Source organism: Kitasatospora sp. CM 4170 (genome assembly GCF_032110285.1).
Classification (GTDB): Bacteria; Actinomycetota; Actinomycetes; order Streptomycetales; family Streptomycetaceae; genus Kitasatospora; species Kitasatospora aburaviensis.
In genome coordinates this window covers 5,709,567-6,065,000 of the sequence record NZ_CP134877.1, presented here as the reverse complement: position 1 = coordinate 6,065,000, position 355,434 = coordinate 5,709,567, and the positions used below count along the sequence as shown (strand labels likewise).

The 355,434-nt window shown below is 72.8% G+C and carries 290 protein-coding genes, 6 tRNA genes, 1 pseudogene and 3 riboswitches (2 of these 300 running past the window's edge); of the genes and pseudogenes, 100 read left to right on the top strand and 197 right to left on the bottom strand.

Annotated elements, in window-relative coordinates; translation table 11 throughout:
- The 9 genes from RMN57_RS25955 to RMN57_RS25915 all read right to left on the bottom strand — a co-directional run.
- Positions 1-1,444: the 5' portion of a CoA-acylating methylmalonate-semialdehyde dehydrogenase gene (locus RMN57_RS25955; protein ID WP_313765712.1), read on the bottom strand. It extends 80 nt beyond the left edge of the window; the window shows 1,444 of its 1,524 coding nt (coding positions 1-1,444); its start codon is at positions 1,442-1,444; the stop codon falls past the left edge of the window.
- A 230-nt stretch (positions 1,445-1,674) separates the two neighbouring features.
- Entirely contained in the window at positions 1,675-2,505 is an 831-nt protein-coding gene (locus RMN57_RS25950; RefSeq protein WP_313765711.1) for a nucleotidyl transferase AbiEii/AbiGii toxin family protein, read from the bottom strand.
- A gap of 85 nt (positions 2,506-2,590) precedes the next feature.
- Positions 2,591-3,043: a hypothetical protein gene (locus RMN57_RS25945; protein WP_313765710.1), complete on the bottom strand. Its 453-nt coding sequence runs from the start codon at positions 3,041-3,043 to the stop codon at positions 2,591-2,593.
- A 207-nt stretch (positions 3,044-3,250) separates the two neighbouring features.
- Positions 3,251-4,645, bottom strand: coding sequence for an FAD-dependent oxidoreductase (locus RMN57_RS25940; RefSeq protein ID WP_313765709.1), 1,395 nt, complete (start codon positions 4,643-4,645; stop codon positions 3,251-3,253).
- A gap of 82 nt (positions 4,646-4,727) precedes the next feature.
- Positions 4,728-5,531, bottom strand: a complete 804-nt coding sequence (locus RMN57_RS25935; protein ID WP_313765708.1) for an ABC transporter permease — start codon at positions 5,529-5,531, stop codon at positions 4,728-4,730.
- Positions 5,531-6,475, bottom strand: a complete 945-nt coding sequence (locus tag RMN57_RS25930) for an ABC transporter permease (protein ID WP_313765707.1) — start codon at positions 6,473-6,475, stop codon at positions 5,531-5,533. The genes RMN57_RS25935 and RMN57_RS25930 overlap by 1 nt, the downstream gene beginning before the upstream one ends.
- Positions 6,472-7,614, bottom strand: a complete 1,143-nt coding sequence (locus tag RMN57_RS25925) for an ABC transporter ATP-binding protein (protein WP_313765706.1) — start codon at positions 7,612-7,614, stop codon at positions 6,472-6,474. Before RMN57_RS25925 ends, RMN57_RS25930 begins: the two co-directional genes overlap by 4 nt.
- Before the next feature lie 38 nt (positions 7,615-7,652).
- Positions 7,653-8,909, bottom strand: coding sequence for a spermidine/putrescine ABC transporter substrate-binding protein (locus tag RMN57_RS25920; RefSeq protein WP_313765705.1), 1,257 nt, complete (start codon positions 8,907-8,909; stop codon positions 7,653-7,655).
- Positions 8,910-8,962: 53 nt separating this feature from the next.
- Positions 8,963-10,474 carry a gamma-aminobutyraldehyde dehydrogenase gene (locus RMN57_RS25915; RefSeq protein WP_313765704.1) on the bottom strand — a complete coding sequence of 504 codons (1,512 nt, stop codon included), beginning with the start codon at positions 10,472-10,474 and terminating at the stop codon, positions 8,963-8,965.
- Positions 10,475-10,899: 425 nt separating this feature from the next.
- Here RMN57_RS25915 and RMN57_RS25910 point away from each other — a divergent pair, with 425 nt between their 5' ends.
- Positions 10,900-12,552, top strand: coding sequence for a PucR family transcriptional regulator ligand-binding domain-containing protein (locus tag RMN57_RS25910; RefSeq protein ID WP_313765703.1), 1,653 nt, complete (start codon positions 10,900-10,902; stop codon positions 12,550-12,552).
- 122 nt (positions 12,553-12,674) lie between these two features.
- On the opposite strand, the gene RMN57_RS25905 is transcribed toward RMN57_RS25910, so the two are convergent.
- The 3 genes from RMN57_RS25905 to RMN57_RS25895 all read right to left on the bottom strand — a co-directional run bounded on the left by RMN57_RS25905 (position 12,675) and on the right by RMN57_RS25895 (position 16,962).
- Entirely contained in the window at positions 12,675-13,877 is a 1,203-nt protein-coding gene (locus RMN57_RS25905) for a spermidine/putrescine ABC transporter substrate-binding protein (protein ID WP_313765702.1), read from the bottom strand.
- Between the two features lie 66 nt (positions 13,878-13,943).
- Complete coding sequence (locus RMN57_RS25900; RefSeq protein WP_313765701.1) at positions 13,944-15,302, bottom strand: aspartate aminotransferase family protein; 1,359 nt, start codon at positions 15,300-15,302, stop codon at positions 13,944-13,946.
- Positions 15,303-15,468: 166 nt separating this feature from the next.
- Positions 15,469-16,962 (bottom strand): gamma-aminobutyraldehyde dehydrogenase, encoded by a 1,494-nt coding sequence (locus RMN57_RS25895; RefSeq protein ID WP_313765700.1) that lies wholly within the window; start codon positions 16,960-16,962, stop codon positions 15,469-15,471.
- 252 nt (positions 16,963-17,214) lie between these two features.
- On the opposite strand from RMN57_RS25895, the gene RMN57_RS25890 reads away from it, so the two are divergent.
- The 4 genes from RMN57_RS25890 to RMN57_RS25875 all read left to right on the top strand — a co-directional run bounded on the left by RMN57_RS25890 (position 17,215) and on the right by RMN57_RS25875 (position 21,283).
- Positions 17,215-17,688 (top strand): Lrp/AsnC family transcriptional regulator, encoded by a 474-nt coding sequence (locus RMN57_RS25890; RefSeq protein ID WP_030243538.1) that lies wholly within the window; start codon positions 17,215-17,217, stop codon positions 17,686-17,688.
- Positions 17,685-19,079, top strand: coding sequence for an aspartate aminotransferase family protein (locus RMN57_RS25885; RefSeq protein WP_313765699.1), 1,395 nt, complete (start codon positions 17,685-17,687; stop codon positions 19,077-19,079). Before RMN57_RS25890 ends, RMN57_RS25885 begins: the two co-directional genes overlap by 4 nt.
- A 212-nt stretch (positions 19,080-19,291) precedes the next feature.
- Entirely contained in the window at positions 19,292-20,104 is an 813-nt protein-coding gene (locus RMN57_RS25880; RefSeq protein ID WP_313765698.1) for an ATP-binding cassette domain-containing protein, read from the top strand.
- Positions 20,105-20,131: 27 nt separating this feature from the next.
- Positions 20,132-21,283: a hypothetical protein gene (locus tag RMN57_RS25875; protein WP_313765697.1), complete on the top strand. Its 1,152-nt coding sequence runs from the start codon at positions 20,132-20,134 to the stop codon at positions 21,281-21,283.
- A gap of 44 nt (positions 21,284-21,327) precedes the next feature.
- On the opposite strand, the gene rlmN is transcribed toward RMN57_RS25875, so the two are convergent.
- The 6 genes from rlmN to rpsB form a co-directional block, all read right to left on the bottom strand.
- Positions 21,328-22,428, bottom strand: coding sequence for a 23S rRNA (adenine(2503)-C(2))-methyltransferase RlmN (gene rlmN / locus RMN57_RS25870; RefSeq protein ID WP_313765696.1), 1,101 nt, complete (start codon positions 22,426-22,428; stop codon positions 21,328-21,330).
- A gap of 127 nt (positions 22,429-22,555) precedes the next feature.
- Positions 22,556-23,884, bottom strand: a complete 1,329-nt coding sequence (locus RMN57_RS25865; protein WP_313765695.1) for a phosphatidate cytidylyltransferase — start codon at positions 23,882-23,884, stop codon at positions 22,556-22,558.
- Positions 23,884-24,441 (bottom strand): ribosome recycling factor, encoded by a 558-nt coding sequence (gene frr, locus RMN57_RS25860; protein ID WP_313765694.1) that lies wholly within the window; start codon positions 24,439-24,441, stop codon positions 23,884-23,886. Before frr ends, RMN57_RS25865 begins: the two co-directional genes overlap by 1 nt.
- 119 nt (positions 24,442-24,560) lie before the next feature.
- Positions 24,561-25,325, bottom strand: coding sequence for a UMP kinase (gene pyrH / locus RMN57_RS25855; protein WP_238864016.1), 765 nt, complete (start codon positions 25,323-25,325; stop codon positions 24,561-24,563).
- Between the two features lie 261 nt (positions 25,326-25,586).
- Positions 25,587-26,426, bottom strand: a complete 840-nt coding sequence (gene tsf / locus RMN57_RS25850) for a translation elongation factor Ts (RefSeq protein WP_238864017.1) — start codon at positions 26,424-26,426, stop codon at positions 25,587-25,589.
- Between the two features lie 129 nt (positions 26,427-26,555).
- The gene (rpsB, locus tag RMN57_RS25845) at positions 26,556-27,419 is read right to left on the bottom strand and encodes a 30S ribosomal protein S2 (protein WP_313765693.1); all 864 of its coding nucleotides are present in this window, start codon (positions 27,417-27,419) and stop codon (positions 26,556-26,558) included.
- Between the two features lie 957 nt (positions 27,420-28,376).
- Here rpsB and RMN57_RS25840 point away from each other — a divergent pair.
- Positions 28,377-28,796, top strand: coding sequence for a M23 family metallopeptidase (locus RMN57_RS25840; protein ID WP_313765692.1), 420 nt, complete (start codon positions 28,377-28,379; stop codon positions 28,794-28,796).
- Between the two features lie 85 nt (positions 28,797-28,881).
- Here RMN57_RS25840 and RMN57_RS25835 read toward each other — a convergent pair whose 3' ends face one another.
- The 18 genes from RMN57_RS25835 to proS all read right to left on the bottom strand — a co-directional run bounded on the left by RMN57_RS25835 (position 28,882) and on the right by proS (position 46,485).
- On the bottom strand, positions 28,882-29,454 hold the full coding sequence (locus RMN57_RS25835) for a helix-turn-helix domain-containing protein (protein WP_313767965.1): 573 nt from the start codon (positions 29,452-29,454) through the stop codon (positions 28,882-28,884).
- A gap of 113 nt (positions 29,455-29,567) precedes the next feature.
- Positions 29,568-30,401 carry an RNA polymerase sigma factor WhiG gene (gene whiG, locus RMN57_RS25830; protein ID WP_313767964.1) on the bottom strand — a complete coding sequence of 278 codons (834 nt, stop codon included), beginning with the start codon at positions 30,399-30,401 and terminating at the stop codon, positions 29,568-29,570.
- A 691-nt stretch (positions 30,402-31,092) separates the two neighbouring features.
- Entirely contained in the window at positions 31,093-32,304 is a 1,212-nt protein-coding gene (dprA, locus tag RMN57_RS25825; RefSeq protein ID WP_313765691.1) for a DNA-processing protein DprA, read from the bottom strand.
- On the bottom strand, positions 32,301-34,076 hold the full coding sequence (locus RMN57_RS25820; RefSeq protein WP_313765690.1) for a YifB family Mg chelatase-like AAA ATPase: 1,776 nt from the start codon (positions 34,074-34,076) through the stop codon (positions 32,301-32,303). Before RMN57_RS25820 ends, dprA begins: the two co-directional genes overlap by 4 nt.
- A gap of 1 nt (position 34,077) precedes the next feature.
- A complete protein-coding gene (locus RMN57_RS25815) occupies positions 34,078-34,812 on the bottom strand; it encodes a YraN family protein (protein ID WP_313765689.1) in 735 nt (244 codons plus the stop codon).
- A 168-nt stretch (positions 34,813-34,980) separates the two neighbouring features.
- Entirely contained in the window at positions 34,981-35,307 is a 327-nt protein-coding gene (locus tag RMN57_RS25810) for a DUF2469 domain-containing protein (RefSeq protein WP_148642766.1), read from the bottom strand.
- 55 nt (positions 35,308-35,362) lie between these two features.
- Positions 35,363-35,836, bottom strand: coding sequence for an NUDIX domain-containing protein (locus RMN57_RS25805; protein ID WP_313765688.1), 474 nt, complete (start codon positions 35,834-35,836; stop codon positions 35,363-35,365).
- A 166-nt stretch (positions 35,837-36,002) separates the two neighbouring features.
- Positions 36,003-36,758, bottom strand: coding sequence for a signal peptidase I (lepB, locus tag RMN57_RS25800; RefSeq protein WP_313765687.1), 756 nt, complete (start codon positions 36,756-36,758; stop codon positions 36,003-36,005).
- A 145-nt stretch (positions 36,759-36,903) separates the two neighbouring features.
- A complete protein-coding gene (lepB, locus tag RMN57_RS25795) occupies positions 36,904-37,902 on the bottom strand; it encodes a signal peptidase I (RefSeq protein ID WP_313765686.1) in 999 nt (332 codons plus the stop codon).
- Between the two features lie 249 nt (positions 37,903-38,151).
- A complete protein-coding gene (gene lepB / locus RMN57_RS25790) occupies positions 38,152-38,931 on the bottom strand; it encodes a signal peptidase I (RefSeq protein WP_380235696.1) in 780 nt (259 codons plus the stop codon).
- Between the two features lie 205 nt (positions 38,932-39,136).
- A complete protein-coding gene (gene lepB, locus RMN57_RS25785; RefSeq protein ID WP_313765684.1) occupies positions 39,137-40,150 on the bottom strand; it encodes a signal peptidase I in 1,014 nt (337 codons plus the stop codon).
- 77 nt (positions 40,151-40,227) lie between these two features.
- A complete protein-coding gene (gene rplS, locus RMN57_RS25780) occupies positions 40,228-40,578 on the bottom strand; it encodes a 50S ribosomal protein L19 (RefSeq protein ID WP_063347674.1) in 351 nt (116 codons plus the stop codon).
- A gap of 154 nt (positions 40,579-40,732) precedes the next feature.
- Positions 40,733-41,551, bottom strand: coding sequence for a tRNA (guanosine(37)-N1)-methyltransferase TrmD (gene trmD / locus RMN57_RS25775; RefSeq protein ID WP_313767963.1), 819 nt, complete (start codon positions 41,549-41,551; stop codon positions 40,733-40,735).
- Between the two features lie 143 nt (positions 41,552-41,694).
- Complete coding sequence (gene rimM, locus RMN57_RS25770) at positions 41,695-42,315, bottom strand: ribosome maturation factor RimM (RefSeq protein ID WP_313765683.1); 621 nt, start codon at positions 42,313-42,315, stop codon at positions 41,695-41,697.
- A 249-nt stretch (positions 42,316-42,564) separates the two neighbouring features.
- Positions 42,565-42,804 carry an RNA-binding protein gene (locus tag RMN57_RS25765; RefSeq protein ID WP_030306741.1) on the bottom strand — a complete coding sequence of 80 codons (240 nt, stop codon included), beginning with the start codon at positions 42,802-42,804 and terminating at the stop codon, positions 42,565-42,567.
- A gap of 2 nt (positions 42,805-42,806) precedes the next feature.
- On the bottom strand, positions 42,807-43,235 hold the full coding sequence (rpsP, locus tag RMN57_RS25760) for a 30S ribosomal protein S16 (RefSeq protein ID WP_045700219.1): 429 nt from the start codon (positions 43,233-43,235) through the stop codon (positions 42,807-42,809).
- A 401-nt stretch (positions 43,236-43,636) separates the two neighbouring features.
- Complete coding sequence (locus RMN57_RS25755) at positions 43,637-44,215, bottom strand: hypothetical protein (RefSeq protein ID WP_313765682.1); 579 nt, start codon at positions 44,213-44,215, stop codon at positions 43,637-43,639.
- An 857-nt stretch (positions 44,216-45,072) separates the two neighbouring features.
- On the bottom strand, positions 45,073-46,485 hold the full coding sequence (proS, locus tag RMN57_RS25750; protein WP_313765681.1) for a proline--tRNA ligase: 1,413 nt from the start codon (positions 46,483-46,485) through the stop codon (positions 45,073-45,075).
- A gap of 212 nt (positions 46,486-46,697) precedes the next feature.
- On the opposite strand from proS, the gene RMN57_RS25745 reads away from it, so the two are divergent.
- On the top strand, positions 46,698-47,522 hold the full coding sequence (locus RMN57_RS25745) for a class I SAM-dependent methyltransferase (protein ID WP_380235684.1): 825 nt from the start codon (positions 46,698-46,700) through the stop codon (positions 47,520-47,522).
- A gap of 97 nt (positions 47,523-47,619) precedes the next feature.
- Here the strand turns inward: RMN57_RS25745 and RMN57_RS25740 are convergent, their stop codons facing one another.
- The 6 genes from RMN57_RS25740 to RMN57_RS25715 all read right to left on the bottom strand — a co-directional run bounded on the left by RMN57_RS25740 (position 47,620) and on the right by RMN57_RS25715 (position 56,405).
- Positions 47,620-48,162, bottom strand: coding sequence for a GNAT family protein (locus tag RMN57_RS25740; protein ID WP_313765679.1), 543 nt, complete (start codon positions 48,160-48,162; stop codon positions 47,620-47,622).
- A gap of 106 nt (positions 48,163-48,268) precedes the next feature.
- A complete protein-coding gene (gene ffh, locus RMN57_RS25735) occupies positions 48,269-49,831 on the bottom strand; it encodes a signal recognition particle protein (protein WP_313767962.1) in 1,563 nt (520 codons plus the stop codon).
- 188 nt (positions 49,832-50,019) lie between these two features.
- The gene (locus tag RMN57_RS25730; RefSeq protein WP_313765678.1) at positions 50,020-52,578 is read right to left on the bottom strand and encodes a [protein-PII] uridylyltransferase; all 2,559 of its coding nucleotides are present in this window, start codon (positions 52,576-52,578) and stop codon (positions 50,020-50,022) included.
- Positions 52,579-52,712: 134 nt separating this feature from the next.
- Complete coding sequence (locus RMN57_RS25725) at positions 52,713-53,051, bottom strand: P-II family nitrogen regulator (protein WP_313765677.1); 339 nt, start codon at positions 53,049-53,051, stop codon at positions 52,713-52,715.
- Positions 53,051-54,463 (bottom strand): ammonium transporter, encoded by a 1,413-nt coding sequence (locus RMN57_RS25720; RefSeq protein ID WP_313765676.1) that lies wholly within the window; start codon positions 54,461-54,463, stop codon positions 53,051-53,053. Before RMN57_RS25720 ends, RMN57_RS25725 begins: the two co-directional genes overlap by 1 nt.
- Before the next feature lie 487 nt (positions 54,464-54,950).
- Positions 54,951-56,405: a hypothetical protein gene (locus RMN57_RS25715; protein WP_313765675.1), complete on the bottom strand. Its 1,455-nt coding sequence runs from the start codon at positions 56,403-56,405 to the stop codon at positions 54,951-54,953.
- A gap of 623 nt (positions 56,406-57,028) precedes the next feature.
- Here RMN57_RS25715 and RMN57_RS25710 point away from each other — a divergent pair.
- Positions 57,029-57,703 carry a bifunctional DNA primase/polymerase gene (locus tag RMN57_RS25710; RefSeq protein WP_313765674.1) on the top strand — a complete coding sequence of 225 codons (675 nt, stop codon included), beginning with the start codon at positions 57,029-57,031 and terminating at the stop codon, positions 57,701-57,703.
- A gap of 186 nt (positions 57,704-57,889) precedes the next feature.
- On the opposite strand, the gene ftsY is transcribed toward RMN57_RS25710, so the two are convergent.
- From ftsY to RMN57_RS25680, 6 genes are all read right to left on the bottom strand, one after another.
- Complete coding sequence (ftsY, locus tag RMN57_RS25705; protein ID WP_313765673.1) at positions 57,890-59,095, bottom strand: signal recognition particle-docking protein FtsY; 1,206 nt, start codon at positions 59,093-59,095, stop codon at positions 57,890-57,892.
- Positions 59,096-59,143: 48 nt separating this feature from the next.
- Positions 59,144-62,767 carry a chromosome segregation protein SMC gene (gene smc, locus RMN57_RS25700; protein WP_313765672.1) on the bottom strand — a complete coding sequence of 1,208 codons (3,624 nt, stop codon included), beginning with the start codon at positions 62,765-62,767 and terminating at the stop codon, positions 59,144-59,146.
- A gap of 191 nt (positions 62,768-62,958) precedes the next feature.
- Positions 62,959-63,162 carry a hypothetical protein gene (locus RMN57_RS25695; protein WP_238951350.1) on the bottom strand — a complete coding sequence of 68 codons (204 nt, stop codon included), beginning with the start codon at positions 63,160-63,162 and terminating at the stop codon, positions 62,959-62,961.
- A gap of 443 nt (positions 63,163-63,605) precedes the next feature.
- Entirely contained in the window at positions 63,606-63,905 is a 300-nt protein-coding gene (locus RMN57_RS25690) for an acylphosphatase (RefSeq protein WP_313765671.1), read from the bottom strand.
- 35 nt (positions 63,906-63,940) lie between these two features.
- Entirely contained in the window at positions 63,941-64,438 is a 498-nt protein-coding gene (locus RMN57_RS25685) for a helix-turn-helix domain-containing protein (RefSeq protein ID WP_313765670.1), read from the bottom strand.
- 119 nt (positions 64,439-64,557) lie between these two features.
- The gene (locus tag RMN57_RS25680) at positions 64,558-65,913 is read right to left on the bottom strand and encodes a hypothetical protein (protein ID WP_313765669.1); all 1,356 of its coding nucleotides are present in this window, start codon (positions 65,911-65,913) and stop codon (positions 64,558-64,560) included.
- Positions 65,914-66,220: 307 nt separating this feature from the next.
- On the opposite strand from RMN57_RS25680, the gene RMN57_RS25675 reads away from it, so the two are divergent.
- A complete protein-coding gene (locus tag RMN57_RS25675) occupies positions 66,221-67,144 on the top strand; it encodes a hypothetical protein (protein ID WP_313765668.1) in 924 nt (307 codons plus the stop codon).
- 65 nt (positions 67,145-67,209) lie between these two features.
- Here RMN57_RS25675 and mutM read toward each other — a convergent pair whose 3' ends face one another.
- The 10 genes from mutM to RMN57_RS25625 all read right to left on the bottom strand — a co-directional run bounded on the left by mutM (position 67,210) and on the right by RMN57_RS25625 (position 77,256).
- Positions 67,210-68,088 (bottom strand): bifunctional DNA-formamidopyrimidine glycosylase/DNA-(apurinic or apyrimidinic site) lyase, encoded by an 879-nt coding sequence (gene mutM, locus RMN57_RS25670; protein ID WP_313765667.1) that lies wholly within the window; start codon positions 68,086-68,088, stop codon positions 67,210-67,212.
- 52 nt (positions 68,089-68,140) lie between these two features.
- A complete protein-coding gene (gene rnc / locus RMN57_RS25665; protein WP_238951356.1) occupies positions 68,141-68,932 on the bottom strand; it encodes a ribonuclease III in 792 nt (263 codons plus the stop codon).
- Positions 68,933-68,952: 20 nt separating this feature from the next.
- Positions 68,953-69,126, bottom strand: a complete 174-nt coding sequence (gene rpmF, locus RMN57_RS25660; RefSeq protein ID WP_030056747.1) for a 50S ribosomal protein L32 — start codon at positions 69,124-69,126, stop codon at positions 68,953-68,955.
- 2 nt (positions 69,127-69,128) lie between these two features.
- Positions 69,129-69,797, bottom strand: a complete 669-nt coding sequence (locus RMN57_RS25655; protein WP_313765666.1) for a DUF177 domain-containing protein — start codon at positions 69,795-69,797, stop codon at positions 69,129-69,131.
- Between the two features lie 160 nt (positions 69,798-69,957).
- Complete coding sequence (locus RMN57_RS25650; RefSeq protein ID WP_313765665.1) at positions 69,958-71,145, bottom strand: ATP synthase F0 subunit B; 1,188 nt, start codon at positions 71,143-71,145, stop codon at positions 69,958-69,960.
- A gap of 207 nt (positions 71,146-71,352) precedes the next feature.
- Complete coding sequence (gene coaD / locus RMN57_RS25645; RefSeq protein WP_313765664.1) at positions 71,353-71,844, bottom strand: pantetheine-phosphate adenylyltransferase; 492 nt, start codon at positions 71,842-71,844, stop codon at positions 71,353-71,355.
- Positions 71,845-71,894: 50 nt separating this feature from the next.
- Complete coding sequence (gene rsmD / locus RMN57_RS25640; protein ID WP_313765663.1) at positions 71,895-72,479, bottom strand: 16S rRNA (guanine(966)-N(2))-methyltransferase RsmD; 585 nt, start codon at positions 72,477-72,479, stop codon at positions 71,895-71,897.
- A 219-nt stretch (positions 72,480-72,698) separates the two neighbouring features.
- Positions 72,699-73,232: a hypothetical protein gene (locus RMN57_RS25635; RefSeq protein ID WP_238951361.1), complete on the bottom strand. Its 534-nt coding sequence runs from the start codon at positions 73,230-73,232 to the stop codon at positions 72,699-72,701.
- A 105-nt stretch (positions 73,233-73,337) separates the two neighbouring features.
- Positions 73,338-75,551: an ATP-dependent DNA helicase RecG gene (gene recG, locus RMN57_RS25630; RefSeq protein ID WP_313765662.1), complete on the bottom strand. Its 2,214-nt coding sequence runs from the start codon at positions 75,549-75,551 to the stop codon at positions 73,338-73,340.
- 76 nt (positions 75,552-75,627) lie between these two features.
- Positions 75,628-77,256: a DAK2 domain-containing protein gene (locus RMN57_RS25625; protein WP_313765661.1), complete on the bottom strand. Its 1,629-nt coding sequence runs from the start codon at positions 77,254-77,256 to the stop codon at positions 75,628-75,630.
- A 283-nt stretch (positions 77,257-77,539) separates the two neighbouring features.
- On the opposite strand from RMN57_RS25625, the gene rpmB reads away from it, so the two are divergent.
- Positions 77,540-77,725, top strand: coding sequence for a 50S ribosomal protein L28 (gene rpmB, locus RMN57_RS25620; RefSeq protein WP_078860753.1), 186 nt, complete (start codon positions 77,540-77,542; stop codon positions 77,723-77,725).
- 188 nt (positions 77,726-77,913) lie between these two features.
- Here the strand turns inward: rpmB and thiD are convergent, their stop codons facing one another.
- From thiD to RMN57_RS25605, 3 genes are all read right to left on the bottom strand, one after another.
- Positions 77,914-78,726: a bifunctional hydroxymethylpyrimidine kinase/phosphomethylpyrimidine kinase gene (gene thiD / locus RMN57_RS25615; protein ID WP_313765660.1), complete on the bottom strand. Its 813-nt coding sequence runs from the start codon at positions 78,724-78,726 to the stop codon at positions 77,914-77,916.
- Between the two features lie 23 nt (positions 78,727-78,749).
- A complete protein-coding gene (locus RMN57_RS25610) occupies positions 78,750-79,775 on the bottom strand; it encodes a 6-phosphofructokinase (RefSeq protein WP_313765659.1) in 1,026 nt (341 codons plus the stop codon).
- Between the two features lie 342 nt (positions 79,776-80,117).
- Complete coding sequence (locus RMN57_RS25605; protein WP_313765658.1) at positions 80,118-81,083, bottom strand: thiamine-phosphate kinase; 966 nt, start codon at positions 81,081-81,083, stop codon at positions 80,118-80,120.
- A gap of 209 nt (positions 81,084-81,292) precedes the next feature.
- Here RMN57_RS25605 and RMN57_RS25600 point away from each other — a divergent pair, with 209 nt between their 5' ends.
- Both RMN57_RS25600 and RMN57_RS25595 read left to right on the top strand, forming a co-directional pair.
- Positions 81,293-81,526: an Lrp/AsnC ligand binding domain-containing protein gene (locus RMN57_RS25600; RefSeq protein WP_313765657.1), complete on the top strand. Its 234-nt coding sequence runs from the start codon at positions 81,293-81,295 to the stop codon at positions 81,524-81,526.
- A gap of 20 nt (positions 81,527-81,546) precedes the next feature.
- Entirely contained in the window at positions 81,547-82,059 is a 513-nt protein-coding gene (locus tag RMN57_RS25595) for a DUF3515 domain-containing protein (RefSeq protein WP_313765656.1), read from the top strand.
- An 86-nt stretch (positions 82,060-82,145) separates the two neighbouring features.
- Here RMN57_RS25595 and RMN57_RS25590 read toward each other — a convergent pair whose 3' ends face one another.
- The 3 genes from RMN57_RS25590 to RMN57_RS25580 all read right to left on the bottom strand — a co-directional run bounded on the left by RMN57_RS25590 (position 82,146) and on the right by RMN57_RS25580 (position 85,334).
- On the bottom strand, positions 82,146-83,288 hold the full coding sequence (locus RMN57_RS25590; RefSeq protein WP_313765655.1) for a D-alanine--D-alanine ligase family protein: 1,143 nt from the start codon (positions 83,286-83,288) through the stop codon (positions 82,146-82,148).
- Positions 83,289-83,505: 217 nt separating this feature from the next.
- Complete coding sequence (locus RMN57_RS25585) at positions 83,506-84,507, bottom strand: NAD(P)H-dependent glycerol-3-phosphate dehydrogenase (RefSeq protein ID WP_313765654.1); 1,002 nt, start codon at positions 84,505-84,507, stop codon at positions 83,506-83,508.
- The gene (locus tag RMN57_RS25580) at positions 84,504-85,334 is read right to left on the bottom strand and encodes a lysophospholipid acyltransferase family protein (RefSeq protein WP_313765653.1); all 831 of its coding nucleotides are present in this window, start codon (positions 85,332-85,334) and stop codon (positions 84,504-84,506) included. Before RMN57_RS25580 ends, RMN57_RS25585 begins: the two co-directional genes overlap by 4 nt.
- A 218-nt stretch (positions 85,335-85,552) precedes the next feature.
- Between RMN57_RS25580 and cofC the strand changes: the two genes are divergently transcribed.
- Positions 85,553-86,260 carry a 2-phospho-L-lactate guanylyltransferase gene (gene cofC, locus RMN57_RS25575; RefSeq protein ID WP_313765652.1) on the top strand — a complete coding sequence of 236 codons (708 nt, stop codon included), beginning with the start codon at positions 85,553-85,555 and terminating at the stop codon, positions 86,258-86,260.
- Positions 86,261-86,303: 43 nt separating this feature from the next.
- A complete protein-coding gene (locus RMN57_RS25570; RefSeq protein WP_313765651.1) occupies positions 86,304-86,525 on the top strand; it encodes a hypothetical protein in 222 nt (73 codons plus the stop codon).
- 321 nt (positions 86,526-86,846) lie between these two features.
- Here RMN57_RS25570 and RMN57_RS25565 read toward each other — a convergent pair whose 3' ends face one another.
- The 4 genes from RMN57_RS25565 to leuC all read right to left on the bottom strand — a co-directional run bounded on the left by RMN57_RS25565 (position 86,847) and on the right by leuC (position 90,247).
- Positions 86,847-87,560, bottom strand: a complete 714-nt coding sequence (locus tag RMN57_RS25565) for an HU family DNA-binding protein (RefSeq protein ID WP_313765650.1) — start codon at positions 87,558-87,560, stop codon at positions 86,847-86,849.
- A gap of 133 nt (positions 87,561-87,693) precedes the next feature.
- Positions 87,694-88,041 carry a hypothetical protein gene (locus RMN57_RS37115; protein WP_380235671.1) on the bottom strand — a complete coding sequence of 116 codons (348 nt, stop codon included), beginning with the start codon at positions 88,039-88,041 and terminating at the stop codon, positions 87,694-87,696.
- Positions 88,042-88,223: 182 nt separating this feature from the next.
- A complete protein-coding gene (gene leuD, locus RMN57_RS25555) occupies positions 88,224-88,820 on the bottom strand; it encodes a 3-isopropylmalate dehydratase small subunit (RefSeq protein WP_313765649.1) in 597 nt (198 codons plus the stop codon).
- A gap of 5 nt (positions 88,821-88,825) precedes the next feature.
- Positions 88,826-90,247: a 3-isopropylmalate dehydratase large subunit gene (gene leuC, locus RMN57_RS25550; protein ID WP_313765648.1), complete on the bottom strand. Its 1,422-nt coding sequence runs from the start codon at positions 90,245-90,247 to the stop codon at positions 88,826-88,828.
- Positions 90,248-90,478: 231 nt separating this feature from the next.
- Here leuC and ndgR point away from each other — a divergent pair, with 231 nt between their 5' ends.
- Complete coding sequence (gene ndgR / locus RMN57_RS25545; protein ID WP_148642806.1) at positions 90,479-91,192, top strand: IclR family transcriptional regulator NdgR; 714 nt, start codon at positions 90,479-90,481, stop codon at positions 91,190-91,192.
- A gap of 106 nt (positions 91,193-91,298) precedes the next feature.
- Here ndgR and RMN57_RS25540 read toward each other — a convergent pair.
- From RMN57_RS25540 to RMN57_RS25505, 8 genes are all read right to left on the bottom strand, one after another.
- A tRNA-Gln gene (locus RMN57_RS25540) sits at positions 91,299-91,373 on the bottom strand.
- 59 nt (positions 91,374-91,432) lie between these two features.
- Positions 91,433-91,508: transfer RNA gene (locus RMN57_RS25535), tRNA-Glu, on the bottom strand.
- A 26-nt stretch (positions 91,509-91,534) separates the two neighbouring features.
- Positions 91,535-91,607, bottom strand: a tRNA-Glu gene (locus RMN57_RS25530).
- Positions 91,608-91,634: 27 nt separating this feature from the next.
- Positions 91,635-91,707, bottom strand: a tRNA-Glu gene (locus tag RMN57_RS25525).
- A gap of 41 nt (positions 91,708-91,748) precedes the next feature.
- Positions 91,749-91,820: transfer RNA gene (locus tag RMN57_RS25520), tRNA-Gln, on the bottom strand.
- 213 nt (positions 91,821-92,033) lie between these two features.
- Entirely contained in the window at positions 92,034-93,533 is a 1,500-nt protein-coding gene (gltX, locus tag RMN57_RS25515; RefSeq protein ID WP_313765647.1) for a glutamate--tRNA ligase, read from the bottom strand.
- Positions 93,526-94,326, bottom strand: a complete 801-nt coding sequence (locus RMN57_RS25510) for a fumarylacetoacetate hydrolase family protein (protein WP_313765646.1) — start codon at positions 94,324-94,326, stop codon at positions 93,526-93,528. Before RMN57_RS25510 ends, gltX begins: the two co-directional genes overlap by 8 nt.
- Positions 94,327-94,709: 383 nt before the next feature.
- Positions 94,710-94,934 (bottom strand): hypothetical protein, encoded by a 225-nt coding sequence (locus tag RMN57_RS25505; RefSeq protein WP_313765645.1) that lies wholly within the window; start codon positions 94,932-94,934, stop codon positions 94,710-94,712.
- A 629-nt stretch (positions 94,935-95,563) separates the two neighbouring features.
- Here RMN57_RS25505 and RMN57_RS25500 point away from each other — a divergent pair.
- The 8 genes from RMN57_RS25500 (at position 95,564) to RMN57_RS25465 (ending at position 106,554) form a co-directional block, all read left to right on the top strand.
- Positions 95,564-99,301, top strand: a complete 3,738-nt coding sequence (locus RMN57_RS25500) for a nitrate- and nitrite sensing domain-containing protein (RefSeq protein ID WP_313765644.1) — start codon at positions 95,564-95,566, stop codon at positions 99,299-99,301.
- A gap of 11 nt (positions 99,302-99,312) precedes the next feature.
- Positions 99,313-99,726: a roadblock/LC7 domain-containing protein gene (locus RMN57_RS25495; protein ID WP_097236138.1), complete on the top strand. Its 414-nt coding sequence runs from the start codon at positions 99,313-99,315 to the stop codon at positions 99,724-99,726.
- Between the two features lie 161 nt (positions 99,727-99,887).
- Positions 99,888-100,310, top strand: coding sequence for a DUF742 domain-containing protein (locus RMN57_RS25490; protein WP_238951344.1), 423 nt, complete (start codon positions 99,888-99,890; stop codon positions 100,308-100,310).
- A complete protein-coding gene (locus RMN57_RS25485) occupies positions 100,291-100,869 on the top strand; it encodes an ATP/GTP-binding protein (RefSeq protein WP_313765643.1) in 579 nt (192 codons plus the stop codon). Before RMN57_RS25490 ends, RMN57_RS25485 begins: the two co-directional genes overlap by 20 nt.
- 401 nt (positions 100,870-101,270) lie before the next feature.
- Entirely contained in the window at positions 101,271-104,690 is a 3,420-nt protein-coding gene (locus RMN57_RS25480; protein WP_313765642.1) for a nitrate- and nitrite sensing domain-containing protein, read from the top strand.
- 10 nt (positions 104,691-104,700) lie between these two features.
- Entirely contained in the window at positions 104,701-105,114 is a 414-nt protein-coding gene (locus RMN57_RS25475) for a roadblock/LC7 domain-containing protein (protein WP_030057391.1), read from the top strand.
- Positions 105,115-105,275: 161 nt separating this feature from the next.
- Positions 105,276-105,989, top strand: coding sequence for a DUF742 domain-containing protein (locus RMN57_RS25470; protein ID WP_313765641.1), 714 nt, complete (start codon positions 105,276-105,278; stop codon positions 105,987-105,989).
- A complete protein-coding gene (locus RMN57_RS25465) occupies positions 105,970-106,554 on the top strand; it encodes an ATP/GTP-binding protein (RefSeq protein WP_313765640.1) in 585 nt (194 codons plus the stop codon). The genes RMN57_RS25470 and RMN57_RS25465 overlap by 20 nt, the downstream gene beginning before the upstream one ends.
- Positions 106,555-106,641: 87 nt before the next feature.
- On the opposite strand, the gene cimA is transcribed toward RMN57_RS25465, so the two are convergent.
- The 4 genes from cimA to RMN57_RS25445 form a co-directional block, all read right to left on the bottom strand.
- Positions 106,642-108,246: a citramalate synthase gene (gene cimA / locus RMN57_RS25460; protein ID WP_313765639.1), complete on the bottom strand. Its 1,605-nt coding sequence runs from the start codon at positions 108,244-108,246 to the stop codon at positions 106,642-106,644.
- A 369-nt stretch (positions 108,247-108,615) separates the two neighbouring features.
- Entirely contained in the window at positions 108,616-109,728 is a 1,113-nt protein-coding gene (locus tag RMN57_RS25455; protein WP_313765638.1) for a branched-chain amino acid aminotransferase, read from the bottom strand.
- Positions 109,729-109,989: 261 nt separating this feature from the next.
- Positions 109,990-111,027 (bottom strand): 3-isopropylmalate dehydrogenase, encoded by a 1,038-nt coding sequence (locus RMN57_RS25450; protein WP_313765637.1) that lies wholly within the window; start codon positions 111,025-111,027, stop codon positions 109,990-109,992.
- Positions 111,028-111,088: 61 nt separating this feature from the next.
- Complete coding sequence (locus RMN57_RS25445; protein ID WP_313765636.1) at positions 111,089-111,667, bottom strand: Uma2 family endonuclease; 579 nt, start codon at positions 111,665-111,667, stop codon at positions 111,089-111,091.
- Between the two features lie 155 nt (positions 111,668-111,822).
- Between RMN57_RS25445 and RMN57_RS25440 the strand changes: the two genes are divergently transcribed.
- A complete protein-coding gene (locus tag RMN57_RS25440) occupies positions 111,823-114,342 on the top strand; it encodes a YfhO family protein (RefSeq protein WP_313765635.1) in 2,520 nt (839 codons plus the stop codon).
- Positions 114,343-114,419: 77 nt separating this feature from the next.
- On the opposite strand, the gene RMN57_RS25435 is transcribed toward RMN57_RS25440, so the two are convergent.
- From RMN57_RS25435 to RMN57_RS25350, 18 genes and pseudogenes are all read right to left on the bottom strand, one after another.
- Complete coding sequence (locus RMN57_RS25435) at positions 114,420-117,785, bottom strand: S8 family serine peptidase (protein WP_313765634.1); 3,366 nt, start codon at positions 117,783-117,785, stop codon at positions 114,420-114,422.
- Positions 117,786-118,071: 286 nt separating this feature from the next.
- Positions 118,072-118,233 (bottom strand): hypothetical protein, encoded by a 162-nt coding sequence (locus RMN57_RS25430; protein ID WP_313765633.1) that lies wholly within the window; start codon positions 118,231-118,233, stop codon positions 118,072-118,074.
- Positions 118,234-118,569: 336 nt separating this feature from the next.
- Complete coding sequence (gene serA, locus RMN57_RS25425; RefSeq protein WP_238951333.1) at positions 118,570-120,153, bottom strand: phosphoglycerate dehydrogenase; 1,584 nt, start codon at positions 120,151-120,153, stop codon at positions 118,570-118,572.
- 262 nt (positions 120,154-120,415) lie between these two features.
- Positions 120,416-121,414 carry a ketol-acid reductoisomerase gene (gene ilvC, locus RMN57_RS25420; RefSeq protein WP_313765632.1) on the bottom strand — a complete coding sequence of 333 codons (999 nt, stop codon included), beginning with the start codon at positions 121,412-121,414 and terminating at the stop codon, positions 120,416-120,418.
- A gap of 150 nt (positions 121,415-121,564) precedes the next feature.
- Positions 121,565-122,089: an acetolactate synthase small subunit gene (gene ilvN, locus RMN57_RS25415; protein WP_238951331.1), complete on the bottom strand. Its 525-nt coding sequence runs from the start codon at positions 122,087-122,089 to the stop codon at positions 121,565-121,567.
- A gap of 79 nt (positions 122,090-122,168) precedes the next feature.
- On the bottom strand, positions 122,169-124,025 hold the full coding sequence (locus tag RMN57_RS25410) for an acetolactate synthase large subunit (protein ID WP_313765631.1): 1,857 nt from the start codon (positions 124,023-124,025) through the stop codon (positions 122,169-122,171).
- Positions 124,026-124,355: 330 nt separating this feature from the next.
- Positions 124,356-127,286 carry an EAL domain-containing protein gene (locus RMN57_RS25405; RefSeq protein ID WP_313767961.1) on the bottom strand — a complete coding sequence of 977 codons (2,931 nt, stop codon included), beginning with the start codon at positions 127,284-127,286 and terminating at the stop codon, positions 124,356-124,358.
- 473 nt (positions 127,287-127,759) lie between these two features.
- On the bottom strand, positions 127,760-130,804 hold the full coding sequence (locus RMN57_RS25400) for an AAA family ATPase (protein WP_313765630.1): 3,045 nt from the start codon (positions 130,802-130,804) through the stop codon (positions 127,760-127,762).
- A 134-nt stretch (positions 130,805-130,938) separates the two neighbouring features.
- Positions 130,939-131,097 carry a hypothetical protein gene (locus RMN57_RS25395; protein WP_313765629.1) on the bottom strand — a complete coding sequence of 53 codons (159 nt, stop codon included), beginning with the start codon at positions 131,095-131,097 and terminating at the stop codon, positions 130,939-130,941.
- Positions 131,098-131,354: 257 nt separating this feature from the next.
- The gene (gatB, locus tag RMN57_RS25390) at positions 131,355-132,866 is read right to left on the bottom strand and encodes an Asp-tRNA(Asn)/Glu-tRNA(Gln) amidotransferase subunit GatB (protein WP_313765628.1); all 1,512 of its coding nucleotides are present in this window, start codon (positions 132,864-132,866) and stop codon (positions 131,355-131,357) included.
- Between the two features lie 78 nt (positions 132,867-132,944).
- Entirely contained in the window at positions 132,945-133,184 is a 240-nt protein-coding gene (locus RMN57_RS25385) for a hypothetical protein (RefSeq protein WP_313765627.1), read from the bottom strand.
- On the bottom strand, positions 133,181-134,674 hold the full coding sequence (gene gatA, locus RMN57_RS25380; RefSeq protein WP_313765626.1) for an Asp-tRNA(Asn)/Glu-tRNA(Gln) amidotransferase subunit GatA: 1,494 nt from the start codon (positions 134,672-134,674) through the stop codon (positions 133,181-133,183). Before gatA ends, RMN57_RS25385 begins: the two co-directional genes overlap by 4 nt.
- A gap of 5 nt (positions 134,675-134,679) precedes the next feature.
- Complete coding sequence (gene gatC, locus RMN57_RS25375) at positions 134,680-134,976, bottom strand: Asp-tRNA(Asn)/Glu-tRNA(Gln) amidotransferase subunit GatC (protein WP_035845952.1); 297 nt, start codon at positions 134,974-134,976, stop codon at positions 134,680-134,682.
- A 671-nt stretch (positions 134,977-135,647) separates the two neighbouring features.
- A pseudogene (locus RMN57_RS25370) lies at positions 135,648-137,135 on the bottom strand (putative bifunctional diguanylate cyclase/phosphodiesterase); the annotation flags it as partial.
- Positions 137,136-137,506: 371 nt separating this feature from the next.
- Positions 137,507-139,873 (bottom strand): NAD-dependent DNA ligase LigA, encoded by a 2,367-nt coding sequence (gene ligA / locus RMN57_RS25365; RefSeq protein ID WP_313767960.1) that lies wholly within the window; start codon positions 139,871-139,873, stop codon positions 137,507-137,509.
- A gap of 24 nt (positions 139,874-139,897) precedes the next feature.
- Positions 139,898-140,926, bottom strand: a complete 1,029-nt coding sequence (locus tag RMN57_RS25360) for a methionine synthase (RefSeq protein WP_313765624.1) — start codon at positions 140,924-140,926, stop codon at positions 139,898-139,900.
- 93 nt (positions 140,927-141,019) lie between these two features.
- Positions 141,020-141,709 (bottom strand): SDR family oxidoreductase, encoded by a 690-nt coding sequence (locus tag RMN57_RS25355; protein ID WP_313765623.1) that lies wholly within the window; start codon positions 141,707-141,709, stop codon positions 141,020-141,022.
- 13 nt (positions 141,710-141,722) lie between these two features.
- Positions 141,723-142,247, bottom strand: a complete 525-nt coding sequence (locus RMN57_RS25350; protein ID WP_313765622.1) for a TIGR00730 family Rossman fold protein — start codon at positions 142,245-142,247, stop codon at positions 141,723-141,725.
- A gap of 190 nt (positions 142,248-142,437) precedes the next feature.
- On the opposite strand from RMN57_RS25350, the gene RMN57_RS25345 reads away from it, so the two are divergent.
- Positions 142,438-142,752, top strand: coding sequence for a hypothetical protein (locus tag RMN57_RS25345; protein ID WP_313765621.1), 315 nt, complete (start codon positions 142,438-142,440; stop codon positions 142,750-142,752).
- Positions 142,753-142,759: 7 nt separating this feature from the next.
- Here the strand turns inward: RMN57_RS25345 and RMN57_RS25340 are convergent, their stop codons facing one another.
- The 5 genes from RMN57_RS25340 to RMN57_RS25320 all read right to left on the bottom strand — a co-directional run bounded on the left by RMN57_RS25340 (position 142,760) and on the right by RMN57_RS25320 (position 146,386).
- Complete coding sequence (locus tag RMN57_RS25340; RefSeq protein WP_380235888.1) at positions 142,760-143,242, bottom strand: NUDIX domain-containing protein; 483 nt, start codon at positions 143,240-143,242, stop codon at positions 142,760-142,762.
- Between the two features lie 10 nt (positions 143,243-143,252).
- Positions 143,253-143,774 (bottom strand): HD family hydrolase, encoded by a 522-nt coding sequence (locus RMN57_RS25335; RefSeq protein WP_380235904.1) that lies wholly within the window; start codon positions 143,772-143,774, stop codon positions 143,253-143,255.
- Between the two features lie 155 nt (positions 143,775-143,929).
- Positions 143,930-144,481 (bottom strand): flavoprotein, encoded by a 552-nt coding sequence (locus RMN57_RS25330; RefSeq protein WP_313765619.1) that lies wholly within the window; start codon positions 144,479-144,481, stop codon positions 143,930-143,932.
- A 133-nt stretch (positions 144,482-144,614) separates the two neighbouring features.
- On the bottom strand, positions 144,615-145,127 hold the full coding sequence (locus RMN57_RS25325; RefSeq protein WP_313765618.1) for an NUDIX hydrolase: 513 nt from the start codon (positions 145,125-145,127) through the stop codon (positions 144,615-144,617).
- On the bottom strand, positions 145,124-146,386 hold the full coding sequence (locus tag RMN57_RS25320; protein WP_313765617.1) for a helix-turn-helix transcriptional regulator: 1,263 nt from the start codon (positions 146,384-146,386) through the stop codon (positions 145,124-145,126). The genes RMN57_RS25325 and RMN57_RS25320 overlap by 4 nt, the downstream gene beginning before the upstream one ends.
- A gap of 208 nt (positions 146,387-146,594) precedes the next feature.
- Here RMN57_RS25320 and RMN57_RS25315 point away from each other — a divergent pair, with 208 nt between their 5' ends.
- From RMN57_RS25315 to RMN57_RS25305, 3 genes are all read left to right on the top strand, one after another.
- Positions 146,595-147,026, top strand: coding sequence for an ATP-binding protein (locus RMN57_RS25315; protein ID WP_313765616.1), 432 nt, complete (start codon positions 146,595-146,597; stop codon positions 147,024-147,026).
- Positions 147,027-147,381: 355 nt separating this feature from the next.
- On the top strand, positions 147,382-147,516 hold the full coding sequence (locus RMN57_RS25310) for a hypothetical protein (protein ID WP_313765615.1): 135 nt from the start codon (positions 147,382-147,384) through the stop codon (positions 147,514-147,516).
- Positions 147,513-148,676, top strand: coding sequence for a methyltransferase domain-containing protein (locus tag RMN57_RS25305; RefSeq protein ID WP_313765614.1), 1,164 nt, complete (start codon positions 147,513-147,515; stop codon positions 148,674-148,676). The genes RMN57_RS25310 and RMN57_RS25305 overlap by 4 nt, the downstream gene beginning before the upstream one ends.
- Here the strand turns inward: RMN57_RS25305 and mnmA are convergent.
- On the bottom strand, positions 148,666-149,802 hold the full coding sequence (gene mnmA, locus RMN57_RS25300) for a tRNA 2-thiouridine(34) synthase MnmA (protein WP_313765613.1): 1,137 nt from the start codon (positions 149,800-149,802) through the stop codon (positions 148,666-148,668). The genes RMN57_RS25305 and mnmA overlap by 11 nt on opposite strands.
- Positions 149,803-149,846: 44 nt before the next feature.
- On the bottom strand, positions 149,847-151,034 hold the full coding sequence (locus tag RMN57_RS25295; protein WP_313765612.1) for a cysteine desulfurase family protein: 1,188 nt from the start codon (positions 151,032-151,034) through the stop codon (positions 149,847-149,849).
- A 256-nt stretch (positions 151,035-151,290) separates the two neighbouring features.
- On the opposite strand from RMN57_RS25295, the gene RMN57_RS25290 reads away from it, so the two are divergent.
- Positions 151,291-152,037: an IclR family transcriptional regulator gene (locus tag RMN57_RS25290; RefSeq protein ID WP_313765611.1), complete on the top strand. Its 747-nt coding sequence runs from the start codon at positions 151,291-151,293 to the stop codon at positions 152,035-152,037.
- On the opposite strand, the gene RMN57_RS25285 is transcribed toward RMN57_RS25290, so the two are convergent.
- The 8 genes from RMN57_RS25285 to RMN57_RS25250 form a co-directional block, all read right to left on the bottom strand.
- Complete coding sequence (locus tag RMN57_RS25285) at positions 151,973-152,632, bottom strand: trimeric intracellular cation channel family protein (protein WP_313765610.1); 660 nt, start codon at positions 152,630-152,632, stop codon at positions 151,973-151,975. The two genes, RMN57_RS25290 and RMN57_RS25285, sit on opposite strands and share 65 nt — an antisense overlap.
- A 417-nt stretch (positions 152,633-153,049) precedes the next feature.
- Complete coding sequence (locus tag RMN57_RS25280) at positions 153,050-154,099, bottom strand: dipeptide ABC transporter ATP-binding protein (protein WP_313765609.1); 1,050 nt, start codon at positions 154,097-154,099, stop codon at positions 153,050-153,052.
- Positions 154,100-154,145: 46 nt separating this feature from the next.
- On the bottom strand, positions 154,146-155,237 hold the full coding sequence (locus tag RMN57_RS25275; protein ID WP_313765608.1) for an ABC transporter ATP-binding protein: 1,092 nt from the start codon (positions 155,235-155,237) through the stop codon (positions 154,146-154,148).
- On the bottom strand, positions 155,234-156,244 hold the full coding sequence (locus RMN57_RS25270) for an ABC transporter permease (protein WP_313765607.1): 1,011 nt from the start codon (positions 156,242-156,244) through the stop codon (positions 155,234-155,236). Before RMN57_RS25270 ends, RMN57_RS25275 begins: the two co-directional genes overlap by 4 nt.
- 99 nt (positions 156,245-156,343) lie before the next feature.
- Positions 156,344-158,116 (bottom strand): ABC transporter substrate-binding protein, encoded by a 1,773-nt coding sequence (locus RMN57_RS25265; RefSeq protein ID WP_313765606.1) that lies wholly within the window; start codon positions 158,114-158,116, stop codon positions 156,344-156,346.
- A gap of 56 nt (positions 158,117-158,172) precedes the next feature.
- A complete protein-coding gene (locus tag RMN57_RS25260; protein WP_238865386.1) occupies positions 158,173-159,162 on the bottom strand; it encodes an ABC transporter permease in 990 nt (329 codons plus the stop codon).
- A 475-nt stretch (positions 159,163-159,637) separates the two neighbouring features.
- Positions 159,638-160,576, bottom strand: a complete 939-nt coding sequence (locus tag RMN57_RS25255; protein ID WP_313765605.1) for an enhanced serine sensitivity protein SseB C-terminal domain-containing protein — start codon at positions 160,574-160,576, stop codon at positions 159,638-159,640.
- Positions 160,577-160,740: 164 nt separating this feature from the next.
- On the bottom strand, positions 160,741-161,535 hold the full coding sequence (locus RMN57_RS25250; protein WP_313765604.1) for an enhanced serine sensitivity protein SseB C-terminal domain-containing protein: 795 nt from the start codon (positions 161,533-161,535) through the stop codon (positions 160,741-160,743).
- 149 nt (positions 161,536-161,684) lie between these two features.
- Positions 161,685-161,791, top strand: a riboswitch (glycine riboswitch).
- A gap of 235 nt (positions 161,792-162,026) precedes the next feature.
- Here RMN57_RS25250 and gcvT point away from each other — a divergent pair.
- The 4 genes from gcvT (at position 162,027) to RMN57_RS25230 (ending at position 166,499) form a co-directional block, all read left to right on the top strand.
- Positions 162,027-163,148, top strand: coding sequence for a glycine cleavage system aminomethyltransferase GcvT (gene gcvT / locus RMN57_RS25245; RefSeq protein ID WP_313765603.1), 1,122 nt, complete (start codon positions 162,027-162,029; stop codon positions 163,146-163,148).
- 78 nt (positions 163,149-163,226) lie between these two features.
- The gene (gene gcvH / locus RMN57_RS25240; protein WP_238865125.1) at positions 163,227-163,607 is read left to right on the top strand and encodes a glycine cleavage system protein GcvH; all 381 of its coding nucleotides are present in this window, start codon (positions 163,227-163,229) and stop codon (positions 163,605-163,607) included.
- An 86-nt stretch (positions 163,608-163,693) separates the two neighbouring features.
- Positions 163,694-164,962, top strand: coding sequence for a serine hydroxymethyltransferase (gene glyA / locus RMN57_RS25235; RefSeq protein ID WP_313765602.1), 1,269 nt, complete (start codon positions 163,694-163,696; stop codon positions 164,960-164,962).
- A gap of 169 nt (positions 164,963-165,131) precedes the next feature.
- A complete protein-coding gene (locus RMN57_RS25230) occupies positions 165,132-166,499 on the top strand; it encodes an L-serine ammonia-lyase (RefSeq protein ID WP_313765601.1) in 1,368 nt (455 codons plus the stop codon).
- A 115-nt stretch (positions 166,500-166,614) separates the two neighbouring features.
- Here the strand turns inward: RMN57_RS25230 and RMN57_RS25225 are convergent, their stop codons facing one another.
- The gene (locus RMN57_RS25225) at positions 166,615-167,595 is read right to left on the bottom strand and encodes an alpha/beta hydrolase (RefSeq protein ID WP_313765600.1); all 981 of its coding nucleotides are present in this window, start codon (positions 167,593-167,595) and stop codon (positions 166,615-166,617) included.
- Positions 167,596-167,715: 120 nt separating this feature from the next.
- On the opposite strand from RMN57_RS25225, the gene RMN57_RS25220 reads away from it, so the two are divergent.
- Both RMN57_RS25220 and RMN57_RS25215 read left to right on the top strand, forming a co-directional pair.
- Positions 167,716-168,522, top strand: coding sequence for an alpha/beta hydrolase (locus RMN57_RS25220; protein WP_313765599.1), 807 nt, complete (start codon positions 167,716-167,718; stop codon positions 168,520-168,522).
- 123 nt (positions 168,523-168,645) lie between these two features.
- Positions 168,646-169,113, top strand: a complete 468-nt coding sequence (locus RMN57_RS25215; protein ID WP_313765598.1) for a MarR family winged helix-turn-helix transcriptional regulator — start codon at positions 168,646-168,648, stop codon at positions 169,111-169,113.
- 423 nt (positions 169,114-169,536) lie between these two features.
- On the opposite strand, the gene RMN57_RS25210 is transcribed toward RMN57_RS25215, so the two are convergent.
- The 4 genes from RMN57_RS25210 to RMN57_RS25195 form a co-directional block, all read right to left on the bottom strand.
- The gene (locus RMN57_RS25210) at positions 169,537-170,082 is read right to left on the bottom strand and encodes an ATP-binding protein (RefSeq protein ID WP_313765597.1); all 546 of its coding nucleotides are present in this window, start codon (positions 170,080-170,082) and stop codon (positions 169,537-169,539) included.
- A gap of 129 nt (positions 170,083-170,211) precedes the next feature.
- On the bottom strand, positions 170,212-171,459 hold the full coding sequence (locus RMN57_RS25205) for an Ig-like domain-containing protein (RefSeq protein ID WP_313765596.1): 1,248 nt from the start codon (positions 171,457-171,459) through the stop codon (positions 170,212-170,214).
- A 190-nt stretch (positions 171,460-171,649) separates the two neighbouring features.
- The gene (locus tag RMN57_RS25200) at positions 171,650-172,861 is read right to left on the bottom strand and encodes an Ig-like domain-containing protein (protein ID WP_380235907.1); all 1,212 of its coding nucleotides are present in this window, start codon (positions 172,859-172,861) and stop codon (positions 171,650-171,652) included.
- Between the two features lie 277 nt (positions 172,862-173,138).
- A complete protein-coding gene (locus RMN57_RS25195) occupies positions 173,139-174,371 on the bottom strand; it encodes an Ig-like domain-containing protein (RefSeq protein ID WP_313765594.1) in 1,233 nt (410 codons plus the stop codon).
- 255 nt (positions 174,372-174,626) lie between these two features.
- Here RMN57_RS25195 and glgX point away from each other — a divergent pair, with 255 nt between their 5' ends.
- The 3 genes from glgX to RMN57_RS25180 all read left to right on the top strand — a co-directional run bounded on the left by glgX (position 174,627) and on the right by RMN57_RS25180 (position 180,701).
- Complete coding sequence (gene glgX / locus RMN57_RS25190) at positions 174,627-176,843, top strand: glycogen debranching protein GlgX (RefSeq protein WP_313765593.1); 2,217 nt, start codon at positions 174,627-174,629, stop codon at positions 176,841-176,843.
- A 94-nt stretch (positions 176,844-176,937) separates the two neighbouring features.
- Entirely contained in the window at positions 176,938-178,812 is a 1,875-nt protein-coding gene (locus RMN57_RS25185) for an ABC transporter ATP-binding protein (RefSeq protein WP_313765592.1), read from the top strand.
- Positions 178,809-180,701: an ABC transporter ATP-binding protein gene (locus RMN57_RS25180; RefSeq protein WP_313765591.1), complete on the top strand. Its 1,893-nt coding sequence runs from the start codon at positions 178,809-178,811 to the stop codon at positions 180,699-180,701. Before RMN57_RS25185 ends, RMN57_RS25180 begins: the two co-directional genes overlap by 4 nt.
- A 68-nt stretch (positions 180,702-180,769) precedes the next feature.
- Here the strand turns inward: RMN57_RS25180 and glgP are convergent, their stop codons facing one another.
- Complete coding sequence (glgP, locus tag RMN57_RS25175) at positions 180,770-183,442, bottom strand: alpha-glucan family phosphorylase (protein ID WP_313765590.1); 2,673 nt, start codon at positions 183,440-183,442, stop codon at positions 180,770-180,772.
- Positions 183,443-184,478: 1,036 nt separating this feature from the next.
- Between glgP and RMN57_RS25170 the strand changes: the two genes are divergently transcribed.
- The 8 genes from RMN57_RS25170 (at position 184,479) to pyk (ending at position 198,318) form a co-directional block, all read left to right on the top strand.
- Positions 184,479-186,434, top strand: coding sequence for an alpha-1,4-glucan--maltose-1-phosphate maltosyltransferase (locus RMN57_RS25170; RefSeq protein ID WP_313767958.1), 1,956 nt, complete (start codon positions 184,479-184,481; stop codon positions 186,432-186,434).
- On the top strand, positions 186,431-188,155 hold the full coding sequence (gene treS / locus RMN57_RS25165) for a maltose alpha-D-glucosyltransferase (RefSeq protein WP_313765589.1): 1,725 nt from the start codon (positions 186,431-186,433) through the stop codon (positions 188,153-188,155). The genes RMN57_RS25170 and treS overlap by 4 nt, the downstream gene beginning before the upstream one ends.
- Positions 188,156-188,459: 304 nt before the next feature.
- On the top strand, positions 188,460-189,950 hold the full coding sequence (locus RMN57_RS25160; RefSeq protein ID WP_313765588.1) for a maltokinase N-terminal cap-like domain-containing protein: 1,491 nt from the start codon (positions 188,460-188,462) through the stop codon (positions 189,948-189,950).
- A gap of 236 nt (positions 189,951-190,186) precedes the next feature.
- Positions 190,187-192,562, top strand: coding sequence for a 1,4-alpha-glucan branching protein GlgB (gene glgB / locus RMN57_RS25155; protein ID WP_313765587.1), 2,376 nt, complete (start codon positions 190,187-190,189; stop codon positions 192,560-192,562).
- Between the two features lie 62 nt (positions 192,563-192,624).
- Positions 192,625-193,299 carry a hypothetical protein gene (locus RMN57_RS25150; RefSeq protein WP_313765586.1) on the top strand — a complete coding sequence of 225 codons (675 nt, stop codon included), beginning with the start codon at positions 192,625-192,627 and terminating at the stop codon, positions 193,297-193,299.
- A gap of 129 nt (positions 193,300-193,428) precedes the next feature.
- Positions 193,429-195,585, top strand: coding sequence for a phosphate acetyltransferase (gene pta, locus RMN57_RS25145; RefSeq protein ID WP_313765585.1), 2,157 nt, complete (start codon positions 193,429-193,431; stop codon positions 195,583-195,585).
- The gene (locus RMN57_RS25140; protein ID WP_313765584.1) at positions 195,582-196,796 is read left to right on the top strand and encodes an acetate kinase; all 1,215 of its coding nucleotides are present in this window, start codon (positions 195,582-195,584) and stop codon (positions 196,794-196,796) included. The genes pta and RMN57_RS25140 overlap by 4 nt, the downstream gene beginning before the upstream one ends.
- 94 nt (positions 196,797-196,890) lie before the next feature.
- On the top strand, positions 196,891-198,318 hold the full coding sequence (gene pyk, locus RMN57_RS25135; protein ID WP_313765583.1) for a pyruvate kinase: 1,428 nt from the start codon (positions 196,891-196,893) through the stop codon (positions 198,316-198,318).
- A 72-nt stretch (positions 198,319-198,390) separates the two neighbouring features.
- Here the strand turns inward: pyk and RMN57_RS25130 are convergent, their stop codons facing one another.
- The 4 genes from RMN57_RS25130 to RMN57_RS25115 form a co-directional block, all read right to left on the bottom strand.
- A complete protein-coding gene (locus RMN57_RS25130) occupies positions 198,391-199,842 on the bottom strand; it encodes a hypothetical protein (protein WP_313765582.1) in 1,452 nt (483 codons plus the stop codon).
- The gene (locus tag RMN57_RS25125) at positions 199,839-200,507 is read right to left on the bottom strand and encodes a DUF6114 domain-containing protein (protein WP_313765581.1); all 669 of its coding nucleotides are present in this window, start codon (positions 200,505-200,507) and stop codon (positions 199,839-199,841) included. The genes RMN57_RS25130 and RMN57_RS25125 overlap by 4 nt, the downstream gene beginning before the upstream one ends.
- A gap of 133 nt (positions 200,508-200,640) precedes the next feature.
- Positions 200,641-201,309, bottom strand: a complete 669-nt coding sequence (locus RMN57_RS25120; protein ID WP_313765580.1) for a DUF6230 family protein — start codon at positions 201,307-201,309, stop codon at positions 200,641-200,643.
- A gap of 721 nt (positions 201,310-202,030) precedes the next feature.
- A complete protein-coding gene (locus RMN57_RS25115) occupies positions 202,031-203,023 on the bottom strand; it encodes a tetratricopeptide repeat protein (RefSeq protein WP_313765579.1) in 993 nt (330 codons plus the stop codon).
- A gap of 497 nt (positions 203,024-203,520) precedes the next feature.
- Between RMN57_RS25115 and RMN57_RS25110 the strand changes: the two genes are divergently transcribed.
- Positions 203,521-204,078, top strand: a complete 558-nt coding sequence (locus RMN57_RS25110; protein WP_313767957.1) for a TetR/AcrR family transcriptional regulator — start codon at positions 203,521-203,523, stop codon at positions 204,076-204,078.
- 87 nt (positions 204,079-204,165) lie between these two features.
- On the opposite strand, the gene RMN57_RS25105 is transcribed toward RMN57_RS25110, so the two are convergent.
- The 3 genes from RMN57_RS25105 to RMN57_RS25095 form a co-directional block, all read right to left on the bottom strand.
- Positions 204,166-205,851, bottom strand: a complete 1,686-nt coding sequence (locus RMN57_RS25105) for a methylmalonyl-CoA mutase family protein (RefSeq protein WP_313765578.1) — start codon at positions 205,849-205,851, stop codon at positions 204,166-204,168.
- Positions 205,852-206,042: 191 nt separating this feature from the next.
- The gene (locus RMN57_RS25100) at positions 206,043-206,384 is read right to left on the bottom strand and encodes a DUF3817 domain-containing protein (RefSeq protein ID WP_313765577.1); all 342 of its coding nucleotides are present in this window, start codon (positions 206,382-206,384) and stop codon (positions 206,043-206,045) included.
- A 163-nt stretch (positions 206,385-206,547) separates the two neighbouring features.
- Entirely contained in the window at positions 206,548-207,075 is a 528-nt protein-coding gene (locus RMN57_RS25095) for a MarR family transcriptional regulator (protein WP_313765576.1), read from the bottom strand.
- Positions 207,076-207,569: 494 nt separating this feature from the next.
- Between RMN57_RS25095 and RMN57_RS25090 the strand changes: the two genes are divergently transcribed.
- Both RMN57_RS25090 and RMN57_RS25085 read left to right on the top strand, forming a co-directional pair.
- Positions 207,570-209,207 carry a M4 family metallopeptidase gene (locus tag RMN57_RS25090; RefSeq protein WP_313765575.1) on the top strand — a complete coding sequence of 546 codons (1,638 nt, stop codon included), beginning with the start codon at positions 207,570-207,572 and terminating at the stop codon, positions 209,205-209,207.
- A gap of 476 nt (positions 209,208-209,683) precedes the next feature.
- Positions 209,684-211,300: a M4 family metallopeptidase gene (locus RMN57_RS25085; RefSeq protein ID WP_313765574.1), complete on the top strand. Its 1,617-nt coding sequence runs from the start codon at positions 209,684-209,686 to the stop codon at positions 211,298-211,300.
- A gap of 118 nt (positions 211,301-211,418) precedes the next feature.
- Here the strand turns inward: RMN57_RS25085 and RMN57_RS25080 are convergent, their stop codons facing one another.
- Positions 211,419-211,745 (bottom strand): DUF3817 domain-containing protein, encoded by a 327-nt coding sequence (locus RMN57_RS25080; RefSeq protein WP_313767956.1) that lies wholly within the window; start codon positions 211,743-211,745, stop codon positions 211,419-211,421.
- Between the two features lie 253 nt (positions 211,746-211,998).
- Here RMN57_RS25080 and RMN57_RS25075 point away from each other — a divergent pair, with 253 nt between their 5' ends.
- From RMN57_RS25075 to RMN57_RS25060, 4 genes are all read left to right on the top strand, one after another.
- Complete coding sequence (locus RMN57_RS25075) at positions 211,999-212,637, top strand: AIM24 family protein (protein ID WP_313765573.1); 639 nt, start codon at positions 211,999-212,001, stop codon at positions 212,635-212,637.
- Positions 212,637-213,287, top strand: coding sequence for an AIM24 family protein (locus RMN57_RS25070; protein ID WP_238865193.1), 651 nt, complete (start codon positions 212,637-212,639; stop codon positions 213,285-213,287). The genes RMN57_RS25075 and RMN57_RS25070 overlap by 1 nt, the downstream gene beginning before the upstream one ends.
- A 239-nt stretch (positions 213,288-213,526) precedes the next feature.
- Positions 213,527-214,339, top strand: a complete 813-nt coding sequence (locus tag RMN57_RS25065) for an AIM24 family protein (protein ID WP_313767955.1) — start codon at positions 213,527-213,529, stop codon at positions 214,337-214,339.
- A gap of 39 nt (positions 214,340-214,378) precedes the next feature.
- Complete coding sequence (locus tag RMN57_RS25060; RefSeq protein ID WP_313765572.1) at positions 214,379-214,894, top strand: MarR family transcriptional regulator; 516 nt, start codon at positions 214,379-214,381, stop codon at positions 214,892-214,894.
- A gap of 123 nt (positions 214,895-215,017) precedes the next feature.
- Here the strand turns inward: RMN57_RS25060 and meaB are convergent, their stop codons facing one another.
- Together meaB and RMN57_RS25050 are read right to left on the bottom strand one after the other, a co-directional pair.
- Positions 215,018-215,974, bottom strand: a complete 957-nt coding sequence (meaB, locus tag RMN57_RS25055; protein WP_313765571.1) for a methylmalonyl Co-A mutase-associated GTPase MeaB — start codon at positions 215,972-215,974, stop codon at positions 215,018-215,020.
- Between the two features lie 71 nt (positions 215,975-216,045).
- A complete protein-coding gene (locus RMN57_RS25050; protein ID WP_313765570.1) occupies positions 216,046-217,239 on the bottom strand; it encodes an acetyl-CoA C-acetyltransferase in 1,194 nt (397 codons plus the stop codon).
- A 255-nt stretch (positions 217,240-217,494) separates the two neighbouring features.
- Between RMN57_RS25050 and mce the strand changes: the two genes are divergently transcribed.
- The 3 genes from mce to RMN57_RS25035 all read left to right on the top strand — a co-directional run bounded on the left by mce (position 217,495) and on the right by RMN57_RS25035 (position 224,009).
- Positions 217,495-217,938, top strand: coding sequence for a methylmalonyl-CoA epimerase (mce, locus tag RMN57_RS25045; RefSeq protein WP_313765569.1), 444 nt, complete (start codon positions 217,495-217,497; stop codon positions 217,936-217,938).
- Between the two features lie 483 nt (positions 217,939-218,421).
- Positions 218,422-222,972, top strand: a complete 4,551-nt coding sequence (locus tag RMN57_RS25040; protein ID WP_313765568.1) for a hypothetical protein — start codon at positions 218,422-218,424, stop codon at positions 222,970-222,972.
- 107 nt (positions 222,973-223,079) lie between these two features.
- Complete coding sequence (locus RMN57_RS25035) at positions 223,080-224,009, top strand: cellulose-binding protein (RefSeq protein WP_313765567.1); 930 nt, start codon at positions 223,080-223,082, stop codon at positions 224,007-224,009.
- A gap of 78 nt (positions 224,010-224,087) precedes the next feature.
- On the opposite strand, the gene RMN57_RS25030 is transcribed toward RMN57_RS25035, so the two are convergent.
- Positions 224,088-224,441 (bottom strand): hypothetical protein, encoded by a 354-nt coding sequence (locus RMN57_RS25030; protein WP_313765566.1) that lies wholly within the window; start codon positions 224,439-224,441, stop codon positions 224,088-224,090.
- Positions 224,438-225,232 (bottom strand): alpha/beta hydrolase, encoded by a 795-nt coding sequence (locus RMN57_RS25025; RefSeq protein ID WP_313765565.1) that lies wholly within the window; start codon positions 225,230-225,232, stop codon positions 224,438-224,440. The genes RMN57_RS25030 and RMN57_RS25025 overlap by 4 nt, the downstream gene beginning before the upstream one ends.
- 93 nt (positions 225,233-225,325) lie before the next feature.
- Between RMN57_RS25025 and RMN57_RS25020 the strand changes: the two genes are divergently transcribed.
- Positions 225,326-226,330: an ABC transporter ATP-binding protein gene (locus RMN57_RS25020; RefSeq protein ID WP_313765564.1), complete on the top strand. Its 1,005-nt coding sequence runs from the start codon at positions 225,326-225,328 to the stop codon at positions 226,328-226,330.
- A gap of 1 nt (position 226,331) precedes the next feature.
- Positions 226,332-227,099, top strand: coding sequence for an ABC transporter permease subunit (locus RMN57_RS25015; RefSeq protein ID WP_313765563.1), 768 nt, complete (start codon positions 226,332-226,334; stop codon positions 227,097-227,099).
- A gap of 23 nt (positions 227,100-227,122) precedes the next feature.
- On the opposite strand, the gene RMN57_RS25010 is transcribed toward RMN57_RS25015, so the two are convergent.
- Positions 227,123-227,446 (bottom strand): ATP/GTP-binding protein, encoded by a 324-nt coding sequence (locus RMN57_RS25010; RefSeq protein WP_380235463.1) that lies wholly within the window; start codon positions 227,444-227,446, stop codon positions 227,123-227,125.
- Between the two features lie 228 nt (positions 227,447-227,674).
- On the opposite strand from RMN57_RS25010, the gene RMN57_RS25005 reads away from it, so the two are divergent.
- Positions 227,675-228,988, top strand: coding sequence for an LLM class flavin-dependent oxidoreductase (locus tag RMN57_RS25005; protein ID WP_313765562.1), 1,314 nt, complete (start codon positions 227,675-227,677; stop codon positions 228,986-228,988).
- 80 nt (positions 228,989-229,068) lie between these two features.
- Here the strand turns inward: RMN57_RS25005 and RMN57_RS25000 are convergent, their stop codons facing one another.
- A complete protein-coding gene (locus tag RMN57_RS25000; RefSeq protein WP_313765561.1) occupies positions 229,069-229,461 on the bottom strand; it encodes an SCO5389 family protein in 393 nt (130 codons plus the stop codon).
- Positions 229,462-229,946: 485 nt separating this feature from the next.
- Between RMN57_RS25000 and nucS the strand changes: the two genes are divergently transcribed.
- A complete protein-coding gene (gene nucS, locus RMN57_RS24995) occupies positions 229,947-230,606 on the top strand; it encodes an endonuclease NucS (protein WP_238865223.1) in 660 nt (219 codons plus the stop codon).
- Between the two features lie 21 nt (positions 230,607-230,627).
- On the opposite strand, the gene RMN57_RS24990 is transcribed toward nucS, so the two are convergent.
- The 5 genes from RMN57_RS24990 to RMN57_RS24970 form a co-directional block, all read right to left on the bottom strand.
- Positions 230,628-232,934 carry an ATP-binding protein gene (locus RMN57_RS24990; RefSeq protein ID WP_313765560.1) on the bottom strand — a complete coding sequence of 769 codons (2,307 nt, stop codon included), beginning with the start codon at positions 232,932-232,934 and terminating at the stop codon, positions 230,628-230,630.
- A 236-nt stretch (positions 232,935-233,170) separates the two neighbouring features.
- Positions 233,171-233,515 carry an STAS domain-containing protein gene (locus tag RMN57_RS24985; RefSeq protein ID WP_313765559.1) on the bottom strand — a complete coding sequence of 115 codons (345 nt, stop codon included), beginning with the start codon at positions 233,513-233,515 and terminating at the stop codon, positions 233,171-233,173.
- A 371-nt stretch (positions 233,516-233,886) separates the two neighbouring features.
- Positions 233,887-234,756: a 3-hydroxyacyl-CoA dehydrogenase family protein gene (locus tag RMN57_RS24980; RefSeq protein WP_313765558.1), complete on the bottom strand. Its 870-nt coding sequence runs from the start codon at positions 234,754-234,756 to the stop codon at positions 233,887-233,889.
- A gap of 179 nt (positions 234,757-234,935) precedes the next feature.
- Positions 234,936-235,586 (bottom strand): response regulator transcription factor, encoded by a 651-nt coding sequence (locus RMN57_RS24975; protein ID WP_313765557.1) that lies wholly within the window; start codon positions 235,584-235,586, stop codon positions 234,936-234,938.
- Positions 235,583-236,794: a histidine kinase gene (locus RMN57_RS24970; RefSeq protein ID WP_313765556.1), complete on the bottom strand. Its 1,212-nt coding sequence runs from the start codon at positions 236,792-236,794 to the stop codon at positions 235,583-235,585. Before RMN57_RS24970 ends, RMN57_RS24975 begins: the two co-directional genes overlap by 4 nt.
- Positions 236,795-236,949: 155 nt before the next feature.
- Here RMN57_RS24970 and RMN57_RS24965 point away from each other — a divergent pair, with 155 nt between their 5' ends.
- Positions 236,950-237,540 carry a hypothetical protein gene (locus tag RMN57_RS24965; protein WP_313765555.1) on the top strand — a complete coding sequence of 197 codons (591 nt, stop codon included), beginning with the start codon at positions 236,950-236,952 and terminating at the stop codon, positions 237,538-237,540.
- Positions 237,541-237,576: 36 nt separating this feature from the next.
- Here the strand turns inward: RMN57_RS24965 and RMN57_RS24960 are convergent, their stop codons facing one another.
- From RMN57_RS24960 to RMN57_RS24835, 26 genes are all read right to left on the bottom strand, one after another.
- The gene (locus RMN57_RS24960) at positions 237,577-238,149 is read right to left on the bottom strand and encodes a cob(I)yrinic acid a,c-diamide adenosyltransferase (RefSeq protein WP_313765554.1); all 573 of its coding nucleotides are present in this window, start codon (positions 238,147-238,149) and stop codon (positions 237,577-237,579) included.
- Between the two features lie 251 nt (positions 238,150-238,400).
- Positions 238,401-238,901 carry a DUF2550 domain-containing protein gene (locus tag RMN57_RS24955; RefSeq protein ID WP_238865240.1) on the bottom strand — a complete coding sequence of 167 codons (501 nt, stop codon included), beginning with the start codon at positions 238,899-238,901 and terminating at the stop codon, positions 238,401-238,403.
- Positions 238,902-239,049: 148 nt separating this feature from the next.
- Complete coding sequence (locus RMN57_RS24950; protein WP_313765553.1) at positions 239,050-239,433, bottom strand: F0F1 ATP synthase subunit epsilon; 384 nt, start codon at positions 239,431-239,433, stop codon at positions 239,050-239,052.
- Between the two features lie 184 nt (positions 239,434-239,617).
- Complete coding sequence (atpD, locus tag RMN57_RS24945; RefSeq protein WP_313765552.1) at positions 239,618-241,063, bottom strand: F0F1 ATP synthase subunit beta; 1,446 nt, start codon at positions 241,061-241,063, stop codon at positions 239,618-239,620.
- 2 nt (positions 241,064-241,065) lie between these two features.
- Positions 241,066-241,980, bottom strand: coding sequence for a F0F1 ATP synthase subunit gamma (locus tag RMN57_RS24940; protein WP_313765551.1), 915 nt, complete (start codon positions 241,978-241,980; stop codon positions 241,066-241,068).
- A gap of 32 nt (positions 241,981-242,012) precedes the next feature.
- Positions 242,013-243,587: a F0F1 ATP synthase subunit alpha gene (gene atpA, locus RMN57_RS24935; RefSeq protein ID WP_313765550.1), complete on the bottom strand. Its 1,575-nt coding sequence runs from the start codon at positions 243,585-243,587 to the stop codon at positions 242,013-242,015.
- 151 nt (positions 243,588-243,738) lie between these two features.
- Entirely contained in the window at positions 243,739-244,554 is an 816-nt protein-coding gene (locus RMN57_RS24930) for a F0F1 ATP synthase subunit delta (RefSeq protein ID WP_313765549.1), read from the bottom strand.
- On the bottom strand, positions 244,551-245,111 hold the full coding sequence (locus tag RMN57_RS24925; RefSeq protein WP_313767953.1) for a F0F1 ATP synthase subunit B: 561 nt from the start codon (positions 245,109-245,111) through the stop codon (positions 244,551-244,553). The genes RMN57_RS24930 and RMN57_RS24925 overlap by 4 nt, the downstream gene beginning before the upstream one ends.
- A gap of 40 nt (positions 245,112-245,151) precedes the next feature.
- A complete protein-coding gene (atpE, locus tag RMN57_RS24920) occupies positions 245,152-245,388 on the bottom strand; it encodes an ATP synthase F0 subunit C (RefSeq protein WP_148642913.1) in 237 nt (78 codons plus the stop codon).
- A 91-nt stretch (positions 245,389-245,479) separates the two neighbouring features.
- Positions 245,480-246,292, bottom strand: coding sequence for a F0F1 ATP synthase subunit A (atpB, locus tag RMN57_RS24915; RefSeq protein WP_238865253.1), 813 nt, complete (start codon positions 246,290-246,292; stop codon positions 245,480-245,482).
- Between the two features lie 285 nt (positions 246,293-246,577).
- Positions 246,578-247,021 carry a hypothetical protein gene (locus RMN57_RS24910; RefSeq protein WP_313765548.1) on the bottom strand — a complete coding sequence of 148 codons (444 nt, stop codon included), beginning with the start codon at positions 247,019-247,021 and terminating at the stop codon, positions 246,578-246,580.
- Between the two features lie 295 nt (positions 247,022-247,316).
- A complete protein-coding gene (locus RMN57_RS24905; RefSeq protein WP_313765547.1) occupies positions 247,317-248,660 on the bottom strand; it encodes an MraY family glycosyltransferase in 1,344 nt (447 codons plus the stop codon).
- A gap of 160 nt (positions 248,661-248,820) precedes the next feature.
- Positions 248,821-250,128 carry a serine hydroxymethyltransferase gene (gene glyA / locus RMN57_RS24900; protein WP_313765546.1) on the bottom strand — a complete coding sequence of 436 codons (1,308 nt, stop codon included), beginning with the start codon at positions 250,126-250,128 and terminating at the stop codon, positions 248,821-248,823.
- A gap of 181 nt (positions 250,129-250,309) precedes the next feature.
- On the bottom strand, positions 250,310-250,951 hold the full coding sequence (locus RMN57_RS24895; protein WP_238865392.1) for a protein-tyrosine-phosphatase: 642 nt from the start codon (positions 250,949-250,951) through the stop codon (positions 250,310-250,312).
- 29 nt (positions 250,952-250,980) lie between these two features.
- Positions 250,981-251,628, bottom strand: a complete 648-nt coding sequence (locus tag RMN57_RS24890; protein ID WP_313765545.1) for an L-threonylcarbamoyladenylate synthase — start codon at positions 251,626-251,628, stop codon at positions 250,981-250,983.
- Positions 251,629-251,716: 88 nt separating this feature from the next.
- A complete protein-coding gene (prmC, locus tag RMN57_RS24885) occupies positions 251,717-252,583 on the bottom strand; it encodes a peptide chain release factor N(5)-glutamine methyltransferase (protein WP_238865263.1) in 867 nt (288 codons plus the stop codon).
- Positions 252,584-252,644: 61 nt separating this feature from the next.
- The gene (gene prfA, locus RMN57_RS24880; protein WP_313765544.1) at positions 252,645-253,721 is read right to left on the bottom strand and encodes a peptide chain release factor 1; all 1,077 of its coding nucleotides are present in this window, start codon (positions 253,719-253,721) and stop codon (positions 252,645-252,647) included.
- 136 nt (positions 253,722-253,857) lie between these two features.
- On the bottom strand, positions 253,858-254,079 hold the full coding sequence (rpmE, locus tag RMN57_RS24875) for a 50S ribosomal protein L31 (RefSeq protein WP_238865266.1): 222 nt from the start codon (positions 254,077-254,079) through the stop codon (positions 253,858-253,860).
- 148 nt (positions 254,080-254,227) lie between these two features.
- The gene (locus RMN57_RS24870) at positions 254,228-255,376 is read right to left on the bottom strand and encodes an LCP family protein (protein ID WP_313765543.1); all 1,149 of its coding nucleotides are present in this window, start codon (positions 255,374-255,376) and stop codon (positions 254,228-254,230) included.
- A gap of 126 nt (positions 255,377-255,502) precedes the next feature.
- Positions 255,503-257,596, bottom strand: coding sequence for a transcription termination factor Rho (gene rho / locus RMN57_RS24865; RefSeq protein ID WP_313765542.1), 2,094 nt, complete (start codon positions 257,594-257,596; stop codon positions 255,503-255,505).
- Between the two features lie 609 nt (positions 257,597-258,205).
- Positions 258,206-259,141, bottom strand: coding sequence for a homoserine kinase (thrB, locus tag RMN57_RS24860; RefSeq protein ID WP_313765541.1), 936 nt, complete (start codon positions 259,139-259,141; stop codon positions 258,206-258,208).
- 336 nt (positions 259,142-259,477) lie between these two features.
- The gene (gene thrC, locus RMN57_RS24855; RefSeq protein WP_313765540.1) at positions 259,478-260,566 is read right to left on the bottom strand and encodes a threonine synthase; all 1,089 of its coding nucleotides are present in this window, start codon (positions 260,564-260,566) and stop codon (positions 259,478-259,480) included.
- An 8-nt stretch (positions 260,567-260,574) separates the two neighbouring features.
- Positions 260,575-261,867 carry a homoserine dehydrogenase gene (locus RMN57_RS24850; RefSeq protein ID WP_313765539.1) on the bottom strand — a complete coding sequence of 431 codons (1,293 nt, stop codon included), beginning with the start codon at positions 261,865-261,867 and terminating at the stop codon, positions 260,575-260,577.
- A gap of 137 nt (positions 261,868-262,004) precedes the next feature.
- Positions 262,005-263,399: a diaminopimelate decarboxylase gene (gene lysA / locus RMN57_RS24845; protein WP_313765538.1), complete on the bottom strand. Its 1,395-nt coding sequence runs from the start codon at positions 263,397-263,399 to the stop codon at positions 262,005-262,007.
- Between the two features lie 88 nt (positions 263,400-263,487).
- Positions 263,488-265,143: an arginine--tRNA ligase gene (gene argS / locus RMN57_RS24840; RefSeq protein ID WP_313765537.1), complete on the bottom strand. Its 1,656-nt coding sequence runs from the start codon at positions 265,141-265,143 to the stop codon at positions 263,488-263,490.
- A gap of 84 nt (positions 265,144-265,227) precedes the next feature.
- On the bottom strand, positions 265,228-265,647 hold the full coding sequence (locus RMN57_RS24835; RefSeq protein WP_313767952.1) for a response regulator: 420 nt from the start codon (positions 265,645-265,647) through the stop codon (positions 265,228-265,230).
- 210 nt (positions 265,648-265,857) lie between these two features.
- On the opposite strand from RMN57_RS24835, the gene RMN57_RS24830 reads away from it, so the two are divergent.
- A tRNA-Arg gene (locus tag RMN57_RS24830) sits at positions 265,858-265,929 on the top strand.
- Between the two features lie 148 nt (positions 265,930-266,077).
- On the opposite strand, the gene RMN57_RS24825 is transcribed toward RMN57_RS24830, so the two are convergent.
- The 4 genes from RMN57_RS24825 to RMN57_RS24810 all read right to left on the bottom strand — a co-directional run bounded on the left by RMN57_RS24825 (position 266,078) and on the right by RMN57_RS24810 (position 271,755).
- A complete protein-coding gene (locus RMN57_RS24825) occupies positions 266,078-267,082 on the bottom strand; it encodes a serine protease (RefSeq protein WP_313765536.1) in 1,005 nt (334 codons plus the stop codon).
- Positions 267,083-267,192: 110 nt separating this feature from the next.
- Positions 267,193-268,152: a carbohydrate kinase family protein gene (locus RMN57_RS24820; RefSeq protein ID WP_313765535.1), complete on the bottom strand. Its 960-nt coding sequence runs from the start codon at positions 268,150-268,152 to the stop codon at positions 267,193-267,195.
- An 80-nt stretch (positions 268,153-268,232) separates the two neighbouring features.
- Positions 268,233-269,783: an MFS transporter gene (locus RMN57_RS24815; protein WP_313765534.1), complete on the bottom strand. Its 1,551-nt coding sequence runs from the start codon at positions 269,781-269,783 to the stop codon at positions 268,233-268,235.
- A 265-nt stretch (positions 269,784-270,048) separates the two neighbouring features.
- Positions 270,049-271,755, bottom strand: coding sequence for a DUF885 domain-containing protein (locus RMN57_RS24810; protein ID WP_313765533.1), 1,707 nt, complete (start codon positions 271,753-271,755; stop codon positions 270,049-270,051).
- Positions 271,756-272,145: 390 nt separating this feature from the next.
- Here RMN57_RS24810 and RMN57_RS24805 point away from each other — a divergent pair, with 390 nt between their 5' ends.
- Positions 272,146-272,883: a TetR/AcrR family transcriptional regulator gene (locus RMN57_RS24805; protein ID WP_313765532.1), complete on the top strand. Its 738-nt coding sequence runs from the start codon at positions 272,146-272,148 to the stop codon at positions 272,881-272,883.
- Between the two features lie 105 nt (positions 272,884-272,988).
- Here RMN57_RS24805 and RMN57_RS24800 read toward each other — a convergent pair whose 3' ends face one another.
- From RMN57_RS24800 to RMN57_RS24770, 7 genes are all read right to left on the bottom strand, one after another.
- The gene (locus RMN57_RS24800) at positions 272,989-273,840 is read right to left on the bottom strand and encodes a fumarylacetoacetate hydrolase family protein (RefSeq protein ID WP_313765531.1); all 852 of its coding nucleotides are present in this window, start codon (positions 273,838-273,840) and stop codon (positions 272,989-272,991) included.
- 258 nt (positions 273,841-274,098) lie between these two features.
- Positions 274,099-275,304 carry a serine/threonine-protein kinase gene (locus tag RMN57_RS24795; protein ID WP_313765530.1) on the bottom strand — a complete coding sequence of 402 codons (1,206 nt, stop codon included), beginning with the start codon at positions 275,302-275,304 and terminating at the stop codon, positions 274,099-274,101.
- A gap of 92 nt (positions 275,305-275,396) precedes the next feature.
- Positions 275,397-276,386, bottom strand: a complete 990-nt coding sequence (locus RMN57_RS24790) for an ABC transporter substrate-binding protein (protein WP_313765529.1) — start codon at positions 276,384-276,386, stop codon at positions 275,397-275,399.
- A 121-nt stretch (positions 276,387-276,507) separates the two neighbouring features.
- The gene (locus tag RMN57_RS24785; RefSeq protein WP_313767951.1) at positions 276,508-277,260 is read right to left on the bottom strand and encodes an amino acid ABC transporter ATP-binding protein; all 753 of its coding nucleotides are present in this window, start codon (positions 277,258-277,260) and stop codon (positions 276,508-276,510) included.
- Positions 277,261-277,280: 20 nt separating this feature from the next.
- Complete coding sequence (locus RMN57_RS24780; protein WP_313765528.1) at positions 277,281-278,345, bottom strand: amino acid ABC transporter permease; 1,065 nt, start codon at positions 278,343-278,345, stop codon at positions 277,281-277,283.
- A gap of 41 nt (positions 278,346-278,386) precedes the next feature.
- Positions 278,387-279,337 carry an ABC transporter substrate-binding protein gene (locus tag RMN57_RS24775; protein WP_313765527.1) on the bottom strand — a complete coding sequence of 317 codons (951 nt, stop codon included), beginning with the start codon at positions 279,335-279,337 and terminating at the stop codon, positions 278,387-278,389.
- 110 nt (positions 279,338-279,447) lie between these two features.
- A complete protein-coding gene (locus RMN57_RS24770) occupies positions 279,448-280,053 on the bottom strand; it encodes a GNAT family N-acetyltransferase (protein WP_313765526.1) in 606 nt (201 codons plus the stop codon).
- A gap of 724 nt (positions 280,054-280,777) precedes the next feature.
- On the opposite strand from RMN57_RS24770, the gene RMN57_RS24765 reads away from it, so the two are divergent.
- Positions 280,778-281,854 carry an amino acid ABC transporter permease gene (locus RMN57_RS24765; protein WP_313765525.1) on the top strand — a complete coding sequence of 359 codons (1,077 nt, stop codon included), beginning with the start codon at positions 280,778-280,780 and terminating at the stop codon, positions 281,852-281,854.
- On the top strand, positions 281,851-283,764 hold the full coding sequence (locus tag RMN57_RS24760; protein WP_313765524.1) for an FAD/NAD(P)-binding protein: 1,914 nt from the start codon (positions 281,851-281,853) through the stop codon (positions 283,762-283,764). The genes RMN57_RS24765 and RMN57_RS24760 overlap by 4 nt, the downstream gene beginning before the upstream one ends.
- Before the next feature lie 80 nt (positions 283,765-283,844).
- Here the strand turns inward: RMN57_RS24760 and RMN57_RS24755 are convergent, their stop codons facing one another.
- Positions 283,845-285,797, bottom strand: a complete 1,953-nt coding sequence (locus RMN57_RS24755; protein ID WP_313765523.1) for a serine/threonine-protein kinase — start codon at positions 285,795-285,797, stop codon at positions 283,845-283,847.
- Positions 285,798-285,972: 175 nt separating this feature from the next.
- On the opposite strand from RMN57_RS24755, the gene RMN57_RS24750 reads away from it, so the two are divergent.
- Entirely contained in the window at positions 285,973-288,258 is a 2,286-nt protein-coding gene (locus RMN57_RS24750; protein WP_313765522.1) for an FdhF/YdeP family oxidoreductase, read from the top strand.
- Positions 288,259-288,325: 67 nt separating this feature from the next.
- On the opposite strand, the gene RMN57_RS24745 is transcribed toward RMN57_RS24750, so the two are convergent.
- The gene (locus tag RMN57_RS24745; protein ID WP_313765521.1) at positions 288,326-290,002 is read right to left on the bottom strand and encodes an NlpC/P60 family protein; all 1,677 of its coding nucleotides are present in this window, start codon (positions 290,000-290,002) and stop codon (positions 288,326-288,328) included.
- Between the two features lie 334 nt (positions 290,003-290,336).
- Here RMN57_RS24745 and RMN57_RS24740 point away from each other — a divergent pair, with 334 nt between their 5' ends.
- Both RMN57_RS24740 and RMN57_RS24735 read left to right on the top strand, forming a co-directional pair.
- On the top strand, positions 290,337-291,527 hold the full coding sequence (locus tag RMN57_RS24740) for an inorganic phosphate transporter (protein ID WP_313765520.1): 1,191 nt from the start codon (positions 290,337-290,339) through the stop codon (positions 291,525-291,527).
- Between the two features lie 26 nt (positions 291,528-291,553).
- A complete protein-coding gene (locus RMN57_RS24735; protein WP_313765519.1) occupies positions 291,554-291,811 on the top strand; it encodes a hypothetical protein in 258 nt (85 codons plus the stop codon).
- Positions 291,812-291,899: 88 nt separating this feature from the next.
- Here the strand turns inward: RMN57_RS24735 and RMN57_RS24730 are convergent, their stop codons facing one another.
- A complete protein-coding gene (locus RMN57_RS24730) occupies positions 291,900-293,450 on the bottom strand; it encodes an MDR family MFS transporter (protein ID WP_313765518.1) in 1,551 nt (516 codons plus the stop codon).
- A 238-nt stretch (positions 293,451-293,688) separates the two neighbouring features.
- Here RMN57_RS24730 and RMN57_RS24725 point away from each other — a divergent pair, with 238 nt between their 5' ends.
- Positions 293,689-294,750 carry an ABC transporter permease gene (locus tag RMN57_RS24725; RefSeq protein ID WP_313765517.1) on the top strand — a complete coding sequence of 354 codons (1,062 nt, stop codon included), beginning with the start codon at positions 293,689-293,691 and terminating at the stop codon, positions 294,748-294,750.
- Between the two features lie 15 nt (positions 294,751-294,765).
- On the opposite strand, the gene RMN57_RS24720 is transcribed toward RMN57_RS24725, so the two are convergent.
- The 4 genes from RMN57_RS24720 to RMN57_RS24705 form a co-directional block, all read right to left on the bottom strand.
- Positions 294,766-295,980, bottom strand: coding sequence for an ROK family transcriptional regulator (locus tag RMN57_RS24720; RefSeq protein WP_313765516.1), 1,215 nt, complete (start codon positions 295,978-295,980; stop codon positions 294,766-294,768).
- 145 nt (positions 295,981-296,125) lie between these two features.
- On the bottom strand, positions 296,126-296,659 hold the full coding sequence (locus tag RMN57_RS24715) for a GtrA family protein (RefSeq protein ID WP_313765515.1): 534 nt from the start codon (positions 296,657-296,659) through the stop codon (positions 296,126-296,128).
- A gap of 161 nt (positions 296,660-296,820) precedes the next feature.
- The gene (lon, locus tag RMN57_RS24710) at positions 296,821-299,217 is read right to left on the bottom strand and encodes an endopeptidase La (protein ID WP_313765514.1); all 2,397 of its coding nucleotides are present in this window, start codon (positions 299,215-299,217) and stop codon (positions 296,821-296,823) included.
- Between the two features lie 133 nt (positions 299,218-299,350).
- Positions 299,351-300,184 (bottom strand): rhomboid-like protein, encoded by an 834-nt coding sequence (locus RMN57_RS24705; protein WP_313765513.1) that lies wholly within the window; start codon positions 300,182-300,184, stop codon positions 299,351-299,353.
- 563 nt (positions 300,185-300,747) lie between these two features.
- Here RMN57_RS24705 and RMN57_RS24700 point away from each other — a divergent pair.
- From RMN57_RS24700 to RMN57_RS24670, 7 genes are all read left to right on the top strand, one after another.
- Positions 300,748-301,485, top strand: a complete 738-nt coding sequence (locus RMN57_RS24700) for a response regulator transcription factor (RefSeq protein ID WP_238865320.1) — start codon at positions 300,748-300,750, stop codon at positions 301,483-301,485.
- Positions 301,486-301,582: 97 nt separating this feature from the next.
- On the top strand, positions 301,583-302,713 hold the full coding sequence (locus RMN57_RS24695) for an ATP-binding protein (protein ID WP_313765512.1): 1,131 nt from the start codon (positions 301,583-301,585) through the stop codon (positions 302,711-302,713).
- A 300-nt stretch (positions 302,714-303,013) separates the two neighbouring features.
- Positions 303,014-306,769 (top strand): multifunctional oxoglutarate decarboxylase/oxoglutarate dehydrogenase thiamine pyrophosphate-binding subunit/dihydrolipoyllysine-residue succinyltransferase subunit, encoded by a 3,756-nt coding sequence (locus RMN57_RS24690; protein ID WP_313765511.1) that lies wholly within the window; start codon positions 303,014-303,016, stop codon positions 306,767-306,769.
- 269 nt (positions 306,770-307,038) lie between these two features.
- Positions 307,039-309,069 carry a serine/threonine-protein kinase gene (locus RMN57_RS24685; protein ID WP_313765510.1) on the top strand — a complete coding sequence of 677 codons (2,031 nt, stop codon included), beginning with the start codon at positions 307,039-307,041 and terminating at the stop codon, positions 309,067-309,069.
- A gap of 33 nt (positions 309,070-309,102) precedes the next feature.
- Positions 309,103-309,282 (top strand): DUF6104 family protein, encoded by a 180-nt coding sequence (locus tag RMN57_RS24680; protein WP_313765509.1) that lies wholly within the window; start codon positions 309,103-309,105, stop codon positions 309,280-309,282.
- A gap of 211 nt (positions 309,283-309,493) precedes the next feature.
- Positions 309,494-310,423 (top strand): DUF4097 family beta strand repeat-containing protein, encoded by a 930-nt coding sequence (locus RMN57_RS24675; RefSeq protein ID WP_313765508.1) that lies wholly within the window; start codon positions 309,494-309,496, stop codon positions 310,421-310,423.
- A 1-nt stretch (position 310,424) separates the two neighbouring features.
- Positions 310,425-311,462, top strand: a complete 1,038-nt coding sequence (locus RMN57_RS24670) for a PadR family transcriptional regulator (RefSeq protein WP_313765507.1) — start codon at positions 310,425-310,427, stop codon at positions 311,460-311,462.
- A 56-nt stretch (positions 311,463-311,518) separates the two neighbouring features.
- Here the strand turns inward: RMN57_RS24670 and RMN57_RS24665 are convergent, their stop codons facing one another.
- Complete coding sequence (locus RMN57_RS24665; RefSeq protein ID WP_313765506.1) at positions 311,519-312,481, bottom strand: zinc-binding dehydrogenase; 963 nt, start codon at positions 312,479-312,481, stop codon at positions 311,519-311,521.
- Positions 312,482-312,747: 266 nt separating this feature from the next.
- Complete coding sequence (locus RMN57_RS24660) at positions 312,748-313,944, bottom strand: NADP-dependent malic enzyme (protein WP_313765505.1); 1,197 nt, start codon at positions 313,942-313,944, stop codon at positions 312,748-312,750.
- A 582-nt stretch (positions 313,945-314,526) separates the two neighbouring features.
- Between RMN57_RS24660 and RMN57_RS24655 the strand changes: the two genes are divergently transcribed.
- The 5 genes from RMN57_RS24655 to RMN57_RS24635 all read left to right on the top strand — a co-directional run bounded on the left by RMN57_RS24655 (position 314,527) and on the right by RMN57_RS24635 (position 319,416).
- Entirely contained in the window at positions 314,527-315,453 is a 927-nt protein-coding gene (locus RMN57_RS24655) for an ABC transporter substrate-binding protein (protein ID WP_313765504.1), read from the top strand.
- A gap of 492 nt (positions 315,454-315,945) precedes the next feature.
- Positions 315,946-316,872 carry an ABC transporter substrate-binding protein gene (locus tag RMN57_RS24650; RefSeq protein ID WP_313765503.1) on the top strand — a complete coding sequence of 309 codons (927 nt, stop codon included), beginning with the start codon at positions 315,946-315,948 and terminating at the stop codon, positions 316,870-316,872.
- 37 nt (positions 316,873-316,909) lie between these two features.
- Positions 316,910-317,884: an amino acid ABC transporter permease gene (locus tag RMN57_RS24645; protein WP_313765502.1), complete on the top strand. Its 975-nt coding sequence runs from the start codon at positions 316,910-316,912 to the stop codon at positions 317,882-317,884.
- A 41-nt stretch (positions 317,885-317,925) separates the two neighbouring features.
- The gene (locus RMN57_RS24640) at positions 317,926-318,678 is read left to right on the top strand and encodes an amino acid ABC transporter ATP-binding protein (protein WP_380237327.1); all 753 of its coding nucleotides are present in this window, start codon (positions 317,926-317,928) and stop codon (positions 318,676-318,678) included.
- A 144-nt stretch (positions 318,679-318,822) separates the two neighbouring features.
- Positions 318,823-319,416, top strand: coding sequence for a CGNR zinc finger domain-containing protein (locus RMN57_RS24635; RefSeq protein WP_313765500.1), 594 nt, complete (start codon positions 318,823-318,825; stop codon positions 319,414-319,416).
- A gap of 5 nt (positions 319,417-319,421) precedes the next feature.
- On the opposite strand, the gene sodX is transcribed toward RMN57_RS24635, so the two are convergent.
- A complete protein-coding gene (sodX, locus tag RMN57_RS24630) occupies positions 319,422-319,862 on the bottom strand; it encodes a nickel-type superoxide dismutase maturation protease (protein ID WP_313765499.1) in 441 nt (146 codons plus the stop codon).
- Positions 319,863-320,048: 186 nt separating this feature from the next.
- On the opposite strand from sodX, the gene sodN reads away from it, so the two are divergent.
- The 8 genes from sodN (at position 320,049) to RMN57_RS24590 (ending at position 326,442) form a co-directional block, all read left to right on the top strand.
- Entirely contained in the window at positions 320,049-320,444 is a 396-nt protein-coding gene (gene sodN, locus RMN57_RS24625) for a superoxide dismutase, Ni (RefSeq protein WP_238865337.1), read from the top strand.
- A 103-nt stretch (positions 320,445-320,547) separates the two neighbouring features.
- Positions 320,548-320,667: riboswitch (cobalamin riboswitch) on the top strand.
- 103 nt (positions 320,668-320,770) lie between these two features.
- Positions 320,771-321,865, top strand: coding sequence for a FecCD family ABC transporter permease (locus RMN57_RS24620; RefSeq protein ID WP_380237314.1), 1,095 nt, complete (start codon positions 320,771-320,773; stop codon positions 321,863-321,865).
- Complete coding sequence (locus RMN57_RS24615; RefSeq protein WP_313765498.1) at positions 321,865-322,632, top strand: ABC transporter ATP-binding protein; 768 nt, start codon at positions 321,865-321,867, stop codon at positions 322,630-322,632. The genes RMN57_RS24620 and RMN57_RS24615 overlap by 1 nt, the downstream gene beginning before the upstream one ends.
- A gap of 15 nt (positions 322,633-322,647) precedes the next feature.
- A complete protein-coding gene (locus RMN57_RS24610; RefSeq protein WP_313765497.1) occupies positions 322,648-323,652 on the top strand; it encodes an ABC transporter substrate-binding protein in 1,005 nt (334 codons plus the stop codon).
- Between the two features lie 77 nt (positions 323,653-323,729).
- Positions 323,730-324,113 (top strand): nuclear transport factor 2 family protein, encoded by a 384-nt coding sequence (locus RMN57_RS24605; protein WP_313765496.1) that lies wholly within the window; start codon positions 323,730-323,732, stop codon positions 324,111-324,113.
- 9 nt (positions 324,114-324,122) lie between these two features.
- A complete protein-coding gene (locus RMN57_RS24600) occupies positions 324,123-324,599 on the top strand; it encodes a GNAT family N-acetyltransferase (protein WP_313765495.1) in 477 nt (158 codons plus the stop codon).
- 274 nt (positions 324,600-324,873) lie between these two features.
- Positions 324,874-325,284, top strand: a complete 411-nt coding sequence (locus RMN57_RS24595; protein WP_313765494.1) for an anti-sigma regulatory factor — start codon at positions 324,874-324,876, stop codon at positions 325,282-325,284.
- 162 nt (positions 325,285-325,446) lie between these two features.
- The gene (locus RMN57_RS24590) at positions 325,447-326,442 is read left to right on the top strand and encodes an RNA polymerase sigma factor SigF (protein WP_313765493.1); all 996 of its coding nucleotides are present in this window, start codon (positions 325,447-325,449) and stop codon (positions 326,440-326,442) included.
- 48 nt (positions 326,443-326,490) lie between these two features.
- Here RMN57_RS24590 and RMN57_RS24585 read toward each other — a convergent pair whose 3' ends face one another.
- The gene (locus RMN57_RS24585; RefSeq protein WP_313765492.1) at positions 326,491-326,919 is read right to left on the bottom strand and encodes a hypothetical protein; all 429 of its coding nucleotides are present in this window, start codon (positions 326,917-326,919) and stop codon (positions 326,491-326,493) included.
- 50 nt (positions 326,920-326,969) lie between these two features.
- Between RMN57_RS24585 and RMN57_RS24580 the strand changes: the two genes are divergently transcribed.
- On the top strand, positions 326,970-327,941 hold the full coding sequence (locus RMN57_RS24580) for a diacylglycerol kinase family protein (RefSeq protein ID WP_313765491.1): 972 nt from the start codon (positions 326,970-326,972) through the stop codon (positions 327,939-327,941).
- Positions 327,942-328,308: 367 nt separating this feature from the next.
- Positions 328,309-328,560 (top strand): WhiB family transcriptional regulator, encoded by a 252-nt coding sequence (locus RMN57_RS24575; RefSeq protein ID WP_014138019.1) that lies wholly within the window; start codon positions 328,309-328,311, stop codon positions 328,558-328,560.
- Between the two features lie 409 nt (positions 328,561-328,969).
- On the opposite strand, the gene RMN57_RS24570 is transcribed toward RMN57_RS24575, so the two are convergent.
- The 7 genes from RMN57_RS24570 to RMN57_RS24540 form a co-directional block, all read right to left on the bottom strand.
- Positions 328,970-330,490, bottom strand: coding sequence for a PAS domain-containing sensor histidine kinase (locus RMN57_RS24570; protein WP_313765490.1), 1,521 nt, complete (start codon positions 330,488-330,490; stop codon positions 328,970-328,972).
- 484 nt (positions 330,491-330,974) lie between these two features.
- Complete coding sequence (locus RMN57_RS24565; RefSeq protein ID WP_313765489.1) at positions 330,975-332,033, bottom strand: SIS domain-containing protein; 1,059 nt, start codon at positions 332,031-332,033, stop codon at positions 330,975-330,977.
- A 215-nt stretch (positions 332,034-332,248) separates the two neighbouring features.
- Entirely contained in the window at positions 332,249-333,529 is a 1,281-nt protein-coding gene (locus RMN57_RS24560) for a sugar transporter (protein WP_380237325.1), read from the bottom strand.
- Positions 333,530-333,979: 450 nt separating this feature from the next.
- A complete protein-coding gene (locus tag RMN57_RS24555) occupies positions 333,980-335,533 on the bottom strand; it encodes a glycoside hydrolase family 3 protein (RefSeq protein ID WP_313765487.1) in 1,554 nt (517 codons plus the stop codon).
- A gap of 6 nt (positions 335,534-335,539) precedes the next feature.
- Entirely contained in the window at positions 335,540-336,370 is an 831-nt protein-coding gene (locus RMN57_RS24550) for a carbohydrate ABC transporter permease (protein ID WP_313765486.1), read from the bottom strand.
- On the bottom strand, positions 336,367-337,389 hold the full coding sequence (locus RMN57_RS24545; RefSeq protein ID WP_380237306.1) for a carbohydrate ABC transporter permease: 1,023 nt from the start codon (positions 337,387-337,389) through the stop codon (positions 336,367-336,369). The genes RMN57_RS24550 and RMN57_RS24545 overlap by 4 nt, the downstream gene beginning before the upstream one ends.
- Positions 337,390-337,478: 89 nt before the next feature.
- Positions 337,479-338,771 carry an extracellular solute-binding protein gene (locus tag RMN57_RS24540; protein WP_313765484.1) on the bottom strand — a complete coding sequence of 431 codons (1,293 nt, stop codon included), beginning with the start codon at positions 338,769-338,771 and terminating at the stop codon, positions 337,479-337,481.
- Positions 338,772-339,107: 336 nt separating this feature from the next.
- On the opposite strand from RMN57_RS24540, the gene RMN57_RS24535 reads away from it, so the two are divergent.
- The 4 genes from RMN57_RS24535 to RMN57_RS24520 all read left to right on the top strand — a co-directional run bounded on the left by RMN57_RS24535 (position 339,108) and on the right by RMN57_RS24520 (position 343,114).
- Positions 339,108-339,899 (top strand): GntR family transcriptional regulator, encoded by a 792-nt coding sequence (locus tag RMN57_RS24535; RefSeq protein ID WP_313765483.1) that lies wholly within the window; start codon positions 339,108-339,110, stop codon positions 339,897-339,899.
- 359 nt (positions 339,900-340,258) lie between these two features.
- Positions 340,259-340,528 (top strand): DUF3311 domain-containing protein, encoded by a 270-nt coding sequence (locus tag RMN57_RS24530; protein WP_313765482.1) that lies wholly within the window; start codon positions 340,259-340,261, stop codon positions 340,526-340,528.
- Complete coding sequence (gene mctP / locus RMN57_RS24525; RefSeq protein WP_313765481.1) at positions 340,525-342,138, top strand: monocarboxylate uptake permease MctP; 1,614 nt, start codon at positions 340,525-340,527, stop codon at positions 342,136-342,138. Before RMN57_RS24530 ends, mctP begins: the two co-directional genes overlap by 4 nt.
- A 154-nt stretch (positions 342,139-342,292) precedes the next feature.
- Complete coding sequence (locus RMN57_RS24520) at positions 342,293-343,114, top strand: histidine phosphatase family protein (RefSeq protein WP_313765480.1); 822 nt, start codon at positions 342,293-342,295, stop codon at positions 343,112-343,114.
- 51 nt (positions 343,115-343,165) lie between these two features.
- Here the strand turns inward: RMN57_RS24520 and RMN57_RS24515 are convergent, their stop codons facing one another.
- Positions 343,166-344,122 (bottom strand): helix-turn-helix domain-containing protein, encoded by a 957-nt coding sequence (locus RMN57_RS24515; protein WP_313765479.1) that lies wholly within the window; start codon positions 344,120-344,122, stop codon positions 343,166-343,168.
- A 434-nt stretch (positions 344,123-344,556) separates the two neighbouring features.
- Between RMN57_RS24515 and RMN57_RS24510 the strand changes: the two genes are divergently transcribed.
- The gene (locus RMN57_RS24510; RefSeq protein ID WP_313765478.1) at positions 344,557-345,051 is read left to right on the top strand and encodes a GNAT family N-acetyltransferase; all 495 of its coding nucleotides are present in this window, start codon (positions 344,557-344,559) and stop codon (positions 345,049-345,051) included.
- Between the two features lie 109 nt (positions 345,052-345,160).
- Here RMN57_RS24510 and RMN57_RS24505 read toward each other — a convergent pair whose 3' ends face one another.
- The 3 genes from RMN57_RS24505 to RMN57_RS24495 all read right to left on the bottom strand — a co-directional run bounded on the left by RMN57_RS24505 (position 345,161) and on the right by RMN57_RS24495 (position 349,822).
- Complete coding sequence (locus RMN57_RS24505) at positions 345,161-346,864, bottom strand: hypothetical protein (protein WP_313765477.1); 1,704 nt, start codon at positions 346,862-346,864, stop codon at positions 345,161-345,163.
- A 139-nt stretch (positions 346,865-347,003) separates the two neighbouring features.
- Positions 347,004-348,059: a LamG domain-containing protein gene (locus tag RMN57_RS24500; protein WP_313765476.1), complete on the bottom strand. Its 1,056-nt coding sequence runs from the start codon at positions 348,057-348,059 to the stop codon at positions 347,004-347,006.
- Positions 348,060-348,595: 536 nt separating this feature from the next.
- Complete coding sequence (locus tag RMN57_RS24495; RefSeq protein WP_313765475.1) at positions 348,596-349,822, bottom strand: GH12 family glycosyl hydrolase domain-containing protein; 1,227 nt, start codon at positions 349,820-349,822, stop codon at positions 348,596-348,598.
- 418 nt (positions 349,823-350,240) lie between these two features.
- Here RMN57_RS24495 and RMN57_RS24490 point away from each other — a divergent pair, with 418 nt between their 5' ends.
- From RMN57_RS24490 to RMN57_RS24475, 4 genes are all read left to right on the top strand, one after another.
- Positions 350,241-351,659 carry a glycosyltransferase family 2 protein gene (locus RMN57_RS24490; protein ID WP_313767949.1) on the top strand — a complete coding sequence of 473 codons (1,419 nt, stop codon included), beginning with the start codon at positions 350,241-350,243 and terminating at the stop codon, positions 351,657-351,659.
- Positions 351,656-352,720 (top strand): glycosyl hydrolase, encoded by a 1,065-nt coding sequence (locus tag RMN57_RS24485; RefSeq protein WP_313765474.1) that lies wholly within the window; start codon positions 351,656-351,658, stop codon positions 352,718-352,720. Before RMN57_RS24490 ends, RMN57_RS24485 begins: the two co-directional genes overlap by 4 nt.
- Positions 352,717-354,693: a glycosyltransferase family 39 protein gene (locus RMN57_RS24480; protein WP_313765473.1), complete on the top strand. Its 1,977-nt coding sequence runs from the start codon at positions 352,717-352,719 to the stop codon at positions 354,691-354,693. Before RMN57_RS24485 ends, RMN57_RS24480 begins: the two co-directional genes overlap by 4 nt.
- Positions 354,694-354,757: 64 nt before the next feature.
- Positions 354,758-354,900, top strand: a riboswitch (cobalamin riboswitch).
- A 188-nt stretch (positions 354,901-355,088) separates the two neighbouring features.
- Positions 355,089-355,434, top strand: the beginning of a protein-coding gene (locus RMN57_RS24475) for a ribonucleoside-diphosphate reductase subunit alpha (RefSeq protein ID WP_313767948.1). 2,054 nt of this gene lie beyond the right edge of the window; 346 of the gene's 2,400 nt are visible here — the first part of the coding sequence; the start codon lies at positions 355,089-355,091; its stop codon lies beyond the right edge, outside the window.

Sequence of the window (355,434 nt, the reverse complement as noted above, 5' to 3'; positions counted from 1 at the left end):
TGAAGAAGTGCACGCCGTCCGGGCCGTAGGCGTGGGAGTCACCGAACAGCGAGGCTTTCCAGCCGCCGAACGAGTAGTAGGCGACCGGGACCGGGATCGGCACGTTGATGCCGACCATGCCGACCTCCACCTCGTGCTGGAAGCGCCGGGCCGCGCCGCCGTCGTTGGTGAAGATGGCGGTGCCGTTGCCGTACGGGTTGGCGTTGATGAGGGCGACGCCCTCCTCGTACGAGGCGACGCGCACCACGGACAGCACGGGGCCGAAGATCTCGTCGTTGTAGACGGACATGCCGGGCTTCACGTGGTCGAACAGCGTGGGGCCGAGCCAGAAGCCGTCCGCGGTCGGGGCGCCGTTCTTGTCCTCGGCGGCGACCGGGTGCTTGCGGCCGTCGACGGCGAGCTCGGCGCCGTCGGCGAGGCCGGACTCCACGTAGGAGGTGACCTTGTCCCGGTGCTGCCCGGTGACCAGCGGGCCCATCTCCGAGTCGCCGTTGCAGCCGGGGCCGACCTTCAGGGTCGCCATCCGCTGCTTGATCTTCTCGACCAGCTCGTCGCCGATCGGGTCCACCGCGACCAGGACGGAGACCGCCATGCAGCGCTCGCCCGCCGCGCCGAAGCCGGCGTTGATGGCGGCGTCCGCGCTGAGGTCGAGGTCGGCGTCGGGCAGGACCAGCATGTGGTTCTTGGCGCCGCCGAGCGCCTGGACGCGCTTGCCGTAGCGGGTGCCGGTCTCGTAGACGTAGCGGGCGATCGGGGTCGAGCCGACGAAGCTGACCGCCTTGACGTCGGGGTGCTCCAGCAGGCGGTCGACGGCGACCTTGTCACCGTGGACGACGTTGAAGACGCCGGCCGGCAGGCCCGCCTCCTTCCACAGCTCGGCCAGGAAGTTGGCGGCGGACGGGTCCTTCTCCGAGGGCTTCACGACCACGGTGTTGCCGGCCGCGATGGCGATCGGGAAGAACCACATCGGCACCATGGCCGGGAAGTTGAACGGCGAGATGATCGCGACCGGGCCGAGCGGCTGGCGGATCGAGTAGACGTCGATACCGGTGGAGGCCTGCTCGCTGAAGCCGCCCTTGACCAGCTGCGGGATGCCGCAGGCGTACTCGACGACCTCCAGGCCGCGGGCGATCTCGCCGAGCGCGTCCGAGTGCACCTTGCCGTGCTCGGAGACGATGATCGAGGCCAGCTCGTCCCGGCGGGCGTTGAGCAGCTCACGGAAGTTGAAGAGCACCGTGGTGCGCTTGGCGATCGAGGCGTTGCGCCACTCGGCGAAGGCCGAGGCCGCGGCGGCGACCGCCTGGTCGACCTCGGCGATCTCCGCGAAGTCGACGTGGCCCGTGACCTGGCCGGTGGCCGGGTCGAAGATGTCACCGCGACGGGGCGTGGCGCCGGCGGTGGCGACCGGCTCGCCGCCGATCCAGTGGGTGATGTGCTTGCTCAAGGTCCGTCTGCCTCCGAAGTCCCGGGCGGCGTCGTGCCGCCGGTCCCTTGTCTGGCGCCGCCCGCGGGTGGGCCGGGCGACGGGATCACGGGGCTACCGCGCTCACCACCCAGTCTGGTCGCCGCCGTCGCGCGCCTCAACGAACAGGCTGACGGGGATCCGGGATTCAGCCTTACAGGTCGTAGGCCGGCTCCGCCGAACGGGCGGCGGCACGTTGCCGGAGGCCCCCGTCAGACGTCCGCGGACTCGCCGGGGGCGGCTCCGCCGGCGACTCCGTCGGCGTCCCCGTCAGCGTCCTCCTCCGCAGCCTCCAGGTAGGGGTCGTGCAGCCCGTCCGGTGCCTCCTGGGTCTCCAGCAGGTCGAGCCGGAGGTCCTGTGACCAGGCGAGGGCCCACCGCTTCAGGCCGTCGACCGCGCCGGCCGGGAGCCCCCGGGCGCGGAACCGCCCGTCCGCGGCCTCGGCCAGCGTCTCCAGGCGGTCGGCGAGCACGGTGGGCTGGAAGTCCGCGTCCAGCGCGGTGGCCAGCGCCAGCAGCTCGCCCTCCTGGTACCAGGCGGTCAGCGCGTGGACGTCGATCAGGTCCCGCGGCATGCCGCGGTCGACGAGCAACGCGGTGGTCAGCGCCGCCGCATCCTCCAGGGCGACGACCGGCACGGCCACGGCCGGCTCCCCGGGCGCGGGCGCGCCGAGGTCCAGGCGGACCGGCCGGTGGCCCAGCGGTTCCTTGCGCAGCTCCACCGTGTGGGAGCGCCCGCCGAGGGTCAGCCGCACCGAGAGCTGTTCCAGGCGCGGGGTGCCGGGGCGCTCGGCGACTCCGCCGCCGGCCGCCCGGTAGGCGGCGGAGAGGTCCGCAGCGGCCTCCGGCAGATCGGTCTCGCCGCTCGTCACCAGGGTGAGCCCGTCCTGGGCGCAGGCCGGCACGCCGTGGGCGCGCAGCGCGTGCCCACCGGCCAGGGCGAGCCCGAGCCGGTCGCAGACGGGCGCGGCCAGCTCGGCGAGCCGCAGCTGGGGCGGGCCCGGGTGGAGGGAGGCGTCGACGGCGTCCGGGGCGGTGGTCACGGTTCCAGTCTGACGCGGCCGGCCGCTCCGCGCGCCCACGGTCGACCGCCGCGACGGGGACCGACCGCGACGGCACCGGCGGGTCTCACCGGTCGCTGATCCTGGCGGCGGCCTCGTGCAGGGCGAGTTCCAGCAGCACCGGGTCGTTGAGCCGGCCGGAGCCGTCGGGCGGGACGAGCCAGCGCACTCCCCGGCTGCGCCGCTCGGGGTGCGGGACGACGATCCAGGTGCCGCTGCCCGCCGTGCGCACGCCGGTGCCGACCCAGCGGGCGGCGGTGCCGACGGGCACCAGGAAGCCGAGGCTCTCGCCGGCGGGGTCGGTGAGGACCGGTCCGCAGAAGCCGGTGTCCAGGATGTCGAGGGCCGGGCGGCCGAGCCGGCCGGGTACCGAGAGGACGTCCCAGCGGCGGCCGGCGGGCAGCAGCACCAGTCCCGGTCCGGTGCGCTCCCACCGTGCCCGGCAGGCCAGCGGATCCGGTGCGGCTCCGGCGAGCCAGTGCAGTGCGGTGTGCTCCGTGCCGTGTCCCGTGTGCTCCATGGCCTGTCCCGTCCCCCAGCGTGGCTGCTGATCGTCGTGCGGCGGGAACGAGGAACCCGCCGTCACCGACGAGAGGCGGACGGCGGGCATCTCTTACACGGGCTTGCCCGGGAAACCTCGATCGGCCGCCCGGAAGGCGCGTTCACCCGCGCGGGAACCGGTGGACGGCCCCCACGCGGGTGAACGGGGCGAACGGGTCCGAACGGGTCAGCTGTCGAAGCCGAGCCCCAGCCGGTCGAGCGTGCGCAGCCATAGGTTGCGGTGGCCGCCGGTGCGGTCGGCCCGCTCCAGGGAGCGGGTGGTGATCTCGATTCCGGCCCAGCGCACCGGCTCGGGCGGGAACGGCAGCGGCTTGCTGCGGACCATCTCCAGCGAGGTGCGCTCGGTCCGCGCGCCCGCGAGCAGGTCGAGCATCACCTCGGCGCCGAAGCGGGTGGCACCGACGCCGAGCCCGGTGTAGCCGGCCGCGTAGGCGACCTTGCCGCGGTATGCGGTGTCGAAGAAGGCGGAGAACCGGCTGCAGGTGTCGATCGCACCGCCCCAGGCGTGGGTGAAGCGCAGGCCCTCCAGCTGCGGGAAGCAGCGGAAGAAGTTGTGCGCCAGGGTGCGGAAGGTCTCCGGCCGCTGGTCGTACTCGTGCCGGACGTGCCCGCCGTAGTGGTAGACCGCGTCGTAGCCGCCCCAGAGGATCCGGTTGTCGGCGGAGAGCCGGAAGTAGTGGAACTTGTTGGCGCTGTCGCCGAGGCCCTGGCGGCCCTTCCAGCCGATCGCGGCCAGCTGCTCGTCGCTGAGCGGCTCGGTCATCAGCGCGTAGTCGTACACCGGGACGACGTACGGGCGGACGCGCTTGACCAGGGACGGGAAGACGTTGGTGCCGAGCGCGACCCTGCGGGCGAAGACCCGCCCGTAGGGGGTGCGGACGGCCATGCCGCTGCCGTGCTCGCCCAGGTCGTTGGCCGGGGTGTGCTCGAAGATCCGCACGCCCTGGCCCAGACAGGCCTCCTTGAGGCCCCAGGCCAGCTTGGCGGGGTGGACCATCGCCACGCCCTCCCGGTCCCAGATCCCGCCGAGGAAGGTCGGCGAGTCGACCTGCGCGCGCAGCTCGTCGCGGTCGAGCACGGTGACGTCGAGGCCGTACCGGGCGACGGCCTCGGCCACCTCGTGCAGTTCGTCGAGCTGGTGCGGCTGGGTGGCGACGTCGATCTCGCCGGTGCGCTCCCACTCTGCGTCGATGCCGTAGCGCTTGAGGGTCGCCTCGATGCCGTCCAGGTTGGCGGCACCGAGGCGCTCCAGTTGGCCGAGTTCGGCGGGCCAGCGCTGCAGGCCGTTGCCGAAGCCGTGGGTCAGGCTGGCCGCGCAGAACCCGCCGTTGCGACCGGACGCCGCCCACCCCACCTCCTTGCCCTCGACCAGCACGACGTCCAGCGAGGGGTCGCGCTCCTTGGCGATGAGGGCGGTCCAGAGGCCGGAGTATCCGCCGCCGACGACCAGCAGGTCGCAGGTGGTGTCGCCGACCAGGGCGGGCAGTGCCGCCGGCCGGCCCGGGTCCTCCAGCCAGAAGGGGGTGGGCCTGGCGTCACTGAGTGCGCGGGCGGAGTCCATGCATTATCAGCCACTTTCTGCACATTGGTGGTGGTTGTCCGGCCGTCTCCCCGACGGTACGCCGGGCCGGCGGCCGGGGTGGTCAGGCGGTGGCCTTCCGGCGGTTCCCGAGCCACTGGCCCGCCACGGTGAGCGCGACCGCGGCGATGAACATCGCGGTGCCGATGACGTTCACCTGCACCGGGATGCCGCGCTGCGAGGCGCCCCAGACGAACATCGGGAAGGTGACCGTGGTCGGGCCCGAGTTGAACTGGGTGATGATGAAGTCGTCGAAGGAGAGCGCGAAGCTGAGCAGCGCGCCGGCCGCGATGCCGGGGGCGGCGAGGGGCAGGGTGACCCGCAGGAAGGTCTGGGTCGGGGTGGCGTAGAGGTCCTGGGCGGCCTGTTCGAGCCTCGGGTCCATGCTCATCACGCGGGCCTTGACCGCCGTCACGACGAAGCTCAGGCAGAACATGATGTGCGCGATGAGGATGGTGGTGAAGCCGAACGGGATGCGCATGTTGAGGAAGAGCGTGCCGAGCGAGGCGGCCATGACCACCTCGGGCATGGCCATCGGCAGGAAGATCATCGCGGTGGTGGCGGAGCGGCCGCGGAATCGGTAGCGGGCCAGCGCGAAGGCGACCATGGTGCCGAGCACGGTGGCGCCGATGGTGGCGAGCACCGCGACCTGGAGGCTCAGCGAGAGCGACTGGCACATGTCGGCGACGCCGCAGGGGTCGGTCCAGGCGTCGGTGGAGAACTCGTTCCACTCGTAGTTGAACTTGCCGACCGGCTTGTTGAACGAGAAGGCGAGGACCACCAGGTTGGGCAGTATCAGGTAGGCCAGGGCCAGCAGGCCGGCCAGCACCACCAGGTGGGCGCGGATCCACGTGAACACTCGGGACATCAGACGAGTTCCTCCGTCCCGGCCTTGCGCATGTAGACCGTCACCATGCCCAGGATCAGGGCCATCAGGATGAAGCTGAGCGCGGCCGCCGTGGGGTAGTCGAGCACGTTCAGGAACTGCTTCTGGATGCCGTTGCCGACCATCTGCTCGCTCGGCGAGCCCAGCAGCTGGGCGTTGATGTAGTCGCCCGAGGCCGGGATGAAGGTGAGCAGCGTGCCCGCGACCACGCCGGGGAGCGAGATCGGGAAGGTCACCTTGCGGAAGGTGGTGAACGGGCGGGCGTAGAGGTCGCCGGCCGCCTCGTGCAGGCGCGGGTCGATCCGCTCCAGCGAGGTGTACAGCGGCAGGATCATGAACGGCAGGAAGTTGTAGGTGAGGCCGCAGACCACGGCGAGCGGCGTGGCGAGCACGCGGTCGCCGGAGGTGAGGCCGAGCGCACTGGTGACGTCCAGGACGTGCAGCGCGTTGAGGGCGCCGACCACCGGGCCGCCGTCCGAGAGGATGGTCTTCCAGGCCAGCGTGCGGATCAGGAAGCTGGTGAAGAACGGCGCGATCACCAGGATCAGGATGACGTTGCGCCAGCGCTTCCCGGCCTTGAAGGCGATCGTGTACGCGAGCGGGTAGCCGACGGCCAGGCAGAGCAGGGTGGCGGTGGCGGCGTAGCCGAACGAGCGGACGAAGTGCCAGCGGTACTCGACCAGGGCGTCCCAGTAGGTGGCGAGGTGCCAGGTGACGTGGAAGCCGTCCTCCAGCGAGCCGGTCTGCAGCGAGGTGGAGGCCTGGTAGACCATCGGCACCGCGAAGAAGACGACCAGCCAGGCGATGCCGGGCAGCAGCAGCCAGTACGGGGTGAGCTTGCGCCGCGTCCTCGGGGCGGGCGCCGGGACGGTGCCGTCGTCGGGGGGTATGGCCTGCGGCGGCGCGGCCGCGGTGGTGGTGGTCATGCCGCGGCCTCCCCGGTGCCCGCGTCGATCGCCTGCGAGGCGTCCAGGGCGAAGGAGTGCGCGGGGTTCCAGTGCAGGACGACGGGCGCGCCGGGGACGATCCGGGCGTCGCGCTCCATGTTCTGCTCGAAGACCGTCACCTCCTGGCCGCCGTCGGTGCGCACCACGTACTGGGTGGAGACGCCGATGAAGCTGGAGTCGAGCACGGTGCCGGCCAGCCGGTTGCGGCCGTCGGCGACCTCGGCGGAGGCGTGCTCGATGGTGATCTTCTCCGGCCGGACACCGAGGTGGACCTTGGTGGCCTCGGTGGCGCAGCGGGCCTTCGGGACGGCGAGCCGGGCGCCGGCGGCGGTGAGCAGCAGGTCGCCGCCCTCGCTGCCGCTGACGTCGGCGGGCAGCAGGTTGGACTGGCCGAGGAAGTTGGCCACGAAGGTGGTGGCGGGGTTCTCGTAGAGGTCGGCGGGGGCGCCGAGCTGCTCGACCCGGCCGCCGTTCATCACCGCGATGGTGTCGGCCATGGTCATGGCCTCCTCCTGGTCGTGGGTGACGTGGACGAAGGTGATGCCGACCTCGGTCTGGATCCGCTTGAGCTCCAGCTGCATCTGGCGGCGGAGCTTGAGGTCGAGGGCGCCGAGCGGCTCGTCGAGGAGCAGCACCTGCGGGTGGTTGATCAGCGCGCGGGCGACGGCGACGCGCTGCTGCTGGCCGCCGGAGAGCTGGTGCGGCTTGCGCCGGGCGTACTGGCCGAGTTCGACGAGTTCGAGCATCTCGTCGACCTGCTTTTTGACGTCCTTCTTGCCGCGCCGGCGCAGGCCGAAGGCGACGTTCTCGAAGATGTCGAGGTGCGGGAAGAGCGCGTAGCTCTGGAAGACGGTGTTCACCGGCCGCTTGTACGGGGGCAGGGCGGTGACGTCCTGGCCGCCGATCAGGACGGTGCCGGTGGTGGGCTCCTCCAGGCCGGCGATCATCCGCAGGGTGGTGGTCTTGCCGCAGCCGGAGGCGCCGAGCAGGGCGAAGAAGGAGCCCTGCGGGATGGTCAGGTCCAGCGGGTGGACCGCGGTGAAGGAGCCGTAGGTCTTGCCGATGCCGGTGAGGCGGACGTCGCCGCCGGCGGCCGCGGAGCTCTGCTGCTCTGTCATGGGTGGTGTCTCTCTGGTTTCTCTGCCGTCAGTGGGGGTCAGGCGCCGATGAGCTTGGAGAACTTCTCCTCAAAGTCGCTCTCCTCGGTCTCGGTGAGGGTCCGGAAGACGTGCGCCTTGGCCGCCATCTCGGGGGTGGGGACGACCAGCGGGTTGGCCGCGCTGTCCGGGGCGAGGGCGGCCAGTTCCTCCTTCACGCCGGTGACGGCGGAGACGAAGCCGATGCCCGCGGTCAGCTGCGCCGCGATCTTCGGCTGATAGTAGAAGTCGATCAGCTTCTCGGCGTTCGCCTTGTGCTGGGCCTTGGCCGGGACCAGCAGGTTGTCGGTGCTGGTCACGAAGCCCTTCTCAGGGATGACGAACTCGATGTCCGGGTTGTCGGCGCGCAGTTGGATCAGGTCACCGCCCCAGGCGACGCAGGCGGCGATGTCCCCGGAGGAGAGCTCCTGGCCGTAGTCGTTGCCGGTGAAGCGGCGGATCTGCTTGCTGTCGACCGCCTTCTGCAGCCGGGCGATCGCGGCGCCGTAGTCGTCGGCGGTGAACTTCGCCGGGTCCTTGCCCATGTCCAGCAGGGTGATGCCGATGCTGTCGCGCATCTCGGAGAGGAAGGTCACCCGGCCCTTGAGGTCGGGGTCCTCCAGCAGCTGGGCGACGCTGGTGACCTCCTTCCCCTTGGTGGCCTTCTTGTTGTAGGCGATGACCACCTGGATGCCGGCCCACGGGTAGCTGTAGAGCCGGCCCGGGTCCCAGTCCGGGGCGCGGAAGCGGGACTCGACGTTGGTGATGGCGGTGGTGACGTTGGCCGGGTTGAGCTTCTGCGCCCAGCCGAGGCGGATCAGCCGGGCGGCCATCCAGTCGGTGAGCACCATCAGGTCGCGGCCGGTGTCCTGGCCGGCCGCGAGCTGCGGCTTGACCTTGCCGAAGAACTCGACGTTGTCGTTGACGTCCTCGGTGTACTTGACCTTGATCCCGGTGGCGGCGGTGAAGGCCTCCAGGGTGCCGTGCTTCTCCTTGTCGTTCTCGTCGGTGTCGACGTAGAGCGGCCAGTTGGAGAAGTTCACCTCCTTCTCGCTGTCCGAGAGGTCCTTGGCGGCGTTCGCGGTGGAGTCGCCGGTCGCGTCGGTGCTCCTCGCCGGCGGGATGCCGCACGCGGCCAGCGAACCCGCGCCGGCGGTGAGGGCGGCGGCGCGCAGCACGGTGCGCCGGCTGAGGGCGGCCCGGCCGCTGGTCAGACTGCGTTCCCAGGCCTTGCGGACCGGTTCCGACAGTCCGTCGGTGAGCTCGTTGAACGCCATGGGACGGGCCTCCTGGGGGGCGAAGGGGGGTGTGGGGGACCACCCGGGTCCGGTTATCTGTCTCCGAAGACGGTGCGGTGCCAGTCCTTGCGGGCGACCGCGGTGGTGTCGAACATGACGTGCTTGACCTGGGTGTACTCGTCCAGCGAGTACTGCGACATGTCCTTGCCGTAGCCGGAGGACTTGTAGCCGCCGTGGGGCATCTCGCTGATGATCGGGATGTGGTCGTTGACCCAGACGCAGCCGGCCGCGAGCTCGCGGGTGGCCCGCAGCGACCGGTGGACGTTGCCGGTCCAGGCCGAGGCGGCCAGCCCGTAGGGGGTGTCGTTGGCCAGCCGCAGGCCCTCGTCGTCGCCGTCGAAGGGCAGCACGACCAGGACCGGGCCGAAGATCTCGCCCTGGACGACCTCGCTGTCCTGAGCGGCGCCGGTGATCAGGGTGGGGCGGTAGTAGGCGCCGCGGGTGAGGTCGGTGCCGTCGTGGCCCTTGCCGGGGGCGGCGCCGCCGGTGACCACGGTCGCGTACCCGCGGGCGCGCTCGACGAAGCCGGCCACCCGGTCGCGGTGGGTGAAGGAGACCAGCGGGCCGAGGTCGGTCTGCGGGTCGAGCGGGTCGCCCAGGCGGATCGCGCCGTACAGCTCGGCCACGCCGGCCACGAAGGCGTCGTAGAGCGGCCGCTGGACGTAGGCGCGGGTGGCCGCGGTGCAGTCCTGGCCGCTGTTGATCAGCGAGGCGGCGACCGCGCCGTGCACGGCGGCGTCCAGGTCGGCGTCGTCGAAGACCACGAACGGGGCCTTGCCGCCGAGCTCCAGGTGGGTGCGCTTGACGGTCGCGGTGGCGAGTTCGGCGACCCGCTTGCCGACCTGGGTGGAGCCGGTGAAGGAGACCATCGCGACGTCCGGGTGCGCGACCAGGTGCTCCCCCGCGACCCGGCCGGCACCGGTGACGACGTTGACCACGCCGTCCGGGACGCCGGCCAGGGTGCAGGCACGGGCGAACATCAGCGAGGTGAGCGGGGTCAGCTCGGCCGGCTTCAGGACGATCGTGTTGCCGGCGGCGATCGCCGGGAGGACCTTCCAGGCGGCCATCTGCAGCGGGTAGTTCCACGGCGAGATCGAGCCGACGACGCCGATCGCCTCGCGCCGCACGTACGAGGTGTGGTCGCCGGAGTACTCGCCGGCCGCCTTGCCCTCCAGGTTGCGGGCAGCCCCGGCGAAGAAGGCGGTGTTGTCGATGGTGCCGGGGACGTCGAACTCGGTGGAGAGCTTGATCGGCTTTCCGGTCTGCGCGGTCTCCACCCGGGCGAGGTCGGCGGCCGCGTCGGTGAGGACGGCGGCCAGCCTGGTCAGCACCTCGGAACGGGCGCCGGGGGTGGCGCCGGCCCACCCGGGCAGGGCGGCCCGGGCGGCGGCGACGGCCTCGTCGACCTGGCCGGCGGAGGCCAGCGAGAACTCCTCGACGACACTGCCGTCGGCGGGGTTGACGACCTGGAAGGGATCACCGCTCCCCCGGCTCTGCCGACCCGCGATGTACTGCGCGCCCGCGCCGAAGTCGGTCAGGTCCATCTGGTTCCTCCAAGTCCCGGTGGTTCGAGTGCCGCACGGACGGCCGCGTCGGCCCCCGTCGTGCTGCACGCGCCGACGGGCCGAGGGCCCGCACCGGCGTCGTGCGGCTGGTCGAGCCGCCGCGCTCGGGGTGCGGGGGAATCCGTCCGGTCGATCACCGGGGAGCGCGATCCTGGCAGGCCCGCCGGACCCCCGACAAGGGATTCCGGCGTTGCTTTCTGGTCACGCGACGGATTCCGACGGTGATGTCCGGGTCTCGCCACAGCCGACCCGCTGACCATGCCTGCTGCCGTCGGCGGGTGACAAGGGTCACTCCGACAACCTCGGAGCGAAGCGCCTTACAGGGTGCAAGGCTTCGGGCAGGGCAACAGGTCGTCGCCGCGGTGGATGATTTACCTGACACTCTGAACCCTGGAGGCCCCGCGATGCTCCCCACCGTCGCCCGTGTGCTCGACCTGGAGGTGATGCGCCGCGGCCTCCCCCAGGTGGTGGCCGGCGCCGACCGGCTGGAGCGCCCCATCCGGTGGGTCCACGTCAGCGAGCTGCCCGACGTCGCCGGTGTCCTCCAGGGCGGCGAGCTGGTCCTGACCACCGGGATCGCCCTGCCCGAGGACCGCGAGGGCCTGGCCCGGTACGTTCGCGAGCTGGACGAGGTCGGCGTGGCCGGGCTGGTCATCGAGTTCGGCCGGCGCTACTTCGACTCGCTGCCGCGCGCCCTGGTGCACGCCGCCGAGCAGCGCGGCTTCCCGCTGATCGCCCTCCGCCGCGAGCTGCGCTTCGTCGCCGTCACCGAGGCCGTGCACGCGCTGGTCGTCAACGCCCAGCTGGAGCAGCTGCGCACCTCGGAGGCGGTCCACCAGGTCTTCAACGAGCTGGTGGTGGAGGGCGCCGAGCCGGCCGAGGTGGTCCGGCAGGTGGCCCGGATGGCCGGCGCGCCGGTCGTCCTGGAGAACCTCGCCCACCAGGTGCTGGCGCACGAGACCGCCGGCCGGCCGGAGACCGAGCTACTGGAGGACTGGGAGCGCCGCTCGCGCGGCGTCCGCCCGGCCGGGCGCACCGGCCACGACCCGCGCAGCGGCTGGCTGGTCACCACGGTCGGCGCCCGCGGCCAGGACTGGGGCCGGCTGGTCCTGGTGCAGGACCCGGGGGCGCTGCCGGACGGCGCCCCGCACCCGCACACCATGCTGCTGGAGCGCGGGGCCTCCGCCCTGGCGCTGAACCGGCTTGTGGTCCGGGACCGGGAGAGCCTGGAGCGGCAGACCCACCGCACCCTGCTCTCCGGCATCCTCACCCACGCGCTGACCGTCTCCGAGGTGGCCCTGCGCGCCCAGGCGCTGGGCGTGCCGCTGGACGGCCGGCGCCTGGTCGGGGTGGTGCTGCGGCAGCGGCGCGGGCCGATCCCGGCGGCGCTGGAGGCCCAGGCCCGGCTGCGGGACTTCACCGAGCTGGCCGCCGGAGCCGTCCGCGGCTGCCGGCTGTCCGCCTTGGTCGGCGCGCTGGACGACGAGGGCGTGGGCGTGCTGATCGCGCTCGGCGCTCAGCAGGACGAGCACACCGCGTTGGACGCCTTCGCCGCCGCACTGCGCCGGCTGACCGCGGAGTCCTCCCGGGACGCCGCGCCCGTGCCGGCCCCGGTCATCGCGGTCGGCTCCTCGGTCGGCTCGGTCCGCGACGCCCGGCGCACCCTGCTGGAGGCCACCCAGGTCGCCGACGCCGCCCTGCACGACGCACCCGGCGGCCGGGCGGCCGCGTACTACCGGCTGCCCGACGTCCGCCTGCGCGGCCTGCTCCACCTGCTGCGCGACGACGCCCGGCTGCAGACCTACGTGGAGCGCGAGCTGGGCCCGCTGCTCGCGTACGACGCGGAGCACAACGGCCAGCTGGTGCAGATGCTGCGGATCTACCTGGAGCAGGGGCGGAACAAGTCCGCGGCCGCGGACGCCGCGCACCTGTCCCGGCCGTCCTTCTACGACCGGCTGCACAAGGTCGAGCGGATCCTCGGCGTCGACCTCGACCAGGTCGAGTCCTGTCTCTCCCTGCACGTGGCCCTGCTGGCGCTGGACGCCGTGCGCCGGTAGCCCCGGCGGCCCCCCGCCCGGTCCACGACGAACAGGAACGGGACCGGGCAGGGCCAGAGACAGGGGCCGGGGCAGGCGCAGGGGCAGGGGCCGGGGCCGGGGCCGGGGCCGGGGCCGGGCGGCTACACCCCGGTGATGCGGGTCCAGACCTTGTGCAGGTCCGGCCGCTCGGCGGCGGAGACGTCGCGCATGGTGTGCAGCCTGGCCCGCATCTCCTCGGTCGGGAAGACGAGCGGGTGCTCCGCCAGCTCGGCCTTCTCCCGGTCCCCGCTGGCGGCCAGCACCTCACGGGCGGCCGGCACCGGGCAGATGTACTGCACGGCGGCGGCCAGCTCGGCCGCCACCTCCGGCTGGTAGTAGTGGTCGATCAGCAGCTCGGCGTTGCGCTTGTGCCCCGCCCGGTTGGGGATCAGCAGACTCTCGGCCCAGAGCTCGCCGCCCTCCTCGGGCACCACGAAGGCGATGTCCGGGTTCTCGGCGGTGAGCTGGACGGCGTCGCCGGAGTAGGCCTGGCAGGCCAGCGCGGCCCCGGAGGCGAGGTCGCTGGTGTAGTCGTTGCCGGTGAAGCGCCGGATGTGCCGGCTGTCGACCATCCGCTGCACCTGGTCCATCGCCCGGTGCGCGTCGTCCGCGGTGAAGGCCGAGATGTCGGCGCCGTGGGAGAGCATCAGCAGGCCGAGCGCCTCGTCCAGCCCGGCGAACAGGGTGACCCGTCCCTTCAGATCCGGCGCCCAGAGGTCGGTGACGGACTTCAGCTCCCGGCCGAGCTCCTTGCGGTTGTAGGCGATGCCGGTGATCCCGGACTGCCAGGGCACGCTGCGCCGGCGGCCGGGGTCGAAGGCCGGGTCGGCCAGCTGCGGGTCCAGCCGGGCCGTGACGTTGGGCAGGTTGGCCCGGTCCAGGGTCTGCACCCAGCCGAGCGAGACGTACCGGCCGGCCATCCAGTCGCTGACCACCATCAGGTCGCGGCCGGGGTCGGTGCCCTGGGTGAGCACCGGGCCCATCTTGCCGAAGAACTCGTCGTTGTCGTTGATGTCCTCGGTGTAGGTGACCTCGATCCCGGTCCGCTCGGTGAAGCCGTCCAGGGTCGGGCGCCGGCCGTCGTCGTCGGTGTCGATGTACTGCGTCCAGTTGGAGAAGCCCAGCCGCTTCTCGCTCTCCGAGCGGTCAGGGGCCGAGCGGCGGTCCTCGGCCACGTAGGCGGACGGGATGCCGCAGCCGGTCAGGGCGCCGGCCCCGAACAGTCCGGCGGCGGCGCCGAGGACGCCGCGGCGGCTCGGGCGGCGGGCACCGCTCGGGCGGCGGGGCAGGGTGGTGCTGGGCATGGTGGGGCCTCCGGAGCGTGGGACGGCCCCGGGCGCACGGGCGCCCGGGGCCGTCCTGTCGGTGTGTCAGACAGTGTGCGCGTCGGTGAGCGACAGCACCTCGTCGAGGACCGCGAGGCCGGCCTTCGCCTCCTCCTCGGTGACGGTGCACGGCGGGACGACGTGGAAGCGGTTCATGTTGACGAACGGCCAGAGCCCGCGCTGCTTGCAGGCGGCGGCCAGCTCGGCCATCGGCGCGTTGGCGGCGCCGGCCGCGTTGTACGGCACCAGCGGCTCACGGGTCGCGCGGTCCTTCACCAGGTCCAGCGCCCAGAACACGCCGAGGCCGCGGACCTCGCCGATCGACGGGTGGCGCTCGGCCAGCTCGCGCAGGCCGGGGCCGAGGACGTTCTCGCCGATGTTCCGGGCGTTCTCGACGATGCCCTCCTCCGCCATGGTGTTGATCGTGGCGACGGCCGAGGCGCAGGCCAGCGGGTGGCCGGAGTAGGTGAGCCCGCCGGGGAACGGCCGCTCGGCGAAGGTCGCGGCGATCTCCGCGCTGATCGCCACGCCGCCGAGCGGGACGTAGCCCGAGTTGACGCCCTTGGCGAAGGTCAGCAGGTCCGGGGTGACGCCCCAGTGGTCGGCGGCGAACCAGGCGCCGGTGCGGCCGAAGCCCGCCATCACCTCGTCCAGGATGAAGACGATCCCGTACCGGTCGCAGATCTCCCGGACCCCGGCCAGGTAGCCCGCCGGCGGGACCAGGATGCCGGCGGTGCCGACCACCGTCTCCAGGATGATCGCCGCGATCGTCCCCGGGCCCTCGAACGCGATCACCTGCTCCAGGTGCTCCAGCGCGCGCTCGCACTCCTGCGCCTCGTTCTCGGCGTGGAAGTTGGAGCGGTAGGCGTAGGGGCCCCAGAAGTGGACCACGCCGGAGACGCCGGTCTCGTTGGCCCAGCGGCGCGGGTCGCCGGTGAGGGCGATCGCGTTGGCGGTGGCGCCGTGGTACGAGCGGTAGGTCGACATGACCTTCTGCCGACCGGTGTGCAGCCGCGCCAGCCGGATGGCGTTCTCGTTCGCCTCGGCGCCGCCGTTGGTGAAGAAGATCTTGTCGAGGTCGCCGGGGGTGCGCTCGGCGATCAGCCGCGCCGCCTCGCTGCGGGACTCGACCGCGAAGCCGGGCGCGATGGTGCAGAGCTTCGCGGCCTGCTCCTGGATCGCGGCGACGACCTTCGGGTGCTGGTGCCCGATGTTGGTGTTCACCAGCTGGGAGGAGAAGTCGAGGTAGCGGTTGCCCTCGTAGTCCCAGAAGTACGAGCCCTCGGCGCCGGCCACCGCGAGGGGGTCGATCAGCGCCTGGGCGGACCACGAGTGGAAGACGTGCGCGCGGTCGGCGGCCTTGACGGCCTGGCCGGCGGCTGAGTCAGCGGTGGGGATGCTCATGCGGCAAGGCTAGGGAGTCCGGCCCCCGCGGTGCAGGTTCATCTTGTCAGGCGGTCACGCGAACAGCCGACAGGGTGACAAGACACAGGGCCCGGGTCGGAACGACCCGGGCCCGTCGTCGGATCACACGATCGGGGACCGGCGATCACATGCTCGACAGCCGCACTCAGATGGCCGTCATCACGTGCTTCACGCGGGTGTAGTCCTCGAAGCCGTAGGAGGAGAGGTCCTTGCCGTAGCCGGACTTCTTGAAACCGCCGTGCGGCATCTCGGCGACCAGCGGGATGTGGGTGTTGATCCAGACGCAGCCGAAGTCCAGGCGGCGCGACATCCGCATGGCGCGGGCGTGGTCCTTGGTCCACACCGAGGAGGCCAGGGCGTACTCCACCCCGTTGGCGTAGCCGACGGCCTCGTCCTCGTCGGAGAACTTCTGCACGGTGATGACCGGGCCGAAGACCTCGTGCTGGATGATCTCGTCGTCCTGGTTCAGGCCGGAGACGACGGTCGGGGCGTAGAAGTAGCCCTTGTCGCCGACCTGGTGGCCACCGGCCTCGACCTTGGCGTGCGAGGGCAGGCGCTCGATGAAGCCGGAGACCTGCTTCAGCTGGTTGGCGTTGTTCAGCGGGCCGTAGAGCACGTCCTCGTCGTCCACGCCACCGGTCTTGGTCTCGGCTGCGGCCTTCGCCAGCGCCTCGACGAAGGCGTCGTGGATCGACTCGTGCACCAGCACGCGGGTGGCGGCGGTGCAGTCCTGGCCGGCGTTGAAGAAGCCCGCGACCGAGATGCCCTCGACGGCCTCGGCGATGTCGGCGTCCTGGAAGACCACGACCGGCGCCTTGCCGCCCAGCTCCAGGTGGACGCGCTTGACGTCCTTGGAGGCGGACTCGGCGACCGAGATGCCGGCGCGCACCGAGCCGGTGATGGAGGCCATCGCCGGGGTCTTGTGCTCGACCATCAGCTTGCCGGTCTCGCGGTCACCGCAGATGACGTTGAAGACGCCGGCCGGCAGCTCCATGTCCTTGAGGATGCCGCCGATGATCTCGGCCAGCAGCACGGTGGAGGCCGGGGTGGTGTCGGACGGCTTGAGCACGACGGTGTTGCCCGCGGCGATGGCCGGGGCGAACTTCCAGACCGCCATCATCATCGGGTAGTTCCACGGCGCGACCTGGGCACAGACGCCGACCGGCTCGCGGCGGACGATCGAGGTCATCCCGTCCATGTACTCGCCCGCGGCCTTGCCCTCCAGCAGGCGGGCGGCGCCGGCGAAGAAGCGGATCTGGTCCACCATCGGACCGATCTCCTCGGAGAGGGTCAGCCCGCGGGGCTTGCCGGTGTTGCGCACCTCGGCGTCGACGATCTCGTCGGCACGGGCCTCGACCGCGTCCGCGATCTTGAGGAGCAGCTTCTGCCGGGTGCTCGGGGTGGCGTCGCGCCAGGCCGGGAAGGCGGCGTCGGCCGAGGCCATGGCGGCGTCCACGTCGGCGGCGCCGGACAGCGGAGAGGTCGCGTACACCTCACCGGTGGTGGGGTCGACGATGTCGAGCGTGCGGCCGTCCGCCGCATCGACGAACTCACCGTTGATGTAGTTGCGCAGCGTACGAAGGTCGCTCACGGGTCTCTCCTCGGTCTGGGCCTGCGGCGTTGCAGATTCCGGCGCCATGGTACGTCGACGGGCCCGCCGTACGAAGGCGCCGAGTGGCCGGGCCCACTGCGGCGCGGTCCACTGGTTTGGCGGAACGCGCGCGGCCCTGCGGGGCTGCGCGCGTACCGTGGCCAGGGTAGCCGGACCACTGCCGGATTCGACAGACCAAGTCCGTTCAGGCGATGAAATCCGTACGCGACTTCCAAGATCACGACGAAATCAGCAGTTTCCGCGCTTGCGAACAGGGGAACGATCGGGCACAGTGGCGGCGTGGCCAACCGCGACCGGAACGCCAGCGTTCCCCTCGACGCCGCCTCCAAGGCGATCATCGAGCAGCTCCAGGAGGACGGGCGTCGCCCGTACGCCGCCATCGGCAAGGCCGTCGGCCTGTCCGAGGCGGCCGTGCGGCAGCGCGTCCAGAAGCTGCTCGACCAGGGCGTGATGCAGATCGTCGCCGTCACCGACCCGCTCACCGTCGGCTTCACCCGCCAGGCGATGGTCGGGATCCGGGTGGAGGGCGACATCGAGCCCGTCGCCGACGCGCTGGCCGCCCTCGACGAGGTCGACTACGTCGTCTGCACCGCAGGCTCGTTCGATCTCCTGGCCGAACTGGTCTGCGAGGACGACGAGCACCTGCTCGAACTGATCAACAAGCGCATCCGCGCGCTTCCCGGCGTGCGGAGCACCGAGAGCTTCGTTTACCTGAAGCTCCGGAAACAGACCTACACCTGGGGCACCCGATGACAGCCGACCCGGCGCAGAAGGACCTTTCCAAGACCGCCTACGACCACCTGTGGATGCACTTCACCCGCATGTCGTCGTACGAGAACTCCCCCGTGCCGACGATCGTCAAGGGCGAAGGCACCTACATCTGGGACGACAAGGGCCGGAAGTACATCGACGGCCTGGCCGGCCTGTTCGTCGTGCAGGCCGGTCACGGCCGCACCGAGCTCGCCGAGGTGGCCGCCAAGCAGGCCAAGGAACTCGCGTTCTTCCCGATCTGGAGCTACGCGCACCCCAAGGCCGTCGAGCTGGCCGAGCGCCTGGCCAACTACGCCCCGGGCGACCTGAACAAGGTCTTCTTCTCCACCGGTGGCGGCGAGGCCGTCGAGACCGCCTGGAAGCTCGCCAAGCAGTACTTCAAGCTCATCGGCAAGCCGACCAAGTACAAGGTCATCTCGCGGGCCATCGCCTACCACGGCACCCCGCAGGGCGCCCTGTCGATCACCGGCCTGCCGGGCCTGAAGGCCCCGTTCGAGCCGCTGGTGCCGGGCACCCACAAGGCCCCGAACACCAACATCTACCGCGCCCCGCACTACCTCGAGGGCCCCGACGGCACCGTCGACCCCGAGGCGTACGGCCGCTGGTGCGCCGACCAGGTCGAGGAGGCCATCCTTTTCGAGGGCCCCGAGACCGTCGCCGCCGTCTTCGTCGAGCCGGTGCAGAACGCCGGTGGCTGCTTCCCGCCGCCGCCCGGGTACTTCCAGCGCCTGCGCGAGATCTGCGACCGCCACGACGTGCTGATGGTCTCGGACGAGGTCATCTGCGCCTTCGGCCGCCTCGGCACCATGTTCGGCGCCGACAAGTTCGGCTACGTGCCGGACATGATCACCTGCGCCAAGGGCATGACCTCGGGCTACTCCCCGATCGGCGCCACGATCATCTCGGACCGCATCGCCGAGCCGTTCTACAAGGGTGACAACACCTTCCTGCACGGCTACACCTTCGCCGGCCACCCGGTCTCCTCGGCCGTGGCGCTCGCCAACCTCGACATCTTCGAGCGCGAGGGCCTGAACCAGCACGTGCTCGACAACGAGTCGCGCTTCCTGGGCACCCTGAGCAAGCTGCGCGACCTGCCGATCGTCGGCGACGTCCGCGGCAACGGGTACTTCTACGGCATCGAGCTCGTCAAGGACAAGGTCACCAAGGAGACCTTCAACGACGACGAGACCGAGCGCGTGCTCTACGGCTTCCTGTCGAAGGCGCTCTTCGACAACGGCCTGTACTGCCGCGCCGACGACCGTGGCGACCCGGTCGTCCAGCTGGCCCCGCCGCTGATCTCCGACCAGTCGACCTTCGACGAGATCGAGCAGATCCTGCGGACCAGCCTCACCGACGCGTGGGCGAAGCTCTGATCCCCTAGATCCTCCTTCCCCACCCTCCGCCGAAGGGCGGTCCCGCCTCCCGCGGGGCCGTCCTTCGGTGTTTTCGGCCGATCGTCCCCACCAAACACGCCTGATTGCGGGTGATTTGCCCGTGATGGACCAGTGCGCCGCAACCGCGCCAGGGCCCGATCGTTCTAATCTGACGACTGTCATATCCCTGCGGCCACCCAGGATGGAACCTCATGTCAGCGGCCCCGCCTGACAACGACGTGCTGTGGGCCCGGGGGATCGTCAAGTCCCATCACGGCACCCCCGCCCTGCGCGGAATCTCGCTCGGCATCCGGGAGGGCGAGGTCCTGGCCGTCACCGGACCGCGCGGCTCCGGCAAGAGCACTCTGCTCGGCTGCCTCTCCGCCCTCCTCCCGGTCGACGCGGGCGAGGTCTGGTTCAACAGCGCCCCGGTGCACACCCTCGGCCGGGCCGGGCGCGAGCGGCTGCGCCGCGACCGCTTCGGCTTCGTCGGCTCCGAGCCGCACCTGGTGCCCGAGCTGACGGCCCGCGAGAACGTCGCCCTGCCGCTGCTGCTCGCCGGCGCCGGCAACAAGGCCGCCTACACCGCGGCCGACGAGTGGCTGGAGCGCCTCGACGTCGGCGAGATCGGCCGGATCCGGCCCGACCGGCTGGTCCAGAGCCAGCGCCAGCGGATCGCCGTCGCCCGTGCGCTCGCCCCGCTGCCGCCGGTCGTCTTCGCCGACGACCCCACCGCCCCGCTGCACCGCGAGGCCGCCGACCAGGTGCTGCGGATACTCACCAGCGCGGCGCGCTCGCACCAGCTCACCCTCGTCCTGGCGACCCACGACCCCGAGCTCGTCCGGTACGCGGACCGCTCCGTCGCCCTCGTCGACGGGCGGCTCGCCGCACCCGCCGCGCCCGTCCTGCGCCACGCCGCCGCCTCGGCGGGGGCTGCCGCGGCCGCCTCGGCCGGGGCCGTGACGCCGGGCGCCGCTTCGCCGGGGACCGCCGGGGCTTCCGCCGTGTCGGCCACGCGCCGCTGACGCCGCCCCGCCGCTGAAAGAGTCGACGTGTTCTATCTCCGCCTGGCCCGGGGCTACCGGGTGCTCGACCTCGGCCGCTGGCTGCTGACCGCGCTGGCCGGCGCGGTGGTCGCCGCCTTCCTGCTGCGCGCCCTCGGCCGGGCGATGAGCGACCCGGCGGGCGGCACCGCCGCCCTCGCCCGCCTGCTCTGGTGCCTGCCGCCGCTGGCCGCGGTCGCCTGGTTCGCCGCCGTCGCCGCCCGCGCGGTGCCCGCCCGGCGGCCCGAGCGGATCACCGGCCTCACCGCCGCCGGGGCCGGTGCGGCCCGGATCCGCGCCCTGATCGCCGGTGAGGTCGCGCTCGCCTGCACCCTCGGCTCGGCGCTGACCCTGCTGCTCTTCCTGGTCCTGCGCAACGACATCGCCGGCCCCTCGCTCGCCCCCGAACTCGGCATGGGCGTCGCGCTGCCGGCCGCCGCCCCCGTCACCCTGATCGCCCTGGTGCCGTTCACCGCCGGACTCGCCGCCGCCGGGGCCGTCCCGCTCGCCGAGACCCTGCCCGGCCGCCGCCGTCCCGCCCGGACCGGCTTCGGTGTGCTGCGGATCGCCCTGCCGGTCGGCCTGGCCGTGAGCGGCCTCGCACTGGAGCTGATCGCCCTGCGTACCGGCGCCGCCGTCGACGGCCGCCCGATCAACCTGCCCGCCGGGCTCGGCACGACCAGCTGGGCCGCCCTCGGCGGCTGGGCGGCGTGCGCCCTCGGCCTCGCCATGCTGACCGGCCCGCTGCTCTCCTGGGCCGGGCGGCTGCTCGCGCTCGGCCGGCCCACCCCGCTGCGGTTGCTCGCCGGGCGGGGTCTGACCGCCCAGGCCCGTCGGCTCGGCCCGCCGCTGGCCGTCCTCGCCCTGGCGCTCGCACTGGTGCTCACCACCATCCGCTACTGGATCGGCGAGCCCGGCAGCGCCGATGCCCTGCCCGCCGTCGAGGCCGGGCTGGTGCTCGGCTGCACGGCGGCCGCGGTGGTCTCCCGGCTCGCCGAGCTGCGCACCGACCGCCAGGACGTCGCCGAGGCGCTGCTGCGGCTCGGCGCCGCGCCCCGGCTGCTGGTCGGGGCGGTCGCGCTGCGGGTGCTGGCCGTCGGCACCGTACTGCTCGTCACCGGCGGGCTGACCGCCGTCCTGGCGGCCGCCGGGCTGCACTGAGCGCGCCGCCGGGGCGGCGCGCCCGGTGTGGTGGTGCGGCCGGCTCAGCCCGCCGCGGCGAGCTGACCGCAGGCCCCGTCGATCTCCTGGCCGCGGGTGTCCCGGACGGTGGTCGGCACGCCGTGCGCCTGCAGCCGGCGGACGAACTCGCGCTCGTCCTCGGGCCGGGAGGCCGTCCACTTCGAACCCGGGGTCGGGTTCAGCGGGATCAGGTTGACGTGCACCCGGTGGTTCTTGATCAGCCGGCCGAGCAGGTCCGCCCGCCACGCCTGGTCGTTGATGTCCTTGATCAGCGCGTACTCGATGGAGATCCGGCGGCCGGACTTCTCCGCGTAGTTCCACGCCGCGTCGAGCACCTCGGCGACCTTCCACCGGGTGTTCACCGGCACCAGCTCGTCGCGCAGTTCGTCGTCCGGCGCGTGCAGGGAGAGCGCGAGGCGGCAGGAGAGCCCCTCGTCCGCCAGCCGGTTCATCGCGGGGACGAGACCCACCGTCGAGACGGTGATGCCGCGCTGGGAGAGGCCGAAGCCGTCCGGCGCCGGGTCGGTCAGCCGGCGGATCGCGGCCAGCACCCGGTTGTAGTTGGCCAGCGGCTCGCCCATGCCCATGAAGACCACGTTGGAGAGCCTGGCCTCGCCGCCCGGGATCTCCCCGCCCTTGAGCGCCCGCATGCCGGCGGCGATCTGCTCGACGATCTCGGCGGTGGAGAGGTTGCGGGTCAGACCGGCCTGGCCGGTCGCGCAGAACGGGCAGTTCATGCCGCAGCCGGCCTGCGAGCTGATGCACATGGTGACCCGGTCCGGGTAGCGCATCAGCACCGACTCGACGAGCGTGCCGTCGAACAGCTTCCAGAGCGTCTTGCGGGTGGTGTCGTCGTCGCACGAGACGTGCCGGACCACCGACATCAGCTCGGGCAGCAGGCTCTCGGTGAGCTTCTCCCGGCTGCCGGCGGGGATGTCCGTCCAGCTCGCCGGGTCGTTCGACATCCGGCCGAAGTAGTGGTTGGAGAGCTGCTTCGCGCGGAACGGCTGCTCGCCCAGCTCGGCGACGGCCTCCTTGCGCTCGGCGGGGCTGAGGTCGGCGAGGTGTCGCGGGGGCTTGGCGCCGCGCGGCGCGACAAACGTGAGTTCTCCGGGCTTAGGCATGGTTCATCCAGTGTCGCAGACGGCGCGGGCTCGCCGGACAGCACGAGGGCCCCGACCGTCCGGGGCCCTCGCGGCCGGGTGTGCGGCAGGACGGGCTCTAGCTGCCGTGTGTGCGGCAGGGCGGGCTCTAGCTGCCGACGAAGGCCGCCAGCAGCAGCCAGACCACCGGCGCCGTCGGCAGGAGCGAGTCCAGCCGGTCCATGATCCCGCCGTGGCCGGGCAGCAGCGTGCCCATGTCCTTGATGCCGAGGTCTCGCTTGATCATCGACTCGCCCAGGTCGCCCAGGGTGGCGGTGACCGCCGCGCAGCCGCCCAGGATCAGGCCCTGCCACCAGCTGCCGTCGTCGATGATCAGCTGCATCAGCAGTGCGCCCGCCAGCATCGACAGCGCGATGCCGCCGGCCAGGCCCTCGCGGGTCTTGCCGGGGCTGATCGTCGGCGCCAGCTTGGTCCTGCCGAACTTGTAGCCGACGGCGTAGGCGCCGGTGTCGCTGCAGATCGTGACGATGAGGAAGAGCACGATGCGCTGTGCGCCGTCGTCCGCCGCCAGCATCATCGCGACGAAGGTGGCCAGGAACGGCACGTAGAAGGCGGTGAAGACGCCCGCCGTTATGTCCCGCAGGTAGTTCTCCGGCGGCTCGGCCATCCGCCAGACCATCACCGCCAGCCCGGTCAGCGCCAGCGAGGCCGCCGCCCACTGCACCCCGGACCAGTAGCCGGTGGCGATCATGGCGATGCCGCCCGCGACCAGCGGGACCAGCGGCGCCTTGATCTGCTTGCGCTCGGACAGCCGGCTGGTCAGCTCCCAGACGCCGACCGAGACCGCTGCCATCACCACGACCAGGAAGAACGCCTTGACGACGAACAGCGAGGCGATGATCACCGCGCCGAGGCCGACCCCGACGCCTATCGCGGCCTGGAGGTTGCGACCGCCGCGCTGCTTGCGCTGCTGCTGCGGCTGCGAGTCGGGCTGGGCCACGGGTGTCTCCTGCCCTGGGTGGAACGACGGCACGGGGTGGGGCTGCCCCGCCGCCGGGTGGTTCTGCGGCGGCGCGGGATACGCCGACGCCCCCGGGTACGGCTGACCACCGGGACCGGGGGTGGGCGCGGCGTCGTCGGCGACCGCGCGCAGCACGACCGTCTCCGCCGCACCCGGCACCGCCGCCGCGGGCTGCTCGTCCCGGAACAGCGGGCCGCTCAGCCGCCCGGCCTCCCGGGCCGGCCCCTCGACGGGGTCGGGCCCGGGATCGGCCGGTACGGGGGGCATGACCTGAGTCTGCTCCGCGTCACCGCCCCAGTACACCGGAGGCTGCTGCGAGTGACCCGTTCGGTGGCCGGGGTCACCCGCAGCGGTGCCGGGAACACCCGGCTCCGCGGCGGGCTGGTACGGGCGGTACGGCTGGTACTGCTGGTCGGATGGGCCCCAGTAGCCAGGGGCGTCAGGGGCGTCGTTCATCAGACTTCGAGCAGCTCGGCTTCCTTGTGCTTCAGCAGCTCGTCGACGGTCGCCACGTACTTGGCCGTGGTGTCGTCGAGCTCCTTCTCCGCGCGGCGGCCGTCGTCCTCGCCGACCTCGCCGTCCTTCACCAGCTTGTCGATGGCGTCCTTGGCCTTGCGGCGCACGGCGCGGATCGAGACCTTGGCGTCCTCACCCTTGCTGCGGGCGAGCTTGATGTACTCGCGGCGGCGCTCCTCGGTGAGCTCGGGGAGCACCACCCGGATGATGGAACCGTCGTTGGACGGGTTGACGCCCAGGTCGGAGTCGCGGATCGCCTGCTCGATGGCCTTCAGCGCGGTCTTGTCGAACGGCGAGACGACCGCCATCCGCGGCTCCGGCACGGAGAAGGAGGCCAGCTGGTTGATCGGCGTCACGGCGCCGTAGTACTCGGCCACGATCTTGGCGAACATCGCCGGGTGGGCGCGGCCGGTGCGGATGGCGGCCAGGTCGTCCTTGGCGACGGCGACGGCCTTCTCCATCTTCTCCTCGGCCTCGAGGAGGGTCTCTTCGATCACTGTGTACTCCCTGTCCGGTTCATCTGCTGTTGTCCCGACCGGTGGCGGCGTCGAGGCCGGTCGCGGTGTGGAGACCGGCGACCGCGGTGTCGACGCCGCCCCGTACGGCTGTGTGCTGCTCAGGCCCGGACAGAATCCTGGCTGATGAGTGTGCCGATCTTCTCACTCTTCACCGCCCGCGCGATATTGCCCTCGGCCAGCAGCTCGAAGACCAGCATCGGGAGGTTGTTGTCCTTGCAGAGCGTGATCGCGGTGAGGTCGGCGACCTTGAGGTCGCGCGCGATGACCTCGGAGTACTCCAGCGCGTCGAACTTGACCGCGTCCGGGTTGGTCCGGGGGTCGGAGTCGTAGACGCCGTCCACGCCGTTCTTGCCCATCAGCAGGACATCGGCGTGGATCTCCAGCGCACGCTGGACCGCCGTGGTGTCGGTGGAGAAGTACGGCATGCCCATACCGGCGCCGAAGATCACCACACGGCCCTTCTCCAGGTGCCGGACGGCACGCAGGGGCAGGTAGGGCTCGGCGACCTGGCCCATGGTGATGGCTGTCTGGACGCGGGTCTCGATGCCTTCCTTGACCAGGAAGTCCTGGAGGGCGAGGCAGTTCATCACGGTGCCGAGCATGCCCATGTAGTCGGAGCGGGCCCGGTCCATACCGCGCACCTGCAGTTCCGCGCCGCGGAAGAAGTTGCCGCCGCCGATGACCACGGCGACCTCGGTACCGGCGCGGACGACCGTGGCGATCTCGCGGGCGATCGCGTGCACGACGTCCGGGTCGACGCCGAGTCCGCCGCCACCGGCGAAGGCCTCACCGGACAGCTTCAGCAGCACCCGGCGGCGCGAGCCTGCCTGCGGGTCCAGCGCGGTCTCCTGCGTCTCCTGCATGGACTTCTCCTTCTACACCTACTGGTTCACAGGCGCGGGGGTGCGGGTCACCCGGCCTGCGCGTACACGCGAGGAGGCCACTGCCGCGGGAACCGGTACGGTGTCCTGCACGGCAATGGCCTCCTCGTCGTTCATGGTGCCGACGCGGCCCGCCCATAGACGGATGACGCTGGGCGAGCCCGTTCGGCGTCCCTCCCGCCCTGGTCAGCGGGCGGGGGCGGTTCCCAGCCTAAGCGCGCCGGGAGTCCGGTGGAACGTGGCTCAGGCGCCGACGCGGAAGCGGGCGAAGCGCTTGAGGGCGACGCCGTTCTCCTCGAGGACCTTGGCGACGGACTTCTTGTTGTCCTTGGCGAAGGCCTGCTCCAGGACGGAGTTCTCCTTCACGAAGCCGGTGACGCGACCCTCGACGATCTTCGGCAGGGCGGCCTCGGGCTTGCCCTCCTCGCGAGCGGTGGCCTCGGCGACGCGGCGCTCGTTCTCGAGGTCCTCGGCCGGGATGTCCTCGCGGGACAGGTACTTCGGGGCGAAGGCGGCGATGTGCTGCGCGACGTCCTTGGCGACCTCGGCGTTCTCCTTGTCCAGCTCGACCAGGACGCCGACGGCCGGCGGCAGGTCGGGGCTGGTCTTGTGCAGGTAGACCGCGACGAAGCCGTCACCGTCGAACTGGGCGAAGCGACGGAAGACGATCTTCTCGCCCAGGGTCGCGTTGGCCTCGTCCACGAACTGCTGGACGGTCTTGCCGGCCTCGATCTCGGACGCCAGGGCGGCGTCCAGGTCGGCCGGGGCGGTCTTCGCGACGTGCGCGGCGATCGCGTCGGCGACCTTGACGAAGTTGTCACCCTTGGCGACGAAGTCGGTCTCGCAGTTCAGCTCGACCAGGACGCCGGACTTCTTGTCCTCGGCGATCAGCGCGGCAACGGCGCCGTTGGAGGCGTCGCGGCCCTCGCGCTTGGCAACGCCCTTCTGGCCCTTGATGCGCAGGAGCTCGACGGCCTTCTGGACGTCGCCCTCGGCCTCGTCCAGGGCCTTCTTGCAGTCCATCATGCCGGCGCCGGTGAGCTCACGGAGCTTCTTGACGTCCGCGGCGGTGAAGTTCGCCATGGTGTGAATCTCTTCTCGCGTCTCGCGTGTCTGCGTGGGGTTGCGCCGGGACCCCTGGTTCGGTCCCGGCGCGGGAGAGAGGGGCACCTACCGGTGTCGTACCGGCGGGTGCCCCTCACCCTTGGTACGTCAGGCCTGCTCGGCCGGAGCCTCGGCAGCGGCGGGAGCCTCGGCAGCGGCGGGGGCCTCGGCGGCGGCGGGGGCCTCGTCAGCCTTCTTCTCGCCCTCCAGGAGGTCCTTCTCCCAGTCGGCCAGCGGCTGGTCGGCGCCCGGCTCGGCCTTCGCGTCGCCCTTGGCGACACCCGCGCGGGCCTTGAGGCCCTCGGCGACGGCGTCGGCGATCACACGGGTCAGCAGGGTGACGGAGCGGATCGCGTCGTCGTTGCCCGGGATCTTGTAGTCGACCTCGTCGGGGTCACAGTTGGTGTCGAGGATGGCGACGACCGGAATGTTGAGCTTCCGGGCCTCGCCGACCGCGATGTGCTCCTTCTTGGTGTCCACGATCCAGACGGCGCTGGGAACGCGCTGCATGTCGCGGATACCGCCGAGGGTCTTCTCCAGCTTGTCGTGCTCGCGCTGCAGGACCAGGAGCTCCTTCTTGGTGAGGCCGGAACCGGCCACGTCCGAGAAGTCCAGCTCGCCGAGCTCCTTGAGGCGCTGCAGGCGCTTGTAGACGGTCGAGAAGTTGGTCAGCATGCCGCCGAGCCAGCGCTGGTTCACGTAGGGCATGCCCACGCGGGTGGCCTGCTCGGCGATGGCCTCCTGGGCCTGCTTCTTCGTGCCGACGAAGAGGACGCTGCCGCCGTGGGCAACGGTCTCCTTGATGAACTCGAAGGCGCGGTCGATGTAGTTCAGCGACTGCAGGAGGTCGATGATGTAGATGCCGTTGCGCTCGGTGATGATGAAGCGCTTCATCTTCGGGTTCCAGCGGCGGGTCTGGTGACCGAAGTGGACGCCGCTCTCCAGCAGCTCCCGCATCGTGACGACGGCCATAGCCGTGCTCCTCAGGTGTTGCGCCCGGCTCTGGCGCAGTCGTCGTCGCGGTGCGCACGGTGGCGCTCCCGCTCGGGCGTCTGCGAACGGCCGGGTCAGGCTCGGTTTTGTCCGTGGCGGCCAGGTGACAGCCACGCCTGACGCCCCGAACGTGCCGAGCCGTTTCACCCGAGCGGTCCGGGGACCGGTCGGGCTCGGCGGACCGAGCGGCACTCGCACCTGGCGGGGGCGGCGGCCGAGCCGCATCCGACCACCGGTGGCGGGGCGTGCGAAGTCGACCCGGCGGACCGGGTCGCGTGTGAAGTGTACGGGAAGCGCCGAGCGCCGGGCGACTCCAACGGGTTCGGGCGGGGGCGGGGGGAAGTGGGGAGAGGGGCGGGGAGGAAGCGGGCGCGGGTGGGCGACGTCCGGAGGGCGAGGTCCGGAGGGCGAGGTCCGCAGGGGGTGTGGGGCGTGCGGGTGGGGCGGTGCGGGGGCTGCACACCCTCAGGGGTGACGGCGGCAGTCGTCGGACGGTGGCGACCTCCTGCGGGGGACGCCGTTTGTCCACAGGGCCTGGTTTGTCCACAGGAATCGGGGACGGGGTGGCGGGGGTGGCCGGCCACGCGGAGCCTCGGGCGTATGAGTGCTGTCCAGATGACTGCTGGTGTCGGGGGCGCCGGTTCGCCTCCCCTTCGGCCTGGGTGTCGGCATCGGGCCCGGCTTCGGCGCCGGGTTCGAGTTCGGCCTCGGCTTCGGCGGCCGGTGGTGGTGGCGCTCACGGCGCTGCTTCTGACGTCGCTGCCGGCCGGTGCGCCGGCACCGGCGAGTCACGCGGCTGGGCCCGCGGCTGGTGGCGCTGATGGCGCGGGCGGTCAGGGCGACCGGGGCGACCGGGGCGCCGTCCGCGGCGGCGCTGCCGGATCCACAGTCGGCAGTGGTACCCGTACCGGTGCCGGTTCCGGACGGGCGTGGCCGGTGGGTGGGCCGGAGGGCCTGCTCACTCGGTTCGAGGCCCCGCCGAAGCCGTGGGCGGCCGGCCACCGGGGCGTGGACCTGGCCGCCGCACCCGGCTCGGACGTCCGCGCTGCGGCTCCCGGCGTGGTCTCGTACTCCGGCCCGGTGGCCGGCCGACCGGTGGTCACCGTCACCCACCCGGCCTCCGGCACTCCACCCTTGCGGACCACCTACCTGCCGGTCACCGGCGTCCTCCCGGTGGGCACCACGGTCGCGGCCGGTCAGGTGATCGGACATCTCGTGGGCGGTACCGGCAACGGCCACTGCGGCGGCAACGACTGCCTGCACTGGGGCCTGCTGCGCGGCGAGCGCTACCTCGACCCGCCGGCCCTGTTCGGCGCCGGTGCCTCGCGGCTGCTCCCGCTCGGCCACGCAGGTTGAGCCTGCCCCGGCGAGGGCCGGTCGGGCGGGCTCCGGGGCACGCCGACGGCGTCAACGCGCCAACCGCGTCAGTGCGCCGATGGCGTCAGCGCCGGTCGAGGCCGCGCAGGGCGAGGGCGACGGCCGCGTCCGCAACGGCGTCGGGGCTCTCGGTGCAGCCGCCTGCGGCGCTCTGCTCGGCCTGCCGCACCGCGGCCTCCACGATCCCCTGGAGCAGAGCCGCCGCCAACCGCGGCCCCTCGTGCCCGAGGTCTTCCAAGGCCTGGACGACGAGCCCGACCAGCTTGCCGTGCGCGGCCCGGATGCGTTCGCGCGCCGCCTCGTCCAGCTCCAGCGCCGAGATCGCCACCACCGCCCGGTGCCGCGGATCCCCGGCCAGTGCGAGCTGGCCCCGGACGTACGCCTCGATCCGGCCGGCCGCGGTGTCGCAGCTCTCCATCCCGGCCTCGATCTCGGCCGCCCAGAGCGGGAAGTCGACCTCGCACAGCATCTCGACCACGGCGGCGCGGGAGCGGAAGTACTCGTAGACCGAGGAGCGCGCCAGCCCGGTGCGTGCCGCGAGCGCGGGAAAGGTCAGCGCCTCCATGCCTCCCTCGGTGAGGAGGCTGCGGGCAGCATCGAGTAGGGCAGCCCGCTGCAGCTGGCGGTGCTCGGCCAAGGTGGCCGCACGGATCTTCGGCACCCTCCCACTCTACGGAGCCCTACACCCGGTCGACACGGCACCGCACGAATCACGCACGACTCGACCCGCCGGCGGTGCCGCCACCCGGCCTATCGGATGTCCGACATTTTGGCGCGCAGCTGGAGGACCGACTTGGTGTGGATCTGGCTGACCCGGCTCTCCGTCACCCCGAGGACCTGTCCGATCTCGGCGAGGGTCAGCCCCTCGTAGTAGTAGAGCGTCACCACCGTCTTCTCCCGCTCCGGGAGCGTGTTGACGGCCTGGGCGAGCAGCCGGCGCAGCTCCCGGTCCTCGGCCACCTCGACGGGGTTGTCCGCGCCGTGGTCCTCCAAGGTGTCCATCAGGCTCAGCCGGTCCCCGTCACCGCCGACCGGGTGGAGCAGTTCGTCCAACGCCACCACATTGGCGAGCGAGAGCTGGCTGAAGATGGCGTGGAGGTCCTCGATCGCGATGCCCATCTCCGCCGCGACCTCGGGCTCGTGCGGCGTCCGACGCAGCCGGGCCTCCAGCGTCGCGTACGTGCGCTCGACCGCCTTGGCCTTCTGCCGCACCGAGCGCGGGATCCAGTCCAGCGCCCGCAGCTCGTCGATGATCGCGCCGCGGATCCGGCTGATGGCGTACGTCTCGAACTTGATGGCCCGGTCGATGTCGAACTTCTCGATGGCGTCGATCAGCCCGAAGACGCCGGAGGAGACGAAGTCGGCCTGCTCGACGTTGGAGGGCAGGCCGACCCCGACGCGGCCCGCCACGTACTTGACGAGTGGGGAGTAGTGCAGGATCAGCTGCTCCCGCAGCCGCTGATCACCCGTCTCCTTGTAGGAGCGCCAGAGCGCTTCCAGCGCCGTGCGTTCGTGACCGGCCGGCCCCCGTCTGGGAGCAGGCGTTTCGGCGGTCGCCGCCGCCGACCCGGGGGTGGCGACCACCGCCGGGCCCGGGCTGGCAGGTGACCCGGTGACGGCAGCCGACTCGGGGGCAGCGGACGGCGCGGGGACGGCGGGCGATGCGGGGACGGCGGGCGGGCCGGAACCGGCGGCCTGGGCGACCGGCTCGGCGATGCCGGCGGGCTCGGGAACGCCCGACTGCTCCGGGGCACCGGCCGGCCCGGTCGGCCCGGGGTGCTCGGGCGGACCGGCCTGCTCGGGTGCACCGGTCACGCCGGGCGTCTCGGACTGCCCCTGGCGATCGGACAGCCCCGGAGCGGCCGACCGGCCCTGAGCAGCCGACTGCGCGGTGGCCTCCTGCGTACCCTCGGCGTCCGGCCGTTCGGCCTGCTCCCCGGCCGGGGCCGGCCGGCCACCACCCTGCCGCGTCAGGGCCCCCATCGCACCCGTCGCCTTGGGCGGGAACTCGGTCACGGGGCGCCGCTCGGTCCGCGGCCCTCCCGAGGACCGGGCGCCACCGGTCACTCTGTGTCCGGGAATGTGTGTGGGCATGCGTTGGTCTGCGCCGTTCTGCCGAGTCATGTGCTGATAGGGAAGGCATGGCGAGCGTAGCGTGACCGAGTCACTGCATTGTGCTACCGCCACTCGGTCGTCCCCCGATCCGGTGGCGTTCGTGTCACCGGATCCGGGCGCGGGAGCACGGGGCGGGCCGCACGCCGCCTTCCGTCGCAGCTCAGCCGCCCCCTCTCCGCCGCACCAGCCGCCAGTGCGCGCCGTACCGTTCCACGAAGCCGAGCGATCCCAACTCGTAGAGGCGGTGGAGCACTTCGTCCGGCGGCAAACCGGACTGACGAGCCAATCGCTCCACCGGTGCGCCGTCCGCCGTGGCCGGCACCGCCTCCAGCACCCGGGCGACCGCCGGCTCCAGCAGGTCCCTGGGCAACACCGGCCCGCTTCGCTGCGGCGCCAGGTCGTCGCCGATCGCCCCGATCAGCTCGACCACCTCTGCCGCGTCGGTGACCAGGCCGGCGCCGCCACTGCGGATCAGGGCGTGCACGCCGGCGGACAGGCCCGAGGTCACCGGGCCCGCCACGCCCATGGTGTGCCGGTTGAGGTCTCGGGCGCGTCTGGCCGTACTGAGCGCGCCGCTGCGCAGCGCCGCCTCCACCACCACGGTGCCGCGGGTGAGGGCGGCGATGACCCGGTTGCGCAGTACGAACCGGAACCTGGTCGGGTGCTCGCCCGGCGGGAGTTCGCTCACCAGCAGGCCCTGGCCGGCGATCCGCCGGATCAGCTCGGTGTTGCCGCGGGGATAGGCCACGTCCACCCCGCAGGCCAGGACGCCGATCGTCATTCCGCCCACGGCCAGCGCGCCCCGGTGTGCGCAGGCGTCGATCCCGTACGCCGCTCCGGATGCCACCACCCACCCGCGCTCGGCGAGCTGGGCGGAGAGCTCCCCCGCGACGTGCGCGCCGTACGCGGTGCAGGCCCGCGCCCCGACGACCGCCACCGAGCGGAGGGCGAGCAGCCGCAGCGAGCCCGTTCCCAGCACCCAGAGCCCGATCGGACGCCCGTCCCCCAGGTCGTCCAGCTGGCTCGGCCACTCAGTGTCGCCCGGAATGATGAACCGCCCGCCGGCAGTTCGCACCCGCTCCAGATCGGCGGCCGGATCGACGTCGACCAGCCTGGCCCGGTAGGCGGCCAGTCGGCTCGCGTCCAGACCCGGGTGGTCGGGCACGGTGCCGTCCCGGATCGTCCGGACCACGTCGACGGCGGGCAGCTCGGAGAGCCAGCGGCCCACCACGGCGTCACCCGGTTCGGTGAGCCTGGTCAGCACCGCCCTGGCCCGCCGCTCGGTCTCCCGCCCGGCATCGGCCCCGGACACGCTCTCGCCACCCGGCACGCCCTCGGCGGGATGCTGAGGGGGGTTCAACGTCCGGCTCATGCCTCGATCCCTTCGTCTTCCGACGGCTGGTCAGCCACCGCCGCGGCCGCCACTCCGGACACCGCCGCGGACCGCTGGGTACGGGGCTGCGTCCGCTTCTCGGCCTTGGGCTGGTCCGCCCGTGGTGCACCTCCGCCCAGTCGGCCGAGCCTGCCGAGCCGGGCGAATGAGCCCTCGGACAGCGGCATCCCCTGTTCCACACCGGTGCGCAGCACCAGGGCCGTCCGGACGTCCCGCTGGTCCGGTCGGTCGTGTCCGGCGAGGTCCGCGACCGTCCACGCGACCCGGAGCACCCGGTCCAGGCCGCGGGCGGTCAGCAGTCCGCGCTCCAGTTGGCGCGCGGCGTCGTTGAGCGCGCCGGGCGTGAGCTGCCAGCGGGTGCGCAGTTCGTGGCCGGGCACCTCCGCGTTGGTCCGCCACGGTGTGTCCGCCAGCCGGGCCGCCGCGCGCTCCCGCGCCGCCAGCACCCGCGCCGCGACGGTCTCGGTGCTCTCCGCCGTGCTGTCCCGCTCCATCAGTTCGACCCGCGTGACGGGGGCCACCTGGACCTGGAGGTCGACCCGGTCGAGCAGCGGCCCGGACAGCCTCCCCTGGTACCGGCTGACCATCGCCGGCGTGCACTCGCAGCCCTCGCCCCGCCGCGAGTGGCGCCCGCACGGGCACGGATTGGCCGCCAGGCAGAGCAGGAACCTGGCCGGGAGCCGGAGCGATCCGGCCGATCGGGCGATCACCACCTCGCCCGACTCCAGCGGCTGGCGCAACGCGTCGAGCACCCGGACGGGGAACTCGGGCGCTTCGTCGAGGAAGAGCACCCCGCGGTGCGCCAACGAGACCGCGCCCGGTCTGGGCAGGCCGCTGCCGCCCCCGACGATGGCCGGCATGGTGGTGGAGTGGTGCGGGGCGCAGTAGGGCGGGCTGTCGATCAGCGGTCGCCCGGCCGGGAGCAGCCCCGCCACGGAGTGCACGGCGGTCACCTCCAGCGCCTCCTTCTGGGTGAGCGGCGGCAGCAGTGCCGGGAGCCGCTCGGCCAGCATGGTCTTCCCCGCTCCCGGCGGTCCCTTGAGATAGAGGTGGTGGCCGCCGGCGGCGGCGATCTCCAGCGCCCGGCGGGCCTCGTACTGGCCGGCCACGTCGGCCAGGTCGAGGCGGGCCGCCTTGTCGTCGGGGAGGCCGCGCACCCCGGCGGTGGGCAGCATCAGGCCGGCCATCAGCGGATCGGGGCGGCCCCCGACCGGGTCCGGGGGCTCCTCCGGCTGCGGCATTCCGGTGAGGACGGCGACCAGCTGGCGCAGGCTGCGCACGCCGATCACGGTCACCCCTGGGACCAGCGAGGCCTCGGCGGCGGTCTGCTCGGCCACGACGACCCGCTGGTACCCGGCGTCCGCCGCGGCCAGCACCGAGGGGAGCACCCCGCGCACCGGACGCACCCGTCCGTCCAGCCCCAGCTCGCCGATGATCAGCAGGTCGGCGATGGACGACGGGTCCAGCCGTTCGGCGGCCGCGAGCACCGCACAGGCGACGGCGAGGTCGAAGCCGCTGCCGCTCTTGGGCACCGAGGCCGGGCTGAGCCCGACCGTCAGCTTCCGCTGCGGCCACGCCTCGCCGCTGTTGACGACGGCCGCACGCACCCGGTCGCGGGCCTCGGACAGCGCCTTGTCGGGCAGGCCGACCAGGGTGAAGGCGGCGACTCCCGGTTCGAGGTCGGCCTGGACCTCGACGATCACGCCGTCGACGCCGACCAGCGCGACCGAGCAGGTACGGGCGAAGGCCATCTCAGACCACCCCCCGTAGGTGGTCGACCGACGCGGCGCCCCGCGTCCGGTTGACGACGGCCACGAGATCGATCCGGACGCCGCCGGGCGGAACCGGCGGCCACTGCGGACCGGCGGGCGCCGGCTGGTGGCCGGTCCCGACGAGCCGCGCGAAGTGGCCGGGCCAGCGCTCGGCCATCCAGCGCTCCGCCAGACGCTGCAGTCGGGCGGCCTTGGCCCGGTCGATAGCCTCGCTGGGCTGCTGGAAGCCCCGCTCGGAGCGGGTCTTCACCTCGCAGACGGCGAGGGTGTCCCCGTCGAGGGCGACGATGTCCAGCTCGCCCTCGACGCAGCGCCAGTTCCGGTCCAGGATCCGGAGCCCGCTCTCGGCCAGACGGCGGGCGGCGACACGCTCGCCGTAGCGGCCGAGGCCGTTGTTCGAGCTCCGGCCCCCGGCACCGGGTCGGGCCCGGAGACCGGGCCGGGCCTCGGCAGCCGGCCGCTCCCGGGCGCCGGTGCGCTCGTGGGGAGCGGGCAGGGCCGGAGCAGGCAGGTCCGGAGCGGGCAGGTTCGGACCTGCCCCGCCCGGTTCCAGGTCCGGCATGCCCGGGCCCGGAACGACGAGGTCCAGCACGACCTGGTCACCTACGACCGGGTCCGCGGGCCCGCCCGGCCGGGCCTTCGGCGACTCGCTCTTCTTCCGCGCGGTGCGTGTGCTGCGCGTGCGGCGTGTGGTGCTGCTTTTGGTGTCCTGCACGGTGACCACCTCCGCCGGGGAGGTTGCCGTGCGGCCCGCGACCGGGCCAGGGGATTGTTCTTTCCTGTGGATAACTCGGGCCTGTGGATAACTCTTGTCACCCGCAGGGGTGAGAATCCCGGAATACCCGAAATTCCCCTGGACATCCCGACGCCGGGCGGTCCAACGTCAGTTCCCGAACCCGGAGTCGTCCGAGGGCAGCTCGAGGTCGCTCTTCGCGAGCTCCTCGATGTTCACGTCCTTGAAGGTCAGCACCCGGACCTTGCGGACGAACCGGGCCGGCCGGTACATGTCCCAGACCCACGCATCCGCCATCGACACCTCGAAGAAGACCTCACCCTGGACCGAGTGCACCTGCAGCTCGTAGTCGTTGGTGAGGTAGAAACGTCGCTCGGTCTCGATCACGTACTTGAACAGGCCGACGACGTCCCGGTACTCCCGGTAGAGCTTGAGCTCCATCTCGGTCTCGTACTTCTCGAGATCTTCGGCACTCATCCAGGCGTCCCCTCAACTTGTCACGTCCACCCATTGTGGACCACCGCACCTGCCCTCAGAGCCTTACCGGAGTGACCGGCGGCCCCTCGGTCACCAGGAGTTCCAGGAAGTCCGCCAATCCGACCGGGTAGACCGTCTCGGCGGTGGTCCTGAGCTCCTCGATCGTCCACCAACGCGCCGCGAGCAACTCCGCGTGCTCGTCCGCCCCCATGCCGGAGTGGTCGAGCGCCGTCTCCGCGGTCCGCGCCAGGTGGAACCACTGCTCCTGGTCGTAGCGCTGTCCCCGAAAGGAGAACGAAGCCGTGCCGTGCGCCACCACCGGCCCCAGCTCCACGCCCCTCAGCCCGGTCTCCTCCGCGAGCTCGCGCACCGCCGCATCGCGGACGCTCTCGCCGGGTTCCAGGCCGCCGCCGGGGGTGAACCACCAGGTCACCTCCGGCACCGCCGGGTCCGAGGCCCGGAAGAGCAGGATGCGGTCCTGCCCGTCCAGCAGCAGGATCCGTGCGGCCCTGCGTCGTTTCGGCTCCATGGCGGCACTCCCCCCTCCCCTCGTTCCTCGCAACGGCTCCCCCGATCCTGCCACCCGGCACGACCGTCGGGGGCGATGTTCGCCAGAGCCGCGCGGGCGGGCGCGGCGGCCCCGTTGGCATCGTCCGTGGACGAGCGGACCGCGCGCGCCGTGGTGGCGCCGGTGGTCAGGCCGCCCGGCGGCGCCGGAGCCGGCGGGCCAGGCCAGCGGCGCCGCCCGCCGCGGAGACCAGCACGATCAGTGCTCCACCCGCGAGGCAGGCGTAGAAGGCCGGCTCCAGCGGTCCCGGCTCCCCGGCCTTCGCCCCGCCGATCGCGTCGAAGGCGGAGGTGCGGGCGAACAGACCGGTCCGCCCGAACGGCAGGACGGTGGCCTCCACCCGGGCCTCGACCTCGCTCGCGGCGATGGTGCCGCCGTCGATCTCCAGGTGCACGCGGGAGTCCAGCGAGCCCTGCCGGTTGTCGCCGAGCAGGAAGAGCCGCCCGGGCGGCACGTCCACGCTGAAGGTGCTGCCCTGCGGGCCCTGCGACGCCAGGTACGGCTCCTCCACCGGCTTGCCGTTGACGGTCAGCCGGCCGCCGTCGCCCGTGGTGGCCACCGTGTCGCCGCCGACGGCGACGACGCGCTTCACCATGAGCTGGCCGCCCCAGGCCTGGTCCCGGAAGACCACCACGTCGCCGCGGCCGACGGCCGAACCCTCGACCTCCCGCGCCAGCACGGTGTCCCCGGACTTGAGCGTGGGGGACATCGAGCCGGTCGGAATGCCGTACGGCCGGTAGTCCACGGCCATGACAGCGAAGCCACCGACCAGGAGCAGCAGGCCGAGCCCGATCAGTACGCCCTGCAGGACCGCTGCCGGTCTGCGCCGGGGCCGCGGGACGGCGGCCGGGCGCTCCGTCGCCTCTTCCACGACACTGCTCATCGACACCGTCCAACCCCGACCGAACCGGAAACGCTCACGGCGCGCCCGGGCCACAGGTGGAGAACCCGGCGGGCCGTGGCACGTCCGAGCAGATTACTCGTCGGTACCACGGCCCGCGCAAGACCTCGGGGCGCCCCGGCTGAGGTCAGGACGGATTCCGGCGCTCCGTGCGGTCCCGCAGTCGGCGCACCACCGGGAGCAGGGCGACGGCGCCGACCGCACCGGCCGTGGGCGGCACCAGCGGCACGGCCGCCGCCAGCCCCTTCTGGTCGAAGGTCGCCGGCACCGGGAGCGTCGCCCAGCGGTTCAGCGGCCAGGCCACCACGAACGCGCGGCCGATCACGTCGTCCACCGAGACGGTGCCGCCACCGGGCTGGTCCATGTGGAAGCGGGAGTCCAGCGAGTCGCCGCGGTGGTCGCCCATCACCCAGATGCGGCCCTCCGGCACCTTCACCGGGCCGAAGTCCTTCATCTGGCAGGGCGTGTTGCCGGGGTAGACGTACGGCTCGACGAGCGCGATCCCGTTGACCTTGACCGGACCGTCGCCCTCGCACTCGACGGTGTCCCCGCCGACCGCGATGACCCGCTTGATCAGGTCCTTCTCGTTGTCGGAGGGCATCAGACCGACGAAGCTGAGCACGTCCTGAATGCCGCGGACGAAGGAGTTGCCGCTCTGCTTGGTGGGCTCGTCGGCGAGCCAGCCGCCCGGGTCCTTGAACACCACGACCTCGCCGCGCTCGGGCTCGGCACCGAACCACGGCGTCAGCTTGTCCACCAGCACGCGGTCGCCGACCTGAAGCGTGTTCTGCATCGACTCCGACGGAATCGAGAACGCCTGGACGAAGAACGTCTTGATCACGAGCGCCAGGACGAGGGCGATGCCGATCAGGATCGGCAGCTCCTTCCAGAAGGAGCGCGGCTTGCGCTCCTTGTCCGCCGGCTTCTCCGGACTCCCCTCCAGGGAGCTCTCGTCGCGAAGACCGTCGGGGGCGTCACCCGTGCCGTTGCCCTGCTCGTCGGCGGACTGGGCCGCCGCGTCCGCGGCGGACGAGGGCACCGCGGACCCCGTGGACCGGGTCGCCCGGCCGCCGGAGCCCTCGGGCTCTCCGGCGCCCGAACGGGCGCCGATCACCAAATCCCCCACAACGTCTCCTCCCTGCTGTGCGGACGCCCGCGCGCCCGCGCTCACAGTGCCGCACAGCGGGCACCACACTCCACCACCGACCGTGAACGGCCCCGGGGCCGCCCTCCGGGCGACACCTGACACCAGCACAGCCGTCGGACGCGGCCGTTGTTGTCGGGTACCGGCCGCATCAGGACTTCTCTATCACTCCCAGGCATCCGGCTCGCGCTCCTACACGCGCGGCCCGCCCGGTCACCGGGTCGGGCCGGGCTAGGCCGAACGCCGCCCCGGCCGACGGCCGACGAGCGGAAGGATGCCCAACACACCCATAACGAGCGGAGGTTCCATCGGAACCGGCCCCGCGCCCGGCGAATCCGGCGCACTGCCACGGGCCTGCGGGGCCTTGGCCAGCTTGGAGAGTGAACTCGGCGCATCAAGTTGATTGATCCGGTCCACCGGCCAGACGATCGTGAACGCGCGGCCGACCACGCCGCTCAGCGGGATCGTGCCCTGTCCCGGATTCCCCATGTGGAAGCGGGAGTCGGCGGACACGTCCCGGTGGTCGCCCATCACCCAGAGCCGCCCCTGCGGGACCTTCACCTTGAAGGGCTGCCGGGAGGGCGGGTTGCCGGCCGCCAGGTACGGCTCGTCGATCGGGGTGCCGTTGACGCTGACGCGGCCCTGATCGTCGCAGCACTCCACGGTGTCCCCACTGACACCGATCACACGCTTGATCAAATCCTGCTCGCTGTCGGACGGCAGCAGCCCGACGAAGGTGAGGACCTGTTTGGCCCCGCGCAGCACCGGCCCGTCCTTGGACGGCTGGTGATCGGACTCCAGCCAACCGCCCGGGTCCTTGAACACCACGACGTCGCCGCGCTCCGGCTCGGCACCGAACCAGGGGGTGAACTTGTCCACCAGCACCCGGTCCCCGATCTGGATGGTCTCCTCCATCGACCCGGAGGGGATCACGAAGACCTGTACCAGGAACGTCTTCATCACCAGCGCCACCAGCAGCGCGACGACGACGATCAGCGGGAATTCACGCAACAGCGAGCGCCTGCGGCGACGCGCCGCCCGGCGCGCGGTGCGACGCCGATCGGCCCTGCCGCGGACGGGTATCGCTCCCTCCGGGTCGGACGGTCCCCCACCACCCGGTGAGCCCCCGGCGTCCCGCCGCCCGGCCGGGCGGGCGGCGGGCCCGGCGGTGGACCGGGCCGCGGAGCGATCGGCGGGGCGGTCGGCGACGCGTCCTCTACCTCTGGTCCCCATGGCCACCGCTCCCCCCTGCCGCTGCGAACGCCGACGACCGGTCCAGGCCGCCGGTCCAGTGACCGATCGGGTAGACCACCCAGTCCGCCCGGCCGATCACCCTGCCCTCCGGGACGAAGCCGCCGCCGGGCTCGCCCAAGTGGTCGCGCGAGTCACGGGAGGCGCTTCGGTGGTCACCCATCACCCAGAGCTTTCCGGCCGGGACGACCACGTCGAAGGCCACGTTCGACGGCTCGTCCCCCGGCGCGAGGTACGAGGACTCGTCGATCGGCACCCCGTTGACGGTGATCCGCCCGCCCGGGCCGGTACTGGTCACCCGGTCGCCACCGACGCCGATGACCCGCTTGACGTACACGGAGTCGCCAGCCGGGGCCAGGCCCAGGTCCTGGGCGAACGCGCGCAGCCCGTCCCCGAAGCCGGTCGGCTTGGCCGGTCCACGCCGGAAGGAGCCCGTCCCGTCGAAGACCACGACATCGCCGCGCTCGGGGTGACCTCCGAAGGCGTAGGCCAGCTTGTTCGCGACCAGGCGGTCGCCCGAGCGCAGGCTGTTCTCCATCGATGCGGAGGGCACCGAGAACGGCCGCGCCACAAAGGCGTTCACCAGCAACAGGGTGAGCAGGCAGATGCCCGCGAGCAGCAGCAGGTCACGCGAGCGCGAGCGTGGCCGGAGCTCCTCCGCGGCCGCTTCGGCTTCCCCGGCCCCGGCCTCCCCCGATCCACCCGCGGCTTCCGGCTCCCCGGCCGGTTCGGAGGCCCCGGTCCGCTCGGACGCGCCGGCCTTCTCCCCCTCGCCGGCCTCTTTCGCCTCGCCGCGCTCTTCAACCTCGCCGACCTCATCCGCCCCGCCGGCCGCTTCCGCCTCGCCGACAGCACCCGGCCGCCCGGTCGTTCCGGGCTCCTCGGACTCCCCGGAAACGGCCGCGGACCGCGGCGGCAAGTCCGCACCGGTGGGTGCGGGACGGCCGTCGCGGTCCGCGGATGGTTCGTGCGTGCTCATCGGAGGCTGAGCTTACCTTGCGGCAGCCGCGCCCCCCAGAGCGATCCGATCCCCCGACGAGGCCGGGGGACGGTGGATCAGCGGTCGCGCTTCTCCTTGATCTTCGCGGCCTTGCCGCGGAGGTCACGCAGGTAGTACAGCTTGGCGCGGCGGACCGCACCGCGGGTCACGACCTCGATCTTCTCGACGACCGGGGTGTGCACCGGGAAGGTGCGCTCCACGCCGACGTTGAAGCTGACCTTGCGAACGGTGAAGGTCTCGCCGACACCGGCGCCGTGGCGGCGGATGACGACGCCCTGGAAGACCTGGACACGGGAGCGGTTGCCCTCGATGACCCGGACGTGGACCTTCAGGGTGTCACCGGCGCGGAAGGCCGGGATGTCGCTACGCAGCGAGGCCGCGTCGACAGCAGCGAGCTTGTTGCTCATGTTGCTCTCCATCGCAGGCGCCACGGGCCGCCCACGGAAGTTCGTCACAATGGGGTCTGCTGCGGGCCGCGTCGGATGGCGATGATCCCCCCGTGGCGGGGGCACCGGTCCACGTGACCCCTACGGGAGGGGCCCAGCGACAGACAGCAGCGGCCTATTCTTCCACATCATCGGCCACGGACCGAAATCGGCCGAGGCCCTCGTCCCAGGCGAGCCCGAGGATGCTGAGCGCCTCGCGCTCCTTCTTGTCGAAGGCGCCGTACTGCCATCGTGCGACCAGGTCGGGGCGGTTCGCCAGGGTGCGGGCGAACGCCTGCTCGCGCCGCCAGCGGGCGATCCGGCCGTGGTTGCCGCTGAGCAGGACGTCCGGCACCGTCCGGCCGCGCCACTCGGCGGGCTTCGTGTAGACCGGGCCCTCCAGCAGGTCGGCCATCGCGCCCGGTGCGAAGGAGTCGTCGCGGTGCGACTCGGCGTTGCCGAGCACCCCGGGCAGCAGCCGGGCGATCGCCTCGACCATCACCAGGACGGCGACCTCGCCGCCGGCGAGCACGTAGTCGCCGATCGACACCTCGACCACCGGCATCCGGGTGGCGGCCTCCTCGATCACCCGACGGTCGATGCCCTCGTACCGGGCGGGGGTGAAGGTCAGCCACGGGCGGCCGGCAAGCTCCTGCGCCAGCTCCTGGGTGAACGGGCGGCCGCTGGGGGTGGGGACCACCAGCGTGGGCACCTCGCCCGCCGGCCCCTTGCCGATCACCGCGTCCAGGGCCTCGCCCCACGGCTCGGGCTTCATCACCATGCCGGGGCCGCCGCCGTACGGGCTGTCGTCCACGGTCCGGTGGACGTCGTACGTCCAGTCGCGCAGGTCGTGCACGTGCACGTCGAGCTGACCGCGGGCGCGGGCCTTGCCCACCAGCGAGATGTTCAGCGGCTCCAGGTACTCGGGGAAGATCGTGACGACGTCTATCCGCATACCGTCCTGGACAGCCGGCGTACCCGACGCGCTCAGCGCACCCGCAGCGCCCGGCGCACCCGAAGCGCTCGGCACTCCCGAAGCCTCCGGCGCACCCGACGCGCCCGGCAGACCCTCGGCGCCCGGCGAGGTCTCGATGGCGCTCACGCCGACTCCTCCGCCCCGGACTCCGTCGAGCCCTCCGCCTGCTCCGCGTCCCCCGACTCGCCCGGCTCGCCCGAGCCCTCGGTCGCGCCCCGCACGACCTCGGCCTGCTCCGGGTCGATCAGGCCGGGCGGCGGGTCGAGCACCGCGCGCTGGTTCTCCAGGTCGATGGTCGGCACGATGCGGCTGACGAACGGCACCAGCACCTCCGTCCCGTCCGGCTTCTTCACCGTGAGCAGGTCCTGGTAGGGCAGGTGGACGACCTCGGTCAGCTCACCGACCGGGGTGCCGTCGAGCAGCACCACGTCCAGGCCGATCAGCTGGTGGTCGTAGTACTCCTCCGGGTCCTCCGGGCGCTCCTCCGGGTCGACCTCGGCGATCAGGATGGTGCCGCGCAGCGCCTCGGCGCCGTTGCGGTCCTTGACGCCGGCGAAACGCAGCAGCAGCCGGCCGCTGTGCACCTTGCCGGACTCGACGGTCAGCGGCCCGGCCGACGCGGGGTCGGTGAGCAGGACGGCGCCCGGGCCGAGCCGGAGCTCCGGCTCGTCGGTGCGGACCTCGACGCTGACGTCCCCCCTGATGCCGTGGGCGCGGCCGATCTTGCCGACGACGAGCTGCACGGTGATCGTTCTCCTGGATCGGTGCTGTGGGTGCGGTGGTGCGTGGCTACGAAAGTGCGTTGTTGCGGTGGTACTGCGGTGCTGCGGTACTGCGGCGTCGCGGTACTGCGGTCGCCCTGGGGCGACGGTCGCCGCGCCGCGCTGCGGTCGCCGCGCGGCGCCCTGCAGAACGCGCAAAACAGAGAAGGCCGACCGGGACGCATGCGTCCCGGTCGGCCTCAAGCCCTGACGGCTGAACGAGCAGCGGCGTCAGCGAATGCTGTCCACGTCGACCAGGTCGACCCGGACGTTGCGACCGCCGAGGGCGCCGACCACGGTGCGCAGTGCGCGCGCCGTACGGCCGCCCCGGCCGATCACCTTGCCGAGATCATCGGGGTGCACCCGCACCTCGATGGTGTTGCCCCGGCGCAGGTTGCGCGAACGCACCTGCACCTCGTCGGGGTGCTCGACGATGCCCTTCACCAGGTGGTCGAGGGCGTCCTCGATCACGATCAGGCCTCGGCGGCGGCGTCGGCCTCAGCCTCGGCCTTGTCCGACTTCTTGGCCTTCGGGGTGATGGCGACACCGGTGGTGGCGTCCTCGAAGCCGGCGACGGCCTTCGCGAACAGGTGCGAGAAGTCCTCGACCTTCGGCTCGGCGACCTTCAGCGGCGCCGGAGCCGGCAGGCCCTTGAACTTCTGCCAGTCGCCGGTCAGCTTGAGGATGGCGAGCACCGGCTCGGTCGGCTGGGCGCCGACGGACAGCCAGTACTGGGCGCGGTCGCTGTCGACCTCGATCTTCGAGGGGTTGTAGGTCGGCTGGTAGATGCCGATCTCCTCGATCGCGCGACCGTCACGCTTGGTGCGGGCGTCGGCGACGACGATGCGGTAGTGCGGGGAGCGAATCTTGCCGAGACGCTTGAGCTTGATCTTGACTGCCACGGGAGTGGAATCTCCTGGTGTTGACGTGGGTGAGCAGCCTCGCCGTCGCGTGGGGTTGCGGGGCGGGCCGTTCAAGGGACACGCCAGCCGTAGGAGAGAGGGGTCCTGCTCGGCTGCCGAGTACTCAGCTGTCCATTCTGCCATATCGGCGGCGACAGCCTTCACCGGGCCTTCGCAGGTCCGACCGGGAGCCCCCGCTCCCGGTCAGCCCGAACACGCCCGGCGTGTCCTCCGCGTACCGGCACGCGCGGCGGTTCTGCCGCCCGCGCCGTCTGTCCACACCAACCGAAGTAGATCCACGCCGACCGAAGTCGGCGGTCGACACCGCCGGTCATCACCGGCGGCCGTTCCGACCGGACCGCTGCCCGCACAGCCGTCGGTCGGTACTGCTGCTTCCGCCGTCAGGCGATCTTGAACGGCTGCTGGCACGCGCCGCAGACGATGGACGCCTGCGCGAGCACCGAGGGAACGACGCGGACGTTGCGCCCGCAGCCGCACACCGCCTTGACCCGGACGCCGCCCCCGGAGGAGCCGTGCCGTGCCGCCGGGCCACGGAAGGCCCGCGTGGTGCCGTCACCGGCCACCGCCTCCTGGTGCGCGCCGAGGGCGCGGTCCAGGCGTTCGATGGTCTCCGCGTACCGCTCCCGCGTCTCCTTGAGCATGGTCACCTGGGAGAAGCCGCTGCTGGCGTGCGGTTCGACCGGGTGGGCCAGGCCCAGCTCGGAGGCGAGGAGCAGGAAGCGCCGGTTGTGGTAGCGGCCGGCCCGCGAGGTGTCCCGGATGTCCCGGGCCGCGGCCAGACCATGGGCAGCCTCGTGGAGGAGCCGCTCGAAACCGAGCCGCGTGCCACAGGCCGAGGAGGACTCGCCGATCAGCGCCTCGGGCGAGGCGAGGTCGGGAAGGTCCTGGTGGAAGGCCTGGATGTCGCTCCAGGCGGCGGCCAGTTCGGCCGCGAGGACGAGGGGCTGTGTCGTGCTCACGCTAGACCAACGATGGAGTGAGAGCCGATGTTCCGCACGTTCCCGATCTCCGGGAATTCCCAGGAAACTCTCAGGAATGTACGAGCGCGCGCAATTCGCGCGTTCCGGATCTGACGCAAGACCAACCCCCTGCCGGTTTGGGCCCGTCGCAACTCGGCGAGCCTCGTCATTTCCGTCCGGGAACGGGCTGTCGCCCCCAGGACGTACGTACGACCCATGATCCTGTCGAGTTGACAGGGCCACGGGCCGTACACCGTACCGCTATTCCGTTAATACCGGCAGTTGACCGGCCAGTAGGTATGCCGCCGCGCGAGACGACGCCTGGACGGTTACGAGCCGAATTCCGGACGGCCGATGTCGTTGCCTGTCCATACTCACCAGTACCGGTCCGTTTGCGACACCGGTACGACACCTCGGAGACGCGGCCGGGACAGCACTGTGACACGGCGAAAGCGCTCAAAAGCGCCCCGAGAGCCCCCGAACGCACCCGAAGGCCCCCCTCCCGGGCGCCCGCGGAAGCCACGGAAGCCCCGGAACATCCCCGGCGGGGCCCTGGACGGAACCCGAACCGCCCGAACGGCGCAGGCTCCCCCCAGCGGCACCGGCTCGCCCCGAAACGGCACCCAGGCTCCCCCGGAACCACCCCGACACGCCCTGGCACGCCCCGGCGCGCCCTCCACGGCCCCAGCACACCCCGGAACCGCCCCGGACCGCCCGGAACCACCGGAGCCGCCCCGGAACCACTCGGGACCGCCCTGGGCGGCCGCACGCCGCGCACAGGGGCCCGGAACGCGCCGGACGCCCCCGGCCGCACAGGGCGGCAGCAGGGGCGTCCGGGCCGGTCGAGCTCCCGCGCGTCAGTACGCGCGCGCCACGATGGCGATGTTGCCGTCCTGGTCGTCCGTCTGCGGCACCGAGCCGTCGGCGGCCACGATGCACCGCACCGAGACGCCCTGCTCGGCCAGCTTGGCCTCGCCCTCCGGGCCCAGCTCGGCCCAGGAGATCCGGCCCCAGCCGGTGGCCGCGGCCTCGATGGCCTCGTCGATGGTCTTCACGTCGACGGTGCGGGCCTCGCGGCGCTCGCGGGACTGGCGCAGCAGCAGCGCCTGGTCCTCCTCCAGGACGCCCGGGAGCAGCGCGGCCAGGGCGTCGATCGAGACCGGCTCCTTGCCGCCGGGGATCCGGCGGGCGAGCATCGCGGTGCCGTTCTCCAGGTCGCGCGGGCCGACCTCGATGCGCAGCGGCACACCCTTGAGCTCCCAGTCGACCGCGCGGCGGCCGAACGGGGTGTCGGTGCGGTCGTCGACGACCACACGGATGCCGGCGGCCTCCAGCTGGGCGCCGATCTCGCGGACCTTGGCGATCACCGCGTCGTCGCCCTTGATGGCGAGGACGACGGCCTGGACGGCGGCCAGGCGCGGCGGGACGCGCAGGCCGTTGTCGTCGCCGTGGGACATGATCAGGCCGCCGACCATGCGGGTCGAAACGCCCCAGGAGGTCTGCCAGACGTACTCGCGCTCGGCGCCCTGGAGCTGGTAGGTCGTGTTGAACGCCTTGGCGAAGTTCTGGCCCAGCTCGTGGCTGGTGCCCATCTGCAGCGCCTTGCCGTCACCCATCATGCCTTCGAGGGTGAGGGTGTTGATGGCGCCGGCGAAGCGCTCCTTGGCGGTCTTGCGGCCGAGCACGACGTCGATGCCGAGCACGTTGGTCATGAAGTCGCCGTAGACCTGGGTGTGGATCATCGACGCGTAGTCACGGGCGTCCTCGTAGGTGGCGTGGGCGGTGTGGCCCTCCTGCCAGAGGAACTCGGTGGTGCGCAGGAAGACGCGCGGGCGCAGCTCCCAGCGGACCACGTTGGCCCACTGGTTGATCAGCAGGGGCAGGTCGCGGTGGCTCTGGACCCACTTGGAGAAGTACTCGTTGATGATCGTCTCGGAGGTGGGCCGGACGACGACCGGCTCCTCCAGCTGCTTGCCGCCGCCGTGGGTGACCACCGCGAGCTCGGGGGCGAAGCCCTCGACGTGCTCGGCCTCCTTGGTCAGGTAGGACTGCGGGATGAACATCGGGAAGTACGCGTTCTGCGCGCCGGCCTTCTTGATCCGGGCGTCCATCTCCTGCTGCATCCGCTCCCACAGGCCGTAGCCGTACGGTCGGATGACCATGGTGCCGCGCACCGGACCGTTGTCGGCCAGCTCGGCCTTGTTGATGAGGTCCTGGTACCAGCGCGGGAAGTCGTCCGCCTGGGGGGTGAGAACGGGTGCCTTTGCCATGGGGCGAATGGTACGGGGAGCGGGGCCCTGACTTCGAATCGGATGCCCGCGGGGGCCGCCGAGCGGCCTTCCGCCAGGGGGCGCACGACCGCGACACGCGCGCACCACCCCGCACCCCTCTGGACGCCGCGCCCGAGCCGCTGTTCGCTGGAGTGGGGCGGGACTTTGGGGGAGCCGTAGCAGCACACCGAAGGACCGGATGGGAGGCCGCGATGGCTTCAGCTCGGACGACCGGCACGACCGTACGACCCGCGGGCGCACGACCGCACGACCCGCCGCCCGCGACCGCGTGGCCCGAGCGGGCCCGCGATTGGGCGGAGATCCAGGAACGCATGCTGGTGCCGCTCTACGAGGCGGTCTACGACCGGCTGGAGGTCGGCCCGGCGACCAGCGTCCTGGGCCTGGGCTGCCGGTCCGGTCTGGCCCTGCTGCTGGCCGGCGAACGGGGTGCACAGGTCGCCGGCCTGGAGCCGCAGGACGAGCTGCGCGCGCTGGCCCGGGGCCGGCGGCTGAAGGTCGGCGCGGGTGTCCGGCCGGCGCCGGACGTCCCCCGCTCGGCCCATTCGCTGGTCACCGTTTTCGAGCAGTTGCCGGGGGCGGCCGAACCGGGGCGGCTGGTCGCCGAGGCGGCCCGGCTGACGCTGCGCGGCGGGCACGTGGTGCTGGCCGCGTGGGGGCCGCCGGAGCGGTGCGAGAGTGCGGCCGTGCTGGACGTGGCGCGCCGGATGGCCGGGCGCACCACCGCGCGCGACCCGTTCGGGCTGAGCACGCCCGGCGCCCTGGAGGACCTGCTCGCCCCGGCGGGCCTGCGTCCGGCCGGCAGCGGCCGGGTGGGCTGCCCGTTCGCCTACCCGGACCTCGACAGCGCCGTGCGTGGACTGCTCTCCACCGGCCTGTACGACGCCGCGGCGGAGTTCTCCGGACTGCCGCTGGTGGCGAAGGAGCTGGAGGAGGCGCTGCACCCGTACCTGCGCCCGGACGGCTCGGTGCGGATGGAGAACGTCTTCCGGTACCTGGTCGCCGAGCAGCCGCGCTGAACCGCCGACGGGCCCCGGCGGCCCTGCGCGGCCCCGGCGGCTCTGCGCGGCCCCGGCGGGGGCCCGGCCACGCCCCGCCCCGGCCCGCACCGACCGGCTACGCCCCGGCGCCCGGCCACTCCTCCGCGGTCAGCGCGAACCGCTCGTGGTCCCGCCAGGCACCGCCCAGGAACAGCATCCGGGGCGTGAACCCCTCGTGCCGGAAGCCCAGCCGCTTCACGAGCCCGATCGAACGCTGGTTCTCCGGCTGCACGTTGATCTCCAGTCGGTGCAGCCCCAGACCCCCGGCGGTCTGCGGGGCGAAGCAGCGGTCGACCACCAGACGGACGCCCTCGGTCATCCGGCCGGTGCCGGCGAACGGGAGGTAGGAGTCGTAGCCGAGCGACGCGTTGCAGAACCGGCCCATCACGATGTTGGCGACGTTCACCTTGCCGACGATCCCGCCGGTCTCCTGATCGATGATCAGGAAGGTTCGCAGGCCCGCCCCTTGCCTCTCCAGGAGGTCCGGGAGTCCGTCCGGCTCGACCGGGTTCCACTGTCCGATGTGCTCGGCGGACCGCCGGACCGCCTCGGAGTACGCCGCCTCGTCCCCGGCCCGCGGGGCCCTGATCGTCACTCTCACTCCACCATCATCGGACATGCGAACGGCCCGCCGCCCGGGGACCGGGCGGCGGGCCGCGCGTGTGGAGCGGGGGCCCGCAGCGGGGCCCGGGACCTGCCGGCCCCGGGATCCGCGGGCTCCGGACCTACAGCAGGTCCTTGAACTCCTTGGGGAGCTCGAAGTCGGCCGGGCCCTTGCCCGCGCCGAGGCCGAACGCGCCGCCGTCCTGGGCCGGGCCCTGGCCGGGGCCGAGGGCGCGGCGCTCGGCGGCCGCGGCCTCCTCCTGCGCCCGCTTCAGCGGGTTGCCGCTCTTGCGCTTGCCCTTGGCCACGGGGGCCTTCTTGGCGGACTTCTTCGAGCCGCCGCCCATGCCCGGGATCCCCGGCATGCCCGGGATGCCCTTGCCGGAGGCCATCGCGGACATCATCTTGCGGGCCTCGAAGAACCGCTCGACCAGGTTGTTGACCTCGCCGACCTGGACGCCGGAACCCTTGGCGATGCGCAGCCGGCGCGAGCCGTTGATGATCTTCGGGTCGGTCCGCTCGGCCGGGGTCATCGACTTGATGATGGCGCCGACCCGGTCGACGTCCTTGTCGTCGATGTTGTTGATCTGCTCGCGGATCTGGCCCATGCCGGGCAGCATGCCCAGCAGCTTGGAGATCGAGCCCATCTTCCGGACCTGCTCCAGCTGGGCCAGGAAGTCGTCGAGCGTGAAGTCCTTGCCGCCGCCCTGCAGCTTGGAGGCGATCTTCTCGGCCTCGGCCTGCGAGAAGGTCTGCTCGGCCTTCTCGATCAGCGAGAGCACGTCGCCCATGCCGAGGATGCGCGAGGCCATCCGGTCCGGGTGGAAGGCGTCGAAGTCGTCGACCTTCTCGCCGTTGGAGGCGAACATGATCTGCCGGCCGGTGACGTGCGCGACCGACAGCGCGGCACCGCCGCGGGCGTCGCCGTCGAGCTTGGAGAGCACCACACCGGTGAAGTCGACGCCGTCGAGGAAGGCCTGGGCGGTGGTGACCGCGTCCTGGCCGATCATCGCGTCCACGACGAACAGGACCTCGTCCGGGTTCACCGCGGCCCGGATGTCGGCGGCCTGCTGCATCAGCTCGGCGTCGATGCCGAGGCGGCCGGCGGTGTCGACGATGACGACGTCGTACTGCTTCTGCTTCGCGTACTCGATCGAGTCGCGGGCGACCTGCACGGGGTCGCCGACGCCGTTGCCCGGCTGCGGGCCGTAGAAGGCCACGCCCGCGCGCTCGGCGACGACCTGCAGCTGGTTGACGGCGTTGGGGCGCTGGAGGTCGCACGCGACCAGCAGCGGGGTGTGCTTCTGCTTCTTCAGCCAGTGGCCGAGCTTGCCCGCGAGGGTGGTCTTACCGGCACCCTGGAGACCGGCGAGCATGATCACCGTCGGGCCGTTCTTGGCGAACTTCACCCGGCGGGTCTCGCCACCGAGGATGGCGATGAGCTCCTCGTTGACGATCTTGACGATCTGCTGGGCCGGGTTCAGCGCGCCGGAGACCTCGGAACCGAGGGCGCGCTCCTTGACCTGCTTGATGAAGGCCCGCACGACCGGCAGCGCGACGTCCGCCTCCAGCAGCGCGATGCGGATCTCGCGGGTGGTGGCGTCGATGTCCGCCTCGCTGAGGCGGCCCTTGCCCCGGAGGTTCTTGAACGTCGCTGCGAGGCGATCGGAAAGGGTGTCGAACACGTCGTCGCGGGTCCTCTGCGGCATCGGTATCGGTACGGTCGTCGCCCCCAAGGGTATCCGGCCGCCCCGGGAACGGTCTCCACCCCTGGGTGGACGGCCCCGCACGGCCCCCCGGGAGGCCCGGGGGCGCCGGGGTCCCGGAGGTACCGGGGGTCCGCGAGGCCGCGCGCCCCGGCACCCCCGGGGGCTCAGCCCAGCGCCGCCCGGACCGCGGCCGCCACCTCCCCGGCCCGCTGCGGGCTGAGCGGGCGGCCCGCCTCGTCGGTCAGGTAGAAGGAGTCGACGGCGTCCGCGCCGATGGTGCTGACGTGCGCGGTCCGGACCCGGACGCCGGCCCCGTCCAGCGCCCGTCCGATCCGGTGCAGCAGGCCCGGCGCGTCGTGGGCGCGCACCTCCAGCACGGTCGCCGTGGCCGAGGCCACCGCCGGGGCCACCGCGACCAGCGGCGGCGGGGTGGGGATGCCGCGGCGGCGCGGGGCGGCCGCGTCGCGCTCGGCGAGCCGGCGCGCGACGTCCAGCGAGCCCTCCAGCGCCCGCCGCAGGTCGGCCCGGAGCCGGGCCGCCTCCGGCAGCTCGCCGAACTCGGCGGCCACCGTCCAGGACAGCAGCAGGACCGGCCCGGCGCCGATCGGGTCCAGTTCGCGCAGACCGGCCGAGCGGACGGTCAGCCGGTGCAGCGCCAGCACCCCGGCGACGGTCCCGAGCAGGCCCGGCCGGTCGGGGACGGCGAGGGTCAGCCGGACGCCCATCGGCTCGGGTCCCTCCTCCCCCGCGCCCGGCTCCGCCGCGCCCTCCCCGGCCCGGGCCGGGGCCGCCGTCCGGGCCGACACCTCGGCCTGGGCCAGCAGCGAGAGCGCCGGCCCGCCGGTCCGGGCGGCCTCCACCGCCAACCGCTCCTGCTCGGCGGTCGGCTCCTCGTGATGGCCGGCGCCGGAGGTCGGCAGGGGGTAGCCGCCGGCCAGCCGCGCGGCGGCGCGGGCGGTGAGCCCGTCCACCAGCGAGGCCCGCCAGCGGCTCCAGGCGGCCGGGCCGGTGGCGGTGGCGTCGGCCTCGGTCAGCGCGTGCAGCAGCTCCAGCTGCGGCAGGGTGGCCACCACCTTGGTGATCGCCTCCACGGTGGCCGGGTCGTCCGGGTCCCGCCGGGTCGCGGTGTCCACCAGGGTGAGGTGATGGCGGACCAGCATCCCCAGCGTCTCCACCGACTCCCGGTCGAAGCCCATCCGGACCGCCACGTCGCGGACGATCACCTCGCCGGCCTCGCTGTGGTCGCCGGGCCAGCCCTTGCCGATGTCGTGCAGCAGCGCGGCGACCAGCAGCAGGTCCGGCCGGGCCACCCGGCGGGTCATCGCGGCGGCCCGCACCGCCGTCTCCACCAGGTGCCGGTCCACCGTCCAGCGGTGCACCGCGTTGCGCTGCGGCCGGCAGCGGACCCGCTCCCAGTCCGGCAGCAGCCGGGTGATCAGCCCCTCCGCCTCCAGCGCCTCCCAGACCGGCAGGCAGGCCTCGCCGGCGCCGAGCAGGGTGACCAGCTGTTCGCGCGCCTCGTCCGGCCAGGGCACCGGCAGCGGGCGGCACTCGGCGGCCAGCCGGCGCACGGTCGCGTAGGAGATGGTCAGCCCGTTCTGGGCCGCGGCGGCCGCGGCGCGCAGCGGCAGCACCGGGTCGGCGGCCGGCCGGGCGCCCTGGGCCAGCACCGCCTCGCCGTCCTGCTCGACGACGCCCTCGGCGAGCGGGCGGCGCTCGACCGCGCCCCGGGCGACCGCCCCCGCGCCGCGCCCGGCTCCGGTGAACGGGAAGGCGAGCCGGGACATCCGGCGGCCCCGGCCGGAGCGGGCCGCCAGCACCCGGTCCACCGCCCGCCAGGTGACGTCGCTCGCGTAGGCGATGGTGCGGGCGGCCTCGTAGACCTGGCGCAGCAGGGTGTCGGCGTCCAGCACGCCGAGCCGCTCGGCGACCTGGTCCTGGTCCTGGAGGCTGAGCCGCTCGGTGGCCCGGCCGGTGGCCAGGTGCAGCGCGTCCCGGACGTCGGCGAGCCGCAGCGCGGCGGCGTCCAGGCCGTCGCGCGGGGCGTCGGCCAGCCAGGTGGCGGCGACCGCGTTGAGGGCCACGACGTCCCGCAGGCCGCCGCGGGCCTCCTTGAGGTCCGGCTCCAGCAGGAAGGACAGCTCGCCGTGGCGCTCGGCGCGCTCCCGGCCGAGCTCGCGCAGCCCGGGCAGGCGGTCGGCGGCCCCGGCCCGCCAGTCGGCCAGGACGGCGGAGCGCAGCCCGGCGGTGAGCGCCGGGTCGCCGGCGACGTGCCGGGCGTCCAGCAGGCCCAGCTGCGCCTTGAGGTCGGCGGCGGCGACCGCGCGGGCCTCGGCGGGGGTGCGCACCGCGTGGTCGAGGGCGGCACCGGAGTCCCAGACCGGGTACCAGATCCGCTCGGGCAGCTCCGGGTCGAGCGGGCCGTCGTGCAGCAGCAGGACGTCGAGGTCGCTGCGCGGGGAGAGCTCGCCGCGCCCGTAACCGCCGACGGCGACCAGGGCCACGCCGGCCGGGGCGCCGGCCGCGGCGAGCAGGCCGGCCAGCCAGTCGTCGGTGAGCGCGGCCAGGGCGGTGCGGCGGGCGCTCCCGGTGAGGTCGGGACGCTCCAGCAGCCGGGCCCGGGCGGCACCGTAGTCGGGAAGCTCCTCGCGCTCCGGCCGGCGACCGGGCGGCGACCCCGGTCCGTCGGCGGGCAGGTGGGGCGGGTCGGTTTCGGTGGCCATCGGAGTCCCCGTCCGTCGTCGTGCGATTGAGCGAGCGGCACTGATACGCCGTCAGCGGACCTGCGACCACGGGGTGGTCGCAGGCCCGCCTGCGGGTCGATCGAGCTGAATGCTAGAGGGAGCGCCCGGAGCTGCTAGAGGGCGTCGGGGCCGCGCTCACCGGTCCGCACCCGGACGGCCGTGTCGACCGGGACGCTCCAGACCTTGCCGTCGCCGATCTTGCCGGTCCTGGCCGCCTTCACCAGTACGTCGATCAGCTGATCGGCGTCGTCGTCCTCGACCAGGACCTCGATTCTGACCTTGGGCACCAGGTCCACGGTGTACTCCGCGCCCCGGTAGACCTCCGTGTGGCCGCGCTGGCGGCCGTAGCCGCTGGCCTCGGTGACGGTCAGGCCGTGCACTCCGAAGGCCTGCAGGGCGGCCTTCACGTCGTCCAGGCGGTGCGGCTTGATGACTGCGGTGATGAGCTTCATCAGGCGTCGACCTCGGTCTTCTCGGTGTTCTTCGCCGTGCTGGTCGCGGTGCTCTTCGCCGCGCCCTTCGCGGCGGGCTCGGCGGCGGCGGTGGTGGCGGACGCGGTCGGGGCGGCGACCACGGCCGCGGCCGGGGCCACGACGGTGCGGGCCAGACCGGCGCCCACCGCGCTGAAGTCGTACGCGGACTCGGCGTGCTCGGCCTGGTCGATGCCGGCCACCTCGACCTCCTCGGCGACCCGGAAGCCGACCGTCTTGTCGATGGCCTTGGCGAGCAGCCAGGAGAGCACGAAGGAGTAGACGGCGACCACGGCCACGCCCATCGCCTGCTTGCCGAGCTGCTCCAGGCCGCCGCCGTAGAACAGGCCCTTGGCGGTCTGGCCGACGGTGCCGGTGGCGAAGAGGCCGACCAGCAGCGAGCCGATCGCGCCGCCGACCGCGTGCACGCCGACCACATCGAGCGAGTCGTCGAAGCCGAAGCGGTACTTGAGGCTGATCGCCGCGGCGCAGACGGCGCCCGCGATCAGGCCGATCGCCACCGCGCCGAGCGGGCTGACCGAGCCGCAGGCCGGGGTGATCGCGACCAGGCCGGCCACCGCGCCGGAGGCGGCGCCCAGCGTCGTGAACGCGCCGTGCCGGAGCTTCTCGTAGATCAGCCAGCCGACCAGCGCGGCCCCCGTGGCGACCTGGGTGTTGACCAGCGCCATCGCGGCGACGCCGTTGGCGGCCAGCGCCGAGCCGGCGTTGAAGCCGAACCAGCCGAACCAGAGCAGCCCGGAGCCGAGCATCACCAGCGGCAGGCTGTGCGGGCGCATCGGGTCCTTCCTGAAGCCGACCCGCTTGCCGAGGACCAGGCAGAGCGCCAGGCCGGCCACACCCGCGTTGATGTGCACGGCGGTGCCGCCGGCGAAGTCGATCACGCCGTTGCGGTCGCCGAGCCAGCCGCCGTTCCCGCCGTCGAAGAAGAAGACCCAGTGCGCCACCGGGAAGTACACGACGGTCACCCAGAGGGCGATGAACAGGCCCCAGGCGGTGAACTTGGCCCGGTCCGCGACGGCGCCGCTGATCAGCGCCGGGGTGATGATCGCGAACATCAGCTGGAAGGCGGAGAACGCGGTCACCGGGATCGTCCCGGCGAGGTCGTTCAGGCCGATGCCGCGCATCCCCAGGTAGTCCAGGTTGCCGATCAGGCCGGCGCCCGAGTCGGGCCCGAAGCTGAGCGAGTACCCGTAGAGGACCCAGAGCACGCTGACGATGCCCAGCGAGAGGAAGCTCATCGCCAGCATGTTGAGCGTGCTCTTGGCCCTGACCATGCCTCCGTAGAAGAAGGCCAGGCCCGGGGTCATCACCATGACCAGGGCCGCACAAATGAGCACGAAGGCGGTATCGCCTGCGCTGAAGCCGTCCGGCATCGGCGTCTCCTCATGAATGGAAGCCGCTCCACACCCGGGTTACCTGTCCCGTGCCACCCGGGGTGTCGGCGATGAGTAGGAGAGTGCCGAAGGCTGGTTTCCGCCGATGCGGCCCGTTGTTTCACGACCGTGACGGCGGCGACGACAGGGTTACACCTGCGTGAACCACGGCCACGCCGGGGCGCCGGATGGGTTACCGTTCCGCCGCCCGGCACGCGGAGTGCCGCGCCGGCCACCGAACGTGGCGGAAGCCGGCCGTCACGTGGGCCCGCCGGAAACGGCCGCCGACCGCGGCGGCGGCGGCCGGCACGGTCGGCGGGGGGTGGGCGGAGTTCGGGAGAGGGGGGCGCGTGGCGCGGGGACCGGGATGCCCGCGCCGGGCAGGCCGGGCGCCGGAACGGCCGGGAGGAGCGCCGGGCAGGCGGCCGCCAAGGCGACCGCAAGGCCGGGAAGGCCGGGAAGGCCGGGAGCGCCTCGAACGCCGCGATCAGACCACCGAGACGTACTCCGGGATGTCCTGGACCACCCGCTCCTGGAGCCGGTTCACCGCGTCCACGCCCTTGAACCGGGCCGCGGCGGCCTCGGTGGTCTTGCGCACCCGGGAGTTCAGCCGCTCCGAGCGGACCTTGCCGGCGATGTCCACCGCCTGCTCGGCCATCACCGCGGCCTGCTCCGCCTCGTTCTGCAGCAGGTGGACGCTGGCCATGCCGATCAGGTTGAAGGCGTAGGAGCGGACGTGGTCGCCGTCCTGGCGGAACAGGTCGACCGCGCGCTCCATCACCGGGGCGGACATCGAGGCGTACAGCGCGGCGTTGTCGGAGTGGTAGGCGAGGTCGCGGAAGGAGTGCGCGTTCTCGGCGTTCAGCTCGGCCGGCGAGAAGAACTTCAGCCAGTCCGGGTCGCCGTCGCCCTCGCGGATGTCGGTGAAGGTGTCCTCGGCCAGCCGGACCGCCCGGGCGCAGCGGTTGACCTCGCCGATGGTGGCGTAGGCGCGCGCCTCCATCGCGTAGAGCAGCGACTGCTGGCGCGGGGTGGCGGTGTCCCGGCTGCCGTACTGGGCCAGGTGGATCAGCTCCAGGGCGTCCTCGCCCCGGTTCAGGTGGATCATCTGGCGGCTCATGTCGGTGAGGATCAGTGCGCCGAACGGGCGGTCGCCGGCCTCCTTGGCCGCGTGCAGCGCCAGCACGTAGTACTTCTGCGCGCTCGGGTGCATGCCCACGTCGTACGACATCCAGCCGGCCAGGTGGGCCAGCTCGGCGGTGAGGCGGAACAGCCGCTTGGTGGTCGCCTCGGGGTAGGTCTCCTGGAGCAGGTCGGTGACCTCGTGGAGCTGGCCGACGACGGCCTTGCGGCGCAGCCCGCCGCCGTTCTGGGCGTCCCACTGCCGGAACATGACGGTGGTCTGCTCCAGCAGTTCCAGCTCGGGCTCGGAGAGCCGGCCGGTGAACGCCTCGCCACCGTTGACCGCGGCCAGGATCGGGGTGGGCGCGCCGGTCGGGCCGGGGGCCAGCCAGCGCTGCATCGGCTCGATCAGCGCGGCGCCGGCCGTCAGGGCGAGCGAGGTGCCCAGGAAGCCGCGCCGGTTGAGCATCAGGTCGCTGCGTGAGTAATCGCTGATCAGCTGGACGGTCTGCGGCGCGCTCCACGGCAGGTCGACGCCGCCGCCGACGGTGGAGACCGGGATGGCGGCCCGCAGCCCGAGGTCCTCGATGGAGACCACCGAACCGAAGCGCTCCGAGAACAGCTCCGACATGATCTTCGGGATCGGCTCGCGGGGCTGCTCGCCGTCCAACCAGCGGCGCACCCGAGAGGTGTCGGTGGAGACGTGATGGGCGCCGATCTGACGGGCCCGGCGGTTGACCTGGCGGGCCAACTCCCCCTTGGACCAGCCACTGCGGGTGAACCACGTGGTCAGCTTCTCATTGGGTTGCTTCTCTGCCATGGGTAACGTCCCCATCCCGCCCGGCCCCTGCTCCGGGGCCCCCGATCGTGACCGCCCGACGGTTGCGGGCTCTTGCCAGACGTGCCGTACCTGAGGTGCGGTAGGAACCGCACACCGAACCGTTGGTCGCACTGGTGTGCCATCGTCGCGGACGCGGCGTCAGTTTCCTCAACTCCCGCCCCCCTTGGGCTCGGAGCGGACTCTCCGACGATGTCCGTGTGCTGAACGTAATGCTTTGCGCAACAGCCCGGGGAGCGGCCCTGGCGAAACGCCACCTTTCGCCACCCCCAGGAGTGAACCGAAGCAAGTCCGCACACGCTTCACTGGGTAGTCCCGACGGCCCGGCATATGCGGGCCGCCAAGTCCCCACCGGAATCCGGCTCAGCACGGCAACCCACAGCAGCCACAGGCGAGTTTGCCGCCCGCTCTGATCGACGGCCGTCTCGCGCACACGACGATCCGGCATCGGCCCCGACCGCCACAAGGGGCGCCCGAGGCGCACCACCGCAACAGGCGCACGCCACGCGCTGCGCGCCGCCACCGCACAACGCACCACGCAACGGACAATCAACACAAAGTCACCGTCCCGTAACCATCGGCAACGAGAACCTGTTGGGGGAGGCATGGACAACCTGTTCGGCGAACTTCGACTGGGGCACCTGCGGTTGGCCCCGCTGGGGGTGCGCCGCCGCACCCGGGTCACCGCGTCCCAGGCCGCCGCGGAGTACACCGGCCGCTGGGGCTGGGCGGTCGCCGTCGGCACCCCGGCCGCGCCGACCGGCGACCCGGCCCGCTGCCGGTGCGGCACGCCCCGCTGCGCCGCCCCCGGCCTGCACCCCGTCCCCGGCGACGAGCCCGCCGCCCGGTCCGGCGCCGACGTCTCGGTGCTGTTCCCCACCGGTCGCGCCTTCGACGTCCTGGACGTCCCCGAGCAGGCCGGCCTGCAGGCCCTGGTCCGGCTGGAGCGGATGGGCACCCAGGTCGGCCCGGTGCTGGCCGCACCCACCGGCCGGCTGCAGTTCCTGGTCGCCGCCGGCACCGCCCGCCGACTGCCCGACCTGCTGTACCGGATGGGCTGGGACGACGCCGCCCTCGACCTCGCCTGCCACGGCGAGGGCGGCTACGTCGCCGCCCCGCCCACCGTGCTCGGCGGTCTCGGCCCGGTCCGCTGGCTGCGCCGCCCCACCCGCGACAACGCCGGCTGCCCGCCCGAGGCCCGGCTGCTCCTCGGCACCCTCGCCTACGCCTGCCACCGCGGCCGCGAGCGCACCGCCGAGCCCGCCTGGCTCGCGTCGTAATTCGCCCGCTCGCCGCCGGTCCGCCCCTGCCCGGTGCCGACGGTCGGCACTCCGACGCCGCTCTCCCCCGGCCGCCGGCCGGGGGTGCCTCCGGCTCACGGCGTCCTCGCTCCTTCCGCACGGCAGCGGGTACGACGAAGGGCCCGCCCCTCGCGGAGCGGACCCTTCACCGGTGGCGACCGGGGCTCAGTCCCCGATCAGCGCGTCCACGAAGGCACCCGGTTCGAACGGCGCCAGGTCGTCCGCGCCCTCGCCGAGACCGATCAGCTTGACCGGCACCCCCAGATCGCGCTGGACCGCGACCACGATGCCGCCCTTCGCCGTGCCGTCCAGCTTGGTCAGCACGATGCCGGTGATGTCGACCACCTCGGCGAATACCCGGGCCTGGATCAGGCCGTTCTGACCGGTGGTGGCGTCCAGCACCAGCAGCACCTCGTCCACCGGGCCGTGCTTCTCGACGACCCGCTTGACCTTGCCCAGCTCGTCCATCAGGCCGGTCTTGGTGTGCAGTCGGCCGGCGGTGTCGACCAGCACGGTGTCGGCACCCTCGGCGATGCCCTCCTTGACCGCGTCGAACGCGATCGAGGCCGGGTCGCCGCCCTCGGGGCCGCGCACGGTCCGCGCGCCGACCCGCTCGCCCCAGGTCTGCAGCTGGTCCGCGGCGGCGGCACGGAAGGTGTCGGCGGCGCCGAGCACCACCTTGCGGCCGTCGGCGACCAGGACCCGGGCCAGCTTGCCGGTGGTGGTGGTCTTGCCGACGCCGTTGACGCCGACGACCAGGACGACCGCCGGGCCCTCCGCGTGCTTGGTGGAGTGGACGGTGCGGTCGGCGTCCGTGCCGATCAGCTCGACGAGCTCCTCGCGCAGCAGCCCGCGCAGCTCCTGCGGGGTGCGGGTGCCGAGCACCTTCACCCGGGTGCGGAGCCGCTCGACCAGCTCCTGGGTGGGGGCGACGCCGACGTCGGCGGTCAGCAGGGTCTCCTCGATCTCCTCCCAGGTGTCCTCGTCCAGGTGCTCCCGGGAGAGCAGCGAGAGCAGGCCCTTGCCGAGCGAGTTCTGCGAACGCGAGAGCCGGGACCGCAGCCGGACCAACCGGCCGGCGGTGGGCTCGGGGACTTCGAGGGCCGGGACCTCCTCCTCGACCGTCTCGGGGACGGTCACGGCCTCGGCCTCGGGAAGTTCCACCTCCTCGACGGTGCGGCGGGGCTCCTCGGTCGGCGGCGCGGCCTCCTCGCCGACCTGGGGCTCGCTCGGTGTGGGCTTGGGCGCCGTGATGACCGGCGCCTGCGACTTCGGGGGCAGCTGCTGGCGTCGTCTGCCGGAAACGACGAGGCCGGCGATCGCACCAATGACGATCACGGCGATGACTACGGCAAGAATCACGTATTCCATAACGGAACCCAGTATCCGTGACGGGGCTCCGGATGGACCGCAGCCGGGCTACACCGATGCGCCCCGGGCCGCCCCGTCCGGCCGCCGGGGGTCCGGGGAGGGGCCCCGGCGCAGACGCTGGCTGATCACCTGGGAGATGCCGTCGCCCTTCATGGTCACGCCGTACAGGGCGTCGGCGGACTCCATGGTGAGCTTCTGGTGGGTGATCACGATCAACTGGGAGCTCTCCCGCAGCTCCTCCATGATCGCGACCAGCCGGCGCAGGTTGGTCTCGTCGAGCGCCGCCTCCACCTCGTCCATGACGTAGAACGGGCTGGGCCGGGCCTTGAAGATCGACACCAGCAGCGCCACCGCGGTCAGCGAGCGCTCGCCGCCGGAGAGCAGCGAGAGCCGCTTGACCTTCTTGCCGGGCGGGCGGGCCTCCACCTCGACGCCGGTGGTCAGCATGGACTCCGGGTCGGTCAGCACCAGCCGGCCCTCCCCGCCCGGGAACAGCCGTGCGAAGACGCCCTCGAACTGGGCCGCGGTGTCGTGGAACGCGGAGGTGAACAGCTGCTCGACCCGCTCGTCGACGTCCCGGACGATGTCCAGCAGGTCGCGCCGGCTCCGTTTGAGGTCGTCCAGCTGCTCGCCGAGGAACCGGTGCCGCTCCTCCAGCGCCGCGAACTCCTCCAGGGCGAGCGGGTTCACCTTGCCGAGCTGCTGGAAGGCCTTCTCAGCCGCCTTCAGCCGCTTCTCCTGCTCGGCCCGGTTGTACGGGCGCGGCTCGCCGGCCTCCCGGCCGTCCTCGGCGGCGCCGTCGCCGGCCGACGCCCCGGGCGACGGCGGGACGAGCCGGTCCGGCCCGTACGAGGCGAGCAGCTCGCCGCCCTCGATGCCGAACTCCTCCAGGGCCCGGGACTCCAGCTGCTCGATCCGCAGCCGCTTCTCGGCCCGCAGCACCTCGTCCCGGTGCCCGGCGTCGACCAGCTTGTCCAGCTCCGACTTGAGCTCGCGGCCGTGTTCGCGGTGCTCCTTCAGCTCCGCCTCGCGCTCGGCGCGCGCCCGTTCGACGGCGGCCCGGCCGGCGTCCGCGCGGGCCAGCGACACCTCCAGGCAGGCGAGCAGTTGCCGGGCCCCCGCCGCGACGGCGTTCGCCACCCCGGCGTCGTGCTCGGCCCGCCGGCGGCGTTCGGCGGCCCGGGCCCGCGCCTCGCGCTCGGCCCGGGCGGCCCGGTCCAGCTGGTCCGCGCGGCCGCTCAGGGCCCGGACCCGCTCCTCGTGGGTGCGCACGGCGAGCCGGGCCTCCAGCTCGCCCTGCCGGGCCGCGGTGGCGGCGCCGGCCAGCCGCTGCTGCTCGGCCGGGTCCGGCTCGTCCTCGCCCTCCTCCACCGACTCCTCGGCGACCGCGAGCCGCTCGGCCAGCTCCTCGGCGGCGGCCAGCAGCTGGGCCACGCCCTCCTCGGCACGGGCGGCGGCCGCGGTGAGGCGTTCGGCCTCTCCGGCGGCGGCGCGGGCCTGCCCGCCGAGCCGGCCGAGCGCACCGGCGACCTCGGCCCGCTCCTTCTCGGCCCGCCGCCGGTCGGCGCCCAGCTGCTCCAGCTCGGCCGCCGACTCCCGGCGCAGCTCGGTGAGTTCGGCCAGCCGGTCGGCCGACTCGGCGCAGCGACCGGCCAGTTGTTCGATCGCCCGGGCGGTCTCGTCGACCGCCGCCTGGGTCTCCAGCAGGCTCGGTGCGCCGCCCGCACCACCGTGCGCGAAGCCCGCGCCGAGCCGGTCGCCGTCGGCGGTGACCGCGGTCAGGTCGGGGTGGGCGGCCACCAGCGCCACGGCCCCGTCGAGCGAGCCGACCACCGCGACGCCCGCCAACAGCGCCCGCACGGCCGGGCGCAACTCGGCCGGCCCGTCCACCAGTTCGGCCGCCCAGCGGGCTCCGCCCGGCAACGGCCCGGCCGGGACGGACGGTTCGGGCGCACCGGCGATCAACAGGGCGGCCCGGCCGGCGTCCTCCTTGCGCAGCAGGCGCAGCGCCTCGGCGGCGGCGCCGGGCGAGTCGACCGCCACCGCGTCGGCCGCCGCGCCGAACGCCGCCGCGAGGGCGATCTCGTGGCCGGGGTCGATCCGCAACAGCGCCGCGGCCGGGCCGAGCAGGCCGGCCAGCCGGTCGCCGGCCGCCAGCAGGGCCCCGGTGCCGTCCTTGCGGCGCAGCCCCAGCGCCAGTGCCTCGTGCCGCGCGGTCAGCCCGGCCCGCTCGCGCTCGGCGGCGCCGGCCGCCTCCCGGGCGGCGGCGAGGTCCTTCTCGACGGCGGCCAGGCGCTCCCGGGCGGCCTCGTGCGCGGCGTCAGCCCGCTCGTCCTCCCCGGCCGCGCCGCCGACCTGCTCGCGCAGCTCCTCGTACTCCCGCCGGGCCGCCTCGGCACGCAGCAGCGCCTCGTCCCGGGCCTCGGCGAGCCGGCCGGTCTCGGCCTCGGCGGCGGCCGCCTTGGAGCGCGCGGCCGCGGCCTGCCCCTGGAGACGGGCCAGGCCCTCCCGGCGGTCCGCGATCGCCCGGGCGGCGTCCTTCAGCCGCCGCTCCTCCGCGGCGAGCGCGCGCTCCAGCCCGCCCCGGGTCTCGACCGCCTCGGCCAGCGCGTACTGGGCCTCCTCCAGCGCCTCGGCCAGCGCGGCCTCCTCCTCCCGGACGCGCTCGGCCTCCCGCTCCAGCTCCTCCGGATCCCGCCCGCGGCGCTCCTCGACCTGTCCACCGGCGGCCGCGTGCCGGGCCCGCGCCTCGGCCAGGCCGACCGTGCCGCGGGTGCGCTCGGCCAGTGCGGAGAGCCGGTACCAGGTCTGCCGGGCCGCCTCCAGGCCCGGACCGAGCTGCTGGACCTGTGCCTCCAGAACGGCCTCGCGCTGCAGCGCGCGGGCCAGCTCCTGCTCGACGGTGGAGCGGCGCAGCTTCAGCGCCAGCTCGTCGGCGACCTCGGCCTCGACGGCCCTGCGCAGCGTGAGGAGATCGTCGGCGAGCAGGCGCAGCCGGGCGTCGCGCAGGTCGGCCTGGATGCCGGCGGCGCGCCGGGCGATCTTCGCCTGCCGGCCGAGCGGGCCGAGTTGGCGGCGCAGTTCGGCCACCAGGTCCTGGACGCGGTTGAGGTTGACCTGCATCGCGTCCAGCTTCCGCAGCGCCTTCTCCTTGCGCTTGCGGTGCTTGAGGACGCCGGCCGCCTCCTCGATGAAGGCGCGGCGGCCCATCGGGTCGGCGTGCAGGACGGAGTCGAGCTGCCCCTGGCCGACGATGACGTGCATCTCGCGGCCGATGCCGGAGTCGGAGAGCAGCTCCTGGATGTCGAGGAGCCGGCAGGTGTCGCCGTTGAGCGCGTACTCGCTGCCGCCGTTGCGGAACATGGTCCGGGTGATGGTCACCTCGGCGTACTCGATCGGCAGCGCGCCGTCGGAGTTGTCGATGGTGAGGCTGACCTCGGCGCGGCCGAGCGGGGCGCGCCCGCTGGTCCCGGCGAAGATGACGTCCTCCATCTTGCCGCCGCGCAGCGACTTGGCGCCCTGCTCCCCCATGACCCAGGAGAGCGCGTCCACCACATTGGACTTGCCGGAGCCGTTGGGCCCCACCACACAGGTGATCCCGGGCTCGAACCGCAGGGTGGTGGCGGAGGCGAAGGACTTGAACCCGCGCAGGGTCAGGCTCTTCAGGTGCACGCGCCGGACTCCTCTTCGCTCGCCGGGGCCCTCCACCGACCAGGGCCCCCGCGGCGACTGTATCCGGCCGTGACCGACGCGAACGCCCCCGGACACGACGAAGGGACGCCACGAGGCGTCCCTTGCAAGCTGCGTCCCTAGCGGGGCGGCTCAGTGCACAACGGCGTCGATCTTCGGTGACCGGGCGGGACTCAGGTGAGAGCCGGCTCCCGCTGGTCCAGATCGATGCTGTTGAGCAGCGAGTGCTCGTCAGCGACAGCGGTGAGCGCGTCGTTCTCAGCCTGCATCCGAAGGAGCTCCGCTTCGAGGTCCTGGACGCGCCGCTGAAGCCGTCGCATCTCGGAGAGCATTCGCGGGTCGGGGCCGCCGACGTACCCGAGAAGCGCCTTTGCCATGATGAATGGTCCTCCACGCTGAGTGACCGAACCGGAACGGTACAGGTCTAGGGGGAAGGGGGACGCACGCGCGGCGCGCACCGGCAGTGCTGGCTGGGCACTACGGCGCAACCGCCGTGAGCTGGGCTCACGATGGCATACGCCTACCGGAATAACGCGGTCGTGTGCGCGGGCTTCCAGCGTCTCACCAAAGACGGAAAGGGTCAACACGATCACCGCACGCTACCGCGCCCCTGTCACCTGCCTGGCGGTGTGGTCACGCCGGGCGGCCTCGGGCCGGTCCACCATGGGGCTCGTGGATCATCGTTCGATGCGGAGTCAACCACGAGTCTGCCCCGATGGCAACCGTATGACACCGGCTGTTGCCGATCGTTTCGTGCCCGCGCGGTCCGCAATCCGCCCGGACCCGCCTGAACACTGGCCTCAGCGGGCCCCGGCCGATCTCAGCGGATCTCGAAACCCTCGTAGCCGGCGCCGACGGCGGTCCAGATCTCGGTCACACCGCTGACACTGCCGGGCGTGTCGGGGCCGCGCAGCAGGGCCAGCAGCTGCTCGCACTCCAGCGCGAGACCCTCGGCGACCACCTGGACGCGGCCGTCGCCGAGGTTGCTCGCGTAGCCGGTCAGGCCGATCTCCAACGCGCGCGCCCTGGTCCACCAGCGGAAGCCGACCTGCTGGACCTTCCCCCGGACCCAGGCGGTCACCCGGACCGGTTCATCGCTGTGCGCTTCACGACCGTGCATGGGCCCGACCCTATCCGCAGCCGGGGTGGCCCGCTTCACGGTGCGACGGGGCCCTCCACGGTCCACCCCGGGCTGTGGATCTCGACCCGCAGCTCCCCGCGCCGCGCCTCCTCGCCGCAGCTGCGGCAGACCCACGCCGGGTCGTACGGGTGCGGTTCGTGGCCCTCGGGCTCGTGCCGGACCCCGACCGGCTGCTCGGGCAGCTGCCAGCGGTCTCCCCAGGCCCGCAGCGCGTGGATGAGCGGCGCGAGGTCCCGGCCGGCCTCGGTGAGGTGGTACTCGTAGCGCGGCGGGCGCTCGCTGTACGCGCGGCGCTCGACCACCCCGGCCTCCTCCAGCGCCCGCAGCCGTGCGGTGAGCCGGTCGCGCGGTGCACCGGTGTTGCGGGCGATCCGGTCGAAGCGGTGGTTGCCGTAGAACAGTTCGCGGACGGCGAGCAGGGCCCACTTCTCGCCCACCACGTGGAGCGCGGCGGCGATCGAGCAGGGACGCCCGGGGAGGACGGGCGGGGCCGGGGGCGTGCTGGAGGTCACAGCGCCAGCCTGCCACACAGGGTCGCATTCTCAAACGCATCCCCCGCCCCGCCGCGGACGCGACGGCGCCCGCCCGGTGGGTACCGGGCGGGCGCCTCGGGTCCGGGTCCGGCGGCCGGTCAGAACCCTCCGCCGAAGTCCCCGCCGCCACCGAAGTCGCCGCCACCCCCGAAGTCCCCGCCGCCGAATCCGCCGCCGAAGTCGGAGGAGTCGTAGTCGGCACCGGAGTAGTCGCCGCCGTCGTAGTCCGCGCCGGCGTCGACCGGGGACGCGTAGGCCGGGGAGCCCATCATCGAGCCGAGCGCGGTGCCCACCAGCAGGCCGGGCAGCAGGCCGCCGCCGTAGCCGCCGAAGTACCCGCCCGCCCAGGGGCCGTACGCCGGGCCGGCGTTCCAGTACGGCTGCGGGCCCTGGTCGGTCGGGACGGTCCGGATGTCCGGGTCCTGGCCGGCCGCCAGGCGGTCCGCGTCCGCCCGGCAGACCGGGACGGTGCGCGCGGCGCCGCCGGCCGGGGCCCAGTCGGCGTCCTGCACCGACGGACCGTGCCGGGGGTCGAAGAAGCACGGCGGGCGGCGCTCCGGCAGCGGTGCGCCCTCCCGCCGGGCGGCCAGCGTGGCCAGCGCGAAGCGGCCGTCCTCCAGCGCCTCGGTGACCGGCTTGACGTCCTCCGGGCCCTTCGCCCCGTCCATGCTCCGCTTGGCCGCCTCGTAGGAGTCGAGGGCGTGCGAGTAGTCGGCGCGCTGGACGTCGTCGGCGTCGGCGGCGCCCGGGTCGAAGTCGAGCCGGTCGAGCTCCTCGCCGAAGGCGGTGATGTCCTCGTCCACCACCCGGCGCAGCTGCTCCAGCTCGGCCCGGCGCTGCTCCTCCTTGCGCTTCCTCGACCGGCGGAACAGCAGGAACACGCCCGTGCCGGCCAGCGCCAGCAGGGCCAGCGGGACGACGATCGCGGCCGTGGAGACGCCGCCCGCGGAGCCGCCCACCCCGTGGCCGTTGACCTGCGGTGCGGCGGTGTCGACGAAGTCGTTCAGGACGGCGTCGATGTCGCCGGGGTGCGAGCGGAAGGAGGCGCCCGCGATCCGCTCGGCGCTCTGGCTCGGCAGTGCCGCCTGGTCCGAGCGGGCCTGGAACTGGTCGCCGCGCCAGATGCCGTAGGTGCCGGTGATGCCGACCTTGGTGCGCAGGTCGTTGAAGACCGTCGTGGCACCGTACGGATCGGCGGCCGGAACCACCGCGACGAAGATCGGCTTGTCCGCCTTGCGGATCTTCTCGGTCAGGGCGTCGGCCTGGCCCTGGCTGAACCGGCCCGCCATCGCCGGGTCGACGTACACCCGGCCCTGCTTGAGCGAGGCGGCCGCGTCGTCCAACCCGCCGGCCGCGGAGGCCGCGGGGGCCAACAGGAGCAGCAGCCCCAGCAGCGCCGCCACCAGGGCCAGCGGCCCGGCGCCCCGGGCACGTCGTGGAGCAAGGGTTCTCATGCCACCGACGCTACCGCCGAAGGCGTCCCGACAGGACATGCCCCTCGGGTACCGCTTCCCGGAACCGACCCCACCGTCCGCCGGGGGCCGACCCCTCCTCGGGGATGATGTTTCGCCGACCGCCCCTGAACCCCGCCCGCGGCGGGAACCCGGCCGCCGGCCCGGACGTACCTCCCGGCGGGGGCCCGGGCAGAACGCGGGGGCGGTCCGACCGTACCCCGCGACCAGGCATAGTGGTGGCCGGGCCTGGTTCCCATGACCTTCTCTTGACCTTCTCCTCCTGACCTTCTCTCGATCGGAGCACTGGGTGTTCATCGGCCTCGTCACCGCCGTGGCGGCCTCCGCCTGCTACGGCACCGGTTCGGTCCTGCAGGCCGTCGGATCACGTCGCTCCGCCCGGGAGGAGGCCGCCGCCGGAGGCGCCTCGGCCGGCACCACCGCGCACGGCGGTCCCAGCCTCGCCTCCACCGCGAAGGCCGCCGTCACCTGGGAGTTCATCCTCGGCACGGTGCTCGACTTCATCGCTTTCGGGCTCGCCGCGGTGGCCTCGCGCATGCTGCCGCTGTTCCTCTCGCAGACCGTCATCAGCGCCAACCTGGTGATCACCGCGGTGCTCAGCATCAAGCTGCTCGGCATCCGGCTCAGGCAGCTGGAGTGGGCCTCGATCGGCGTGCTCTGCTCGGCGCTGGTGCTGCTCGCCGTCTCGGCCGGCCCGGAGGGCGGCCACCACGCGGACATGTCCTTCCACTGGTGGCTGCTGCTGGGCACCACCGTGCTGCTGGTCGGCGGCACTCTGCTGGTGCGGCGGATGGGCGCCAACGGGGCGATCCTCGCCGGCCTGCTCTCCGGCCTCGGCTTCGGCGCGCTCGGCGTGGGCGTGCGCATCCTCAACGGCATCGACCCGTTCGAGCTCGGCCAGCTGCTCTCCGACCCGGCCCTGTACGCGATCCTGGTCGGCGGCATCGGGGGCATGTACGTGCACACCGTGGCGCTGCAGATCGGCTCGGTGAACGGGGCCACCGCCGCCCTGGTGGTCGGCGAGACGGTGCTGCCCGGCGCGGTCGGCGTCATCTGGCTCGGCGACAGCTCCAAGGACGGCCTGGCCTGGCTCGGCGTGGCCGGCTTCGCGCTCGCCGTCGTCTCGGCGGTCGGCGTCGCCTACTTCGGCCAGGACACCCACGGCCCGGCCGAGCCGGTCGCCCCGGCCGAGCCCGAACTCACGAAGCGCTGACGGGTGGTGGCTCCGGGGCCGGTCCGGCCGATCCTGCCGGACCGGCCCCAGGCCCTGACCAGGGCCTAGCTCCCGCTGCGGGCGCGCGGGACGCGCTGGCAGCGGGGGCAGAAGTAGCTGGACCGGTTCATCCAGGCGGCCCGCCGGATCGGCGTGCCGCAGCGGCGGCACGGCTCGGCCTCCCGGCCGTAGGCGTCCAGGTCACGGGAGAAGTAGCCGCTCTCGCCGTTCACGTTGACGTAGAGGCTGTCGAAGCTGGTGCCGCCGACGGCCAGGGCCGCGGTCATCACGTCCCGGGCGCTGGCCAGCAGGAGGGCGGCCTGCGGGCGGGTGAGCGAGGCGGTCGGGCGGTCGTAGTGCAGCCGGGAGCGCCAGAGCGCCTCGTCCGCGTAGATGTTGCCCACGCCGCTGATCAGGGTCTGGTCCAGCAGCGCCCGCTTGACCGTGGTGCGCCTCGCCCGCAGGGCGGCCACGAACGCGGCGTCGTCGAAGCGCCGGTCGAGCGGGTCGCGGGCGATGTGCGCGATGGAGACCGGCGTGCCCTCGGGGTCGTCCGGCTCGGCCTCCTCGACCGCCAGGCCGCCGAAGGTCCGCTGGTCGACGAAGCGCAGCTCGCGCCCGCCGTCGGTGAACCGCAGCCGCACCCGCAGGTGGGTCTCGTCCGGCACCGAGGGGTCCTGCACGAGGAGCTGACCGCTCATCCCGAGGTGGCCGATCAGCGAGAAGCCCGCCCCGGAACCGGCCAGCGGCAGCCAGAGGTACTTGCCGCGGCGCTGCGCGGGGCCGAGCACGGTGCCGGTGAGCCGGGCGGCGAAGTCCGCCGCCCCGGCCGGCTGGCGGCGCACCGCACGCGGGTGCAGCACGTCGACACCGGCCACCGTCCGCCCGGCGACCCAGTTGGCCAGGCCACGGCGGACGACCTCTACCTCGGGGAGTTCAGGCACCTCGACAGCCTTCCGGCGCGCGGGGACGGGCAGGAGGAAGGGTACTGCGCGCTCAGGCGGCGCCGCTGGGCAGGCGGTCGGCGTACTTCTCCTTGATCGCCCGCCAGGCGCTCTCCGCGGCCTTCTGCTCGGCTTCCTTCTTCGAGCGGCCGACGCCGCTGCCGAAGTCCTCGCCGGCCACCCGGGCCGCCGCGGTGAAGGTCTTCTCGTGGTCCGGGCCGGACTCCTCGACCACGTACTCCGGCACCCCGATGCCCACCGAGGCGGTGAGCTCCTGGAGGCTGGTCTTCCAGTCCAGGCCGGCGCCGAGCTGAGAGGACTCCTCGATCAGCGGGTCGAACAGGCGGTGGACGAACTCGGTCGCCGCCTCCAGGCCCTGGTCCAGGTAGATGGCGCCGATCACGGCCTCGACGGTGTCGGCGAGGATCGACGACTTGTCGCGGCCGCCGGTGCCCTCCTCGCCCTTGCCGAGGCGGATGAACGAGCCGAGGTCCAGGCCGCGGCCGACGTCGGCCAGCGCCCGCGAGTTGACCACCGCGGCGCGCAGCTTGGCGAGCGTGCCCTCCGGGACGTCCGGGTGGACGCGGTAGAGGGTGTCGGTCACCACCAGGCCCAGCACCGAGTCGCCGAGGAACTCCAGGCGCTCGTTGGTGGGCAGCCCCCCGTTCTCGTACGCGTACGAGCGGTGGGTCAGGGCGCGCACCAGAAGGGCGCGCTCGAGTACGTACCCGAGGCGCCCTTCCAGGACGTCGTATTCGGTCGAAGCCGGCCCGCCGGCCTTTCCGCCGCCCGAAGTAGCCTTCGAGGCGGTGGCCGCCTTGCGGGAGGAGTTACCGTCCGACATCGATCCGTACACCCCGCCGATCAGACCGAGAGGACCTGGCGACGGTTGTACGTGCCGCAGCTCGGGCACGCGATGTGGCCGAGCTTCGGCTCGTGGCAGCGGTCGCAGGCCACGAGGGCCGGAACGACGGCCTTCCAGTTGGAACGGCGGTGGCGCGTGTTGCTGCGCGACATCTTCCGCTTCGGAACAGCCACGGCTACTTCTCCTGGTTCTCGGCGAGACCCTCACGGGTGTCGCTGTTCTTGATTCCCCGCCGCCGATCAGCGACGTCGCCGCGGGCCTCGTCGCCGTGGTCGGCGGAGAGTCCCTGCAGAGCCGCCCACCGGGGGTCGACGGCGTCGTGGTGGTGCGCCGGGTCGTCGCTCAGGCGCGCTCCGCACTCGGAGCACAGGCCCAGGCAGTCTTCCTGGCACACCGGCTGCAGCGGCAGTGCGAGCACCACCGCGTCACGCAGCACCGGCTGGAGGTCGAAGAAGTCGCCCTCCAGGCGGTAAGTCTCTTCCTCCGAGTCCTCGTCGAGGTCCTCGGTCCCGGCGGTCCGGGCGCGATGGCGCTCGTCGGACTCCGGGTAGTAGTACAGCTCCTGGAAGTCCACGTCGACGTCGAAGTCGACGGGCTCCAGGCACCGCACGCACTCGCCCTCGACGTGGGTCTCGGCGGTGCCGGTCACCAGCACGCCCTCGACCACCGACTCCAGGCGGAGGTCCAGCCGGATCTCGCTGTTCTCCGGGACGCCGATCACATCGATGATCCCGAGGCCCTCGGGGGCCTCCAGGGTGCGGGACACCTTGCGCAGCGAGCCCGGGCGACGTCCCAGCTCGTGCGTGTCGAACACGAGGGGGTCGCGGTGGTCGAGGCGGTTCAAGGTGTCCTGACTTCCTGAGAAAACTGATGCGCGGCGCTGCTCGCCGGATGATGCGCGGGCAGACCGACGGCCCGACACGGAGAGGCCGGAGTGGTCAGACTACCGGAGTCTCCGGCCAGGCCCAACTTCGGCCCCGATCGGCCCCGGCGGGGTGCCCCCGTCAGCGGCCGCCGAGCTCCCGCAGCCTGGTCATGTCGATCATGCTGGTGTCGAAGAAGCTGGTCTCGTCCAGGCCGGCCTGCTGGTGCGGCACCGCCGGCGGGACGGCCGGCTGCTGCGGGTAGCCCCCACCGGCCTCCGGCCGGGGCTGCCCCCACTCGTCGTACTGCTGCGCCTGGTAGCCCTGCTGGGGCTGCGGGTAGCCGTAGCCGCCCTGCTGGCCGCCGTCCTGGTAGCCCTGCTGCGGCTGCTGCTGCGGGTAGCCGTACTGCGCGCCGTACGGGTCGGCCTGGCCGGCCGGGTCGAAGCCGCCGCCGTACACCTCGGCGTACTGGCCGCCGGGCTGCTGCGCGGCCCCGTACTGGTCGACGCCGGGCTGCTGCCAGCCGGCCGCGGCCGGGGTCTGCTCGGGCCAGGTCTGCTGCTGCGGCACCTCCTCGCGGTACCACGGCACCTCCTCGCCGTCGGCGTCGGTGGCGAAGCCCGCCGCGACCGCCTCGGCGCGGTCCTTGGCCTGCTGGGCCTGGTCGGCGGCGGCCAGGTAGGCGCCCAGCTCGTCGATCGGGCGCTTGCCGAGCAGCTTGTCCCGGCCCTTGCCGACCGCCTCCAGGGTCGCGCTGAGCACGTTCTCCAGGGTGGCGAGCTTCACATCGACGTACTCGTCGACCTCCGGGCTCGGGCTGATCCGCTGCGGCTGGAACTCCTCGCCGTCGCTCTCGCCCTCGTACTCGGCCTCGAAGACGCTGGAGTCGCCGCGCAGCTTGGTCCGGCCGCGGCCGACCGCGCCGAGCGTCTTGGTGAGCACGACCTCGAAGTTGGCCAGCTTGCTGTCCACGTAGTCGTCGGCCTCGGCGCGCTTGGTGTCGACCTCGGCGCGGGCCTCGGCGAGGATCCGGTCCGCCTCGGCCTGGGCCCGGTGGACCACCTCGGTGTCGGAGATCAGCGAACCGCGCTCGGTGTGCGCCCCGTGGATGATCCGCTCGGCCTCGGCCTGAGCGTCGGCCACCACCTGCTCGTGGTCGGCCATCACCGACTGGGCCTGGGCCAGCTCGGCGGGCAGCGCCTCCCTGAGCGACTGGAGCAGGCCGATCAGCTCGGCCCGGTTCACCACGCAGGAGGCCGACATGGGCATCGAGCGGGCGTTCTCGACGGCCGCGACGATCTCGTCGACCTTGTTCTGCACGTCCACGGGACTCCGTCTTTCCGTGTGCCGCCGACGCTCCGGCGGAGGCAGGCCCGGCGCGGTGGAACTCACCGCAGGGCAGGACTACAGACTGTACGACCACTCCGGGCCGAGGTCACAACGACCGACCCCCGGCGCCCGCCCGGGCCCGGGACACATGGTGACGAACCGGCAGAAACGGACCATCCGACGGGCGCCCGGCGGGCGGACCGCCTACTGCTGCGCCTTACGCTCCGCGATCCGCTCGACCAGCCGGCGGTGCACCACCTCGGGCAGCAGGTGCGAGACGTCGCCCCCGTACGAGGCGACCTCCTTGACCAGCGTGGAGGAGAGGAAGCTGTACGTCGGCGAGGTCGGCAGGAACAGCGTCTCGACACCGGTCAGGCCGTGGTTCATCTGGGCCATCTGCAGCTCGTAGTCGAAGTCGCTGACGGCCCGCAGCCCCTTGACGATCGCCGGGATGCCGCGCTCCCGGCAGAAGTCCACCAGCAGGCCGAGGTGCGACTCGACCACGATGTTGCCGTACTTGGCGGTGGTCTCCTCGATGAGCTCGATCCGCTCCTCGATGGTGAACATGCCCTGCTTGTTCCGGTTGACCGCGACCGCGACGTGCACCACGTCGTAGAGCTTCGAGGCCCGCTCGATGATGTCGAGGTGACCGTTGGTGATCGGGTCGAACGAACCGGGGCAGACGGCGCGGCGCATGGCGTGGTGCTCCCTCGTGGGTGACGGGTGCTGCGGGCCTCCTCGGCCCGCTAGGGGTGGTGGCGGGTCTCGGCGGCGGCGCGACCGTACCAGAGCGTGCCCTCGCCGTAGCGGCGGGAGCGCAGCACCTCGAAGCCGTCCGGCCAGCCGAACTCACCGCCGCGGGTGCTGCGCTCCACGGTGACGAGTGCGTCGTCCGCGAGCCAGCCCCCCGCCGACAGTGTGATCAGCATCTCGCGCACCTCGTCGTCGGTGACGACGTACGGCGGATCGAGGAAGACCAGGTCGTACGGCGCCTCCGGGGCGGGCCCGGCGATCACCTTCTCGGCCCGGGCCGCCTTCACCAGCGCCCCGGGCAGGTCGACGATCCGGACGTTCTCCCGGATCACCCGGGCCGCCTGGGCGTCCGCCTCGACCAGCAGCACGTGCTCGGCCCCGCGGGACAGCGCCTCCAGGCCTACCGCGCCGGACCCGCCGAACAGGTCCAGCATCCGGGCCCCGTGCAGGGTGCCGCGCAGCGACTCCAAGGTGGAGAACATCGCCTCGCGGGCCTTGTCGGAGGTCGGGCGGGTGCCCCGGCCGGGCGGTACGGCCAGCCGGCGGCCGCCGGCCGCCCCGGCGATGACGCGGGTCATGGTGGTGGGAGGTCCTTTCGTCGCTGCCCGACCACGCTATCCCGCCCCGGCGGCAGGTGGGCGCCCGCCGGCCCCGAGCCGCACCGGGCCGGGGGCGCCCCGGACGTGCAGGGGCACCCGCGGGCCGCTGACGGCGGACGGCCCCGCCGGGCGGACCGGCGGGGCCGTGCGGGCCGTGCGGGGTGGGCGCTCCGGCTCGGCGGGGCCGGGGCCGGCGGATCAGCCCGCGTCAGCCCCCGCGGACTGGGCCGGGATCGCCGCACCGAGGAGCGCCGGCGAGGCGTAGCGGGACCAGGAGAGGCAGCCGTCGGGCGGGCAGAACTCGGGGCGGCGCGGGTCGTGCCCGAGCTCGCGGAGCTTGGTGCGGACGGAGTCGGGCGTGCGGCCGAAGCGGGCGGCGATCCGGGCGATGGTCTCGCCGTCGTGGAACCGCCGGACCAGCTCCTCCTCGTGCTGCGGCACCCAGGGGGCGCCGTGGCCGGGGTAGAGCTCGCGCAGCACGTCACGGTCGGGGATGGGCTCGGAGACGTCGGCGACGATCGCCAGGGCCCGGAGCGCGCGGTTCAGCGCGATCCGCAGCGAGGCGACGTCCTCGACCGGCAGGCGGAGCTTGCCCGAGGCGAGGGGCGCGGCGGCCTCCCCCTCGCGCCAGCCGGTCAGGGTGAGGGTGACCTCGCGGTCGTCGTCGCTGGCGAGTTCGATCCGGAAGACCTTGTCGCCCAGCGGGAGCTCGTTGAGATGACGGAATGCCATGGCAGGACCCCCAAGTGTCGCGCCAGGTACGCACCTTGAGGGTGCGCCCTGAACAACTACATTCTCTCCCGGGGGTCTGACATTCCGGCGGCCCGTGCGCCGCCCTCAGCCCTTCTCCATGTAGGCCGCGCGGTCGGCGTCGAGCAGGCTCTCCAGCGCGGTGCGCAGCTCCGGATGGGCGGCCAGGTCCGGGTCCGCGGCGACCAGCCGGGTGGCCTCGGCCCGCGCGGTCACGATGACCTCCTCGTCCTCCAATACGGAGAGCACCTTCAGCGAGGACTTCACCCCGGACTGCGCCTGGCCCAGCACGTCGCCCTCACGGCGCTGTTCGAGGTCGATCCGGGAGAGCTCGAAGCCGTCCAGGGTGCCGGCCACCGCGTCGAGCCGGGCCCGGGCCGCGCTGGCCGCGGGCATGTCGCTGACCAGCAGGCAGAGGCCGGCCGCACTGCCGCGCCCGACCCGGCCGCGCAGCTGGTGCAGCTGGGAGACGCCGAAGCGGTCGGCATCCATGATCACCATGGCGGTGGAGTTCGGCACGTTGACGCCGACCTCGATGACCGTGGTGGCGACCAGCACGTCGACCTCGCCGGCGGCGAACCGGCGCATCACCTCGTCCTTGGCGTCCGGGGCCAGCCGGCCGTGCAGGATCTCCACCCGCAGTCCGGCCAGCGGGCCCTTCACCAGCATCTCGGCGGTCTCCACGACGGAGAGCGGGGGCCGGCGCTCGTCGCTGTCGGCACCGGTGTCGGCGACGTCCTCCAGGTCCTCCTCGGCGGCCTTGCGCCGCTTCTTCGGCTCGGCGGGCTCCTCGTCCCCGATCCGGGGACAGACCACGTACGCCTGGTGGCCCTTGGCCACCTCCTCGCGGACCCGCTCCCAGGCCCGGGCCAGGAAGTTGGGCTTCTCCACGGCCGGGACGACGTGCGTGGAGATCGGCGAGCGGCCGGCCGGCAGCTGGTCCAGCACGGACGTCTCCAAGTCCCCGAAGACGGTCATCGCGACCGTGCGCGGGATCGGGGTGGCCGTCATCACCAGCAGGTGCGGCGGCTGTTCGCCCTTGGCCCGCAGCGCGTCCCGCTGCTCGACGCCGAAGCGGTGCTGTTCGTCCACCACGACCAGGCCGAGGTCCTGGAACTGCACCTTGTCCTCGATCAGCGCATGGGTGCCGATCGCGATGCCGGCGTCGCCGCAGGCCATGTCGAGCAGGGCCTGGCGGCGGGCCGGGACGCCCATCGAGCCGGTCAGCAGCACGACCCGGGTGCCGAGGTCCGAGCCGCCGAGCATGCCGCCCTCGGCGAGGTCGCCCATCATCTCGACGATCGAGCGGTGGTGCTGCTGCGCGAGGACCTCGGTGGGCGCCAGCAGTACGGCCTGGCCGCCCGCGTCGACCACGGCCAGCATGGCCCGCAGCGCGACCAGCGTCTTCCCGGAGCCGACCTCGCCCTGGAGCAGCCGGTGCATCGGGTGTTCGGTCGCCAGGTCGGCGGCGATCTCGGCGGAGACCTTCTGCTGGCCCTCGGTGAGGGTGAACGGGAGCCGGGCGTCGAAGGCGTCCAGCAGGCCGTCCGCGCACGGCGTGCGCGGGACGGCGGGCAGTGCGGAGTCGGCGGCCCGGCGCCGGGCGAGGGCGACCTGGAGGACGAAGGCCTCGTCCCAGCGGAGCCGGCTCTGGGCCCGCTCGCGGTCGGCCTGGCTGCGCGGCCGGTGGATCAGCTCCAGCGCCTCGGGCAGCGGGATCAGGTCGTGCCGCTCGCGCAGCTCGGCGGGCAGCGGCTCGCCGACGTCGGCCAGGTGCTTGGTGAGCGCGGTCTCGATGCAGATGGACAGCTTCCAGCTGGGCATCTGGGCGCTGGCGCCGTACACCGGGATGAGCCGGCCGGCGAACTGCTTGGCGGCGTCGGAGCCGGCGTCCTCGTCGAGCAGCTGGTAGTCCGGCGAGACCAGCTGGCGGCTCCGGTTGAAGACCCCGACCTTGCCGGCGAACAGGCCCTGGGCGCCCGCCCTCAGCTCCTTCTGCCGCCAGCCCTGGTTGAAGAAGACCAGTGAGAGCCGGCTGCGGCCGTCGGTGACGACGACCTCCAGGCGGTCGCCCTTGCGCCCGCGGAACGGGATCAGGGTGACCTTCTCGATCCGGGCCAGCACGGTGACGTGCTCGTCGATCTCCAGCTCGTCCAGGCTGGTGAGCTGGCCGCGTTCGACGTAGCGGCGCGGGTAGTGGTGCAGCAGGTCGCCGACCGTGCGCAGCTTGAGGCTGTCGGCGAGCACCTTGGCGGTGCGGTCGCCGACGAGCTTGGTCAGTGGTTCATCGAGAGCGCCCATCAGGCCCCTGTTTACACCACCGCACCGACATTCCGGGCGTTCCCCGCCCGGGCTCCGCGCCCCGGCCGGTCGGCGGCTACTCGACCCCGATGAGCACCGGCGCCGACTCCTGCCCGCCGTGGAAGACCACCGCGTCGACCTCCGGCCGCCGGTGGCGGGCGTGCGCGACCAGCGTCTCGGCGAGCCCGTCGGGCGCGCCCTCGCCGAGCACCAGGGTGACCAGTTCGCCGCCGGCGCCGAGCATCCGGTCCAGCACGCTGGAGCCGACCTCCGCGAGGTCCGCGCCGATCAGCGCCACGTCCCCGTCGATCAGGCCGAGCACGTCCCCGGCCTGGCAGACCCCGGCCATGGTCCAGGACTCCCCCTCCGCGACGGCGAGTTCGGCGTACCGGGTGGCGCCGGCCGCCGAGGTCATCGCGACCACGTCCTCGTCGAAGCGCCGCCCGGCCTCGTGCACGGCGAGCGCGGCCAGGCCCTGGACCGGCGAGCGGGTGGGCAGCACGGCGATCCGTACGCCCTCCTCGCGCAGTTGGTCGGCGGCGGCGCCGGCGGCGGCCCGCAGCTCGGGGTCGTTGAGCAGCAGGACGACCTCGCGTGCGCCGGCCCGGCGGACCGCGGCGGCCAGTTCGGCACTGGCCGGCGGGCGGTCCGGGTCGGCGTGCAGCACGACCGCGCCGGACTGCTCGCAGAGCTCGGCCAGCCCGTTGCCGGAGACCACCGAGAGCACCGCGCGGGTGCGCTCCTCGCGCTCGCCCCGGTCGGCGGCGGTGCCGGAGCGGGCGGCGGCCTCGGCGAAGTGGGTGATCCGGATCTGGTGCGGCCGCCCGGCCCGGACCCCCGCCTCGACGGCGGCGCCCGCGTCGTCCACGTGCACGTGGACGTTCCAGAGGCCGTCGCCGCCGCCGACCACCAGGGAGTCGCCGAGCCCGCCGAGCGCCTCGCGCAGCGCGGGCAGCGCGTCGTCGGGGGCGTCCAGCAGGTAGATGACCTCGAAGGCCGGGTGGCCGGGGCCGGGCGGCCGCAGGTGCGTCTCGCACCTCTCGACCCGGACGTCCCCGCGCAGCGCGACCGGGCCCATCGGCTGGTGGCCGGCGACGGCGTCGGCGAGCGCGCCGAGGACGGCGACCAGGCCGCGCCCGCCGGCGTCCACCACGCCGGCCTCGGCCAGGACGGCGAGCTGCTCCGGGGTGTGCCGCAGCGCGTCCCGGGCGGCCCGGTAGGCGGTGTCGGCGACCTGGGCGAGGCCGTCCCCGGCCCGGACGGCCTCCCGGGCGGCGACCCGGGCGACGGTCAGCAGGGTGCCCTCGACCGGTTCGGCGACGGCCTGGTAGGCCGAGTCGGCGGCCGCCTGGAGCGCGGCCCGCAGCTGGTCGGCCCCGCCGCCCTCGGCGAGCGTCTCGGCGGTGCCGCGCAGCCACTGGGCCAGGATCACGCCGGAGTTGCCGCGCGCGCCGATCAGCGCGCCGCGGGCCATCGCCCGGGCCGTCTCGGCCAGCCCGGGCGGCGGGCCGGCGGCGGGGTCGGCGAAGCGGCTCTCCACCTCGGCGGCGGCGGACTCCACGGTCAGGTAGAGGTTGGTGCCGGTGTCGCCGTCCGGGACGGGGTAGACGTTGAGTGCGTCGATCTCCTCGCGTGCCTGGCCGAGTGCGCGCAGGGCCAGCTGGCACCAGCTGCGCACGGCCGGGGCGTCGAGCGTGTGCAGCACCAGGTCTCCTCCGGATGGGACGCCGCGATGGCCTGAGGGTGAACGGCGAGGGGTGATACCTGGCAGGTTATCGGGGGCCGGAGGGCGCCGCCGGGGTCCGGCGAGCGGAGCGATCACCTGCCCGATCGTGGTAGTTTCGTTGAACGGGAGCAAGCGTTGTATGCTCTTCCGGTTGCCTGGAACAGTCCGGGCTCACCCCTCGGTCCGGCTCGGTTCACGTGAGTGCTCCGCTGGTCCTGCGGGGTTTCGAATGTAAGTGATCTGAAGTCTTGGAGTGACTCCTGTGGCTGCCAACTGCGACGTCTGCGGCAAGGGGCCGGGCTTCGGCAACAGCATCTCCCACTCTCACCGCCGCACCTCCCGTCGTTGGAACCCCAACATCCAGACGGTGCGCGCTGTGGTTGGGCGGACGCCGAAGCGGCTCAACGTCTGCACCTCGTGCATCAAGGCCGGTAAGGTCTCGCGCTGACGCGCAGACCGGTACGCCGGTCCTCCAGTAAGCCGGTTCATCCTCGGATGGACCGGCTTCCTGTCTTTCCGGGCCGCCGGGACCCGCACGGGTCTCCCCGCCGGGCCGCGCTCGAATCCGCCCGCCGGACCCCGGCCGTGCCCCGCGACGCCCGGGTGGGCGGACCCTGAGGCCCGCCCACGCCGTTGTCAGCGCCAGCGCCAGGCGTGGTCCACCGGGCCGATCCCCGCGCCGAGCGCGAAGCCGCCGGCGATGGCGCCGGTGATGTACTCCTTCGCCGAGGCCACCGCCTCCGGCAGCGACTCGCCCTTGGCGAGCCCGGCCGCGATCGAGCTGGCCAGCGTGCAGCCGGTGCCGTGGGTGTGCCGGTTGTCGTACCGGGGCGCCCGGTACCAGTGCTCCTCCCCCGCGCCGCCGTAGAGCAGGTCCGCCGCCTCGCCCTCCAGGTGCCCGCCCTTCACCAGCACCCAGCGCGGCCCGAGGTCGAGCAGTGCCTTGGCCGCGTCCAGCATCTGGCCCTCGTGCTCGACGGTGCGGCCGGTGAGCTGCGTCACCTCGTGCAGGTTGGGCGTGGCGAGGGTGGCGACCGGCAGCAGCCGCTCCCGGACGGTGGCCACCGCCTCGGCGGCGAGCAGCGCGTCGCCGTGCTTGGAGACGCCGACCGGGTCGACCACCACCGGGGCGTCCACCCCGGCGAGCAATTCGGAGACGGTCTCGACCAGCTCGATCGAGGCGAGCATCCCGGTCTTCACCGCCTGCACGCCGATGTCGTCCACCACGCTGCGGAACTGGGCCCGGACGGCCTCGGCCGGCAGCTCCCAGTAGCCCTGGACGCCGAGCGAGTTCTGCGCGGTGACGGCGGTGATCACGCTCATGCCGTGGACGCCGAGGGCGAGCATCGCCTTCAGGTCGGCCTGGATGCCGGCGCCGCCGCCGGAGTCGGATCCGGCCACCGTGAGGACGCGGGGCGGTGCCTCGCGGGGAGGTGCAGTCGAAAGCATGGGGCCAACCTACCCCCGGCCGCTCAGAGCACGGCCTCCGATTCCGCCCAGCGGTCCTTCGGCACCGTCTTGAGGCGGGTGACCGCGTCCCCCACCGGCACCAGCCGGATGTCGTTGCGGCGCAGCGCGGTGAAGTGGCCGAACGCGCCCTGGTGGACCGCTTCGACCGCGTGCCAGCCGAACCGGGTGGCGAGCACCCGGTCGCGGGCGGTGGGGGTGCCGCCTCGCTGGGTGTGGCCGAGGATGACCGGGCGGGCCTCCTTGCCGAGCAGGTCCTCCAGCTCGTGGGCGAGCCGGTTGCCGATCCCGCCGAAGGTCTGGTGGCCGTACTGGTCGACGGCGCCGTGGTCGAAGCGCAGCGTTCCGGGCAGCGGCGCCGCGCCCTCCGCGACGGCGATGATGGCGAACTTCTTGCCGCGGGAGAACCGGTCCTCGACCATCCGGGCCACCGCCTCGATGTCGAAGGGCTTCTCCGGGATCAGGATGCCGTGCGCACCACCCGCCATCCCGGCCGTCAGGGTGATCCAGCCGGTGTGGCGTCCCATCAACTCCACGACCATGACGCGCTGGTGGGACTCGGCGGTGGTCTTCAGCCGGTCGATCGCCTCGGTCGCGACGTGCACCGCGGTGTCGAAGCCGAAGGTGACGTCGGTGGCGTCGATGTCGTTGTCGATGGTCTTCGGCACGCCGACCACCGGCAGCCCGGCGTCGCTGAACATCTTCGCGGCGGTCAGCGTGCCCTCGCCGCCGATCGTGATCAGCGCGTCGATGCCGACGTCCCGGGCGAGGGTGCGCGCGTTGTCCACCGCCCAGGCGATCCGGTCGCGCCGGACCCGCGCCGAGCCGAGGATGGTGCCGCCCAGCGTCAGCAGACCGGTGACGTCGTCGTGCGAGACCGGGCGGGTGCGGCCCTCGATCAGACCGAGGAAGCCGTCCTCGATGCCGACGATCTCGTCACCGTGCACGTCCGTACCGCGGTGCACCACGGAGCGGATCACGGCGTTGAGGCCCGGGCAGTCGCCGCCGCTGGTCAGGACACCGATGCGCATGATGGGTGGACTCTCCCGCTCCGCAGTGGTTCGGGCCACCCGCACCGGACGGGCGGGCGGGCTCGGTTCCCGCCAGCGTACGCGCCGGCCCCGGCCGCGGCCGGGCGCTTCGCCCATGGGAGGGGCGCGCGGCGTTGCGCCACGCGCCGGGGAGGTGCGCAGTGGAGCCCGCCGGGCCGGAGAGCCGGGCCCGGCGGAGCATCAACCGCCCGGCCGGCCCGGCCACTCGACGAACCGCGCGGTCACCCGGCGAACGGCCCGGCCACTCGACGAACGCCCCGGTCACCCGGCGCCTCGCGCGGTCACCCGGCGAACCGCGGGGTCACTCGGCGAACCGCGGGGTCACTCGGCGAAGTGGTCCCAGCCGCCGACCCGGTCCCAGGCCTCGCCGTCCACCGTCACCCGGCCGCCGCGGGCCGCCCGCGCCGGGGCCGTCACCTCGCCCACCACCCGCCAGCGGGCGGGGAGTTGGACACCACGCGGGAAGGTCGCCACGATCGCGTGGTCCTCGCCGCCGGAGAGCACCCAGACCAACGGGTCCACGCCGACCGCCTGGCCGATGTCGGCCATCTGCGCCGGCACGTCGAAGTCGGCGGCGCGCAGGTCGATGTCCACCCCGCTGGCCCGGGCGACGTGGCCGAGGTCGGCCACCAGCCCGTCGCTCACGTCGACCATCGCGGTGGCGCCCAACTCGGCCGCGGCCGGTCCCGCGTGGTACGGCGGCTCGGGCCGGCGGTGCGCCTCGACGAAGGCGCGCGGCGAGCGGAAGCCGCGCTGCAGCACGGTCAGCCCGGCCGCGGACCAGCCCAGCCAGCCGGTGACCGCGACCACGTCGCCCACCTTCGCCCCGGCGCGTGTCACGGGCGCGCGCCCCTGGAGATCCCCGAGCGCCGTGATGGCCAGCGTGATGACGTCCCCGCGCACCACGTCACCGCCGACCACCGTCGCGCCGGCCACCTGGCACTCGTCCCGCAGGCCGTCCATCAGCTCGGTGGCCCAGGTGGTGGGCAGGTCGGCCGGGGCGACCAGGCCGAGCAGTATCGCGGTCGGCACCGCGCCCATCGCCGCCACGTCGGCGAGGTTCTGGGCGGCGGCCTTGCGGCCCACGTCGTAGGCGGTCGACCAGTCGCGGCGGAAGTGCCGGTTCTCGATCAGCACGTCCGTGGTGGCCACCACCCGGCCGTCCGGCGCCTTCACCACGGCCGCGTCGTCGCCCGGGCCGAGGTCGACCGCGGCGGTGAGCGGTACCCGGGCGGTCAGCTCCCTGATGAGGCCGAACTCGCCGAGCTCGCCCACGGTCCCCTGCATCTGCCGTCCTCTCGCGTTTGAAATACGAACTCCTGCGGTACGCGCTCCCCCGCGCGCAGCGTACGCCCTCTTGCGGTGCAGAGGGCTCCCTCCCCGGGGCCCCGCGCGGTAGCGTGGTGATCAGACTGCCGGTGAGCCCGCTCCACCCCCGACGCCTGACCGGGCGATCACGGCGCCGACCCCGTACCCAGCCGCCGGGAGGTCCTTCCGTGGTACAGGCATACATCCTGATCCAGACCGAGGTCGGAAAGGCCACCGCGGTGGCCGACGCGATCACCAAGATCCCCGGAGTCCTGCAGGCCGAGGACGTGACCGGCCCCTACGACGTGATCGTCCGGGCCGAGGCCGAGACCGTCGACGCGCTGGGCCGTCTGGTCGTGGCCAAGGTCCAGCAGGTCGAGGGCATCACCCGCACCCTCACCTGTCCGGTGGTCCACCTGTAAGGCCCCGCTACCATCGGCGGGTGGCCAGAGAACTCCGAGTCCCCCGCGTCCTGGCGGCGCTGCCGGCCCCGATCCGCTGGCTGGCGCTGCCGGTCGCGCTGACCTGCACGGTCGTGGTGCTGCTCGGCAGCTGGTCCGCGCCCGAGCGGATCCAGGTTCCGGAGCCGGCCGCCAAGGCGGCCGGCTACTGCCGGAACCTGGCCACCGCGCTCCCGCAGGAGCTGCTCGGCCACGCCCGCAAGGACCCGTCGCCGGCCTCGCCGTACGTGGCCGCGTGGGCGAGTTCGCCGCGCATCGTGCTGCGCTGCGGCGTGGACCGCCCGGAGGCGCTGAACGGCGAGGCCGCGAAGGACTACTCCCCCACCGTCGACGACGTCACCTGGTGGCCGCAGAAGCTCGACGACGGCGGCTACCGGTTCACCTCGACCATGCGCAAGGCGTACGTCGAGGTGACCGTCCCCGGGGGGGCCTCCGGCAACCCGTTCGACCCGGTCGCCGCACTCAGCGCAGCGGTCAAGGCGAACATCCCGTAGGTCCGGGTCCGGCCGGACCCGGCGGCGGCACCGACGGAGGGCGGGCCGGGAGCAGCTCCCGGCCCGCCCTCGTCGTCGTGCGCGGGCTACCGCAGGCCGGTCGAGCGGCGCAGCGCCGCCTGCAGCAGCCGGTCGATCAGCTCCGGGTAGGCCAGCCCGGTGGCCTCCCACATCTTCGGGTAGGCCGAGATCGGGGTGAAGCCGGGCATGGTGTTGACCTCGTTGACCATCCAGCTGCCGTCCTCCAGCAGGAAGAAGTCGACGCGGGCCAGGCCCTCGCAGCCGAGCGCCTCGAACGCGGCGATCGCCTGGCGGCGGATCTCCGCGGTCTCCTCGGCGGTCAGGTCCGCCGGGATCCGCACCTCGGAGGAGTCGATGTACTTGGCCTCGAAGTCGTAGAACTCGTAGCCGCCGCCGACCAGGACCTCGCCCGGCACGCTGGCGCGCAGGCCGTCCTCGAACTCCAGCACGCCGCACTCGATCTCGCGGCCGGCCACGCCCGCCTCGATGATCAGCTTGGGGTCGTGCCGACGGGCCTCCTCGATCGCGGCGTCGAGGTCGGCGAGGTCCTTGACCTTGGTGATGCCGATGCTGGAGCCGGCCCGGCAGGGCTTCACGAACAGCGGCAGGCCCAGCTCGGCGGCCCGCTCGCGGACGGCGTCCCGGCCGGCCTCGGTCTCCCAGTCGCGCGGGCGGACGACGGTGTACCGGCCGACGCCCAGGCCGTGCGAGGCCAGGATCCGCTTGGTGAACTCCTTGTCCATGCCGACCGCACTGGAGAGCACGCCGTTGCCTACGTAGGGCACGCCGGAGAGCTCCAGCAGGCCCTGCAGGGTGCCGTCCTCGCCCCAGGGGCCGTGCAGCAGCGGGAACACCACGTCGACCTCGCCGAGCACCTTGGGGGCGGTCCCCGGCTCGCTGAGGACCACCTCGCGGCTGCCCGGCGCGGTCGGCAGGGACACCTGACCCTCGACGGCCTCGGCGACGTGGGCGACGTCCGGCAGCCGGCCGTCGGTGATGGCCATCCGGGACGGCTCGTCGCTCACCAGCGCCCAGCGGCCCTCGTGGGTGATGCCGATCGGCAGCACGTCGTACTTCTCGCGGTCGATCGCCCTGAGCACGCTGCCCGCGGTGGACACCGAGATGGCGTGCTCGGAGCTGCGCCCGCCGAAGACCAGCGCAACACGCGGCTTCGCGGACGGGTTCGGGGAGGTCTGTTCGATGCTCATATCGCGTTCGAGACTACCGTGCGAGCCGTTTCCGGAAAGTCAGCCGCCCCGGGGCGCCGCCGGGCGGGCGACGGACGGCACGCGAACCGTCCTTCGGCTCCCCGGTGCCGCGCTGCGTCCGGGCGGTCCGCGCCACCGTTCGGTTCGGCGCCGTTCGTACCGGTGCGGTCCGCAGTGCGGTCCGGACCGGTGCGGTCCGGACCGGCGCAGGCCGGCGTCAGTGCCGTTCGGCCTTGGCCGAGCGGGACATCAGCGCCTGCAGCGCCTCCTGGGTGGGGCGCCCGTTGTGCACGACGTCCACCACCGCCTCGACGATCGGCATGTCGACGCCGTTGCGCCGGGCCAGGTCGAGCACCGACTCGCAGGACTTCACGCCCTCCGCGGTCTGCCGGGTGGCGGCGATGGTCTCCGCCAGCGACATCCCCCGGCCCAGGTTGGTGCCGAAGGTGTGGTTGCGGGAGAGCGGCGAGGAACAGGTCGCCACCAGGTCGCCCATGCCGGCGAGCCCGGCGAAGGTGTACGGGTCCGCGCCCAGCGCCAGCCCCAGCCGGGTGGTCTCGGCCAGGCCGCGGGTGATCAGCGTCGCCTTGGTGTTGTCGCCCAGGCCCATGCCGTCGGCCATGCCGACCGCCAGGCCGATCACGTTCTTCACCGCACCGCCCAGCTCGCAGCCGATCACGTCGGTGTTGGTGTACGGGCGGAAGTACGGCGTGTGGCAGGCGGCCTGGAGCCGCTTGGCGACTGCCTCGTCGGCGCAGGCCACCACGCTCGCCGCGGGCTGCCGGTTGGCGATCTCGCGGGCCAGGTTGGGGCCGCTGACCACCGCGACCCGCTCCGGCCCGACCCCGGCGACCTCGGCGATGACCTCGCTCATCCGCTTGGCGGTGCCGAGTTCGATGCCCTTCATCAGGCTCACCAGCACGGTCTGCGGCTCGATCAGCGGAGCCCAGGCGCCCAGGTTCTCGCGCAGCGTCTGCGAGGGCACCGCGAGCACCGCGAAGTCCGCGCCGGCCAGCGCCTCGGCGGCGTCCGTGGTGGCCCGGACCGAGTCCGGCAGCGACACCTGCGGCAGGTAGTCCGGGTTCACCCGGGTGGTGTTGACGGCGTCGACCAGCTCCTTGCGGCGGCCCCAGAGCACCACCTCGCAGCCGGCGTCGGCGAGGACCAGCGCGAACGCCGTCCCCCAGGAACCCGTCCCGAACACGGCACAGCGGGTCACTTGCCGGCCTCCTCGTCACCGTTGTAGCGCTTGCCGGCCGCGCGCTGCCGCTCGGCCGCGGCCGCCTCGGCCCGGTGCCGGGCCGCCGCACGCATGTCGTAGCGCTCGGCCGGCGGCTCCTCGCCGCGGATGCCGGCGAGGACGGCGGTGATGGCCTCCATGATGTCCTCGGTGGCGTCCTTGAGCACCTGCGGGGTCAGCTCCTGGTCCTGGTACTTGCTCAGGTCCACCGCCGGCCCGGCCGCCACGGTCACCCGGTGGCGCGGGAAGAGGTTGAACTTCCCCTTGCCGGAGGCGCCCCTGCCGTACGGCGGGATGATCTCGTGCGCACCCCAGTGCGCCACCGGGATCACCGGCGCACCGGTCATCAGCGCGACCCGGGCGACGCCGCTCTTGCCGGTCATCGGCCACAGGTCCGGGTCCCGGGTGAGCGTTCCCTCCGGGTAGAACTGCACGCACTGGCCGCCGTTCACCGCGTCGATCGCGGCCCGGAACGCCTGCGCGGCGTCGGTCGACTCGCGGAACACCGGGATTTGGCCGGTCTTGCGCAGCATGAAGCCGATGAACGGGATCGAGAACAGCGAGGACTTGCCGAGGATCCGCGGCGGGCGCCCGCTGTTGTACTGCCAGTGCGCGTACACCACCGGGTCGATGATCGAGTTGTGGTTGACCGCGGCGATGAAGCCGCCCTCCTTCGGGAGGTGCTCCCAGCCCCGCCAGTCGGGCTTCACCAGCGCGGTCGTCACCGGCTTCACCAGCACGGCCGCAAAGCGGTACCAGATGCCGTAGTCGGCGTTGCCGAAGCTGGCGTACGAGCGGCGGGCCACCCCAGGTCCTCCTCATCCGGTGCGGCACCCCGGGTGCCGCAGGTTCTCTCGCCGCCCGCGGGCCCCGGTGCGGGGCGCGGGCGCGGAACAGTCTCGCCCCACCGCCGACCGGCTGTCGAGCAACCCCGCCAGCACCTCCGGCGGGCGTGACCAAACGCACGTCCGCACAGCTCGGACGGCGTGGCGAGGGTTCCGGGACCGGCGCCACAATGGCGCCGATGACCCAGGACACCGTACGCCCCAGCGGGGCCGTCGCGCCCCCCGCACCCGCCTCCGACTGGTCGCTGGTGCTGCCGCTCAAGCCGCCGGCCCTGGCGAAGACCCGGCTCGCGCCCTTCGCCGGAGCGCACCGCGCGGACCTCGCGCTCTGCTTCGCCCTGGACACCGTCGCGGCCGCGCTGGCCACGCCCGGGGTGGCCCGGGTCCTGGTCGTCACCCGGGACGCGGCGGCCGGCGCCCGGCTCACCGCACTCGGTGCCACGGTGGTCGGCGACGAACCCGGGGGCGGCCTCAACCACGCGCTGGCGCACGGCGCGGCGGCCGCGCTGGCGCTCGCCCCGCACGCGCCGTTGGCCACGCTCTCGGCCGACCTCCCGGCCCTGCGCCCGGCCGAACTGGCCCGGGTGCTGGCCGCCGTGCCGCCGACCGGCCGGGCCTTCCTCGCGGACACCCCCGGCCTGGGCACCACCCTGCTGGCCTGCACCCCGGGCAACCCGCTCGCGCCCGCCTTCGGCGACGGCTCCCGGGAGCGCCACGCCGCCGGCGGCGCCCGTGAACTCCGCCTGGCCGGCGTGGATTCGGTGCGCCGGGACGTCGACACCGGGGCCGACCTCGGCGAGGCCCTCGCGCTCGGCGTCGGTCCGCACACCGCCGCCCTGTCGGCCCGGCTCGGCTACTCCCCCGCCCCGCCGTCCGGGCGGCGCTGAGACGGCTCCGGGGCCTGGCGTCCGCGCTCGCTATGCTGCTGCCATGCAGGCCACCGCGTTCACCTTCGACCCCGCCACCCGGGCCGGCTCCGTGCTGCTCGACGACGGGACCCCGGTGCCGTTCGACGCGGCCGCCTTCGACGCCGGCGGCCTGCGGCTGCTGCGCCCCGGTCAGCGGGTGCGGATCCGCACCGAGGGCACCGGCGAGGCCCGCCGGGTCGTCTTCGTGACGCTGCAGACCTTCCCCGACCCGGCCGGGGCCTGACGCCCCGGGCCGTCCGACCCGAGGCCGTGCACCGGCCAGCGGCCACCGGTGGGGGGCCACCCACCGAGCAGGCGCATCAGCGACGTCGCGCGCCCCTTCTGCGGCTCATCACGCCCGCCGCAGCCGCCGCACCCCCGCACCGGGCCGGCCCAGGCCGGGCGCGTTCGCGCCGCCGTAACGCCCAACACCCCCGCCACGCCCGGCCGGGCACGGCCCCGCCCGTCCGTGACCGGACCTCGCCCGGAAAGCGAAGAGCCGTGGCGGCCCGCCCCCGGAGCCCCGGGAGGGGTGCGCCACGGCTCAGGCAGGCCGTTCGCGGAATTACTTCGCGGTGGTCTTGCGCGCGGTGGTCTTGCGGGTGGCGGTCTTCTTCGCCGGAGCCGTCTTCTTGGCCGTGGCGGTCGCCTTCTTGGCGGCGGCCGCGGTGGTCTTCTTGGCGGCGGCGGTGGTCGCCGTCTTCTTGGCGGCGGCCGTGGTCTTCTTGGCGGCGGTCGCGGTGGTCTTCTTCGCCGCGGCCGTGGTGGCCTTCTTGGTGGCGGTCGCCTTCTTGGCGGCGGTCGCCGTGGTCTTCTTCGCCGCGGCGGTGGTCGCCGTCTTCTTGGCGGCGGCCGCGGTCTTCTTGGCGGCGGCCGGGGCCGCGGCGGCGGCACGCTTGGTGGCGGCGCGCTTGGCGGCCGGGGTCGCGGCGACGCCGCTCTTGCCCGGGGTGAGGGAGCCCTTGGGGGCCTTCTTCACCGAGGGGCCCTCCTTCGGCAGCTTCTTGCTGCCGCTGACCAGGTCCTTGAAGCCCTGGCCGGGACGGAAGCGGGGCACCGAGGTCTTCTTGACCTTGACCTTCTCGCCGGTCTGCGGGTTGCGGGCGAAGCGCGCGGAGCGCTCCACCTTCTCAAAGGTGCCAAAACCGGTGACCGACACCCGGTCGCCGGCCACGACGGCGCGGACCATGGTGTCGAGCACTGCGTCGACGGCCTCTGCGGCAGCCTTGCGACCGCCCAGCTGCTCGGCCACCGCTTCGACAAGCTGAGCCTTGTTCACGTCTTCCCCTTCGGAAACGGGCGCCGGATGATTCCATCCGTTCATTTCGCACGTTAGGTATGTATCTGCGGACTTTCAATTACCAAACGCGCGAATCACCCTAGTGTCGCAATGGATTTGCGCGTCGGCGACCTCAGACGACGGGCGGGCGCCCCTCGTCGAGGTCCTGGACAAAGCGACTCAACCGCCTTGCCGCCTCCGGAAGATCGCGCTTGGCGGTCTCGGTGACGATCAGGAGTTGTCGGGTGAGAGCGGTCTTTGCATCGGCAGACACGTTCAGCGCATGCACGCGGGCGTGAGCTTGCTTCAACCGCTCGGCCACAAGCGCGTAGAGCGCTGCGACTTCCGGGTCGTCCAGCCCCTCAGCAGGTGAGGCGGTGGCGTCCGGCCGATCGTCAATTCGGCGTTCGGCTCCCCGGCCCGTGGACTCCGGTGACGCGGGTTCGCCGCCCGCGTACGGAGGTTCATGGTGCCGGTGCATGTACTGATTGTGCCATCTACCCGCACTTGTGCTTGCGCGGGCCCCTGTGCGCCATTGCCAAATCGGCAATCGGCAGTGGGCCGGGGCGGCTAACTCCGGGGCCGGAACGGCGGATGGCCCGCCCCCCCGAGGGGAGGCGGGCCATCCGGCGGAACGTCAGAATGCCTGTTCTCCGACGCGGCTCAGGCGGCCGGCAGAGTACGCGGCTTGAAGGCCGGCCGGGTCGCCTCGAAGGCGGCGATGTCGGCCTCGTTCTGGAGGGTGATGCTGATGTCGTCCAGGCCGTTCAGCAACCGCCAGCGGACGTTGTCATCCAGCTCGAACGAGGCCGTGACGCCCTCCGCACGCACCTCGCGGGCCTCCAGGTCCACGGTGATCTCGGCGGTCGGGTCGGCCTCGGTGAGCTCCCAGAGCCGCTCCACGACGTCCTGCGGCAGAACCACCGTGAGCAGGCCGTTCTTCAGGGAGTTGCCGCGGAAGATGTCGGCGAACCGGGTCGAGATCACGGCGTGGAAGCCGTAGTTCTGCAGCGCCCAGACGGCGTGCTCGCGGGAGGAGCCGGTGCCGAACTCGGGCCCGGCCACCAGCACCGTGGCGCCCTGCCGCTCGGGCCGGTTGAGGATGAACGACTCGTCCTTGCGCCAGGCCTCGAACAGGCCGTCCTCGAAACCGGAACGGGTGACCTTCTTCAGCCAGTGGGCCGGGATGATCTGGTCGGTGTCGACGTTGCTGCGGCGCAGCGGAACGGCGCGACCCGTGTGGGTGGTGAACTTCTCCATGCTGCTCAGGCCTCCACAGCGACGTCGGACGAGAGATCGGCGGGCGCGGCCAGTCGGCCCAGGACGGCGGTCGCGGCGGCGACCTGCGGGGAGACCAGGTGGGTGCGGCCGCCCTTGCCCTGGCGGCCCTCGAAGTTGCGGTTCGATGTGGAGGCGCAGCGCTCGCCCGGGGCCAGCTGGTCGGGGTTCATGCCCAGGCACATCGAGCAGCCCGCGTGGCGCCACTCGGCGCCGGCGGCGGTGAAGACCTTGTCCAGGCCCTCCTCGACGGCCTGCAGGGCGACCCGCACCGAGCCCGGCACGACCAGCATCCGCACGCCGTCAGCGATCCGGCGGCCTTCCAGGATCGCCGCGGCGGCGCGCAGGTCCTCGATCCGGCCGTTGGTGCAGGAGCCGACGAAGACGGCGTCGACCGCGACCTCGCGCAGCGGGGTGCCGGCCTCCAGGCCCATGTACGCCAGGGCGTTCTCGGCCGCGATCCGCTCCTGCGGGTCGGCGAAGGAGGCCGGGTCCGGCACCGACGAGCCGAGCGGCGCGCCCTGGCCCGGGTTGGTGCCCCAGGTGACGAACGGCGTCAGCTCGTTCGCGTCGATGAAGATCTCGTGGTCGAAGACCGCGTCCTCGTCGGTGACCAGGGTCTTCCAGTACGCCACCGCGGCGTCCCAGTCCTCGCCCTTCGGGGCGTGCGGACGGCCCTCCAGGTAGTCGAAGGTGGTCTGGTCGGGGGCGATCATGCCGGCCCGGGCGCCCGCCTCGATCGACATGTTGCAGACGGTCATCCGGGCCTCCATGGAGAGGCTGCGGATGGCCGAGCCGCGGTACTCCAGGACGTAGCCCTGGCCGCCGCCGGTGCCGATCCGCGCGATGATCGCCAGGATCAGGTCCTTGGCGGTCACGCCCTCGGGCAGCTCGCCCTCGACGGTGATCGCCATCGTCCTGAACGGCGCGAGCGGCAGCGTCTGGGTGGCCAGCACGTGCTCGACCTGGCTGGTGCCGATGCCGAACGCGAGGGCTCCGAAGGCGCCGTGGGTGGAGGTGTGGGAGTCGCCGCAGACCACGGTCGTACCGGGCTGGGTCAGGCCGAGCTGCGGACCGACCACGTGCACGACGCCCTGCTCGACGTCGCCCAGCGAGTGGATCCGGACGCCGAACTCGGCGGCGTTGCGACGCAGCGTCTCCAGCTGGACCTTGGAGACCGGGTCGGCGATCGGCTTGTCGATGTCGAGGGTCGGGGTGTTGTGGTCCTCGGTGGCGATGGTGAGGTCGGTGCGGCGGACCTTTCGCCCGGCCAACCGGAGGCCGTCGAAGGCCTGCGGGCTGGTCACCTCGTGGAGCAGGTGCAGGTCGATGAAGAGCAGGTCGGGCTCGCCCTCGGCGCGCCGCACGACGTGGTCGTCCCAGACCTTCTCTGCGAGTGTCCGTCCCATCGGATTCCCTCCAGCCGGCCGCGTTGCCGGCCTTCTCGTGTCGTCGGGGTCAGTGCTTTCGCCGCCCTGTGAGGCTCGCGTCGCGCGACCTGCACGCCGGATCGGTGTCCACGATGCGGACACTCTGTTGAGGTCGCATCCTGGATGTCTCCCGGGCTGCTGCATCCAGAGTGGCGCTTTTCGCGGAAGATTGAACTTGCGTCTCGCGGAATGAGACTGCAGTCTTAGGGCATGGACAACTCTAGCGGCGTCGGCGTTCTCGACAAGGCCGCTCTGGTGCTGAGCGCACTGGAGTCGGGCCCCGCCACGTTGGCGGGGCTGGTCGCCGCCACCGGTCTGGCGCGGCCCACGGCCCACAGACTCGCCGTCGCACTCGAACACCACCGACTGGTCACCAGGGACATGCAGGGCCGGTTCATCCTCGGCCCCCGTCTCTCCGAACTCTCCGCCGCGGCGGGTGAGGACCGGCTGCTCGCCACCGCGGGCCCGGTCCTGACCCACCTGCGCGACGTCACCGGCGAGAGCGCACAGCTCTACCGCCGGCAGGGCGAGATGCGGATCTGCGTAGCCGCCGCCGAGCGGCTCTCCGGCCTGCGGGACACCGTCCCGGTCGGCAGCACCCTGCCGATGAAGGCCGGCTCGGCCGCCCAGGTCCTGCTCGCCTGGGAGGAGCCCGAGCGGCTCCACCGCGGCCTCCAGGGCGCCCGCTTCACCGCCACCGCGCTGAGCGGCGTCCGGCGGCGCGGCTGGGCCCAATCCATCGGGGAGCGCGAGCCGGGCGTCGCGTCCGTCTCCGCGCCCGTGCGCGGCCCCTCCAACCGGGTGGTGGCCGCCGTCTCCGTCTCCGGCCCGATCGAGCGCCTGACCCGCCACCCGGGCCGGCTGCACGCCCAGGCCATCATCGAGGCCGCCAACCGGCTCACCGAGGCCCTGCGCCGCGGCTGAACCGCCGAACCGAACCGAAAGGGCCCGCGCACACCGTGCGCGGGCCCTTTCCACGGAAATACCCGGAAATGCGAAAGGCCCCGGATCACCGGGGCCTGCATTTCTCTGGCTGGGGTACCAGGACTCGAACCTAGACTAAATGAACCAGAATCACTCGTGCTGCCAATTACACCATACCCCAACAAAGCATTCAGCCGATGGGCGCGTCTCCTAGAAGACGACAACCACCGGCTTCCGCTCTGGTACCCCCGACCGGATTCGAACCGGCGCTACTGCCGTGAGAGGGCAGCGTGCTAGGCCGCTACACAACGGGGGCTTCCTGGCGATCCCTTGCGGGATCAGTACCCCCGACCGGATTCGAACCGGCGCTACTGCCGTGAGAGGGCAGCGTGCTAGGCCGCTACACAACGGGGGCTTTCCAGGCGATCCCTTGCGGGATCAGTACCCCCGACCGGATTCGAACCGGCGCTACTGCCGTGAGAGGGCAGCGTGCTAGGCCGCTACACAACGGGGGCTTGGATCTTCAATTGTACTGCCTGTACTGCTGGGTACTGCGCTGGGGTACCAGGACTCGAACCTAGACTAAATGAACCAGAATCACTCGTGCTGCCAATTACACCATACCCCACCAGAGTTGAACCCTCGTCGGGCCCCGCTCAGGCGTTGCGCCTCTCGTTCGGAACCGGCGGGGGTTTCGCTCCCTCGTCCGTTCCCTCCCGGGCGGCGCAGAAAGAACATTACCCGACGTCTGGCCTGGCTCCAAAATCGATAACCCCAGGCCGTGGCCGGGGCGGCTGCGGACCAGGTCGGAACCGGGTCCGCAGCCGCCCGCGGAGGGGCCTCAGGCGGCCGGGAGGGCCGCCAGGGCGGCGCTCAGCCGGCGCAGCGTCTCGGGGCGCCCGAGCAGCTCCATCGACTCGAACAGCGGCGGCGAGACCCGGCGGCCGGTGACGGCCACCCGCAGCGGCGTGAAGGCGAACTTGGGCTTGATGCCCAGACCGTCCACCAGGGCCTCGCGCAGCGCGGCCTGGATCGGCTCCGGGGTGAAGTCCGCCAGCGCCTCCAGCGCCTTGATGCTGGCCTCCAGCACCGGCCGGGCGTCGGCGGTGAGGACCTTGGCCGCGTCGTCCGGGTCGACCGCGAAGCCGGCCGGGTCGACGAAGAGGAAGCCGGCCATGTTCACGATCTCGCTGAGCACGACCATCCGCTCCTGGGTGAGCGGCGCCACCTTGGCCAGCAGCTCCAGCTGCTCGGCGCTCGGCTCGGCCGGCAGCAGACCGGGGGCCTGCAGGTACGGCACCAGGCGGCGGACGAACTCCTCCGGCGCGAGCCTGCGCAGGTGCTCGGCGTTGATGTGCTCGCACTTCTTCAGGTCGAAGCGGGCCGGGTTGGCGTTCACGTCGGCGATGTCGAACGCCGCGACCAGCTGCTCGGTGCTGAAGAGGTCGTCGTCGGCGGAGAGCGACCAGCCCAGCAGCGACAGGTAGTTGAGCAGGCCCTCGGGGATGAAGCCGCGCTCGCGGTAGAGGTTGAGCGAGGCCTGCGGGTCGCGCTTGGAGAGCTTCTTGTTGCCCTCGCCCATCACGTACGGCAGGTGGCCGAAGCGCGGGGTGGTGCCGTTGCCGACGCCGATCTCGGCGAGCGCCGCGTAGAGCGCGATCTGGCGCGGGGTGGAGGAGAGCAGGTCCTCGCCGCGGAGCACGTGGGTGATGCCCATCAGGGCGTCGTCCACCGGGTTGACCAGGGTGTAGAGCGGTGCGCCGTTGGCCCGGACGATGCCGTAGTCGGGCACGTTCTCCGGCTCGAAGGTGAGCGTGCCGCGCACCAGGTCGTCGAAGGCGATGGTGCGGTCGGGCATCCGGAAGCGCAGGATCGGCTCGCGCTTCTCCAGCTTGTAGACGGCGATCTGGTCGTCCGTCAGGTTCCGGCAGTGGCCGTCGTAGCCGGACGGCTTGCCGGCCGCGCGGGCGGCCTCGCGGCGGGCGTCCAGCTCCTCGGTGGAGCAGTAGCAGTGGTAGGCGTGGCCGGCCTCGTGCAGACGGCGCGCGACGTCCGCGTAGATGTCCATCCGCTGCGACTGCCGGTACGGCGCGTGCGGGCCGCCGATCTCCGGGCCCTCGTCCCAGTCGAAGCCGAGCCAGCGCATCGCGTCGAGCAGCTGGTCGTACGACTCCTCGGAGTCGCGGGCGGAGTCCGTGTCCTCGATCCGGAAGACCAGCGTGCCGCCGTTGTGGCGGGCGAAGGCCCAGTTGAAGAGGGCGGTGCGGACCAGGCCCACGTGCGGGTTCCCGGTCGGGGAGGGACAGAAGCGAACCCGAACGCTCGGGTCAGTGTTAGCCACGCTTGATCACCTTGTTGGTGAGAGTGCCGATGCCTTCGATGGAGACGGCGACCTCGTCGCCGACGTTGAGCGGGCCCACCCCAGCGGGTGTGCCGGTGAGGATGACGTCGCCGGGCAGCAGCGTCATGGCCTCGGAGATGTGGACGATCAGCTCGGCCACCGAGCGGATCATCTGGGAGGTGCGCCCGGTCTGCCGCAGCTCGCCGTTGACGGTGCAGGTGACGGCGAGGTCGGCCGGGTCGAGGTCGGTCTCGATCCACGGGCCGAGCGGGCACGCCGTGTCGAAGCCCTTGGCCCGGGCCCACTGGCCCTCGCGCTGCTGGACGTCGCGCGCGGTGAGGTCGTTGGCGCAGGTGTAGCCGAGGATCACCTCGGGCACCCGGTCCAGCGGCACCTCGCGGCACATCCGGCCGATCACCACGGCCAGTTCCGCCTCGTGGTGGACGTCCGAGGAGAACGGCGGGTAGGCGATCGACTCGGTCGGGCCGATCACCGCGGTGGACGGCTTGAAGAAGGTCGGCGGGACGTCGGGGACGTCGTTGCCGAGCTCCGCCGCGTGCGCCGCGTAGTTTCGGCCCACCGCCACGATCTTGTTGGGCAGCATCGGGCTGAGCAGCCGGACGTCCTGGAGGCGGTAGCTCTCGCCGGTCGGCTGGGGCTGACCGAACGGGTGGCCGGCCAGCGCGTGGACGACCAGAGACTCGGGCCGGACGGGATCGCCCTCGACCACGCCGAAGGAGACGCTGCCGGCGGCAGGGCTCCCTTCCCGGACGGAAAACCTGGCAATGCGCACGGCTGGGCTACCCCTCGCTTCGTCGGCCGCCCGGGGCGCGCCCGGGCGCTGGTGGGCGCCCCGCCCTCGGTGGGCGCGGCCCCGTCAATCGTCGTCCAGGCTATCGCGCGGGCCCTTCCCCGTCCGCTTTGCCCCTGTTCGGCGCGGGTTGCGGCCGAACACGGCACGAGCGGGCGAACCCCGCCCCGAGCCGAAGGGGCGCGCCGGTGCCGAAAGCGAGGAGCGACAAGCGAGGCACGAGCGCCGGAGCGACGACCGTCGGCACCGGGTCGAAGCGCCCCGGAGGCGAGCGGGCGAACAACAGGGCGCCGTGGGACGCACCTTCCGGTGCGGCCACGGCGCCCTGGGGAGCGGGCGGGTTCGGCCCTCGCGGGCCGGCCGGGTCAGTCCTGCGGGACGGCGACGACCGGGGCGACCATCAGCTTGGTGCGGCGCGGGTTGGCCGTGCTGGAGGGCAGCTCGGTGCCGTAGGCCACGACGTCCTCGGGCTTGCGGGCGCCCGGGATCTTGCTGAAGTCCTCGACCGAGGCCAGCGTGGTCCGGCGCGGGTTCGCCGTCGAGCGGCAGGACAGCGTGGACTTGGTGGCGGCCTTCTTCGCCTGGGACATCGCGTCAGCACCTCGGGGTCGCGACCGGCGCACCGCTACGGATCGGCACCGGCCTGAGTGGTTCGGGGGGATTGCGGGCAGGCTGAATCGAGGCCGTGCTCCGGATACAGCCAGGTTACGGATCTCATTCCACAGCCACCGTGACCAAAGCTACACATTGGCCTGTGATTTTGCTCACAAATTGGAAATCAATTCTCAAATATCCGACATGTCGCCGCATCAGGTTTCACCGACATAACTCCCTTTTCGGACATTAGGGAAGGTCCGCTCGCCCTGTTGATCTAGGGCCAACTTGGCATGTATGCGTCGAGTGTCCGAAAAAGGCGGTATTCCGGTCCGGTTACCGCACAGTCTGTGAAATCGCGCGCGCGGTCGGTAGCGCCACCCCGCGCGCCCTGGCGGCCCTTGTTGGGATTCCCCGGCTGTGCTGGAATGCCACGGACCGTGGGTAGGGAGCAGTCCACCCCGGTGACCCGCTCTCCCGGACCGGCCGGGGAGCGGATGGAAATTCCACACCGTCCAGGCCGCGGCGACGCGGCGGGACGCCCGGTCCAGAGGTTGCGACGCCAGTGCAGGGACGTTTCAAAAGGGGTAGCGGCGCCGCGGGTGACCCGGAGTCGCGTGAGCCTGTGGCAGCCCCCCAGCAGGCGGCGGCGCTCGGTGGCCCGGCCGAGCCGGCGCCCGAAGTGGGCGGCCGCCCCGACGACGACGGCCGGGACGACCGGAAGTCGACCCGGGACAAGCTGCGCAAGACCCTCACCCGGCGGCGCGCCACCGGTGTGAGCCGACTCGCGATGCGCAACTGGCGGATCCGTACCCGCCTGATCGCCCTGCTCACCCTCCCCGTGCTGGTCGCGCTCGTCCTCGGTGGCCTGCGCATCCAGACCTCGCTCGAGGCCTCGCAGCAGCTCGCCCAGATGGCCAACCTCTCCGACCTGGCCAAGAAGGCGACCAACCTCGCCGACGCCCTGCAGAACGAGCGCGACGTCAGCGCCGGGCCGATCACCCACGACCCGAACGCGCCGCTCGACGACGACATCGTCAACGCCCGCAAGATCACCGACGACCTGAACCGCACCTTCACGGCCTCCTCGGACAAGTTCGAGAACCTCGAACTCTCGGGCGGTAAGGCGCTGCTGTTCCAGATCCGCCGTGACCTGAACTCGATCTCCGACGCGCGCGGCAACCCGTACCAGAACAACCAGAACATCCAGGCCACGATCACCGCCTACGACGTGATCATCCGCGACCTGCTGGCGATCTCCCAGGACATCGCGCTCGCGTCCAACAACCGCGACCTGGTGCGTGCCACCCGCGCGCTCCAGCAGTTCTCGCTGGCCAAGAACGTCACCTCGCAGCAGCGCGCGCTGATCAGCGCCGCGCTCGCCAACCCCAAGAGCCCGGACCTCAGCCTGAGCGACGAGTCGTTCGGTATCCGCCTGCGCACGTCCTACGACAACGCGCTCACCGGGTTCAACAACATCTACACCTCGCACGACCTGGACAACCTGCGCGGCCAGCTCAGCTACAACAACGTGGTCGCCGACGCCGACCGCTACGCGCGCTCGATCCTCCAGCAGAGCGGTATCCACCAGACCGAGCCGGTCAGCTACAAGGACTGGTACGAGAAGATCACCGCCAAGATCACGGCCGAGCGCCGGATCGAGGCGAAGCTGATCGAGGACCTCGACGGTAAGGCCCAGGACCTGCAGGCCGCGGCCGACACCGAGGCCCTGATCACCGGTGCCGCCGTCGCCCTGGTGCTGCTCGTCGCCCTCGGTGGCGCCGCCGTCATCGCCCGCTCGATGGTGCGCTCGCTGACCCGCCTCCAGGCCGCGGCCGAGGACGTCGCCGAGCGGCGACTGCCCGAGCTGGTCAAGACGCTCTCCGAGAGCGACCCGCACGACGTCGACGTCACCGTCGAACCCGTGGCCGTCGACTCCACGGACGAGATCGGCCACGTGGCGCACGCGTTCGACATGGTGCACAGCGAGGCCGTCCGCCTCGCGGCCGAGCAGGCCCTCCTCCGCGGCAACATCAACGCGATGTTCACCAACCTGTCGCGCCGCAGCCAGGGCCTCATCCAGCGCCAGCTGTCGCTCATCTCCGAGCTGGAGAGCCGCGAGGCCGACCCGGACCAGCTGGCCAACCTCTTCAAGCTGGACCACCTCGCGACCCGCATGCGCCGCAACGGCGAAAACCTCCTCGTCCTCGCCGGTGAGGACCCGGGCCGCCGCTGGACCCGCCCCGTCCCGCTGGTCGACGTGCTCCGCGCCGCCGCCTCCGAGGTGGAGCAGTACGAGCGCATCGAGCTCGCCTCGGTGCCGTCGGCCGAGGTCGCCGGCCGCGTCGTCAACGACCTCGTCCACCTGCTCGCCGAGCTGCTGGAGAACGCGACCTCGTTCTCCAGCCCGCAGACCCGCGTCCGGGTCACCGGCCACGCCCTGCCGGACGGCCGGGTGCTGGTCGAGATCCACGACACCGGCATCGGCCTCAGCCCCGACGACCTCGCCGACATCAACGAGCGCCTGGCCAACCCGCCGACGGTGGACGTCTCCGTCTCCCGCCGCATGGGCCTCTTCGTGGTCGGTCGCCTCTCGCTCCGCCACGGCATCCGGATCCAGCTGCGCCCCAGCGACTCCGGCGGCACCACCGCGCTGGTCATGCTCCCGGTGGACGTCACCAACTCCGCCGACCGCCGCGCCCCCGGCCGCCCCGGCCCGGCGCAGGCCAAGCAGCAGCGCGGGGCCGCCCCGACGCCGCGCCAGCAGCGCCAGATGCCCGGTGGACCGGGCGGCGGCCCGGCCGCGCTCGGCCAGGGTCCGGCGGGCGGTGCCCCGCAGGGCCGTCCGCAGCTCGGCCAGGGCGGTCCCGGTGCGCCGGGCGGCCCGGGTGCGGGCCAGGGCGGCCGCAACGGCGGTCTGCCGACCCGGCAGGTCGGCAAGGCACTGCGCGAGAACCCGATGGTCCCGCCCGGCCGGGCCCCCCAGCAGAACCAGCAGCAGAACCAGCAGCAGGGCCCGCAGCAGAACCAGCAGGGCGGCCTGCCGCAGCGCGCCCCGGGCCGCCAGGGCCCGCCGCAGGGCGGCCCCGGTGCGCCGGGTGCGCCCGGCGGCCTGCCCCGCCGGGGCCAGCAGCAGCCCGGCGCGCCGCAGCCCGGTCCGGGCCCCCGGACCGGCGAGCAGCCGCAGCACGGCTGGGCCGACCAGTCGGGTCGTCCGGGTGCGCCGCAGGGCGCCCGTCCGGGCAACCGTCCGCAGGACGGCCTGCCGCAGCGCGGCCGTCCCGGCCAGGCCCCGCAGGGCCCGGGTGGTCAGGGCCCGGGCGGTCAGGGGCCGCAGGGCCCGCAGGGTCCGCGCCGGCCGCAGCGCCCGGGTCCGCAGCAGGGACGTCCCCAGCAGCTCCCGGCCCAGCAGGCCCATCAGGCCCCGCCGCAGCAGGCCCAGCCCCAGCAGGCCCAGCCGCCGCAGCTCCCGGCCCAGCAGGCCCAGCCCCAGCCGCTGCCGGCGGCCGAGTCCGCGATGGAGAGCACCGCGCAGTTCGCCCGGCCGCGCTTCGAGGCCAGCGAGATCGACCCGCGTGACCCGCTGGGCCTCGGCCTGGTCGAGCCGGTGCTGCCGGACGTGCCGAACCCGGCCCGTCCGGAGCCGGTCCGCCAGGAGCCGGTCCGTCAGGAGCCGATGGCACTGCCGACCGGCCCCTCGCAGGGCGGTGCCCCGGGCTTCGAGTCGCCGGAGCAGACCCGGCCCCAGCTGCAGCAGGGCCATCCGGCCGAGGCCGCGCAGGGCCGTGGCCCGCAGTACCAGCCGCGCCGACCGGGGACGAGCGCTCCGGGCTTCCAGGAGCCGCAGACCCCCCAGGCCCAGCACGCTCAGGCTCAGCACGCTCAGGCTCAGCAGGCCCAGGCCCAGGCCCAGGCTCACGCCCAGCAGGCTCAGGCCCAGCAGGCCCAGGCCCAGGCCCAGGCTCACGCCCAGCAGGCTCAGGCCCAGCAGGGCCCGGCCGGCGAGGCCCCGTGGCGCCCGTCCGCCAACGACGAGCGCTGGCGCCGGGCCGAGCAGGTCCGCGAGCCCTCGACCAGCGGGGTCACCATGTCCGGCCTCCCGCGGCGGACCCCGCAGGCCAACCTGGTCTCCGGGACCGCCGAGGCGTCGCCGATGACCGGTCCGCAGGTGTCCCGTGCGCCCGAGGAGGTGCGCGGCCGGCTCACCAACCTGCGCCGCGGCATCCAGCAGGGCCGCCGGGCCGGTGCCGAGCAGGCCTCGGGCCAGGGAAATCCTGGCTCCCACCATGGTGCCCAGCAGCCCGGGTTCGATAGTTTCGGTGGCCGGACCGACGGCAACGGCGCAGATCATCAGGAGCGTTGAAGTTGAATCAGATGAGCCAGGCCGCACAGAACCTGAACTGGCTGATCACCAATTTCGTGGACAACACCCCCGGGGTGTCGCACACGGTGGTGGTCTCCGCGGACGGCCTCCTGTTGTGCATGTCCGAGGGCTTCCCGCGTGACCGCGCCGACCAGCTCGCCGCGGTCGCCTCCGGCCTCACCTCCCTCACCTCCGGCGCCAGCCGGATCTTCGAGGGCGGCGAGGTCAACCAGACCGTCGTCGAAATGGAGCGCGGCTTCCTGTTCCTGATGGCCATCAGCGACGGCTCCGCCCTCGCCGTACTGGCCTCCCCGGACAGCGACATCGGCCTCGTCGGCTACGAGATGGCCCTGCTCGTCGACCGCGCCGGCGCCGTCCTCACCCCCGCACTCCGCGCAGAACTCCAGGGCAGTCTCCTGCACTGAGGCCCCCTGCGCGGCGACACCACCCGTCCCACCTCCCCGCCGGGTCTGACCCGACCAGACCCGGCGCCTCACCCTCAGCTACCCTCAGGCAGCTGATTTCGCCTCAGCTGGCACCACCCAGCTGGAACCGGCTGCCCAAGGCTGCAGCACTAGGAGGACCCATGACCCCGCCTTCGACACCCGCCGGCTACGGCAACGGGTACGGCAGCGGCTACGGCGGGCAGCAGTCCGACGGCTACGAGCAGCAGCCGCTGGTCCGCCCGTACGCGATGACCGGAGGCCGCACGCGGCCCCGGTACCAGCTCGCCATCGAGGCGCTGATCTCGACGACCGGCTCGGCCGAGCGGTCCGGCGGCCTGCTGCCCGAGCACGCCCGGATCGTGAACCTCTGCCGTGAGGTCAAGTCCATCGCGGAGATCTCCGCACTGGCCGGCGTGCCGCTCGGTGTGGCCCGCATCCTCGTCGCCGACCTTGCCGAGGCCGGTCTCGTCGCCATCCACCAGCCCGCCGCCGCGGGCGAGTCGGGCGGAACGCCCGACGTCACGCTGCTCGAAAGGGTCCTCAGTGGACTTCGCAAGCTCTAACGGAGCCACCCGCGCCACGACCTCGGCGAAGATCGTCGTCGCCGGCGGCTTCGGCGTCGGCAAGACCACGCTCGTCGGCGCCGTCTCCGAGATCAACCCGCTGCGCACCGAAGCCGTCATGACCAGCGCCTCCGCCGGCATCGACGACATCAGCCACGTCTCCGGCAAGACGACCACCACCGTCGCCATGGACTTCGGCCGCATCACCCTCGACGAGGACCTCATCCTCTACCTGTTCGGCACCCCCGGACAGGACCGCTTCTGGTTCATGTGGGACGACCTCGTCCGAGGCGCCATCGGAGCCGTCGTCCTCGTCGACACCCGACGCCTCGCCGACTGCTTCCCCGCCCTCGACTACTTCGAGAACAGCGGACTCCCCTTCGTCGTCGCCCTCAACGGCTTCGACGGCCACCAGCCCCACACCGCCGACGAAGTCCGGGAAGCCCTCCAACTCGGCCCCGACACCCCCATCGTCACCCTCGACGCCCGCCGACGGGACAGCGCCAAGAGCGCCCTCATCACCCTCGTCGAACACGCCCTCCTCGCCCGCCTGCGCTAGGCGGAACCGCAGGTCGGCAGCCCCGGCACCCCGTCCCGGCGACGGGGTGCCGGGGCACCTCGGCTTACGGACGGGTGTCGCCGGTGAGGACCGCGCAAGACCCCCGGATAAGCGGCGGATAACAGTTCGGTAGGCATTTTGTGATCAACAGTGGCTGTCTGTAGCGAATCAGCGTCACTCAGCGCCAGATGACCACGGTTTTGCGGGCTGATGTCGGTAAATGTCCTAATTGCTCCACCGCTGGCCGCCCTCGGCGGCTGTTTGTCCCCCATCCCTGCACGTGCTGAAATTCCAGCTACCCCTGAATCCCGTACGGCAGTCCCACCACCCACCAGCGGGCCGCTCTCAGGGGTAGCGCTGGATTGATCCATGGCCGCGATCGGCCGAGAGGTAGTTGTCGAGTGAGGCGTAAGCAGCAAGTCGCCCCGCAGCGGCGCTCCGAGCCCCGCCAGAGCGAGCCGAACGGTAACGCAACCGGCCCGGCCGGATTCTCCGCGTTCACACCCACCGAGGAGCGCCCGGCCGTCGCGCCGAAGCCGCCGACCGCCTCCACCGAGCGCCGCAGCGCCGGTCCCGCGGACGGCGCCGGCGACGGGAAGGGCGGCAAGGACGCCCAGGACGGCAACAGCCGCTACGACTTCCTCCGGCCGCGCAACTGGCGCGTTCCGGCGCGTCTGATAGCCATCCTCCTCATCCCGGTCGTCATCGGCCTGATCTTCGGCGGTCTGCGCGTCAACACCTCGGTCGACGGCTACGTCAAGGCCTCCCGCGCCGAGAAGACCGCGCGCCTGGCCAAGGCCGCCACCGAACTCGCCGAAGCGCTGGAGAACGAGCGCGACAAGTCGCTCGCGCCGATCCTCACCGGCCAGGACCCGAACGGCGACCTCAACAAGACCCGCGGGACCACCGACGCCGCCCTCAAGGCGTACAACGCGGCCTACGAGGCCACCGACAAGTCCGGCGAGCTCCCCCACCGCCACACGGCCTTCCAGCAGCTCGTCGCCTTCCTGCCGCACCTGCGCGACAACGCCTACAAGCCCGAGCTGTTCGCGACCGCGACGCAGTCGGCCTACTCGGTGATGCTCGCGCCGCTGCTCGCCTACGACAACTCGGTCGGCCTCGGCAGCACCAACATCACCAGCAAGGGCCGCGCGATCTACGCCATGTCGCTGGCCAAGGCCTCGGCCTCGACCCAGCGCGCGCTGATGCTCCACCTGCTGGTCGGCATCTCGGCCCAGTCCACCACCCGGTACGAGAACGTCGACCTGATCCAGCAGCTGCTGGTCTCGCAGAAGCTGGAGCAGGTCTCCCTCTCCGAGTTCAACACCGGCAGCGCCCCCGAGGACGCCCGGAAGTACGCCGACGCCCAGGTCGCCCAGGCCGCCGCCGACCAGCGCGCCGCCTTCCGGATGCCCAACGGCAGCGTGCCCACCATGCAGGGCCTGATGGCCCTCGGCGCCGCCTACAGCCAGGCCGCCGCGGAGGGCCAGTCCAGGGGCAAGGCCGCCGCCGACGCCGCCTACAAGGAGGCCAAGGACGCCGGTCTGACCAAGGAGAACTGGGAGCAGGCCGCCAACACCCACATCTCCACGCTGCGCACCACCGAGGTCGCGCTGCTGGACGACGTGCTCCACGACGCCGCCGACCTGCGGGACAACGCGCTCTACGACGCCATCCTCAACTCGGCGATCGTGCTCGCCGCGCTGATCCTCGCCGGTGTGCTCACCGGCTACGTGGCGCGCTCGATGATTCTCGGTATGCGTACCCTGCGCAACGCCGCCCTGGAGATCGCCGACCGCCGCCTGCCGGACCTGGTCGAGAAGCTCTCCAAGACCGACCCGGACCGGGTGGACACCTCGGTCACCCCGATCCCGCTGCACGGCAAGGACGAGATCGGCGAGGTCGCCCGGGCCTTCGACCAGGTCCACCGCCAGGCGGTCGAGCTCGCCGCCGAGCAGGCGCTGCTGCGAGGGAACGTCAACGCGATCTTCACCAACCTGTCGCGCCGCAGCCAGGGCCTCATCCAGCGCCAGCTGGCGCTGATCACCGACCTGGAGAACAACGAGGCCGACCCGGACCAGCTGGAGAACCTCTTCAAGCTGGACCACCTGGCCACCCGTATGCGCCGCAACGGTGAGAACCTCCTCGTCCTCGCGGGTGAGGAAGCCGGCCGCCGCTGGAACACCCCCGTCCCGCTGGTCGACGTGCTCCGCGCCGCCGCCTCCGAGGTGGAGCAGTACGAGCGCGTCGAGCTCGCCGGCATCCCGGAGGTCGAGGTCGTCGGCGCCGCCGTGACCGACCTCGTCCACCTGCTCGCCGAGCTGCTGGAGAACGCCACCTCGTTCTCCAGCCCGCAGACCCGGGTCCTGGTCAACGCCACCCGCCTGCCGGACGGCCGCGTGCTGGTCGAGATCCACGACAAGGGCATCGGCCTCACCGCCGACGACTTCGCCGAGATCAACGAGAAGCTCGCCGAGCCGCCGACGGTCGACGCCACCATCTCCCGCCGCATGGGCCTCTTCGTGGTCGGCCGGCTCTCCCAGCGGCACGACGTCCGCGTCCAGCTCCGTCCCTCGGGCGAGTCCGCGGGCACCACCTCGCTGGTCATGCTCCCGCCGTTCCTGACCCAGATGGGTGCGGCGCCGGAGCCGGAGGAGCAGTTCACCGTCTCCCGGATCTTCGCCGACCAGGAGCCGACCGCCGAGTGGTCCGTGGACGGCCTCGGCCAGCCGCGCAGCGCCGCCGAGCTGGGCTTCGACGACCACCTGACCGGCACGGGCCACGGCTCCACCGGCTTCAGCCCGGCCCTGGACTCCGTCCAGCGCTCGCAGCGGCTCGACCAGGTCCGCCGCGCGGCCCTGGAGGCCGGTCCGGAGGCCACCCAGCAGCAGCCCGTGGTCGACGCCGAGGTCGAGGACGAGTACCCGGCGTACGGCCGGCGCAACGACGAGGCCTTCGCCCAGGACGGCCAGTACGGCCAGCAGGGCTACGACCAGAACGGCTACGCCGACGACCAGTACGGCTACGACGGCAACGGGTACGCCGACGGCGAGTACGCCGGGAACGACTACGGGCAGGACGCCTACGGCCGGTTCCCGCAGCAGGGCTACGCCGACGACCAGTACGGCCAGGGCCAGGGCGGCGGCCAGTACGGCGGCCAGTACCAGGACTACGACGGCTACGGCGACGACCAGTACGGCCAGCAGGCCGAGGAGGCCCCGGCCGGCCACCCGTACAGCCCGGAGCAGCCCGCGCTGCCGACCGCCGACTCCTCCACCCTGGCGTCCGGGCTGCCGCAGCGCCGCCCCGGCCAGCAGCTGGCCGGCGGCGGACCGGGTACCAACCCGCTGCAGGACAGCGGCGAGACCCCGAACTGGTTCGCCGGCGCCAAGGACACCTCGGCACCGAGCGAGCCGCGCGGCCACGAGGTGTCCTCGCTGGGCGGGTACGGTCCCACCGGACCGACCGGCTCCGCCGGCGCCTGGCAGTCGCCCAACGACGGCGCCTGGCAGCGTGCCGAACAGCTCCGTGAGCCCGCGTCCGGCGGTACCACCCCGTCCGGGCTCCCCCGCCGGGTGCCCAAGCAGAACCTGGTGGCCGGCAACGCCAAGCCCACCCCGCAGGACGGGCCGCAGGTCTCCCGCAGCCCCGAGGAGGTCCGTGGCCGCCTCACCAACCTGCGCCGCGGTGTGGAGCAGGGCCGCAGCGCCGGCGGCACCGGAAGTTTCCGGATCGACCCCGATCAGGTAGACCAGTCCGGCAACGGACAGCAGAACCGCAGCACCGATCTCTTCGGCGGCTCGAACCACCAGGAGCGTTGAGTTGACTCAGATGAGCCAGGCCGCACAGAACCTGAACTGGCTGATCACCAATTTCGTGGACAACACCCCCGGGGTGTCGCACACGGTGGTGGTCTCCGCGGACGGCCTCCTGTTGTGCATGTCCGAAGGCTTCCCGCGTGACCGCGCCGACCAGCTCGCCGCGGTCGCCTCCGGCCTCACCTCCCTCACCTCCGGCGCCAGCCGGATCTTCGAGGGCGGCGAGGTCAACCAGACCGTCGTCGAAATGGAGCGCGGCTTCCTGTTCCTGATGGCCGTCAGCGACGGCTCCGCCCTCGCCGTACTGGCCTCCCCGGACAGCGACATCGGCCTCGTCGGCTACGAGATGGCCCTGCTCGTCGACCGCGCCGGCGCCGTCCTCACCCCCGCACTCCGCGCAGAACTCCAGGGCAGTCTCCTGCACTGACGGTTCGTCGGATACCGTCCTGGTATCCGAAGCACCTCCGCGCCCGTCCCGGGCCCGCTTCGGCGGGCTCGGGTTCGGACGTTGTACGGCCTTCGCACCACCGGCTCCGGACCCCGGCCCGAGCTCGCACCGCACCGCCGCACCCTGTGAGGAGAGGAACCGTGACACCGCCCGACGACCGCAGCGGCCAGTACGGCGTTCCGTACCCTGGCACAGGCCATGACGCCTTCGGAGCACCCGGCGTCGTCGGCCACGGTCAGCAGTACGGCCAGCAGTACGGCCAGGAGCAGTACGGCCAGGAGCAGTTCGGCCAGCCGTACGCGCAGGAGCAGTACGGCCAGTACGCCCAGCCGCAGCCCCCGTACGACCCGCACGCGTCCGGCTACCCGGCGCAGGACCACCTGCCCGGCCGGCACGCCGGCCACGGCGTGCCGGGACAGGGGCCCGCGCCGCAGCGCGGCCCCGCGCCCGGCCCCGGCTACGCACCGGCCCAGGAGCCCGGCCACGTCGAGGAGTTCGAGGACGACTACGACTCCGGCCCGCTGATCCGACCGTTCGCGATGACCGGCGGGCGCACCCGGCCCCGGTACGAGCTGGCCCTGGAGGCACTGGTCTCGGCCAGCGTCGATCCGCAGCGCCTGGCCACCCTGCTCCCGGAGCACCAGCGCATCTGCACCCTGTGCACGGAGGTCAAGTCCGTCGCCGAGGTGTCGGCGCTGCTCTCGCTTCCGCTGGGAGTGGCCCGCATCCTCGTGGCCGACCTGGCCGAGGCCGGCCTGGTCGCCATCCACCAGCCCGCTTCCGGGGGCGAATCCGGAAACCAGCCCGACGTCACGCTGCTCGAAAGGGTCCTCAGTGGACTTCGCAAGCTCTAACGCGGCCGCCCCCACCCGCGCAACCACCTCGGCGAAGATCGTCGTCGCCGGCGGCTTCGGCGTCGGCAAGACCACGCTCGTCGGCGCCGTCTCCGAGATCAACCCGCTGCGCACCGAAGCCGTCATGACCAGCGCCTCCGCCGGCATCGACGACATCAGCCACGTCTCCGGCAAGACGACCACCACCGTCGCCATGGACTTCGGCCGCATCACCCTCGACGAGGACCTCATCCTCTACCTGTTCGGCACCCCCGGACAGGACCGCTTCTGGTTCATGTGGGACGACCTCGTCCGAGGCGCCATCGGAGCCGTCGTCCTCGTCGACACCCGACGCCTCGCCGACTGCTTCCCCGCCCTCGACTACTTCGAGAACAGCGGACTCCCCTTCGTCGTCGCCCTCAACGGCTTCGACGGCCACCAGCCCCACACCGCCGACGAAGTCCGGGAAGCCCTCCAACTCGGCCCCGACACCCCCATCGTCACCCTCGACGCCCGCCGACGGGACAGCGCCAAGAGCGCCCTCATCACCCTCGTCGAACACGCCCTCCTCGCCCGCCTGCGCTAGGGCCCAGGCGGAACCTCGGGGCTTCGCGCAAGCGATGCGGCCCACGGCCCCCGTCCGGGAGTCCGTGGGCCGCCCGCGTTCGGCGGCCTACTCGGAGGGCTCCAGCCCGGCCCGCAGCAGGCCGTAGGTGTAGGCGTCCTCCAGGGCCAGCCAGGAGGCGGCGACCACGTTGTCGGCCACCCCGACGGTGGACCAGGCGGCGGTGCCGTCGGTGGACTCGATCAGGACCCGGGTCTTGGAGCCGGTGCCGTGCTGGCCCTCCAGGATGCGGACCTTGTAGTCCACCAGCTCCAGCTTGGCCAGCTGCGGGTAGATCCGGTCCAGCGCGGTGCGAAGCGCCTTGTCCAGGGCGTCGACCGGGCCGTTGCCCTCGCCGGTGGCGATCCGCCGCTCGCCCTTGGCCCAGAGCTTGACGGTGGCCTCGTTGCCGGCAAAGCCGTTGGGTCCCTGCTCGCTGATGGTCCGCCAGGACTCCAGGGTGTAGAAGCGCTCGCGGCTGCCGCGCACCTCGTCGCGGAGCAGCAGCTCGAAGGAGGCGTCGGCGGACTCGTAGGTGTAGCCGAGGTTCTCCTGCTCCTTGACCTTGGCGACCACCCGGCCGGCCAGGTCCCGGTCGGTGGAGAGGTCGTAGCCGAGCTCCTTGCCCTTGAGCTCGACCGAGGCGCGGCCCGCCATGTCGGAGACCAGCATCCGCATGGTGTTGCCGACCGTCTCCGGGTCGATGTGCTGGTAGAGGTCCGGGTCGACCTTGATCGCGGAGGCGTGCAGGCCGGCCTTGTGGGCGAAGGCGGAGTGGCCGACGTACGGCTGGTGGGTGGAGGGGGTCAGGTTGACCACCTCGGCGATGGCGTGCGAGATCCGGGTCATCTCGGCGAGGCTGCCGGCCGGCAGCACCCTGCGGTCGTACTTGATCTCCAGCGCGCCGACCACCGGGAAGAGGTTGGCGTTGCCGACCCGCTCGCCGTAGCCGTTGGCGGTGCACTGGACGTGCGTCGCGCCGGCGTCCACCGCGGCCAGGGTGTTGGCCACCGCGCAGCCGGTGTCGTCCTGGGCGTGGATGCCGAGCCGGGCGCCGGTCGCGGCCAGGACGTCGGCGACGATGTCGCGCACGCCGGCCGGCAGCATGCCGCCGTTGGTGTCGCAGAGCACGACGACGTCCGCGCCGGCCTCGTGCGCGGCGCGGACCACCGCGAGGGCGTAGTCGCGGTTGGCCTTGTAGCCGTCGAAGAAGTGCTCGCAGTCGATGAAGACCCGGCGGCCCCGTTCACGCAGGTACGCCACGCTGTCCCGGACCATCTCCAGGTTCTCGTCCAGCGTGGTGCGCAGCGCCAGTTCGACGTGCCGGTCGTGGGACTTGGCGACCAGGGTGACGACCGGTGCGCCGGAGTTGACCAGGGCGGCCAGCTGCGGGTCGTCGGCCGCCCGGCCGCCCGCCCGGCGGGTGGCGCCGAAGGCGACCAGCTGGGCGTGCCTGAGGTCCAGCTCCTCCGCGGCCCGGGCGAAGAACTCGGTGTCGCGGGGGTTGGCCCCGGGCCAGCCGCCCTCGATGAAGCCGACCCCGAACTCGTCCAGGTGCCGGGCGATGGCCAGCTTGTCGGCCACCGTCAGGTTGATGCCCTCCCGCTGCGCGCCGTCGCGCAGGGTGGTGTCGAACACGTGGAAGCCGTCGTCGGTACGGCTGACCTCGGTCATGGCCCTTGGTTCTCCGTTCGGGGAGGTTCGTACTGCTCTGCCGGATTGCAAGTCCCGGCTCCACTGTCCAGCATCCCGCGCGCGGTCCCGGTGTCCCTGGGCCCCTTGTGGGGGCTCCCGGCCGGTCCGGGGAAACAAAAAGACCCCTCGCGGGTGCGAGAGGTCTGCGCGCGGGTCTGGACGCTGGTGGTCGCTCCGCATCGGGTAGTGCGGAGCGGTCACTGCGGACCGGCGCGCCTGCTGCTAATAATCAGCGAAAGCGAGGACACGCTCGCAGTCTGGCACAGCGATCCGCGATCCGGCCCGGCCGTCTCGGTATCCGAAACGGCGCGGGCCGGAGGGGGTCCGGTGCCGGACGGTCCTTCGAGATCAGACGATCTTGTGCAGCCAGCCGTGGGTGTCGGGGGCCTGGCCGCCCTGGATGGCGAGCAGCGCCTTCCGCAGCTCCGTGGTGACCGGGCCGGGCTCGCCGGCGCCGACGGTCCAGTCGCCGCCCTGGGACTTGACCGAGCCGACCGGGGTGATGACGGCGGCGGTGCCGCAGGCGAAGACCTCGGTGAGGGTGCCGTCCGCGTTGCCCTGCTTCCACTCCTCGGTGGAGATCTTCCGCTCCTCGACCGCGTAGCCGAGGTCAGTGGCGAGCTGCAGCAGCGAGGCGCGGGTGATGCCGGGCAGCAGCGCGCCGGAGAGCGCGGGGGTGACGATCTTCGCGTCCTTGCCCTCGCCGAAGACGAAGTAGAGGTTCATGCCGCCCATCTCCTCGACCCACCGGTGCTCGGCGGCGTCGAGCCAGACCACCTGGTCGCAGCCCTTGGCGGCGGCCTCGGCCTGGGCGACCAGCGAGGCGGCGTAGTTGCCGGCGCACTTGGCGGCACCGGTGCCGCCCGGCGCGGCCCGGACGTAGTCCTCGGACAGCCAGACCGAGACCGGCTTGACGCCACCGGGGAAGTAGGCGCCGGCCGGCGAGGCGATCAGCATGAAGAGGTAGGAGTTGGACGGGCGGACACCCAGGCCGACCTCGGTCGCGAACATGAACGGGCGCAGGTAGAGGCTCTGCTCCGGCTCGTTCGGCACCCAGTTCTGCTCCTGCTGGACCAGCAGCTCGACGGCCTCGACGAAGGTCTCGACCGGCAGCTCCGGCATCGCCAGGCGGCGGGCGGAGGCCTGGAAGCGCTCGGCGTTGGCCTCCGGGCGGAAGGTCGCGATCGAGCCGTCGGTCTGGCGGTAGGCCTTGAGGCCCTCGAAGATCGCCTGACCGTAGTGGAGCGTCATGTTGGCCGGGTCGATCTCGATCGGCGCGTACGGCTGCAGCTGCGCGTCGTGCCAGCCCCGGCCCTCGGTCCAGCGGATGGTGACCATGTGGTCGGTGAAGATGCGTCCGAAGCCGGGGTTGACCAGCCGGGCCTCGCGCTCCGCGACGGACAGCGGGTGGGCGGAGGGCTTGAGATCGAACGTGATGGGCGCCTGGGTGGGCGTGCTCATGGCTGTGTGTCCTTCACCGTGGGGTTGGTCCGGGCCGCCTCCGCAGGTGAACGTTTCGGCACAACGGCCCCGAAACGGACGCACAACGGCACGGCCCACTGTCGATACTCGCATCCAGAGGGCCGTGCCGAACAGTTGCGAGCTCCTTGGGAAGCTGCAAGCTGCGGTTATGCGCGTGTGCGCTCCGGCCCTGTCAGCCGGAACACCGCTTGTCGGTTCCGGCCCGTGTCAGCCGGAACGGCACATGTCGGTTCCGGCCGGTCAGCCGGATACTCGGGCGGCGAGCGCGTCGCCGACCTGGGACGTCGTCCGGGTGCCGGTGCGCTCGGCGAGGTCCGCGGCGACCGCGGCCTCCACCGCGGCGGCCTCGGCGGCGAAGCCGAGGTGGTCCAGGAGCATGGCGACCGAGAGCACGGTGGCGGTCGGGTCGGCCTTGCCCTGGCCGGCGATGTCCGGGGCCGAGCCGTGCACGGGCTCGAACATCGACGGGAACTCCCCGCCGGGGTTGATGTTGCCGCTGGCGGCCAGGCCGATACCGCCGGTGACGGCGGCGGCCAGGTCGGTCAGGATGTCGCCGAACAGGTTGTCGGTGACGATGACGTCGAACCGCTCGGGCTGGGTGACGAAGAAGATGGTCGCCGCGTCGACGTGCAGGTAGTCGGTGGTGACCTCGGGGAACTCCCGGCCGACCTGCTCGAAGATCCGCGTCCACAGGTGGCCGGCGTGGACCAGCACGTTGTTCTTGTGAACCAGGGTGAGCTTCTTGCGCGGCCGCGCCTGGGCCCGCCGGTAGGCGTCCCGGACGACCCGCTCGATGCCGTACGCGGTGTTGAGGCTGACCTCGGTGGCCACCTCGTGCTCGGTCCCGGTGCGCAGCGTGCCGCCGTTGCCGACGTACGGGCCCTCGGTGCCCTCGCGGACGACCACGAAATCGATCTCCGGCTCGCCGGCCAGCGGGGACTTCACCCCGGGGAAGAGCCGGCCGGGGCGGAGGTTGATGTGGTGGTCGAAGGCGAACCGCAGCTTCAGCAGCAGCCCGCGCTCCAGCACACCGGACGGCACGCTCGGGTCGCCGATCGCGCCGAGCAGGATGGCGTCGTGGGTCTTCAGCTCCGCCAGCACGCTGTCCGGCAGCGTCTCGCCGGTGCGGTGGTAGCGCCGGGCGCCGAGGTCGTACTCGGTGGTCTCCAGCTTGACGTCGGCGGGCAGTGCGGCTTCGAGGACCTTGAGGCCTTCGGCCACCACTTCCTGGCCGATGCCGTCACCGGGGACAACTGCGAGACGAATGGTGCGAGACATGCTCGGACCCTACTCCGCCGTCCCAGTCACTGACACCTGGTGTCCACTATCCGGACGAACGTCAGGTGAGGTCGATGTCGACCGGGAACGGCCGTTCGAGCTTCAGCTGCTTGTGGTGGATGCCGGTCAGCCCGTACGACTGGGTGGCCGGGTCCAGCTCGTAGGTGTGGACGACCGGACGCCCCTCCTCGTCGCCCTCGACCCGCCAGAAGTGCGGGATGCCGGCGGCGGCGTACTTGCGCGGCTTCACCTGGCGGTCGCGCTCCCGGGACTCCTCGGAGACGACCTCGATCACGAGCAGGACGTCCCCGGGCTCGCAGGACGTGCGCCTGGAGTCGGAGTGCGCGCGCTCGTCGACCACGAGCAGGTCGGGCTCCGGCCGGTTCCGCACGTTCAGCCGCACCGTGATCTCGCGCCACACCCGCCACCCGGCCGGCACCGCGTCGTCGAGGGCCCGCTCCAACCGCTTGAGCGTCGACATGTGGAACAGCGTCTGCGGACTCACGAAGATCAGGCTCCCGTCGAGCAGCTCGGTGTGCGGCGGGAGATCGGGCAGCCGGTCGAGGTCCTCGGCGGTGTACCCCTCAGCCGGGGGCCGGAGCCAGTCCGGGTACGGCTCGATGGTCATGATTCCTCCCATGCGGGCATCCTGACGGGCGCTCTCAGGCTACTCGCCGGAGTTCCCCCTGCCGTCCCTCCCGCGAGGGAGCGCGTGATGCGGTGTCCGCGCCGGGGGCGCGCCTATGCTCGCGGGCATCCGGATCCGGCATTGCTCGCAGAACGGGGCAGAACACCATGGGCGCGCGGTGGCGGGAGGCACGGGTCTGCGGGGTGGCGGGCGGCGCGGCGACGGCGGGGTACGCGCTCGCGGCGGCGCTGCACGGGGCCTGGCCGCCGGGGGCGGCGGAGGTCGCGGTGCCGTTCCACGCCCAGCTCTGGGACCTCGCGCACGGGCGGGCCCCCGGCGATCTGCTGTTCACCTGGAACAGCGGCTACGGGGCGCCCTTCCTGGCCGACTTCTTCGCCAACCTGATGAACCCGTTCTCCTGGCCCGCCGTCCTGCTGCCGCGCGGCCAGGGGCAGCTCGCGGTGTTCCTGACCGCCCTGCTCAGCATCGGGCTCGGCACCGCCCTGATGGCCCACGTGCTGGGCCGGCTGCACGCCGGGCCGCACTGGCTGCGCGCGGTGGCCGCGCTCGGCTACGGGCTCTGCGCCTGGGTGCCGACGGTCGGCGGGGCGGCACCGATGTGGCTCTGGGGCCTGGTCTCGCTGCCCCTGCTGGTGCTGGCCGGGGACTGGTGCCTGCACGAGCGGCGCTGGGTGGCCGGCTCGCTCTGCGTCGCGCTGGCCTGGGCGGGCAACCTCTACACCGCCGCCATGGCCACCCTCACGGCCGGACTGGTCCTGGCGGTGCGGCTGCTCGCGGTGCGGCGGCCGTTCAAGGCCGCGGTCCGGACCACCGGCCGGGCGGTCACCATGGCCGCCGCGGGGATCGCGCTCGCCGCGCCGGTGCTGTTCACCGCCGTCCGGGCCGCGCAGGAGGCGCAGCCGGAGTCCCCGGTGCAACCGCTCGGCCCGTCCGGCCTCGGCGGGCACCTGGCGCAGCTGCTGCCGGGTACGGGCGGTGGCCCGCCGGTCCCGGACGTCTCGGTCGGCCTGTTGGGCCTGCTGCTGGTGGCCGGACTGCCGTTCAACCGCAGGGTCCGGCCCCGGGAGCGGGCCGTCTGGTGCGGGCTGCTGGCGCTGGTGGTGCTGAGCTTCGTCTGGACGCCCACCGTGCTGGTCTGGCACGGGCTGGCCATCCCGGCCGGCGGCCCCTACCGGGTGGCCTTCGTGCTCAGCGGCCTGCTGGTGCTGGCCGGGTGGGTCTCGCTCGCGCACCGGCCGGACCGGTGGACGCTGCTCGGCGGCGCCGCGGTCGTCCTGCTGGTGGCCGCGATCGCCGCCGCCCGGCACACGGTGCCGGTCTCCACCTGGCTGCTGCTGGCGGTCGGCGGCGCCGTCCTGCTCGGCGCGCTCGGGACGCTGGAGCTGCGGCACACCGACCGGCGGGCGGGCGCGACCGCCACCGCGGTCCTGGGCTGCGCGGTCCTCGGCGGCCTGGTCTGGTCGGCGTACGCGGCGCTGGGCGGCCCGGCGGGAGCGACCGCCACCGGGGCGTCCGTCCGGGCGGCGTACGCGGCGGTGCGGCAGTCCGCCGACTGGCCGCGCGCCCGGACCGATCCCGGACCGCACTCCTTCACCCCGAACGACCCGCTGCTGCTGGACGGCCAGGGCGGCGGCTACGCCAGCGGCTACCTGCCCACCGTGACAGCCCTGCTGCTGCACGACCTCGGCGCGGGCTGGGCGGCCGGCGGGCGGCAGACCGCGAGCGTCACCGACCCGGTCGGGCGGGCGCTGTTCGCCGTCCGTACCCAGCTGGCCGACGGGCCGACGCCGGCCGGCTTCACGGTCGTCCGGGCCGCGGCCGCTCCCCCGCTGGTCACCGTGGTGCCACCGGGCCGCGCACCGGACACCTCCTCGGTCTGGTCCCGGCAGGAGTCGCTGCTCGGCTCCCCCGTCTACGACGTCCCCGAACCGGTCCCGGACGGCGGGCCGGCCCCGACCGCGCACGGCACGAGCGGCTGGTCCGTCCCCGCGACGCCGGCCGGGGCGGACGGCACCGCGTTCGCGGCGGTCTGCACGCCGGGCGGTACGGCGTACTTCCACGGGGTCTGGTTCGCCGGCACGGTGAGCGCCCTCGGGACGGCCTACCGCAGCGACGGCGAGCAGCCGACCACCGCCGTGCCGATCCACGAGCTCGGACCGGTGCCCGCGGACGGCCGCGTCCGGGTCGTCCTGCACGCGGACGCCGTCACCCAGGTCCCGGCTCGGCCGATCGGCTGTCTGCGGCCCGGCGCGCTGGAGGCGGCCGTGGCCCGGCTGACCCGGACCGGCGCGACCCGGGTGGCCGCCGGCGGCCACACCGTCACGGCCGCGCTGCCGCCCGGCAGCACCGGGACGGCCCTGCTCTCCGTCCCGGCCGCCACCGGGTGGACCTGCGCGGCGGACGGCGGCACGTCCCGGGCGCCTGTTGCGGTCCTCGGCATGGTGGGCGTGCCGCTGGGCGCCGGTGCGGACCGGATCGGCTGCTCGTTCCGCCCGCCGGGCCTCGACGAGGGGCTGACGGTGGCCCTGGCCGCGGCCGCCGTCACGGCGCTCGCCGGCGTCCTCGGCCGCCTTCGTCACCGCCCCACCCGCCCGCCGCGGCGCGTGCGCCGCCGCCCGGCCGAGCGGTCCCGGCACGAGGGCGTGTCGGGCCCGCGGTCCGGCTGAGCTCCCCGGAGGACACCCCGGAGCCCCCACCCGCAGGGCGGGCAGGGGCTCCGGCGGATCGTTCGGGAGCGGGTGGCTCAGGGCAGGGCGAGGATCTGGCCGCGCCGCCCGTCCCGGTTGAAGTGGTGGAGCAGGAGGACGCGCGACGGGTCGCCGTCGGCCCGGTGGATGTCGAGGACGGTGCCCGGCGGCAGCGCGGCGGCCACCGCGGCGGGCCCGCCCGGTCCGGTGCGGACGTCCACGGCGGGGTGCAGCACGTCGATCGTGAGCGTCGGCCGGGTGCCGCGCAGGCCGATCGCCGAGAAGGCCTCCGCCGGGTCCGGCTTGCCGGCCGTGGCGGCGCCGGTCCAGAGGCCGTAGCGGACGGTGCTGTGGCCGGGCTTCACACCGGGGAGGGCGCTCAGCCGGACGGGGAGCACCAGCACGTCGCTGTCCAGCAGTGCGGTGTCGGTGTCGCCCCAGCGGGCGTTCAGTGGCTGGACGTCCAACTCGGCGCCGGTTCGGGCGTCCAGGGTCCGCGCCACCAGGACGTCACTTCCGCGCTGCCGGTCGGCCTTGACCACCGCGTCCGTGACGCCGTCGCCGTCGGTGTCCAGCGAGGCCCGGACGGCGAACACCCCGACCGGCGTGGCGGCCGGCGCCCAGACCTGGGCGCCGAGGTAGAGCGTGCCCTGGCCGTCCGGCACGGCCGGCGCGTCGGAGGCGGCGCCCACCGCGCGCAGGTTGGCCGCCCGGTCGCCGGGGCGTTCGACGCAGACGGCGTCCGGGGCCTGCGCCTCGGTGCTGTCCTCCGGGACGATTCCGGCGCCCGGGCCGACGGCGGCGCCGCTGGCGGGCGGGCAGTCGGGCCAGCGGGCGCCCTCGCCGCCGAGCGCGAACGCGCTGAGCAGTCCGGGCTGTTCGGCCGGGGCCGGGGTGCCGACGAGGGCGGCCAGCGCGCCGGAGCGGGTCAGCCGGGTCGGCGCCGCCGCGGTCAGGTCGGAGGCCGGCCGCGGAGCGGCGAAGACCGGCACCCGCAGCCCGGGCAGCGCCGGGTCGGACTCGGGGGTGAGCAGCAGCCGGCCGGAGAGCTCGCCCCGGTAGCTGCGGGCCCTGCCGCCCTGGAAGGTGGCGATGGTGGGGTCGGGGGTCCGGCCGAGCCGCCCGGGGACGGTCAGCGTGACCCGGACCCGGGCGGTGCCGCCGGCCGGGACGTCGATCCGTTCGGGCGTCACCACGAAGGCGGCGCCCGGCAGTTCGGTGGCGGCCGCGTAGCCGGTGCGGTACGACGCGGCCGTGCCGGAGAGGTTGCGGACCTCCACCTCGCGCACGTCGCGGTACGCGCCGCCGACCGGGACCGGGCCGAAGGAGACGCCGACGGCGCCCTCGACCGCGCCCTCGCCGGCCGCGTAGGCCACCGCGGGGGTGCGGACGGCTCCGTCCACCCTGACCCGGCCGGCGCCGGTGCGCTCGGGGCCGTAGACCGGGCCGGTGCCACCGTCGCCGAGCCAGGTGTCCCCGGCGGTGTTCATCAGCGCGGCCTTGACCTGCTCGACCGTCCGGTCGGGGTGGGCGGCGCGGACCAGCGCGGCCAGACCGGCCACCAGCGGGGTGGCCATCGAGGTGCCGTCCTCGCGCTGGCCCCCGGTGCCGCTGCCGGCCTTGGCGGACCAGATGGTCTCGCCGGGCGCGGCGAGGTCGGGCTTGACCACGCCCGGCACGCCGATCCCGCGCGAGGTGAAGTCGGTGAGGGTGTCGGTGCGTTGCGGCTGGTCCTGCGGGACGACGCCGTGCAGCGTGTTGCCGGGGGCGGCGAGCCGGACCTGCACCGGGCCGTCGGCCGCACCGGTGCGCAGCCGCTCGCCGTCGGCGTGGCCGAGCAGGGCGACCGGGATGCGGTCGTTGCCGGCGATCTCGGCGAGGTGGTCGTCGTCGGCGGCCAGCAGGGCGCCGATCGCGCCGGCGTCGGCCGCGTGGTCGGCCCGCGGGCCGGAGCCGCAGGCGCGCTCGGACTCGCGGGTGCTCCAGGCGAGCACGGCGATCTTCCCGGCGAGCCGCTGCCGGTCCGCCTCGGTGAAGGCCGCGCAGCCGTCGGGCTGGTCGACGGGCACGGCGAGCAGGCCGCTGACGTCGGCGGTGGCCCAGTCCTGGTAGCGGCCGCTCCAGTGGGACGGGACGACCGCGGCCAGCGGGTCCGGGGCGAGCACGGTGATGCCGTCGGCGTCGCTGTGCGGGTCGACGGAGGCGGCGACGGCGATCGCCCGGGGTGCGGTGCCGGGGCTGCCGCCGATGCCGTGGACGTCGCCCTCGTTGCCGGCCGCGGCGACCACCACGGTGCCCAGCTCGGCGAGGTGGTCGACGGCGATCGCGTCGGCGTCGTCGGGCGAGCCGAAGCGGCTGCCGAGGGAGAGGTTGACCACGTCCAGCCGGTCGCCCAGGTCGCCGTCGCCGTCCGGGTCGGCGGCGACGTCGAGCGCCTGGGCGAGCTGGTCGGTGGCGCCGTCGCAGCCGAAGACCCGGATCGCGTAGAGCTGCGCGCCGGGGGCGGCGCCGGGGCCGACCCGGAATCCGGCCGGGTCGAGCCCGGGCCGGTAGGGCCCGGCGTACGGCTTGCCGTCGGCGGTGACGCCGAGGCCGGCGGCGGTGCCGGCCACGTGGGTGCCGTGCCCGTTGAGCGCGCAGTCGATCGGGTTGCCGTCGGGGTGCGGTTCGGGCTGGTAGGCAGGGGAGGACGGGTCCGGGTTGTAGTCGTCGCCGACCAGGTCGCGGCCGCCGACCACCTTGGCGCTCGGGAAGAGGCCGGGCGGGGCCGGCCGGGCTCCGTCGACCGCCTTGAACGCCTCCTCGGTGCCGGGGCCGCCGAAGTCCGCGTGGGTGTAGTCGATGCCGCTGTCGACGATGCCGATCCGCACCCCCTGCCCCGTGTTCCCGTCGGCGCCGGCCTCGCCGGACGGCCCGGCCCAGACGCCCGGCGCACCGGTCAGCGGCACGGAGTGCGCGTTGTCCCGCTGCTTGCGGACGATCGGGTGGACGGCCTCGACCCCGGGCAGCGCGCGCAGGGCGGGCAACCGGTCGGCCGGCACCGTGACGGCGAGGCCGGTGAGCAGGGTACGGGTGCGGTAGAGCTCACGGGCGGTGGGCGCCGCACCGTGCACGGCCGCGGCCAGCCGGTCGAGCGCGCCCTGGGCGCGGGACCGCTGCCCGGCCCCGGCCGCGGCGGCCTCGCGGCGCACGGCCTCCGGGGAGCGCTGGGCCCTCCTGGCCTCGGCGGCGGCCCGGCGCCAGGCGGGGCCGGCGGCCTCGGTGCCGAGCTCCAGCAGGACGGAGGCCTCCCGCTCGCCCGGCGGTGCGGCCGTCGGCGGGCTGCCGGCCGCCGGGGCGGCGGTGAACAGCGCCGGCCCCGTCAGCAGGGCCAGGGTGAGGCCGATCCGGACGATCGGACGACGGACGGGTGGCTGACGCACTGGGCCCTCTCCCCCGGCAAGGGGGACTGATCCGCACGCCGTGTCGCTGACGCCCGCCCGCGCGGACGCCGATCACCCTTCCCGGGCCCCACATATAGGAGGCCCGCGCCGGGGAGTGCGAGCAACATCCCTCCAACGGGCGCCACTTGCACTCTCCCGGGTGACTCCGCGTCAGCCCGGACGGGCCAATGGGCGGATGAACGCCACGGCGGACGCGCCGGGCCGCGAGGGCCGCCCGGACGCGAGGGCCGCCCGGACGCGAGAACCGCCCGGACGCGAGGGCCGCTCAGAGGTGGCCGGTGACGCCGCCGTTGTCGCGGCGGTCCAGCGCGCGCTGCAGCGCGGCGGCGGCGAACGGGGTCCGCTCGGTCTCGCGGCGGCGGCGCGGGGCGCGGGCGGTGGTGGCGGCGGGGGCGGGGGCGGCGTGGCGGTCTGCGGTGGGGGGCATACCGGGCTCCTTGGCGAAGAGGGGCACGCGAGGGCGCGCGGAGGGGGTTACGTAAGGAGGGAGGTACGCGGAGCAGGGGTCGCCTGCCCTCGGGGCGCACGGGCACACACGGGCCGCGGGCCCTGGCTACAGGGGCGGCACACCGTATGGCTCTTCCAAGGTACGGCCATGCCCCTGCCGTGTCTGCACGAATACTTGGATTTCCTAGTATCTGAGACGGGTGTCACCCGGAGCGCCGAGCACGCCCTCGAATCCGCCGCCCCCGAACGCCGCAGGGCCCGTACCGCCGGCGGCGGTACGGGCCCTGCGTGGCTCCCGGGCAGGCCCGGGGCGTGCTCAGGCGCCCAGGTCGACGGAGCGGGCGAAGCGCGCGCCGATCTCGGCGGCGATGGCCGACAGCACCTCCTGCGGGATCTGGCTGTCCACGGTGATGGACGCCAGCGCGCCACCGCCGTCGCGCGCCACCTGCATGCCGGCGATGTTGATGCCGGCGTCGCCGAGGTGGCGGCCGAGGACGCCGACCACGCCGGGGCGGTCCTCGTACTTGAAGAACGCCATGTGGTCGGTGAGCGCCACGTCCACGTCGAAGGCGTCCACGCCGACGATCTTCTGGGTCTGCTTCGGGCCGGCCAGGGTGCCGGAGATGGCGATCTCGCCGCCGTCGGCCAGGGTGCCGCGGACGGTGATCACGTTGCGGTGCTCGGGGCTCTCGCTGGAGGTGGTCAGGCGCACCTCGACACCGCGCTCCTGGGCGAACAGCGGGGCGTTGACGTAGGACACCGTCTCCGCCACGACGTCCTCGAACACGCCCTTGAGAGCGGAGAGTTCGAGCACCTTGACGTCGTGCTGGGTGATCTCGCCGCGGACCTCGACGTCGAGGCGGACGGCCACCTCGCCGGCCAGCGCGGTGAAGATCCGGCCGAGCTTCTCGGCCAGCGGCAGGCCCGGGCGGACGTCCTCGGCGATCACACCGCCCTGGACGTTGACCGCGTCCGGTACCAGCTCGCCGGCCAGCGCCAGGCGCACCGACCTGGCGACCGCGATGCCGGCCTTCTCCTGCGCCTCGTCGGTGGAGGCGCCGAGGTGCGGGGTGGCGACCACGTTGTCGAAGGCGAACAGCGGGGAGTCGGTGCACGGCTCCTTGGCGTAGACGTCCAGGCCGGCGCCGGCCACCCGGCCGTCGCGCAGGGCGCTGGCGAGCGCCTCCTCGTCCACGATGCCGCCGCGGGCGGCGTTGACGATGCGGACGGTCGGCTTGACCTTGTGCAGCGCCTCGTCGCCGATCAGGCCGATGGTCTCCGGCGTCTTCGGGAGGTGGACGGTGATGAAGTCCGAGACCTCCAGCAGCTCCTCCAGCGAGACCAGCTTGACGCCCATCTGCGCGGCGCGGGCGGCCTGGATGTAGGGGTCGTACGCGACGATCTTCATGCCGAACGCGGACATCCGCTGGGCGACCAGAACGCCGATCCGGCCGAGGCCGACGACGCCGAGGACCTTCTCGCTGAGCTCGACGCCGGTGTACTTGTTGCGCTTCCACTCGCCCTGCTTGAGCGCGGCGTTGGCCGGCGCGATGTTGCGGGCGACGGAGATCAGCAGGCCGCAGGCGAGCTCGGCGGCGGTGACGATGTTGGAGGTCGGTGCGTTGACGACCATCACGCCGGCCTTGGTGGCGGCCGAGACGTCCACGTTGTCCAGGCCGACGCCGGCCCGGGCGACCACCTTGAGCTTGCGGGCGGCGGCCAGCGCCTCGGCGTCCACCTTGGTGGCGGAGCGGATCAGGATGGCGTCGACGTCGGCGATCGCGGTCAGCAGCTCGGTACGGTCCGCACCGTTGCAGTGGCGGATCTCGAAGTCGGGGCCGAGGGCGTCGACGGTGGCGGGCGACAGCTCCTCGGCGATCAGCACAACGCCGGTTGTCACAGTGTTAGCAGTGCTCACGACAGTGTGTCCTTAACTGTCCGGTTCCCCCGGCACGTAGGTGGCGTGGAACGCGGGGGGAAGGTGGCATGCCGCGTAGGTAGACGCACGACGCTGTGGGCCTGACGCGCACTCGGAAGTGTATCGACGGGCTGGGTGCCAGGCTGCTCCCGTCCGGCGAAATCACCCGGACGGGAGCAGCCTAGTTGTACAAGGCTCCTGCGGAATGCGGCAGGACCGCGGTCGGACCGGAGTCCGAGCGGGCTCAGGCCTTGTCGTTCACCCAGCTCATCAGCGAGCGGAGCTTCTTGCCGGTGGTCTCCAGCAGGTGGTCCTCGTCGGCCTTCTTGTACTCGTTGTACTTCGGCAGACCGGCCTTGTACTCGGCGATCCAGGTGTTGGCGAAGGTGCCGTCCTGGATCTCCTCCAGGACCTTCTTCATCTCGGCCTTGGTGGCGTCGGTGATGATGCGCGGGCCGGTGACGTAGTCGCCCCACTCGGCGGTCTCGGAGACCGACCAGCGCATCTTCTCCAGGCCGCCCTCGTACATCAGGTCGACGATGAGCTTCAGCTCGTGCAGGCACTCGAAGTACGCGATCTCCGGCTGGTAGCCGGCCTCGACCAGGGTCTCGAACCCGGCCTTCACCAGGGCGGCGGTGCCACCGCAGAGGACGGCCTGCTCACCGAACAGGTCGGTCTCGGTCTCCTCGGTGAAGGTGGTCTTGATGACGCCGGCCTTGGTGGCGCCCAGGCCCTTGGCGTACGAGAGCGCCAGGGCGAACGCGTTGCCGGTGGCGTCCTGCTCGACGGCGACGATCGCGGGGACGCCGCGGCCCTCCTCGTACTGGCGGCGGACCAGGTGGCCCGGGCCCTTCGGGGCGACCATGCAGACGTCGACGTCGGCCGGCGGCTTGATGAAGCCGTAGCGGATGTTCAGGCCGTGGCCGAAGAACAGGGCGTCGCCGGCCTTCAGGTGCGGCGCGATGTCCTGGGCGTAGACGTCGGCCTGGATCGGGTCCGGGACCAGGATCATGATGACGTCGGCCTCGGCCGCGGCCTCGGCGGGGGTGACCACGCGCAGGCCGGCCTCCTCGGCCTTCTGGCGGGACTTGGACTCCGGCTTCAGCCCGACCCGGACGTCCGCACCGGAGTCGCGCAGGGACAGCGCGTGGGCGTGGCCCTGGCTGCCGTAGCCGATGACCGCGACCTTGCGGCCCTGGATGATGGACAGGTCGGCGTCGTCTTCGTAGAACAGCTCGGCCACGGGGGCACATCTCCTTGCGTGATGGTCTTGCCGGGTACTGCGTTTCCTACGGTACGTGGACCCGGCGGGGGTGTGGGGCGGTGCTTCAGGGGGTGAGACGGCGCGCGTCGGCGCTGGTCACGCCGGTGGCGGGCGCGCCGTCCCCGGGGGTCACGCGCTGCGGTCGAGGGCGCGCAGCGAGCGGTCGGTGATCGACCGGGCGCCGCGCCCGATGGCGACCAGGCCGGACTGGACCAGCTCCTTGATGCCGTACGGCTCCAGCATCCGGAGCATCGCCTCCAGCTTGTCCGAGCTGCCGGTGGCCTCGATGGTCACCGCGTCCGGGGACACGTCGACCGTCTTGGCGCGGAACAGCTGGACGATCTCGACGATCTGCGACCGGGTCTCGTTGTCGGCGCGGACCTTCACCAGGACCAGTTCCCGCTGGATCGCAGCGGCCTGGTCGAGCTCGACGATCTTTATCACGTTGACGAGCTTGTTGAGCTGCTTCGTGACCTGCTCCAGCGGGAGGTCCTCGACGTTGACCACGATGGTCATCCGGGACACGTCCGGGTGCTCCGTCGGGCCGACGGCGAGGGAGTCGATGTTGAAGCCCCGACGGGAGAACAGCGAGGCGATGCGGGCGAGCACGCCGGGCTTGTTCTCGACCAGGACGGAGAGGGTGTGCTTGGACATGTGTCTCGGTTTCCTCGGTCGCTAGGGGTGTCCGGCGAGCCGGTCGAAAGAAGGGGGGCGACGGGCGGCGGGCGGGCCGTCAGTCGGTGTCGTCGCCGAAGTCGGGCCGGACGCCCTTGGCGAACTGGATCTCGTCGTTGCTGGTGCCGGCCGCGACCATCGGCCAGACCATGGCGTCCTGGTGGACGATGAAGTCGATGACCACCGGGCGGTCCTCGATCTCCATCGCCTGCTTGATGACCGCGTCGAGGTCCTCGGGGCGCTCGCAGCGCAGGCCGACGCAGCCCATCGCCTCCGAGAGCATCACGAAGTCCGGGATCCTGGTGCCGCCCTGGACCGGCGGCTCGACGCCGTCGTGGTCCGGGCCGGCGTGCAGCACGGTGTTGGAGTAGCGCTGGTTGTAGAAGAGGGTCTGCCACTGGCGGACCATGCCCAGCGAGCCGTTGTTGATGACCGCGACCTTGATCGGGATGCCGTTCAGCGCGCAGGTGACCAGCTCCTGGTTGGTCATCTGGAAGCAGCCGTCGCCGTCGATCGCCCAGACCGCCGTGTCCGGCAGGCCCGCCTTGGCGCCCATCGCGGCCGGGACGGCGTAGCCCATGGTGCCCGCGCCGCCCGAGTTGAGCCAGGTGCCCGGCTTCTCGAACTGGATGAACTGCGAGCTCCACATCTGGTGCTGGCCGACGCCCGCGGCGTAGATCGCGTCCGGGCCGACCAGCTTGCCGATCCGCTCGATGACCTGCTGCGGGGAGAGCTGCCCGGACGGGGCCGGCTCGTAGCCCAGCGGGTAGGTCTTCTTCCACTCGTTGAGCTTGGTCCACCAGTCGGCGTAGTCGGCCTTGTGGCCGGCGTCGAACTCGGCCTGGACGGCGACGATCAGGTCCGCCAGGACCTCGCGGGCGTCGCCGACGATCGGCACGTCGGCCGGGCGGTTCTTGCCGATCTCGGCCGGGTCGATGTCCGCGTGGACGATCTTGGCGTACGGGGCGAAGCTGTCCAGCTTGCCGGTGACGCGGTCGTCGAAGCGGGCGCCCAGGGTGAACAGCAGGTCCGACTTCTGCAGCGCGGTGACCGCGGGGACGGTGCCGTGCATGCCGGGCATGCCCAGGTGCTGCGGGTGGCTGTCCGGGAAGGCGCCGAGCGCCATCAGGGTGGTGACCACCGGGGCGCCGGTCAGCTCGGCGAGGATCCGCAGCTCGGCCGTGGCGTGCGCCTTGATCACGCCGCCGCCGACGTACAGCACCGGGCGCTTGGCGCTCACCAGCATCTTCGCGGCCTCGCGGATCTGCTTGGCGTGCGGCTTGGTGACCGGGCGGTAGCCGGGCAGCGAGGTCTCGGCCGGCCAGCGGAAGGTGGTGGTGGCCTGCAGGGCGTCCTTGGCGATGTCCACCAGGACCGGGCCGGGGCGGCCGGTGGCGGCGATGTGGAAGGCCTCGGTGATCACGCGCGGGATCTCGGCCGGGTCGGTGACCAGGAAGTTGTGCTTGGTGATCGGCATCGTGATGCCGCAGATGTCCGCCTCCTGGAAGGCGTCCGTGCCGATCGCCTTGGAGGCGACCTGGCCGGTGATGGCGACGACCGGCACCGAGTCCATGTAGGCGTCGGCGATCGGGGTCACCAGGTTGGTCGCGCCCGGGCCGGAGGTGGCCATGCAGACGCCGACCTTGCCGGTCGCCTGGGCGTACCCGGTGGCGGCGTGGCCGGCGCCCTGCTCGTGGCGGACCAGGATGTGGCGCACCTTGGACGAGTCCATCAGCGGGTCGTACGCGGGAAGGATGGCCCCGCCCGGGATGCCGAAGACGGTGTCCGCGCCCACGGCCTCGAGCGAGCGGATGAGCGACTGGGCGCCGGTCATGGTCTCGACGACGTGCTGGGGAGCGGGAGCGTGGGCGGCCGGGGTGTCCCCGCGGCGGGGGGATGCGGCGTGCTCAGTCATCTGCCTGTCTCTTCTCGGTTTCTGCCGGCCCTGGTGGCTGCGGCCCCCGTTGTCGAGGGTGGGGTACCGCTGGTCGGGCCGATCGCCGGCTCTGCCCCAATCGTCCCGCTTTTTCCTGGTAAATCGGAGCAGTTCGGGCGATCGGGGCCAGGAGGTCTTGCCTGGTGGAACAGCGTCAGTGCAACAAAAAACCCCTCGTGCCAAGGGCATGCGAGGGGTGGCGCGTCGGTCTCTCACGAGCAGGGCATGGCCCGCTCAGCCGACGCGCCCGCCAAGTACGAGAATTCGGGTGCGCATGGCAACGACCTTCCTCCCGTGCGGGGCCGACTGTCAAGCAGGTGGGACGACAGTCTCGCCATGCGGACCCCGTCCTGGACCCGCCACCGCACGGTGTTCGGGCAGGTCGGAGGCGCCGTGGTGATGTTCGACACGCCCTGCGCCGGACTCCCCCCGGCCACCCGGACGGGTGTCGGGGGCCAGGAAGCCGCGGCGGGCCGTGAGCGGGCCGAGCGGTCTCGGCAGCGGGTACACCCGCCGGGCCAGCGCGCGGCGCAGTCTGGTCTCCTCCAGCGGCGGGGCGAAGGCCGAGCCCTGCCCCTGCCGGCAGCCCAGCTCCTGCAGCACGGCGACCTGGCGCGGCAGGTCCACCCCCTCGGCGGCGGTGCCCAGCCCGAGGTCCCGGCCGAGCCGCAGGGCGTGCCCGGCCAGGGTTCTGCCGAGCCCGGACTCGCCCAGGTCCTGGACCAGCGTGCGGTCCAGCTTGAGCGAGTCGAAGGGCAGCCGGGCCAGCGCGCCGAGCGAGCCGTTTCCGGCCCCGAGGCCGGCCAGCGCGGTGGAGACGCCCAGCCGGCGCAGCGCGGCCAGCCGTCTGCCGAGCTCGTCGGCGAGTGCGTCCGAACCCATCCGGGCCACCTCGACGACCAGCTGGCCGGCCGGCAGCCCGCTGTCGCGCAGGGCCGCGACCACCGCCTCGTAGGTGCCGGGCGAGCAGAGCCGCTCGGCCGAGAGGCGGACCGAGACCGGGACCGGCGCCGACCCCGAGCGGGCCCGGCCCGCCGGCCCGCACCGCTGCGCGGCGGCGCCCACCGCCTCGTGGATCAGCCAGCGGGAGAACCTGGCGGCCGCGTCACCGTGCTCGGCGGAGCGCAGGAACTCGGCGGGGGTGAGCAGCAGGCCGTGCGCCGAGCGCCAGCGGGCCTGCGCCTCGACGCCGGTGACGGTTCCGGTGGCGAGGTCGACCACGGGCTGGTGCAGCAGCGTGAAGCCGCCCTCGCGGACGGCGACCCGCAGCCGCTCGTCCAGCTCGGTGCGGCGCTCCAGGTCGGCCCGCATGGCCGGGGTGTAGAGCACCACCCGGCCCTTGCCCTCGGACTTGGCCCGGTACATCGCGAGGTCGGCGTTGCGCATCAGCTCGTCGGTGGCGGCTCTCGGGTCGGCGGCCGGGCCGCGCTCGGGGGTGCCGAAGGCGATGCCGATGCTGGCCGCGACGCTCAGCTCGGCCCCGCCGATCCAGTACGGCTCGGAGAGCGCCACCCGCAGCCGCTCGGCGAGCTCCTGCACCTGGAGCCGGCCGAGCGGTCCGCAGACCAGCGCGGCGAACTCGTCGCCGCCGAACCGGGCGACGGTGTCCCCGCTGCGCACCGCGCCCTGCAGCCGGCGGGCGGCCTGCACCAGCAGCTCGTCGCCGACCTGGTGGCCGGCGCTGTCGTTGACCGCCTTGAAGCCGTCGAGGTCGAGGAAGAGCACCGCGATGCCGGCGCCCGCCCCCTCCTGCGGCCCGCGGGTCGTGAGGGCGGCCCGGAGCCGCTGGGCGAAGAGCGCCCGGTTGGGCAGGTCGGTGAGCGGGTCGTGGGAGGCGTTGTGCTGCAACTGGGCCTGCAGCATGACGCGTTCGGTGACGTCACGGCTGTTCAGGATCAGGCCGTCGCGGTACCGGTCGACGGTCGACTCGACGTGCAGCCACTCGCCGGAGCCGGAGCTGATCCGGCACTCCACCCGGGCCGGGGAGGCCTCACCGGTGGCCCCCGGCGACCGGTGGGCCAGCAGCCGGCCGCGCGCCAGGAAGCGGCGGACCTCCATCAGCACGCGGTCCACGTCCTCGGGGTGGACGAGGTCGAGCAGGTTGCCGCCGACCAGCTCCTCCGGGTCGCGGCCGTAGACGCCGAGCGCGGCCGGGGAGACGTAGGAGAGCACGCCGTTGGCGCCGGCGATCATGATGACGTCGCTGGAGCCCTGCACCAGGGAGCGGAAGTGCGCCTCCTTGTGGGCGAGTTCCTGGGCGAGCGAGAGGTTGTCCAGCAGCATCACGCCCTGGCGCAGGATCAGCGCCAGCCCGACCGTGCAGGCGGCCGCGGCCACCACCCGGTCCAGCGGGCGCCCGCCGAGGGCGTTGTAGAGGATGCCGGCGGTGCAGACGGCGGCCGCCGCGTACGGGGTGAGGGCGCTGAAGGTGGTGGCCACCCGGCGGCGGGGCAGGCCGCCGGCCGAGGGGTGCTCGCGCAGCGGCCGGCGCCAGCGCGGCGACCACGGCGCCCAGGCCAGCAGCAGGCTGCCGGCGAACCAGCCGGCGTCCAGCAGTTCCCCCGAGTGGTAGCTGTTGCGCAGCTCGGGCGAGGTGAACAGGGCGTCGCAGAGCACCGTGACGGCCAGGCCGATCATGGCGGTGTGCACCGCGGCCCGGTTGCCGTCCCGGCCGCCGAAGCGCAGCCCGACCACCAGGCTGACCAGCAGGATGTCCAGCACCGGGTAGGCCAGGTTGAGCGCCAGCCGCAGCGGGGAGCCGTCCTCGCCGGCGGCGATCCGGCCCAGCGCCAGGCTCCAGCTGAGCGTGAACAGCGAACCGGCGACCAGCCAGCCGTCCAGCATCAGGCAGAGCCAGCCGGCCGCGCTGCGCGGGCGCTGGGCGAGCACCAGCACGCCGGTGATGGCGAGCGGGGCGAAGAGCAGGAACGCGTACTCGGCCAGGGTGTCCTGCGGGAGCGGGGTGCGCTCGACCAGCTCGTACCAGCCCCAGGTGCCGTTCCCGAAGGCGACCATGAGCGAGGAGAGGCCGAACAGCAGCCAGGCCGGGCGGGCGTGGCCGCCGACCGTACAGCCGTAGGCGAGGCAGGAGAGCGCCGCCGCGAGGGCCGCCGCCGCCAGCCCGAAGTCCCCCATGAAGACGGCGAGTTGGCGGGAGCCCCAACCGATGGCCGCGCCCAGCGCGTAGGCCAGGCAGAGACCGCCGAGGACGGCGCCGGGCAGGCTGCGGCTGTCCAGCAGCCGGCGGACCGGGCCGCGGCGGTCGACGGCCGGGCCCACGTCGGCGTCCGACACGCCCGGCCGTCCGGTTCCGGGCAGCACCGCATCGGTGGAGCTCACTCGGCCTCTCCCCCTCCGGCGCGGGACCCGGCGCCCCGGCCACGGACCACCGGCCGCGCAGCTGGTGGCCGTACGCGGTGACCTGTCGCCCCGTCAGGGCGGCGGCCCAGGGGGTGGACGGCCTGCCGGCCGACACACCGCACCGATGTTCCCACTCCGGACCCTACACCACTTCGGTCACTCAATGACACGCACACTCAACTTAGAGTAATGGTGCCGGGGTGGGGAATTGCACCTGATTCCGCCAGAACGGGCCGGTTGGCGGGGGCGCGCACGAGGGGGCTCACGCGGCGCGCACGGGAGCACGGGTCAGCGCCCTCCGGCCGCCGGGCCGTCCGGGGCCCGTTCGGCCCCGGCCGGCGACTGCGCCCGCGTCACCGCCCGGCCGGCACCAACTCCTCCGGGAACAGCCGCAACCGGTGGGCCAGCGCGGCGGCCTCGCCCCGGCCGGCCACCCCGAGCTTGCCGAGGATGTTGGAGACGTGCACGCTGGCGGTCTTCGGCGAGATGTACAGCTCCTCCGCGATCTGCCGGTTGGTCCGGCCCCGCGCGAGCAACCGGAGCACGTCCCGCTCACGGGGGGTGAGGCCGAAGGAGTCCCCGGCCGGCGCCGGCCGCGCGGGGGCGGCCGACGGGCGCGCGGCGAGCGCCAGCCCGGCCCGCTCGGCCAGCGCGTCGATCTCCGCCAGCAGCCAGCTGTCGCCCCGCACCCCGGCCAGCTCCCGGGCCTCGCGCAGCCGCTCCGCACCGGCCTCGCGCCGCCCGGCCAGCACCTCGGCCTCGCCCGCCCGCAGCAGCACCAGCGCCAGCGGGTACGGCAGCCCGGTCGACCGCAGCACCGCGGCGGCGGCCTCCCAGTGCTCCGGGGTGTCCGCCCCCTCGGCGCGGGCCAGCTCGGCCGCCACCAGCCGGGCCCAGCCCTCGTGCAGCGGCGCCTTCGGGGTCAGCCCGGCCGCCGCCGCGGCGATCCGCGCGAGGACCGCGGCGCGGTCCCGGTCCAGCTCGGGCAGGCCGCGGTGGTCCGCCTCCATGCCCGCGCCGAGCGCCAGCAGCGGGAACAGCGAGGACTCGTTCCCGGCCGGGAGGTGGCCCTCGACGACGGCGAGCAGTTCGGCCCGGGCCTCCGCCGGCCGTCCCGCACGGGCCGCGAGCACCATCGCCAACCGGGAGATCGGGACGCCGTGCTGGAACTGGCAGTTGTGCTTGGACGCCCGGGCCTGGGCCAGCATGCCGGCCGCGGTGGTGAGGTCCCCGCGTCGCACGGCGAGGTCGCCGCGCAGCCGGTCCAGGAACTCGGCGTGGGTGCCCGGCGGGTCGACCCGCTCGGAGTCGGCCAGCAGCTCGGTCGCCTCGTCGACCCGGCCGAGGTCCAGCAGCGCCTCGGCGAGGTTGCCGGTCAGGATCGTGCCGACGTTGCGCAGCAGCCCGTTGCCGTCGGCCGCCTCCAGCCCCTCCCGGGCCAGCGCCACCGCCTCCTCGGCGCGGCCGAGCGACTGCAGCATGCTGGCGAGGTTGTTGATGCCGCGCAGCAGGACGTCCGGGACGCCGAGTCCGCGGGTGGCGGCGACCGCCTCGGCCAGCTCGGCGATGCCCCGCTCCGGGTCGTGGTGCAGGTCGCTGCGGAGCGAGCCGAGCGTCATCCGGGCGTGCTGCTCGATCGCGTGCGCCCCCACCTCGCGGGCGATCTCGGCGGCCCGCTCGGCGAGCCGCACGTCCTCCTCGGTCGGGTCGGTGAGCATCGCGATGCCCGCGCTCAGCGCCAGTACCTCGGCCTGCACCGCGGACGGCGGCAGGTTCTCCACCAGCCGCCGGGCGTGCGCCGCCTCGTCGTGGTTGCCGGCCCGGTTGAGGTGGCCGAGCATCCGGGCCCGGTTCATCCGGAACCAGGCCGCGCGCACCGGGTGCTCCGTCTCGTCGACCAGCTTCAGCCCGCGCTTGGCCAGGCTCAGCCCGCGCTCCCGGTCGCCGCTGCGCCGGGCCGCGACCACCGCCTCGGCCAGCACGTCGATCAGCTGGATCCGGCCGCAGTCCTGGTCCTCGGCGCTGTGGTCGCAGGAGCCGGGCGGGTAGGTCTCGGCCCAGTCGTACGGGCGCAGGGTGTGCGCCAGGACGTCCTCGGAGACCTCGTCCCACAGCTCCAGGGCCCGCTCCAGCATCCGCAGCTGCTCGGCGAAGGCGTTGCGCCGGCGGGCGGCCCGGGCCGCGTCCAGCGCGGTCGGCAGGGCCCGGGCCGGATCGTGGGCGTGGTACCAGTAGTTGGCCAGCCGGGCCGGGCGGACGTCGGCGCCGACCAGGTGCGGCTGCTCCTCCAGGGCGGTGGCGAAGCGGCGGTTGATCCGGTGCCGCTCCCCGGGCAGCAGGTCGTCCGAGACGGCCTCGCGGACCAGCGCGTGCCGGAACCGGTAGCCGTCGCCGTCGGTGTCCGGGCGCAGGATGCTGGCGCCGACGGCCGTGCGCAGCGACTCGATCAGCGCCTCCTCGTCCTCCAGCACCGCGGCCAGCAGGGCGTGTTCGACGTAGGAGCCGCCCTCGGCGGCGATCCGCAGCACCCGCTGGGTCTCCTCGTCCAGCGCCTCGACCCGGACCAGCAGGATGTCCCGGAGCGAGTCGGTGAGCCCGGCGGAGCAGCCCTCCCGGTAGGAGGTGGCGAGTTCCTCGACGAAGAACGGGTTGCCCTCGGAGCGGCGGTGGATCCGGTCGACCAGCTGCCGGTCGGGGGCGGCGGTGCCGAGGATGCCGGCGAGTTGCGCGGCGACCTCGCCCGGACCGAACCGCTCCAGCTCCAACCGCCGGACGGTGCGCAGCCGTTCCAGCTCGGCGAGGAAGGGCCGCAGCGGGTGGCGGCGGTGCAGGTCGTCGGTGCGGTAGGTGGCGACCAGCACGACCCGGGCGCGGTGGAGGGTGCGGACCAGGTAGGCGAGCAGCTCCCGGGTGGAGCGGTCGGCCCAGTGCAGGTCCTCGACGGCGAGTACGAGGGTACGGTCCGCGCCGAGCCGCTCGAACAGCCTCGCGGTGTGCTCGAACAGCCGGGCCCGGCCGTACTCGTCGTTGGGTCCGCCGTCGTCCTCGCCGAAGTCGGGCAGCAGCCGGGCCAGATGGCCTTCCAGGCCGGCGGCCGCGGTCTCCAGTTCGGCGCCCAGACTCCGGTGCAGCCGGCGCAGCGCGGTGGCCAGCGGCGCGTACGGCAGGCCCTCGGCGCCGACCTCCGGACAGCCGCCGACGGTGGCCGCCACTCCCCCGCCCGTGGCGCGGGCCCGGTCGAGGAACTCCTCCAGCAGCCTGGTCTTGCCGACGCCCGCCTCGCCGCCGATCAGCACGGTCTGCGGGCTCCCCGCCCCGGCCCGCCGCAGCGCGTCGGTCAGTTCGGTGATCTCGCTGCCGCGGCCGACGAAGACGGGACTCACCGATATCTGCTGCATGGAGGCGAGCATGCCATAAGCCGATCCGCCCGGCCGAGCGGTTATCCCGGTACCCGAACGCCCGGAAGGGGAGGCGCTCCCCTGCAGCGCCTCCCCTTCCGGAGTTCCTTCGGCACCCCGGGGGTGCCGGTCCGTCAGCATTCCTGCAGGCGCTGGGTGCGCCGCACGGCACGGGCGGCCGGCTGCCGACGCCATCCGCGGCGGCCCTCCTTGGCCTCGCGGACCAGGCGCTGGTGCTCGGCGCGGGCGTGCAGCTCGCGTGCCTGCTGCTGGATGAGCTCGTACTCGATCACTTCGGTTCCCCTTGTGGGTTTCACTGCGTTTCGCTGTCGAGTAAGAGCTTCCTCCCCCAGGTGGGGCCGCCACATCGGAAGCCTGACCGATCTTCCGGGCCCCGGAAGCCTTAGACGGGGCCTCAGGGAACAGCAAAGGCCCGGTCCCACTCCGATTCGGAGGTGGGACCGGGCCTTAGGCCCTACTTAGGAGGCCTTAGACGCCTTAGGCGCCTTAGGAAGCTCAGGCAGCGAGGCCGAACTTCTCCAGGCTGTGCCTACTGCCCTGCCGCGCCGAGGCGCTCCAGGATCAGGTCCTTCACGCGGGCCGCGTCGGCCTGGCCGCGGGTGGCCTTCATGACCGCGCCGACCAGCGCGCCCACCGCGGCGACCTTGCCGTCGCGGATCTTGGCGGCGATCGCCTCGTTCTCGGCGATGGCCTGGTCGACGGCGGCGCCGAGCGCGGAGTCGTCCGAGACGACGGCCAGGCCGCGCTTCTCGACGACCTCGTCCGGCTCGCCCTCGCCGGCCAGCACGGCCTCGATGACCTGGCGGGCCAGCTTGTCGTTCAGCTTGCCCTCGGCGACCAGCGCGGTGACCCGGGCGACCTGCGCCGGGGTGATCGGCTGCTCGCTCAGCTCGGTGCCGGTCTCGTTGGCGCGGCGGGCCAGCTCGCCCATCCACCACTTGCGGGCCTGGTCGGCCGGGGCGCCGGCGGCGATGGTCTCCTGGATCGGCTCGACCGCACCGGCGTTCAGCACCGCCTGCATGTCCTTGTCGGACAGGCCCCACTCGGACTGCAGCCGGGCCCGGCGCACGCGCGGAAGCTCCGGCAGCGCGGCGCGCAGCTCCTCGACCCATTCGCGCGCGGGCGCGATCGGCACGAGGTCCGGCTCGGGGAAGTAGCGGTAGTCCTCGGCGTTGTCCTTGATCCGGCCCGAGGTGGTGCTGCCGTCCTCCTCGTGGAAGTGCCGGGTCTCCTGGACGATGGTGCCGCCGTCCATCAGCACGGCGGCGTGCCGCTGGATCTCGAACCGGGCCGCCCGCTCGACGCTGCGCAGCGAGTTGACGTTCTTGGTCTCGGAGCGGGTGCCGAAGGTCTCGGTGCCGTTCGGGCGCAGCGACAGGTTGACGTCGCAGCGCATCTGGCCCTTGTCCATCCGGGCCTCGGAGACGCCCAGCGCCTTGATCAGCTCACGCAGCTCGGCCACGTACGCACGGGCCACCTCGGGGGCGCGCTCGCCGGCGCCGACGATCGGCTTGGTGACGATCTCGATCAGCGGGATGCCGGCCCGGTTGTAGTCCAGCAGCGAGTGGGTGGCGCCGTGGATGCGACCGGTCGCGCCGCCGACGTGGCTGGACTTGCCGGTGTCCTCCTCCATGTGGGCGCGCTCGATCTCCACGCGGAAGGTCGAGCCGTCCTCCAGCTGCACGTCGAGGTAGCCGTTGAAGGCGATCGGCTCGTCGTACTGCGAGGTCTGGAAGTTCTTCGGCATGTCCGGATAGAAGTAGTTCTTCCGGGCGAACCGGCACCACTCGGCGATCTCGCAGTTCAGCGCCAGGCCGATCTTGACGGCCGACTCCACGCCGACCGCGTTGACCACGGGCAGCGAGCCGGGCAGGCCCAGACAGGTCGGGCAGACCTGGCTGTTCGGCTCGGCACCCAGCTCGGTCGAGCAACCGCAGAACATCTTGGTCTTGGTGCCCAGCTCGACGTGGACCTCAAGGCCCATCACCGGGTCGTACGACGCGAGAGCGTCCTCGTAGGAGACCAGGTTCATGACGCTCACAGCGTCCCCTTCGCTAAAAGTCTGTGGAGGTACGGGCCCGGCCGCGCACGGTGGGTGCGGGCCGGGCCGAGGGCTTGCTCAGCCCAGCAGCACGTCGTCGTCGCCGAGGCGGCGCAGCTCGCGCACCAGCAGGGCGGTGCCGGTGACCAGGGCCGCGGCGCCGACCAGGGCGTTGATCAGCTTGAGGGTGTCGCTCTCCGCGCGGGCCTTCCGGACGTCCTTGGCCACCGAGATCGCGCCGAAGGCGCTGGTGCCGATGGACAGCCAGAGACCGGGCTTGGAGTGCTTGAAGCCCTTGGCCTTCTCGATCTTGCTCACAGTGCCGGTGCCTCCTCCAGCAGGGGGTGCCCCCACTTGTCGTTGAGTGCGGCCTCGACGGCGCCGCCCACGCGGTACAGGCGGTCGTCCGCCATCGCGGGTGCGATGATCTGCAGGCCGACCGGGAGATTGTCCTCCGGGGCCAGCCCGCAGGGCAGCGACATGGCCGCGTTGCCCGCGAGGTTCGACGGAATCGTGCAGAGGTCGGCCAGGTACATCGCCATCGGGTCGTCGGCGCGCTCGCCGATCGGGAAGGCGGTGGTCGGGGTGGTCGGGGAGACCAGCACGTCCACACCGGCGAAGGCCGCGTCGAAGTCGCGCGAGATGAGCGTGCGCACCTTCTGGGCCGAGCCGTAGTAGGCGTCGTAGTAGCCCGAGGAGAGGGCGTAGGTGCCGAGGATGATGCGGCGCTTCACCTCGGGGCCGAAGCCGGCCTCGCGGGTCAGCGCGGTGACGTCCTCGGCCGAGCGGGTGCCGTCGTCGCCGACCCGCAGGCCGTAGCGCATCGCGTCGAAGCGGGCCAGGTTGGACGAGGCCTCGCTGGGCGCGATCAGGTAGTACGCGGGCAGCGCCAGGGTGAACGACGGGCAGGAGACCTCGACGACCTCGGCGCCCAGCTCGCGCAGCAGCTCCACGGACTCGTGGAACCGCTGCATCACGCCGGCCTGGTAGCCCTCGCCGGCGAACTCCTTGACGACACCGATCCGCATGCCGCGGATGTCGCGCATCTTCGCGGCCTCGACCACGGCCGGGACCGGCGCGGCGATCGAGGTGGAGTCCAGCGGGTCGTGGCCGGCGATGGCCTCGTGCAGCAGCGCCGCGTCCAGCACGGTCCGCGCGCACGGGCCGCCCTGGTCCAGGCTGCTGGAGAAGGCCACCAGGCCGTAGCGGGAGACCGAGCCGTAGGTCGGCTTCACGCCGACGGTGCCGGTGACGGCGCCGGGCTGGCGGATCGAGCCGCCGGTGTCGGTGCCGATCGCCAGCGGGGCCTCGAAGGCGGCCAGCGCGGCGGCCGAGCCGCCGCCGGAGCCGCCGGGGATGCGGGAGAGGTCCCACGGGTTCCCGGTGGTGCCGAAGGCGGAGTTCTCGGTGGAGGAGCCCATCGCGAACTCGTCCATGTTGGTCTTGCCGAGGATGACCACGCCGGCGTCCTTGAGACGCGAGGTCAGGGTGGCGTCGTACGGCGGGATCCAGCCTTCGAGGATCTTGGAGCCGCAGGTGGTCGGCACGCCCTTGGTGGTGAAGACGTCCTTGAGCGCGAGCGGGACGCCGGCCAGCGGGCCCAGCTCCTCGCCGCGGGCGCGCTTCTCGTCGACGGCCTTGGCCGCCTTCAGCGCACCCTCGGTGTCGACGTGCAGGAAGGCGTTGACCTTCTTGTCGACGGCCTCGATGCGGTCCAGGTGGGCCTGGGCGACCTCGACGGCGGAGACCTCGCCCTTGGCGATGGCGCCCGCGGTCTCGGCTGCGGTGTAACGGATCAGCTCGGTCATCTCGGTCAGTCCTCCCCGAGGATCTGGGGAACGCGGAAACGCTGCTCCTCGGCGGCCGGGGCGCCGGCCAGCGCCTGCTCCGGGGTGAGCGACGGCCGCACCTCGTCCGCGCGCATGACGTTGGTCAGCGGCAGCGGGTGGGAGGTCGGCGGGACGTCCTGTCCGGCGACCTCGGAAACGCGGGCGACCGCGCCGATGATCACGTCGAGCTGCTCGGCGAAGTGGTCCAGCTCTTCGGCCTGCAACTCAAGACGCGACAGCCGAGCGAGGTGGGCGACCTCCTCGCGCGTGATGCCAGGCATGCAGCGATCCTCAGGGTGAGTTCTGGTGAGGCCCGGCGGTGCCGTGAGGCGGTACCGGGCCCGGGCAGGAGCAGCCGGCTCGGCGCTCCCGTCCTCTTGGTCTGTGGCCCCCATCCTATGGGGCACGGCCCGGCCACCGGCCAACGAGTAACGGGCGGGTCCGGTCACCCCGGCGCCGGCGGGCGCTACTGCGGCCCGGTGGGAGCCCAGTTCGGGGCGGCCGGGGCCTGGATCTCCAGCTGCGCGGCCTGCACCGCCTGGACCACCGGCGGCAGCACCGGCGGTCGCGCCTGCGGGACGGCCGGCGTGGCGGCCGCCGGTACGGACGCCGCGCGGGGCACCGGCACGGACGCCGGGAGCGAGGAGGACGGGAGCCCGGCGGCCTGGACGGATGCCTGGACGGATACCGGGACCGAGGCCGCCGGCACGGGCGTGGCCGACACGGGCGTCGCCGGGGCGGAGGACTTCGGGAACGTGGACGCCGGGAAGGCGGACGCGACCGGCTGGGCGGCCGAGGCGACCGGCGCGGGGACGGGCTGCGACAGCGGCTGCAACGGCTGCAACGGCGCCGGGAGCTGGGCGTGCCGGGACGGCGGGAGCACCGGCTGCGCGGCCGGCGGCAGCGTCGGCGCGGCCATCCGCTCCACCGGCGGGGCACCCGTGCGGTGCACCCGCAGCCAGGCGGTGGCCTGCTCGGCCGGCAGCGCCGCCGACACCAGCCAGCCCTGGACGGCGTCCACGCCCAGCCCCTGCAGCCGCTCCCAGGTCTCGTCGTCCTCGACGCCCTCGGCGACCACGGTCAGGCCCAGCGAGTGCGCCAGCTCCACCGAGCAGCGGACCACCGCCGCGTCGTGGTCGTCGGCGACCATCCGGGAGACGAAGGAGCGGTCGATCTTCAGCTCGCCGACCGGCAGGCTGCGCAGCCGCACCAGCGAGGAGTGGCCGGTGCCGAAATCGTCCAGGGACATCCCGACGCCGTAGCCGCGCAGCTCGGCCAGGGTGTCGGCGGCCCGCCTGGAGTCGTCCAGCAGCAGCCGCTCGGTGATCTCCAGCTGCAGTGCGTGGGCCGGCACCTGGTGGCGGACCAGGTGGCCGGCGACCCGCTGGGCGAAGCCGGGGTTGAGCACGTCCCGCGGCGAGACGTTGACCGCGACCTGCACCTGGAGGCCCTGCTCCCGCCAGTGGGCGAGCTGGCCGACCGCCGCCTCCAGCACGTAGTCGGTCAGCCGGGGCATCAGCCCGCTGGACTCGGCCAGCCCGACGAACTCGTCCGGCGACACCTTGCCCTGGCCGGGCCGCTCCCAGCGCAGCAGCGCCTCCAGCCCGACCACCCGGCCGTCGAAGGCCACCTTCGGCTGGTAGTGCAGTTGCACCTCGCCGGTCTCCAGCGCCCGCCGGAGGTCCCCGAGCAGCCCGATCCGGTACGGGGTGTCGGCGTCCTGGGCCTCGTCGTAGCACTCGACCGACGTCCGGCCGCGCTGGGCGTGGCCCATCGCGACGTCGGCGCGGCGCAGCAGCGACTCGGCGTCCTGGGCGTTCTGCGGGTAGACGCAGACCCCGGCGCTCGCCTCCAGGACGAGCAGCAGCCCGTCCAGGCGGATCGGTGCGGCCAGCTCGGCGATCAGGGCCTTGGCGACCCGCTCCAGGGTGCCGGGGCAGCCGACGCCGGGCAGCAGGACGGCGAACTCGTCGCCGCCCATCCGGGCCACCAGCGGCCGCCCGCCCCGGTAGTGCCGGGGCAGCCCGGCGAAGACGTCGTCGATCGACTCGCGGGTGGCACTGCCGGCCGGGCCGCCCGAGCGCAGCGCCCGGTGCAGCCGGCGGGCGATGTGCACCAGCAGCCGGTCCCCGGCGGTGTGCCCGAGGGTGTCGTTGAGCGACCGGAACCGGTCCAGGTCGAGCAGGATCAGGCCCACGCTGTAGCCCTGCTCGTGCTCGGCGATCGCCTCCTGGGCGGCCAGGAGTAACGCCTGGCGGTTGGGCAGGTCGGTCAGAGCGTCGGTGAGCTGGTCCCGGGCCCGGTCGCGGGCGATCCGCCAGGCGGCGACCAGCACCGCCAGCGGCACCGCGAACAGCGGGAGCAGCTCGGGCTCGTACCGGTACACCAGGACGGCCAGCGGGATGAGCGGTGCGGCGCCGGCCAGCAGTACGCCGAGCAGCAGGACCGCACCCGCCACTCCCTGCGGCGGGCGTGTGGGCGCGCCGCCGGTCGTACGATCCATAAGCCCTGTCCTCCGTCGGGCCCGCCCCGTCAGGCCGCCTTACGGTGAGGCACCGTGCCGGTGCCGGCAGCTGCCGGGCATGAGTGACCCCGCGGAGACCGGCTCAGCCGGTGCCCCCACCCCTGCTGACACTCTGTTGCGCTCCAGGGTATTCCCGGGTCCACCCGGCGGGCAGACTTTCGGACAACCGGAAACGCGCCACCGCGCCGGGTGCCGCACAGTGGCACCATGCCCGCTCCCACTGTGCGGCACCCGATGACGTTGCATCAGGACGATAACAAGACGGATTCGACGGCTCCGCGCGCGGGTCAGTCCTCCGCGGGGGCCTCGGCGGCGGCCTCCTCGACGGCCTCGGCGGCGGGCTGCTCGGGAGCCTTGCGGGCGGCCTTCTTCGCCGGTGCCTTCTTCGTCGGCTCCGGCTCCTCGGGTTCCGGCGGGAGGCCGAGATGGACCCGGGCCGCCGCCGCACCCTGCTCCAGCAGCACGGCGAAGCCGGCGTCGTCCAGAATCGGCAGCCCGAGCTGGACGGCCTTGTCGTACTTGGAGCCGGGGTTGTCGCCGGCCACCACGAAGTGGGTCTTCTTCGACACCGAGCCGGTGACCTTGGCCCCGCGCGCGGTCAGCGCCTCCTTGGCACCGTCCCGGGTGTGCCCGGCGAGCGTCCCCGTGACCACCACGGTCAGCCCCTCCAGCGGGCGCTCGCCCTGCTCCTCGTCGCCCGCCTCCTCGGTGAAGCGGACGCCGGCGGCGCGCCACTTCTCCAGGATCTCGCGGTGCCAGTCCACCTGGTACCACTCCTTGATCGAGCGGGCGATGATCGGCCCGACGCCCTCGACCGCGGCCAACTCCTCCTCGCTCGCCCCGAAGATGCGGTCCAGGTCGCGGAACTCCCGGGCCAGCTCCTGTGCGGCGACCGGGCCGACGTGACGGATCGACAGCCCGTTGAGGAATCGCGCCAGCGGCCGGTCCTTGGCCTTCTCCAGATTGTCCAGGAGCGTCTGGAGCGACTTCTTCGGCGTGCCGGTGGTGGTGGCGAAGAAGGAGACCTTCTTCTCCTCGGCGGTCTTGTCGTCCAGCTTGGGCATGCCGGTCTTCGGGTCGCGGACCAGTACCTTGATCGGCAGCAGCTGCTCGTCGGTCAGGCCGAAGATGTCCCCCTCGTCCCTGACCGGAGCCTCGGCCGGCTCCAGCGGCTGGGTCAGCGCGGTGGCCGCGACGTAGCCGAGGCCCTCGATGTCCAGCGCCGAGCGGCCGCCGAGGAAGGCGATCCGCTCGCGGATCTGGGCCGGGCAGAACTGGGCGTTCGGGCACCGCAGGTCGATGTCGCCCTCGGCCATCGGGCGCAGCTCGGCCCCGCACTCGTGGCAGTGCGAGGGCATCACGAACTCCTGCTCGGTGCCGTCCCGCAGGTCGTAGACCGGGCCGAGGATCTCCGGGATGACGTCGCCGGCCTTGCGCAGCACCACGGTGTCGCCGAGCAGCACGTCCTTGGCCTTGACGATCTGCTGGTTGTGCAGCGTCGCGTACTGGACCATCGAGCCGGCCACCTTCACCGGCTCGGCCAGCACCGCGTACGGGGTGGCCCGGCCGGTGCGGCCGATGCCGACCTTGATCGCGGCCAGCTTGCCGGTGACCTCCTCCGGCGGGTACTTCCAGGCGATCGCCCAGCGCGGGGACTTGGAGGTGGCGCCGAGCCGGCCCTGGAGGGCGATCTCGTCCACCTTGACCACGACGCCGTCGATCTCGTGCTCGACCGAGTGCCGCTGCTCGCCGAAGCGCTTGATGAAGGCGCGGACCTCGTCGAGCGTCCCCACCACCTCGTTGTGCCGGGCGGTCGGCAGCCCCCAGTCGTGCAGCAGCCGGTAGGCGTGCGACTGGTTGTCGATGTCGAGGCCGACCCGGGCGCCGATGCCGTGCACCACCATGTGCAGCGGACGGGACGCGGTGACGTGCGGGTCCTTCTGCCGCAGCGAGCCGGCGGCGGCGTTGCGCGGGTTCATGAACAGCCGGATCATCGCCCGGGGCCGCTTGCCCTCCTTCGCGCGCTCCTCGTTCTCCTGCCGGCGGCGCTCGTTCTCCTCCGAGAACGAGGCGTTGAGCGCCTCGAAGGCGTCGGTCGGGAAGTAGACCTCGCCGCGGATCTCGACCAGCTCGGGGATGTTCTCCCCCTTGAGCTGGTGCGGGATCTCCTTGATGGTGCGGACGTTGGCCGTGATGTCCTCACCGACCCGGCCGTCGCCGCGGGTCGCGGCCTGCACCAACGTCCCGTTCTCGTAGGTGAGGTTGACGGCCAGGCCGTCCACCTTGAGCTCGCAGAGGTAGTGGTACTCGATGCCGGCCAGCTCGGTGGCGACCCGCTCGGCCCAGGCGGCGAGCTCGTCGTCGTCCATCGCGTTGTCCAGGCTGAGCAGCCGCTCGCGGTGCTCGACCGCGGCGAAGAGGTCGGCGACGACCCCGCCGCCGACCTTCCGGCTCGGCGAGTCCGGCGTGCGCAGTGCCGGGTGCTCGCTCTCCAGCCCCTCCAACTCGCGCATCAGCGCGTCGAACTCGGCGTCGCTGACGATCGGCGCGTCCTGCTCGTAGTAGCGGGCACGGTGGTCCTCGATCTCGGCCGCCAGCTCGGCGTGCCGCCTGCGCACCTCCGCCGGGACGTCCTCCCAGCCCTCCACAGCCACCACCGCAAGCCCTCCGTCAACGTCTCATTCCGGGTTGTCCACCAGGCTCTGCGCCGCCCGCACGCTGAGTGACAGCGCCTGGCGCGCGTAGGACGGGGAGGCCCCGGCCAGCCCGCACGCAGGCGTCACCAGCACGCGGCGGCCCAGCAGCTCCGGGGCGAACCCGAGCCTGCGCCACAACGTCCTGACACCCTGGACACTACCGGCAGGGTCCGACACCGCCTTTGATTGAGCGGCGGCCCGGTCGGTGGCCGGGACCACCCCGGCGAGGATCGCGGTGCCGCCCTCGACCGCCTCGCCGAGGTCGTCGTCCTCACGCTCCGTCAACAGCGAGAAGTCGAGCGAGATCCCGGCGACCCCGGCCCGGCGCAGCAGCGGGATCGGCACCTGCGGCGCGCAGCTGTGCACCACCACCGGGGCGTCGAGGCCGCGGATCAGTTCGCGCAGGTTCTCCTCGGCGATCTGCCGGTCGACCGCGCGCAGCCGCTGGAAGCCGCTGGCGGTCTTCACCGAGCCGGCCAGCACGGCGGGCAGCGAGGGCTCGTCGAGCTGGAGCACCACCTCGGCGCCGGGGATCCGCTTGCGGACGTCGGCGAGGTGGCGGCGCAGGCCCTCGGCGAGCGAGCCGGCGAGGTCGCGGCAGGCGCCGGGGTCGGCGAGCGCCTTCTCCCCGTGCTTGAGCTCGATCGAGGCGGCCAGCGTCCACGGGCCGACGGCCTGGACCTTCAGCGCCCCCTGGTAGCCCTGGGTGAACTCCTCCAGCGCGTCCAGGTCCTCACCGAGCCAGGAGTGGGCGCGCCGGGTGTCGCGGCCGGGGCGATCGGTGAAGCGCCAGCCGCTGGGCTCGGTCTGCGCGAACAGCTCGACCAGCAGGCCGGCGCTGCGCCCGATCATGTCCGCCCCCGGCCCGCGGGCGGGCAGCTCGGGGAGGAACGGCAGGTGCTCCAGGGCCCCGGTGGAGGTCTTGGCGGCCTCCCGCGCATCGGTGCCGGGCAGCGAGCCGACTCCGGTGGCGGCGCCGTGCAGATCGGGGAAGGGGTGTCCGTTGCTCACCCGACCGAGCCTAGTGCGCGGGAGCGGGAAGTCGGACCGGCCGACCTCCCGCTCCGGGCCCGGTGCCGCGGGCCGGGCCGCGGCACCGCGGGTTCAGTTCCCCGGGCGGACGGTGATCTCGGTGACGTGCGCGTCGCGGGAGGCCTCCAGCGCGGCGATCACGGCCCTGGCCACCGACTCGGGCGCGATCCAGCGCTCGGCGTCGTACTCCCGGCCCTCCTGCTGGTGCACCTTGACCTGCATCGGGGTGGCGGTGCGGCCGGGGTAGACCGAGGTGACCCGGATGCCGGCGGCCGACTCCTCCAGTCGCAGCGAGTCGGCGAGCGCCTTCAGCCCGTGCTTGCTGGCCGCGTACGCCGACCAGTCGGCGTGGGCGTTGAGCCCGGCGCCGGAGTTGACGAAGACCACGTGGCCCCTGGTCAGCCGCAGCGAGGGCAGCAGCAGCCGGGTCAGCTCCGCGGGGGCGACCAGGTTGACGTTCAGGGTCTGCTGCCAGGCCTTGACCGGCAGGTCGCCGACCGGGCCCAGCTCGACCACGCCGGCGACGTGCAGCAGCGAGTCCAGCTCGACGGGCAGCGCCTGGTGGCCGAGGGCCCAGGAGAGCTTGGCCGGGTCGGCGAGGTCGCCGACCAGGGTCTTCGCCCCGGGGAAGCGCTCGCGCAGCTCGGCGGCCCGGCGGGCGTCGCGGGCCAGCAGCCAGAGGTCGTCCCCGCGCTCGGCGAGGCGCTCGGCCAGGACGGCGCCGATGCCGGAGCCCGCGCCGGTGATCAGATGTGCAGCCATGGCGTCGATCCTCTCAGGCCTTGAGCTGCTCGAAGACCTCGGCGGGGGTGTCGGCGAAGGTGATCAGCTCGCCGAGCGGGCGGGGCAGGAAGCCCTCGGCGTCCATCCGCTCCAGCTGGGTCCGCAGGCCGGCGTAGAAGCCCTCGGTGTCCAGCACGACCACCGGCTTCTCGTGCAGCGCGTGCTTCTTCAGCTCCAGCACCTCGGTGACCTCGTCGAGGGTGCCGAGGCCGCCGACCAGGACGACGACGGCGTCGGCGCGCATCAGCAGCTGCGCCTTCCGCTCGGCCAGGTCGCGGGTGACGACGAACTCGTCGGCGCCGTCGTAGCCCTTGTGCTTGAGCAGTTCGACCTGCACGCCGACGAGCCGCCCGCCGGCCGCCTTCACCCCGTCGGCGAGCAGGCCCATCAGCCCGGCGTTGGAGCCGCCCCACACCAGGGTGTGCCCGCCCTCGCCGAGGAGCCGGGCGAACTCGGCGGCGGGGGCGGTGTAGCGGTCGTCGAGGGAGTACGCGGAGCAGAAGACAGTGATGTTCATAGTGCTACTCGGTCTATCACGTGCCCGGCGCCCACTCGCGGCCTTTTCCGCCCCACCGGTCCTCCCCCGCACCGGGAGTGGTTCGCCCACTACCCGGTGGCGTCACGGGCGTGGTAGTTGTCATATTCACGCCATCCACGTGGCTGGTGAACGCCGGTTCGCCGCGCACGCACCCGCGAAGGGGACCCCGATGACCCTGCTGCCCGGGGCCGAACGCGCCCACCCCGCCGACCTGTACGGCTGCCCGTCCGGCGCCGTCTGCATCTACGCCCGGGACCAGCCCGCCGGCAGCAGCACCCTGACCGACACCTACTGGTCGTCCGGCGCCCACAACCTGTCGGACCACTACGGCTGGCACTGGGTGGTCAACAACCGGCGCGGCGGCGCCGGCGCGACGCTCTGCCACCGGTTCGACGGCGGCGACTGCACCGGCGCCACCGTCCCCACCGGCAGCTGGGTCGCGGCCGACCTCGGCCCGATCCACTCCATCCGCCTCGACCCGTGACGGGCGGCTACCCGATGGCCGGCGCCTGCCCCCCGAGCAGGCGCCGGCCATCATGCGTCCGGATGCTCGGTGCGGCGTCGTCCACCCGGAGAGCATCCAGCATCCGTACGGCGTAGACCTCGGCCATGCGCTCCGACACCTCGGCCGGCAGGAGCCAGTCGACGCCGATCGACTCGTCCGAGAGGTGCTCGACGCCCCCCTCGGGGCGGCAGCGGAACACCAACGCGACGATGCCGCGGGCCACGTTCTTGTAGACCCCGGTCAACCGCTCCACCCGGACCTTGATCCCGGTCTCCTCGAACACCTCACGCCGCACCCCCTCCTCCGGCGCCTCCGCGAGCTCCAGGACCCCACCCGGAGGCTCCCAAGTACCGTTGTCCGCGCGCCGAATCGCCAGCACCCGGCCGTCCTCGCGCACCACCACACCCGCGACGGAAACCGAGTGGAGCGGCAACGCGTCCGGGGCGGTGTCGGTCATGGCCATGAGCATAGGTGCGGGACTACCCGAGGTAGACCTTCTGCCACTCCAGCGAGGTCATCGAGAGCGCCGCCTCGGCGAGTTGCCGAGCCGAGTCGGTCTTCAGGCTGCCGAGACTGCTGTCGATCCAGGGCTGCACGTTCCGATAGCCCTGCTCGCGGTACTCGACGGCCTGGATCAGGCATTCCAGCTTGTCGGCGTCGTGCGCGACGACCACCTCCAGGCTCTCGCCGTTCTCGTACTCCTCGACGATCGCCCGGACACCGGCCACTACGGCCGGGTGGGCGGCACTGACCTGATCGGCGGTAACCCGCTCATTGGAGGCGGCGGTCAGGTACCGCCGCCCGATGTGTGGGATGTCGCCGACGCGGGTCTCCTGCGAGTCATGGAAGAGGCAGAGCAGCGCGACCTTCGCCGGGTCGGCACCCTCCATCATCGCGAGAACCGCACCGACGACACCGGTACGGAAGGAGTGTTCGGCGATCGTCTCGGGATCCTTCACCCCGGCGATCCACCAGCCCGACCGCTTCGCCCGCTTGAGCATCCCCGCCTCGAAGAGGTAGCCCGCCGTACCCTTCGCCTGCCCGACCTCTGTCACAGCTACCCACCCGGTCCTACGTCGCAGAATCTCTTCCAAATACGTCGAGTACCTTGTTCGCCCGATGGCCGGCGGCTACTCGGCGAGCAGCCGCCGGGCGACTACGACCCAGGTGTGATCGAGCGCCTCGGCGGGCGAAGCAGGTCCAGGACGTTGGTCCAGCTGTACCTTTCACGCCCTCCACCTGACTTGGGCTTGTGGGGCACGTAGTCGCCGATCAGGACACCCATCGACCGGAGGCGCGCCAAGCTCTCCCCGTACGCCGGGTGAGCGGCCTGGGCGGAGTTCACGTAGGGCTGGACGGCCACCGGAATGCCCAGTCCGTATGCCTCGCAGAGGATGCCGAGCGCGAGCGTGTCAGAGATCCCGGCGGCCCACTTGTTGATGGTGTTGAACGTGGCAGGGGCGACCGCGATGGCGTCGGCCGGGGGCAGCGGCTGCAGGGTGCTCGGCGTCCGCCAAGCCGAGCGGATCGGGTAGCCGGTCTGGGCCTCGATGGTCTTCTGGTCCACGAAGTCGAGGGCACTGGGGGTGGCGATCACGCCGACCTTCCAACCCTCGGCGTGGGCGGCTGCGATCAGCTCGCCCACGCCGTCGGCAACACCCGAAGCGCAGACGACGACATAAAGGAACGCGTCACGGTGCTCGATCAAACCTCGACATCCCAACTCCTGGCAGAACGGCCATCGAACCGGGCGGGTCGAGCGGCGTTCGCACGACCCGCCCGGCGGGGCAGCCACCGGGCTCCGGTGGACATTCCGCGTGCGCCCCGGCCAAGCGTTCCCTTCACCACGCCTCCACCCCGTCACGTAGATACCGGATGCTGCCGTCTGCGATCGCCCGGACGGCGGCGTTCAGCCGGTTCCGTTGGCGGGCTTGCAGGCGATCGGCCACCTCAGCCGAGGGAAGGAACACTGCCTCGGACAACTCGTCGTCGTATGGGCGCACCCCGGCTGCCAGGTCCGGCCCGAGGATGCCCGCGTCGAAGATGAACGCGATCTGGTCGTCCCACGGCCCGTGCGGCGCCACCCAGTCCACGACAAGCAGGCGATGGATGGTGATCTCCAGGCCCAGCTCTTCACGCAGTTCGCGTACTGCGGCCTCGTCCGGCGGCTCGTTGGCCTCCGCCATGCCACCCGGGAGGTCCCAACCCTCCTTGTAGGTTGGGTTGACGGTCAGGACGCGACCAGCCTGGTCACGCAGGATCACGTCCGCTGCGACGCGCTTGCGGGCCTGCCGGGCATTGCCCTCGGCGAGGTAGGCGTTCCAGGCGTCGGTGTCAGTGGGCGCGGGCCTCACCTTGAGCCTCCCCGAGACGACGAGACGATGTCGGCGAGCAAGAGCATGCGAGCCTTGCACGCCTCATCGAATCGTGCCAGGTAGTCACGCACCGGACTGTACTCGCGGTACTGCCGGAAGAGTTGACCGAGCTCGTCCAGTTGGTGGACAACCCGAACCGAGCCGAGGGTCGGGCTGGTGTTCAGCAGCTCGGTTCCGACACCGACTGCGGCGTCCAGGTCACCGCAGTCGACATGGATACGCGCGAGGGCAATGCGGCTGAGCGTGAGTGAGCGGGTGCGGCCTTCCTCCCGCAGGGCCACAGCCTGCTCGCCGTGTCGAAGGGCTTGCTCGGATTGGCCCAGGTCGCGGAGTGCCAAGGCGGACTCACCGGCGAGGGTGGCGTCGTCGAACGGGCTCAGCCACGGATTCTCATCGTCGGCTCCGACCGCAAGTGCGGCATGGGCACGGTCGAGTGCCTGCACTGCCGGACCATACTGCCGGGAGGACGCCATCGCCCGTGCCAGCATGGTGTTCAACCGAGCCATGAGGCCCGGCAAGCGCGGCCCCCGACGAGCCAGTTCGATACCGACAGCAGCCCAGTGCGCCGCCTTCACCGGATCACCGGCTTGGAGGGAGAGGTGGCTGGTGCTGGCTGCTACGTGCGCCGCAAGTGGCAGATCGCCGGCGGCACGGGCGAGAGGGAGCGCGCGAGCGAAGTGTCGGGCGGCCAAGTCGTCACGGCCGGAGTCATGAGCCATCCAGCCGGCCGTCTCAGTGAGCGCAGCGGCGGCAGCGAACACCTGCGGGCTGCTTGCAACATCGACCAGGCGCGGCGCCACCTTGCCAGAGAGGTGGTGAACCACGGCCGAGTACAGGCGCCCACCTCCCGCCTGCCGATCTGCCCGACGAAAGGCATCCACGGTGACCAGGTCGTCGCCGTCAGCCTCTGACAAAGCTTGCGCAGAGGTCGGGGGTTCAGGAGTGGCGTCGGGCTCCCACGGCCTACGGGCGAGGCCCAGCAACTCCCCCGGAATGTGGAAGGCATCGGCGATCTGCTCGAACAGCGCCAGTTTCTCGACTCTGGTCTTGCCGTTCATGTAGTCGTAGAGCCGTCCCTGGCCGATCTCGACGGCGGCGGCAATTCGCCGGGTGCTGAGCCCTCGCGCATTGAGGAGCCGGAACACGGCACCCATGTCGCGGGCCGCACACGCGCGCAGCAGACGCTCGTCCTGGAGCAGTCCGGCGGCCACCTCGCGTAAGCCCGGTTGAACACCCACAGTTTGGCTCCCCTTACAGGTTGTGTCGATCGTAGGCCCATGGTGCTGGAACTGACTCCGTTTCGGAGTCACTGGGTCGGAGTCTCCTGCGGCAGTACCGCGGCCGTTGAATGAGCGTCGCCACCCTGATCCTCAACGGGAGCGAACCTTCATGTCTCCACTCACCAGGTTGCAGACCAGCGCTGTCAACGACCCCGGGGAAGCCTCAGTGGCCACCGACGCCGACCGGCCTGTCGCTCGATTCCTTGCACCGGCAACCGTCCGCCTGCCGTACCGGCCCGAGTCCGTCGCCGCTGCGCGTCGCTTCGTCACGGCGAAGTTCAGGGAGTGGAGTCTGGACGACTTGATGGACGACGCCACCGTGATCGTCAGTGAGCTGGCCACCAACGCCGTGAAGACAGGGTGCTTGACCCGCATGCTCGTCGGCGTGCGGCGGCCGAGCGACCGGGTCGTCCGCATCCTCGTCGGCGACGGCTCCCGTTCGATGCCCGTGATGGTCGAGACCGGGCCCGGCCACACCTCCGGCCGAGGCCTGGCGATGGTCCACAAACTCACGGACGGCCGCTGGGGCGTCACTCCGCTTCCCCTCGGGAAGGTCATTCACGCCGACCTCACGGCCTCCGCGCCGGCTTCCCGGTGAGCGTGAAGCCGCCGGACGGCCGTCCCGGCTCCGACGATCCGCCGCCCTCCGTCCCCGAGCCCGTTCAGGTCTGGGCTGCTTACGGAGTGTCCGCGGCGGCCGGACTCCACCTTGTCGTCGCGGCCCTGGTGCTGATCAACCGCACCCACTGAAGCCCCCGCCCGCGCCGCCGGGTCGGCGGCGCGGGCGGGATCACCACGCACGTCCCCTCCAACAAGGAGCACCTTCATGCCCAAATCCGAACCGAAACCGGCCCGCCCCAAGCCGTCCAGGCCGCCCACGCCCCGGCCGCCGGACCGGTAGCGGCGCGTCACACCACCACCCGACAACCAGCAACGAAGAACCCGGAGGATGCATGACCTGGGGAACCGACAAGAAGAGCGGCGGCAAGCACGGGGGCAAGAAGGACCCCGGCACGAGCAAGCCGTCCCCCGACGGCGCGCGGCCGGCGCCCGAGCCCAAGCACAAGAAGGAAGACGGCAAGAAGTGACGAACCCCGCGCATCGACCGGAGCAGGCCGCCACCCGCGGCCTGCTCCGGGCCGTCGGCGAAGCACTCGGCGGCCCGGTTCCCAACGAGTGGAAGGAAGCGATCACGGCTGTCCCGCGCCATCGCTTCCTCCCCGAGCGGATCTGGCTGGAGGACGGCCACGGCGGCTATGAGCCGTGCGACCTCGAAGCCGATCACGAGCGGTGGTTCGACGCGGCCTACTCGGACCTGCCGATCGTCACCCAGGTCAATGACGGCCAGGTATCGGACGACCCGGCCGATGCCTGGCCGTCCTCCTCCGCCTCGGCTCCCTCGATCGTCGTCCGGATGCTCCACGACCTCGATGTCCGGCCCGGCATGAAGGTGCTGGAGATCGGCACCGGTACGGGCTGGAACGCCGCACTCCTCGCCCACCGCCTCGGCACCGGGAGCGTCGCCTCGGTCGAGATCGACCCCGAGGTCGCACGGCGGGCCTGGGCGTCGCTGAACGCGGCAGGCCTGGATGTGGACGTCCTCTGCGGGGACGGCTCCCTCGGCTGGGGCCACCGGCAGCCGTACGACCGCATCATCTCCACCTGCTCGGTCCGCCGCGTGCCCTGGCCCTGGATCGACCAGACCAGGCCCGGAGGCGTCATCCTCACCCCATGGGACAACCCGATGATCTGCTGGGGCCTGCTCCGCCTCACCGTCGACCAGGACCGAGCCCAGGGCCGGTTCAGCCCGCACTCGGCGTTCATGCTCATGCGCAGCCAGCGGCAGGACCTGCGGATCTTCCGCGATGTGGTCCGGGACGACCACGTCCCCGACGAGTCCAGGACGGCGCTGCCACCGTCGAAGATCACCGGCGACCACTGGGAGGCCCGTTTCGCCGTCGGACTGCGCCTCGGCGACGTGTGGACCGCCTGGGAGGACGACGAGGAGCGGCTCTGGGTCGCGACGACGGACGCCCGCTCCTGGGCGGCCGTCGACCGGGACGACCCCGGATTCACCGTCTGGCAGCACGGCCCGCGCCGACTCTGGGACGAGGTCGAGACCGCCCACCGCTGGTGGGAGGAGCACGGCAGGCCGGGCCCCGCACGGTTCGGCCTGACCGTCACCGGCAGACGGCAGTGGACCTGGCTGGACCACCCCGCACAGGTGGCCGGAGCCGTCAGGCGTTGACCGCGGGGCGCTCGGTCGTCGCGATGGTGGCGGAGCCGACCACGCGGGTGCCGTCGTACAGGACCACGGCCTGGCCGGCGGCGATGCCGCGGACCGGGGTGTCCAGCCGGACGTGCAGTTCGCCGTCGACGACCGAGGCCTCGACCGGCACCTCGCCGCCGTGGGCGCGCAGCTGCGCCGTGTAGCGGCCGTCGGCCAGCGGCTCGGTGCCGCACCAGCGCGGGCGGATGGCGGTCAGCGCCGTCACGTCCAGCCCCTCGACCGGTCCGACCGTGACGGTGTTGTTCACCGGCGAGATGTCGAGCACGTACCGCGGCTTGCCGTCGGCCGCCGGGCGGCCGATCCGCAGGCCCTTGCGCTGGCCGATGGTGAAGCCGTACGCGCCGTCGTGCTCACCGAGCTTGGTGCCGTCCACGTCGAGGATGTCGCCGGTCGCGGAGCCGAGGTGCTTGGCCAGGAAGCCCTGGGTGTCGCCGTCCGCGATGAAGCAGATGTCGTGGCTGTCCGGCTTCTTCGCGACGGCCAGGCCCCGGCGCTCGGCCTCCTCGCGGATGACGTCCTTGGTGGTGTCGCCGAGCGGGAAGAGCGAGTGGGCCAGCTGGTCGGCGTCGAGCACCCCGAGCACGTAGGACTGGTCCTTGGCGGCGTCCGCGGCACGGTGCAGCTGCCGCTCCCCGGAGGGCAGGTCGACGATCCGGGCGTAGTGGCCGGTGCAGACGGCGTCGAAGCCGAGCGCGATCGCCTTGTCCAGCAGGGCCGCGAACTTGATCTTCTCGTTGCAGCGCAGGCACGGGTTGGGCGTGCGGCCGGCCGCGTACTCGGCGACGAAGTCGTCGATGACGTCCTCGCGGAACCGCTCCGCGAGGTCCCAGACGTAGAACGGGATGCCGATCACGTCGGCGGCCCGACGGGCGTCGCGGGAGTCCTCGATGGTGCAGCAACCGCGGGCGCCGGTGCGGAAGGACTGCGGGTTGGCCGACAGCGCCAGGTGCACGCCGGTGACCTCGTGCCCGGCTTCGACCGCGCGGGCGGCGGCGACGGCGGAGTCCACCCCGCCGGACATCGCGGCCAGCACGCGCAGGCGGCCTGTGGACGGGGCGGTCGGGGCACCGGGGAAGTCAGTCATGATGCCTCCAAGAGTACGTGCTCGGCGCGGCCGCCCCGCCGGGATTACCGGGCGCGCGCGGCCGCCGCCAGACCGGCGTTGCGGGCCCGCTGGACGGCCGGGGCGATCGCCGCGGCGAGCGCCTCCACGTCCTCGCGGGTGGAGGTGTGGCCGAGCGAGAAGCGCAGCGAGGCGCGGGCCAGCACCGGGTCGACGCCCATCGCCAGCAGGACGTGGCTGGGCTGCGGCACCCCGGCCGAGCAGGCCGAGCCGGTGGAGCACTCGATGCCCTGGGCGTCGAGCAGCATCAGCAGCGCGTCGCCCTCGCAGCCGGGGAAGGAGAAGTGCGCGTTGGCGGGCAGCCGCCCCTCGGCCGCCGGGTCGCCGTTGAGCACCGCGTCCGGGACGGCGGCCAGCACCGCGGCGACCAGTTCGTCCCGCAGCCCGCCGAGCACCGCCGCGTGCTCCGCCCGCCGCTCGACGGCCAGCGCCGCCGCGGCCGCGAAGCCGGCGGACGCCGGGGCGTCCAGCGTGCCGGAGCGGACGTCGCGCTCCTGGCCGCCGCCGTGCAGCAGCGGAACGGGCGCGGCGCCGCGCGACAGCAGCAGCGCGCCGATGCCGAACGGGCCGCCGATCTTGTGACCGGTGACGGTGAGCGCGGTGAGCCCCGAATCGGCGAAGGAGACCGGCACCTGACCGAGCGCCTGAACCGCGTCGGCGTGCATCGGGATGCCGAACTCGGCGGCTACGGCGGCCAGTTCGACGACCGGCTGGACGGTGCCGACCTCGTTGTTGGCCCACATCACGGTGACCAGCGCGACCGACGCCGGGTCGCGCTCGATCGCCTCGCGCAGCGCCGTCGGGTGGACCCGGCCGAGGCCGTCGACCGGCAGGTACTCGACCGTCGCGCCCTCGTGCTCGGAGAGCCAGTGCACCGCGTCCAGCACCGCGTGGTGCTCGACCGGGCTGCTGAGCACCCTGGTCCGGGTCGGATCGGCGGCCCGCCGGGCCCAGTACAGGCCCTTCACGGCCAGGTTGTCGGACTCGGTGCCGCCGCCGGTGAGGACGATCTCGCTGGGGCGGGCGCCCAGCGACTCCGCCAGCGACTCACGGGCCTCCTCGACCACGCGGCGGGCCCGGCGGCCGGCCGCGTGCAGGGAGGAGGCGTTGCCGACGACCCCCAGGTGCGCCGTCATCGCGGCGATCGCCTCGGGCAGCATCGGCGTGGTCGCCGCATGGTCCAGGTATGGCATAACCATCCGATTGTAGAGGGCCGCCGGACCGCGCTCGGGACGGCGCCGCGTCCGGGGCCGCGCGAACGAACCTGCCGTCACCTTCGCCACCCGCGCCCCACGCGTACACCGCCCGCCTCCCCGACACCCCACCGGCGCCGCTCCGTTGGGCGGACGCCGGCGTCCGGGGGCGGTTTGCGCCACCGTCGGGGCCGGCGGTTAGCCTGGCGGCCGCTCGTGCCACGGCCGGGAGCAGCGAGAGCAGAGGGGGAACGGAATGCCGCAGTCGGTCGACCGCGCCCTCACCCTGCTCGGCTCCCTCGGCGACGGCCCGGTGACCCTCGAACAGGCCGCCACCGGCATCGGCGTCCACAAGTCCACCGCCCTGCGCCTGCTCCGCACGCTGGAGGAGCACGGCTTCGTCCACCGTCAGTCCGACCGGCGCTACCGGCTCGGCGGCCGGCTCCTGTCGCTCGCCCACCGGGCGCTGGAGGAGACCGACGTCCGGCAGATCGCCGCGCCCTACCTGTCCGCGCTCAACCGGCGCTCCGGCCTGACCGTCCAGCTCGCGGTGCTGCAGGACGGCGAGGTGCTCTACCTGGACGAGCTGGCCGGCCGCCGGTCCGGGCCCGGCTCCACCGCCCGGCCGTCCCGGATCGGACGCCGGGCCCCCGCGTCCGGCACCGCGATCGGCCGGGTACTGCTGGCCGGACTGCCCGAGGACGAACTGCCCGCCGATCTGGCCAGGGTCCGCCGCCAGGGCTGGGCGGCGGAGTCGGCCGAGCACCGGGAGGCGGTGGCCTGCGTGGCCGCCCCGGTGGCCGGCAGCGCCGGGCGGCCGATCGCCGCCTGCGCGGTGAGCGCCCCGACCGACCGGGTGGCGCCGGTCGAGCTGTTCCGGATGCTGCCCGAACTGCTCTGCACCGCCGAGGCGATCTCCCTCGCGTACGGTGGCTCGCCTACTCCTCGCTGGTGCGAGAACCGTTGCGGTGCCACGCCCGCGGAGCGCGCCAGCCGTACTTGAGGGCGAGCATCCGCAGCACGAACGCGGTCAGCGCGGCGGCCGTACCGGTGGCGGCGGTCAGCCGGTCGAGGCCGATCAGCACCACCACCAGGGCCGAGCCGACCAGGGCGGGCACGGCGTAGATCTCCCGGTCCCAGCGGAGCAGCGAGGGGATCTCGCCGGCCAGGACGTCGCGCATCACGCCGCCGCCGGCCGCGGTCACCATGCCGAGCGCGATCGCGGCCACGGCACCGAGGCCGTAGTCGTGCGCCTTGGCCGTCCCGGTGACGCAGAACAGGCCGAGGCCGAGCGCGTCCAGGGTCTGCACGGCGCGGTTGATCCGCTCGACCTCGGGGTGCAGGAAGAAGACCACCAGGCCGGCCACCAGCGGGGTGAGGAAGTACCCGAGGTTGGTGAAGGCCGCCACCGGGGTGGCCCCGATCACGAGGTCGCGCATCACGCCGCCGCCCAGCGCGGTGACCTCGGCGAGCACACAGATCCCGAAGATGTCCATGTTCTTGCGGACGGCGAGGAGGCCCCCGGAGAGGGCGAAGACGAAGATGCCGACCAGGTCGAGGGACTGCTGGACATCGGACGGGAAGATCTGCGAGCTCACCGCACAACTATGTACCGCTTGTCCGGCTTGTACTGCACCGGGCCCCGGTAGCCCTCAACAGCGGGCCGCCGCGGGGGCCGTGTCGGTGCACGGTCCCCGCGGCAGGAGGGCGCGCCGGTGCCGAGAGGGAGGAGCGAGGAGACCCGACGGAGGAGGGCATCGGAGCGACGACCGTCGGCACCGGGACCAGCGCCCGGTGCCGCAGTGTCACGGTCCCCGCGGCAGGAGGGCGCGCCGGTGCCGAGAGGGAGGAGCGAGGAGACCCGACGGAGGAGGGCATCGGAGCGACGACCGTCGGCACCGGGACCAGCGCCCGGTGCCGCAGTGTCACGGTCCCCGGCCGGTGGCTTCCTCGTCGGGCGGGCCTCACGCCGAGGCGAGCGTCTTCTCCTCGCCGCCCTCGCCGAGCTCGGGGCTCTACTCTTCGTTCCCCTCGCCGAGCTCGGGGAAGTGGCACGCCACCTGGTGCCCCGTCTTCCGCGCCGCGAGCGGCGGCTCCTGGGTGGCGCAGATCTCCTGCGCCTTCCAGCACCGCGTGCGGAACCGGCAGCCGGAGGGCGGGTTGATCGGCGAGGGCACGTCGCCCTTGAGCAGGATGCGCTCACGCCCGCCGCTGTGCCGGCGGCGAGGGTCGGGCACCGGCACCGCGGACATCAGCGCGTTGGTGTACGGGTGCATCGGGCTCGCGTAGAGCGAGTCCCGGTCGGCGATCTCGACGACCTTGCCGAGGTACATCACCGCCACCCGGTCCGAGACGTGCCGGACCACCGAGAGGTCGTGCGCGATGATCAGGTAGGTGAGGCCGAGCTCCTGCTGGAGGTCGTCCAGCAGGTTGACGACCTGCGCCTGGATGGAGACGTCGAGCGCGGAGACCGGCTCGTCCGCGATGATCATCTTCGGCCGCAGGGCGAGCGCCCGGGCGATGCCGATGCGCTGGCGCTGGCCGCCGGAGAACTCGTGCGGGTAGCGGTTGTAGTGCTCGGGGCTGAGCCCGCAGAGCTCCAGCAGCTCCTGGACGGCCTTCTTGACCCCGCCGGCCGGCTCCGCCTTCTGCAGCTTGAACGGCGCGCCGACGATGGTGCCGACGGTGTGCCGGGGGTTCAGCGAGGAGTACGGGTCCTGGAAGATCATCTGGAGGTCGCGGCGCAGCGGCCGCATCGCGCCGACGCCCAGGTGGCTGATGTCGCGGCCGTCGAACTCGATCTTCCCGCCGGTCGGCTCGTCGAGGCGGGTGACCAGCCGGCCCATGGTCGACTTGCCGCAGCCGGACTCGCCGACGACGCCCAGGGTCTCCCCCGCGTTGACCGTGAAGTCGATGCCGTCGACGGCCCGCACCGCACCGGTCTGGCGCCGCAGCAGCCCGCCGCGGATCGGGAAGTGCCGCGTCAGACCGCTGACCCGGAGCAGGGGCTCACGGTCGGAGGCGGGCGCGGGCGTGGGGATCACGGCCGCCTGGGTGTCCGTCATCGGTTCTCTCCAGAATGGTGGTACGAATCCGGGGTCACAGCCGGGTTCACAGCCGGGGCGCGATCTCTTCGGTGAAGATGCGGTGCCGGTCGGCGGCCTTGAGGTGGCAGGCCGCGTGGTGCCCGGGGGCGGCCTCGGTCAGGACCGGGACCTCGGTGGTCGAGCGCCCGCCGGTCAGCTCCGCGTACGGGCAGCGCGGGTGGAACGCGCAGCCGGACGGCACGTTGATCAGGCTGGGCGGGGTGCCCTTGACCGGGACGAGCCGGTCCTGGAGCTCGCGGTCGAGCCGCGGCATCGAGCCCAGCAGGCCCCAGGTGTAGGGGTGCTCGGGCGCGTCGAAGAGGGTGTCGGCGGGGCCGCGCTCGATGCACTTGCCGCCGTACATGACCAGGATGTCGTCGGCGAGTTCGGCGACCACCCCGAGGTCGTGGGTGATGATGATGACGGCCGAGCCGAACTCCTGCTGGAGGTCGCGGATGAGGTCCAGGATCTGCGCCTGGACGGTGACGTCCAGGGCGGTGGTGGGCTCGTCGGCGATCAGCAGGGAGGGGTCGTTGACCAGGGCCATGGCGATCATGGCGCGCTGGCGCATGCCGCCGGAGAACTGGTGCGGGTAGTCGTCCACCCGGCGGTCGGGCTGCGGGATGCCGACCCGGTCGAGCATCTCGATCGCGCGGGCCCGGGCCTGCTTCTTGCTCGCCTCGGGGTGGTGCACCCGGTAGGCCTCGACGATCTGCGCCCCGACCGTGTAGTAGGGGTGCATCGCGGTCAGCGGGTCCTGGAAGATCATCGCCATCGAGCGGCCGCGCAGCTGGCGGACCCGGTCGGGGCCGGCCGCGATCAGCTCCTCGCCGTCCAGGTGGATCTCGCCGCTGATCCGGGCCCGCTTGGAGCGGTGCAGGCCCATGATGCCGAGCGAGGTCACGGACTTGCCGGAGCCGGACTCGCCGACGATGCCGAGGGTTCGGCCCTTGTGCAGGTCGAAGCTGACGCCGTCGACCGAGCGGACCAGGCCGTCGTCGGTGTCGAAGTGGATCCGCAGGTCCCGGACGGAGAGGAACGCGTCGCCGGTCGGGGCCTGCGCCGCGCCGGCCGGGGCCTGCGCGGCGTCCGCCGGGGTCTTCTGGAGCTCGGTCACGACAGCCTCACCCGGGGGTCGACAGCGGCGTACAGGAGGTCAACCACGAGGTTGCAGAGGACGATGAAGAAGGCGGCGAGCAGCGTCACGCCGAGGATCTTCGGCAGGTCGTTGTCGGTGATCGCGGAGACCGCGAAGAAGCCGACGCCCTGGAGCGAGAAGACCTGCTCGGTGATCATCGCCCCGCCGAGCAGCAGACCGAGGTCCATGCCGAAGATGGTGACGATCGGGGTGAGCGCGGAGCGCAGCCCGTGCCTGACGACCACCTTGCGCTCGATCAGGCCCTTGGCCCGGGCGGTGCGGATGTAGTCCTCGCTCATCGTCTCCAGCATTCCGGCCCGGGTGAGCCGGGCGTAGAGCGCGGAGTAGAGGAAGGCCAGCGAGATCCACGGGAGGATCAGGTTGCGGGCCCACATCAGCGGGTCGTCGGTGAAGTTGACGTACTGCAGGTTGTCCAGGATCGGCCACTCGTAGCTGAAGAGCGTGAGCAGCAGCGCGCCGGTGAAGAAGACCGGCAGCGAGACGCCGGCCAGCGCGACGCCCATGGAGAGCCGGTCGAAGATCGACTTCGGCTTGAGCGCCGAGATGACACCGGTGGTGACGCCGGAGAGCAGCCAGAGCACCGCCGCGCCGATGGCGAGGGAGATGGTGACCGGGACGCGCTTGGTCAGCTCCGGCCACACCTCCAGGTGGTTCTTGAACGAGTAGCCGAAGCACGGCACGTGGCAGGTGGCCGGTTCCGGGCCGAACTTGTACTCTGCGCCGCTGACCAGGGACTTCAGGAAGTGCCAGTACTGGGCGTACAGCGGCTGGTCGAAACCGAGGTTCTTCTTGACCGCGGCGATCGCGTCGGGCGAGGGGTTCTTCCCGATGTACTGCGCGGCCAGCTGGTCGGTCGTCTCACCGGCCAGGCGCGGGAGCAGGAAGAAGATCGCGAAGGTGACCGCGCTGACCACCAGCAGCAGCACCGCGGCCGCGAGGATCCTGCGGATGATGTAGGCAAACACAGTTGGGCGGCTCCGGCGGCCCGCCGCCGTCCGGGATCCTCCGGACGGCGGCGGGCGCCGCTGCCTTCACCTGCCTTCAGGGATTGCGGAGCCAGGCTCTTACTTGGTGGTGCCGATGTTCAGGTAGTCGTACTCACCCGAGAAGGCCGGCGTCGAAGCGAGGTTGGTGGCGCTGTCCGGGCGGTACAGGAAGACCTTGAAGTCGGTCAGCGGGACGTAGACGGCCTGCTCCATGACCTTCTTGTCGATCTGGGCGTAGATCTTCTCGCGGGCCGCCCGGTCCGGGTTGACCGCGGCCTCGTCGAGCAGCTTGTTGACCTCGGGGTCGTTCAGCTGGGCGAGGTTGCTGTTGCCGGAGGCCTTGATCGCGCGGCCGTCGACGATCTGCTGCAGGAAGCCGTAGCCGGTCGGCCAGTCGGCACCCCACTGCATCATCATCAGACCGATGTTGTGGTCCTGGGTGAACTGCGGGGCACCGGCGCTGTCGGTGAGGTACTTGCCCTGCGGGAACTGCTGGATCTCGGCGTTGATGCCGACCTTCTTCAGCGCGGCCTGGATCGAGGTCGCCGCGGCGACCTCGGTGGCGCGCTCGGTGCGGGCGGTCAGGACGGTGCTGAAGCCGTCGGGCTTGCCACAGGCCTTGAGGGCCTCCTTGGCCTTGGCCTCGTCGCCCTTGTTGTCCTTGGACTCGTAGAGGTTGAAGTCCTGGTGGCCCGGGATGTCCGGCGGGAGCACCGTGTTGGCGACCGAGCCGCGGATCGGGCCGCCGAGCGCGGTCTGCACCGACACCTTGTCGATCGCGTACTGGACGGCCTTGCGGCAGTCGAGGTTGTCGAACGGCGCGACCTTGGTGTTGATCGCGGTGTAGACCAGGCGGCCGCCGTAGGCGTTGTCGGTCTTGGCCTTGAGCTTCGGGTCGCGCAGGATCTGCGCCTGGGTCTGCGGGTCGACACCGGCACCGACGAGGTCCACCTGGGCGTTGCCCGCCAGCAGGTCCTTGTCGACGGTGGCCTGGTCGATGTTCATCTTGAGCACGAGCTTGTCCGCGAGCTGCTTGCGGATCGGGTCGCTGCCCTTGTCCCAGTTGGTGTTCGGCACCAGGACGGCCTGCTTGCCGTCCTCGTAGCTCTCGAACTTGTAGGTGCCCGAGGAGACCACGTGCTTGACGTAGTCGGCGCCGGTGTCCTTGGCCTGCGGGACGGGCGCGGTCTGCGGGGCGCTCACCAGGTAGTCGAAGTCCGCGAAGGCGTGCTTCAGGTGGAAGACGATGGTCAGGTCGTCCGGCGTCTCGATCGACTTCAGGTCGCCGGTCTTGTCCTTGTACGGACCCTCGTACGGGGTCTCGTTGTCGACCAGCAGCTCCTTGAAGTACGTCGGGCCGTTGGAGTTCACGTCCGGCGCGAAGTTGGAGCGCTCCACGGCGTACTTGACGTCCTTGGAGGTGATCGGGGTGCCGTCGTCGTACTTCAGGCCCGCGCGCAGCTTGTACGTCCAGGACAGGCCGTCCGCGCTGGGCTTGCCCAGGGACTCGGCGAGGTCCGGGACCAGCTTGTTGCCCTCCTCGCCGGCGGCCGGCTGGAAGGTGGTCAGCGGACGGGCGTACAGGCGGGAGAAGTTGTAGATGTACGCGTAGTACGTGTTGCCGGGGTCGAGGGAGTCCGGCGTACCGCGCATCTCGAAGGTGACGGTGCCGCCCTTCTTGTCGGAGGCGTTGACGATGCCCTTGGTGGCCGCGTCGGCACCGGCGCCGGCACTGCTGCCGGACGCGGAGGAGGAGCTGTCGCCGCTCTTCGAGCTGGAGGAGCAGCCGGTGACGACCAGGACCGCGGCAGCGGCCGCGGCGGTCAGCGCGACGGTACGGGACCTACGCATGGGTGAGATCAACCCCTTGAGGAAGTGGAGGCGAAACGAAGGGTCCTGACGCTTGGTCAGTTGCTCTTGGGATCGAGGGCGTCACGCAGCCCGTCGCCGAGCAGGTTGAAGGCGAGCACGGTGAGGAAGATCGCCAGACCGGGGACCACCATGTACTGGGGGTCCACCTGGTAGTACTTGATCGCGTCGTTGAGCATCCCGCCCCAGGAGGCCTGCGGGGCCTGGATGCCGACACCGAGGAAGCTGAGCCCCGCCTCGAAGAGGATGTTGGTCGGGATCAGCAGGGTCGAGTAGACCAGGATCGGACCGACCAGGTTCGGCAGCAGCTCCTTGAACAGGATGAACGGCCCGCGGGCGCCCAGGCTGCGGGCGGCGTAGACGAACTCGCGCTCGCGCAGCGAGAGGGTCTGGCCGCGCACGATCCGGCCCATGTAGGGCCAGTTGAAGAAGCCGATCACGAAGATCAGCACCATGATGTGCAGCGGGAGGCCGTGCAGGCCGAACGCGCCGCCCTGGAGCGAGGCGGAGATCGCGATGGCGAAGAGCAGCAGCGGGAAGGCGAGGAACACGTCCATCACCCGGCTGATCAGGGTGTCCACCCAGCCGCCGTAGTAACCGGCCATCACGCCGAGCACGGTGCCGATGGTGTTGGAGAGCAGGGTCGCGCCGAAGGCGACCAGCAGGGAGACCCAGGAGCCCTCGATGATGCGGGAGAGCAGGTCGCGGCCCTGCAGCGGGTCGATGCCCAGCGGGTGGTCGGCGCTCATGCCGCCCCAGTCGCCCATCGGCAGGCCGCCGAGGTTGGCGTCCAGCAGGTCCTGGTTGAGCGCGTCGGGGTCCAGGCCGAAGACCGACTCGATCGGCTTGGCCAGCACGGCGAGCAGGATCAGCAGGATCACCACGACGCCGCCGGCGACGGCGGCCTTGTCCCGCTTGAAGCGGGTCCAGGCGATCTGGCCGAGCGAGCGGCCCTCGATCTTCTTGGCCGGGCTGGCGGCGGCGTCTGCCTCCGGCTCGTTCCCGGCGGTCTTGGTGAGTGCGGTCATGGTCAGTTCGGTCCCCTCGCCGACGGTGGCCGGCCCACGGGTGCCGGTCGCCGGATCGGCGGTACGGCTGGTGCGGACGTGCGGAGGTACGGACATGCGGAGGTACGGGTGCGGTGGATCTCGGCGGTACGTCGTGCGGTGCTGCGTGCGCGGGTACTGCCGCCACGCGGGATGGGCATCGCGTGGATCAAGCTGTCCGCCTGCGCGTTCGCCTTTGTGAGGCGCCAACCACGCGCGGTGCGTTGTTGCAGAACTCTCTGCCATCCGAACTGGCTTGCGCCAGCCCTGCCAACCGACAGATGCCCAACTGTGATCTGTCGAGATGCACCTCCCGAATCACCGGCATATCCCTCTTCACACAGCTGTACCAGGCATGTCAAGATGCCTGCCAGGACTTTCCCGGAAATCGTCCGGATATGCGCGAAGGCCGGTCTGACATCACGTCAGACCGGCCTTCGTCGGCGGGTTTTGCGGATCAGCGCCCGGGGTAGCCGGGCCACGGCTGCTGCGGCGGCGGCTGCCCCTGCCAGCCCTGCGCGGGCGGCTGCGTCCCGTAGGCGTAGCCCGGACCGGCCTGCGAGGGGTACGGCGGCGGGGGCACCGGCGGGTACGGCCCGGTCGCCGGCCGGCCCTGGCCGCCCGCCTCGCGGTCGTAGAACGGCCGTGCGTTGGCGCGCATCCAGAGCGCCACCGGGTCGTACTCGTCCCCCATCGCCACCGTGGAGACGGCCAGCCCCTCCGGCGCGACCGCGATCGCCCGCTGCATCAGCGCCCGGACGGCCTCCACGGTCGGCGGCGAACTCTCGTACAGGTCCAGCCCGATGGCCAGGTAGGGCTCCCCCACCGAGGGCTGCACCCAGGCCCGGCGGAGCGAGCGGACCGCTCGCACCTCGACCGCCTGCCGCTCCAGCAGCGCGAAGAACTGCTGCGCCGGCACCTGGGGCTCACTCAGCTTCAGCGGCCCGGCCGGCAGCCGGTCCAGTCCGGCCGCGATCCGCCGCAGGTCCGCCCAGGGCACCCCGACGCCGCCGCCCGGGGCGTGCGGATTCAGCCAGAGGCCCCAGCGGGTCCGGTAGAGCGAGGCGGCGATCTCGCGCCCGGAGATCACTTCGTGCGCCCGCGTCCAGCCGGAGGCCGCGAGCTGCTCGGGCGAGGTGACCGCCGGCGCGTAGCCGTGGCCGCTGATCTCCATGTTCCCGTACTGGGCGTCCGGGCTCCCCGGCGTCCCGTGCCAGAGCAGCATCCAGACCTGGCCGTCGGCCAGCGCCTGCAGCAGCGCCTCGTACGCCTCCCAGCGTTCCGGCGCGACCTCGCGCAGGGCGTGCTCCAGGGCCCTCGGATCCGCGCCGGGGCGCCCGGCGGGTGCCTGGCCCCAGGGCCCCGGTGCACCGCCCGCTACCGCTCCCGCACTCATGCGCCCACCTCGCTGCGCCTCTTCTTCCCTCACCTGGCCGCCGGCCGCGGCGGAGTGTCTGCACGCACCCTATGGGGCGCCACCGACCACCGCCATGCCGACGTGCCTGCCTGGCCCCTCCGACCCTTGCGCGGGCCGCCCGACCGCGGGCGGGGAGGGGTGCGTCACATCCGTGTGTAGAACGGCTGGACCCGGTTGAGCAACCACTCGACCACGGGGTCCTCCGCGAGGTCGAGCAGCACGAGGTGGACGCCGCCCGGCAGCGGCGCGGTTCCCAGGGCCCGGCCCAGCGCCCCGTTCACCGCGGCCGGGTCGGCCGGGGCCGCCGGGTCCAGCTGGACGCCGACGAACATCACGGTGGGCTCGCCCTCGACACTGGCCAGCGCCCGCCGGGCGGTCAGCACGCCCGGCAGCGCCGAGAGCTCCGAGCGGCAGGCGGCCAGGAAGGCCTCCGGGTCCTCGCCGGGCACCGGCTCGCGCAGCGCCACCCGCCCGCCGGTCGGCGCGTCCGGGGCCTCCCAGCGGTCGTCACGGGGCCCGCGCCGCAGCTCGGCCACGCCCTGCGGCGGCACCGGGATGCCGACCGCCGCCTCCGGGTTCACCGCGATGCCCACGCCCAGCGGCAGTCCGCGGGCGAACTCCCAGACCGGCGCGATCGCGAAGGGCATCCCCGGGGCCTGCTGCAGGAACACCTCCTGCGAGGAGAAGACCGGCACGTACGGGTCACCGGCCAGCTCGATGGTCGGCAGGTCCAGTGCCTGGCCCTGCGGGTCGGCCCCGGCCGGCAGCGGGATCCACACCTGGCTGCGGGCCAGCACCTCGATCACCCGCGGGGTCGCGCCCGGATCGCCGAGCGCGGCGGTGAGCACCTGCTCCAGCTCGTTGGCGGGCCACCCGCCGCCCGGCGGCGCCGACTCCGGGCCGCCCCACCCCTGCTGCTGCTCCACCGGGTACCCCATGTGCCCCTAGTACCGCCTCACTGGCTCGTCGACGCGTGCAGCCTAGCGGGCCGACCGGGGCCCCTCTCCCGCCCGGGCGCCGGACGTGCCATGATGTGCGCGGCCACGCGTTCCCGCGGCGGCCGCTCCCAAACTCCATACCGGCCGCTCGAACCCGCGCGGGAGAGTCCGGAGTGCCCCCGACGGGCGGCACAGCCGGCGCCGAAGGAGCAAGTCCTCCCCGGAATCTCTCAGGCCCCCCTACCGCACGGGTTAGGCAGATCTGGAAAGCGGCGCACGGCCATGTCGCGCGCCCACCCACGGTGCAAGCCGCCATGCTGTCCTGTTAGCTGGAAACAGCTGCGGGCCCGTGTTGCGGTGAAGCTCTCAGGTTCGACGACAGATGGGGAGACCCAGCCGCCGCATGCCCGCGCGCAGGCCAGGTCCCTCCCCGAGCGGGGGCCGGTCCGGCGTGCGCACCCCTGAGTGCCCAGACCGAGGAGTTCCAGGCCATGTCGTCCCTCCGCCTCACCGCGCTCGACGCGCTGCACCGCCGTCTCGGCGCCACCATGACCGACTTCGCCGGCTGGGACATGCCGCTGCGTTACGGCAGCGAGCGCGAGGAGCACCTCGCCGTCCGCACCAAGGCCGGTCTGTTCGACCTCTCCCACATGGGCGAGATCACCGTCACCGGCCCGCAGGCCGGCGAGATGCTGGACCACGCGCTGGTCGGCTTCGTCTCCGCGCTCGGCGTGCTCCGCGCCCGCTACACCATGATCTGCGCCGAGGACGGCGGCATCCTGGACGACCTGATCGTCTACCGCCTGCGCGAGGACGCCTTCCTGGTCGTCGCCAACGCCTCCAACGCCCAGCTGGTGCTCGACGAGCTGATCGCCCGCGCCAAGGGCTACGACGCCGTCGTCACCGACGACCGCGACACCTACGCGCTGATCGCCGTCCAGGGCCCGGAGGCCACCGGCATCCTGGCCGCCACCACCGAGGCCGACCTGCCCGGCCTCAAGTACTACGCCATCCTCCCGGCCCAGGTGGCCGGCCGCGACGTGCTGCTCGCCCGCACCGGCTACACCGGCGAGGACGGCTTCGAGATCTTCTGCAACCCGGGCGACGCCGAGCAGGTCTGGAACGCCCTGACCGAGGCCGGCGCCGAGCGCGGCCTCGTCCCCTGCGGCCTGTCCTGCCGCGACACGCTGCGCCTGGAGGCCGGCATGCCGCTGTACGGGCACGAGCTCTCCACCGAGCTGACCCCGTTCGACGCCGGCCTCGGCCGGGTGGTCCGCTTCGACAAGACCACCAACGACGGCGCGTTCGTCGGCCGGAAGGCGCTGGAGAAGGCCGCCGCCGAGGCCGAGGCCAACCCGCCGCGGGTGCTGGTCGGCCTGGTCTCCGAGGGCAAGCGGGTGCCGCGCGCCGAGTACACCGTGGTCTCCACCGAGGGCGAGCCGATCGGCCGGATCACCTCCGGCGCCCCCTCCCCCACGCTGGGCAAGCCGATCGCGATCGCGTACGTGGACGCGGCGCACGCCGCCCCCGGCACCACCGTCGCGGTGGACGTGCGCGGCAAGCACGAGCCGGTCCAGGTCGTGGCGCTGCCGTTCTACAAGCGCGCCCGCTGACCCCTTCCCCCTTCCCGAGGCGTGTCCGGCCGACGGGCCGCTTCGTCGTACCCGCTTCCCATCCTGGAGAATGACGCCATGAGCAACCCCCAGCACCTGCAGTACACCAAGGAGCACGAGTGGCTGACCGCCGCCGAGGACGGTGTCTCCACGGTCGGCATCACCGCCCACGCGGCCGACGCGCTCGGTGACATCGTCTACGTGCAGCTGCCCGAGGTCGGCGACACCGTGACCGCCGGTGAGACCTGTGGCGAGCTGGAGTCGACCAAGTCGGTCAGCGACCTGTACTCCCCGGTCACCGGTGAGGTCACCGAGGTCAACCAGGACGTCCTGGACGACAACTCGCTGGTCAACAGCGCCCCGTTCGAGGGCGGCTGGCTGTTCAAGGTGCGCGTCGAGGCCACCGACGAGCTGCTGAGCGCCGCCGAGTACGACGCGCTGACCAACCCGCAGGCCTGAGCCCCCGCCGGGGCGGCCGCCGCACCGCGGCCGCCCCGGCGCCGGCCCCGCCCTCCCGTACTCCCTCCTCCCGGGAAGACCACACCATGACGGTTCTCAACCAGTCCCTGCACGCCCTCGACCCGGAGATCGCCGCCGCGGTCGACGCCGAGCTGCACCGCCAGCAGACCACCCTGGAAATGATCGCCTCCGAGAACTTCGCCCCGGTGGCGGTCATGGAGGCCCAGGGTTCGGTGCTGACCAACAAGTACGCCGAGGGCTACCCCGGCCGCCGCTACTACGGCGGCTGCGAGCACGTCGACGTCGTCGAGCAGATCGCGATCGACCGGATCAAGGCCCTGTTCGGCGCCGAGCACGCCAACGTCCAGCCGCACTCCGGCGCGCAGGCCAACGCCGCCGCCATGTTCGCCCTGATCCAGCCGGGCGACACCATCCTGGGCCTGAGCCTGGCCCACGGCGGCCACCTGACCCACGGCATGAAGATCAACTTCTCCGGCAAGCTCTACAACGTGGCCGCGTACCACGTGGACGAGAAGTCCGGCCAGGTCGACATGGCCGAGGTCGAGCGCCTCGCCAAGGAGCACCAGCCGAAGCTGATCATCGCCGGCTGGTCCGCCTACCCGCGCCAGCTGGACTTCGCCGAGTTCCGCCGCATCGCGGACGAGGTCGGCGCCCTGCTGATGGTCGACATGGCGCACTTCGCCGGCCTGGTCGCCGCGGGCCTGCACCCCAACCCGGTGCCGTTCGCGGACGTGGTCACCACCACCACCCACAAGACCCTGGGCGGCCCGCGCGGCGGCGTCATCCTCTCCAAGGCCGAGTGGGCCAAGAAGATCAACTCCGCGGTCTTCCCCGGCCAGCAGGGCGGTCCGCTGGAGCACGTGATCGCCGGCAAGGCGGTCGCCTTCAAGGTCGCGGCCTCGGAGGAGTTCAAGGAGCGCCAGCAGCGCACCCTGGACGGTGCCCGCATCCTCGCCGAGCGCCTGCTCCGGGCGGACGTCGCCGAGGCCGGTGCCTCCGTGCTCTCCGGCGGCACCGACGTGCACCTGGTCCTGGTCGACCTGCGCAACAGCCAGCTCGACGGCCAGCAGGCCGAGGACCGCCTGCACGAGGTCGGCATCACGGTCAACCGCAACGCCATCCCGAACGACCCGCGCCCGCCGATGGTCACCTCCGGCCTGCGGATCGGCACCCCGGCGCTGGCCACCCGCGGCTTCCAGGCGGAGGACTTCCGCGAGGTCGCCGACATCATCGCCGAGGCCCTGAAGCCGGCCTTCGACGAGACCGTCGCCGCCGCGCTGAAGGCCCGGGTCACCGCCCTCGCCGAGAAGTACCCGCTGTACCCGAACCTCTGACCCGACCGTTCGGGCCCAGGTGACCGGCCTCACCCCGCCGCGCCACCCGCAGTTTCCGGGGCACCGCGCACACTGGACAGTGCGCGCGGTGCCCCGTCCCGTGTCGGTCCCCTGCCCGCCAGCCCCCCGCCTGCCTGTCCTTCCACGAGACCAGACAAGGACGTCCTCCGTGGCCATCAGCGTCTTCGACCTCTTCTCCATCGGCATCGGCCCGTCGAGCTCCCACACCGTCGGCCCGATGCGCGCCGCCCGGATGTTCGCCCGCCGCCTGAAGTCGGAGGGCCTGCTGACGGACGTGGCGGGCGTGCGCGCCGAGCTGTTCGGCTCGCTCGGCGCCACCGGCCACGGCCACGGCACCCCCAAGGCGGTGCTGCTGGGCCTGGAGAACAACTCCCCGCGCACCGTCGACGTCGACCAGGCCGACCTGGACGTCGAGCGGATCACCGCCGAGAAGCGGATCCACCTGCTCGGCAGCCACGCCATCGACTTCGACCCCGACACCCAGCTGATCCTGCACCGGCGCCGCTCGCTCCCGTACCACGCCAACGGCATGACCCTGTGGGCCTTCGCCACCGACGGCTCCACCCTGCTGGAGAAGACCTACTACTCGGTCGGCGGCGGTTTCGTGGTCGACGAGGACGCCATCGGCGCCGAGCGGGTCAAGCCCGACGACACGGCGCTCCGCTACCCCTTCCGCACCGGCGAGGAGCTGCTGCGCCTCACCAGGGAGACCGGCCTGTCCATCTCCGGCCTGATGCTGGAGAACGAGAAGGCCTGGCGCACCGAGGAGGAGATCCGGGCCGGCCTGCTGGAGATCTGGCGCGTGATGCAGGAGTGCGTCCGCGCCGGCATGTCCCGCGAGGGCATCCTGCCCGGCGGCCTCAAGGTCCGCCGCCGCGCCGCCACGGGCGCCCGCGCGCTGCGCGCCGAGGGCATCGGCCCGGCCAACGCGATGGAGTGGGTGACCCTCTACGCGATGGCGGTCAACGAGGAGAACGCCTCCGGCCGCCGGGTGGTCACCGCGCCCACCAACGGCGCGGCCGGCATCATCCCCGCCGTTCTGCACTACTACCTGAACTTCATCCCGGGCGCCGACGAGGACGGCATCGTCCGCTTCCTCCTCGCGGCCGGTGCGATCGGCATGCTCTTCAAGGAGAACGCCTCCATCTCCGGCGCCGAGGTCGGCTGCCAGGGCGAGGTGGGCTCCGCCTGCTCGATGGCGGCCGGCGGCCTCGCCGAGGTCCTCGGCGGCAGCCCCGAGCAGGTCGAGAACGCCGCCGAGATCGGCATCGAGCACAACCTCGGCCTCACCTGCGACCCGGTCGGCGGCCTGGTCCAGATCCCCTGCATCGAGCGCAACGGCATGGCCTCCGTGAAGGCCGTCACCGCGGCCCGGATGGCGCTGCGCGGCGACGGCCGGCACCACGTCTCCCTCGACAAGGCGATCAAGACCATGAAGGAGACCGGTGCGGACATGAAGATCAAGTACAAGGAGACCTCGCGCGGCGGCCTCGCCGTGAACGTCATCGAGTGCTGACGCCGGCGGCCTTACCCGGCCGTTCTCGCACCCGTACCCCTCGACCCGAGCCCCCGGAGCGCCCACGCGCCCGGGGGCTCGGGCGTGCGGTCGGCCGCTCGCACCGGGCGCCGGTCTACGCCCCGGCCCCGGGTCCGGGTCCGGCTCCGGCTCCGGTGATCAGCTCGGCCACGTCGGCGAACAGGCGGTCCCCCAGGGCGGCGGCCGCCGGGGAGAGGGTGTCCATGGTGAGGAAGCCGTGCACCACGCCCGGCTCCCGGCGGTGCCGGACCGGCACGCCGGCGGCCGCCAGCACCGCGGCGTAGGCGTCGCCCTCGTCGCGCAGCGGGTCGTGCTCGGCGGTGACCACGACCGCGGGCGGCAGCCCCGTGTGGTCGGCGGCGCGCAGCGGGCTGACCGCCGGGTCGGCGCGCAGCGCCGGGTCCGGCACCCACCCCTCGACGCCCCAGGCCAGGTCGTCGGCGGAGAGCCCCCAGCCGGTGCCCTTCTCCCGCACGCTGGGGTGGGAGAGGGTCAGGTCGGTGTTGGGGTAGGCGAGCACCTGGCCCTGCGGGAGCGGGCCGCCCTCGTCCCGCAGCCGCAGGCAGGCCAACGCGGCGAGGTGGCCACCGGCGCTGTCGCCCATGACGATCAGCGGCTCGCCGCCCCGGACCTGCTCGGCGGCGGCCCACCGGACGGCGTCCACCGCGTCGTCGACCGCGGCCGGCGCGGGGTGCTCCGGCGCGCGGCGGTAGTCGACGGCCACCACCACCGCACCGGTGGCCAGGGCCAGCCGGCGGCAGAGCCGGTCGTGCGAGTCCAGGTCACCGATGGTCCACATGCCCCCGTGCAGGAACACCACCACCCCGTGCGGGCGGGGCGCGGGCCGGTACAGGCGGACGGGCAGCCCGCGCCGACCCACCGCCGCCTCCCGGACCTCCGCGACCTCGGGCCCCACCGGGCGGCTCCGCACCCGGAGCCGCTGGGCCGCGCGCACCGCCTCCGCGCCCGACTCCCGCGCCGTCGGCCCGGTGTCACGGCGGACGGCCTCGACGAAGGCGGCCAGTTCGGCGTCGGCGAGCCCCTCGGGCGACAGCTCCTGCTCAGTGATCCCCACGGCCGCATGCTAGCCCGCCACCACGCCAGGGGTAGTACAGATGTCTCATACGAATGTCTTGCACAAACGTACAACTCCGGGCTATGGTTCTACTCGTCAACCACACGAGGGGGAACCACCATGAACACCACCGCCGAGCCGACCACCGCGACCGCCGTCCGCTCCGAGCTGCTGATCGACGGCCGCCGGCTCTCCTACCTGGACTTCGGGGGCACTGGCCGCCCGCTGGTCGCGCTGCACGGCCACCTCTCCGAGGGCGCCACCTTCGCCGACCTCGCCCGGGCTCTCGGCCCCGAGTGGCGGGTCATCGCCCCGGACCAGCGCGGCCAGGGCGAGTCCGACCGCACCGCCGACTACGACCGCGAGGGCTACCTCGCCGACCTGGCCACCCTCCTGGACCACCTGGGCCTGGACCGGACCGTCCTGCTCGGCCACTCGCTCGGCGCCGTCAACGCCTACCAGTTCGCCGCCCGCCACCCCGAGCGGGTCGACGCCCTCGTCAACGCCGAGGGTCCGGCCGCGCTCGGCCTGGACGGCTCGAACCCGTTCGGCTTCCTGCTGAACCTCCCGTACGACGCCCCCACCCGCGAGGCGCTCGTCGCCGGCCTCGGCCCGGCCGCGCCCTACTTCGCCGACCGCCTGCGGCAGAACGCCGACGGCAGCTGGCGGCTGCCCTTCCACCCCCAGGAGATGTACCGGTCCGAGGACGCGGTGCACGGCGACCACTGGGCCGACTGGACGGCCACCGACTGCCCCGCCCTGCTGGTCCACGGGACCAGGGGCGTCATCCCGGCCGAGCAGGTCCGCGCCATGGTCGAGCGCCGCCCGGGCACCACGGCCGTCGAGCTGGACGCCGACCACCTCGTGTACACCACCGCCCCCGGGGCCTTCGCCGAGGCCGTCCGCGCCTTCCTCGCCACCCTCTGACCGACCGCCCGCCAGGGGTGGCGGTCGCCGTACCCGCCTGGTGACCGTCCGTAAAGTCCTTGACTCCGAGTGAGCCCCTCGTCTTAACGTGCCATGCAGCAGGCGATCATCCAGGGGGAACAGATGACGAACCAGCAGGTCTCCGACCCGGAGCCGGCAACGCAGTCCGCCGCCTACTGGACGGGAGCGGCCCACGCGGCCCTCATGGCGTTCATCCGGGCCCGGCGGGCCGACCTCGGCTTCACCGAACCGCAGTTCTGGCTGCTGCGCCTCCTGTCGGCACAGGACCTCTCACCCGACGGCCGTGGCCTTACCGTCCCCGAGCTCCGGAAGGCGCTGCGCGCCCACCTCGGCCCCGGGGTCGAGCCGGGAGCGGAGGCGGCGCCCCTGGTGGAGCTCGGCTGGCTCAGGAGCGACGACGCGGGTCGGCTGTGGATCACCGAGGCGGGCGAGGCCGCCCGCGCCGACCTCGTCGAACACGCCCCGGCCGTCCGCGAACGGATCCTCCGGGGCATCGACGACGCCGACTGGTCCACCACCGTGAGAGTGCTGCACCAACTGATCCGGAACGTCGGCGGCCGCCTCGCCTGAGAGTGCGTCCGCCATCCCGCAGCCCGACCGGCTGGCCGGCCGAGTTTACATCGATCATGAATAATCTCAGGTTCGGGCGTTAGCCTATGCAAATTCCAAAGGTGAACAAGGTTACGAGCCTTGCAATCCAAGCTTCCCGGTTTGCCCACATGCTGAGATCCGTGCGATAGTCGAGGCAGCCCGACGGTGGGCGCCCGCGAGACGTCCTCGCGCCCCCGCCGCAGGCGCACCGACTACGGCTGGCCCGACCTGGCACGGCCGTCGCCCATCGCGCGGCACGCACCCCCTTGGCCGGCGCGATGACTTGCAGGGGCCCCCAGCCGCCGACACCACGGCGCATCGGGGGCCCTGCGCGTTTCCCGGGCCCGGCGCCCTCGGCGGCCGCACTCCCCGGGCCCGGCGCCCTCGGCGGCCCCGCGCCGGTCAGGACCGCTCGCGCACCTTCAGCTCGAACCAGACACCCTTGCCGCGCGGCAGCAGGTCGGCGCCCCAGCGGTCCGCGAGGTCGTCGACGATCCGGAGCCCCCGCCCGCCGTCGGTCGGCGGCAGCGGCTCGGCCAGGATCAGACAGGGCAGCGCCCGCGAGGAGTCCCGCACCTCCACCCGCAGCCAGCCGGGCTTCCGGGTCACCTGGAGGCCGATGGTCCGCCCGGCGGCGTGCCGCACCGCGTTGGCGACCAGCTCCCCGGTGAGGAGCTCGCCGACCTCCAACTGCTGGTGCAGCTCCCAGGACTCCAGCACCGAGAGCACCAGCCGGCGGGCCACCGGACCGGACTCCGGCCGCGACGGCAACCGCACCTCGCCCGCCTCGGACTGGTCGCACAGCCTGCCGGAATACATCTGCTCCAGCTCCTCCGAGCTGAGTCGCTCCAGGGCCTCCAGCGCGCCCGGGAAGCACGCCGGCGACGCGTCGGCGACCAGGCTCGCCCCGGGAAGTGATGACTGATCTGTTTCGCCCCAACCCGCCATGCGACCCATCATTGCGGAACGCAAGCAGCCGCGTACGGACAATGAGCAAACGATCACCGTTCGAACGGCATATGCCGCGTGCAACCCGGGCCCGGAGGCCGTCAAGCCCGGGTTGCCGCGAACGGCCTCCTACCAGGCACTCCAGCCCAGGTTCCAACCGCTCAGACCGTTGTCCGGCTCGACCTGGCCGCGCGTGGAATTCTGCACCTTCACCACGTCCCCGACGATCGAACCGTCGTAGAACTTGCCCATCGACGTCGAGTCGCCGCCGCCCTTGACGTCCTTCAGACCGACGCAGCCGTGGCTGACGTTGTCCTCGCCGAACACGTCGCTCCAGTAGTTGCCGTGGATGTACGTGCCGGAGGTGGTCAGCCGCATCGAGTGCGGCACCTGCAGGTCGTACGGGGCGCCGGTCATGCCGGGCAGGGTGCTGGACTGCATGCGCACCACCCCCTCCTTCGACATGATCACCATGGTGCCGTTCCAGGTCGGGTGGTCCGGCGCGCCGGAGGTGATGTCGATGACGGAGGACTGCCCGTCGCGCACCACCGTCATCTGGTGGGTCTTGGCGTCAACCGTCGAGACCTGGGATCGCCCGATCGTGAAGGGCTCGTCCCGGTCCACGCCCCCGTAGACCCCCGGCGCGATCTCCACGCTCTTCAGCCGGTAGTGCACGGTCACCTTGGTGCCCGGCTTCCAGTACTCGGACGGACGGAAGTCCAGCCGGCGGTCGCCGAACCAGTGGCCCTTCACCACGGTGCCGTTGTCGGTCTCGAAGGTGATGCCCTTGGCGACGGCGTCCTTGTTCTTGACGTCCCGGTCGAAGTCCACCGAGACGATCATGCCGACGCCGTAGGTGGCGTTGTCCTCGACGTTGTCGCTGGCCTTCGCCTCCCGCTCCGGCGTGAGCGTGGTGAAGCTGCTGTCCGCCGTGGCGACCACGCCGTTGGCGTCCGCCGCCATGGCGCTCACCTGGTAGGCGGTGCCGACCGCGAGGCCGGCGGACGGGGTCCAGCTGCCCCCGTCGGCGGCGATGGTGCCGGCGACCTCCTTGCCGGTCTTGTCGCTCACCTTGACGGTGGTGAGCTTGCCGCCCGCGACGGCGACCTTCAGCGCGCCGTTCGGGGCGACGTCCACCGAGCCGCTCTTCGGCTGGATGTCCACCACCGCGGCCGACGCCTTCGGCGTGGCGGCGGCGGACGGTGCGGCCGATCCGCCCGCGGCGGACGCCGATGCGGTCGACGCGGCCCCCGCGGCCGCGCCACCCCCCAGTTCGGCCTTGGCCGCGCTCCCGCTGCCGCCGCCGCTACAGGCGCTGGTCAGCACCAGCGCACCGCCGACAATGCCGGCGGCCATGACCTTGCGTATCGACCTCACGTCGACTCCCTCCCTCGATCCCGCCCGTGGTCCCGGCGGGGTCCGACAGATACACGCCGCGGCCAACGGAAAGGTTGCGCCATTCGAGCGGTAATTACCCCATGAATGACGACCGGCCCGACCCCAACGAGTGAGGATCGGGCCGGTCGTTACCGAACCGGGACTGGCCGGGGGCCGCGCCGGGTAGGGCCTACCAGTTGGCCCAGTTGATGTTCCAGCCGCTCAGCCCGTTGTCCGGGGAGACCGTCTTCTCCTTCGAGTTCACGACCTTGACCACGTCGCCGATCATCGAGTCGTTGAAGAACTTGCCCGCCACCGAGGCGTCGCTGCCCTCCTTGGTGTCCTGCATCGAGATGCAGCCGTGGCTGGCGTTGGTCTTGCCGAACGGGTTCGCCCAGTAATTGCCGTGCACGAACGTGCCGGAGGTGGTGAGACGCATCGCGTGCGGAACGTCCGGGATGTCGTACTCGCCGCCGAGGCCGACGGTCTGCGAGTTCATCCGGGTGACCTTCTCCTTGCTGGAGATCACCATCACGCCGTTCCAGGACGGGTTCTTCTCGTCGCCGAGGGTCACCGGCACGGTGTGGCTCTGGCCGTCCCGGACCACCGTCATCTGGTGGCTGGCCGAGTCGGCGGTGGAGACCTGCGAGCGGCCGATGGTGAACGGCTCGTCCTTGTCCACGTCGCCGTAGACGCCGGGGGCGACCTCGACGTTCTTCAGGCGGTACTTGATGGTGACCTTGGTGCCCGGCTTCCAGTACTCGGACGGACGGAAGTCCAGCCGGCGGCTGCCGAACCAGTGGCCCTTCACCTCGGTGCCGTTGCTGGTCTCGAAGGAGATCCCCTTGACCACGGCGTCCTTGTTCTTGACGTCCTTGTTGAAGACCACCGAGACGATCATGCCGACGCCGTAGGTGGCGTTGTCGGTGATGTTGTCGTTGGTGGAGACCTTCTTCTCGGGCGTCAGCGTGGTGAACGAGGTCGTGGACGCGGCCACCAGGCCCTCGGCGTCCTTGGCCTGCGCGTTCACCTTGTAGGCCATGCCGACGGTGAGCGGCGCGCTGGGCTTCCAGCCGGTGCCGTCCGCGGAGATCGCCCCGGCGACCGGCTTGCCCTCCTTGTCGGTCACCTCGACCGTGGTGAGCGTGCCGCCCGCCACCGACACGTTCAGCGCGTTGGTCGGCGCGACGTCCTGCGCGCCGTCCTTCGGCTCGACGGTCAGCACGGCGGCCGAGGTCTTCGGCGCGGCCGAGCTCTGGCCCGGCGCCGGGGCGTCGGTGCCGCCCGCCCCCGCGGTCGCGGCGGCGTCGCCACCGCCCTTGTTGCCGTCCCCGCCGTCGTTGCAGGCCGCTGTGAGCAGCAGCACGCCGCCCATCGCCAGTGCCACCGCTCCGCGGCGCATCCGGCCGCTGCGGCGGTTGGTGGTGGTGTGTATCGCGGCGTCGGCCGCCCTAACCGGCTTCACGGTCTCTCCCCTCCCGGTGTCCATCCTGATGGACGCGCGTGTGCCCGGACGGGTTGCACCGAACCGGCGATCTACCTGCGCCGGGCTTCGGCGCAAAATGCAGGATAACTAAGCCGAATGAGTGAAACCTGGGGGGAGGTAGGTGAACCCGGCATGGACCCGGCGTGAAGGCGGGTGCGCCCGGGGCGGCGCGCTACCGGGGGTGGCACCGGTTCTACGGCCTGTCGAGCACGCTGCCCGCCACCCACCGGTCCCAGGGCAGGTTCCAGCCGTTGAGCCCGTTCTGCGGCGGGACGACCTCCCCCGCGGAGGCCTTCACCTCCAGCACGTCCCCCGCGATGGTGTGCTCGAACAGCCAGCCCGCCGGGGTGTCCTGGCCCGTCCCGCCCTTGGAGTCGGCCAGGCCGATGCAGCCGTGGCTGGTGTTGGCGGTGCCGAACACCTCCGGGTCGGCCCAGTAGTTGCCGTGGATGAACGTGCCGGAGGCGGTCAGCCGCATCGCGTGCGGGACGTCCTTGATGTCGTACTCGTCACCCAGGCCGACGGTCTGCGAGTTCATCCTGGTCACCTTGTGCTTCTCGGAGACCACCAGGACGCCCCGGTAGGTGGTGTGGTTCGGGTCACCCCCGGAGACCTTGAGCGTGCGCACCACCTTGCCGCCCTCGCCGGCCCGGACGGTCAGGGTGTGGGCGTCCAGGTCCACGGTGGAGACCTGTGCCCGGCCGACGGTGAAGCGGACCTCCTTGGCCTGGGTGCCGAACTCGCCCGGTGCGCCCTGCACGCCCTTCAGCCGCAGCGCGACCACGACCCTGGTACCGGGCGCCCAGTACTTCTGCGGACGGAAGTCCAGCCGGTCGTTGCCGAACCAGTGCCCGGCCACCTCCACCGGCGGGTCGGCGGTCACCGCGATCGCCCGCTCGACCGCCGCGCGGTTGGCGATCGGGCGGCTGAAGCGCAGCGAGACGGGCATGCCGACGCCGACCGTGGAGCCGTCGTCCGGGGTGAAGAAGGCGACGAAGGTGCGGGCGCGGGGGACCGTCGAGAACGCGCTGTGCCGCACCGCCCTGCGGCCCCGGTCGTCCTCGGCCTCCGCGTCCAGGGTGAGGGCGGACCCGAGCGGGAGCAGACCGTCCGGCATCCAGGTCGAGCCGTCCTCGGAGATCGTCCCGGCCACCTCGGCGCCCCTGGCGTCCGCCAGCCGGACCGAGACCAGCCGGCCCCCGGCGGCGGTGACCCGGACCGGTCCCTCGGGCGGGACGTCCCGGGCACCGTCGGCCGGCAGCGCGGTGACGGCCGCCCGGGAGGCCGGCGGCGGCTCCGTGCGGCCCGGAGCGGGCGCGCCACCGCCCCGGGGTTCGCCGCCCCCGGCGGTACAGCCGGTCAGCACCGCCAGGCACCAGGCCAGCGCCCCCGCACGCCGTGCCCAAACCCGTCCTCGGGGCCGCATTCCGGGGCCTCCCGCCGTTTCCGTCCGATACCCCGGACAACGAGGACGATCCCGGCAGGACACGCCGCGGGGCCCGGCCCCGCGGCCCCCGGTGGTACGGGACGCCCCGCGCCCGCGCCGCCCGCGCCCTCCGGGTCACTCCTCCTCGGGGCCATCCGCCGGTAAGCCTCCGTTCAGCGGGCTTCCGGTCAGCGGGATCAGGGAAGGAGAAGGTGAACGGGGTCCGGGACACCCCGATGCAGGGAGGGCACGGCCATGGCGTCAGGGCAGGAGCTGGAAGCCGGGGTGCGGTCGCACGGCGGGCCCGCCGCCGAGCCGCCGTGGCCCGGCAGCTGGCAACCGCTCGGCGCAAGGTTCCGGACCGACGCCCGCGGGCGGCAGGGCACCAACTTCGCGCTCTGGGCGGCCGGCGCCGAGGCCGTCGACCTCTGCCTGTTCGACGAGGACGGCGGGGAGACCAGGCACCGGCTCACCGAACAGGACTTCCAGACCTGGCACGGCTTCCTGCCCGGCGTGCTGCCCGGCACCCGGTACGGCTTCCGCGTCCACGGCCGCTGGGACCCGTGGACCGGCGCCCGCTGGAACCCGGCCAAACTGCTGCTCGACCCCTACGCCCGCGCCGTCGACGGCTGCTACACCGCGCACGACGCGGTCTGCGCCGCCGTCCGCAACTGGCCCGAGGCCGGCGTCGCCGACACCGTCCGGGACAACCGCGACTCGGCCCGGTACGTGCCCAGATCGGTGGTGGTCCACGACGACGACGACTGGTACGACGACCAGCGCCCCAAGACCCCGTGGGCCGAGACCGTCCTGTACGAGCTGCACGTGCGCGGCTTCACCATGCGCCACCCCGGCGTCCCGCCCGAGCTGCGCGGCACCTACGCGGGCCTCGCCCATCCGGCCGCCGTCGAGCACCTCACCGGACTCGGCGTCACCGCCGTCGAGCTGCTGCCGGTCCACCAGTACGCCAGCGAGGACCACCTGCAGTCCCGCGGGCTGGCGAACTACTGGGGCTACAACACCGTCGGCTACTTCGCCCCGCACGCCGGCTACTCGGCCTCGGGCAGCCGCGGCGGCCAGGTCGGCGAGTTCAAGCGGATGGTCCGCGCGCTGCACGCCGCGGGGATCGAGGTGGTCCTCGACGTGGTCTACAACCACACCGCCGAGGCCGGCGAACTCGGCCCCAGCCTCTCGCTGCGCGGCATCGACAACGCGGGCTACTACCGGCTGCCGCTCAACCGCCCGCGCGGCTACGCCGACTACACCGGCTGCGGCAACACCCTGGACACCCGCCGCCCGCAGGTCGTCCGGCTGATCACCGACTCGCTGCGGTACTGGGTCACCGAGATGGGCGTGGACGGCTTCCGCTTCGACCTCGCGGCCGCGCTCGCCCGCGGCAGCGACGCCGTCGACATGGACCACCCCTTCCTCGCCGCCGTGTCGCAGGACCCGGTGCTCAGCCGGGTCAAGCTGATCGCCGAGCCGTGGGACGTCGGTGCGGGCGGCTACCGGGTGGGCGGCTTCCCGCCGCTGTGGGCCGAGTGGAACGACAAGTACCGCGACACCGTCCGGGACTTCTGGCGCGGCGCCCGCCCGGACGTGCGCGAGCTCGGCTACCGGCTCTCCGGCTCCTCCGACCTCTACCAGCGCGGCGGCCGCCGCCCGTACGCCTCGGTCAACTTCGTCACCGCGCACGACGGCTTCACCCTGCGCGACCTGGTCTCCTACGACCGCAAGCACAACGAGGCCAACGGCGAGGCCAACCGGGACGGCACCGACGACAACCGCTCCTGGAACCACGGCGCCGAGGGCGAGACCGCCGACCCGGCCGTCAACGCCCTGCGGCTGCGCCAGCTGCGCAACCTGATGGCCACCCTGCTGCTCTCCACCGGCGTCCCGATGATCACCGCGGGGGACGAGTTCGGCCGCACCCAGGGCGGCAACAACAACGCCTACTGCCAGGACAACGAGGTCAGCTGGCTGGACTGGTCGCTGCTGGCGGACCGCCGCTGGGCCGGGCTGCGCGACCTCACCGCCCTGCTGGTCCGGCTCCGCCGCGCCCACCCGGTGCTGCGGCAGCGGGCCTTCTTCTCCGGCCGGGCCGCCACCCCCGGCGGCCAGCCCGACCTGGCCTGGTTCACCCCGCGCGGCAAGGAGATGACCGAGGCCGACTGGTTCGCCCCGACCGCCTGTCTGGGCATGCTGCTCTCCGGCTCCGCGATGTCGGAGCGCGACCAGTACGGCCGCCCGCTGCGCGACGACAGCTTCCTGCTGCTGCTGAACGCCGGCCCCGGCCCGGTCGCGTTCACCCTCCCGGGCGAACCCTGGGCCGCGCCGGACGCCGCGTACCGAACGATTCTGGACACCGCGGCCGAGGAGACCGGCAACGGCAGCCACGCGCACCGGCCGCAGGACGCCGTCACCCTGCTCGGGCGCTCCTTGCGACTGCTGCGCACCCCCGCGCCGGAGTGAGCCGGCCGGCACCTCCGCGCAGGTGGCCGGTTCTCGTCGACAGGTCCGAAAAACCGGATGAGAAATGACGCGGTCACGACCTACCCTCGCGGCGATGCCCGAGAACCGAACCCCCACACCCGCGCCCGCCCGCCGGTCGACGGTCCGCTCGCTGCTCCGGCTGTGGCCCTACGCCCGGCCGATCCGCCTGCGGCTGGCCGTCTCGGTCGGGGCCGCCCTGCTCGCGTCGTTCGCCCTGCTGCTCGTCCCGATGGTGCTCGGCCGGATCGTCGACGGGCCCATCGCCGACCACGACCTCGGCGCGCTCCCCCCGCTGATCGCGCTGTTGCTGGTGCTCGGACTGCTGGAGGCGGGCCTCTTCTACGCCCGGCGGGTCATCCTGGCCCGGCCGCTGGCCGGGGTGGAGACCGCGATGCGCGGGGACCTCTTCGCCCGGCTCCAGCGCCTGCCGATCGCCTTCCACGACCGCTGGGGCTCCGGCCAGCTGCTCTCCCGGGCCACCGCCGACATGTACACCATGCGGCTGTTCCTGACCTTCCCGCTGGTCTTCCTGATCGTGAACTCGCTGACCTTCCTGGCCGGCACCGCGCTGATGTTCACCCAGGACTGGCGGCTCGCGCTGATCGCGCTGCTGCCCGCCGCCCCGCTGATGCTGCTGACCCGGCGGTTCGAGGTCGGCTACTCCGGCGCCGCCCGCCGCGCCCAGGACCAGAACGGCGACCTCGCCACCGTGATCGAGGAGTCCGTCCTCGGCATCCGCATCCTCAAGGCCTTCGGCCGCCACCGTGCGATGGCCGAGCGCTTCCGCGGGCAGACCCACGCGCTGCGCCGCACCGAGCTGCGCAAGGCCGGCCTGCTCGCCAACCTCTGGGCGGTCATCGTCGGCCTGCCCGAGCTGGCGCTCGGCTGCGCGCTGGCGGCCGGCTGCTACCTGGTCGCGCACGACGAGCTGAGCACCGGCACGCTGGTCGCCTTCCTCTCCACCGCGCTGGCGCTGCGCTGGCCGGTCGAGTCGCTGGGCTGGCTGCTCGCCTACGCCAACGAGGCGGCCACCGCGACCGACCGGTTCTTCGAGGTCCTGGACGAGCCGCTGCCCGGGGAAACCACCGGGGCCACCGGAACGGCGGGTACCGCCGGGACCACCGGGGCCGCGGCGGCCGCCCCCACCCCCGGACCGGACGCCGGAGCGCGCGACGGCATCCGCCTCACCGGCGTCCGCTTCCGCTACCCGGACGCCCCGCCGGACGGGCCCGACCTGCTCCGCGGCATCGACCTGCACATCCGCAGCGGCGAGACGATGGCCCTGGTCGGCGCCACCGGCAGCGGCAAGACCACGCTCACCGCCCTGCTCCCCCGCCTCTACGAGGCCACCGCCGGCGCCATCACCCTGGACGGCCGGGACGTCCGCGAGGTCTCCCGGGAGCGGCTGCGCGAGCTCGTCTCGGTGGCCTTCGAGGAGCCCACCCTGTTCTCGGCCACCGTCCGGGAGAACGTGCTGATGGGCGCGCCCGGCGCCGGCCCCGAGCGGCTGACCGCGGCACTCGCCACCGCCCAGGCCGGCTTCGTCGAGAAGCTGCCCGAGGGGGTGGAGACCGAGGTCGGCGAGCAGGGGCTCAGCCTCTCCGGTGGCCAGCGCCAGCGGCTCGCGCTGGCCCGCGCGGTGGTCGGCGACCCGGAGTTCCTCGTCCTGGACGACCCGCTCTCGGCGCTGGACGTGCACACCGAGGCGCTGGTCGAACAGGCGCTGCGGCAGGTCCTCGGCTCCACCACCGCCCTGGTGGTGGCCCACCGGCCGAGCACCGTGCTGCTCGCCGACCGGGTCGCGGTGCTCGCGGACGGCCGGATCGAGGCCGTCGGCACCCACCAGGAGTTGCTGCACAGCTCGGCGCGCTACCGCGAACTGATGTCGGGCGAGGCCGCCCTCGTACCGGAGGCCGCCCTCGTACCGGAGGGGAGTCCCACCCGATGACCACCACCGTCGAACCCGACCGGAGGACCGCGAAGGACGTGCGGGACGGCGCGGGCGCCGAGCCCGTACCGGCGGAGGAGCTCCCGCCGCCGCCCGCCGACGAGGAGGACATCCCCGTCCCACCGGGCGCGCCCCGGGCGCTGCTGCGCGCGCTGCTCGGCCCGCACCGGGCCCGGATCGCCGTCGCGACGGCGGTGATCCTGCTCCAGCAGGCCGCGCTGCAGTCCGGCCCGCTGCTGGTGGCGATCGCGATGGACCGCGGCATCCCGGCGCTGCGCGAGCACGACGCCGGCCCGCTGATCGCGGTGATCTCCGCGTACCTCTCCTTCGCCCTGCTGAGCACCGTCCTGCAGTGGGCGTTCATCAAGATCAGCGCCCGGATCAACCAGGACATCCTGCTGGAGCTGCGCGGCCGGATCTTCCGGCACGCCCAACGGCTCAGCCTGGACTTCCACGAGCGGTACACCTCCGGGCGGATCATCTCCCGCGCCACCAGCGACGTGGACGCGCTGCGCGAGCTGCTCTCCGAGGGCCTCCAGGAGCTGCTGACCGTCTTCCTCTCGGTCTGCTACATCTCGGTCCTGCTGCTGGTGATGGACTGGCGGCTCGGCCTGGTCTCGCTGGCCTCCTTCGTGCCGCTGTTCCTGATCGCCCGTTCGTTCCGGAGCCGCTCGCGCCGGGTCTACCGCCGCTCGCGCACCTCGGCCGCCTCGCTGATCGTCCGGTTCACCGAGACCATGAACGGCATCCGCCCGGTGCAGGCGTTCCGCCGCGAGCAGGCCAACGACGCCGCGTTCGACGTGGTCAACCGGCAGTCGGCCACCGCCACCGCGGACGGCCTGCTGGAGATCGCCCGGTACGTCGGCCTCTCCCGCACCACCGCCAACGTCTGGATCACCGGGGTGGTGCTGCTCGGCGCCTTCCTGGTCACCGACGGCACCGTGGAGCTGGGCGTGCTCACCGGCTTCGTCCTCTACCTGCGCCGGCTCTTCGACCCGATCGACCACCTGGCGATGTTCCTGAACAGCTACCAGTCGGCCGCCGCCGCCCTGGAGAAGATCGCCGGCCTGCTCGCCCACGAGCCGACCGTGGTCGAGCCGGCAGAGCCCGCGGAGCTGCCGGAGCCGCGCGGCGCGGCGGGCGAGCGGGTGGTCGGCCGGGAGGTGCGCTTCGAGAAGGCCCGTTTCGGCTACCGCACCGGCAAGGAGGTGCTGCCCGCCTTCGACCTGGTGCTACCGGCCGGCCGGACGGTGGCCGTGGTCGGCGCCACCGGCGCGGGCAAGTCGACCGTCGCCAAGCTGCTGGCCCGCTTCTACGACCCGACCGGCGGCCGGATCACCCTGGACGGGGTGGACCTGCGCGACCTCGCCACCGCCGACCTGCGGCGCGGGGTGGTGATGGTGACCCAGGAGTCCTTCCTGTTCTCCGGAACCGTCGCCGAGAACATCGCGATCGGCCGCCCCGGCGCCACCCGCGAGGAGGTCGAGCAGGCCGCCCGGGACATCGGCGCGTACGAGTTCATCGCCGCCCTGCCGGACGGCTTCGACACCGACGTGCGCAAGCGCGGCGGGCGGATCTCGGCCGGCCAGCGCCAGCTGGTCGCCTTCGCCCGCGCGCTGCTGGCCGACCCGGCGGTGCTGATCCTGGACGAGGCGACCAGCTCCCTCGACGTGCCGGGCGAGCAGGCCGTCCAGCGGGCGATGCGCACGGTGCTGGCCGGGCGGACGGCGGTGATCATCGCCCACCGGCTCTCCACGGTCGAGATCGCCGACCGCGTCCTGGTGATGGACCAGGGGCGGATCGTCGAGGACGGCACCCCGGAGGAGCTGATCGGCGGCGCCGGCCGGTTCGCCGAGCTGCACCGGGCCTGGCGGGACAGCCTGGTCTGAGCCGCGCCCCTGCGGACGGGGCAGGACGGGGCGGGGGCCGCGGATCACCGCGGCCCCCGCCCCCGTTCTCAGCGCAGCAGCCCCGCGTCCATCCCGGTCGACTCGGCGGGCAGCGCGACCAGGCCCAGCTCGGCCGGCGAGGCCAACCGCGGGTGCGCGGGCAGCACCCGGACGGTGTACCCGAACGGGCCGGTCCGGGAGAGCTCCAGCGAGCCCTCGTAGCGGGTGCGGCCGTCGAGGTCCGGCCCGCCGACCGGCTTCAGCGCGAGCACCCGGGCGTCCGAGATGCCGTCCGACTCGTCGACCCGCCCGGAGACCACCTGCACCTCGACGTCCCCGGGCTCCAGCGTGCCGAGCGCGACCTGCACCCGCAGCGCCAGCGAGCTGCCCAGCTCCTGCGCCTCGTCGGGGCACTCCGCCTCGACGTGCTCGACCCGGACGGCCGGCCAGGCCTCCCGGACCCGCGCCTTCCAGTCGGCCAGCTCCCGCGCGCCGGCGTGGTCGGCGGCGGCCAGCTCCCGCTGGGCGAGGGCGGCCGGGGTGTACAGCCGGTCGACGTACTCGCGGACCATCCGCCCGGCCAGCACCTTGGGCCCGAGGGTGACCAGGGTGTGCCGGACCATCGCGATCCAGCGGTGCGGCAGCCCGTCGGCGCCCCGGTCGTAGAAGCGGGCGGCCACCTGGTGCTCGATCAGGTCGTACAGCGCGGCGGCCTCGATGTCGTCCCGCCGCTCGGCCTCGCCGCTGTCCGGGTCGAGGACGCCGCCGGCCTCGTCGGCGGTGGGGATCGCCCAGCCGTTCTGGCCGTCGTACCACTCGTCCCACCAGCCGTCCAGGACGGACAGGTTGAGGCAGCCGTTCAGCGCCGCCTTCATCCCGGAGGTGCCGCAGGCCTCCAGCGGGCGCAGCGGGTTGTTCAGCCAGACGTCGCAGCCGGGGTAGAGGTGCCGGGCCATCGCCATGTCGTAGTCCGGCAGGAAGACGATCCGGTGGCGGACCGCCGGGTCGTCGGCGAAGGCCACCATCTGCTGGATCAGCCGCTTGCCGCCGTCGTCGGCCGGGTGGGCCTTCCCGGCGACCACGATCTGCACCGGCCGGGTGGGGTGCAGCAGCAGCGCCCGCAGCCGGTCCTGGTCGCGCAGCATCAGGGTGAGCCGCTTGTAGGAGGGCACCCGGCGGGCGAAGCCGATGGTCAGCACGTCGGGGTCGAGCGCGGAGGCGACCCAGCCGAGCTCGGCCTCGCCGGCACCGCGCTGGCGCCAGGAGGCGCGCAGCCGGCTGCGGGCCTCGTCGACCAGCTGGGAGCGCAGGGTCCGGCGCAGCTCCCAGACGTCGGTGTTGGCGATCTTCTCCAGCCCGGTCCAGCGCTGGGCGTCGCCGGTGGTCATGGCGGACTCGGCGCGCTCGGCACCGATCTCGGCGGCGCCGAGCCGGACCACCGCCGGGTCGATCCAGGTGGCGGCGTGCACGCCGTTGGTGACCGAGGTGATCGGCACCTCGGCGGGGTCGAAGCCCGGCCAGAGGCCGTTGAACATCGACCGGCTGACCTCGCCGTGCAGGGTGGAGACGCCGTTGGCGCGCTGGGCGAGCCGCAGGCCCATGGCGGCCATGTTGAACAGCTTCGGGTCCCCGCCGCGCCAGGACTCGGCGCCGAGCGCGAGCACCTGGTCGACCGGGACGCCCGGCAGCGCGGCGTCGCCGCCGAAGTGGCGGGCGACCAGGTCGCGGTCGAACCGGTCGATGCCGGCCGGTACGGGGGTGTGGGTGGTGAACAGGGTGCCGGCCCGGACGGCCTCCAGGGCGGCGGCGAAGTCGAGGCCGGGTCCGGCCGCGCCGTCGGCGATCAGCTCGCGGATCCGCTCGACGCCGAGGAAGCCGGCGTGCCCCTCGTTGGTGTGGAACACCTCGGGGGCGGGGTGGCCGGTGAGCCGGCAGTAGGAGCGGACCGCGCGGACGCCGCCGATGCCGAGCAGCATCTCCTGGAGCAGCCGGTGCTCGCTGCCGCCGCCGTAGAGGCGGTCGGTGACGTCGCGCTCGGCGGGCGAGTTGGCCTCGATGTCGGAGTCGAGCAGCAACAGCGGGACGCGGCCGACCTGGGCCTTCCAGACGTGCGCCGCGAGGGTCCGGCCGCCGGGCAGGGCGAGGTCGACCCGGCAGGGGGCGCCGTCGGTCTCCCGGAGCAGGGTGACGGCCAGTTCGTCCGGATCGAGCAGGGGGTAGCGCTCCTGCTGCCAGCCGTCCCGGTCGAGGGACTGGCGGAAGTAGCCGTGCCGGTAGAAGAGCCCCACGCCGATGATCGGGACGCCGAGGTCGCTGGCGGCCTTGAGGTGGTCGCCGGCCAGGATGCCGAGGCCGCCGGAGTACTGGGGCAGGGCGGCGGCGATGCCGTACTCGGGCGAGAAGTAGGCGACGGCGGCGGGCTGCGCGGCGCCGGCCGCCTGCTCTGCGGCCTGGTACCAGCGCGGGCCGGCCAGGTACTCCCGCAGGTCGTCGGCGAGGTCGCCGAGTCTGCGCAGGAACCGCCGGTCGGCGGCCAGCGCGGCGAGCCGGGCGGCCGGGACCTCCCCGAGCAGGCGCACCGGGTCCTCACCCGTCGCGGCCCAGACCTCCGGGTCCACGGACCGGAAGAGGTCCCTGGTCTCGGGGTGCCACGACCAGCGCAGATTGAGGGCCAGCTCGTGCAGCGGCTGGAGTTGTTCGGGCAGGACGGTGCGGACGGTGAATCTGCGGATTGCCTTCACGGCGTGAAGCGTAGCCGCGGCCACCGCCGTGATGGTGCGTCAAGTGGGCTATTGCGCCTCCGTTCGGCCTATTGATGAGATCGCATTCGGCGCATTGGACTGCACGGGGGGCGCGCGAGGCGCACATTCCGGCGGTTCGCGCTACCAATGCATGAACACCGTGGAACAGATCCATTTCCGCCGGGCCCATCCGCCCGGGGAAGGGCCGAAACTACTGTCGTACCGCTGCGAAAGTCGTGTCCCCGATGCGACTATGAACCAAGGTCGTTGATGCTGTGGGGAGTGCGGCGACGGGTGGCGCCCCCCTTGAAGCAGCACGTCCGAATCCTTTTCGCGTTGATCGTTCCTCATCCTCCTTAGCCCATTCGGCGCTCACCGCGCACCGGTGCGTGTCCTCGTCCTCGGCCTGCTCGTTCACGGGTGGGTTGGGTCGCCCAGGGGCGTGCCCCGAGAGGCGTGCGCCGGGACGCGCGCGGGCTCTCGGGCTCCCCGTCACGGGCTTGGCGGGAGCGGGGCAGGTTGCCGGGGACGGCGGCGCGGGCAGGCTTCCGGTCGCACGGCCTCCCCCACCCAGCAGTCCTCCCGGTACTCCCCCCGGCCCGTGCGGCCCGCGGGAGCTGCCGCCGATCTCGGGCAGGAGTTTGGCATGCACGGCGACACGCGGGACCAGTCCACACCGGTGGCCGACACCCTCGACACAGCGGTCGCGGAATCCGCCGGACGGATGGATTCTGACACTCGGACAGACGCGCCGATGCCGGGACCCCGGGGCGCCGGGGCTATCCGTACGGAGCAGCAGGCAGAGCCGGCCCGACAACCCGGGGCCGAGGAGAGCCGACCCGCGGCACCGCGCAAGCGCACCACCACCCGGCGCAGCGCCACCGCCGCCACGTCCACCGCCGAGACCACCGCCGGAGCCGGCACCGCCACCGCGAAGGCCGCCGGCGCGCCCCGCAAGGCCCCCGCCCGGGCCGCGGCCGCTCGGACCTCCCCCGCCCGCAAGACCGCCGCCCGCAAGACGACAGAGAGCGACACCGTGATCGGCCGCATCCCCGTCCTGGACGTCAACCCCCTGGTGGACGCCGGCCGCCGCCCGGCCAAGGCCGTGGTCGGCGAGACCTTCCTGGTCACCGCCACCGTGTTCCGCGAGGGCCACGACGCGGTGAACGCCAACGTGGTCCTGCGCGACCCGCGCGGCCGCAGCGGCCCCTGGACGCCGATGCGCGAAATCGCCGAGGGCACCGACCGCTGGGGTGCCCACGTCACGCCGACCACGCCCGGCCGCTGGTCCTACCTGGTGGAGGCGTGGAGCGACCCGGTCGCCACCTGGCGCCGGACCGCCGCCGTGAAGCTGCCCGCCGGGATCGACACCGCGCTGGTGCTGGAGGAGGGCGCGCTGCTGCTGGAGCGGGCCGCGGGCGGGGTGCCGAAGAAGGAGGGCCGGGCCCACGTGCTGTCCGCGGTGGACGCGCTGCGCGACGGCGGCATGCCGCCGCTCTCCCGGCTGGCCGCCGCGCTCGCCCCCGAGGTGCTGGACCTGCTGGCCCGCTACCCGCTGCGCGAACTGGTGAGCGCCTCCCGCCCGCTGCCACTGCAGGTGGACCGCGAGCGGGCGCTGTTCGGGTCCTGGTACGAGTTCTTCCCGCGTTCGGAGGGCGCGGTGGTGGATCCGGCGGGCGTCGAACCGCCGCGCTCGGGCACCCTGCGCAGCGCCGCCGAGCGGCTGCCGGCGGTCGCCGCGATGGGCTTCGACGTGGTCTACCTGCCGCCGGTCCACCCGATCGGCCGGGCCTTCCGCAAGGGCCCGGACAACACCCTGACGGCCGGTCCGCACGACGTCGGCTCCCCGTGGGCGATCGGCTCGCCGGAGGGCGGGCACGACGCCGTCCACCCGGACCTCGGCACCATCGGGGACTTCGACCACTTCGTCGCCGAGGCCGCGGCGCTGCACCTGGAGGTGGCGCTGGACTTCGCGCTGCAGTGCTCGCCGGACCACCCGTGGGTGAACAAGCACCCGGAATGGTTCAGCCACCGCGCCGACGGCACCATCGCCTACGCGGAGAACCCGCCCAAGAAGTACCAGGACATCTATCCGATCAACTTCGACCAGGACATGGACGGAATCGTCAAGGAGACGATTCGAATCCTCCGGTTCTGGATGTCCCACGGAGTGCGGATCTTCCGGGTCGACAACCCGCACACCAAGCCCGTGGTGTTCTGGGAACGCGTGCTCGGCGACATCGCCCGCACCGACCCGGATGTCGTGTTCCTGGCGGAGGCCTTCACCCGGCCCGCGATGATGCACACCCTCGGGAAGATCGGATTCCACCAGTCGTACACGTACTTCACCTGGCGCAACACCAAGCAGGAACTCACCGACTACCTCACCGAGCTCTCCGGTGACGCGGCCGCCTACATGCGGCCCAACTTCTTCACCAACACGCCGGACATCCTGCACGCGTACCTCCAGACCGGCGGCCGGGCGGCGTTCGCGATCCGCGCCGTCCTGGCCGCCACCCTCTCCCCCAGCTACGGCGTCTACGCCGGCTACGAGCTGTACGAGAACGACCCGGCCCACCCCGGCTCCGAGGAGTACCTGCACTCGGAGAAGTACGAGCTCCGTCCGCGCGACTGGGGCCGCACCGACACCCTGGCCCCGCTGCTCACCGTGCTGAACCGGCTGCGCCGCCGCCACCCCGCCCTCCAGCAGCTGCGCGGCCTGCGGTTCCACCCCACCGACAACGACCAGGTGCTCGCCTACTCCAAGACCGCGACCACCCCGGACGGCCTCACCGACCACGTCATCACCGTGGTCAACCTGGACCCGCACCACGCCCAGGAGGCCACCGTCACCCTCGACGGGGACGGGCCCTTCGTGGTGCACGACGAGCTCACCGGCGCCGCCTACGGCTGGGGCCGGCACAACTACGTCCGGCTCGATCCCTCAGCCGAGCCGGCTCACCTCCTCACGGTTCGGAGGAACCCAGCGTGACAGTGAACGAGCCCGTCCCCGACACCTTCCCCGAGACCTCGAAGAAGAACCTGGACCCCGAGTGGTTCAAGCGTGCGGTCTTCTACGAGGTGCTGGTGCGGTCCTTCCAGGACAGCAACGGCGACGGGGTCGGGGACCTCAAGGGGCTCACGTCCAAGCTCGACTACCTGCAGTGGCTCGGGGTCGACTGCCTCTGGCTGCCGCCGTTCTTCGCCTCGCCGCTGCGCGACGGCGGGTACGACGTCGCCGACTACAAGTCGGTCCTGCCGGAGTTCGGCGACCTCGCCGACTTCATGGAGTTCGTGGACGCCGCGCACGCCCGCGGCATGCGCGTGGTCATCGACTTCGTCATGAACCACACCAGCGACCAGCACCCGTGGTTCCAGGCCTCCCGGGAGGACCCGGACGGCCCGTACGGCGACTTCTACATGTGGGCCGACGACGACAAGCAGTACCCGGACGCCCGGATCATCTTCGTCGACACCGAGACCTCCAACTGGACCTACGACCCGGTGCGCAAGCAGTACTTCTGGCACCGCTTCTTCTCCCACCAACCGGACCTCAACTACGACAACCCCCGGGTCCAGGACGAGATGATCGCCGCGCTCCGGTTCTGGCTCGACCTGGGCATCGACGGCTTCCGGCTGGACGCCGTGCCGTACCTGTTCGCCCGCGAGGGCACCAACTGCGAGAACCTTCCGGAGACCCACGAGTTTCTCCAGCGGGTCCGCAAGGAGATCGACGCCGACTACCCGGACACCGTGCTGCTGGCCGAGGCCAACCAGTGGCCGGAGGACGTCGTCGACTACTTCGGCGACTTCGCCTCCGGCGGCGACGAGTGCCACATGGCGTTCCACTTCCCGGTGATGCCGCGCATCTTCATGGCGGTCCGCCGGGAGTCCCGCTACCCCGTTTCGGAGATCCTGGCCAAGACCCCGCGCATCCCGCACGGCTGCCAGTGGGGCATCTTCCTGCGCAACCACGACGAGCTGACCCTGGAGATGGTCACCGACGAGGAGCGCGACTACATGTACGCGGAGTACGCCAAGGACCCGCGGATGCGCGCCAACGTGGGCATCCGCCGCCGGCTCGCTCCGCTGCTGGAGAACGACCGCAACCAGATCGAGCTGTTCACCGCCCTGCTGCTCTCCCTGCCCGGCTCGCCGGTGCTGTACTACGGGGACGAGATCGGCATGGGCGACAACATCTGGCTGGGCGACCGGGACGGCGTGCGCACGCCGATGCAGTGGACCCCGGACCGCAACGCGGGTTTCTCCTCCGCCGACCCGGGCAGGCTCAGTCTGCCGCCCATCATGGATCCGGTGTACGGCTACCAGGTGACCAACGTCGAGGCGCAGCAAAGCAGTTCGAGTTCACTGCTGCACTGGACGCGTCGCATGATCGAGATCCGCAAGCTCAACCCGGCGTTCGGTCTCGGGACGTACACCGAGCTGCCCTCCAGCAACCCCGCGGTGCTGGCCTTCGTGCGCGAGCACGAGGGGGACCTGGTCATGTGCGTGAACAACTTCTCGCGGTTCGCGCAGCCGACCGAACTGGACCTGCGGCAGTACGGCGGGCGGTACCCGGTGGAGCTGATCGGCGGGGTGCGCTTCCCCTCGATCGGCGAGTGGCCGTACCTGCTCACCCTCGCCGGCCACGGCTTCTACTGGTTCCAGCTCCGCCGGCCCCCGCGGCTGAGCGGGACCAGGCGATCGAAGTAACGATCCGCCGGCGGTCGCACCACTGCACCATCGCGAGCAGCACCGTGAGCACCACCGCGAGCCGCATCGCGAGCAGCACCGCGAGCACCACCTGACCCTCCGGGGGCGCGAGTTGAAATCCCCGCGCCCCCGGAGTTCTCTGCACCACCGCGTACGGAGAACAGCCCAACGGCCACCCACACGAAGGCGTGACACCCGAGCCCCCCGCTCGCGTGCCGCCGCCGCCGCGCCGCCGAAATCCGGAAGACTGACGGACCCGGCCAGGTCCGTCGGGCAGTCCGCCCGCTTCCGGGGAAAGGGAGTCATGTCCGAAACCTCCCGTTCTCAGGCCCACCTGCACCGCGACACCCCCGCCGGCACCGCCGCGCCGGCGGGCCAGCGGGGCTTCGGGGCCCGGAGAACCGCACTGGGGGTCAGCGAACTCGTCCAGGCGGCGCTGCCGCTGATCGCCGAGTGGCTCCCCACCCAGCGCTGGTACGCCGGCAAGGGACGGCCCATCACCGGCCTGACCCCGGTGGTCGGCACCCCGCTCCAGGTCGGCGACCCCGCCCTGCTGCACCTGCTGCTGCGGGTCGAGCACGCCGCCACCGCCGGCGCCCCGCACGGGGACCTCTACCAGCTGCTGCTCGGCATCCGCTCGCAGGGCCCCGCGGACATCGAGCCGACCGCGGTGCTCGGCCGGCTCAGCCAGGGCCCGTACGACGGCGCCGCGCTCTACGACGCGGTGCACGACCCGGAGCTGACCGGGCGGCTGCTGGAACACCTGGCCACCGGCGACCGGTTCGGCTCGCTGTCGTTCCGCCGCACCCCCGGTTCCGGCCTGCCCGCCAACCTCCCCGGGCGCGCCTCCACCGCCGAGCAGTCCAACAGCTCGGTCATCTACGGCACCTCGTACATCCTCAAGCTGTTCCGGCGCATCCACCCCGGCACCAACCCGGACCTGGAACTCTCGCTGGCCCTCTCGCGGGCCGGCTCCACCCGGATCCCCCGGGTCGCCGCCTGGTTCGAGAGCCGCCTGGAGCGGGCCGAACCGGCCACCCTCGGCCTGCTCCAGCGCTACCTGCCGGAGGCCGAGGACGGCTGGGAGCTGGCGCTGGACCAGGTCGGCCGGCTCAAGGGGGACCCCTCGCCCGGCAACTTCGCGATCGAGGCGCACCGGCTCGGCCGGGCCACCGCGGAGGTGCACCGGGTGCTGGCCCGCTCGATGCCGGTGGCCCGGCTGGACCGCGCCCAGACCCGGCAGCTGGCCACTGCGATGGCCGACCGCCTGGACAGCGCGGTGGCCGCCGTCCCCGGGCTGATGCGCTACCGGGCCGCGCTGCGCAGCGCCTTCCAGCAGCTGGCCGACGCCCACCCGGACGGGATGCCGGTCCAGCGGATCCACGGCGACCTGCACCTCGGCCAGGCCATGCGCACCCCGCACGGCTGGGTCCTGCTGGACTTCGAGGGCGAGCCGGCCAAGTCGGTGGCCGAGCGGCGCGAGCCGCAGACCGCGCTGCGGGACGTCGCCGCGATGCTCCGCTCCTTCGACTACGCGGCCGCCCACCTGCTGGCCGGCGGCCCGCCCGACCCGGAGCTGGCCCACCTGGCCGCCGCCTGGGCGCAGCGCAACCGCACCGCGTTCTGCGCCGGCTACACCGCCGGCGGCGGCACCGACCCGGCCGCCTCGCCGGAGCTGATGCGCGCGCTGGAGATCGACAAGGCGGTGTACGAGGTGGTCTACGAGGCCCGGCACCGGCCCAGCTGGCTGCCGATCCCGCTGGCCGCGATCAACCGGCTCGCCCTGACCGTCTGAACCACGGCCGGCCGCACCGGGGCCGGCCGCACCCGGGCCGCGCCGCTCCGGCGGTCCGTCCCCGTCCCGTCCCGTCCCGTCCCCGTCCCCGACCGCCCGTCCTCACCCAGCCCAGCCCGTCCTCGCCCAGCCCCGCCCGCGCTCCCCCGGCTCCACCCCCGCTCCCGCCCCCGGAGCAGGCCCACCTTGCCGCCGACGTTCCCGCGGCCACCCCGATTCCGCAGGAGGACCACGCCGTGACGCCGCTCGACCCGCCCGGCCGCACCACCCGTACCGTCCCCGCCACCTTCCTGGCGTCCGCGGACTCCCCCCGGCGCGAGCCCGCGGCGGCCGAGGCGCCCGCGGCACCGGCCGCCCCCCGGCGCGCCGAACCGCGGCCGCCGGTGGCGGACGACGGCCCCGCCGCGCCGGTGGGCGCGCTGCGCCTGCCCGAGGCGCCGCTGCCGCCCGCCGAGGTGGACCGGCTGGTCGGCGGGCAGCACCACGACCCGCACGCCCTGCTCGGCGCCCACCCGGTGCACGGCGGCACCGCGATCCGGGTGCTGCGCCCCTTCGCCGAGCGGGTGGTGGTGGAGACCGCGCACGGCCCGGCGGAGCTCACCCACCAGCAGGGCGGCCTGTTCACCGGCCTGCTGGCCGGGAGCGAGGTGCCCGACTACCGGCTGCTGGTGACCTATCCCGGCGGCGCGCCGCTGCGCCAGCACGACGGCTACCGCACCCCGCCGACCCTCGGCGAGCTGGACCTGCACCTGATCTCCGAGGGCCGGCACGAGCAGCTCTGGAAGGCGCTCGGCTCGCACGTGCGCACCGTCGGCGGGGTGCACGGCACCGCGTTCGCGGTCTGGGCGCCCAACGCGGCCGGCGTCCGGCTGATCGGCGACTTCAACCACTGGGACGGCACCGGGCACCCGATGCGCTCGCTCGGATCCTCCGGCATCTGGGAGCTGTTCGTGCCGGGCCTGGCCGAGGGCACCGAGTACAAGTACGAGATCCACACCCGGCAGGGCTGGGTGCTCGACAAGGCCGACCCGCTGGCCCGGGCCGCCCAGTGCCCGCCCGGCACCGCCTCGGTGGTCACCTCCTCCTCGTACCGGTGGGAGGACGGCGAGTGGATGGCCCGGCGGGCCCGCGCCGCGCACCACCGGGCGCCGATGTCGGTGTACGAGCTGCACCTGCCGTCCTGGCGGCCCGACCTCACCACCTACCGTGAGATCGCCGAGGAACTCCCGCGCTACCTCAAGGAGTTGAACTTCACCCACGTGGAGTTCATGCCGGTGATGGAGCACCCGTTCGGCGGCTCCTGGGGCTACCAGGTCTCCGGCTACTACGCCCCCACCGCCCGGCTCGGCACCCCCGACGACTTCCGCCACCTGGTCGACACCCTGCACCGGCACGGCATCGGCGTGATCGTCGACTGGGTGCCCGCGCACTTCCCCAAGGACGACTTCGCGCTGGCCCGCTTCGACGGCGAGCCGCTGTACGAGCCGGCCGACCCGCTCCGGGCCGAGCACCCGGACTGGGGCACGCTGGAGTTCGACTACGGCCGCACCGAGGTGCGCAACTTCCTGGTCGCCAACGCGGTGTACTGGTGCGAGGAGTTCCACATCGACGGCCTGCGGGTGGACGCCGTCGCCTCGATGCTCTACCTCGACTACTCCCGCGAGGGCGGCGCCTGGACGCCCAACCGGCACGGCGGACGGGAGAACCTGGACGCGGCCGCGTTCCTCCAGGAGATGAACGCCACCGTCTACCGCCGCTGCCCCGGCGTGGTCACCGTCGCCGAGGAGTCCACCGCCTGGGACGGCGTCACCCGGCCCACCGACAGCGGCGGCCTCGGCTTCGGGCTGAAGTGGAACATGGGCTGGATGCACGACTCGCTGGTGTACATGTCCAAGGAGCCGGTGCACCGCAAGTACCACCACAACGAGATGACCTTCTCGATGGTGTACGCCTACTCGGAGAACTACATCCTGCCGATCTCGCACGACGAGGTGGTGCACGGCAAGCAGGCGCTGGTCGCCAAGATGCCCGGCGACTGGTGGCAGCAGCGCGCCAACCACCGCGCCTACCTGGGCTTCATGTGGGCCCACCCGGGCAAGCAGCTGCTCTTCATGGGCCAGGAGTTCGCCCAGGGCGCGGAGTGGGACCACGAGCACGGCCCGCAGTGGTGGGTGCTCGACGAGGCGTGGCCGGCCGCCGAGGAGCACCTCGGGGTGCGCCGCCTGGTCGGCGACCTCAACCGGCAGTACCTGGACGCCCCGGCCCTGTGGGAGCAGGACACCACCCCGGACGGCTTCCGCTGGCTCGACGGCGGGGCCGCCGACGACAACCTGCTCTCCTTCGTCCGCTACGCGGCCGACGGCACGCCGCTGGTCGCCGTCTGCAACTTCTCCCCCGTCGTCCGACACGGCCACCGGGTCGGCCTGCCGGCGCTCGACGGCCGCGAGCAGCTCTGGGAGGAGGTGCTGAACACCGACGCCGAGGCGTACGGGGGCAGCGGCGTCGGCAACTCCCGCCCGGTCAAGGCCGAGGCCACCGGGTGGAACGGCCAGCCGCGCAGCGCCGAGCTGGTCCTCCCCCCGCTCGCAACCGTCTGGCTCCGCCCGGCCTGAGGGTCTAGGCTCCCCGCCTGGGACTGATCGTCAGCAGGCGGGGGGCTTGCTTCGTGTTGTTCGTGCTGAGACTGCTGTACGTCCTGCTGCCGCTCCTCTGCTGGGCGTTCCTGGTCCGTACCCGGGTGGTCGGGGCGGCCGTCCTCGCGCTCCTCGCCGGCCTGGCCGTCGCCCTCGTCGGCCTGCAGCAGGAGTGGTACTCCACCCGCGCCGCCGCCGAGTTCGAAGCCGGCTACCCGCTCCTGTCCGGCCTGGTGGTCCTGGCGGGAGCACTGACCGAGCGGCGGCTGCGCGGCCCCCGGCCGAAGAAGGAGTCCGGCACCCCGGTCGGCGGGGCCGCGGTCGCGCTCACCGTGCACGCCCTGGTCGGCGTCGCCATCGGCTTCGCCTACCGGGGACTCGCCTACGATGCCTTCCTCCCCAGCGCCACCGAGGTGTCGCTGCCGCCCGGGCTGACCGTCGAGCACGACGACGACGGCTACTGCGGCTCCAACTTCTGTGCCCGAACCCTGACCGTCGGCAGCACCACCGGCCTGCCGCCCGCCGAGGTGGCCGCCCGGCTGCGGGCCGCGCTCGCCGAGGACGGCTGGTCCCCCGGGCGCCGCAACCTCCTGCACCGCCGGCACGGGTGGCTGCTGGACCGGCGCGTGGCCGAGCTCGGGCTCACCGAGACCACGCACGGGGTCGAACTGGAGCTGTCCGGATCCGATCTCTCCGACACGCTCGCCCGGCCCTGACCGCCCCCCTCCGACGTGACCTTCGTCCCTTGCCCGCCGGGCAGGGCTCTGCTCGCGGACGTGTGTTCGTGGTGCGAAGGTATGGTCGAGACGACCACTCTCTGAGACGACGGGACGGAGACAGCCGCCGTGGCGCGCAGCGTGTACGTGACCGGGATCGACCGGGGGGACGGCCGCCAGGCGGTCGAACTCGGGGTCATGGAACTGCTCACCCGCCAGGTGGACCGGGTGGGGGTGTTCCGGCCGCTGGTGCACGCGCACGCGCCCGGAGAGGCCGGCTCCGACCACGTGGTGGAGCTGCTGCGGGCCCGCTACCGGCTGGACCTGCCGGCCGCCGAGCTGTACGGCCTCACCTACGAGGAGGCCGCCGCCCTGCAGGCCGCCCAGGGGCAGGACGAGCTGGTCTCCGTCCTGGTCGACCGCTTCCGCGCGGTGGAGCGGCGCTGCCAGGCCGTGCTGGTGCTGGGCACCGACTTCGCGGACACCAACATCCCGGACGAGCTGGCCTTCAACGCCCGGCTCGCCAACGAGTTCGGCGCCGCCGTGCTGCCGGTGGTCGGCGGCCACACCCAGGACGCCGAGGCGGTGATCGCCGAGGTCCGCAACGCCCACCGCGCCTACACCGACCTCGGCTGCGCGACGCTCGCGATGATCGCCAACCGGGTCGCCCCCTCCGCCAAGCAGCGGATCCAGCGCAAACTCACCGAGAAGCTGGCGATCCCCGCGTACGTCATCCCGGAGGAGCCGGCGCTCGCCGCACCGACCGTCGCACAGCTGGTCGAGGCCACCGGCGCCGAGGTGCTCACCGGCGACGCGGCGGGCCTGGCCAGGGACGTCCGCGGCTTCGTCTTCGGCGGCGCCATGCTGCCCACCTTCCTGGACGCGCTGACCGAGGGCGCCCTGGTGGTCACCCCCGGGGACCGCGCCGACCTGGTGATCGGCTCGCTGGCCGCGCACGCCGCCGGCGCCCCGCCGATCGCCGGCGTGCTGCTGACGCTCGGCCAGCACCCCGGCCCGAACGTCATGGCGCTGGCCGCCCGGCTGGCCCCCGGCACCCCGGTCGCGGTCGTTCCCGAGGGCAGCTGGCCCACCGCCGCCACCCTCACCCACCTGGAGGGCAAGCTCTCGGCGACCAGCCCGCGGAAGGCCGAGATCGCCCTCGGGCTCTTCGAACTGCACGTGGACACCGTCGAGTTGACCAACCGGATCGAGGTCGGCCGGTCGGAGCGGGTGACCCCGATGATGTTCGAGCACGAGCTGCTGGAGCGGGCCCGCTCAGGCCGCCGGCACGTCGTCCTCCCCGAAGGCGCCGAGGAGCGGGTGCTGCGGGCCGCCGAGATCCTGCTCCGCCGCAACATCTGCGACCTCACCCTGCTCGGCGAGCCCGACGCCGTCCGCCGCAAGGCCGCCGCGCTCGGCATCGCCCTGCCCGCCGAGGCCCCCGCGGCCGACCGCGCCCAGGTCCGGATCGTCGACCCGGCCACCAGCCCGCTGCGCCGCCAGTTCGCCGAGCTCTACGCGAAGCTGCGCGCGCACAAGGGGATGACCGTCGAGCGGGCCCTGGACGTGGTCACCGACGTCTCCTACTTCGGCACCCTGATGGTCCAGGAGGGCATAGCCGACGGCATGGTCTCCGGCGCGGTGCACTCCACCGCCGCCACCATCCGGCCCGCCTTCGAGGTGATCAAGACCTCGCCGGGCGCCGCCATCGTGTCGAGCGTCTTCTTCATGTGCCTGGCCGACAAGGTGCTGGTCTACGGCGACTGCGCGGTCAACCCGGACCCGGACGCCCAGCAGCTGGCCGACATCGCCATCCAGTCCGCCGCCACCGCCGCCCAGTTCGGTGTCGAGCCGCGGGTCGCGATGCTCTCCTACTCCACCGGCACCTCCGGCTCCGGCGCCGACGTCGACAAGGTCCGCAAGGCCACCGAGCTGGTCCGCCGGCTGCGCCCGGACATCCTGGTCGAGGGGCCGATCCAGTACGACGCGGCGGTGGACGAGCACGTCGCGGCCACCAAGCTGCCCGGTTCGCCGGTGGCCGGCCGGGCCACCGTGCTGATCTTCCCGGACCTCAACACCGGCAACAACACCTACAAGGCGGTCCAGCGCTCGGCCGGCGCGGTGGCGGTCGGCCCGGTCCTGCAGGGTCTGCGCAAGCCCGTCAACGACCTCTCGCGCGGGGCGCTGGTCGAGGACATCGTCAACACCGTCGCGATCACCGCCATCCAGTCGCAGGAGCACGGCCGACCGCGGGAGCACGGTCCGTCGCAGGAGGCACAGCAGTGAGTGAAGGCACCCGGGTCCTGGTCCTGAACGCCGGCTCCTCGTCGGTGAAGTACCAGCTGATCGACATGCTGGACGGCTCGCGCCTGGCGGCCGGCCTGGTCGAGCGGATCGGCGAGGCCGGCGGCCGGCTGGTGCACACCCCGCGCACCGGTGGGAGGCGCGAGGCGGTGCAGGTCTTCGCCGACCACGGCGCCGCCCTGAAGGCCGTCGCCGAGGAGCTGGCCGCCGACGGCGTCGGGCTGGACTCCCCCGAGCTGGCCGCGATCGGCCACCGGGTGGTCCACGGCGGCCTGCGGTTCACCGAGCCGACCGTGATCACCGACGAGGTGCTCCGGGAGATCCGCCGGCTCGTCCCGGTGGCCCCGCTGCACAACCCGGCCAACATCACCGGCATCGAGGTGGCCCGCGCGCTGCGCCCGGACCTGCCGCAGGTGGCCGTCTTCGACACCGCCTTCCACGCCTCGATGCCCGAGCACGCGGCCCGGTACGCGATCGACCGGGCGGTCGCGGACGAGCACCGGGTGCGCCGGTACGGCTTCCACGGCACCTCGCACCAGTACGTCTCGCGGGCCACCGCCCGGCTGCTCGGCAAGGACCCGGCCGAGGTCAACGTGATCGTGCTCCACCTGGGCAACGGCGCCTCCGCCTCGGCGGTATCCGGCGGGCGCTGCGTGGACACCTCGATGGGCCTCACCCCGCTGGAGGGCCTGGTGATGGGCACTCGTTCGGGTGACATCGACGCGGGCGTGGTGTTCCACCTGCACCGGGTCGGCGGCCTGTCCGTGGACGAGATCGACGCCCTGCTCAACCGCCGCAGCGGCCTGCTCGGCCTCTGCGGGGACAACGACATGCGCGAGATCATGCGCCGCGCGGAGGAGGGCGACGCGGACGCCCGGCTGGCCTTCGACGCGTACGTCCACCGGCTGCGCAAGTACATCGGCGGCTACTACGCGGTGCTCGGCCGGGTGGACGCGATCGCCTTCACCGCCGGCGTCGGCGAGAACGCGGCCCCGGTGCGGGCGGCGGCCGCCGCCGGGCTGGAGGAGCTGGGGATCGCCATCGACCCGGAGCTGAACTCGGTGCGCTCCGGCGAACCGCGGATCATCTCCTCCGCCTACTCCCGGGTCGCCGTCGCCGTGGTGCCCACCGACGAGGAGCTGGAGATCGCGCGGCAGGCGTTCGCCCTGGTCCACCGGGAGTCCGCGGACTGACACCCCGTCGTCTCGGTCCGCGAAATCCTTCGTCGGCGATTCCTCGCGATTCGCGCCGAATGCACCTATAACACGAACGGATAGACTGACCGATATGCGCCGAGCGAAAATTGTCTGCACCCTGGGTCCGGCCACGGACTCCTACGAACAGCTGAAGGCCATCGTCGAGGCGGGCATGAACGTCGCCCGACTGAACATGAGCCACGGCACCCACGCGGACCACGAGGAGCGGTACCGAAAGGTCCGCCAGGTCTCGGAGGACACCGGCAAGGCCATCGGCGTCCTTGCCGACCTCCAGGGTCCCAAGATCCGTCTGGCGACCTTCGCCAACGGCCCGGTGACCGTCGACAACGGCGACGAGTTCACCATCACCACCGAGGACGTCCCCGGTGACCAGCACATCTGCGGGACCACCTACAAGGGCCTGCCCGGCGACGTGAAGCCCGGCGACCCGATCCTGATCAACGACGGCGTCATCGCCCTGGAGGTCGTCAGCGTCGACGGCCCGCGGGTGAAGACCGTGGTGGTCGAGGGCGGCGTGCTCTCGAACAACAAGGGCATCAACCTGCCCGGCGCGGCCGTGAACGTGCCCGCCCTGTCCGAGAAGGACAAGGACGACCTGCGCTTCGCCCTGGAGCTGGGCGTCGACATGGTCGCCCTCTCCTTCGTCCGGAACGCGGCCGACATCAAGGACGTCCACGAGGTCATGGACGAGGTCGGCATCCGCGTGCCGGTCATCGCCAAGATCGAGAAGCCGCAGGCCGTCGAGGCCATGGAGGAGATCGTCCTCGCCTTCGACGCCATCATGGTGGCCCGTGGCGACCTGGCCGTCGAGTACCCGCTGGAGCGGGTGCCGCTGGTCCAGAAGCAGCTGATCACCCTGGCCCGCCGGAACGCCAAGCCGGTCATCGTCGCCACCCAGATGATGGAGTCGATGATCCACGCCTCGCGCCCGACCCGCGCCGAGGTCTCCGACGTCGCCAACGCCATCCTGGACGGCACCGACGCGGTGATGCTCTCCGCCGAGTCCAGCGTCGGCAAGTACCCGGTCGAGACGGTCCGCACCATGAGCCGGATCTGCGAGAAGGCCGAGGAGGAGCTGCTCGCCCAGGGCCTGCAGCCGCTGAACCCGGGCCGCAAGCCGCGCACCCAGGGCGGCTCGATCGCCCGCGCCGCCTGCGAGCTGGGCGACTTCCTCAACGGCAGGGCGCTGGTCGCGTTCACCAAGTCCGGTGACACCGCGCGCCGGCTCTCCCGCTACCGCTCGCCGATCCCGGTCATCGCGTTCACCCCGGACGTCGCCACCCGCAACCAGCTCTCGCTGAGCTGGGGAGTCGAGGCGCACGTCACCGAGCAGGTCGGCTCGACCGACGAGATGGTCGCCCAGGTCGACCGCGAGCTGCTGCGCATCGGCGAGCTGGGCGAGGGCGACACCGTCATCGTCACCGCCGGCTCGCCGCCCGGCGTCCCCGGCAACACCAACATGGTCCAGGTGCACCACCTGGGCACCCGCGGCGAGTAGTCGCCCGGAACCCGGAAACGCCCGTGGGGCGGTCCCCTCCGCAGTGGAGGGGACCGCCCCACGGGCGTTCGCCTAGAGGTTGCCGACGTACGGCGTGTCGTCGTTGTAGAGCCGCATGCCGGGGATCTTCAGCGTGCCGCCGAACTGACCGGACTGGACCGCCGTGACGCCGGTCATCTCCAGCCAGAGCGGGATCTCCAGCTTGCCGATCAGGTCGTACAGCCACTGCGGCAGCGGACCGTCCGGGGTGAGCGTGAGCTCGCCCAGGTCGATCGGGACCGGCAGGCCGAGCACCTTGGAGAGGTGGCCCGACATCCGCTCCACGTACATGGTGACCGGGCCCTTGCGCATGGTGGAGACCGAGCCCGGCGCGCCCTTGACGTGGAAGGTCTTGCCGTTGCCCTCCAGTGTCGACATGTCGAGGTTCTCGATGTCCACGCTGTCGACCACGAACTTCAGCACCCGCTTGGTGCCGGTGGGCGTCTGGACCTTGACCACGCCCATCAGCACGGCGTGGTTCAGCGTCAGCCGGCTGGTCTGCAGGGTCCAGTTCTGGTCCGGGACGAGGATCGGGTTGTCCGGCTTGTCGCCGGCCGAGAGGCCCTTCAGCGGGACGAGGCAGTTCGGGTCGGCGCTCGGTGAGGCGGAGGCGGAGGCGGACGGCGTCCGGGCCCCGGCCGACGGCGCCGCCGAGCCGGTGGCCTTCGCGCCGGCGGACGGCTTCACGGTGGTCTTGCCACTGCCCGTCGAGGCGGACGCCGCCGGGCGCGGCGCGCCGGACGGGGCGCCGGACGGCGCGGCCACGGGGGCCGGGCCGGCGGCGGAGGACGGCGCGGGTGCGGCGGGCTCCTGGGTGCCCGCGGCCGGGGCGGCCGGGGCCGCCACCGCGCGGTTGCCGGCGGCGGGCGCCGTCGCCGCGGACGGCGCGGCGGGCGCCGCCTTCGCGCCGCCGGCGGAGGCCGACGGGCTGGGCGAGGCGCTCGGGTTGAGCAGGTTGGTGATGCCGCCGACGACGTCGTCGATCAGCCCGGCCTGGACCACCCCGCCGGAGCCGCCGGCGGTCGCGGACCGGACCGGCGCCGCGGCCGGGCTCGACGCGGGCGCCGGGGCCTGGCTGCTCGGCGCGGACGTCGGAGCCGTCGGGGCCGCCGGCGTCGTGGGGGCCGCCGTCGGCGCGGGCGCCGTCGAGGGCGCGGCCGGCGCGGTGGTCGGGTCCGCCGGGAGCGGCACGGACGGGCCGGGCAGCGGCGGGGGCAGCTCGCTCTTCGGAACGGGCGTCTCGGCCACCGTGGGCGGCTGCACCGGGGTGTCCGGCGCGCTGGCGCAGGTCTTCCCGGCGGCCGGCTCGGCGACGGCCGCGTTCGGCGTGTAGGTGGCGGCCATCAGCAGTGCGGTCGGCACCGCGGCCATGGCCAGCGCCCGCCCTCGCAGTCTGATCCGGACCGGCGTCCGGCGGGCGGCGTGCCGCCCGGAGCGCTGCTCCGGCTGCGCGGGCCGGCCCTGCTGCTCCTCCGGGGCGGTCACCGTGCCTCCTCGACGTCGCCGCCCTGCTGCCGCGGGACGGTGCCCTCGGCGGTCGGGGCCTTGTCGAGGACCGGCCGCTCGCCCTGGCCGGGCACGGCCGGCAGCTGCGCGGTGGCGGCCTCGGCGGGGGCGGCCCCGGCGGTCGCGGCCCGGGCCGCGGTGGCCTCCGCGACGGGCGCGGCGGCAACGGTCTCGGCGGTCGCGGCGTCGACGGCAACGGCCTCGGCTGCGGTGGCGGCGGCCGGCTCGGCCGCGACCGGGTTCGGCGCCCAGGCGACCATCAGCCCGCCGCCGATCAGGCCCGGCAGCAATGACATGCCGAAGCCGGAGAGGTTGGAGACCGGGATCGACACCAGGGTGAGCAGCATGGTGGCGACACCGGCGAAGATCCGCACGGCCGACTGGAACCAGGCGGTCAGCCCGAGCACGATCAACAGGATGCCGATGATCAGCGACCCGGCGCCGGCCGTGGTGGCCATGGCCACCGTCATGCCGTTCAGCGAGAGCTTGGCATAGGGGAAGTACATGATCGGGACGCCGGCGAACATGGCCAGCAGACCGCCGTAGAACGGCCGGGACCGGCGGAAATTACGGAACACCCGGCGCACCCACTGGACGGGGTTCTCGTGGTCGGCGGGCCGCAGCTCGGCAAGGGCGCTGGACACGGTGCAGCTCCTCGATGGTGTGAACGAGGGGAGAAACGGGAGGGGGAGGCCCGGGGACGGCGCACACACCGTCCCCGGCCCCCCGGGTGCCGTGGTCGGCGGCGGATCGAGGGACCCGCCGCCGGTCAGCGGCCTAGTAGCACTCGTGCCCGCCGTCGGTGTGCAGGTTGAGCTTCAGGCCGTTCAGCGTGAAGGTGCCGGCCGAGGTGGCCCACGCAGTCTGCTGAACGTTGTACAGGTCGGCCTTCTCGGCCGCCTGGGCGAAGCCGACCTTGCCGGTGGGCTTGGTGCTGCCGGGCAGCGCGCCCTTCCAGTTCTCGGTCGCGGTGCCCTTGAGGGTCGCGGCGTCCTGGCCGATGTTGATGTTGGTGAACTCGGCGTCCGCGTTCAGCTGGTCCAGGTCGATCAGCAGGTTCTTGGCGGAGACCTGCTTCGCCACGTCGTCGGAGTAGCCGGCCTCCAGACGCAGGGTGATCTTGGGCAGCTTCCACGGCAGGCCGGGGATGATGTTCGGGTCGGTCACCACCGACTGGCAGAGGCCCTTGATGGTGGCCGAGTCGAACGCCGAGACGGCGATCGGGTGCGGCGTGCCGTTGGCCTCGGCGTCGATCGAGCCGAACTGCGCGAAGTTCTTGCCGTGCAGCTCCTGCGTGGTGACCTTGAAGCTCTGGCCGGAGACGCTGAACGACGCCGCGAGCGCGTTGTTGGCCATCGCGACGCCGACCGCGGCGGTGGCGGCGATGCCCGGCACCATCACGAGGGCGAAGCGCTTCCAGCGGGTCTTGCCGTAGGTCTGGGACATGCGAGTCCTCCTTCTAGGACGTACATCTCCGGCGCCCGGCGGTGCGTCCCGCACCGGTGGGGGCCTGGGATGGGAGAGAGCTACGTCCTCGGTAGCGGAGAGCGCCGTGAGCGTCGTCGGACGCGGGAGCGGCCGGCACACAGCGGCACTCCCGTCCCTTCACCGACCACCCCTGCGGGGCGGCGGGCAGGACCGACGACATCGGCGATCACCCCCGAGCGACAACCAGCGACCGCGCGGGCCGCGCGGCCGGTCGAAGGACAGGAACCGCCGTGGGACCGCGGATACCCCCCTGCCCTCCCTGCCGCCGGCCGTGACCGACGGCTTGCCCGGTGGGGATCCCTCGCTCCGTCCGCCGACCGGCTGTCGGGGGTGTGGAGTCTGGGACCGGGCGTCGCCGATGCTGCTTGAATCCCGGGCGAAGCACAAGGGGTTCATTACTGACGGGTAATCCAACATCACATGTCGACGATCATGGAATCGGCAGACCGCTCACCCAGCGTGACGAAATGGAGGAAACGTGACGGCGAAATCCGCCGGAAACACCTGCGAAACACCCGTGGGTGATCACCTGAAGTGACCACCCACGGGTGTTGTCAAGATTTGGTAAACCTCTCACGCGATGACCGTATTGTCGCCAAATCACCAGCGACACCGCAGGTCATCCGCCGTGCCAGAACGCGCCCGCAGGGGGCGTCCGGCCGGGCCCGGCGCGGCCGGCTCAGAACAGCACGCGGGCCAGTGCCGTCCGCGCCGCCGTCACCCGCGGGTCCTCCGGGCCGATCACCTCGAACAGCTCCAGCAGACGGAGCCGGGCGGTGTCCCGGTCCTCGCCGAAGGTCTTGCCGACGGTGTCCACCAGCCGGCCGAAGGCGTCCTCGACGTGCCCGCCGACCAGGTCCAGGTCGGCCGCCCGCAGCTGGGCCTCGACGTCCTTGGGGTCGGCCGCGGCCGCCGCCCGGACGGCCTGCGGGTCGAGCGCCTCGACCCGGTGGAGCAGCTCCGCCTGGGCCAGGCCCAGCCTGGCCTCGGTGTTGCCCGGCTGGTCGGCCAGGACGTTCCGGTACGCCTGGACCGCGCCGCCCAGGTCGCCCCGGTCCAGCGCGTCGTGCGCGGCCGCCAGCGCCGGGTCCTCCGGGACCACGGGCGCGGCCTCGCCGGCCGCACCGGGCTCCGCGGAGCCGCCGACCACGCCGAACCGCTGCTCGGCGACCAGGATCAGCTGGTCCAGCACCTTGCGGACGTTGGCCTCGCTCTCGGCCCCCTGGAACAGCGGGACCAGCTGGCCGGCCACCACGGCCATCACGGCCGGGATGCCCTGGATGCCGAACTGCTGGGCGAGCAGCTGGTTGGCCTCGACGTCGATCTTGGCGAGGACGATCCGGCCGGCGTACTCCTCGGCCAGCCGCTCCAGGATCGGGCTGAGCTGCTTGCACGGGCCGCACCACTCGGCCCAGAAGTCGATGACCACCGGAACTTCGGTGGAGCGCTGGACGACCTCGGACTCGAAGGTGTCCTCGGTGACGTCGATGACGAGCTCGTACGCGGACTGGGGGGTCGCCACCCCGGCCGCCTCGGCGGCGGCCGCCTGACGGGCCCGCTCGGCCCGGGCCTGCTCGGCCTTCTGGGCAGCCTCGCCGGCTGCCTTCACTGCGGCGAGATCGACCGCACCGCGCAGGGCGGAGCTGTTGGGACGCGAATTCCGTGGCTGCATGGCACCATCCTCCCCCGTCCGCGCCGCTCCCGGGCACCAACCTGGGAAAACCGCCCCGCGCGGGCTGCGCGGCACCGGCTCCCGGGCCTTCGCCCACCCCCGAAACCTGAACCGTTCGGCGCGGATCCCCACCCGCGCCCGCGCCGCCCCCGTCCCACGGGGTTGCGGCGCCTGGTTGTCACTGCTTTCGCTACGACTCGTAGCGTAACTGGATCGAGGGCCCCCGCCGCAACCCCATCCACCGTTCCCGGGACGTGAGCTGCCCCACTTTCCCGGGCGGCCAGGCTGACCTGGAGTGCGGGGAGTCGCTACCGTTACCGGTCCCACCCATGTTACTTACCAGTAAATCGCAAGGAGGCGCGGTGCCGGCCCCCCAGCCCCCCGTGACCCCGGACCGGCCGGCCCACCAGGACGGCCTCCCGGCAGCCCCGGAGAGCCCCGACAGCACCACCGCCCGGGCCAAGGGCAGGCCGCGCAGCGCCGCCGCCGACCGCGCCATCCTGGACGCCACCCGCGAGGCCCTGGCCGAGCTGGGCTGGGGCGGCCTGACCATGGGCCACGTGGCCACCCGGGCCAAGGTCGCCAAGACCACCCTGTACCGCCGCTGGCCGTCCAAGAACGAGCTGGTGGTGGACGCCGTCGCCAGCCTCTTCGACGAGCTGGTGATGCCCGACCTCGGCAGCCTGCGGGCGGACATCGAGGCGGTGGTGTCCCAGTTCGCCGCCCTGCTGGCCCGGCCGGAGACCCAGGCGGCGCTGCTCGCCCTGTTCGCCGAGGGCACCCGCGACCCGCAGCTGCGGCGGCGGATCCGGGAGGCGATCGTCGACCCGCAGAAGCGCCTCGTCCGGCAGGGCCGGGCGGCCGCGCAGGCGCGCGGCGAGCTGGCCCCGGACTGCGACGAGACGGCGGCCTGCGAGGAGGTGGACATCATCTTCGACACCATCGCCGGGACGGTGGAGCACCGGGTGCTGGTGAGCGGCGAACCGATCACCGCCGAGTGGACCAGGCGGTTCACCACCCTGCTGCTCGGGCCGTTCCCCAGTCTGGTGCCCTGACCGGACGCGGCCCCGCGCCCGGACACGCCGAAGCCGCCCCCGCACGGAATGTGCGGGGGCGGCTTCGGCGTACGGGGCCGGGAGGCGTCAGAACGCGGCGGGCTCCCGGTAGATCCCCCACTCCTCGCGCAGGGCGTTGCAGATCTCGCCGAGGGTCGCCTCCGCCCGGACGGCGTCCAGCATCGGCGGGATCATCGACTCGCCGGAGCGCGCCGCCGCCAGCATGGCGTCCAGTCCGGCCCGCACCGCCGCCTCGTCCCGGCCGGCCTTGCGCTCGCGCAGCACGCGCACCTGCTCGCGCTCGACCTCGTGGCTGACCCGCAGGATCTCCAGCTCGGGGGTGACGCTGCGCGGGTGGCAGTTGACGCCGACGACGCGCTTCTCGCCCTTCTCCACCCCCTGCTGGTACTGGAAGGCCGCCTCGGCGATCTCGCCGGTGAACCAGCCCTCCTCGATCCCGCGCAGGATGCCGGAGGTGATCGGGCCGATCTCGTGGTCCTCGCGGCCCTTGTCCAGGATCCGCTGGAAGATCGCCTCGGCCTGCTGCTCGATCCGGTCGGTGAGCGCCTCGACGTACCAGGAGCCGCCCAGCGGGTCGGCCACGTTGGTGATGCCGGTCTCCTCCATCAGCACCTGCTGGGTGCGCAGGGCGATCTCGGCGGCCTGCTCCGAGGGGAGCGCGAGGGTCTCGTCCAGGGCGTTGGTGTGCAGCGAGTTGGTGCCGCCGAGCACCGCCGAGAGCGCCTCGACGGCGGTGCGGACCACGTTGTTGTACGGCTGCTGCGCGGTCAGCGAGACGCCGGCGGTCTGGGTGTGGAAGCGCAGCCACTGCGCCTTGTCGGTCGTGGCGCCGAAGCGGTCGCGCATCCAGCGGGCCCAGATCCGTCGGGCGGCGCGGAACTTGGCGATCTCCTCGAAGAAGTCGAGGTGCGCGTCGAAGAAGAACGAGAGGCCGGGCGCGAAGACGTCCACGTCCAGGCCGCGGGAGAGGCCCAGCTCGACGTAGGCGAAGCCGTCCGCCAGCGTGTACGCCAGCTCCTGCGCGGCCGTCGCCCCGGCCTCGCGGATGTGGTAGCCGGAGACCGAGAGCGGCTTGTACGCCGGGATGCCCTCGGCGCAGTACGCCATCAGGTCGCCGATCAGGCGCAGGTGCGGCTCGGGGGCGAAGAGCCACTCCTTCTGGGCGATGTACTCCTTGAAGATGTCCGTCTGCAGGGTGCCGTTGAGCACCGCCGGGTCGACGCCCTGGCGCTCGGCGGCGACCAGGTACATGCAGAAGATCGGGACGGCCGGGCCGCTGATCGTCATCGAGGTGGTGACGTCGCCGAGCGGGATGCCCTGGAACAGGACCTCCATGTCGGCGGCCGAGTCGATCGCCACACCGCAGTGGCCGACCTCGCCGAGCGACTTCGGGTCGTCGGAGTCGTAGCCCATCAGGGTGGGCATGTCGAAGGCCACCGAGAGGCCGCCGCCGCCCGCCTCCAGGATCATCCGGTAGCGCTCGTTGGTCTGCTGGGCGTTGCCGAAGCCGGCGAACTGGCGGATGGTCCACGTCCGCCCGCGGTAGCCGGTCGGGTGCAGGCCGCGGGTGAAGGGGTACTCGCCCGGCCAGCCGATCCGCTCGAAGCCCGGCACGGCCTGTCCGGGGGCCGGCCCGTAGACCGGCTCGACCTCGTCGCCGGAGAGGGTGGTGAAGTCCGCGTCCCGCTTGCGGGCGCTGTCGTACCGCTGCTGCCAGCGCTGCCGCCCGCGCTCGATCTCCTCGGCGTCCATGGCCAAGAACTCCGCTCCGTACGGCCGCCACGGCACCGGGCGGCACAGCTATTAGGACGTCCTACTAATTTACTCGGACGTCCTAGTACTTGTCGACGGCAACACGCCCCCGGACCCGCGGACGGGCGCGGACATGCGAAAGGGCGCCCCTCCCCCGGGCGGGGAAGGGGCGCCCTCGCAGGCGCGGCGGGTCAGACGCCGGCGGTCTGGCGGGCGGCCCCGCCGGCCGGCAGCTTGGCGGCGGCCTCCGCGGCCACCCGGCGCTCGGCGAAGAAGGAGGCGAGCGGGATGCAGCCGGCGGCCAGGGTGAAGACCATCCGGCCGAGCGGCCACTTGAGCTTCTGGCCGAGCAGGAAGGTCACCACGAAGTACCCGATGTAGAGGTAGCCGTGCAGCATCGCCACGTACGTGGTCAGGTCCTCGGCGGTGTCGAAGCCGTACTTCGCCACCATGAAGCCGCAGAACACCAGCAGCGCCACGCCGGTCGCCACGGCCAGGGCCCGGTACCAGCCCAGCAGGGGGGTCGCCTTCATACTCACATCGCCTCGCTCGGCAGGATCGGCCGGTACGCCCCGATCCGCGCACCGCTCCGAACGAGGGTAGCCGCCGCTTACGGGTGCGCCGTGCAGCGGCCTCGGGCCCGCCCGGTGGATCACGGCGGCCCCGCGCCGATCCCCACCCGGCCGGCGCCGATCCCTACCCGGCCGGGGTGCCGCCCTCCTCCTCGAAGTCGCCGGCGGCGACCCGCAGCGGCCTGAGCAGCTCGAAGACCTGCCGGCACTGGTCGGCGCCGTACTCCTCCAGGCCGAACTCCATCGCCATCAGCTCCCGGGTGGCGTCCTCCACCGCCTCGCGGCCGCGTGCGGTGATCGAGGCGAGCACGCCCCGGCCGTCCAGCGGGTTGGGGCGGCGGGCGACCAGGCCGGCCCGCTCCAGGCGGTCGACGGTGTTGGTGACGCTGGTCGGGTGGACCATGAGCCGCTCGCCGATCTTGGACAGCGAGAGTTCGCCGGTCCGGCTGAAGGTCAGCAGCACCAGCGCCTCGTAGCGGGCGAAGGTCAGCCCGTACGGCTTGAGCACCGCGTCCACCCGCGAGAGCAGGATCTGGTGGGCGCGCATGATCGAGGTGATCGCCGCCATCGAGGGCACGGAGCCCCAGCGGCGGGTCCAGAGCTCGTCGGCGCGGGCGATCGGGTCGAAGTCGAGTGCGAGGGGCTTGGGCACCTCCTTACCGTACCGGCGGGCGGGACGGGTGTTACCAGGCGTCCTGATGGTGGACAAGCGCGACGCGTGGCGGGATCCCGCCAGTGGGGCGCGCTGGTCCGTACCAGCACGTTGCACACGTGTGAACGGACGCCAACCGCCGCCGACGGGCGGACGGTTGACGCCGGGACGGGCGCTCGGCCCGCGATCAGGCGTCGGTTCGGGCGGTAACCCGCTGAAAGACGGGGCGCTTTGACCGCTTTTGTCGTTCTGTTCACAATCCGCCGGACTGGCGAGACCTGGCCAATTGGTGAACCAGACCTGTCATTTCACTTGTTGGATTGTCATGCTTTCGGCCAGCCCCGTCCGGCAGGCCGTCACCCCACTCATCGGCGGCCCGCCGCTCGACCGCACGGAGCAGCACGTCAGCGCCCGTTCCGCCCCTCAGGTGCCAACCCCGGCACCCCGGAACGCGGTGCGACCGCGCACACGCGGTTTCCCGGAAGGACCTGTACGTGAAGCGAAAGCTCGCAGCCGGCGCCGTACTCTCCGCCACCGCCCTCCTCACCGGCGTCATCCAGGTGAGCACCGCCGCCCAGGCCGCCCCGACCCCGTCGGCCGCGGCCCAGGCCGCGCAGCAGCGCGAGGCCGTCCTCTCGGTGGCGAAGGGTCAGGCCGACCCGCTGGCCAAGGCGCTGGCGCTGGGCGGCCAGGAGAAGCTGGTCGCCAAGGACGCCGTGGTGGACGCCAACGGGACCCGCCACCTCCGCTTCGAGCGCACCTTCGCCGGCCTGCCCGTCCTCGGCGGCGACCTGGTCGTGCACCAGGCCGCCGACGGCGCCGTGAAGTCCGTGGACAAGGCCGTCACCGAGCAGATCGCCCTGCCGAGCCTGACCCCGAAGATCCCCGCCGACCAGGCCTCCGCCCAGGCCTCGGGCGCGGTCCAGGCGACCGTCGGCATCACCGCCGACAAGGACGAGTCCCCGCTGAAGGAGGTCCACCAGGCCGGCGCCGCCCAGCTGGTGGTCTGGGCCGCCGACGGCAACCCGCGTCTGGCGTACCGGACGACCGTCGAGGGCCTGCGCGCCGACGGCACCCCGTCGAGCCAGCTGCTGGTCACCGACGCCGCCACCGGCGAGGTGCTCTCCACCCACGAGCAGGTGCAGACCGCGACCGGCACCGGCAAGGGCGTCTTCGTCGGCACCGTCCCGCTGACCACCACCCAGAGCGGCTCGACCTACCAGCTCAAGGACACCACCCGCGGCGGCCAGTCCACCAGCGACCTCAAGAACCGGACCTCCGGCTCGGGCACCCTGTACACCGACGCCGACAACACCTGGGGCACCGGCACCGTCTCCAGCGGCCAGTCGGCCGCGGTGGACGCGCAGTTCGGCGCGGCGGCCACCTGGGACTACTACAAGAACTCCTTCGGCCGTCTCGGCATCAAGAACAACGGGGTCGGCGCCACCAGCCGCGTGCACTACGGCCGGAACTACGTGAACGCGTTCTGGAACGACTCCTGCTTCTGCATGACCTACGGTGACGGCGACGGCAACACCCACCCGCTGACCGAGCTCGACGTGGCCGGCCACGAGATGACCCACGGCGTCACCTCGGCCACCGCGGGCCTCAACTACTCGGGCGAGTCCGGCGGCCTCAACGAGGCCACCTCGGACATCTTCGGGACCATGGTCGAGTTCTCCGCCAACCTGGCGTCCGACACCCCGGACTACCTGATCGGCGAGCTGATCGACATCAACGGCGACGGCACGCCGCTGCGCTACATGGACAAGCCCTCCAAGGACGGCGGCTCCGCCGACTCCTGGTCCTCCGGCGTCGGCAACCTGGACGTCCACTACTCGTCCGGCGTGGCCAACCACTTCTTCTACCTGCTGGCCGAGGGCAGCGGCGCCAAGACCATCAACGGCGTCGCCTACAACAGCCCGACCTCGAACGGCTCCACCGTCACGGGCATCGGCCGGACCAAGGCCGCGGCCATCTGGTACCGCGCCCTGACCGTGTACTGGACCTCCACCACCAACTACAAGGGCGCCCGCACCGGCACCCTGAGCGCGGCGGCCGACCTCTACGGCGCGGGCAGCGCCGAGTACAACGCGGTGGCGGCCGCGTGGAGCGGCGTCAACGTCAACTGACGCCGGCGCCGAAGGGGCGCCCGGGGTCCTCACTGGGAGGGGAGGCCCCGGGCGCTCCGGCGCTCCCGGGGCCGACCGGACGGCGGGACCCCGCGGCCGACCGGCGTTCCCGCGCCCGAGCAGACCCCGGGGCCCGCCGGGTAGCAAGCGGCACAGCCCCCGGCAAGCCCGCCCGCTGGCGGGATCCCGCCAGCGGGCAAACCCCGCGAACCGGGCACCCGACCCACCCGAACCACCCGTACCGGCGACTGGCGAGACCTGGCCAATACCGGCCGCCGCCCTGTCCTTTCCCGCACCGAACTTGTCATGCTTCTGACCAAGCCCCGTTCGACGGCCGTCACCCCCACCCACCGACGGGCCGTCAAGGACCGCACGGGAGCAGCACGTCAGCGCCCTACCGCCCCACGGCGCCAACCCCGGCACCCCGGTATGCGGCGCGACCGCGCACACGCGGTTTCCCGGAAGGAACCCCGTACGTGAAGCGAAAGCTGACAGCCGGAGCCGTACTCTCCGCCACCGCCCTGCTGGCCGGCGCCATCCAGGTCGCCGCCGCCCCCGCCCAGGCCGCCGCCCCCTCGCCCGTCCAGCAGCGCGAGGCGCTGATCGCCCTGGCCGGCGGCGAGGCCGCCCCGGTGGCGCGGGCGCTCGCGCTCGGTGGCCAGGAGAAGCTGGTGGTCAAGGACGCGGTGCTGGACACCAACGGCGACCGGCACCTGCGGTACGAGCGGACCCTGGGCGGCCTGCCGGTGCTCGGCGGCGACCTGGTGGTGCACCAGAAGGCCAACGGCACGATCACCTCGGTGGACCGGGCCTACGAGGGCCGGCTCGCGCTGGCGAGCCTCACCCCGGCGCTGTCGGCCGACAAGGCCTCCGCGCAGGCGCTCGGCGCGGTCCGCGCCACCGTCGGCATCGCCCCCGACGCGGACGAGGCGGCGATCAGCCGGGTCGACGGCGCCGGCGCGGCGCAGCTGGTGGTCTGGGCCGCCGACGGCAACCCGCGGCTCGCCTACCAGACCGTGGTCCACGGGCAGCGGGCCGACGGCACCCCGAGCAGCCAGCGACTGGTCACCGACGCCGCCACCGGGGCCCTGCTCTCCAGCCACGAGGAGTTCCAGACCGCGACCGGCAGCGGCAAGGGCGTCCACGTCGGTTCGGTCACGCTGACCACCACCCAGAGCGGCTCGACCTACCAGCTCAAGGACGCCTCCCGGGGCAACCAGTGGACCGGCAACGCGGCCAGCGGCAACGCCCTGTACACCGACGCGGACAACGTCTGGGGCAACGGCCTGGCCTCCAACACCCAGTCCGCCGCCGTGGACGCCCAGTTCGGCGCGGCGGCCACCTGGGACTACTACAAGAACACCTTCGGCCGTAGCGGCATCAAGAACAACGGCGTCGGCGCGAGCAGCCGGGTGCACTACGGCAACGCCTACGTGAACGCGTTCTGGAACGACTCGTGCTTCTGCATGACGTACGGCGACGGCACCGGCAACGCCAACCCGCTGACCGCGATCGACGTGGCCGGCCACGAGATGACCCACGGCGTCACCTCCGCCACCGCCGGGCTGGTCTACTCCGGGGAGTCCGGCGGCCTCAACGAGGCCACCTCGGACATCTTCGGCACGATGGTCGAGTGGTACGCCAACCTGCCGGGCGACGTGCCGGACTACCTGATCGGCGAGAAGATCAACATCTTCGGCAACGGCAAGCCGCTGCGCTACATGGACCAGCCCTCCAAGGACGGCAAGTCCAAGGACGCCTGGTACTCCGGGGTCGGCAACATCGACGTCCACTACTCCTCGGGCGTGGCCAACCACTTCTTCTACCTGCTGGCCGAGGGCAGCGGCGCCAAGACCATCAACGGGGTCAGCTACAACAGCCCGACCTCCAACGGCTCCACCGTCACGGGCATCGGCCGGAACAAGGCCGCCGCGATCTGGTACCGGGCGCTGACCACCTACTTCACCTCGACCACCAACTACAAGGCCGCCCGCACGGCGACCCTGAAGGCGGCGTCGGACCTCTACGGCGGCACCAACAGCACCGAGTACAAGGCGGTCGCCGCGGCCTGGAGCGCGGTGAGCGTCAACTAGTGCGGCGATGAGGCCGGGGCCCGGCGACGGACGCCCCGACCGCCTCCGAAACGGCAGCAGGCTGCCGGGGCCACTGGGAGAGGGGCCCCGGCAGCCTGTCTGCTCGCCGGCGGGAGGGTCAGGCGGCGGCGGGCTCGCGCACCGGCGCGAGCTCGCCGCGCTCCTCCTTCTTCAGGGTGCGCTCGGCGAAGAAGCCGCCGGTGGGCAGCACCGAGAGGACGAACAGCAGGATGCCGCGCTTGGCGTCCCACTTCTGCGTCTGCCACGCCATGATCCAGAAGACCACGTACAGGATGAACAGGATCCCGTGGACCATGCCCATCACCGGCACCGCGTCGAAGCTGGTGGTGCGCTTGAGCACCGAGCAGACCAGGAGCAGGAGGAAGGAGAGGCCCTCGGGGCCGGAGACCAGGCGCAGGCGGTGGACGGCGCTGCTGTTCACGATGGGTACCTCGTATGGGGGGTCGGAGATCGCTTGTGAACCGGCGCACAAGCATCCCCGCCATTATCACCGAGCACACGTCCGGGCCTGCGGCCGGGGTCCGCCCCCGACCCGTCGCCCGCCCCGGACCGGCCGCCCGACCGGCCGCCCTCCCCGACCGGCCGCCCCGACCGGGACCGCCCCATTTGTCGCAGGCCGGTACCAGAACGCCGACGCCCCCTCCCCGGGCCGGGCCGGGGCCCGCTACATTTCGCCCGTGGCACAGTTTCGACTCCAAGGGTCCAAGACGCTCGCCGTCGACATGACGGGCGACGGCGTCAAAGCCAGAAACGGCTCGATGGTCGCTTACACCGGCCAGATGAGCTTCAAGAAGCTCACCGGCGGCGGCGACGGCCTGCGCGGCATGGTGACCCGGCGCCTGACCGGCGAACAGATGGTCGTCATGGAGGTGAAGGGGCAGGGCACCTGCTACTTCGCCGACCGGGCGACCGAGATCAACCTGGTCAGGCTGAACGGCGAGACGCTCTACGTCGAGTCGGACAACCTGCTCTGCACCGAGGGCACGCTGAAGACCGGCACCACCTTCACCGGGCTCAACGGCATCTCCTCCGGCAACGGCCTCTTCACCACCAAGGTGGAGGGCCACGGCTGGGCCGCCGTCACCTCCAAGGGGCCGGCCATCATCCTGCGGGTCACCCAGGGCATGCCCCTGCGGGTCGACCCGGGGGCGTACGTGGCGCACACCGGCAACCTGAGCCGCAGCCTGAAGTCGGGCGCCGGCTGGTCCACCTTCATCGGCGAGGGCGGCGGCGAGGCCGTCCAGGTGGAGTTCACCGGCGAGGGCCTGGTGTACGTGCAGCCGTCCGAGAAGCTGACCGTCGGGGGCGACGTCTGATGCCGTTCACCAGGATCAACAACAAGATGATCGAGGCCCGGGTCGTCCCCGGGCAGCGGCTGTTCAGCCAGCGCGGCGCGATGCTCGCGTACACCGGCGAGGTGCGGTTCACCCCGAACATCACCGGCGGGCAGGGCGGGGTCATGTCGATGATCGGCCGCCGGGTGGCCAACGAGGACACCCCGCTGATGACGGTCGAGGGCCAGGGCAGCGTGATGTTCGGCCACGGCGGCCACCACGTCCACGTGATCGACCTGAACGGCGACACCCTGTACGTCGAGGCGGACCGGCTGCTGGCCTTCGAGGGCACGCTGCAGCAGTCCACCATGTTCATGGGCTCGCAGGGCGGCGTGATGGGCATGGTCCGCGGCCAGGTGACCGGCCAGGGCCTGTTCACCACCAAGCTGGAGGGCCACGGCGCGGTCGCGGTGATGGCGCACGGCGGCGTCTTCGAGCTGCCGATCACCCCGCACCAGCCGGTGCACGTCGACCCCCAGGCCTACGTCGCCCACCGCGGCCAGGTCCAGAACAAGCTGTCCACCGCGCTGGGTTGGCGCGACATGATCGGCCGCGGCTCCGGCGAGGCGTTCCAGCTGGAGCTGTCCGGCAACGGCACGGTGTTCGTGCAGGCGAGCGAGGAGAAGCTCTGATGTCCTACCCGCCGCAGCCCCCGTACGGACAGCCGCACGACCCGTACGGCCAGCCGTCGCCGTACGGCCAGCCCTCGCCGTACAACCAGCCCACCCAGCCGGGCTTCCCGGCCGCCCCGCCGCCGCCCGGCTACGGCCCGCCGCCCGGCCAGGGGTACCCGCCCCCGCCGCCGCAGGGCTACCCTGCCCAGCCGCCGCAGCAGTACGCCCAGGAGCAGTACGGCGGCGCCCAGGCCCCGCTGCCCAAGGCGCAGGACGGCTCGGGCCCGGTGGTGCACGACGTGCACAGCCTGCCGGCCAACGACAACGTCAACCCGTACGCCTTCTCGGTCGACCTGAACGGCTCGTACTTCCTGCAGAAGGGCAAGATGATCGCCTACTACGGCGACATCTCCTTCAAGGGCGTGGGCGCCGGCGCGATCGACCGGATGCTCGGCATGCACTTCAACTCGCCGATGCACGCGGCGGACTGGGTGGTCGCCGAGGGCCGGGGCAAGCTGCTGCTCGCCGACCGCGCCTTCGACCTCAACTCCTACGACCTGGAGGACGGCAACCTCACCGTCCGTTCGGGCAACCTGCTGGCCTTCGAGCCGACGCTGAAGCTCAAGCAGTCGATCATCCCCGGGTTCCTCACCCTGATCGGCACCGGCAAGTTCGTCGCCGCCTCCAACGGCCCGGTGCACTTCGTCGAGCCGCCGATCCGGGTGGACCCGCAGGCCCTGGTCGGCTGGGCGGACTGCCCGGCGCCCTGCCACCACTACGACCACGACTACATGCACGGGGTGATCGGCGGCATCCGCCGGCTCACCGGACTGGGCGGCGCCTCCGGCGAGGAGCACCAGTTCGAGTTCATCGGCGCCGGCCAGGTGCTGCTGCAGTCGACCGAGGTGCTGATGGCCGAGCGCGCGGTCGGCCAGGTGCACGCCGAGGCGGGCGTGCCGATGGGCGGGGTGCCCCCGCAGCACGCTTCGGGCCACGGCAGCCAGCTGCCCAACGTCAACGTCCCCGGGCTCGGTAACCTGGGCGATCTCGGGCGGCGCTTCGGCCTGTAAACTCGTACAAGATTGAACTAAATGCGGTATGCTGGGCGCATGGATACGCACACCATCGACGCCGCGGACGTCTCCCCCTCGGAACCCGAGGAGGAGACTCCCTGGCTGACCGCCAGGGAGCAGCGGATGTGGCGCGCCCATCTGGAGGTCGCCAAGCTGCTGGACTACCAGCTCGGCCGCGAGCTCCAGCCGCACAACCTGGCGATCAACGACTACGAGATCCTGGTCGTGCTCTCCGAGGCGCCCGAGCGGCGGATGCGGATGACGGACCTGGCCACCGCGACCCTGCAGTCCAAGAGCCGGCTCTCGCACCAGATCACCCGGATGGAAACGGCCGGGCTGGTGCTGCGGCAGGAGTGCCCGGGCGACCGGCGCGGCCTGTACGCCCACCTCACCGAGCACGGCTGGGCGACCATGCAGCGGGTCGCACCCGATCACGTGCGCAGCGTCCGCGCGCACTTCATCGACCGGTTCACGCCCGAGCAGCTGGACGCGATGTACGAGGCGCTGGCCCCGGTCGCCGAGCACCTGCGCGGGCTGCGCGGTCGCGCCTGAGCGGCCGCCCCGGCGCGAAACGCCCGCGATGGACGAGGCGCCGGCCCCGGCCACCGAGCCCCGACGCCGGAGGGCCGGCTCCCACCACGGGAGCCGGCCCTCCGGCGTACTGCCGTCCCGGGGTCAGCCCCGGGTGAGCCCGGCGACCAGCTCGTCGGCCGCGCGGTACGGGTCCAGCTCGCCGGCCACCACCCGCTCGGCCAGGTTGGCCAGGTGGCGGTCGCCGTGCAGGTCGCCGATCCGGGCCCGCAGCGCGGCCAGGGCGATCGCCTCGACCTCGTCGGCGGCCCGGCGGCGCCGGCGCGTGGCCAGCTCGCCGTGCTCCTCCAGCCAGGCGCGGTGCTTCTCCAGCGCCTCGACCACCTCGTCCAGGCCCTCGCCGCGGGCGGCGACGGTCTTCACGATCGGCGGGCGCCAGTCCCCCGCGTCGCGGGCCTCGCCGAGGCCGAGCATGTGGTTCAGCTCCCGGGCGGTGGCGTCGGCGCCGTCCCGGTCGGCCTTGTTCACCACGAAGACGTCGCCGATCTCCAGGATCCCGGCCTTGGCGGCCTGGATCCCGTCCCCCATGCCGGGGGCCAGCAGCACCACGGTGGTGTCCGCCTGGGCGGCGATCTCCACCTCGGACTGACCGACGCCGACGGTCTCGACCAGGATCACGTCGCAGCCCGCCCCGTCCAGTACCCGCAGCGCCTGCGGGGCCGCCCAGGAGAGGCCGCCGAGGTGGCCGCGGGTGGCCATCGAGCGGATGAAGACCTCGGGGTCGGTGGCGTGGTCCTGCATCCGGACCCGGTCGCCGAGCAGCGCGCCGCCGGAGAACGGCGAGGAGGGGTCGACGGCCAGCACGCCGACCCGCTTGCCGAGCCGCCGGTACGCGGAGACCAGGGCGGAGGTGGAGGTCGACTTGCCCACGCCCGGCGAGCCGGTCAGGCCGACGGTGTAGGCGCGGCCGGTGTACGGCGCGAGCGCCGCCATCACCTCGCGCAGTTCGGGGGCGGCGTTCTCGACCAGCGAGATCAGCCGGGCCACGGCGCGCGGACGGCCCTGTCGGGCCTGCTCGACCAGCGTCGCGACATCGATCATCAGCAGCTCCTACCGCCAAAGGGCTGCGGACCGCTTGTGGCGGTCCGCAGCCCGAGAAGTGAGTCGACCCGTCAGGCCTTCGGGACCCGGACGATCAGCGCGTCGCCCTGGCCACCGCCGCCGCACAGCGCGGCCGCGCCGACGCCGCCGCCGCGGCGCTGCAGCTCCAGCGCCAGGTGCAGCACCACGCGGGCGCCGGACATGCCGATCGGGTGGCCGAGCGCGATCGCGCCGCCGTTGACGTTGACGATGTCCGCGGAGACGCCGAGGTCCTTCATGGACTGGTGGGCGACGGCCGCGAAGGCCTCGTTGATCTCGATCAGGTCGAGGTCGCCGACCTCCAGGCCCTCCTTGGCCAGCGCGTGCTTGATCGCGTTGGACGGCTGCGACTGCAGCGAGTTGTCCGGGCCGGCCACGTTGCCGTGGGCGCCGATCTCGGCGATCCAGGTCAGGCCCAGCTCCTCGGCCTTGGCCTTGCTCATCACGACCACGGCGGCGGCGCCGTCGGAGATCTGCGAGGAGGTGCCGGCGGTGATCGTGCCGTCCTTGGCGAAGGCCGGGCGCAGCTTGCCCAGGCCCTCGACGGTGGTGTCCGCGCGGATGCCCTCGTCCTGACTGAAGACGACCGGCTCGCCCTTGCGCTGCGGGATCTCGACGGGGACGATCTCGGCCTCGAAGAGGCCGTTCTGCTGCGCCTTGGCGGCCCGCTGGTGCGAGGCGGCGGCGATCTCGTCCTGCACGTCGCGCGGGATGCCGAGGCGGGCGTTGTGCTTCTCGGTCGACTCGCCCATCGGGATGTTCTCGTAGGCGTCGGTCAGGCCGTCGTAGGCCATCGCGTCGAGCATCTCGATCGCGCCGTACTTGAAGCCCTCGCGGGACTTCGGCAGCAGGTGCGGCGCGTTGGTCATCGACTCCTGGCCGCCGGCCACCACGATGTCGAACTCGCCGGCGCGGATCAGCTGGTCGGCGAGCGCGATGGCGTCCAGGCCGGAGAGGCAGACCTTGTTGATGCTGAGCGCCGGGACGTTCATCGGGATGCCGGCCTTGACGGCGGCCTGGCGGGCCGGGATCTGGCCGGCACCGGCCTGCAGCACCTGGCCCATGATCACGTACTGGACCTGGTCGCCCGAGACGCCGGCCCGCTCCAGGGCACCCTTGATCGCGACGGCGCCGAGCTCGGCGCCGGAGAAGCCCTTGAGCGAGCCGAGCAGGCGACCCATCGGGGTCCGCGCACCGGCAACGATCACAGAGGTGGTGTTGGTCATGGGACGGGCCCCTTCGCACGTCGTGGCCAGGTGAGGATGCGCTCAATGTACTGACCTGTAACCCGCCCGTCACCGGACCGACGGTGTGATCGAGCGCACTGGCACTGTCCAGTCAACACCGTGTCAAGCCGATCCGGGTGAACCCCGCCGTGCGGCCGGCCGTGTGAGCAGGCTCGCACCTCCATCACTGGCGCGGACAGGTCGCATGCGCTGCACTGTTGGCGTCCCGTCGCCCGCCCAGAACCGGAGGCCATCGTGCTGACCCGCATCGACCACATCGGCATCGCCTGCCGCGACCTCGACAAGACCGTCGAGTTCTACCGCGCCACCTACGGCTTCGAGGTCTTCCACAGCGAGGTCAACGAGGAGCAGGGGGTGCGCGAGGCCATGCTCAAGATCAACGACACCGGCGACGGCGGCGCCTCCTACCTCCAGCTGCTGGAGCCCACCCGGCCCGACTCCACCGTCGCCAAGTGGCTGGAGAAGAACGGCGAGGGCGTCCACCACATCGCCTTCGGCACCGCCGACGTCGACGGCGACGCCGAGGCGATCCGCGGCAAGGGCGTCCGGGTCCTCTACGACGAGCCCCGGATCGGCTCGATGGGCTCGCGGATCACGTTCCTGCACCCCAAGGACTGCGGCGGCGTGCTGACCGAGCTGGTCACCTCGGCCGAACCGGGCGCGCACGAGGCCCACTGAGCCGCCCGGCGGGTGCCGCTCCCGGGCGGCACCCGCCGGTGACCCGTCAGTAATGTCGGCCAATGCCCGGAAAACTCCCACGCGGCCATTCCCCGGCCGAACACTCCCACTACAATGCCCAGGTGCGCGAAGGCTCCGGGGGACGGAGACGTCGGGCACGGCCGATGACAGGCCTGTCCGCCCTCCGGTGGTCGGCCCGTCGCAGGGGAGTCCATTACGCGGGCACGGCTGAACAGTCGCAGTTCGGATCTGTCACCATTCTCCACAAGGCAAGAGTTCGCCCAGGAGTCCACTCGGACGGGGGAACGCGGCACGACCGCGCTCCGTCGCCCGCCAGGACTCCGACAACCGCGGCGGACGCCCCTGCGAGGGGTCGTCCACCGGCTGCGGATGCAAGGACCAGTCGGACCGGGGCCCCGGACAAACGGGTGCCCGGGAACGGCCGGGTCGAGGACGCGACCAGGAGATGGATGGGACCGCGGAGTGCGGGGCTACGACCGCTACGAGGTTGATGATCACCTCTCCCAGTTCGAGGCCGAGATGGATCGGACTCGAAAGGAGCGGGACAAGACCGCCGAGCATGCCGAGGACCTCGCCTACCAGGTGGAGGTGCTCCGGGCCAAGCTGCACGAGTCCCGCCGCATGCTCGCCCAGCCGCGTGCCTTCGACGCCGTCTCCGGCCAGGCCGAGCAGATGCTCCGCACCGCCGAGATGCAGGCGCAGCAGCTGCGCGCCGACGCCGAGCGTCAGCTGCGCGACTCCCAGGCCGCCACCCAGCGGATCATGGCGGAGGCCGCCGAGCGCACCGCCCGGCTGGAGGCCGAGCTGGCCGCCCGCCGCCGCCAGCTGGAGGACGAGCTCACCGAGCTGCGGCGCAGCGCCGAGCAGCACGTCAAGGAGAACGTCAGCTGGGCCGAACAGACCCGGGCCGGCCACGAGCAGGAGGCCCAGCGCCTGCTCCAGGAGGCCCGCGGCGAGGCCGACCGGTTGATGGCCGCGGCCCGCGCCGAGGCCGCCGCCCTGGCCGACCAGGCCCGCGCGCAGACCGCCGCCGACGTCGACGCCGCCCGCGGTGAGGCCCAGGCCGCCGCCGAGGCCGCCCTCCAGCGCGCCCAGACCGACGCCGAGCGGCTGCTGCGCGCCGCCTCCGAGCAGGCCCAGCAGGCCGGCGCCCAGGCCGCCGCCGACGTCGACGCCGCCCGTGGCGCGGCCCAGCAGCAGCTGGCCGCCGCCCGCGGTGAGGCCCAGCAGCAGCTCGCCGCCGCCCACGCCGCCGCCGAGCACCAGCTCGCCGCCGCGCAGGCCGAGATCGGCCGGCTCAAGGAGGCCGCCGCCGCCGAGCAGCAGCGCGCCCAGGAAGCCCTCGGCCACGCCCAGGCCGAGATAGAGCGGCTGCGCGCCGAGGCGATCGCCGAGGCCGAGCGGACCAGGCGGGAGGCCGCCGAGCTGCGCGCCCAGGCCGAGGCCGCCGCCGAGCAGCTGCAGGCCGACGCCGAGGCCGCCGCCGTGCGCAAGGTCGCGGACGGCGAGGCCGCCAGCGAGCAGCGCTCGCAGACCGCCCGGGCCGAGGTGGCCCGGATGGTCGCCCAGGCCACCAAGGAGGCCGAGGCCATCAAGGCCGAGGCCGCCACCAAGCAGGCCGAGGCCGACGCCGCCAAGGCCGCCGCCGCCGAGGAGGGCGAGCGGCTGCGCGCCACCGCCGAGTCGGTGGCCGGGGAGCTGCGTACCGAGGCCGAGGCCGCGATCGCCGAGATGCGGGCCCAGGCCGAGCGCGACGTCGCCGAGCTGCGGGCGCAGGCCGAGGCCGCCGCCGAGCGGCTGCGCAGCGAGGCCGAGGAGGCCGGCCGCGCGGCCGGCGCCAAGGACGCCACCGTCCACCTCGCCAAGGCCGCCAGGACCGCCGAGGAGGTGCTCGGCCGGGCCGACCAGGACGCCGCGACCACCCGGGCCGAGGCCGCCGCGGAGGCCGAGCGGATCCGGGCCGAGGCCGCCGCCGAGGCCGAGCGGCTGCGCGAGCAGGCGCGGGCCGCCGTCGAGCAGGCGCAGAACGCCGCCCTCGACGACGCCGCGGCCGTCCGCGAGCGCATCCAGGAGATGCAGGACGAGGCCGCCCGGCTGCGGGCCGAGGCGGAGGAGCTGCGCGCCCAGGCCGCCGCCGAGGCCGACCGGACCCGGGGCGAGGCCCGCCGTCAGGCCGTCGTCCAGATCGAGGAGTCGGCGAAGAGCGCCGAGGAGCTGCTCACCAAGGCCAAGACCGACGCGGACGAGCTGCGCGCCGGCGCGGCCGCCGAGATCGAGCGGCAGCGCGCCCAGGCCCAGGAGCAGGCCGCCGAGACCCAGGGGCGCGCCGAGCAGACCCTGGAGCGGGCCCGCGCCGAGGCCGCCAAGACCGTCGCCGCCGCCGAGCAGCAGGGCCAGGACGCGCTCGCCGCCGCCAAGGCCGCGGCCGCCGAGAACCGCGCCGCCGCCGAGCGGGAGACCGCCGAACTGCGCCGCGAGGCAACCGAGTTCGACCAGCGGGTGCGGGCCGAGGCGGGCGCCGCGGCGGAGGCGCTGCGGACCGACGCCCAGGCCGAGGCCACCGCCGTCCGGGACGCCGCGATCGCCGACGCCGAGCGGCTGCGCACCGAGGCCGACACCGAGGCGGCCCGCCTCCGGGGCGAGGCCGAAGCGGCCGCCGAGGCCCTGCGCGAGGAGAGCCGACGCGAGCGCGAGGAGGCCGCCGCCGGGCTGCTCCGCGAGCGCGAGGAGACCGCCGAGCAGCTGGCCGCCGCCCGGACCGCCCGCGAGCAGTCCGAGCAGGCCGCCGCCGAGCTGACCGAGCGCACCACGGCCGACACCGCGGCCCGGCGCGAGAGCGCCGAGGCGTACGCCGACCGGGTCCGCACCGAGGCCGAGCGGACCGCCGCCGAGCTCTCCGAGCAGACCGCCGCCGAGACCTCCCGGCTGCGCACCGAGGCCGAGGAGGCGCTGGAGAGCGCCCGGGCCACCGCCGAGCAGCGGCTGGCCGAGGCCGAGGAGACCGCCGGAACGCTGCGCGAGCGTGCCGAGGCCGACCTCGCGCTGGCCGCCGAACAGGCCGAGACGGTCCGCGCCGAGGCCGGCCGGGAGTTGTCCCAGGCCCGCGCCACCGCCGACTCCCTCCGCGCCGAGGCCGAGGCCGAGCTCGACCGGGCCCGCGCCGAGGGCGAGGAGCTGGTCGAGGCCGGCAAGGCCGAGGCCGCCCGCCTGGTCGCCGTCGCCGAGGACGAGGCCGCCGAGGTCCGTCAGTCGGTGGCCGGCATGCACGAGGCCGCCTCGCAGCAGATCGCCGAACTCCGGGCCACCGCGGAGGCGGAGGCCGCCGAGACCCGCCGCGAGGCCGAACAGGCCGCCGGCGAGTTGCGCGACACCGCCGAGCGGGAGAGCGCGGAGCTGCGCGAGCTGGCCGAGCGTGAGACCACCGAGCTGCGCGAGCGGACCGACCGCGCCGTGGCCGAGCTGCGCGACACCGCCGAGCGCGAGACCGCCGAGCTGCGGGCCCTGGCCGACCGCGAGACCGCCGAGCAGCGCGCCGAGGCCGAGCGCGAGACGGACGACCTGCGGGCCCGGACCGCCGCCGAGACGACCGCCCTGCGCGAGCAGACCGAGCAGGAGCTGACCGCCGAACGCGAGGCCGCCGAGGCCGAGCTGGCCCACCGGCGCGCCGAGGCGCAGGCCTACGACGAGCGGCTGCGCACCGAGGCCGAGGCCGAGCTGCAGGCCGCCCAGGAGGCCGCCGAGCAGCACCGCGCCGAGGCCGGGGAGCAGGCCGCCCGGACGGTCGCCGCCGGCGAGGAGCGGGCCGCCGCCACGGTCGCCGAGGCCGAGGAGTTCGCCGCCACGCTGCGCGGCGAGGCCGAGGAGTACGCACTCGCCACCCGCACCCTCGCGGACGAGTACGACTCGGCCACCCGCGCCCGTGCCGACGCCTACGACGCCGACACCCGCGAGGCCGCCGAGCAGTTCGACAAGGCCACCCGTGAGCACGCCAAGTCCGTGCTGGAGAAGGCCTTCGCCGACGCCGAGGCGCTGGGCGAGGACGCCCAGACCACCGCGCTGGCGACCACCGCCGCCGCCGAGGAGCAGGCCGACGCGATGGTCGCGGCCGCCCGTAAGGAGGCCGACCGGCTGGTCGCCGCCGGCGAGGCCGCCGGGCAGGCCGAGGTCGAGAAGGGCCGGTCCGACGCCGACGCGCTGCTCTCCGAGGCCCGCCGGGACGCCACCGCGATCCGCGAGCGCGCCGAGGAGCTGCGCGAGCGCACCGACGCCGAGGTGGAGGCCCTGCACGAGCGCGCCCGCAAGGAGAACGCGCAGGCCATGAAGTCGGCCGGCGAGCGGGTGGACGCGCTGGTGACGGCCGCCCAGGACCAGCTGACCGAGGCCGAGGAGCAGGCGGTGGCCACCGTCGCCGAGGCCGAGGAGCGGGCGGCGGCGCTGGTCGCGGCCGCCGAGGACCGCGCCAACGAGCTGACCTCGGAGGCGTCCGCCGAGGCCAGCAAGGTCCGGATCTCCGCGGTCCGCAAGGCGGAGAGCCTGCTGAAGGAGGCCGAGACCAAGCTCGCCGACTCGACCGACCGCGCCGAGGCCCTGATCGTCAAGGCCGAGGCCAAGCTCAAGTCGGCGCAGGACGAGGCCGAGGAGAAGCTGGAGTCCGCGTCGACCGAGGCCGAGAAGCGGCTGCGCACCGCCGACGAGGCCGCGGACGAGCAGATCGAGCTGGCGAAGGCCGAGGCGGAGCGCGTGCTCTCCGAGGCGCGGGCCGAGGCGAAGCGGGTCACCGACGAGGGCCGCCGCGAGCTGGACGAACTGGTGCGCCGTCGGAAGGACATCAACACCGAGATCTCCAGGGTGCAGGACGTCCTGTCCGCCCTGGAGGCATTCGAGGCACCGTCACCGGTCGCCCAGGCCAACGGGGGAAGCAGCGGCAGGAAGGACGGGGGTGCCAAGGCGGGTGCCGGAGTTGGCGCCCCCCGGTCGGGTGGCAATCGCTCCAAGAGCGCACCACCCGATTGAGCGGACATTGTCCGCGAGACAACGGCATTTCGCCGTCGACACTCCGGTACCGTGTCAGGATTCCCTCAACCACCTCAGCGGTTTGACGACAGGAAGCCCAGAACCCCATGAGCGACAGTCACTCCCCTCACGGCTTCGACCTGGTGCGCCGTGGGTACGAGCGTGCCCAGGTCGACGAGCGGATCACCAAGCTGGTGGCCGACCGTGACAGTGCGCTGACCCGGATCAGCGCGCTGGAGAAGCGCATCGAGGAGCTCCACCTGGAGACCCAGACCGCCCAGGCGGCGGTCGCCGAGCAGGAGCCGTCGTACGCCGGTCTCGGTGCCCGGGTCGAGAAGATCCTGCGTCTCGCCGAGGAGGAGGCCAAGGACCTGCGCGACGAGGCGCACCGCGCCTCCGAGCAGCACCGCGAGCTCGCCGAGGCCGCTGCGCAGCAGGTCCGCACCGAGGCCGAGAACTACGCCAAGGACCGCAAGGCCAAGGCCGAGGACGAGGGCCTGCGGATCGTCGACAAGGCCAAGAGCGACGCCGCCCAGCTGCGTGCCGAGGCCAACAAGGACGCGCAGAACAAGCGCGAGGAGGCGGACGCCCTCTTCGAGGAGACCCGCACCAAGGCCGCCCAGGCCGCGCTGGAGTTCGAGACCAACCTGGCCAAGCGCCGGGAGCAGTCCGAGCGCGACCTGGCCGCCCGTCAGGCCAAGGCCGAGAAGCGCCTCGCCGAGATCGAGCACCGGGCCGAGCAGCTGCGCCTGGAGGCCGAGAAGCTGCGCACCGACGCCGAGCGCCGGGCCCGCCAGACCGTCGAGACGGCCCAGCGCCAGTCCGAGGACATCGTGGCCGACGCCAACGCCAAGGCTGACCGGATCCGCAGCGAATCCGAGCGCGAGCTGGCGGCGCTCACCAACCGCCGCGACAGCATCAACGCCCAGCTGACCAACGTCCGCGAGATGCTGGCGACGCTGACCGGCGCGGCCGTGGCCGCCGCCTCGCTGCCGAACGACGACACCATGGGCGTGCCCGCCCAGCAGTCGCGCTGACGCTCCGGCCGAACGGGCCCCCACCCCTCCCGGGGCGGGGGCCCGTTCCGCTGTCCGCTGCCGGCCGGCAGCCGCGCCTCAGCGCGGGTAGGCCCCGTCCGGCCGCTGGTGGCCGCAGCTGAGCTGGTTGCCGTCGTCGTCCGAGACGGTGCCGAACCACGAGGTGCACCAGACCGACACCGAGTCCGGCCAGTACTGCACCTCGAAGGGGTGCCCCGAGCCGTAGTCCCCGTACGAGGTGACGATGAACGTCTCCCCCGGGCGGAGCCAGTAGTCCTCGCCGAGCGGCTCCAGGGTCAGCTCGACCAGGCTCTCCCCGCGGTTGGTGACGGGCATCCGGCCGGTGACCTCCAGTGCCGAGAAGTCCCAGGCACCCGGCTCCCCGGCGGGCTCGTTCGTCCCGTCGCCCCGCTCCCCGCTGCGCCCGCTCATCCCGCCACCCGCTCCAGCAGTCGGCACACGGCGGCGTTGAACTCCTCGGGCGCCTCCAGCGCGCTCAGGTGGCCCACGCCGGGGATGACGGTCAGCTCGGCGGCCGGCAGCGCCCGGACCATCAGATCGGCCTCGGAGAGCGGCACCAGGCCGTCCTGCTCCCCCGCCACCACCGCGGTCGGCACCCGGAGACCGGCCAGCACGTCCAGGGCCTCCAGCCGGGCCGCCATCGCCCGCTGCGCCCAGGCGACCGCGGCCGGCGCCGCCCCGGCGACCATCTTCTGCACCCGCTCGACCAGGTGGCCGGAGTCCGGGCCGAGCTGGTTCGCCGCCGTCTTCTCGTCCAGCAGCAGCTGGACGCTGTCGCGGGCCAGCACCGCGGCGGCGATCCGCTCCCGGTTGGCACGGACCGCCTCGGCGTCGGCGGTGGCCCTGGTGTTGGCCAGCAGCAGGCCGGCCAGCCGGTCCGGGTGGCGGCGGGCGAAGGCCAGCGCGACGTACCCGCCCATCGAGAGGCCGCCGACCACGGCCCGCTCGATCCCGGCCGCGTCCAGCAGCAGGGCGACGTCGTCGGCGACCGCGTCCAGCGAGGGCTCGCCGGTGCCCAGCTCGGTGCCGCCGAAGCCGCGCTGGTCGGGGGCGAGCACCCGGGCCCGGTGGCCGGTCGGTCCGGGCAGGGCGTCCAGTTGGGCGGACCACATCGATGCGTCGAGCGGGAAGGCGTGCAGCAGCACGAGGGGTGTTCCGGAACCGCTCTCGCGGACGGACACTGCGGAGGGGAGCTGGGTCATGGGGCCCACCGTATTCCGGTGCGCCCGGCGGGCCCACTCAGCGGGCCACCCCGTCCGGTTTGTCATAGCCTGACGGAGAGTAAGGGAGCGCGGATGATCGAGTTGCACGACCTGACGAAACGCTACGGGAAGACCCTCGCCGTGGACCGGCTGAGCTTCCGGGTACCGCAGGGGGTGGTCACCGGCTTCCTCGGGCCCAACGGCGCGGGCAAGTCCACCACGATGCGGATGATCCTCGACCTGGACCGGCCCACGGCCGGCCGGGTCACCATCGACGGCAGGAGATACGGACAGCTCAGCGAGCCCCTGAAGTACATCGGAGCGCTGCTGGAGGCGAAGGCGGTCCACCCGGGCCGCACCGCCCGCGACCACCTGCTCTGGCTGGCCCAGAGCAACCGCATCCCGGCCGCCCGGGTCGACGAGGTGCTCTCCCTGGTCGGCCTCACCTCGGTGGCGCGCAAGCGCGCCCGGGGCTTCTCGCTCGGCATGGGCCAGCGCCTGGGCATCGCCTCGGCGCTGCTCGGCGACCCCGAGATCGTGATGTTCGACGAACCGGTCAACGGGCTCGACCCGGAGGGCATCCTCTGGATCCGCAACCTCATGAAGCGGCTCGCCGGCGAGGGCCGCACCGTCTTCGTCTCCTCGCACCTGATGAGCGAGATGGCCGTCACCGCCGACCACCTGGTCGTCATCGGCAAGGGGCGGCTGCTCGCCGACATGCCGATGGCCGAGTTCATCCGGCACAACTCCCGCTCCGCGGTCCGGCTGCGCACCCCGCAGCCCGAGCGGCTGCTGGACGTGCTGGCCGGGGCCGGGATCCGGCACGAGCCCGGCCTGGGCGGCTCGTACGAGGTCGTCGACGGCGACCTCGCCGAGCTCGGCGAGCTGGCCGCCACCCACGGGGTGGTGCTGCACGAGCTCAGCCCCCAACAGGCCTCCCTGGAGGAGGCGTTCATGCAGATGACGGCCGACTCGGTGGAGTACCACGCCGGGGCCGGCGAGGGCCGCGACGCGGCCGGCGCGGCCGGTGCCTGGGGCGCCAACTGGCAGGGCGGTGCGGCGCGGCAGCCGGCCGCCCGCGGCACGGAGGAGAACTGAGATGGCGTCCTTCCCGGCGATCCTGCGCTCCGAGTGGACCAAGATCCGCAGCGTCCGCTCGACGGTCTGGACGCTCGCCCTCGCCTTCGTCGTCACCGTCGGCCTGGGCGCGCTGCTGTCCCTGCTGACCAACAACAACTTCGCGGAGTTCCGGCGCGGCGAGGAGACCCCGTTCGACGCCACCGGGACGGCCTTCTCCGGCATCATGCTCGGCGAACTGGCCATCATCGTCTTCGGCGTACTGGCGATCGGCAACGAGTACAGCAGCGGGATGATCCGGGTCACCCTGGCCGCCGTCCCGCAGCGCGGCACGCTGCTGACCGGCAAGGCCGTGGTGCTCGGCGCCCTGGCCTTCGCCGTCGCCCTGGTCACCGCGTTCATCACGTTCTTCGTCGGCCAGGCGCTGCTGGGCGAGCACTCCACCAGCCTCACCGAGCCGCACGTGCTGCGCGCGGTGTTCGGCGCCGCGCTCTACCTGACGATGCTCTGCCTCTTCTCGGCCGGCGTCACCGCGATGCTGCACAACCAGACGCTGGCCCTGGGCGTGCTGGTGCCGTTCTTCTTCCTGCTCTCGCCGATCCTCTCGGCGGTGCCGAAGGTCAAGACGCTCGCCCACTACTTCCCGGACTACGCGGGCTCGCGGATGCTGCTGGTCTACGAGCAGCACGGCCAGCCGTACGGCCCGTGGGCCGGGTTCGCGATCTGCCTGACCTGGACGCTGGCCGCCCTGGTGGGCGGCGCGCTGGTGCTGAAGAAGCGCGACGCCTGACCGGCCCCCCGGACGCGGCGCCCTCAGTAGCGGGGGGCGCCGCGTCCGCGTTGCAGGTTGGAGGCCCGGCGCTCGCGGGCGCCCCAGCAGGCCCGGTGCCAGTGCCGGCGGTCGTCCACCCCGGCGCCGTGCATCGGCCAGGCCACCACGTGGCCGACGCCGGGCGGGATCTCCTGGTCGCAGCCCGGGCAGCGGTAGTGCCGTCCGGCCGTGCCGGCCACCGTCTGCACCACCCAGTCCTCGCCGAGGTAGTTCTCGGTGCGGCGCAGTGAGCCGCCCAGCGGGGCGGCCTGCTCCGCCGGGTCGCGATCGGCGGCGCTCTTGATCCGGTTGCGGCGGGGCGACACGTCGGTGCTACCTCTCTCGGGGGGCTCGGAACCGTTCCAGCCTACGGCCGCTGACTCCTCCCCAGGGCCACTATCACGGCATCACCCGACACTCCGGTGTTTCCGGTGATATCCACCCGTTCTTCTGTGAAATTCGTGGTTCCGCGTGCCATTGGCACATGACATCGGTTACTCACAAGGGGACAGGCGGGGACCGCAGACCCTGCGCGCACCCGAGGAGGCCACCCCATGACGAAGACCAGCGCCCGTGCCCAGACCCGTCGGCCCGTCGGGGCCCGACCGCCCGCCGGCCCCGCGCTGGCGCCCGGCGGCCCGGTGACCGCCGCCCCGGGCACCCCGGCGCCCGCGCCGCAGCGCGCCGCCGCCCTGCCCGCGGACACCGCGCCGGTACGCGTCGGCGTCTTCCTGCTCTCGGCACAGTTCCCCGGCCAGACCCACGGCGAGGCGCTGGACCGCACCGTCCGGGCCGCCGTGGAGGCCGAGCACGCGGGCCTGGACAGCGTCTGGCTGGCCGAACACCACTTCGTCCCGTACGGGGTCTGCCCGAACGCCGCCACGCTCGCCGCACTGCTGCTCGGCCGCACCCGCCGGATCGGCGTCGGCACGGCGGTCAGCGTGCTCTCCACCGCCCATCCGGTCGCACTCGGCGAGCAAGCCGCCCTGCTGCACCTCACCTCCGGCGGCCGGTTCACCCTCGGCGTGGGCCGCGGCGGCCCGTGGATCGACCTGGACGTCTTCGGCAGCGGTGTGGACGCCTTCGAACGGGGCTTCCCGGAGCGGCTCGACCTGCTGCTGCGGTGGCTGCGCGGCTCCCGGGTGGGCGCGGACGGCCCGCAGTTCGACTTCCCCGAGGTGGCCGTGGTGCCGCGGGCCGCCGAACCGCCGCGGCGGCCGGACCTCGGCACCTGGCTCGGCCTCGGCGACCAGTCCGGCCTGCTGCGGTTCCCCCGCCAGCGCAAGGACGCCGACGCGGACGACGCCGGCGGGGAACTCACCGCCACGGGGCGCCCGGTGGCCGGACCGCCGGTGGTGGTCGCCTGCACCTCCCCCGGCGGGGTCCGGCTGGCCGCCGAGCGCGGGCTGCCGATGCTGCTCGGCATGCACTCCGGCGACGAGGACAAGCTGCAGATGCTGGAGCTGTACCGGGAGTCCTGGCGGGCCGCCGGGCGCGGCGAGGAGCAGCTGCGCCGGGTCGAGCGCCAGCACGTCGCCGCCGGCGTGGCCCAGGTGGACGACCGCACGGCGACGGCCCGGGACACCCTGCTGCGGTCGATGCCGGGCTGGTTCGAGTACGGGCTCGGCGCCCACCGCACCGTGGACGGCCGGGAGCGCAAGATGCGCGACCCGCACCAGTACACCGAGCTCCTCTGCGACCTGCACGCGGTCGGCACCCCGAAGCAGTGCGCCGACCGGCTGCTGGCCACCGCCGAGCGGACCGGCATCCGCCGCTTCGCGCTGCTCGCCGAGGGCAGCGGCGACCGCGAGGCGACCCTGCACAACATCGCCCGGCTCGGCTCCGAGGTCCTGCCGCAGCTGGGCTGACTCCGGCGCCCCGCCCCCGTCGCGGGGAGCGGGGCGGCCCTCGGCGGTCCGGCCCGCTGCGCGGCGGGCCCGGCGGCCGGTCAGCAGTCCCGGAGCTCCTCGGACTGGTTCAGCAGCTGCTCCCGGACGGACGTGAAGCGCTCGAACCGCGCCCGGTTGGCGTTCGACGGCAGGAACACCGCCACCCGGTGACAGTTCTGGAAGGCCAGCTGGACGCCGAAGTGGCGCTGCAGGGCGCCCCGGATCGCGTCGCTGGCGAGGGCCCGGAGGAGCTGGCCGCGGGCCTGCTCGCTGGGCGGCGGTACATGGTTGTCGGCGAAGTCGGTGCCGTCGACCTTCGCCTGCGCGACCAGCGAGCTGATCAGCTCCCAGGCGTACGGCAGGGAGACGCGGACGCAGTCGACGAATTCCCGCTCGTCGACCTCGCCCTGCTCGGCCTTCTCCAGCAGGGCCGGTGAGACGTCGAGCGACATGGGTTCTCCTCTCACGGTCCACCCGCGCGGCGCCCGGGTGGTGATGCGTAAGTCCAGCTGAGGGTGGTGGGCGTCATCGCGCGTGGTGTCCGGAACGCCGTCGGGCGGCTGTTTCCGGCACCGTGCGAAGGCGGCCGCGCCCAGGACGTGTCCGGGGACGTGTCGGGAGCGCCGGCCGCTCAGAACAGCGTGGCAGTCGGCGGCGGACCAGGCCGGTGGTTCCTTCGGATTGCTCCGCAAATACGCCTCGGTGCACCAGATTGGCCGGATACCGTCGGATCGTTCATCTGAAGTCTCCATCCCCGTAGACAGCGCACCTGCGAGCATGCCGTCACACACCGTAGCCGTCCATGGGTGTGCGCGCCAGGGTGCCGACGCACGTTCGCCGGATCGCCGAGGCTCCCATGGTCGCGGGGTTCGCGGATTCTTCACCCGGTCGTCGCGGAATCGCATCAAGTGGCCCCGGTGAGCTAGCGTGGTCGACCGTGCGTCTCGTAATTGCCCGCTGCTCAGTCGACTATGCCGGTCGGCTCTCCGCCCACCTGCCCTCCGCCACCAGGCTCATCCTGGTCAAGGCCGACGGCAGCGTCAGCATCCACGCCGACGACCGCGCCTACAAGCCGCTCAACTGGATGTCCCCGCCGTGCGCCCTCAAGGAGGCCGACGGGGTCTGGACGGTGGAGAACAAGGCCGGCGAGAAGCTCATCATCACGCTGGAGGAGGTGTTGCACGACTCCTCCCACGAGCTCGGGGTGGACCCGGGCCTGATCAAGGACGGCGTCGAGGCGCACCTGCAGGAGCTGCTGGCGGACCGGATGGAGGTGCTGGGCGTCGGCTGGTCGCTGATCCGCCGCGAGTACCCCACCGCCATCGGCCCGGTCGACATCCTCTGCCGCGACTCGGACGGCACCACGGTCGCCGTGGAGATCAAGCGGCGCGGCGAGATCGACGGCGTCGAGCAGCTGACCCGCTACCTGGAGCTGCTCAACCGCGACCCGCTGCTCGCCCCGGTGAAGGGCGTCTTCGCCGCGCAGGAGATCAAGCCGCAGGCCCGCGTGCTGGCCACCGACCGCGGCATCGGCTGCGTGGTGCTGGACTACGACGGGCTGCGCGGCATCGACGACGACAAGCTGAAGCTGTTCTGACCGGGGCCTCCCCCTGATCCGTCACGGGGAGGTGGTCGGTGACGCCGACGGGCTCGCCGAGCCCGTCGGCGTCGGCGTACCCGGGGGGCTGCTGCTCGCCGACGGCGAGGTGGACGGCGTGGTCGGCGAGGAGCTCGGGCTCGGGGCCGGCCCGTGCGTCACGGACGGCGGGCCCGGCTGGACCGGGGTCTGCACGGGCGGCACGACCGGCGGTTGGGCCGGCTGACCCGGGGTGGACGGCTGCGGGGTCGCGGTCTCGCCCGCGGTCGGCGACTTGCTCGGCTTCTTCGACGCCGACGGCGAGTGCGACGGCCCGCTCGTGCTCGCCGAGGGCTCCGGCTCGGTCTCGTCCGCGGTCGGCGACTCGCCCGGGCTCTCCGGGGACGCCGCGCCCGCCGCCGGGCTGAGGCTCGGCCGCGGCGAGGGCCGCCCGGCGGGCACGCCGGTGCCGTCGTCCGAGCTGCTGTGCGGATCGTTCCCCCGGTGCTCCTCCGGGCCGGCCACGGTCAGCGCCACCGCGGTGCCGAGCACCCCGATCGCCAGCACCGCCGCCGAGGCGGCGATCGCCGTCCGCCGGGTGCGCCCGGCCGTGCCCGGGGTCGTCTTGAAGCGCCACGGCACCTGCGCGATCGCCCGGATGACGGGCCGCCGGGGCGGCGCCGGGGCGGCCGGCCCGCCGGACGGGAGCTGCCGCCCCTCGGCGCGCAGCAGGTCGAGCATCCGGCGGGCGGCCGCGGCCCCGCGCGGCTCGCCCACGGCGGCCCGCAGCGTCAGTGCGGTCTCCAGCTCTGCCGTCGCCCGCCCGGGCTCCTGGACGCAAACCGCGAACACGCCCAGCTCGTGGTGGAACCAGGCCTCGTCAGCCTTGGAACCGGTCGCGCGGGCCGCCTCCAGGCCCAGATCCAGCACCCGCTCCCAGGCGCCCCAGCGCAGCGCCAGCGCCAGCGCGGGGGCCGCCGCGCGGGCCAGCCGGACGACGGAGGCGTGCCGGCCGGCGGTCCGGTCGGCCAGCAGGACGCCGATCACCACCTCCGCCTCGGCCGCGATCTGCTCCAGCGAGACCGAGCTGTGCCCGACCCACCAGGCGAAGTGCTGGGCCGCACCGTCGGTGCAGCCGCGGGCCGGCCACTGCGGGGCGAGCAGTTCGAGCGCGCCGGCGGTCAGCCGGTGGTGGCCGCCGATGGACACCGCCAGCCCGGCGTCGGCGAGTTCGTGCAGCGCGCTCTCGCCCTGGCCGACGTCGATCAGCGCGGGCAGGTGCGGGGCGGTCGGGCACTCGCCGCCGAGCGCCACCGCGAGGCGCAGCACGGCCTGGGCCGGCTCGCTCAGCCCCTCTGCGAGCCGGACCGCCGGCGAGGCGGTCTCGGCCACCGACGGCAGCGGGACCCTGCCGCGCAGCTCGCCCTCGCGGACCGCCGGATCGGGGTCGTGGACGGGCGCCCGGACCGCACCGAAGACGTCCAGCCGGTCCTCCTCCGCCGCCACCAGCGCGTCGACCGCGACGTCCCGCTGCCGCAGCAGTGCGGCGGCCTGGACGAAGCGCAGCGGAAGCCCCTCGGACTCGAACCAGAGGTCGACCGCCCAGGCCTTCTCGGCCGCGTCCAGGGGCCGCCCGGCCAGCCGGGCGGCGAGCGCGAGACACGCGGCCCGGGAGAGGCCGGCGACGGGGTGGTCCTGGAGCCGGGAGTCGGCCGGCAGCAGCGGGCTGTCGGGCGCGGCGGAGATCAGGAAGGCGCAGTCGGGAGCGGCCGCGAGCAGCTGCTCCAGTTCGGCGCCGGTGGGCTCGACCTCGTCGATCACCACGACGGCGCCGACCCGGGCGAGGTGCGCGGCGAGCTGCCCGGGGTCGGGGCGGAAGCCGGGGGCGTGGTGGGTGGCGGCGAAGAGGTCCTGGAGCAGGTCGGCGGCGGTGCGGTGGTGCCCGCAGAGCTGGACGACGCCGCCCGGCGCGAGGTCGCCGGCCGCCTCGGCCACGGCGGAGAGCAGGGCGCTGCGGCCCGAGCCGGCCTGGCCGACCAGGCGTATCGAGCGGCCCTCGGCGAGCAGGCCGAGCAGCTGGGCGACGTCCGCCTCGCGGTCGAGCAGCGGCAGGTCGGCGGGGCCGGCGCCGAGGGCGAGCGGGCCGACCGCGCGGCCGGGGCCGCCGACCGGGCCGCGGGCGGGCTCGCTGCGCCCGATCCGGCGCGGCTGCGGGCGCCACTCCTCGGGGCAGGGGCGGACCTCGGAGCCGTCCGGGGTGCCGACCGTCACGAGCAGGCCGCCGGAGACCAGCTCACCGCCCCGGGTGCGCACGGCCTCCTGCCGGAACTCACCGGTTGGCTGTCCCACGATCTGCTCCGCCCCTTTGTCCTGCCGACGACTGCGTACGGCCGCGTCCGGGCCGGGCACCCCGCCCGGCGGCGGGCCGGGGAGCCGCTCCCGGGCCCGGCGGCCGTGTTATCTGACGGCAGACTCTTGCACATCCGCCCGCGCGCGTGCAGGGCGGTCCCGCCCCGAAGGCGGTCCGGGGCCGACGGAGGGCCTTTCGGCAGCGTACGGAGGGTCCGCGGCGGAGCGGAGAAGGTCTAGAGGGCCGGTCCCAGTGCAGGCAGGGTCGCACCGCGGGCCTCGGCGACCACGCCCTCGACGGCGAGGATGCGGTGCAGCCGGGTGGCGACCAGCAGCCGCTGGAGCTGGGCCGGGACGGAGCGCAGCACCAGCCGCCGGCCGATCCGGCCGGCCCGCCGGTGGGTGCCCATGATCACGCCGAGACCGGTGGCGTCCCAGAACTCCAGCCGGGCGAGGTCCAGGACGAGGTCCCCCAGCCCGCCGTCGACGGCCTGGTGCAGCCGGACCCGCGCGTCGGCGGCGGTGCGCACGTCGAGGCGGCCTTCGATGGCCAGCGCCGCGTGGTCGCCCGTGATGCGCATGGTCTCCTCCTCCGCCTGGCGGGTCACTGGTACAGGTCGGCCCGCCCCGGCCGTGCCGGGTCCGGGGTCGGGCGGTGTCCGTCCGGGCGGGCCTGAAGCCCCGCGCCCGGGCCCGGCCGCAGCGTCGTCGGCTGGGCCGGGTTCCCCCTCATCTGACGGGGAACCAGGTCCGCAGGTTGCTGGTTCCGGCCAGATCTGAAGCAACTTCACTCGTCCGAGGGAATATACGCAGGTACTCTCCACACCTACGCTCGATTACCGCCCAAATCACCCGTCTGCGGCACCCGGCGTGAGGAAACTCACCCGCCCTCGGGGGGCGGGCCGTACGGTCCTGCGACCGCGCGACCCGCCGCGTCACGCGTCCGGGCGGGTCACTTGGCCGGGTGCGGGTAGAAGCCCCGGCCGCTCTTGCGGCCCAGGTCACCGGCGGTGACCATGCGCGCCATGATCTCCGGCGCGGCGAACTTCTCGTCCTGGGTCTCGGCGTAGATGTTCCGGGCGGCGTGCAGCAGGATGTCGACGCCGGTCAGGTCGGCGGTCTCCAGCGGGCCCATCGCGTGGCCGAAACCGAGCCGGCAGGCGGTGTCGATGTCCTCGGCGGTCGCCACGCCCGACTCGTAGAGCTTGGCGGCCTCGACGACCAGCGCGGTGATCAGGCGGGTGGTGACGAAGCCGGCGACGTCGCGGTTGACCACCACGACCTCCTTGCCGACGCCCTCGGCGAAGGCGCGGACGGTGGCCAGCGTCTCGTCGCTGGTCTTGTAGCCGCGGACCAGCTCGACCAGCTTCATCATCGGCACCGGGGAGAAGAAGTGCACGCCGACGACCGACTCGGGGCGCTGGGTGGCGGCGGCGATCCGGGTGATCGGGATGGCCGAGGTGTTGGAGGCCAGCACCGCGCCGTCCTTGGCCAGCTTGTCGAGCTCCCGGAAGACGCCCTCCTTGACCTCCAGCTGCTCGAAGACCGCCTCGACCACGATGTCGGCCTCGGCGACCGCGCCCAGGTCGGTGGTGGTGGTGATCCGGCCCAGCGCCGCCTCGGCGTCCTCGGCCGACAGCCTGCCCTTGGCGACGAACTTCTCGTACGAGGCGCGGATGCCCGCGAGGCCGCGCTGCAGCGCCTCCTCGGTCACGTCCCGCAGCACCACCGGGTGGCCGGCCTGGGCGGAGACCTGGGCGATGCCGGCTCCCATGAGGCCGGCGCCGATCACGGCGATCTGCTGGCTGGACGCATTGCTCATGGCTGGGTCTCCCGATGCCGTCGCCGCCCTGCGGGCGGGCCCTGAAGGCGGCTCAGCGCAGGGGTCACCCACCGCGAGCCGCATCGCTCACCGCGCGACTTTAGTGCCGATCGGCGCGCCGTGGTGGCAACCGGGAGTGTGATCTGTGACCGACCCGGTCGGACGAGCAGGTCGGTCGATCAGATGGTCAGACCGATGTCCTGCGCCAGGATCGCCGCCTGCACCCGGCTGCGCAGCTGCAGCTTGGCCAGGATCCGGCTGACGTGCGTCTTGGTGGTCGCCTCCGCCATCGCCAGCCGCCCGGCGATCTCGCCGTTGGAGAGCCCGGCGCCGATGCAGGCCAGCACCTCCCGCTCGCGCGGTGTGAGGCCGGACACGGCATCCCGCACCGCCGGTCCGACCGTGCGCTCCGGGCGGGCGAAGGTGCCGATCAGCCGCCTGGTCACGGACGGGGCCAGCATGCCGTCCCCGCGCGCCACCGTCCGGATGCCCTCCACCAGGGTGTCCGCCTCCAGGTCCTTGAGCAGGAACCCGGCCGCTCCGGCCCGCAGTGCGCCGTAGACGTACTCGTCCAGGTCGAAGGTGGTCAGCACCAGCACCTGGGCCGCCCCGGCGGAGACCACCTGGCGGGTCGCCGAGACCCCGTCCAGGCGGGGCATCTGCACGTCCATCAGGACCACGTCGGGCTTGAGCTCCAGCGCGAGCCGCACCGCCTCCTCGCCGTCCGCGGCCTGCCCGACCACCTCCAGGTCCGGCTCGGCCCGCAGGATCATCACCAGCGCGGTCCGCACCGCCGCCTGGTCCTCCGCCACCAGCACCCGGATCGTCATGCCCGCCCCTCCTTGGTCTCGGTCACCAGGGCGCGCGGCAGCACCGCGCGCACCTCCCAGCAGTCGCCCTCCGGGCCGGCCGCGAAACTGCCGCCGAGCAGCCCGGCCCGCTCCCGCATCCCCACCATGCCCGCCCGGGCCCCGGGCAGCTCCTGGCCCGCGCCCCTGCGGTACGGGCTGTCGACGGCGATCCGCAGCTCCTCCGGCCGGTAGTCGAGCCGCACCAGGACCCGGCCCGGCCCGGCGTGCTTGAGCGCGTTGGTCAGCGACTCCTGCACGATCCGGTACGCCGCCAGCCCGACCGGCACGGCCAGCTCACCCCGCTCGCCACTCTCCGTGAGCTCGAAGTCCAGCCCGACGTCCTGGCCGGCCGCCTGGGCCTTGGCCAGCAGCGCGTCGACGGCCCGGAGGTCGGGCGCGGCGTAGGACTCGTCGGCCTCGCCCCCGCCGCTGTCCCGCAGCAGCCCGATCATGCGGCGCATTTCGGCCAAACCCTGGACGCTGTTCTCCCGGATCACCCCCAGCGCCTCCACCAGCGGGTCGTCCTCGGGCCGTTGGCGGCGCCGGGCCACCGACTGCGCGCCGGTGGCGTGGATCGCGATCGCCGACAGGTGGTTGGCCACCACGTCGTGCAACTCGCGGGCCATCCGGGCCCGTTCGGCGCTCACCGCCTCGCGCCGGTCCATCTCGGAGAGCAGCGCGGTCTGTTCGGCGCGCAGCCGTTGGGTGTCCGCCTCCTCGCGGTGCTTGCGCACCAGGTCGCCGGTCCAGACCGGCGCCAGGTAGATCAGCGTGGCCAGCACCACGACGGCCACCGCGTTGGAGGCGTCGCTGTAGACCAGCACCAGCGTGGAGAGCACCAGTACCGAGGCCGCACCGGTGAGGTGCAGGATCCGCGACATCTTCGGGGTGCCGTACAGCACCGCGGCGTACAGCAGGTCGGTGTACATCAGGCTGGTCGCCAGCAGGGCGCCGGTGAAGATGCTCACCGCGAAGGCGAACCCGCCGACCGTCACGGTGAGCACCGGACGGGTGCGCCGGACCAGCTCCAGCGCCGCCATCACCAGCAGCGCCGGGACGGTCGCCCAGCGCGGGATCGCCGAGGAGTGGTCGTACACCTTCAGAGCGATCAGCAGCAGCCCCCCGAGCAACCCGAAGAGCGCGATCGCCCGGTCCTCCTGCCGCGGGGTGAGTGTCGGTCTGCGCACGGCCCCATCAGATCATCCCCGGACCGGCCCCCGGCTCGGGTGCGCGGAGGAGCCGCGGTACATCGAAAGATGCAGGCCCGGTTCGGCTCCGGCGACGACGCCGGGCGCGCCCGCGCCCGGGAGGCTGGAGGCATCGTGGAAACGGGGTGCACATCATGATCGTCACACTGATCGTCGCGGCCGAGGTCGCCTTCTGGGTGCTGCTCGGCCTCGGTCTGGCCACCCGCTACCTGCTGCGCCTGCGGGCCCTGAGCACCGTGCTGCTGGTCGGCCTGCCGGTGGTGGACCTGACGCTGTTCGCCCTCACCGTCGTCGACCTGCGCGGCGGCTCCGCCGTGAGCTGGACGCACGCCCTGGCCGCGAGCTACGCGGGCTTCTCGATCGGCTACGGGCCGTCCATCGTCCGCTGGGCCGACGGGCAGTTCCAGCACCGCTTCGCCGGCGGGCCCAAGCCCCCGCGCTCCCCCAAGTACGGCCCGGAGCGGACCCGCCACGAGTGGCGGATCGCCGGCCGGACGGCGGTCTCGGCCGGCGTCACGCTCTCCCTGATCACCCTGCTGGTGCCGCTCTCCGCCGGCGCCGCCCAATTCTCCGACTTCACCGGCTGGTACGTGAGGCTCGGCATGGCGGCCGTGATCAACGCGATCGTGGCCGGCTGCTACTCGCTCTGGCCCAAGGAGGCACCGGCCGGCGCGATCGTCGAGAACGGCCACCTGGTCGGCTGGAAGGTCCCGCAGGGCCGGTGAGCGGGCCGCGGCCCGCTCACCGGCCGCGGCGGCGGCTCAGCGGTTCTCCCCCGGCACCCAGAGCACGTCGCCCTGCTCCTTGTTGGCCGTCCGGGCGAGGATGAACAGCAGGTCGGAGAGCCGGTTGAGGTACTTGGCGGTGAGCGGGTTCACGGTGTCCCCGTGCTCCTCGATCGCGGCCCAGGTGGCCCGCTCGGCCCGGCGCACCACCGTGCAGGCCAGGTGCAGGTAGGCCGCGCCGGCGGTGCCGCCGGGGAGGATGAAGCTGCGCAGCTTCTCCAGCGGCTCCAGGAAGTGGTCGCAGTCCGCCTCCAGCCGGTCGATGTAGGTCTGCAGGACCCGCAGCGGCGGGTACTTCGGGTCCTCCACGACCGGGGTGGCCAGGTCGGCGCCGACGTCGAAGAGGTCGTTCTGCACCCGGGTGAGCACCGCGGCGACGTCCTCGCCGAGCCCGCCGGCGGCGATGGCGACCCCGATCGCGGCGTTCGCCTCGTTGGTGTCGGCGTACGCGACCAGGCGCGGGTCGGTCTTGGTGGTCCGGCTCATGTCGCCGAGCGCGGTGGTGCCGTCGTCGCCGGTACGGGTGTAGATGCGCGTCAGATTGACCATGCGGCCAGCGTAGCCGGGCCGGTTAAGCGCCGTTAACCCCCACCCCGAGGGTGTCGTCGCTACGCGACGTTCACCCGCCCCCAGCCTCCGGCCGGGGGTACCCCCACCCCGAGGGTGTCGTCGCTACGCGACGTTCACCCGCCCCCAGCCTCCGGCCGGGGGTACCCCCACCCCGAGGGTGTCGTCGCTACGCGACGTTCACCCGCCCCCAGCCTCCGGCCGGGGGTACCCCCACCCCGAGGGTGCCGTCGCTACGCGACGTTCACCCTCTGCCCGGGTGGGGCGGCTTCCAGCCAGGCCAGGAAGCCGGTGAGCGCGTCCTCGCTCATCGCCAGCTCCAGCGGCGCGCCGTTGTGCAGGCAGCGCAGCACCACCGAGCCGGAGAGCAGGGCCAGCTCCTCCTGACCCTCCGGGTAGCGCCGGCCGAGCACCTCGATCTCCCGGCGCGGCAGCACCTTGCGCGGGCGCGGGGCGTACGAGAAGACCCGGAACCACTCGATCGAGTCCCCGCTGTAGCGGCCGATACCAAAAACCCACCCCTTGCCGTCGGTCTGGGGGACCGGGGCTGAGGTGGGCTTGCCGTTCTCGTCGAGGTCGGGCTGCGTGGAGGCGTCGGCGGGCATTTTGAGCCGGTAGCTGCAGTCGAAGGTACCGCCCGCCCGCTGGATCACACGGCGGCGTACCGCGAACGCGACCAGGCCGATCACACCCAGCGCCACGACCGCCGCACACACCACAAGGGCGAGGACCATGCTCACCTACCTCCTCGCTACCCGCGTTCCCCGTACCGGTCGTATCAGGCGACCGCGTTGACCTACCAACTGAGACGACAGTCCCGGGGTCACGCTCACGCGTCCCCGGGACCGTCGGTCGACCCCGCTAAGCCAGGGTCCGGCGCACTCAGGCGTGGGCCTTGAGACCGCGCGCCGCGAACAGCCGCACCTCGGCGCGGCGCTCGGCGTGCTCGTCCAGGCCCGACTTGGCCTTGTCCAGCGCGCGCTCGGCACGGGCGACATCGATCTCGTCCGCCAGCTCGGCGATCTCCGCGAGCAGAGACAGCTTGTTGTCGGCGAAGGAGATGAAGCCGCCGTGCACCGCGGCGATCACGGTGCCGCCGTCCGTGGTGCGGATGGTGACCGGGCCGGTCTCCAGCACGCTCAGCACCGGGGTGTGACCCGGCATGATGCCGGTGTCACCGGAGGCCGTACGGGCGACGACGATGGTGGCCGCACCGGACCACACCTTGCGGTCGGCTGCGACCAGCTCGACGTGCAGCTCAGCCAACGTGGGCTCCTAGGCTCATGCAACACCCGATTACTCGGGAGTTTCGGTAAGAATAACGGGCCCGCGCCCCCGGCATGAAACCGGCGGCACGGATTTGACCGGAATCACAGCCGATGCGACGCGAGGGGTGGCACCCAGGGCCTGGGGCCACCCCTCACGGTCACTCAGCTGCTACCGGCCGCGACTACTTCTTCGCGAGCTCGGCGGCGTTCTTCTCGAGGTCCTCGATGCCACCGCACATGAAGAAGGCCTGCTCCGGCACGGCGTCGTACTTGCCGTCCGCGATCGCGTTGAAGGCCTCGATGGTCTCCGACAGCGGAACGGTCGAGCCGTCGACACCGGTGAACTGCTTCGCCACGTAGGTGTTCTGCGAGAGGAAGCGCTCGATGCGGCGGGCACGGTGAACCGTGACCTTGTCCTCCTCGGACAGCTCGTCGATACCGAGGATCGCGATGATGTCCTGGAGGTCCTTGTACTTCTGCAGGATCCCCTTGATACGGACGGCCGTGTCGTAGTGGTTCTGCGCGATGTACCGCGGGTCGAGGATGCGGGACGTGGAGTCCAGCGGGTCGACGGCCGGGTAGATGCCCTTCTCCGAGATCGGACGCGAGAGAACGGTGGTCGCGTCCAGGTGGGCGAAGGTGGTGGCCGGCGCCGGGTCGGTCAGGTCGTCCGCGGGGACGTAGATCGCCTGCATCGAGGTGATCGAGTGACCGCGGGTCGAGGTGATGCGCTCCTGCAGGAGGCCCATCTCGTCGGCCAGGTTCGGCTGGTAACCCACCGCGGAGGGCATACGGCCGAGCAGGGTCGACACCTCGGAACCGGCCTGGGTGAACCGGAAGATGTTGTCGATGAAGAGGAGCACGTCCTGCTTCTCGACGTCACGGAAGTACTCCGCCATGGTCAGCGCGGACAGGGCCACGCGCAGACGGGTGCCCGGCGGCTCGTCCATCTGGCCGAAGACCAGCGCGGTCTTGTCCAGAACGCCCGAGTCGACCATCTCGTGGATCAGGTCGTTGCCCTCACGGGTGCGCTCGCCGACACCGGCGAACACCGACACACCACCGAAGTTCTCGGCGACGCGGTAGATCATCTCCTGGATCAGAACGGTCTTGCCGACACCGGCACCACCGAACAGACCGATCTTGCCACCCTGGACGTACGGGGTGAGCAGGTCGATGACCTTGATGCCGGTCTCGAACATCTCGGTCTTCGACTCGAGCTCGGAGAAGTTCGGGGCCTTGCGGTGGATCGGCCACCGGACCTCGACCTGCGACTCGAACTCCGCCTTGTCGACGTTCAGCACCTCACCGAGGGCGTTGAACACCTTGCCCTTGGTGATCTGGCCGACCGGCACCGAGATGGCGGCACCGGTGTCGGTGACCTGCGAACCGCGGACCAGGCCGTCGGTCGGCTGCATCGAGATGCCGCGGACCAGGCCGTCGCCGAGGTGCTGGGCGACCTCGAGGGTCAGGGTCTTCTTGCCCGTGCCGTCGGGGTTGTCCACCTCGACGTGCAGGGCGTTGAACATGTCCGGGATCGCGTCGACGGGGAACTCCACGTCGACGACCGGGCCGATGACCCGCGCGACGCGGCCCGTCGCCGTGGTCGGCTCAACAGTGGTGGTCATACTCATTCGCTCCCGCGGCTCGCGTCAGCGAGCGCGTTGGCGCCACCGACGATCTCGCTGATTTCCTGGGTGATCTCGGCCTGACGGGCCGAGTTGGCAAGCCGCGTGAGCGACTTGATGAGCTCGCCGGCGTTGTCCGTCGCGCTCTTCATCGCGCGGCGGCGGGCGGCGTGCTCGGAAGCGGCCGACTGCAGCAGCGCGTTGTAGATCCGGCTCTCGACGTACCGCGGCAGCAGGGCGTCGAGGACGCCCTCGGCCGACGGCTCGAAGTCGTACAGCGGGAAGATCTCGTGCTTGGCCTTCGACTCGTCGCTGAGCTCGACCTCGTCGAGCTTCAGCGGCAGCAGCCGGGCATCCACCGCGGTCTGCGTCAGCATCGACTCGAACTTCGTCGAGACCAGGTGCAGCTCGTCCACGCCACCGGTCTCGGCCGTGAAGGCCTCGATCAGGTCGACCGCCACGACCTTCGCGTCACCGTAGGTCGGCTTGTCGGAGAAGCCGGTCCACGACTTCTCGACCGCCAGGTCACGGAAGGTGTAGTACGAGACGCCCTTGCGACCGACGATGTACGTCACCACGTCCTTGCCCTCTTCGCGGAGCTTCGCGCTGAGCGCGACAGCCTGCTTGATGGCGTTGGTCGAGTAGCCGCCCGCCAGCCCGCGGTCCGCCGTGATCAGCAGGACCGCGGCGCGCGTGGCGTTCGGGTTCTCGGTGGTGAGCGGGTGCTTGGCGTTGGACCGGGTGGCCACCGCCGTCACCGCCCGGGTGAGCTCATCGGCGTACGGAGTGGAGGCGGCCACCGCGCGCTGCGCCTTGACGATGCGCGACGCGGAGATCATCTCCATCGCCTTGGTGATCTTCTTCGTCGCGGTGACAGAGCGGATCCGGCGCTTGTAGACCCGAAGCTGTGCTCCCATGGGTCGTTACGTCCTTTCCCTCGCTACCGGACTCAGGCCTGCTCGGAGAGCAGCTTGCCGTCAGCGGTCTGGTAACCCTGCTTGAAGGCCTCGATCGCGGTGGTGAGCGCGTCGATGGTGCCGTCCTCCAGCTTGCCGGTCTCGACGATGCCGGCCAGCAGGTCCTTGTGCTGCAGGCGCAGGTTCTCAAGGAACTCGCGCTCGAAGCGGCGGATCTCCGCGACCGGGACCTCGTCCAGCTTGCCGGTGGTGCCGGCCCAGATGGAGACGACCTGCTCCTCGACCGGGAACGGCTGGTACTGGCCCTGCTTCAGCAGCTCGACCATGCGCGCACCGCGCTCCAGCTGCGCCTTGGAGGCCGCGTCCAGGTCGGAGCCGAAGGCGGCGAACGCCTCCAGCTCGCGGTACTGCGCCAGGTCCAGGCGAAGGCGGCCGGCGACCGACTTCATGGCCTTGATCTGGGCGGAGCCACCGACGCGGGAGACCGAGATACCGACGTTCACGGCCGGGCGGATGCCGGCGTTGAACAGGTCGGACTCCAGGAAGCACTGGCCGTCGGTGATGGAGATGACGTTGGTCGGGATGTACGCCGAGACGTCGTTGGCCTTGGTCTCGATGATCGGCAGACCGGTCATCGAGCCGGCACCCAGCTCGTCGGAGAGCTTGGCGCAGCGCTCCAGCAGGCGGGAGTGCAGGTAGAAGACGTCACCCGGGTAGGCCTCGCGGCCCGGCGGACGGCGCAGCAGCAGGGAGACGGAGCGGTAGGCCTCGGCCTGCTTCGACAGGTCGTCGAAGATGATCAGGACGTGCTTGCCGTCGTACATCCACTCCTGGCCGATGGCCGAGCCGGTGTACGGGGCGAGGTACTTGAAGCCGGCCGGGTCGGAGGCGGGAGCAGCCACGATCGTGGTGTACTCCAGCGCGCCGGCCTCCTCCAGGGCGCCGCGGACGGACGCGATGGTGGAGCCCTTCTGGCCGACGGCGACGTAGATGCAGCGAACCTGCTTCTTCGGGTCGCCCGAGCGCCAGTTGTCGCGCTGGTTGATGATCGTGTCGATCGCCACCGCGGTCTTGCCGGTCTGGCGGTCGCCGATGATCAGCTGACGCTGGCCGCGGCCGATCGGGGTCATCGCGTCGATGGCCTTGATACCGGTCTGCATCGGCTCGTGGACCGACTTGCGGACCATGACGCCGGGGGCCTGCAGCTCCAGGGCGCGGCGGCCGGTGGAGGCGATCTCGCCCAGACCGTCGATCGGGTTGCCCAGCGGGTCCACGACGCGGCCGAGGTAGCCGTCGCCGACCGGCACGGAGAGGACCTCGCCGGTGCGGCGCACCGTCTGGCCCTCCTCGATGCCGCTGAACTCGCCGAGGACGACGACACCGATCTCGCGGGTGTCGAGGTTCAGCGCGAGGCCGAGCGTGCCGTCCTCGAACTTCAGCAGCTCGTTGGCCATGACCGAGGGCAGACCCTCGACCTTGGCAATACCGTCCATGGCCTCGGTGACCGTGCCGACCTCTTCAACAGAGGCGGCGTCCGGCTGGTACGACTGGACAAAGTCGGCCAGCGCGTCCCGGATCTCCTCCGGACGGATCGTAAGCTCCGCCATCAGGCTTCCCTGCTCTCCTAGTTTGCGATCCTCGGCCCGCCATTGAGGGCCGCAAGTATTCGACTCTCGGCCGGGTCTCTCGAACCGGCCGTACGATTTGCCGGCTCCGGTGGAGCCGGGTCCCGACCGAGGGTCGGATGTGCTTCGGTGCTCAGCCTTCGAGCGACTGGCGAGCGCCTTCGAGGCGGCTCGACACGGTGCCGTCGATGATCTCGTCGCCGATCTGGACCCGGACACCGCCGACGACCGTGGGGTCGACGTCGATGTTCAGGTGGACCTGGCGGCCCTGCATCCGGCCCAGAGCGCCCGACAGGCGCTCCTTCTGGACGTCCGACAGCGGCACCGCGGTGGTGACCAGGGCCACCACACGACCGCGCCGAGCGGCGGCGAGCTTCGAGTAGGACTCGAGGCCCTGCTCAAGGCTACGGCCACGCGGGTGGTTGACCAGGGCGATCACCAGCCGCACGGTGCCCGCGTTGGCGCGGCCGCCGAGCAGCTTCTTGATCAGCTCCGCCTTGGCGGCGGCACCGGCCTTCGGCTCGGTCAGCGCGTTGCGCAGCTCGTGCGAGCCGCTCACCACCCGGCCGAACCGGAACAGCTCGTCCTCGACGTCGTCCAGGACACCGGCCTTGTCGGCGGCGATGACCTCGGCGTACGCGGCCAGCTCCTCGGTGGCGTCGACCAGGTCACGCCCACCCGACCAGCGGGAGCGGACCAGGCCGGAGACCAGGTCGACCGTCTCGCCGGAGACCTGGCCGGCCAGCAGCGAGGAGACCAGCTGGGCCTTGTCCTGACCCGACCGGGACGGGTCGGTCAGGACGCGGCGCAGCGACACCTCGCGGTCCAGCAGGACCGTGACGGCGGTGAGCTCCTCGGCGAGCTTGGCCGCGTCCACCGAAGTGGAGTCGGTCAGACCCTCCAGGTTCTGCCGCCCGGCGGCGAGGGCCTCGCGGCTAGCGCCGATCACTTGGCCGCACCCTGAGCAACGGCGGCCTTGGCCTCCAGCTCGTCCAGGAAGCGGTCGATGACGCCGCTCTGCCGCGCGTGGTCCTCAAGGGACTCGCCCACGATGCGGGAGGCCAGCTGCGAGGCCAGCGAACCCACGTCCTGGCGCAGGGCGGCAGTCGCCTGCTTCTTGTCGGCCTCGATCTGGGCGTGGCCGGCGGCGACGATGGCCTCGCGCTGGCGCTGGCCCTCCTCGCGCATCTCGCCGAGCTGGGCCGCGCCCTGCTCGCGAGCCTGCTCGACGATGCGGGCAGCCTCGTGACGCGCCTCGGCGAGCTCGGCACGGTACTGCTCAAGCAGGGCCTGGGCCTCAGCCTGAGCGGCCTCGGCCCGCTCCATCCCGCCCTCGATGGCGTCCCGGCGCTCCGACAGCACCTTCTCGATGCTGGGGAGGAGCTTCTTGCCGAGCAGGCCGAAGACGATGAAGAAGCAGAGCAGGCCGATGATGATCTCGGGCCACGCGGGGAGGAGAGGGTTCATCTTCTCCTCTTCCTGCGCAAGCTGAGCCACGATGCCCATGCTCATATCTGGACCTTCCTCGAAAGGGTCTGCGGCGGGATTACTTGTTGCCGAAGACGAACGGCATGACGATGCCGATGAGGGCCAGCGCCTCGGTCAGCGCGAAGCCGATGAACATGTTGGAACGGATGAGACCGGCAGCCTCGGGCTGACGGGCCATGGCCTGGACACCGTTACCGAAGATGAGACCGACGCCGATGCCGGGGCCGATCGCAGCGAGGCCGTAGCCGATGGAAGCGACGGAACCGTAGACAGTGCCCTCAGCGAGGAAGCTCATTGCAGTTGTCCTTTGCAGGGTGGTGAACCGGTGGTGATTGGCCACCGGGCGATCCGGGAGGTTGGTTCAGGGAGGGCCGAGGCCCCCTGGCTCAGTGCGCCTCTTCGAGGGCACCGGCGATGTAGCTGCTGGCCAGCATCACGAAGATGTAGGCCTGCAGGAACTGGACCAGCAGCTCGAAGGCGGTCAGGGCGACGGCGACGATGAACGAGGCCGAGCCGTAGAGCGCACCCAGGGTCGGGCTGAGCAGGTACCAGGAGGCGATGGAGAACATCACGATCAGCAGGTGGCCGGCGAACATGTTCGCGAAGGCTCGGACCGCGAGCGTGAAGGGGCGCACGAAGATGTTCGAGAAGAACTCGATCGGCACCAGGATGAACATGACCCAGCCGGGGATGCCCGAGGGCCAGCAGAGGTTCTTGAAGCCGCCGACGAAGCCGTGCTTCTTGAAGGTCAGCGTCATGTAGGTGACCCAGACGACGGCCGCGAGGCCGGCCGGGAACGCGATCGCCGCGGTGACCGGGAACTGGGCGAACGGGATGATCGACATGATGTTCATCAGCCAGATGAAGAAGAACATCGAGACGAGCATCGGGACGTACTTCTCGCCCTTCTTGCCGATCGTCTCCAGCACGATGGACCGCTTGACGAAGTCGTAGCCGATCTCGGCGACCAGCTGCAGCTTGCCCGGTACGAGGCGCGGCTTGGCGAAGGCGGACCAGAAGAAGACGACGACCAGCAGCGCGACGATCATCGACAGCAGCATCGGCTTGTTGAACTCGACGCTGCCGATCGTGAAGATCGGCTTGAACTGGAACTCGTTCAGACCCGGGGCCGGGAAGCCGCAGCCTGCGTCCCCGAAGTGGCAACTGCCTGAGGCGAGCTTCGTGAGTTCAGCACTCACCACGGACTCCTTCGTCGTGACGCATGGTTACGGCAACCTCGGTGTGTCGGCGTGGCCTGCGACCACGGAGCGGCACTGGTACTTGATGGGTTTCTCGCGGACCCTGCACGGCAGTGCGTCGCACCGCCGCGGGATCATCGAAGACTGCGCGGGTCCGGGGGGCGATCCGTCCATCGATCGGACAGACCAGGCCTCTTCCCGTACTCCGTTGTTGCGACGGACGATAGCAGCCCGTCAGTGCGGCATAAACACCGCCCCCCTCGTTGGGGGGACAGCCCGGCCTCGTCACTGTTGACGCCCCGAGTCTGAAGGCTTGTCGGCCTTGTTTTCGGAGGCGTCGGGGTCGACGTAGAAGGTCTTGGCCTTGAGTGCGCCGCGCACCTGGAAGCCCGTCCAGATCAGGGCGCAGCCCAGCAGCGTGAAGGCGAACGCCTGCCGGTTGAAGAGGTCGGTGTCCTTGAAGACCGCGAGGACGATGCCGACCAGCAAGATCTGAGTGGTGTAGACCAGGAGCGCCGCGGCCATCATGATGTGCGGGTTCGACCTGGTCAGCCGGTCGAGTGCGACCTGGCCCGAGCTGAAGAACGCCATCACCAGCAGCGTTCCGAAGAGGGCGCCGAGCAGTCCCTTGCCACCCGCGACGGCGAACGAGATCACCATGGCGATGACGCCGGCGACCGCAGTGGGGATCGCGGCGCCTCGGAGGATCCGGGCGTCGTTGGACGGCATGTCGGCAACTCCGGCGGCATGTCGATGTGGCAGGGGGACGGGCACAGAACGTGGTGGGTGACACCGGACCGAGGGGGCGCCGCAGGCCGGCCGCTCAACGGCGAGCCCGTCGAGGGAGACCGGCCAGGGACGGAAGTCATCCACCTGTGAGGTCTTTCGGCGTGTTCTCGGTACTCGTGAACGGTATCACAAACTATTTGATGAGAGCTTTACCATGAATGTGTGGTACCTGTCACACCAGCGGACCAAGAGTGCCGCCGTTTGGATGAACCCGAATGACGGTACGTCAATTCACCTAGCGGCCACGGCCGCTGCCGTGCCCCCGGCCGGAGACCGCGGACGAACCCTTGCCGAGTTCACCGAGCAGTTCCTTGTCCTTCGCCGACAGTTCCGCCATCGGTGCGGAGGCCGGCGCGACCGCGGCGGCCTCGCTCCCGGTGACCGGCGCCGCGGCGGCACGGCCGGCGGCGGGGCGACGGCGGTAGCGCGGCGGGACGAAGGACTGCACGGCCCGCGGGGCCCGCGGGCGGAACCGCGGGGTCAGCAGCACGACCAGGCCGACCAGGCAGAGCCCGGCCAGCGTCAGCACGACCGTGCGGCCGGTGTTGGTGACCGAGAAGGCGACCGTGCCGAAGGCGATCAGCGCGGCCCAGAAGTACATGATCAGCACGGCCCGGCTGTGCGAGTGGCCGACCTGCAGCAGGCGGTGGTGCAGGTGGCGCTTGTCGGCGGCGAACGGCGACTGGCCGGCCCAGGTGCGGCGGACCACCGCGAGCAGCAGGTCGGCCAGCGGCAGTGCGATGACGGTCAGCGGCAGCAGCAGCGGGATGTAGATCGGCACGAGGGCGTGGACGGTGGCGGTCTGCGAACCGGTCTCGCTGGTGATCAGGTCGGGGTCGACGCGGCCGGTGATGGAGATCGCGGCGACGGCGAGCATCAGGCCGAGCATCATCGAGCCGGAGTCGCCCATGAAGATCCGGGCCGGGTGCAGGTTGTGCGCCAGGAAGCCCAGGCACATGCCGATCAGCAGCACGCTGAAGAGCACGGCGGGGGCCGCGTCCATGATCGTGTAGCCGTACCAGAGCCGGTAGGAGTACAGGAAGAACGCCATCGCGGCGATGCAGACCATGCCGCCTGCCAGGCCGTCCAGGCCGTCGATGAAGTTCACCGCGTTGACCATGACGACCACCAGGGTGACCGAGATGACCATGCCCTGGGTGGGGCTCACCGCGACCGCGCCCACGCCGGGCACCGGCAGGGTGATCACCGTGACCCCCTGCCAGACCATCACACCGGCGGCGATCATCTGGCCGCCGAGCTTGACCAGCGCGTCCACGCCCCACTTGTCGTCGAGCACGCCGAGCACCCACATGATCCCGGCGCCGGAGAGCAGCGCGCGGATGTCGGTGCCCTGGGAGAAGACCTTGGACAGGTTGTCCAGCTGCGAGGCGACCAGGATGCCGGCGCAGAGGCCGCCGAACATGGCGATGCCACCGAGCCGCGGCGTGGGCTCCCGGTGCACGTCACGGGCGCGCAGTGGCGGCATCGCGCCGGCCGCGATCGCGAACTTGCGGACCGGCCCGGTCAGCAGGTAGGTGACGGCCGCGGTGCAGAACAGCACCAGCAGATACTCACGCACCACTGGCCTCCTGCATCACTGTCCGACGGGTGGGTACCGAAGGTACTCCCGTGCCTGTCCGGGGTTCGAGGTGCGTCGCCACGGCACACACCTTATTGAGTCGGACGCCCGGGGCACGCATCGCGGTTCGCCCTACCGGGTAGGAGATGGGGTTGCCCGCTCATCGCCGGCCGGCGAAGACCCGTGCGAGCTCCCGGACGCGGGCCCCGATCCGCACGTCCGTGCCCCCGGTGAGCAGCCGTCCGACCAGCCCGGCGATCTCGGCGAGCTCGGCCTCGCCCATGCCCTGCGAGGTCACGGTACCGGTCCCGAGCCGGATCCCCGAGGTCTCGGCGGGCGGCGCGGGATCGTACGGGACGGCGCACTTGCCGAGCAGCACGCCGGCCGCGGCGCAGCGGCGCTCGGCCTCGGCGCCGCTGAGACCGAGCGGGGAGACGTCCGCGGCCACCAGGTGGGTGTCGGTACCGCCCGTCAACGGGCGCATTCCGGCCTCCGCGAGCCCCTCGGCGAGGACCCGCGCCCCGGCCACCGTCCGCTCCGCGTAGGCCCGGTACGCGGGCGTGGCGGCCTCCGCCAGCGCGACGGCCTTGCCGGCCACCTCGTTCATCGCGGCGCCGCCCTGGCTGAACGGGAAGACCGCCCGGTCGATCCGCTCGGCCAGCTCCGCGGTGGAGAGCAGCAGGCCACCGCGCGGGCCGCGGAGCAGCTTGTGGGTGGCGGCCACGGTGACGTCCGCGTAGGGCACCGGGGAGGGTGCCAGGCCCGCCGCGACCAGGCCGGTGGTCTGCGCGGCGGAGGCGATCAGGAAGGCGTCCGCCTCGTCGGCGATCTCCCGGAAGGCCGCCCAGTCGGGGTGCCGGGGGTGCGAGATGGAGCCGGCCACGATGGCCTTGGGCCGGTGCCGCCGGGCCAGCGCGCGGACCTCGTCGAGGTCGACCAGGCCGTCCTCGCGGCGCACGCCGTAGCCGACGAACTCGAACCAGCGTCCGGAGAAGTTGGCGCGTGAGCCGCAGCTCAGGTGGCCGCCGTGCTCCAGCGACATCGCCAGCACCGTGTCGCCCGGCCGCAGCAGCGCCGCGTAGGCCGCGAGCATCGCCGAAGTGGCCGACCGGGGCTGGACGTTGGCGTGCGGGGCGGCGAACAGCGCGCGGGCCCGGTCGATCGCCAGCAGCTCGGCGGCGTCCGCCAGCGCGCAGCCGGTGTGGTGGCGGCGGCCCGGGTAGCCCTCGGCGTACTTGTCGATCAGGGGGCCGGTGAGCGCGGCCAGCACGGCCGGGCTGGTGAGGTTCTCCCCCGCGAGCAGCTGGATGCTCTCGGCGCGTCGCTCGGCCTCGGCGGCGAGCAGGTCGGCCAGCTGCGGATCGGCCAGGCGCAGCGTCTCGGAGGCCCAGCGGCCGCCCGTCGGGCCGGCCGTCCCGGTCGTCTCGGTGGTTCCGGCGGATCCGGTCGCGGCATCGGTGACGGTCATGGCGGGGCTCCCGGGCTGCATCGGGGCGCCTCCCGGCCGGAGGCTGGGGTGAGGGTTCCTCCAGCGTAGGACCGGCACTCCCGGCCGTCCTGCCGACGCGTACCCGGTGCACCCACCCGGCGGCAGGGCACCGGGGGCGGCGCCCGGTGCCGCAGTGTCACGGTGCCGCAGTGTCCCAGCCCTAGCGCGGGGCGGGGATGCCTGTCAGGGCCGTGACCACCGGGTCCACCGCGTGGAATATCTCCTCGCCGCAGTTGCGGAACATGCCGATCGGCGCGCCGTACGGGTCGTGCACCTCGTCCGACTCCGGGCTGGCGGCGAGCAGCCAGCCGCGCAGCGCGGCCGCGGCCCGCACCAGCGCGCGGGCCCGCTCGGTGACGTCGGCGCCGCGGCGCGGGTCGGGCAGGGTGCCCGGGTCTATCGTCCGCACCAGGCGGGTGAACTCCTTCAGGGTGAAGGTGCGCAGCCCGGCCTCGTGGCCCATGGAGATCACCTGGGCGCGGTGGTCCAGGGTCGCGGTGAGCACGAGGTCGGCCTCGACCACGTGCTCGTCCAGCAGCTCGCGGCCGGTGAAGCCGCCGCTGTCGGCGCCGTACTCGTCCAGCACCGTGGCGGCGTGCTCCTCCATCGGCGCGCCCTCGTGGCCCCAGGTGCCGGCGCTCTCCACCAGGATCCGGCCGGCCACCCGCGGGCTGAGCCGGGTGTCCAGCTCACGCCGGGTGAGCCGCTCGGCGATCGGCGAGCGGCAGATGTTCCCGGTGCAGACGAACAGGATCCGGAAGTGGTCCAGCGGCCTGGGGCCCACGCTCAGGTACGGCGATATGCCGGGCCCGGCATGGAGGGAGGCGGCCGTCAACTGCCGGCCTCCAGGTCGGGGACGACCTCCCTCAGCTGCTCGGCGCTGATCGCGCCGGCCCGCAGCAGGACCGGGACCTTGCCCGTGACGTCGACGATGGAGGACGCGGTGGCGTGGTCCGCCGTGCCGCCGTCCAGGTAGACCGAGATGGCGTCGCCGAGCTGCTGCTCGGCCTCGTCGCAGGTGGACGGGGACGGGCCGCCGGTCTTGTTGGCGCTGGAGACGGCCAGCGGGCCGGTGGTGTTCAGCAGCTCGATCGCGACCGGGTGCAGCGGCATCCGCACCGCGACGGTGCCCCGGGTCTCGCCGAGGTCCCAGCGCAGCGAGGGCTGGTGCCGGGCGACGAGGGTGAGACCGCCGGGCCAGAAGGCGTCGACCAGCTCCCAGGCCTGCTCGGAGAAGTCCGTGACCAGGCCGTGCAGGGTGGTCGGCGAGCCGACCAGGACCGGCGAGGGCATGTTGCGGCCGCGGCCCTTGGCGGCCAGCAGGGCGGCGACGGCATCGGGTGAGAAGGCGTCCGCGCCGACCCCGTACAGGGTGTCGGTCGGCAGCACGACGAGTTCGCCGCGGCGGATGGCCGAGGCGGCCTCGCGCAGGCCGGTGGCACGGTCCCCGGCGTCGGCACAGTCGTAGCGGCGGCTCATCGGTGCGGTCCCCTTCCGAGATGGCTGATCACGTGGGCGGTCGCGCTCGACGGCGCCGCCCTGCCCGCGGTGGTACGGCGCCGGCCGGTCACAACGAGGCCTTCCGGGCCGTCGTGAAGCGCGGGCGGTTGTTCAGGTCGCGGTGGTCGGCGGTGTCCGTCCAGCCGCCGTCCTCGTTGAAGATCCACGGCACCTGGCCGCCCTGGGTGTCGGCGTGCTCGATCACCACGGCGCCGCCCGGGCGCAGCAGGCGGGCGGCGACCCGCTCGATGCCCCGGATGGTGTCCAGGCCGTCCTCGCCCGAGAACAGCGACATCTGCGGGTCGTGGTCGCGTGCCTCGGGCGCCACGTACTCCCACTCGGTGAGCGGGATGTACGGCGGGTTGGAGATCACCAGGTCGAAGCGGCCGTCCCAGGAGCGGTCGTCCTCGAAGGCGCGGGTGGCGTCGCCGGCGTGCAGGGTGACCCGGGCCCGGTCGGAGCTCGCCTCGATGTTGCGCCGGGTGTAGCGCAGCGCGCCCTCGTCCAGCTCGAAGGCGTGCACGCTGGAGCGCGGCAGCTCCTGGGCCAGGGCCAGCGCGATGGCGCCGGAGCCGGAGCAGAGGTCGACGACCAGCGGCTCGGCGACGTCCATGTCGCGCACCGCGTCTATGGCCCACTCGACGACCGACTCGGTCTCGGGGCGGGGCACGAAGACGCCGGGGCCGACCTCCAGCTCCAGGTAGCGGAAGAACGCCCGGCCGGTGATGTGCTGCAGCGGCTCGCGCGCCTCGCGCCGGGAGACGGCCTCCCAGTAGCGGGCGTCGAAGTCCGCGTCCTTCACCGTGTGCAGCTGGCTGCGCTTGACGTTGTGGACGTGGGCGGCGAGCTCCTCCGCGTCGAAGCGCGGCGACGGCACGCCGGCCGCGGCCAACCGCTGGGTGGCCTGGGCCACCTCGGCGAGCAGCAGGTTCATCCGTACGACCTCTTGTTTCTGCGCTCCGGCTACTGACGGCAGTGGTGCCCGGACGCCGGTCTCAGTTCTGTTGGGCCGCGGCGAGCTTGGCCGCCGCGTCCGCGTCCACGCAGGACTGGATCACCGCGTTCAGGTCGCCGTCCAGGACCTGGTCCAGGTTGTACGACTTGAAGCCCGTGCGGTGGTCCGAGATGCGGTTCTCGGGGTAGTTGTAGGTGCGGATCCGCTCGGAGCGGTCCACGGTGCGGACCTGGCTCCGGCGCGCGTCCGAGGCCTCCCGCTCGGCCTCCTCCTGGGCGGCGGCCAGGAGCCGCGACCGCAGGATGCGCATCGCCTGCTCCTTGTTCTGCAGCTGGCTCTTCTCGTTCTGGCAGGACGCCACGATACCGGTCGGCAGGTGGGTGATCCGGACCGCCGAGTCGGTGGTGTTGACCGACTGGCCGCCGGGGCCGGACGAGCGGTAGACGTCGATCCGCAGGTCGTTGGCGTGGATCTCGACCTCGACCTCCTCCGCCTCGGGGGTGACCAGCACGCCCGCCGCGGAGGTGTGGATGCGGCCCTGCGACTCGGTGGCGGGGACGCGCTGCACGCGGTGCACGCCGCCCTCGTACTTCAGCCGGGCCCAGACGCCCTGGCCGGGCTCGGAGCTGCCCTTGGTCTTCACGGCCACCGAGACGTCCTTGTAGCCGCCGAGGTCGGACTCGTTGGAGTCGATGATCTCGGTCTTCCAGCCGATCCGCTCGGCGTAGCGCAGGTACATCCGCAGCAGGTCGCCGGCGAACAGCGCGGACTCCTCGCCGCCCTCGCCCGCCTTGATCTCCAGGATGACGTCCTTGTCGTCGCTCGGGTCGCGCGGCACGAGCAGCATCCGGAGCTCCTCGGTCAGCTCCTCCCGGCGGGCCTCGGAGTCCTTCACCTCGGAGATGAAGTCCGGGTCCTCGGCGGCGAGTTCACGCGCGGCCTCGATGTCCTCGCCGGCCTGCCGCCACTCCCGGTAGACCCGGGTGATCGGGGTCAGCTCCGCGTAGCGCTTGGCCAGCTTGCGGGCGTTGGCCTGGTCGGCGTGGACGGACGGGTCGGCCAGCCTCGTTTCGAGGTCGGCGTGCTCGACGAGGAGCTCTTCGACTGCCTCGAACATGGGTGGCCTTCTTCCCGTGAGATGGGGTGGTGGTGGGGGTCGCGGGGCGCTCGTGCGCCGGGGGACGCGAACGGCGCCGGCCCCCAGCGCCCCCGGAACGAGTACGGGGGCACCGGGAACCGGCGCCGCGGGAGCGCTAGGCCTTCGCGCTGTGCTGCTTGCCGAAGCGGGCCTCGAAGCGGGCCACGCGGCCACCGGTGTCGAGGATCTTCTGCTTGCCGGTGTAGAACGGGTGGCACTGCGAGCAGACCTCGGCGCGGATCTCGCCGCTGGTCTCGGTCGAGCGGGTGGTGAACTCGTTGCCGCAGGTGCAGGTCACACGGGTGACCACGTACTCGGGGTGAACGTTGGACTTCAAGGGGATCTCCTAGTGATCGGGAGGGCACCGGGTCGGCGGCTGGAGTGCCGCACGTGAACCGGGACCGACGGACCAGTCTGCCAGGACCGGCCGCTTCTTCCCAAACCGGGGAGCGTTCCGGGATATTCCGCGCCGGATCGGCGCCGGATCAGCGGGTGGCGCCCGCCCCCGCACCCGTCCCCGCGCCCGTCCCCGCGCCCGTCCTCGCGCCCGCCGCGGGCGAGGCCTTGGCCGGGGCCGTGGGGGTCGCCAGGGCGGGGTTCTCCGGCTGCTCCCCCAGCACCGTCCGCGGGAGCTCCCGGTCGGCCTTCAGGGCCGCCCAGAGCTGGTCCGCCTGCGGCTGCTCGGCGACCACGCGGTTGGGGTCACCGGGGGCCGCCACCACCGGCAGGGTGACCATGGCGAGCTGGTCCGGGCCGATCCCCTTGAGCTCCTGGGCCAGCCCCACCAGGGAGTTCACCGAGGCCAGCGCCGAGTCGGTGGTGATGCTGCGGGTCAGGGTGTCGCCGACCGACCAGAGCCTGACCGGATCGGTGAGCAGGCCCGCCCCGCCGGTCTGCCGGAGCAGCGACCTCACCATCTGCTTCTGCAGCTCGATCCGGCCGAGGTCGCTGCCGTCGCCGACGCCGTGCCGGGTGCGGACGAAGGCCAGCGCCTGCCGGCCGTCGAGGTGGTGCTCGCCGGGCGGGAGGTCCAGCCCGCTGTCCTTGTCGTGGATGGCCACCGTGGTGGTCACGGTGACCCCGCCTATCGCGTCCACGACCCGGGCGAAGCCGGCGAAGTCGATCTCGACGTAGTGGTCCATCCGCAGCCCGGTGAGCTGCTCCGTGGTCTTGACCGCGCACGCGGCCCCACCGGTCTCGTAGGCGCTGTTGTACATGGCCCGCTTGGCCCCGGACACGGTCCGGCCGCTGCCGTCGGTGCAGTCCGGGCGGGCGACCAGGGTGTCGCGCGGGATCGAGACCACCTCGGCCCGCGAGTGGTCCTGGTTGACGTGGACCACCATGGCGGTGTCCGAGCGCGCGGTGCCGCCGGTGTCCCCGCCGGCCAGGTCGCCGTTCCCGCCGGCCCGCGAATCCGAGCCCAGCACCAGGACGTTGAACGACCCGTCGGTGGCGGACGGCGGCCGGGCGGTGCCCAGCCGGGCGTCGATGTCGACGCTCTTGATGTTGCCGTTCAGCTTGAAGTACGCGTAACCGGCCGCCCCGGCCCCGAGGACGACGAGTGCGGCGGCCGCGCAGGCGACCGCCAGCAGGACCCTGCGGCGGCGCGTCGTCACCCTCTTCTGCTCGGCCATACGTTCCAGGGTAAATCGGACAACATGATCAAAAGGGCTCGATCTGTCCCAACTCCGGAACAAACACGGAACCCTGGCCCGCTCGCGCGGACCAGGGTTCTGTGCTCAGGAACTGCTTATCTACGGTCAGTCGCCGGACCCGGGGGTCGTCTTGGCGATCTGCATCAGGAACTCGGCGTTGGACTTGGTCTGCTTCATCTTGTCCAGCAGCAGCTCGATCGCCTGCTGCGAGTCGAGCGCGTGCAGCACCCGGCGGAGCTTCCAGACGATGGCCAACTCCTCGCTGCCCAGCAGGATCTCCTCCTTGCGGGTGCTGGAGGCGTCGACGTCGACGGCCGGGAAGATGCGCTTGTCCGAGAGCTTCCGGTCGAGCTTGAGCTCCATGTTGCCGGTGCCCTTGAACTCCTCGAAGATCACCTCGTCCATCCGCGAGCCGGTCTCGACCAGCGCGGTGGCCAGGATGGTCAGCGAGCCGCCGTTCTCGATGTTGCGCGCGGCACCGAAGAACTTCTTCGGCGGGTAGAGCGCGGTCGAGTCGACACCACCGGACAGGATGCGGCCGGAGGCCGGCGCCGCCAGGTTGTAGGCGCGGCCGAGGCGGGTGATCGAGTCCAGCAGGATCACCACGTCGTGACCCAGCTCCACCAGGCGCTTGGCGCGCTCGATGGCCAGCTCGGCGACGGTGGTGTGGTCCTCCGCCGGGCGGTCGAAGGTCGAGGAGATGACCTCGCCCTTCACCGACCGCTGCATGTCGGTGACCTCCTCCGGACGCTCGTCGACCAGGACGACCATCAGGTGGCACTCGGGGTTGTTGTGGGTGATCGCGTTGGCGACCGCCTGCAGCACCATCGTCTTGCCGGTCTTCGGCGGCGCGACGATCAGACCGCGCTGGCCCTTGCCGATCGGCGACACGAGGTCGATGATCCGGGTGGTCAGCACGCCCGGGTCGGTCTCCAGGCGCAGCCGCTCCTGCGGGTAGAGCGGGGTCAGCTTGTTGAACTCGGGGCGGCCGCGGCCGCTCTCCGGGTCCATGCCGTTGACCGAGTCCAGCCGCACCATGGCGTTGAACTTCTCGCGGCGCTCGCCGTCGCGCGGCTGGCGCACCGCGCCGGTGATGGCGTCACCCTTGCGCAGGCCGTTCTTGCGGACCTGGGCGAGCGAGACGTAGACGTCGTTCTGGCCCGGCAGGTAGCCGGAGGTGCGCACGAAGGCGTAGTTGTCGAGGATGTCGAGGATGCCCGCGACCGGGATCAGGACGTCGTCCTCGCCGACCTGCGGCTCGGCCACGCCGGCCTCGAAGCCCTCGCGGCGGCCGCGGCCACGGCGGTCGCGGTAGCGCCCGCGGCGGCCGCGCCGGCCGTCGCCGAACTCGTCGTCCTCGTAGCCGCCCTGCTGCTGCGCCTGCGGCTGGGCCTGCTGCTGGCCCTGGCGGGCCTGGCCGCCCTCGGCCTGGCCGCCCTGCTGCTGGCCCTGGCGCTCGGTGCGCTCGGTGCGCTCGGTGCGCTCGGTGCGCTCACGGCGGTTGCGGCGGTCACGGCGGGACTCGCGGCCCTCGCCGTCCTGGCCGGCCTGCGCCTCGCCACCCTCCGGGCGGCCCTCGCGCTCGCCGCCCTCGCGGCGGTCGCGACGGTCCCGGCGGTCGCGGCGGGTCTCGGTGCGGCCCTCCTCGCGGGTCTCGGAGCCGCGGGTCTCGGCCTGCTTGGCCTCGGTGGCGACCGCGGCGGGCGCCTCGGCGGCGGCCTCGGCGGTCGGGGCGCCGGCGGCCGAGGTGGCGCGGCGGCGGGTGCGCTCGGTGCGGGCGGGCGCGGTGGTCTCGGCGGCGGCCTGGACCGGGATCTCGATCTGGGCCTGCGCCTCGGCGGCCGGGGCCTCGGCCTGCGCGGCCTTGGTCCGGCGGGCCGGCTTCTCGGCGGCCGGCTCGGCGCTGTCCGCCTTGGCGGCGGTGCGCTTGGCGGCCGGGGCGGCGGTGGCGCCGCCCGCGGCGAGCAGCGGGTCCCCGCCGCTCTTCTCCTTGATGGCCTCGATCAGCTGGCTCTTGCGCAGGCGTCCCGTGCCGCTGATCCCGAGCGTCGAGGCGAGCTTCTGCAGCTCGGCCAGGACGAGGCCGTCCAGGCCCGCGGCGGCGGTGCGACGGCGCCGGGCCGGGGCCGCGGGGGCGGCGGCTGCGTCCGACGCCTCGGCGTCCGGGCGCGCGCCCATCAGATCGGTGGTGTCGCTCACTAAGGGTCCTTCCCTGGAGCGGACGTCGGCCTGTCTGGCTCGGCGACCGGTTGTGCTGTCCTGACCAACGCTCGACTGCGTCGGTCCGAGGCGGTGATCCCCCGAATGGCGGGTAGCCCGTCGGGGGAGAGCTGCGAGGTGCGGTGCATGAAGCACGGTGGTGCTGAGTGGCGCGGCGGGTCGGTCGCGTGCCGACCCTCCCCCCGGCCTCCGGCCGGGAGGGGGCGTACCCCCACGCTGCCTGCGAATCCCGGGCCCCCGTCGCGTGACGGTGGCCCGTGCTCCGCCCGTCCTGGCCTCAGGTGGGAGGCCGCGGGTGGGAGTCAGGTGCCGTCACGGCTTCGGGATGCGGCCGCAAGTCGCGCAGGCAGGCTGCGTACGCGCTGCGGTGGGCTCCCGGAGAATCGTCGCCCCGTGCATCGCCGGGACTCCGCTGGTGCGGAGTGCTGGGATCGGGACGCGGCGCACCGAGCCCCGGAGGGCACCTGGTGCAGCAATGAGGTTAACACTACCGACCCCCTCAGACATTCCCCAGCCTTGCGCTTGCCAATCGTGTCCGGACGACCCGGCTCCGGACGCGCCGGAGCCGGCCCCCCTCGGACGGGGTGCTCAGACGTCGAGCGGGAGCACCGAGGCCCCGGCCCGGTCGAGCTCCAGCCGGTGCGCGGCGAACAGCGGGCCGTTGCCGCCGTGGTCGCCGGCGAAGGCCAGGACCTTGTCCGCGCCCGCCTCGTCGGTGAGCGCAAGCACGGTCGGGCCGGCTCCCGAGATGACCGCGGGGATGCCCTCGGCCCGCAGCGCCCCCACCAGCGCGGCGCTGTCCGGCATCGCGGAGGCGCGGTAGTCCTGGTGCAGGCGGTCCTCGGTGGCCGCGAACAGCAGCTCGGGGCGCCGGGTCAGGGCCTCGACCAGCAGTGCGGCGCGGCCCGCGTTGACGGCCGCGTCGGCCAGCGGCACGGTCCTGGGCAGCAGGCCGCGGGCGGTCTCGGTGAGCACCTCGGTGGCCGGTACGAAGACCACCGGGACGACCCGGTCGGACGGCTCCAGGGCGATCGCCCGGGCGGCGTCCTCCTCCGTCCAGGCCACCGTGAAGTTGCCGCGCAGGCAGGCCGCGACGTTGTCCGGGTGGCCCTCCAACTCGGAGGCCAGGGCCAGCAGCGCGTCGTCGTCCAGGGCGGACGGGCCGCCGATGGTGACGGCGCGGGCGGCCACGATTCCGGCGCAGATCGCGGCGGAGGAGGAGCCCAGGCCGCGGCCGTGCGGTATCCGGTTGGCGCAGACCACTTCGAGGCCGCGCGGCTGGCCGCCGAGGCGGTCGAAGGCCGCGCGCATCGAGCGGACCAGCAGGTGGCGCTCGTCGCGCGGAAGCGTGTCGGCGCCCTCGCCGGCGATGTCGACGGAGAGCCCGGAGTCGGCGACCCGGACGACCACGTCGTCGTACAGACCCAGCGCGAGTCCGAAGGCGTCGAAGCCGGGGCCGAGGTTGGCGCTGGTCGCGGGAACCCGGACCCGGACGGCGGCGGCACGGAACGCAGGACCGGCCATGCGGTGGACTCTCCTGGGGAAATCGGGCGGCGCGAAGCGCGTCGGTGCGAGGGTGGGGAGGGGGCCGCGGGCCCCGGCCGGGGCGGGCGGTCACAGTCGTCGGCGCGGTCCGCAGACGGACCGGACCCGGGGCATGTGCCACACGGCCGAACCCAGAGTATCGAAGACAGGTTCCACAGTGGTACACCCCGTGGGCCTTCGATCTGGTGTGTTGCCGTTTCTGGCCGGAATGCGTGCCGGAATGGCATCGGAATACGCGGTGGAATTGACACAAAAGTGTCAGCCGAGAACGGCGGCGGGCCGACCCCCGAAAGGGTCGGCCCGCCGTGCGATCGGTCAGTCCAGCAGGCCGAGGCGCTGCGCGGCGGCCTCCGCGTCGATCGGGACGACCTGCGGCTGCGGCGCGCCCGCCACCGCCCAGTCCGGGTCCTTGAGGCCGTTGCCGGTCACCGTGCAGACGATCCGCTGGCCCGGGTCGACCAGTCCGGCCTCCGCCTTGGCCAGCAGGCCGGCCACCGAGGCGGCCGAGGCGGGCTCCACGAAGACGCCCTCCTGCGCGGCCAACAGCCGGTATGCGGCCAGGATCTGACGGTCGGTCACCTTGTCGATGAGGCCGCCCGACTCGTCCCGCGCGGCGAGCGCGTAGTCCCAGGAGGCCGGGTTGCCGATCCGGATCGCGGTGGCGATGGTCTGCGGCTTGAGCACCGGGGCGCCGTCCACGATCGGGGCCGAGCCGGAGGCCTGGAAGCCCCACATCCGCGGGGTGCGGGCGGCCAGGCCGTCGGTCGCGTATTCGCGGTAACCCCTCCAGTACGCGGTGATGTTGCCCGCGTTGCCGACCGGCAGCACGTGGATGTCCGGCGCGTCGCCGAGCATGTCCACGATCTCGAAGGCGGCGGTCTTCTGACCCTCGATCCGGACCGGGTTCACCGAGTTGACCAGCGCCACCGGGTACTTCTCGGACAGTTCACGCGCAAGGGTGAGGCAGTCGTCGAAGTTCCCGTCCACCTGAAGGATCTTGGCGCCGTGGACCAGCGCCTGGCCCATCTTGCCGAGCGCGATCTTGCCCTGCGGCACCAGCACCGCGGAGACCATCCCGGCGCGCACCGCGTACGCGGCGGCGGAGGCCGAGGTGTTGCCGGTGGAGGCGCAGATGACCGCCTGGGCGCCCTCCTCCTTGGCCTTGGAGATGGCCATCGTCATCCCGCGGTCCTTGAAGGAGCCGGTCGGGTTGGCGCCCTCGACCTTGAGGTAGACCTCGCAGCCGGTGCGCTCGGAGAGCACCTGGGCGGGGACGAGCGGCGTGCCGCCCTCCAGCAGGGTGACCACGGGGGTGGAGTCCGTGACCGGCAGCCGGTCGCGGTACTCCTCGATCAGGCCACGCCACTGGTGGGTGTGGGCGCCTCGGGCGATGACGGCGTTCATGGCTGTTCCTACTCCCCTTCGACCCGCATGATGCTGGCCACGTCGCGCACGCTGTCGAGTGCACGGAGCTTGTCGACCGTCGCCGACAGCGCGGCGTCGGTGGCACGGTGGGTGACCACGACGAGCGAGGCGTCGCCGTCGCGGCCCTGCTGGCGCACGGTGTCGATGGAGACGCCGTGCTCGGCGAAGACGGACGCCACCTGGGCGAGCACGCCCGCGCGGTCGTCCACGTCCAGGCTGACGTGGTACCGGGTGACCACCTGGTCCATCGGCTTGGCCGGCAGCTGGGTGTACACCGAGTCGCCGGGGCCGGTGGAGCCGGCGAGCTTGTTGCGGCAGACCGCGACCAGGTCGCCGAGGACCGCCGAGGCGGTCGGCGAACCGCCGGCGCCCGGGCCGTAGAACATCAGGCGGCCGGCCGCCTCCGCCTCGACGAACACCGCGTTGTAGGCCTCGCGGACGGACGCCAGCGGGTGCGAGAGCGGGATCATCGCCGGGTGGACGCGCGCGGTGACGGACGCGCCGTCGGCCGCCCGCTCACAGATCGCGAGCAGCTTGACGACGCAGCCCATCTCCTTGGCGGAGGCGATGTCGGCGGCGGTCACCTCGGTGATGCCCTCGCGGTAGACGTCCGCCGCGGTCACCTCGGTGTGGAAGGCGATGCCGGCCAGGATCGCGGCCTTGGCGGCGGCGTCGAAGCCCTCGACGTCGGCCGTCGGGTCGGCCTCGGCGTAGCCGAGCGCGGTGGCCTCCTCCAGCGCCTCCGAGTAGCCGGCGCCGGTGGTGTCCATCTTGTCGAGGATGAAGTTGGTGGTGCCGTTGACGATCCCGAGCACCCGGTTGACCTTGTCGCCGGCGAGGGACTCGCGCAGCGGGCGCAGCAGCGGGATGGCGCCCGCCACCGCGGCCTCGTAGTACAGGTCCACGCCGGCCTCGGCGGCCGCCGCGTGCAGCTCGGTGCCGTCCTTGGCGAGCAGCGCCTTGTTGGCGCTGACCACCGAGGCACCCTGCTCGAACGCCGACAGGATGAGGTGTTTGGACGGCTCGATGCCGCCCACCACCTCGACCACCACGTCGATGTCGCCCCGGTTCACCAGGGCCTCGGCATCGGTGGTGATCAGGTGCTCGGGCACGCCCGGGCGGGTCCGGCCGGCCCGCCGGACCGCGATGCCGGCGAGCTCGACCGGCGCGCCGATGCGCGCGGCGAGGTCGGCGGCGTCCGTCGTCATGATGCGCGCCACCTCGGAGCCCACCACACCACAGCCCAGCAACGCCACCTTCAGCGGCCGCGTACGCATCATCCGACTCCGCTCTGCATTCATCGTGCTTCGGTATTTCCGGCGGGATTTCGGGGACCGCCGGAACTTCGGTCTGTACCAGTCTCCGGGACTTTCCGCACGGATCTACGGTCGTTCCATGATCTGAGACAAGGATTTCGTCATCCGATATCGAGACGCAGGAGATCCTCCTCCGTCTCGCGCCGGACGATCACCCGGGCCGCGCCGCCCTTGACGGCCAACACCGGGGGCTTCAGCGCGTGGTTGTAGTTGCTCGCCATCGAGCGGCAGTAGGCGCCGGTGGCGGGCACCGCGATCAGGTCCCCCGGGGCCAGGTCGGCCGGCAGGAAGGCGTCGCGGACGACGATGTCGCCGGACTCGCAGTGCTTGCCGACCACGCGGGAGAGCATCGGCTCGGCGTCGCTGGTGCGCGAGACCAGCGCCACCGAGTACTCGGCGTCGTAGAGCGCGGTACGGATGTTGTCGGACATGCCGCCGTCCACGCTGACGTAGGTGCGCAGGCCCTCCAGCGGCTTGACGGTGCCGACCTCGTACAGCGTGAACGCCGTCGGGCCGACGATCGCGCGGCCCGGCTCGACGGACAGCCGCGGGGCGCGCAGGTTCGCGGCGGCGCACTCGCGGCGGACGATCCCGGCCAGCGCCTCGGCGATCTCGGCCGGCTCGCGCGGGTCGTCGTCGCTGGTGTACGCGATGCCCAGACCGCCGCCCAGGTCGATCTCGGGCAGCTCGACACCGTGCTCGTCGCGGATCTCGGCCAGCAGGCCGACCACCCGGCGGGCGGCGACCTCGAAGCCGGCGGTGTCGAAGATCTGCGAGCCGATGTGCGAGTGGATGCCGCGCAGCTCCAGGCTGTCGGGGTGGGCGAGCACCCGGCGGACCGCCTCGGCGGCCGCTCCCCCGGTGAGCGAGAGGCCGAACTTCTGGTCCTCGTGCGCGGTGGCGATGAACTCGTGGGTGTGCGCCTCGACGCCGACGGTGATCCGGATCAGCACCTGCTGCCGGACGCCCTGCCGGGCGGCGATCGCGGCGAGCCGCTCGATCTCCGGGTAGCTGTCGACCACGATGTGCCCGACGCCGGCCTTCACGGCCTGCTCCAGCTCGTCGACCGACTTGTTGTTGCCGTGCAGCGCGATCCGCTCGGCGGGCATCCCGGCGGCCAGCGCCACGTGCAGCTCGCCACCGCTGCACACGTCGACGTTCAGGCCCTCCTCGTGCAGCCAGCGGACCACGGCCTTGGAGAGGAAGGCCTTGCCCGCGTAGTAGACGTCGGCGTCGCCGCCGAAGGCGTCCCGCCAGGCGCGGGCGCGGGCGCGGAAGTCCTCCTCGTCCATCACGTAGGCCGGGGTGCCGAACTCGGCGGCGATCCGCTGCACGTCGACACCGCCGACGGTGACGACGCCGTCGGCGCCGCGGGTGACGGTCTTCGACCACACCTTGGGGTCGAGCGCGTTCAGGTCGCTCGGCGGCGCCTGGTAGTGGCCCTCGGGCAGCACGTCGCCGTGACGGGGGCCTGCGGGGTGTGCGGAGCGGCTCATCTGGCTCTCTCGTCCTTGACCTATGGCGAGGGGCGGCGACGGTCCCCGTTGACCGTCCGCCGCCCCCGCCGTGCGCTTGGGGGTGGTACTACATCCGCTCGGGCGCCGTCACGCCCAGGAGCGTCAGGCCGTTGGCGATCACCGTACGGGTGGCGTCGGCGAGCCAGAGGCGGGCGTGCGTGAGGTCGGTGGCCTCGTCGTCGCCCTTCGGCAGGATCTGGCAGTTGTCGTAGAAGCGGTGGTACTTGCCCGCCAGCTCCTCCAGGTAGCGCGCGACCCGGTGCGGCTCGCGCAGCTCGCCGGCCGTGGCCAGGACGCGCGGGAACTCGCCGAGCTGGCCGAGCAGGTCGGACTCCCACTCGGTGGCGAGCAGCTCGGGTTTGAAGTCGGCGCTGCGGGAGATGCCCAGCTCGCCGGCCTTGCGCTGGACCGAGCACATCCGGGCGTGCGCGTACTGGACGTAGAAGACCGGGTTCTCGTTGGTCTGGCTGGTCAGCACGTTGATGTCGAGCGTGATGGTGGAGTCGGTGGAGGAGCGCGCCAGGGTGTAGCGGGCGGCGTCCACGCCGATCCAGTCGACCACGTCGTCGATCGTGATGATGTTGCCGGCCCGCTTGGACATGCGGACCTCTTCGCCGTCGCGAAGCATCTTCACGAACTGGCCGATCTTGACCTCGATGTTGCGGTCCATGTCGTCACCGGCGCAGGCCGCGATGGCCTTGAGGCGGTTGACGTAGCCGTGGTGGTCCGCGCCCAGCATGTAGACCGAGACCTCGGCGCCGCGGTCGCGCTTGGACAGGTAGTACGCGGCGTCGGCGGCGAAGTAGGTGGTCTCGCCGTCGGCCTTGACCAGGACGCGGTCCTTGTCGTCGCCGAAGTCGGTGGTGCGCAGCCAGACGGCGCCGTCCCGGTCGAAGACGTGGCCCTGCTCGCGCAGCCGGCCCATCGCCTTCTCGACGGCACCGGAGTCGTGCAGCGACTTCTCCGAGAACCAGACGTCGAAGTCCACGCCGAACTCGTCCATCGACCGCTTGATCTCGGCCACCATGAGCTTGAGGCCCTCGGTGCGGAAGGCCTGCAGCTGCTCGTCCTCGGGCAGGTCGAGCACGCCCGGGACGCCGTCGGTGATCGCCTTGGCGATGTCGACGATGTACTCGCCGACGTACCCGCCCTCGGGCACCTCGCGGCCGTTCGCGGCGGCCTGCAGCGAGGCGGCGAACTTGGAGATCTGCACGCCGGCGTCGTTCAGGTAGTACTCGGTGGTGACGTCGGCGCCGGAGGCCCGCAGCACGCGCGCCAGCGAGTCGCCGACGGCGGCCCAGCGGACGCCGCCGATGTGGATCGGGCCGGTCGGGTTGGCGGAGACGAACTCCAGGTTGATCTTCAGGCCCTTGAGCGCCTCGTTGCGGCCGTAGGCCTCGCCCGCCTCGACGATGGTGCGGGCCAGCTCGCCCTGGGTGGCGGTGTCCAGGGTGATGTTCAGGAAGCCCGGACCGGCGATGTCGACCTTGGCGACGCCGGTGATCCCTCGCAGACGGTCCGCCAGCAGCTCGGCGACGGCTCGCGGCGGCCGACCGGCCGGCTTCGCGAGCTGGAGGGCCACGTTCGTCGCGTAGTCGCCGTGGTCCCTGTTCTTGGGCCGCTCGATCGTCACGTGCTCGGGCACGGCGACGGCCAGCTCGCCCGCCTCGACGGCGGCGCTCACTGCGGCCTGGACTGCCTGGGAAAGCTCTGCGGGGGTCACGACGCCAAGCGTAGGCGAGAGGGGGTGCCCGCCCGCCACTCGGTTTGCCGGTTGAGACGCCGGGGCGCCCCGTCCGCGCGGGTCTCAGCCGCGATCGGTCCGGTTCGTTCGCTCAGGGCGAAATCCGGCGGGCTTCCCGCCGAGGCCCATCAACCGCCGGACCAGCGCCACCAGATCGGCGGGGTCGAAGGGCTTACCCAGGTAGCCGTCCACGCCGACCGTCTCGCCGAGGTCGAGGTCGGCCGGGGAGCAGGCCGAGACGATCGCGATCGGCAGGGAGCTCGTCCCGGGCGCCGCCCGCAGCCGGGCCGCCGTCCGCAGACCGTCCAGTCGCGGCATCACCACGTCCAGCGTCACCACGTCGGGCTTCACCCGGCGGACCACCTCCAGGCACTCGGCGCCGTCGGCTGCGGTCACCACCTCGAAGCCCTCAAGCTCCAGGTTGACCCTGATCAGCTGGCGGATCACCTCGCTGTCGTCCACCACGAGGACCCGCCCGGACACTCCCGACACCTCACCGAGGGTATCGGCGCGCCCACCGCCCCGTCCGGCCTTTCCGCACTTCCGCTCCCCTGTGCTCCCCCGCCGCGGAGCCGCCGCGCGACCCGCCGCCGCGACCGCGCGGAGCGGTCGATCGAAACCCGTGCACGGAGCGCGCCCCGGGCCTGGTAATGTTCTCCACGTCGGAGCGCACAGCGCCGAGACACCAAGCAGGCCCCCGTAGCTCAGGGGATAGAGCACCGCCCTCCGGAGGCGGGTGCGCAGGTTCGAATCCTGCCGGGGGCACTTCGCAAGAAGTGCTGAACAGGCCCAGGTCAGTGGCGAGTTGCCACCAGCCTGGGCCTTCTGCTGTTCCGGGCGCCGTTCTCCCGGCTGTTCTCGCCGCCGTTCCCGCCCGCTCTCGCCCGCTCCCGCCGCGGTTCCTGGCGCGCCGTCAGGAGGCCGCGGCGACCGCTTCGGTGTAGAGGGTCGCGATGGTGTGGTCGAAGTACGCGTCGTACGAGGTGTCCTCGGTGTCGCCGCCCTCCTGGTAGCCGCCGATGGTGCCGATCACGTGCCCGGTCGCGGTGTTGATCCAGGGTCCGCCGCTGGTGCCGCCGGGATAGCCGGGGCAGTCGATGGTGCGCTGGTACGTGCTGTGGCGGCTCGTGGTGTTGGTGCACAGCAGCGGCGACTCGGAGTCGCCGGGGTAGCCGTAGAGGCGGACGGTGGCGCCGAAGGGCTCGTCGGTGCCGAGCCGGTTGGCGCCGACCACGTCCTCGATCCGGCGGCCGTCCGCGGCGGCGGTCTCCAGGATGGCGAAGTCCTCGTCCTGGTCGCCGTCCCGGGCCCAGCCGTCGGTGGTGTGGATCGCGGTGACCCGCCAGGTGCCGTACGGGGCGCGGCCGTCGCGGTAGCCGGGGGCGAAGGTGACGCCGGCCGTGCTGTCCAGGCAGTGGGCGGCGGTGAGCAGCAGGTTCCCGGTCGGGCTGTCCAGCACGCTGGCGGTGCAGAAGTGGTTCCCCGCCGCGACCGTGCCGGCGAAGAGGGCCCCGACGGTGGCCGCCTCGGCGGTGGCCGGGGCCACCGCGGTGGTGCCCGGCTCGGCGGTGGCGGTGGCGGCGGCGGTGGCGGCGGTGCTGGTGGTGGCGGTGGCAGGGGTGGACGTCCCGCCGGCCGTCGGTGTGGCCGTCGCCGCCGGGTCGGCCGGGGGCCCGGGTGAGCGTTCGGCCGAGGACCCGAGCGGGGACGGTGAGGCGGACGCGGACGGGTCGGCGGCGGCCGACGCGGGGGTCCCGGCCGCCGCCGCGTGCCCCGCCGAGGGGCTGCCGACCGCCGTCACGCGCGAGGTCAGGCTGTGCGAGCCCACCACCAGGGCCGCGACCGTGAGGGCCGACAGGCCGGTCAGGAAGGTCGGGCCCAGCAGGCGGCGTCGGGGCTTGCGGCGGTGCTGGCCCATACCTGGTCTGCTCCTGCCCTGGTGTCGGTCCGGGTACGGCTCCGACTATGGCGAAGCAGGCTTGGAGGGCCGTGATCCCCGGCTGGGAGCTTGATGAGAACGCGTGACCGTCACGCCTGCGCAGCGGCGCGCCCCAGGCCGGCGGCCAGGGCGTCCGCGGTGATGAACGCGGTGTGCGTCCCCGCCTCGGTGCAGGCGAACGCCCCGGCCACCGCGCCCGCGCGGGCGCACTCGGGCAGCGCGCGGCCGCGCAGCCAGGCGTGCAGGAAGCCGGTCACGAAGGCGTCCCCGGCGCCGTTGGTGTCGACCACCGGGCGGCCCGGGTCGACGGCCGGGACGTGCAGCGGCGGGGCGTCCGCGGCGTCGCGGGAGAGCAGGAAGGCGCCCCCGGCCCCGGCCGTGGCGACCACGACGGCGGCCCGGCCCTCGGCGAGGACCGCCCGCATCACCTCCTCGTGGCGGCCCCGGCAGCCGGCCACCGAGAGGAAGACCAGGTCGGAGTTGACCGCGTAGTCCCGGTGGTGGGGGTTGCGGCCGTCCCAGTCGTGCAGGTCGGTGGAGCTGGTGCGGCCGAGCCGGTGCAGGTCCGGGTACATGTCGCGGTTGGTGCCGGTGATCGACAGGTGGACGTGCCGGCTGCGCTCCACGTACGGCAGGTAGAACTCGCGCGGGAGGCGCAGGTCGGCGGGGTGGCGGCCGTCGTAGAAGGAGAACCGGCGGCCGGCCGCGTCGACCAGGTTGACCGCGCGGGGGGTGCCGTGCGGCGAGACGAGGTGCGCGAACGGCAGGCCCTGGCGGGCGTACTCGGCGCGGATCAGCTCGCCCTGCGGGTCGTCGCCGAGGTGGTCGATGAAGGCGGTGCGCAGGCCCAGGTGGTGGGCGCCGAGGGCGACGCCGTTGCCGGTGTGGGCCACGTAGTCGCGCACCGGCGGCACGTACTGCGAGTCGCCGTCCGGGACTTCGAACCGCTCGACCCGGACGATGGTGTCCACGCCGGCCCCGCCGACCACCAGCAGGTCGAGGTCGGGGGCGGTGTCCGGGGCTCCGGGCGAGGACTCGAACTGCGGCATGGCGGCGCCTCCTTGATCCCTGGTGGTGGCCAGGAGTCAAGCAGGCGCCGGAGGTTGACTGCAAGACCTTGCAGCAAGTTTCACTTGGCCTGCTGGCGGGCACTGGCGGCCGTGGAGCCCGCGCGGGTCGTCGCGGCCTCGACCGCCGGGGCGCCCACCTCGCCGGTGGCCTCTCCCGGCGCCGGCCGGTGGTTGATCATCAGGAAGGCGATCAGCGCCGCGAGGATCAGGATGCCCATCGCCACCCAGGTCGCGACCACGTACCCGTGCACCGCCCCCTGGGCCTGGACCGCGGGGTCGGAGGCGATCCTGGTGGCCAGGTAGCTCGCGGTGGCGCTGGCCGCGATGGTGTTCAGCAGCGCCGTGCCGAAGGACCCGCCCACCTGCTGGGCCGAGTTGATGGTCGCCGACGCCGCGCCGGTCTCGGCCGGGGCGACGCCCAGCGTGGCCAGGCTCATCGACGGCATGAACACCAGGCCCATCCCGAAGCCGAGCAGCAGCTCGGCGGGCAGGACCATGCCCGCCCAGGGGCTGTCCACCTTCATCTGGGTCAGCCAGGCCATGCCCGCCGCGGCGAGCAGCAGACCCGGGCCGATCAGGTTGCGCGAGGGCACCCTGGTCATCAGCCGGGCGGCGAAGCCGGTGGAACTGATGACGATGGCGGCCGTCATCGGCAGGAAGGAGACCCCGGACATCACCGGCGAGAAGTGCTTGATCACCTGCAGGTAGTAGGTCAGGAACAGGAACAGGCCGAACATGCCGACCATCGCCAGACCCACCGAGAGCGCGCCGCCGCCGCGGTTGCGCTCGCCGACGATGTGCAGCGGCAGCAGGGCGTGCTCGGTGCGCTTCTCGACCAGAACGAACACCGCCAGCAGCGCGACGCCGAGGGCCAGCGAGCCCAGCACCAGCCAGTCGCCCCAGCCCCGCGACACGGCCTCGGACATGCCGAAGACGATGGCGAGCAGGCCGCCGCAGCCGAGCAGTGCGCCCGGCAGGTCGAGCTTGACCCGCCGCCCCTTCTCGATGTGGTCGCGGGTGAGCACGTAGTAGGCGGCGAAGGCGGTCACGATCGCGATCGGGGTGTTGACGAACAGGCACCAGCGCCAGTTCAGGTACTCGGTCAGCACGCCGCCGAGGAGCAGGCCGATCGCGGCGCCGCCGCCGGCGATGGCACCGAAGATGCCGAACGCGGTGCTGCGTTCGCGGGGATTGGTGAACGTGGTCGAGAGCAGGCCCAGCGCGGACGGGGCGAGCAGTGCGCCGAAGGCGCCCTGGAGGGCGCGGGCCCCGAACAGCATGGCCGGCCCGGCCGCGGCGCCGCCGAGCGCGGAGGCGAGGGCGAAGCCGAGCAGGCCGACGGTGAAGACGCGTTTGCGGCCGAAGAGGTCGCCGAGCCGGCCGCCCAGGAGCAGCAGGCCGCCGAAGGCCAGCGTGTAGGCGGTGATCACCCACTGGCGGTTCGCGTCGGATATCCCGAGGTCCTTCTGGGCCGACGGCAGTGCGATGTTCACGATGGTGATGTCGAGCACGATCATCAGCTGGGCGATGGCGATGACCGCCAGCGCCCACCAGCGGCGACTGTCCGCCGCCGCTTCGGTCTGAGGACCGGTGGCAGGTTGCGCAGACACTGGGGAGCCTTCCGTCGGGTCGGAGAGGACACGTAGTCGCTTTCCAGCCAAACGCCCGGGGTGTCGGATGGCAAGGAAAAACCTCACCAAATATGGCTATTTGGGACAAAAGAACCAGGGTCCTGGGACCAGCGACGGAGGTTCGTGCGCGCAGGGACGTGGCGGGGACGTGAGCGCGCAGAAGAAGAGGGGACGGGGCTCCGGACGCACGCGGTCCCCGGGTGCCGGAGCACCCGGGGACCGCGGGGTCACCGCCGGCTGCCGCCTAGAGCGCGGCCAGCTCGGCGACCAGGTCGTCCAGTCCGAGCGAGCCCTGCGACAGGGCCGCCATGTGCCAGGCCTTGAGGTCGAAGACCTCCCCGCGCGCCTCGTGCGCCGCCCGCGCCGCCGCCCGGCCGCGCAGCCAGGCCCGCTCGCCCAGCTTGTAGCCGATCGCCTGGCCGGGCATGCCCAGGTAGCGGACCAGCTCGCTGTCCAGGAACTCGGCCGAGAGCCCGCAGTACAGGCCGAAGAACTCCCGCGCGGAGTCCGGCAGCACCGGCTCGCCCGGGCGGTACGGCGAGTCCGCCGGGAAGTCCAGGCCGACGTGCATGCCGATGTCGACGATCACCCGCAGCGCCCGCATCATCTGGGCGTTGAGGTAGCCGAGCCGGTGGCCGGGATCGGTGAGGTAGCCCAGCTCGTCCATCAGGCGCTCGGCGTACAGCGCCCAGCCCTCCAGGTTGGCGCTCACCCCGCCGATGCTGACCTGGTAGGTGGAGAGCCGGTCGGCGACGTAGTTCCACTGCGCCAGCTGGAGGTGGTGGCCGGGAACGCCCTCGTGGTACCAGGTCGAGACGAGGTCCCAGACCGGGAAGCCCTCCCGGCCGAGGGTCGGCAGCCAGGTCCGCCCGGGGCGGGTGAAGTCCAGCGACGGCGCGGTGTAGTACGGGGCGGCGGCGCTGCCGGGCGGGGCGATCATCGACTCGACCCGGGTGACCGGCTCGGCGAGGTCGAAGTGGGTGCCCTGGAGGTCGTTGATCGCCTGGTCCATCAGGCCCTGGAGGAACTCACGGGCGGGCTCGGCCCCGGCGATGGCCGGACCGTCGGTCTCCAGCCACTTCATCGCCTCCATCGGGTCGGCGCCCGGACGCACCTTCTCGGCCTCCGCCCGCATCTGGGCGAGCAGGTCGTGGAACTCCTGCCAGGCCCAGGCGTACGCCTCGTCGAGGTCGAGGTCGGCGCCGGTCCAGTAGCGGACCCAACGGCCGTAGCGCTCGCGCCCGGCGGTGTCGGGGGCGTCGGCGGCGGCCGGGCCGTAGACGTCGCGCATCCAGTCGCGCAGTTCGGCGACGGCCGCGATGGCGGCCTCGGCGTGCTCGGTCAGGCCCGGGCGGAGCGACTCGGGGGCCTTGCCGACGAACCCGCCGAACCAGCCGCCGGGCACCTCGCCCTCCAGCCACTCACCGAGCTGCTCGACCATGGTGGTGACCTGACGGGGGCCGGAGAGCAGGCCGCGCTCGACGCCCTCCGCCAGCGTCTCGCGGAACTGCGCCAGCGCGACGGGCACCCGGGCCATCCGGCGGCCGACCACCTCCCACTGCTGCTCGGTCTCGGTGGCCATCAGGGTGAAGATGTCGCGGACGTTGTGCACCGGGGAGCCCAGGTTGCGGATCGCCCGGTAGCCCTCCCCTGCGGCGTGGACGGCGAGCTCGGCGGTGAGCCGCTCGCGCAGCAGCCGGGCGCAGCGGCGCTCCGCCTCGTCCTCGGCGGCGCCGGCCTGCTCGACCTCCTCCAGCACGGCCAGGGTGTGCCGGGCCAGTTCGGCGACCGCCTCGGCGCCGGCCGGGGAGAGGTCGGGGAGGCGGTCGTCCTCGGGGTTGAGGCCCAGATACACCGCGGTCAGCGGGTCCAGCTGGGCGAGCGCCTGGACGTAGGCGTCGGCGACACGGCGCGGGGTGGTGCCGTCGGAGGTGATCAGTTCTTCAACCATTCGGACATCATTTCGCGGCCCGGGCCGATTGCAAGCCCCCCTCCCATGGCATGCTCCGGCCAATCCGGTCGGCTCGGACACCGGCCCGGCGCTTCCGCCGTCCGCGCGACAGGAGACCCTTCCGGCGAAAGGTCCGTATGCATACAGAGCAGAAGCGGTGGAAGCCGATCGGCGCGGGGCAGGAGTGTCCGAGGCCCGTGAAGCCGTGCGAGCCGGCTGGCGGCAGCGGCGCGGTGGCGCTCCCCCGCCACGACCGGGAAGGCCCGGCGCCGCCCGGCCGCCGGGCCCGCGACCGGCCGCGACACGACTGCCGGGCGGTACGGACGGCCGTTCGAGAAGTACCACGCAGGAACGGGCCGGAAAGGTCGATCGGCCATTACGCTGACCGCCATGGAAGCCAGCTCAGCGCCCGTACCGTCCCCCCAGGCACGCCCGCGACGCGCCGGCTACCGGCGGCTGCCCGTGCAGCAGCGGCGGGAGCAGCTGATCGCGGTCGCGCTGGAGCTGTTCGCCTCCCGCCCGCCCGAGGAGGTCGGCCTGGACGACGTGGCGGCCGCCGCGGGGGCGTCCCGGCCACTGGTCTACCGCTACTTCGCCGGCGGCAAGCAGCAGCTGTACGAGGCCGCACTGCGCACCGCGGCGGACGAGCTGAGCAGCCGGTTCACGGTGCCGCTCACCGGGACCCCGACCGAGCAGCTGGCGGCGGTGCTGGACCGCTACTTCGCCTTCGTGGCCGAGCACGACGCCGGCTACTCGGCGCTGCTGCGCGGCGGTTCGGTGGTGGAGACGGCGCGGACCTCGGCCATCGTGGACGACGTGCGGCGGGCCGCGCTCAAGCGGACGCTGCGCCACCTCGGCGTCCGGGAGGCCGGGCCGCGGCTGGCCCTGCTGGTCCGCTCGTGGATCGCGGTGATCGAGGGCGCCTCGCTGACCTGGCTGGACGAGGGCCGGACGGTGCCGGTGGAGGAGCTGCGGGACTGGCTGGTGGACCAGTTCGTGGCGATGGCGGCAGCCACGGCGCTGCGCGATCCGCAGACCGCGGAGGTGCTGGCCGGGCTGCTGGCGCTGGAGCGGCCGGACGACCCGCGGGTGCGCCGCCTGCGCGAGCTGCTGACGCCGCGGCCCTGACCCCCGTGCCCGGGGTCACGGCCGCGCCGCGTGGACGCCGGGCCTTCGGGAGCTGCGGGCACCGGGACCCGCACGAGCGGGCGCCGGGCGGCCCCCGGACGCGCCCTACGCCTTGCCGAGCACCTGACGCTGGCGGCCGAGCCCGTCGACCTCGATCTCGACGATGTCGCCCGGGGCCAGGAACGGCGTGCCCGGGCGGCCGAGGGTGACGCCGGCCGGGGTGCCGGTGACGATCACGTCCCCGGGCTCCAGCACCATGAACTGGCTGGCGTAGCGGACGATCTCCAGCACCGGGAAGACCATCTCGGCGGTGGAGCCGTCCTGCCGGAGCTCGCCGTTGACCCAGAGCCGCAGCGACAGCCGCTGCGGGTCCGCCACCTCGTCCGCGGTGACCAGCCAGGGCCCGAGCGGGGTGAAGGTCTCCGCGGACTTGCCCTTGTCCCACTGGCCGCCGCGCTCGAACTGGAAGGCCCGCTCGGTCACGTCGTTGGCGATGGTGTAGCCGGCGATGACCCCCGCCGCCGCCCGGTGGTCCTCCAGGTAGCGGGCGGTGCGGCCGATCACGATCGCCAGCTCGGCCTCGTAGTCGGTCTTCTCGCCGCCGCGCGGCACCAGCACCTCGTCGTACGGGCCGACCACGGTGGAGCTGGGCTTGAGGAAGATCACCGGCTCGTCCGGGATCGGTGCCCCGGCCTCGGCCGCGTGGTCGCGGTAGTTGAGCCCGATCCCGACCACCTTGCCCGGCCGGGCGACCGGGGCGCCGACCCGCTGCCCGGCGATGTCGGCCACCGGCAGCAGGCCGGCGGCCACGTCGCGGGCCAGCGCCTGCGGGTCGAGCTCGGCGAGGAACGCGCCGTCGATGTCCCGGGCCCGGCCGGAGAGCTCGTACGCGGTGCCGTCCTGGCCCTGCACGACCGGACGCTCGGCGCCCGGCGGTCCGACACGGAGGAGCTTCATCTGAGCGTCACCACCAGTTTCGTCGCAGCTGGCCGGGGCGGCCGCACACCGCACCCGGACTCTTGCCTGCGAGGTATATCAACGCGTCCCGCCCGGTCACCAGACGGTTCCGCTGGGCGAATTCCTATCAATTCACACAAGCGCGCAGGCCGCTGAATCGGGTGCCCGTACGGTTGACAGCCCTCGCCCCGGCCGGGGCCCGGGCCGGCCGGCGGGGACGGCGGTCCCCGGCCGCTCCGGCCCGATCACCGCCGGGCGTCAGGGGTGCTGCGGGCCACCGTCGAGGAGCCGGTCCAGGGCCAGCGGGCGCGGGGTGCCGGGGCCGCCGCGGTCGCAGACGCGCTGCCAGCGGTCGAGGTCGCGCGCCACGTCGGCCCGGGCCTGCGGCTCCGCGGCCAGTGCCGCCTCCAGCTCGCGCAGCAGCGCGACGGCGGCCCCCGGACTGCCGTCCCGGGCCAGCCAGAGGGCGAGGTCGTGGCAGGTGCGCAGGGTCCGGAGGTCACGCGGACCGCAGACCCGGGCGAGCTGCGGGATCAGCGGGATCAGCATCGCGACGGCCTCCCCAGGCCGGCCCTCCGCCCCGTGCTCCCAGGCCCGGTCGGCCCGCTTGCGCAGCGCCTCGGGGGTGGGTTCCCCGGCTCGTCCGAGCCGGATCTCGCGCAGCCGGCGGCGGACCTCGGCCGCGTCCGCGGGCCGGTCCGCCGGGCTCTTGGCGAGCAGCTCGCGGACCAGCGCGGCGAGCGCCGGGTAGGGGGTGCGGACGGGCGGCGGCGGCTCGTTCAGGTGCTGGTACATCATGGTGACCGCCGAGCCCGCGTTGAACGGGCGCTGGCCGGTGCAGAGCTGGAAGAGCACCACGCCGAGCGCGTAGAGGTCGGCCCGGCCGTCGATCGGGTCGCCGGCCCAGCACTCCGGGGCCAGGTAGGGCGGGGTGCCGATCACCACGCCGGTGGAGGTGAGCGCCCCGCCGGACTGGGTGAGCAGCCGGGCGATGCCGAAGTCCAGCACCTTGGCCTCACCGGCGTCGGTGATCATGATGTTCTCCGGCTTGATGTCCCGGTGGACCACGCCCGAGGCGTGCGCGGCGGCCAGCGCCTTGCACACCTGCCGGACCCACCTGAGCGAGACCTCCAGCTCCGGGACGCCCTCGCGGAGCAGCGCGGAGAGCGGGCGGCCGGGCACCAGCTCCATCACCAGGTAGTGGGTGGACCAGCCGCCCTCGCGCACCGTGCCGTAGTCGTACAGGGTGACGATGTTCGGGTGGGAGAGGCTGCCTGCGGTCTTGGCCTCCCGGACGAAGCGCTGGACGGCCTCCTCGTCGCGGGCCTTCTCCTCGGACAGCACCTTCACCGCGACCCGCCGGCCGATGTTGCTGTCGCGGGCCTGCCAGACCACGCCGAAGCCGCCCTCGCCGAGCTTGGCCTCCAGCAGGTACCGGCCGTCCAGCACCTCCCCAGCCTCCATTGCTCCCCCGATCACCAAGTCCCGCGGATCCGAACGGCGTTCACCGTGACCGGGCCACCATAGCGGCGGGGGAGCACATCGAGGTGAACGGACTACGGCTTCGGCTTGGGCAGGCCCGGCGGGTTGATCTCGGAGGCCTGCACGGCCTCGCCCTCCAGGCCCCAGCGCTTGAGGACCTGGGCGTAGGTGCCGTTCCTGATGATCTCGTCGATGGCCCCGTCGAGCGCCCGGACCAGCCCGCCGTCCTTCCTGGTCGTCGCCGCGATCTTCCCGAGGACGTCGGCGCCGCCGCCCGAATAGGTGCCGACCACCTCGCTCTCGCCCGTCTGCACGGCGTGGAAGGCCAGGCTGGGGTTGGGGCCGACGTAGGCGTCGATCCGGCCGGAGGAGAGCGCGAGGTAGTAGTCCGAGCTGTTCTGGAAGTACTTGATGTCGGTCGGCTTGAGCCCGTTCCGGACGTTCTCCTCGCTCCAGCCGATCAGCAGCTTCTCCTGGTTGGTGCCGGAGGCGACGCCGATCGAGCGGCCGGCGACGTCCTTGGCCCCGGCGATCTTGAAGCCGGCGCCCTTCCTGGCCTCGAACCCGAGGACGTCCAGGCGGTAGGTGGCGAAGTCGTACTTCTCCTTGCGGGCCTCGGTGACGGTGATGTTGGAGATGCCGACGTCGTACTTGCCGCTGTCCAGCCCGACGAAGATGTTCTCCCAGGAGACCGGGTTGAACTCGACCTTGAGGCCGAGCACGTTGCCGATCAGCGAGGCGATGTCCGGTTCGACCCCGATGATCGTCTTGTCGTCGTCGGCGTAGAAGTCCAGCGGCGGCGTGGTGCCGATGGAGTCGGTGACGGTCAGCGTGCCTCTCTTGCGGATCTCCTCCGGGACCAGCGCCGCGACGGCGTCCACCTTGGGCGTGGTGACTCTGTTCTGATTCGGCGTCAGGTTCACCTCGGTGCCGTCCGGCGCCACGCTGCCCTTGGCGGGCGCGAGTTCCGCCGAGGCGTCCGTGGAGCTGCCGCAGGCGGCCAGGGTGAGGGTGGCGGCGAGCGCGGCGGCGGCGGTCACGAGGGCGCGACGGGGTAGGGACATGGCGGAACTCCTGCGGGGTGAAGGGGGCTTGCGAGGGGAGAGGGAGAGGGAACGGGAGAGGGAACGGGGAGAGCCGGGGGGCCGCGCCCGGCGGGCCCGGGGCCGGGCTGGAGCCCTGGGGTCAGAGCACCTTGGCCAGGAAGGCGCGGGTGCGCTCGTGCTGCGGGTCGTCCAGAACGGCCTCCGGCGGGCCCTGCTCGACCACCACGCCGCCGTCCATGAACACGACGGTGTCGGCGACCTCGCGGGCGAAGCCGATCTCGTGGGTCACCACGATCATGGTGGTGCCGCCCCGGGCGAGGTCCTTGATGACGTCCAGCACCTCACCGACCAGCTCCGGGTCGAGCGCCGAGGTCGGCTCGTCGAACAGCAGCACCTTCGGCTCCAGCGCCAGTGCACGGGCGATCGCCACCCGCTGCTGCTGACCGCCGGAGAGCTGCCGCGGGTAGGCGTCCGCCTTGTCGGCCAGCCCGACCCGTGCCAGCAGCTCCAGCGCGGCAGCCCGCGCCTCGGCCTTGCGCCGCCCGAGCGCGCTGATCGGCGCCTCGACGATGTTCTCCACCACGGTGAGGTGCGGGAAGAGGTTGAAGTTCTGGAAGACGAAGCCGATGTTGGTCCGCTGGCGCAGGACCTCGCGCTCCTTGAGCTCGTACAGCCGGTCGCCGGAGCGGCGGTAGCCGATCAGCTCGCCGTCGATCGCGACGAAGCCGCGGTCCAGCTTCTCCAGGTGGTTGATCGAGCGCAGCAGGGTGGACTTGCCGGAGCCGGACGGGCCGAGCACCACCGTCACCGAACCGGCCGGCACGTCGAGGTCGACCCCGCGCAGCACGGCCAGCTGCCCGAAGCTCTTGTGCAGGCCCCTGACCTGCACCATGGGTTCCAGGGTGGTGGTGGTCACGAGCGTCCTCCGGAGGCGGTCGGGGCGGGGGTGGCGGGAGCGGCGGTGCCGGCGGCGGTGCGGGCGGCCCGCAGGCCCCGGGCGAAGGTCCGGGCCCGCTGCAGCGGGGTGGGCGGCGGGGTCCGGCTGGAGCCCCGGGCGAAGTGGCGCTCGACGTAGTACTGGGCGATCGACAGCACGGTGGTCAGCAGCACGTACCAGACGGTGGCCACCATCAGCAGCGGCACCACCCGGCCGGTGCGGCCGTAGACGACCTGCACCTGGTAGAAGAGCTCGCCGATGGCCATCACGTAGACCACCGACGTGCCCTTGAAGAGCGAGATGACCTCGTTGGCGGCGGCGGGCAGGATGCCGCGCATCGCCTGCGGCAGGACGATCCGCCAGGCCTGGCGCCAACGGGGCACGCCCAGTGCGGCGGCGGCCTCCCGCTGACCGGCGTCCACGGCGATCACGCCGCCGCGGATGATCTCGGCGGCGAACGCGGCCTGGTGCAGCCCGAGGCCCAGCACGGCGGCGCCGAGCGCGCCCAGCACGCCCACCGTCTCGAAGTCCGCGAAGGTCGGGCCGAACGGGATCCCGATGCCGAACCGCTTGTAGAGGTAGGACAGGTTGAACCAGAAGACCAGCTGGACGATCAGCGGGATCGAGCGGAACGCCCAGACGTAGGCCCAGGCGATGGACTGCAGCACGGCGCTGCGGGACAGCCGCATGGCGGCCACCACCGTACCGAGCAGGAAGCCCAGCACGGTGCCGTAGAAGGTGAGCTCGATGGTCCGGCCGACCGCCCGCAGGATGGTGTCGGTGGAGAAGTAGATCCGGAAGGTCGCCCAGTCCCAGCCGGGATTGGTGGCCAGCCCGTGGGCGAACTGGGCGAGCACGACGAGGGCGGCGGCCGCGGCCGCCCAGCGCCAGGGGTGGCGGGCGGGGACGGTGCGCAGCCCGGACAGCTCGGCGAGGTCGACCCGCCCGGCGGGTCCGGCGGCCGTCTTCGCCGACGACCCGGCGGGGCCGGTCGCGGCGGTGGTCGCGGTGGTGGTCGCGTTGGCGGTGGTGATGGTCATGGGGGGGATTCCTCCAACAGGCACGGAGCCCGGACAGGGGGTCACGCGTGCTCGGGCGGGCTGATCAGGGACTCCTTGATCGCCGAGTCGGAGACCCCCCACTTCTTCAGGATCCGGTCGTACGTCCCGTCCTTGATCAGCTGGTTGACGGCCGCCTGGAACGCCGGGGTCAGCGGGGAGCCCTTCTTGAACGCGAAGCCGACGTCCAGCCGGTGGAACTCGCCCAGGAACCTCGTGCCGGACGCCTCCTGGGAGGCCTGGTAGCGCAGGCCGTTGATGGTGGACATCACGATGTCCACCCGCCCCTGCTGGAGGCTGGTCAGGACGGCGCCGTTGTCGCTGAACGCCTTGACCTCGTAGGGCTTCCTGCCCGCGTCGGAGCAGGCGCTCTTCTTGCTGTTGAGCGTGGTCTCGAAGGTGGTGCCGGCTCCGGTGCCGATGGTCAGCCCGCAGAGCTGGACCAGCTCGGTGACCGGCTGGATCGCGGTGTCGTCCTTGCGGACCGCGAAGCCCTGGCCGTCGTCGACGTAGGTCACGAAGTCGATGGTCTTCAGCCGGGCCGTGGTGACCCCGAAGTTGCCGGTGCCGACGTCGTACTTGCCGCTGCCGAGGGCGGGCAGGATGGTCTCGAAGGCGGCCTCCTCGCGCTGCACGGTCAGGCCGAGCACCCTGGCCACCGCGTCGGTGAGGTCGATGTCCACACCGGCCGGCTTCTTGGTGGCCTGGTCGGCGTAGAAGGCCGACGGCGGGTAGCCCAGCGAGGAACCGAACTTCACCGTCCCCGCCTTGCGGACGTCCTCCGGCAGCAGCGCCGCCGCGGCGTCCGACCTGGGGACGGCGGAGACGATGTCCTGCGCGGCGGCGTCGACCGCGGCCTTGCCGGCGCCGGGCGGGGCGGCGGTCTTCGGGTCCGATCCGCAGGCCGCCAGCGCCAGGACCGGCAGCAGGGCGGTGGCCGCGAACAGGCGGCGGCGGACGGTGGTCGTTCTCACGGGGCGGTGCCTTTCGGGAGTCGGTCTCGGGAGGTGCGGAGGTCGGGACGGGCCGGGGCCAGAAGGTGCCGGGATCAGGACGGGCGGGGGGATCAGGACGGGCGGGGGGATCAGGACGGGTGGGCGGCGGGTGCGCCGCTCGGCAGGTGCTTCTCGAAGGGCAGCGGGCGGTGGCCGCCGGGCGGCCCGTCCTCCCCCTGGCCGCGCGGGGCGAGGGGGTCCGCGTCCACGTCGAACAGCGGGGTGTAGCCGTGCGCCAGGTAGAGGCCCTTGGCCTCGGGCTGGAGCGGGCCGGTGGTGAGGTAGATCCGGGTGTACCCGGCCGCGGCGGCCGCCCGTTCGAGCTCGGCCAGCACCCGGCCGGCCAGGCCGCGGCGGCGGTGCGCCGAGTGCGTCCACATCCGTTTCAGCTCGGCTGTCCGCTCGTCGTACCGCTTGTACGCGCCGCCGGCCACCGGGACGCCGTCCACCAGCAGGAGCAGCAGCAGGCCGCCGGCCGGCTCGGCGAAGGCCTCCGCCGGGTACCGGCTCATCTCCTCGCGCGCCTGCGGCCCGTACCGGGTGACGTACTCGTGGGTGAGCTCGCGCAGCAGCGGCTCGACCAGCCGGTCGCCCAGCGCGACCCGGCGGACCTCCACCACCGGGCCGGCGCCGGGCGCGGGTCTCGCGGCTGCGCCCTCGCCGGTGTCGGCGATTCCGGGGGATTCGACGGGCATGGTGGCGGACCTTTCGGGTCGGACGGCTCCGGCGGACTGCGCGCGGGCAGGGCGGAGGAGGCCGTGGCACGGCCGGGCGCGGTGCGCCGCCACCAGTACGTGCCGGTGGCGGTGACGGGAGCGGTGAGCGGAGCGCTGGACGGAGCGGCGAGCGGCGAGCGGCGAGCGGCGAACAGCGAGCGGGGAACGGGGAGCTGAAGCGAGCGGTGACGGTGACCGGGGCGGTGACGGCGGCGATGCCGGTGGACTGCCGGAGCGCAGTGCGGTGCTGAAAGGAGCGGCGGCAGCGTGCGCCTGACGAGCCGTCAGTCGACGACGGCTCTCCCGGCCCGCGACGGGGCACCGAGGGAGGGGCCTCCGGAGGAGGACAGGGCCGGCTGGGCGGCCCGCTGCCGGGTCAGCCGAGACACGCCGCGGACCACACTCGACCGAAGTCGATGTGGTCGCGGGTGACCAGGAGCTGCTCGGCGTACATGGCCCTTAGTTGAGCAGTGAAGCCCGCGCGGCGTCAACCACCGTCCATTACCGCTCTGTTGCGATCATCTGTCGCCCTGCGACCCGCTCCGCCGACCCTTGACAGCCGCCGTTCGCGGATGCGTACGATCGGGCCGGAGTGCAAGTGCAAGCCGGCCGTGTTGAGGGACGCGGACCGGTGTGACGGCCCGTACGTGACCGCTTCCGTACCACCCGCCCCGCACCCGCGCCACACCCTGGAGCCCTCCTCATGGCCACCCCGCAGGACGTCCTTCCCCCGCCGGCCCCCGTCCGCAAGCAGCCCGGCCCACCACCCGCCGCCACGGCCACGGACCCGGCCGCCGCCACCGACCCAGGGGCCAGGATCGTCGGCCGCCGCCGCACCGGCCAGTGGGTCTCCGCCGCCGTCGCCCTGCTGCTCTTCGCGATGGTGCTCAACTCGGTGATCCGCAACGAGGCCTTCCAGTGGGACGTGGTGGCGGCCTGGTTCACCGCGCCCTCCGTCCTGAACGGCCTCACCCTCACCCTCTGGCTGACCGCCGCCACCCTGACCCTCGGCTTCGCCCTGGGCACCGTGCTGGCCGTGATGCGGCTCTCCACCAACCCGGTGCTGCGCACGCTCAGCTGGGTCTACATCTGGATCTTCCGCTCCACCCCGGCCCTGGTGCAGCTGCTGCTCTTCTTCAACATCGGCGCGCTCTACCCGACCCTCGGCCTCGGCATCCCCTTCGGCCCCGAGTTCCTGACCGTCCGGACGGTCAACCTGTTCGGCCCCACCTTCACCGCCCTGGTCGGCCTGACCCTGCTGGAGGCCGCGTACGCCGCCGAGGTGGTCCGCGGCGGCATCCTCTCCGTCGACCGGGGCCAGCTGGAGGCCGCCGCCGCGCTCGGGCTGGGCCGGTGGCGGGTGCTGCGCCGGATCGTCGTCCCGCAGGCGATGCGCACCATCGTGCCGACCGCCGGCAACATGCTGATCAGCGCGCTCAAGGGCACCAGCATCATCAGCGTGCTGGCCGTCTCCGACCTGCTCTACTCGGTGCAGCTGGTCTACCTGCAGTCCTACCAGGTCATCCCGATGCTGATGGTGGCCACCATCTGGTACGTCGTGATCACCACCGTGCTGTCGATCGGCCAGTACTACGTCGAACGGCACTACGCCAAGGGCGCCACCCGCGAGGGACTGCCGCCCACCCCGCTGCAGCGCGCCCGGGCCGCCCTGCGCCGGCTGCGCGCCGCCGCCGACGCGGCCGACGCGGTCCAACCTGCCGACGCGGTCCACCCGGCCGACCCGGCCGACGCGGCCCCGGCCCGCGAGGTGCGGGCATGAGCACGCTGGTGATCGTCGGAGCCGGCCCACGCGGGACCGGCCTGCTGGAGCGGATCGCCGCCAACGCCGCCGAACTCCTCCCCTCCGACCGGCCGTTGGAGATCCACGTGGTCGACCCGTACCCGCCCGGCGCGGGCCGGATCTGGCGCCGCGACCAGTCCGCCCTGCTGCGGATGAACTCGATGGCCGAGGACGTCACGATGTTCACCGACGAACGCTCGGCCATCGACGGACCGGTCCGTCCCGGCCCCTCGATGGCCGAATGGGCCGCCCGGCCCGAGGAGTTCGAGCCCTACCGGGAGACGGCCGACCCGGCGATCCGGGCGGAGCTGCGCGCCCTCGCGCCCACCGACTTCCCGACCCGCCGGGCCCAGAGCGCCTACCTGGACTGGGTGTTCCGCCGCGCCGTCGCCGACCTGCCGCCGCACGTCACCGTCACCGTGCACCGCGACACCGCCCGGCGGATCGAAGGGCCGGCCGACGGACCGCAGCTGGTCCACCTCGGCGACCGGGTGCTCACCGCCGACCACGTCGCCCTCACCCTCGGCCACCTGGACTCCGCCCCGCACCCCCGGTACGCCGCCGACGCCGGGTTCGCCGCCCGGCACGGCCGCTTCCACCTGCCGCCCGCCTTCTCCGCCGACGCCGACCTCGACGGCATCGCCCCCGGCGAGCACACCGTGCTGCGCGGGTTCGGCCTCGCCTTCGTCGACCTCGTCGCGCTGCTCACCGAGGGCCGCGGCGGCCGGTTCGAGGAGACGCCCACGGGCCCGGTGTACCGTGCGTCCGGCCGCGAACCGGTGATCCACGTCGGCTCCCGGCGCGGGGTGCCGTACCACTCCAAGACCGGCTACGCCCTGCAGGGCCCCCGCGCCCCGCTCCCCCGGTACTTCGACGCGGCCGCCGTCGACGCCGTGCTGGAGCGGCCCGGACCGCTCGAACTGCGCCGCGACTTCTGGCCGTTGATGGCCAAGGAGATCGGCTTCGGGCACTACCACGAGCTCTTCCACGGCCATCCGGAGCGGACCGCACTGCCCTGGGCGGAGTTCCTGGCGGGCTACGACGCGTACGACTGGTACTCCCCCGAACTCGCCGGGCTGATCGACCGGGCCGTCCCCGACCCGGCCGACCGGCTGGACTTCGAGCGGCTCGACCATCCGCTCGCCGGCCTCGAACTCGGCTCCGCCGACGAGCTCCAGCACCACCTGCGCCGGTACATCGCCGCCGACGCCGACCGCCGCGCCGACCCCGCGCACAGTGCCGACCTCGGAGCCTTCCTCGCCGTCCTCTCGCTCTTCGTCGAGCTGCCGCGCGTCCTCTCCTCCGGCCGGCTCACCGCGCGATCCGTCGGCGAGGAGGTGGACGAGTGGTTCTTCGGCTTCTTCAGCTACCTCGCCTCCGGGCCGCCCGGCTTCCGGCTGCGCCAGCTGCTCGCGCTCTCCGAGGCCGGGGTGGTGCGCTTCCTCGGCGCCGGCGTCCGGGTCGAACGGGACGAGTCCACCGGCACCTGGCGGGCCTCCGGCAGCACCGTGCCCGGGCACACCGTGACCGCCACCGCACTGGTCGAGGCGTACCTGCCCAGGCACGACCTCACCCGCACCGGCGACCCGCTGCTGCGCGACCTGCACGGCGCCGGCCGGATCGTGGAAGAGGTGGTCGCCGACGCGGAGCACACCCACCGCTCCGGGCTGGTCACCGTCCGCCCGGGCGACAGCCGGGTGCTGGATCCGGCGCTGGACGGCGGGGCGCACCCGCGGCGCACCGCCCTCGGCCCGCACACCACCCACCGGTCCGCGGCCGCCTTCGCCCGTCCGCGCACCGACGCCCCCGGGTTCCGCCAGAACGACGCGGCCGCCCGGGCGCTGCTGCGCGCCCTGGCCGGCACCCCGGCGGCCCTGGCCGGCCGCTGAGCCCGCGGCCGGCCGGCACCCGGCCGGGGGTTCCGGGCCCCAGCCGGGGCCCGGACCTGTCCTGGGCGCCCGGCCGGGGCTCAGGGGTTGAGCAGCTCCTCCACCAGGTCCTCGGCGGTCACGTGGTCGGGCGCGGACAGGATCCAGTCCCCGACGCCCTTGATCCCGGTGCCGCGCTCCAGCGCGTTCAGGCAGGCGTTGGCCTCCTGGTCCGAGGCGAAGTCCCAGGCCAGCAGGCGCCGGACCAGGACCACGGCCTCCTCCCGGCCGATCCGCGCCCGGCGCACCGTCCGGGAGCGCCGGGCCGGCTGGGCGAGCCGCTGCTGGTAGCCGGCCAGGTCGTGCCAGGCCTGGACGGTGGTCGGGTGCTGCTCGCCGAGCGAGCGGGCGAGGTCGGGCAGCAGCGTGCGCAGTTGCAGCACGGCGCCGTCGAGGTCGCCGCGGTTGGCCGCGTACACCGCCAGGTCGTGCCGTGCCTTGAGCACCCGGGCGTCGTGGCCGCCCCAGACGGCGTGCAGGTCGGGCAGCAGCTGGGTGAGCTGGCGGACCGCCGTGACCGTCTCGCCGCTCTCGCCGATGCACCAGGTCAGGTGGTAGCGGGCGCTCAGGGTGTCCGGATCGGCCGGGCCGAGGGCCAGCCGCATGTCCTCGACCACGGCGGTGAGCAGCCGGATCGCACCGTCGAGGTCGCCGGCCCGGCTCAGGTACCAGGTGAAGTCCCGCCAGGTGGCCAGGGTGTCGCGGTCGGTGGCGCCGAGTGCGAGGACGGCGTCCTGGGCCACCGACTGCAGCGCCGCGGCGGACTCGCCGGCCGTCGCCGCCCGGAAGGCCGCGCTCCGGCGCTCGCGCAGTGCCGCGCGGACGGCGTCGGCCGCCGCGGGCGGTGCGGTGACCGGCGGGGTGGTCAGCGGCGGGAGCACCGGCCCGGCCGGGGGCGGGGCGGCCGGCGCCGGCGGGCCCGCCGGCGGAACGGGCACGGACGACGGCACGGACGACGGCGCGGCAGGCACGGACGACGGCACGGCAGGCACGGACGGCCCCGACTGCGGCGGGAGCGGCACCGGCGCCGGCATCGGCACCGCCACCGGCGGCTCGGCGGGCGGCGGGACCACCGGGGGCGCCACCGCCGGCCCCGGCCGGTCCAGCACGGTGGCGGTCGGCACCGGCCCGGCCGGCCCCGCCTCCGGCGCCTGCGCCGCGTACCGCTCCGCCAGTACGGCGAGCCGCCGCTCCACCGCCCGGGCGTCGGCCGGCCGGTCCGCCGGGTCCTTGGCCAGCAGCTCGGCGACCAGCCCGGCCACCTCCGCGGGCAGCCCGAACTGCGCCGGGTCCAGCGCCGGCGGCGGCTCGTTGAGGTGCTGGTACATCAGCACCGGCGTCGAGTCCCCGGCGAAGGGCCGGGCCCCGGTGCAGAGCTCGACCAGGACGCAGCCGAAGGCGTAGAGGTCGGCCCGGCCGTCCACCCGACCGCCGGTCCAGCGCTCGGGCGCCATGTACGCCGGGCTGCCGATCACCGTCCCGGTGGTGGTCAGCCCGCCGGCCCCGGTGTCCAGCTGGGCGATGCCGAAGTCCAGCACCTTCACCACTCCGGCCCCGGTGACCATGATGTTGTCGGGCTTGATGTCCCGGTGCACCATCCCGGCGTCGTGGGCGGCGGCCAGCGCGTCGCAGATCTGCCGCCCCCAGGTCAGGCTCCGCACCGGGTCGGGCAGGCCGGCCCGGAGCACCGCGGTCAGGGTGCGGCCGGTGAGCAGCTCCATCACCAGGAACGTGACCTGCCGGCCGGCGAGCTCGCCCTCGCCGAGGTCGTGAACGGTGACGATGTGCGGGTGCGAGAGGTTCCCGGCCGCGCAGGCCTCCCGGACGAAACGGAGCGCCGCCTTCTGCTGGTCCTCGCCGTGGTGGCCGATGACCTTGACGGCCACCTGGCGCCGCATCCGGGTGTCGAAGGCCCGCCAGACCACGCCGAAGCCGCCCTGGCCGAGCCGCTCGACCAGCTCGTACCGGCCGTCGAGCACGTCGCCGACCCTCACCCGTCCCACCCCCGCCTCTCGCAAGCGCTCACACTCTATCGACGCCCGCCGCCGGGATCGGCGGGCCTCCCGGCACCGCCGTCCAGGTGCGAGGATGGGGCCGAGTCCCCGCAGCGCGGGACCGAGGCCCCCGCAACGACGCGGTGGGCCGACCCGGCAGTCGAGGAGCGCAGTCATGGCCAAGCAGGCCCCGCAGAGCGACCCGGCGCAGGACGCCCCCGAGGTGTCGGCGCCCCAGCACGCGGCGGCCGGGCTGCCCGCGGTCGGCCACAGCCTGCGGATGGCCGCCGAGCAGATGGGCCCGCGCCGCACCCTGGCCACCCTTCTCAAGGTGAACCAGCCGAACGGCTTCGACTGCCCGGGCTGCGCCTGGCCGGAGCCGGACAAGACGCACACCGCGGAGTTCTGCGAGAACGGCGCCAAGGCCGTGGCCGAGGAGGCCACCGAGCGCCGGATCCGCGCCGAGTTCTTCGCCGCGCACTCGGTGGCCGAGCTGGCCGGGCGCTCCGGCTACTGGCTCGGCCAGCAGGGCCGGCTCACCCAGCCGATGCTGCTGGACGAGGGGGCCACCCACTACGCGCCGATCTCCTGGGACGACGCCTTCGCGCTGATCGCCGAGGAGCTGCGGGCGCTGGACACCCCGGACGGCGCCGCCTTCTACACCTCCGGCCGGACCAGCAACGAGGCCGCCTTCGCCTACCAGCTGTTCGCCCGCCGGCTGGGCACCAACAACCTGCCCGACTGCTCCAACATGTGCCACGAGTCGTCCGGCTCGGCGCTCACCGAGACGCTCGGCATCGGCAAGGGCAGCGTCTCGCTCAAGGACCTCTACCAGGCCGACCTGATCATCGTGGCCGGCCAGAACCCGGGCACCAACCACCCGCGGATGCTCTCCGCCCTGGAGCGGGCCAAGCGCGCCGGTGCCACCGTCGTCAGCGTCAACCCGCTGCCCGAGGCCGGCCTGGAGCGGTTCAAGAACCCGCAGCACGCCCGCGGCCTGGTCGGCCACGGCACCAAGCTGACCGACCTCTTCCTGCAGATCCGCCTCGGCGGCGACCTCTCCCTGTTCCGCGCGCTGAACCAGCTGATCCTGGACGCCGACGGCGGCGTCGACCGGGCGTTCGTCGAGGAGCACTGCCACGGCTTCGAGGAGTTCGCCGCCGAGGCCCGCACCACCGGCCGTGACGAGGTGCTCGCCGCCACCGGCCTGCCCTGGGAGCAGATCGAGGAGCTGGCCCGGCTGGTGCTCGGCTCCCGCAGGATCATCGTCTGCTGGGCGATGGGCCTCACCCAGCACAAGCACGCCGTGCCGACCATCCGCGAGGTGGTCAACTTCCTGCTGCTGCGGGGCAACGTGGGCCGCCCGGGGGCCGGCGTCTGCCCGGTGCGCGGGCACAGCAACGTGCAGGGCGACCGGACGATGGGCATCTTCGAGCGCCCGTCGAAGGCCTTCCTGGACGCGCTGGCCGACGAGTTCGGCTTCGAGCCGCCGCGCGCCCACGGCCTCGACTCGGTCGACACCATCCGCGGGATGCGCGACGGCCGGGTCAAGGTGTTCTTCGCGATGGGCGGCAACTTCGTCGCGGCCACCCCGGACACCGAGGTCACCGAGGCCGCGATGCGCCGCTGCCGGCTCACCGTGCACGTCTCCACCAAGCTCAACCGCTCGCACGTGGTGACCGGTGCGCGGGCGCTGATCCTGCCCACCCTCGGCCGCACCGACCGGGACGTCACCGCCAGGGGCGCCCAGTTCGTCTCCGTCGAGGACTCGATGGGCCAGGTGCACTCCTCGCGCGGCGGCCTGCGCCCGCCGGCCCCGGGGCTGCTCTCCGAGGTCGCGATCGTCTGCCGGCTGGCCCGCGCCGCGCTCGGCCCGCAGGACGACGTGCCGTGGGAGGACTTCGCCGCCGACTACGACACCCTGCGGGACCGGATCGCCCGCGTGGTGCCCGGCTTCGCGGACTTCAACGAGAAGGTCCGCCGCCCCGGCGGCTTCACGCTGCCGCACGGGCCGCGCGACTCCCGGACCTTCCCGACCGCGACCGGCAAGGCGAACTTCACGGTCAACCCGCTGACCGCGCCCGAGGTGCCGGCCGGCCGGCTGCTGCTGCAGACGCTCCGCTCGCACGACCAGTACAACACCACGATCTACGGCCTGGACGACCGCTACCGCGGCATCACCGGCGGCCGCCGGGTGGTGCTGGTCAACCCCGCCGACGCCGCCGAGCTCGGCCTGGCCGAGGGCGCGTACGTCGACCTGGTGGGCGAGTGGAAGGACGGCGTGGAGCGCCGGGCCCCGCACTTCAAGGTGGTGCACTACCCGGTCGCCCGCGGCGGCGCGGCGGCGTACTACCCCGAGACCAACGTGCTGGTGCCGCTGGACTCCACCGCCGACATCAGCAACACCCCGACCTCCAAGGCCGTGGTCATCCGCTTCGAGCCGGACAGCGGCGCGCGCTGAGCCGTCGTAACGCCGAGGGGCCGGCGGACCCGTGACGGGTCCGCCGGCCCCTCGGGCGTTCGGCGGGTCAGTTCTGCGTGGACGGCAGCGGCGTCGCCGGGGCGCTCCCCGAGGCCGGGGCGGACGCCGGGGCCGAGCCGGTGCCGCCGGCCGTGGTGGTCGCGCTCGGCGAGCCGGTCGAGGGCGCGCCCGTCCCGCTCGGCGAACCGGTGCCGCTGGGCGAGCCGGTGCCGGTCGGGGTGCCGGTGGGCGTCCCGGTCGGGGTACCGGTCGGCGTGGTCGTCGGCGTCCCGGTGGGCGTGGTGGTCGGGGTGCCGGTGGGCGTCCCGGTCGGGGTGCCGGTGGGCGTGGTCGTCGGCGTCCCGGTGGGCGTGCCGGACGGCGTCCCCGGGTCGGTCGGCGTGCCGGTGCCCGGAGCCGGGGTGGTCGGCGTGGGCGTCCCCGGGGCGGGGGTGCCGGGGTCGGTCGGCGTGCCGGGCGCGGGCGCCGGCTGGTTCGGGACGGCCGGCAGCTGGGCGGCCGGCACCGGCGCGATCGGGGTGACGGAGTCCCAGCCGGCCGGGAGGTCCGGCACCTTCCAGGCGCCGCCCGCCTCGTCCGACGCGGTCTCCGGGTCGGGCCGGACGGCGCCCAGGATCGGCATCGAGCCGATCGGCGACACCTTGATCACCGCACCCGGCCGGGGCGCCTGGACGATCAGCCCGCCGCCGATGTACAGCCCGACGTGGGTGGCGCCCTCGTAGTAGACGACCAGGTCGCCGGGGCGCAGCTGGTTCAGCGGCACGTGCTGCAGCTGGGCCCACTGCTCCTGGCTGGTCCGCGGGATCGGCTTGCCGGCGTGCAGCCAGGCCTGCGAGGTGAGGCCGGAGCAGTCGAACACGTCCGGCCCGGCGCCGCCCCACACGTACGGCTTGCCCAGCTGCGCCAGCGCGTAGGCGACGGCGCCGCGGCCGGCCAGCGACGGCGTCCGCTCGCCCTTGCCGAGCACGCCGGTGGCGAGGAAGGCCAGCTGGGCCTCGTCGGCCTTCGCCTTCTCCAGCTTCTCCAGCTCGGTGCGCTGCGCGCCGGTGAGCGAGGAGACCAGCTGTTCGAGGGCGGCGAGGTCGGTGGCGACCTTGGCCTTGGCGGTGTCCTGTTCGGCGACCAGCGCCTGCGAGGCCTTGAGCGCCTCGTCGTTCTTGCGCCGCAGCTCGGTCAGCGCGTCCCGGTCGCTCTTGAGCCGGTCCAGGAACTCGGACTGCGAGCGGCTGGCGGCGGCGAGCAGTTCGGCGATGGTGACCGCCTCGTACGGGTCCTTGGAGAGCAGCAGCTCGGCGTAGGCGGAGGCGGCGCCGTTGCGGTACTGGGCGGCGGCGAGCTGGGCGGCGACGTCGGTGCCGGCGTCCACCTGCTTCTGCTGGCGATCCAGCCGGTCCTTGAGGTCGGCGGCCGCGGCCTGCTGCTCGGCCACCTTGGTGACGGCGGCGTTGTACTGCTCGGTGGCGGCCTCGGCGCTCGTGTAGAGCTCGTGCAGCCTGTCGAGCATCGGGCCGAGGGTGGCCTTGGCGTCGGCGAGCGGGTCGGCACCGGGGGCGACGGTCGGGGCGGTGACGCCCGGAGTGCCGGGGTCGGGCGCGGCGTACGCGGCCTGGGTTCCGATCGGCAGCGCGAGCGCGGCGGCGGCGAGCAGGGCCCCGCAGCGCAGCGCGGCCCGCACCCACGGTCTCGTTCCGGCCGATTCCGTGTGCTTGGCAGCCCCGCCCATGGGTGTGTCCTCCCCGACCTGTCCGCTCCGGGGTCCCCGGAATCCCCGCTGATCCTGCCATGGGTTACCCGCCGGAAACAGACCGCACCAGGGCGGGTCGGTGAAATCTCCACTCCGGTGTGAGGCAGCTCTCAGCAAACTTGTACGAACCGGGACGATCTCCGCTAATGTCCAGCTCAGCGCAGTTGCGGACATGTTCCGTCAAGCTGTCAGACACCCTACAGACACTGGCGGAACCGTAAATCCCGGCTCAGTTCACCTTCCGTTCACCGAGCCTCCCTACCGTCGCGAGCGACACCAACGTCAGTGCGACAACTACGACGATTGTTTGGGTATGGAACACATCTCGTTCCTGGTAGCCGTTGTGATCATCACGGCGCTCGCCTTCGACTTCACCAACGGGTTCCACGACACCGCCAACGCGATGGCCACCTCCATCGCGACGGGAGCCCTTCGGCCGAAGGTCGCGGTCACCATCGCGGCCGTCCTCAACTTCGCGGGCGCGTTCCTGTCCGTGAAGGTCGCCACCACCATCTCCGGCGGCATCGTCAACGAGAAGACCGGCATCCACCCGGAGATCATCTTCGCCGCCCTGGTCGGCGCGATCCTGTGGAACCTCCTCACCTGGCTGAGGGGCCTGCCGTCCAGTTCCTCGCACGCGCTCTACGGCGGCCTGATCGGCGCCACCGTGGTCGGCGTCGGCGTCAACGGTGTCAACTTCGACACCGTGGTCACCAAGATCCTCATCCCGGCGATCGCCTCCCCGCTGGTCGCGGGCCTGGCCTCCTGGGGCGCCACCAAGCTGGCCTACGCGATCACCCGCAAGAGCAACGGCGAGACCGTCACCAAGGGCTTCAAGACCGGCCAGGTGTTCTCCTCCTCGCTGATCTCGCTGGCCCACGGCACCAACGACGCCCAGAAGACGATGGGCATCATCACCCTGACCCTGGTCTCGGTCGGCGCCCTGCCGAAGGGCGCGCTGCCCCCCACCTGGGTGATCGTCTCGGCCGGTGCCGCGATCGCGATCGGCACCTACATGGGCGGCTGGCGGATCATCCGCTCGATGGGCAAGGGCCTGGCGGACATCAAGGCGCCGCAGGGCTTCGCCTCCGAGTCGGCCGCCGCGACCGTCATCCTGACCTCCTCGCACATGGGCTTCGGCCTCTCCACCACCCAGGTCTGCTCCGGCGGCATCATGGGCGCCGGCCTCGGCGGCCCGAACGGCAAGCTGCGCTGGAGCCTGGTCCGCCGCATGGTCTACACCTGGGGTCTGACCCTGCCCGCCGCCGCCACGGTGTCCGGCGCCGCGGCCTTCGTCGCCGAGCAGGGCAACTGGGGCGTGGCCGTGGTCGGCGTCGCCCTGGTGGCCGGCTCCGGTGCGATGTGGGTCCTCTCCCGCCGCCAGCCGGTCGGCGCGGACAACGTCAACGAGGTCTCCGAGGCCGCCCCGGCCGACGCCGTCACCCCCGTCGCGGCAGGCCCGGCCGCCGTCCCCACCACCGCCTCGACCACGGTCGCGGCCTGAGCGCCGCCGGCCGAGGAGCACACACCATGCACATCAAGTGGAACGCCCTGGCGCAGACCGCCGGATTCAGCTTCGGCATCACCGTCGCCGTGGTCGCCGTCTTCGCGCTGGGCATCCTGGCGCTCTCCCGCCGCGAGGCCGCGCTGTCCGCCCGGCGCTCGGCCGCCGGCGCCGCGGCTCCGGCCGGGGGCTCCGGCAAGCTGGCCCTGGCCGGCGCGTACGCCTGCTTCGCGGTCTGCGGGGCGGCCGTCCTCTACGGGCTGTCGCTGATCGCCGGCCACTGAGCACGACGCCGAAGGGGCCGGGGCCGGCAGTACTCCGACGAGTACTGCCGGCCCCGGCCCCTTCGGCGTGTCCGGCCCCGGCCCGCGGTCAGTCCTGCCGGGAGGTGCGCAGCGCGGTCTCGCGGATGAAGAGCACCGTCACGAAGGCCAGCAGCGCGAACGGCGCCGCGACCAGGAAGACCACGCCCACCCCGTGCCCGAAGGCGTCGGTCACCAGCGGGACGACCTGGGCCGGGAGCCGGTGCAGGTCCGGGATGCCGCCGCCGGCCGCACCGCCGCCGGCCGGCAGGTGCGCGGCCGCCAGGTTCTCTGCGAGGTAGTGGCCGACCCGGTCGTTCATCAGCGCGCCGAGCGCGGAGACGCCCATCGCACCGCCCATGGTGCGGAAGAAGGTGACCACCGAGCTGGCCGCGCCGAGCTCGCCGCGCGGCACGGTGTTCTGCACCGCGAGGACGAGGTTCTGCATGGTCAGGCCGAGGCCGGTCCCGGTGACCGCCATGGAGACGGCGAGCATCCCGTAGGGGGTGTCCGCCCGGGCCGTGCCGAGCAGGGCGAAGCCGACCGCGAGCAGCAGCGTGCCGGCCACCAGGAAGGCCTTCCAGCGGCCGTACTTGGTGATCAGCCTGCCGGCCACGGTGGAGGCGACGGCCAGGCCGAGGATCATCGGCAGGGTCATCAGGCCGGCGATCGTCGGGGACTTCTCCCGGGCGAGCTGGAAGTACTGGCTGAGGAAGGTCGTCGCGCCGTACATCCCGACGCCGACCAGGACACTGGCGATCGCGGCCAGCGTGACGGTGCGGTGGCGGAACAGGTGCGGCGGGACGATCGGCTCGGCGGCGCGCCGCTCCACCGCCACGGCGAGGGCGCCCAGCGCCAGGCCGCCGCCGACCATGGCCGCGCTCTGCCAGGAGAGCCAGGCGTAGTCCTTGCCGGCCAGCGTGATCCAGATCATCAGCAGGCTCACCGCGCCGGTGATGACCAGGGCGCCCAGGTGGTCGATCCGCACCCGGCGCCTGACCACCGGCAGCTCCAGGGTGCGCTGCAGCACCGCGATCGCGGCCAGCGCGAACGGGATGCCGACGTAGAAGCACCAGCGCCAGCCCAGCCAGGAGGTGTCCACGATGACGCCGCCGATCAGCGGCCCGCCGATGGTGGCCAGGGCGAAGACGGCGCCGAAGTACCCGCCGTACCGGCCGCGCTCGCGCGGCGGGACCATCGCCGCCAGGCAGATCTGGGCCAGCGCCGTCACCCCGCCGGCGCCGATGCCCTGCAGGGCGCGGCAGGCGATCAGCTGGCCCGTGTTCTGCGAGAGGCCGGCCAGTGCGGAGGAGGCGATGTAGATGACCAGCGCGATCTGCAGCAGCAGCTTCTTGCTGGCGAGGTCGGCGAGCTTGCCCCAGATCGGGGTGGAGGCGGTGAGGGTGAGCAGCGTCGCGGTGATCACCCAGGTGTAGGCGGACTGGCCGCCGTGCAGGTCGGTGAGGATCCGGGGCAGCGCGTTCGAGACGACGGTGGAGGAGAGGACGGCCACGAAGAGGCCGAGCAGCAGGCCGGAGAGCGCCTCCATCACCTGCCGGTGGGTCATGGGTCGGTCGTCGGTGGCGGCGGCTCCGGCCGCGGCTCGGACGGTGGTCGTCATCGGGGTCCTTCGGCGGGGTGCGGGCGGAGGCGGGAACGCCGGACGGCAGGGGTAAACAGTTGCCTTACACAACCATAGGATTAATGGTTGGCTTAGGCAACCTTCTTCGAGCCCGGACAGAGTCCGGCACCGGCGCCGCCGGACCCCGGGGGCGGAGGGGTGCACCGGGCGGCGAAACTATTTCATGGTATGAAGTATTTGCTCTTCCCCTCCGGACCCATGGACAAGGAGTCGTCTGATGACCGCCGCCGGGCAGGTACCGAGGCAGGGTCTCCTCGCCGAACTGAAGGGAGCGGTCACTCCGCGCGCCGCGCTGCTGGTGATCGCCGTACTCCTGCTCCAGCTCGGCTTCATCACCTCGTACGTCGGCGCGCTCCACGAGCCCAGGCCGCACGAGCTGTCGATCGCGGTGGTCGCCCCGCCGCAGGTCTCCCCCAAGCTGGTCGCGGCACTGGAGTCGGTGCCGGACGAGGCCGTGAAGGCGGTGACCGCGCCGGACGCGGAGACCGCCACCGCGCGGATCAAGGACCAGAAGATCTACGCCGCGCTGGTCGTGAACCCGGCCGGCACCGAGGACACCCTGCTGGTCGGCGGCGCCCGCGGCCCGTCCGCCGCCAAGGCCGCCGAGGCCGTCGTCACCGGCCTGGAGAGGAGCCAGGGCCGGACGGTGAAGACCCAGGACGTGGTGCCGCTGCCCCGGTCCGACACCAACGGCCTGTCCTCCTTCTACCTGGTGATCGGCTGGTGCGTCGGCGGCTACCTGGTCGCCTCGATCCTCGGCGTCAGCGCGGGCGCCAAGCCCGCCAACGTCCACCGCGCGCTGATCCGGCTCGGCACCCTGGCGCTGTACTCCATCGCGGCCGGCATCGGCGGCGCGGTCATCGTCGGACCGGTGCTGGGCGCGCTGTCCGGCGGGTTCTGGGGCCTGGTCGGCGTCGGAGCCCTGGTGGTCTTCGCGGTCGGCGCGTTCACCATGGCGCTGCAGTGCCTGTTCGACATCATCGGGATCGGCATCGCGGTGCTGGTCTTCGTGGTGCTCGGCAACCCGAGCGCGGGCGGGGTCTTCCCGCCGCCGATGATGCCGGCGTTCTGGCGGGCGATCGGCGCCTGGATCCCGAACGGCGCCGGGACCAACGCCGCCCGCTCGATCGTCTACTTCGACGCCACCGAGCTCGCCCAGCCGCTCGCGGTGCTGGTGGTCTGGGCGCTGGTGGGCGTCGGCATCACCTTCGCCGCCGTCCTCCGCCGCCCTCCGCGCCGCAGCCGCGAGCTGCTGGAGAACCGGCCGGAGACCGCCTGACCGCCCGAACCCGGGTCACCCCTCCAACCGGCCCGGGTCGGCGACGATCGCCCGGACCACGCCGACCGCGGCTCCCAGCAGGGGGCCGCGGCGGCCCAGCCGGGAGACCCTCAGCCGCTCGCCCGACCAGGGGCGGACGGTCACCCGGGCCGCCAGCTCGGCCCGCATCGCCGGCAGCAGCCAGGGCGCCAGCTGGGCGTAGCCGCCGCCCAGCACCACCTCGGCCGGGTCGAGCAGGTTGACCGCCCCGGCCGCGGCGGTGCCCAGCGCCTCACCGGCGCCGGCCAGCGCCGCGCGCACCTCCTCGTCGCCGGCCTCGGCCCGCTCCGCCAGCATCGCCACCCAGTCGCCGCGGATCCCCTCCAGCCCGGCCGCCCGCAGCACCGCGGCCTCCCCCGCGTACTGCTCCAGGCAGCCGCGCGCCCCGCAGGCGCAGGGCGGCCCGTCCGGGTGGACCGGCACGTGGCCCAGCTCGCCCGCGTAGCCGCGGGCCCCGCGCAGGAGCCGGCCGCCGACCACGATCGCCCCGCCCACCCCGGCCTCCGCCGAGACGTGCAGGAAGTGGTCCGGCCCGCCGCCCAGCCAGAGCTCGGCGAGCCCGCCGAGGTTGGCCTCGTTGTCGGCCTCCACCGCCAGCTCCGCCAGCGTCTCCGCGCCCGCGGCCCGCAGGGCGAGCCGCAGCTCCGCGGCGAGCGACACGTCCCGCCAGCCCAGGTTGGCGGCCCGCTGCAGCACCCCGCCGCCGTCGCCGACCAGTCCGGGGACGGCCAGCGCCAGCCCGGCCGGGCGTAGCCGCGCCTCGGCGGTGGCCCGGCGCAGCAGCTCGGCGAGGTCGGCCATGACGGCGGCCGGCCGCCGGTCCCGGTTGCGGATCTCCTGGCGGCGCCAGGCGCGGACCTCGCCGCGCAGGTCGACCACGCAGGCGCCGAGGTGCTCCACGCCGATCTCGGCGCCGAGGCCGCCCGGCCCCTCGGGGTTGAGCCCGAGCGCGGTGCCCGGCCGGCCGACCTTGCCGCTGGGCGCGGCCGGGCCCTCCTCGACCAGCAGGCCGGCGGCGATCAGCTCCTCGGCCAGCGAGGAGACGGCCGCCCTGGTCAGCCCGGTCTCGGCGGCCACCTCGGCCCGGGAGCGCGGGGCGCGGGCGATCACACCGAGCACCAGCGCCAGGTTGGACCGGCGCATGCCCTGCTGGCTGGCGGGACCGGCCCGGAGGCCGTCCGTGTCGCGCATCGCCCTTCACCCCGCTCGCCGCGCTCGGCTGCCGCTCCCCGGCCGTCGGGCCGGTCGTTTGCAGCGTAACCGCGTTCGGGCGCCCGCTCCCGGTGGGGCCGGAGCGGGAAGTCGGCCGGTCCGACCTCCCGCTCCGCAGTCCGGGTCAGCGGATCCACTGCGGCTGCTCGGCCGGAGCGGCGGCCGGTTCGGCGGCCGGTTCGGCGGTCCGGGTGAAGACCCAGCGCTGCATCGCCCAGAAGCGGAACAGCATGGCGATGAAGGTGCCCACCACCATCCCGCTGAGGAAGTCGGCCACCTCCTGGGTGAGGGCCGTCACCTGCGGCTCGCGCATTTCCAGCAGGTACCGCGAGGCGATCAGCGGCAGGTCGTTGACGGCGATCGCCACCACGCTGACCAGCACGAACAGCAGCGCCTCGCGCCGCCGCCCGGTCGCCCGGAAGGACCACTGGCGGTTCAGCACGTAGGAGACCGCGGTGCCGGCGACGGTCGCGACGGTGAGCGCGACCACCGGCTTCCGCTCCAGCACGGTGAACTTCAGGGTGAAGTCGAGCACCGTGGTCAGCGTGAAGCAGAGGCCGCCGACCATCAGGAACTTCACCAGCCGGCGGTGCCTGACCAGGAACGGGCGCAGCCCGGCCGGCACCCTGGCCAGGGCCCGCTGCGTGGGGGACGGCATCTTCGCAGTGTGGCCACGCCCGCCGCCGCCCGCTACTCGGCGGCGGGCCGCCGGGGACCGGCGCCGTCACCCGGGCGGGGCGGGCCGGGGGCGCCGTACCGACCCCGAAGGGGTGCGGGGAACCGCGCCGGGTTCTCCGCACCCCTTCGGGTGAACCGTCCTCAGGCGGCGGCGACCAGCACCTCGGCCGGCTCCAGGGCCAGGCTGAGCACCTCCCGCACGTCCGAGACCGGGTGGACGGTGAGCCGCTCCAGCACCTCGGCCGGGACGTCGTCCAGGTCGGCCTCGTTCCGCTTGGGGATGATCACCGTGGTGACACCGGCCCGGTCGGCGGCGAGCAGCTTCTGCTTCACCCCGCCGATCGGCAGTACCCGCCCGGTCAGCGACACCTCACCGGTCATCGCCACGTCGGTGCGCACCTTGCGGCCGGAGAGCAGCGAGGCCAGCGCGGTGGTCATGGTGATGCCGGCGCTCGGCCCGTCCTTGGGGACGGCCCCGGCGGGGACGTGCAGGTGCACGCCGCGGTCCCGCAGCGAGGTGACCGGCAGTTCGAGCTCGGCGCCGCGCGAGCGCAGGAAGGAGAGCGCGATGTGCGCCGACTCCTTCATCACGTCGCCCAGCTGCCCGGTCAGGGTGAGCCCGGTGCCGCCGGTCTCGGCGTCGGCGAGCGAGGCCTCGATGTAGAGGACGTCGCCGCCGGCGCCGGTCACCGCGAGGCCGGTGGCCACGCCGGGGACGGCGGTGCGCCGCTCGGCCGGCTCCTGGGCCGACTCGGGGACGTGGTGCGGCCGGCCGATCAGGGCGCGCAGGTCCTCGGCGCCGATCGCGGCGGGCAGCTCGCGCTCGCCCAGCTCGCTCTGCGCGGCGATCTTGCGCAGCACCCGGGCGATCGAGCGTTCGAGGTTCCGCACGCCGGCCTCGCGGGTGTACTCGCCGGCCAGCCGGCGCAGCGCCTCCTCGTCGACCGCGACCTCGCCGGTCTTCAGGCCGGCCTTCTCCAGCTGGCGCGGGAGCAGGTGGTCACGGGCGATGACGACCTTCTCGTCCTCGGTGTAGCCGTCCAGCCGGACCAGCTCCATCCGGTCGAGCAGCGGCTCGGGGATGGCCTCCAGCACGTTGGCGGTGGCGAGGAAGACGACGTCGGAGAGGTCCAGCTCGACCTCCAGGTAGTGGTCCCGGAAGGTGTGGTTCTGCGCCGGGTCCAGCACCTCCAGCAGGGCGGCCGCCGGGTCTCCGCGGTAGTCGGAGCCGACCTTGTCGATCTCGTCCAGCAGGACCACCGGGTTCATCGAGCCGGCCTCCTTGACGGCGCGCACCAGGCGGCCGGGCAGCGCGCCGACGTAGGTGCGCCGGTGGCCGCGGATCTCGGCCTCGTCCCGGACGCCGCCGAGCGCCACCCGGACGAAGTTGCGGCCCATGGCGCGGGCCACCGACTCGCCGAGCGAGGTCTTGCCGACGCCGGGCGGGCCGACCAGCGCGAGCACCGCGCCGCCGCGGCGCCCGCCGACCAGCCCGAGGCCCTGGTCGGCCCGGCGCTTGCGGACCGCCAGGTACTCGACGATCCGGTCCTTCACGTCGGCCAGGCCGGAGTGGTCGGCGTCCAGCACAGCGCGGGCACCGGCGATGTCGTAGGCGTCCTCGGTGCGCTCGTTCCAGGGCAGCTCCAGGACGGTGTCCAGCCAGGTGCGGATCCAGGAGCCCTCCGGCGACTGGTCGGAGGCCCGCTCCAGCTTGTCGACCTCCTTGAGCGCGGCCTCGCGGACCTTCTCCGGCAGGTCCGCGGCCTCGACCCGGGCGCGGTAGTCGCCCTCCTCGTCGGCCGGGTCGCCGTTCAGCTCGGCCAGCTCCTTGCGGACGGCCTCCAGCTGCCGGCGGAGCAGGAACTCCTTCTGCTGCTTGGCCACGCCCTCCTCGACGTCCTTGCGGATGGTGTCGTTGACCTCCTCCTCGGCGAGGTGGTCGCGCAGCAGTGTGAGCGCGTACTCCAGCCGGGCCACCTGGTCGGCCTCCAGCAGCACCTTGAGCTTCTGCTCGGCGGTGACGAAGGGCGCGTAGCCGATGTTGTCGGCCAGCTCGCCGACGCCCTCGATCTGGGCCACCCGGTCGACGATCTGCCAGGCGCCGCGCCGGCGCAGCCACTGGGTGGAGAGCGCCTTGTACTCCTTCACCAGCTCGGCGGCGCGCCCGGCCACCGGGGTGCCGACCGAGGACTCCCGGAAGGGCGTGGTCTCCACCCAGAGGGCCGCGCCGGGCCCGGTGGTGCCGACGCCGATCCGGACCCGGCGCACGGCGCGGACCAGCGCGGCCGGGTCGCCGTCGGCCAGCCGGCCGACCTGTTCGACCGTGGCGAGGGTGCCGGCCGCCGCGTACGAGCCGTCCACCCGCGGGACCAGCAGGACCTGGGGCTTGCCGGTGCCGGTGGCCGCGGCGCGCGCGGCCTCCACCGCGGCACGCACCTCGGTGTCCTTCAGGTCCAGCGGGACGACCATGCCCGGGAGCACGACCTCGTCGTCGAGCGGCAGCACGGGCAGGGTGAGCGGTGTGGACGTCGATGCCATGATCTCTCCCCAGTCAGTGAACTTGAGCTGACCTGACTAAGGTTTGGCGAGCCCCGGATGTTCCCCACCCCGCGTTCGCCGTGAGCGAACAGGGAAGGGCGCCGGAGGGCCCGTCAAAAGCACCTGCGGAGGGTCACATCCGGTCGAGCACCGCGGCCCCGCCGGACGCCGAGGGCGCGCCCGACGCGGTGGGGGCGGCCGCCGGCGCCGGAGCCTGGGCGGCCTCCCCGGGGCGGTGCGCACGCCGGTCGGGGACGCGGCGCAGCCAGCGCCAGAGCGCCACCCCGACCAGCAGCGCGGCCGGGTGGCCGATCCCGGTCACCAGGTCCCGGTCGGTGGCGTACTGCTCGGCGAGCAGCAGCGCGGCGCCGGCCAGCGCGAGCAGCCGGCCGCGCGGCCGGAGCAGTCCGGCCAGGGCGGCGAGGCTGGTGAGCACGCCGTAGCTGACACCGATGTCGAGGCGGTCGAGCTCGGCGGCGTCCAGCCGCCCCGCCAACACGGCGGCGATCACCACGCCCTGGGAGAGCACCGTCGCGGTGATGTGGCCGATCCCGAACACCGCCGCCGCCCGCGCCGCGCCGACCCGGCGCTCCAGTGGCGCGACGGTGAAGGCGAAGGCCCAGAGGTACGGCATCCAGACCGTCCCGGCCACCCAGAAGCCGCTGAGCAGCAGCGCGCGCAGCGGGTGGTGCACCAGGTTGTCCCCGTCCGAGCTGGACGCCTCCTGCAGGCGGAGCACCAGGTCCGGGTCGGCGAGCATGGCGAAGGTGGTGGTGGCGCCGACCACGGCGACGTACCCGAGCGCGAAGGGGTTGCGCCGGGGGGTCGGCACCCGGGCCAGCAGCCAGCCGAGCAGTGTCGACCGGAGCCCGAGCCGCAGCATCCCGTACGGCGGCCCGGAACCGGCGACCGCACCGGGCCCTCGGCGCGGTCCGCTCCGCTCGGCGCCGATCCGCAGCCCCGCCATGCCGCCTCCGCTCCAGACCCCGCAGCCCTCGGCTCCCCGTCCGGTGCCCAACGTACCGGCGAACGCCGGAAATCCCGCCCCCCGATCTTTGTCGTGGCCACGTTACGTCCGGGTCCTGGGAGTCCGCTGGGAGTTCCCCGTGAAGATCGGCGGACCGCCGGCGGCCGGAACCCCGGCATTTGGTCCGGACCATCCCTCTGTTTACGCACGAGTAGCGGCTCTGACCGGCGGCTCGGCGTCAACTGGACTGCATACATACCGTTACGCAGTGAAAATTCGCCGGGTAAGGTATCGGCCCGTGCCCACTTCCGAGTGGGTCCGAGGGCGGCCCGACAAGCCGGCCCGCGGGCCGGAAACATCCGGTCCACCTGCCGGGAGGCACCCGTTGTCCGTACGCTGCGGAGTGCGCGGGAGACGTGGGCAGTCCACACCTGCCCACCGATCCACGCGCATTCGTACGGGACGGCGGACCCGGCACAGTCCACGACGGAACAAGACTACGAGCGGAGCCCCGCCATCCCCACAGGTGGCCGGCCCGCAGCCCTGGGGGCGGTGGCGTGACCGTGACAGAAATTCAGCAGGACAACCACAACAGCGGCGGCACGGTGAGCAGCCAGCGCAGAGTGCTGGTGGTGGAGGACGAGCCCACGATCGCGGAGTCGATCGCGGCCCGGCTGGGTGCGGAGGGCTTCAAGGTCGCCGTGGCCCACGACGGGCCGGGCGCGGTCGACGGCTTCCACACCTGGCAGCCGGACCTGGTCGTCCTCGACATCATGCTGCCCGGCTTCGACGGCCTGGAAGTGTGCCGCCGGATCCAGGCCCAGCGCCCGGTGCCGGTCCTGATGCTGACCGCGCGCGACGACGAGACGGACCTGCTGGTCGGCCTCGGCGTCGGGGCGGACGACTACATGACCAAGCCGTTCTCCATGCGGGAGCTGGCGGCCCGGGTCAACGTGCTGCTGCGCCGCGTCGAGCGCGCCCAGCAGGCGGCCCGCACGCCCGCGCTCGGCAGCCTGCGCTTCGGCGAGCTGGAGATCGACCACGTGCAGCGGCGGGTCCGGCTGGCCTCGGGCGACGTCCACCTGACGCCGACCGAGTTCGACCTGCTCGCCTGCCTGGCCGCGCAGCCGCGCGCCGTGCTGACCCGCGAGCAGCTGCTGGCCGAGGTCTGGGACTGGACGGACGCGTCCGGCACCCGCACCGTCGACAGCCACGTCAAGGCGCTGCGCCGCAAGATCGGCGCCAGCTGGATCCGCACCGTCCACGGTGTCGGGTACGCGCTGGAGGCTCCGCTCTCCTAAGCGGCGCCTCGGGCACCGGGCCTCCGGGGGGCCCGTGTCCCGAACCGCCGTGCACACCATGCGGGGGACCACCGCACGCGGGGGATCACAGGGACCAATGACCTTTCCACAGCAACGCAACGGGGCCGCCGACGGCACCCGGCGGCCGACCCTGGCCGCCCGCGCCGCCCGCCGGGTCTGGGCCGACATCCGGCCGCTCGACCCGGTCCGCTCGATCAAGGGCAAGCTCGCCCTCCTGGTGATCGTCTCGGTCTTCCTGGCCACCGGGATGGTCGTCGTGGCGATCCGGTCCGAGACGCAGATCCGGATCATCATGGTCTTCTCCATGATCGCCTCGCTGCTCTTCATGCAGTTCCTCGCGCACGGGCTGACCGCCCCGCTGCGCGACATGACCGCCGCCGCCCGCGCGATGGCCTCCGGCGACTACAGCCGCCGGGTCGAGGTGAACTCGCGCGACGAGATCGGCGAGCTGGCGGCCACCTTCAACCAGATGGCGGCCGATCTGGAGGCCGCCGACCGGCACCGCCGCGAACTGGTCGCCAACGTCTCGCACGAGCTGCGCACGCCCATCGCCGCGCTGCGCGCCGTGCTGGAGAACGTGGTCGACGGCGTGGTCCAGCCGAATCCGGCGACCCTGGGCGCAGCGCTGGAACAGACCGAACGGCTCGGCCGGCTGGTCACCCACCTCCTGGACCTCTCCAAGATCGACGACGGCGTGGTCGACCTGGACGCCCGTCCGTTCGAGGTCCGCGAGTTCCTGGACGGCGTGCTGCGCGGGGTCACCGTGGACGGCGCGACGGCCGGCGGGGCGTTCTCCCGGCGCGGCGACGTCCGGCTCGCCCTGGAGGTCAGCCCGGCCGGGCTGACCGGCGTGGCGGACCCGGAGCGGCTCCACCAGGTGGTCGCCAACCTGGTCGACAACGCCTGCAAGCACTCCCCGCCCGGCGGCACCGTGACGGTCCGCGCCCGGCCCGGCGACGGGCCCGGCGCCCTGCTGCTGGAGGTCGAGGACGAGGGTCCGGGCATCCCGGCGGCCGACCGCGGCCGGGTCTTCGAGCGGTTCAGCCGCAGCGGCACCGCCACCGCCCAGGGGCCGGGCTCCGACGGCGGCACCGGCCTGGGGCTGGCCATCGCCCGCTGGGCGGTGGACCTGCACGGCGGGCGGATCGAGGTGGCCGAGGCCGCCCGCGGCTGCCGGATCGAGGTCCGGCTGCCCGGCCCCCGGTGACCGGGAGCAACGATTCGGGCACCGCCCATGTCACAGAAGCGACACAGACGCGGACGGAGGATCGTCCGCAGACCGTCCAAGGTTTTGTCCGGTTCTGTCCGGGTATGGTGCCCGATCAGGCGCGATCGGTTCCCATCCCTAGCCAGTTTCTAACGCACATTTTCAGCCAAACCGCAGGTCAGGACTGTGATCTGGGCGACGCCTGCGCCCTGGGGACTGCGCGATCACTGGTCAGGGGCGTAGCCTTAATCCCCGCTGTCCAAACATCCCAAAAGGAAGCGGAAGAGGGCGGTTGCCGCCGTGTCGCCACAGTCCCCAGAACCCCCAAACAGCTCGGCAAGCTCCACTGGCTTCGGCCCCAATGAGTGGCTCGTCGACGAGATCTACCAGCAGTACCTCCAGGACCCGAACTCGGTCGACCGAGCCTGGTGGGACTTTTTCGCCGACTACAAGCCCGGTACCGAGGTGACCCCAGTGACCCAGGCCGCGACCCAGGCCGGCCCCACGCCGACCCCTGCCGCTGCCCCCGCGCCCGCCGCTGCTCCGGCCGCGCCGGCCCCCGCCGCACCGGTCGCGCCCGCGCCGGCCGCCGCGGCCCCGGCTCCCGCGCCGCTCGCCGCAGCGCCCGCCGCGCCGCCGGCCCCCAAGGCCGCCGCCCCGGCCCCGGCTCCGGCCGCGGCCGACGCCGTGACCGGCCCCGAGCTGGTCCAGCTCCGCGGCCCGGCCAAGGCCGTCGCGACCAACATGGACGCCTCGCTGGAGGTGCCGACCGCGACCTCGGTCCGCGCCGTCCCGGCCAAGCTGTTGATCGACAACCGCATCGTCATCAACAACCACCTGCAGCGCGCCCGCGGCGGCAAGGTCTCCTTCACCCACCTGATCGGCTACGCCCTGGTCCAGGCCGTCAAGGCCTCCCCGGGCATGAACCACAGCTACAAGGTGGAGGACGGCAAGTCCTTCCTGGTCAAGCCCGACCACGTGAACCTGGGCCTGGCCATCGACCTGGTGAAGCCCAACGGCGACCGCCAGCTCGTCGTCGCGGCCATCAAGAAGGCCGAGACCCTCGACTTCTTCGGCTTCTGGCAGGCCTACGAGGACATCGTCCGCCGGGCCCGCGCCAACAAGCTGACCATGGACGACTTCACCGGCGTCACGGTCTCGCTGACCAACCCCGGCGGCATCGGCACCGTGCACTCCGTGCCGCGCCTGATGCAGAACCAGGGCACCATCGTCGGCGTCGGCGCCATGGAGTACCCGGCCGAGTTCCAGGGCTCCGCCCCGGAGACCCTGGCCCGGCTCGGCGTCTCCAAGATCATGACGCTGACCTCGACCTACGACCACCGCGTCATCCAGGGCGCGGCGTCGGGCGAGTTCCTGCGCACGATCCACCAGCTGCTGCTCGGGCAGAACGGCTTCTACGACGAGATCTTCGAGTCGCTGCGGATCCCGTACGAGCCGGTCCGCTGGGCCACCGACGTCGCCACCACCCACGACGACGAGGTCAACAAGACCGCCCGCGTCATCGAGCTGATCCACTCCTACCGGGTCCGCGGCCACCTGATGGCCGACACCGACCCGCTGGAGTACAAGCAGCGCAAGCACCCCGACCTGGACGTCACCACCCACGGCCTCACCCTGTGGGACCTGGAGCGCGAGTTCGCGGTCGGCGGCTTCGGCGGCCAGCGGATGATGAAGCTCCGCGACATCCTCGGCCTGCTGCGCAACACCTACTGCCGCACCGTCGGCATCGAGTACATGCACATCCAGGACCCGAAGCAGCGCAAGTGGCTGCAGGAGCGCCTGGAGAAGCCGTACACCAAGCCCGAGCGCGAGGAGCAGCTGCGCATCCTGCGCCGGCTGAACTCGGCCGAGGCCTTCGAGACGTTCCTGCAGACCAAGTACGTCGGCCAGAAGCGCTTCTCGCTGGAGGGCGGCGAGTCGCTCATCCCGCTGCTGGACGCCACCATCGACGCCGCCGCCGAGCACCGCCTCGACGAGGCCGTCATCGGCATGGCCCACCGCGGCCGCCTCAACGTGCTGGCCAACATCGTCGGCAAGCCGTACGGCAAGATCTTCGGCGAGTTCGAGGGCAACCTCGACCCGAAGTCGATGCACGGCTCCGGCGACGTGAAGTACCACCTCGGCTCCGAGGGCACCTTCACCGGCCTGGACGGCGAGACCATCAAGGTCTCGCTCGCCGCGAACCCCTCCCACCTGGAGGCCGTGGACCCGGTCGTCGAGGGCATCGCCCGCGCCAAGCAGGACATCCTGGACCAGGGCGGCACCACCTTCCCGGTGCTGCCGATCCAGATCCACGGCGACGCGGCCTTCGCCGGCCAGGGCGTCGTCGCGGAGACCCTGAACATGTCGCAGCTGCGCGGCTACCGCACCGGCGGCACCGTGCACGTCGTGGTGAACAACCAGGTCGGCTTCACCGCCGCCCCGGCGTCCTCGCGCTCCTCGATGTACTGCACCGACGTGGCCCGCATGATCGAGGCCCCGATCTTCCACGTGAACGGCGACGACCCGGAGGCCGTGGTCCGCGTCGCGCGGCTCGCCTTCGAGTTCCGCCAGGAGTTCCACAAGGACGTGGTGATCGACCTCATCTGCTACCGCCGCCGCGGTCACAACGAGGCCGACAACCCGTCGTTCACCCAGCCGCTGATGTACGACCTGATCGACAAGAAGCGCTCGGTGCGCAAGCTCTACACCGAGGGCCTGATCGGTCGCGGCGACATCACCATGGAAGAGGCGGAGCAGGCGCTCCAGGACTTCCAGGGCCAGCTGGAGAAGGTCTTCGCCGAGGTCCGCGACGCCGCCCAGGCGCCGGCCCCGGCCGCCAACGGCAAGCCGGTCGCCGACTTCCCGGTCTCCATCCAGACCGGCATCTCCCAGGAGATGGTCAAGCGGATCGCCGCCTCGCAGGTCAACCTGCCGGACTGGCTGACCGTCCACCCGCGCCTGCTGCCGCAGCTGCAGCGCCGCGCCGGCTCGGTCGAGGACAACACCATCGACTGGGCGATGGGCGAGACCCTCGCCATCGGCTCGCTGCTGATGGAGGGCCACCCGGTCCGCCTGGCCGGCCAGGACAGCCGCCGCGGCACCTTCGGCCAGCGCCACGCCGTCCTGATCGACCGGAACACCGGCGAGGACTACACCCCGCTGCTGTACCTGACCGAGGACCAGGCCCGCTACACCGTGTACGACAGCCTGCTGTCCGAGTACGCGGCCATGGGCTTCGAGTACGGCTACTCGCTGACCCGCCCGAACGCGCTGGTCATGTGGGAGGCGCAGTTCGGCGACTTCGTCAACGGCGCGCAGACCATGGTGGACGAGTACATCGCGTCCGCCGAGCAGAAGTGGGGCCAGCACTCGGGCGTCGTCCTGCTGCTGCCGCACGGCTACGAGGGCCAGGGCCCGGACCACTCGTCCGCCCGCCCGGAGCGCTTCCTGCAGCTGTGCGCGCAGAACAACATGACGGTCGCCATGCCGACCCTGCCGTCGAACTACTTCCACCTGCTGCGCTGGCAGGCGCACAACCCGCACCACAAGCCGCTGGTCGTCTTCACCCCGAAGTCGATGCTGCGTCTCAAGGCCGCGGCGAGTGCGACCGAGGAGTTCCTGTCCGGCTCGTTCCGCCCGGTCATCGGCGACAGCACCGTCGACCCGTCGCAGGTCCGCAAGGTGGTCATCACCGCGGGCAAGTTCTACTACGACGTCGAGGCGGCGCGCGCCGAGCGCGGGGTCACCGACACCGCGATCGTCCGGGTCGAGCGGCTCTACCCGCTGCCGGTGGCCGAGCTCCAGGAGGAGCTGGCCCGCTACGGCGACGACGTCCAGTTCATCTGGGCCCAGGAGGAGCCGGCCAACCAGGGCGGCTGGCCGTTCATCGCGATGAACCTGGTCGACCACCTGCAGGTCGTCATCGGCCGCAGCGCCAACGGCTCGCGCCTGCGCCGCGTCGCCCGCACGGCCTCCTCGGCCCCCGCGGTCGGCTCGGCCAAGCGCCACGCCGCCGAGCAGCAGGCGCTGCTGGAGGAGATCTTCTCGCTCTGATCCCGCTCCGGCCCCGGCCCGACCCGGTCGGGCGGCAGTCGAACGAAGGCCCCGGCCCCCGTGCACACGCGCGGGGGCCGGGGCCTTTCGCGGCCCGGGAACGGCACGGACGCGCCGCGCCAAGGTCCCAGCTCTGCAACCAAACCGGCACCGACCTGCGAAGCGAGCTGACGGGTCGATAGGTTATGCCTCGCCAGACCGCCGTCCGGGCGCCCGTCATCGCCCGCGGCCGGCCGATGACCTCACGCTCTCCCAGGGGGACCCACCGCATGACTGCCGACGCACCACGGGACGCCGTCGCCTCCCCGATGCCCCCGGTGTTCCAACCGCTGCACCCGGACGACCCCCGGGAGGTGGGCGGATACCGGTTGTTCGCCCGGCTCGGCGCGGGCGGCATGGGCCGCGTCTACCTGTCCTACACGCCGGGCGGCCGCCCGGTCGCCCTCAAGGTGGTCCGCCCGGAGTTCGCCGAGGACGGCGAGTTCCGCCGCCGCTTCGCCCAGGAGGTCACCAACGCCCAGCGCATCCACGGGCTGTACACCGCCCAGGTGATCGACTCCGGCGTCGACGCCGAGGCGCCCTGGCTGGTCACCGCCTACGTGCCGGGCCCGTCGCTGCAGCAGGTGGTCCGGGAGAACGGTCCGCTGCCGGTCCGCACCGTGCTGCTGCTGATGGGCGGCATCGCCGAGGCACTGCAGGCGATCCACAGCGTCGAGGTGGTGCACCGCGACCTCAAGCCCGCCAACGTGCTGGTGGCCGGCGACGGCCCGCGCGTGATCGACTTCGGCATCGCCCGGGCCGCCGACGCCACCGCCCTCACCGGCACCGGCTACCGGATCGGCTCGCCCGCCTTCATGTCCCCCGAGCAGGCCCAGGGCCGCCCGGTCACCCCGGCCACCGACGTCTTCGCGCTCGGCGCGCTGGCCGCGTACGTGGCCGGCGGCACCGCCCCGTTCGGCGACGGCCCGGACACCGCGGTGCTCTACCGCGTGGTGCACGAGCAGCCCGAGCTGGAGGGCGTCCCGGCCGACCTGCGCGAGCTGGTCCTGCGCTGCCTGGCCAAGTCCCCCGAGGACCGGCCGAAGCCGGCCGAGATCATCGAGATCGCCCGCAACCACCCGTCGGTCGGCGGGCAGCTGCGGTTCGCCGACGACTGGCTGCCCAAGCAGGTCAACACCGAGATCACCCGGCGCTCGGACCTGCCGAAGACCCCGCCGACCCCGCTGCCGGCCGCGCCGGCCACCCCGCCGCCGGCCCCGGCCGTGCCGCCGACCGCGCCCACCGCCGCCACCGCCGCGGCGGCCCCGCCGCAGCCGACCCACCCGGCGACGGCCGTGTCGTACGCCACCCCGCAGCAGCCGCCGGTCACCCCGCCGCCCGGCTTCAGCCCGCCGCCGCTGGGCGCGTACGGCGCCCCGCAGCCGACCGCGGAGTCCCCGACCGGGCCGGTGCTCTCCTCCCCGCCGACCATGCAGCTGCGCCACGAGCCGCCCTCCTACGACACCCCGCCGCCCGGCCCGGTGGTGACCGACACCCCGGCCCCCGCGCCGGAGCCCAAGCGCAAGGGCGTCTCCTGGAAGGCGCTGCTGGTGGTCGCCCTGGTGATGGCGCTCGGCGGCACCGCGGGCGGCGTGGTGCTGATGAAGAAGCTCGGGAACGACGACAAGAAGGCCGACAACTCGGCCTCCGCCCCGCAGACGCCGGGCGGCCTGCCCGCGCCGGCCCAGAGCACGCCCGCCCAGAGCGCGGACTCCCCGGCTGCGGCGCCGAGCCCGACGGCCAGCAAGGCCCCCTCGGCCTCGCCCTCGAAGTCGGCCTCGCCGAGCTCGGGCGGCGTCTCCGCGCCGGCCCGGCCGAGCGGCTACACCCCGGCGCTCGAAAAGGTCTCGCTCGCCATCCCGGGGACGGAGTACGCCAGCGACGCGTACCGGATCGACCTGAACTCCGGCAAGGTGGTGCCCCGCAACACCAACGGCCTGAAGTGGGGCCTCGGCGTCAAGAAGGCGGTCTGCTGCGGTGGCAGGGCCGACTCCTTCGACTCGGTCGGCGACGGCGAGTCCGACTTCGCGGTGATCAGCGACACCGCCGTCACCCCCGAGCAGTGCGCCGCCGCGATCGACTCCCGGCCGGACACCGACCTGAGCTTCAACCGGGTCACCGCGGGCCGGCTGCTCTGCATCCGGGACCGCACCAGCCAGAACATCGCGATCGCCGCGGTGGAGATCGCCGACGCCACCTCCGGGGCGGCCAAGGTGGTCGTCAGCACCTGGCGGGCCAACGGCCAGCCCGGTCTATCCTGACCAGGTCTTATCCCCATCGGACCGGAGCGAACCGTGTACTTCACCGACCGCGGCATCGAGGAGCTGGAGAGCCGGCGCGGCGACGAGGAGGTCACCTTCGAGTGGCTGGCCGAGCGCCTGCGCGAGTTCGTCGACCTGAACCCGGACTTCGAGATCCCGGTCGAGCGGCTGGCCACCTGGCTGGCGCGGCTCGACGACGAGGACGACGACTGACCCGGGGACGACGAGCGACCCGGTGAGACGCCGCCGAAGGGCCCGGGAGGCAACCGCCTCCCGGGCCTTTCGCGTGCCTCCCGTAGGGGGTGGATCGGGGACGGCTCCGGGTCGGCCTCGGGGGCGGGCTCCCTTGACTTCGGCGTTACGCGATATATCGTCTTTAAAAGAGAACGCGATACATCGCGAGTCGCAACGGGAGGCGGCAGAGATGAGCCAGTGGACGATCGAGGGCCCCGACAGGATCACCGTCGACGAGGACGTCCGGACGGTCCACGTCCGGATCATCGACGGCGCCGTGAACGTGGTCGCCGCCGAGGGACCGGCCCGTCTGGAGGTCGGCGAGCTCAAGGGCGAGCCGCTCCACGTCACCCTGGTGGACGGCGTCCTGACGGTCACCTACAAGGACCTCAACAGCTGGAGCGACTTCGGCGACGTGCTCAAGTCGGTCGACTCCGTGAAGGGCTTCTTCTCCTCGCTGAAGCGCCGCCGGAGCGCCTCGGTCACCCTGACCGCGCCGGCCGGCACCGAGGTCAAGGTCGGCACCGTCTCGGCCGACACCACCGTCTCCGGCTTCGCCGAGCACGTCTCGGCCCAGTCCGCCAACGGCGACGTCACCCTGGTCGGACTGGCCGGGCGGACCTCCGCCAACACCGTCTCCGGTGACGTCGACGTCCAGTCGGTGGCCGGCCAGCTCAGGCTGAACACCGTCTCCGGCCAGCTCACCGTGGTCGCCGGCACGGCCGACAAGGTGCTGGCCAACGCCGTCACCGGCGCGGTCACCCTGGACCTCGACGTGGTCAACCCGACCGACATCAAGGTCACCACGGTCAGCGGCCCGGTCGGCATCCGGCTCCCCTCGCTGGCCGACACCAAGGTCGAGGCCGGCACCAACAGCGGGGACATCTCCAGCACCTTCGACCAGCTCAAGGTCGGCGGCACCTGGGGCGCCAAGCGGCTCTCCGGCCAGCTCGGGGACGGCCAGGGCAGCCTCTCGGTGACCACCGTCTCCGGCGCCGTCACCGTGCTGCGCCGCCCCGAGGCCGAGGACGACGGCCCGGTGCTCGTCAAGGAGCTCCCGGCCGGCCCGAAGCCGGAGAAGGACGCCGGCAACGGCCCCGACCTCACCAAGGAGGCCTGATATGAGCCCCGTCTTCGGCCACGGCCGGCTCCGGCTCTACCTGCTGAAGCTGCTCGACGAGTCGCCGCGGCACGGCTACGAGGTCATCCGCCTCCTGGAGGAGCGGTTCCAGGGCCTGTACGCCCCGTCCGCCGGCACCGTCTACCCGCGCCTCGCCAAGCTGGAGCAGGAGGGCCTGGTCGCCCACAGCACCGAGGGCGGCCGCAAGGTCTACCGGCTCACCGACGCCGGCCGCACCGAACTGGCGGCCCGCCAGGGCGAGCTGGACGAGCTGGAGCTGGAGATCCGCGACTCGGTGGCCCAGCTCGCCGGGGCGATCCGCGAGGACGTCCGGGACAGCGCCAAGGACCTCCGCGAGGAACTGTGGGGCGCCGCCAAGCAGGCCCCCCGGCCCGAGCCCGCCGAGGACGGGGACCCGTGGGCCGGCCCCTGGGGGGACAAGGACGCCTGGCAGCGTGCCAAGGAGGAGTTCACCCAGTTCAAGCGGCAGGCCAAGGAGCAGGCCAAGCGCGCCAAGGAGCAGGAGAAGGCGGCCAAGGCCAAGGCGAAGGCCGCCGAGGAGGAGGCCCGCCGGCTCCGCGAGCAGTCCAGGGCGGCGCGGACGGCGGCGCAGCAGGAGGCGCTGCGGATCAAGCGCCGGGTCGAGCAGCAGGTGCGTGAGCACGCCGCCAAGGGCGACTGGCCCACCGGCCTGGCCGAGGGACTCTCCGAGCTGACCAAGGGCCTGGCCGGGCTGGCCGACGCGGCCCGCTGGGGCCACCCGACCGAGGAGGCCGGGCCGGCCGCCGAGCGGATCACCGTCACCCGGATCGACCTGGACAAGGACGGGTCGGCGGGCTCCGCCCCGGCCGACCCGCCGGCGTGGACGGCCACCGACCCGGCCGGCGACCCGGCCCGGGAGCTGGAGCGCCTGCTCGACCGCTTCCGCGACCAGGTCCGCGACGCGGCCCGGGACGGCCGGGTGACGGCCGACCGGCTCAACGAGGCCCGGACGGTGCTGGGCCAGGCCGGCGAGCGGCTGAAGCGCCTGCTCGGCTGAGCCGGCGTGCGGGTGTCCGGTGTCCCTCGGGGGGGGAGCACCGGACACCCGTGCGTTCACGGGTTGAGGACGATCTTCCCGAAGACGTCGCCCTTGGCGAGCCGGGCGAAGCCCTCCCGGGCCTCGGCCAGCGGCAGCACCGAGTCGATCACCGGCCGGACGCCGGCCGTCGCGCAGAGCGAGAGCAGCCCGGCCAGCTCCTCCTTGCTGCCCATCGTCGAGCCGACCACCTTGAGCTCCAGGAAGAAGATCCGGTTCAGCTCGGCGGCCTTCGGGCTGGGGCCGGAGGTGGCACCCGAGATGACGATGGTGCCGCCGGGGCGCAGCGACTTCACCGAGTGCGACCAGGTGGCCGCGCCGACCGTCTCCATCACCGCGTCCACCCGCTCGGGCAGCCGCGCGCCGCTCTCGAAGGCGGCGTCGGCGCCGAGTTCGACGGCCCGGGCGCGCTTGGCCTCGTCCCGGCCGGTGACCCAGACCCGCAGGCCGGCGGCCTTGCCCAGGACCACCAGCGCGGTGGAGACGCCGCCGCCGGCCCCCTGCACCAGCACGGTGTCGCCCGGCTTCACGCCGGCGTTGGTGAACAGCATCCGGTAGGCCGTCAGCCAGGCGGTGGGCAGGCAGGCGGCCTGCTCGAAGGAGAGCTCGGCGGGCTTGGGCAGCAGGTTCCAGGTGGGCACGGCCACCCGGGTGGCGAAGGTGCCCTGGTAGCGCTCGGTCAGGATCGAGCGCGGCTCGTCCGGGCCCACGCCGTGGCCGCTCTGGCCGATCACCGAGTGGATGACCACCTCGTTGCCGTGCTCGTCGACGCCGGCGGCGTCGCAGCCGAGGATCATCGGCAGCTTCTCGGCGGGCAGGCCGACCCCGCGCAGCGACCAGAGGTCGTGGTGGTTGAGGCTGGCGGCCTTGACCGTGACCACGCTCCACCCGGGCCGCGCCTGCGGTTCGGGGAGCTCGCCCAACTCCAGGGCGCTCAGCGGGTCGTCGGCGTCGATTCGTGCGGCGTAGGCAGCAAACATGATCCGGACGATAACGGCGGAGGGCCGGGCCCGGAACCACGCGTCGGTGTGACGCATCTCCTGCCAGTCCCCCGCTCGCCGCCGGGCGCCTGGACCCGCTGCCGACACTCGCCCCCGGCCTGGCGGCCGGGGGGTGCCCCCACGCTCCGGCGCTCGTTCCTCGCTGGTCGCTCGTCGCTCTCGGCAGCGCCGGCGCCCTTTGGCTCGGGGGGAGTGTGAGCGGCCGGGGGAGCGCTCCTCGTGGCGGGAGCGCTCCCCCGTTCGCGTCAGATCCGCGCCACGCCCTCGGCGCGGGCGGCGTCGGCGACGGCCTTGGTGACCGCCGGGGCGACCCGCTCGTCGAACGGCGAGGGGATGACCTTCTGCGGCGTCAGCTCGTCGGCGACCACGCCGGCCAGCGCCTTGGCGGCGGCCAGCTTCATGCCCTCGGTGATCCGGCTGGCCCGGACCTGCAGGGCGCCGGCGAAGATGCCGGGGAAGGCCAGCACGTTGTTGATCTGGTTCGGGAAGTCGCTGCGCCCGGTGGCGACGACTGCCGCGTACTTGTGCGCGACCTCGGGGTGGATCTCCGGGTTGGGGTTGGCCATCGCGAAGACGAAGGCACCCTCGGCCATGGTCGCCACGACCTCCTCCGGCACGGTGCCGCCGGAGACGCCGATGAAGACGTCGGCGCCGGCCAGAGCGTCGGCCAGCGAGCCCTTGATGCCGGACTTGTTGGTCTGCGCGGCGATCTCGGCCTTGACGTCGGTGAGGTCGCCACGGCCGTCGTAGACCACGCCCTTGCGGTCGCAGACCGAGACGTCGCCGATGCCGGCGGCCACCAGCATCTTGGCGATGGCGATGCCGGCCGCGCCGGCGCCGGAGATGACCGCGCGCAGCGAGCCGATCTCCCGGCCGGTCACCTTGGCCGCGTTCCACAGGGCCGCGGTGGTGACGATCGCGGTGCCGTGCTGGTCGTCGTGGAAGATCGGGATGTCCAGGGCCTCCTGGAGCCGGCGCTCGATCTCGAAGCAACGCGGGGCGGAGATGTCCTCCAGGTTCACGCCGCCGAAGGAGGGCGCGAGCCGGACGACCGTCTCGACGATCTCGTCCACATCGGTGCAGGCCAGCGCGATCGGGACCGCGTCCACGCCGCCGAACTGCTTGAACAGGATGGCCTTGCCCTCCATGACGGGCAGCGAGGCCTCCGGGCCGATGTCGCCGAGGCCCAGCACGGCGGTGCCGTCGGTGACGACCGCCACCGTGTTGGCCTTCCAGGTGTAGTCGTTCACCAGCTCCGGCTGCTCGGCGATGGCCGTGCAGACCCGGGCGACACCGGGGGTGTAGGCGAGGGACAGGTCGTCCGCGTCGCGCACCGGGACGGTGGCCCGAACCTCCATCTTGCCGCCGCGGTGGAGCGCGAAAACGGCGTCGACCGGATCGTCGGTGTCCTGCGTGCTGGTGTGGATGATCTCCGCTGCCACGATGACCTCTTCGTCATTGATAGCGAGGGCACGGCCGACGGAGCTGGGGCGACCCTGCCGGAAACCCGAAACCGGGTACGCCGAAGCGGACCCGGGGGGTGGCGGGGTCGGGGCGCTGCCGTCGGGGCCTGCGCCCTCGGGTGAGGGTTGTTTCCAGTTGTCTGCTCTGTGCTACCGGGCCGAGCGTAGGTCGGACGGCGGCATCGCACCTATGCCTTTTCGTCCTCGTTACGTGCATTTCATCCGCATCTCGGCCACTTGACGGCGCCGGGCGTCGGAAGCGCCCGGACCCGGTGGCGGCAACGGCGAACGTGCACGAACACCCGTAGGAGTGAACGCAGACACGAGGGGAGCCGGTGCCACGGATACGGAGTCGGCGTCGATGACTTCCGTTCCTCTGCACCCCGAGTCTGTCTCGACTCGGCGGTCTGGGTTCGAGCGTCGGGGGTCACCCGGTACCGAATTCTGACACACCCGCCGCCGGGCCCCGGAGGGCGGGATGGGAGGATCCCTTGGCCGCCATCTCGCGTACACCCCCGCGACGCCGCGAAGCCTCCACGTCCCTCCCACAGGAGCACGCTCATGCACCACCGCCCCCACCCCCGACGTACGGCCGCCGCCGCCCTCGCGCTGGTGTCCGCCGGAGCCCTCCTGCTGACCGGTTGCGGCGGCGGCGACGAGGAGACCGCGAAGGACGCGGGTGAGGTGGCGCGCGCCAAGCTCCCCAAGGCCCAGCGCAGTGCCGGCGTGCTCCGGGTCGGCTCGGACCTGAACTACGCCCCGGTGGACTTCCGCGGCACCGACGGCAAGCCCGCCGGCCTCGACCCGGACATCGCCGAGGCCCTCGGCAAGGTCCTCAACGTGCGGATCGAGATCGTCGACACCCCGTTCGACAAGTTGATACCGAACCTTCACGCCAAGCAGTACGACGTGGTGATGTCCGCGCTCAGCGACATCCGCCAGCGCCGCGAGGGCGTCGACGACGCCGGCAAGCAGATCAACCCCGGCGTCGACTTCGTGGACTACTTCATCGCCGGCAGCTCGATCACCGTCCCGAAGGGCAACCCCAAGGGCATCCACACCCTGGACGACCTCTGCGGCCGGGTCGTCGCGGTGCAGCAGGGCACCACGCAGGACGAGATCATCGGCCGCCAGGTGACCGCCTGCAGCCGGGCCGGCAAGCCGCTCACCGTGCACAAGTTCGACAGCGACGCCAAGGCGCTGGCCGAGGTCGCCTCCGGCGTGTCGGTGGCCGGTCTGAACGACTTCCCGGTCGCCGCCTACGCCGCGAAGACCACCGACAACGGCAACCGCTTCGAGGTCACCGGCGCACAGTCCAAGTCCAACCCGTACGGCATCGCCGTGCGCAAGGACGACACCGCGCTGCGCGACTCGCTCTCCAAGGCGGTGGACCAGCTGATCCGCAGCGGCGAGTACGACAAGATCCTCTCCAAGTGGAACGTCTCCGCGGGAGCGGCGCAGAACGCGGTGGTCAACGGCGGCATCTGAACCAGCACGACCGGACGAGGAGGCCGGGTCGGATCCGGGGGATCCGACCCGGCCTCCGTGCGTCCGCAATCCCCCGGGCGCGCGGGCGGGCCTCCCGGGCGGAGCGCAGGGGGATCCGCATACTTATACGCAGGGTGACAGGAGCGCGGTATTCGTCCGTATAGCGGACAGCAAGGCCCCTCGTTATCCGATTTTGATCTGAATGAGGGCCATCCGACCGTCATCAGGTGGCAGGATTCCCCCCATCTCGGATCGAGCCGACCACTGGTCGAGGCGGTTCGATCAACTTCCACCTCGGCGGAGGGTGGCGGAAGCAGTACCTCGCACCACCCTGCGCAGACCATTGCCCAGGCCCTGCACCACCGGCTTTGCCCGTACGCAGTACAGCGAAATACCACCCGTACCCGTACAGCGCCGTACGGCCTGCTGCCCCGGTGTGCCGCTCCCCCGCGGCGCGCTCCGCCCGACCTCTCCCTCAGGAGGAGATCCCCCATGACCGCCCGTACCCAGCGCACCCGCCTCCTCGCCGCCGGCGTGGCAGCCGCGTCCCTCTCGCTCGCGCTGACCGCCTGCAGCAGCAGCAAGGAAGAGGGCGGCGGCGCTCCCAACGCCACCGCGACCGTCAGCGAGGTCAAGGCCGACGACAAGCTCGCCGCGCTCGTCCCCGCCGACATCAAGTCCTCCGGCAAGATCATCGTCGGTTCGGACGCCTCCTACGCGCCGAACGAGTTCAAGGACGACAGCGGCAAGATCATCGGCATGGACGTCGACCTGGCCAACGCCATCGCGGCCCGGCTCGGGCTCAAGGCCGACGTCCAGGACTCGCAGTTCACCGCGATCATCCCCGGTATCCAGTCGAACAAGTTCCAGCTCGGCATGTCGTCCCTCACGGACAACAAGGAGCGCGAGCAGACCGTCGACATGGTCACCTACTTCAACGCCGGCAGCGCGATCGCGGTCAAGAAGGGCAACCCGGACAAGATCAGCGCCGACGACCTCTGCGGCAAGAAGGTGGCCGTCCAGACCGGCACCACCCAGGCCCAGGAGATCGTCGACGTCCGCAACCCCGCCTGCGCCAAGGCCGGCAAGCCGGGCGTCGTCAACGACGGTGACAAGTTCGACCTGCAGACCGACGTCACCAACGCCGTGGTCTCCGGCCGCGACCAGGCGATGATGGCCGACTCCCCGGTCGTCGACTACGCCGTCAAGCAGTCCGGCGGCCAGCTGGAGAAGATCGGCACCACCTACGACTCCGCGCCGTACGGCATCGCCCTCGCCAAGGGCGCCGCGATCGCCCCGGCGATCCAGGGCGCCGTCCAGTCGCTGATCGACGACGGCACCTACAAGCAGATCCTCACCAAGTGGGGCGTCGAGGCCGGTGCCCTCGACAAGTCCACCCTCAACGGCGCCGTCAGCTGACCCTCCGCCGGCACATCTCTCCCCCGAGGCCCACACCGTGAACTCTCTGGACAAGGGGCACGCGGAGAAGGGACGGCCTGAGACCATCAAGGCCGTCCCGGTCCGCCACCCCGGACGCTGGGCGGGCGCCGCAGTCATCGCCGTACTGGCTGCAATGCTCGTGAGCGCCCTCTTCACCAACCCCGCCTTCAAGTGGGACATCGTCGGGAAGTACCTCTTCCACGACAGCATCGTGCACGGCATGCTCGTCACGTTGGAGCTGACCGCGCTCTCCATGCTCATGGGTGTGGTCGGCGGCATCATCCTCGCGGTGATGCGGCTCTCCGCGAACCCGCTGCTCTCGGCCACCGCCTGGGTCTACATCTGGGTCTTCCGCGGTACGCCGGTCCTGGTGCAGCTGGTGTTCTGGAACTTCCTCGGCCTGATCTGGGCCAAGCTCTCGATCGGTGTGCCGTGGGGGCCGGAGTTCTGGTCCGAGTCCACCAACGTCCTGATCCCGACCTTCGTCGCCGCCCTGCTGGGCCTGGGCCTCAACGAGGCCGCCTACATGGCGGAGATCGTCCGCGGCGGCATCCAGTCGGTCGACCTGGGACAGACCGAGGCCTCGCACGCGCTCGGCATGAGCCAGTTCCAGACCATGCGGCGGATCGTCCTGCCGCAGGCCATGCGGGTGATCATCCCGCCGACCGGCAACGAGACCATCTCGATGCTCAAGACCACCTCGCTGGTCTCGGTGATCTCCCTGGAGGAGATCTTCCGGGCCGGCCAGGTGATCTACTCTCGGAACTACCAGAACATCCCGATCCTGATCGTGGTCAGCCTCTGGTACCTGTTCTTCACCTCCGTGCTGACCATCGGCCAGTACTACATCGAACGGCACTACGCCCGCGGCTCCAACCGGACGCTCCCGCCGACCCCGCTGCAGCGGGTCCGGGGCCTGTTCCGTGGGAAGCCCACCCCGAAGAAGACCACCGACGTGGTCCCGGGGCTTGAGGGAGGTGGTCACGTATGACCGATCTGACCAAGCCGCCCGTCGACGCCGCCACCGGCCCGATGGTCCGCTCCGAGAACGTCCACAAGTCCTTCGGCCCGGTCGAGGTGCTCAAGGGCATCGACCTGGAGGTCAAGCAGGGCGAGGTGTTCTGCCTGATCGGCCCCTCCGGCTCCGGCAAGTCGACCTTCCTGCGGTGCATCAACCACCTGGAGAAGATCAACGGCGGCCGGCTCTGGGTCGACGGCGAGCTCGTCGGCTACCGGCAGAAGGGCGACAAGCTCTACGAGCTCAAGGACCGCGAGGTCGCGCTCAAGCGGCGGGACATCGGCATGGTCTTCCAGCGCTTCAACCTGTTCCCGCACATGACCGCCATAGAGAACGTCATCGAGGCGCCGGTGCAGGTCAAGGGCGAGTCCAAGTCGGACGCCCGGGAGCGCGCGATGGCCCTGCTGGAGCGGGTCGGCCTGTCCGACAAGGCCAAGAACTACCCGTCCCAGCTCTCCGGCGGCCAGCAGCAGCGTGTCGCCATCGCCCGTGCGCTCGCCATGAAGCCCAAGCTGATGCTCTTCGACGAGCCCACCTCGGCGCTCGACCCCGAGCTGGTCGGCGACGTCCTCGACGTCATGCGCGGACTGGCCGAGGAGGGGATGACCATGGTCGTCGTCACCCACGAGATGGGCTTCGCCCGCGAGGTCGGCGACGCCCTGGTCTTCATGGACGGCGGTGTGGTCGTCGAGTCGGGCAACCCGCGCGACGTCCTCACCGACCCGCAGCACGAGCGCACCCGCGCCTTCCTCTCCAAGGTGCTCTGACCCGAAGTGCTCTGAGCTCACCGGGGTGCGCCCGCCGCACCCCTCGGCGCCCGGCAGGCCGGTCCTGCCGGGCGCCGACGTTTTCCCCGCCCGGGTAATAGGCTGGGAGCATTCAGCCCGTTACCGAATTCTGGAAGGACCACCGTGGAGCTCGCCTCGTACGCCGATCTGGCCGTCCGGCTGGTGAACACCGAGGAGCCCGAGCGCGGCACCGATTCGCTGACCTCGGTGGAGGCGGTGCGCGCCCTGTTCTCCGAGTCCTCGCGCGCCGCCGCGCTCGCCGACGAGTCGGACCTGCCGCGGCTGCGGACCGTCCGGACCCGGCTGCGCGGGGTGTTCGAGGCCGCCGCCGAGGGCGACGAGGTCCGCGGCGTCGACCTGTTGAACAGCCTGCTCATGGAGTTCCCGGTCAGCCCGCTGGTCTCCGGCCACGAGCACCTGGACGACGCCGGGCGCCCGCGCTGGCACCTGCACCTGGCCGACAACTCGCCGACCGCCACCGCCCACTTCAGCGCCGTCGCGTGCATGGGGCTGGCGGTGCACCTGACCGAGCTGGGCGCCGACCGGCTGGGCATCTGCCAGGCCGCGCCCTGCCGCAACGCCTACCTCGACACCTCCACCAACCGGTCCCGGCGGTACTGCTCGGACCGCTGTGCCACCCGGGCCAACGTCGCCGCGTACCGGGCCCGCAAGCGGCAGGAGGCCCAGGACGCGGCCGCCCTCGACGGGCAGGCCTGACAGCTCTAGAGGGAGTCCGGGTCGACCCAGACGCCGCAGCGGCGGGCCAGGCCCGGCACCCGGGCGAGCGGGCCGGAGAGCAGCAGACGCTCCAGCCCCCGGCCCGGCGCCAGCCAGGCCGGCCGCGGCCGCAGCCGCAGCAGCACCCGGCCGAGCACGAGCTCGTCCGGGACGGCGCCGTAGCTGCGGCTGTCGCTGTCGATCGGCCGGTTGTCGGAGAGCAGCCACCAGCCCTTGGCCCGGCGCTCGGCCGCCCGCTTCACCACCAGCAGGTCCTGCTGGAACGGGTGGCGGAAGACCACCACCGCGCCCGGCCGGATCCGCGCGCCGTAGCGGACCAGCAGCTGGTCGCCCTCGCGCAGGGTCGGCACCATCGAGGGGCCCGCCACGTCGATCAGTCCGAACGGCGCGCCACCCCCCGGGGTGCCGCCCTCCGGTTCCGCCATCCGCGCCACGACTCCTCCTCCCGGCCGGCCGCGTCCAAGTCTGCCGCACCGGCGGCCTCCCGGCCGGTGTCCGGATTGGCCCGGTTCCGACTCCGCCTTTTGACCGAGGCCCACCGCCCGATCGCGAAACCCACGGGCCGGAAGGGTAATCTCGGGCGCGGGAAGACGATCTAAGGAAGGACTCCCATGTTCTCTCGTCTGTTTGCACCTCGCGCCACCGCCCACGCCCACTGCGACCTCCCCTGCGGCGTGTACGACCCGGCGCAGGCCCGGATCGAGGCCGAGTCGGTCAAGGCCACCCAGGAGAAGTACCAGGCCAACGAGGACCCGCACTTCCGCGCCCGCGCCATCATCATCAAGGAGCAGCGCGCCGAGGCCGTCAAGCACCACATCTCGGTGCTGTGGAGCGACTACTTCAAGGCCCCGCACTTCGAGAAGTACCCGCAGCTGCACCAGCTGATCAACGACACCCTGAAGGCCGCCTCGGCCACCAAGGCGTCGACCGACCCGGCCACCGGCCAGGCCCTGCTCGACCTGATCGCCGAGGTCGACAAGATCTTCTGGGAGACCAAGCAGGCCTGATCCCCGATCAGCCCGCACCGACCGCCCCCGTCCGGCCCGCCGGACGGGGGCGGTCGCGTTCTCCGCGGGCCCGGCGCACCCGGTAAGGGTCAAAGGGCCTGATCACTTGTTATGCTGCCAGGGTGCCCCGCGGGGGAAGCCGGTGCGAATCCGGCGCTGACCCGCAACGGTAAGCGGTGCCCCGTGCCCCGCGAGCCCGATCGCCCCGGGGTGCCGACCTCCCGACAACTCGCCGCGGACTGCGAGGGGATGGCGCCCCGGCACGCCTGCGGCCCGGGCGCGATCGCCCGTCGCCGGCCGCGGCCAGAGGCGAAGGCGCGCCACCCGTGACCACCGCAGCGACCGCACCGCCCCCGACGGCGCCCACGCCCGTGCCCGCAGCGGCCCGCCGCCTGCCCACCGGCCCGCTGGCCGCCGGCCTGGCGTCGGCGCTGCTGCTCTCGCTGGTCTGCGGGGTGGCCCTGGGCTCCACCGGACTCGGCTGGTCGCACGTGCTGCGCTTGCTGGGAGCCGGACTGACGGGCGGTCGGCTGCCGGCCGAGGAGGCCGCCGCGTACGCCATCGTCTGGGAGATCCGGCTGCCGCGCACCGTGCTGGCCGCCGTGGTCGGCGCCGGGCTCGCGGCCACCGGGGTCGCCGTGCAGGCGATGGTCCGCAACGCGCTCGCCGACCCGTTCGTCCTCGGCATCTCCTCCGGCGCCGCGGTCGGCGCCAACGCGGTGCTCCTGCTCGGCGCCTTCGCCTCGCTCGGGGTCTGGGCGATCTCGGTCTCCGCGTTCGGCGCGGCGCTGCTCGCCATGGTGCTGGTGTACGCCGCCGCACGGACCGCGGCCGGTCTCACCCCGCTGCGGCTGGTCCTCACCGGCACGGCGATGTCCTACGGCTTCTCGGCGGTGACGGCGCTGATGGTGTTCGCGGCCGCGCGCGGCGAGGCGGCCCGCAGCGCCATGATGTGGCTGCTCGGCAGCCTCGGCGGGGCGACCTGGGGCTCGGTTCCGATCGCCGCCGCCACCGTGCTGGCCGGCCTCGCCCACCTGGCCTGCGCCGCCGGGCGGCTGGACGCGCTGGCGATGGGCGACGAGACCGCCGCCTCGCTCGGCGTGGACGGCGACCGGCTGCGCCGGGAACTGTTCGCCGTGACCGCGGCCGTCACCGGCACCGTGGTGGCGGTCAGCGGCGCGATCGGCTTCGTCGGCCTGATGGTGCCTCACCTGACCCGGATGCTGGTCGGCGCCGGCCACCGCCGGGTGCTGCTGGTCGCCCCCCTCGCGGGCGCGCTGCTGCTGGTCTGGGTGGACATCGTCTCGCGCACCCTGCTGGCCCCGGCCGAGCTGCCGGTCGGCGTGGTCACGGCGGTGCTCGGGGTGCCCTGCTTCCTGCTGCTGATGCGCCGTCGCGGCCACGCCCTCGGAGGCCGCTGATGGACGTCTCCCTCGACGGCCTCTCGGTCGACCTGGCCGGCACGCGGCTGGTCCACGACGTCACCCTGGCCGCCCCCGGCGGCCGGCTGGTCGGCCTGGTCGGGCCGAACGGCAGCGGCAAGTCCACCCTGCTGCGCTGCGTCTACCGGGCGCTGCGGCCGGCCGCCGGCGCCGTCCGGCTGGACGGCGAGGACCTGCACGCGCTGCCCGCGCGCGAGGCCGCCCGGCGGGTGTCCGCGCTGCCGCAGGAGCACTCCGCCGAGTTCGACTTCACGGCCGCCGAGGTGGTCGGGATGGGCCGGCTGCCGCACCGGGGCGGCTTCGCCCGGCCGAGCGCCGGCGACGACGGGAAGTGCGCCGCCGCGCTGCGGCGGGTGGGCGCCGGGCACCTGGCCGGGCGCGGCTTCCTGAGCCTGTCCGGCGGGGAGAAGCAGCGCGTGCTGATCGCCCGCGCGCTGGTCCAGGAGCCGCGCGTGCTGGTGCTCGACGAGCCCACCAACCACCTGGACATCGCCCACCAGCTGGAGGTCCTGGCGCTGGTCCGGGAGGCCGGCCCCACGGTGCTCACCGCTCTGCACGACCTCAACCTGGCGGCCGCCCACTGCGATCTGCTGTACGTCATCGCGGCCGGGCGGATCGTCGCTTCCGGGGCACCCGCCGAGGTGCTCGAACCCGCCCTGCTGGCCGAGGTGTTCGGCGTCCGCGCGACCCCCGTCCGGCACCCGGTGACGGGCGCCGTCCAGCTGCTCTTCGACCGACTCCACTGACCCCGAGGACCACCCGTGCGCACCAAGGCCGCCGCCTCCGCCGCCCTGCTCTCCCTCGCCCTGACCGCGTGTGGCGCCGACATCGCCCCCGCCGGGGACGCCGGCGCCCCCTCCGGCGCCGCCGCCCACTACCCGGTGACCGTCGACAACTGCGGGACCAGGACCACCTACCAGCGCAAGCCCGCCCGGGCGGTGAGCAATGACATCGGCATCACCGAGCTGCTGTTCTCGCTCGGCGTCGCCGACCGGATGGCCGGCTACGTGATGCCGGACGACAAGGGCGGGGTGGACGAGGTGGCCTGGAAGGACGGCTACCGGCGGACGCCCTGGCTCTCCAAGCAGCGGATCACCAAGGAGCTCGTGCTGGAGGCCGGGGCCGACCTGGTCTTCGCAGGCTGGCACTACGGCTTCAGCGAGGCCGACGGCTTCACCCCGAAGGCGCTGGCCGGCCTCGGCATCGACTCCTACGTGCTGAGCGAGTCCTGCCGCAGCGGCTCGGGCCCGGAGCGCGGGGTGATGTCCCCGCTGGACGCGCTCTACACCGACCTGGCCAACCTGGGCGAGATCTTCGACGTCCGCGACCGGGCCGACCGGCTGATCGCCGACTTCAGGGCGCAGATCGCCGCCGTGCCGCAGCCCGAGCGCCGGCCGCGCGTCTTCCTCTACGACAGCGGCGAGGACAAGCCCTACACCGCGGGGAGGTTCGCCGCACCGCAGGAGATCATCACCCGGGCCGGCGGGGAGAACGTGACGGGCGACGTCGCCGACTCGTGGACCACCGTCGGCTGGGAGAGCGTGGTCCGGCGCGACCCCGAGGTGATCCTGATCAACGACTACGGCGACACCGACGCCGGGGCCAAGCGGAGCTTCCTGAAGTCCTTCCCGCCGCTGGCCGGCGTCTCCGCGATCAAGAACGACCGGATCTTCGTCCTGGACTACGCCGACCTGGTCGAGAGCCCGCGCAACCCGGCCGCGATCACCGCGCTCGCGGCGTACCTGCGCGGTGCGGCGGCGGGCTGAACCACCGGGTGGGGGGCGGCCCCGCGGGCGTAGGCTCGGAGGTACGAGCCGACGGAACCGACCGGAGGAGCGAGAGCATGAGCACGATGGCCGCGCCGACCGCCTTCGACACCGACGCACTCCGCGAGGGCATCGAGCGCAGCGACGCCGAGGCCCTGCTGGCGCTGTACGCGGACGACGCCGAACTGCGCGTCGTCGACCGCAAGACCCAGCCGAGCCACCCGCTGGTGATGCACGGCCGGGAGGAGATCGCCGCGATGCTGGACGACCTCTACGGCCGGGAGATGACCCACAAGCTGGAGCGGGCGGTGGTCCAGGACGACCACCTCGCCTTCCTGGAGTCCTGCCTGTACCCCGACGGGATCCGGGTCCTCATGAGCTCGATGGCCGACCTGCGGGACGGCCGGATCGTCGACCAGACCTCGATCCAGGCCTGGGACGAGAACGAGCAGGCCAAGTAGGCTCGTCGCATGATCCGTACCGCCGTTGCCACCGATGTCCCGGTCATCCACGCCATGATCCGCGAGCTCGCGGAGTACGAGAAGGCCCCGCACGAGGCGGTGGCCACCGAGGAGCAGCTGCGGGACGCGCTGTTCGGCGCCAACCCGGCGCTGTTCGGGCTGATCGCCGAGGACGACGCCACCGGCGAGCCGGTCGGCTTCGCGGTCTGGTTCCTCAACTTCTCCACCTGGCGCGGGACGCACGGGATCTACCTGGAGGACCTCTACGTCCGCCCGGAGGCGCGCGGCGGCGGCCACGGCAAGGCGCTGCTGCTGGAGCTGGCCCGGATCGCCGTGGACCGCGGCTACTCGCGGATGGAGTGGTCGGTGCTGGACTGGAACGAGCCTTCGATCAACTTCTACAAGTCGCTCGGCGCGGTGCCGATGGACGGCTGGACCGTCTACCGGCTCACCGGCGAGGCGCTCACCGCGGCCGGCGCCCGCTGACCCCTCCCCGGGAGCCCGCTCCCGGGGGATCGCGGAAGGCGCCGTCCGACCGCTGACGCCCTGTGTCACAAGGGCTTACCATGAGTGACTCCCGCACGGGGATCAAAAGCGGTAACGTCTCGTGCGGGCGCGGCGTCCGGCCACTCTTCGAGGGGTATGACCGGTACGTACCGCACCACCCCTCTGGACAGTTGGGGCGAAGCAGTTGAGCCAAGCAACAGACAGTGCCGCGGCCACCGGCCCGGAAGCACAGCGCGTCACCCAGGAGGTGAGGGTGTCCCAGATCGACGGCGAGCCCGGAGTGCAGGACTTCGTGGAGGTCCGGCTGCCCGCGGCGGGGGCCTACCTCTCCGTGCTGCGAACAGCGACGGCCGGGCTCGCGGCCCGGCTGGACTTCACGCTGGACGAGATCGAGGACCTTCGCATCGCGGTGGACGAGGCCTGCGCCATCCTGCTCCAGCAGGCGGTGCCCGGCTCGGTCCTCTCCTGCGAGTTCCGGTTGGTCGGCGACTCGCTGAAGGTCATCGTCTCCGCCCCGACCACGGACGGCCGGGCCCCGGAGCGGGACACCTTCGCCTGGACGGTGCTCTCCGCGCTGGCCGGCGAGGTGGAGTCCTCGGTCGGCGAGGACAACACCGTGTCGATCAGCCTGCACAAGAAGCGCGGCGGACCAGCCGCGCACTAGAGCCAGCGCCACCGCAGCAGCACCGAACAAGGGCCGTCCGCCCGGTTCCCCACCCGGGCCGGCGGGCGGCTCCCGGTACCGCCCTTCACGCGGTACGACCCACAAGACGAATCCGGGACCGCCACGGTCCCGGTGCTCCCGGAACGGAACGGGGGAATGGCCGTGAGTGATCTGGACCGTACCGGCCTCGCGACGGCGGGCCCTGCCGTACCGACCCAGGCGAGCGTTCCCGGCCTCGCCGCCAACGACGACGACGCGCACCCGAAGGACGCCCACCGGATGAGCCAGCCGACCGAGCCGACCGACCCGTCGCAGACACCTTCGCCCCCGCCCTCCCCGGAGGAACCGGCGGCCGAGGCGCTGCGCGGCGCGGTGCCCGCCCAGGGCCCGCACCGCTCGGGCGCGCCGGACCGGGAGGCGGCCCGTGCGCTGTTCGTCCGGCTGTCCGCGCTGCCCGAGGGCTCGCCGGAGCGCGTGGAACTGCGCAACCAGCTGGTGCGCATGCACATCCCGCTGGTGGAGCACCTGGCCCGGCGGTTCCGCAACCGGGGCGAGCCGCTGGACGACCTGACCCAGGTCGCCACCATCGGGCTGATCAAGTCGGTGGACCGGTTCGACCACGAGCGCGGGGTCGAGTTCTCCACCTACGCGACGCCGACCATCGTCGGCGAGATCAAGCGGCACTTCCGGGACAAGGGCTGGGCGGTCCGGGTGCCGCGCCGGCTCCAGGAGCTGCGGCTGTCGCTGACCACGGCGACCAGCGAGCTCTCCCAGCGGCACGGCCGCTCCCCCACCGTGCACGAGCTGGCGGAGCACCTGGGGATCTCCGAGGAGGACGTCCTGGAGGGCCTGGAGTCCGCCAACGCGTACTCCACGCTGTCGCTGGACGTGCCGGACAGCGACGACGAGTCGCCGGCCGTCGCGGACACCCTGGGCGCCACCGACGAGGCGCTGGAGGGCGTCGAGTACCGCGAGTCGCTCAAGCCGCTGCTGGCCCAACTGCCGCCCCGGGAGCAGAAGATCCTGGTGCTGCGGTTCTTCCGGAACATGACGCAGTCGCAGATCGCCGCCGAGGTGGGCATCTCGCAGATGCACGTCTCCCGGCTGCTCGCCCGCACGCTGGCGCAGCTGCGGGAGAAGCTCCTGGTGGAGGAGTAGGACTGACGGCCGCCCAGCGGTCGTGAACGGCCGTGCGGCCCTCTGTGCTCAGCCCTCGTGCGGAGCGTAGAGGGCCGCCGTCGACTTCGGGCTGAGCAGGGCGCCGATGCCGACCGCGCCGAGCAGGCCGACGCCGATCCCGACGGCCGCCATGACGCCGCCGCTCTGCCACATGTAGTACGCCACGGGCAGGCAGATCGAGTTGGTCAGCACGGCCGGGCTGCGGCCCCAGCGCCGGCCCTTCAGCAGTGCTCGGGCGGCCAGTATCGGCAGTGCGCCGAGCAGCACGATCACCAGGCCGCCGAACTCGTTCAGGGCGAGCTGCTTCTCCTGGCCGGACAGTGCGGACACCATGTCCCAGACGCCGACGACGGCCAGCGCGGCGCCCGCCAGGGCGGTGATGGCGGCGCCCACGACCAGGGCGGCCGGGCGGTCGCCGCCGGGCGCGGGTACGGGTGCGGAGGATTCTGCGGTCACTCCAGCAGGGTAGCCGCCGCCCGCTCCGTACCGACCCGTAGGCTGAGCACATGCGCGCTCTCCTGGTCGTCAACCCGAAGGCGACCACCACCAGTGGCCGCACCAGGGATGTCCTGATCCACGCCCTGCGCAGCGACCTCAAGCTGGAGGTGGCGCAGACCGAGTACCGGGGCCACGCGCGCGACCTGGCCCGGGAGGCGGCGGAGGACGGCACGGTCGACCTGGTGGTGGCGCTGGGCGGCGACGGCACGGTCAACGAGACGGTCAACGGTCTGCTCTCGCACGGCCCCGGCGAGAAGGTCCCCCGGCTGGCCGTGGTGCCCGGTGGTTCGACCAATGTGTTCGCCCGCGCGCTGGGCCTGCCCAACGACCCCGTGGAGGCGACCGGGGCCCTGCTGAACGCCCTGGAGGCCCGCCGGGAGCGGCCGATCGGCCTGGGCAAGGCGATGACCGAAGGACTGCCGGACCGCTGGTTCACGTTCACGGCCGGCCTGGGCTTCGACGCCGGCGTGGTCGGCCGGGTGGAGGAGCAGCGCCGGGCGGGGCGCAAGTCCACCCACGCGCTCTACGTGGGGCAGGCGCTCCGGCACTACGTCACCCAGCGTGAGCAGCGTCGATCGGGCCCGGTCGCCCTGGAAATGCCGGGCCACGAGCCGGTCCCGGGCCTGGTGCTGGCCATAGTCAGCAACACGTCGCCCTGGACGTTCCTGGGCAACCGGCCGGTCTACCCCTCCCCGCTCGCCTCCTTCGACACGGATCTCGACGTCTTCGGGATCACCCGGATGACGGCGTTCGGCACGGCTCGAACGGTCCGTCAGATCCTGCGGTCGCACAGTGCTTCGAGCGACGACGCCACCCCGGTCGGCCCGTCGGGCAAGCACGTCGTCTCCTACCACGACGCCCGGCACTTCACCTTGGTTTCACAGGAACCGGCCCCGTTTCAGGTCGATGGGGACCACCTTGGAGACAGGAGTCGCGTCAGTTTCACAGGCGTACGGCGGGCACTGCGTGTGATTGTGTGACCGGAAGGGGGGTTCGCCCTTCTTCTCGAACGCACAAGCCCCCTTCACTCCATAGAAGTACTGGCTGTGAGCTAGGCGACACCGAAGAATCAAAAATTCCTGCCTGAAGGGGGTTGTATCCGGGCCCGAGGTTTGCGAACCTCTACATGGCGATCGGGACACATCGCAGCGACGGCAACCTCAGACCGACGGAGGCCGACCGCGGAGTGTCCCTCGAATCGCCGAATCCCTCCCCAGCACAGACCTCCCGGGCCCGGTGGGCCTTTGGTCTCTTTTGCTGTTGCGGGATTCGTGAAAGCGTTCACATTCACAAAGCCATCGATTATGCCGCCGGGCCACCCCCGTCGGCAGGAGGAGTTGGACGACCATGGACTGGCGCCACCGCGCTGTCTGCCGCGAAGAGGACCCGGAGCTGTTCTTCCCGATCGGGAACACCGGTCCTGCTCTGCTGCAGATCGAGGAAGCCAAGGCCGTGTGCCGCCGCTGTCCGGTCATGGAGCAGTGCCTCCAGTGGGCGCTCGAGACCGGCCAGGACGCCGGCGTCTGGGGCGGTATGAGCGAGGACGAGCGTCGCGCGATGAAGCGCCGTGCTGCCCGCAACCGCGCCCGCACCGCCTGATCACACGCCGTAGCACCAGCAGTGACCGCAGGACCGATCAACACATGATCAAGGGCTTCCCTGCACTTCCTGGCGAAGCCTTCCGTACAAAGGACCTTGCTCGACGAGGTCCTTCGACACCGGGCCGCCCAGCCACTTGATACTGTTCACTTAGAGCAATATCGTGGAGCTGTGGCGCTCACCGTGTGCAACGCACCGGTGGGGTGTCGCCCCACCCAGAGCCCCCGTTCCGGCCGACTCCCCCCGACGGCCGGAACGGGTTGAGAGGCCCTGTCGACCCACCCCCCCCGGTCGACAGGGCCTCGTTTCTGTCTCTGCGTCCGCCCTGTCCCTGCGTCCGCTCCGTCTCGGGCGGTTGCGCGGAAGCGCGCACCCGGCTCCCCCGCCCGGCGCGCGCCCCTTCCCCGCCTCAGCGCACCGGGATCTCCAGGACCACCTTGGTGCCGCCGTTCGGACCGGCCACCATGTCGAAGGTGCCGCCGAGCTCCCCGGTGGCCAGGGTGCGGACGATCTGCAGACCGAGGTTGCCCGCCTGCTGCGGGTCGAACCCCTCCGGCATGCCCTTGCCGTCGTCCTGCACCGTGATCAGCAGGTACTCCTCCGGCCTGGCCCCGCCGTTCCAGCTGTCCGACCAGCCCATGCCGGTGGCCGGCGCACGCCCGCGCAGCGCGCCGACCTCCACGTGGCCGGAGGCGGACGGGCCGAAGGCGTGCTCCAGCGCGTTCTGCAGCAGCTCGGTCAGCACCATCGCCAGCGGGGTGGCCACCTCGGCGGAGAGGATCCCGAAGCTGCCGCTGCGGCGGGTGGTCACCCGGCCGTCCTGGGAGAGCTCCATCACCATCGCCAGCACCCGGTCGGCGATCTCGTCGAAGGCGACCTGCTCGTCCAGCGCCTGGGAGAGCGTCTCGTGGACGATCGCGATCGAGCCGACCCGGCGGACCGCCTCGTCGAGCGCGGCCCGGCCGGACTCCGAGTCCATCCGGCGGGACTGCAGCCGCAGCAGCGCGGCCACCGTCTGCAGGTTGTTCTTCACCCGGTGGTGGATCTCCCGGATGGTGGCGTCCTTGGTCATCAGCTCGCGGTCGCGCCGCCGCAGCTCGGTGACGTCGCGGCAGAGCACCAGCGAACCGGTCAGGGCGCCCTTGGGCTTGAGCGGGATGGCCCGCAGCGTGACCACGCCGCCCTGGGCCTCCACCTCGGTCTGCCGCGGAGCCCAGCCGCTCGCCAGCTTCACCAGCGCCTCGTGCACGGCCGCGCGGGAGGGCGGGGCCAGCTCGGCGGTGGCGCGGCCGAGGTGGCTGCCGACCAGATCGGTGGTGAGGCCGAGCCGGTGGTACGCGGAGAGCGCGTTGGGGCTGGCGTAGGTGACGATGCCGTCGGCGTCCAGCCGGATCAGGCCGTCGCCCACCCGGGGGGCGGCGTCCATGTCGGCCTGCTCGACACCGGGGAACGGGAACGCCCCGGCGGCGATCATCTGGGCCAGGTCGGAGGCGCTCTGCAGGTAGGTGAGCTCCAGCCGGCTGGGGGTGCGGACGGTCAGCAGGTTGGTGTTCCGGGCGATCACCCCGAGCACCTTGCCCTCCCGCCGGACCGGGATCGACTCGACCCGCACCGGCACCTCCTCGCGCCACTCCGGGTCGCCCTCGCGCACGATCCGCCCCTCGTCGAAGGCGGCGTCCAACAGCGGGCGGCGGCCGCGCGGGACGAGGTGGCCGACCATGTCGTCCTGGTAGGACGTGGGCCCGGTGTTGGGCCGCATCTGGGCCACCGAGACGTAGCGGATGCCGTCCCAGGTGGGGATCCACAGGACGAGGTCGGCGAAGGAGAGGTCGGAGAGCAGCTGCCACTCCGAGACCAGCATGTGGAGCCACTCCACATCGGCACCGGTCAGGGTGGTGTGGCGGCGGACGAGTTCGTTCAGCGAGGGCACATGGCGAGCGTAGCTCCAGGCCGGGCCGGCAGGCCCGTCGCACCCGCCCGCGGGCGGGCTGCGGGCGGGCTGCGGGCGGGTGCGACGGGGCCCCGGGCGGGGCGTCGAGTTGTCCAGACCAATTTCCGGGGATGCCTGGACAAGCCAGATTGGTCTAGTCCACAATGGAAGGGCACCAAGGAGAAGCCCACCGCGCAACTGCCCTGACCCGCGCACGGCTTCTCCTCGGTCGGACGCCACCGAGCGAGGACCCCGCACAGTCCTCGATCGGCTCCGGCGCCCGACGACAGCTCCGGGCTGCGGTGCCGCACGGGTTGAGGGTCCCGTGTCGGCGCCGTGGCCCGTAGTGCTGTCCGCCTCCCGGCGGGGTGCGCATCCAGGCTTCCCCAGCCGCTCAAAGGCCGAGCCCCCGTCCACAGCCTGTGGACGGGGGCTCGGCCTTTCCCGCTCGCCCCGAGCCGCGTCCGGGGCGAGCGGGCGACAATCAGTGCGTTTCGGTGACCTTGGCGAGGGCGCGGGGGGCGTCCGGGTCCTGACCGCGGGCGATGGTGACCTCGTAGGCCAGCTGCTGCAGCGGCAGGATCTCCAGGATCGTCTGCACCTCCTCGGGCACGCCGGCCGGCAGCGCGAAGCCCGCCGAGGCGACGTCCACCTGGGCCTGCTGGCCGATGACGACCAGGTCCGCGCCGCGGCCGCGCAGGCGGTCCAGGACCGGCTGCAGGGCCTCGCCGCCCTTGCCGTCCGGCACGATCGCGATGACCGGGGAGACGTTGTCCACCATGGCCAGCGGGCCGTGCAGCAGGTCGGCGCCGGAGAACGGGGAGGCCGGGATGTAGGTCGTCTCCATCAGCTTCAGCGCCGCCTCGCGGGCGGTCGGGTAGCCGTAGCCGCGCGAGGTGATGACCAGGCGCTGGGCGAAGCGGTAGCGCTCGGCCAGGGCCTTCACCTCGGCCTGGCGGGCCAGGATGCCGGCGGCCAGCGACGGCAGCTCCTTGGCGGCCGCGCCGTCGCCGCCGCGCAGGCCCTCGACCAACAGGTAGAGCGCCAGCAGCTCGGCGGTGTAGGTCTTGGTGGCGGGCAGCGCCTTCTCCGGGCCGGCCAGCACGTCGATGTGGAACTCGGAGACCTCGGCCAGCGGCGAGGACGCGTTGTTGGTGACCGCCAGGGTGATGGCGCCGGCCTCGCGGGCCGCCTTGGTGGAGGCCACCAGGTCCGGCGAACCGCCGGACTGGCTGACGGTGATCACCAGCACGTCGGTGAGGTCCGGCTTGGCGCCGTACGCGGTCGTGGTCGACATCGAGGTCAGGCCGGCCGGCTTGCCGAGCAGGATCTCGATCAGGTACTTCGCGTAGAGCGCCGCGTTGTCGGACGTGCCGCGGGCGGTCAGCAGGACGAAGCGCGGGTTGCGGGCGGCGATCTCGGCCGCGATGTCGAAGATCTTCGGCGCGCCCTCGTCGAGGATGCGCTGGAGGACGGCCGGCTGCTCGGCCATCTCCGCCGCCATGATCCGGCCGGGGACGGGGACAGTCTGCGTGTCGGACATCTTGGGTGTGCCTCCGATGAGATGGTTCGACCCCACGCGGGCGGGGATGCCCGGTGGGGACCTCTACGGCGGCGAGTCCGCACACTCGCTGCGGTGATTCCTGCGGCAATCCTACGGGGACCGCCACCCGGGAGCACAGTCGAGGCGCCGGCCCGGGCCCCTCCCCCACTGGCGGGAAGGGGCCCGGGCGGGCCCCGCGGCTCCGCGGCGGCGGGTCAGCCCGCCTTGTTGATCAGCTGGTCGATCGCGGCGTCCGCGTCCTTGGTGGCCTGGTCGATCGGCTTGCCGTTCTTGAGGATCGCGGTGAGCATGTCCGGCAGGATCTTCTGCTTCTCGATCGCGCCCCAGCCCGGTGCCAGCGGGGTGAACCAGGCGTCCGGCACCGCGTTGGCCGCGGCGGCGGTGGCCGGCTTGCTCTTCAGCGGACCCAGCTGGGTCAGGTTGTTCGGCAGGATGTCCCGGTCCGCCAGCGCCTGCTGGGACTTGGTGCCGGTGAACATCCGGATCCAGTCCGCCGCCAGCGCGGCCACGGGGGACTTCGCGGTGACGGCGAGGTCCGAGCCGCCGATGAAGGTCGGCAGCGGCTTGCCGCCCGGGCCGGGCATGGTGGCCATCCTGACCGCGTCCTTGAGGTTCGGGTCGCCGGTCACCGGCGCCGTGACGCTGGCCGCCTCGAAGGGGTTGCCGTAGAACGCGCCGGCGTGGCCGCGCGCCATCGCCTCGAACTGGTTGAGCTCGTTGACCGCGAGGTCGCCCTTGTTGTACTTGCGCACCAGGTCGACGAAGTGGGCGATGCCCTGCTGGGACTTCGGGTCGTTGAGGGTGCCGTGCCAGTTGCCGCTGCTGTCGAAGCGGGCGATCGAGCCGCCGTACGCGGAGACGTAGCTCATCGCGGCGTACCAGTACGGGCCGGGCAGGTAGAGGGCCGAGTAGGTCTTGTCGGACTTGTTCTTGTCCGCGACCCGGTCGAGCGCCGCCTTCAGCTCGTCCTCGGTCTTGGGGAACTCCGGGTTCCCGGTGGCGGCCTGGAAGGCCGTCGCGTTGTAGATGGCGACCCGGGCGCCCGCGTAGTACGGCACGCACCAGAGCTTGTCCTGGTAGGTGCAGGTGTTGGCGAGCGCCTTGATCCAGGCGTCGGAGTTGTCGAAGCTGCTGCGCTCCACCGGGGCCAGGGCGCCGGACAGGATGTACTTCATCGTCTCGGTGTTGCCGAGCTCCACCACGTCCGGGGCGAAGCCCTCGGCGAGCGCCTTGTCGAACCTGGTGACCTTGTCGGCCCAACCCTGGTACGCCAGCTTCAGCGTGACGTTCGGGTACTTCGCGGCGAACTGGTCGTTGACCCGCTGGACGAGGTCGGGCCAGTTCTTCTGGGCGTCCTCCATCAGCCAGACGGTGACCGTTCCGGTCGCTGACTTCGGGTCCGCCGAACCGCTCCTGGCGTCGCCCGACGGCGAGCCGCCCGAGGAACAGGCCGTCAGTCCGACGGCCAGCGCCATGGTCCCGAACGCGGACACGAGCTGACGCTTCTTCACGCCATCCCTCCGAGGGTGCTAGAGCTGGGTGCCCGCCGGCAGCGTGGGCGCCCGCCGGGAGTGGTCTCCGGGAAGGGGCGGCGTAGTGCGGGAGGGGCTGATACCACATCCGGCGATGTTTGAGTTCGAACCGGATGCAGTGGAGCCTGGCCTAGACCACTCGCGGTGTCAACGCCAAATGGCCTGCCCGCCAAGGGCGTTGCCAACCTGTTGTACCGCGTGGCGATGCGTTGCCGGTTCACTACCCTAAGTGGAATTTAAGGCTGCCTTAAGGGCGATTTGAGGGAGCACCGACAGGAGGGAAACCGCAGGTCAACCGGGGTGGAACGGGAACGGGCCCGCCATGCGACATGCGCATGGCGGGCCCGCTGCAAGGCGCCCCGGCGGCACCGCGGCACACGGTCCGACGACGGCTCAGCCGATCGCTCCCGGCTGCCCGGTGAGCACCTCCACGGCCGCCAGACCGCAGACGCGGGCGGCGCCGTGGGTGGCGACGTGGAGGGCGCCGACCGGCTCGGACTGCGGCAGCCCCATCTCGACCACCGCGGCGTCCGGCCGGGCCGCCACCAGGCGGGCCAGCGCGGCGGCCATCCACTCGTGCCGGTGGGCGTCCCGGACCACCAGCACCAGGCTGCGGTCCTCGGCACCGGCCAGCACCTCGGCCACCAGCGCGTCCAGCTGCTCCGGGGCGGCGTCCTGCGGCCGGACCGCGCGGGTACGGGTGCCGGGGAAGCGGTCGGCCAGCATGTCGGCCACGCCCCAGGGGGTGACGTCGCCGACGGCGATGTTCGGCTCGTCGGCGAACGAGGCCACGTACGGGCGCTCGGTCACCGGCCGGACCACCCGGCCCGGCGCCCGGACCACCCGCAGCGCGCGACGGGCCGCCCGCAGGCCGACCGCCAGGTCCGGCTCCGGCCGCTCGGCCTGGGCCGCGATCCGGCCCCAGCTGCCGAGCGCGCGTACCCGGGCGGCGGCGTCGGCGAGGCGCTCCTCGGGGAGCCGGCCGGACTGCACGCCCGCCACGATGGCGTCGCGCAGCATCAGGACGGTCTCCTCGTCGGCCAGGCCGCCGCCGACGCAGATCGCGTCCGCGCCGGCCGCCAGGGCCAGCACGGTGCCCTCGCCCATGCCGAAGGTGTCGGCGATGGCGCCCATCTCGATCGCGTCGCTGACGATCAGGCCCTGGTACCCGAGGCCGCCGTCCGCCGGGGCCGCCCGCAGCAGGTCGCGCAGCACCAGCGGGCTGAGCGTGGCCGGCAGCTTCGGGTCGAGCGCCGGGATCATGATGTGGGCCGTCATCACGGCCTTGGTCCCGGCGGCGATCGCGGCCTGGAACGGGATCAGGTCGCGGGCGCGCAGCACGTCCAGGTCGACGTCGATCACCGGCAGGCCGTGGTGCGAGTCGACGGCGGTGTCGCCGTGCCCCGGGAAGTGCTTGGAGCATGCCGCCACGCCGGCCGACTGCAGGCCCTCCACCCAGGCGGCGGTGTGCCGGGCGCACAGCTCCGGGTCGGCGCCGAAGGAGCGGACGCCGATCACCGGGTTGCGCGGGTTGGAGTTGACGTCCGCGGTGGGCGCCCAGTTGTAGTTCACGCCGGCGGCGGCCAGTGCCCGGCCCAGCTCGCGGGCGACGTCCCGGGTCAGCGCCGGGTCGTCGATCGCGCCGAGGGCGAAGTTGCCCGGCCAGGACGAGCCCGAGCCGGCCTCCAGCCGGGTGACGTCGCCGCTCTCCTCGTCGATCGCGATCAGGAGGTCGGGGTTCTCCTCGCGCAGCGCCCTGGTGAGCGCGGAGAGCTGCTCCAGGTCGGTCACGTTGCGGTCGAACAGGGCGACCGAGCCGAGGCCGGCGGCCAGGTGGCGGCGGACCCACTCCGGGGGCTCGGTGCCGACGAAGCCGGGCTGCAGGACGGTCAGCGCGTCCCGGTGCAGCTGGTCGCTGGCCGGGAGGGTGGGGATGAGGATGCTCACGTGGGATCAGCCCTTCACGGCGCCGTCGGTCAGTCCGCCCACGGCCTTGCGCTGCAGGAAGATGAAGAGGATCAGGATCGGGATCGCGAACATGGTGGACGCGGCCATGGTGGCGCCCCAGTCGGTGCCGAAGTTGGTCTGGAACGAGGAGAGCCAGAGCGGGAGGGTCTGGAACTCCTCCTTCTTGTTCAGGATGTTGACCAGCGGGAACTCGTTCCACGCGGTGATGAAGCCGAACAGCGAGGTCGACATCAGACCGGGGGCCAGCAGCGGGAAGATCACCTTCAGGAAGGCCTGGGTGCGGGTGCAGCCGTCCACCATGGCCGACTCCTCCAGCTCCTTGGGCACGGCGGCGATGAAGCCGCGCAGCGTCCAGATCGTGAAGGGCAGCACCATCATCAGGTAGAGCGCGGTCAGCGGCACGAGGCTGTTGAGCATGTCGTTGTCGCGGACCAGCAGGTAGGCCGCGATGATCATGACCTCCCAGGGCGCCATCTGGGCCGCCATGACGACCAGGACGAAGCTCTTGCGGCCGCGGAAGCGCATCCGCGCGATGGCGAAGGAGGCCAGGGTGGCGATCACCAGCGAGCCGAGCACGGCGCCGACCGTGACGACGAGGCTGTTGGTGACGTACGTCCAGAAGTTGGGGGCGTGGACGGCCTTGTCGAAGTGCTCGAAGGTCGCGTCCAGCGGGAGGAACACCGGGGTCCGGCTGATGATGTCCTTGTCCTGCTTGAACGCCGTCGAGATCATCCAGTAGACGGGGAAGATGAAGAAGACGAAGAGGACGACCGCGATCGCGTTCGGCCAGGTGCGTCCGATGAGCGAGCGCCTCACAGCTCGTCCTCCTGCTTCAGAATGATCCGGAAGTAGTACGCCATCAGCGCGCCCAGCATCAGGATGGTGAGCACCGCGATCGCGGAGCCGACGCCGAAGCGCTGGGATCCGAAGCCCTCCAGGAAGGCGTGGACCGGGAGGGTCCGGGTGAGCCCGTCCGGGCCGCCCTTGTTGATCAGGTAGACCTGCGTGAAGGCCTTGAAGACCCAGATGACCTCGAGGAACGTGGTCGCCAGGAAGAACGGCTTCATGATCGGGTAGATCACCGCGCCGAAGATCTTGAAGGAGCCGGCGCCGTCCATCCGGGCCGCCTCGTAGAGCTCCTTCGGGATGGTGGTCAGGCCCGCGTACATGTTGAACGCCACGAACGGGATCGAGCCCCAGACGATCAGCAGGACGATCACGAAGAAGGTCGAGTACTGGCCGCTGGTCCAGTTGTAGTGGGCCATCCCGTGCCAGCCCAGCCCGTCCAGGAGCCAGTTGACGACGCCGAACTGCGAGTCGAAGAGCCACTGGTAGACGGTGGTCGCGGCCACCACGGGCATCGCCCAGGCCAGGATCAGCGCGAGCGAGAGCGCCAGCCGCATCCGCTTGCCGAGCCGGTCCAGCAGCAGGCCGACCAGGGTGCCGAACACCATGATCAGGACGACGTTGACCACGGTGAACGCCACCGTGCGGCCGGTGACCGACCAGAACTCCGAGCTGGTCAGCTGGTCGGTGTAGTTCTCGAAGCCGTTCCACTCGGTGAGGTGCTGGATCAGCTGCCGCCGGTTGAGGTTCTGGAACGACACCAGCACGGTCTTGAGCAGCGGCCACCCCAGCAGGAGCAGCGTCGCCGCGATGGCCGGCAGCAGCAGCAGGTACGGGGTGGCGGACTGCCCGACCCGCCGGTTGACCGGTCTGCCGCTCCTCTTCGGGGTGGCACCGACGACGATGACGTCGGTCTCGTCAGTACTGGCCACAGCAGCCTTCCCTGATTCCGGGGACTGCGTCTGCACCCGCTCCGAATGCACAGCCATCGTTCTCTCTTCCTAGCAACCGACCACGACGGACAGGCGCCGCCCACCGGCTCCCCGCCGGGAGCCGGTGGGCGACGCCGCTCACCTGCTTACTGCTTCTGGTTGAGACGCTTCGCGATCTCGTCGTCGGCCTTCTTGGCAGCGGCCGCGTAGTCGCCGGTCAGGGCGCCGGTCAGGAACTCCTTGATCGGGTTCGGCTCGTTCTCCACGTTCGCCCAGGTGGGGGTGTTCGGGGTGATCGCACCGTTGGCGGACGCCGGGAGCGCGGCCTTGGCGAACTCGCCGGCGACCTGGCTGTTCAGCGAGGTCTTGTTCGGGATGGAGCCGGCGGCGGCGACCAGGCCCTCGTTCTTGTCGTTGAGGGCGACCTTCAGGAAGTCCTTGGCCATCTCGGAGTTCTTGCTGGCCTGGGCGACGGCCAGGTTCGAGCCGCCGAGGAAGACGCCCGAGGACTTGTCGGCGGTCTTGCCCGGGAGCGGGAAGAAGCCGATCTTGTCCTTCGGCATGACCTTCTCCTCCGGCAGCTCCCAGCCGAGGCTGATCATCGTGCCGATGTCACCCTTGCCGAAGACCTCCTTCTGCTGCGGAGTGGCCTCGTCCTTGTCCTTCGGACCGGTGGCCGAGTAGCTCTGCAGCTTCTTGTAGGTCTCGAAGGCCTTCTGCGCCTCGGGGGTGGACAGGCCGCCGACCCACTTGTCGCCGTCCTTCTTCGCCAGCTTGCCGCCCTCGCTGGAGAGGAGGCCGAAGTAGACGTACCACTCCTGGCCCGGCATGTAGATCGGGTCGGTGACGCCCGCGGTCGCCTTCAGCTTGTCGAGGTCGGCGTAGAACTCGTCCAGGGTCTTCGGGGCGGCGCTCAGGCCCGCCTTGGCCCAGAGGTCCTTGTTGTAGGTGACCACGCGGTTGGAGACCCACCACGGGGCGGCGTACTGCTTGCCCTCCAGGGTGGCGGCCTCGTTCTGGTTGGCGGCCCAGTCGGCACCGCCCAGGGCGGCCTTGTCCTTGGTGATGTCGAGCAGGCCGCCGCTGGCCGCGTAGCCCGCGGTCTGGGTGTTGCCGAGCTCCAGGACGTCGACGGAGCCCTCGGAGAGCGCGGTGGTGATCTTCGCGCCGATGCCGTTCCACTTCTGGATCTGGAAGTCGACCTTGGCGCCCGGGTAGGTGGACTCGAACTCGGACTTGACCGACTCCGTCCAGCCCTTCGGGGCGGAGCCGTCCATCAGCCACACGGTCAGGGTCTTGCCGCTGTAGTTCTTGCCGGCCGCGGAGGTCGAGGACGAGCCGCCCTTGCCCTCGTCGCTGGACTTGGCGTCCGAACCACAAGCCGCCACGCCGACGACCATTGCTGCGACGCCGACCGCCGCGATGAGCTGACGCTTCACGCCATCCTCCTGAGGGATGCCTGGGTTGCCCCCGTCGGGTGGCTGCGGCAGACCCACGCAAGGCGGGAGAAAAGGTGCCGCGGACCCCAGCGAACGGGTGGGGGGATTCATAGTGACCGGCCTAGTGGTGTAGACCAGATGCCTGGAGCTTGGCCTAGACCAATGGGCCTGTCAACGGCTGTTCATGCGATCAGGACCACCCGTTATCAAGCCGACACCGCGCATCGTTCATCGCGTGATGAGGTATTCGTTCCGTAGCCATACATGCAACGATGTGAGCTGTTAACGATGTGGCGCGGCCCCCAGGAGCCGTGCGAGAAGCGGGAGACAGGTCCGATGAGCAGCGACGGGGGCAGCACGGCCCAGGTGAACGACCCCCAGGCGAAGAGCCTCCCGACGCAGACCGGCACGGACCAGACCGCCCGGGTCCCGAAGTACTACGGACTCAAGCGCCACCTGCTCCAGCTCACCGAGACCCAGCCCGCGGGCACCCCGGTGCCGCCCGAGCGCGCGCTGGCCGCACAGTTCGACACCTCGCGCACCACCGTCCGGCAGGCCCTGCAGGAGCTGGTGGTCGAGGGCCGGCTGGAGCGCATCCAGGGCAAGGGCACCTTCGTCGCCAAGCCCAAGGTCGCCCAGGCCCTCCAGCTGACCTCCTACACCGAGGACATGCGCGCCCAGGGCCTGGAGCCCACCTCCCGGCTGATCGAGATCGGCTACATCACCGCCGACGACCGGCTGGCGCCGCTGCTGGACATCAAGCCCGGCGGCCGGGTGCTGCGGATCGAGCGCCTGCGGCTGGCCAACGGCGACCCGATGGCCATCGAGGTCGCCCACCTGTCCGCCAAGCGCTTCCCCGCGCTGCGCCGCAACCTGGCCAAGCACAACTCGCTCTACGCCGCGCTGCGCGAGGTGTACGGGGTCACCGTGGCCGAGGCCGAGGAGACCATCGAGACCACGCTGGCCACCCCGCGCGAGGCCGGGCTGCTCGGCTCCGACCTCGGCCTGCCGATGCTCCAGCTCTCCCGGCACTCCTTCGACGCGGAGGGCGCCCCGGTCGAGTGGGTGCGCTCGATCTACCGCGGCGACCGCTACAAGTTCATCACCCGGCTCAAGCGCCCCGAGTAGGCCGCCACTCCCCGTCCCGCTCCCGGGCACCGGCCTGCGCGCCCGCGCACGCCGGTGCCTTCGCGCATCCGGGCGGCGCGCGGGGCACCGCCCCGGCGCGCGGCGCGTCCGGATGGCGGGAAGTTCAGCGCCGCGGCGCGCGGTGCGTCCGGATGGCGGGAAGTTCCGTCGAATCCGGTGACAGAGATCACGCCATGCTCTAGATTTCGCACCCGTATTGACTGCCGATCACCAGTGGTGCTGCTCGGCGGGCTCCGGGGGGTTGTGCGGCCCCGCGGGGCTGCGGCGCCGACCGGGTGAGCCCTCCTCCGGAGCGGAGCCGAACCATGCCGACAGACCGCGCTGCCACCGAACCTGTCATGCCCGAGCCACCCGGTCCCGACTCCGTGCCGGCGGTGACGCCGGAGCGGGTGCTGGCCGCCCTCGCCCTGCTCGTGCCCATCGTCGCGATGCTCTGGGTGACCTCGTACGACAAGACCGGCCCCGAGGTGGGCGGGGTGCCGTTCTTCTACTGGTACCAGCTGCTCTGGGTGCCGGTCTCGGCCGTCTTCACGGTGGCCGCCTACCTGCTGATCAACCGGGACGAGAAGGCCCGCAAGGCCGTCCGGAAGGCGGGTGGCGCGCGATGAAGGACGTCAACGTGCCCGCCCTGGCGGTGTTCGTGCTCTTCTTCCTGCTGGTCACCGTGATGGGCTTCCTCGCCTCGCGCTGGCGCAAGGCCGACGACGCCCTGCACCTGGACGAGTGGGGCCTCGGCGGCCGCAGCTTCGGGACCTGGGTCACCTGGTTCCTGCTCGGCGGCGACCTCTACACCGCGTACACCTTCGTGGCCGTCCCGGCCGCCGTCTACGCGACCGGCGCGGCGGGCTTCTTCGCCGTCCCGTACACGATCATCGCCTACCCGCTGGTCTTCCTCTTCCTGCCCCGGCTCTGGTCGGTCTCCCGGGTGCACGGGTACGTCACCCCGGCCGACTTCGTGCGCGGGCGGTACGGCTCCAAGCCGCTCGCCCTGGTGGTCGCGCTGACCGGCATCCTGGCCACCATGCCGTACATCGCGCTGCAGCTGGTCGGCATCCAGGCGGTGCTGGACGTGCTGGGCGTGGGCGGCGGCGAGAACGCCAACTGGTTCGTCAAGGACCTGCCGCTGTTCATCGCCTTCGGCGTGCTGGCCGCGTACACCTACTCCTCGGGGCTGCGGGCGCCGGCGCTGATCGCCTTCGTCAAGGACACCCTGATCTACATCGTGATCATCGTCGCGGTGATCTACATCCCGCTGCGGCTCGGCGGCTACGGCCACATCTTCGACGCGGTCGGCCAGAAGTTCAGCGCCCCCAAGGCGGCCGGCTCGCTCACCGTGCCGGAGAACAAGCAGTGGACGTACGCCACGCTGGCGCTCGGCTCGGCGATGGCGCTGTTCATGTACCCGCACTCGGTGACCGGCGTCCTGGCCTCGAAGTCCCGCAACACCGTGCGCCGGAACATGGCGATCATGCCGGCGTACTCCCTGATGCTGGGCCTGCTGGCGCTGCTCGGCTTCATGGCGATCGCGGCCGGGATCGGCAAGGGCGACAAGAAGTTCAACGCCCAGCTCTCGGTGCCGCAGCTGTTCGAGGACATGTTCCCGGACTGGTTCACCGGCGTCGCCTTCGCGGCGATCGGGATCGGCGCACTGGTGCCGGCGGCCATCATGTCGATCGCGGCGGCCAACCTGTTCACCCGCAACGTCTACAAGGAGTTCCTGAAGCCGGCCGCCACCCCGGCCGACGAGACCAGGGTCGCCAAGATCGCCTCGCTGCTGGTGAAGGTCGGCGCGCTGGTCTTCGTGCTCACCATGGACAAGCAGGCGGCGATCAACCTGCAGCTGCTCGGCGGCCTGTGGATCCTGCAGACCTTCGTCTCGATCGTCGGCGGGCTCTTCACCCGCTGGTTCCACCACTGGGCGCTGTTCGCCGGCTGGGCCGTCGGCATGATCTACGGCACCTGGGAGGCCTACGACATCGCCAGCCCCGCCACCAAGCACTTCGGCGGCAACGCGGCCGAGATCCCCGGCATCGGCGAGCTCGGCTACATCGGCCTGACCGCGTTCGTGATCAACCTGCTGGTCGCGGTGGTGCTCACGCTGGTACTGAAGGCGGTCAAGGCGCCCGAGGGCCCGGACGAGACCCGCCCCGGCGACTACAGCGCCGAAACCGGCGACGACGAGCTGAAGAACGCGCCGGAGCCCGTATCGGCGCACTGACAACCCCTGCGCGCGCCCTGTGATCGTGCCGTCTCCTCCGTGAACACTGGAGGAGACGGCGCGATCATATGTATGAACGGCCGCACACACAGGGCACCACCAGACCGGACCGACAGCCGGCCGGCAACTGATCGACCCACGGGGAGCAGCGGCGATGGCAGACCTCCGCACCACACTCAACGGCCAGCACCACTCCGCCCACGCGGCCGGCGGGCCGCCCGCCCCGGCCGCCACCGGCGTCGGCCCCGGCCCCGGCGCCGACGGGACCGCGGCGGCCACCCCGCTGCCGTCCGTCCTGATCGCCACCCGGCACGGCGAGTCCACCGCCAACGTGGAGTTCCAGCTGGCCGAGGCGGCCGGTGCGCTGAGCGTGCCGATCAGCTGCCGGGACGCCGACATCCCGCTCTCGCTGCAGGGCCAGCAGCAGGCCCAGGCGCTCGGGCGCTGGTGGGCCGGCCTGCCCAGCGCCGACCGGCCGCGCAGCGTCTGGTGCTCGCCGTACGTGCGCACCGCCGAGACCGCCCGGTTCGCGCTGGCGCAGGCCGCCGGGCTGGGCGCGGTGCCGGTCTCGCTGGGCATCCGCTACGACGAGCGGCTGCGCGACCGCGAGCTCGGCATCCTGGAGATGCTGCCGAAGGCCGCCATCGAGGCCAAGTACCCGGAGGAGGCGGCCAGACGCCGCAAGATGGGCGAGCTGTACTACCGCCCGCCGGGCGGCGAGTCCTGGGCCGACGTCGCCCTGCGGGTACGCAGCCTGCTGCGCGACGTCTGCGCCGAGGAGGCCGGCCGGCCGGTGCTGCTGGTGGCGCACGACTGCACGGTGCTGATGCTCCGCTACGCGCTGGACCGGCTCACCGAGGCGCAGCTGACCGGGCTCGGGCCGGTCAACAACTGCTCGACCAGCCTCTGGCGCGCGGAGGGCGGGCGGCTGCGGCCGGAGCACTGGAACCAGACCGGGCACCTGGCCGCCGACTGACGGGTGGTCGGACGGCTGGCAGCCGGGCGCCGGCGGCGGGCAGCCCGGGCGTCAGCCGACCGCCGGCTCGGCGAAGCAGCGGCGGTACGCCAGCGGGGTCGTGCCCAGCCTGCGGCCGAAGTGGTGGCGCAGCGTCGCCGCGTTGCCGAAGCCGCAGCGGGCGGCGATCGCGTCCACCGGCTCGGCGGTCGACTCCAGCAACCGCTGGGCCAGCAGCAGGCGCTGCCCGACCAGCCAGCGGTGCGGGGTGGTCCCGGTCTCCTGCTGGAAGCGGCGGGCGAAGGTGCGCGGCGACATGTGCGCCCGGGCCGCCAACTGCTCGACGGTCGACTCCTGGTCCAGGTGGTGGCGCATCCAGTCCAGCACCGGGGCGAGGGACTCGCCGTCCCCCTCGGGCAGCGGGCGGGTGACGAACTGCGCCTGCCCGCCCTCCCGGTGCGGGGCCACCACCATCCGGCGGGCGATCGCCCGGGCCACCTCGGCTCCCTGGAGCCGGCGCACCAGGTGCAGGCAGGCGTCGATGCCGGCCGCGGTGCCGGCCGAGGTGATCACCGGGTCGTCGTCGACGTAGAGCACGTCCGGCTCGACGGTGGTCAGCGGGTGGCGGGCGGCCAGCTCGCCGGTGTACCGCCAGTGCGTGGTGGAGCGGCGGCCGTCGAGCAGCCCGGCGGCGCCGAGCAGGAAGGCTCCGCTGCAGATCGAGAGCGCCCGGGCGCCGCCGTCCACGGCCGTCCGGAGGGCGTCCAGCAGCGGCTCCGGGTAGTCCTCGCGGACGCTGGTGGCGGTGACCACCACCAGGTCGGCCTCGGCCAGGCGCTCCGGGCCGTGCGGGACGTCGATCGTGAAGCCGGCGTGGGTCCGGTGCGGGCCGGTGTGGGCGCCGGCGATGGCGAATTCGTAGGCGGGCAGGCCGTCGTCGCTCCGGTCCAGGCCGAACACCTCTGCGGCCACCCCGAGTTCGAAGGGGTGAACCTCCTCCAGCACCACCGCGACCACGTTCTTCAGCATGCCGTCAGGATGCCCCGGGGCCGGCGCCGCGGGGAAGGGGTCGGTTGGCAGTTTTTCGATGTGATCGGGCATTCCTGCCACTCGTCGGCGGGCCGCCGCGGCGGAAGAGTGGGAGCCATGGACTCCGACACGATCGCCAGCACACTCGCCCTCGCCGGGGTCGTCGGCGGCTTCGGACTGCTCGGCGGCCTGATCGGGCGCGAGGTCGCCCGGGGCGCCGCCGCCGGCCGCGACAACTGGCACCGCCCCGGCGGCTACCCCGTCGACCCCGCCCTGCCCGACCGGCTGTACGGCACCATGCCGGCCGCCTCGCTGCGGCCCTCCGCCGATCCGGCCACCGATCCGGCGACCGGCCCGTCCGCCGTCCCGTCCGCTCGGGACCGGGCCGCCGACCCGGCCCCGGGCGGCCGCGACGACTCCGGCACACTGACCGCATGGACATCGTCATCCGCCACGCCCGTGAAGAGGACCTCGAAGCAGCCGGCCGGGTCTCCGTCGAGGCCTTCGTCGGCGACGGCTACACCTCGCCCGGGAGCGGCTACGTCGACCTCCTGCGCGACACCGCCCGCCGGTCCCGGGAGGCCGAACTCCTCGTCGCGGTCGACGCGGTCGAGGGGGGCGTCCTCGGCTGCGTGACCTTCGCCGTGGGCGGCACCGAGTGGGCCGACATCGCCGACCCGCACGAGGGCGAGATCCGGATGCTGGCCACCGCCGCGGCCGCCCGCGGCCGGGGCGTCGGCGAGGCGCTGGTCCGCGCCGGCATCGCCCGCAGCCGCGAACTCGGCCTGGCCGGGATGGCGTTCTCCACCCGGCCCGACATGACTACCGCCCACCGGATCTACGAGCGGCTCGGGTTCCGGCGCGCACCGGAGCGGGACTGGGCGCCGTACCCGGGCATGGACCTGATGGTCTACACGATGGCCTTCTGACCCGCCGGCACCCGGCCACGTCGGCCCCGGGAGAGCGTCGACCCCGGGACCGCGTCGGCCCCGGGGCCGGTCGGTCGGCCGCCCGGGACCTGCGCGGCGCCGGGCCGGGTCACTTCTTCTTCTCGTGCCCCGGCGCGACGTAGATGGTGTACCGGCCGTGCTCACCGCTCTTGACCACCGTGACCACCTTGTACCCGGCGTTCTTGAGGGTGGGCTGGATCGCGCGGTCGGTGTCGCCGGTCTGCGTGAAGTCCAGCACCACGACCTTCCACTCGTGCGCCTCGATACCGGCCTGGATCGCGGGCACCCCGACCTGCTGCTTGCCGGTGGCCGGGTCCTTGCGGTAGACCGCCACCAGGTCGTGCCACTGCTGCCAGTTGCTCGACTCGCGCAGGTAGTAGGCGGGCACGTTGTAGTTCTCGACCAGGTACCGGTCCGTGCCCTTGGAGACGTACGGCTCCAGCGCCGCCACGAAGGACTCGGTGTTCGACCACTCGCCGAACATCTCCCGGCCCTGGGCCGCCCCCGCCCAGCCGAGCGGGCCGATCACCAGGGCGGCGACCACGATCCCGGCCGTTACGTGGATCCGGTCCTTCAGCAGGACGACCACCCGGGCCAGCAGGGCGCCCACCACGATGCAGGAGAACCAGGCGCCGAAGTCGACGTGCTTCTGCAGCGAGAGCCAGGTGTGGATGCGGATCTGGTTCGCCGGCGCGAGCACGCCGGCGGTCAGCAGCACGGCGGCGAGGCAGGCCTCGGACCACGCGGCGCCGCCGCGCCGGCGCGCGGCCAGCAACTGCACCACCGCTCCGACCAGCGCCAGCACCACCAGGGCACCCACCCACTTGGCGGCCTCGGAGGCCACGTACGAGTAGGCGTCGTGCCCCGGAGCGCGCTTGAGCGTGGTGTGGTTGAAGCCGTTGACGTAGCGCTCGCCCGCCAGCAGGGCCGCGACGCCGACCCCGGCCACGAAGACCAGCAGGAGCTGCAGCCCGCGCTTCCACCGCACCCACGCACCGGGCGCCCCGCCCGCACCGGCGAAGACCGCGACGCCGCACACCACGGGCACCCAGAGCAGCGCGGCGTACTTGGTGCAGCCGGCCAGGGCCAGCAGCAGGCCGGACAGGACCAGGCTGGGGTAGCCGCCGCCGGTGGTCAGCCGCACCGCGAGGTAGCCGGCCCAGGCCAGCAGGGCCAGGGCCATCGAGTCGTAGGTGGCCAGGCCGCCCAGGAACTGGGTGGGCCCGAGCGCGGCGAAGGCCGCCGCCGCGCAGAAGGCGGCGAGGGAGCCGTGCAGCCGACGGGTCGCCAGGTGGACCGCCACCGTGGCGGAGAGCATGAACGCCATGCTCAGCAGTCGTGCGGTGGTCAGGCCGCCGAGCATGTCGGCCAGGGCCACGACCACCGGGTAGATCAGCGGCGAGCCGGAGAAGAAGGTCTCGTACGTCGCCACCGGGGTGCCGTGCGCGAGGTTGGCGATCTCCTGGTAGCCCGCGTAGATGTAGGTGCCCTCGTCAACGAAGGCGGTGTTGCTGCCGAGCAGGTGGAACGAGAGCGCGCCCTGGGCGAGCAGCACGGCCAGCAGCGGCAGCAGGTCCGGCTTGAGCCCGGGCCGGGGTATCCGGAGCGCCGGCTCCGCCGCCCGCCGCCGGCGTCCGCGCGGGGACGGCTGCTCGCCGCCGGACCGCCCGGAGGGTCCGCCGCCTCCCGGTCCCGCCCCCGGGCCGGCCGCACCGGGCGGGCGGACGCCCGCGGAGGTGAGCACGGGCCGCCGGGTGGACGCGGGCCGGATCCAACGGCCGTCGGCGCTCATCAGGTACTGCTCCTCAACTCAGGACCGCGCGCCCGGTGCGGCACGCCTCGGGCTCGGGACGACGAGTGGCGCCGGGGGCAGCCCGCAGCCCCGGCGCCGTGGATGTCCGCGGCGGGCGACGGCCCGCCGCGGGACCGGTTCAGCCGGTGAGCCAGCCGGCCGTGGGCGGGATCGCCGGCGGCGAGCTGGGGCCCGCGACGATCTTCACGATGTCGGCCTCCGGCAGTACCTGGTCCCAGGTCTGGATGTCCGCGACGGCCCCGTGCCAGGGGTCGCTCCACTGCCCGTTCGAGCTGAGCCGGCCCAGCTGGAGGGCGTTGGTACCGCTGCTCTGCACGGCGGCCGCCGGGGCCGAGGACTGCGCGGCGCCGTTGACGTAGAGGGTGATCTGCTTGGCCGCGGAGTCGTAGACGCCGGTCAGCAGGGCCCACTGGTTGACCGTCGCGTCGCCCTTGGCCCAGGCGATCGCCGAACCGCCGCCCTGGAGCTGCACCTTGAAGTACCAGAGCTCGTGGCCGTTGTTCGTGCCACGGCCGAGCGAGAAGGAGTAGTACGGGCCGTCGCCCTGGCTGACCGCGGAGCGGACCCCGTTCGGCACGTCGACGAACACCCGGGCGGACACGGTGAAGCTCTTGTTGACGTCGACGACCGGCTGGGCGCTCTGGGCGAAGGAGTTCTGCCCGCTGGGCAGCTTGAGGACCTGCGAGGGGAACCCGGCCACCGAGCCCGTCTTGGCGTCGGCGCCCAGGCCCAGCGCGGGGCCGCCCTTGCTCGCCGGCAGCGAGCCGACGGTCGGCGGGCCGGCGATGGGCTTCGGGGCCGCGGTCGGCGTCGCACTCGGGCCCTTGCTCGTCGCCTCGGCGGTCGGGGCCGCGGTCGGCTGGGCTGCCGGGTCGTCCTTCTTGTCGTCCTTGAGCAGCACCACACCGCCGGCGGCCGCGGCACCGACCACCAGCACGACCACCGCGGCCATGATGATCCGGAACCGGCGCTTGCGCTTGGCCTGCTCCTCGTTGGCGGCGGCCAGCGCCTCCCAGTCCGGGGTGGCGGCGGTCTGCGGCGGGAAGCCGTTCTGCTGCGGCCACTGCGGCGCGGGGGCCGCGGGCGCGGCGGACGGCACGGGCGCGGGCGGCATCAGGCCGACCGGCTGCACGGGCGCGCCGGGCTGGACGGGCGGACCGGGCTGCACGGGCACGGCAGGCGGCACGGGCGCACCGGGCTGCACGGGCGCACCGGGCTGCACGGGCGGACCGGGCTGCACGGGCGGACCGGGCTGCACGGGCGCGCCGGGCTGAACGGGCGGACCCGGCTGCACGGGCACGCCGGGCGGCGGGCCGAACGCGCCGACCGGCGGCGGCTGCGGCACACCGGCGGGCGGCTGCACCGCGGCCGGGGGCATCGGACCGGCCGGCGGCTGCACCGACACCGGCGGCACCGGTGCGGGCGCGGGCGCCGGAACCGGCGCCGGACCGGGCGCGGGAAACTGACCGGGCGCGGGCGCCGGAACGGCCGGCGGCTGCCCGGCGGCCGGCGGCACCGGACCGGCCGCGGGCTGCGCGGCGTCCGGCGCAGGCGGGCCGAAGGCGCCGGCCGGCGGCTGCTGCGGGGACCACCCCGGGGTCTGCTCCGGCTCGCCAGTCGGTACCGGTCGATCGCTCATGTGTCGGAATGGTAGGGCATCAGTGCCTCAACGCCCATGGAGGGTGTTGCGGCTGACGGGGCGGCCCGACGCTACGCCAGTCCGTTGTACGGAAGCTTCCACTTCTGCCCGACCGCGCCCGCGCACGGCTTGAGGGTCACCGCCGTCCCGTCCGCGAGGACACCGCCGACGGTGCTGAGGCACTGGCCCGACTCCATGTGCAGCAGGCTCTGGCCGGGCCCGGCCGCCCAGCGCTGCGGTGCCCCGCCGGTGCAGCGGGCCAGCGCCACGGTCCGGCCGTCCTCGGCCGGTGCCAGACAGGCCGCGCCGCCGCGCAGCGAGCCGTCGTTGCCGACCGTCCAGCCCGTCGACACCGCCTGGTCGCCGCAGGAGCCGACCGTCACCGGCGTCCCGGCCAGGCCCCCGCCGCCGTGCCGCAGGCAGATCCCGGGCGCGCCGGCCGGCACCTCGCCGGCCGGCAGGCCGACTCTGTTGTGGAAGGCGAACGCCCAGCTCTTCAGGCCGGTGCCGCCGCTCCAGATCTCGAAGCCCGCCTGCACCCGGCACAGGTACGACCCCGGCGGGACGTAACCGCGGATCAGGGCGTCGGCCGTGAACAGCCGCAGGTTCAGCCCGTGGGCGCTGTGCGTGTTCGCCGTCCGCACGTAGCTGATGACGCTGTGCGGGCCGGTGATCGGCGCCTGGAAGACGTCGTAGGTGGCGTCGCCCAGCGTCTGGGCGTCCGTCACCTTGCTCCCGGCCGGCTTGACGCTGTCGGTGGAGTCCAGCCAGATCATCACCTCGGCGCTCTCGCCCGGGGCGCAGTTGTCGGGGTTGGGCCCGTACCAGAGGTCGTAGGAGACGTTGTAGGAGCCGGTCGCCTGGGCCGTGGCGTCCCAGTCGCTGGTCGCGTCACCCAACGCGCTGACCGGGACGGGCAGTCCGCTCGCGCCCGGGGCGGTGGAGATGTTGGGGTAGCCGCCGGGGGCGAGCGGCGCCTTGGGGACGAAGTCGCGCAGCTCCGTCACCGTGAAGCCGGTCCCCTGGGTGTCCAGGCACAGCGTGCCGGAGGAGTTCCAGGGGTTGGTCTCGATCACCTTCGTGCCGCCGTCGACCAGCCGCTTGGGGAAGCGGACCTCGGGGGTCGAGCAGAGCCTGCCGGAGCCGCTGTCCACCGGGTCGTCGGCGCCGGCCGCCGCGGTGCTCCGCGCGGGTGCCGGGGTCGCCTCGGCCGTGCAGCCCAGGAGCAGCACGGCCACCGTGCCGTGGGCGAGCAGCGCCCGCGCCCCCCGCGCCAACCGTGCGGCAGTGCCCTCCACGATGTCCTCCCTCTCCTGGTGAACGGCCCAGCGGCCGCCAACCGTATACGTCTGCCCCCACATCACGATCGGAGATCGATCCCGGTTCCGGGCGCCCGGCCGGCGAGGAGGGTGGGATGCCGCGGGAGCCGGTCCCGTACGATCCTGACGTCCCAGTGGCCGCATGCTGAACGGCCTTGGGTGGATTTGGACCACTTCAATACGGTTTCCGGGGGAGAGCGACGTGACTGTCACCGAGAGTGCACAGCTCGCGGGCAGTAGGAGGGCGGCCGCCTCACGCCGCAGGAGCCGGCCGGACGCGAGCGCCCGGGTCCAGCGCGGACTGCTGCCGCAGCCGCCGGACGGTGTGGAGAAGTACTCCTACACCCGCAGCCACCTCTGGGTGCTCACCTGCTTCTCCCTCGTCAGCTTCGGCTCCATGGTGGCCAGCGAGATCGGCCTGGTCGGCGCCACCCCGTGGTTCTGGGTGTTCGTCCCGTTCCTGGCCTTCACGATCGTCTACTACCTGATATCCCGTTGGGTGCACGGCTTCAACGAGAGCTTCGACCTCAAGGCGCACCGCGCGCTGGTGAAGGCCTGGCGCCCGGAGCGGTACCCCACGGTCGACGTCTTCCTCCCGGTCGCGGGCGAACCGATCGAGGTGCTGCACAACACCTGGACCCACGTCGCCAGGCTGCGCGACCAGTACCCCGGCGAGGTCACCCCGTACGTCCTCGACGACAGCGACAGCCCCGAACTCGCGCAGATGGCCGTCGACTTCGAGTTCGTCTACGGCACCCGGAACAACCGCGGGTGGTTCAAGAAGGCCGGCAACCTCCAGTTCGGCTTCCGCAACTCCGACAGCGACTACATCCTCATCCTCGACGCCGACTTCGCGCCCCGGGCCGATCTGCTCGACGAGCTCCTCCCCTACATGGAGAACGATCCCGAGCTCGGAATCGTCCAGTCCCCGCAGTACTTCCGCATCCTCGACTCCCAGAACTGGATCGAGCGCGGCGCCGGGGCCGTCCAGGAGCTCTTCTACCGGACGGTCCAGGTCTCCCGGCAGCGCAACGACGGCGCGATCTGCGTCGGGAGCTGCGCCGTCTACCGGCGGGCCGCCCTGGAGCAGAACGGCGGCACCACGCTGATCGAGCACTCCGAGGACGTCCACACCGGCTTCGACCTGCGCCGGCTCGGCTGGAACCTGCACTACGTGCCGATCGCCCTGGCGGCCGGGGTCTGCCCCGACAACGTGGGCGGCTTCTTCAACCAGCAGTACCGCTGGTGCACCGGCTCGATGAGCCTGCTGGGCAGCCGGAAGTTCTGGAGCACCAAGCTCCGCCCGATCACCCGGATGTGCTACATGTCCGGATTCTTCTACTACATCCACACCGCGCTGTTCACCGTCATCTCCCCGCTGGTGCCGATCGTGCTGCTGATCACGCGGCCCGACCTGATCCGGTGGGAGAACACGATGCTGGTGATCCCGGGCCTGGTGTACGCGACGCTCATCTTCCCGCTCTGGCACCGCAACCCCTACCGGCTGGAGGCCTGGGCCGCCCGGATGATGTACGGCTGGGCCCACGTCTTCGCCATCTGGGACATCCTGCGCCGCAACCGGATGGCCTGGCAGCCGACCGGCTCCAGCGGCGCCCGGAAGAACAAGACCCGCCGGTTCTGGATCGGCGTGATCGCCTGGGGCGGCGGGACCGCCCTGGCCTGGGTCGGCTTCGGGATCTGGCGCATGCTCACCATGGGCGCGCTCAACTTCGCGCTGGTGCTCGCGTCCGGCCTCTTCTACGCCGTCATCGTGGGCCGCGTCCTGGTCCAGCCGCGTCCCACGGAAGCTGTGTGATCACCGTGTCCGCCCACCGCCGCCGGGCCGGCCGCCGCCCGCTCGCCCTGATCGCCGTGCTGACCGCCGGCCTGCTGCTGACCACGGCCTGCGGCCCCGAGGACCCGGGCTTCGCCGTCCCCGAGTCCGTCGCCGCGGAGGCGACCGGCACCGGGACCGCCGCCGCGGCCGCCCCGGGCCACCGGAAGCCGGCCGCCGGCGACGTCCCGTACGACGTCACGCCGCTGCTCAAGCCGAGCCGCAAGTACCTGGGGACGGCGCTGGACGACGTCCCCGCGAAGATGGACCCGCTGAGCAGCTTCACCGCGATGATCGGCAAGCAGCCGAACGTCGTGGAGTACTACGCGAGCTGGGGTGACGGCTTCGACACCGCCGGCGTCCGCCGGATCTACGAGGCCGGGGCGCTGCCGTTCATGGCCTGGGAGCCGCACTCCCCCTCGATGGCGGCGATCGCGGCCGGCGAGACCGACGACTACGTCAAGGGCGTGGCCAAGGCGGCCGCCAAGCTCAACCTGCCCATCGCCATCAGCATCGCGCACGAGATGAACGGCGACTGGTACCCGTGGGGCCGGCAGGCCGCCAGCGCCGCCGACTTCGTCGGTGCCTGGCGCCGGATCCACGACATCTTCGACCGGGCCGGCGCCACCAACGTGATCTGGGTCTGGAGCCCGAACATCACCGTCCCGGCGCCCAACACCCGGCTCGCGCCGTACTACCCCGGGGACGCCTACGTGGACTGGGCCGGCATGACCGGCTACTTCACCCTCACCGGCCCGAAGACCTTCGACACGCTCTACGGCGCGACCATGGCGGAGATCCGCGCCTTCTGCAAGAAGCCGTTCTTCATCAGCGAGACGGCCTCCCAGCAGGGGAAGCGCCAGCGCGCCGACATCGACCAGCTCTTCACCGGGATCGAGACGCACGACGACATCGTCGGGTTCGTCTGGTTCAACATGGTGAAACGGGCGGACTGGCGCATCGAGACCTCCCCGCCGTCGCTCGCGGACTACAAGCAGCGCGTGTCCGACCCTCGCTACGGCTTCGACATCCGGAACCCATGATGCCCTCAGAGACCGACTCCCCCTGGTTCACCCCGCACACCCCGATCCGGACGGCGAACGCCGAGGACACCGCGCAGGCCGGGAGCGGAGCGCACGGCCCCGGGCAGCCGGACGAGCCGGCCCGGCTGCCCGACCCGGCGTACGCGGACGGCCCCACGTACCCGGACGGCGCGGCGCACCCCGACGGCGCGGCGTACCCCGACGCGCCGGAGCAGCCGGACGCGCCGGAGCACCCGGGGGCCGCGGAGTACCGGCAGGACACCGCGTACCCGGACGGCCCCGCGTACCCGGAGGAGCAGACCCACCCGGTGGACACCGAGTACCCGGAGGAGGAGGCCCACCCGGACGGCCCCGCGTACCGGGACGAGCCCGCGCACCCCGGCGACGGCCCGGCTCCCGCCGACCCCCGGTTCCACCCCTCCGACGGCCCGCCCGTGGAGCTGGCCCCGTACACCATCCCGGCCGTCCCCGCGACCGGCTGGGACCCGGCGTCCAGCCCCCGGCGACGCTGGATCGGCCGCGCCCTGCTGTTCGCCGTGCTGGCCGTCCAGGCGGCGCTCTCGCTGCGCCTGCTCGGCGCCGCGCACCCCGACGAGGCCATCGCCATGATCGTCGGCCGCCAGGAGCTGAACCACCTGTTCGACGGCACCCCGATGACGACCGACCTGGTCGAGCGCATCCCCGGCGCGCCGTGGCTCTACCCGCCGCTGGCCGGCGCCGCCGCGAACGCGAGCGGGATCTTCGGGGCCCGGGTGGTCAGCCTGGTCCTGGCGCTGGTCACCACCGTCCTGGCCTACTCGCTGACCCGCCGGCTCTTCAACGAGCGCGTGGCCATCTGCGGCGCCGCCGCGTACGCCGTCGTGCAGTCCACCGTGGTGGTCGGCTTCTACGCGGCCCCGGACGCCCTCGCGATCGCCCTGGTCGCGGTCACCGCCTGGATCGTCGTCCGCACCGCCCGCGCCCCGGTGGCCCTGGTGCTGCTGGCCGCGCCGGTGGCGGCCCTCGCGGTCGCCGCGGAGTACGCCGCGGTGGTCGCCCTCCCCGCCGTGCTCGCCCTCGCGGTGCTCTCCGCCTCGGCCCGGAAGGGCCGCGGCCCGGCCGCCCTGCGGGCGCTGCTCCTGGCCGTGGGCACCGTCGGGCTGCTGCTGCCGTTCGGCCTGCTGGACGACGTCGCGGCCTGGTCGCCCACCCAGGGCCACGAGGCCCGGTCGGCCGGCTCCGTCCTGCTCTCCGCGGCCCAGTGGAGCGGCCTGTTCACGCTGCTCGCCTGCGCCGGGGCGGCCGCCTACGTGCGGCGCGAGCGGATGTACGAGTCGCCCGAGGACGACGAGATCACGGCCACCCGGCTGCGCCGCGCCGCGCTGAGCATCACCCTGTGCGGGACGGCGCTGCTGATCCCGGTCCTGTACGCCTGCCTGGGCACCTCCGGCGTGATGTTCCGGCACCTCGGGTTCGGCATGCTCTTCGCCGCGCCGCTGGCCGGCGTGGGCATCACCAGGCTGGTCGGCGCGCACTTCCGCAACCCCCAGCTGGGCATCCTGGCGTGGGTGGTGCTGCTCGCCCTCGGGCTGGAGCAGGCGTCCCTGCGGTACCAGGACGGCCCCGACTCCGGCCGGCTGCTCAGCGTGCTGCGCCTGCACGCCCAGCCGCACGGCGGCCGCTACCTCACCGAGGTGGAGGGGCTGCCGGAGTACTACCTGGGCAGCGTCAGCAAGCCCGACCAGTGGTTCTCGGCCCGCCGGGGCACCGAGTACCAGGACCGGGCCGGCGTGGTGCACCGCGGCGACGACGGCACGGTCACCGCCGTCCGGGACGGCTGGTTCAACCTGGTCGTCCTCGACAGCACCGCGCCGAGCGCCATGAACCGGGCTCTCGCGGACGCTCTCGGGGCCGGCGGGCACTACCGCCTGATCGCTCAGTTCAGCTCCCCGACCGGCGATTCCGGCACGTACAAAGTGTTCCTCCGGTACTGAGCGCGACGGGCCCGCAACTCGGGCCCCGCGACACGCCCGCCACTACATATGGGGCCGTCATACTCAGCCGCCACTAGATGTATGCTCGTCCCTGCTGTCGACGCAGGGGAACCCGGTGGGAATCCGGGACTGCCCCGCAGCGGTGTGCGGGCGGCTCCCATGCAGAGCCCGCGAGTCCGAGTACCTGCCGACGGTGTGCCGGTCGACCTCCCCGCAGAGGCCTTCAGCACCAGCAGTACTTCCGGGCCTCGCGGGCGGGCCGGGGATGACACCGTCGCGCGACGCCGTCCGGCTGCCGCGCCGTGCTCCCCTGCCCCGAACGGCCCGGTGATTCGATCCACCGCCGCCGATCGCCGCCAGGAGAGAGCGCCTTGACCACCGCTGCCTCAGCCACCCTGCCCACCCAGGGGACCAGCTCCGCCACCGCCGACCCGACGGTCACCGACCCGGGCGGCGCTCTGCTGCGGGTGCTGACCGACCGCAGCGCCGACCTTCCGCAGGTGGACCCCGGCCATGTCGCCGCCGCCGCGCTGCGCGGCCGCCACGCCGGCTCGGACTTCGCCGAGCTGCGCGGGCTGGCCGTGGACGCCGCAGCGTCGATGATCGCCGAGGACCCGCAGTACTCGAAGCTGGCCGCCCGGCTGCTCGCGCTGGAGATCGTCGACGAGGCCGCGACCCAGGGCGTGGTCTCCTTCTCCACCTCGATCGCGGTCGGCCACGCCGAGGGTCTGATCGGCGACA

What these genes read in the sequence shown, in the direction of transcription:
- RMN57_RS25945 (WP_313765710.1), bottom strand. Translation starts at nt 3,043, where the DNA reads ATGGAGCACACGGGACACGGCACGGAGCACACCGCACTGCACTGGCTC.
- RMN57_RS25940 (WP_313765709.1), bottom strand. Translation starts at nt 4,645, where the DNA reads ATGGACTCCGCCCGCGCACTCAGTGACGCCAGGCCCACCCCCTTCTGG.
- RMN57_RS25935 (WP_313765708.1), bottom strand. Translation starts at nt 5,531, where the DNA reads ATGTCCCGAGTGTTCACGTGGATCCGCGCCCACCTGGTGGTGCTGGCC.
- RMN57_RS25930 (WP_313765707.1), bottom strand. Translation starts at nt 6,475, where the DNA reads ATGACCACCACCACCGCGGCCGCGCCGCCGCAGGCCATACCCCCCGAC.
- RMN57_RS25925 (WP_313765706.1), bottom strand. Translation starts at nt 7,614, where the DNA reads ATGACAGAGCAGCAGAGCTCCGCGGCCGCCGGCGGCGACGTCCGCCTC.
- RMN57_RS25920 (WP_313765705.1), bottom strand. Translation starts at nt 8,909, where the DNA reads ATGGCGTTCAACGAGCTCACCGACGGACTGTCGGAACCGGTCCGCAAG.
- RMN57_RS25915 (WP_313765704.1), bottom strand. Translation starts at nt 10,474, where the DNA reads ATGGACCTGACCGACTTCGGCGCGGGCGCGCAGTACATCGCGGGTCGG.
- RMN57_RS25910 (WP_313765703.1), top strand. Translation starts at nt 10,900, where the DNA reads ATGCTCCCCACCGTCGCCCGTGTGCTCGACCTGGAGGTGATGCGCCGC.
- RMN57_RS25905 (WP_313765702.1), bottom strand. Translation starts at nt 13,877, where the DNA reads ATGCCCAGCACCACCCTGCCCCGCCGCCCGAGCGGTGCCCGCCGCCCG.
- RMN57_RS25900 (WP_313765701.1), bottom strand. Translation starts at nt 15,302, where the DNA reads ATGAGCATCCCCACCGCTGACTCAGCCGCCGGCCAGGCCGTCAAGGCC.
- RMN57_RS25895 (WP_313765700.1), bottom strand. Translation starts at nt 16,962, where the DNA reads ATGGCGCCGGAATCTGCAACGCCGCAGGCCCAGACCGAGGAGAGACCC.
- RMN57_RS25885 (WP_313765699.1), top strand. Translation starts at nt 17,685, where the DNA reads ATGACAGCCGACCCGGCGCAGAAGGACCTTTCCAAGACCGCCTACGAC.
- RMN57_RS25880 (WP_313765698.1), top strand. Translation starts at nt 19,292, where the DNA reads ATGTCAGCGGCCCCGCCTGACAACGACGTGCTGTGGGCCCGGGGGATC.
- rlmN (WP_313765696.1), bottom strand. Translation starts at nt 22,428, where the DNA reads ATGCCTAAGCCCGGAGAACTCACGTTTGTCGCGCCGCGCGGCGCCAAG.
- RMN57_RS25865 (WP_313765695.1), bottom strand. Translation starts at nt 23,884, where the DNA reads ATGAACGACGCCCCTGACGCCCCTGGCTACTGGGGCCCATCCGACCAG.
- pyrH (WP_238864016.1), bottom strand. Translation starts at nt 25,325, where the DNA reads ATGCAGGAGACGCAGGAGACCGCGCTGGACCCGCAGGCAGGCTCGCGC.
- tsf (WP_238864017.1), bottom strand. Translation starts at nt 26,426, where the DNA reads ATGGCGAACTTCACCGCCGCGGACGTCAAGAAGCTCCGTGAGCTCACC.
- rpsB (WP_313765693.1), bottom strand. Translation starts at nt 27,419, where the DNA reads ATGGCCGTCGTCACGATGCGGGAGCTGCTGGAGAGCGGCGTCCACTTC.
- dprA (WP_313765691.1), bottom strand. Translation starts at nt 32,304, where the DNA reads ATGAGCCGGACGTTGAACCCCCCTCAGCATCCCGCCGAGGGCGTGCCG.
- RMN57_RS25820 (WP_313765690.1), bottom strand. Translation starts at nt 34,076, where the DNA reads ATGGCCTTCGCCCGTACCTGCTCGGTCGCGCTGGTCGGCGTCGACGGC.
- RMN57_RS25810 (WP_148642766.1), bottom strand. Translation starts at nt 35,307, where the DNA reads ATGAGTGCCGAAGATCTCGAGAAGTACGAGACCGAGATGGAGCTCAAG.
- RMN57_RS25805 (WP_313765688.1), bottom strand. Translation starts at nt 35,836, where the DNA reads ATGGAGCCGAAACGACGCAGGGCCGCACGGATCCTGCTGCTGGACGGG.
- lepB (WP_313765687.1), bottom strand. Translation starts at nt 36,758, where the DNA reads ATGAGCAGTGTCGTGGAAGAGGCGACGGAGCGCCCGGCCGCCGTCCCG.
- lepB (WP_313765684.1), bottom strand. Translation starts at nt 40,150, where the DNA reads ATGAGCACGCACGAACCATCCGCGGACCGCGACGGCCGTCCCGCACCC.
- rplS (WP_063347674.1), bottom strand. Translation starts at nt 40,578, where the DNA reads ATGAGCAACAAGCTCGCTGCTGTCGACGCGGCCTCGCTGCGTAGCGAC.
- trmD (WP_313767963.1), bottom strand. Translation starts at nt 41,551, where the DNA reads ATGCGGATAGACGTCGTCACGATCTTCCCCGAGTACCTGGAGCCGCTG.
- proS (WP_313765681.1), bottom strand. Translation starts at nt 46,485, where the DNA reads ATGGCAAAGGCACCCGTTCTCACCCCCCAGGCGGACGACTTCCCGCGC.
- RMN57_RS25745 (WP_380235684.1), top strand. Translation starts at nt 46,698, where the DNA reads ATGGCTTCAGCTCGGACGACCGGCACGACCGTACGACCCGCGGGCGCA.
- RMN57_RS25740 (WP_313765679.1), bottom strand. Translation starts at nt 48,162, where the DNA reads ATGTCCGATGATGGTGGAGTGAGAGTGACGATCAGGGCCCCGCGGGCC.
- RMN57_RS25730 (WP_313765678.1), bottom strand. Translation starts at nt 52,578, where the DNA reads ATGGCCACCGAAACCGACCCGCCCCACCTGCCCGCCGACGGACCGGGG.
- RMN57_RS25725 (WP_313765677.1), bottom strand. Translation starts at nt 53,051, where the DNA reads ATGAAGCTCATCACCGCAGTCATCAAGCCGCACCGCCTGGACGACGTG.
- RMN57_RS25720 (WP_313765676.1), bottom strand. Translation starts at nt 54,463, where the DNA reads ATGCCGGACGGCTTCAGCGCAGGCGATACCGCCTTCGTGCTCATTTGT.
- RMN57_RS25715 (WP_313765675.1), bottom strand. Translation starts at nt 56,405, where the DNA reads ATGGCAGAGAAGCAACCCAATGAGAAGCTGACCACGTGGTTCACCCGC.
- RMN57_RS25710 (WP_313765674.1), top strand. Translation starts at nt 57,029, where the DNA reads ATGGACAACCTGTTCGGCGAACTTCGACTGGGGCACCTGCGGTTGGCC.
- ftsY (WP_313765673.1), bottom strand. Translation starts at nt 59,095, where the DNA reads ATGGAATACGTGATTCTTGCCGTAGTCATCGCCGTGATCGTCATTGGT.
- RMN57_RS25695 (WP_238951350.1), bottom strand. Translation starts at nt 63,162, where the DNA reads ATGGCAAAGGCGCTTCTCGGGTACGTCGGCGGCCCCGACCCGCGAATG.
- RMN57_RS25690 (WP_313765671.1), bottom strand. Translation starts at nt 63,905, where the DNA reads ATGCACGGTCGTGAAGCGCACAGCGATGAACCGGTCCGGGTGACCGCC.
- RMN57_RS25680 (WP_313765669.1), bottom strand. Translation starts at nt 65,913, where the DNA reads ATGAGAACCCTTGCTCCACGACGTGCCCGGGGCGCCGGGCCGCTGGCC.
- rnc (WP_238951356.1), bottom strand. Translation starts at nt 68,932, where the DNA reads ATGTCGGACGGTAACTCCTCCCGCAAGGCGGCCACCGCCTCGAAGGCT.
- coaD (WP_313765664.1), bottom strand. Translation starts at nt 71,844, where the DNA reads ATGCGCCGCGCCGTCTGCCCCGGTTCGTTCGACCCGATCACCAACGGT.
- rsmD (WP_313765663.1), bottom strand. Translation starts at nt 72,479, where the DNA reads ATGACCCGCGTCATCGCCGGGGCGGCCGGCGGCCGCCGGCTGGCCGTA.
- RMN57_RS25635 (WP_238951361.1), bottom strand. Translation starts at nt 73,232, where the DNA reads ATGGCATTCCGTCATCTCAACGAGCTCCCGCTGGGCGACAAGGTCTTC.
- recG (WP_313765662.1), bottom strand. Translation starts at nt 75,551, where the DNA reads ATGGGCGCTCTCGATGAACCACTGACCAAGCTCGTCGGCGACCGCACC.
- thiD (WP_313765660.1), bottom strand. Translation starts at nt 78,726, where the DNA reads ATGCTTTCGACTGCACCTCCCCGCGAGGCACCGCCCCGCGTCCTCACG.
- RMN57_RS25610 (WP_313765659.1), bottom strand. Translation starts at nt 79,775, where the DNA reads ATGCGCATCGGTGTCCTGACCAGCGGCGGCGACTGCCCGGGCCTCAAC.
- RMN57_RS25605 (WP_313765658.1), bottom strand. Translation starts at nt 81,083, where the DNA reads ATGCAGGGGACCGTGGGCGAGCTCGGCGAGTTCGGCCTCATCAGGGAG.
- RMN57_RS25590 (WP_313765655.1), bottom strand. Translation starts at nt 83,288, where the DNA reads ATGAGCATCGAACAGACCTCCCCGAACCCGTCCGCGAAGCCGCGTGTT.
- cofC (WP_313765652.1), top strand. Translation starts at nt 85,553, where the DNA reads ATGACCCAGGACACCGTACGCCCCAGCGGGGCCGTCGCGCCCCCCGCA.
- RMN57_RS25570 (WP_313765651.1), top strand. Translation starts at nt 86,304, where the DNA reads ATGCAGGCCACCGCGTTCACCTTCGACCCCGCCACCCGGGCCGGCTCC.
- RMN57_RS37115 (WP_380235671.1), bottom strand. Translation starts at nt 88,041, where the DNA reads ATGCACCGGCACCATGAACCTCCGTACGCGGGCGGCGAACCCGCGTCA.
- leuD (WP_313765649.1), bottom strand. Translation starts at nt 88,820, where the DNA reads ATGGAGAAGTTCACCACCCACACGGGTCGCGCCGTTCCGCTGCGCCGC.
- leuC (WP_313765648.1), bottom strand. Translation starts at nt 90,247, where the DNA reads ATGGGACGGACACTCGCAGAGAAGGTCTGGGACGACCACGTCGTGCGG.
- ndgR (WP_148642806.1), top strand. Translation starts at nt 90,479, where the DNA reads ATGGACAACTCTAGCGGCGTCGGCGTTCTCGACAAGGCCGCTCTGGTG.
- RMN57_RS25505 (WP_313765645.1), bottom strand. Translation starts at nt 94,934, where the DNA reads ATGTCCCAGGCGAAGAAGGCCGCCACCAAGTCCACGCTGTCCTGCCGC.
- RMN57_RS25495 (WP_097236138.1), top strand. Translation starts at nt 99,313, where the DNA reads ATGAGCCAGGCCGCACAGAACCTGAACTGGCTGATCACCAATTTCGTG.
- RMN57_RS25490 (WP_238951344.1), top strand. Translation starts at nt 99,888, where the DNA reads ATGACCCCGCCTTCGACACCCGCCGGCTACGGCAACGGGTACGGCAGC.
- RMN57_RS25475 (WP_030057391.1), top strand. Translation starts at nt 104,701, where the DNA reads ATGAGCCAGGCCGCACAGAACCTGAACTGGCTGATCACCAATTTCGTG.
- cimA (WP_313765639.1), bottom strand. Translation starts at nt 108,246, where the DNA reads ATGACCGAGGTCAGCCGTACCGACGACGGCTTCCACGTGTTCGACACC.
- RMN57_RS25455 (WP_313765638.1), bottom strand. Translation starts at nt 109,728, where the DNA reads ATGAGCACGCCCACCCAGGCGCCCATCACGTTCGATCTCAAGCCCTCC.
- RMN57_RS25450 (WP_313765637.1), bottom strand. Translation starts at nt 111,027, where the DNA reads ATGTCTCGCACCATTCGTCTCGCAGTTGTCCCCGGTGACGGCATCGGC.
- RMN57_RS25445 (WP_313765636.1), bottom strand. Translation starts at nt 111,667, where the DNA reads ATGGGAGGAATCATGACCATCGAGCCGTACCCGGACTGGCTCCGGCCC.
- RMN57_RS25440 (WP_313765635.1), top strand. Translation starts at nt 111,823, where the DNA reads ATGGGCGCGCGGTGGCGGGAGGCACGGGTCTGCGGGGTGGCGGGCGGC.
- RMN57_RS25430 (WP_313765633.1), bottom strand. Translation starts at nt 118,233, where the DNA reads ATGCCCCCCACCGCAGACCGCCACGCCGCCCCCGCCCCCGCCGCCACC.
- ilvN (WP_238951331.1), bottom strand. Translation starts at nt 122,089, where the DNA reads ATGTCCAAGCACACCCTCTCCGTCCTGGTCGAGAACAAGCCCGGCGTG.
- RMN57_RS25410 (WP_313765631.1), bottom strand. Translation starts at nt 124,025, where the DNA reads ATGACTGAGCACGCCGCATCCCCCCGCCGCGGGGACACCCCGGCCGCC.
- RMN57_RS25400 (WP_313765630.1), bottom strand. Translation starts at nt 130,804, where the DNA reads ATGCAGCAGATATCGGTGAGTCCCGTCTTCGTCGGCCGCGGCAGCGAG.
- gatA (WP_313765626.1), bottom strand. Translation starts at nt 134,674, where the DNA reads ATGACCGAGCTGATCCGTTACACCGCAGCCGAGACCGCGGGCGCCATC.
- gatC (WP_035845952.1), bottom strand. Translation starts at nt 134,976, where the DNA reads ATGCCTGGCATCACGCGCGAGGAGGTCGCCCACCTCGCTCGGCTGTCG.
- RMN57_RS25355 (WP_313765623.1), bottom strand. Translation starts at nt 141,709, where the DNA reads ATGGCTGCACATCTGATCACCGGCGCGGGCTCCGGCATCGGCGCCGTC.
- RMN57_RS25350 (WP_313765622.1), bottom strand. Translation starts at nt 142,247, where the DNA reads ATGAACATCACTGTCTTCTGCTCCGCGTACTCCCTCGACGACCGCTAC.
- RMN57_RS25345 (WP_313765621.1), top strand. Translation starts at nt 142,438, where the DNA reads ATGACCCTGCTGCCCGGGGCCGAACGCGCCCACCCCGCCGACCTGTAC.
- RMN57_RS25340 (WP_380235888.1), bottom strand. Translation starts at nt 143,242, where the DNA reads ATGCTCATGGCCATGACCGACACCGCCCCGGACGCGTTGCCGCTCCAC.
- RMN57_RS25335 (WP_380235904.1), bottom strand. Translation starts at nt 143,774, where the DNA reads ATGCTCAAGCGGGCGAAGCGGTCGGGCTGGTGGATCGCCGGGGTGAAG.
- RMN57_RS25310 (WP_313765615.1), top strand. Translation starts at nt 147,382, where the DNA reads ATGACCTGGGGAACCGACAAGAAGAGCGGCGGCAAGCACGGGGGCAAG.
- mnmA (WP_313765613.1), bottom strand. Translation starts at nt 149,802, where the DNA reads ATGACTGACTTCCCCGGTGCCCCGACCGCCCCGTCCACAGGCCGCCTG.
- RMN57_RS25295 (WP_313765612.1), bottom strand. Translation starts at nt 151,034, where the DNA reads ATGCCATACCTGGACCATGCGGCGACCACGCCGATGCTGCCCGAGGCG.
- RMN57_RS25290 (WP_313765611.1), top strand. Translation starts at nt 151,291, where the DNA reads ATGCCGCAGTCGGTCGACCGCGCCCTCACCCTGCTCGGCTCCCTCGGC.
- RMN57_RS25280 (WP_313765609.1), bottom strand. Translation starts at nt 154,099, where the DNA reads ATGACGGACACCCAGGCGGCCGTGATCCCCACGCCCGCGCCCGCCTCC.
- RMN57_RS25265 (WP_313765606.1), bottom strand. Translation starts at nt 158,116, where the DNA reads ATGCGTAGGTCCCGTACCGTCGCGCTGACCGCCGCGGCCGCTGCCGCG.
- RMN57_RS25260 (WP_238865386.1), bottom strand. Translation starts at nt 159,162, where the DNA reads ATGACCGCACTCACCAAGACCGCCGGGAACGAGCCGGAGGCAGACGCC.
- RMN57_RS25255 (WP_313765605.1), bottom strand. Translation starts at nt 160,576, where the DNA reads ATGAGTGCGGGAGCGGTAGCGGGCGGTGCACCGGGGCCCTGGGGCCAG.
- RMN57_RS25250 (WP_313765604.1), bottom strand. Translation starts at nt 161,535, where the DNA reads ATGGGGTACCCGGTGGAGCAGCAGCAGGGGTGGGGCGGCCCGGAGTCG.
- gcvT (WP_313765603.1), top strand. Translation starts at nt 162,027, where the DNA reads ATGTCGTCCCTCCGCCTCACCGCGCTCGACGCGCTGCACCGCCGTCTC.
- gcvH (WP_238865125.1), top strand. Translation starts at nt 163,227, where the DNA reads ATGAGCAACCCCCAGCACCTGCAGTACACCAAGGAGCACGAGTGGCTG.
- glyA (WP_313765602.1), top strand. Translation starts at nt 163,694, where the DNA reads ATGACGGTTCTCAACCAGTCCCTGCACGCCCTCGACCCGGAGATCGCC.
- RMN57_RS25220 (WP_313765599.1), top strand. Translation starts at nt 167,716, where the DNA reads ATGAACACCACCGCCGAGCCGACCACCGCGACCGCCGTCCGCTCCGAG.
- RMN57_RS25215 (WP_313765598.1), top strand. Translation starts at nt 168,646, where the DNA reads ATGACGAACCAGCAGGTCTCCGACCCGGAGCCGGCAACGCAGTCCGCC.
- RMN57_RS25210 (WP_313765597.1), bottom strand. Translation starts at nt 170,082, where the DNA reads ATGGCGGGTTGGGGCGAAACAGATCAGTCATCACTTCCCGGGGCGAGC.
- RMN57_RS25200 (WP_380235907.1), bottom strand. Translation starts at nt 172,861, where the DNA reads ATGCGCCGCGGAGCGGTGGCACTGGCGATGGGCGGCGTGCTGCTGCTC.
- RMN57_RS25195 (WP_313765594.1), bottom strand. Translation starts at nt 174,371, where the DNA reads ATGCGGCCCCGAGGACGGGTTTGGGCACGGCGTGCGGGGGCGCTGGCC.
- glgX (WP_313765593.1), top strand. Translation starts at nt 174,627, where the DNA reads ATGGCGTCAGGGCAGGAGCTGGAAGCCGGGGTGCGGTCGCACGGCGGG.
- RMN57_RS25185 (WP_313765592.1), top strand. Translation starts at nt 176,938, where the DNA reads ATGCCCGAGAACCGAACCCCCACACCCGCGCCCGCCCGCCGGTCGACG.
- RMN57_RS25180 (WP_313765591.1), top strand. Translation starts at nt 178,809, where the DNA reads ATGACCACCACCGTCGAACCCGACCGGAGGACCGCGAAGGACGTGCGG.
- RMN57_RS25160 (WP_313765588.1), top strand. Translation starts at nt 188,460, where the DNA reads ATGTCCGAAACCTCCCGTTCTCAGGCCCACCTGCACCGCGACACCCCC.
- pyk (WP_313765583.1), top strand. Translation starts at nt 196,891, where the DNA reads ATGCGCCGAGCGAAAATTGTCTGCACCCTGGGTCCGGCCACGGACTCC.
- RMN57_RS25120 (WP_313765580.1), bottom strand. Translation starts at nt 201,309, where the DNA reads ATGTCCCAGACCTACGGCAAGACCCGCTGGAAGCGCTTCGCCCTCGTG.
- RMN57_RS25115 (WP_313765579.1), bottom strand. Translation starts at nt 203,023, where the DNA reads ATGCAGCCACGGAATTCGCGTCCCAACAGCTCCGCCCTGCGCGGTGCG.
- RMN57_RS25105 (WP_313765578.1), bottom strand. Translation starts at nt 205,851, where the DNA reads ATGGACGCCGAGGAGATCGAGCGCGGGCGGCAGCGCTGGCAGCAGCGG.
- RMN57_RS25100 (WP_313765577.1), bottom strand. Translation starts at nt 206,384, where the DNA reads ATGAAGGCGACCCCCCTGCTGGGCTGGTACCGGGCCCTGGCCGTGGCG.
- RMN57_RS25070 (WP_238865193.1), top strand. Translation starts at nt 212,637, where the DNA reads ATGCCGTTCACCAGGATCAACAACAAGATGATCGAGGCCCGGGTCGTC.
- RMN57_RS25060 (WP_313765572.1), top strand. Translation starts at nt 214,379, where the DNA reads ATGGATACGCACACCATCGACGCCGCGGACGTCTCCCCCTCGGAACCC.
- meaB (WP_313765571.1), bottom strand. Translation starts at nt 215,974, where the DNA reads ATGATCGATGTCGCGACGCTGGTCGAGCAGGCCCGACAGGGCCGTCCG.
- RMN57_RS25050 (WP_313765570.1), bottom strand. Translation starts at nt 217,239, where the DNA reads ATGACCAACACCACCTCTGTGATCGTTGCCGGTGCGCGGACCCCGATG.
- RMN57_RS25035 (WP_313765567.1), top strand. Translation starts at nt 223,080, where the DNA reads ATGAGCGACAGTCACTCCCCTCACGGCTTCGACCTGGTGCGCCGTGGG.
- RMN57_RS25030 (WP_313765566.1), bottom strand. Translation starts at nt 224,441, where the DNA reads ATGAGCGGGCGCAGCGGGGAGCGGGGCGACGGGACGAACGAGCCCGCC.
- RMN57_RS25025 (WP_313765565.1), bottom strand. Translation starts at nt 225,232, where the DNA reads ATGACCCAGCTCCCCTCCGCAGTGTCCGTCCGCGAGAGCGGTTCCGGA.
- RMN57_RS25020 (WP_313765564.1), top strand. Translation starts at nt 225,326, where the DNA reads ATGATCGAGTTGCACGACCTGACGAAACGCTACGGGAAGACCCTCGCC.
- RMN57_RS25015 (WP_313765563.1), top strand. Translation starts at nt 226,332, where the DNA reads ATGGCGTCCTTCCCGGCGATCCTGCGCTCCGAGTGGACCAAGATCCGC.
- RMN57_RS25005 (WP_313765562.1), top strand. Translation starts at nt 227,675, where the DNA reads ATGACGAAGACCAGCGCCCGTGCCCAGACCCGTCGGCCCGTCGGGGCC.
- RMN57_RS25000 (WP_313765561.1), bottom strand. Translation starts at nt 229,461, where the DNA reads ATGTCGCTCGACGTCTCACCGGCCCTGCTGGAGAAGGCCGAGCAGGGC.
- RMN57_RS24985 (WP_313765559.1), bottom strand. Translation starts at nt 233,515, where the DNA reads ATGCGCATCACGGGCGACCACGCGGCGCTGGCCATCGAAGGCCGCCTC.
- RMN57_RS24980 (WP_313765558.1), bottom strand. Translation starts at nt 234,756, where the DNA reads ATGAGCAATGCGTCCAGCCAGCAGATCGCCGTGATCGGCGCCGGCCTC.
- RMN57_RS24975 (WP_313765557.1), bottom strand. Translation starts at nt 235,586, where the DNA reads ATGACGATCCGGGTGCTGGTGGCGGAGGACCAGGCGGCGGTGCGGACC.
- RMN57_RS24965 (WP_313765555.1), top strand. Translation starts at nt 236,950, where the DNA reads ATGATCGTCACACTGATCGTCGCGGCCGAGGTCGCCTTCTGGGTGCTG.
- RMN57_RS24960 (WP_313765554.1), bottom strand. Translation starts at nt 238,149, where the DNA reads ATGGTCAATCTGACGCGCATCTACACCCGTACCGGCGACGACGGCACC.
- RMN57_RS24955 (WP_238865240.1), bottom strand. Translation starts at nt 238,901, where the DNA reads ATGGTCCTCGCCCTTGTGGTGTGTGCGGCGGTCGTGGCGCTGGGTGTG.
- atpD (WP_313765552.1), bottom strand. Translation starts at nt 241,063, where the DNA reads ATGACCACCACTGTTGAGCCGACCACGGCGACGGGCCGCGTCGCGCGG.
- RMN57_RS24940 (WP_313765551.1), bottom strand. Translation starts at nt 241,980, where the DNA reads ATGGGAGCACAGCTTCGGGTCTACAAGCGCCGGATCCGCTCTGTCACC.
- atpA (WP_313765550.1), bottom strand. Translation starts at nt 243,587, where the DNA reads ATGGCGGAGCTTACGATCCGTCCGGAGGAGATCCGGGACGCGCTGGCC.
- RMN57_RS24925 (WP_313767953.1), bottom strand. Translation starts at nt 245,111, where the DNA reads ATGGGCATCGTGGCTCAGCTTGCGCAGGAAGAGGAGAAGATGAACCCT.
- atpE (WP_148642913.1), bottom strand. Translation starts at nt 245,388, where the DNA reads ATGAGCTTCCTCGCTGAGGGCACTGTCTACGGTTCCGTCGCTTCCATC.
- RMN57_RS24910 (WP_313765548.1), bottom strand. Translation starts at nt 247,021, where the DNA reads ATGCCGTCCAACGACGCCCGGATCCTCCGAGGCGCCGCGATCCCCACT.
- glyA (WP_313765546.1), bottom strand. Translation starts at nt 250,128, where the DNA reads ATGACCGTCACCGATGCCGCGACCGGATCCGCCGGAACCACCGAGACG.
- RMN57_RS24890 (WP_313765545.1), bottom strand. Translation starts at nt 251,628, where the DNA reads ATGAGCCGCCGCTACGACTGTGCCGACGCCGGGGACCGTGCCACCGGC.
- prmC (WP_238865263.1), bottom strand. Translation starts at nt 252,583, where the DNA reads ATGAACCTGCTGCTCGCCGAGGTGGCCCAGGCCACCCAGCGGTTGGCC.
- prfA (WP_313765544.1), bottom strand. Translation starts at nt 253,721, where the DNA reads ATGTTCGAGGCAGTCGAAGAGCTCCTCGTCGAGCACGCCGACCTCGAA.
- RMN57_RS24870 (WP_313765543.1), bottom strand. Translation starts at nt 255,376, where the DNA reads ATGGCCGAGCAGAAGAGGGTGACGACGCGCCGCCGCAGGGTCCTGCTG.
- thrB (WP_313765541.1), bottom strand. Translation starts at nt 259,141, where the DNA reads ATGGCCGGTCCTGCGTTCCGTGCCGCCGCCGTCCGGGTCCGGGTTCCC.
- thrC (WP_313765540.1), bottom strand. Translation starts at nt 260,566, where the DNA reads ATGAACGCCGTCATCGCCCGAGGCGCCCACACCCACCAGTGGCGTGGC.
- RMN57_RS24850 (WP_313765539.1), bottom strand. Translation starts at nt 261,867, where the DNA reads ATGATGCGTACGCGGCCGCTGAAGGTGGCGTTGCTGGGCTGTGGTGTG.
- lysA (WP_313765538.1), bottom strand. Translation starts at nt 263,399, where the DNA reads ATGAGCCGCTCCGCACACCCCGCAGGCCCCCGTCACGGCGACGTGCTG.
- RMN57_RS24825 (WP_313765536.1), bottom strand. Translation starts at nt 267,082, where the DNA reads ATGGGCCAGCACCGCCGCAAGCCCCGACGCCGCCTGCTGGGCCCGACC.
- RMN57_RS24820 (WP_313765535.1), bottom strand. Translation starts at nt 268,152, where the DNA reads ATGCCGCAGTTCGAGTCCTCGCCCGGAGCCCCGGACACCGCCCCCGAC.
- RMN57_RS24810 (WP_313765533.1), bottom strand. Translation starts at nt 271,755, where the DNA reads ATGGTTGAAGAACTGATCACCTCCGACGGCACCACCCCGCGCCGTGTC.
- RMN57_RS24805 (WP_313765532.1), top strand. Translation starts at nt 272,146, where the DNA reads ATGGAAGCCAGCTCAGCGCCCGTACCGTCCCCCCAGGCACGCCCGCGA.
- RMN57_RS24800 (WP_313765531.1), bottom strand. Translation starts at nt 273,840, where the DNA reads ATGAAGCTCCTCCGTGTCGGACCGCCGGGCGCCGAGCGTCCGGTCGTG.
- RMN57_RS24795 (WP_313765530.1), bottom strand. Translation starts at nt 275,304, where the DNA reads ATGGAGGCTGGGGAGGTGCTGGACGGCCGGTACCTGCTGGAGGCCAAG.
- RMN57_RS24790 (WP_313765529.1), bottom strand. Translation starts at nt 276,386, where the DNA reads ATGTCCCTACCCCGTCGCGCCCTCGTGACCGCCGCCGCCGCGCTCGCC.
- RMN57_RS24785 (WP_313767951.1), bottom strand. Translation starts at nt 277,260, where the DNA reads ATGGTGCAGGTCAGGGGCCTGCACAAGAGCTTCGGGCAGCTGGCCGTG.
- RMN57_RS24780 (WP_313765528.1), bottom strand. Translation starts at nt 278,345, where the DNA reads ATGACCATCACCACCGCCAACGCGACCACCACCGCGACCACCGCCGCG.
- RMN57_RS24770 (WP_313765526.1), bottom strand. Translation starts at nt 280,053, where the DNA reads ATGCCCGTCGAATCCCCCGGAATCGCCGACACCGGCGAGGGCGCAGCC.
- RMN57_RS24765 (WP_313765525.1), top strand. Translation starts at nt 280,778, where the DNA reads ATGGCCACCCCGCAGGACGTCCTTCCCCCGCCGGCCCCCGTCCGCAAG.
- RMN57_RS24760 (WP_313765524.1), top strand. Translation starts at nt 281,851, where the DNA reads ATGAGCACGCTGGTGATCGTCGGAGCCGGCCCACGCGGGACCGGCCTG.
- RMN57_RS24750 (WP_313765522.1), top strand. Translation starts at nt 285,973, where the DNA reads ATGGCCAAGCAGGCCCCGCAGAGCGACCCGGCGCAGGACGCCCCCGAG.
- RMN57_RS24745 (WP_313765521.1), bottom strand. Translation starts at nt 290,002, where the DNA reads ATGGGCGGGGCTGCCAAGCACACGGAATCGGCCGGAACGAGACCGTGG.
- RMN57_RS24740 (WP_313765520.1), top strand. Translation starts at nt 290,337, where the DNA reads ATGGAACACATCTCGTTCCTGGTAGCCGTTGTGATCATCACGGCGCTC.
- RMN57_RS24735 (WP_313765519.1), top strand. Translation starts at nt 291,554, where the DNA reads ATGCACATCAAGTGGAACGCCCTGGCGCAGACCGCCGGATTCAGCTTC.
- RMN57_RS24730 (WP_313765518.1), bottom strand. Translation starts at nt 293,450, where the DNA reads ATGACGACCACCGTCCGAGCCGCGGCCGGAGCCGCCGCCACCGACGAC.
- RMN57_RS24725 (WP_313765517.1), top strand. Translation starts at nt 293,689, where the DNA reads ATGACCGCCGCCGGGCAGGTACCGAGGCAGGGTCTCCTCGCCGAACTG.
- RMN57_RS24720 (WP_313765516.1), bottom strand. Translation starts at nt 295,980, where the DNA reads ATGCGCGACACGGACGGCCTCCGGGCCGGTCCCGCCAGCCAGCAGGGC.
- RMN57_RS24715 (WP_313765515.1), bottom strand. Translation starts at nt 296,659, where the DNA reads ATGCCGTCCCCCACGCAGCGGGCCCTGGCCAGGGTGCCGGCCGGGCTG.
- lon (WP_313765514.1), bottom strand. Translation starts at nt 299,217, where the DNA reads ATGGCATCGACGTCCACACCGCTCACCCTGCCCGTGCTGCCGCTCGAC.
- RMN57_RS24705 (WP_313765513.1), bottom strand. Translation starts at nt 300,184, where the DNA reads ATGGCGGGGCTGCGGATCGGCGCCGAGCGGAGCGGACCGCGCCGAGGG.
- RMN57_RS24695 (WP_313765512.1), top strand. Translation starts at nt 301,583, where the DNA reads ATGACCTTTCCACAGCAACGCAACGGGGCCGCCGACGGCACCCGGCGG.
- RMN57_RS24685 (WP_313765510.1), top strand. Translation starts at nt 307,039, where the DNA reads ATGACTGCCGACGCACCACGGGACGCCGTCGCCTCCCCGATGCCCCCG.
- RMN57_RS24675 (WP_313765508.1), top strand. Translation starts at nt 309,494, where the DNA reads ATGAGCCAGTGGACGATCGAGGGCCCCGACAGGATCACCGTCGACGAG.
- RMN57_RS24670 (WP_313765507.1), top strand. Translation starts at nt 310,425, where the DNA reads ATGAGCCCCGTCTTCGGCCACGGCCGGCTCCGGCTCTACCTGCTGAAG.
- RMN57_RS24665 (WP_313765506.1), bottom strand. Translation starts at nt 312,481, where the DNA reads ATGTTTGCTGCCTACGCCGCACGAATCGACGCCGACGACCCGCTGAGC.
- RMN57_RS24655 (WP_313765504.1), top strand. Translation starts at nt 314,527, where the DNA reads ATGCACCACCGCCCCCACCCCCGACGTACGGCCGCCGCCGCCCTCGCG.
- RMN57_RS24650 (WP_313765503.1), top strand. Translation starts at nt 315,946, where the DNA reads ATGACCGCCCGTACCCAGCGCACCCGCCTCCTCGCCGCCGGCGTGGCA.
- RMN57_RS24640 (WP_380237327.1), top strand. Translation starts at nt 317,926, where the DNA reads ATGGTCCGCTCCGAGAACGTCCACAAGTCCTTCGGCCCGGTCGAGGTG.
- sodX (WP_313765499.1), bottom strand. Translation starts at nt 319,862, where the DNA reads ATGGCGGAACCGGAGGGCGGCACCCCGGGGGGTGGCGCGCCGTTCGGA.
- sodN (WP_238865337.1), top strand. Translation starts at nt 320,049, where the DNA reads ATGTTCTCTCGTCTGTTTGCACCTCGCGCCACCGCCCACGCCCACTGC.
- RMN57_RS24615 (WP_313765498.1), top strand. Translation starts at nt 321,865, where the DNA reads ATGGACGTCTCCCTCGACGGCCTCTCGGTCGACCTGGCCGGCACGCGG.
- RMN57_RS24605 (WP_313765496.1), top strand. Translation starts at nt 323,730, where the DNA reads ATGAGCACGATGGCCGCGCCGACCGCCTTCGACACCGACGCACTCCGC.
- RMN57_RS24600 (WP_313765495.1), top strand. Translation starts at nt 324,123, where the DNA reads ATGATCCGTACCGCCGTTGCCACCGATGTCCCGGTCATCCACGCCATG.
- RMN57_RS24580 (WP_313765491.1), top strand. Translation starts at nt 326,970, where the DNA reads ATGCGCGCTCTCCTGGTCGTCAACCCGAAGGCGACCACCACCAGTGGC.
- RMN57_RS24575 (WP_014138019.1), top strand. Translation starts at nt 328,309, where the DNA reads ATGGACTGGCGCCACCGCGCTGTCTGCCGCGAAGAGGACCCGGAGCTG.
- RMN57_RS24565 (WP_313765489.1), bottom strand. Translation starts at nt 332,033, where the DNA reads ATGTCCGACACGCAGACTGTCCCCGTCCCCGGCCGGATCATGGCGGCG.
- RMN57_RS24560 (WP_380237325.1), bottom strand. Translation starts at nt 333,529, where the DNA reads ATGGCGCTGGCCGTCGGACTGACGGCCTGTTCCTCGGGCGGCTCGCCG.
- RMN57_RS24545 (WP_380237306.1), bottom strand. Translation starts at nt 337,389, where the DNA reads ATGGCTGTGCATTCGGAGCGGGTGCAGACGCAGTCCCCGGAATCAGGG.
- RMN57_RS24535 (WP_313765483.1), top strand. Translation starts at nt 339,108, where the DNA reads ATGAGCAGCGACGGGGGCAGCACGGCCCAGGTGAACGACCCCCAGGCG.
- RMN57_RS24530 (WP_313765482.1), top strand. Translation starts at nt 340,259, where the DNA reads ATGCCCGAGCCACCCGGTCCCGACTCCGTGCCGGCGGTGACGCCGGAG.
- mctP (WP_313765481.1), top strand. Translation starts at nt 340,525, where the DNA reads ATGAAGGACGTCAACGTGCCCGCCCTGGCGGTGTTCGTGCTCTTCTTC.
- RMN57_RS24520 (WP_313765480.1), top strand. Translation starts at nt 342,293, where the DNA reads ATGGCAGACCTCCGCACCACACTCAACGGCCAGCACCACTCCGCCCAC.
- RMN57_RS24515 (WP_313765479.1), bottom strand. Translation starts at nt 344,122, where the DNA reads ATGCTGAAGAACGTGGTCGCGGTGGTGCTGGAGGAGGTTCACCCCTTC.
- RMN57_RS24510 (WP_313765478.1), top strand. Translation starts at nt 344,557, where the DNA reads ATGGACATCGTCATCCGCCACGCCCGTGAAGAGGACCTCGAAGCAGCC.
- RMN57_RS24505 (WP_313765477.1), bottom strand. Translation starts at nt 346,864, where the DNA reads ATGAGCGCCGACGGCCGTTGGATCCGGCCCGCGTCCACCCGGCGGCCC.
- RMN57_RS24490 (WP_313767949.1), top strand. Translation starts at nt 350,241, where the DNA reads ATGGTGGCCAGCGAGATCGGCCTGGTCGGCGCCACCCCGTGGTTCTGG.
- RMN57_RS24480 (WP_313765473.1), top strand. Translation starts at nt 352,717, where the DNA reads ATGATGCCCTCAGAGACCGACTCCCCCTGGTTCACCCCGCACACCCCG.